The sequence below is a fragment of the Pseudoalteromonas apostichopi genome, from assembly GCF_030297135.1.
In the GTDB taxonomy this organism is placed as follows: domain Bacteria; phylum Pseudomonadota; class Gammaproteobacteria; order Enterobacterales; family Alteromonadaceae; genus Pseudoalteromonas; species Pseudoalteromonas apostichopi.
Genome location: NZ_AP028066.1, coordinates 230,685 through 692,057, shown reverse-complemented (window position 1 = coordinate 692,057; position 461,373 = coordinate 230,685). Strand labels below are relative to the sequence as shown.

Below are 461,373 nucleotides of genomic sequence, written 5' to 3'. Positions count from 1 at the left end.
AAACGATAACCCAGATCTTATTGTTGATTTTGCAACCCTTACCGGAGCTTGTCGTGTAGCCCTAGGTACTGAATTACCAGGCTTTTTCGCAAATAACCGTGAAGTGGCTAACAAATTGATGGATGCAGGCGAAAGCTGCCATGATCCTGTTTGGCAACTGCCGTTATTTGATCAATACAAGCCATTATTAAAAAGTGATGTAGCTGATATTGCTAACTGTGCGTCGACTCCATTTGGTGGTGCGATCACTGCAGCGCTTTATTTAAAAGAGTTCATTGAGCCAAGCACCCCTTGGGTCCACTTTGATGTAATGGCTTGGAACTTACGTGCATTACCAGGTCGTCCGACTGGTGGTGAGGCACTGGGTATTCGCGCTGTATTTAACTATCTACAAGACCGTTTCCAATAAATTAGAGCTGATATAACTCTAATGGTAAATCATCGGGATCAGCAAAAAACGTAAATTGCTTCCCGGTGATTTCATCCACTCTTATTTCTTCAACCTTGATACCTTTTTCTTCTAAATAGAGTTTAGATTTTGTAATATCAGCAACATTAAACGCTAAATGGCGAAGTCCTTGTGCTTCTGGGTAACTTGGTCTTTTAGGGGCTGCGGGAAACGAAAATAGCTCCAGTTGACTGCCATCTGGTAGTGCTAGATCTAGTTTATAAGAGTCACGTTCAGCGCGGTATAGTTCGTTAATTACTGGAAGTTTTAATATTTCACTATAAAAGTGCTTCGACCTCTCGTAGTTGCTACAGATGATTGCAGCGTGGTGTATACCTAATAGTTCCATATTTGATGCCATTATATCCATAAAAAAAACGCGGACTAAGCCGCGCTTTTCTATTAATGAGTGCAGCTTTTTATTCTGCCGCTTTACATGCCGCAACAGCCGGTGCAACAAGTTCAAGACCTGTTTTATCACACTCAGGTAGAGCTGCATCAGATACCGCAATTGGTGTCACGCGCTCGCCCCATTTAATGTAACTTGCCGCCCACGTTAAGCCTGCACCAAATGCTGCTGACATAATATTTGAGTTTGGCTTGATTAGGCCTTGCTCAACAGCTTCACAAATTGCAATCGCAATTGTAGCAGCAGAAGTATTACCATAGTCGGCAATGTTCACCATTACTTTTTCGTCAGCTACTTTCAAGCGTTGTTGAATGGCTTGAATAATACGTAAATTAGCTTGGTGAGGAACTAATACATCAATATCATCAAGCTCTAACTGTGCTTGGTTTAGCACGTCATCACAGGCTTCACTCATACCTTTAACTGCACGTTTGAAGATTTCACGTCCTTCGAATAATAAATTAGACGGACCAATTGGTTCGTATTTATTTAAGTCGCTACCAAAGTTTTCGATATGCAAAATATCACGATCTTCACTGTCACAACCTGTTTTCGTTGCGAGTAAACCTGATGGTGTATCTGAGGCTTCTAATACAACTGCACCCGCACCATCACCAAATAATACAGCACTGTCGCGACGAGCCCAGTTGATGTACCAAGTCATGCGTTCAGCTGCAATTACTACGGCTTTTTTGATCATACCTGAACGAATTTGTGCTGTAGCAGCTTGTAATGCATATAAAAAGCCTGAACATGCAGCATTAGTGTCCATTGCTGCTGCGCCTACCGCACCAATGTTTTTTTGCACTAAAGACGCCGTATTTGCCACCATAGTTGATGGTGTACAAGTCGCAAGAATCACAAGGTCAATGTCTTTACCTTCAACACCTGCACATGCAAGCGCGTGTTTTGCTGCGACAGTTGCTAAATCGGCAGTAGAGACATGGCTGACACGGCGAGATTTGATGCCTGTACGTGTTGTTATCCATTCATCATTGGTATCAACAATATTGCTAATTTCATCATTGCTGATGCTTGCTGGTGGTATACATTTACCCCAGCCAGTAATTTGGGCATAAGACATAATGTGTTCTCTTTATGTGGTCAGACTTGTTAAATTTTTCCGAAGTTATATCAAAAATCACTTGTTAACACTAGTTCATTGCTGCGCTACGTCGTAAATAATGGCATTTACTCAGCATTTAAGTTAAACCTAGTATAAAAAAGAGGCGATTATGAAAAAAATAAACCTAAAAATAAGCACATTATCGGTACTGACTTTATTATCTGCGTTTACGGTTCATGCTCAAACCACCATAATCCATGCTGGGAAAATGCTAGTTGGCACTGATCAAGATGTCAAAGAGCAGCAAACACTGGTTATTGAAGACAGTAAAATTGCCGCAATAAAAGCTGGTTTTCTAACAAAACAACAGTTAAAGCTCAGTGACGCAGACGTTATTGATTTAAAAAATCAGATGGTATTGCCGGGTCTGATTGATATGCACGTTCATGTTACCTTTGAACGAGATGCAAAGCGTAACCCACACCAATGGGCAACTGAATACGAAGCAGATTATGCACTGCGTTCTTTAAAGTACTTACAACGCACGGTAGAAGCGGGTTTTACCTCTGTGCGCGACCTTGGCAGCAGTTATCAAGTTATCTTTCCATTAAAGCGAGCGGTTGAGCGTGGCGATATTGTTGGTCCGCGCATTTTTGCAGCAGGCGATATGATCACACCGACCGGTGGCCACGGTGACATGCATGGTTATCGCCGTGATATTACCAAAGCAACAGAAGGGGGTGGTTTGGGTGTCTGTGATGGTGCTGACGACTGTACTCGTGCAGTGCGCGATGTAATAAAAAGTGGTGCTGATGTGATTAAAATTACTGCGACAGGTGGTGTTTTAAGTAATACAGCTGCAGGGGTTAATCAGCAATTTACTGATGAAGAGCTCAGTGCCATTGTCAACACCGCCCATCATTTAGGTCGTAAAGTCACCGCTCATGCTCATGGTACGGAAGGTATAAAAGCTGCACTTAGAGCGGGTGTCGACTCAATCGAACATGGCTCTTTTTTAGATAAAGACACAGTTAAATTCTTTAAAAAGCAAGACGCGTATTTAGTCCCTACTTTGTTAGCTGGTGCAACAGTAAAAGAAGAAGTGCTAAACAACCCGAATATGCCAAAAGCCATTGCTGATAAAGTAGAAATCGTAGCGCCAAAAATGGAAGCGTCTTTTAAATTAGCTTTAAAAAACAAAGTTAAAATAGCCTTTGGTACAGACTCAGGGGTATCTAAGCATGGTGATAATGCCAAAGAGTTTGAGTTATTAGTAAAATATGGCATGACACCAAAGCAGGCAATTAAATCAGCCACCGTTGAAGCTGCTAAACTATTAGGTCAAAGTGATAGCCTTGGTGACTTGAGTGTTGGTAAACAAGCAGATATTATCAGCGTTAATATGAATGTACTTGATAACATTAGTGAACTTAGTCAGGTTCAGTTTGTTATGAAGGACGGTAAAGTGCTCAAACAGTAAGGGTTACTATGGGCGGTAAAATTAAAGAGACGTTATTTAATCATTTGATTGATGCAGAGCGACAATTGCTTGAACCAGAAGTGCGGCAATCCACTGAAGCGCTTGATGCATTACTTGATGATGATTTTATTGAAATAGCCGCCGATGGCACGTCTTTTAATAAGTTCCAAGTATTAACCCGTCTGCCAACTGAGGTGGTACCGCAATTCTACAATCAACATTTTAAAGGTCGTATGCTCAGTGATGATATTGCACAGCTAAGCTATCAAGCGGCCTTTAGACGCTCTGCCCGCTCTGAATTTAACTATTCAGTTCGCATGTCACTGTGGCGTTTTAATGGTAAACAATGGCAAATGGTGTTTCATCAGGGAACGCCTTGTGCTGTTTTTACAATTTCAATGGACGATGATTAAGCCTTAAAGAGTCCGCTATGCAAACCGATCCGGCGATTAGTCGCCTACTAATTTTGAGAAGCGCCGCAATAGCTGTGCAGTTTGTTGCTGTGATTGCAGTGTATTTTCTATTTGAATACCAAATACCTTTACTGCCGTTACTTGCTGTTATTTGTGTTGAAGCAATTTTTCAGCTGTTAAGTATATTAGCTTATCGAAAAGTAACAAAAGCTAAACCTGCTGCTGTGTTGATGCAATTAACTGCTGATTTGCTGTTTTTAACTATTTTACTCTCGTTAAGCGGCGGGGCAACCAATGCGTTTGTTTCATTATTGCTGTTGCCAATAATGATAGCTGCAGTGTCTGTTAATGCCAAAGGACTTGCTTATACCGCTGTGTTGGCAATCGCAGCTTACAGTTTTTTACTGATACGAATGCCTGAGCACACCATGCATCAAATGCAAATGACACACCATTTTATTGGTATGTGGATTAACTTTGTTATTAGTGCAATTGTAATCGCGTTTGTAATTGGCACATTAAATAGTACCTTAAGAGCTAGAGAAGCCACCATTGCACGTACCCGTGAACAGCAGCTGAGGCATGAGCAGTTATTAACTCTCGATGGCGCTGCAGCACAAGTGACACACCAACTAGCGACACCAATCGCAAACTTACAGCTTTTATTTGAAGAGTTGCAAGAGCAACAAGCTGATGATCCTATTGTCCAAGAAATGGCTAAACCATTAGCACAATGTAAAGAACAGCTTGAGCACTTTAGAGCACTATCAAATGCATTAAGAACCGGTCAAACACAGCAGGTGATCAGCGCGGATACATTACAAAATACCATTCAAGATGCTATGACCCTGCATTTTCCAGAGCAAAGCATACATTGGCAAAATGATGCACCAGAATGCTCTATTTTAAGTGACGCCATGCTGTTACCAGCTATTTTGAATTTACTACAAAATGCTGTTTCAGCGAATAATCAGAGCCAACAAAACATCATAGAAGCTGATTGGCAAATAGATAATCAACAACTTTCTTTATCATTGCGTGATTTCGGTCAAGGCTTTAGTGAGCAACAAATGGCATCATTAGGTGGTCAGCTAATGCCAAGTAGCGGCGGAATGGGGATGGCAGTCATGTTATCTAATGCGACTTTAGAGCGCTTAAATGGCTCATTAACACTGTGCAATCACCCGCAGCAAGGTGCAATTGCAATGGTTAGTTTAAAAATTGTATGAAACTTTTAATTATTGAAGACGATGTAAATCTTGCCACCACACTTGCAAGGCGCTTTACAAAGCAAGGCTTTACATGTGAACTGGCTCATAACAGTGAACAAGCATTACAAAAATTAGCCACTTTTGAAGCAAGTCACTTTTTAGTGGACTTGAAACTTGGCGATGATAATGGCCTCGCATTAATTAAACCAATTAGAGCTCAATTTCCAACAGCGCGCATTGTATTGCTCACAGGTTTTGCCAGTATCGCCAGTGCGGTTGAAGCAATACGTTTAGGAGCTAATGATTACTTACCAAAACCTGTTGATTTTAATGCATTAATAAGAACCATTTTAGGTAATACAGAGACGAGTCAATCACTGGATGACACAAAGCCAAACCAGATTATGTCACCAGAGCGACTTGAGTGGGAGCATATTCAGCATGTATTGCATAGCAATAATGGCAATATCTCCGAGACAGCACGCCAACTCAATATGCATCGAAGAACTTTACAACGTAAATTACAGAAAAAACCCGTACAACAATAAAATGATTGTTTAATAAACTGAAACAATGATAAAATTAATGCTAAAGTATTAATTTGATGCAAATAGGTACAAAACTCGACATCTTTGATTTGCTGCATTGCTGATCGTTAACTAAAGTCAAAATAACCCTGTTAGTTGTATGAGTCTGGCGTATGCATTTTTCAGAACTTAATTTCTTCGCGATATTTTTTGCTGCCCTTGCATCTTTCCTATTGGGCGCTGTGTGGTATTCTCCTTGGCTTTTTAAACGAATTTGGATGGAGAGCTGTGGCTTAACTGAACTTGACCTACAAAGCATTAACCCGTTTATGGTGTTTGGTGGCAGCTTTGTTTTATGTTGTTTAATTGCTTTTAGTTTATCGTTATTTATTGGTGCAAATGTCAATGTAGGGGTGGCTGTTGGCACTGGCTTTATTATTGGTTTATGTTGGGTCAGCTGTGCTTTGGGAATTGGTTATATCTTTGAACAGCGACCATTAAAGTTGTTTTTAGTTAATGCAAGTTATTCAATATTACAGTTTTCTGTTATTGGCTTAGTTTTGGGGCTCTGGCCTTAACATGTTAAAGTATGCTTTTAGTTTAGTAATGTAGTTGTAATGGCAAAACCAAACAAAAAAGGCCCGACTAAAACTGTCGATATTTTTTGCTCACAATGTAAAAGCCAATTGTTTAAATACCGCAAAGGTGGAAAAGGGGCGTTGGTTAAATGTTTTGTCGAACGTATTAGCCAAGACTTTACCAACGAAACCGGTATTTGTCCTGACTGCCAACGTCAATTCGCCCGCCAGACCATGATCCGTGGCACACCTGCTCTAAAAATCATTGGTGGTAAAGTGACGCATAAGTAGCAATTAAAATACGGACATTTATCCTCGTTTATTCCTCATGCTCTGATACTATTAGCCGGTTTGCTGTTTCAATGAATGAAAACAACCCTCCCCATGGATTGGGCCAGTTGTATGGGTATAAACACATGAACAAAATGGACTCACGCACGTGATAGCACTTTTATTTGATATTATTGGCATGACAGGCACATTCTTAGTGGTTGGTGCTTTCTTTTTATTGCAACTGAATAAAGCATCGCCAACCGGCCTTGTGTATAACATGATGAACTTAACCGGTGCAATTCTGTTACTGATTAGTCTTTGTTATAACTTTAACCTTGCTAGTTTTGTTATCGAAATTTTCTGGATAGCGGCGTCACTTATTGGTTTATATAAGTACATCAAAGCAAAGCGCACTGGTAATGTTGAAACAGCATAATTAAGTTTGGTGCACCAAAACAGATTTTCTTAAAACCCATTTACAGTTGAAAATGGGTTTTTTTGTATCTACTTCCGAGAACTCTTCAACTAAAGCTATAAAAACATTGCAAGCTTGCCAATCTTTTGTATTAATAGTGTAAACAATGTGTTGCTGTTGCAGCATAGACTATTAGTACAGGTAAGTCGCAACGTGAAGTTTTTAAGATGTTCAGCACTTTTTTCAATTGCAGTTGCCTCAACCATTCCATTGGTTGCAAACGCGACTGAAGAGCAAGACTTATTCTCTTTAAGTTTTGAAGACTTGCTTGACGTTCAAGTTGATATTGCTAGCAAAACCAACGAAACCTTGTCCTCTGTTCCCTCAACCATGAGTGTATTTAGTCGTAAACAAATTCAAGCACTTGGTGTTGATAACGCCTATGAAGTAATGAACTTTGTGCCTGGTATGCAATCAACCCGGGGGGATTGGGTCGGTGCAGTGCCTAAAGATCATGCTCGGGGTGTTTATCTAGATAGTGGCAATGTACTGGTGATGATCAATGGTGAACGAGTCAATGAATCATCATTCGGTAAAGCCTCTGTTTACATGCCTTATATTCCCATTGAAGTCATCGAAAAAATTGAGTTTATTCGCGGCCCTGGCTCGGCGCTGTATGGCAGTAATGCGTTTTTAGGGGTCATGAATATTGTTACCTCTAAAGAGCGAAATACTATGCAACTTGTGGTTGGTAATAATGGTCGCTATGGCGCAACAGGGCAGTTTAATAGCTCCTTTAGTGATGATACATCACTCTTTGCGAGTTTTTCTTATGATCAAAAAGACGGCGAAAGCTATCCGCAAGGAGTAAAAGATCCTCTTGAAGCGATATATCTAGAAGCGGGTGTTGATTATAAAAAGCTTAAATTACGAGCTCGTTACAACGAAACATCCCTTGATGAGTTTTTAAACCTTGCTGGCTATTCAACGCAGAACCAACATAGCAGTGATAACACCTTTGTTGGCATTAAATATAACTGGGTTAACAACGATAAGCTAAAGCTAGATTCTAGTTACTCATACACAAAGCATAATATCTCTAGCGCTGGTCTAATCGCTGAATTTGACGATATACCTGACTTTTTCCTCGGTCCAGAATGGCAAACAACCGATAGTAAATTTGAAACGGAATTGAGTTATCAATTTGATAATCAATGGCAGCTTGCCGCAGGTGTTGAATATGCAGAGGCTAAGCAAGTAAAAGCAGGGGTACGTACCAATTACTATGATGATGAGTCTATGTTAGTCATTATTGACCCCGCTTATTATCAGCAAGGTATCGTGACTGTGATGGACTTTCCTGAATTTGCGCCACTTAAATATACTTTCGAAACATATAGTGCGTATGGGCAGTTAAAAATACCTTATTCAGAGGCACTTACTTTATTTATAGGGGCACGCTATGACGATGTGAAAGACATCGACAGTAAACTTTCGCCTCGTCTTGCGGGTGTTTATGTTATAAACCCAGAGCATACCGTTAAAGTGCAATATGGCGAATCGTTTAGAACCCCGGTTACTAATGAGCTTTTTTCAAATGATGATGTCACCGTAGGTAACCCATCACTTCGCTCTGAATCAGTAAAAACCACTGAGCTTGTTTGGCATTATCAAACTTCAGAGTTACAAGCTAATGCCGTATTTTTTTATAATGAACTCAATGACTTTATAAACATTGAGCCAACGCAATCTAATGATGCCTTATTTACTTTTGCAAACTCATTTAATACTCAAAACAGTGGTATCGAGCTTGATGGCACTTGGCAATCAAGTAAAGAGTTCTCTGTAACGGGCACTTACACGCAATACTTTGAAGATCCAATTAATGCGAGCTTTAAGCGTTTCGCAAGCTTAGTTAGCAGCTACAACTTATCTGACAGCTGGCAAGTAAGTTTAAACTTATTATGGCGTGATAAAGTTGAGGTAAGTTCAGTAACTGGTGCTCACTTCAAACAGTCTGCCTATAGCTTATTAGGTGGCAGTTTAAAATGGCAAGTAAACGCAAAGAGCCAGTTAACGTTAAAAGCAGAAAATCTGTTAGGCAAGAAATATAACGTGTTTGACCCACGTATGGACAATGGCGCTGTCGCTGGTACAACAGAAGAATTATCGTTACACTACCAGTTTAATTTCTAGTTGTGCTGCTCACAAAGGTTTGAATGTCGTCATTAAGTAAAAAGTTAGTTATTGCAGGTGCAATGCTTTTATTGTTGCTTGTGTTAGTTTTTTACGTTGGGCGAGCCCATGATTATCAGCAGGCAGAGCAACAAAGCCGTGTTCAAGCGACTCAGTTAAGTCATTACTTCTCCAGTGAATTAGCCCGGTTTAAAACAATTCCTACCTTAGTGAGTGCTAATGATTTAGTTAAATCCTTTGTGATTAAGCAAGGTATAGGCGAACAAGCCGTTAATTATTATTTAGAAGATATTCAACGTGCCAGTGGTGCATCAGATGTCTATGTAATGGATTTATCAGGTTCGGTCGTGGCAAGTAGTAACTGGCAAGTTGATTACACCTTTTTGGGAAGTAATTTTGCTTTTCGGCCTTATTTTTATTTAGCCAAGCAAGGTGGGAAAGTTGCCTATTTTGCTTTAGGCATGCGCTCAAGTGAGCGCGGTATTTATTTTTCAGAGCCGGTTATAGATAAAGGGAAAGTCATTGCCGTTGTAACATTAAAGGTTAATGCTAAAAAGTTTGAGCAAGACCGCCAACTACTTAATGCATCAGATAGCACCCATTTTTATATCACTTTAGAAGACAGTGTAATTGTGATGTCAGATGTTGCTGACTGGCGTTTAAAATCTCTTAAGCCCCTCAATGATGCACAAATGGCTGCTTTAATTAAGTCACGCCGATACTTGTCTCATAAACCGAGCTTACTTGCCCATAATCACAAGCCTTTAAGTAAACAAACCGCGCAGCAAAACATTCAGCTTGATGGCAAACAAGCGCGCTTTATTAGTGCCATCGAAACAATAGACATTATAAACGCTAAAGCCAGTGTGTTGGTGGATGTGACAAATGTGGAGCTTGCACAAATTCCAAGGCTTCTTTGGTTTAGTGTGTTTTATGCCATTGCTGTGGTGCTTATTCATATGGCAATGGTACGATTTGCTGGTTATAAAAAACTACTTTTTTCAAGGCATAGTCTTGAGCAAGAAGTGATTGAACGAACCCAAGCGCTCGAAAAAGCTCAAAAAGCACTGATCCAAACAGCTAAATTGGCCACGATAGGCCAATTAAGTGCAGGCATTAACCATGAAATAAACCAACCTTTGAGTGCCATGAATACCTACTTAGTAAGTGCGAAAAGGTTACTTATGAAAGGCAATATTGAACAAGCTGGCGAAAATTTAGTGCTAGTACAGTCGTTAATAGAGCGTGTTCATAAAATTGTTGCTCAGTTAAAGCATTTTAGTAAACCGGCGCAAACTCAACTAAGGCAACAAAGCTTAGCGAGTATGTTAAAAAATGCACTAATGATCGCCAGCGCCCAGCTAAAACAAGACGATATCGAGGTAAAAGCCAGTGATATTGACGCAAACATAACCGTGTGGGTCGACAGCGTGAAGTTTGAACAAGTCTTGGTAAACGTAATCACCAATGCCAGCCAAGCAATGAGTGAATCAGAAAAGCGCGAATTGAGTTTCGAGCTCGAACTTTTCGACGACCGAGTGAAGCTATCGATTCTTGATACGGGTCCGGGTATTGATCAACATGCATTAGGTAATATTTTTGAGCCTTTTTATAGTACTAAAACCAGTAATGGTTTAGGGCTTGGTTTATCTATTTCACGACAAATTATAGACTCATTTAATGGTCGACTATCGGCTCACAACCGTCCTGAAGGCGGGGCACAATTTATAATAACCTTACAAACTAATAAGGAACAATCATGAGTGTAGTTGCAACTACCTGTAATCAGGTAATTGTTATTGATGACGAAGCGGTGATCCGCGATTCATTAAAGCAACTGCTTGAAATTGAGGGTTATCAAGTTCAGTGTTTTAGCGAACCAACAGCTGCACTTTCAAAACTGGGTCGTCGTTTTGAGGGAATTGTGCTTAGCGACATAAATATGCCAAAAATGGATGGTTTGGAGTTTTTAGAGCAAGTAAAAGCGTTTGATAGTGAACTGCCGGTTATATTTCTTACCGGTTTTGCTGATGTATCTGTTGCGGTTAAAGCTATGCAGTTAGGGGCTTATGATTTATTTGAAAAGCCGCTTACTGAGCAATTGTTAGATTGTATTGCGCGTGCTTCAGAAAAACGGGCTTTAGTGATGGAAAACCGCGCCTTGAAAATTGCGGTAGAAAAAACTTCTGCGCCCGGTGTGCGTATTTTAGGTGAAACAGAGCAAATGCAACAAATGATGCATTTACTTAATGCGGTAATTGATACTCCCGCCGATGTGCTTATTGAAGGTGAAACAGGTACAGGTAAAGAGTTAGTTGCTCGTTACTTGCACGATCAAAGTAACAGATCAGCGGCTAATTTCGTAGCGATAAACTGTGGTGCAATTCCTGAGCAATTAATTGAAAGTGAGTTATTTGGGGCGGCAAGTGGGGCTTACACCGGTGCAACGCAATCTCGCCAAGGTAAATTTGAATTTGCTAAAGGAGGTACCGTTTTTTTAGATGAAATAGAGTCAACGCCTGCAAGTTTACAAGTCAAGTTACTTAGGGTGCTTGAAGAGAGAAAAGTCACGCCTGTAGGCGACAACCACGCCATTGATTTAGATGTACGCATTGTTGCTGCTACAAAAGTTGATTTGATGACCTTGGTAGAAGCAGGTGAGTTTAGAGCCGATCTTTATTATCGATTAAACTTAGTTAAAGTGAGTATTCCTGCATTACGCGATAGAAAAGCCGATATTCCATTACTTTTTAAACACTTTAGCTCAATTGCTGCAACACGCTTTCATAAGCCACCTGCACCACTTAGTAGTGAAGCAAAACAGCGCCTACTTGCTTATGATTGGCCAGGTAATGTGCGAGAACTTAGAAATCAGGCCGAACGTGCAGTATTGCTAGGCTCTGATTTAGCATTTGCTTCATACAACGACGCAAACAATGAAAACGAACTTGCTCAGGACCTAAGCCTAGCTGAGAAAATCAGCTTTTATGAGCAATCACTGATTGAAGAGGCGTTAGAGCGTAACAACGGTAGCATTAAAGATACTATGGTCACTTTGCAAATTGCTCGTAAAACCCTTTACGACAAGATGACTAAATACGGTATTAATCGGGAAATGTTTAAAGACTAACCAGTACATCTACAGTTAATTAAAGATAATGGGTGGAACAGGTGACAACACAATCTTAAAAATGTGTGGAGATCCACCCATAAAACTCAGTCTCCACTAAGCCAATGAAGTTAATCTTTTGTTATTTATAGTTTTTTTATAAATTAACTAAGTTGGCAACCTACTTGCCTTAACAGTTAGGAACAACAATTTGAACCTAATAAGGGGCGCATAATGACAACAATATTCACTCATAACAAAACACGCGTAGCAGCGGCTGTGATTTTAGCGAGCACAGCGGGCTCAGCAATGGCAGCAGATTACGCTGTATATGGTAAAGCAGAAGTTCAAATAGCAAACACAGATACTGGCGTTATGCGCTATGCAGATGAAGGCACTCAAATTGAAGCACCTTTTTCTCGTATTGGTATTAAAGGTAGTCATAAACTAACTGAATCGCTAAAAGCGGTATTCAAATACGAAGTGCAAGTAAAAGGCTTCGAGCATGACGATACCAGTGAACCATTTTCTGCTCGTAATACCTACTTAGGTCTAGCAGGTGATTTTGGTGAAGTCGTTGTGGGTCGTAACGATACTCGTTTTAAATACTCAGAAGGTAAAGTTGACGGTTTTAACGAAACGCAAGCTGACATTGCCCAGTTGATCCCTGGTCAAGACCGTATTGGTGATACAATTACCTATAGCTCAAAAACCTATGGTGGCGCATCGCTTGCGCTAACTTATGCACCAAAAGATGACAGTAGTAACGATGAAGATGGTTTTGCTGCAACCGTTATTTATGGTGACCGTGCATTAAAATCAAAAGACTACTATTTAGCTATCAGCCATGTTGATGCACTTAACAAGTTGACTGCAAGCCGTGTGGTTGCAGCATGGAAACATGAAAACCTACAACTTGCGGGCTTATTCCAACGCAGTGAATCAACAGATGGCAGTAAAGAAGGTAATGGCTACGCACTCAGTGCAAGCTATGCTATCGATAAATGGGTACCTAAGCTTCAGTACGTTAAAGATGACTCAAAAATTCGCCATGCTGAAGAAGGTAAACAATGGACAGCAGGTGTTGATTATGTTTTTGATAAACAAACCACAGCCTACTTATTCTATACTGATTTAGATTTAGAACTTGAATCTGACAACAGCGTTGCAATTGGCCTTAAATACAAGTTCTAAGGAGTAGGTATGTCATTAGTAAATCAAACAAAAGATGGCTCTCAGCCACGTCCATTAATGAGCACAGTCATGTTACTGCTTGGCCCATTAGTAATGCTATTAACTTGCTTAATTGATCCACCAGCGGGAATGAGTGTGTCTGCACTTCGCACTGCGGGCCTTGCTTTTTGGATGGCTTCTTGGTGGGTAAGCGAAGTTGTGCCAATTCCTGCTACTTCATTATTGCCACTGGTTATATCACCTCTTGCTGGCATTGCTGCAATCAAAGGGGTCGCGTCGCCTTATGCACACCCTTTGATCTTTTTATTCTTGGGCGGTTTTTTAATCTCAATTGCGATGGAGCGTTGGGGTTTACATAAACGTATTGCGCTTAATACTATGCTTCGAGCAGGGACTAAGCCAAGCCTACAAATTTTAGCCATGATGTTAGTAACGGCATTTTTATCAATGTGGATGTCAAATACAGCTACCGCTGTGATGATGTTACCGATTGCTATGTCGATTACTATGTTGGTGAAGCAATCTAACCCTGATAATGACCAGTTTGGTAAATCAATGTTACTGTCGATTGCTTATGGTGCGAGTATCGGTGGTATTGCAACGTTAATTGGTACGCCGCCAAATGCGTTAATGGCTGCGTATTTATCAGATAGCTACAAAATCGAAATAGGTTTTGCACAGTGGATGAAAGTAGGTGTACCACTTGCAACAGTTATGCTGATTTTATGCTGGGTTTGGTTAACTAAGTTTGCTTACAAAGTAGATACACAATGTGCAAAAGCAGCAAGTAAAGATACGAAATCGTTATTCTTATCGCAGTTACAAGAGCTTGGTAAAATGCAGCGCGCTGAAAAAGGCGTAGCAGCAGTCTTTGTCTTAGCAGCTGTTTGTTGGATCTTTAGACCTGTACTTGCCGATCTGTCGGGTTTAAAAATCTCTGACACTGGTATTGCGATTGCTGCGGCACTATTGTTATTTGTCTTACCAGCAAACAAAGGTGATGGTGAGCGTATTCTTGACTGGGAAAGCGCTGCTAAGGTTCCATGGGGTGTGTTATTACTATTCGGCGGTGGTTTAACACTTGCTGCGCAAATTAAATCATCAGGTCTAGCTGAATACATTGCGCACATGATAGAGGGTGCAAGTGCTATACCTTTGGTACTAAGTGTTCTAGCAGTTGCTACTTTAATTACGTTCTTAACTGAGATCACGAGTAATACAGCAACAGCCGCAGGCTTCCTTCCACTTTTAGGCCCGGTTGCTGAATCTGTATTTGGTACACCTCTTGTGTGGGTCATTCCTGCGGCAATCGCGTGTAGTTGTGCGTTTATGATGCCAGTTGCAACACCGCCAAATGCGATTGTATTTGGCTCAGGACAAATTCAAATGCGCGATATGATCCGATCTGGTTTTGCACTAAACATTATTGCTATTGCGATGATCACTTTAGTAACTATGACCATTGCAGCAGTTGTGTTTGGCTTTTAGATAAGTTTAAAAGTTTTCAACCTAATCCAACCATCAACAGCGCTCACTATGAGCGCTGTTTTTACATTTATAAAGTTGCTCAGATAATTATAGCTGGTTATAGTGGCTAAAATCGTTTATCAAGAGATGACCTTTTGACTGATATATACGCACAATTACACAGCAAATTTTTAAAACTTAATGACGCCTTTTTGGCTGAGCCTTATTTAGCGCTTGATAAGCGTATTAAGCTTTTAAAAACCATCAAAACTCGCCTCATTGAAAATGAACAGGCCTTAGTTGCAGCAACCAGTAAAGACTTTGGTTATCGTACTGAGTTTGATACAGTGTTAGGCGATCTGCTGCCAACTGTGAAATCGATTAGTGATACAATAAAACGTTTACCTAAATGGGCCCGTAACGAATCGCGCAGCGTCGGTATTAGTTTGTGGCCTTCATCAGCGCATATTCATTACCAACCTAAGGGTGTAGTAGGCGTTATCGCACCTTGGAACTACCCAATTCAATTGGCTTTAGTGCCAGTTATAAGCGCAATAGCGGCTGGTAACAGAGTGATGTTAAAGCTAAGCGAATTTACGCCACATACCAATAATGTTATCAAACAGCTGATGGCAGATACAGTTGCAGAACACTGCATCATTGTTGAAGGTGAAGCCGATACCGCAGCATGCTTTTGTGACCTACCGTTTGCCCACTTACTTTTTACAGGCTCGACATCAGTAGGCCGCAAAGTAATGCAAGCTGCCAGTAAAAACCTAACCCCTGTGACTCTTGAGTTAGGTGGCAAGTCACCGGTAGTGATTTTAGAAGATGTGAATATTAAAGAAGCTGCAAAAACACTATTATTTGGTAAATTAAACAACGCGGGGCAAATATGTGTCGCGCCAGATTATGTGTTTGTGCCTAAAAAGCTTGAACATCAGTTAGTCTTACAGTTGAGTGAGCTTTATAAGAAGTATTATAAACAAGGTGTTGAAGGTAAAAACCTAACTTCAATCGTCTCTGATGCGCAGTACCAACGTTTAAGCGCAACACTGCTTGATGCAAAAGACAAAGGTGCACAAGTGTTTGAGCCTATTGAAGGGCACCAAGTTGATGAACTTAAACATCGCATGGGGTTACATATTTTAACGCAAGTTAATGATGATATGCGTGTAATGCAAGATGAGATCTTTGGCCCTTTACTACCTATTAAAAGTTATGAATCAGAGCAACAAGTGATTGACACCATCAATGGTGACTCCTCACCACTTGCATTATATATATTGGGCCATGACAAAGAGAAAATTAGTAAGCTAAGTTCATCAATCAGAAGCGGTACATTAGCGATTAACGATGTACTTATGCAGGTTACAGCAGATCAGTTACCGTTTGGTGGCATTGGTGAATCAGGAATGGGGCACTATCATGGTGTTGAGGGATTTAAAACCTTTAGCCACGCAAGAAATACCCTAGTATCAGGAAAGTTTAATCCACGCACAAGCCTATTGTTAAAACAAAATAAGCTGTTAATTAAACTGTTAAAATGGATGTACTTGCGCCGTTAAGCGCAAGTACATTACTTGTTTACAAACGTCCGTCAGGGGCGTAAAGGCCTGCCTGTATTTTTGCATAAATTGCGTCTGCTTTTTCTTTAGCAGCTTCAATTTCTGCAGGCATCATATTGCGCTCATCTAGTTTACGACTATGACTTGCATTCATATTGCCATTGTACTCAGCAATTGTATTCCAAATGTATGATTTCTCAAGGTTCTTGGGTACTCCTAAACCTTCGTAGTACATCAAGGCCATATTAAACTGAGCAAGAGTAAAGTTATTCGCTGCAGCTTTTTGGTACCAGCTAAGCGCGGTGCGATAATCTTGAATAACACCTTCGCCATTAGCGTACATAACGCCTAAATTATATTGAGCTGCAGGGTGATTCTTTTTTGATGCCATTTCAAAAAGTGAAATCGCTTTTTCTTTATCAAGTTTAACACCTTTACCTTCTTGATAAAGCACACCCAATGCAAACATTGAATCAGCATGTACTTTCTTTACAGCCTTTTCATACAACTCTGCCGCTTTTCGATAGTCTCGTTGCACACCAAAACCACCTTCGTACATTTTAGCAAGCTCATAGATTGCAGGGGCATAACCTCTATCAGCAAGGTAATTAAATTCATGAAGTGCTTCTTCAAAACGACCTTCATTAGCCGCTAATTGGGCATCTTCAAGGCTGGCATTTGCAAAAGGTGAGAGGATTAACGTACTAGCGAACAGTAGTGATTTAAAATTAGGCTTGATCATAGTCTGCCTCCAAATGTGTTATGTATCAATAATAGGCAATCAGCTATTGATAAAATGCATTGCCAAACAGTCACTGAGCAAAACATCTCTTATAGTTTAGACCCAACAGCTGTAAATGCCTAATTTATAGACAGCGGCAAGCGTTGTAATTAACAAGTAGGCTTAAGATACAGATTTTACAGAAAAATTAAAGAAATAAAAAAAGCCCATGATGGGCTTTTTAGTGTCATATCTACCGTCACCGATATGAGCAATGTAGCAAGTAAAGTGTAACGTTTTATGTCGCTGCTTGGGTCGAGGAAGCCGCAAACAATCAAGTGTTAAATCTTGAACAAATCCAGAAAAACACCATCAAAGCCTTATAGACATTGATATTGTTGTGAGATTAATAGCCTACCTGAACTTGTTGATAACGATTATTACTTAGATTAACGTGGGCGTCAACACTTAAATGATAATTAATTTCATTTATAGGATCTTGCTGATTATTTATTCTCAGTGTTAACTTAATAAGGTACTAATTAAAAATAGATTAATAAATTGAGTATGATGAAAAAAATAGCAAAGTGTTTAATCACATTGAGTTTACTTTTTGCAGTTGCTGGTTGTTCTCCTAGCTTCACTTATAACAATTTAGGTTGGCTGTCAGGATTTTGGATTGATGATTATGTTGACTTAAACAATGAGCAAGCTGAAAAGTTTGAACATATAGTTAAAACCAGCCGTGATTGGCATCGAGAGACTCAACTACCTCTTTATAAACATGACTTAGAAAGTTTAAAACTAATGTTAGAAACTGACGTTAATCACGCTCAATTAAAACAGCATTTCAGCCAAGCAAAGCAACATTGGCAAACACTAGTTGATAAGCTAGAACCAGAATTGATCGATTTAGCAAACGCATTGAGTTATGAACAACGAGTTGAATTTGTAGCGGCACTGCAAGATAAAATCAATGAAGAATATTTAGAGCATCAAGAAAAATCTGCTGAGCAGCACAAACAAGCACGTCTAGATGAAAATCTTGAGAACTATAAAGAGTGGTTTGGCACAAAGTTATCAGCTGAACAAAAAGCACTGATCGAATCGGCATCTAACACTCGCATTAGTACATATTTACTTTGGATGCAGTACAAACAAAAGCGCTTAGATGCTTTAAAATCCTTGTTTATGCAAAAAACTAAGCCTGCGGATTTTGATCAACAGTTAGCGGTGATCATTAATAATCGTTTGGCTTTTATGAGTGATGAATTAATCAAAGCTGACGATAAAAATCTAGATGACTACGTAACCTTACTGCTTGCCTTAAAACCAACACTTACAGACAAACAGCGTCGAAATGTTCGTGAAGAGCTTGATGATCTAATCGATGATGTTACAGATTTAATGAATGACTAAATAATCACGCCTCGCTTATAGTCGTAATTTTAATAAATAACTTTCTAGCTTGCGGTTACTAAATACGCCGCAGGTCAACTTCTTGCTGCCTAAGGAATGGTTTAATAAAACATGAAACACCTTGTAAAATTTTTAGTTATTGCTGTAACGGCATTATTTTTTGTATCTCATGTAACCTTGGCTAACGAAAAGTTTGGGTCAGAAATAGAGTTAAGTAATCAAATTGAACACTCTTTGCATAACGAATCTCTAATAGGCGTTGTTTGGTCAACAGTGAGTGCAAATAAAATTGCGCAAGGTGCAAAAGGCTATGCAGACTTTACGAATTTAAAACCTATGACGACAGCAAATAAGGTGCAAACAGGCTCTATCGTTAAAACACTTATTGCTACAGGGGTGTTGCATCTTGTAACAGATAACAAACTCTCCTTGGATACCCCAGTTACTGAAATATTACCAGATATTGGCTTGCAAAATCCTTGGGCCTTGAACACACCAGTTCGGGTTAGACATTTACTTGATCATACGTCAGGGCTTGAAGACATTCGGCTTTGGCAATTATTAACGACACAAGCAAAGCCTGATATGGCTCTAAAAGAAACCTTTATTGAAAGCCAGTTGCGTATTAGAAATCGCCCCGGAAGCCGCTTATCCTATTCTAATCTTGGTTATGCAATTTTAGCTATGGTGATTGAAGCCGTTGTTAAAGAGCGCTATGAATCTTACTTAGATAAACACTTGCTTGAGCCGCTGGGTATGCACATGAGTACATTTAATTTTGTTTCTCAAGTAGGACAGTTTAGCGATCCTGCGCTTGCTATGGGCCATTTTGAAAATGGCGTTAGCCAAGCCACGTTACCAATGTTTTTAAGACCGGCAGGGCAGTTTACAACGACTGCTTATGATATGGCTTTGTTTGCGCAGTTTTTAATGGGCGATGGCAAGATTAATGACCGCATATTTATTGAACCGACACTATTAACAAGCATGGGAAAGCCTTTTAAAACAGAAGCTGCCTTAAATAATTTAACTGATATAGGCTATGCGCTAGGGGTAACTACACGTGACCGGCATAATGTGGTTGGCAAATGCCACAGTGGCTCTACTTTAGGTTACCGGACCAACTTTTGTTTTTTTCCTGAGCAAAAAAAAGCATTTTTTATCGCTTTTAATGCCGATGTAGAAACTGCAAATTACAAACAATTTGATAGCATGCTGATTAGCAACCTTGGTGTAAATAAGGCCGATGCAATAGCTCCATCAAAAGCGCAAGTAGCGCTTGATGATTGGCAAGGGTTTTACACGCTTTCCCCAAACAGAATGAAAAGATTTGCCTATTTTGATCGTCTACTTCATTTTGCAACAGTGAGCTCAAATGGCGAAACGCTAACATTGTCACCATTTCAGTCTCAGCAAAAAACCTTGCTAGCTATAGGCGATAATTTGTTTCGTGAAAAAACAAAGCGATTTCCTTCACACACTCTGTATATTTCTGAAAATGGTCAACATATGATCAGTGATGGTTTTCGAACATATGAACAAACCAGTCTTTGGAAGTTACTGCCGATGTGGCTCAGCCTCGCCATCGGCGTAATCGCCATACTATGGATATTAGTATATGGCGCTATTTGCTTGGTTAAGGGGCAATTACGCTTGTCGTCACCTCTATTATTGCCTTTTACGGCGACGTTATTTCTTTTTGTACCGCTGCCTTTATTTTTAACTCAATCATTTTTAAATATTGGTGAGTTTACACTTGCCAGTGCATTGTTAGCATTAGCCACGACAATATTACCGTTTGCTATGACTTACGGGTTATGGCGTATATTTGCTCATGAAAAGTTGAGTAAAATGAATTTGTTAAATAGTTTAGCAATGGTAGCTGCTTTGCAATGGTCACTCATTTTAGCACTTTGGGGTGTATTTCCCTTGTTGCTTTGGAGCTAAAATGTTTAACAATTGTAGGTAAAAAAGTGCATTTTTATGCACTGTTTGGTAATAAAATGTTCCTAATTATGGTGAATCACGTTAAAATCTGCTGACTATAATTACAGCAGGAAATCTAATGGATATCGGCGCACTGAGAGGTACTCAGGCTTTACGAAATAACGTTCTGAAATGGATGGGCTTTTGCTTGGGTGTGCTTGCTAGTATCTTTGCCGTTTTTAATTTACTTGTTACAAACGTGATTTTATTAGGGGCGCTTGAAGTTATCTTCGCCCTGTTCTGTTTTTATATTTTCTTTTATACACGAAATCAAAATGGTCATCGCTGGCAATCCGTTACATTATGTATTTTTTTAACGGTTTTAATCACGCTAGGCACGTATTTAAGTAACATAAAAAGCGTGTTGTTTATTTGGACCTGTTCATTACCTATTTTGTTTTATTTGCTATTAGGTAAACAAGTTGGTTTGTACCTTTCATTAATAGCCGCTGTCACTCAAGCCGCGATTCTATTAGCTAAACCTAGTTTAGAACCCCTTAATACTATTAATTTCTTACTTAATTTTTCTTTCACCTACATCAGTATTTGGGCGGTGTCTCATACCTTTGAAAACAGTCGTGCAGAGTATGGACAGCGGCTCGAAAACTTAGCTTTACTTGACCCGTTAACGGGGGCTGGTAATCGCTTAGCAATGACACACTATTTCGAAATTGAACAAACAAATAAACATGGTTTGTTTATACTTATGTTAGACCTTGATTTTTTTAAAAAAATTAATGATCAATACGGCCATGATGTTGGCGATCGTATTCTAATTGAAGTAACCAGTTTCTTTAGGCAACGCATAAGTAAAGGCTATGTATTTCGAATTGGCGGTGAAGAGTTTGCTATCTTCTTACCAGATAGCGACCCGCAAAGTGCATATGAATTTGCAGATATGCTGCGCGAGCACTTATCAACAACTATCCACAATATTGATGAGCAGGCGATAAATTTGACTATTAGCATCGGTGTTGCTTGCTACATGCCAAATCAAACCCTTAAAAACTTTATTAAGCGCGCAGACGATGCGCTATACCAAGCAAAACAGCAAGGTCGAAATAGAGTTGTAACGGCTTATGAGTTAAGCGAACAATTTGCACAACGTAATAAAGCGAGTTAGTGCTTTTTAAACTTAGCCTTTGTACATAGTATCAAAATCAGGAATGTTTGCCTCCCATACAGGAACATCTTTACCAATGTATTCACGCATAGCATCAAAGAATAAACGTGTTCTTACTGGTAAATCTCTATGTGGGTAAACCGCGTACACTGCGCTGTAATCGAGTAATTCCATATCGGTTAAAATTGGTACTAAATCTCCGCGTTTTACCTCATCATCAAGAATAAATGCTGGTGCAAGAACATAGGCATTTCCTGAAATTGCCTTCATCAAAAGTACTTCCGCATCGTTAGCACGAAAGACACTTTTAATATCCTGCTCAATAATATCGCCACCGGCATTACGATAGCGAATACCACTAATGCGTTTACTTGGGCTTGAATAACTAGCGGCAGGCAGCTCTTTTAAATCTTCAACATGCTTTGGCATGCCGTAAGTTTTAATAAATTCTGGTGAGGCCAACAGTAACATACGGTTGCGGGCAATCTTACGGGCAATAAATGACGAGTCTTTAGGTTCGCCAACACGAAAAGCCAAATCATAGCCTTCTGATACTAAGTCAATCAGCCTGTCGTCTAAACGAAGCTCAACTTCAACTTGCGGAAAACGTTTTTGAAAGTCATTAATTACTGGTTGAATATACCTTTTACCGATAATACTTGATGAGGTAATTTTTAACGTGCCACGAGGTTCTTGGTGATAGTTCTCGGCCAGTCTAACAGTATCTGATAATAAATCCCTGAGTTCAGCTGCTTTTTTTACCATTTCAGCGCCTGCAGCAGTCAACGAAAAAGAACGAGTTGTACGGTTTAGTAAGCGCACCCCTAACTCATCTTCAAGACGGCTAATTTGTTTCGAAATGACAGAACGGTCTATATTTCTAGACTCTGCAGCTTTAGCAAATGAGCCTCGTTCAATCACTTCAAGCAGCATTAATAAACGGCTGGTGGTATCCATAGCAGTTCCTTAAAATTTATTGGTGCCATTCTGGCATTAATGAATTTAAAAATCTATCGTTTTTATCCTCTAATTAGTTCCGTAACATTGTCTCCAATCTATTAACAGGAGAGTCGTGATGAACAAATCTATTCTTGCAGTGGCTGTCACCATTGCGAGCTTAACGCTTGCAGGGTGCGGTACTGAAGCCAACCAAGCAGCGCAGCAACAGCATTTACAACCTATCGATGTAGCAAAAGTACTGGTTAAACCCGTACAAAATTGGCACACCTATACAACGCGCTTAGAAGCACCACAAGAAGTAGCGCTTATGCCACGTGTTTCGGGTGTTATCGACAAAATTAATTTTAAGGAAGGTGATAGCGTTAAAGAGGGGGATTTGCTTTTCACCCTTGATGCACGTCCCTTTGCTGCAGTGGTTGATAGCTTAAAAGCGCAAATCGAAAGCGCCAAGGCAGCACTTGAACAAGCTAAAAGTGAAGCAAAACGCGCAGAGCGCTTAACTGAGCGTAAAGCGATTTCAACTGAGCAAGCAGAGTCTCGTAAATCAACCCTTAGACAACGAGAAGCACAATTACTCGCTCTTCAGGCTGAGCTAACTGCAGCTGAGCTTGATTTAGCATTTACGAAAGTTCGCTCGCCAATAAATGGCGTAGTATCGCGCGCCAACATCACCAAAGGTAATAACGTACTTGCCGGACAAAGTGTGTTAACAAGTATCGTATCAAATCAGCAAATGTATGCTTATTTTGATATTGATGAGCGCACGTGGAATCAGTCATTTGCTGATGTAACGGCACAAAGTGAACAAGCGGTTGTGATGCAAAAAGTGGGTGAAACCAGCTTTAACTTTAATGGCAAAATTAATTTCATTGATAACCAAATTAACGAAACTACAGGCACTCTTCGTGTTCGTGCCGTGTTTGAAAATGATGAGCAACAACTTCGTGCTGGTTCATTCGCCCGCATTAAGCTTGCAGCCAATAAAGTAAGCGAAAAGGTCATCGTGCCGGAGCGTGCTATTGGCACAGATTTAAAGAATCGTTTTGTTCTAACCGTTGGTGAAGGCAATGTTCTTGAATATAAGTTAGTTACTGTTGGTGAACGTTATGGCAGCTTACGAGCAATTAAATCGGGACTAAACGAAAACGATGTGATTGCTGTGAACGGTCCTGCTCGTGTGGGTCCAGGTATGCCAATTTCGCCTAATAAAGTAACGATTAATAGCGACGGTATTGCATTCACTCTTTCAAATAATCACTCAGATTTGGTTGCTAAACAGTAGGTCAAAATGAAATTTTCACACTTTTTTATCCAGCGACCCATCTTTGCAGCGATGCTGTCGCTTATCTTTCTCATCGCAGGGGCAATTTCGTTATTTCAATTGCCAGTGAGTGAGTATCCAGAGGTGGTGCCGCCAACGGTTGTTGTTACAGCAAGTTACCCAGGTGCAAACCCAACGGTTATTGCTGAGACTGTTGCAACACCTCTTGAGCAAGAAATCAATGGTACTGAAAACATGTTGTATATGTTTTCGCAAGCAACCAGTGATGGCCGTATGACGTTAACAGTTACCTTTGCGTTAGGAACTGACTTAGACCGAGCACAAGTACAAGTGCAAAACCGTGTAAACAGTGCACTGCCACGCTTACCACAAGAAGTTCAGCGTTTAGGCGTCGTAGCAGAAAAATCATCACCAGATTTAACCATGGTAGTGCATTTATACTCACCAGAAAAAACGCATGATACAACTTACTTAGCGAACTATGCTGACTTGTATATCAAAGACCAAATTGCACGTCTTCCGGGTGTGGGTGATGTACGTATGTTTGGTGGTGGTCAATACTCAATGCGCGTATGGTTAAACCCCGATGCACTATCGGCACGTGATTTAACTGCCATGGATGTAGTTAATGCACTACGTGCGCAAAACCAGCAAGTTGCCGCGGGTAGTTTAGGTGCACAACCTACATCGAAAACAAATCAGTTTCAAATTCTGATGAACGTAAAAGGGCGCTTAAGCTCACAAGAAGAATTTGAAAATGTGATCATCAAAGTAGGTGAACAAGGTCAGCTTACACGCTTAAGTGATGTTGCACGCCTTGAGTTAGGACAAGACACCTATGCATTAAGGGCAATGCTCGATGGTCAGCCAGCTCTTGCTATGCCAGTATTTCAACGCCCAGGTTCTAATGCGATTGAGCTTTCGGACCAAGTGCGTGAAACCATGAAGCTATTATCGAAAGATTTTCCGGCGGGTGTTGAATATGACATTGTTTATGATCCAACAATTTTCGTACGCGGTTCTATCGATGCTGTTATCAAAACGCTACTAGAAGCAATCGCGCTAGTTGTAATCGTTGTAGTGGTGTTCTTACAGACGTGGCGTGCATCGGTTATCCCTCTGATTGCAGTACCGGTGTCTTTAATTGGTACGTTTGCAGTTATGCAATGGCTTGGCGTTTCAATCAATACCTTATCGTTATTCGGCTTGGTTCTAGCCATTGGTATTGTTGTTGATGATGCCATTGTTGTAGTTGAAAACGTTGAGCGTAATATTGAGCAAGGCTTATCGCCACTCGAAGCAACCCGTGTTGCCATGACAGAAGTAACAGGGCCAATTATCGCCATTGCACTTGTACTGTGTGCGGTATTTATTCCAACGGCATTTATTACTGGTTTATCTGGTCAGTTTTATAAGCAATTTGCGTTAACTATTACTATTTCAACGATTATCTCAGCATTTAACTCATTAACACTATCGCCTGCGTTATCGGCATTGTTATTAAAAGGTCATGATGCAAAACCAGACCGTTTAACTAAGCTATTAAACCGTGTATTTGGTAATTGGCTATTTAAGCCTTTTAATCGCTTGTTTGATAAAGGTGCAAATGGCTACGAAAAGCTGGTACAAAAACTGATTCGCATGAGTGTGATTGTATTAGTTGCCTACATTGCGCTTGTTGGTGGCACAGTTAAATTATTTGATGCTGTACCGGGTGGCTTTATTCCACAGCAAGATAAGCAATATTTAGTGGCTGTTGCACAGTTACCTGATGCGGCAAGCTTAGATAGAACCCAAGAAGTCGTGCAAGAAATGGAAAAAATTGCATTACAAGTACCGGGTGTTGCAAATACGGTGTCGTTTCCTGGTTTATCTGTTAATGGTTTCACCAATAGCCCTAATAGCGGCATTGTGTTTACTCCGCTTGCACCTTTTGAAGAGCGTCAAGATCCGAGTATGTCAGCAATGGCGATTGCGGCTCAGTTAAATCAAAAATTTGCCGCTATTGATGAAGCATTTGTTGCGGTATTCCCGCCACCGCCAATTCAAGGTTTAGGTACAACTGGTGGCTTTAAACTACAAATTGAAGACCGTGCTAATAAAGGCTTTGAAGCACTCTTTAATAGCTTACAAGCAACCATTGCTAAAGCTCAGCAAGACCCTGCATTAATGGGCCTTTACTCAAGCTTTAGAATTCAAGTGCCACAAATGGATATCGACATTGACCGTGAGCAAGCGCTGATTCAAGGTATTCCACTTGATGAAGTATTCAATGCCTTACAAGTGTACTTAGGTTCGATGTATGTGAATGACTTTAACTTGTTTGGTCGAACTTATCAGGTTAATGCACAAGCTGATGCTGATTACCGCCAAGATCCTGAGCAAATTTTGAATCTTAAAGTGCGTAACCGCATGGGTGAGATGGTGCCATTAGGTTCTGTATTAACGGTCACGCCAACAACAGGGCCAGATCGTGTAATGCACTATAACGGTTACCCTACAGCTGAACTAAATGGTAGCCCAGCGCCAGGTTATAGCTCTGACCAAGCGCAGCATGCGATTGAAGCAATTCTTGCAGAAACATTACCTAATGGTATTGAGTTTGAGTGGACAGAAGTAACCTATCAGCAAATATTAGCGGGTAATACCATGGTGTATGTTTTCCCACTCGTTGTATTGCTCGTGTTCATGGTACTTGCTGCCCAATACGAGAGCTTAAGACTACCTCTGGCGATTATTTTGATTGTGCCTATGACTATTTTCTCGGCCTTGTTAGGTGTGTGGCTTGTAGGTGATGACAACAACATCTTTACGCAAATTGCATTAATTGTACTCGTTGCACTAGCAAGTAAGAATGCCATCTTAATGGTTGAGTTTGCACGAGATCAGCATAAAGGTGGGATGACACATCTTGAAGCAATTATTAAAGCGTGTCGCTTACGACTTCGTCCAATTTTAATGACGTCAATTGCTTTTACAGCAGGTGTTATACCCCTTGTTTTAGCCACAGGCGCAGGTGCAGAGATGCGTCATGCCATGGGTAACGCTGTATTCTCAGGCATGATTGGTGTAACCGTGTTCGGTTTATTGTTCACACCGGTGTTTTATATGTTAGTAACGAAAAAATCGCAGAAGGAGCAAGATGATGCATAAGCCTCTTCATGCAATCTTTAAACAGGGCAAAGTTTTAAGTGCAATGCTGTTAGCCGGTGTATTAGCTGGCTGCGCACAAAGCGTAGATATGCAAGAGCAGCAAGTTAGCCTGACGCAATTTGTAAGTGATACACAAATTGGTGAACAAAACGAAGGCGCGAGCGAGAATAACTGGTGGCGTCGTTTAGATTCAACCCAGTTAAATAATTTAGTGACTGATGCATTAGCAATGAATCACGACCTAAAAACCAGTCAACTTCAACTTGATGCAGCCATTGCCCGTTTAGGTGCAGCCCGCGCGGAATATTATCCGCAGGGCAGCCTAAGCGTAGGTGCAGAGCGCAGCAGCTTAGATGGCGTTATTACACGTCAATCAAACGCTGGGGTTAATGTTAATTGGCAGCTTGATTTGTTCGGCCGTATTACCGCGTTAGTCGATGCTGCTAATGCGGGCGCATTAAACCAAGCAGAGCAGCTAAGAGCATTACAGGTTGAAGTGGTTTCAGCTGTGGTGCAAGGCTATGTCAGCTATCAAGGTAATGTGCAAAAGCAAGCTATCATTGAGATGCAAATCGAGGCACTCGAGCAAAGTATTGATGTACTAAAAGCGCGAGTAGAAGAGGGTGTTACGAATGAGCTTGATCTTAACCGCACCCTTGCGCAGTTAAAGCAACAACAAGCGCTTATTCCTGAGCTTAGTTACTTGCAATATCGCGACTTAGCAACCCTTGCGGTGCTAACCGGTCGACTTGCAAGCGACATAACATTGGTCGAAGAGCCTGAGTTACTCAGCCACCAATTTAGCGTGTCGTTTAGTAAAGCGAGTGAAGCAATGGCACTGAGACCCGATATCACCAGTGCCTTGTATCAATTTAGTCAGGCTTATTCATTGAGTGTTGCAGCCTCAAAAGCGTTACTGCCTGATATTAGTTTGGCAGGGTTTGCAGGTGTGGTGAGCTTAACCAGTAATGGTTTAGAAGATACTGTGCAACAATGGCAAGTAACGCCAAAAGTTGAATGGTCATTGCTCAGCTATCCTGCATTATTAGCTCAGCGTGATGCACAGCAATTTTTAAGTGAAGCCGCTTACAGTAACTACCAAAGTAAAGTATTAAAAGCCATTAGCGATAGTGAACTTACTTTACAAAGGCTAGTCAAACAGCAGCAACAGTTAAGTTATGCTGATCAGCGTTTTAATTATGCGAATAAAGCATTTGGTCAAGCTCAAGCAATGTATCAAGAAGGACAAATTCCTTACTTAGAGTTGTTAGATGCGAGACAGGATGTTTTAATAGCGCAAGAGAACGCTGTTGATTCAACAATTGCTTCATTACAGGCCAAAGTAAGTGCTTATCAAGCGTTTAATGGTCGTTGGAGCTTTGAACTAAACAACCTTTAACCCAGAGTATTAAATGTCACATATTCAACAAACTACAGATCTTCCGTCAACAATGCGCGCGCTTGCACTGATTGAGCCGAATGACGCGATTGCGTTATCTGAGCTTTCTGTGCCAGTACCGAGCCCTGAAGGCAATGAGCTCTTGATTAAAGTTGAATATGTGGGCTTAAATCATGGTGATGCCAACTTTGCAAAGCAAGGCTTTTGCAAATGGCATTACCCTCATGTTTTGGGCCATGACGCTGTTGGGGTGGTTGTTCAAGCAAATAAAGGTGTATTCCCTGGTGTTGGTGCGCGTGTTGTATGGCATGCCAGCCTTGGTGACCAAGGTGTGTTATCTGAATACACTACAGTGCCTAACTATGCAGTATCTGTAGTGCCAGATAATGTATCTCCGGCAGACGCTGCAACCTTACCTTGTTCAGGTATGACGGCATTAATCGCCCTTGATAAATTGCAGCTAAGCGAAGGGGATTCACTGTTTATTGACGCCGGTGCTGGCGGCGTTGGCCAATTCGCTATTCAGTTTGCTAAGCAACGTGGTGCGACTGTGTTTACCACTGCCAGCAAACACAATCATAAGTTACTTAAGCAATTAGGCGCTGATGTTGTGTTTGATTATAATGACCCTAAACTCCAGGATAAAATTCGTCGTGAACTTGGTCCGCAGGGCTTTGACGCGGTGCTTGATTGTATCGGTGGCGATACCACCATTCGCAACGTTGAGCTAATGCGTTTTTGTGGTCGCATCGCCTGTTTAAATGAATTACCTAAGTTTGAACAAGAACTTATGTTTAGACGCGCTCCCAATATTGGCATTGTATCGTTAGGTGGTGCATGGCTTGCAAACAGTTTATGTGCTCAGCAAAGATTAAGCTTTATGGGTAACTTATTACTTGATAATGCAGCGCGAGGCGAGATCAAATTGCCGCAAATCCATGCCGTAGACTTTACCGCTGAGGCTGTTTCAGCTGCTTTAAATAAACAACTTGCTGGTGGTTTTACAGGTAAACAAGTTGTACAAGTAAGCGGTTAAACTTGCGTACTCACTGCCCAGTCATTTTGTTTGATGGTCAGTGCAATCTGTGCCATTTTTGTGTGCGGTTTATTCTTCGCTTTGATAAGCAAATTACCTTTAAGTTATGCCCCATGCAAAGCGATAAAGGTGAGCGTTTATTAAAGGCATATAAAGTCAAAGATCCACTTTCCTCAATGTTAGTGATTGATAAAAACCAGCTATATAAACAAAGTGATGCTGTATTATTTATCGCAACGAAATTAGGTTTTCCATTCTCTGTCGCTAACGTGTTCAAGCTACTGCCAAAAGGCTTTCGCGATCGTGTGTATGATTGGGTTGGCCGTCATCGTTATCGGTTTTTCGGCAAACAAACAAAGTGTAAGTTATTGTCCGAAAAACAAAAGCAGCATTTTTTATAAACATTTAAAGTAAAGCTTGCTATTCTCGTTATTGGGAACAAATAACAATAATAAGAATATGAACATTCTCTTTCTAATCTTAAGTACAGTTTACATTGCTTTACTGCTATTTATGCCGGCATTGCCTCAGCCTTTTATGGCGCTATTTAAAACGTTGCCAATCGGTGTGTTGATTGTGATGGTGTTAAAAGGGCGCAGTCAGTTACAAAATCGAACTTTTATTACTTTATTATTCGCTCTTAGTTTTTCAGCACTAGGTGATGTGTTGTTAGCCTTTGATACAGGGCAACTTTTTATAGGTGGTTTAGCTGCATTTTTTGTAAGCCACGCTTTTTATATCATTACTATGTTGCCAATTAAAAACTGGCGACTAGACGTTGTACTCCTTTATCTATTTTTGGCCATCATCGTTTTTTGCTTATTCTACCCAAACCTGAATGACCTGCTCATTCCTGTGATTTTTTATATATTGGTGCTCACCATAATGGCAAGTATTACTTGGATGACGGATAAATCGAACGGTTTTTTAGTGTTAGGTGGGGCAGTGTTTGTAATATCAGACTCTATACTAGGCCTTAATCGTTTTTATTTAGAAATAGCGCATGCAGATATCGCAATCATGGGTAGTTATTATTTAGCGCAATTTTGTTTGGTGACAGGTTTTTTGCAAGCAACAGGTAAACATAAATAGCTGCAGTGGCTCAGTGGTGATTGCCGTGATAAAATATGCGCGTTTTAATTTTCGAGATTTCCCATGGCAAATACAGCGCACGCACTGCACATTCTTGTTAAGCACAAAGAACAAGCTGAAGACATTATCAAGCAACTTAAAAAAGGCGCTAAGTTTCAGACTCTAGCTAAAAAACATTCAACCTGTCCGTCGGGTAAAAAAGGCGGCGACTTGGGCGAATTCAGACGTGGTCAAATGGTGCCCCAGTTTGACAAAGTAGCATTCAGCGGAGAAATCTTAGAGCCACATCTAGTTAAAACGCGCTTTGGTTGGCATGTAATCAAAGTGCTATACAGAACGTAAAGTTTAAAGCCACACTAAATTTAAAAAGACACGTTGTTAGTCTTAAACTTTTCATTTCAGTGAGTTAAAACGCTAGGTTTTAACTCATTTTTGGACAAAAACACGTTAGAGTATTTAATCAGTAACGCCAAGCGCACCAGAAAACACGAGTATTTTGGCCGAAGGCCAGCGAGAGGTTTTCTGAGTGACGCGCCTTGTTAGGCATCTTGTAGCTGGAACTTTTTCTTTGTATTTTCAAAAAGAATAAATCCAATAATTGTGCCGAACGGAAAGAAAGGCATTAGCAAAAAGCCGCATGTTCTTGACGCTAGCCTTCCAAATTCAGATTGAATATTACACCCGTAAGCAATTGAAAAGTGCAGTAACGGAAAAAACACATTCATTAGTGGCAAGTAAAACCTCCCAGCTTCAGTAATATTATCTCCAGCTAAAAAATTGGGAATTCCAAACAGAATAAGACTCAGAATTCCGAGGAAAACATGCCATTTCGTAAGGGTTTTGAAATTTGCCAAATGCCTACCTTTGTATGCCTAACGCCCTAATAATGGGCAAAAAATTGTTGGCTAAAATGTTGAGGAACGTAAACAGCCAACTGTTTTTTGTCCTTATTTATTAGCTTGTTATAAAGCATTTATACCAAGCTTATTACTGGCTTATCTGTGCTTAGAACATTTAAACACTCATTGCTGCCTTTAATCAAATACTCACTTAACGTAGTGTCTTTGGATAAGAAGCCAGCGCGATTACTTTCTTGAGCTAACCAACCAGAATCATGTATTTGTAAAATCCAATTACTAGTTATTTGATTGCTTACCCAAAATTCTAATAAATCACCTTCATCAAGACACCTAAATCCGATTGGCTGATGAAAACATACTTCAATTCGTAAATTAGAATCAGCGACAACTACTACTTTTAAATAGTCTAAATCGTAGTTGATTGATTCAATATATGTTTGATTACCACTATAACTTGTGAACTCAATAGTTGAGGCTTTCATCAAAACTTCCGTGCTTTATAACGCCTTACTAATGGGCGCAAAATGTAGCTTGGCTAAACTTAGCGACGAAGGAGCACAAGCCAAGCATTTTGCGTCCTTTTGAGTAACTTGTTATATGGCTATTTGCTGTCTAGCCAACACTTAGAAAATACTATGTTATTAGAGTTTGAAACAACAAGTTTATGCACATAATTTAAACCATGGGCAGGTTCTGGGTCTTTACCAACCATATACACAGTATTAGATGAGGAAACCATTTTTTCATTAATACTTACCGATGCATCATTATTTAGTAATACTCCTTCGAATAATCCTTGGTAACCTGCCATAACATGAATTGCTTTATTTAATTCTTGCCCACGCAATCCTTCTGTCGGTATCCAAAGGCTTGAATGATCAACAAGTTTGTTTGGTGGCAATTCAGACAAGCTATTAATTATGAATGCTTTTGCATTTTTTAAATAAGGCTTATGAGTTGCCATATTTCTTTCAACAAAGTTTATTGCTTTTGAAACAGAAACAATAACTTTTGAGTTGTTAGTTTTATAGAAAATAGCAGGTAGCTCGTAAGATTCGGGATGGCTTAAATTGGATTTCCATTTAACTGGATATTGATTTGACTCACAAGGATCGGTTTCAGCGTTCACAAAGCTAGAAACTAAAAATACTAATGAGACTAAAATTTTCTGCATACTTTCACTAGCCATATAACGCCCGCATAAGGGGCTGATTAATGTTTGGCTAAAATGTGAAGTGGAGCGGAACCGAGCCAAACTTTAGCAGTCCCGTGCTTAATGCGCTTGTTATGTGCTAATTGGCTAAGCCTGCTTTAAAGTTTGATAAAACTTTCTTCTTTAACTTGCTATCATCTAAAAAGTTAAGAAAGCTCGCCTTTATTTTGATTTTATCTTTATAGCTTTGATTTAATTTTTTTATTTTACCTTTATCAGTCTGTTGATAGGAATGTCCAAATTCGTTTAAAAAGCAAATAGATAGAAGGTGTGTACACCGAAGTATATTTAAGGTTTTATCTTTATCATCATTGTCAATTTTAGAAAAATACTCGATGACTCGTCTAAGCGGATCGTAACTGTGTTTTAACTTAGGAACTAAATCATCAAATTCAATAACTTTGTTGTTACTTACTACCCATCCGCTAAATCCTTTAAGTTCATTACGGTAAAAGTGGTTCGAATCATCATCTTGCTTATACCCCAATTCAGTTAATAAGTTGGATTCACAAAAAATATTTTTAAATGTTTTTACATAAAGTAAAAAAGTAATATCTTCTTCATCTGCAACCGTTGAGTCCATAGATAATAAGTCTTCTTCTGTTTTTATGCAGAAGTGAATTAAAACAAGAAACCTATATATGAAGCTGTTGAGGTAGTATTGGTTTGTCTGGAACCACTCTTTCTCACTAATGTTATGGTAACCCTTAGAAATATTTTTATTAAAATTAAACATCCTGTAGTTAAACTCCTCTGCGGCATTTAACAAAGGTACTTTTGTTTTCACAATCTCTTCTTTTAGTAATTTCTTTTGTTCGAATTTATATTCTTTTTGAAGTTTGTAATTTAATGAATAATTTTCATGGAAGACTTTAAACAACCAACCTAGTCCAAATATAAAAAGAGAAGTAATAGCTGAAACGATGGCTGCTTGAAGTTTTACATCTAATTCTAAAAAGTTCACTTGTATTCCTTTACTCGATTCTTGCCAACTACTGAAAGCACATAACACCCGTTTAAGAGGCGTAAAATGCATGGCTATAATTAAGCGAAGAATGAGCGCAAGCCATGCTTTTTGCGTCCTTTCTTGAAACGTTTGTTATGTGCCAATTTGCTTTGACAAGAAACGTGTTACTCTCAGACGTTCCTGTTCATAGTATTCTTCACGTTTTTCCATATGGATAGTCGGCCCACAAGAACCAACAAAAAGCTCATTTTCATCAGGAATAGCAAATACTACATATTTAACTTTTTCTTCGAATGGAAAACCACATGCAGCAGAATCCATTCTTGTTGTAACCTTAATTTTTTCAGCAGTAATTCCTTTATAACTTTGCTCTACAACTAAAGTGACGGCTTTCAACTTTGAATACTTAAACCAGCCATCTTCTTTCACTTTTATGGTATCGATCGATTCGACGACCCCAGAGAAAACCACTGGATAATCTTTAAATGCTTCTTCAATGTCGTATCCCATGCAACTACAAGCTAAAGAATGGAAAGAGATTAAAGAAAACAAAAAGACTAAAACTTTCACCCACACTCTCCTTGGCACATAACATGTTTATAGCGAGCTAATCGCGCGTTTTTCTACCACAGCGTAGCTCGTTTTTCTTATTAGATTATTTCTAACAAACTTGTTAACTAATTACCAGTGTTATTAAAATTTAGGAGTTCTCGCTTTTACCTCAGGATAAAAACGAGCGATTGGGTCGTTTTCTTGACTATACGAGCGACTGAGCTAAAACTGTATATATATACAGCTTCATTTCAAAGGAATGAAAATGAAAACTCGCTCTCCTTATTTAAACTACATTGCAGACTATATGCTCACTCGTCAGTATTCATTAAGAACAATTAATGCTTATTTAGGTTGGATCGCAAAATTTATTCACTTTCACAACAAACGTCACCCAAGCTCAATGGGAGATGCAGAAGTCAAAGCGTTTTTAGACCATATTGTATTAAAACGTAATATGTCACCTAGAACACAAAGTGCAGCTTTAAATGCGCTCGCTTTTTTATATAAACATATTGTCAAAAATGAGCTTTCTTTAAACTTGAATTTTGCACGAAGTAATCGACAACCCAAGCAGCCTGTAGTGATGACGCCTGATGAAGTAAAGCAATTGATGAGTCATCTTTCCAAGCGATATTACTTAATCACGGGGTTAATGTATGGAAGTGGTTTGCGTGTGATGGAGGCGGTGCAATTGCGAGTAAAGGACATTGATTTTGATTAGAAATGCATTCAAATTTGGAACGGAAAAGGCAACAAGCATCGTATAGTTACTCTTGCAACGGAGTTGATCCCATTACTTAGAAATCAAATTTTGCAAGTTGAAGAATATTTAAGATTAGATTTACAAAACGAGCGATACGCAGGTGTGTGGATGCCTAACGCTTTAACTCGTAAATATCCCTCAGCTAATAAATCACTAGCGTGGCAATACTTATTTCCTTCCTACAAATTAAGTGATGACCCAGAAACTGGCGAGATACGTCGCCACCATTTCCACCCTACATGTGTTAGAAAAGCGATTAAAAAAGCATTAAAGCAAACCAATATTACAAAGGTTATTACGCCTCATACCTTGCGCCATTCATTTGCAACGCACCTATTGCAAAGTGGCGCCGATATTCGCACCGTTCAAGCACAATTGGGCCATTCTGATGTCAAAACCACACAGATTTACACCCATGTTTTACAACAAGGAGCAAACGGTGTTGTAAGCCCATTAAGCAAAATTTTCTAGCTATTATTAAAGATGCGTTAACTTATCATTCAATGTGTAGGGCTTGGACCGTTTCCTGATTGCTCAAAGCAGCAGTTAGAGCATTTAACCTAACTTATTTTGGGGCAGCAGTGAGTTACGGATGAAGCTCTGACTTTGTAAAGAGCTGTCATTCATTTCCAACTCATTTGATCCAAAAATGTGTTGCTAAAAAGAACTCAAAACACAACAAACTTAATTAAGTGTGGGCTGCACATCTAAGCCATAGCCAAACATTACAGCTAATACTAATACAACTGATGCTGCGACCATTAGTTTAATCAGCAGTGGTAAACAGAATCTAAACCAATGGCCGTAAGGCACACCTGCCATCCCTAAAATGCCCATCAGTACAGCATTGGTCGGAATGATCATATTTGAAAAGCCATCACCAAATTGATAAGCAAGCACGGCAACTTGTCTTGGGACACCCACTAAATCACCTAGTGGGGCCATCAATGGCATAGTGACATAAGCTTGTCCTGAACCTGATGGAATAAAGGTATTAAGTAAGGTTTGAATAACTAACATGCCTATTGCTGATATTTCAGCTGATACATAAGAAAGCGGTAACGACATACCATGTACAAGGCTATGCAGGATTTGACCGTCTTCTAAAATAAGTGCGATACCGCGTGCAACACCAATTAACACTGCGGTGGTAACAAGATCAGACACGCCCTCTATAAATTTGTTTGCTGCTTCATCAGCAGATAGTTTGCCTAAAATGGCTACAACGACACCCCAAGCGATAAAAACACCGCCTAGCTCGTATAAGTACCAGCCTTTAGTTGCTATACCCCATACTGCAATTGCAAGGGTAATGATAAAACTTCCTAAAATAAGTTTATGGCGCAGGGCAAGTGCTGGGTAACTTGTTGCTGTTTGATTTTCAAGTGGGCAAGGCACGCCAATCATCATCGATTTAGACGGATCGTTCGCTACCTTTTTGGTGTATTGCCAAACATGATGAAAACCAATGAGCACAAATGGAATAAATATAGCTAAACGTAACCACAGACCAGAGTAAACTGGGATCCCTGCAATTTGCTGTGCGATTAATACGGTAAATGGGTTAAATGCCGATACACCATAACCAATACCATAACCTGCTACTATCATACCTACGGCAGTCATTGCGTCTAGGCGCATTGCTTTACACAGCGCAACGAGAATAATAACAAAAGGAATATATTCACCGGCGGTACCGATACTGCTTGATGCCAAGGCAAAGCAAAACACCACCATAAAGATTAATCGCTGCGGCTTTTTACCGTGTCGCTCTAAAAGCCTACCAATGAGTGCATCAACAGTGCCTGTGGCACGTGCAACAGCTAATACGCCGCCAACGATTAAGACAAAGAAAATAACATCTTGAGCAGCAGCAAATGCACGAGGTATGGCTTGTAATAAATCCCATGGGGTTAAGTAATGGCGTTCAGCAACCGTTTGATAGGTACCCGCAACGACCATTTCGCGGCCAGATTCACTCAGTGTCGTGCTGAAAAAACCTTGTGGTACTAACCATGTAGCAATAAGCGCAACAACCATCATGCCAAGCAGCAGTATCAAGGTATGTGGAACTTTAAAACGTAAACCCATTTATTCTCCGTAATTATGTTAGGTTAAATTGTTAAAATCATAACATGATAAAAGCTGATAGATTGTCTCAAAAATATATACACTGTTAAAAAATGTAATAATTTAGACACAAAAAAAGGCCAGATAGCTGACCTTTTAATAGTTATTTAGATTTTATTTAGCTAGGCCAAATGGGTCATCAATGCTATGAGCTGGCTCGGTAAACCAGCGCGGGCCTGCGTCTGTCATATAAAAATGATCTTCTAAGCGAATACCAAACTCATCAGGTACAACAATCATAGGTTCATTACTAAAACACATACCTGTTGCGAGTGGAGTAGGGTTACCACCAACAAGGTATGGCCATTCATGAATATCTAAACCAATGCCATGGCCTGTTCTGTGTGGGCAGCCTGGTGTTTGATATTCTGGTCCCAGGCCATTTTCAGCTAAGTACTGTCTTGCAGCATCATCTACTTTGCCACATGGCTCACCAATTTTTGCTGCAGCAAAAGCGGCTAGTTGGGCATTTTTCTCGTGTTGCCAAAACATACGTTGACGTTCGGTTGCTTCACCAAATACATAAGTACGGGTAATGTCAGAGAGGTAATCATGTACTTTACAGCCAGTATCAATCAGTACCACATCACCTTTTTTAAGGGTTTGTGGGTTTTTAACGCCATGCGGGAAAGACGACGCAACACCAAATAGCACAATACAAAAATAGTTACCCGGTGCACCGACTTTTTGGTGGGCTTTTTTAATAAAGGCTTCTACTTCAGTAGTGGTGATACCTTCATAAAGCATGCTCGCCGTTGCTTTGTGTACTTCTAAAGTCATGTCCATAGCACGTTGCATTAAGGCAAGTTCATTGGCTGATTTATGCATGCGGCAGTGAGCTGTTACGCACTGTGCGTTAACAATATTATAATTACCATTAGCTTTATTAATGCCGTCGTAGATGAAAAACTGTGCGCTTTCATCAATACCAAGGGTGCCATTTTTGCTAATACCCATTTCTGACAGTACTTCAACACATAGTTGGTATGGGTTTTCGTGCTCTTGCCAGCCTCGAATTGGGCCATCAATCACCATAAAGTCGTTTAAGCTGCCGATTTCAAAAAACGGTGCGATATATTGCACATCACCTTTAGCAGGTAAAATAGCGCCAACTAAACGCTCACTTGCGTACCAACGCATACCTGTAAAATAAGCAAGGTTAGTGCCTGCATTTAAATATATTGCATCAATGTTATTTGCTTGCATATACGCTTGTGCTTTTGCGATACGCGCATGAAATTCGTCATTTTGAATAGGGGTTAAATCTGTTGTCATATCTGACAAAGAGTCAAGCGCCTGCTCTGGCGTTTGTGTGCCAATACCGTATGTTGTCATTGTGTACTCCTTGGTTTTTTGTGCATTGTGGCTTGAGTAAACACCTGATGCAAACTCACTGCGACTAATCGCATAATATTCGTATTTATGTACATAACTGTTAGCATGCGCAAAAAATAAGGAGCGACAATGCAAGTTAATTACTTAAAAAGACAAGCTGAATTTAAAGCCTTACTAGAACAACAAGGTTACAGCGCCATGTTAGTACTAGGTCATGAAAATATTCGTTACTTAAGTGGTTTTAGTGGTAATGCTGCTTATGCATTAATTACTCAAAATGCGTGTGTGCTGATTACAGATTATCGTTACCATCAACGTGCAATTGCAGAAACAACAGGATTTGAGGTTGTTTGTAGAGATAGAGACAACGAAACTCTTGGTCATTGTATTAACAGGCACCTTAAACCAAACAGCCATGTCGCATTTGATGCAAGTTATGTCACGGTAGCAATTTGGCAAGGTGTTGCAGATGAGCTTAATGGTCACACTCTAACAGCCATAAACGGTCTAATAGAAAAGCTAAGACGCGTTAAAGATAGCTGGGAAGTAGCGCAAATTAAAGCTGCTGCAGCTATTGCTGATGATGCCTTAGCACAAACGCTGCCTTATTTTAAACCAGGTGTGACTGAACGAGACCTTGCCTTAGAGCTTGAATATAGAATGCAAAAGCTAGGTTCAGAAGGAATGTCGTTTGCAACTATTATGCTGTTTGCTGAACGTTCTGCACTGCCGCATGGCAATCCATCAGATCAGGTTTTAAAGCATGGTGACTTTGTAACACTTGATTTTGGTGCCGTTGTAAATGGTTATCGCTCTGATATGACTCGTAGTTACATTATTGGCGAAGCGTCAGAAAAACAAACCCGTATTTATAATACTGTTCTTGATGCGCAAAATGCGGCACTTGAAATGGTTAAACCGGGCGTTAATTGTTTAGAATTAAATGCTATGTCAAATAAGGTGATTGCGGATGCGGGGTTTGGCGAATACGCCGGAAAAGGCCTTGGCCATGGTTTAGGGCTATTTTTACATGAAGTGCCATTTATCAACACACTCACAGATTACAACCTTGAAGTAGGTAATGTGATCACCATTGAACCTGGCATTTATATACCAGGCTATGGTGGTGTGCGACTTGAAGATGACATAGTTGTCACCGAGTCTGGCTTTGAGGTGTTAACCCATGCGCCTAAGCCATTCATAATCTAATGCTTAAATTTAGCGATTACTTTTTAGCATAAGCTAAGCGGGCTAAACGTTCAGTTACATGGTAACTATCAAGCCCGCTAACTGCGACTGTATCAATGGCTTCAATATCGACAAAGCCGTCTTCTTGCAAACAAGCCTCATCTAAGTAGATATCAGTGATTTCTCCAATAATAAGCTCAGTGCCATTAATGGCAAGGTGGTGGTGTTCTTTCAGTTCAAGTGCATATTTAAGCTTGCTCTCTTTAACAAAAGGTGCTGTGAAGTTATTTAGGTATTCAGTGCAAAGCCCTGTAGCATCAAATTCAGATTCGTCTTTGTCGTAGCGTGCAGATGTTTGATGTGCTTTATCATAGATATTTTTGTTCACATGGTTAATCGTGTACTGCTTAGTGGCTAATAAGTTCTCTAGGGTATGGCGAGGCACTGAATGAGGCCTAATGATCATACCCACTAAGGGGGGATGTGCCCCAAGATGAAATACTGAACTCACGATAGCTAGATTAGTTTGGCCATTATTATCTTGTGTGCCAACTAAGTTGGCACTTTTAAACCCCGACAAACTATTAATTAAATGGGCGCGGTAGCGGTTTTCTAGATCTGCAATGGCTTGTTTTGTAAAATGCATAATTGTCCTGTTACCAGTCTATGGGTTTTCCTTGCCAGTCAAAGTAGGCAGGGCTGGGTGATTGTTGTAAATAATCATTATCACTTATAAATGAATAGAGCTGCTGGGCTACAAACTCAGGAGTAAATAGCTTACCTTCGGGCACATTGGCTTGAAAGGGCTTAGATAATGGCGTATCAGTAGTACCTGGGTGAAATAAAACGCAGTGGCATTTTTTATAACGTCTATTTAGCTCAATCGCTGCCGATTTAAATAACATGTTTAGTGCCGCCTTAGATGCGCGATAGCTGTACCAACCGCCTAATTTATTGTCACTAATGCTGCCAACACGTGCACTCAGTGCACATACAACCGTTGCTACATGCGGCTTTAAAAGCGATGAAAATAAAGTCACGCAGCGAATCGGCAGTAGGGAGTTTGTATGCATGCTATTTATAAAGTGCTGCTCAGATATTTGCTCAAGTTTACGTTCAGGCGCATTATCTGGATCATGCAGCAGGCCGTTAAATATCATCAATTGTGCTAAATCATATTGGTTACTAGTTAATTCTACGGCAATTCCTCTTAGGCTTTGCTCTGAGTAATCAGTTATAAAATGCTGGTGGCTGATCTCTTTGTTTGATATTTCATCAAAAGGCGCCTTAAATTCACCCCGACTGATGGTTACGATATGACCACTTCTGATTTGTTTTCTTAGAGTAGTGAAATAGGCTTTAGCGATTTCACTGCTTGCACCGCACAAAATATAGAGTTGCATTTTTGACCTGTTATAAAAATATTTGAAATTTTTTTTCGCTCAAACTATCACCAACTAATAAAATGATAGTAGCTCTGTTTATCTTGATCTAACCCTAGAAACATATAAAAAAAGGCGGGTAAAGATTTGACCATACAAAAATGAAAGATGCCTTAATTCACAGGCATTTTATCATTTTAATTGGTAAGTCCATTTTACCAATTGCCCATATTGTAAAGTACAGTATCTGACTAGGCGGCGTATTTATTACACTTTTATGTTTACAGATTGGTTATTCTTTTTTACGAGTATGTTAGAAAATTCGATCTATTAAATTAACGCTGACAATGATATTAATAAAAGGGATCAGTATTTAGCTGCGCTCGTGCTTGGTTAAATACTGTGCAGTAAGTACTTTCAACTTAGTTAAAGAAAGGAGTATGAGAATGAGTGAACAATACGCTGCACTTCGCGGTAATGTTAGTATGCTTGGACAAATGCTGGGTCAAACCATTAAAGATGCACAAGGACAAGCCATTTTAGATAAGGTAGAAGAGATTCGCGCTTTATCTAAATCGTCACGTAGTGGTAACGAAGCCGACAGACAAGCGCTTATCGAAGTACTACACGCTCTCACAGATGAAGAACTATTACCGGTTGCACGCTCATTTAATCATTTTTTGAATCTTGCTAATGTTGCAGAACAATTTCATACCGTTTCGCGCTTTAATGATGTTGGTTTTTGCCAACTAAACCCTCTCACTCAAACATTAAAAGCGTTAGCAACTGCATCAAAGCAAGGTCAAGTGGACCCTAATCACTTGGCACAAACACTCTCAAAACTCCACATCAATTTAGTACTCACGGCTCACCCAACTGAGGTGACACGCCGTACAATGATCAATAAACACGTTGAATTAAGTGATTGTCTTGCCTCTTTAGAGCGTAAAGACAATTTACCAAGTGAACGTGCAGATTTATTAAATCGCATTGCCCAACTTATTAGCCAAGCTTGGCATACCGACGATATTCGTCGTTCGCGCCCAACGCCAATCGATGAAGCTAAATGGGGTTTTGCAGTTATTGAGAATAGCTTATGGCATGCCGTTCCACGTTTTCTACGCGAGTTTGGTGAAGACGTAAAAGCAGAGCTTGATCTTGAATTACCGATTGATTTCAGCCCAATTGAATTTACTTCATGGATGGGTGGTGACCGTGATGGTAACCCGTTTGTAACCGCTGAAGTCACTCAGCAAGTGCTAGACCATGGCCGTTGGATGGCACTTGATTTGTATTCGCGTGACATTGAGACGCTAAGTAATGAGTTATCTATGTCTGATGCAAGCGATGAATTAGTTGAGCTTGCAGGGCAAGACTTTGAACCTTACCGTGCGGTACTTAAAAAATTAAAGAATCAAATTGCCGAAACCGTGACGCATTTGGGCGCTAAAATTAAGAAAAAGCGCACTGACTCTGAAGATTTAATTACCGATATTGCGCAAATTAAGCACCCTATTGAAGTGTGTTATCGCTCGCTAATTAAAACCAACATGAAAGTGGTGGCAGACGGTTTGCTACTTGATGTACTGCGCCGCATTAACAGCTTTGGTTTGCGCCTTGCAAAACTTGATGTGCGTCAGGACTCGTCACGTCATGGTGATGTTTTCTCAGAGCTAACACGTTATTTAGGTTTAGGAGATTACCATCAATGGCAAGAAGAAGATAAACAAGCATTCTTACTTGCGGAGCTGAACTCTCGTAGACCACTAATACCTAAACATTGGCAGCCAAGCCCTGAAGTACAAGAAGTACTTGATACGTTTGATGTGATAGCAGCGCAAGACGCACAAACATTTGGCTTGTACATCATTTCCATGGCACGCACTGCATCCGATGTCTTAGCAGTACAATTGTTATTGAAAGAAAGTGGTTGCAAGTTTAACTTGCCGGTTGCACCGTTATTTGAAACCTTAGATGACTTAAATAATGGTAAAGAGGTTATTGAATGTTTACTTGATAACACTTGGTACCGTGGTCATATTCAAAATCAGCAAAATGTCATGATCGGCTACTCAGACTCAGCAAAAGATGCAGGCATGATGGCTGCTGGTTGGGCACAATATGAAGCAATGGATAAACTCGTTCAATTAGCCGAAGAGCGCGGTATTGAGCTTATCTTATTCCACGGCCGTGGTGGTACTGTTGGTCGTGGTGGCGCTCCAGCTGCACAGGCGCTTCGTTCTCAGCCTCCTGGTTCATTAAAAGGTGGCCTGCGTGTAACAGAGCAAGGTGAAATGATCCGCTTTAAGTTTGGTTTGCCTGCTGTCGCACTACAAAGCTTAAATATTTATGCCGGTGCGGTACTTGAGAGTAACTTATTGCCGCCGCCAGAGCCTAAGAGCGAATGGCGTGATGTTATGGATCTTATTAGTGCAGACTCATGCGAGCATTACCGTCAAGTTGTGCGTCATGATGAAAACTTTGTTCCTTACTTTAGAATGGCAACGCCAGAACAAGAGCTCTCAAAATTACCTTTGGGCTCTCGCCCGGCTAAGCGTAACCCGAATGGGGGTGTAGAAAGCCTTCGTGCTATTCCATGGATCTTTGCATGGAGCCAAAATCGTTTAATGCTGCCAGCTTGGTTAGGTGCATTAACAGGCCTTAAAGCTGCTTTAGATAAATATGGCATCGAAACACTTCACGAAATGAGCTTAAAATGGCCATTCTTCCGTGCTCGTTTAGAGATGCTAGAGATGGTATTTAGCAAAGCCGATACATGGTTAAGTGCTCATTATGATGATGCACTTGTTACTGAGCAATATAAGCCATTAGGTGTGAAGTTACGTCAGGAATTGAGTGAGGCTATTGAGCTTGTTCAATCGCTTAGCCCACAAAAGAGCTTACTTGCAGACCAGCCTTGGATCAAAGAGTCAATCGCGCTTCGTAACCCTTACACAGATCCACTTAACTTATTACAAGTTGAGTTACTGCGTCGTTCACGTGAAGCTGATGAAAACTCTGCAAGTGATATTGATAATGCCTTGATGATCACGATGACAGGTATTGCAGCAGGTATGCGTAATACCGGTTAATAGCTGGTGTCATCTACTAATTGAGCATCGATTGGTAGGCTAATAACAAATCGTGCGCCGTGTTTACATGACTCGGCGCCGATTTTACCTCTTAGGTTGTATTTAACTGCGTTAAATACCACGTTTAAACCAAGCCCTAAGTGATTACCCCCTAGATTAGTGGTGTAAAAAGGGGTAAATATTTCATGTAGAATTTCATCACTGATTCCCACACCGTTATCTTGATAGGTAATTTCAACCACATGCGTAAACGCTTTGACTGAAACTTCGACCACTCCCTTACCCGAATTAACAAAGCCATGCTCACAGGAATTAATAACTAAGGTTTTTAATACATCACTTAAAATAGTTGGATAAGAAGTAATAGTTGCTTCATCGCCATGAATTTTAAAATCAATTTGTTTACCAAGATGTTTGCTCAAAGGACATAAACGATGGTTAAGAAAGCTTGAAAGCTGTATTTTGCTCATCGGTTTATCTAGGTGTATAGACACATTAAGCGCTTTAAATTCTTCTACAATTCCGGCAAGTCGATTAATACTGTTGATCACAAGGTCTTTAGCGCTATTGGTATCGGTAATAAATTTATGAAAATGCTTGCTAGACAGCTCTCGGGCTTTAAATTTTTCTTCTAAACCTTCCATGTAATCATCTATTAATGAACTTGCTGTAACTATGGTGCCTATAGGGGTATTAAGTTGATGCGCCATACCGGATACTAGTGCTGTTAAAGACGCTATTTTTTCTATTTCAATAAGATGATTTTGAGTATCTTTTAACTGTTTTAATGCTTTAGCTAATTTTTGTTTTTGTTTGTCGATACTATTAATTGCGATAAAAGAGCCAAATAAAATAATTACTAAACATATACTTACAACAATAGTGAGATCTTTAAATGCATTGGCTTTCGTCGCTTTTATTTGTTCAGCACGAGTCAATTCAGAAATTCTTACCTCTTTTGCGGCTACATCAGCTTCCGCTAATGCTTTAGCTAGGTTCACTTTTGCTTGTCTGGTTAAAATAGCTTCATTAATGTACGAATATTGTTTATAAGCGCTTAGTGCATTTGCATAAATTTTTTGTTGTTCGTAAAGCTCTGCAGTTAATTTTGCAATCGATAATAGGACTTCAAAATTAGTATGGCTAACAGCTTGTATGTTAACGGATGCTAGTGTATCGAGCGCTTTCTCAGTATGACCTTGTGCTTCATACGTTTCTGCTAAGCATAAAATGATATTAAGTTGCTCACTTTCAAGCTTTTTATTTTCAATAACAGTCGAAGCCTCGTTTAGTACCTTTTCTGAGTCTTCTAAAAAACCTTGAAAACGTAATATTTTGGCTTTTATAACTAGGCTTGAAGCAAGGTGAGTGGTGTAGTTATGTTGGTTTTGTAACCCTATAGCTTCATTGATAACCTTGAGTGCGTTTGAATACTGTTTTAATCCAATTAAAGCAAGCGCTAAGTTATTACTAGCAAATGATTCGTTCAGAGTTTGATTTTTACTGCGGGCATAATCTCGATAGTATGTGAACGAGTCAGCAGCTTCTTTGTAACGGTTTAAACGTAGCTTTACCAAAGCGATATTATTTTCGGTTTGATAAACTAAACGTTCATCTCGAGATTGTGCAAATGGCATGGCATCGCGATAGTAAGCTAAGGCTTCTTCATATAGACCTAAGCGTGCATAAATACCCCCGGAAATATTGAAATAGCCATACATGAGGTCTTTTTCATCAGACTGAGAAACCATATTCATGTACTTAACAATGGTTTCCATGGCTTGTTCTAGCTCGTCTGTCTCTAATAAGAACCAAGCTTTATAATTAGTAGCAATAATCTTTTGTTCTAATGTTAGCTCGGTAGTTTCTATGAGGGCATTGACAAACTTTAGGCCTTCTTGTGGTGAGCTTGCATAGCTTTGCCTTATTGAAAGTCTGAGTTCATTAAACTCTTTGTTAGGCATTGCATTAATTGTTGTTGAATATAATAAAATCAATAGTATAAAGCTAATGAGCAAAACCAAACGCGCTTTCATGGCACACCAATCCATTTTAAAAATGAGTACATAAAGCACTCACTCCTTTTACTGTCTTAATAACGCTTTACATTATAAATTTTAACTAAATACAGGTTTATCTGAAATTGCTTATTTGTTTAGAGGAAATCTCTTACATGTTTATAAAGTAAATAGGGTGTGAACTCGAATGGCAGATTTTCAGATTAAAACTAATCCTAAAATATGAAATATGCAACTGGTCATACCTATTTTATTGCTAGGTATTGACTGGAAGGGCGATATCAATAAAATAGCCCAGCTTTTTAGATCAGCTACCGTTGAGCCAAAAACAACTCCCACACTTTTTTAGAGTAACTTATGCCAAACGTGTCTACTTGCATCACTTATGATGCATCGACGTCACTCGTGATGATGACGTTAAGAGGGACTGCTAGTGCACAGGATGTGATTAATTTTTACCAAATTGCCCAACAATACTCGGTATTATATGGGTCAGAAAAAATACTCGTTGACGTGTCTGAATTGACTCACAACTTCGCACCTGCTGATTTATTCACCATCATGCCGGAAGTGGCAAACTCTTTGAAAGAAGCTGTAGTGGCTATTGTGGTAAGTTTTGATGGATTTATGCACGATTTATTTATGCAAAAAGCAAAGCGCTATAACTTACAAGCTGAAAACTTTGAATGTTTTAACAAAGCTAAAAACTGGTTAGTGCATCAATAAATGCTGAGCTTAGCTATTGGAAATATATTTGTATATCTGGGCTTACAAATACCGCTAATTTTTAGCTTTTTTTGTGCTAATAATCGGGATGTTTAACGCCAAAACCTAGCAATTCAATACGTAACCTTTTAAACTGTTTAGCCAATTAATAATTATAATTTGTTATGACAGCAACTAGGATAGATGCAAGCAAACTAGCTCAAAAATCTGAGCCGTTTAGCTTCAATGAACAACAAAAAAACTCTCTTTTTGCCCAGCTTAAAAAGCAGCGTGGCATCTTATCTCAATCAGATATTTCTTCTCTTTGTCAGCAGTTCGAAGTTAGCCAACTTGAGTTACAAAAAGCCTGTGTACCCGTCGCAAGTTTATTTTCTGTCGCACCTATTTCTAAATTTTATGTGGGTGCTGTTGCAGTTGGGTTAAACAAACAAGGCGAAACAAACTTTTATTTTGGTGCTAATGTCGAGTTTTCTCATCAAGCATTAAGTTTGGTAGTACATGCTGAGCAATCAGCGATTAATAATGCGTGGCTTAACGGCGCGCAAGCAGTTCAAAAAATTGCTATCAGTGATGCACCTTGTGGTTATTGCCGTCAATTTATGAATGAATTGAGCACCGCAGACTCACTTGAGATTTTATTGCCAGAACGGGACTTTAACCTACATGAGTTGTTACCACATTCATTTGGTCCAAAAGATTTAGGTAATGAAGAATGCTTGTTTTCACATAAACAAAGAGATAAGCAATTTGCAGAAACGAGTATTAACGATGAAAAACTAGTTCAATTGGCGCTTAATGCATACGTACCATATACGGGTAATTTTAGTGCTGTTAGATTAAGTACATATACAGAAGGTGACTTTTACGGAAGCTATGCAGAAAATGCAGCTTATAGTCCAAGCCTTTCTCCGCTACAAAGTGCGTTGAGTCAGTTTTATCTTGCGGGTTTAACTTTTGATGATAAAACGGTTAAGTCAATAACCTTGCTAGAAACACAAGGCGCAGAAAATCAGTATGAGGTGGCTAAAAGTGTGCTGGCAAGTTTTGAAAACCCACCAGCATTTGAACACTGTGTTGCTAAACTAGTTAACGATTAGTTTAGCAATAGTTTTGCAGCTTCAATGACGACGGCGACTGATTTTTTCTCAATCTCGCCGTGGTCAACATTAGGAATTTCTTGTTTAGTACGATTTACTAATACACCTGCAACACACGCTGCACGCAAGCCAAGTGCTGCACACATAGTAAATAGTGTTGCTGATTCCATTTCATAATTCATCACGCCTAGTTTTTGCCATTCTTCACAGCTGCCTTGGAATGAACGAGGAACATAGCCAGAATAGGTATCGTAACGTTCTTGTCCTGGATAGAAGGTGTCACTAGATGCTGTAATACCAATATGGAAGCTAATCCCTAACTTATCACACGCATTTACCATAGCTTGAGTAGCAAAAAAGTCAGACACTGCAGGATAGCTTAGCGGTGCGAAATGCTGGCTTGCGCCGTCTAAACGAACTGAGGCTTGGCTAATTAAAATGTCGCCTTCATTAATGTGTGGCTGAATAGCACCGGTCGTGCCAATTCGCAAAAAGGTATCTATACCTAGCTGGGCAAGTTCTTCAACAGCGATTGATGTAGATGGTCCGCCAATACCGGTTGAACAAACTACAACGCTATGGCCGTTTAGCTCACCTCGGTATACATGAAATTCACGGGTCTTCGCTAAGCATTCTGGGTTATCGAGAAGTGTTGAAATGCGTGCTGAGCGGTCAGGATCGCCTGGGACAATCGCAAGGGTTGCGCCGTTTAAGTCCTGACGAGTAAGCCCTAAGTGAAATACCTTTTCCATTATTAAACCTTATTTTTGTCTAAAGCGTAATACTTTAATCATATGTGTTTAAAGTACAGGACAGATGTCCTATTAGATTACGAATGTTGCAAGAATTGCACAGATAACCTAAACCTAAAGAAGTAACGATAAAAGAGGATATATTATGCCTGCTTCATCTTCTATGAGTAAACACCATGAGTTTGCACGCTGTTTAGAAAGCTCGAAAATTTCAATCGGTGCGCCTTTTCATTGGTTGGCACTCGCATTTAAAGATATCGCTAATGCTCCCATACTAAGTCTAGTATACGGATTAGTATTTACCTTGATACCTGCGACTATCATGTATTTTGTTTATCAGTTTGATACACACTTGGTTATTTTACCTGCCGTAGTTGGCTTTGCACTAATAGGCCCTGCATTTGCCGCTGGTCTTTATGATGTTGCTTGGGAGCTTGAAAAAGGTCACAAGCCCACTTTAATGCACAGTCTTAAATCGATGTTCAGAAACCCTGCAGGTGAATGGGGATTTGCCGTGTTGTTAATGGTGATTATGATTGTATGGATGCGTTTAGCAGCTCTTATTCATGCATTGTACCCGAACGTTGTTAACCCGACTTTTGAGCAGTTATCTGCATTCTTAACGCTCGGCAGTATTGTCGGCGGTATCTTGCTGGTGACTGTATTCGCTATTTCTGCATTTACCCCGCAAATTATGATGGAGCGCCGTGTTGATATTATGACTGCGGTAATTTCTTCTATGAACGCGGTTAAAACAAATTTTGGTGCCATGGTTGTTTGGGCTGGGTTAATTCTGTGCTTAGTGTTTGTAGGCTTTATTACTGGCACTGCTGGTTTTATTGTCATTATGCCTTTATTGAGCTACGCCAGCTGGCATGCGTATATTGCCGTTATCAAAACCAAGAAGCCAAGAGGCTATGAATAATGAGTATTCACTTCGCTTGAATATAAATCTATAGCGGCAATCGAGTAGGTTGCCGCAAAATTTGACTTTCTTTTCGCGCATGTTATACCTGCCCAAATACAGCGCTCTTATTTAACTAGAGCAGTTTAAATTCTTCTGCATTAAAATTATAACCTTTTAATTTCAGAGAGTTATAAGTTTGGTTGGGCAAGTATTTGTTTAGCCTCAAAAATCTAAACGATACACAAACCTGATTGCGTAACTTTTTTTATTACGCATGAATATGCAGATAATGATCAGCGGAGTAGAGATGAGTAACACACAAAAAGCATTCCATGAAAAACTAAGTCAGTGTCTTTGTCCTCCTGGCGATGGCGTATTTACAGTCAATACAGCAAAAGAACGTAAAGATGCGCTGCGTACTAAATTATACGGCCAAACAGACAATGTTGATGTGCTTTGGAAAGAGTCACTTGAAACACTGACTGACTCTGAACACAAAGCCGTTATTTTAGGAATTAGCTCTGACTGTGGCGGTGGTATCTTACGTGGTGCTAATTGGGGACCATTGTTTTTGCGCTCTACTTTGATTGATCAACAACCTCAAGCTCGCGCTTTTGATTTGGGTGATGTACGTGTAATCCCGCATTTATTACATGATAAATACCTTAACGATGCGACTATCACAAACTGCCAAAAAGCGTTATATGCAGATGAAAACAGTGAATACCATGTATCACCTTTGTCTATCACCGAAGATGTTTGTGATGGCTTTTATGCAAACTATCCTGATAAGGGTATTTTTGGTATCGGTGGCGACCATTCAATTAGCTACCCGCTGACTAAAGCTTACTTAAAAGCAAAACGTGATGCAGGTAAACGCACCGCAATCATTCACTTTGATGCTCATACTGACTTATTAGTTGAACGTTTAGGTATCGATTTATGTTTTGGTTCATGGTGTACACATATCCTTGAGTATTTACCGGCGCCGCGTAATTTAATTCAATTTGGTATTCGCTCTAGTGGTAAGCCTAAGCAACATTGGGAAGACACTTTTGGTGTTAAACAACATTGGGCCCACGAAATCATCGAACGTGGTGCTAAAGCAGTTGCTGAAGAGGTAATTGCACAACTTAAGGCTGATAATGTAGATGAGCTTTATGTAAGCTTTGATATTGATGCACTTGATGAAAGTTTTGCTTCAGCGACAGGGACACCAGAAGCAGGTGGCTTAACACCACAACATGCTTTAGATATTCTAGTTGCGTTGGCTGACGAGTTCCCAATTACTGGTGCTGACATGATGGAAATTGCGCCATTCACAGACAGCTCATTAATCGGTCAAACAAGTTCTGAAACAACACTTAGAGAAGGTGCTAAAATCTCAGCATTTTTGATTAATGCAATAAATAAGTAATTGACTCTAGGGCGGAAACACCCGTTTCCGCTCATTCCTTTTTACTAAATAATATTTCAATATCTGCAACTTCGAGCTATATTATTATAAAAAATAATTATAATTTATTTGGTATCGCTCATTATGCGCACAATTCTAACCCTGTCATTGCTGCTATTTCTGCAACCTTGTTTTGCAGCAATTACAGTGGTGACCGAAAATTTCCCTAATTTTCAATACCTAAATGAAAACGGCGTATTAACTGGAACTGTGGTTGATCAAGTTAAATCAGGTCTAGAAAAAAGTGGATTGGATTATGAGCTTTCTGTAAACACTTGGTCAATTTCGTATAACGCAGCATTACGTGACAGCAATACCTGTATCTTTTCTATGGCAAGGCTTCCTTCACGTGAAGACAAATTTACTTGGATAGCCCGCATTGGTGGTTTTTCGGCGTCATTTTATTCTTTTAAATCTGAACAAGTAAAAATAGCTAATATTGATGAAGCTAAAAAATACCGAATTGCAGTTTTAAAAAATAACTATTCACACATATACTTAAAAGAGAATGGCTTTGATGAGCGCAATCAGCTGATCTTACTTGATAGTTTTGACAACATTTATGATGTGCTTAAAAGCAGACGCTCAAGTATAGATTTAGTCATCCTCAGCGATGAACAGTTTAAATATGAACGTGATGGCGATAACACGCTTGAAGATTTAAAACCGATATTAAAACTGCCCGTCGGAACACCTCAGTTATACTTCGCTTGCAATAAAAACATCAACCCTGTGACTCTTGAAAAATTAAACAAAGGCTTTGCTGCTAACGATTAAAAATAGCACTTGTTGAATGCTACAAAGTGGCTATAATCAGCTGCTTTTTGTCCATTCTCGCCAAACTCTAGCTAGCCTAAACGAGCAAAAAGTTGTTTGCATTCAACACTCTGAATGCGCTTAATTATTAGGAGCTACAATGAGTGATTTACTCATTATTATGATTTTAATTTTGATCAGTGCATTGTTTGCAATGAGCGAAATAGCGATTGCTGCATCTCGTAAGATCAAATTACGAGTTATGGTGGACGAAGGAAATAAAAAAGCCCAAGCAGTGCTTAGCTTACAAGAGCAACCTGGAGCATTTTTTGCGATGATACAAATAGCCTTAAATGCGATTGCGATTTTGGGGGGGATTGTTGGTGAGCAAGCATTATCTCCTTATATCGAACAAGTTTTAGGGATGATTTATCAAGGTCCGTTACTGAGCCAAGTTAGCTTTTTGATTTCGTTTTTTAGTATTACTTCTTTGTTTATCTTATTCGCTGACTTGTTACCAAAACGCTTAGCGATGATTATGCCAGAGGCGGTTGCTGTTAATGTGGTATCTATTATGCGCTGGGTTACTTTTGCGCTAACACCCTTTGTTGTTTTCTTTAATGGTATTACTAATTTGGTTTTGCGCGCGTTTAAAGTACCCGCAGAGAGAGAAGATATCGTTACCACAGAAGACATCGTCGCGATGATGGATGCAGGGGCTGAGTACGGCAGCTTGCAGCAACAAGAATATGAGTTAATTGGCAATGTATTTGATTTAGAAGCCCGCTTTTTATCGAGTGTGATGACGCCTCGTGATCAAATTGTGTTTTTTGATGTCAAAGCAGATGCACAAGAAGTAGCAACCAAAATAATTGAGCACCCTCATAATCACTTTTTAGTGTGTGATGGCAGTTTAGATAAATTAATTGGTTCGGTTGAATCAAAAGATATTTTGCGCAAAGTACTAAAAGGACAAACTGCCGAAATAGATAATGAATTGATAAGCCGCGACATTTTCTACCTGCCAGAAACATTGAGTCTTTCAGAGGCGTTAAATACCTTTAAAAAAGCGGCAGAGCCGTTTGCCGTTGTGGTTAATGAATATGCGCTAATGGTCGGTATTGTCACTGTTAAAGATTTAATGAAAGGGTTCATGGGCGATTTAATTAGCCATCAAGGTGAAGAGTTAATTATTCAACGTGATAATTCATCCTGGTTAGTTGATGGTTTAACCCCAGTGGTAGAGCTTGCTAAGGTACTTGAAATTGAAGAGTTCCCAGAACAGTCTCATTACGAAACAGTCGCAGGATTTTTGATCTACACCATGAAACGCCTGCCAAAGCGTGCAGAGTTTATAAACTTTGCTGGCTATAAGTTTGAGGTTGTCGATGTTGAAGGGGTGAAAGTCGAGCAACTACTTGTTACTCGAATTTCGGATACTGTTTAGGCCGCAGATTGCGGCCTTATTCAAAGGCGCCTTTAACAAGGGCTTTGCCTTTGCTTACCATATGAACGCCCTTCGACCAGCATTCTGTTGGCTCAAGCGTTGATTTATTAAGTAACACAAGATCGGCATCTGCATTATGCTTAATTACACCTTTATTAATACCTAGTACCTGTGCAGGGTTTGATGTAATCGCCATTAAAGCGTGTTCAATCGAAACATTAAACTTTTGCACTGCTTCTACAAACGAGCCATGCAATGTTGACTCTTTACCTACTTCAAGGCCAAGCAAATTAAAGCTTTTGTCAAAAATAGGGAGGCTTGCATGGCCATCAGAACTCATGGTTAGTTTTGTTGGGTCGACTTTATTCTCTAGGCAATAAGCGAGTGCGTGTGCGGCAGAGTATTCACCATGAGAAAGGTCATACTCGGTTGTACTTGTTGTAAAATCTATAGTGCCACCGGCTTCACAAAAATCTACCCCAGCATTAAGTAAGTCGATATTCCGATTCATGTGAGTTGGGTAAAATTGTGCCAGCGAAATATCGGTTTGCTTATCAACCTCATGCAATAACGATAAATGTGTATCAACAGGGCCAACATGGATGCTGACAGTACCTTTTTTACCACTTAACATGCCAGCCACTTTTGCCTCAGCAGCCAGTTCGGCAAGCTGTTGTACTGTTGGTTGACTACTGCGATGATCAGATATAGCAATTTCTCCCACGCCAACAAACTCATCAATGTACATTAAATCGCTGGTGATTGAGCCTGTCAGTGTTTTAGCGGGTAAATGATATGAGCCCGAATGACAAAAAACGTTGAGTCCAAGCTCTTTCAGTTCCTTTGCTTTAGCAATCAAGTTGCTATGAGTTCGGCTACTTGAGTCAGTGCCAAGGGCTGCAATTACGGTTGTTGTACCATACAGTGTTGCATCAGTAAGGTTCATTTCAGGCGTTCTACTTGCAAAGCCAGCTTCGCCGCCACCACCAGTTATATGAACGAGTGAATCCACAAACCCCGGGGCTAAAATACAATGAGTACCATCGACCGTGGTAATCCCCTGATAAGTATCGATGGTGATTTCAGGCTGTATATCAACTATTTTTCCGCCAGCAATAAGAACATCTTGAATGCCTAAAGGTGAGGGGGCAAAAACGTCTGCGCCTTTTATAAGTGTTAACATAATTAAATCTTTTACTGATAGTTAATAAAGTGTGAGAGAAAAATAAAGCCACTGGCAAGACCAAATAAAGCTAAAGTGAAGCGCCAAATAAAACGTGCCCATTCACTCCAATCTAATTTAACAATACCTAAACAGCCAATGAGACTAGCAGAAGTAGGAATAAAAATATTCGTTAAACCATCACCCAATTGAAACGCTAACACCACAATTTGACGTGAGATATTTAACAAATCACCGAGTGGTGACATTAGCGGCATTGTTATCGCTGCTTGACCTGAGCCTGATGAAACAAAGAAGTTAAATACGCTTTGAAATAATAGCATGCCCCAAGCAGCGATATAATCAGGCACAACGGAGATGCTGGTGGCACTATAGTACAGTAAGGTATTAAGGGTTGAAGGTGACGTTAAGTCGCTACCGCCAAGTATTAAAATAACCCCCTTTGCAAGTGCCACTAAAAGCGCAGCAGGTAAGAGCTCTTGGGCACCTTCTTTAAATGCGTTTGCGCTTTCATTGGCAGTTTGTTTTTTGAATAAGCTGGCGATTACAGCACAGGCAATACCTAAGCAAAAAAACTGCGCTGCTAATTCAGGAATATAATACTGCCTAGCCATCACACCCCAAATAACCCAAACAATACCAGCTACAAAAGTAAGTAAGATTAGTCTATCTGCGTTATCTAAATTTATTGCGCTGTCTTTGTGTTGGTTAGTTTGTTGTTTAGTTGCTCTAATAGAATTGGCATATCGAATGGTGAATACAAGTCCAAATGAAGTAAAAACAAGCCAAGCAACCATTCTGAACCCTGCGCCAGAAAAAACGGGAATTTCAGCTATAGACTGAGCTATGGCAATGCTAAATGGGTTCATCCATGAGGTGGCAAAGCCAATTTGTGTAGCAACATAGGTTGTTAATACGGTAACTTTTGCGTCATAGCCAAGTTGCTTCATAATCGGGAATAACACAATACAAAAGGCGATGGCTTCTTCACCCATGCCGAAAACCGCACCACCTAAAGAAAAAAGCACGAACAATAGAGGAATGAATACCCACTCAATATGTTGTGTTTTATTAATGAGTGCCATTATGCCGTTATTAATCGCACCGGTTTTTAAGATAATCCCAAACGCACCGCCAGTGATTAAAATAAACGCCATCACACCAATCGCTGCGCCATACTTATCACCTGACACTAACCCTTCAAATAAGACATTAGCTAAGCCAATTTCGCCACCTTCTGCAAAAAATGCTGGCGGGGTATGATCTAAGGCTGTTTGGTATTGTGATAATTCAACGCTATGGCTATCCTTTTCGGCATTAAACACTCCGGGGGTTATAAATAGGCTGGCGAAATAGGCGATAACTGCGACGCACAACAAAATGATGCTCGCATCTGGCATCGCAAACTGTTTGTTTTTCATAAAGTCACTTAAAGGTCATTCGACGTTTATAAGATAAGCAAGGTATTGTAGCCCTTGCTAAGAAAGATTAATACTGAGAGTCATTAGTTTAAGATAACGTAAGCTCAAAAGTGTGGACGACTATCAAGTCGCCCATACCTTGCTAAAAGCGATAGCTCAAACTTAACGTATAGCGACTGCCATAAGCATTATGGTTTATAGAATCAAAACCTCGGCTTGAACCATATAGTTTAGGCGGTTCTTTATCAAAGATATTATCGATACGAGCACGGATTGATAATGCATCATTGATAAAATATCCGGCTGATAAATCCCATACTAACCATTCATCAACATCACGTTTTAACTCATCATTAAGCTCGCCTAGTTCCTCTAGCTCATCTATTTCACGGCCACGCAGTCCTTCAATATCATCCTCATAGCTACTGGTATAATTGGCACCAAGATTTATGTAATAACTCTCGGCATCCCAATCAATAGAGAATCTGCCCACATTTTCAGGGTAGCGATAAGTACCGATTAGCTTTTCGGTTGCATCTGAGCCTGGTTTATTTCTCTCGAACTCCAAATAGTGTGTACCATCAAAAGCGAGTGTTAAATTACCTTGTGCAAAAAGAAAACGATGATCGAACTTAAAGTCGATACCTGCTAAGGTTTGCGTGCCGGTATTTTCAAGAGGAATAACATGGTCTCTAAATAGTGGCAGGAATAGCTCATCTTCTCGCGGGTTAAACTCACTAATATAGTTTGTTAGGATCTCAGAGAGATTAGCGCCATCACTTTCGATATTAAGTCCTGCATTATCGGTTATTTCACACAGCTGCTCCTCGTACGAAATACCTTGTTGGCCTTGTGGTACTAAACCACAGTGACGCAGAGAAGCATCCGTGATTGCTCTATCTAGCACTGCTGTCATATTGGTATCGATGACTTGTTCATGATCGAAATGCCAATAATCGACAGTCAGATTGGTATTTACAGATGGACTCCATGCAAAGCCAATGCTGAGCGCTTCAGACTCCTCGGCTTTGAGTGTTTGATTACCAAGTTCTAGGCTGTTAACTCTGACTTCTGTGCCATCGCCCATACAGTATAAATCTGCAACAGCCTGATTAGCGCCACAATCAAAGCTTGATTGTGTAGTACGTAATTTTACACCAGCTTGAGTTAATGAAGGTGCTCTAAAAGACGTTGACCAAGAGCTTCTAATGATCAGAGAATCTGAAGGGCGGTAGCTTAAACCCACTTTAGGGTTAAACGTTCCACCAAAGTCATCGTAATGGTCGTAACGACCAGCAACTTGCAGTTCTAGCTGCTCAGTAACTGGCATATTCAACTCTACAAATGCAGCGTATTGCGTACGGTCTGCTTCTGATAAGCTCGAGCCAAAACCAAAAACATCGACTAAATAACCATTTTCAGCACGCGCTTGTGAATCTAAAGAAGGAATATCTTTTAATTCTTCTCGTCTAGCTTCTATACCAAATGCAGCATAAATGGGTAACTCATTAAACGTAAATAAATCGCCATTAAAGTTTAAATCCCAACCGTATACTGTACTTTCACCACTTCTACTTGGGTTTGCTTTTGCAAGCTCAAGCACGGCATCATTATTAGCATACCCCTGTAAAAAAGGGTTGTAGAATGGCATTAACTGACCTTGCGCACAATTCAGCTGTGTTCCATCGTATGTAGCCATTGATCCGTCAGAGCATAATTCACCAGTGATTGCAGCATGAAATTGGTAGCGGTTGTAAACTCCATCAATCGCTTCTTGCTCTGACTTAGAACGAGAAAATGTTATACCTGACTCCCAACTCCAATCACCAATGTAACCAGCTAGGCTACTGACTAAGCGAAAGTTTTTAGTTTCAACTTCAACAGTACGCGGTGAATTAAAACGTGCATCAAATGCAAAGCCATACATATCTCGACCTGCTTGAGTGGTAAATGGATCAATATAAAGCTGGTCCATAAGGTCGTTACTGCCATCAGCGTTATCATAAATGAATAGCGCATCTTCTATGATATACGGACCATCATCGTCGTTTATTTGATTGATTGGTGCAGGTGATGAATAGGCTTTTGATTTAGTTTGGCTATAGAAGAAATCGGTATGCCAATCTAAATCACCTAAGGTGCTGTTAAACATAAAGCCAGTTGAAAGGCTTTCAAATGGGGTTTCTAGGTAATCATCTTGATTAGCATAGTAAGCACAAATTTCCTCACCATACTCAGTCGTGACAAGCTCTGTTTTACAGTTTGGCGCTGGTAGTTCATTGCCATCTCGGCTGCTGTAATAATAAATGTTTGGTGAGTTCTCAAGTTTCGGTAAATATGAGTAACCATTCACTAGATTAGGTGTTGCGGTATAACTTCTGTCGGTCGCTTTAAAGGCATTGCGGTCGTAAATATCAGCAAATACCGTTAAGTTACTTTCACCGATATTCGTGCCGTAGACCACGTTAAGTTGCTTCTTACCTTCGTCATGACTGTTAAAACTATTGGTGTAAGAAGTGTTTACTTCAGCTCCTTGAAAGTCATCTTTAAGAATATAGTTAATAACACCGGCTACAGCATCAGCCCCATAAATTGCCGATGCACCAGTGGCTAAAATATCGATGCGCTCGATTGCAGCAAGTGGAATTGAGTTTACATCAACAAAGTTTTCAGTGCCTGCTGCGAACGAGCTAGGTGCTACACGTCGCCCATTAATGAGTGTTAATGTGGCAGAAGGCCCCATGCCTCGAAGGCTAGCTGCTGATTGACCCGCTGGTGTTGAGGTTGATGTACCACCACTTTCAGATGTTGAAAAGGTACCGGATCCGCCTTTGAAAACGGATAAATCTTTTAATAACTCATGAATGGTGTTCGCTCCTGAGCGCTTGATTGCATCTTGGTCAAGCACGGTAAGCGGGATGGTTCCTTCTAAATCAACCCCTTTAATTCGTGATCCTGTTACTTCTACTCGTTCAATTTTTTCTGATTGTTGGTCGTTTTGAGCATAGACAGATTGTACTGGGCACAGCACAGCACTGATTGCTACAGCAATTGTTAACTGACGAAACATATTGATTTACCTTTGTCTTAAAAACACACGGCAAAACCGTGACGTTTTGAATAATTGTTATAATTTTTTAGACAGGGCAGTGGGTTATAGACACAACTAGCCCCTCACAGGAAGTGAGGTGTGGCTACTCGTCAAACCACTCCGAAAGGTAGTGTGGAGAGTAGAAATATGTGCAAAGCGATAATGCATTTTTCAACATAATTCCAATCCGTAAGGTCTTTTGACAAAGCTAGCGATACAGTGCTAGCTTACTCGCGTTTTTAAATGTTCCTTTTTTTTATAGCAAGCAACAAAAAGCTGCGCAAGCAATTTTCTAATATTTTTTTACAAGAGTGTAACAATATGAACATCCTTAAGGAGCAAAAGACTAAATATCAAACTTCAGCTTTTTCTTTGGTATTTGGTTTGTTTTTCGCATCATTTGGCAGCAAAGTGTATGCAAGTGATCAACAGCAAACGTTGGTCTTAGTCGGCGGTGCTTTGACCACCTGCTCAAGTATGAGCCCTAAAAATTGTCTTTCTAATAAACAGATTAGTGGTAAACAAACTAATCAATATCGATTAAATAATGATGCTTTATCTGCAATAAAGACAAATTGGCCAACCAAGAATAAAAAAAATCGTCAGCAAACGCTCAAGGTATTAGCACAGATTGCACGTGAAAAGTCAGGCGTGATCACTAAAAGTGATATTTTATGGGCATGGCGTGATTTAGATAACAAGTTACTAAACGAACTCACTGATTCAGAATACAACTTTGTCATAGACTCACTTGAAGTCGCTGTATTAAATACAGATTCTACCCGTCAAAAAGAGCAGGTTAGTACAAGTGATAATAACGAACGTGCAGCCAATGATATTTTAGATTTTGTTGCTGCTTCATTAAAAACAACCACCAAATCACCAACAATTTTGGCTGTTACAGCCTCTAGCCGAGATCCATATGAATCAGCTGACTTTTATGAAGGGCTATTAAACTTTAAGGGGGTAGAATCAAGCTGGTTACCTCTAACCCCCGCCTTAGCAAAAGCGATTACGAGTAAGCAATGTGAGAGTTTGGATTCTTTACGCACTGACTCTATGGGCGTTTTTAATCGTGAGACAATTTACCCTGATCGAATTAAGGCCGAAAAAGTGCTTTGTGATAAAGGGGTAGATCATTTAGTTAAGCTAATTGAAAACGCGACGGGGATGATGTTTAACGGTGGCGATCAGAGTTTAACCAGAAAAGTACTGTTTGATGATAACGGTAAGCAATATCCTTGGACTCACGCAATTTTACAAAGACCATTACTTGTTGGCACAAGTGCAGGCACTGCTGTGCAAAGTGGTGGTAAAAATGAATATGGTTCAGTGCCGATGATTTCAAATGGTACAAGTTTAGCGGCAATGAGAGAAGGCTCGTTTGCTGTTTCACCTCCAAGTGAGCGCTGTGAAAATGAGTGCAGTAATAAGCTTTCGTCTGATAGCCTAACTTATGAAAAACAAGGTGGGCTAGGTAGCTTTACGTACGGTGTTCTTGATACACACTTTAGCGAGCGCAACAGAACAATGCGTTTAGCTAGATTATTGGCAGATACAGGGCAAAAACATGGCTTTGGGGTTGATGAAACTACAGCGCTTGTATCAATACGAGCTGGTAGAACTTCCTTAATGACAGTGATTGGTAAAAGCGGTGTTGTGCATGTTCAATCAGACGCTAAAAATAGCGGAGCTATTAGTTATTGGCCTGCAGGTACGGTTATTGATGTAACAAAGGATGGCTTTAACTTAGCTAAACGAACTGTTGATAATGCACTCCCTAGTATTAAAATTCCGCCACTGCCGATGCAGCGTTTCGGCACCATATTTTCAGATGCTAAATTACGCTCGCTTGTACAAGCTATGTGTTTAACACAAGAGCAACAAGCAGTAGCACAGCATGATGAGTTTTTATTGGATTTAAATGCTACTGAAAACACTCATTACTACCGTGTAAACACAAGCAGTACAGGCTGTGCGGTAGAAAACCTAGCCTTTAAAGTTAAGACCTTTTAACAGTATAAGATACTGAAAAAGTAGTGGATTATTTGTTCATTATTAGTTAGCGTAAGACTAATAATGAACAAACCATGGAATGGAGTTATGAAATATAACGTACTACTTTTATCTATTTTTGGCTGTTTATTTGCCTATTTATCTATACCCGTTATAGGCTATGGATCAGCTATTGCGATTCCAACTGAAGTACTTTCAGCCCTTTATGAATTGTCACCTAACTTTGCTTTATCAATGGTTGATATCGTTACTTTAGGCCTTCCTTTATTAGCTTTACTTTTAGTGTTTTTACTCATTAGTAAGTCGCTGTATCTTAGAGACAAAGCGTATTCATATTTTATATTGCTGACACCATTTTTAGCGCTGCATTTATATTTTGCTGTTAACACCTTTTCTGCAAATATTGATAACACCACTTTACTGACTAGTTTGCCTAAGTATGTATTACTAGTGCTTTTTGTGGCGCTGTTTTCTACACATAAAAAACCGCGTTTTAGTTGATGTAAGTCATACGCGAAAGTTCAATATATAAGCTAATCTGTAATTAATCAGTGAACGAAGTTGGTAACACGATGAAAAAATTACTGCTATTAACAAGTGGGGGTGATTGCCCTGGGCTTAATGGGGTGATCAGAGCGGTGGTTAAAGCAGCCGAACATGATGGTAATTGGCAGGTGTATGGTAGCCGAAGAGCATATTGTGGTGTGCTTGAAAAACCAAATGATATTATACACTTAACGAGTGAAGTGGTGGCGGGTATTCATGTTCGAGGTGGAACAATTCTAGAAACCGTTAATAAAGGGAACCCAACCGCATTTCCTGCTGAAATAGCGGGTGAACAAGTGTTTATTGACCGCTCTGATGAGTTAATTAGTATTATTAAGCAACTTGGTTTTGATGCCGTTATTAATATTGGTGGTGATGGTTCACACAGAGTATCTCAGCATCTATTTGAGCATGGCTTAAATATTGTCGGCGTGCCAAAAACCATTGATAATGATTTATATGGCACTGATTACACAATAGGTTTTCAGACTGCTGTCGACACCGCCACAGAAGCCATTGATCGATTAATACCAACAGCACAAAGTCACAACCGGGTGATTGTAACTGAAGTCATGGGTCGCGATGCAGGTTGGATTTGTTTGCATTCAGCAATTGCAGCAGGCGCTGAAGTAGCCCTTATTCCAGAAATTCCTTACGATATTGAAGCGATTAAAGCAAAACTTAAATCACGTTTTGACAAAGGGCATGGATTTGCCAATATTGTCATTTCAGAGGGGGCTAAACCACTTGCTGGCAGTGTAGTGAGTAAACAATCAAATGAGTTTGGTTATGAAAACCCAATTCTTGGTGGTATTGCAGAGCATTTGGCTTCACAAATACGAGTCGCACTTGATCTAGATGTGAGAGTGACAGTACTAGGTCATATTCAACGCGGTGGTACACCTAATGCGTTCGATAGAGTATTAGCAGCCGAATTTGGTGTGCAAGCATTCGAGCTTGTTAAACAAGGCCGATTTGGTTTTATACCTGTCAGTAAAGACGGAGAAATTAAACCAATCAGTTTAAAAGAAGCTACCTCTGAATATCGTGTTATTCCTTTAGAACACTCGTTAATTTCAAGCGCTCGTGCAATGGGTATGTGCTTAGGCGAAGAGCTCAGTTAATCTAGCGAATTTAGTATAACTGATAGTTTTAAAACGATTTTTTTAACAAGCTATCAGTTATATTATCAAACCTTCTATTCGTTTTATTTCTTTTGAACAAAACATGCTTTACAGCAAGTTATTTATTTAATGTAAAGTTATTTAAATATGGTTGATCTGTGCCTTTTTTAGTTTAGAATGATCGTTCACTCTAAACTAAGGAAATACACATGCAGCGCTCTCGCATTCCATTTTTTGCAGTGTCAGCTTTGGCTGGTGCTGTTTTATTATCAGGCTGCGGCCAATCAGAATCGGCTCAAGGGCAAACGCAGGCAGCTCAAGCTGTACCTGTTGGCGTTATTGAGATGCAAAGCAAACCTCTTACGCTAACTAAAGAATTACCAGGTCGTGTTGCTGCTTCACGTATCGCGCAAATTCGTCCGCAGGTTAACGGTATTATCCAGTCGCGTATGTTCGTTGAAGGTGCTGAAGTTGAAAAGGGCCAAGCCTTATATCAAATTGATCCGTCTACATTTGAAGCTGAAGTAGCTACCAGTAAAGCTGCTATTACTAAAGCTCAAGCAAGTATTGCTAATGCCAAAGCAAAAGCTGAACGTTACAAAGAGTTGTTGAGTATCAAAGCTGTAAGCCAACAAGATTATGATGAAGCAGATGCTGCATATAAAGGTGCAAAAGCAGACTTACTAACAGCTCAGGCGCAGCTTAAAACAGCTGAAATTAACTTGAACTATAGCAAAGTATTAGCACCAATTAGCGGCCAAATTGGCAAATCTGATGTAACAGCAGGTGCCCTAGTTAGCGCTAATCAAGCAACTGCGTTAGCAACAATTACTCAGCTAGATCCTATCTATGTTGATTTAACTCAATCGAGCAGTGAATTAACACGTTTGAAAAAAGCGATCGCTGCCGGTGAGCTTGATAAAGATGCTGCTTTACATTCAAAAGTTGAATTAAAGATGGAAGATGGCAGCACTTATCAACATAAAGGCACGTTACAATTCTCAGAAGTAACGGTTGACCCAAGCACTGGTTCAGTCACCTTACGTGCTGAATTTCCTAATCCTGAAAAATTACTTCTGCCTGGTATGTATGTTCGCGCAGTGATTGTTGAAGGTGTCAAAAATGATGCGATTTTAGCACCGCAGCGCGGTGTTAGCAGAAACACCAAAGGTGAGCCTACTGCGATGGTTGTAAGCAAAGACAACACCGTAGAAGCACGCGTGCTTAAAACTGATCGTACTGTTGGTTCAAACTGGTTAGTGACAGACGGCCTAAACAATGGCGATAAGTTGATTGTTGAAGGTTTACAGAAAATCCGCCCAGGTGCACCAGTCAATGCAATGCCTGCAGAATCAGCAGCTAACAGCCAGTAACGGAGAAACTTAATGTCACGATTTTTTATTGATCGGCCCATATTTGCATGGGTACTTGCTATCGTAGTTATGCTGGCAGGTATCTTAGCAATTAGAAGTTTGCCAGTTGCGCAATATCCATCAATTGCACCGCCTGCAATTAGTATTCAAGCCTCATACCCTGGTGCGTCGGCCCGTACTCTAGAAGATACGGTTACACAGGTTATTGAACAAAAAATGAAAGGGCTAGATGGCTTGCTCTACATGTCGTCAACGTCAGAATCTAATGGCTCAGCTACTCTAACGTTAACCTTTACTGCGGATACAGACCCAGATATCGCACAGGTTCAAGTACAAAACAAGCTGTCGTTGGCAACACCGTTATTACCAGAAGAAGTTCAACGTCAAGGTGTCTCGGTTGCAAAATCAGCACGTAACTTCCTAATGGTTGTAGGATTTGTTTCTGAAGACGGTAGTATGAACAACATCGATATCGGTGATTATGTTTCATCAAATGTGCTTGATATTATCTCTCGGGTTAACGGTGTCGGGGAAGTACAGCTGTTTGGTTCTCAGTATGCAATGCGTATTTGGTTAGACCCAGCTAAATTACTCAAGTACTCGTTAACTCCTGCTGATATTAGTGCAGCAATCAGTGCCCAAAATGCACAGGTTTCGGCAGGTCAACTGGGTGCATTGCCAGCAGTGAGTGGCCAGCAACTTAATGCGACAGTGACTGCACAAAGCCGTTTACAAACACCTGAGCAATTTAGAAATATCTTTGTAAAAACTAATACTGATGGTTCAGTTGTTCGTTTAAGTGACGTTGCAAATGTTGAACTAGGTGGTGAAAACTACGGTGTTGTAGCTCGTTTTAACGGTAAACCAGCATCAGGCTTAGGTGTTAAGCTTGCCAGCGGTGCTAATGCACTTGATACAGCAGATGGCGTAAAAGCAGCACTTGCAGAGCTTGAGCCTTTCTTCCCTGAAGGCTTAAAAACGGTTGTTCCCTACGATACAACGCCATTCGTATCACTTTCAATTGAGAAAGTAGTCAGTACGCTGATTGAAGCTGTTGTGCTGGTGTTCTTGGTAATGTACTTATTCTTACAGAACTTCAGAGCAACACTTATTCCTACTATTGCAGTGCCTGTGGTATTGCTAGGTACTTTTGCTATCTTACAGGTTTTTGGCTTCTCTATTAATACCTTAACTATGTTTGCTATGGTGCTTGCTATTGGTCTACTGGTTGATGATGCAATCGTCGTCGTTGAAAACGTTGAACGTGTAATGACCGAAGAGAACTTGTCTCCACTTGAAGCAACACGTAAATCAATGGACGAAATCAAAGGTGCGCTTGTTGGTATTGCGATGGTGCTCTCAGCAGTATTTGTGCCTATGGCGTTCTTCCCAGGCTCAACCGGTGTTATTTATCGTCAGTTCTCAATTACCTTGGTCACAGCGATGAGCTTATCAGTACTGGTTGCATTGATTTTAACGCCAGCGCTTTGTGCGACCATCTTAAAACCAAGCCATGTTCACAATAATAAATCATTTATTGGTCGTTTCTTCCTTGGTTTTAACCGTGGTTTTGATAAAACAAACTCGGGTGCGCAAGGTTTTGTGTCTCGCATGATCAAACACAGTAAACGCTATTTACTTATTTACGGTTTAATCGTGGGTGGCATGGTGTTTATTTTCTCACAATTACCATCGGCATTCTTACCAGATGAAGACCAAGGTATTTTGTTTAACCAAGTAAGCCTACCTGCAGGTGCGACAAAAGAGCAAACCTTAAAAGTTGTTGAAAAGATGGAACACCACTTCTTAGAAGATCAATCAGAAGCGGTTAAATCTATCTTTACAGTAACAGGTTTTAGCTTTGCAGGTTCGGGTCAAAACGCGGCAATCGGTTTTGTTGGTTTAAAACATTGGGATGAGCGTCAGCGCCCAGATCTATCAGTGGGGGCGGTTGCTGGTAAAGCCATGGGGTACTTCTCAACGATTAAAGAAGCATTCGTGTTTGCTTTTCCACCACCAGCTGTTGTCGAGCTTGGCACTGCAAATGGTTTTACATTATACCTTCAAGACCGAGTTGGCTTAGGTCACGAGAAATTACTTGAAGCACGAAATATGTTTTTAGGTATGGCTGCGCAAAACCCAGTGCTATCAGGTGTACGTCCTAATGGTCAAGAAGATAAACCAGAGCTTGAGCTTGATATAGATTTAGCGAAAGCAGAAGCGTTAGGTCTTACTCAAGCAGACATTAATAACACGTTATCGACGGCCTGGGGTAGTCGCTATGTAAATGACTTTATTGACCGTGGTCGCGTGAAAAAAGTGTACCTACAAGGCACACCTGAATCGCGCATGGTGCCAGAAGACTTAGACAAGTGGTATGTACGTAATGCAAATGGTGACATGGTACCATTTACTGCGTTTGCTCATTCATATTGGACTTATGGCTCACCGCGTCTTGAGCGCTATAATGGCTTCTCTGCGATGGAAATCCAAGGTGCTGCATCGCCGGGTTACAGTACTGGCCAAGCGATGACGGAAGTTGAAAAAATGGTTAAGAAGTTACCGCCTGGTGTGTCGTTCGAATGGACAGGTATTTCATATGAAGAACGTTTAAGTGGTGGTCAAGCACCATTACTTTATGCACTTTCATTGCTGGTTGTATTCTTATGTCTAGCGGCGTTATACGAGAGCTGGTCAGTCCCTGCGGCGGTTATGCTGATTGTACCGCTAGGGGTATTTGGTGCTTCGATTGCCTCATTTGTATTTAACTTATCAAATGATATTTATCTACAAGTTGGTCTATTAACCACTATTGGTCTTGCATCAAAAAATGCCATCTTGATTGTAGAGTTTGCTATTCATAAAATGGATGAAGGTATGAAGCTTGTCGATGCAGCAGTGGCAGCCATTCGCCTGCGTTTACGTCCAATCTTTATGACATCAATGGCATTTGTGTGCGGTGTACTACCTCTTGCAATTGCATCAAGTGCAGGTTCAGGTGCACAAAATGCGCTAGGTATTGCTGTTATTGGCGGTACACTCGCGTCATCGACCATAGTTGTGTTGTTTGTGCCATTGTTTTTTGTACTAGTGCGTCGTGTATTCCCAGGCAAAACAAAGTCAAACAATGAGGAGCAGGCATAATGAAAGTAAAACTTATCTCAGTGTCTGTTGCTGCACTTATGTTATCTGCCTGTAATATGGCGCCAGATATGGAGCAACGTGAATTACCCGTTGCACAAAACTATGATATCCAAGGTACAGCAGGTGATATCAATGCACTAAATTGGCAGTCATTTTTCAGTAATACGCAACTTCAACAGTTGATTGCGCTAACACTTGAAAACAACAAAGACATCAAAACTGCTGCACTAAATGTGCAGCAGGTAAGATCAATGTACCAGATTGAAGATTCAGCGTTATACCCAAGCATTGATCTAAATGCGTCGGGTACGCGTCAGCGTCTTCCTGCTGATTTATCTGGTACTGGCCAAGCAACTATTTCTGAAAATTATTCAGCTACAGTTGGCTTAACTGCTTATGAAATTGACCTTTGGGGTAAAGTACGTAACCAATCTGAACAAGCTTTACAAAACCTCTATGCAGCTGAATATAGTTTAACCAGTGTGCGCATTAGTTTGATTTCAGAATTAGTGAATGCATGGCTTAACTATGCGACGGACAAAGAGCTATTGGCGCTCGCCAACGAGACTTTAAAGTCTCAGCAAGAGTCTTTAGAGCTAACTCGTAAAACATTTGCTCTTGGCGCTGCTTCTCAGTTAACGCTATCACAACTTGAGAGTACTGTGGCAACGGCTAAGGTCGATATTGCGAATTATCAGCGCTTGTTAAAGCGCGATAAAAATGCGCTCGACTTTTTAGTGGGTAAAACCGTCACTGCGGATTTATTACCAACTGAAAGTATAGATGATGTACTGAGCTTACCAGATGTGCCGGTTGGTTTGCCGTCAGAACTGCTTACTCAACGACCAGATATTAAGGCTGCTGAGCATGATTTACTTGCAGCCAATGCAAATATTGGGGTGGCAAAAGCGGCATTCTATCCAAGCATCAGTTTAACCGCGAATGCGGGTACGGCTTCTGCTGACTTAAGTAATCTTTTTGATTCAGGTTCAGGCACATGGAGTTTTGTACCATCTATCAATTTGCCTATTTTTAACATGGGCCGCAACCAAGCCAACCTTGATGTTGCACAATCTCAGCAAGAAATAGCACTAACCAGCTATGAGCAAACCATACAGCAAGCATTCAAAGAAGTCTCTGATGCCCTTGCTGATCGTGAAGGTTATATGCATCAGTTAGATGCCCTCAATGACTTGTATCAAAGTAATGAGCTATCTTTTACTTTATCGGATGCTCGTTTTCAAAAGGGCGCAGACAGTTACTTGCAAGTATTGGACGCACAACGAAATTGGTACAGTGCTGGGCAACAGTTAATATTAGGTAAGCAAGCGTATCTGGCGAGCCAAATTCATTTGTATAAAGCACTCGGTGGCGGCTGGAATGCACAAAAAGCTGTGCAATAAATCTGCAAAAGCATAATTTATTTAAGGTTTTGCAGGTTCTTAGTTGTTTTGACTCTCCGCAAAGATTAAGATCCTGTAAACCTTGTTTAAATTAAAGTTAACTGTAGTCAGTAAAGCTTGGAGAAACCATGACGCAAAAAACGAAAAGACACAATGACCCTGCTCTTGCCGAAGCAAGACGTAATCAAGTGCTCTGTGCCGCGGCTGATTGTTTTCGACGTAAGGGCTACCATGGCGCAGGAATGGCGGAAATTTCTAAAACCGCAGGCATGAGCGCTGGCCATATCTATAATTACTTCGCCAGCAAAGAGGCAATTATAGAATCAATTGTCGAACGTGACATGGAAGAAATGTTCTCAATTTTTAAAGAATTTGCAGATAAACCCGGCGATCGTGTCACTGTATTGCTTGATGGCCTGGGTAGAGGCGTTGAACGCCATACCGATTTAAATCAAGGTGCTCTTGATTTAGAAATGCTCGCAGAAGCTGCACGCAATGAAAAAGTGGCTAACTTATTACGTGAGTCAGATAGCCATGCTCGTGATTCTATGCGTGACTTATTAGTTGGTGACAGAGGACCTTTACAAGGGACGGCACTTGATGAAGTGAATGCTCGTATTGAAGTTATGTTTTCTGTGATGGGCGGCCTTTTACTGCGTAAAATGCTCAACCCTGACCTCGATACTGATGAGTTACTAAAAGCTCTTCGCCCCGCAATGAAAACTCTATTGTTACCATTTGAATAGAGCGCTCATTAAAAGCGCTCTATAGACCATTGGATTGCCATAATTGCAATTAGCACTGATCCTGCTGGCATAATGGCTTTTTTATACCAGGGATTATTTCTAAGTAGCATTAGTAGCGGTAAACAAATGGCTAAAATAACGAGTTGACCTATCTCAACCCCTAAATTAAACGCTAAAATACTCATTAGCTGGTATTCATTCGATAAGCCAAGCTCACCTAATACACTCGCAAATCCCATACCATGCAATAGACCAAAGCAGAAGGTGATCCAACCTAAACGTACAATCATCGGCCAGATGTTATTAACGGCAGCAAATAAAACTGAAAGCGCGATACCTAATTCTACCCAACGTGTGTTTGGCGATATGATATTCATTGCAGTTGCTGTGAGGGTCATTGAGTGAGCAAGCGTAAATGCAGTGATGATCCACGCTGTATCGACAAGGATTTGTTTTTTTGACTCGACACGTTGCCACTCACCTTGCTTACGCACCAATACACAGCCAAGCAATAGAGCGATTAAAAACAAAATATGATCTGTGCCCATCCAAATATGTAATATGCCTTGCTGTACATATTCAACAAATGTTGTGATAAAGCTTTGCTCTTTAAAGTTGATAACTTGTTTTGGCGTGTTTTCTGTAAACACGCGGCTTGAGTTAGCAATAGCAGCAATTGCTTGATGATGCTCATCTAATTCAAACAAGGCAGTGTAATTAATCGTTATTGAACTATCAGAAGGGCAATCTACTTGTAATGGCACATGAATGTACGATTGATTAAAGTGGTTATTCACGCTGAGCTCACCTTCAAAAGCGATCTTGCAGCTTAGTTGTTGCTGTAAAACAATCAAATGGCTATTTAGATAGTTAAAAATTGCTTGCTGCTGAGAGGTAATTTCATGCCATGCAATTACATTATCCTGATTTTTATCGAAGTTTACTGCTTTATCGAGATCAGTCACAGAGGCTTGCCAAGAGCCAGTTAATGAAAGTGTATGACTCGTTTGTTGTTCTAAAGTAAGGTAAGCGGTGCTTTGCTGGTGGGCATAACTGGTAAAACTAAAAATCAATAGAAATAGCGTAAACAACAACGACTTTTTCATTTTTATTCCTGAGATAATACAGGCGGGCAAGTCTTATGCTCGAATGACCGCATTTATTTAAGATAAGTAAAAAGGGGCTGTTACTATAGCAAGTACAAAGGTTTAACGGCTAGGTCATCTGTCTTAGAAATAGTGGCTTTGCTCGTGTTTTAATAATGAATCTTTAGGCTGTGTATGGTTAATTAACGTTAAGTTTAGCTGTATAAATAATTTCACTTGGGGAGCCTGATTGTGAACCGCCAGTCGGCTCGCGGCTTATTGCTAGCAACGCAATATTTTGCGGTTTAAATAATGCATTGCGGGCAATTTCTTTGCTATCTGTTTTTGGTAATAAAACAATAGGAATAGCGTTGGGGTAGCCTTTTAAACGGATCCATAACTGGTAGTCATAATCAGTTTGTATACTCATATCACTAGCCGCTTTAAGTAAAATACTGTGATCGCTTATATCTAAATTCCAAAGAGGCTTATTTGATGAATCATAAAATGTCATTGAATGACTGATTTTATCGCTAAATGACTCTTGCGGTTGCCAAGTAATCAAAACCAATACAACGCACGCCGCAGAGGCAATAGCAGCCCAAGCATTAAAAATTACAAAGTTAAAGCCTTTTGCTTTCTTTTCTGCCGGTAAAAGTATCGGGTCAATTCTTTTTGATATTTTATCCCATACTTGTTGATCGGGTGGGTTAGATTCAATCGCGTTTTCTAAATTTTTTATATACCTTTGCCATAATGAGGTTGCGTAGCGAGCTCTTGGTGAGGTTCGCATTAAGCGGCTAAATCTATCTCGGGCATGGCCATGTAATGTGCCTAGAACGTATTCTGCTGCAAGAAAATTAAGTAGCGTGTGGTCATCGTATTTCATAACGAATTAGGCTCAGGATTGATTTAAGTTTTTAAAATAAGCTTCACTAAATATAAATGTTTAGTGTGCTTAACTTTAATTTTAGACTATTAGAGAAAGCCAGCCTTAAAATTTATGATATTTTGCGTATGTAAATAATTGTAAGTTATTCAAAAAGTTGTGAAAAAATGTCCTAAACTTAAAGGGTAAGTTTTCAGTTTGAATCTAAGTCATTGATTTTAAAAAGCCAATAGTGTTTAACAAGTAGATTTAACTGGAGTGAAATTTGCATTGTTCTATTCAATTAGAATAACAAGGAGTGATTATGTGGGCAGCTTTTAGTTACTTGGCACTAGCGATTGTATTTATAATTGCGGCTATTATGGTTGAAACTGTGTATTTTGCGCTGTTCTTTTATTGGACTGCTCTGTCGTTGCTTTTAGTTAGCGGCGCTTACTTTTTTAATATCGCACGTATTTTCAGAAAACGAGAAAACGGAGTGATACCCATCTACATCCGTTGGGCATTTATTCCCTTTTTGTTGGGAGCACAACTTTATAACGCATGGTCGAGAAAGCACGATAAAGTTCCGCCACTACAACAAATTAATGAACATTTATTTTTAGCCTGTCGGTTATTTCCTTCAGATATAGACTCAATGAAAGAAATGGGTATTACGGCTATTTTAGATGTAACATGCGAATTTGATGGCCTTGAATGGTCTTCAACACAAGAGAATATTCGTTATTTAAATATTCCTGTACTTGATCACAGTGTACCTACTCGTGCCCAATTACATCAAGCCATTAATTGGATTGACCATCAAGTAAAAGCAGATAGACGTGTCGTTGTGCATTGTGCACTTGGTCGAGGACGCTCAGTATTTGTAATGGCAGCTTACTTACTTAGCCAAAATAAAGATGCAGATGTACATCAAATTCTCGCACAAATTAAAGAGACTCGACAAACAGCCAATCTAAATAAGCGTCAGCTGCGTCATCTTGTTCGCCGACATCGCTCTGGTGACTTATTAATAAAGAATAAAGCCGTACTTATTGCAAACCCAGTATCAGGCACAAAGCTTTGGGAATCAAAACGTAAGCAAATAACATCACGCTTATCTGAGTATTACGATTTAACCGTTTATACAACTTCAGAAGAAGTCGATGGTACTCAACTAGCAAAAGAAGCCCTAGAGTTAAGCCCTGATGTGGTTATTGCTTGTGGTGGTGATGGTACAGTAACTGAAGTTGCAAGTGTGCTTGTTAATACTGATTGTAAACTAGGCATTATTCCTTTGGGTACTGCTAATGCGCTTGCCCATGTTTTAATGGGTATTAAGTCTAAACTTATACCAGTAGAGCAGGCTTGTGAGCTCATTATTGAAGGTCAAGATAGTCGTATTGATACTGCAGTTTGTAATGGCGAGCGTATGTTGTTACTAGTTGGCATCGGTTTTGAACAAAAGATGATCGAAAAAGCGCATCGAGATGCAAAAAATGAGTCAGGTCAACTGGCTTATTTACAGGGCTTTTGGCAAGCATTAGGCGAGCATGAAGCGCAAGACTACGATGTTACCATTGACGACAACGAGCTGAAAACCATTAATACTACAAGTTTAATCATTGCCAATGCCGCGCCATTTACCACGTTACTTGCTCAATCTGCTGGGCAGCCAGATCATCAAGATGGTTTACTTGATGTAAACTGGTTAACACCCAGTGCCGACTCTAAAGCGAGTACTTTAAGCATCGCAGAGTTAGTGTTCTCAAGTATAACTCAAACTAGTTTCGCAATTAATAGTCATCACACAAATGCTAAACGAGTGACTGTGAGCGCAGAAGGTGGCTTGAGCTACGTTATTGATGGTGAGGTAAAAACAGCGGATAAACTAGATGTTGAGATTTCACCGAAATCGCTTTCGGTGATTGTAGCTGCTGAAGATTAGCAATGATTACTTTTTAATGCTTTTCCACTGGAAAGAGCCATCATCGGCATGGTCATTATTGATAATGGTATCAATATATAACTGTTCTACTTTTTCACGTGCCCAAGGGGTCTTTCGTAAAAATTTAAGACTCGACTTTACACTTGGGTCATTTTGAAAGCAGCGTACATCGACGTGCGCTGCCATCCCGTCCCAACCAAGTTTTTCTACCAGTTTAGTAACTATGTCAGCTAATTTAACGCCATGTAATGGATTGTTTGGTTGATTGTCCATGATAAATCTTAGGTTATTTGCAACCGCGCAATAGTAACCTATATGCTGGTTTTAAGCTAATTGACATGAATCGTTTTAGCTTGTTTCGGATAAATAATCTCGCCATTAGCATTAAGTCTTAGCCAAGCTAAATCACTGTTTGAAAAATTAGGCTGTTTGGCGGTGCATATTAACGTAATGTCACCAACAGAAATATAAGCACCTTCGGTGTAGTGTTTATTTTCATACCAACAGACTTTTTGGTTGTTCAATGCTTCTTGACCGTCGAGCACAATCACTGGATTTTCCTTTGCTAGTGCTTTATTTAAAAATACTAAAATAAACAAAGTGCTTAACAGTAAAATTTTCTTTAACAAAATACCTCTCCCGTTGGGCAGATTTGTATAACTACACTAAGCTTATGACAAGGAATAAATAATAAAAAGGTGAACACATGCAATTTGATAAAAATATGATCGACGAACTAACCCTACTTGCAAAATTTCCTCGTAATTCACAAATGCAGGGAATTAAAATTCACTCCGATGCCGAAAGTTCAATTAGAGATGCAGCACAACGTCTTTATGATAAGGGCATTACTGACAGCCCAGATGGAGGCTACTTAACTGATTTGGGACTAGATTTAATTAACCATGTGAGTGTGATTAACTCAGCGCTTAGATAACAAAAATACAGGCCCGAAGTGTTCGGGCCTTTTTCATGAATAATTGAAAAGCTTAAATTGCATCCGGCTGATTTTGTGGTGCAGCATCAATAAATGCATCAAGCTTATTACATTGCTCATAAACTGCGGCAATTTTAGGGTACTTACTCATATCAACCTTAAAGCGCAGAGCATTAAATACTTGCGGCACTAAGCACACATCAGCAAGCGTTGGTTTGTTGCCCACACAAAAGGTGTTCGCTTCATTGAGAAGTTTTTCGATACTCTCAAAACCAACTTCTACCCAATGTTTATACCAGGTGGTTTTTGCCTCTTCGTCAACACCAAGATCGTTAGCTAAGTACTTTAATACGCGCAAATTATCGATAGGGTGGATATCACATGCTACGGCATAACATAAATTGCGTATTTGAGCTTTTTGCCACGCATCTCCAGTTAAAAGAGGTGTTTCAGGGTGGGCTTCTTCAAGCCATTCTAAAATAGCCAGTGATTGCGCAAGTACACCTTGTTCAGTTTCAAGTGCTGGCAATAATCCTTGAGGGTTTTTTGCTAGATACTCGTCGCTTTGCTGCTCTGATTTTAATAAATTTACAGTCACCAACTCGTGATCAATATTCTTTAAATTAAGAGCAATGCGTACTCGGTATGCAGCTGATGAACGAAAATAGCTATAAAGTTTCATTATGCGTCCTGTTTACCAGTGAAATATTTTTTAATCGTGCGCCAACAGTCTGTGTAGTTAGGCTGACGCTCTTTGCCTTCAAGGGCATATTTAGTTGGTGAAATAACGTAACGCGATTCGAACATAAATGCCAAGGTGTTTTCGTAACGTTGTGGTTCAAGCTCAGCATTTGATGCCTTTTCAAACACATCGGCTTCAGGACCATGTGGCGACATGCAATTATGTAAGCTAGAACCGCCTGGTACAAAGCCATGCTCTTTAGCATCGTAAACGCCTTCAATTAAGCCCATAAATTCACTCATAATATTACGGTGGTAATAAGGTGGGCGGAATGTGTTTTCAGCCACCATCCAACGCGGAGGGAAGATAGCAAAGTCGATATTAGCAACCCCTTCTGTTCCCGATGGTGATGTTAATACGGTGAAGATTGATGGATCAGGGTGATCGTAACTTACAGTATTCATTACATTGAATCTTGCAAGGTCATACTTATAAGGGGCGCTATTACCTGTCCAAGCTACGACATCTAAAGGAGAGTGACCAATATCACAGCGAAACATATTGCCGTTGAATTTAGCAACCAGTTCGAAATCACCTTCAATATCTTCATAAGCTGCTACAGGGTAGTGGAAGTCACGATCATTTGCATAACCGTTTGCACCTACAGGGCCGCGCTCAGGTAAAATATAAGCATGTCCGTAGTTTTCGCAAATATAGCCACGGGCTGTATCAGTAAGCAAATCAACAGCAAATTTAATCCCTCGAGGAATAACAGCAATTTCACCAGCACGAACGGTTAGTTTTCCGCACTCTGTTCTTAGTAACAGTTCACCTTGTTGCGGTACAAACAGCATTTCACCATCAGCATTATAAAAGTAACGGTTTTGCATTGATTTATTAGCGACATAGATATGAATACCAATACCTGTTTGTGCATTGGCACTGCCGTTGGCAGCCATAGTAACTAAACCATCAATAAAATCAGTTGGCTCTGCTGGAATTTCAATTGGATCCCAACGTAGCATTGTCGGTGGTGTTGGCACTTCTGTTATAGGTGCTGTACGAATAAGGCCATTGTCGATTGGCGTGTAATCACCTTGTACTACTGATGGGCGAATGCGGTAAAACCAAGTACGTCGGTTATCTGCACGAGGCGCTGTAAATGCCGTTGTGCTGAACTGCTCTGCATATAAATCGTATTTTACTTTTTGTGGGCTGAATTGACCGATAGGTAATGCACCGGGTAATGCTTCGGTTTCAAATTCATTACCAAAGCCTGTCATATATTGTAATTCGTTATTCATCACTAGACTCCTGAAAGGTTTTAGGTAAGATACTCTCATGTGAGACTAAATTCAAACCGCACTGAATTTGCTTGTGTAAATATTTTTTGACAGTAGTGTAACCATGACAATAGATAAACAGCCAACGCTCGATTTACAGCAGTTCTTACCTTACTCATTAACCAATATTGCAATGCAGATGAGTGAGCAATTTAGTGAGCTATATCAAAAGCAGTTTGATTTAACCGTGCCACAATGGCGAGTAGTCGCGAATCTTGCTCAATACGGTGAATGCACTGCTAAACAGTTGTGTGATATGGCACAAATGGATAAATCAACGGTGTCCCGTGCAGTAAAGTCGTTATTAACAAGAAACCTTATTGCAGCAAAAGCGAACCCAACAGATAAACGCGCAAACCTGTTATCGTTATCAGAGGCAGGAGTAGGTTTGCATAAACAAATTGTTCCACTAGCAAATGAGTGGCAATCAAGTTTAGTCAGTGGCTTAGATAGCCAAGAAATTAAACAATTTATGAACACTCTTATTAAGCTTTCCAGTCACTTAAATAAAAATGTGTAAATCTGTAATCAAGGCTTTATAGCAATTGATTTAGACAATCGATACGTATATGATAATGGCTATCATTTACAATTAGAAACTTGGATGTCCCCCCTATGAAATTAGCGTTAAACACCGTTAAAACACTAGGTCTTAGCCTAGTATTAGCATCTACTTTTATTGCCCAACCTGTATTGGCAAATGGTCCAATTGGTGAGCACGTTAATCATCTAAAAGAAAATTTAAAAGATTACTCAGAAGACGTTGAGTGGATGATCGGTAAAGTTGACACCATGGTTACCGATTATGAAACAAAAGGCGCAAAAGCGGTTAAAAGCGATGATTTAATTGAATACTGGGAGTCAGTTAAGTTTCACAGTGCAATTGAAACTAATTATGTGCCGGTTTATGCATCAATCTGGCAAGGTATTTATGGTATCAAAATGGCCATTGATGACAAAAAGCCAGCAAGCGAAGTTCGTGAGCACCAAAAGGCCTTAAATGCTGCCTTGTGGCAGGGTCTTGGAGCTGTTAAACTTGCTGCCGATTTTCAGCAAAAAGGCTTATTAAAAGCTGTAAAAGCAACTGCTTCTGAGACAATGACGCAAAGCGCTACTATCGATGAGATTAAACACAAATTAGATCGTGTTGTTGCAAAATATGCAGAACGTTTAAGCGATGAAGCAACACAAATCGTACACGATACTTACCTTCATTTATTCGAGGGTGTTGAAGGTACACTTATTGAAAAAGATGCGAAGTTAGTAGAAGTTCTCGAAAAAGATTTTAATGTAACCCTGCCAAAAGCTATTTCTGATAAAGGGTCTGTTGACCAAGTACGTGCAGTGGTTGTTGATATGCAAGAAAAACTAGATCGCGCTAAGGTGTTACTAGAAGAAGCCGAAAAAGCACGTAAGGATGTATTTTAGTGAAGCGTAGGACCTTTATTCAAGGCCTGGCTGCGTTTGGGGTAGTGGGCGCAATGCCACTACCTCTTTCTCGTGCCTTTGCAGCCTCTGCTGCAAGCCCAATTTCAGTGAAAGACTTACCAGCCCTTGAGGGTGACCTAACATTATATTTAGGCCGTGGTGAAGGTGGTTTGTACGAAAACGTACTGCAATCAATTCAAAAGAAAAACCCAAAACTTAATTTAGCTATTCGACGAGGGCCAACTGCTGCATTAGCCAACATGATTGTGGCTGAAGCGAAAGCAGGTGTAAAACGTGCTGATTTATTTTGGGCGGTTGACTCAGGTGCTATTGGCTTAGTAACAGACGCGGGTCTAGCTAAACCTTTACCATCTGACTTAGTAGCGCAGTTACAGCCGCAGTTTCGTTATCCTGGCTGGGCACCAGTGACAGGCCGTATTCGTACATTGCCTTATAACACTAAGCGTCTAAGCAAAGAGCAGATCCCAGATAGTATAATGGCAATTGCTGACAGTGATTTATCAATTGGTTGGGCACCTGCTTACGCATCTTTCCAATCATTCGTGACGGCAATGCGCATACTTGAGGGGGATGATAAAACAGCTAAATGGCTTAAAAAAGTTCAAAAACGCTCTAAAAATTATGCTGGTGAACTCGGTGTCGTCATGGCTGTTGAACGTGGCGAAGTGGATATTGGCTTTGCTAACCATTATTACACATTACGCCTTAAGGCAGGTAAACCGGATGCTAACCTTGATCTTGCTTTTACAAATCAAGATGCAGGTTGTTTAGTTAATGCATCGGGTGTCTTATCGCTGACAGATAATCCTAATGCAATGAATTTTATGCGTTACTTACTAAGTTCAGAAGTACAAAGTTACTTAGCTCGTGAAGCATATGAAATCCCATTGATCCAAGGTATTGACCAGCCAGCTGGGCTACCTGCGTTAACTGATATTTCACCTCCGAAAATCGATTTAACTCAATTGGCAGATTTAAGGCCAACTCTCGACCTTATGCGCAGTAGCGGTGTTTTATAATGCGCATACCTGCTTCTTATCCCATGGCGCTGCTTGCAGCGCTTTTGGCATTAGTGCCAGTATATATTTTAATCACTTTAGCCAGTGATGCGGCTGCTGTTTTTGATAGTCATAATTTAAAAATTCTTGGTAACACCTTATCACTTATGGTGTTAACGGTAATAGGCTCTATTTTAATTGGCGTGCCTCTGGCGTTTATTAGTGCTTATGTTCAACTTCCATTTAAAAAGCTTTGGCTTGTTCTGTTTGCAGCTCCGCTTGCAATCCCAAGCTATATTGGTGCGTTTACTTTGTATGCTGCATTTGGTCCCGGCGGTGAGATAAATCAGCTGTTGGGCTTTGAAACGCCCCCTATGTATGGGTTAACTGGTGCTGCCATTGTAATGACGCTATATACGTTTCCGTTTGTAATGCTTACAACGCGTTCGTCTTTACTGAGCCTTGATGCGAGCATGGTTAATGCCGCGCGTACATTAGGTATGTCGATGCCGATGAGTGTATTTAAAGTAATACTGCCACGCGTAATAAATGGGATAGCTGCGGGTTCATTATTGGTTGCACTTTATACTTTATCAGATTTTGGTACACCAGCTATGATGCGTTTAGATACCTTTACTCGTGTAATCTATGTTGAATATAACGCATTCGGTTTAAGCCGCGCAGCTATGTTGTCGCTACAATTAATGGTGATAGTTGGCTTTTTACTGTTCATTGAGTCACAAATTAAAACAGCATCTGAGCGCCATGGCAGACCGCTGATGTTATTCCCATCTAACGGTCAAAAATTAGCAATGCTGGTGACTTTTTTGCCTGTTTTGTTACTTGCGATTTGTTTGCCGTTAGCCATTTTTACCCTTTGGCTTGCCCGTGATGGTGTTGCTGATTTTGATTTTAGCATAGCTTGGAATTCGGCTTATGCGTCTGGTATTGCAGCTACTGTGGCTGTTGTTGTTGCAGTACCTGTAGCCCATGCTGCATTAAGTGGCAAAGTAGGGCGTATTATGGAACGGATAACTTATTTTGGTTTTGGTATTCCGGGTATCGTGATGGGTACTGCTCTTGTGTATGGTGGCCTGCAATTGCCGCTTCTATACCAAACTTTAGCCTTATTAGTGATTGCCTACGTATTGCGTTTTTTACCGCTGGCGGTTGGTTCTGTGCGTACCAGTACTGAACATTTAGATTCCAGCTTAATCAAATCAGCACGCGTTCTGGGGGCAAGCCCTCGCGAAGCATTTATGCGTATTACCTTGCCTTTAACAATGCGCGGTATCATTGCCGGTGCCGCCTTGGTATTTTTAGAATCAATGCGAGAACTTGAAGCTACGTTGTTACTTGGTCCTACAGGGTTCGAAACCCTATCAACCTATTTATGGCGTGTTTATGAAGCCGGTTACTTTGGTCGTGCTGCAATACCTGGCTTATTGTTGGTAGTGATATCAGCATGTGGCTTAGCTATAATGCTCTCAGGTGAAAAACGCAGTCAATTAGAACATTAAGGATCAGTTTAATGCTATCAGTTAGTAAGCTGTCTATCGATTATGGTAGCAATCGTGTGGTAAGTGAACTTAACTTATCACTTGGGGAAAGTGAGATCCTCATGCTAGTTGGTCCAACTGGCTGTGGTAAAAGTACAATTTTACAAGCGTTAGCTGGGCTAATTCCCATTAGCGAAGGTGAAATTAATTTAGGCTCATGGCGAGCAACGCCAAAGTTAAAAGTACCACCTGAAAAGCGAAAAGTAGGTATGGTATTTCAAGACTTTGCGCTATTTCCGCACTTAACGGTACAGCAAAATATTTGTTTTAGATTGACTGATACCTCAAAAGCAGATCATTGGATTAAGCTACTGGGTCTTGAAGCTTTTCGAAATAAAAAGCCAGCTACATTATCAGGCGGTCAAAAACAGCGCGTAGCGCTTGCTCGTACGCTTGCCCATGATCCTGAGTTTGTATTACTAGATGAACCCTTATCTAACCTTGATGCAGCTTTAAAAGATACCCTTCGTTGGGATATCCGTAATGCATTAAAAGATGCTGGTGTACCTGCAATTTGGGTAACCCACGACCAAGAAGAAGCTTTATCTGTTGGTGACCGTGTCGGCGTACTTAAAGAAGGTATTATTCAACAAATTGACACCCCTGAGCGTTGTTTTAGTTTACCAAGCAATCGCTTTGTTGCGCGCTTTTTAGGTGAAGCAAGTTTTATCTCTGGCCATTGTGAAGGTGATATCGCCACAACTGATTTAGGTAATGCGCCAGCTATTAAAGTAGACCATAATGCAGCAAAGGTTGATGTATTACTTCGCCCCGATGATGTTCACCTTATTCAAAATGCGAGTACTAGCAATGGTAAAGTGACGTGGGTCCGTTACGAAGGTGGCAGCCGCTTATGCGCTGTTAAATTAGCGTGTGATACAGTAGTGACAAGCCGAGTGAGTCATGAGGTGGTGGTGCGCCCAGGTGATGCAGTTCATGTTTCTATCAATACAACACACCCACTTGCGGTTTACGCAGCTTAAATAAAAGTATCTGTGCAGGTCTCACTGGCCTGCATTTTTTAGAAAGCTTTCAGCCATCAGACGCGAGTAAAATCAGCTACCTAGCAACTTGCTTACTTTCCTCTTAAAGCTCGTAACTACTATTTTTACCAGCTAAAGCCCGTCCTACGGAAATTTTATCAGGTATTAGGCTCTAGGTTTTGGCATTAGGTTTCAGATACAAGGACGCGATGTAAAATCGCTGCTACTAGTAACTTTCTAACTTTACTCTCGAAGCTTTACTCTTGTTAACTTTCCCCTAGTAGCTTTACTCTCGTAACTTGTAATAGCTAACTTTCTCAAAACGTAAAAAGCCCGCCAGTAGGGGCGGGCTTTTGCTTTATAACAAGGTTAACTCGTTATTAGAATGTGTAACGTACACCTACACGCATTTCCCAAACTGATGCGCTGCTTTGAGTTGCAGTTTTACCATTGTTAGGGTTAAAGTCTGAGTATACGTAGCGACCTTGGTCGTCAAGGTCTACAGTCACCATGCTGTTACCAACAAAACTACCTTTCTTAAGTACGCCCCAGTCATCGTTTAACATGTTTGTTAAATTATCGATAACGAAGAATACTTCACCTTTGTGACCAGGCATGAAACCAGGTAATTCTTGAGTCATCTTGAAGTTTACTTTAGTGAACCAATCAGCATTTTGACGGTTACGACCAGAGATTTCACCGCGTTCAAGACCTTGAGCAGAAATCCACTCGTTGAACTCATTAACCTCATCAGCAGTCATGTCGTAAACAACGTTAGGATCATCAACTTCAGGGATATACATTAGCTGACGACTACCGTTTGAGTTGCTATCACCCCAAATTCGACCGTCTCTATCATCAAACGTGTAGCTGTAAGGTAGACCTTTATAAGTTTCGCTGAATAAGTTGAAACGTGTGTTATAACCATCAAACAGCTCAGTTGTGTAACCTAGTGTCATTGTAAAGCGATGCGGGATCTCGTAATCAGATGTGTGTGCACCTGGGTTAGTCGGATCATATGTCGCTAAGTTACCATAGTTTGAGCTCGCTACAGAGCTTGTCATAGGGTTAACATCAGTTGAATCAGTGTAAGCATAAGCAAGTTGTACGCTAATGCCGTTATCAAAACGTTTGCTCATTGCAGCAGAGATAACATGAGACTCACCGCTGTTTCCACTTACGTTAGTCAGTAGTAAATCACCGTAACGACCTTCTTCTTTTTCTTCAAGAATCGGACGACCATCAAATGTTGTTTCACCAGAATCTTGTAAAGCGATATCTTCTAGGAATGCAGCATCTTTACGTTTAGTGAATAAGTAATCTAGTGAGAATACGTACTCATCTTCAGTTGTGTATGTTGCACCTACTGAGTATTTCCACTCTGATGGCATTTCGAAATCAGGGTCAACAGCGTTTACAGATGAATCACCTGAACCAATAACTGTGTTTGCAACTTGATCGTATAAGCTTTGTGGTACTTCGTAACCTGGCGTGCCGCCGTTTACGTTTGGCGTAGCGAATAGGTCAACACCACCTCTGATTGATGTACCAATGTTAGTGATACCATCATTCGAGTATGAGTTAGATAACCAAACGTTCGGGTTACCACCAGAGAATAGGCCAACACCTGCGCGAACTTCTAATGCATCCGTTGCATACCACTCAAAACCAACACGTGGTTGAATTAAGTCAATGCCGTCGAATGTTGCTTGGTTACTGAAACCGTAGCGGTTAGTAAAGTTATCATTGTAGTTAGGTTTGTCGTCACTTGTATATTTGTCGTAACGAAGACCAAACGTTAATGTTGCATCTAAATCTGTGAAGCTGTACTCATCTTGCACATATAAAGTGTGTTGTGCATAAGAGAAGTTAGCCGCAGCATCTGTTGGATCGTTAGTACCAGCCGCATTGTTGTAATAAACACGATCTGCAAAACCAGCTTCAAAATCATCTACAGATTTAAAGCGCCACTCACCTTGAGTGTGCTGAACGAATTGGTTGAATACGTCTAACTCTTCAAACTCATAGCCAGCAGTAATCGTGTGTTGATCAAGGTAGTATGTACCCGCAATTTTTGCTGTCACTGTTTCGTAGCTAAGAGCATTTGATTGACGAGAGTCATCTGGACCAATGTAGATAGTACCGCCATCTTCTGTACGAATTTGCATTTCACCAAAGCTACTTGCTGCATCTAAAGAGCGAACTGTCTGGTCTAATTCTGATTTACCTAGACGAACCTCAGTTGAAAATTCATCAGACCAATCTGAGTAAAGTGAACCAATGATTGATGTAAACTCAGCACTTTGCTTGAAGAAGTGATTATCTAAAGTAACAGTGTTGCTGTAAGCATCTGACTGAGACAGTGTAAAACCATCGTTATAGTTATAGATTAAGTTAGCACGGTGATCATCGTTGATGTTCCAGTCAAGTTTAACTAAGATTTTTTCATCTTCAACTGGTGCGCTTGATGGCATACCACCAGCATCATAGTTATAAACATCTTGGGCAATTTGTTGTACACGTGCAACATCTGCTGCTGAAACACTACCTGTGTCTAGACCGCCGTAGTTGTATTGCTTTACACCTTCAAGTTTTTCGTATGATGTAAATAAGAAAAGGCTATCTTTAATTAGTGGTAAACCAACGTTGAAGCCGTAACGTTTTTCAGTGTAATCACCGTTGTCGTAGTCTTCACCTTCGATTTTATCGCCTTTCATTGAATCATTTGTATAATCGAAGAACATACCACCGTGTACTTCGTTACCACCTGATTTAGTAACAGCGTTGATGTTACATGATGTGAAACCACCGTATTGAACATCAAAAGGTGCAAGCTCAACGGCAACCTGCTCGATCGAATCGAAAGAGAAAGGAGCGCGGATAGTTGGGTAACCGTTTGAGCTTAGACCGAAGTTATCGTTCATACGAACGCCGTCTAGCGTTAAGCTGTTAAAGCGTGGGTTACCACCACCACAGTTGATAGAACCACGGCTATCATCAATTGTTACACGTGGGTCGATACGAACGATATCTTTTAAATCACGGTTGATAGCTGGTTGGTTTTCTAAATCTTCAAGTGTGAACGTTGCAGCTGGACCTGTACCACCAGACATACGGCTGATAGGACGACCTGTAACTACGATTTGTTCTACATCAGATTGTCTCTCTAACGTAACATTAACTGGGTAGTCAGCACCCACTTGTAGGTTGATGTTGTTGAATGTTTGATCTGCGAAAACGTCAGAATCTACAACAACGCGGTAAGGACCACCTACACGTAGGCCTTTTGCTGTGAAGTAACCCGCATCGTTCGTTTCAGTTTCTTTAGTTGAACCTGAAGGTAAGTGAACGATTGTAATCTTAGTGCCTGCAGCAGGGTTGCCGCTAGGACCTTTGATTTGACCCTTGATAGCAGATGTTGTTTCATTTGCTAACGCTGCACCACTCACACCAACACATGCTGCAATAGCAAGTGATAGAGCTGTTTTGCGGAGTTGGATTTTCATTATGTTATTTCCCGTGTTAGAGGTTATGTTTCATTTATAGTTTGCTGTCAGTTGGCATCTTGAGCGCCTTTACTAACGGTTTTGCCGATTTATCAAATAAATTATTTAATAAACCAGCTAATCTTATGCCACCTTGTTGTAGGCGAGTTTTAACAATCGGTAAGTTTTTATAGATATAACTATAACTTACGTTTGTTTCATTTTCATTATACAGAGAGTTTGCAATATTATTTGATTCGATTAACCAATCGCTAGGTGAACTGGCAAGGTAGTCCGTTATTAACGCTTGATTTGTTGTATTTATAAATTGCGCAAACTCAGTATAGGACAAATTTTCATTCTCGATGAGTTTTGAGTCCCATAAACTATGCAAATTGGTATCTTGCCCGAAGAATGTTACAGAAATATTGTTGCCACCACGATCTTCAGCGCGACCTGCGTGAAAAGGTTGGTGGCTGTCACCAACTAGGTGAACCAAAAAGCGCAGTGCAAATTGCTTTTCAGCTAATGAAGCTTTTTGATTTTTTAATACAGAAATTGAATATTCCATGCCTTCTAGGATATCTGACACGGTTTCTTTATTGTGATGAGAGTGTGAGTCGTAATGAGGTTTGGCATTGCCTTCTTTGAAATTAATGTAATGCCAGCGCGAGGATTTCTTTTGCCAAAAACTCTCTGGGGCAGATCGCATTTCATCAGCCCAAGTCGCAATTTGAGGTAATGATTCACCATCAAGTAATGGAACTAATGCTTGTTTAGTCGTATCAGTAATATGCTTAGATGCAATTTCACCAACAATACGGTGACCATTCTGACCCCATGCATTAACTGGGGTACTTAACACTGCTGAAATAACAGGTGTCGATAACAGCAACATTTTTATTGTTTTTTGTAACATTGACTCAGTGTCCAAAAATGAATGTGCCATGAAGCACGATTTCTTGGTGAGTATTTTCCTGAATTTAAAAGCAAATAGAAAGGACTCAATAAGATTCATAATTTCTTGTTCATATATCTTATATTTCAATGGGTTAATTTATTCAAGTAAAGTTACCTATTGCAATGAGTAAGAATAATTGTTCAAATAGAGACAACGGAGCGTTGTTGGCTATTAAAATTGAATTTAAGAACAATACTAATAAAAAAATCGTCGATTGTTACATTTTTGTTTCTATCATTGATTTTGTTTTTTTATATTGGAATTTTGCAGGGTAAACCGGCTGTTTCTGATATCAATGCATTTATTGAAACGTCTTTCCAATGTGATACCAAATCAGATGTTAATCTAAATGAGTTAGTTGTGTACTCATCTGGCAAAGTGCTGGCTGAGGACGTCGCTAAAACCTTATGTTCTGACGACACTATCAGTAAACAATATGGTAAGGTAACATCTTATTGGGGCTATAAAACCTCAGACACTATTGAGTTTTTAGGTAAAGGGATTGCTGATCTGATCCTTGCTAAAGAAAACTTAATTAACGCCTTTATGGCCGAGTCAACCTATAACTACCAAGCTGTTGTAGGGTTTCCTGATTACACAGCGTATTTAATTTCTAGTAAAGAAAAGCCAAGAATTGAAAAAAGCTACTTTTTAGATAAACGCATAGGTTTGCTTGACTATCCAACCAGCCGTTCAGGCCACATTTTGCCCAAACAATTATTTAAAAAACTGGATATAAACTTAGAAAACCTAAATATTAATTATGCTAGTTCGCATACGGAATTAAGAGAATTGCTTGCCAGTGGTAAAGTCGATTTAATTTCTTCTTATTGGCAAGACAGCGATCAACAACGCTTTTCTAAAAATTACATCACACCAATACGCGATAATATAAGCGGAAGTCGTTGGTATTTAAAAATGCAAGACGAGAACACGGATCTTTTATGTGCAGTTCAAGCACGCCTTACACAGTTGGCTCACAATCAGAATTCTCATTATTTTAATCATGTAGAGTCATTTTGGAGCTGTGATTCACAGCAGACAGCTAAACTAGGGGATAGCAATGCTACCAACTAGAATTAAACTTGCATATAGCGCAGTGTTTCTTACCTGTTGCATGGTATTTTTTGCTACTTTTATTGCTGCAAAAGCCTACCAGACAACAAGTAATGATGAATTGACCCTAGCTAAAGTTGAAAACCGTATTGCTCTTGACTTGAACCATTTAAATTTACCTGATGATTTTTTAAAGCATTCAGGTAGTAAAGATATGGTACTTAATTATATAGCACGACTTAATGCACAGCTGGCAGACTCAGGAGTGATGGTCTATTCGATCGAGGGTATAACGGATTACCCTGCGCGTGCTGACTTAATTACCAAGCAATTACATGCCCCACAAAAAACCTTATCGGTTAGCTTTGTTGTGACATCCTCTTTATTTTCTAAAAACGATATCGCAGTATTAATTCTTGTATGTTTAATTTCAGCGGCTTTAACTTACTTATTATTTATTAGTGAGCGTACTAAGATTCAAATAGCAAAACATGAACCGGAAATTGAGCTTCAAGCTGAAGAAAAGCCAAGATTAATAGTCGATCTGCAAAATAAAACCTTGGCAGCAAGTTGTGCTATTGATAAAACCGTTGCACTTGCTAATAAACCACTGTGCTTCTATCTAGCTTTGGTTGAGTTTTGTATAGAGCACCCGGATGTAGTGCTCAATCAGAATAAAGATGTTCCAGAAGAATTACTGACGCTTGCTAACAAGTATTTTTACCGGTTAGTCGAACTTGGGCATACTATTAGAAAGAGACCAAACTTTACTAACAGTTTAGAAAAAACCTTAAGTGAAATTCGAGCAGCCCTTGATGAAGTTTGGCAAGATCAGCTTGAGATAAAAGAAACCTATTATCCGCCAAAAGCCCATGGTGAAGGTTCGCGTTCTCGGTTACATCATTATGGATTGAAAACAATTGAGATTGCGGACATCGAGGTCATAGGTAAGTAATTTAATCTTATTGTAAACTAAAAAGGGAAGTCACTGACTTCCCTTTTAACATAGAGATATTATTTACAAGATGTTTATTGTTACTTAGGCGCGTAATCAGCCGCTTTAACAGGACTATTTTGTTCAAAGAAACGTTTTAGTGCCTGTGCATCCGTATCATCAGTGCTAACATAGCCTTCTTTATTTGTAAGAGTAGGGTAGCCATCACCGCCCGAGGCGTTATAGCTGTTAATACTCATACGATATGTTTTTGCCATATCAAGCGGTTTGCCGGCAATTTTAACATTAGATAATGTGTCGTCATCGCGCTTAAAGCTTAATTTATAGTATTGTAAGTAGGCACCAGAATCAGGTGGGAAAGAAGTGACAACCGACAAGTAATCGAATAACTCTTGGCCTGTCATATCAATATAAGTGATACGGTTTTTAAAAGGATGTACTTTTAAAATATCTTTATAACTGACATCGCCTGCTTGAATACTATCGCGAATACCGCCGCCGCTGATCAAGCCAAAGTCAGCTCCGACAGATTGCATTTGTGCTGCAATAATTACGCGAGCTAAGTTTACTTGCTCGTAGCGTACTTTGTTACGATCACCTTCTAGTTTTGCATCAACAGAACCTATCTTACCTGCAATTTGAGCTGCGCCTTTTTTCTGATAAACCGCGAGTACATCTTGTAATCCTTTGTTAGGTTCGATGTAATCAGCAGCAAGCTTTTTATTACCATTTTCATCATCGATATAAAGATTTACTGGGATCAGTTCGTAATTAAGCAGTGTTAATTCATCATTTTCTAATTTAAACTCGGCTTTACCAACATATTTACCCCATTCATGAGCTTGCATGATCCAAGTACCATTTTGTTGATCTGGCTTACAAGCTTTCCCAGGCATGAAGCTCTCGTCTGCCACATTGGCCTCTTTCATACAAACAGGCTCTTGTGAATGGCCGCCAACAATAATATCAAGCATGCCTTCGGGTAAGTTACGGGCCATTGTTACATCACCCGGCGCATTAATACCAAAGTTTGCATCAACATAGTGACCCATGTGTGTCACTGCAATCGTAATATCAGGGTTATATTTAGCTTTGATTTTAGGAACTAGATTGGCTGTTACTGTCACAGGCCCTTTAAAGTCAAGGCTACCAATATATTGCGGGTTACCGATTTTAGCTGTATCTGTTGTTGTTAAGCCGATGACTGCTATTTTAAGACCGTTTTTCTCAAAGATTTCGTAAGCTTGGTAGCGTGGCTCACCTGTTTTCTTATCAATAATGTTGGCTGATAAAAATGGAAAGTTTGACCACTGTTGCTGTTGTTCAAGTACAGTTAATGGATTATCAAACTCATGATTACCAATTGCCATGGCATCATAACCTATTAAAGACATACCCTTAAAATCTGGCTCTGCGTGTTGTAAGTCAGACTCTGGAATGCCTGTGTTGATATCGCCTCCAGAAAGAAGTAATACGGCATGTCCTTGTGCTTTAGCATCGGCTCTTAGTCGATCGATCAACGTTTTACGAGCTGCCATGCCATACTCGCCTTGTTCATTGTGCCAAAAGCGACCATGGTTATCATTAGTATGAAGCAGAGTTAAATATTGTACTGAATTTGTATTGTTAGAGGATGAGCTACACGCGGTTAAGGTAACCAGTAGCGATATTAGTAAAAAAAAGCGCATAATTGTTTGCCTGATTAAAGCAGTAGGTTAATTATGCGCATAGTTTAAACGACTTAAGTTTAAATTAAATGTCTTTTATAAACTTTTATTGTCATTTTCTATATTCAGTTGCCCTGTTGCGGCAAGTTGACGGCGTTGTAGTTCTTGTTCTGCATAGTGTGATTTCTGATGATTATTGCCTACCATCCAGTTTAAAAAACTAGCTGGTAACTTACTGTATGGCTCACCTTGGTGTAGGCCAAAATCGCATATCGCGTTCTCTTCATTCGCCATGGTTATTTCCTGTGTGTTCATTGTTGTCGTGCAAATACTAACAAACTCTGTCTATTTGATAAGACGATTTTGATTTAATGTTCAAACTTTTTATAACCAAAATGAATACATCGTGTGAATAAATGTAACTGAGTTGTAATTGCTTTGGCGTGTTTTGTGTAACTATTTTGTTTGCTATTTAAGCGCATATTATTTTTGTTTAAGCTTCAAGCAGTTTTATAATAAAAATTATCAGGAAAGATAAACAATGAAAAAACACTTACTTGCAACAGCACTATTAACAAGCTGTTTCTCTGCCAATGCTACAATTGTAGAAATGCAGACTGATCTTGGCAGTATTACTGTTCACCTTTATGACCAACATACGCCTGTTACCGTTGAAAACTTTTTAAATTATGTGGCTGACGGTAGCTATGATGGTACGGTAATCCACCGTTCAGTTGATAATTTTGTTTTACAAGGTGGTGGCTTTAAATTTGAAACTGATTTTACAGAAATTGAAACCAAAGACTCTATTATTAACGAGCCTGAACTATCAAATGTTAAAGGTACTATTGCAATGGCCAAAATTGGTGGCAATGCTAATAGTGCGACAAGTCAGTGGTTTTTTAACTTAAAAGATAACAGTGCTAATCTAGACCTGCAAAACGGCGGCTTTACAGTGTTTGGTGAAGTTACTGTAACAAGCATGGATGTTTTAGAACAAATTACATCTTTAGTCCACTGCGGCGAAATTCCTGTCGTAAATTTAAATGAAGATCAGTGCCCAACTACAACATCAGGTTTTAATGGTGAGAACTTATTTTATATAAATAGTGTCACTGTGGTTGATGATGATCCTAATTCTTCTGCTTCTTTATCACCAAAAGAAAATACATTAATTGATCAAGATAATTCATCTGATAACGGCGGAAGTAGTTCCGGTGGTAGTCTTGCGTGGATGTTATCTTTATTGGCCCTAGCAGGTTTTACTCGTCGTAAATAATTCCAACCAACAAAGTATACCCAAACCACCTCAAGATGCGAGTTTCAGTTGGAATTAAAAGCGATTTAGGCAAGGCATTGATTGCAAGTAATAGTGGTTCTATTGTTAAAATCAATAACGCAGTATAAATCGCTTTTAAACCAACCCTTTGGGCGCTTCACAGGCACTTACTCTCATCGTTGTTACTTCTTAAAAGGGGATGCCATTCTAGCAAAGTAACGCCTTGATATTAAGCTCCTGTGAAACGCTGAATTCTGCATCTTGAGGTGGCTTGGGTATATATAAGGCGCTAAAAAGCGCCTTATTTTTTGATGTTCCTGATTATTAGAAGATTCTTACTAAAATTAGAACCCACATTATTAGCATAATAAAGCTACTGACAACGAAACTATAATAGCGGGATTTTAAGGTATTTGATGTTAAGTGTATTACGCTATGAATAATTCTTAATGCAACATAGACCCATGCAAGTGCAACAAAAACAGTACCCACAGCATTTACTTGTAGGGCTGTTAAACACGCAATAAAAAACAGCACAGGCATTTCGAATTGATTAATAAAGTTACGATCTGCTACGCGAACGTTATCCCCAGCCTTTTCAAGTTCCATTGTTAAGAAGTCTTTCATTTCAATAGTTTTTAGTTTTGCTGCACGAAAACGACGTTTACCCATAATGTACATCACAGTAAAAGTCAGAAAGACCTGAGTGAACATTGCTACAATTAGCCACTTTTCCATAGCTCATCCTTTGTTATAGTTATTGCTATTAATCTTAACCGTAAGTACTGCATTTTCACAATGTGTTACAAAGTTTTGCTGTAACTTAGCTGAAAAGCATTGAATTGCGGCGCTCGAAAACACATGATAAATAAAAATTTATTCAATTTCTAATGGATACAAAATAATGAAAAAAATAATAGGACTTAGTGCAATCGCATTTGCAGTGCTAGCAGGTTGTTCTTCTACTTCTACCACAACGCCTCCTGCTGCTAATACTAACCTTATTCCTGATTCGTTGGTAATCAGTCCAAACGACACCCGCGAATATAAAACATTAAAACTCGATAACGAAATTGATGTAATTCTAATTTCAGATCCAAGTGCTGAGAAGTCAGCTGCTGCACTTAGTGTTGGTGTTGGTTTATTGCACGACCCTATGTCGCAACAAGGTATGGCTCATTATCTAGAGCACATGTTGTTCCTTGGTACAGATCGTTACCCAGACACTAAAGGTTACAGTGATTTTATGACTAAAAATGGTGGTGCACATAATGCTTACACCTGGTTAGATATCACAAACTACATGTTCAAAGTTAATAACGATGCCTACGACGAAGCACTTGACCGCTTTGCAGATTTCTTTAAATCACCAAAGCTTTACCCTGAATACACAGACAAAGAAAAAAATGCGGTAAACGCTGAGTGGTCAATGCGTCGTGAAATGGACTTTTTTGGTCAGTTTAAACTGGCACGTCAAATGATGGGCTCACATCCTGCAAACCGCTTCTTGATTGGTAACCTAGAAACCTTAGGGGATAAAGAAGGCAGCAATTTACATAAAGAAACCGTCGCTTTCTATAACAAATATTATTCATCGAACATTATGAAAGTGGCGATGATCTCAAATCGTCCACTGGCTGAAATGGAAGCAAAAGCTAAACAGTATTTTGCTGATATTGAAAATAAAAACATCGAAAAACCTACTGTGACTGATAAGTTAGACTTTTCTGTTGCTGGCGGAAAGCGTGTTTACTACTCACCAAATGAAGATGTAAAACAGCTACAGTTAGAGTTCACAATTGCAGATAACAGTTCACAATTTGCGGTAAAACCAAATCGTTTTGTTTCTTACCTTTTAAGTAACGAAATGCAAGGTAGTCCTGCACAAATTTTGCGTGATAAAGGCTGGGTATCACGTTTATCTGCTTCAGATGCACCAACACAATATGGTAACTACGGCAGCTTAACGGTTAATATTGAATTGACTGATGCTGGCATGCAAAACCGCGAAGAAATTGTCGCTATGGTTATGCAATACATTGCGCTTATTAAAGAGCAGGGGGTTGATAGCAAATACTTTAATGAAATTCGTACTTCTCTAAATAACGAATTTCAATTCCTCGAAAAAGGTGATGAGTTTGGTTATGTGAGTAACCTTACTGATAGCATGCAAAAGTTCCCTGTGAACAACGCAATAAACGCACCTTACTATTATGCTCAGTTTGATGCAGATGCGGTGCAAAATGTACTTTCGCAATTAAATGAAGATACTTTACGTATTTGGTATATTTCAAAGCAAGAAGAAACAGATTCACAGCTACATTTCTATGATGGTAAATATCGTATAGAAGACATCAGTGAAGCAGAAGTTGCAAGTTGGAACAAACCAAGCGAATACGCTTTAGCATTACCAACAGTAAACCGCTTATTACCAGAAAGCTTTGCAATTAAGACTGCTGAATTTAAACAACAAGCGCACCCTGAACTGGTATTTGATAAGCAAGGTGTTAAAGTTTGGCGTCAAGCTAGTCAGCAGTTTGCTGAGCAACCAAAAGGCCTTGTAGAAGTTTACATCAATACGCCAGATGCCCTTGTGAATGTAAAATCGCAAGTTCTTTACTCAATTTGGGCTGATCTTTATAACTTACAACAAAGTAAATTAAGTACAGAAGCAGCAGTTGCCGGTATGAGTTTAGGGTTACAACCAAGTAATGGCCTAGTGCTATCGCTAAGTGGCTTTACAGATAAGCAAGATGTGCTTCTAGCTCAGGCTCTTGAAAATCTAACGTTAGATGTGTCTGAAGAAGGCTTTGCACAAGCTATCGATCGTTTTAAGCGTGATTTACTAAATCAGCAAAAGCAGTTCCCTTTCTATCAAGCATTTGGTGAGTACTCGAAGCTTACTCGTAGCGGTAAATTTGATACTGAAACCTTGATTGCAGCGGCAGATGCGCTAACTCTTGCAGATTTTGCTGCTATCAAGCAATCAACTCTTGCTGCAAATGATTTACGCGTATTCACGTTTGGTAATTATAACCAAAATGACGTTGAATCTATTGCTAGTAAGCTAACAGCTATTCTGCCTAAAGGTCATAAAGCAACGGAGTTTGCCAGAAGCAAAGCATGGTTACCTCAACCTGGTGAGCGCATTGTGCTGCAAAAAGATATCGATGTAGCTGATGTGGCTATCATTGATATGGTTGTTCACCCAACTCCTGGCTATAAACAAAAAGCGCAAGCGCAAATCTTACAAAGTCACTTTAGAACCGTTGCGTTCGATAAGTTACGAACAGAAGAACAACTTGCTTATGCAGTTGGTGCTTTAGCTCGTCCTATTGAAGATTATTCTGCTTTAGGCCTTTATATCCAAACACCAGTGAAAGGCCCTAAAGAAATGCAAGCGCGTTTTGATGAGTTTAAGAAGCAATATGCTGTAGAGCTTGATAACATGACAGAAGAAACATTTGCACAACTTAAAAATGCAACTCTTGTGTCTTTAAAAGAGCAACCTAAGAACCTAAGTGATGAAATGTCACCGCTGATTTCTGATTGGTACCGTGAGAACTTTAAGTTTGATTCTAAGGAAAAGCTTATCGCCGAAGTTGAAAACGTAACCTTGGCAGATCTTAAAGACTACTACAAGAAAACCATGCTAAATGATCAAGCTCCGCGTTTGAACATTCAAATGCGTGGTAGTAAGTTTGCTGATAAACCATTCGCAGATCTTAAAAACCAAACTAAAGTCGACAGTTTAGAGACTTACTACAAAGGAATTAAATTCCAAAAGTAACTTAATAGTTGATAAACAAAAGCCCAAGCAATTGCTTGGGCTTTTCTTTTTTCGAAAAGTAAACTTAGGAGAAGTAACCCTGAATATAATTATAGTCAATAAGAATTTTTATTATGGGGATAATTACTTTACACTCATCAATTATGTCACATAGTTATTATAATTGAGCAAAGAGTTTATGGCTTTTTCAGATACTTACAGGCTCAGTAGTCATGCAGTTATCACCAATAGTCAAGGTCAGGTGTTGTTACTAAAAGCTAACTATGGTCAAAAAAGTTGGGGGCTACCTGGCGGAGCTTTAGATAAAGGCGAAACCATTCATCAAGCGCTACTGCGCGAATGCCAAGAAGAACTTAATTGCGACGTTGAAATAGGTTATTTAAGTGGTGTCTATTATCACACTGTGTTCAACTCACATGTGTTTATTTTTCGTGCTTATATGGATGATGATGCTGAGATAATGTTAAGCAATGAGCATACTGAATATCGTTATTTCCCTATTGATGAGCTTTCAACAGTTCAAAAAGAGCGAGTGCTTGATTGCCTTAATTTTACTCATGAAGTCGTCAGTAAGGTGTTTTAACAAGTGTTAGATATATATTTAAGGGCAGGGCATCCAGATGATGCCACCTTTATTGTTGAGCTATTAAATCAAGCAACATTTTTAGAGCATATCGGCAATAAAAATATAAATACTCCAGCACAAGCTGAACATTATATTCAACAAAACTTTGTTAACAGCCACCAGCAATTTGGGTTTGGTAGTTACATAGTATGTTTATCTGATGGTACACCTGTTGGCATGGTGGGTCTCTTTCAGCGAGATGCGTTAGCTATTCCTGATTTAGGATTTGCACTGCTAGCCAAATATGAAGGCAAGGGTATAACAACATCAGCTGCAAAGTTATTGCTGGCTAAAAAGCATGTATTAGAGTTTGGTATACTTACAGCAATCACCTCGCAAACAAATATTGGTTCGCAGAAAGTTTTACAAAAACTTGGTTTTGAGTATATCGGTGATGTCATCATTAACGAAGACAATCAGCCACTAAAACTTTTATTAAAGAGCAAGCTTTGAAATGTCGCTTGCTACTTGTTTGTTGACTTTAAGCCAAGAAGATTCAAGTGTGGCAACAAGTCCTTCGTAGTCACTCTCTTTTAAAGGCGTAAGCTCATTAAAATAGTTTACAGCTTTTAATTTTCGGCCCGTGTCTGGCGTTGTATAGTACAAGCGCCAAAGCCCAGCAATGTTGGCATTACCTTTCTCATCACCGTTAAAGTGATGTAGTTCAAATTCTAATTCATAAAAGCTTTGCTGATCTAAATCAGTAATTACAGGTAAACCTTTTATTACCATCCAATTATTAAGTTCAGTGTAAAGTTGTTGATGGGCACTTGCAGTTAACATTAAATCAGGTGATTCACTCCATAGGTGATAGTTAGCAGCGTTCACTCTGTTGTTATCTAATACCATAGCAATACCACGATTATTTAGCGCACCGCGTAATTGTACCGTGTTAATCCTGAGTTGAGCTTGAGTGTTCTCAGCTAAGCGTTGCATTGCAACTATTGGTTGCGAAAATTGATAATACTCAATAGTTGAAAACGAAGTTTGGCTGCAGGCCGATAGTAATAGCACTGATGCAATTGAAGCACAGAGTTTATAGTTCATTATTGTTTCCTCGGCGTTGGATCTGCTGGTAGCTCTTTATCAAAAATCAACATATTAGGTTGCTGGTTTAAGCCACGAGTGAGGGGTTGGAGCTCTTCACTTAAACGTTTAAATTCAGACAATGTTGTTTGCAACTGCTGGTGGAACGTTGAACCTTGCTCGTAGCTTGCCATGGTTTTTTCAAATTGTTTCATGGTTTTATCGAATTGTTGCATGCTCTTTGTCATTTCTGCAAAGTTGCGATTAATATCACCCGGTAAGTCTTGAGTATCTTGTTTATTTAGTAGCTCTCTCATGTCTTGAGCAAGTGCTTGATACTCGGCAAATGTGGTCTGCATTTGCGCTAAGCTATCTTCAATTTTAAGGTTATTAACTTTATTCAATACATCAGATACTTGGTCGGCTAATACTGTTATGCCGCTCGACACACTAGGGAATACTGTGTACTCAGCTATGGTCTTTAATTCGGCGGGTTCTGCGTTATCATATATGTCTAAGTCGACATACACAGCTCCGGTCAATAAATTACCTGGTTTCAGCGAGGCACGAAGGCCGCTCTTGATCCAGCCATCTAAACTTGAATGCCAAAACTCACGCGCTGCAGTGCTGTCGTGGTATAGGCGACCATATTCAATTTTTACAAGGGCAGGTACTGCGGTGTTATCGGTTCTAAAGTGCGCAGGTTTGCCATCTATGATTACACTTGCAGGTGCTTCGACCACACTACCGATGCGCATACCTCGGTATTCAACGGGGGCGCCTGGGCGTAAGCCACGAATTGATTGTTCAAAGTCTATTAAGTAATAGTCAAAATCATAAAAACGTTCCTCAAGAGCAGCTTTATAACTATTACTTAATGAAAAACTATGGCCATTACTGGCAACTTCACCGGGTGCTTGCTGTTCAGGAATACCAACTGAAATTCCCCCTTTTAGTAGTTTGCTTAATGAGCCAGTATTTACATTAATACCATCAGCCGACAGGTCTATTTCAATGCCTGAGTTAACCCAAAATATGGAATTTAAGGTGATCAAATTTTGATAAGGCTCCTTGATGAAAATACCATATTTCATCGCTTGGTTTTTCCAATCAAAGGTTGCTGTTTCTATTTGACCAATTTTATAATCTTTGAAGTAAATGCCAGTGCTGACATCAAGCACCTCTGCGTTATAGCTAAGCAGTGTAAAGCGTCCACCTTTAACATCTTTACCAATTAATGCTGGTTCATCCTGAAGTTCAAAACTCTCGGCAAGTCTTTTACTCTCTCCGGGTGCAAATTCTAAATACACCCCTGACAGTAAGGTACTCATTCCGCTTATACCGGTATCATCAATACGTGGTTTTACAACCCAAATTTTTGCATCATCTGTGAGTAGGTTGTCATAATGTTTATCAATTTGTGCACGTGCTATTACACTATTTTGTTTATCAGACAAACGTACATGGTCAATTTGGCCAATCTTCACGCTACGCACTTTTATTTCTGTCTTACCAGCCACAATCCCTTCTGCATGAGGCATTTTTATAAAGATGGTGGTGCCTTTATTCGCTTGATACTGGTACAACATCCATGCGCCAATTAATAAGGCAATAACTGGTATGATCCAGATTGCTGATATATTTGGCGCTGTTTTTATTTTAGCAGTTTCGCTCATGCCAAGGTCTCTTGTTTCGCAGTACTTAAATTATCTGGGTTATCCCACAATAAACGTGGATCAAATGCATGGGCTGCCAACATTTGGCAAATAACCATGGTAGTAAAAAAGATTGTGCCAATGCCAGGGGTGACCGACATTAGGTTTCCTAGTTGTACTAAGGCTACTAGAATCGCCACAACAAATACATCGATCATTGACCATTTGCCAATAAATTCAGTCAATTGATATATGCGTGTATAACTTTTTGTTTGCCTGTTTGCAGGCCTCATAACCATAAAACACAAAAAACTTAAAATAAGCGCTTTTGCTAGAGGGACAACTACACTCGCTAAAAAGATAATCATCGCGATGGGGTAAGATCCACTATTCCATAAAATCATAACCCCACCAATAATAGTCGATGGCATCTCATCGCCAAGACTCGTTGTATACATAATTGGGTAGACATTGGCTGGTATATAACAGGCGACTGAGGTAATTAACCAAGCTGCAGCTTTTTGCACACTAAATGGGTTACGGCTATATGTTTTAGAGTGGCAGCGTGAACAGGTTTTTGTTGCACATAGCTGTCCACATACATGACAAGCTCTTAAACCTTGATCAATTGCACGCATATTCGGTTGTGTTTGTTCTATATAGTCAGGCTCTTTTAGTTGGTGCCACAAAGAGTGTTTATTTAATTTTGCTGTAACCGCTACATAGCAAATTACAAAAGCACTGTAAGCCCAAAAGCTCACACCAAACTCGATATCGGCCATCGACATAATTTTGACCATGCTCACCATTACGCCTATTAAAAAAATTTCCGACATGATCCAAGGTTCTAACGCAAAGGTAATTTTTAATATTCTTTTTCCCCATTGGTATGGTAGCGCTTTTAGTAAACCTAAATGCAGAGGAATTATTAGTACCAATAAAAGTAGGGGCAGACCGATAATACTTGTGTCAATGAACAAACCTAAAAAGTCGTTGTCGTAATTAAAGAGTATTCGTGCGGCATCGGGTAAGGTGATTGTTTGGGTAATACCGCTACTTGTAAAAGATAGAAATGGATAAAACATACTACTAAAGAGCATAACGATAGCACTTAAACTCAGTGCGACAACCATGCTATCTTGATTAGCTTGCGACGCCGAAAGCTTTGTATTGCAATGTGGGCATAATGCCACTTGTTTTGCACTTAAGTGTGGGATCTCTATAACAAGATCGCAGCTAGGACAGGCTGTTTGCAAACTTATGGTCTCTTAAACAAGAACTTAGTTTAGTTTGCATCAAATAGTGTATAAATTCAAATGCACCTTTGTTCAATATAAGCTAATATTTGTACAAAGTGATTACGCTTTTTAATACAGTTAATTTTTAAGGTGAGCAGTGAAGCAATTATTTATCCTTTTAATGTTGTTTGTTAGTGTTAAAGGCGAGTGTTTATCAGAGCCAAATACGCAAAAGCCAATTATTGTTGCTGCAAGCTCCTCTTTACCTCCTTATGTTATTGAAGACACGAACAGCGGAATCCAACTCGAAATACTAAAAGCGGCTTTGAAATCTCAAGGTATTTCTAATATCGATATCCATTACATGTCGAATAAGCGTGCTGAGCAACAGCTAATGCATGGTAAGGTTGATATTGTACTTAACTTTCCTGATGCACTTACGACACGAGTCTATAAAAGTGACGAACTGCTGCGCTACCAAAATGTAGCGGTCAGCCTTGCTAATAAAGAGTTAAAAATTAACAGTATTTATGATTTAGCGGGAAAGAGTGTTTTGGCGTTTCAAAACGCAACCAATTTTATTGAAGCACCATTTAAATCGGTTACCAATATTTTACGCTCATACGAAGAAGTCGTTAATCAAGAAGCACAAGTTGATCACCTTATGAAAGGTTGGGTTGATGTTATTATTTTAGAGCGTCGAGTGTTTTTGTATTATTTTGAAAAATACAAACAAAGCGGTGAAGTAAAACCGTTTGTTGTGCATGCAATATTTAAAGAAGCACCAAGACCTGCGTATTTTCATAGTAAAACGTTAAAGAATGTCTTTAATTTAGGTCTTGATGAGATCATTGAGTCAGGCGAATATCAAGCTATTATTCGCCTTGATGGAACTGAATATGCCCAGCTTTTAAATTCTAAGTTACGCGAATAACGCAACGGTCTGGCGACTGAGAGCGATAAGTTTGCCATCTTCACTCCAAATACAGCCATCTTCTAGACCGTAGCCATCTTTACTATGATGTGTAATTGCTTCATAGCCAAGCCACCCGTTATGGGCAATGGCAGGTTCTTCTACAAATTCAATGTACCATGACATGCTACTCGCCGGTGCTGGTTGCTTATACATTTGCAACAGGGTGGGTGGCCATGCATCTGCTAACGCGATTATATGTGCCTCTTGCATCTGTTCTGGTATGTGCTTGAATTTCATCCAACCGCCTAAGTGAGACGTATCTGAGTTAGTAAATGGCATATTGCCTTGTTGTAAGCAAAGGGAAATATGTTGGAAGAAAGCTGGCATCTGCCCTTCTAAATAAGGAAGAACAAATTGCTCATTAACAGGAGTTAGTTGCATTGTTTTTGTAACATCAACCTTAACTCCTGATTGTCGCTGTGCGCCAAAACAGGCTTGAGTTATTACACAGACTTCACCACCCTGAATCACTTTTGCTAGTACTTGAGCGCTATTCTTTCCTTCACGTAATACGTCGACATCAATAGTAAAGTCAGTTTCGGCAAGAAGCGGTCCAACAAAATTAGTGCTTAATGAAAGTAGCCTACGAGAACTATCAATATGTTGACGAATTGCTTGGTAGAGTAGTGCTGCAGATAAGCCACCAAAGGCAGTTCTACCTTGGCACCAATTTTCTGGAAACTGCATCACTTTTGTGTTGTCTTTACCAAGCTCTGTTGCCATTGCGAGCAATTGTTCAAAATGCATAATTTTCCTTGTTATTTATCATACTTATTTTCTTATAGCATAGCTAAGCTCATCAGACCAGTTTGTTTGATTTTAAGAATGTATCTGAAAACTTATTTTTTTGAGGAAAAAATGCCCATTTAGAAAATATTTCAAAAAAAAGTATATTTTTTTCATTTTTACAGTTGAATTCAGTTTCCTGCACCCCTATTTACTAGTCATCGAACGTTTTAACGAATTTTGAAGTTGGAGAAGATTCATGGGTAGAATTATTGGAATCGATTTAGGTACTACTAACTCTTGTGTAGCAGTACTAGACGGTGATAAAGCACGTGTTATTGAAAACGCGGAAGGCGATCGCACAACACCATCGATCATTGCTTATACGCAAGACGGTGAAACATTAGTTGGTCAACCTGCAAAACGCCAAGCAGTAACGAACCCAACTAACACATTATTTGCAATCAAGCGTCTAATTGGTCGTCGTTTTGAAGACGAAGAAGTACAACGCGATATCGGTATCATGCCTTTTAAAATTGTAAAAGCTGATAACGGTGATGCATGGGTTGAAGCACGTGGCGAAAAACGTGCTGCACCACAAATTTCAGCAGAAGTGCTGAAAAAAATGAAGAAAACAGCAGAAGACTTCCTAGGTGAAGCGGTTACTGAGGCAGTAATCACAGTTCCTGCATACTTCAATGACTCACAACGTCAAGCTACTAAAGATGCTGGTCGTATCGCAGGTCTTGAAGTTAAACGTATCATCAATGAGCCAACAGCCGCTGCACTTGCATACGGTATGGACAAAAACAAAGGTGAAAACGTTGTTGCAGTATATGACTTAGGTGGTGGTACTTTCGATATCTCTATCATCGAAATCGACGAAGTTGAAGGTGAGCACACGTTTGAAGTTCTTGCAACTAATGGTGACACTCACTTAGGTGGTGAAGACTTTGATAACCGTGTTATCAACTACTTAGTTGAAGAGTTTAAGAAAGATCAAGGCATCGATCTTAAAAATGACCCACTTGCAATGCAACGTGTTAAAGAAGCTGCTGAAAAAGCGAAGATTGAACTTTCTTCTGCACAGCAAACAGAAGTTAACTTACCGTACGTGACTGCTGACGCAACTGGTCCTAAGCACATGAATGTTAAAGTTACTCGTGCAAAACTTGAGTCACTTGTTGAAGACTTAGTAACTAAGTCAATCGAGCCACTTAAGCGTGCACTAGCTGATGCTGATTTATCAGTAAGCGACGTAAATGACATCATCCTTGTTGGTGGTCAAACACGTATGCCTTTAGTACAAAAAACAGTTGCTGAGTTCTTTGGTAAAGAACCTCGTAAAGATGTTAACCCAGATGAAGCAGTTGCAGTAGGTGCAGCGATTCAAGGTGGTGTTCTAGCTGGTGACGTTAAAGACGTACTACTACTTGACGTATCTCCGTTATCACTAGGTATCGAGACTATGGGTCAAGTAATGACAGCATTAATTGAGAAAAACACGACGATTCCTACTAAGAAATCACAAGTTTTCTCAACAGCTGAAGACAATCAATCAGCGGTAACGATTCACGTACTACAAGGTGAGCGTAAGCGTGCAAGCGACAATAAATCTCTAGGTCAATTTAACCTAGAAGGTATTCGCCCAGCACAACGTGGTACACCTCAAATCGAAGTAACATTCGACGTAGATGCGGACGGTATCTTACATGTATCGGCTAAAGACAAAGATACAGGTAAAGAGCAGAAGATCACAATCCAAGCTTCTTCAGGTTTAAGCGATGAAGAAGTAGAAAAAATGGTTCGTGACGCTGAAGCGCACGCTGAAGAAGATAAGAAATTCGAAGAGCTAGTAGCGACTCGTAACCAAGCAGATGCAATGGTTCATGGCACACGCAAGCAAATCGAAGAAGCGGGTGATGCATTACCAGCAGAAGATAAAGAAGCAATTGAAGCTGCGCTTACTGAGCTAGAAGCTTCGATTAAGAGTGATAACAAAGAAGAGATTGAAGCGAAAACTCAAGCTCTAGCTGAAAAATCACAAAAGCTAATGGAAATTGCACAAGCTAAAGCACAGCAGCAACAAGGCGGTGCGGATGCTGGTGCACAGCAATCTTCTGCAAAACAAGACGACGATGTTGTTGATGCAGAGTTCGAAGAAGTGAAAGACGACAAGTAATTGCTTGTTTCGCTTCTGCCTAACGCAATAATGGCTGCTTTGTTTAGCCAATTAAGTTAGGATGAAATGATTGAGGCGCGCCAGCGATTTCGCTTGACGCGCCTTTTGCATGTATATAAACGGTAAATTGATAAGAGACCAATCTGCTTAGATTTAACTTAACACGATTGGTATGAATCGATTTATCTTACGCAGTGTAGCTGCAGTAAAAAGAGTAGTGTGATAGATATGTCAAAAAGCGATTATTATGAAGTTCTCGGCGTGAGCAAAGATGCCAGCGAACGAGACATAAAAAAAGCGTATAAGCGCTTAGCGATGAAATATCATCCAGACCGTACAGCAGGCGATAAAGACCTTGAAACTAAATTTAAGGAAGTAAAAGATGCCTACGAAGTACTGACTGATCCGCAAAAACGTCAGATGTATGACCAATACGGCCATGCAGCCTTTGAACAAGGTGGCGGCGGCCATGGCGGTGGCTTCGGCGGCGGTCAGGGTGATTTTGGCGATATTTTCGGTGATGTGTTTGGAGATATCTTTGGTGGCGGCGGTGGTCGTCGTCAATCTCGTCAACAACGTGGTTCAGACTTACGTTACAATATGGATTTAAGTCTTGAAGAAGCGGTTCGTGGTAAAGACGTTGAGATTAAAGTTCCAACATGGGTAAGCTGTAAGCCGTGTGATGGCAGTGGTGCAAAAGCAGGTTCTAAACCAAAAACGTGTACTACTTGTCATGGTGCAGGGCAAGTACAAATGCGCCAAGGTTTCTTCGCGGTTCAGCAAACCTGTCCTACGTGTCAAGGTACGGGTCAAATTATTTCTGATCCTTGTGACAGCTGTCATGGTCAAGGTCGTGTAGAAAAAACTAAGACCTTATCAGTGAAAATTCCAGCTGGTGTTGATACCGGTGATCGTATTCGTTTATCTGGCGAAGGTGAAGCGGGTATGCATGGTGCGCCTGCAGGTGATTTATATGTACAAGTGTCTGTGCGCGAACACCCTATTTTCCAACGTGACGGTAATAACCTGTATTGTGAAGTACCTATTGGCTTCACAACAGCTGCACTTGGTGGCGAAATTGAAGTGCCAACACTAGATGGTCGCGCAAAGCTGAAGATTCCATCAGAAAGCCAAACGGGCAAAATGTTCCGTATGCGTGGCAAAGGTGTGAAGTCGGTTCGCAGTGGCGCACAAGGTGATTTGATCTGTAAAGTAGTTATTGAAACACCGGTGAATTTAAACGAACGTCAACGTGAGTTACTTGAAGAGCTTGAGCAAAGCATGGGTAAAGATGGTTCTAAAAACCGTCCAAAAGAAAAAGGTTTCTTTGACGGTGTAAAGAAATTCTTCGATGACCTAACTAAGTAACTTCAGTTAGATAGTAAGAAGGCGCTAATTAGCGCCTTTTTTTATTGGTAATTGCCTACTTTAGTGATCTAAGAATAGGTAGTTTTGCCAACTTTTCATTCTGATCAACACTTTACGCATCACTGAGACATGTTCGAAGTGTTCAGAATAAACAGCTACCTCAGTGCTTGTTCCTTGTGGAAGATGGTACTGGCTCATATCATCTGTAATTTTTAAGGTGACAATAGCGCGGCCTTGACGGGCAAAAAATTCACTGCCCATAAGTGTGCCTTGTGCTTGTACTTGTCCCTCACCAATAGCGGGTAACACATCGATTACTTCGCCCGCAAATGTTTTACCAGGAATTGCTTTAAAGATAAAATCAGCTTTATAGCCTGGTTCAAGTCTTAATAGCGAATTTTGTCTAAACGCAGCTACATAAACAGTGTCTTCTTTGTGCACAAAAGTCATTACCGGCCGTAGTGGCATAGGGACCGCAATCATCCCAGGACGTAATGTAAGTTGTGTAACATAGCCATCGGTTGGTGCATGTACGCGGGTGCTATCTAAGTTAAATTGTGCTTGCTCTAAATTAGCGCGAGCAGCAGCGATTTTGGTTTGTTCGCCGTTTATTTCTGATTCAAATGCCAGCTTCTGACGTAATTCTTCTGCTTGTGCTGCTTCATAACTTGCCTTTGCTGCTAAGTATACACCTAATTTATTATCAACTTGGCCTTTTGAGTAAGCACCGCTTTTTGCGCCTTTTTCATATCGCTCGTATTCTTTCTTGCTGCGGTCATATTCAGCTTTAGCCATCAGAGCACTTGCTTGCGCTGATTTATAGGCCGCTTCCAAACCAAGAACTGACTGCTTTGCATCTTGTAAAGCCGCAATTGCTTGATTTAGTTTTGCTCGATACAAGGTGTCGTCTAGACGAAATAGTAAGTCACCTTTCTTAACTGGCTGATTTGGCTTCACTGCAACTTCTTCTACCGTGCCACGTACATTTGGTACAATCGGCGTTGTGACATAGGCACTGCTAGCCATATTTGAATGTGGGTGGTTATAGTTCATTAAAAGAATTAAAGCGCCAATCAGCACCACACCACCGAGTACTGCTGTGGGTACGGTCCATTTATTAAGCGGGATCTTAAAAACTTTAAATATGCCTATGCACAATGCGGTATATGTGAGTATTAATAACAAATCCATATTTTATTTCTCTTTATTATTCGATTGAGCATTAACCTGTGCTTGTAGTGCTGCGACTGTGGCTGTCAGACTAGCCACCTTCTCAGCTAAGTCTTCTTGTTCCTTTTGAATCTGGTTGAAGCCCCAACCGCGGTCATCACGCCATAATGTGGCCCAAACCCATAAAAATGGCCACAATACATGCAGTGTAAATAGGCTAACCCAGCCTGCATAATGGATGGCATCTTGATGAGGGTGATTACGTTTTTTCGCAATTTCGTAGGGAATATCGTGGATAGCGATTACACCATAAAATATTACAACCGTCACAAACACGAGCATGACTAGCGCAAAGTAGTCTAAAAACATGTACTTTCCTTTGTTTAACTTATAATCAATTTAATAATACGTGAAATTTATCTAATTCCTAGTCGGTATTTTCAGATTTAGTTAAGCACAACGTAGTAGTCTGTATCGGCAAGACAGCGACATAAAGTCACATCTTCTGAAAATGTTGTGCTTTGTATTTTACCTTTTTCTAAGCCAAGCGTATGGCATTTGCTTTGACAATTCATGTAGGCATTCCATGCGAGGTATTCGTTGCACACAAAATTAACTGCATACAAAAGGGTGAGTATGATGAATAATTGCTTGGCTAGATACAGCCCTGTGCGTCTAGACATACTTGTTACCTTGCCCAGGATTCATTATTCAAGTGTAGTTCAATTAGAGCCATTAAGTGCTTTTTGAAGTCGTTTTTCTATTGCCTTATGTTCCTTTTTCACGATATGTTTTATAAGTTACAGAAAATTAATCAGTTATAGGAAAATCAATGACGCCGGCTATAAACTTATTAAAAAAGAAAGGCATTAGTTTTGATGTGCTCAGCTATCAGCATGAGCCTTCACAACAACAGTTTGGCCTTGAAGCGGTTGAAAAATTGAATCTTCCTGCTGAGCAAGTATTTAAAACCTTAGTACTCGAAGATACAGAACATCAACTCTTAGTTGCTATTGTCCCTGTTAGTCAGCAAGTTAATTTGAAAATGTTGGCAAAGGCTGCGTGCGTTAAAAAAGTGCAAATGGCTCCACAACAGAAAGTCGAAAATACGACTGGTTATATTTTAGGTGGTGTAAGCCCACTTGGTCAGAAAAAACGTCTTGTGACCTATGTTCATGAATCTGCACAAGAATTTGATGTTATGTATGTGTCGGCTGGTAAACGTGGTTTAGAAATTGCCCTGTCTCCGCAGGATCTTTGCAGTTTACTTAATGCTAAATTTGCTAATTTTTAGCAATGTATTTTTGGTAGGTTATGCCACCGAGTTGTGTAGTGAGGCGATAGATACTCACGCTTCATATGCCAACGAGTTGTGGGTGTTTGGCTGGCTATCGCAAGCGTACCAACCCCATAACGAGCATTGATGTTATCAAGGCACTGCATCAGTTTAGGGTTATCGATAGGTGCTTGAAATAAATCTGGTTGCTGAAACATTTGACTTGATAACTCAAGTGCACCCACACCACATTTGTAAAATTGCACACCAGGCTTATAGAGGTGTTTAAATATCTCGCTGATGGCATTCGCAAACACGCAGCTATCAGCTGTGGCGACACTGAACTCATAAATATAAGATTTTTTATAATAGTCGTCTTGATGAGGCGAGCTGGCGACAAACAGTAATAAGCGTTTAGTTTGTGAGCCTTGCGTACGCAGCTTTCTTGCCACAATAGTGCCGTGATTGATCAGTGCAGTTTTTAGCGCTGTGGCATCAGTGATACGTTCCCCAAAACTGCGGGTCGAGAAAATCTCTTTTTTGTCTTGGCGCACTTCATCCCACGCTAAACAACTTTTACCACGTAACTCGTTCACTGTTCGCTCTAGGACTATACTGAACAAGCGTTTCATTTTTCGTGGCTCTTGCTCAGCTAAATCAAAAGCCGTATTTATATTTATTGCTTTAAGCTTTTTAGCTAAGCGTCTGCCAACTCCCCATACATCTTGTACATCCATCGCTTTTAAAATGGCTAACCGTGAAGGTTCCGAATCAATCACTGCAACGCCATCAAAGCCGGGTAGCTTTTTCGCTGCATGATTAGCCGCCTTAGCAAGGGTTGCTGTTGGGCCAAATCCAACACCGACTGGCAGCTTTGTTTCGCGCCACACGGTACGACGAATATCATGGCCATAACTATGCCAATCGTGAACAAAGCTGGTGAAACCTGTAAAGTTTAAAAATGACTCATCTATAGAGTATATATGTTGGTTATCGCAAAAGCGGCCAATTACATTCATCATCCGCTCGCTTAAATCGGCGTACAGCTCATAGTTAGATGAGCGGATCACTACTTGGTTATCTTCGAGTATTTTCTTTACTTGAAAATAAGGCTGAAACTTTGGAATAGCCAGCTTTCGTGCGATTGGACACACGGCACAAATACAGCCATCGTTATTGGTCAGTACAACGACAGGTTTACTGCGAATTGCTGGATCAAACACTTTTTCTGCGCTGGCATAAAAAGCTACGGCATCGACTAAGGCGTACATGATAATAACTCTTTACTACTGCGATGTAAGCGAATAGAGCGAGTGACCACGCCTTCTAGTTGAAATTCATCAGATTGACGTAGTTGCACTGCAGGGTATTTGGGCGATGCTGATAATAACTGTGCATTGTGTTTATCTAACAGTTTACAGACAAATAAACCATTTAGATTTGCCACAATTACATCGCCATTTTTAACGTCTTCGGCGCGATCAACCAGTAATAAGTCGCCATCAAAAATCCCCACACCTTGCATTGATTCGCCAGAAGCAATACCAATAAATGTTGCATCAGGGTGCTTAATCAATAGTTGATCTAATGATAAGCCTAGCTCTTTGTATTGTGCTGCCGGTGATTCAAAACCACACACGCCAGCTTCGATATAAATAGGAATAACACGCATAACAAAACCACTATACTGTATGTTTGTACAGTATAGTGGTTTGTGGTTATCTTGCCAATAAGATCACGGGGTGTTGTTATTGATATTTTCGATCATGGTTGTGGCAATAGCGATAAAATTACGTACTTGTTCATCAGTTAAACCTTGGCAAAGTTTGGCATCGACCTCTTGCTCTGCAACGTCTAAGCGCGAGAACAGGGCGTTACCTTGATCAGTAAACGATAAAATTAAACAGCGCTTGTCATTTTCGTCGGCACATTTATAGACCAGTTCAAGCTTTATAAGCTCTTTTACTAAGCGTGCTATTTGTGCTTTATCACGGCCTGTTTTGGCAACAATATCATTCGCGGTACAGTGCTGTGTTTGGGCAATAATATGTAAGCAGCGTACATGCAGAGCGTTAAGACCAAGCTCGTTGGCGTTAATTGCTTCTCGTACAGTGACACGATAACTTTGTGCCAGTGTAAATAAAGCAGAAGAAAGAGAAGTTTGTGACATGGCTTACCTAAATTATGCTAGTTGGTATTAGTTGACATAGTCAACTAAAAGCGTATAGTTGACTATATCAACTATTGGGGCGTTGTGCAATTTAACCAGCTAGGAGACCAACATGGCTAGAAAAGTTCGTCGTGCAACTGTATTAAGTACTACGCGTATTTCCCCGCATCTACAAAGAATTGTCGTTGGATCAGATGAGTTTGCCGATTTCCCGCAAGACGCAAAAGGTGCGTACGTAAAAGTACTGCTACCTCACTCGGGTGAATCTAAGGTTGAACTTGATCTACAAGCTAAGCGTCCTGCATTAATGCGCTCTTATACTATTCGCAATATTCATCCTGTTAACGGTGCAATTACCCTCGACTTTGTAGTTAACCAGCACATAGGCGTGGCAAGCAACTGGGCACAAAATGCGGTAGTAGGCGACGAGGTAGGTATTGCAGGACCTGGGCCTAAAAAACTCACCGACTTAACTCAAACACATTATCTAATGTTGGCTGATTTAACTTCAGTGAATGCAATAAATGGCTATTTACAAGTATTACCGAAAGACGCAATTGTTGATGTCATTATTCACGTTGCAGATAAAGCCGATATCATCGAGCTTGAGCAAATTAAAGCTAACACTCAGCACAGCATTAAATGGCTAGTTACAAAAAAGCCTGAAACAGAACTACTCGATCAAGTAATACGATTTTGTGCAGGATATAACACACAACCTATAGTATTTATGGCATTGGAAGCAAGCTTAGTAAAATCTGTGCGCCGCTTAATAACAAACCGCTTTGCTGTTGATCATGAGCATATTGTTGCATCAGCATATTGGAAGCGAGGTATTGATGCCGATGGCCTAAAGGTGGAAAAACAGCAACAAAGTCGTGCTTAATTAGCATTTGAAAAATAGTCATTCGCTCTCATTTACTAAATATAATGAGTTTAATTTTGGAGAGCGAATGTCTGACCTTACCAACACGCCTTTTTCATTGCTTGAGTTGAGCCCAATGAAAGAGCACGAAACAGTTTCGCAAACATTAGCTAATAGCGTTACTTATGCACAAACAGCTGACAGACTTGGCTTTAATCGGTTTTGGATGGCAGAGCACCACAATATGCGCGGTATTGTTTGCGCTGCAACCTCAGTACTGATTGGTCACATAGCAGGTAAAACCCAGAATATTCGCGTAGGTGCGGGGGGGGTGATGTTACCTAATCATCCACCGCTGGTGGTTGCTGAACAATTTGGTACTCTTGAAAGTTTATATCCCGGTCGAATTGATTTAGGGCTTGGCCGTGCTCCTGGCAGCGACCCAATTACCAGCCGTGCCTTGCGCCGAGACGAACAACGCGCTGAACACTTTAATGATGAAGTAACTGAGCTTCAAGGTTTGCTTGGCCCATACAAAGGTGATTCACCAGTACGTGCAATCCCAGGTGAAGACACGAATGTGCCTATCTGGTTACTTGGCTCAAGCCTTTATAGTGCACAATTAGCTGCTAAAAAAGGCTTACCATATGCATTTGCAGGACATTTTGCCCCGCGTTTTGTTGAAGATGCTATTGCATTATATCGCAGAGAGTTTCAACCATCCGAAGTGTTAGATAAGCCATACGTAATGCTGGGCTTACCTGTTGTAGCCGCTGACACAGATGAACAAGCACGATTTTTATCAACAACCGCGAAACAGCGCATTTTAGCACTTATGCGTGGTAAGCCGCTTTGGCTTAAAGAACCTGTAAAAAGCATGGATGGTTTATGGACAGCGCAAGAAAAAATGCAAGTAGAAAACTTTTTAGGACTTTCTGTCGTTGGTGATCAAGCGAGCGTTAAGCATAAGCTGAGTATGATTAAACAGACGCTACAGGTTGATGAGTTTATTTTTACTAATGACCTGTATGATTTGAGTGACAGACAACATGCGCTAGAAATATTAGCAGACATCATGAACTAATACAGTCAAACGAATGATGAGAAACATGATGCGTATAACGATTTATTATACGCATAAATTGGACTCTGACACTCATGCAATAAACGGTTTTATAGATTGAAACAATTTAATTATTCCGTTTTAAGGATTGAAATTAACTTTATACAATACATTTATAAACTATTACCCTAGGAAGGTGCACCGTGAAATCTCAAACAATTGCCGCAGTAGAACCCCAATCAAAAACAGCATTAATCGCTGAGGGTGGTGGGCAACGAGGGATTTTTACAGCAGGTGTGCTCGATGCATGGTTAGAAAACAATTACGATCCATTCGATTTATTCATTGGTACATCGGCAGGCTCACAAAATTTAACGAGTTATTTAGCGCGTCAAAAAGGCTATGCAAAACGTTTGATCAGAGGGCTTTCTCGTCATAAACGTTTTTTCCAACTTGGCCGTGGGCTGTTTGGTAAAAGCATTGTCGATCTTGATTGGTATTTTGATAAAACCAAAGAAGTAAACCGTGCCCTTGATTTTAAAACAGCAACGCAAAGCCTAGGCAATCGCGAACTATTGATCACAACTACTAATGCGGCTGACCGTAAACCTTATTACTTGAGCCCAAATGGTGAAGATATGCAATGGTTGGCACTGTTAAAAGCATCAAGCGCATTACCGTTTTTATATAAAGATGGGGTTAACTTAACTCCTTGGCTGACAACTAAAGCTGCGAACGATGCAATTATTCAGAGCTCTAATACTGATTTAGTTCATGATATGTATCTAGATGGTGGTTTAGCAGCTCCATTACCAGTAAAAGAAGCCTATAATCGGGGAGCCCGAGATATTGTGGTTATCCGCACTGTGGATGAAAACTTTCAAGTTCAGTCAGAGTGGATGAATAAGATAAAATCGATAGTACGTGTATCGGGTTATTGTCCTAAAACAATCGATTATTTAGTACAGCACGAACAAGCTTATCAAGATGAACTTGATTTTATTGCCAATCCTCCAAGTGATGCGCGGATCACGCAAATTTTTGCAGGCGATAAACTACGCAGTAAGCTACTTGGTAGTACAGACTATGATCTACGCTACGATCACAAATTGGGATTAGCGGCGGGTCGTGAATTTTTACAGCAACAACTGCTAAATTAGTCGGGCGTAAGTTCGGTTAATTAATCACATTGCCTACTTGAGATATTTGTAAATAGAGTTAAAGTGGTTAGCTATTCACTTTTTGTGATTTGTTATTCTATAAGAAAAATAAAGGCTTGCCATGTTTAACACTTTGGTATCGACAATCAATGGTCTTCTCTGGGGAGAAGGCCAAATTCTTATCTATATTCTTCTGTTTGCCGGAATCTGGTTTTCGGTGCGACTTAAAGCGATTCAATTGGTTAAATTTCGTCATATGTTTAGCCTATTAAAGACGAGTAGCAGCACAGATAAAAACTCAATCAGCTCGTTTCAAGCCTTATGTACTGGTCTTTCAGCCCGTGTTGGTACTGGTAACCTTGCTGGGGTTGCCGTTGCTATTTCATTAGGTGGCAGTGGAGCAATATTTTGGATGTGGGTGATTGCCATTTTGGGCATGGCCACAGGCTTTGCCGAAAGCGTACTTGGGCAAGTGTACAAAGTAAGAGATGCTAATGGCGAATTTAGGGGCGGGCCAGCTTATTATATTCAACAAGGGTTAGGTAGTAGGGCGCTTGCGGTGAGTTTTGCCTTTTGCTTGTTTCTTGGGTATGGCTTTACGTTCAGTGCTATGCAGACTAATACAATTACTGATGCTCTCAATTACGCATTTGAAATTCCAACATTGTATTCAGGTATTGTGATCACAATACTAGCAGGCTCAATTATTTTAGGTGGTTTTAAAGCGATCGCCCGCTTTGCTGAACGAATTGTGCCAGTAATGGGCATTTTATTTGTGCTATCCGCTATCATTATCACCTTGCTTAATATTGGTAAAGTGCCCGAGATGATTGAAGATATCTTACTTTCAGCCTTTGGCTTACAAGAAGCTGGAGCCGGGGCTATGGGCGCAGCAATAAAAAATGGCATTCAGCGTGGCCTATACTCTAATGAAGCTGGCGCCGGTAGTGTACCGCATGCATCAGGCTGCGCATCGCCAGTTCCGAATCATCCGGTCACTCAAGGCTATATTCAAATGCTTGGGGTGTTTTTTGACACCATTGTATTGTGTAGTTGTACTGCGGTAATTATTCTACTGGCTGATATTGATATAAGCGGCGAAATGGAAGGAATACGCTTAACTCAATCTGCAATGACGGCGCATATGGCTGCTGGTGGCATTTACTTTGTAGCGGCTGCAATTTGTTTATTTGCGTTTACTTCTGTGGTTGCAAATTATGCCTATGCAGAAAGTAACCTACATTTATTTAAGCTTGATAATAAACTTGGCCGTGGCATTTACACCTGTTTATATTTATCAATGATGATTTGGGGAGCTTCAGCAACTATTAAACAAGTGTGGGATCTGGCAGACATTGCTTTAGGTTTAATGACAGTGGTGAATGTAATCGCTATTATACGCTTAACGCCAACCATCTTATCTGTGACAAAAGACTATCATAGTCAACGTGAAGCAGGGCAAGAACCGAGCTTTGATTCTGAAAAAGTGCAGGTTCAAGGTCAAACAGAGCAAGGAATTTGGCGCAAATAATCTAAAACAATAACGAGCAAAGTAACCATGATAGATATTTACGCAGGGCCAAGTGCTGCAAAAGTTATTCAAGAGCAAGGCCTATCTGCCGATTTGTTTAATACCTTTTTAGGGGCAAGCGGCGGGCCAAAGTGGTTTACTTTATTTGGTCTGGATAAATATCTATTTGGTGAATTTTTTAAAGACCGTAGCACACCTTTAAACTTATTAGGGTCAAGCGCTGGCGCGTTTAGATCTGCCTGTTTTGCACAAAACGATCCTGTTGCTGCTATATCAAGATTAGCAAAGTCATATTCTGAAACACGTTATTCATCCAATAAAGCAAAGCCTGAAGAAATAACAACAAAAGCCCGAGAGTTGTTACGCTATGTGTTTGCCGAAAAAGGCATTCAAGAAATTATTAATAACCCAATTTTTAAAGCCCACTTTATAGTTGCAAAATCGAATGGATTTACAGCATCAGAAAACAAAGTAATGCAATTAATGGGTTTATCAAAAAGCTACTTACTAAACAGAATGAATAGACGTTTTTTAAGTAAGCAATACGAGCGTTATGTGTTTCAGCCTGCTGATAGTAAGTTATCATTTTCAGATAACAATACTTTTAATACCCATACTATAGAGTTAAACGAAGATAACTTGCCGGATGCTTTACTTGCTTCAGGCTCTATTCCATTAGTAATGCAAGGCATTAAAAATATAACAGGAACACCGCCTGGTATGTATCGCGATGGTGGTATCATCGATTATCACTTTGACTTAAATATACATAATGATGGGCTTATTCTATATCCACATTTTAATAGCAGCCCTAAAGCAGGGTGGTTTGACAAAAGCTTAAAGCGCGGTATAACCTCAAGTAACTATGATAAGGTGGTGATGATCACCCCATCAGCTGACTTTGTTGCTTCATTACCCTATGGCAAAATCCCTGATCGTAAGGATTTTACTGAGCTTGATGCAGATACACGGATAAAATATTGGCAGCAGGTATTCAAAGAAACCGAACGGCTAGCAGATGCTTTTGATGCAGTGTGTACTAAAACGCACACACCGAAAGTAAACCTTATCAATTAAAATAAAACATTGATAGCCGTTATTTAAACTGATTAATCAGCGCAGTCTGCTCAGTAACTTTACTGAGTAACGCTTCGCATAACTGCTGTGAAGTATGGCCAAGCTCAGTACATTTATGAGCAAAATCTTGTGCTGCGGTTAGGTTTGTAGCAATAACCTGACTCGCAGTTAGTTGCTCATTCATAGCATGAGCTATAATACTATTGAGCTCACTTAATTTTATTGATTGTGCTTTTATGTGGTCCAAACTATCACCGCTTTGATGTGCAAGCTCTACACTTTTAGCTGACAAGTTTAGCCCGTCTTTCATGGCAACTTGGGCTTCCTCTGAAGCATGAGTAAGTTGATTCAATACATTGTTTATCTCTTCTGTTGATTGTTGAGTCCTAGATGCCAGTGCACGTACTTCACCTGCAACAACCGCAAAACCTCGGCCATGATCACCCGCTCTGGCAGCTTCAATAGCCGCATTTAAGGCAAGTAAATTAGTTTGATCAGCAATAGCGTTTATTTCAGATAAAATTGCCACAATATGTTGGTTACCTTCTATTAAGTTTTCTAATTGGCTACTAGCTGTCTTAAGCTTTTTATCAAGCTCGCTGATTGAGTTTATGGTTTGCTTGACCGCAAGTGAGCCTTCTTCGGTTGCTTGATTAGACTTTTCGGCAGCTTGATTAGATTTTTTAGTACTTGAAGATAGTTCATTAATAGACGCGGTCATTTGTTCTGTTGCGACAACAATTTGAGAAACTTCATCCGTTTGTTTATTTAAAAGCTCAGTAACATTATGGCCGGACTCTGCACACTGCTGAGCATTTTGATTAACGCCCATGGTCACATCATTAACACGGCCAACGACAGCCTTTAATTTAGCTTGTTGCATCTCTAAAGCAAGATTTAAAAAACCAGAAAGATCATTGGTACCAGAATAGAGGTAAGCCATTAAAGGATTATCGTATACTTGTTTTGCTTTACTGATCAGCGCTAAGTATTTTTGACGCCAAAAATACATGAGCCCATTAGCTGATGCTAAGAGGAGTACAAGTAAACAGTTAAAAATATCGAATCTAGAACTAAATACGCCAGCCAGCGAACCTAAAAAACTAATGAGTAATAGGGCACTTATGTAAAGAGTGGCATCGAACTTTGCCGCAGTAGCATGGGATTTTTGATTATCGTTTATTTTAGCGTATTCCGCTGTTGCTCTTTGTACAACATCATCGCTTTGCTTGGTTCTTACAGATTGAAACTCAACAGTACGACCACTTTTATCTTTAATTGGTGTTACAAAGGCATTCACCCAATAGTAATTACCATTTTTACAACGATTTTTAACTGGCCCCATCCAAGATTGACCATTTTTAAGGTGTGTCCATAAATCAGCAAAAGCAAGTTTTGGCATGTCTGAGTGGCGAACGAGGTTATGAGGCTTACCCTCCATTTCATCAAGTGTATAGCCAGCTATCTTACAAAATTCATCATTGGCATAAGTAATAAAGCTTTGTAAATCTGTAGTCGATAATAGGATGTCAGATTCAGAAAATTTAACTTCGGTATCGGTTTTAATTCTATGTTTCACGTCAAAATCATCCAAGTACAGCTTTGGTTTCAGAAAGTTAAATTAGCGTTTAACAAAACAACCTAAAATCAAAAAGAAAGTTAGTGCTAAATTAGCTACTAATGTTTATAAACAATTTAGCGATAAATTCATGAAAAAAAACTAAGAAAATTCCGGTTTTATGTTACAAAAGTTAATATTATTTAACTAAGAAAAGTTAGGAAGATGGGTTAAAGGTTAGATAAAATTGTAAATTTAGTACCATTTCCAACCTCAGAGTGACAGCTGATTGTACCTTTTAGCTTCTGAACGATAAGATTATAAACAATATTCATTCCAAGGCCACTACCGCCAGCCCCACGTTTAGTCGTGTAGAAAGGTTCAAATATCTTACTTTGTACTTCTTTAGTCATGCCTTTGCCATTATCTTGAAAATCAACTCTAAGTTTTGAGCCTTCAAGCTCTGCAGTAATCGTTATCTGACCTTCTTGTGTATCTTCAAAGCCATGTATTAAAGAATTTAAAATAAGATTGGTGAATATATGCGCGATAACACCAGGGTCAACCTTAATCACTAAGTCATCGCTACAATCAATTTGGATAGTATGATGACCCTTTTTAAGAGCTGGAGATAAACTGCTCACTAAATCTGTTAAATATTCTTTTAGATTGATTTCACGCTCTTCATCGTTACTCGTATCAACAGCGACTAGTTTAAAGTTAGCGACAAGTTCGGCAGCTCTATTTAAATTACGGTAAACAATAGAACCTGCTTGGTTAATATTTGCAATACTAGAGACAAATTCTTTACGCGTGAGTGTTTGTGCTTCAAATGCAACGCGTAGCTGTTCTATTAATTCAAGCAGATTTGAAGAGGCTGTCACACTGACACCTAAAGGGGTATTAAGTTCATGGGCAACACCTGCAACTAAGCGACCTAGTGAAGCCATTTTTTCTGATTCGACTAAATGATTTTGCGTTTGTTTTAATTGCTTTAGTGATTCTTCTAAATCATTAGTTCGGGCAACAACCTTTTCTTCCATTTGGCTGTAAAGGACTGAATTTTCGATTGAGATTGCCATTTGACCAATCAATAAATTAAGCATATCTAAATGGTTTTGGCCAAAGGCATCAGTAGTGAGTTCATTCTCTAAGTAGACAATGCTGTTGATTCGATTCTTGTAGATAAGTGGTAAGCATAAAATAGATTTTGGTTGATGCTTCTCAATGTAAGGGTCGTTGGTGAAAACCGAATCGACAGACACATTACCAATTAAAGCCATACTTTGTGTTCGAATCACATACCGGATAACACTGGCAGGTATATCAGTAGATTTAGAGTAAGGTAAAGGTTCAAACTGGAAATTTGGCTCATTCAAAATACCAATATTTTCTACCCACCATTTTGAATTTTTCTTAAGTAACAAAGCAACTTTTGAGGCACCAGAAAACTCCATAACAATGGCAATTAATTTATTCATTAATTTATCTATAACCATTTCTTCTGAAAGTACATTAGCTGCCTGCATCATGGAATTAAGCGCAATTGAACTAGTCGACACTTCTATCGATGAATTACTGGTTAAAACAGGTATCTCATCGTTTGGTAATGATGAGTTTGCCGCCTTAACATTGACTGATAAATGATTATAAATAGTCTGAGAAATTTGCAGGTGGTGCATGACATATTCAAGTTTACTTTGCTTCACTAGGTAATTTGCGAGTAACTCATTTGCTAATGCCTCAATTAGTTTGTAATCGGCAGCTTTAGCAAGCTCGATTGCTTGATGGTAAAGATCAAATACCTCATAGAAAGGTTGGTTATTCAAACTTGCTAATTCAGCCTCTATCAATTTTACCTTATGAAGGAAGTTATCTTCACAAGAGTCACTCCAAGTTTTCAAGCGTTCAAACATGTGCTTAAACATATCCTGATATTTACTAGAACCTAAATAAGTTTCTGGTTTAGCGAGCAGAACTAAACATGAATAAAAAAAGGCTTCAGGTGTTTTTATTTGTCCTGGCACACCCATTGGGATGATATGAATATGCTCTATAATTGCTAGAGCTTCGTCATATAGGCCAATTAAATAGAGCGCTCTGATTTTTGCATAGTAATACCAAGCTTGAATAATCGGTGAGTCTTTGGCATAAAGTTGGTGTTCCTGTTCATTAAAAACATCACAGTTAAAGCTATTATGGCTATCACATTTATCCATTAAGTGCAGTAATGGTACATATGCGCCAGGTATAAAAAAGCTTTTAGTTGATTCTTCATTTTTTTCTTTTAAAAAACTTAAGTACTTATTGGCCTCAGTTAAAACATCAGTGAAGGGCAGGCCTTCTATTATTAAGTTTGAAATAATATTAACTGCTGCATAGCTAGCGTATGTCCAATCACCAGCCTGACAACTGAATTGATAGCTTTGCCGAAAACTTTTGGTAGAAAAGGAAAGGTGATTACTCCAATGACAAATCGTTAAGCCGTACATAAAGTACACTTTGCCGCGTAACGCTAGGTTTGGGTAGTTATCAGCGATTTTTAGTGCAACTTTGCCAAATTCATCCGCTTTTTTGAATTCATTTAGCCTATTAACACAAACAAAACCATAAAGAATATAAGCAAAGGCAGATTGTTCACACCTACCATGCTCAAGGCAAAGGCTACACATTTTTACCGATGCCCATTGAACAACATCCTCATCAGATAATAAATATGCGGTGATCCAAAGGCTGGTCAGAATATCGAGTAATAATAAAATTTGTTCATCTTCTAAGTCATTAGAATCATAGAGACTATCAATAGAGTGCTGTGCAAGGTATGTATCTATTAGCGTGATTTCGTTAACGATTTGAGCATCTAAATTCTCTAACTCAGAAGGCGGGGCTAAATTTAATACTTTTAACGCTAGATATTGTGTATCTAGTGCTTCTTGATAGAGTCCTTGTTGGTGGAAATCATCCATTTTCACCAGCAGTACGCGCGCATGATCTAAAGCTGTATGTTTGTATTTTAGTAATAGACTATAAAATTCATCGGATTCATTATATTTATTTAAAATACAATTAACTTTACATAACAACAGTAAGGTTTCAAACGTTACACTATAGTTAACTTTAAAATGTTCTATCTTTAATAACCTCTTAGTAAAGCTAAGATAATTATAAGAGGAGCTATAAGCCGCCGAGTCAAACGCTTTTTTTGCGGCTAAATAATTAATTTCAATAACTTGCTTTATTTCAAGAGGGTTACATATAAGCTCTATTGCTTTATTAAATTGGTTTGCTAGATCAAATAAGCTTTTATCTAGAATGTTATTGTTAAGTGCATACTGATAAAGCAGTCTGGCAATATTAATATGAACTTGCTGACGCTCATTTTCAGGAATGAGTGAGTAGGCGGCTTGCTGCACACGGTCATGTAAAAATTTTAATTGCACATTTTCATTAACGGCCACTTGTGAAGGAATGACATGTGAAATAGATTGCGGAGTTAATATAAGTTCTCTATCAATAGCAGGGATCAAATTATTAATTATCTGCTTGGCTGTGTATTGATTATCAGAAAGCGCTACCAACATATTAGTGTCGAATGTATTACTAACACTTGCAGCATACTTAAGTAAATCACAGGCATGATCTGGTAGCTCATTAATTTTACCTGCCATAAAATCAACAACATTATCGGTGATGTTTTCTGCCAAAATAGTTTCTTTATCCCAGCACCAACAATCTTTTTCTAGGTTGTGATATAGCAGACCTTTCTCATACAACTCTGTCGTAAATTGTAAAACAAAAAAGGGGTTTCCTAATGTCTTCTTGAATATGAGTTCACTTAAAGGAAGACATTCTATTTCAGGGGTATTTATTGTGTCACTGATTAGAGTATTTATTACATCTTGTGGTAAGTTATTCAAAAAAGCCTGGTTTACAGGTACATTTTTATCTTTAATTTCGGTAATGAATTTAGTGAATGGGTGTTGGTAATCAACCTCATTATCTCGAAATGCTTGTATTATTAATAAATGATGTAATTGTAAATTATCAAATAAAGATGCTAATAACTCTAAAGATGCTAAGTCAGCCCATTGCATATCATCTAAAAATAAAATGAAAGGGCGGTTTCTACTACAAATGGCAGTCATAAGGCTTAGAAATAAACTGTGTAACAGACTTTTATCTATATTTTTTTTCTGTATATCTATATCTTTAATTTTCAGAATTAGGTTTAAGTCAGAGATTATGTTACACAAATATACTGCTTTATCAGTGAGGTGGTTGTTAAAAATATCACGCCAAAGAATTAATTCATCATTAGGTTCTGTTAAAATGTAACGACAAAATTTATTTAAGGCATCAGTGATGGCAGAATAAGGGATATTTCTCTGATACTGATCATACTTACCAAAACTAAAATATCCATACTCTCCAGTCATTGGTTTATAGACTTCTTTCACCAGAGCAGACTTTCCGACACCAGAATAACCAGATACTAAAAATATTTCACAACTACCTTGGGCGACACGCTCAAAAGACTGCAATAAATCACCTATTTCTTTTTTACGACCATATAACTTCTGCGGAATATTAAATTGCTCTGATGCTGAGAAGTTTACATTTGGTAATTCAAAATTAGTGAGTGATGGATCATTCTCAAACCGAGCTGAAATTAGTTGCAAATCTTTTGCTAACCCCCAAGCTGATTGATAACGATCTTCTGCATTTTTTTGAAGTAGCTTACTAATAACATCAGCAATAACTTTTGGAATGTTTGTATTAATTTTATTAACTGGCACAACTTTTTTAGCTATATGACAGTGCACAAGTGCTAGTTGATCCTGTTCACTAAAAGGAGGTTTACTAGTTAGCATTTCATAAAAACTGGCGCCTAAAGAATAAAGATCACTGCGGCAATCTATTTTTCGATTAATACGCCCGGTTTGTTCTGGTGATAAATAAGCGAGGGTACCCTCTAAAACTGCCGGGCTAGTTAAGTTTTGTGAAGACTTCGAAAGAGAGGTCGCAATATGTAAACCAAATAATTTAAAGCTAAATAAATCATCACTAATCAAAATGTGATGGGGGTTAATATCTTTATGAATTAATTTTTTAGAGTGCAAATAATTGACCGTTTCTGAGAGCTTAACAGCTAATGGCAGAAAATCATTTACCGAAATAGTCGCTTTTTGTAAAAGTTTAGAAAGAAGCTTGGCAGGAAAATATTCATAAATGATGGCTGTACAGTCATCTTCGTTAATGAAATTAATAGGTTTTAAAATATTAGGATGGTCTAATTTATCTGAAAATGCATGCTCAAGTAAAAGCTTGTTTATTGTATCTTTGTCTCTACTTACTTCTTTTAGTGACTTTATAAGGACCAAGTCACCATTTTTTAGTGACTTAGCGCTATGAAGTAAGAAGTAACCACTATTGTCGATACAATCAACTAAACTATATCCTGGAACCGGCAAGAGAACTCCTTACTAAAAAAGATACAAGCTACTATATAGCTACTACTAATTTAGTATAGTCAAAACTTACCTATCTTCCATCTTATTTATTAGGCTGATTCATTTGTTAAATCAACATATTAGTTTATATAAAACAACTAGTTCACATAAAGTTTTATACAATCTAATCACGTAATATGAAATCACTCTGGCAGGGGGCTTCACCAGGGCTTTGATCTAACTTTGTATTAGGGCAGTTTTTAGTAAAAAATAGCGCTTCTTCTAGTGAGTTCATTTGGCTGCAGTATTGTCGGCCATCACACTCATATTTTGTCTTCTCGTAATCAGAAATTGTGATGTCACGATTATGGCTGTACTTTGATTTTACAGGATCAATAATTTTTATTTTTATCGCTTCCTTCGGTGAGATACCACCATAATTCACCGCATAATGATCCCATGCAAAATAGCCAATGATGATAATTAGAAAAAATTTCCTCATTATAAATCCTTGTTATTATTGTTTAGACTAAAGTGAAGAGCGAATAGGCTTTGAGGCAGTAAGCCATATGTACAATACAGTAGCCGTACTATAATAAGGTGAAGAGATAATACTAAGTAAAATTAGAGGCTTATAAGTTAAATGTGAAATTTCTGATAGGTTAGATAAATCTAAAGTTTGAACTTAATAGATGTTCCGAGTATTTAATTATTAGAAATACTGTCTTTGTAAAACAAACTGAAGGTATCTTCTTAAGATATGAAATGTTAGGGCTTACAGGTAAACCTATTAAATACTACCCATAAATTACGGTACGTAATAATGAAGAAAAGGGCGAAAAGCCCTTTTTTATTAGTTGGTTAGAGATGCTGTCAGAAATGACAGTTTGTCTGGGTAAAGTTGATAAAAATTAAAATCAAACTTAATCAGTTGAATTATCTGAACCCTCTGAAGGTGATCTGCCACAAGATTTTAAAATTTCTAAAACAGTAGGTCTATCATCGTAAAAATCTTCTAAGATTCTCTGGCAGTAATTCCATGAAGCTTCAACTTCAGAAAGCTCGATCTGAACCCAATCGTCATGTAATACATCATTTCCAAGTACACGGATTTCAGAATGTGCTTTAATCTTTCTAGCTGTTGTAATAACACCATCTGCAGCTGCATTTTCAATTTGAGCATATAAACTTTCTTTAGAAGTTTTGTATCCATTATCCCGCATTGTTTTATCTAAAACAGAACGGAACAAACCTGATGCAGCACGATAACATTGATTACTCAAACATTTTTCTGCTTCTCTAAATTCATTTACTATTCCTAGTGGTACTGAATCAGGTAACTTTAAAGCTCTAACTGGTGAAGGAAAAAATGATATAAGTTTAAGAATACAGCCCGGGAACTCTACATATTCTTCTCTTACTTGAATACACGCTAAAGCACCTTTCTTACAACCTGCACAAACATAAAGTCGATAGGTAAGAAAGGTTCTAGAAATACTGCTTTTATTTTCAATACTTACTGAACCAAATTCATCTCCATTAACATCACGCCAAAAAAAAGTACTTTTAGAGCCAGAGCAGCCCTCACAATAGGCAGTTATACTGCCTGTTACAGTATCAATGTGCATATTCATTCCCTTTTGTAATTTTTAATTAAATATAAGTTATACGTTTTCCAAAATGCTATTTTTCAATGCTTTTCTTAAGTTGTTTATTCTCTCTGATAACTCATTGACTTCAAAATGTATTTGATCGATAAACTCGTTATCACTTAATTGACTACGATACTTTGGCATTAAAGCCAAATCGTATCTTGTGACTAAATAAGACTCTTTATTAATTGCAGATGATAGATCCTGCTGAATATCTGAAAAATAAAGTGACACTAAAGTATTCATCCTTGCATAATCTGACTTACTACTAATAATCAAATTTTCATTAATAAATGATCTATACTCATTAAAAATATTGTCGCTCCAGTTGCTTAAAAGCATGTAAAGCTCTTCACCTTTTAAAATATATAAATCTTTTTTATTAATTTTTTCTTGATGGTCATGTTCATATTTCAACCTTTTGTAGTGCTGACTATTTGTTTGAAAAACACCTAGCAAAGTTATAAGAGAACCTATAATCACTGGCGTAGGCCAAGCATTGAGAATTTCTTGAACTAAAGTTGCATCTTGCATTAAATCAACTACCTGTTTTTCTGGCTATTTTACCTACAATATCTAGTAATTGCTCTTGAAGATCAAATAAACATTTATCTTGTTCTTTCGACTCAGATTTAAGCTTTTTATACATGGTTTCATGCTCTTTAGCTGACCATTTATAGCGGTGTACAAATTGCACGTCTGATGGTTTTACTTTACCCCAAGGCGTAGTCATTACGTTGTTGTGATATGAAATGCTGCATTCTGCCCACGGGCCAGTGTCAGGCAAATAGCCGCGATACATTATCCAAAGTAACTTTTCGACTGGTTTACTGGCTTTGTTGGCTTTTACATACCTCCTTACTTGGCGCTCACTTACTCCGAGTTCTTTAGCTCCTTTTGCGTAGTCATATCCGAATAGCGTAACGAACTGCAATTTAAAGTTGCTCATTGTGATTTACTCCTTTTTGTTAAAATCACAATGCACACTCGGTTTCGGTATAAGTGGTTTCGCTCCCCCCCTATTAGTTTTTGAGGGGAGAGTGTTTCTCTTTGCTGCTGTGCCGTCCTTAACTCAGCTTGGTTTATCAGAAGGCAATCAACTTTTTTTGAAAACAAACAAGGACAGTGAGTGCGTGTAGCAGTGTCACTGAATTGATACCCGACCATAATAAAATGTATCAAAAATGGAAACGGTTTCTCGATGAAATGTGAATTTTCTGGAATGTATGACATGGCTTCGCCATGCCGCCAAGCCCAAGTCAGCCGCGGCAAGCGCTGGCGTGACTTTGGGCTAATTGGCGGCTATAAGGTCTTGTTGTACTGGTGATGAATCAACTGGTTTTGCCGCTGAGAATGAATCTACCCGATAAGGTAAGCAATGAATCGTATATTCGCTATCCATATACTTTAATTTTGCTGTACAAGCAGATACAACATTTACGACGGCATCTATTGAGCTTGGGTAAAATGGGTTGCCATCTTTCTCAAAGCAGTAAGTCGAGTTTTGACGGTTTGAAATGACTGAGCATGTAATATAGACCCCATCTAAAATAGGTGGTAATTCAGTGGTTACAGTACTTGAAGGGCTTGTATTTTGCTTTGTCTCGCTTGATATTGTTTGTTGTTGAGTTTCAGAGCCGAACGGGTAAAACAAATACGTTAAATAGCCGACTAACGCAAACAAGGCTACCTTATGCCATTTTTTTAATATTGGGTCTTGGTTCTTTTGATCCTTTTTTTGTTGAACAACTTCTTTAACTTTATCACTCACGAGATACCATTTTTTAAGTTGTTCAGTTGGCACCATTGAATACATAGCGCGCATATCAACTAAACGGCCGTCTTTAGCTGTCATCACATCAGGTAAAAATTTCTGTGCAGTGTTATACCAGGCATGTGTCCAATCTTTAATATAGAACTGATAACCGTGAGCTTTACGCGATTTAGACTTACCATCATAAAAACGAGCAACCGAAAATTTAGGGATATGAAGGGCTGAGAATAGACGTTGCACAACAGAGTTAATAAAGCCAAAACCAAAGTAATTAACACCCGACTTAACAGACACTAATTGGTCAATAGTGGTATCTCTTAGTTGTTTATCAACCCCCTCAAAGTCTTGGCCAATAAGAACTAAATCCCAGCCATACTTACCCATTTGAACAAACCAAGAAACGATAGCTAAGCGGTCTTTATCTTTAAAAGAACGTGAGTTCAAATGTGTTAATAATTCATCTATCACCACTAAACCATTTTTAGATTCATCGTAATTTCTGTCATCTTGCTCTAGTTCTGGGTAGCCGATACCAAGCGCGTGTAAATCTTCACTGCGTGGGTGGTCAGGTAATCTAATTACATGCGGATTTTGAACGGGCATTTTATCGAGAAATAAATCAAGATTTGTAGCAACTTTACGACCACGTTTTAAGTAGTCATTAATTAAGTCGACTGCATATTTTGTTTTGCCAGAGCGTTTAACGCCTTCTATAAATTTACCTGATGCCATATTATTGAGCCTTCATTTTTGTACGCAATACGCCAAAAGCAAAGTAAAGCGTCATTTGCGCAACTTTAGCGCCGACAACAATAGAAGCGCATGTAATTGCGTTATTAGGTATAAGTGATAACCCAGCTTGAGAAAATGAATTTGTTGGCAGTGAGGACAACAAAATTGCAAACTGGGAGTTAGCAGAATTAATGAAAATAAGCATCGCGCCAGAGTAAGCAGCTAAAAAAATACCCGCTATTAATGTTCTTGCTGTATAGCGACGAACTAAGAATTTAATTAACTCTGCTATGCCTGTAGCTATCGCCGTTAAAATTGCGGGAATAGCTACAATTGCCAAAGGACCAGGCATAATAAACTCCTAAACAGTTGAAAACGCTCTAAATGATTGAGATGTAATGTTTAATACTGAAACAAAGGTCATTACATAAAGAAACCATTCAATAACAGGTTTAAAATAATCTTCGTAGTAAGGGCAATGCTCCCCAACACTGATAACTCGTTCAACATTACGGATAGAGACTCGAATATCAAAAGGAACGCATTGGCCTGTAAACCCACTAAATGCAGATGAAACATAAGAATCTAAACGGTTAAGGTATGCCTCAAATTCTCTTGGCACTTTTTGGTCTTTTTCATCATTTACAAAGTCACCAAAAGATTTATCAAATTCATCTAACTCCTTAGATAAATCCAGTGAGCATAAATCTCCAATACATGTACCTTCTTCAAAGGTTGAATTAATACCATCTGATATTTTGTCTAATTTTTCATTACCTTCAGTTACAAGTGAATTTGTTTTGCCTATAGCAGTACCAATTGAATCAACACCATTTTTCATATCTTGCAAAATGCCAAGCGTTATCTCATTTGCTCCAATAATTGCGTCTTTAATTGCTTTAGATTCATAGACATGTTCATTTGCCAATTTATTAGATGTTTGTATTTCTTTAGCAATCCTATCAAGACGATCATTGTTTGATTCGAAGCCATTATTCATATTGGAGTTGATAGCATCTAAGTTAGTATTGACCTTATTCATAGCTGGTAATAAGTCTGTAGATGCAGAGCCGTCAGTCGGGTCAGGGTCTGGCATTGGGTCAGGGTCTGGAGTTTTATCTGGGTCATTTGGGTCTGGGTCAGTTGGGTCTGGGTCAGTCGGGTCTGGGTCAGTCGGGTCTGGGTCAGTTGGGTCTGGGTCAGTTGGGTCTGGTTCAGTTGGGTCTACTTCAGTACAGGCAACAGGTTCTTGAGAACCATAAGATACAGGCATGTAAAAATTACCATTTTCATCGGTTTCTATTGAACATTGAGAACCATCGGGATTATCAAAGCAGATGGTTTGTTGTTGACCTGTACCAAAGACAAAAGGGTCATTGTCAGTTGGTGCAGGGCAATCGGGGTCTGCATCTGGGTCGGGTTCTGGGTCAGGGTCTGTACCATCTAGCAACTTAGCGCATTGCATAGGTGCAGTCTCTGGGTCAGTAGGCTGAGGGTCTTTCATTACTGGGAATTGATATTCAGGATATTGTTCAGGTGGACAAGTATGTTGCCACTCAGTTCTTAGATAACGTCCGTTACTTTGACCGTTTGAATTTTGTGATGGATCTGTACCAAAGGTATCGCAATCTCCATAACGGCAAGGTATAAAATCATAAGTCCATTTGTTAGAAGAAGTCCAAGTTATATCACCTGCGGAAGAATAGAAACCTGATGAAAGATGAGCATCAATAGATCTTTGAATGTATGTTGTCCAATAAGGTTGGCATACTTTAATATCATTGAACTCAGAAGCAATCTCAAGTTTATTATTATTACCACCTTGACACTCAAAATAATAAAAAGGCTGTGAGTCAGGTGCTCTTAAATCATTTGGGTCATATGGTAAATCGCCATTATTAGCGAAGGAAAAAAAAGCGCTTGTAAGCGCCAATATAAATATTAGTAATCGCATCGTTGCGCCTTTTTAAAGTTGGGAAAGGTGGAGACAAGCCCCACCAATTTAGGAGAGGTTAGCCCCCGTTAGCGCCTTTAGAGATAAAGCGACCAACAAGAGAGAAACCGATTGATGATGCTAGTGATACAGCAAGCACTGCGAAACCAGCACCAACTGCGGTAGATACATCACCCAATACTTCGGTTTGAATTGCTGTTACTTGGGCAGCATCTAATGCAGCATGAGCGCTAGAGCTAAGTGCAGCACCAGCAGTAACGAAAGTTGTTATCACAACAGCTTTTACATTTTTCATAGGAATATTCCTTCTAACATTTAATGTGAACGTGACGCTTTTTTGAATATTTCCGCCACGAAGTGATAAACTTTGCCAGCTCCAAAACCTGCAAACCAACAAAGAATTGCTGACCCAATAATCTTGGCGAGTAGTGGGTCAATACTGCTAACGGTTTCCACTGATGAACCCCGCATAAAATGAACCAAGCATAATGGCTGTAACAATGAGTGTTTGATAATCCATAATGAGATCCTTTATTAATGGGTAAATCTGCGGCATACCGAAAATTACTTAGGCTTACTTTCAGTTGGTAGACTGTGTAAGCGGAAACCTTTCCAGTCCATCTGGCGAGCGACGTTTGCACCTTCGTAATACTCGATATTGAGTAAAACAGGTTTTAAGCCCCAGCCATTCGGGTCTGATTGTAATTGCTCTAACAACTTGTAAGTGCCGTCTGTGTATTGGTCGGCAGAGACTTTTACAGACAGAATTTGTGCAGGGTTCTTCGTGTGAAGCTTAAACTCTGCGGTTGTTGGGAGTGGTGCACCTTTATCGTCAGTACGATTGATTGGTACTAAATCCGTGATTGCGCCTTCAATATTCATAGCTAGTTTCCTTAATGAGTGGTCGATAAATTAAAAGTTACAGTTAATGACACAAGTCCAAGTTCGCGATTTCATCGCTCATAATGTTGCCTGCCAGTGCTTCGTAATCCATGAACAAACACATGCTTTGGTAGTCCTCTAAAACACAGGCTTCTAAGAATTGCATTTCTTCTTTAGTAGGCTCGAATAAACGGCCATCGTCATGCCAGCCTTGAATCTGCTCTGATACGCCTATCATGATTTTGCGCTGAGCCTTAATGTCTGTTTCAGTCAAAATCTGTGACGTACCGCGACGAGTGATAACAACAACAGCATCCCATGCAACACCCAAAATACGGTTTGCTGGTTGGTCGCCATATTTAGTGGCAAAGTAGGGCGATTGGGTTTCGCTTCGACTAATCTCGCCTGTAATTTGGTCAACAATGTCTGGTATCTGGTAATGGAGTCTTAACGTTTGGTCTTTACGTTTAACCTGTACGCCGCCCATTGCCAAACAAAACGCTTTCCAGTCAGATGAATCAGCAGCTTGACGAACCTTTTCTAAGGCATATTTTGAAACTGTATCTAGTGTGGTTTTCATTGCGTTTGCAACCTCGCATTTGCCTTGTTCGCCTTGGCCTAATCGTCTAAGTTCACGCCATAAACTGACAGATGGACCACCGATTTGTTGAAAGCGTCTAATGTTAAAAGTGCTTGCCCATGTTGATGCACGTTCGGCAGCATCAGCGGGTAGTACGTTAATTTCACCCGCTTGTGAGCAAGTGACTTTATCGATGCAATCACCCGTAACAGCTTTAGTAATGTATTTCGCAATGTAACCAGCCGCAGAGCCTTTGTTTTTGTTTATGGCTATTGCTTTAAAGCGGGTTGTTTTTGATTTGAATTCATCGGGTGTATCTTGGGTGCAAAGCTTTCTGAGTATGTTACGTACCTGAGTTGCATCACCTTTTTCCATGAATAAAAGCATGTGCCAGTGTGGGCAGCCGTCATGATGTGGTTCTACAACTCTAAAACCGTAAGGTCTTAAATCTTGCTTAGCGAATAGGGCGCGGGCACGTTTCCAAATATCGTTAAAGTATTCTTGTGCTTCTTGGGGTGTTGAGCCGTTATATTTTTTGTTCGGTATACCTGTATGGTGTACTGAATGAAAACGACTCGGCGCTGATAAAGTATAAAACTCACCACGATGGCCATGCATGTCTGCTAGTTCTTCAAAACCACGAATACGAACCATGAGTTCGGCAGCTTGTTGTTTACCCGATGTATGAGAACGTTCAATGATAGATTGCAGTGTTTCAAATTCTTCAAATGGATTTGATTCATTCGGAACAACAAATAAATCAGACATGATTTGTTCTGATTTACGTTTTCTATCACGGCGGTTTTGGATAGTGGGTTGTGAGACATAGGCACTTGCTTTTTTATGAACGAGTCTTAAATCACGTGCTAATTGTTCAATGGTTACAGCTTGGATTTTGCGTAATTTTCTACGCCACCAAATAGGGTCTGCAAAACGGTTAAGTGCCCCAACTAATGATGTTGCTGATAAGGTTGAACAGTAAGGTGAAACGAGAACCGGTGCATCGATATTAAATGAATTTGCCAATTCTTTTAATTGTGCAAACACATGCAAGTTATGACCATTTTTAGCGATTTTAAGCTCGCAATAGCGAGCTTTTTGCTCTGCAATATCGCAAAGTTCATCATCAGAAACGGATAAATTAATGTGTCCGAACTTCACATTTCCAAGTTTTAACGCTTCATCAGCACGCTTTAAACGGGCGTTTGCATCGGCTAAATTGCCGAATTTTTCAGCTAAAAAGTAGCCCGTACTCAACATGTGAGCAAGGTTAGAATGACGTTCAAAGATACGATTTCGCCAAGTCTGATAGTCGAAAAAACGTTCTTTCATTGGTTTCGATAAGTTTTCGAAAACGTCTTTTGCCGTGTTTGCAGGGTGCAAATTGGCCGTTAAATTCATTGCAGCATTTAACGGGAATACTTGAGCGTATTGGTTAGATGATAGTGCGGTCATTATCTAATCCTTACTATCCATATATGAATCTTTAAGTGTTTCGTTTATAGCCAAAAGAGCAGCAATAATTACAAACAAGTACAGGCCGAAAAAAATAGTTAGAGTAACTGGGTCAGGAATATCGATTGAGAATGTATCGAGTAAATATTGAGATAAGGTTTGGTTTAGATCATGTAATTTAGTAAAACTCATATCCGTATTCCTTGTTAAAATGACAAACTGTCAATCTTGAATGTTGGTAAATCTAGCATTCAGTTTTGACAGTCGTCAACTTTTTATTTATCAAGAATGACAGTTATAATTAAGTAAGTGAGGAGAACGCTATGAATTTTAGTTACGAACTAATTGAAAAATATAAAGAAGTTAAAGGTTACACTCAGGACAAACAAGTTATTTCAGATTTCACTGAATTTAACTCAGGTAATATGTCTCAAATTAAAAAAGGTAATCGTCATTTAACTGCGAACCAGTGCATCGCAATGGCAAATGCTGTTGGTATGGATCAAAAAGAAGCTTTACTAAAACTTGCTATCGAAAAATCAAAATCGAAGGAAGAAGGTAAGATCTGGTCGGATATTGTAAAAAAGATTAGTGCGGCATGTGTAGCGCTAACACTTGTTGCAGGACTAGCAAACGCTCCAACTGAGGACGCTTTTGCGTAATAGCGGATAGCTCATAAATTACGTTATGTTAAATAGGTTAAAATAATTAAAAGTGGGAGTTAAGTTGCTAACTAGCCCACTTTTAGAAGGGTTTTTGAAAGGTTAATTTAGTTCAGAATCCACCCAAAACTTAGTGCCTTTGAGTACTGCTTGAAGAGCAAGTCCATTTTCGGTTAAAGAATAAACCGTAACTTGGTCTGCAATTGCTTCGGCAACTAAAGCACCACCTTTTTCTTCATATTTTGCTGCTGCATCAGCATTTCCACCGAATGCCCAACCATGTTCAATAAAGCGATTTACTGCTGCTTGGTTATGAAAAACCATTACTACATTAAAGTCTTTTACACCTAAACCGAGCCCCAAACCAGCTTCACCCATATTCATATAAGTTGATTTACCAGTTAGGTTATTTTTAACGACACCATAACCGCCACCAAAACTGGCTAAAACAACGTTAACATTGGCATTATCAAAAACGGCATAACCAGCAGAGTTAGCAATTTGTTGTTTAACATCTGGCTTTTGTGCGTACAATTCACTCAATGTGTTATTTTTCATACTTTGCACTAAAGCACGTTTTTCATTAGGGGACGCACTACCTGTTGTGGCGCAACCGGTTAAAATTGTGGTCATTAAAACTAAACTAATAACGATATACTTTTTCATACATATTCCTTGAATATTAGTATGGCAATCTAATTAATGATTAACTGTTGCAAATATTTAAGATATCTTAAGTCCAATACTAGACAGTATCGGACTTTATGGTAGTCTTATAACTAGTTATTTTACAAGATTTTTCATTATTATGCTCGTTGCTCTCGTTGATACACTTAAACAACTGCGATACCAAATTGCCCATCTAGAAGATGATACTCTTGCAATAGAATATCCTGAACTTGATAACTTTATACAACAAGTTGGATTGACAGTTGCTGAATCAAAAAGTGACTTATCTTTTGTTTATCAATTTTTATATGTGTATGGTCGAAAATCAGAAGCAACTTTTAATCGCTTTCGAAATGAACTTGAGCGATTTTGTTTATGGTCATGGTTGATTGCTGAAAAATCGGTTTTTGAACTAAAACGCGAAGACATAGAAGCATATGTTGATTTTATGGTTGAGCCAGATTCAGCTTGGTTATCAAACTCAGTGCAATGGCGTTATAAAGATGAACAAGGTATAAGAAAGCTTAATAAAAATTGGCGCCCTTTCATTAATAAAGAAAATATAGCAAGCCAACAAACACTAGCAGCTATGTTTACTGCGCTAAATGTATTTTATAAATTTGCGATTTTAGAAGAAAAAACGTTTGCTAATTTTGTACCGGTAGTTAAAAAGAATAGTCCATATTTAGTAGTGCAATCACAAATTAAGATTCCAGATACACTGAGTGACATTCAATGGGAGTATGTGTTTGGTGTAACACGTGACCTATGTGAGCAACAGCCTGATTTAGAAAGAAATTTATTTACACTAGCTTGTTTGAAAGGTTTGTATTTACGTATTTCTGAGTTATCTGAAAGACCACAGTGGTCGCCGGTGATGTCACATTTTTGGCAAGACAATGATGGCTTTTGGTTTTTAAGAATTATGGGTAAAGGTAATAAATTACGTGATGTCACTTTAAGTGAAGATTTTATCACTTACCTAAAACGTTACAGATTATACCGAGGCTTACCTGCCCTCCCCCGTGTTGATGAAGCCGAACCATTAGTACACAAAATTCGTGGTAAAGGTGGTATGACTGTTCGACAAATTCGTCGGTTAGTACAGCAAAGTTTTGATTTAGCAAAACAATCATTATTAGATGATGGTTTTAAAGACGATGCGGAACAACTTGAAGCAGCAACGGCTCACTGGTTAAGGCATACAGGTGCAACCCATGATGCTCAAACAAGACCGCTTAAACACTTATCGGAAGATTTAGGTCATGCAAAAATTGCTACGACTGATCAAATTTATATTCAAACAAATATAAAAGAACGCGCAAAGTCTGGAATTAAAAGGAAAGTTTAATGGAATATACTATACTCGCATTAGTTGGTTTAGCTTTGTTATTTTACTCACTGACAATTCGTCAGTTAGAACGAACAGAAATAACCGGGCCAATGTTTTTTGTTCTAGTTGGCATCGCTATGTCTTACTTTTTGCCTAGTGAGTTCAAATTAGGTGAAGCGGGACTCAGTGAAATATTACCTTTAGTTGAATTAACTCTAAGTATTTTTTTATTTACCGATGCAGCAAAATCAAAACTGGCAGTATTAAAACATAGTTATCAATATCCTAGTCTTTTACTTTTTGTAGCTTTGCCAATGACATTACTATTAGGTGTTGCAGGTGCGTTGTTTTTCTTTTCTGAGTTATCACTTTTTCAATCTGCTTTGATTGCTATTATTTTAACGCCGACTGATGCAGCTCTTAGTAAAGGCATTTTAGAATCCACATCTGTACCTGAAAATGTTCGCGAAGGTATAAATACTGAGAGTGGTTTGAACGATGGACTTTGCGTACCAATATTCTTAGTTCTACTTTTATTAGCACAAAATCCAGAGAGTGCAGTAACAACGATTGATACCCTACTCGTTTTTGGTCGAGAATTAGGAGTCGCACTCGTTATTGCCGGCGTGTCTATGGCTGTGTTTATACCTCTTTTAAAAATTGCATTAGCACGTCATTATTTTGCAAATAACAGCAGCCCATTTTTATTAATTGGCTTGGTAATGGCTATTTTCTCTTTAACACAAAATTTTCATGGTAGTGGTTTTATTGCCGTTTTTGTAGCGGGACTATTATTTGATTACTTAGCACCTAAAAAAATTCGTTCAACATTAGTTAAAGACTCTGAACATATCGCTGAATTTGTTGCACTACTTATTTGGTGTTTATTCGGTTTTGTTTGTGGGCACTTAATTGTGAATGATATTACATGGCCAATTGTATTTTATGCCTTACTAAGCGTAACGATTTTTAGAATTGTGCCAGTTTTAATTTCGCTTATATTCACTAATTTAAATTTCAAAGACAAATTTACTTTTGCTTGGTTTGGTCCTCGAGGTTTAGCGTCTATTGTTTTTACTTTAATGGTTATGGACACAGCAATTGTGAACAAAGAACAAATTGCTACAGTGACATTAACGACAATTTTATTTAGTGTATTTATTCATGGCATGAGTACCAAGCCAATTGCAAAAAGTTACCAAAAATAAAGGCGCGTTAAGCGCCTTTATTTTTTTAATGAATTTAATAGCACTTTAATTTTTAAAGTAGCTCAGCAATTAATTGTAATGGATGTTTTGGTTTGAATTTTTCATAGCGCTTTACTTGGCTGCGACATGAGAACCCTGTTGCTAAAATTGTTTCAGGTTCATTGTCGGCAACAATTGGTTGCCAACTCATTTCATAAAGTGCGCGTGAATTTTCTTGGTTCTGTTTTTCGTGGCCATAGGTTCCTGCCATTCCGCAACAACCAGTACTTGTTGTGTCTAATTGTAAATTCAGGTCAGCAAAAATAGTTTGCCAAACTTTAGACGCATTTGGCATTGCTGTTGTTTCAGTACAATGACTTAACAGCTTAAATGGCGAAGTCTTATTAGTGGTAAGTGAAACTTGTTTGAAGTTTTGCGTTTGAAGCCATTCATGGGCAAGTTCAACTTTAAAATCACCACGGTCTTCTTTTAAGATTGATACATATTCATCTCGGTAACACATAACCAAAGAAGCATCGAGTCCAACTAATGGTGCATTGATTTCACTCAGTGAATTTAAAAACTCAGCAGCATTTTTTGCTGTTGTTCTAAATTCATTTAAAAACCCTTTCACATGCTGTGCTTTACCATTTGGTTTAAAAGGTAATAGCATTGGTTTTTTGCCTAACGCTTTAATTACTTTAATAAAGCTTTCGACTAATTCGGCTTCATAAAAACTAGTAAATGGATCTTGTACTATCAGTACATATTCGGCTTGCTCTTCTTTTGAAAGCGAATTAAGTAATTCAAAATTGAAATGCTGCTCTTTTGAAATACGTTTTGAAAGTTGCGGGACGCTTAAACTGGGCGTATCAACATAACCAATCGTATTTTTGATTAACCCAGAAACAAGTTTAGTGTTTACTATTGGGTTAACAACTTTAGCAAATTTTGCCATAACAGGTGCAGTTTGCTCGATACCCGCAACTAAGTAATCCTTAGCTGGTCGTGCATAATAACTGTGATAGAAATTTAAAAACCTTGAACGAAATGTTGGAACATCCACTTTGATTGGGCATGCAGTGGTACATGCTTTACAAGCTAAACATTCGTCCATAGATTCTTTCACCTCGTGAGAGAAATCATAAACGCCCTTTTTCTTATCACGACTATGTTGATAGCGCTCCCACCAAGTGATGACTTCGCCATTGATCAATTCTTTTTCAACATTGAGCAAATCAATATTTTCTGACTCTTGAAGTCGTAGCCATTCACGCATTAAACTTGCGCGCCCTTTTGGTGAATAACGGCGGTCACCAGTAACTTTATAAGATGGGCACATTGGTGATTTTTCGTCATAGTTAAAACACAGGCCATTACCGTTACAGGTCATAGCGTTATTAAATTCTGTTTTAACATCGATAGAAATTTCTTTGTCGAACCAAGCTCGCTTTTGATCATCAACAGAAACTAGTGAGTCTTTACTTTCAAGTGGAGTACAGATTTTACCTGGATTTACTCTATTATTTGGATCAAATGCCGCTTTAATTTTTCTTAATTGTGTAAATAAATGTTCGCCAAAAAATTCAGGGCCATATTCACTACGATACCCTTTGCCATGCTCACCCCACATTAAGCCGCCATATTTGGCAGTAAGTTTAACGACTTCATCTGAAATATGTCGAAGTAATTTTTCTTGTTCAGGGTCGCACATATCAAGAGCTGGTCGAACATGTAATACGCCAGCATCAACATGGCCGAACATACCATATTGTAGGTTGTGTTTATCGAGAAGTTCACGAAACTCGACTATAAAATCGGCTAAGTTTTCTGGTGGAACCGCAGTATCTTCAGCAAAAGCTAACGGTTTTTGACTGCCTTTTACATTACCTAAAAGGCCTACTGATTTTTTACGCATTGCATAAATTTTTAAAATATCAGCTTTGTCATTCGTTAACTGATAACCGATCACCCCATTAGTTTGTTTTTCAACACATTCATCAAGTAACTTGCAAAGAGTATCTACTTTATCTTTAATATCTTCAGGTGAAACAGCATTAAACTCAACCATGTTGAGTCCTTGCATTTCTCTGTTTTCAACATCGGTTATTAAGTCCGATACTGAGTGCCAAATAATATCTTCACGAGCAAGGTTAAGTACTTTACTGTCGACAGTTTCTACAGAAGTTGCATTTGCTGCAACTAAGAATGGTGAATGACGCAGAGCAGAGTCAAAGCTATCATATTTAATGTTAATTAAAGTCTTAAATTCTGCAATTGGTGTAATGTTTAGTTTTGCTTCAGTTACAATACCTAATGATCCTTCAGAGCCAGTAATTAATCGGCTCATATCAAAGGTTTGTAAATCATCAGAAAAAATATGTTCTAAATCGTAGCCGGTAAGAAAGCGGTTTAAACGCGGGAACTTTTCTAAAATAGCATCACGGTTCTCAAGGCCAATATCGATAACTGTTTTATATAATTTACCTATGGTTGTGTTTTGTTCAGCAATTATTTTTGCTTTTTCAACGCTCATAGGTGTTGTAGACATTTCTGTTCCATCAACAAGATAAGTAGTAAGGCCTAAAACATGATCACTTGTTTTGCCATAAACTAAAGAGCCTTGACCTGAGGCGTCTGTATTTATCATTCCACCAATTGTTGCTCGGTTACTAGTTGACAGATCAGGTGCAAAGAAAAAACCGTAAGGACGTAAAAAGTCATTTAATTGGTCTTTTATTACACCAGTTTGAACGCGCACCCAGTTTTCTTCGACATTGATTTCTAAGATTTCACGCATATAGCGAGATAAATCAACAACTATTCCTGGCGTTAGCGATTGGCCATTAGTACCCGTACCACCACCACGTGGACCAAAAGTCAGTGATAAAAACGGATCACGTGACGCAATTTGCATAGCAAGTTGTATGTCTTTTGCTGACTTTGGAAAGATGACACCTTGAGGTACTTGTTGATAAACGCTGTTATCGGTCGATAAACTTAAACGTGTAGAAAAGCTTGCATCGGTATCACCACTAAAACCTTGTTTTTTAATTGTTTCTAAGTAATTAGATACGAGTTCTGTGGCAGCTTGTTGTTGGCTTATTGTTGCTATCATGACGGTGATAAATTAAGGCATTTTGCAAATTATATCATGCTAATAGCTAAGATAAATTGAAGATTTTACAGTTTGTAACACTCTTTTTATCGATTTCGGGAGTAATGCTTTTATACTGTGTAATAAAGCAGCAAATGAGATAGACAGATGAAAAAAATTGCATTAATCAGTTTAGGTGCTTTATGCATGTTATTGGGATTAGTTTTTGTTATTATTCCCGGACCGTCGCTGATCTTTTTTATTGCCGGACTTTTCTGTTTATCTTTTTATTATCCTAAAGCGCGTGATTATTTAGCCTTGTGCCAAAAGGCACTTACTAAGTCATGTGCTTATATAGATAAAAAACTTGCTCGCTGATTTCTAATTGAGTAACAAAAATGCCAGCTAAATGCTGGCATTTTTTATATTAGAATCTTTATTTTAGATAAATAAAGTACTTAGTCTGCTAATTTCTTAGCAAGATATAACCAAGTTTCTAATACTGTATCAGGGTTTAGAGAGACAGAATCAATACCCTGCTCAACTAACCAAGCTGCAAAATCTTCATGATCTGAAGGACCTTGACCACATATACCTACGTATTTGCCTTTTGCTTTAGCAGTTTGAATTGCCATTGATAATAGTTTCTTGATTGCAGGGTTACGCTCATCAAATAGATGTGCAATTAAACCAGAATCACGGTCAAGACCTAATGTTAACTGAGTTAAATCGTTTGAACCGATAGAGAAACCATCGAAATACTCTAAGAACTCATCTGCTAGTAAAGCGTTTGATGGTAATTCACACATCATGATTACTTTAAGACCATTTTCGCCACGTTTAAGGCCATGTTCTTCAAGTAGTTCAATAACGCGTTTACCTTCTTCAAGTGTACGAACAAATGGGATCATGATTTCGATATTAGTCATACCCATTTCGTTACGAACACGTTTAATCGCTTCACACTCTAGCGCGAAACAGTCACGGAAATCTTCAGAGATATAACGTGCTGCACCACGGAAACCAATCATTGGGTTTTCTTCTTCCGGCTCATATTGCTGGCCGCCAACAAGGTTCGCATATTCGTTTGACTTGAAGTCAGACATACGAACAATTACACGCTCTGGTGCAAACGCACAACCTAGTGTTGCAATACCTTCAACAAGCTTAGAAATATAGAATTCAACTGGCGATTCATAACCAGCCATCATTTCTGAAATTTCAGCTTTAAGCTCATCAGATTGCGCATCAAAATTAAGAAGCGCTTTAGGGTGAACACCAATCATACGGTTGATTACGAATTCAACACGAGCAAGACCAACACCAGCATGCGGTAAACGTGCAAAGTCAAATGCACGATCAGGGTTACCCACGTTCATCATAACTTTCATTGGCAATTCTGGCATTTCATCAACGCGTGAAGTAAGTACTTCGTAATCTAAAATACCTTCGTAGATGTAACCTGTATCACCTTCGGCACACGATACTGTTACATCTTGGCCTGCTTTAATTAAATCAGTTGCATTACCACAACCAACAACAGCAGGAATACCTAATTCACGAGCAATGATCGCTGCGTGACAAGTACGGCCACCACGGTTTGTAACAATCGCAGCGGCACGTTTCATGATTGGCTCCCAGTCTGGGTCAGTCATGTCAGTAACTAGAATGTCACCTTGTTGTACTTTGTCCATTTCGTCAATTGAATCTAGTACGCGAACTGTACCTGAACCAATTTTATGGCCAATTGCACGGCCTTCAGCAACAACTGTGCTTGTACCATTTAATTGGAAACGCTCCATTACGTTAGCGTCTTCGTTTGAACGAACTGTTTCTGGACGCGCTTGAACGATGTAAAGCTTACCGTCGTTACCGTCTTTTGCCCACTCGATGTCCATTGGACGACCGTAGTGTTTTTCAATGATCACAGCTTGCTTTGCAAGTTCTTGAACTTCAGCATCTGTGATTGAGAATTTGTTTGAAAGCGAAGAATCTACATCAACAATTTCAACTTGCTTACCGTGTGATTCATCCGCAGAGTAAATCATTTGGATTGCTTTTGAACCAATATTACGGCGAACTACAGCAGGTTTACCGTTAGCAAGTGTTGGTTTGTGAACATAAAATTCATCTGGGTTTACAGCACCCTGTACAACCATTTCACCAAGACCATAGCTTGAAGTTACAAATACAACATCTTCAAAGCCAGATTCAGTATCAATACTGAACATAACACCTGAAGCTGCTTTATCTGAACGAACCATGCGTTGGATACCCGCTGATAATGCAACACCACGGTGATCATAACCTTGGTGTACACGGTAAGAAATAGCGCGGTCATTAAATAGTGAGGCAAACACGTGTTTGATGGCAGTCATTACTGCATCAATACCACGTACGTTTAAAAACGTTTCTTGTTGTCCTGCGAATGAAGCGTCTGGCATGTCTTCTGCTGTAGCAGATGAGCGAACTGCAAATGAAACATCTTGTGATGCGTCGCCATGTAATTGGCTATATGCGTCGCGGATGGCTTGGTCTAGGTTAGGTTGGAATGGTGTATCAATAATCCATTGGCGGATTTCGGCACCGACTTTAGCGAGTGTATTTACATCATCCACATCCAATGTGTCTAAAATGTCGTGGATTTTTGAGTTTAACCCAGATTGCTCTAGAAACTCGTTGAATGCATCAGCGGTTGTAGCGAAACCACCTGGCACTTGAACACCAGCGTTAGCTAGGTTTGAGATCATTTCACCCAGTGAAGCGTTTTTACCGCCAACACGTGGAACATCTTGCATACCAAGCTCTTGATACCAGAGAACGTATTCTTGCACGGATCTTTCTCCATAAACAAATTGTAGTACTAACTGTGAGAGTTAAGAAAGAAAACCTTCTAAAAAGGTCGTAGTCATTCTACACTGGCAACAGACCTCACGTAAACCGTGAAGCCCCTATTTTGCAGATAAAGGTAATAAAAAGGTTAAATATGAGAACTGCATTTTATATTTCTGATGGAACAGCAATCACTTCTGAAGTATTTGGTCATGCGACCTTATCAATGTTTCCTGTGGATTTTAATCACAAAACAATTCCTTTCGTTGAAACTGAAAAAAAAGCGAATGAAGTTAAGAACTTGATCAATTCAACCGCACAGCGTGATGGCGAACAGCCATTAGTATTTTTTACTTTTGTTAATCATGAGCTAAGTGAGATAATTAAATCTTCTTGTGCGGTTTGCTATGACTTTTTATCACAATATAGCGATAAAATTTCTCAAGAATTAGAAGTTGCACCTGTACCAAAAGTACATAGAACTCATTCAATGCACGAGAAAAGTTATGATTTTCGCATTGACGCAGTTAACTATGCGTTGACTAATGATGATGGTGCTAATATTAAAAACTACTCAGAAGCAGATATTATTTTAGTAGGTGTAAGCAGAAGTGGTAAAACACCGACTAGCTTATACCTAGCATTGCAATATGGTATTAAAGCGGCTAACTACCCTCTTACAGAAGATGATTTAGAAAGAGGCACTTTGCCTGAATGTTTAAAGGCTTACAAACATAAACTATTTGGTTTAACTATTGACCCTGTTCGCCTTGCGGATATTCGACAGCGTCGTATGGCGAATTCAAAATATGCGTCTTTAAAACAGTGTCGTATTGAAGTACGTGAAGTAGAAATGCTTTATAAAAAACAGAAGATTCAATATCTCAATTCAACACATCATTCAGTTGAAGAAATATCTGCAAAAATTATATCAGATACAGGTCTTGAAAGACGTAAGTACTAACTTAATTTAGTATCGGACATTAAAAAGGCTGCACGTTGCAGCCTTTTTGGATAACTTAGGATGTTACTTACGTGCGTCTTTTAATAAATCAGCAACTAAGAAACCAAGCTCTAATACTTGATCTGCATTTAAACGTGGGTCGCACTGTGTACGGTAACGTTGAGCTAAATCTTCATCTGATAATCCATACGCACCACCAGTACACTCTGTTACATGTTGGCCTGTCATCTCAAGGTGAACACCACCTGGGTAAGAACCTTCGGCCTTGTGAACTGCAAAGAACTGGCTGATTTCACGAAGAATATTATTAAAGCTACGTGTCTTATAACCTGAACTCGCTTTTTCTGTATTGCCATGCATTGGATCGGAACTCCAAATAACTTTACGGCCTTCTTGTTGTACTTTACGGACGAGAGCCGGTAACTTTTCTGGAAGAACATCAGCACCCATTCGTGTGATTAAAGTTAAGCGACCAGGGATGTTATCTGGGTTAACTGCATCAATAAGCTTGATAAGTTCATCTGGGTCCATACCCGGGCCAACTTTTACGCCTATTGGGTTTTTAATACCTTTAAAGAATTCGATATGCGCGTGGTCTAATTGTCGAGTACGCTCACCAATCCAAACAAAGTGTGCAGAACAATCGTACCAGTCACCTGATAAGTGGTCACGGCGTGTAAGTGCCTCTTCGTAACCTAGTAATAAGGCTTCGTGTGATGTAAATAAGTCTGTTTCTTTTAGGCTTGGAGCAACAGTTGAGTCAATACCACACACTTCCATAAACTCAAGTGCATCTTGAATTCTATCCGCTAACTGTTGGTACTTCTCCTTAAGTGGGTTTGCTGCAACAAAACCCATGTTCCAACGGTTTACTTGGTGTAAATCCGCTAAGCCACCTTGAGCAAATGCGCGTAATAGATTTAACGTTGCTGCACTGTGATGATATGCCGTCATTAAACGCTGTGGATCTGGTACTCGAGCTTGCTCTGTGAATTCAAAATTATTGATGATATCACCACGGTACGAAGGTAATGACACACCATCAATTGTCTCGTAATCTGACGAACGTGGTTTAGCATACTGACCAGCCATACGGGCGATCTTAACTACAGGGCACTTACCACCATAAGTTAAAACAACGGCCATCTGTAAAAGTGTTTTAAATGTATCGCGAATGTTTGCAGCATTAAAGTCACTAAATGATTCTGCACAATCACCACCTTGTAATAAGAAAGCTCTGCCTTCACATACAGCTTCTAATTGTTTGTATAAGCTACGCGTCTCTTCAGCAAATACTAAAGGTGGTGCGCTTTTTAATTGTCCCTCAACTGATTTAAGGGCTTCTTGATCTGGGTACTCTGGCTGCTGAAGTATCGGCAGTTTTCTCCAGCTGTCTGGGTTCCACGATTGCATGTTCTTTCCTCATTCCTAACATAGACCGTTAACGAAAACTAACTTATTGCACGTAGTAAGTTCAAGGACAATATTCAGGTATTTGTAATTATTTAGTTATTTAATAAATTCTTTAAGTATTAATGATTAAAACCGAAGAGTTTAAACCATTTAAAACAGATAGTTATCACTATTCTTATGCGTTTACTCTTTACAACAAAGGAAGAACACATCTTACCATAAGTTACTATCTATGTAACCTCAGCTTTACGCTAGATAAATACACTTTTCTAGCACTATATTGAAAAATAATAAAAGCGTGCTATGGAATACAATAAAGAACACATCATACATTAATTGTGCTTGTAGTTAGGTCAGCAATATTCATAATGGAAACTTCAAATTATCAAAAGAAAAGGTTAAACTTGAAACATGAGTATGTAAGATGTGTTCTTATGAGTACAAAGCTAGAAATTCGCAGTCAGTTTGATTTGGTAAGTGAGCTAACCCATTTATTTTGTGAAGAATTAAAACAGATGGGGTTTTATAAAGCGTCATATTATCAGTTGCCAGATATAAATATTAACGATGAAAAACAAGTTCCTTCTAATATCCCTGTTAATAAATTTGAGGGAGAGGAAGCTCAAAAGCAAATTCTTAATTCTTTTGGGGACTTTTACAAGAAAACGGGGTTAAGTAGCCGTGTATTAAAAAGGCATCCTGGGTTGTTAGTACTAAAAGATGTCGATAAGCAGTTTATTACCGCACGAATAAATCAGTTAAATAAAGCTAAATCCGATTTTAAAAACTGTGTGTTAGCAATTGATAATAATGATGCACGCTTTGAAGCTGTTCACAACGCAGTGCCAAACCTTATTACTTTAGCTGCTTATCGTAAAATTCATTTTGAAACTGAGTCCCCCTACTCTGTTCGTTTTACCTGGATGCACAAACATGCAACAAAAACGCTTACAAAAAAAATGGCGTTAGCTATGTTAGAAAAGTCGGCAGGTTATTCAAATCCAAGAATGATCGACCAACATTCTTGGCAAGCACTTGTAGCACAAGAACAAAGTCGTGTTGCAAGTTTGGGTGATAAAGAAAAATTACGAATTCGCAGGCCTACAAGAGTAAGTCCACAAGTAAATGTAAGATACACAGCGCAAAACCGATATCATGTTAGTGCAGCTCTCCCATTTATTTTGATAAACCCAGAACCAGATGTAAAACTTGGTACATTATCAGATTACCAAAAACCGGAGAGTCATCCTCGGAAAAGAGAATATGATTTCTTAGTAGATAGACTTTATTTAGAACAAGTAACAGATTGATTATGTTAAAAAGGCCACATGCGTGGCCTTTTTTCATAGTATGTATTATTAATGAAATTAATCTTCTACTATTTCTTCAATTTTATCTTCATCGATTAAAACTGCATTCTCGACAATACGTTTACCACCTTGAATTTCGATTCGTTTATTATGCTTATTAAGCGTAAGAATCTCATCGCAAAATTGATCAGACGGATGCATCTCGTAAGTGTAATCAATAATATTACCGGTTTTGTCATCTTTAACATTGGTAATGTTATATTCAGAAATTGCACCTTTCTCAATTAAGTCTTTCATTGTAGTTGTCATATCACGACGTAATGCTTTTAATTTATTCTCGGTAATTTCGTCGGTTGAATAAATTGAGCCGTACTTTTCCATGATAGATAAAAGGCGGAAATGGTAAGTTTTACCCGGAGCAGCGTAGCGCCATAAATGATATAAACGAAGCATCATCCAACGAGATAAACCACGTTTTAATTCTTGAGCACTATTGAAGTAGTAACCTTTATATTCAAGGTTGTCGATCATGTTATGAACAAATGCGTTCAAACATGCCACACATTTCACGTTACCACCCTGACCTTTTTTGCCACTAAAATGAAGTGATGACAAAAAGTTCATGTTCGATTCGTAAAATGAATCATCAATATCTGAGTTACGGGTATCTGTCGCTGAATATTTAAAAGAAAGTTTAGAACCTTGTAATGCCTCTAATGATTCTTTAATTTGCGGATACGGCATCGATTGACCAACCGCTTTTAATTCTTGCGCTAATTCATTCATCGAAAAAACAACCGCGTATTGAATTCCCGATTTAAAATTAATTTTTACAATCTTACCTTTTGAGGCTAATCGAATTAAGGCACGTTCTACCTTTTCTTCACGATCAGATGGCCAAACAAGGTATTCTACATCTTCACCGTCTTTACGTGTACTTACCACTGCAGGTGTTATTTTAATTTCGCCATCATAAAGAATGCCATCTACTTTTTCAGAAATTTTTCGAGTAACAATTGTTTTCTTTGGTGCTTCTTCAACAGGAAGCTTCTTATGACCAGAACGAACAAAACGTCCCCATAAATCATAATGATTAAAAGTGTTCGAGTAAGCTCTCAAACCATGTGCTGCATTTTCAATTGAAACGCGCACATCTTTATTGTCTGTAAATAGTGCAAGACTTTCATTATCAATCGCACTTTCCACCCCGTGGATCTGCCCGCGTAAAGTATCGGGTAAGTTATCTACCGAGATGTTGACCTTTCGGCTCATTGTTCTTATTTCCAATTTTTCTTCGACAGTTAATAACAACACATAAAACTTCAAAAGTTAAATGTTTAAGTTAGTATAAACTTGATCCGATCATAATTTATTTCTTTGGATCAGATTTATACCAACTAATTCTTACTTGCTAATTTTCAGATCAGATTTTTACTAAGTTATAGTTCATAGGTCGTGATTTTACTAACTCAGTTCAAATTATGTCCTGCAAAACGCCTTTTTATAGCAAATTAACACGACATAAATCCCATTTTCAAAACACCATGTGGATAAAGCGACTTCAAGTTAGCATAGATCTGATCTGTACCAACTATAGATCAGATCCATACTAACTTATTGCTTGATTTGATTAGCTTGTCAGTGCATAACTTTATAATTTAGTTAGTAAAAAATTGATCTATACCGATGATTTTGTGAATAAACTCGTGACTAAGCTGTGCATAACTCAAATGCTCATTTTTTGCTTAGTATTAGGCTGATCTGTGAGTAATAAGAGATCTGATCTTTACCAAGTAAAAGTATGATCTGGCTTTTTACTAAATATTCAATAAAATCAGTCAGATATTTCTATATTTTAGCATCTTAACCTTATATACCTTTATATTTAACCGATATTAATCTTATTTATTTATACTTAGCTTCAAGAAAGTTACAATTTTTTATTAAATGTCTTATAAATAAAAGGTATGTCGTCTTAAATACTTGTTTACAGCAATTTGAATGGACATTATACTTAAAGCATAACTTTGAGGAAGAAAGTATGTCTATCAATAATAATGCGCTAGCCACTTATAGGTTACTAAAAGCGACAGCAGAAGTTGCTGAAAAATCGCTAGAAGGACGTATTCAACATTATCGTGCTCATCTAAAGTCTGAAGAAAAAGAACTTCGAACTTATACCCAAAAAGCAGCAGCTGATTTATTAGGCTGTAATAATCGTACCTTAAAACGACGCCATGATAATGGTGACTTTGATAAACTTAACATTAAACGTGGTGCAAATGGTCACTATGCATATACCTTAGTAAATATTTTTGCTATGGCCGATATCATGGATATTAAGCCTGATCACCGTACAGAGGACGATAAATTACAAGTTATCGTTATCAATTCATTAAAAGGTGGCTGTGGTAAAACAACAAGCATGGTAAATATTGCCGCTGCACTTGCTACTACCAACATTAAACGCTATCGAATCGGTATTATTGATCTTGATCCACAAGGCTCTTCGTCAAGTTTTTTCCCACCAAGTGAGCCAGACCCGATCACTGTGGGTGACTTGATGCGTGATTGTATCGAGCTTGAAGAAAATGAAACCTGGCATGAGCTAGTAGGTAATTCTTTTTTACCTACCCACATTCCTAATATTCGTATTTTACCTTCAGGTATGGATGACTTTTACTTTGAGCATGAAACAGCAACTTTATTAAAAGATAGCTCTAGTTACGATAAAACACGTCACTATCATAAGCTGCTAGAAAAAGTTATCGAGCCAGTAAAAGACCAATTTGACATTATTCTAATTGATACAGCTCCATCCCTTAACTTCATGTTTTATAATGCATTAATGGCTTCAACTGCGATGCTTATTCCGGTTCATCCTGAAGCTGTCGACTTTGATGCAAACAATAAATACTTAAAACGATTAGGTGAGATTTACCATACAGTTGCAGCACTTGGTCACCAAGGTTGGGATTTTATGCAATTCTTGGTAACTAACTATGTTAAGGGTAACCACTCACAACGAGATATTGTTAAAGATGTTCGTAGTGCATTTGGTCGCCAAGTAATGAGCTATCCAATTAATCATAGTTCTGCTATTACAGCTAGTTCATCATCTTTTAACACCATTTTTGATCAAAAAACCTCTGACAGCTTAGCTAGTCGTGAGTCTTTACTTCGTGCTCAGGAAAATATCAAAGATGTAGTAGATGAGCTTGAAATGCTGATCCGCTCGAATTGGCAATCAACACAGTCGTCTCTAAATTCAGCTAAGTAAGGTAAAGAATAAAAATGGCTAAAAAACGTAAAAATGATACCAGCTTAGACCCTTTTTCAACCTCAATTGAAAGTAGTAGCTTAGATGCTTTGCTTGAACAGGCATCGGCTGGCGATGTTATTAGTATGCCAGCACCTAGCGATCCTACTCGCCAAATTACCCTGGTGTGTAAGGTTATTCCTAGCTCAGAAATTGAAGCAAGAACAAAGGTCTATGGTAAAAACCGCCGCGTACAATCATTACTAAATGAAAAGTCAGTTGCCGATATCCTTCCCGCAATTGCCGAAGACGGCCGCAACCAGCACCCTGCACTATGTTGGGATAAAGGTGACGAAATGCTTGTGTTAGCAGGCTCTCGTCGTCGTAAAGCATGTATTTTGAGTAACTCTGATTACTTAGTTTTAAGCTCTGAAGATTTTACAGATCAAGATGCTAAAATCCTTGCTGTATCATCAGACCAATACATTGCCCCAAGTCTGTGGGAGCTTGGTCAAGCTTATCAACAAACCCGTGATGAACTTATTGCTGAGGGTAAAAAGGGCTCTTATCGTGAGATTGCGGCAATTGAGGGGGTATCTCACACTGCGATTGCTGATGCTATCAAAGCTTATGAGAATCTCCCTGCAACAGTTTTGAGCCTTTATCCTACTGCTAACCATGTTGGCCGTGAAGTGGCCAAAAAGCTAATTAGTGCCAAAGAACGTGATGAGCAGTTATTCACTAAGTTAGTAAATGATGTGAGTAGTGATGCTGAAATAGCGCAGATTAGTAGCGATGATAAACGTGCTCTTGCAATTACGAAATTATTAACAGCTGAGCCTGCAACGCCAAGTCGCCGAGAAGCGCTCATCGACAGTGAGTTTGTTAGCGTACAGCGCAATATCAAAAGCGGCGATTTATCTGTCAAAATCGATAATAAAGTGATGACAGACAAACGTTTAGAGCAGTTAACTAAACTTTTAAATAGCTTTAATTAGTTAGTAAAATAATGATCTATCGCGCTTTTACTGTTAGTAAAAGCGTGATCCCAACCTCCCATTTGTTAGTAAAATAATGATCTAATAATGTAAAAATAGCTACTTATTAGCCTCTCAGATCAGTTTTTTACCAACTAATAACCCCTTTACAGGCTTTTTACTCCATAAATTTGTTTACTTAGTAAAAAAGCGATCTGTAAAGCCCCTGCCTTGTTATTAAGCTGTTTATATCTTGTGCGATTGTTGTTTGTTAAATGCTCAGAATGTCAATTTTCAACTTTCATTTTCTTTTAAAGCAGTTTTTTACTAAGTTATCAGCTCCAACCAGTCCAATATTGCTCAATAGTGCTTTAGCTCTGGGTCGATAGATCATATACTGGCAGAATTATTTTTTGTTTTTACTGCCATAAGCGTTATGTCTGCTAACTTATCCAAAAATGACTTATTAGCTATCTTTGAAGAAATAAAACAAGAGCAAGAAACTCAGTTTCCCCTGTCTGAGCGCTTCATTAAACAGCTGTTTAAGCCACATGTGTTAAGTAAAGCAAAAGAGTATCATCAGAACGGTCAAATCAACTGGTTAGAACATAACAGTGACTTTAGTGTTATTGATGCATCGATGTTTGGTAACGAAGGAAATACCTTCACTCAGCATATTGAGATCAGTAAATTACCAAGTGGATTTTCGGTCGATTCACACTGCACTTGCGGATCTAAAACCAAATGTCGTCATATTGCCGCCGTGTTACTTAAGCTCAAAATTGAACATTCAGGCGACTACGGTGAAGACTACATCATTAACGATTGGTTTAGTGAACTTAAGACGCTTAAGCAGATTGCCAACGAAGATGCCAAACAGGTTTTATTATTTGTTCTTGATGTAGAGAAATCTATAGTAACTATCACCCCGAAGATTGCTAATTATGACCCTGAACATAATTATACCCTAGGTCGAAATCTTACAGAGCAGCAATTAAACAGCTTTGTAACTCCTACTGATTTACTAGAGTCAGACTTTCGTTTATATAGTTGGATACGCTCACAAAATGCACTCGGTAAATTAGAGCTTAAAGGTCAATGGGGGTTTGCTGCACTACAGCAATTAATCGCTACGCAACGTTTGTTCTTAGGTCGTTCACGCCAAGCTATTAAAGCTGATAGCATGCAAGCTCTAGAGTTTGATTGGAAACAAAATAAAGACTTAACCTCATTGAGTATGACGCTAGCAGGCCAAGATAATTGGTTATTATTAAAAACAACACCTCCGACCTACCTTGATCCAGAAAAACTAAAAGTAGGTCGTATTCGTACTCCATTAACAGCTGATGAAATAGCTTTACTCGCAAATATGCCTGCAATTCACACTGAGAACTTTGACCGTGTTTATCAGCAACTCAATGATAACTTCGGTGAAGGGGTTATTCCGCATGCTTTTAAGCAAAGTAAAAAAAGCCTAGCTCGAACTGTATTCCCAGTCATCAGTATTCATAATGACGAGGGTACAATCCGCTTATCATTGCAGTTTAATTATCAAAACTCCTTGTATGATTTAAGCCAAGCTCCAGCGGATATACTCAACCAGTCATTAGAAAATACCGTTGTAAATGAATTAACCAATCTCGGTTTTGAATTATGTAAAGGGGCTTTACAAACTGAGTTTATCTTTAATAAACAATCAGTTATTCATGAGCATTGGCTAAAGTTTGAAATTATTCCTAACTTATTAAAGCGTGGTTGGAAAATTAATGATGAGTTAGAGGTCGGCAAAGCTCTAAAACAGCTTTCACTGCAAGTTGAGCGTGGTAAAGGACATCAGATAGTTAGTAAAATCGTGATCTCTGGAGTCAAAACGCAACAACTATTTATCACTGATAATAATATTTATCAGTCACTTAATAGACAAAGTGAGCGTTTCTATTATTTTACTGTAGGTAAACGCTTTGCGGTAGTTGAAAAGGTCGCGATGATGCAACTTAACGATTATCGTGAACGTTTTGAGCATATCAAAACGCGTGACGAAATCTTAATGCCGCTATCGTTTTTGCCAAAGCTTATTGAGCAAAAAGCGATTAAGGTGAATATTGTTGACGATGCGCTAGATGCTTACTTAGCTGAGTTAAGTGACTCACAACAACTTATTAAAAAGTCCGATATTCAAGGCTTAAACCAAGGTGTGCAATTACGTGAGTACCAACAGCACGGTGTTGATTGGCTCAACTTTTTAAAACGTCACCAGCTCGGTGGTATTTTGGCTGACGACATGGGACTAGGTAAAACCTTACAAGTCATCGCCTTTTTAGCTAACGCCAAGCAATCACCACAAGCAGGCCCTACGTTAATTGTTTGCCCAACAAGCCTTGTTGGTAATTGGCAAAGCGAAATTAATAAGTTTGCTAGCAACTTAAAAATCACCACAGTATTCGGTGCTGCTCGCAGCGACCAATTACAACAGCTGTCGCAAGCTGATTGTATTTTAACGACTTACCCACTGCTTAAGCGCGACATCGCTTTTTATTCGCCGCTTTATTTTGAAAATATCATTTTAGATGAAGCCCAATATATTAAAAATGATGCAGCTCAAGTTTCACGTTTGGTTAAGCGCCTTAATGCTGACTTTAAATTGTGTTTAAGCGGCACCCCTATTGAAAATAATCTATTTGAGCTTAAATCCTTGCTCGACTTTGCTATGCCGTCTTTACTTGGTTCGCAAACACATTTTAAAAGCTACTTTCAAACGCCTATTGAGCGTGATAACGATGTACAACGCGCTGACGAATTGAAGTCATTGATCATGCCATTTATCTTACGCCGAACTAAAGCGCAAGTTACTCAAGAGTTACCAGAGAAGACAGAGCTAGTAAAAGAATTTGAATTTGAAACTAAACAAAAAGAAATTTATACCGGTATAACTGAATCATTAGAGCAGAAATTGGTCGATCTATTTGCTCAGCAGGGTGTGCAAAAAAGTAAGCTGGCTTTTCTGGATGCATTATTAAAATTAAGACAAATTTGTTGTCACCCCAAATTGATAGATCCAACATCTCAAGCAGGCAGCGCTAAGCTTGAATGGCTTTCTAAACATTTACCTATCATGCTTAGTGAAGGCCGAAAGGTGATTATATTTAGTCAATTCACCATGGCACTTGATGTGATTGCGGAGCGATTAAATGAGCTTGGCATCAGCTTTAGTATGCTAACAGGGCAAACAAGACAACGCGATCGTGTTATCGAAGAGTTTACTCAAGGTGATACATCTGTGTTCTTAATTAGTTTAAAAGCCGGTGGTACAGGGTTAAACCTGACTCAAGCAGATACCGTGATTCATTTTGACCCTTGGTGGAACCCTGCTGTTGAGAAACAAGCGACAGATCGTGCTTATCGAATTGGCCAAACTAATCCTGTGTTTGTTTATAAATTGATTATGGCTAACTCAATTGAACAAAAAGTATTTAAAATGCAGCAGCATAAGCAAGCGCTTGTTGATGCATTATTTACTGAAAAATCAATGAGTTTTACTCAATTTGATGAAGAGCAAATGCTTGCGCTGATAAAAAATTAAATTTTTTTAAAGTTTTTTTGAACTAATCAAATTTTAGGGCGTCTATTATTATGCTTGTTGTTAAATTGCAGTTTACATAAGCATTATGTTGATTTCCCATTTGGTTACTAAATTTTAGTAATGTTAGAGCCAGCTCTTCTTGAGCTGGCTTTTTTTATGCCTGATCCCCCTACTCTGTTGAGAACTATTTCGTTATGATGATGTGTCTTTAAGTTATTGAGTTTTCGATATGATTACAGAGCTAATTGCACAGATTAATTGGCAAAGTGTGGTGCTTGGTGCTGCTACAGGTGCACTCGCAAGTGGTGTTATTTTTGCTCTGCAAAAAAGCCGCTTAAAAGAACAGTTAGCTGAACTGCAAAATAGTCATCAAATTCAGCAAAGCCATTTAGAGCAAACGCAGTTGCAATTACAAGAAAGCCAACTCTCGTTTTCTCAATTGCAGCAAGATTACGCTGAACAACGTGATGAATCTCAACACTTTAAAACCCGTTTTGTAGAACAAGAAAAACAAGCACAGCAATACAACCAATTTTGGCGTCAAGTCGAGGCTGAGCTTGCTGCTACCAAAGCGACTCTCAATCAACGTGATATTGATTTAAGTACTTTACGCAGCACGGTAGAGCAAAAAGAGCTGCACTTTAAAGAACAGCTCAGTCAAATCAAAGAAAGCAAAGAGCAACTTAAGAAAGAGTTTGAAAATCTTGCTAACCAAATCCTTGAAGAGAAATCTCAGCGTTTTAAAACCTTAAATCAAGAAAGCATTGAGCAATTATTAAAACCTGTTCAGGGTGAGCTAAAAGGCTTTCGCGATAAAATGGAATTGATCCATGTTGAAGATCTCAAACAGCGTGCTGCACTTAAAACTGAGTTATTGCATTTGCAAGCTAAAAGCCAAGCTATTACTGAACAAGCTGATAGACTTAGCACTGCGTTACAAGGTCAAAAGAAAACCCAAGGGAATTGGGGTGAGTTAATGCTCGAAAATGTATTAGACAGCGCAGGACTGCGTGCCGGAGTAGATTATCAACGTGAAGTGTCATTCAACACGGAAGAGGGACGCCTTCGCCCTGATGTGGTGGTGTATTTACCACAACAGCGTCATTTAGTTATTGATGCTAAAACCTCGTTAAACGCTTACACACGCTACGTAAATGCCGATTCAGAGCTTGAGGCACAGCAAGCGCTAAAAGAGCATGTAACGGCAGTGCAATCACGTATAAACGAGTTAGCGAGCAAAGCCTACGATAGACTACCGGGTATTAACTCCCCTGAAGTGGTGATCATGTTTGTACCGATAGAGTCTGCATTTGTTGAAGCGCTTAAGTACCAGAGTGATATTTATCAGCAAGCAATCGAAAAAAATATCTTAGTTGCTACTCCAACGACCTTATTGACTAGCTTGAACATCGTAAAACAATTGTGGCGTTTTGAAGAGCAAACTAAATACTCAAAAGAGCTTGCTGCCCGTGCAGAGCGCTTTTATAACAAGCTAAATGGTTTTCTTACTAGTATGGAAGGGGTTGGTAAGCAATTAGACCGCGCCAAAGAAAGCTATGATAAAGCGTTTTCTCAGCTGTATCGTGGTAAAGGGAACTTGATTAAGCAGGCCTCTGAGTTCAAAGAGCTGGGGGTTTCTGTTCAAAAAGAGTTACCCGCGGAAAGTGTTGAAAAAGCCCAATTAGAGTTAGATTAAATGCGATACAAAAAAGCCAACGTCATGTTGGCTTTTTATTAGTTAATTAGTTCAGCTGACACGATATCGTTGAGCATCAAAAAGTGGTTAAGTACAGACTCCTCAAGCTCGAATACTTGCGCTACTTTTTCGCCACTTGCTGACATCCCTGTTTGCGTTCCTGCAAACTCGATATGTAACCCTAAACGCTTCAGAGTTTGGACATCGTAACTATAAATAGCTGAATCACGTTTTTCGGTAATGCCAGGCATCATACCTATGATAGTAACCGCTTGTTCAACATTGATGATTTTAAAAAATTGTCGTTCTGCAGTTTGCCATTTTGCAATATAGCTAGCGACCTCGGGAGATTGCTCCATCGGCACGTATAATGCCTGTAATGAGCCCCCATGCCAGCCTATAACGGCTTGTTCTTCAACGAGAACATGTGGACTTGCGGTAAGTACGTAGTTGGCGCAAGACGATGCACAAAGCTCGTGTACTACAACATTGAGTTGATACTCATGCACTAAGCCACCTAAATGTAGACCCGCCATCACATCACCCCCTTGGCTATTAATAACCAAGGTATTGATTTGTAGATCGCTACTTACTAATAATTGTTCGAACTTTTCAACATTTTGCTTTGATGTTTCGCCCTGAAAATAAATAGTGCTCGGCGATACTTCACTGATTTCAGCAACGTTTTGCTGTGTTGTTTTACAACCAACCAGCAGCACGCTCAATAATAATAATAATAAAAAACGCATTAACAATGCCTTGAAGTTTTGTTTGTATACAGTGCGCAATTTAATAATATGTTATTAACGAACTGCAAAAATGGCATAGTACGTTTTTTTGCTTGAGAAATAAATCAACATAACAGGAACAATTGTATGAATATTGGAATTTACATTTATGATGATGCCGAAGTGCTCGATTTCTCAGGTCCATTTGAGGTGTTCAGTACCGCTAAGCGCCTAGCGGATAATGACTGGCAAGTGAGTTTAATTGCCGAAACTACTGGTCCTGTTCTTGCCCGTGGTGGTTATAGTGTAAACCCCCATTACAGCTTTGCTGACAGCCCATTGCTTGATCTCCTTGTTGTGGTTGGTGGCGACCATACTCTAGAACTTGAAAAAGCAGAGGTTATTACTTGGTTAAAACACACAGCCACTAACACCAAGCGTGTTGCGAGTGTTTGTACGGGGGCATTTTTGCTTGCTAAAACTGGGCTTTTAAACGGTAAAAATGTCACGACTCATTGGCAAGATCAACCTGAGCTGGCTGCTTTGTTTTCTGATCTCAATGTGATTGCAGATACTCGTTGGGTCACCGACGGTAAGTTTACCAGCTCAGGAGGAATTTCTGCAGGCATTGATATGAGCCTAGCGTTAGTCGCTGAATTTATTAGTTACGAGCACGCCCTACTGACCGCCAAACAGATGGAATATCAATGGCAGACGTTATAATTGTTCAGCAATATAGTCGGTTATAAACTGTTTTAAACAGACAGCCTTTTTACTCAGTAAACGTGCGCTTGGCCAGATAGCATAAATGTCGCGGTTTTCTCCTCGCCAGTGTGGCAGTACTTGAACTAACTGCTGAGATTTTAATTCATCTATAACCTCAAACCGAGGTAACAAAGCAATACCTTGCTCATCACAAACTAAGTATTTTACAAATCCAGTATCGTTAAAGGTGGCAGCAAATCGGCACATATGGTTATAAGTTGCATTCGTGTGTGTATTGGTTAACTGCCATTTATTTCTTAATGTGGTGCCAATTAACCTATGCTGTTTTAAATCAGCTGGCTCTTCTATAATAGGTGCTGAATCAAGGTATGCTTTTGTGCTTACAAATAAGGTATCAACACTGCCTAACTTTTTTTGATGTAGCATAGAGTCAGCCTGCGGCCCCACTCTAATCGCTATATCAGCTTGGCTTTTACTCAGATCTTCAAGTTTATTATTAAGCAAAAGCTCAAGTTGAATATCAGGGTACTGTTTAGTAAATGCTAGCCACATAGGCTTTAAGAAACCATGACTAATATTGAGAGGTGCCAGAACTTTCAGCTTCCCTGACAATTGTGCTTTTTGCTCATTAAGTTGACGATGGGTTTGTTCAAATTGCTCAATTAATTCAACATAACTTTGAAAATACACCTCACCTGCTTGCGTTAATGTGCATTGCCTTGCTGAGCGATTTAAAAGCTGCTCGCCTAGGCGTTGCTCAAGACGTTGCAAGCGTCTCGATACAGTTGCGGTAGGCAACGACAAGCTCTCAGCCGCATTACTTAGGCCGCCTTGTTTAACAATCTGTATGAATAGGGCAATATCGTCAATCATGTTCTCATTTATGCAATCATAGTTTGTTTATCTTGCTATTTTTAGCATTTTTGCAATTAGATATCATGTCTTTTATTAAATCATTTAAGAGCATCTAATTATGAGTGTTAATGATATTTATGTGATAACTTTTGTAGGCATAGCGGCGACTTTGTTCATTGATCTTTATGCTTTTCTGCTGGCTAAAGTGTTTAAGATACCGTCATTAAACTTTTGTTTAGTTGGCCGTTGGGGCTTGGGTTTATTAGATGGAAAGTTTAAGCACCTGAATATAGCAACTAGTCCAGTTAAGCAGTTTGAGTGCGTGTTTGGCTGGTGTTTACACTACTTTATTGGTGTTTTATTTTCGTTTCTATTTATATTATTGGTCGGTATTGCTTGGCTTGAACAGCCCACCTTAATCGCTGCATGTATATATGGATTAGCTAGCGTATCTATGCCATTTTTTGTTATGCAGCCCGCTTTAGGGATGGGGATAATGGCTACGAAAACAGCAAACCCACTTCAAGCCCGCTTAAAAAGTGCTGTAACTCACCTACTTTTTGGTGTCGGAATATATTTATCAGCTCAATTCATTCAATTTATTTAGGAGTATGTAATGGACGCAAAGCATTGGCATCAACGTTGGGAAAATAACGAAATTGGTTTTCATGAAGGAGACGTTAACCGTTATCTAGATCAGTATTTTACTAACTTAAATTTGCAGCAAGGCGATACTGTTTTTGTACCACTGTGCGGAAAAACTCACGACATTCATTATTTGCTAGCGCAAGGTATGCGTGTTGTTGGGGCAGAACTTAGTGAGATAGCCATTAAGCAGTTATTTGATGAGTTAAAGCTAGAACCCGAAATTAGCCAACACGGCGAACTATTACGTTACCAAGGCGCAAATCTAACCGTTTGGGTGGGTGATATTTTTGCACTTACTGCAGCTGATCTTGGCCCTATCAACGCAGTTTATGACCGTGCCGCTTTAGTTGCGCTACCAAAGCCAGTGCGCATTCGCTATACCCAGCATTTACTTGAATTAACTAATAGAGCTAAACAGTTAGTGGTGGTCTTTGAGTATCAGCAAAGTGAGTTTTCGGGTCCGCCGTTTAGTGTAGTCGCCGATGAACTACATCAGCACTACGATGCTTTTTATCAACTAACATTACTGTGCAAAGAACCTCTCGAAGGGGGCTTAAAAGGGCAAGTCCCTGCCATGAACGTAGCTTGGCATTTAAGTTAGTACTTACAAACTATTGGTGTGTAAATTCACACCCTAGTTGTGCGTTTTTGTGGCTAGTTATTGTACCTCTGTGCGTGCACTATAGAGATACCAATCCGCAATAATACTTAATCATTTTGAGGGATTAAACCTGTCGCTACCTGCGTTAAAAATTTCTGATTTAGAACAACTAAATAACGAAATTTTTGCCTTGTTATCAACGAGGTTTCCTTGCCTCAAAATAGACTACTTAATTAAGCGAATTGGTATGAAAAGCATATTTAAGGAGTACATTTATGCAAAAGCCACGCGTTTTCTTTGTTTCACATGGCGGCGGTCCTATGCCTTTACTTGGCGATCCAAGTCATGCCGATATGGTCACTTGTTTGCAGTCCGTTGCTGCTAAAATTAAAAAGCCACCTGCTATTTTGATGGTGAGTGCGCACTGGGAAGCGAACCCTATTAGTATTACTTCGAGTGCTGCTCCTGAGCTAATTTATGATTACTATGGTTTTCCTGAGCCTGCTTACAGTATTGAGTACCCAAGCCCAGGTGAACCAGCCCTTGCCGAAAAAGTACATCAGGCATTGGCAAAAGCTAATATCGATAGCGCATTAAACCCATCTCGTGGCTTTGATCACGGTATGTATGTGCCTTTGAAAATTATGTATCCAGAAGCAGATATACCTTGTGTGCAATTGTCGTTACATCCAAGCCTTGAGCCAAGCTTACACCTAGCGATAGGTGAGGCTTTACAACAACTTGATTACGATAATTTATTGATCATTGGGTCTGGCTTTACTTTTCATAATATGCGCGCATTTTTCACCCCTGAAACCGCTGAAATTAAAGCGCAAAATATGGCTTTTGAGCAATGGTTAGTTGATGTATGTGGCAATACTGAGCTGAGTGAGCAGCAGCGACAAGCTAAGCTATTAGAATGGCAAATGGCCCCTGCGGCGCGTTTTAGTCATCCTCGTGAAGAGCACTTATTGCCGTTACATGTTTGCTATGGTGCGGCGATGCGCCCTTGTAATGATATTTACGAGCTACGTATTGCCAACAAGCAAGCCAGTATGTTTTTGTGGGACGATTGAGTTTAAGTTCAACCCCCCTGATAACACGATAAAAGCTCAGATTTTATTCATCTAATTTGGTACGCTAGGTAAGTTAAAACCTAGGAACAACAAAATGAATTTAATAAAAACATCAACCCTTGCGTTTGCTGTGGTTGCGGGTATAGGTTTGCAGGCATGCTCAACTGCAGAGCAAGCTAGCACCCCATCAGCAACAGTGAACGCAACGGCTAATTCGCTCTCGCTTGAACAAATTTATAAAGAAAAAGACTTTAAAGCTGAGCGTAGCACCTATTTTACGTGGCTCGATGATGGTACTGGTTATACGGTACTTGAAGAGCGCGAAAGCGATAAAAATACTCAAGACGACAAAGCTAAAGACGATGAACACGGCGTAAAAGGCAATGATATTGTGTTTTATAACGCCGATGGGACGGGTCGTAAGGTGCTTGTTAGTTACGAAAAATTAATTCCCAAAGGTGATAAAGAGCCACTCACCGTTGAAAGCTATCAATGGTCTAAAGATGGTAAATGGCTGATGGTTTTTACCAATGGCGAGCAAGTGTGGCGCTCACGTAGCCGTGGTGATTTTTGGCTATTAAACCTTGAAACAGATTCGCTATATCAGTTAGGTGGCGAAAACATCGAAGCGAAAAAGCTAATGTTTGCTAAGTTCTCACCAGATAGCTCAAAAGTAGCTTACGTGCGTGATAACAACATCTACATGGAAAAAGTCGGTAGCAAGGCTGTGACTGCTTTAACCACTGATGGTAACGACACCATTGTTAATGGTAATTTTGACTGGGTATACGAAGAAGAATTTACTATTCGTGATGGTTTTCGCTGGAGCCCAGACAATAAATCAATTGCCTATTGGCAGCTTGATACCAGTGGCGTGAAATACTTCACCATGATCAATAACACCGATGATCTCTACCCTACCCTTAAAGAATTCCCGTATCCAAAAGCCGGCGAGATGAACTCTGCGGTTAAAGTGGGTGTGGTCAGTCTTAGCGACAAGAAAACTCGCTGGGCTGAACTTGGTGGCGATAATCGTGATCGTTATATTCCACGTATTAGCTGGGCAGGCACTGGTGAATCTTTGATGATCCAAGATCTTAACCGCCCGCAAAGCCACAACAAGGTTTGGTTATTCGACTGGCAAAAACAACAGCTAACTAAAATCCTCGAAGATAAAGACGATGCCTTTATTGAGTGGTTTTATAAAGCAAACTGGTCAAAAGACGGTAAGTTCTTTATTTGGCACAGTGAGCGTGATGGCTGGCGTCATCTATACCGTGTATCTCGCGATGGCAAAACGGTTGTTGATTTAACGCCGGGCGACTATGACATCATTGATATGTTAGCGCTTAACGAAGATAAAAACGTTATGTACTTTACTGCATCACCGGATGATCCTAGCCAGCGGTATTTATTCCGTACGTCGTTAGATGGCAGCTCTAAACCTATGCGCGTAACGCCAGCGTCATTTGATGGCTCAAACAGCTATTATATGTCTAAAGATACCTCTTGGGCGATGCACACAATCTCTAAATTTGGCACTCCACCAATGAAAGAGATCATCAAAGTAAGCGATCATAGCAATGTGAAAACCTTAGTTGAGAACAAAGCATTAAAAGAGAAATTAGCGACTGAGCAATTACCGACTCACGAGTTCTTTACAGTTAATGCCCGTGATGGTGTTGAGCTTGATGGCTACATCATGTTCCCAGCGAATATGGATAAAAGCAAAAAATACCCAATCGTTTTCTATGTTTATGGTGAGCCATGGGGCTCAACAGTACAAGACCGCTGGGAAGGTAACAGTTACTTATACAAGTCGTATCTAACTCAGCAAGGCTTTATTGTTGCCTCAGTTGATAACCGCGGCACGCGCGCACCAAAAGGCAGAGATTGGCGTAAGTCTATCTACAAAAAAATAGGCTCTATTACCGTACGAGACCAAGTTGACGCCCTTGATGCAATGGCAAAACGTTGGGATGTCATTGATACCGACCGTGTCGGTGTATGGGGTCACTCTGGTGGCGGTAGTTCAACACTTAATTTGTTATTCCGCCATGGTGATAAATATAAAGTTGGTATTGCCTCAGCCCCAGTGCCAGATATTCGCTTGTACGATACTATCTACCAAGAACGCTATGCGGGTAACCCAAATACCGATCCTGAAAGTTACGACAACACGTCGCCGATTACTTTTGCAAAAGATCTGCAAGGTAAGTTGCTACTGATCCACGGCACCGGAGATGATAACGTACACTACCAAGGTTCAGAGCGTTTAATTAACGAATTAGTTAAGCACAATAAACAGTTCGAGTTTTTCTCTTACCCGAACCGTTCTCACAGCCTCCGTGAAGGTGAAGGCACTACCCTGCACTACCACACTATGATGGCTAACTTCTTCGAAAAGCATTTACTTAATACTAACCCACAATAATACTTAATCATTTTGAGGGATTAAACCTGTCGCTAACTGCGTTAAAAATTTCTCATTTAGAACAACTAAATAACGAAATTTTTGCCTTGTTATCAACGAGGTTTAATTGCCTCAAAATAGACTACTTAATTAAGCGGATTGGTATAACAAGTAAATATGCTTTATAAAAAATACCGCAGCTTCAACGTTAAGCTGCGGTCTTTTTATGCAAACTGTAAACCCCCGTTACACAAAGAAAGCGTTTAGATGAAAGCTATCAAATGTTCGATGTAAATTTTTAGTGCTGGCAATGGCGGCTGCGAGCTATTGGATTATCGAGCAAGCGTATAATGAATATCTTGTATCACAGTTAAGTCGGTGAAAGAGGCTAACTAATACCCTGTTACAATTGTCTTATTAACTAATATTTATAATTGAAGTAGTGTCATTAAGTTATTGATTAAGGATATAAAATGGCATTACTAAAATTTAGATTTCAGTATCTAGCTTGGCTTATTACATTTGTTTTGTTAGCTACAGGCTTGTATATCGCGATGAAATACCAACAGCACTATAGTTCACGCTTTATTGATATAGATATAAAGTCGAATGCGCTTTCAGAAATGCGCCGAGTTTTCATTCGCTTGCCCAAAAACTACAACCCTAACAAAGCTTATCCGCTCATAATTAAAACTGACGGCAATTTTAACCTTGATACTTGGGATGACGCTTTAAGTTTTCTTGAAAGCACCGATGACAAGCATGAGGTTATTCTCGTGGCCATCCCGAACCTGTTTTGGCATGACACACGAAATCGTGATTTAGTGCCACCTTACGCCCGTAAGGATGTGGCGATAGAAGCTCGCCCAATTAATCAAAATCAACGAGAAATATTTGGTAAAGCTGATGTGTTTTTAAAGTTTATTGAAACAGAGCTAATACCCTATTTAGAGGGAGAGTACCGTATTAGCGGGGAGCGCACACTAACAGGTTTTTCGGCGGGAGGTAGCTTTGTGTTACATACCATGGTTACTAAACCAGAGTTATTTAATGCATACTTTGCTTTTAGCCCTGCGGCTTGGTATGACGATAATGTTGTCGTAAAACAGTTCAGTAAAAGCTTACCTAATACAGCAGGCAGCACTCACTATTTTTATGTCACATTAGGTGGTGATGAGAATCCAATCATAACCGGTGCATTTAATGGCTTAGTGAATGCTCTTCAAAAGCATGCACCAAACGACCTTACTTGGCAGCACCACATCAACAAAGGAACTGACCATGAACAAAACGCAAAACAATCCGTTCGTAGTGCACTAGATGGGGCTTTTAATCATTTTGATATGGCTAAATAATGGCAAAACAGGGCCTTATTTGGCCCTTTTTACTTTTAAAACAAAGTTACAAATACTTGTTAAACCAACTAACTAGTTCTGCTTCTAGTTGCTTTTTATGGCTCATTAAGAAGTGGTTGTCACCTTCATACACCACGAGTTTATGGGGGATATGATGCTTATCTAGTGCTTTGGCAAATTGAATTGAGTTATCGACCGATACTCGTTTATCGTCACTGCCATGAATAAGTAATATGGGCACTTTAGGTGAGAGCTTATCAACCCAGTTCATAACAGAGCGTGCTTTAAGCTCTGCTTGTTTATTTTCTTTATAGTTGGGGATACGACGCACATACACGTTTTTTTCCATGTTAGGTCTAAACTTAAGCTCTTTAACTAAATCAGTCGCCCCTGCAATGGTTGCAATGGCTTTAACCTTGTTTGTGTGTTGCATCGCAAGGTGGGTTTGCATGCCGCCTCTACTTACTCCTAACATGCCAATGCGGCTTTCATCTGCACTTGCTATGTGCGGAATAAAATCAATAAGCGCAAGTACGTCGTTAACATCTTTGCCTCCAAACTCATCTAAATCATCATTTTTAGTTGATGTACCGCGGTACTGGCTGCCGATAACCACAAAGCCTTGCTCTGCTAAAGGAAATAAATTGCGCATCATTGCTGCAAAATAAACACTGCCAAAATTACCATTGCCGCCGCGGTTATAAATTAATACTGGTAGCTTATTCTTGATGATTTTAGGTTTGATGATATAACCAAGCACTTCAACATCATCAACCTTATATTTAAAGTTATGGCAGGTTAAATTTGTTTTAAAGTTATCGAACATATCTTGTGGAAAGGTTTCTTCAAAGGCTTTAATACGCTTTAAGTACTCAGTCTCGGTTTTAGCTTTGCGTTTATTCTTTTGCGCTATAAATTGGTGCCAAGAAGCATAGTCAGCAAAGATACCTGTGAAGCAGTCTGTTTCTTTTGTTACGTGTTCATCATCGATAATTTTCGCTGCGCTGGTAGAAAAAACAGCAAGAGATAGGCTGGCAAATAGTAGTAATTTATACACAACAACATCCTTTTTGGTGGCTAAAAGTTACTAAACCACAATAACTTAAATGAAGGTTATTTGTACAACCCTAATTTAGTAAACGCTCAAGCCACTCAATCACAACTTTTTGTATAGATGTTTCAAAGCGATTTTTTTCGGGGATGTAGTAACATAGTTTTGATTCAACATCTTGGCTATTAAATGGTGTTAGTAACCCTTCATTTAAATAAGGTTGAACCAAGGTTTTTGAACAAAACACCACGCCTTTATTGGCGAGCACCTGATTTATACCAAATAGCTCTTGATCAAATGTTTTTATCTCGAAACATGAGTCATTTAGGTTATTTACTTTGAGCCACTGCGCTAATGGTGGAGCAGGTAGCGCATTATTTTTCCACTGGCTTGTGTATAAAGTGACCTGTTCATCAAGCCAAGGGGGGCTTTTATCTGAGCTTGCTGCAAACACATCAAAGCGCTCATACTTGATGATATCTGATTTGTTTACTTCCTCACTATTTCCTAGCCGAACAGGCAAGGTATGAAGCTGCTTATCTAAAGTTTCACTGGTTGATATATCAAGCTGTAAATGTGGTTTTTTGTTATTTAGCTCTTCTAAAGCGGGTATTAATCTTAGGGCTGCTAGAGAAGATGTTGTGGTGATACGTACTTGGTTATGTGCTTGGCTCACCTGTTCAATTGCCGCAAAAATAAGCTTAAAGCCGCTAGTTGTGTTTTGGCTTAGGTACTCGCCTGATGGAGTTAAGGTTATCTTTCTCACTTCGCGATGAAATAAATCAGTATTCAAGCGGCTTTCTAGATTAGCAATGTGGTGCGATACCGCTGTAGGCGTAATCGCAAGCTCAGCGGCGGCTGCTTTAAAGCTACCTAATCGTGCAGCTGATTCAAAGGCTTTTAAAGCGTGTAATGATATATGCATAGTTGAACCCACCTAAATTTATAGATGAGTATAACTTACTTATAGTGAATTATAACTCGTTTGTTAAATGGCGCACATTTAATGATGATACCAACACATTAACTAATGAGGTATTTACTATGACTACTCTGCTACACATTGATGCTAGTGTGCGTTCAGCTAAAAATGCAAACCCTAATCACGACTCAATCTCTAAAAATATTGCTAAGCAATTTGTAAATCATTTACAGCAAAACAATGCTATAGCTGAGTATATTTACCGTGATGTTGGAATGAATCCACCTTCATTTATTAATCAATCTTGGATTGGTGCTGTGTTTACGCCTGCCAACAAGTTAACGCTAGAGCAAAAAGAAGTACTGGCCGAATCAGATGAATTGATAAATGAATTGGTTAACGCTCATACCATAGTGATATCAACGCCTATGTATAACTATGGCATGCCCGCACAACTAAAAGCATGGTTTGATCAAATCGTTAGGATCAATAAAACATTTGACTTTGATTTGCAGCGGGGGGATTTCCCTTTGCAACCATTATTAAGTGGTAAGCGTTTGCTGGTTATAACCTCAACGGGTGAGTTTGGCTTTGAGGCAGGTGGTATACGAGAGAGTATGAGTCATTTAGTGCCGCACATTAAAACGTTGAGTAAGTATTTAGGTGTTCAGCATATTGATGAAATTGCTTGTGAGTATCAAGAATTTAACGACAGCAGGCATCAACGTTCTTTGACTAATGCCTATGCTAAGGCTGAACAGTTAGCACTGAGATACATCAATTAAGATTACAAAACAAAGCCGCAATAAGCGGCTTTGTTGTGTAATGAGGCTTTACATTATAAATTCGATTTAACGTTATTCTACCGAAATGAACACCTCAACTTCTTCACTGCTTTTATAAAACTCATAGTCAGTTTTATATGCTCGGATGTGTGGGCATTGTTCATTACTAAAGTACTGCCAAACTTGACCCCAAACATCTATAACGGTTTGTGGCATGGCTCCTTTGGCGCTAAAGCGAAGGTAGTTACCTGTGGCAAGTGTAGTTTGTTCTGTCTCTGGTGAAGTGACTTGCTGGTCAGTACAAGCAAATACATCAAACTCCCCTGTGACATCTGACTCATAGTGAGTGTATACGCCATATACTTTGCTAGATGGCGTTAAATTTGGCGCTATGTCTGTGTAAAATTGCTGCCATAAGCCTGCAATTTTGGCACCTTTACCACTCATTTCGTTCATATTACTGGTGCGAACCTTGAGGCCAAATAAAGTCGTTGGGTTGTCGATATTGATTTTCGTTACTTGCTGATCCATTGCATTTATCCTTGTTTTTTGTTCCCGTTAAAATACCAGAGCATATGTGCTTTAACCTAGCCTTTTTCATTATTTATTTTATTACCCCTCATTTTGTCAACGGCCTTTACAGCTTAAAAAACAGTCATAGCATCCTTATCAGCATCAGGTTAAGATGGGCAAAATAACAATAAAATCAGCGGGTGTTTAATGAATAAGATCAATGCGCTTATCTACTTTTTAGCCTTTAGTAGCGGCTTTTGTATTATGGGAATTGAGCTTTTAGGCGGACGAATTTTAGCGCCGTACTTTGGCAGTAGTGTGCATATATGGGGCAGTATCATCACTGTATTTATGTTGAGCTTATCGATCGGCTATTTGCTTGGTGGCAAGCTTTCAATCCGCAACCCGTCATTAACTAAATATGGCCTAATCTTCTTTGTGGCTAGCATTATGGTTGTGCCGATCGTACTGTTTGCTGAGCCAATTATGACCTTTATTTTCACCTATATTGAAGACAGTCGTTACGGCTCGTTACTGGCTTCAACGGCATTGTTTTTTATCCCAACAACAATACTCGGCATGATCTCACCTTACTCAGTGCGATTATTGGTTACCGATCATGAAAAAAGTGGTCAGGTTGCCGGTGGTTTGTATTTTGTGAGCACTCTAGGAAGCGCCCTTGGCACGATTATTACCTCTTTTTATATGGTGCTAGCATTTGATGTTAACGACATCATTAAAACCTTTGCCGCGGTTTTAGGCTTGCTTGGGTTGCTTGCAATTGTTGTTAGTCAAATAAAAACGAAGGAGCGTACTGTATGTTTAGAGTCTTAATGGTTTGTTTGATCATGACACTACCCTTTAATGGCTTTGCCGAAGTAATTCATAAAGAACGCTCGCTTTATCGCAATATTTTAGTGGAGAAGTCTGGCGATTTATTGTGTTTAAAATTTAACGAAAAAACCCGTAAAAGTACGCAAAGTTGTATGTATAAAAGTAAGCCTAAAAAGCTGGTGTTTAATTACACCAAAATGACGTTTGCAAGCTTACTATTTATTGATGACCCTCAGAATGTATTGATCATTGGGTTAGGGGGCGGTTCGCTTTCTAATACCATTCATGAGCTTTACCCAAGTGCTAGTATCGAAAACGTCGAAATTGATCCCGCGGTAATCAAAGTTGCCCGTGATTTTTTTAGTTTTGTAGAAACTGATAAAGTAACGTCTAAAGTGCAAGATGGTCGTATTTTTATTAAACGCGCTGCCCTTAAAAAACAAAAGTATGATTGGGTAATTCTTGATGCTTTTAATGGCGACTATATCCCAGAGCACCTGCTTACTAAGGAGTTTTTTACGGAAGTAAAAAGTGTTTTGGCTGATGGCGGAATTATCGCTGCAAATACTTTTTCATCGAGTAAACTTTACCAGCATGAGTCGGCAACTTACTTCGATGTGTTTGGTGACTTTGTCAATGTTGTGACCGATGAAAACTCTAATCGCATTATTTTAGCTGGCTTCGATACTATGCCTAGCCAGCAACAGTTAGCTGAACGAGCCAACAAACTCGCAAATAAGTTAACACCTTACGATGTTGATTTGCAGTTACTCAGTGAGCATTTGTTTTATACTAAGGGTAATCAAGATTGGCCTGCTGATACTAAAGTACTCACTGACCAATATTCACCAGCGAACTTATTAAATTATCAATGATCAAATACGGCTTAATTGCATTTCTTTTATTTGCTTGCTCTGCTGCTACGGCAGAGCACCCTTCTACCGCTCCTTTAGCGGCAAGCCAGCAACAATTGTCTAAACTTTTGAATCAATATAAAGGGAAAATCGTGTTACTCGATTTTTGGGCATCTTGGTGTAGCCCTTGTAGGCGGTCATTTCCTTGGTTTATTGCCATGCAAAGTAAGTATCAAGAGCAAGGACTTAAAGTGATAGCTGTAAACATTGATGTTGAGCGCAGTGATGCTGATGTGTTTTTAACTGAGTTTGCTGTGAACTTTAATATTATTTACGACCCTGATGCTGTTATTGGTAGGCAATACCAACTGAAAGGGATGCCGAGCAGCTTTTTAATCGATAAAGAAGGTATAGTTCGATATCAACACACTGGATTTTTAGCTGATAAATTAGACCTCTATGAAAGCCATATCAAAGAGTTAATTGCTAATTAGTATTATTAAGCAGATAACTTTTGCTGTTATTCGTTTTTATCGAACATTGCTATCTATTTTATTAATTGCACTAATATTTACTTAGCATGCTAACTACATTAAAATAGTTAGCATGCTAAGTAAATGGAGCGCATCATGTCCTCTACTCCCCCTTTTCACGAAACTCTTGATTTAACATTATGCGGCAGTATGGGCCGTGTGCATCGATTATGTCGCGATGCAGTAACTTTGGCGGTCGAGCCTCTTGGACTCACTCAATCTCGTTGGACTGCAATGATGCACCTGTCTCATTTAAACCAAGGTTGTACGCAGCAAGAGTTGGCAAGCAGCTTAGGTATTGAAATGCCATCGTTGACTCGCACTATTAAGAAGCTTGAGCAACAAGAGATTATTGCTCGCAAAGCTGATGCTGAAGATAAACGCAGTAAACGTCTGTACTTCACTGAGCAGGGTCTACAATTGTTAGACACATTACAAGTGATTATCGCTGATGTGAAAGAGCATCTTTATGCCGATTTGACCACAGAACAACTCGATACTATGGCACATGGTTTAATTCAGATGGAGCAAAACGCTCGCCAGTGTATCCGTCATTATTCAGGAGATAAGTAACTTTATGACGCCAGATCAAAAATTTGCCCGTTACGTAAAAATCTCTTTGGCGGGTTTCATTGTTTTATTTTTATATTTTGTGATTGCTGATCTATACATGCCTGTCACACCACAGGCCCGTGTGTATCACCCTGTTGTGCAAGTGACGCCACAAGTAAGTGGGCGTGTGACTGACGTATTAGTGACCAATAATCAAGCCGTCGAAAAACAGCAAGCCTTGTTTAAGATTAACGATGAGCCTTTTGAGCTTGCCGTTCAACAAGCTGAACTTGCTTATGATGATGCGAAACAACAAAACCAACGTTTAGATAGTAGTGTCAAGGCAATAGAAGCGCAGTTAGCTGCTGCTCAAGCTAAGCTGCATGAGCAAACGTTGCTGTTCGAGCGCGGTGAGTCGTTATTGAAAAAGCGCTCTATTTCAGAGCAAGAGTACGAAACAATCAATGCAAACTACCAATCAAGCAAAGCGAATGTAGCTGCAATTGAAGCGCAGCTTAGCGAGGCTAAATTAGCGCGTGGTAAAAAGGGTGATGACAATTTAGCGCTTCGCCATGCCCTAAATCAGCTTGAGCAAGCGAAACTAAATTTGTCGTACACTACAGTGACTGCCGATACCGACGGTAAAACAGCAAATTTACAAGTAACACCGGGTACTTATGCTAATAAGGGCCAGCCGTTAATGGCGATTGTTGCCAATAAGGCTGATTTAGTGGCTGATTTTCGTGAAAAGTCTTTAGTTCACGTACAAATTGGTAGTACTGCAAAAGTAAGCTTTGATGCGCTACCGGGAAAAGTGTTTACTGGCAAAATTATTAGTTTTGAAGCCGGTGTAAGTGACGGTCAGCTCAATGCAAACGGTTTACTCAGTGCCACAGAAAGCAGCAATCGTTGGGTACGAGATGCACAGCGTCAACGTATTCATATTCAACTTGATGAACACCAGATGCTAGCTAAGTTCCCAAGTGGTGCTCGTGCAACCGTACAGCTTTTGCCTGACTCTAGCATCGGTAGCTGGTTTGCGAGCATGCAAATCCGTTTTATCAGTGTTCTGCACTTCATTTACTAAGGCTGGGTGAGCTATGTCTGTATTGCAACTCGATGGCAATGGCTTGCGCCAGGCGCTTCGCATTGCTACGGGCTCAGCATTAGGGTTTGCACTGGCAAAATTGATGAACTGGCCTAATGGCATCTTTTTTACTGTTTACCCTATGCTATTGCTCGGCTTAGTGCCTGTGTTAAACATGCATATCATTCGACAGTTTTACGCAGGCGCTGTATTCAGTGCATTATTTGTACTTGTAGTGCAAGGGCTGTTCTCTCACTTGCCTGTTGTTATGACGATGATCTGCTTTGTGGCATTTGCCTTTTTATTCTATCAAATGAGTCGTGGCGCTAACTTTTTATTTGGCGCTACAACAGTGGTCAGCTTGTCTATTCAATTGCATTTTTCGACCTACACAGGTGGAGGGGTAAGTATTTATCCGCTGATTATTAGTAATGCCGTTGCAGTTGTGGTTACTGTGGTGTTTTCGATGCTAATGCATGGTTTATTCCCAGATGTTTCACCGCGCCAAGGCCGTCAGATGCCAGAAAAAGCAAAAGAAAGTGTACGCCATGAGGTATTACTTTGCTCAACGGTGGCAACCTTGTCATTTGTGGTTTTTCAGGTTTTTGATTTACAAGATTCAATTTCTGCTCAAGCAGCATCTGTTCTGATCTTATTTTCGTTATGCTGGAAAGCGGCTGGTATGGCTGCATGGCAACGTGCTATAGGCACTTTAATTGGCTGTAATTTGGCCTTAGTTTCACAGTTATTCTTGTACAACCATACTGATATTTTGATATTTCCGGCGTTAATTCTATGGATCTTAACTTTTATCTTTAGTCGTTATCATATAATTGGTGGGGGTATTCCAGGTGTCGGTTTTGGTATTATTACTACATTTGGTATTTTGTTTGGCCAATCATTGGGGCCGGGGCAAGATCTAGTATACAGCGCACTTTATCGCTTTTCGTCAGTATCAGTGGCAATACTGCTGAGCTTATGTGCAGTGTACATTATGCATCACATTTTAAATCGCTTTGAAATGACAAGGCATCACACATTCGAGTAAAATCTAATATGCACAAAAAAGGGAGTTATTCAGTACTCCCTTTTTTATTATTTGGTTCGAAAATTGTGGGTAAAGACTTTAATAAATCCTCTTGCTTCTTTACAACACTTTGTACGCAAGTTTTTGAAGCAACATCTGCAACCCAAGCGCCCCATTGAGAACTGCCTGGTTCTTCTCCAGGTGTTGCCCACCATCTGGCTTTATAAAGAATTTCGTTATAACAGGTTTCACTACCTTGCGGATACGCGCTTCCAGCTTGCCAAGAATCTACAGCAAAGCTTGAAATAGGCATCGTTGACAGCGTTATCATTGCAGCTGCAAAAAAACGTGATTTTTGGCCCATACGCCCCTCCTTTATTATTCTGAAATTGTATTACTATTATAGACGCGGCAGGATTAACCATCAATTAACTTTGTTAACAAGTTACACTTCTTTACAGTTTCGCTCATTTTTGACACGGTTTTCTGGTGCTAAGGTTAGGGTTTTATGTTTTTTCGTAATGCTTTTGTTTGTCCTCTTTTGGTTTTGCTGTCCATACGTTTTCTCTGAGAGCTTTTGCTTGGTTTAGTTGCTCTACGTTTCTTTTGTACTTGTGTAGCGTTTACGATTATTTCTTTTAAACGGCTAAGCGCATCTTCTTTGTTCATCTCTTGTGTACGATGACTTTGCGACTTAATGACAATTACGCCCTCTTTGGTGATTCGAGAGTCATTTAAATTAAGCAAACGTTGTTTGTAAAAGTCAGGTAATTTTGATCGGTTAATATCAAAGCGTAGGTGAATTGCTGTAGCCACTTTATTGACGTTCTGTCCGCCAGCACCTTGAGAACGGATCGCACTAAAGTCGAGCTCCCATTCAGCAATCGTGACAGTATTAGAAATAGTTAACATCAGGTTCATTTAGCTATGGTAAAAAAAGGATTATAACATTTGTAATTGGTCAAACATAATTACTCGACTATGTGAGCCGATTGCTAACCAATTTGAAAGAAAGGAGATCACAATGAAAGCACTATTTATTTCAATAAGCCTACTGGCGATGAGTTTTTCTAGCTTCGCAGAAGATATTACTGAAAGCCAGCTACAGCGTTATATCAGGGCTTTGCCAGCAGTAGTAAATTGGTCGCAAAACCAACCAGAGCTTGAAAGTTTTAATCTCGATAGTATGTTAGGAAGCTCTAATGGTGCAGATAGTTCCTCTGTTATGGATGCATTAGGCCACATTAAAAGGCATGAGCTTTACACTGAGTTTGCAGCGTTAACCAAACAATACGGTTTCACTCCTGAGCAGTTAGTTACAGTTGGCTCAGAAGTATCTCTTGCCTATTTAGAAAACCTTAAAGCAGGTATGTCTGAAGAGAACAAGCAACGTGTAAACCAAGCGATGAGTGGTTTACAAAGCCTAACGGCATCATCATCTAATGCGGGGGCTCGCTCAATGGCGGGTGCTTTAGAAGGTGTTAAAGCAAGTACTGCAACAGCAGATGTTAGCGAAAGTAATATTAACTTAGTTAAGCAATACATGCCGCAGTTAAAAGAGTTATTCGCGATGTTGCAGTAACAGCACAAAAAAAGAAAGCGGCTAGTGAGCCGCTTTTTTCTACTTACTCGAATACCATTGCGTTTTTTAGATGCTGCATTTGTTCTGCAGTTGGTAAAAATCCAGTTTGTACAAATTCATTCAGGCTCGGGTGACGTTCAAAGTACAAAATATCTAGGGCAAATCGATTCATGCCGTACAAGCCCCGATGGATCATATTTGCCGAAAATATGAGTAAGTCACCCTTCTTCAATGCAACTTGTTTTCCGCGTCTCAGCGAATCATTATTTTTAGCTCCTTGCTGCCCCAATCTTACAGCTAGTTCTTCGTCTGAATCCCAGTTTTTGTGACTGCCCGGTATTAGCTCAATTCCCGGCTCATCTTCAAAAGCTACTCGGCAATGTAAAACTTCAGGGCCATAAAGTGCGGCCTTTTGTGCATCAAGCTCTAAGTGATATTGCATATCGCGATGCCAATAGTTTGCTTGTTTGGGATTGTAAGGATTAAAAAATAATTGAGTATTCATAAACTGAGGTTCAGCAACAACGCCTTTAACCTGATTCAATAGAGTATCGGCACAGATAAATTCAAAAAGGGTAAACTTTTCTTCAGTACTTAAACATGCAGCGCCAGTCAACCCTGAGCTATTAATCCCTCTGGATTGGTAAAAACGTTGGTTTTCTAGCAGCCAGTTATAATGAAACTTATCGAGAATGGGCCTTATCTTGCCAAGTTCATTCGCTGTGTAAAGCCCCTTTACATGGCAATAGCCGTTTTCAGCAAAAAAGTTATTTTCCATTTTTTACCTTGCTAAAATTGCACGTATTTTACTACTAAGCTCAGGCAATACTTGTTGCTCAAACCATGGGTTTTTCTTCAGCCAGATATTATTACGAGGGCTTGGGTGAGGTAATGGCAGGTAACTTGGCCAATATTCACGCCACGATTTTACTAACTCAGTTAAGGGTAACTGCTTAGTGTGGGGTAAATGATATGCCTGCGCGTACTTACCTAAGATAATGGTGAGTTCAATATTAGTTAACTGTGCTAAAAGTTTTTCACGCCATGTAATCGCGCACTCTTTTCTCGGTGGTAAATCGCCCGACTTACCTTTTCCTGGGTAACAAAAGCCCATTGGCAGAATAGCAAAATTACTATTATCGTAAAACTCTTCATTGCTTACGCCAAGCCAAGAGCGAAGCCTTTCACCGCTAGCATCATCAAATGGTTTGCCACTTTCATGTACTTTTATCCCTGGCGCTTGACCAGCAATTAAAATACGAGCCCGTGAATTAAATTGAATAACGGGCCGAGCGCCAAGTGGTAAATGAGTCTCGCAGATCACGCATTTACTAACTTGTTCTAATAATGATTGAGTAGTCATGAGTTAGTAAAAATATGATCTATGCTTGTTTTGACCAAACAGCTAACTCGTTACCACTTGGTTCTGTGAAGTGAAAACGACAGCCTCCAGGAAAATCAAACAAAGGCTTAATAATTGTGCCGCCGTGTTTTTCTACCTGTGCTTGAGTCTCTTTAATATTATTTGAATAAAGCACTACTAGCGCACCGCCATTAGAGGTTGAGCTACTTAGAGGTGCTTGGTAAAAACCACCGTCAAGGCCCGCTGATTCAACGCTAAATGCGCTGTATTCAGGCCCGTAATCGGTAAATTGCCATTTAAAAACTTGATGAAAAAACGCTTTTGTTGCAGCTAAATCTTTTGCTGCAAACTCAACATAATTTAAGCTATGGTGGTTCGACATAATTTGTTCCTATTTTAAACTGTTCTTGAGCGCCATGGCGCAATGCAGTGCTGTACTATCAAGTAATGGAATTGAGGCATCGGATTGCTGAACTAGCAATGCTATTTCAGTGCAACCAAGAATAATGGACTCTGCACCCTGCTTAGTTAGATTATCAATAATTGTTAGGTACTCGGCTTTGGATTCTGGATTGATTATGCCTTTGCATAGTTCATCATAAATCACACGATGCACTATTTCACGCTCCTGAGCATCAGGAATTAAAACGTCTACAGAGAATTTATCTGCTAAGCGTTGTTTATAAAAGCCTTGCTCCATAGTGAATTGAGTACCCAGCAAAGCCACTTTTTTATGGTTACATTGTATTAGCTTTTCACCAACTGCATCAGCAATATGTAACAAAGGAATAGAAACACATGCTTGTACTTGCTCTGCTAATTTGTGCATCGTGTTAGTACAAATCAATAAATAATCGGCGCCAGCAGCTTCAACCTGTTTGGCTGCTTTTATCAGTATTTCGGCCATCTGTGGCCAATCCTGTTGCTGTTGTAGTTCTGCTATTTCGGCAAAATCGAGACTGACAAGTACTATTCTGGCGCTATGTAGCCCCCCAAGTTCATTTTTAATGCCTTGATTTAAAAGTTGATAGTAACTTTGCGTTGACTCCCAGCTCATACCACCAATTAAGCCTATTGTTTTCATTACAACCTCTTTTTAGTTTCATAACACCATATGACAATGCTCAGAACAAAGCTAGCAGATCATTATTTTACTAACAAAAATACAGGATGAACTTGTTTCATTATTAAATACGCTTACGCAAATGATAATTACTATCTTTTCTGTTTGGCGGCGATATAATATGTGGTTTTCTTCTCGTGTTATTTTTTAAGGGATTATCATGCACTCTCAATCATTAGATGCAGTGACAAACAATCACCCTAAAATTACAGCTAAAAAGGGTTCTGTGAGCCTATCTTATCGTGTCGCTGTATTTTTGCGTTTTGTTGCAGCCATCATTGGTGGTTACGCTTTTACCAGTGTACTTATTTCGTTATTAGCTGTGTTATTACCACTTAATAAACTCGACAGTGTTCTTTTAACTACGACTCTATCGGTATTTTTTTACTGTTGTGTATTTATTTGGGTGTTTGCAGTTAAGTCTTTAAAGACTGTATGGATCACAATTTTACTAACTACTGGTGGGCAATTACTGGCCCTTTCATTGATTAAGGGGTGGTTATGAAAGAGAGTTTTTTCCGCTCAATGACTTGGCTGCACACCTGGGTCGGTTTACTGGTATGTTGGTTATTATTCTTGATATTTTTTGCTGGTACTATCAGCTTTTTTAAGGATGAAATTACTATTTGGGCTAAGCCCGAAACGCATCATGTGCAGCATCAGCCTAAGCGTATTCAGTCTCAAGCCGATCAAATTAAATATGTGTTTGCGCAATTACAGTTGCAGGCACCTAACTCATTATCGTGGCGAATAAACTTACCTGAATCTCGAAATCCAGTTTTAAGCTATGGATTTGCTGAGCCTAAACAGCCAGGGCAGCGTCGTGCGCCTTTCAATTATACCTATTTGAACCCTAATAATTTAGAGCAATTGCCAGCGCCTCGAGATACTAAAGGGGGGAATTTTTTCTATCGCTTACACTTTGATTTGCATTACATAGACGTTTTTACTGCAAGGATAATTGTTTGTTTAGCCTCATTATTTATGCTTGTAGCATTGATCACTGGCATTGTGATCCATAAGCGCATTTTTAAAGATATGTTTAGCTTTAGAGCTAACAAAGGCAGCCGAAGTTGGCTAGATGCACATAATGTTTCGTCGGTAATAGCGTTGCCGTTTCATATTATGATCACCTATACGGGTATTATTACTCTGATATTTATGCTGTTCCCCTACCCCGCTGAAACCGTATATGAAAATGGCTTAAGACAAATGTTTGATGAGGCATTGCCCATTAACAAGCGTGCTAAGCCCAGTGAAGAGCAGCGCTCTATGGTGGCAATCAAAGAGGTATTAGATCAGATTTATACTAAGTCACCGAATGCCGACATTAGCCACGTGTTTGTGAGAAATGCGAATACAGCGACCTCACAAATAGTGGTTTATTTGGCAACCGGCAAAGAGCTTGTAGATAACGGACCACGCTATTTATTTAATGGTGTAACAGGTGAGCTCGAAGCGAGCTCAGGTGAAGATTGGAGCGCTTCGGCGCAGTTTTATGACTCAATGACAGCATTACATAGCGGCCGTTTAGCCGAGCCATTACTGCGTTGGTTGTATTTTTTCTGTGGCGTAGCAGGCTGTGCCATGATAGCTACAGGCTGCATCATGTGGGCAAAGCGCTTACGCGAGAGACTCAAAGCAGAGCAAAAACCAAGCTTTGGACTTAAGCTCGTTGAGACACTAAATTTAGCCACATTGATGGGCTTACCCCTTGCAACCGCAGCGTTCTTCATTGCTAATCGACTATTACCTTTAGAGTTAGCTGGTCGTGCCGATAAAGAAATACTCGTGTTTTTCTTAGCTTGGCTTGCGACGCTAGTTGTTGCTGTGATCGGCCGAGAAAAACATCATTGGCGCTATAGTGCATGGTTAAACGCTGCTGCTTGCTTATTAGTGCCTATTGTAAATGCGCTGACAACAGATGGTAATTGGATCACGTATTTACTAACTAAACAGTGGGCTTTATTTGGTATTGATAGTGCGTTTATTTGTGCAGGGGGGCTGTTTTTACTACAAAGCAAAAAAATACCAAGCCATAAAACCACTACAAATAAAGGTAGATCAAATAAAAACAGGATTTTAAAGGAGCAACAAGGATGATGGAATTACTACAATTTAGTCTCTGCTTTTTAGGATTTAATTGTTTTGCACTTGCAAAATTTAATCATTTTCGTGATGTGTTTAAAAAGAAATTGACTGAAAAACAAAGAAATAGCTTTTTATTAAGTGGCTGGATCACTATTTTACTAAGTTTAGTACTTTGTGTGCTGTCAGATGCTGGATATGGCGCATTGCTGTTTTGCGGCTATATGGCATTAAGTGTACTTATATTAATGATTTTATTCAGTTTTACTGTTTCTTGGGTTAAGCATGTCAGTTTATTAACTATGTCTGTCTTGCTGTTAAGTGGCTTTTCAGTGATGATTTTCTAGTTTAGTTAGTAAAAAACTGATCTGATACCAATTCGAAACAATACCTAATTCAGGAATTGATATAAAAAAATGGGTAGGCAATGCCTACCCAAGCAGGGGATTAAATTGGGGATCACATGTTGCTACAATTTAATGGTGAGTATTATGCTCATCCTCCATTACAGTTGTGTTGCACATTCGTGATAGTTTAAAGACAGTTGTAAAGCCCCTTTACAAGCTCTTATGGTCAACATAAATAAGCTCGTCTGTTTTAAAACCATATTTTTTTGCTGTGTTTATAAAGTCCTGCATTTGCTGTTCTGTAACGTTAGGGGTGCGTGACAAAAACCATAAATACTCTTTGTTATAGCCAGTGATATAAGCGTATTGATAATCTTGCTTATCTAATTCGAACACTACATAAGAGCTATAAAATGGCCCAAAGAATGATACTTCTAAGTGGCCTATGTCTTGTTGCTTGACAAATTTCGCTTTACCTTCAGCTTGCTGCCATTCTTGATCTTCAGCGCTGTATCCCTTATTGATAACTTTCACACTGCCATCTGGGTTAATCGAGTATTCGGCAGTAATACCCTCTAGGCCGCGTTCAAATGAATGATCTAAACGTGCAATTTCGTACCAAGTTCCTGTGTATTTGTATAACTCAAAGTTATCGACGGGTTTGATATCGTCTGGCACTCCTGTACACGCAGATAAAATAGCTGTGATACATAAAATTCCGATTAGCTTTAATGATGTTTGCACGCTTTTACTCCCTTTTAAAAATCAAACAAATTAATACGTTAATGGCACTAATTTAGTTCAATTACGGTAAACTATTAAAGTCAAAAATTAAAGTGAGAACAGTATGAAGATTTGGGTTGATGCAGACGCCTGCCCCGTCGTTATTAAAGAAATATTATTTCGTGCCGCAGAGCGCACACAAACCTTCACCACATTAGTGGCGAACCATGCGATGCGAGTGCCCCCTTCAAAGTATATTAGCCGTTTGCAGGTATCTTCGGGTTTTGATATTGCTGACAACGAAATCGTTAAGCGCATTGAGCCGAGTGATTTGGTGATCACCGGTGATATCCCTTTGGCTGCAGAAGTTATCGAAAAAGGTGCCCAAGCGCTCAACCCTCGCGGTGAGTTATATACAACTGAAAATATTCGCTCACGTTTAAACGTTCGTGACTTTATGGATACAATGCGCTCTAGTGGCGTTGAAATGGCCGGCGGCCCACCGCCGTTAAGCCAAGCTGATCGCCAGAACTTTGCTAATAACCTAGACCGAATTCTAGCTAAAAAGTCATGAGTGTCGCTAATAGCAGAGCGCTAATCGGTTTTGGTGATGAGGCGTTTAAAGTCGCTGTTTATATAGAAAAACGCCCGCCAATGCCTGCTTGGCAACAGCTTGACCATTTACATATAATGCAAACCGGCCAAATTAACGAAATAAACCAAGCATGCGGAAATGGTTGGCGTAAAGTTTTTAACGTGTATGGCAAAGTGCTGTTTGCACTACCAAGTGAATATTATGATTTTGCTAAATGCGCACCTGACTGGCAGACTTTTCGCGATGAACAACTGCTACAAGCACATAGTCAAACGGCATTACTGTTTAGCCCGCCGTTATTAGACAAACCAAAGCAATTACATATTATTGCTGGGCGAACCTATGCCAAAAAGCTTATCAATGATGGGCTTCTCAGTAGTCAGCTAACTTGGCTTGATGATGAGTTTGCTATTAGTAAATCAGATAAAGTGATTGTCTGCCCTTATTTTGATTACCGTCAGTTAAGCAATATTAAAATCGCACGTCTTAGTCAGTTAGTCGCAGATATTTTCTCTTAGTTTCTAGTTTATTGCGTTATTGAGTTAGCAAACTAAGCTTAGAATACCGCAAAAATTAATAGTACTTCAGATGAAAATACTGGTCGTCGATGACATGCCCTTGATGCGCCATGTGCTTATAAACATGTTGCGTAGGTTAAACTATAAGGATATAACAGAGGCGACTGATGGCGCGCAAGCGTTAGATTTACTAGAAAAGCAAAGCTTTGACCTGATAATAACTGATTTACACATGCCGAAAATGGATGGTAAATGCTTGCTTAATCATATTCGTGAATCCTCTGTACTTAGAGATTTACCCGTACTTATGGTGACGTGCGAAGATAGTAAGCAAACGGTCAACGAGATGATTACAGCAAGAGTAAACGGCTTTATTATCAAACCATTTTGTTTAAATACGCTGCAAAAGCAGTTAAGTCGAATTGTTAAACCAGAATAACCAGCAAAAACTGGAGTTAAGAGCGATGTTTAAGCATTTAACAATAGTGAGTTTATTCACAGTAAGCACAGCAGTGGCAAGTGCTGAACAATTGACTTTATACACCGAAGTGTTTCCACCCTATAACTTTGTGCAGCACAATCAAATCACAGGTATTAACACCAAAATCATGGAATCTTTGTGCGAAAGAGCCAAGTTGAGCTGTACGTTTAGTGTATTGCCTTGGAAGCGCGCAATGTCGCAAACGCTCGCCCAACCGAATGCAGGAATTTACTCTACTTCGCGTACCGCAAAGCGAGAAACTCAGTTTTATTGGGTTGGCCCTTTGGTATCTGGGCATTCTTGTTTATACCGTTTAAATAACCGCAACGACATTAAAGTAACGAGTACTCAGTCGTTGCAAAACTACACCATTGGCGTATCTCGTGGTGATGTATATCAAACCGTTCTAGCTGATTTTAACCTAACTGAAGGCCAGCAATTTTTAACTTATTCAAAAAAGTTTGAAGAGCTAAAAATGTTTAAGCAAGGTAAGCATGACTTGCTGATTGGCTCGTCTCTTACTCTTTCATCACAATTGATGAATGTGGGTATGAATCCAGAACAAGTAACACCGGTATTTGAGCTTAAGCACCCTGCTTTAGTGGGTAATTACTTAGCGCTTAACAAAAATACGTCGCTAGAGGTGATCACTGTACTGCAAAAAGCGCTTGATACCATGAAGCAAGAAGATCAAATAGACCGAATTGTTGATGAGTTTGTAGCAGAGGAGATGCATTCTCACGGCGAAGTATCGACAGTTGCGCAGCCGTGCTTAAATGGCTCTGCTATTTACTAATTTGGATTGTTTTTAGGTAAAATATCCGCAACTTCTCTTATTTTTGAAGTCAATCGCGATTTTTCGCACTCGAACGCAAAGCCATTGCCTCATTTTTAATTGCTTTTTATAGTGATTAATACAATAAAAAGGGCAAAAACTATGAAACCAACTCCACTCATTAAAAGCTTAGTGCTCGCTATATGCTTAGGTACAACAGGCGCTACTCAAGCTTACGATCGCATCACAGGACATAACTTTGCAAGTCGTTCTGAAGTCATCGCACAATCAGGTATGGTTGCAACATCACAGCCGTTAGCTACGCAAGTGGGCTTACAAGTATTAAAAGATGGTGGAAATGCCATTGATGCGGCGATTGCAGCAAACGCAGTGCTTGGCCTTGTTGAGCCAACAGGATGTGGAATTGGTGGCGACTTGTTTGCCATTGTTTGGGATAACAAAACTAAGCAACTTTACGGTTTAAATGCCTCTGGTCGTTCACCACAAGGCTTGTCTTTTGATACTTTAAAAGCACAGGGGGACTATATTCCTGCTTATGGGCCCTTGCCAGTGTCGGTACCTGGTGCTGTTGATGGTTGGTTTGAATTGCACAAAAAGTTCGGCAAAACGCCAATGAAAACGCTATTACAACCTGCTATCGACTATGCCGAAAATGGCTTCCCTGTGTCGGAACTGATTGCCTATTACATGCAAAAAAGTGTAGCTGCGCGTGGTAAATACCCGGGTTTTAAAGATGTTTACATGCCTGATGGAGCAATGCCTGAAAAAGGCGATATATTTAAGAACCCTGCCCTTGCAAATACCTATCGCAAAATTGCCAAAGGCGGCCGCGATGCCTTTTACAAAGGCGATATAGCTAAAGAAATTGGTCGCTACATGAAAGAAAACGGCGGCTACTTATCCTATGAAGATTTAGCTGCGCACCATAGTGAATGGGTTAAGCCTGTGAGCGCCGATTATAGGGGGTATACGCTTTGGGAATTGCCACCAAATGGTCAAGGTATTGCTGCACAGCAAATTTTGAATATTCTTGAAGGTTACGATATCAAAGCAATGGGTTTTGATAGCCCAGAATACGTACACACCTTTGTTGAAGCGAAAAAGCTCGCGTTTGCTGATCGTGCAAAGTACTACGCCGATCCAGCGTTTAACACCATTCCCGTACAAACACTTATTTCGCAGCAATATGCTGACCAAAGACGTAAACTGATAGACCCTAACAAAGCCGCAAAACGCGACCATGCAGGCCCAGTAGAAGGCGATACCATCTATATGACGACCGCCGATAAAGACGGCAACATGGTTTCACTTATTCAAAGTAATTACCGTGGCATGGGCTCAGGTATGACACCGGCAAAATTAGGCTTTGTATTGCAAAACCGTGGCGAAATGTTCGCCCTTAAAAAAGGCCACATGAACCAATATGAGCCAGGCAAACGACCATTTCATACAATCATTCCTGCGTTTGTCACCAAAGATGGCAAGCCATATATGAGTTATGGCGTAATGGGCGGTGCCACACAGCCACAAATGCATGCTCAAATACTGATCAACATGATTGATTTTGGCATGAACCTCCAAGAAGCCGGTGATGCACCGCGTATTCTGCACACTGGTTCATCGCAACCAACCGGTGAGATTATGGAAGACGGTGGTTTTGTTAGTTTAGAGTCAGGTTTTTCGATGGAAACCCGCCGCGAGTTAATGAAAAAAGGCCACACCTTACAAGACGCCGTTGGCCCATACGGTGGTTATCAAGCTATATTGAAAGACCCTAAAACCGGCGTTTATTACGGCGCATCTGAAACCCGTAAAGACGGACAGGCCGCGGGGTATTAGGCTCGGAATTTAAAAGAGCTGTCAGCTATCAGCCGTCAGCTCCGTAAAGTAGCTAACTCCCAACCACATACCCTGTAAAACCCAGCACTTTAAAATACTGTTTTGGGGTGCTGAATCGGGTTTCATTCATTAACTCTGAAAAACGAATTCGGTCTAATGGATAAAACTCGTGCTCTAGATTGTGGCGCGTGTGCTCTACGCCGGCTTCGGTTAAACCTAACTGCGTACAAAGCTGTAGCTGTGATTCACGTTCAAAAGCAGATTCTGGGCGCATTAAATCGGCAATGTATAAGTTGCTCGATTTTTTAAGTTTGCTGTGAATCGCTTTTAATAGCGCTTTTTTGTCGCCGTTATCTTCAACAAAATGCATTACCAATAAACACAATGCTGCGTCACATTGGCTGTCGATGTCGTTGATATCACCGCAGTGTACAGTCACGCGGTCGCTGATGTTATGCTGACCAAACTGCTGCTCGGCAATATCGAGCATGTCTTGTGAAATATCTTGAGCAATAAACTGCCAGCTAGGGTTTAATGCTGCTAATTCGATGATTTCCTTACCTGTTCCGGCTCCAACAACTAAAATGCACGCATCATCGCTCAGCGTTGTTGACAGTTGGGCGGCGGTTGCTTGATGTAATAGCTCATAACCTGGAACTAGGCGCAAAATACGTTCGTCGTAGTGACTTGCTTCTTCGTGATTAAAAGTTGGCATGCTAATCCTTTAAATAACTGAGATGGTCGAATAACCACCTGGTTTTTTCGCCACATGCACTTGCGTGGCAACGCGTTCGGTCATTTCCGATACGTGAGAAATAACGCCCACTTTGCGACCTTGTGCTTGCAGAGAATCAAGAGCATCCATCGCGATGCTTAACGTTTCACTATCCAAAGTACCAAACCCTTCGTCGATAAACAAAGAGTTTATTTGCACTTTATTTGACGACAACGATGCAAGACCTAATGCCAGTGCTAACGACACTAAAAATGACTCGCCGCCAGATAACGTATTTACAGAGCGCTGCTCATCGGCCATGTCTTTATCGATAATTGCGATATCGAGTGTTTGTCCTATGGCTGTTAATTTGTAGCGTTTGTTTAGTGTCTGTAAGTGACTATTCGCGTAGTGCAGAAGTATTTTTAAGGTTTGTGTTTGCGCTAAATTACGCATGGTTTTACCGCTTGCATCTCCTAGCACCTTATTGAGTAGATACCAGTGCTCATAGCTTCTTTGTTGTTCCACTAATAGCTTTTGTTTATCAGCCAGCGCTTGGCTATTTTGTTGATGGGTTTTAAGCTCCGTCGCAACTTGCAATAATGCGTTATTCGTTTGCACTTGTTGCTCTGTGGCCTGATTAAGTTGTATTTGCAGCTCACCTTCTCCCAGAGCTGGCTTATCTTTTTGATGTTGAGCCAGAGCCTGTTGTCGTTGTTTTAAAAGAGCTTCAGCGTCTTTTAAGCCGCTTTCGGCGGAGTGATATTCAGCCAGAGTTTGCTTGATTTCAGTAGGGCTTATCGTTAATAGCTGACTAATTGCTTGCTCATCCAAGTTTGGATGCTGCGCTTTAAAATCGTTAAACCAAACGCAAAAGCGCTCATTAAGCGCTGCTTGTTCAGCGTTTAGTTCTTTCTCACGCTCGTCAATATTGGCGATTTGAATGGCTTGTTCGTCACGCGCCTTTACCGCATGACTATGGGTTGTCTGGGCAAGTTGTAGTGCTTGCTGCGCTGAATCTATCGCCTTTTCTAGCTCTGCAATAAACTCATCTACCGAAATTGCAGCGTTACTCAATAAGCCCTCGCGCTTTGATTGTATCTGCGTTAGTTCGTTTTGAGTTTGGCTTAGTTGCTCGTTGCAATGAGTTAAAGAGGCATTTGCTTCGTTAAGCTGCGGCGTTAAATGAGCAAGGTGCTGCTCAATCGTTTTTAAGCTAGCTTTAAGCTCATCTGCAGTTTGTAGCGAAGCTTGATAGGCCTTAACATGTTCAGCGATGTTCTCTAAAGAAATACTTTGTTCATTTAATGCGTGCCACCAAGGTGCACTGGTGAACTGTTGATTTAGTGTCGTATAGAGCTGCTGATGCTCATCATTGAGCTCATTTAAACGTGTTTGCAGATTATTTAGCTGTTGTTGCAGTTCGTTTAATTGCTGCTCTTTGCTATGTAGCGCTTGCCCTTGCTGATTATATTCAGTTTGCTTAGCCGTAAGTGTGTTTTGCAGCTGCTGTTGCTGCTCGAGGGTTTTGTAGTATTGCTGTTTTTGCAGGCTGAGCTGTTGCTGACGCTCACTTAACTGATCTTCGGTTAAATCATTTAGCTCAGTACGGCTAGCTGCCATGGTTTCTTTGAGGCTCTGTTGTTGAGCGCTCAGTTCTGAGATTTGCCCGCTTAACGAGCTTATCTGTTGGCTACATGCCGCCAGCTCATTACTTTTAGTTTGCTGTAATGCTTGCTGAGCTTTTAAATGCTGTTTGGCGTTAGTTAGCTCCCTGGTAAAGTCGTTAATAAGCTGGCTAAATTGCTCGCTAACCATTTCTTCATGCATAAAGGGGTGTTCTTTTGAGCCACATACCGCGCAAGGCTCCCCTGCTTTTAAAGTGGCACGTAACTGGCTGACTCCCTCACTGGCTCTTAGCTGCACTTGCTGTAAATTTTTCTCACAAAGCGAAACCTGTTGCTGTGCTTGCTCTGCCCTTTGCTGTGCATCTTTTAATGCCGTTTGTAGTTGCTGCTCAGTTTGGCTTAATGTGTTTAGCTGGGTTTGCCAGTTTTTTAACTGCTGCTGATTAGTTTGCCACACTTGGCGCTTTTCAATCAGGTGCTTAATCGCCTCAAGCCCCGCATCAATATCCGCCATTGATTGGGTATTTAAACTCGATTTAAAGGCGGCATCTTGTTCATTTAAGCGCTTAATTTCTTGCTCAAGGGTTTGAAACTGGGTTTTGCACTGCTGCGCGGCTGCTTGCTGCTCATCAATTTTAGGTTGAAGAGCTTTTACGTTTTGCTGTGATTGGCTAATTGTGTGCTGTTGCTGACTAAAGCGGCTTAGCTCACTTTTAAAGAATGACCAGTCTTTTGCTAAAGGCTGCCACTGTGCGTGTGTTTCTAAGTAGCTATTAATGTGTGCTTGTTGCTCAAGCTGTTTTTGCTGCTCTGCTTTATGACTATTTAGTGTATTAGTCAGCTCTTTATGATGGTGCTTTGCTTTATCCACTTGTACTTTTTGCGTCGCTGCTTGCTGGTTTAATACGGCAAGTTGCTTATCTAACTCTCGGGCCTGGCTAATAAGAGGTTGCGCGTCTTTTTGTGCTTGCTTTGCTTGGTTTAGTTGCACGGTTTGCTTTTCAAGCGTTTGCTCAGCATCTTTGATCAGTGCTTTATGGTCAACGTTTAATAGCTGCTCACGATTTTGGGTTAGCTGACCTTGTTGGGCTGTAATTGTAGCGGCGCGTTCGCGGTTATCTTTTATTTCAAGGCATTGCTGAGCTTGTTTCGCTTCAGTGGCTTTTTCAGCAAGGGCTTCTAATTGCTGTTGTAACTCTTGTTTTGCTTGCTCAGCTTGGTTTAGCTGTTGTTGCTGCTGAGATGCTTGCTTATACCAGGTTTGGTACTGTTCGAATTGCTTTATTTGTTTTTGTGACTCAGCAAGTTTTGCCTCAAGCGCCGTTTGCTCAGCTTGTTTAGTTTCGACCTCTTCAGGGCTTAAAACCTGATAATTACTTAAACTTAACTTTAACTGCTCTAACGATTGCTGCTGCTCACGGTGGCGCTCAAAAATACGCTGACCAATACGGCTGAATTTATCTGTGCCTGTTAAACATTCAAGTAATTGCGCACGCTCATCACCGGTTGCTTTTAAAAACGCTGCAAATTCATGTTGCGCAAGCAGCACTGCTCGAGAGAACTGCTCAAAGCTCAAACCAATAATACGCTCGATCTCTTTACCTGCCGCGCTTCTGTCAGCGATCAGGATTTCATCAGGTAATGAGTGCAAGCTATGTTGTGCGGGCTGTAACTTGCCATCAGCTTTATTACGCGCTCGGCTAAAGCTTAATCTTGCTCGATACTGCTGTTTATCTTGGCCTATAAAGTCGACTTCGGCAAAGCCCTGCCCTGCCCCACGGCGTAATAAATTTCGCGAGTCATTGAGTTTGATATTGTCGCCGTTAAAGTCAATTTTATTGCCTGTATCGCCGCGTAATCTTGCTGTTTTGTTATAAAGCGCTAAGCAAATAGCATCAAGCAAAGTACTTTTCCCCGCGCCTGTATCACCTGTGATGGCAAACAACCCCGCCTCTTTTAAAGGCGAAGTGCTAAAGTCGACTTCGGCGTCTAAGATAGAGGCGAGTTGATGAACACGAATCGCTAAAATTTTCATAGTAGATCCTCCGCATTCAATTCATCGATCACTTGGCTTAATAAGCTTTCTAGTTCTTTTGGCACAGCCTGCCCTGCCATATCTTTATTATTTGCAAATGCTTGCTCTAAAAGTGAATGTGGGTTCAGCGCTTCAATTTGCGAGACATCTTCAAATAAGGTTTGTTCATCGTCTTGCTGGCTGCTTTGCTGTCGCACCCTTTCAATGCCACAAAACTTAACCTGCTTACCTTCAAGGGCTTGTTCTATTTGTTCTCTAAAAGTGGTGTCAGTGTCATGGGCGCTCAATTTAACCCTAAGATACGGCGCTAAATCTTCATCCGTTAAATCGAGCTGTTTTATAAGCTCACATAATTCGTTCAGTGGCACACAGTCTTTTTCTGGGAGCAACATGACTTTACAAAAGCTAGGAATGTAAAGGGGGTTTACAGAAGTTCCTGAGTCACTAAGCTCAACAATTACAACTTGATGTTGATAACGCCTTTCAGAAAATGACATTGGCAATGGCGTGCCACTGTAGCGAATAGTCTCTTTCTTCGCGACGGTTTGAGCTTTATGAAGGTGCCCTAGCGCGACATAATCAGGTTGTTCAGTAAATATGCTTGCCGATATCGCATCTTCACCACCAATGACTAAGTTACGTTCAGAGTCAGATGAGATGTCTCCGCCTTTTGCATGTAAATGACCCATGGCAATTAATGGCGCGTTTGGTAATTCGCTTGTTGCTTGTAATGCATCTTTGTAGGCAAGGGCAACTGCTTGGTTATAACTTAATGGTTGCTCTTGTTGGCGGTTATAGCTGCTTAAATCACTGCTACGTAAAAATGGCATGGCAACAACATTCGCATCGCCGTTTTTTGTGCTGATTGGCAGTACTACTTCATGAGGAGCGTTGCTATCAAAGCGGCCAACAACATGGGTATCAAACTGAGCTAATAAGGGCTTTGCCGCCATAATTCGATTTGCTGAATCATGGTTACCAGCAATAATCACTATGTGTAAGTCTGGGCAATGCTGCTTAGTGGTTTTAATAAATTGGTAGAGTTGGTTTTCTGCGCTGGCAGGTGGCGTTGCCGTATGATAAATGTCACCCGCAACCAGTAGTAAGTCGATCTGTTCTGACACAAGCGTATCGGTTAACCAAGCAAAAAATGCTTGATGTTCATCGAATCGGGAGTGCTCGTAGAATTGTTGGCCTAAATGCCAATCAGATGTATGAAGGACTTTCATTAAACGCTCTTATTATTTAGTAAGAGCGCCAATATACCTAAGCTGAGGCAAGATGCCCAGCCTGGTTTGTTAACTTAAGCTATACCAAGCAAAAATCACCATAGGCAGAGCTAATAATGCCATTATCAAAGGTACTTTAAGTGCTTTTGTTTGCTTAGCTTGCAATATTTTAAGGGCATTTGTTTCATTACATGCCGCTACTTTGTCGATATAAAAATACCCTGAATCTAGGTACTGTTTACAATTTTGTTCGTCCGCTGGAATTGCAATTAGTTCTTGTTGTTTTTTTAGGATATAGAAATCCATAAGCTCACCGAATTCTATGCTGATTACCAAAACATTTGGGGTTTGAACAAACGCACAACAGACCCCAAAATCAAAAAAGTGGGCGATTTTAAATACAAATGGCAGTGAATTTCAATAGCAAATGTCGCAAAATTTAATTTATTGCAAAAATAATGGCAATTAAGGATAAAATTACTAGTGCAGTAGGGTAAATTAACCATTTTTTAGACCCAGTTACACTTGGAGTGGTTCGAGACAATGCATCTGACTCATCGCATGCAGCAATGACTTCAACAAATTCAAATCCGCGTTCTTTGTACTCGTTTAGAATCGATTCTTGAGCAGGAATGGCTGCTAAACGAGAGTCTTTTTTTACAATATAAAACTTCATCTAATCACCCTTTCATCATTAACTAGAATTTAAGCAGAGTATTTACTTATTAACTGTAATACTTTGGGATGAATTAGTGCTGAACTAAAATTAACCAGTGTTTTGTAAAGGGGGTTTACAGGAAGTTAATCGAAGCTATTTTTTTTGTGAAAAATAGGACCTCAGTAAAACATCGAATACTACCCGAAAAATACCGCGCTTTGTCGTTATTTTATTGCAACTTTGTTAGCAGTTTGCGATGGTATGCTTGCAAATTAATTACAGGATTAACAATGAAAAAAGCAGTTCTCAAGTTGAGTGCTTTGGTATTGCCTTTAGCAGTATCTTCAGCTGTCATGGCGTCATCTGTTGAGCAAACTAAAGGCTCATTCGTTGACAAGTTCCGTCAGCTAGATGAAGCACTTCCAACTCCAAACGTTTACCGTAGTGCAGCAGGTGAACCTGCTGAGCATTACTGGCAACAGCAAGTAAACTACGAAATTGATGCAAAGCTTGATGAAAAGAAACGCCGCTTAACAGCAAGCCAAACTATCGAGTATAAAAATAACTCGCCGCACACTTTAAAGTATCTTTGGTTACAACTAGACCAAAATATCTTTAAATCTGACTCAATTGCTGAAATGACATCAACTTTTAATGGTAAAACATTGCAAGGTGACCCTCAGCCAAAATCAACTAAATTGAGTTTAGGACAGCTACGTCGTCAGCAATTTATGGCCGACAACGAGCTGGGTTATCAAATCGCCAATGTTAAAGACGAAGACGGAAAAGAGCTTAAAGTTACTGTAGTAGATACATTAATGCGTATCGACTTAAACGAACCGCTTAAACCGGGTAAAGACGTTGAGTTCAGCATGGACTTCGCCTTTAACATTGTTGAAGAAGATGCCGTTGGTGCACGTTCGGGTTATGAACATTTTGAAGAAGATGGCAATGATATCTTTTTATTAGCGCAATGGTTCCCTCGTCTTGCTGCTTACACTGATTATGAAGCATGGACGAATAAAGCCTTCTTAGGTAGTGGTGAGTTTACTCTTGAATTTGGTAACTATGACGTTGAGTTAACCGTTCCTGCTGATCACATTGTATCTGCAACTGGTAAACTTGATAACCCAAGCCGTGTTCTAACTAGCACGCAGCGTAAGCGCCTTGAGCAAGCTGAAGATGCTAAGCGCCCTGTTTTCATCGTGACTGAAGAAGAAGCGTTAGAAAACGAGAAAGAAGGCACCGATAAAACTAAAACATGGCATTTTAAAGCTGAGAACGTACGTGACTTTGCGTGGGCGTCTTCGCGTAAATTTATGTGGGATGCCAAAGGCTATCATCAAGGTGGTAAAGATCAGCCATTAGTTATGGCGATGTCTTTCTACCCGAAAGAAGGTGGCGACCTTTGGAAGAAGTACTCTACTGAAGCTGTAGTTCATACAATGGAAGTGTATTCGCGCTTCTCGTTTGACTACCCTTATCCAGTGGCTCAGTCAGTCAATGGCCCTGTAGGTGGTATGGAATATCCTATGATCACCTTCAATGGTCCGCGAACTGATTTACAAGACGACGGTACTCGTACTTACTCACAAGCAGAAAAACGTTTCTTAATCGGCGTTGTTATCCACGAAGTAGGTCACATCTACTTCCCAATGGTAGTTAACTCAGACGAACGTCAGTGGACGTGGATGGATGAAGGTCTTAACAGTTTCTTAGATGGTGTTGCTGGTCGTGAGTGGGACCACACAATTCCTTGGGGTGTTGAGCCTCGCGATGTTGTTGCATACATGAAGTCTGAAAACCAAGTACCAGTTATGACCCAGTCTGACAGCGTATTACGTTTAGGTCCTAATGCCTACACTAAGCCTGCTGCCGCACTTAACATTTTACGTGAAGTGATCCTTGGTCGAGAGCTATTTGACTTTGCATTTAAAGAATATGCACAGCGTTGGAAGTACAAGCGCCCTACTCCTGCTGATTTCTTCCGTACAATGGAAGAAGCGTCAGGTGTTGACCTAGATTGGTTCTGGCGTGGTTGGTTCTACACCACAGATCACGTTGATATCTCGCTAGACAAAGTTTACCAACTGCGTTTAGATACGAAAAACCCTGATATCGACTTTAATCGTTTACGTGATATCGAAGCAGACAAGCCAATGCCGTTATTCGTAAAACGTAATAAAGAAGAAGGTAAAAAACTATGGGTTGAAGAAAATCCTGATGTGACTGACTTCTACGACGAAAACGACCGCTTCACAGTAACTAACAAAGAGCGTAACGCTTATAACAAATTCCTTAAAGGTTTAGAGCCTTGGGAACGTAAAACGTTTGAGCGTGCAATCAAAGAAGATAAAAACTACTACGTACTTGAGTTCTCAAACTTAGGTGGCTTAGTAATGCCTATCTTATTAGAGCTTACTTATGAAGATGGTACGAAAGAAGAAAAGTACATTCCGGCTGAAATCTGGCGTCGTAACCACAAGCATGTACAAAAGCTAATTGTAACCGATAAAGGTAAAAACCTAGTGTCTGTTACAGTCGATCCGCGCTGGGAAACAGCGGACGTTGATGTAGAAAACAATAACTACCCGCGTCGTATTATTCCATCACGCATTGAAGTGTACAAACGTGAAAAGAGTAAAGCGAAAGTTAGCCGCGATATCATGCAAGATATTAAAACTGAGCTGAAAAAGGACGACGAAAAAGATGCCCAGGAGCAACAATAATGCGCTTCGCGGCCATTATTTTTGCTTTAATACTGAGTGCGCCAAGCATGGCGCACCAGTTAAAAGCGTCTGTGACAACTGTGCTATTTAATAAACGCACTAACAACATAGAGCTGATGCATCGTTTTTATTTACACGATACAGAGCACGCCGTTGAACATTTATTTGATGGCAATGCTGATATCCTATCTAATAAAGAAGATCAGAAGCGTTTTGCTGACTACGTTGAGTCACATATTGCTCTGCAAACTTTAGATGGCAAGCCACTTGAGCTAAAAGATGTAGGTGCGCAAGTTGATGGTAAATTCTTTTGGGTTTATCAAGAAGTCACGATACCAGAAGGGATTCATGGCATACGCATGAGCAACGGTGCACTTCGCGATCTTTGGCCGGCACAAGTGAATATGGTTAATATTGAAGGTAAAGGTAAGGTAAAAACACTGACCTTTAGCCAAGATGATACCTGGCTTGAAGCAAGGTTTGAATCGGTAAATCCAGAGTAATAGCAATCCTAAAGGATTAAAAAAGTTACTTTTTTAATCCTTTGATCCTTTAATTAACTTCTTTCGTAAACTATCTTATTAGTGGGCTTCAAAATTTTCCCAATTCTCATATACAGGGATTTATATGACTATCCATGACAATAAAATCCGTGGCGTAATTTTTGATTTAGATGGTACTTTGGTTTCATCGGAGTTAGATTTTTCGTTAATTAAAGCACAGGTAGGTTGTCCTATCGAGAATGACTTACTCGCTTATATTGCATCATTACCTTCGCCTTACATGCGTGAAGAAGCAATGAATATTGTCCATCAACATGAACTTATTGATGCTCAGCACGCTCATTTATTGCCTGGTGTTGCTGAAGCTATTACTAGGCTAAAAGAAAATAATATCCCAATGGCTATTGTTACCCGTAATTACGATCGGGCTGCTGCCATTAAATTAAAGAATAACCCCTTACCTATAGAAACAGTGTTAACTCGTTCTGATGCGCCAGCTAAGCCTGACCCAAGTGCTTTAAATGCCATTGCTACATTATGGGAACTTGACCAGTCAGAGTTACTCTATGTTGGTGATTATTTATTTGATATACAAGCAGCCCATAATGCTAATATGCGAGCTTGTTTATATGCACCAGACGAAATTCCCGAATACGCAAATCAAGCTGATTATGTAATGCATCACTTTTCAGAACTACCTATTTTGGTTGACTCATTTCAAGAAAATAAGGTGTTATGTTAAATAGCCTTGTTTTTTATTTTTCCCGAGATTAATTGTTAGTTTTTTATTTTTCAAAATGTCCTAGTACTAGCCCAAGCGGTCATGAGTTGCTAAAATATCGGCAATTATCAAATGTATTCATAGAGGCATAAGATGGGCAGAGCATTTGAAGTCCGCAAAAACGCCATGGCTAAAACAGCCAATGCAAAAACAAAAGTAAATTCTAAATACGGAAAAGAAATCTACGTAGTTGCTAAAAATGGCGAACCAGATCCAGAAGTTAACCAAGCGCTAAAGCGTATTATTGAGCGTGCCAAGAAAGACCAAGTTCCAGCACATGTAATCGATAACGCGATCAAAAAAGCAGCCGGTGGGGCAGGGGAAGACTATTCACCAGCACGTTATGAAGGTTACGGTCCTGGTAATTGTATGGTTATTGTTGACTGTTTAACTGATAACCCTAACCGTACTATCAAAGATGTACGTTTACCGTTCACAAAAACAGATTCAAAAATTGGCACACCTGGTTGTGTAGCCCATATGTTCGATCACTTAGCTGTTTTAGGCTTTGAAGGTGATGACGACGAAGTCGTGCTAGAAGCGCTGATGATGGCGGATGTAGACGTAACAGATGTAGAAGTAGAAGACGGCAAAGTATCAGTATTCGCTCCTCATACAGAGTACTACAAAGCAAAAACAGCACTGGAAGAAGCATTTGAAGGTATTAACTTTGAAGTAGACGAGATTACGTTTGTTCCACAAGTTCATACTGACATCACTGATCCAGATGATATCGCAAACTTTGAAAAGTTTATTTCTATGCTTGATGACTGTGATGACGTTCAAAACGTTTATCACAATGCGATTGTCAAAAACTAATTTTTAAGAAATTAGCATGTAAAAAAGGGGGATTTGGTAACAAATCCCCCTTTTTTAATAGATTTTTATTATGCCGTGAATGATGAGTATTCACTGTCGTTATGAGTTTATACCAATACGCTTAATTTAATGGTCTATTTTGAGGCAATAAAACCTCGTTGATAACAAGGCAAAAATTTCGTTATTTAGTTGTTCTAAATCAGAAATTTTTAACGCAGGTAGCGACAGGTTTAATCCCTCAAAATAATTAAGTATTATTGCGGATTGGTATCAATTGATATTAGTCAAAAAAAAGCAGCCCTTAGGCTGCTAGGAACGACACATGAAACTCGAAGGGGAGTTGTGTAGTGGCTAATTTAACGACTTATACTTTATACGGAACGCATGTAATAATGGTTCAGTATAGCCACTAGGTTGTTTAACTCCCTCTAGTACAAGGGCTAGCGCTGCTTGATAAGCCACACTTTGCGCTAACGTTTCGGCAGAATCTGCCATATTCTTGTAGGCTGGATCACCTTCATTTTGACCATCAACAACTTTTGCCATACGCGCCATAGTTTTTCTAATTTGCTCTTCAGAGCAAACGCCATGATACAACCAATTAGCCATGTGTTGGCTTGAAATCCGCAGTGTGGCACGGTCTTCCATTAAACCAACATGATTGATGTCTGGTACTTTAGAGCAGCCAATACCTTGGTCAATCCAACGTACAACATAACCTAGAATACCCTGTGCATTGTTATCAAGTTCGGCTTGAATATCTTCTTTGCTTAAGCTGCTTGCATCTTTCATAAGCGGTGGAGTGAGTAAGCTGGTAAGGCTTGCTTCTTTGCGGTCCATAAGCGATTTTTGACAGGCAAACACATCTATATCGTGATAATGCATTGCATGTAGGGTTGCAGCTGTCGGAGAGGGCACCCATGCGGTATTTGCACCACTTTTCGGGTGACCACTTTTTTGTTCCATCATTAATGCCATCTTATCTGGCATTGGCCACATACCTTTACCAATCTGTGCTTTACCACTTAGTCCTGTAGCAAGCCCAATATCAACATTGCGATCTTCATATGCGCTGATCCAAGGCTCAAGTTTGATAGCGCCTTTTGGCAGTACAACACCAGCTTGCATCGAAGTATGAATTTCGTCACCGGTACGGTCTAAGAAGCCAGTATTAATGAACACAACACGTTTTTTCGCTTCGAAAATACAGGCTTTTAAGTTAGCTGAAGTGCGGCGTTCTTCATCCATAATACCCATTTTAATTGTGTTTTCAGGCAAGCCTAATAGCTGCTCAACGCGGGTAAATAATGTATTAGTGAATGCCACTTCTTCTGGACCGTGCATTTTTGGTTTAACAATATTAATGCTATTGGCCGTTGAATTTTTTAGGCTGTTTGTACCTTTTAAGTCATGAAGAGCTGCTGTGCTGGTGATAATGGCATCCATAATGCCTTCAAACACGTCATTGCCTTCACTATCTTGGATAGCAGGGTTTGTCATTAAGTGGCCAACGTTACGCACAAACATCATGCTACGGCCTTTTAGCGTAAGTGTTTCACCATTCACACCTTGATATTGGCGGTCTTGTGCTAAACGACGCTCAATGGTTTTACCGCCTTTGTTAAATGCTTCTACTAGGTTACCTTGCATTAAACCAAGCCAGTTTTGATATACGTTTACTTTGTCTTCGGCATCGACAGCGGCAACTGAATCTTCACAATCCATAATTGTTGTTAAGGCTGCTTCAAGTAGCACATCTTTAAGGCCTGCTTTATCAGCTTGACCTATTGGGTGATGATGGTCGATTTGCAGTTCAATATGTAAGCCATTATTTTTCAGTAAGATAGCGGTTGGGTTTTGCGCTTCACCTTGGTAACCGATAAGTTGATCAGGGTTTGCTAGGCGAACCTGGCTGCTGTCACGTAATGTTATTAAAAGTTCATTGTTAACCACTGAATAGCTAGTACTTTCGATATGCGAGCCATTTGCTAAAGGTAATGCTTTATCAAGGAACTGGCGGGCATAAGCCATTACTTTAAAGCCACGTACAGGGTTGTATGTAGAGCCTTTCTCAGCGCCGTCATCTTCACTTAATACATCAGTGCCATACAGCGCATCATACAAAGAGCCCCAGCGGGCATTCGCTGCGTTTAAGGCAAAGCGTGCGTTGCTCACAGGCACAACAAGCTGTGGCCCCGCAGTGCTAGCGATTTCAGGCTCGACCTGTTCTGTTTCTATGCTGAAGCTAGCTGGCTCGGGAACTAGGTAGCCAATGTTCTCAAGGAATGCTTGATAGTTAGCTGCATCCCATACCGGTTGCTGCTTGTGATAGTCATCAATCTTAGCTTGCAGTTGTTCGCGTTTTTCTAAAAGCGCACGATTGATTGGCGTTAATTCATTGACGATTTCAGCAAAACCTTGCCAAAAGGTGTCTGTGCTAATGCCTGTTCCTGGTAAAAGTTGCTGCTCAACAAACTGTGCTAGTTGTTGATCAACGCTTAAACCGTTAAGTGAGAGAGTGGTCATAATAATGTCCTTTAAACGAGCTTAAATTGATCATTCATGGCTAAACCATATCGTAAAAAAGGCTAATAAGCAGGCTATTTGTCATTCACTAGATATATAGTGGCAATAACAACTATAAATTTACTAAATCCTTAAAATCCGCCTAATGTTGAATTAAGCGCTACGAAGCAAACGCCAAGTAGCCACTCTCACTAACAAAAATAGATAACCCGTTCGAAGGATTTTATTATGACAACATATCAACGCGAAACAGATAACCTAGCTACTTTATGTCAAACACAAGGCAAAACGTGGCAGTCAATCAACCCAGAATACGCAAGCCGTATGCGCTTACAAAACCGTTTTCGTACGGGTCTAGACATCGCACAATACACTGCAGACATTATGCGTGCAGACATGGCTGCATACGATGCTGACCACAGCCAATACACACAATCATTAGGTTGTTGGCATGGTTTCACTGCACAACAAATGATGATGGCAATTAAACGTCATAACAAAACAACTAAACGCAGCTACGTTTACCTAAGTGGCTGGATGGTTGCGGCACTTCGCTCTGAGTTCGGTCCATTACCTGACCAAAGTATGCATGAAAAAACATCTGTTCCAGCGCTAATCGAAGAAATCTACACCTTCTTAAAGCAAGCTGATGCACGTGAACTTGACCACCTTTATAAAGACCTAGACGAAGCGAAAGCAAACGGCGGTGACGTTCAAGCTGTGCTAAATAAAATCGATAACTTCGAAAGCCATGTTGTGCCAATTATTGCTGATATCGATGCGGGTTTCGGTAACGAAGAAGCAACTTACCTACTTGCTAAAAAGATGATTGAAGCAGGTGCATGTGCTATCCAAATCGAGAACCAAGTATCTGACGCAAAACAATGTGGTCACCAAGCAGGTAAAGTAACAGTACCGCATGAAGATTTCTTAGCAAAAATTAACGCAGTTCGTTACGCATTCTTAGAGCTTGGTATTGATAACGGTATCATCGTTGCTCGTACAGACTCACTAGGTGCAAGCCTTACTCAAAAAGTGCCTGTATCTAAAACACCTGGCGACCTTGCTAGCCAATACACGTCGTTCCTTGAAACAACACCAGTAAACAGTGTGGATGACTTAAACGAAGGCGACACAGCAATGAAGCTTAATGGTCAACTTTGCAAACCAACACGTTTAGATAATGGTTTATACCAGTTCCGTGAAGGCACAGAGAAAGACCGCGTAGTTCTAGACTGTGTAACTAGCTTACAATCAGGCGCAGACTTACTGTGGATTGAAACAGAAAAGCCTAACGTTAAACAAATCGCTGAGCTTGTTAACCGCGTTAAAGAGCAAGTACCAAATGCTAAGCTGGTATACAACAACTCACCGTCGTTCAACTGGACACTTAAATTCCGTGAGCAAGTATATGCTGAGTGGCAAGCGCAAGGTAAAGACTTATCTGCTTACCCAAGCATCGATGATAATAAGGCATTAATGGCACCAGAAATGGATGACACAGAGCTTGCAGCGGCAGCAGACGTACTTGTGCAAAACTTCCAAAAAGATGGTGCACGTGAAGCGGGTATCTTCCATCACCTAATCACGCTACCAACTTACCATACAGCGGCGCTAAGCACTGATATTCTATCAGAAGGCTATTTCGGCGACCTAGGGATGCTAGCGTATGTTCGTGACGTACAACGTCAAGAAATCCGCCGTGAGCAAGCATCAGTGAAACACCAAGACCTAGCAGGTTCTAACATTGGTGATACTCATAAAGAGTACTTCTCTGGTGAAAATGCGCTTAAAGCCGGTGGTGAAGCAAATACCATGAACCAGTTCTAACCAAGTTGTAATTTCCTGCGTATACCCAGGCTACGTGAAGATGTAATTTTCAGCGCTATCACAGGGGTTTCAATACAAGGCGTGACAATGAAGGAATGTAGGTACCTTTCGATTTGTCACAACGTAGTAGTGGAGCCCCTGTGAAGCGCCCGAAGGGCAAGGTTAAAACGCATTTATACTGCGTTATTGATTTTAATAAGGGAACCACCATTATCTGCAATCAATGCCTTGTCTAAATGCGTTTTATCTCTTGCTGAAACCTGCATCTCCACGCAGTCTGGGTATAAAATTCAATAATGTTGTTAGGGGCCTTCGGGCCCTTTTTCATTTGTAGCTATCAGCTATCAGCTTTCAGACTCGCATCTCGTAGGTTCGGATCACTATTTAACCAAGTCTTGGATCAGCCATTTACTAGCTTTATAAAAATACAGATCACGCATTTACCAGCCTCATAATTTTAGATCAGGATTTAACTACCTCCGTCTTATGAGCTTTAATTTAGGGCTTATTGCCTGAGTACAGCCTCTAGAATGGTTAAAAATGGGTAATATAAACGGCAATTTAATGTTGTTTTGTAGAGTCTAGCGATTTATAAACCGATTTTTTATTAACTCACCCAAGCCATAAACCGATTTTTTACCAACTCCATACCCTTACAAACCAAAATTTTACTAACTGAAGCTAGGTTTTTAGCGGCACAAACCGATTTTTTACTAACTCAAGTTACTGATTTTGGCTATAAACCGATTTTTTACTAACTGCTTTTTGGGTAATGTCCGATATTTGAGAAAAGTATGTAAGGAGTTAATCACATTTTAAGTGTAAAGGGGGTTTACAGAGAAAAGAAAGCTGTCAGCTTTCAGCCGTCAGCTATCAGATTGAAATTCAAAAGTTAGAAAGGAGAAAGTAGCAGCGGGTTTACCCCGCGTTATAGTTTTATTAAATGACGTGGCATAAAGCCGCTGCTACAGGTAAGTGTGAAACTATTTTATGTTTTGTGTATGGCGCGGCATAAAGCCGCGCTTAATGCAATTTGAGATAAGTTAAACGAAACTGCGTCACGAAATGTTCTCGCTTCGCTCGATGTCGTTAATTATTTACACTGTTTTTATCAAACCACCATTGAATATAGGCTACTTTAGTCATCAGGTTTGATGGGCGAGCGGTAATACCATGTGAGGCATTAGGAATACGCACCATCGCTGTATCAACACCTTGTAGCTTTAAGGCTTGGTAAAATTGTTCGGTTTCAGAAATTGGGGTGCGATAGTCTGATTCACCGGTTAACAGCATGGTTGGTGTTTTAACATTGCCAACATAGCTTATTGGTGAGCGCTTCATGTAATGCTCAATGTTGTCCCATGGCTTACCAGGGAACCAATAATCAGCAAAGAAAGGGTAGAAGTCAGCAGTTAGTACAAAACTGATCCAATTGATGACAGGTTTAGCAACTACCGCTGCTGCAAAGCGGTCTGTATGGCCCACAATCCATGCTGTTAAAACACCTCCCCCTGAACCGCCGGTAACAAACAATTTGCTCTCATCAATAAAGCCCTTATTGATGACAGCATCAACACCTGTCATCAAGTCATCAAAGTCATTACTTGGGTAGTTATGATGAATTGTTTGCGCAAATTCTTTACCGTATGAATCACTGCCGCGTGGGTTCATATAAAGCACAACGTTACCTTTGGCTGCATATAATTGCACTTCAGGGCTAAAATGAGGGCCATAGTTTGCAACAGGACCACCGTGGATTTCTAAAATAAGTGGGTACTTTTTGCTTTTATCAAAACCTGGTGGGTAAGCAACCCAACCTTGAATAGCCAAGCCATCGTGGCTTGACTTAACCCAAATTTCTTCAACCTTAGCGAGTTCTTTGTCGCCCAGCGCATCTTCGTTTAATTGCGTTAAACGCGCTGTTTTACCGCGCTTAATTAGTGCTACATCAGCTGGGCGTTGGGTATCTGCAAGTGTGAATGCAACTTCACCATCTTCGCTCACGTCAAAGTCACCACCCGAATACGGACGGCCAAAGGCGACACTACCAATCTCTGAGGTAATCACTTTATGTTTACCACTACGAGGTTGGTAAGCTAGGTGTGTTTTACCTTCGCTATCGTAGCTAAAATAAAGACCTCTGCCACTATCATCCCATTTTATGCTTTCGACGCTACGGTCTAAATCAGCAGTGAGCACTGAGGTTTTACCTGAATTTAAATCAAGTAAATAAATGTCGTTATTTTCATAGTTAGTCTTTTTGTCGTCATAGCCTGTGTATGCAAGGTAACGACCATTTGGTGAGACTTTAGGGCGTGAATCTGGGCCTTTACGGTTTGTTATTTGGGTAATTGAACGATCCGCTAAACTAAGTTTATAGATTTCAGATTCAGTTGGGTGTAGTTCGTTGTTTTCATAACGATTAGCCGAAAAATAGAACGCATCGCCTTGCTCGTTAAAGCTGATTGCTCCGCCGTGATCAAAATCACCTGAGCTTAATTGACGTGCATTGCCGCCAGTTGCACTGATGATAAAAAAGTGACGATAGCCTTTTTCAGAGTAGCCACCGCCATCGGCACGGTAATAAGTATCGTCAATATATTTAGCTGGCTCTGCCCACTTAGCGCCCTCAGGCTTACCCGGTAATGACACAGGGCTTGCTGATTTTGCTGGTACAAACTGGCTAAACACCAATTGCTTGCCATCTGGTGTCCAAGTTAATCCACCAGGGCTTTGCGTTAGGTTACTAATTTTCGCTACGTTACCGGTTTTTAACCATTTTACATAGATTTGGCTGCTACCATCTCGGGTAGAAATAAACGCTAAACGAGTTTCATCTGGTGACAATACCGGAGAGTAATCCATATGCACGCCAGACGTTAGCGGTAGCATGGTTTTACCATCTGGGTTTACTGACCAAATATTGCTGACTTTACGGTCGCTTTTGATATCCATGCGATTACGCACGAAGTAAATTGTATCGCCATTTTTTGTCATTTCTATTTGGTTGGCGTATTCAAGATCAAAAACATTTTCAAGTTGAAAGGTATTGCTAGCTCCTGCATGGCTGTAAAAGCTGGCTGCTGCAAGCAGTGCTAAAGACGTTTTAAACTTCATTTTATTTCCTTGTTAGTGAGCAGTGATTAACCTGTTATAAAGTAACAACCATCAGAAATATAGTCCATTGCGATGAATGGAGAAATCAATAGACAGATGGTCATTTCCCTTTTATGTTGAGTACAGACACTTTTAAACGTAAGGAGCACACAATGATAGGTTACATCATGTTAGGCACTAACAACCTAGCTAAAGCAGTAAAGTATTACGATGAATTGTTCGCCACTCTAAACGCCGAACGCTTTTTAGAAACTGATCGCTTTGTCGCATGGAGCACAGGTCAAGATAAGCCCGGTTTTGCGGTTACCAAACCTTATAACGATGAAAAAGCTACGGTGGGTAACGGCACTATGATTGCTCTAGCTGTTGAAACCCCAGCCCAAGTAGATGCCTTTTATAAAAAAGCCATAGAATTAGGTGGCACAGACGAAGGTGCCCCCGGCCCACGTGAAATGCCCGGCTTTTATGCGGGATACTTTAGAGACCTAGATGGTAACAAACTTAATGTGTTTTGTTTTACGCATGGGTGAGGGGAGTGAGCTGTCGGCTTTCAGATTGAAAATTTACAGGCGCTAGGCTCTAGAAAACAGAGCCTAGCTTATGTAGTTGAGATTCTATGTCGCAGAATAGATTAAGCTATTTGCAGCCTCTTTGATCCATTTGAGGAAAATGGAAATTTTAAACATACCTTGAATTATCAGCAATCAAGTTATCATGCTCAGCGTGTATCTCACTGAGCTTAATTGATTCCATAATCCGTTGTTGCGATGCAAGAGCATGTTTTGACCACTTTTTGTGTTTATCAGAGCGGTCAACACGATGGTTAAACTTCACCTCTAAAAATGCATGCTCACTGAGTGGTAAGCAATAGTAGTCTTGGTGAGAGCGATCATTATCTCTTATCTCTTGATAAAAAACCCAAGTTAGCTGGTTGAAAACTATTTCCTTTGCAGGAGGGAGAGGAGGATAACCATGCAATTTTATATGCTCTTTGATTTCTTCGTTTATTTCAGCTTCTGTCCAATCGACTGAACTTTTAGCCCTTCTAGCTTTGATTTCTTTGGTAATACTAACGTTTCGCCCCTCATGTCCCCAATGAAATCTATCGTATTCATCAATCACAAAATGCTTCAACTGATCAATATCAAGTACTTTTATCTTATTTGTTTGTTTAATGCGTAGTTGGCAACTAAGCATGCCATACTCACTACTTGGTAAATAGCTAACAGGTGGTAAATACATCCAGTTTTCAGTGAGCATATGTACATATTCATGAAATAGATATATTTTTTTATTCTGCTCAAACCAACTTTCTGAGTTGTAAGGGAATGAGACATCAATAGTTGAAGGGACTGCAGCAACATTACTGTCTGGCACATCTAGCGTTAGCAATTTATCTTCTAAAATAATACGTTGGTGTATGCAATTATCAAAGTTAGGGCCACCTATAAAGCCGCGTATAAATGCTTTAAGTAATTTAACCATGCTTCTTAGTGTTATCTGTTATCAAGTTATCATGCTCAGCTGGTATGTCATTGAGCTTAATTGATTCCATAATCCGTTGTTGCGATGCAAGAGCATGTTTTGACCACTTTTTATGTTTATCAGAGCGGTCAACGCGATGGTTAAACTTCACCTCTAAAAAAGCATGTTCACTGAGTGGTAAGCAATAGTAGTCTTGGTGAGAGCGACTATTACCTCTTTTGATTTGATAAAATACCCAAGTAAATTTATTGATGACTACCTCTTTTGCAGGAGGTATTGGGGGTTTGCCGTAAACTTCGATACGCCCCTCAATTTCTTCTTTCAAAGCCTCTTCATCCCAAGGGTTGGCTCTCTTAGATGATTCAACTGTTGTATCATTTTTTATTTCTGTGTTAACACCACTCGGCCCCCAGTGAAAGGTATCATATTCATTAATCACAAAATGTTTTAATTGCTCGGGATCTAAAACGTTTATCTTATCGGTTTGCTTTATGCGAAGTTGGCAGGTGAGCATGCCATATTCGCTGCTTGGTAAATAATTTAATGGCGGGAGGTACATCCAAAGCTCTATGAGCATATGAACAAATTCATGCTGGTAATCATCTTCTTTGTTTTGTTCAAACCAGCTTCTTGAGTTGTAAGGAAAAGAGATATCAATTGTCGAGGGTGCTGCAGCAACGTTACTGTCTGGTATATCTAGCGTAAGCAACTTATCTTCTAAAATAAGGCGGTGGTGTACACAATTATCAAAGTTAGGGCCACCTATAAAGCCACGGTAAAATGCTTTGGCTAGTTTAATCATAATCTTGCATCCGTCATAGGTAGGGTTTTTATAAACTTTCTAACAATATCAGCTTTATCGTTATAGCCTAACATTTGTAGCTGATCGGCATAGGTTACTAAACCTAAAAAAGGTAGCGTATGTGGGCTTGCACCTGCGTCTTCACCAGTTACAAGACCTCTAAACTTCATAGAGCGAACAAAACTACTTGCCGATAAATCATTACGGCCAGCTAAGTTAGGTACTAAGTCATATGGGTTGTTACGTATTGCAACTACTTTTAAGCCTGTGCTGTTAGCAATGCGTTTTAATCGCTCTATATTAGAGCCTGAGCCATGAACAGCTAATTGCTGGCCTGTAAGTGGTTTACCGTAATAAATACGGTAGTGCTCAAGGGCGGCACAAAAGATAATGGCACCTTGGCTGTGGGCAAGCCATTTAACCTGTTTACCTTGTTGGCTATTTTGCGCAAGAACCGCTGCTAAATGCTGCGCATTGTGTGACTTTGTCCCTAACCGTTTATCAAATGCACACTCTACTAAATCAAGTTTGACACGATCCGTTGGGTTATGAAACAAGGTATAAGCTTTAATGCCATCGCCTTCATAGGCACTATCTAAGTGGGTGCCCATTAACCAAGCCGCTTTAGTCAGTTCATTCAACATGCCGTTAACTGCAGCATGTTCAGTATTGATTCGCGTTGTCGGAATTATTTTCTCTTGGTCCCATGCCTCTCGGACTTTATCTAATTCTTTCTTATTCATAGCTTTATCATAGCTATGGCTGCTCCGTCTTTTTACCTCGTACAACATAGTACGTTCAGCAGAAAATGTATCTTTAGCGCCGTATAATTGCTTATCAAATAAGATGTCTTCTACGTTTATAAAACCATTTTTTAGTGAATACTCAATCAAAAAATGATAGTTGCGAAACGGGTATTTAGTTCGCCATAGGCGTCTTAACGGGTTACGACTGTGTTTGATTGAGTTTTGCGCATTAGGGTTGGCACATATTTGCTTAATATCGGCGCAAACCATTTTTATATCATAGTCATTCAGTTGGGATAGCATCGCCAGTGCTTGGCAAGTAAATCTTACTCTACTGAAAGGAAAATCAGCGGGTAGTTTAACACAAAATCGCGACAGCTCAGGGCGTCAAGAGGAATAACAGAGTTAGCATTGATAGTTTTATTAAGTTTTGACCAAGACATATTGCTTCCTTGTAATGTTGTCTGTACCTAAAATGATAAAGAAAACATTTAGCAATCGCAAAGTAATTTCAACTTTGTGTAATATTTGATTATTAGTTCATATGTTTGTTCATAGTTAAGGGTTATCCATTTTTGCAGCGAATTGGAAGGGTGTTGTTCGGCGCTAAAGCACCTCCAACCTCGTTTCTCGCACTTTAAAAACACGCATCACAATACAGTTGTGTTTGTTTTCGGGGAAAGTTGTCTTTTTCACTATTTATTGGTGAAAATATCAACTATGCTTTTGCTTTAATCTCTCATTGTATTGATCTATATGAAGTTATATTGTTGGTTCGATAATTGCTCCAGACTTTTTACCAACACTTTTAAAGGAAATAAAAATGAAAAATACACTAACGCTTACCCTTCTTGCTGTACTGCTTTTGGTTCTGTATTCACAGTTCACAGAATTAGCCTATAAATTTGGTTTTGCTGAGCTTAAACTTAATGCGGTTTTGGAAAACAGTGAACATATGAAAGTAAAGTGTGATGTATACTCACTTGGCTATTTCGATGAAATAAAACTTCAAAATAAATTTCAAAAATGCATCAATGATTATGAAGCTGAAGGCTACGAAATCGTTAGCAGAACAGACCAATAATCGTTTCTTGTAGGCGCCATGCTTGCATGGCGCGCCGCTGCATCGCCGAACAGCCGGCACTTCGCGCGAAATAAATTTCACGCCTACAAAAACTGATGGCTGACGGCTGAAAGCTGGCAGCGAGATTTCCTACCAACTTCCGCTTATTTTCATTACACTGCTCCTATACAATATAATTATAAAAAATGAGAATGATCATGACGTCGAAACTGCTTAAATCTCTTTGCTGTGTATTTGCACTAAGCCTTGTGGGCTGTGGTGGAGGTGAGGTTTTTACTGCCTCTGCTAGTAGTGAATTTGCGCATGGCAATGAGCTATTAAGTGCCACGGCGCTTAGTGAAGATGCTAGTCACGCGTTAGTGGCAACCCAATCTGAGGTGTGCGTTTGGGATAATCAGTTAAAAGCGCGTCTATACGATTGTATAACAGGGCAGGGCGCTGAACATGTTGAGCTTGCGGGCTTTAGCGCCAACAAATCTCGTTTTTTCATTTCAAACCGGTTATCAGTGACTTTATACGATACTCGCACCGGGCGTAGTATTGGCACTTGGCTCACTGGGCAAGAAATCGCCAGAGACATCGCTATTTCAGCTGTAGGCGATACTTTGGTTATAGCCTATCGTAGCGGTAAGGCTGAGGTGATAAATACCCGCACAGGTGATACTAAGCGTTTTGATATTCATCGCTTAGATATTAATAGCGTGGCGTTATCGGCTGATGGTCAGTGGGCGTTTACTGGCTCGAGCGACAAATACGTAAAGCTTTGGTCAACGAGCGATGGCAGCACTCGCTTTGAAGAGCGTTTAGCTACTAGAGTAAATCACGTTACTTTAAATGATACAGCGAGCTTGGCCTTTGCAATTGATTCGGTTGATGATCGAGTATTTTTTGATTTAGCCAATAAAAAAGAACTATCAGAAGTGGCCTCATACGCTAACTTTATTGAGTTCACCGCATCGCAATTTATTAATCAAGATAAATGGCTATTAACGGGTTCGCCAAAAATGAAGATGCGTTTATATCGCGTTGCAGATGGTGAACTAATCGCTGAATACGAAGCTAAACAACAGCGCCAGCGTACGTCAGTACTGAGTGTGGCATACGATGGTAACCTTATATTCAGAAACCAGTGACGGCCTACTGCAAGCTTGGCCATTTGATATAATAAGCAATTAAATAATAGCTAAAAAAAACGCCTACTTTAAGTAGGCGTTTTTTTAAAGTGCGATTAAATTAGTAATCAAACTTATGCTTGGTAAACAGGCTTTGCACTTGTTGCCAAATTGCACCTGGTTTGCCATCGCCAACTAACTTGCCATTTACTTTTACGACTGGGCCAACTTCTTTAGTGGCGCTGGTGATCCATACCTCGTCGGCATCAAGTAACTCTTCTTTACTAATAATGCGCTCTTGCACTTTAAAATCACTGTAACTGTGAAGAATATTGAGGATTAACCAGCGGGTGATCCCCGGTAAAATTTGGTTATCAAGTGGTGGCGTGCTGATCACACCATCTTTTACGATAAACACATTACTTGAACTGGCTTCGGTAATTTCTTCTAAACGATTAAATAGAATGGTTTCTTTATTACCCGCTGCTGCACCGTGTTGGTAATGGATCACGTTGCCAAGCAGTGCCGTTGATTTTATATGGCAACGTTGCCAGCGACGATCTTGCTCAAGTGATACGGTGTAAGTTGTTGCGCTATCGATGTCGCTTTTTGGCTCTGCCGGAATTTCAAAAGCAAACGCAAATACGGTCGGAGTAATATTGCTTGGGTAGCCGTGGGCACGTTTTGTATCAGCGCCGCGGCTCACATGCAAATAAATCCCTAGGTTGTCACCTTGGTTTTTTTCGCATAAATCATTACAGATTTTACGCCACGTATCGGCATTGTAATCGAGCTTAATTTCAAGCTCGTTTAAACCGTTATTCATACGCTCAATATGTGCGCCAAAGCCTAGCATTTTGCCTTGGTATGATGGGATCACTTCATAAATGCCATCGCCAAATAAGAAGCCGCGATCCATTGGTGAAATCTTTGCTTCATCAGCGCCAAGGTATTCACCATTTAGGTATACCGTGCCCATTGTTAAACCTCATTCTCTGTCGTAAAGCCGCCAAGTTGGCGAAGCCGAGTTATTAATTGTTGACCATGCATTGCATGCAGGCCGTCTTCGGTGAGCTCGTTTTTATGGGTGACACCATCGACACTACCGCGCTCACTTAGATAATGTAAAATATTGAGTGGCTCAATTTCAGCCAGCAAATCGGTGTTATGCCAGCGACTTAAAAAGGCTATCAGCCCGTACGCCGCCCAGTTAGATACATCGGCGAGTAAAAGCTCATCGCAAGGAGTTAAACAAGGAGTAATGTTTAGCGCTTGCATGTGCTGTGCAAGGTTACCCATGCCTATTTCGTTACCGCCATCACCAATCGCTATGGTGGGGCAACGTGCTTCTGTTACAAAAAAATCAAAGCAGCCGCAATGCTCAGAAATATCAATACCGCGCATATTGTAATAACGCTGATGCTGATTCAGCCCCGGGCGTTCTATTGATAAAACACAATCAGGTTTCAGCTGTGCAAGGGCTTTAATGCTAAAAGTGTGGGCATTATCAATGCTATTAATTGGCAGCTCAAAGCAGTTGAAGTCTTTTTTAAGGGCACTGTAAAGGGGGTTGCCAGTAACCAAAAGGGGCTGTTTACCAAGTTTTTTGAGTACTTTGTAAAGTGCAATCGCTCCAACTGGGCCGTCGGTTTCGAAGGTATTGTTGACTGCAAAGCCTGTACCAATCAATACAGTACCTTGTGCTTGATGAAGGTATTTCGCTGCGCGTAAATACGTACCCGTTAGTTGTTTTGCATATAAATGCTGCATACCACGCGGGTTTTGTTCAACCATCATGGTTTCAATTTGTTGGCTGAGCGCAGCGTCACTTAGGCTTGCTGACATAGTGCTTTGATCTCTTGAATGAGCGCAATACCCGCTTCATTATCGCCGTGCACACACAGGCTATCGGCATCAAGCGCAAGCTGCTGACCGCTTCGCGTTGTGACTGTGCCATGTTCAACTAACTGTTTAACCTGCGCCATTAGCGCTGGTTTATCGTGTACACTGCCAGCTAAAGAGCGCGTGACTAGTTTACCTTCGTCTGTGTATTGACGGTCGGCAAACGCCTCTAGAATGAGTTCTAGTTGAAGATTTTTTGCTTGTACTTTGTGTTCGGCTGCTTGGTTGGTGGCTAAAATCATTAATTTTAGTGGCTTTGCATAACTAGCCACAGCACGCATAACGATATTCAAGGTTTGCTCGTCACTCATCATATCGTTATATAAGGCGCCATGTGGTTTTACGTATTCGAGCGTTAAGCCATGTACCGCAGCCATACCATCAATTGCAGCAATTTGATAATGCAGGCAATTGGTAAGCTCTTTTTCACTCATAGCCATAGAACGGCGACCAAAGCCTTGCTTATCTGGGTAACTTGGGTGTGCGCCAACCATTACCTTGTATTGCTTGGCAAGGGCTAGGGTGTTTGCCATCACATCGGCATCGCCAGCATGAAAACCACAAGCAATGTTTGCCATATCAATATGTGGCATAACTTGCTCGTCTAAGCCCATTTTCCACATCCCATAGCTTTCGCCAAGGTCGCAATTTAGTTTCATCGTCATTTATAACGCTGCCATTTTACTATTTGGAATATCAGTGATCAGCATGTGTCCTGGGCTATGCGTGATACAAAAATCAGGTGCTGCGTTGGCAATCGCAACTTGTGGAGTAACACCACAGGCCCAAAACACCGGTACTTCACCTGCTTTGATGGTAACCGCATCGCCAAATTCAGGCTTGTTAATATCTTTTATGCCAATTGCTACAGGGTCACCAAAATGCACTGGCGCACCATGTACACTTGGAAAACGGCTGCAAATTTGGATTGCCCGAATAGCATCTGCAGGTTTCATTGGGCGCATGCTAACGACCATATTGGCGTGGAAAATCCCCGCACTCTGGCAGGCCATATTGGTCACATACATAGGCACATTTTTTTGCTCGCTGATATTTCTGATCTCAAGACCCGCGGCAATAAGCGCTTCTTCAAACGAGAACGAGCAACCAATTAGAAAGGTGACTAAATCATCGCGCCAATGGCTTGTAATATCAGTTACTTCTTCAACCATTTGGCCATTTTTAAAGATGCGATAACGAGGGAAGTCGCTACGAATATCTATATCTTCACCAACGGTTGGCATATCGGTAACGCCCGGTAAACGACTAGTAGCAATAATCGGGCAAGCTTTCGGGTTTGCTTGGCTAAACTGCAAAAAATCAAACGCATATTGTTTAGGTAAAATCACTAAATTTGCTTGCACAAAACCCGGTGCAAAACCCGATGTATTTCCACTGTAGTCACCCTCACGTACCATTTTACGAATAGCCGCAGGAGTGGTTAAAGATGCATTTTTTTGCATGTGACTCTCCTTGAAGTTAACACTTGCCCATAGTTGCTACAATAACACTCAGTTCAGGTCATTAATAGTAACGGGCAGCTGCCCTTTAGCAGGGGCCTTCCCTAGTAAAACTTTTGCTAGCGCTGTGAATGCAGGACCAGCAATCTTTTCATCTGTATCTACATCTATATTGTAAGCATAGGTGGCAAGTACAGCATCACCAAATTTTCCAAATTGAGCAATATCGTAAGGGGCACGTAAGCTTACAAATACGGTCTTCTTATGGGCTAATTTTGCTTGTTTTAGCAATGATTCTAATGCCGCAGATTGATCTGCTTTAGCAATTGCAAACTCTGGGTTATCAGCTAAATCGTCCATTCCACCTACTTCAACAGCACTTTGTTTTGGTGACGCATTTGCGGCAATGATTATATCGGCTTCGTTAATTTCTTTTAACGTGGCAAGCTTCTCATAGCCTTGCAAACTAGTGCAGCTAAAGCTGATTAACTTATCAGTGTTATCAACTAACGCCTGCTGTAGGGCATAGCACTTGCGGGTATCTGGCATAATAATATGCACTTTGCTGCCTGATTTAATGTCGAGTGGTAGGGTATTTTTTTCGTTTTTAACTTCGGTGATAGCTGCTAATGCTAATTCGGCTTCTACTTTTCTGTGACCTTGATCACCAAGTAAAAGCTGCGCTTTTTTGATAGCTGCTTCGTCGTCAAGTGAAGAGGTGAGTTTAAACTTCTCTTTAAGTCTTAAAATACGCGTTGCTGAAGCACTCATTTCGTCAGCATTTAAAGTGCCACGCTGTACTTCTTGCTCTAATCTGTCAATTAGGGCTTCAAGCACCGCCAAGTCTTTAGGGCTTCTTATTTCAATTGGCATAAGCGCAATATCAACACCCGCTGCAAAGGTATTTATCACTGCTTCAATTGGTTCAAAGAAGTGGCTAATCCCTGCCATATCAAGTGCATCGGTGATCACAACACCTTGATAACCGAGTTCATCACGCAATAAGTCGGTGATGATTTTGCGCGACATTGTTGCAGGTTTGATCATGGTTTTGCCTTCTTTACTGACAAACGTACTGTCATCGAGGGCTGGATATTGGATATGTGCAGTCATGATCATACCCGGCTGTTGATTCTTAATAATTTCTTTAAATGGTGGTAGGTCTTGCTGCCAAATGGTTTCTTTATCATGCATTACCTTTGGCAAGCCTGTGTGGCTATCTACGTTAGTATCGCCATGCCCCGGAAAGTGCTTTAACGATGAAATAACGCCGTTATTTTCGAACCCTGCGACTTGTGCACCACCTAGTTTCGCAACCAGTTGCGGGTCTTCACCGTAAGAACGTACGTTAATAACAGGGTTATCTGGGTTCATGTTTACATCGACCGTGGGTGCATAGTTAACATTAACACCCAGTGCTAAAAGCTCGTCGGCGATAATGCGCGCAGACTCAGTCGCGAAGTATGTGCCTTGTTCTTTGTAGGTTGCGCCAATCGACATATTACCTGTGAATGAAGTGCCTACATCACGAGGAATTCGGGCTACTCGGCCACCTTCTTGATCTATCGAAATAAACAGCGGTAAGCCTAACTCAGACTTAGCAGCAGCTTTTTGTAGATCATTATTAAGTTTGATCACCTGTGGCACGGTATCGATATTTTCAGCAAATAAAATCACACCACCAATGTTATGTTTAGTGATGATATTGGCTAAATCGGCTGGCAGCTGAGTGACCGGTGTACGGCATTTTTGCTCGCCAGGGTCTTGCTCACAGTAATAGCGCAGGTCGAGCATGAGCTTTTGCCCTAACTGTTGTTTTAAAGTTAATGCAGACTCAGCAAATGATGATTGTAATGGCATGAAACATCCTAATCCGATAACCAGTGACGATAGTGCAAACTTATTTAACACAGCAAGCTCCAAAGCAAAACGCTTATTTAGTTTTTAGAATAAATTATTCTTGATGTTAATGGGTTTTTAAATATAAATACAGTCTTTTTTTGCTACCCTAGCGGTTTTTCTGCATGACTGCAAAAAGCTAAGTTAGATCACCAAATAGGGCTGATATGCTTAAATAACCAAACCTTTATGCTGATGAAAATGCTTGAAGATGATAATTTATCAATTTAATGGGTCGCTTTTTAGTACAATTTAAAGTAATAATATATTCCATAATCATCAGCGTAACTATGACAAGCCTGGGGGCGAGATGGCTTTAACAAGATTGCACGCATTCAAACAGCAAATTGCACCTTTTTTACCAGAGTCTGCATTAATAGAAGATTACTCGCGCCGTTATGCGTATGGAACAGATGCAAGCTTTTATCGATTAATTCCTGAGTTAATTGTATTAGTTAGCAATCAAAATCAAGCACGACAAGTGATCATTGCTGCAAACGAGCAACAAATACCTATCACATTTCGAGCTGCAGGGACGAGTTTATCTGGGCAAGCAATTACAGATTCGGTATTGGTTTTATTGTGCGATAGTTGGAGCAAGTTTGAGATTATTGATGATGCCGATGCAATACGCTTACAACCGGCGATCATCGGCGCTAGAGTGAATCAAGTATTAGCCCCGTTTGGTAAAAAAATTGGCCCTGATCCCGCTTCAATTAATAGTTGCAAAATAGCGGGGATGGCGGCAAATAATTCATCGGGTATGTGTTGCGGGGTGGCGCAAAACAGCTACCATACAGTAAAAGATATGACCCTAATTTTTGCCGATGGCACTGTGCTTAATACGGCTGATAACCAAAGCTGTAACGCCTTTTTGCAAAGCCATAGTAGCTGGGTTGATGAGCTAATGAACCTTGTTGATAGCGTAAAGCAGAACCCAGATTTGAGTGAACGCATCGCCCATAAATATCGTTTAAAAAATACCACAGGTTATGGCTTAAATGCGTTACTGGATTTTTCTGATCCAATCGAAATCATTAAACATTTAATTATTGGCTCTGAGGGTACGTTAGCTTTTATCGCAGATATTACCTACCACACAGTGGTCGAGCATAAGTATAAACACACAGGTTTTTTTATCTTTGACGATATCAGTAAGGTTTGTGAGCTGGTACAAAGACTGAGTGAACTTGATGTTGCTGCGGTTGAGCTACTTGATAAACGTGCCCTGATGTCGGTGTCTGAACATGCCATAATGCCAAAAGAAGTGACCAACTATCCAGAGCAATCAGCGGCACTTTTAATTGAGTTAAGAGCTGAAAATGCAGAGGCTCTTGATGCACTTACTAAGATCACCGAGCAACTTCTTGCTCAGTTTAAGCAAAGCCAGCTGACAGCGATTGAGTTTTCTGCTGACAGTGCCCGTAATGCAGCACTTTGGAATATCCGCAAAGGAACGTTTCCTGCGGTTGGCGCGGTGCGTGAAACTGGCACTACAGTGATTATTGAAGATGTCGCCTTTGCTCTTGATAAATTAGCTGAGGGCGTAAATGCGCTGCATCAGTTATTTATTAAATATGGCTATGACGAAGCCATTATTTTTGGTCATGCACTGGCCGGAAACCTGCATTTTGTATTTACTCAAGCCTTCGACACACACGAGCAAGTAAGCCGTTACGAGCAATTTATGGCTGATGTGGCGAACTTAGTGGCAGTTGAACTAAAAGGGTCATTAAAAGCAGAGCATGGCACAGGTCGTAACATGGCTCCGTTTGTTGCCACCGAATGGGGAGATGATGGCTTCTCGGTGATGGTTGCGCTTAAAGCATTATTCGATAAGCAGAATATTCTTAACCCTGGGGTTATTATTAATCACGACAAAAATGCTCACACTCAGCATTTAAAAGTCATGCCAAAAAGTGATGATATTATTGACACCTGTATTGAGTGTGGCTTTTGCGAAGTGGTTTGCCCATCAAAAGGGCTTACCTTAACACCTAGGCAGCGTATTACTTTATGGCGGCACCGCACCGAATTACACAATCAATTGCTAACAACCGATGATTTAGCGAGTAAGCAGAAGTTAAATCAAAAGCTCAGTGTTATCGAGGCCGACTTTAAATACCTTGGTATTGATTCGTGCGCAGCAACCGGTCTTTGCGGACTTAAATGCCCAGTGGGGATAAACACGGGTGAATTTATAAAATCACTTAGGGCTGAGCAAGTTTCCTCAAGCAAAGTAGCGCGGTCATTATCACGCTTTGCCAGCAAGCATTTTGCGGTTGTCGCCTCTGGTGCTCGGTTTGGCTTATCCGTCATGCAGGTGCTAGAAAAAGCAATTGGCAGCAGTAACTTAAGAAACCTGAGTAAACCTGCTAATAAGTTGCTTGGTACACCGCTATATTATTCGGCATGGCCAAGGGCCGAGCAGCCAATTAATAGAAAACGTCAACAACCCCAACAAGCGAAAAAGTTAGTTTATATGCCAAGCTGCGCAAGCCGGGTTTTTGCGGCCGATAAACTTGCCGATGATAAGCGTCCACTGCTTGATGTAATCTTTTCATTAGCTGCAAAAGCAGGCTATGAAGTGGTGATACCTAAACAAGCTGATTCACTATGCTGCGGTATGCCATTTGCTAGTAAAGGTTTTAATCAAGAGTCTAAAAATAAAAGTGAGCAATTACTTACTAAGCTCGAGGCGCTTTCAAATAATGGCCTGTATCCAATCGTTTTTGATGCCAGCCCCTGTGCGCTCACCACCCTTAATGCTGCGCAAAATACTGCACTCAAAATTTACGAAAGTGCCGACTTTGCAGCTCAGTACTTACTGCCTAATTTGCAAGTAACGCCCGTGAATGAGCCTGTGATGCTCCATGTTACCTGTAGCTCAAAGCGATTAGGTAAAGAGCAAAGCCTAGTATCACTTGCCAAGGCATGTAGTAATGAGGTGATTATTCCAGCCGATATTGAGTGTTGTGGTTTTGCTGGTGATAAGGGTTTTAACTTGCCAGAACTAAATAGCAACGCGCTAAAAACCCTTAAACAACAAGTGCCAAAAAATTGTAGTCGCGGCGTATCTAATAGCCGTAGCTGTGAAATTGGTTTAACTGAGCACAGTGGCATTAGTTATCAGTCAATTTTGTATCTACTCGATAAGCAAAGCCATGCAATACCACAGGCATAATTGCTGAACAGATGAGCCAGTTACTGACTGGCTCATTTTTTCAAAGACTAAACCTTCCAAAAAATGCCTTTGCGGTAGCAGCTGAACATCACAATATAAGACACTGCTAAAAACAACAGCGAAAATATAAAAGATGCCAAATAATCATCACTGATCGCTAATTGTATAAGACCATAAACATTGCCTTTTAAACTGCTATCGCCTAACGAAACCATAATTAATAGGCGTGCGAACACGCCTGCAAACATAAAAAATAATATCGCATTAGCACCAAAAACAATAAATGGAGCACTCCAGCTGCGCAGCTTATAAATATCTAAAATAGTACTGCATAAAGCATAAAAAATCGCAGCAAGCCCTGAGCTGAGTAACACATAGCTAGGAGTCCATAATGCTTTATTGATAGGCGTTATTGGCGAAATAGCATAGCCGGCAATAACGCTTAATATGCCTGCTAAGATTAGTGTACGTGCTTGCTTTTTAAGGTCGAGTTGTTTGGTTAAGTAAACTGCAGTCAAAATGCCGCTGAGCGCACTCGCAATCGCAGGAAGAGTTGAGAACAGCCCTTCAGGATCAAATGGCAGTGGCTTAGCATTGACATAATACAGGTGATGACTACCAAGTACGGTGTTGTCTATGAAAGCACTTAAGTTATTGCCATGTAACCATAAGCCACTCACTACCTCGCCGTTTGGCAAGGTATACGGGATATAAAGCATGGCGGCGCCATAAAATATTAAAAGAGCGATGCAAGTAATGGCTATTTTTTTCGGCGATAAATAGAGGTAACAACACAGGGCTGCTAAATACACCAAACCGATGCGTTGTAGCACACCTAAAACTCGCAGTTGCAATAATTTGTCATCAACCCAGCTAAAAGAAGGGTCTTGAAAATTGTAATAAAACAAGGCTAAAAACCAACCCAGCACAATAAGTTTAATGGTGCGAATAACACCTGCTTTTAATATTTGTTGATCACTTACCCCTTTACCACGCAGGTTATTTACAGATAGCGTAATAGACATGCCGACAATAAAAATAAAAAAGGGAAAAATTAAATCGGTAGGTGTCCAGCCATGCCAGTCTGCATGTTTCAACGGCCAATACATAGCGCTCCAGCTGCCCGGGTTGTTCACTAAGATCATGGCAGTAATAGTCAAGCCCCGCATTACATCTAACGCCATAAGTCGATGTGAAGGGAGTTTATTGATGATTTCAGCACAGTGTTGACGCATAGGAAAACTTTATTGTTATTTTGTTTTTATAGTGTAATAAATTATTACATCAAAGCAAGCTGCTTTTGAACAATATAAATCGCATGTATTAGCCATTCTTTTAACTGTCTTAAGTTTATAGTTTATTAAATTCAACATGTTAAATAACGAAGGTTGCTAGTAAGTGGCTTTGATGCCGTTCATGTTTAACGAGTGCTTGGTAGCTGAAGTTATTAAACAAAGTTACTTTAATTAATTAGAGTAATTGCACTCATTTATTTGCGCTAAATCAAATTATGACAAAAGTTTTATAGAGGTACACAAAACATCTTGCTAGTATAAAGGTATTAGATGTACCCGATATGGACTTTGGGCCCCATATGTGAGAAGTATCGTGCTTAAGAGTCTAAGTAAAGGTTTAAACCTACGTCGCTTAATTTTATTGTTAGCGTTTTCTGCAACGCTTATTACCTTTCTAAATAGTTATTACTCGAGCTACCAAGTTCAAAAGCAACAACTAATAGATAAAACCCTTAATAATCATAAGGCCTATGCCGCTAAGTTGGTGTCGGCGACCGATAACTTTTTACTGGCTGCTCAGCAACAACTTGCTTATGTCGGTAAAATTCTTGAGGATGATTTTAATAATCAAGGGTTAATTAATTCTGAGGTAGACAGGTTAAGACTACAAACCAATAGTTTTAATTCGACAATTATTGTTAATGCACAAGGTGATATTCTAGGTGTTTCGCCCAAGTCACTGAAACTACAAAACCGAAAAGTAGATAGTTTTGGTACTAAGGCAGCTTTGTCGTATCGGATTCCAATGATCAGTGAGCCGTATATTTCGATGGCAGGTAATTTACTGATCTTTATTTCGCAGCCATTATTTGACAAAAATAGCAATTTTATTGGTTATGTTGGCGGCACCCTTTACTTAAAGCGGACCAGTATTTTAAATGAATTGCTGCAAGTTCATTACTATCAAGACGGTTCCTATCTGTATGTGGTTGATGAAAATCATCGCTTACTTTATCACCCTGATAAAAGCCGAATTGGTGAGCAAGTATATGATAACCAAGTAATTGATGAGGTATTAAAAGGTAACTCAGGCACACAGATTGTTACCAACAGCAAAGGCGTTGGAATGCTTGCCGGTTACGCGCCAATGACAGTTGCCTCTTGGGGGGTAGTCACTCAGCGCCCGCTTGAAAACACCCTTGCACCGCTTGATGACTTAATGTGGCAAGTGTTTGTAAAGACAGCCCCAATTGGTTTACTTACATTTGTGTTTATTTGGGTATTAGCACGTTTAATTTCACAGCCGTTAAGGCAATTAGCTGAGACTGCAAATACCTTAGATCGCCCTTCAACGTCACTAGAGTTGACACAAATCCGCTCATGGTATTTTGAAAGTAATGAGTTAAGAAAAGCCATGTTAAAAGGAGTGGGGCTACTACAAAGTAAAATCGGTTTATTGCGGCAAGAAGCGCAAACAGACCCATTAACTAGCCTGCACAATCGCCGTAGCCTTGATATACAAATTAATCATTTTATAGCTCAGCGTTGTCCTTTTGCTGTGTTGGCTATCGATATCGACCATTTTAAACGGGTGAACGATGAGTTTGGTCATGACATTGGTGATGTGGTACTACAGTCGTTAGCTAAAATTTTGTTAGATGTCACTCGTGATAGTGATGTGGTTGCCCGTACAGGCGGTGAAGAGTTCATTGTGATCATGCCAAGAGTCGAAGCAAAACGAGCGTATCAACTCGCTGAACGTTTGCGTATGCGGGTGTCCGAAAGCTACATTGACCCTGTTGGCTGCATTAATGTATCGATTGGTATTTCAGGCTGGCCAATCGAGCAATTAAACATTGATGAAGTATTTAAACTTGCCGACCAAGCTTTATACCAGGCTAAAAAGACGGGTCGCAACCGTTCAGTTGTAGATGAATTATATAGCCAAAATATTACTCCTGTTTCTGAGTCTTTAATCTTGGAATAAGTTATTTAATGTGCAATAGTGAGTGGTATTAAGTTATTTACGAGAAATTAAAATGGCATTCACTATGTTGGCACGTTTAACTATCCCCTCTTCTTTGCTAAGTATAGCGCTTATTAGCACAAGCACTGCTTATGCAAACCCAAGCGATGATAAGCGAAGTGAATTTGTGGATGTAGGTGCTTTACTTCCTAATGCCGTGTTAGATATTCGTTATTTTGGTCATCATAACTTTGTAGGCAAACCTGTTGATGGCTACAACGCGCCTAAATGCTTATTGCATAATAGCGCTGCTGCCGCTCTTAAAAATGTGCAAACAGCAGCTCAAACACAAGGCCTTAATTTAAAAATCTTTGATTGTTACCGCCCACAGCGCGCCGTTGACCACTTTGTGCGTTGGGTTAACGATTTAGAGGATACAGTTACTAAAGCTGAGTTTTATCCAAACTTAGGCAAAGATAAGCTGCTTGGTGATTACATCGCTGCTAAATCGGGCCATAGTCGTGGCTCAACGATTGATTTAACGTTAGTCGATACAAAAGGCAAAGAGCTTGATATGGGCTCACCGTTTGATATGTTCGATACCCTTTCTAACACCGACGATCCGCGTATTAATGCAGAGCAAAAAGCAAATAGGTATAAACTAAAAACCCTTATGACAGATGCCGGGTTCGCCCCATATTCAATGGAGTGGTGGCACTTCACTTATCAACCTCAAGCATACCCAGCCACCTATTTTGATTTTGTGGTGGAGTAGTAAGTTAGCGAGTTACGAGGGGAAAGAGTAAAGTTAGCGAGTTTCGAGGTAGCAGCGATTTTACATCGCGTCCTAGAGCCTAGGGCCTAGAACCTAGCGCATGATGACGCGGGATAAACCCGCTGCTACAAGTAGGCGCGAAACTTGTTTCGCGCGTCTGACGGCTGACAGCTCCTGTCCTACATCACCTCTTTAATCGGTGAATAATCAATTTTAATTTCAACAACATCTACGTTGGCATTTTGTTTAAAAGCGTTTTGTACTTTTAATAAATCAGTGTTTTTATCTGCAATGTATCGATAATTTTTGTTGGTCATTTTTTTCAGTGTGTATTGGCTGCTAAGCTCTATTGGTAAACTGTTTTCTTTTAGAGTTAAATAAATTGCCCCAGTAGCGATGCCGCGCTCTTGCATTGCATGATTAAAGACTTCTGTGCCTTTGACTAAATTAGGCGCATCAAAGGTAATTTTTTCGCCATTATTACTAAAAGCGTTAGTAGATTTTTGTTTGTTGATTTCGACTGCTTTTTTAACATCTTTAACTAAAACTTGTTCTTTTTGTGAACTGGTCGTTGGCTGTTGTGCTGTATTTTGCTCGCTTATTTCATTTTTTTGACAGCCTGATACTAGTACTAATGCTAGTGTAAGTGCTTGTATCTTAATTGTTTGATTCATTATGTTCCTGCTTGTTTGTTACTTTTTTTTACAATTAATTCTGTTTTTTAATTGCCATATTGGGTACATTGTCCTCGGTTATGATTGTTAACCGAAAATAAAAATATAACAATAGGGAACGTAAGGAATGTCTCAATTTAAAGTAACAGCTGTTGCTACCATGGTAACGGCTATCTTGGCATCATCTCAATTACAGGCAAGTGAACAAACTCGCTTCTATAATGCCTCAAGTGTTAGCTCGCAAGTACAATTTAATCCTCAAGTATCTCAGCAACGTGCATTAGCTGAGCGTCGCACAGTATCGGGTCATAAATCTATTTTCGATGCGCAATTAGGTAAAGCCACGTTCCTATGGAATGCAGTAGGTCAAGCTAAGCCAGATATGGCTATGGTGCTTCCTGAGCAACGCAATGCCTATGCCGCAGATTTTTATTTAAATGCCTTAACTGGCGTTAGCACAGCTAAAAAAGGTGTATCAAGCGCTGTATTAACAGATTTATCTGAACAAAAGCTTGGTTCAATCACTGCTAAATACAAGCAAAAAGTACATGACATTGAAGTATTCAACCGTGAATACAACCTGATCATGGACAAAGAGTACAACCTAGTTGCAGGTTCTGGTTACTTCGCTAATACAAGCTCAAACGCAACACAATCATTTGCACCTTTAGCTGACTTTGTAGGCGCTGAGCAAAGTATCAAGCGTGCTATTAAAGAGCTTGCAGATATCAATGTATCGCTAACTAAGTCAACTGAGCAAGGCGACTATGTTAAATACAATGTGTCTAACCAAAATGGTGACAAAGTTGTATTAGGTCAGCCACGTGCTAAGAAAGTATTCTTTGAAGTAGCGGGTGAGTTGCAATCTGCATACTATGTTGAAGTAGAAGTAGCTGACAAAAATAGCCTAGAAAGCGATTACTTCAGTTATGTTATTGGCGCGCAAAACAACAAAGTTTACTTCAAGAAAGACTTAAAAGCTCACGCGGCAGATTTTAACTACCGTGTTTGGGCTGATGAAGATGGTTACCCGTGGGAAGGCCCACACGGTGACGTAATCCCAGCTGATGGCCCTGATCAAGTTGATGAAACAGAAATCCTTGATGCACCACTTGTAAGCTTGTCTTATTACAAAAAATTAAGCACGATGGATCCGTGGCTTGCTGATGATGCTACAACAACATCAGGTAACAACGTATTTGCTTATGCTGATGTTATCGCACCTCAAGGTTACACAGAAGGTGACTTCACTGCAGAAACAACATCAGATTACACATTCGATTACCCTTACCGAGTTGATCAAGTAGCAAACAGCTACGACAACCGTAAAGCGGCGATCGTTAACTTGTTCTATATGAACAACTTCTTACACGATTTTTTCTATGATCATGGTTTTGACGAAACATCAAATGTTGCGCAAGTATCTAACTACGGTCGTGGTGGTGTTGAAGGCGATCCAATCGAAGCGCAAGCACAAGATAATAGCGGTTTAAACAACGCGAACATGTCTACGCCTGCTGACGGTGCAAGCCCACGCATGCAAATGTATCTATACAACTCAAAAGACGCAAAAGTAGGCGTTGACTACGGTGTGGTTGTAACATCTGATGCAACGATTGGTCTTCTAGAATCTTCTAAAGTATCTGGCTTTGGTCAAATGCAATTTGCTGATATCGCAGGGGAAGTTGTTCGTCTAGTTGACGGTAATAACGTAGATTCTGGTAGCGTAAACGATGGTTGTGAACCTGCAACAAATACAGCAGAACTCGCTGGCAAAATTGCGCTTGTAGATCGTGGTTCTTGTAACTTCACAGCAAAAGTACTACACGCACAAGAAGCCGGTGCAATTGGTGCAATCGTTGTAAACAACAACCCAGATACGGATGAGCCAGCGCCAATGGGCGGTGAAGACGATGCAGTTATCATTCCTAACATGGGTCTGAACTATGCTGACGGTCATGCGCTTTACGATGGTATCGCTGCAGGCGAAACTGTCACTGTTAACATGTTCAATAAAGCAACGTTAAAAGACGGTACTTTAGATAACGGTATTATTGCTCACGAATGGGGTCACTATATCAGTAACCGCTTAGTGGGTAACTCATCAGGCCTTATCAACTTCCAGGGCCGCGCGATGGGTGAAGGTTGGGGTGATTTCCACTCTCTAATGTTCATTGCTAAAGCAGGTGACATTAACATCCCTGGTAACGACAAGTTCCAAAAAGCATACGGTAGCGGTACTTTCGTAGAAGACTTCTACTACGGTATTCGTCGTGTTCCATATTCTACCAATATGGAAGTAAACCCATTGTCTTTCCGTCACATTACTGAAAATGCTGGTGATGATGTAGGTATTTCACCAACAAGTGTTGCTTCACCACACGCAGCAGGTGAAATTTGGGCAACTATGCTTTGGGAAAGCTATGTAGCGCTTATCAACGAGCACGGCTTTGAAGATGCTCAAAACCGTATGGCTAACTACTTAGTAGCTGGTTACAAGCTGACTCCTGTTGCACCGTTATACACAGAAGCACGTGATGCTATCTTAGCTGCAGCGTATGCTGTAGACCCAGAAGATTACAAACTAATCTTAGGTGCATTTGCTAAGCGTGGTATGGGCTTAGGAGCTAAAGCACCAGAGCGTTTCAGTGAAGATTTAACAGGTGTTGTTGAATCAGACAAAATGAAACTTGCTAGCTTCACATTTAAAGATGTGGCAATGAATGCAAACTACAACGGTGCTGAGTTAGGTTATTGTTCAAACGATAACGTGCTAGATAAAGGTGAAACAGGTACATTAACTGTTAGCATCATGAACACAGGTAGTGAAGTACTGACTGGCACACAAGCTCAGTTAACGGTTGTAAGTGGCCACGATGTAACTTTCGAAAATGATGGTTTAATCACATTCGACGATACAAACCCATATGCTTCACAAACAAGCGCGCCGATTACTTTCACATTAAATGATGCTGACACTGCGGATACACTTAAAATCGAAGTGTCATTCCCTGAGCTTTCTGCTGATGACGAAATTGTTGAAGCAGCAAGCGATACAGTATCTTACCTTGTGAATATGGACTTTGAAGATAAAGCACCAGTTAGCTCACAAACGGCAGACGATATGGAAGTAGCAGGTGCATCATTACGTGATTGGAAAGAAAACGTAATGACAGGTGATGACTTAGCTGTTGGCACGCAAAGCATGGCAACCGGCGGTAATGTTAACTTCTTCAACAGCTTTGGCTTCGGTCTTGGCGAGCAAACAATGTACCTAAACAACAATGACTTCCAGTCTGATGTTGCGGTTGAATCAAGAGAGTTTGATATCGGTTTTGCTGGTGACTTTGAAGTTTCATTCTGGCACTTCTACCTAATCGAAAACGAATGGGATGGTGGTGTTGTAGAAATCAGCGTAAACGGCGGTAACTGGGTAGATGTTACTGAGATGGGCGGTACTTTTGATGTAGGTTACGATGGCCCACTAATCGAAAACGACGCGCAAGCACTACAAGATCGCGATACCTTCACAGGTAACAATGTTGATGGTAACGGTGTTTATGGTAACTACGAAACAATTCGTTTCGGTACTGAACTAAACGGTAACCGTGCAAAATTACGTTTCCGTATGTCATCAGACAGCGCAGTACGTGAGTTCGGCTGGTGGATTGATAACGTTACGGTAAGCAACGTGACTTCACCAATCTTCTCAAACGTGATTGCTGGTGATGCATTAGCATGTGATAACGCATTACCATTACTTTCTGTATCGGGTGATGAGTCAGTTTCTGAGTCTGCTTCAGGCACATTAACTGCAACAGCTACAGACCGTAATGATGACGCACTAAGCTACACGTGGACGCAACTAAGCGGTACAACTGCAACATTAACTGGTGCTGATACAGCTACTTTAGGCTTCACGCCAGGCGCTATCTCAAGCGATGACGAGTTGGTATTTGAAGTAACAGTTAATGATGGTACAGACTCTGTATCAGAGCAATTCACTGTTGCTGTAACTAACGAAGCTGAGCCAGTAGAAGAGAAGAAAGTGACTAAATCTAGCAATGGTAGCTTTGGTTTCTTAACACTACTACTTGCACCATTAGCGCTTATCGGCCGTCGCCGTAAACGTAAATAATAACGTTAAATAGTGATAACAAAGCCCTTACAGCTTACTGTAAGGGCTTTTTTGTTTTTAAGTTAGCGAGTTCCGAGGTACGAGGTACGAGATACGACGTAGCAGCGATTTTACATCGCGTCTTAGAGCCTAGCGCCTTTTTGTAGGCGTGAAACTTGTTTCGCGCGTCTGACCGCTGATAGCTGAAGGCTGACCGCTCCTTTTGCTATCGTTGCGGGGTTATCAATACTCGATAACCCCACATTTCTGACTTACAGCTTAGAGCTTAAAGCTCAAGGTAAGCTATTGAACCGTTGCTTTTAGGCCGCGGCGTTTTAATAACGCTGAAGTGTCTGGCTCTTGACCACGGAACGCTTTGAACGATTCCATCAGGTCACGGGAGTTACCGACTTCTAAAATTTCTTTACGGTATTTTTCACCCATTTCGCGAGTTAAACCACCTTGTTCTTGAACATAAGCAAAGGCGTCTGCCGCTAAGATTTCACTCCACATGTAAGCGTAGTAACCCGCTGAGTAACCGCCGCCCATTGAGTGCGAGAAGAAGGCTGACTTATAACGTGGTGGTACAAATGGTACATCAACACCATGTTTAGCAAGCGCTTGTTGCTCAAACTTTTCAATGTCTTGTAATGGTGCATCAGCAGAAAGTGAATGCCATTCCATATCAAGTAGTGCAGCTGCAACGTACTCTAGGGTATCAAAACCTTGGTTAAAGCTACGCGATTGAATTACTTTTTTCAGTAGCTCATCAGGAATTGGCTCGCCGGTTTTATGGTGTTTTGCATAGTTAGCGATAACTTCAGGGTACATTGCCCAATCTTCTTCAAATGTTGATGGGAACTCAACGAAGTCGCGTGATACTGAGGTGCCAGATAGAGTAGGGTACTTCACGTTTGAGAACATGCCGTGTAAGCCATGACCTAGCTCGTGGAAAATCGTTGTTGCTTCATCATAGCTGATAAGCGTAGGTTCGCCATTCGCGCCTTTTTGAATGTTCATAACGTTTACAACAACAGGCTTTTGTTCTTTAAGGCCAGATTGTTTAACGAATGAGCTCATCCATGCACCGCCACGCTTGCCTTCACGAGCGAAGTAGTCAGCAAAGAAAATGGCTAAGCTCTTACCATTTTCATCAAATAACTCATAGGCTTTTACATCTGGGTGATATACCGGAATATCGTTACGTGGTTTAAAGGTGATGCCGTATAAACGGTTCATGGTGAAGAATACGCCGTCTTCTAGAACGCGGTTGAACTCGAAGTATTCTTTCACTGCATTTTCGTCAAGGTTGTATTTATCTTTACGAACTTGCTCTGCGTAGAATAACCAATCCCATGGCTGTAATTTGAATTGCTCGCCTGATTCATCAATCTTAGCTTGAATTGCAGCGGCCTCAGCGTTTACGTTTTGCATTAATGCAGGGATCATGCTCGCAAACATATCAAATACAGCTTGTGGTTTTTTCGCCATTTGTGACTCTAAACCAAAATCAGCCCAGCTGTCGTAACCTAATAGCTTCGCTTTTTGAGCACGTAACTGAGCAAGCTGTGCCACGATCTCACGGTTACTATTTTCGCCCGATAATGCGCGCTCAGCCGATGCACGCCATACTTTTTCACGTAAATCACGGTTTTTCAGTGTTGCCAAAATTGGCTGACGCGTGGTGTTTGTGATTTTAATTAGGTATTGACCTGGGTGGCCTGCTTCTGCTGCGGCATTGGCGAGTTGTTCAATTTGACCTGCTGGTAAGCCTTCAAGCTCTGCTTTGTCATCCACTAAAACAACATTTGTTTTAGTCAGTGCTAATAAGTTTTGTGAGAACTGAGTTGTTAAGCTTGAGTGCTTCGTATTGATATCACGAATTTGTTGTTTTTGCTCTGCACTTAATTTTGCACCTGCACGCACAAAACGTTTGTAGTAAACGTCTAATAAACGTTTTTCTTCAGCAGTTAAGGCAAGGTTGTCAGCTTCGCTGTGAATAGCGGCTACTTTTTCAAAGAGTGCTTTATTTAAGAAAATATTGTCGCTATGAGCAGCTAGTTTTGGCGCTAATTCTTTTTGTAATTCACGACGAGCCGGGTTTGAGTCAGTACCTGCTAGGTTATAAAAAATACTGCGTGTGCGAGTCAGTAGCTCACCACTTTTCTCAAGAGCAACAATGGTGTTAGCGAAATCAGGCTTTGCTGGGTTATTGATGATAGCTTGTACTTCAGCCATTTGCTCAGCCATACCTTTATTAAAAGCAGGCATAAAGTGCTCATCTTTAATCGCACTGAAATCAGGCGTTTCGTATTGTAATACGCTTTTTACAAACAGTGGGTTAGCTTGCTCTGCGGCAGCAGCTGGTGCTGATTGTTCTGATTTAGGCGTTGATGTTGTCGTTTGTGGTTCTGAACAGGCTGTGAGTAACAGCGCTGAACTGATCGCGGTTGCGATTAGGTGTTTCATAGTATTTCTCTTGTCATTTTTAAAATTAAATTGTGTCGATATACCCTTGCACATACGCTTTATAAGCTCTTGATTTGAAAAGCGGTTAAAACGAATTACAAAAATGCACTCATATGGGGTAGGTATCAGCATGTGATAAATGAGCCCAGCATACTGTGTCTTATTACAATTGACCTCATACGTTGCGATAAGGTGATTATTGGCTGCGATAAGCTGTTAAAATTCTCTAAGATCGGAAAGCGGCTTATTACTTAGCAGCTTAAATAGCCCGATAAAATGATCTTTTTGACTCATAACAGTTACCAAATAAAAACTTTATGGTATGTTATATTGTAACATATTAATCTGCAATCAATCTTGCCATGGAGTGCATTTTTTTACGATAAGTTGCAAATGTTGCTGAATAAGCAAGGAGCAGTATGGCTATCATAATCAAACATGCGAGCGTAGTTAATGAAGGACAGCGGAAAACAAACGATATAAAAATAGTCGATAAACGAATTGTTCTAATCGATTCTGATATCACTGCAAAGGCCAATGATCAGGTGATTGATGCAAGCGGCCTGTTGCTATTACCTGGCATGATTGACGATCAAGTTCACTTCAGAGAGCCAGGCCTGACGCATAAAGGCACTATTGCCAGAGAGTCCGCCGCCGCAGTTGCGGGTGGCATTACAAGTTTTATGGAAATGCCCAATGTTTCACCGTCGACCACCACGGCAAAAGCTCTTGCAGATAAATACGCGATAGCAGCTCAGACTAGCGCTGCGAATTATGCGTTTTACTTTGGTGCAACCCCTGACAATCTTGAAGAAATTAAAGCCCTTGATACAAAAAAAGTTTGCGGCGTGAAAGTATTTATGGGGGCATCAACAGGCGATTTACTCGTTGAGCATCCGCATGCACTAGAAGCCATTTTTCGTGAAAGCCCAGTACTTATTGCAACCCATTGCGAGCAAGGCGAGGTTATTCAGCAAAAACAGCGCCGTTTAGCAAAACGTTTTGGCGAACTACGTATCGAACATCATCCATTAATTCGTGATGAGTTAGCCTGTTATGCATCATCATCGTATGCGGTATCACTGGCAAAACGTTATGGTTCACAGCTACATGTTTTACACTTAACAACGGCAAAAGAGCTCGAACTATTTAGTAATGCCCCGATAGAGCAAAAGCACATAACCGCAGAAGCATGCGTGCATCATTTATGGTTTAACCAAGACGATTACGCACACTATGGCAATCAAATTAAATGTAACCCCGCCATAAAATCAGAGCAAGACCGCATAGCGCTGCTCGCAGCAGTGCGTGATGGTCGCATTGATATTATTGCCACCGACCATGCACCTCATACTTGGCAAGAAAAACAGCAACAATACAACGCTGCACCAGCAGGGCTTCCGCTCGTCGAGCATGCCTTATTAATGTTACTTGAACAGGTAAAACGCGGTACGTTGAGCCTTGAGCAAATCGTTGAAAAAACAGCGCATAACGTGGCAAAGCGATTTGCTATTGAAGGCCGTGGCTTTATACGAGAGGGTTATTTTGCTGATTTAGTACTGGTTGACCCAAATGCAGAAAAGCACGTTGAGCACACAAACACTCATTATTTATGCCAATGGACGCCATTCAATGGCACTACTTTTTCAAACCGAATTACACATACCTTTGTAAATGGGGAGTGTGTCTTTGATGGGCAGCACGTATACCCGCACAAACAGGCTGCTATGGCCTTAACATTTAATCGTTAAAAGAAGTTGATATGCAATTACCCGATATTACCTCGCACTCTAATGTAGATTTTCAGTCGCCTTTAAAATGGGTCGGTATGGAAAAAATAGCATTGCCTTTGAAGCTTGCACAAACTCATGTTGATGTGCACCTTAATGCCAAAGCCGATGTGTTCGTTAGCCTTGATAGCGATGCTAAAGGCATTCATATGTCGCGTCTTTATTTACTACTTAATCAGCTATTGGCTAAACAAAGCTTAACGACTCAGCGTGTTAACGAGTTTATGGAGGCCGTTTTAGCATCACAAAAAGGCTTAAGTAAAGGCGCAAAACTGGTGCTGGATTTTGATTTACCTCAGTTAAAACCAGCATTACTTAGCGACAACGCTGGTTATAATGCTTACCCTGTTATTTTAACGATTACTAAGCAGCAATCGCTGATTATTAACTTAAAAGTAGATATTACCTACAGCAGCACTTGCCCGTGCTCAGCGGCATTGTCGAGGCAGCTTTTGAGCGAGGCGGTTGATAAACAATTTAACGATGCAGCGATTGATAAAGCATCATTCCTTAACTGGCTTGCAAGTGAACAGGGCTCAATTGCAACCCCTCATAGCCAGCGCTCTTATGCGTATGTCGATGTCACTTTTAGTAGTGAAAAGCTACCTGATATTGGCGGCTTTATCACAGTATGTGAGCAAGCTATAGGCACCCCAGTACAAACCGCCGTGAAGCGTGAAGATGAACAAGCATTTGCTGCTCTTAACGCAAAAAATTTACTGTTTTGCGAAGATGCAGCAAGGCGATTAAAGCAGTGCTTCGAAACAATGGATGTAATTACTGATTATCAGTTTAAAGTTGAGCATCAAGAAAGCTTACATGGCCATAATGCAGTGGTTCATGAGTCTAAATATTAGGCTCATGAAACCTGAGTGGTTTACAAATTTTGACATTAGCGGTCGCAAATTATTGCTATTCACTAGCACCATGATAATTATATGAGCGCTAAAAATGATAAACATAACAAAAAGGATGACTATGCGTTTTAAATTTATTGTTGCTGCAGTAGGTCTTGCTGTAGCAAATGTTGCTGTTGCCGACGAAGGCATGTGGCAACCTCACCAGCTACCGGAACTTGAATCTATATTAAAAGCGAAAGGTTTGAGCATTGATGTACAATCAATTTCAAAACTGACTGAGTTTCCGATGAACGCGGTAATTAGCCTTGGTGGCTGTACAGCTTCGTTTGTTTCTCCAAAAGGTTTAGTGGTAACTAATCATCACTGTGCTTATGGTTCGATTCAATATAACTCAACTACCGACAATAATATTTTAGAAAATGGCTTTTTAGCTAAGTCAACAGGTGAAGAAGTACCTGCTGCGCCGGGGTCTCGTGTTTATGTGACAGAACAAGTAACCGAAGTCACTGATAAAGTTAACCAAGGTACTGACCAGCTAACAGGTAAAGCACGTTTTGATGCTATTGAAGCAAATGAAAAAGCACTTGTTAGTGAATGTGAGCAAGATCCAAGCTATCGCTGTAATGTGTACACTTTCCATGGTGGTCTTGAGTATTACCTCATCAAATCACTAGAAATTAAAGATGTACGTTTAGCGTATGCACCCGCTATGGGGGTGGGTAAATACGGCGGTGATATCGATAACTGGATGTGGCCGCGCCATACGGGTGATTTCTCGTTCTATCGCGCGTATGTTGGCAAAGATGGCAAGCCTGCTGAATATTCGGAAGACAACGTGCCGTACCAAAGTGATGCGTTTTTAAAAGTAAGTGCTAAAGGCGTACAAGAAGGCGATTTTGTGATGGTTACCGGTTATCCGGGTAGCACAAACCGTTACCGTATATCGCCTGAAGTTGACTACGTGTTTAATACAGCCTACCCATTAGCGCGTAAATATAATTCTAAATATGTTTCGTTGATTGAAGAAAATGCTCCAGAGGGTTCAGAGGCACGTATCGCTTACGAAAGCACGATTGCGGGTTACAACAATTACATTAAAAACTATGGCTCAATGATTGAGAGCTTTAACAAAGGTTCAATGTATAGCCGTAAGCAACAATTCGAAAAAGATCTCACAGCGTGGATCAATCAAGATAGTAAGCGCAAAGCTAAATACGGACATGTACTTGCTGATTTATCAGCGCTAGTTGCACAGTCGCAAGAGCATAACCAGCGCGACCGTATGTTAGGTTACGTACACCGCTCACAAATGATTTCAACTGCTCGACGTTTATATCGTTTAGCGTACGAAAAACAAAAGCCAGATGCTGAGCGCGAAAGCGGTTATCAAGAGCGTGATATGCCACGTATCGAGTCACGTTTAAAAAGCATGAGCCGTCGTTATGATGAAGCTGTTGATAAAGCAATATTGCTGTACTTTATTGAGCAGTATGTGGCATTACCAAAGGACCAACGTGTTGCAGAAGTTGATAAAGCGCTTGGTTTAACAAACGGTTTTGACAAGCAAAAACAACAAGCTTTACTTGATGAAATGTATGCTAAATCTGTTCTTGCTGATGAGAGTAAACGCTTATGGATGGCAGGCCTTGACCTTGCACAGTTAAAACAAAGTAGCGATCCTTTCATTCAGTACGCTCAGGCTATTTTTGCTGCCACTAAAGATATAGAAGATGCGAAAAAAGAGCTGGCCGGTAAACAGCAAGCCGCTCGCCCTGCATTAATGGAAGCAATTATCGCTTATAACAAGGCACTTAATAAACCTGTTTATGCTGATGCGAACAGCACCCTACGTGTAACTTACGGCACGGTAGGCGGCTATTCACCGCAAGATGGCTTAGTGGCAACCCCCTTTACAACTTTAGAGGGACTGCTTGCTAAAAACACCGGTGTTGAACCATTCAACTCACCAGAAAAGCAAAATGAGTTAATTAAGCAAAAGCTTTATGGTGATTACACCGGCGGTATGAATACTGTTCCGGTTAACTTTTTATCAAATGTAGATACCACAGGTGGTAACTCAGGCTCACCAACGTTAAACGGTAATGCTGAACTGGTTGGTTTATTATTTGATGGTGTTTACGAAAGCATTATTGGTGATTGGGATTACGATGAAAACTTAAATCGCTCAATTCACGTTGATTCACGATACATGTTATGGGTGATGGATAAAGTTGATAATGCGCAAAATTTACTGAAAGAGATGACTATCGTTAAGTAATCTAAGTTTAACGTTAATTTAAGCATTAAAATGCCAGTCTAACAGACTGGCATTTTTGTTTTTAATAAAAATAAAATCATTAAATTTCATTAATTTGAAAAATATTTATAAAAATTAATTTTTCTTAAGTTTTATTTAAGTTTCGCTCGATAAATTTTACACATAACCTAAGTGGAGCGAACAATTATGCTTTCAGTTCAACAATTACAACAAACTCAAGTCCAAGAGCCAGCCTTTGTTTGCACTCGTGAAGGAGGTCAATTCCGTGACCGCCTTGAGAGCAATATCAAGCAAGGCTTTGCTGCTGCGTATGACGCGAAAATTTCGCAATTCATGCCGCTACTTTGCGAGCTTAATGTTGATGATGAAGTATGTACTTTAGGTCTTCGCTCTGCATCACAGCCTTTGTTTATTGAACAATACCTCCCTGCGTCTATTGAGCACTTTGTCAGTGCCAAGCGTGAGCACATTTTTGAGCTAGGTAATTTATGCTCAACGCATCGAAAAGCCACCTTGGCACATTTTGTTTTAATGAACGAAGCACTTTATCAAGCAGGGGCAAAATATTTAGTGTTTTGCGCAACCCGTAAAGTGAGAGCGTTATTAAAAATGCTTGGTGTGAATTGCAAAGAAATCGGTGTTGCCAATGCACAAGCACTTCAAGATCCAGCTAGCTGGGGTAGCTATTACGACAATCAACCAACCATTTGTGTGGTTGACCTAAACGAAGCACATCAACGTGTATTAAACACCCCAGTTTTATTCAATATCAAACAGCAGTGTTTGCAGTCATCACTTGAGCTTGCTGTATTTTTGGAGGCGTTATGAGCTGGTTAACACAATTACCGCATAAGGATAGCGACACCTTGATGGTTTGCCATCAAAGTGATGGTGTACGCTCACTAACTAAACAAGAGTTTACTGAGCAAGTAACTCGTTTACTGCCAACCTTAGCTGAATTTGATGCCCAAGGCATCGCTTATCAATTAGATAACACGCCAGCATGGTGTGTATTGGAAGCCGCGATTAGCGATCTTAAAAGAGTCGCGATTCCGCTACCAACGTTTTTTACTGCTCAGCAAATTGCATTTGGTTTGCAAAATAGTGGGGCAGGGCTATTTGTATGTGACCGCGCATACGAAGGTGAGCATGCTAAGTTAGTGGCGTTAGTTGACGTGTGTAAGCATTACCCTTTATATGTTTATCAACTGAGTAATACACAGCCTGTGCCTTATTTTGCTAACACGCAAAAGATTACCTTTACATCGGGCTCAACGGGTACACCAAAAGGCGTGTGTTTATCTCTTGAAAGTCAAATGCAGGTAGCTACATCACTCTATCAAAGCATTGGTTTAGAAAAACCAAACCATTTGTGTTTATTGCCGTTACCGGTTTTGCTTGAGAACTTAGCAGGTGTTTATGCGCCGCTATTAGCTGGTGGTACGGTTAATTTGGTCCCTTTAGCTGAACTTGGTTTTTCTGGTGCGCAGTTACTTGAACCTCACAAATTGATTGCTGCAATTGAACGTACTGAGCCAAATACTCTTATTTTAGTGCCAGAACTTCTTACCTGTTTGGTGGCTTTTGCAAAGCAAGGCTGGCAAGCGCCTAAAAGCTTAAAGTTTATTGCTGTAGGTGGCGCGGTTGTAAGCCAGCAGCTTATTAAGCAAGCCCGTGAATGTGGCTTACCTGTGTATCAAGGTTATGGTTTGTCTGAGTCTTCATCGGTGGTGAGTTTAAACACTAGTAATGATGATGACATCGAAACTGCAGGCCGAGTACTTAAACATATTCAATATAAAATTGAAAATGGCCAACTTTATATCAAAGGTTCATTATTTTTAGGTTATTTAGGTCAAGCTGCACAAAATACCGACGATTGGTATGCCACTGGAGACTTAGTTACTGAGCAAGAAGGTCGTTTGGTTATCCAAGGCCGCTTGAAAAATCAGCTTATCACGAGCTTTGGACGCAATATCAGTGCTGAGTGGCCGGAGTCATTATTGCTCAGCCACAGTCAGGTACAGCAAGCAGTCGTTATTGGCGAAGGCCAAGCGTTTTTAGCTGCGCTTATCTTTGCAAACCAAGCGATGAGTGACAATGAGCTTGCAGCACACATTGCTAAACAAAACGCGCAGTTACCCGAATACGCACAGATAAAAAAATGGCATCGTCTGGCAGAGCCAATGAGCCACACCCAAGGTTTATTAACTAGCAATAATCGCCCAAAACGCGATGTTATTAACCAATTTTTTGCTAGAGAGATTTCAGCATTTTACAAAGAGGCGACGAGCATGAGTCAATTTTTCAATACATTACAAGCCGAAACACAAAATGAGCGCGACTATCTTTTAGCAGCGCCGATTATTGGCCGAGTTTTTAAAGGTGAAGTAAGCCTTAGTGAATATGCATCGTTTTTAACTCAAGCATATCACCATGTTAAGCACACAGTGCCACTACTAATGGCTGTGGGTGCAAAGCTTACCGATAAACAAGAGTGGCTGCGTGAAGCTGTTGCAGAATACATTGAAGAAGAGTTAGGCCATCAAGAATGGGTATTAAATGATATTGCTGCATGCGGTTTTGATAAAGAGTTGGTACGTAATTCTCGTCCACAGTTTTCGACCGAATTAATGGTGTCGTATGCCTATGATGCAATTAATCGCGGTAATCCTTTAGCTTTCTTTGGTATGGTTCATGTGCTTGAAGGTACTTCTATTGCATTAGCAGATAATGCTGCCGGACAAATCCGTGAGGTTGTTGGGCTACCTAAAAAGGCTTTTTCATACCTTACTTCGCACGGCGCACTTGATATTGAACACGTTAAGTTCTTCGAATCACTAATGAATAAAATAGACAACGAGGACGACCAACAAGCCATTATTCACGCCGCTAAATGTTTTTACAAACTATACGGCAATATTTTTCGTGACCTCGACTCAGAACCTTTCTTTACAGAGGCGGACATGGAGCAAAGCGCATGAGTAGCCCAGTTTGTGTGCTAACCGGCGCAACTGGGGGCATTGGCCGTGCTATTGCTCTTAGCCTTGTGAAAGAAGGGTGGCGTTTATTGCTGGTAGGCAGAAATGTTAAGCAACTTGCTGCACTTAAGTTGGAGTGTGGTAATGACGCAGAGTATTTTCAGGCTGATCTAAGTAACAGTGAATCCCGTGATGATCTTGCCAAGTTTGCTCAGCAAATTGGTGGTGCAACATTACTTATCAATAATGCAGGCGTCAATGTGATGCAGGGCTTTAGTGAAATCAGTGAGCAGCAAATAGATCACCTGTTAAATATCAACCTGCATGTGCCAATTAAATTATGCCAGCTATTTTTACCACAAATTACACGCAACAAAGGCACGATTGTGAATATAGGTTCATCGTTTGGTAGCATCGGATATCCATATCAAACCTTGTACTGCGCCAGCAAGTTTGGACTTAGAGGTATGACAGAAGCCCTTGCCAGAGAGCTCAGCCACAGCGATGTGAAAATATTGTATTTAGCACCTCGCGCGACTGATACCGCGATCAATTCGCCACAAGTGCGCGCGATGAACAAAGAGCTTGGTAACACGATGGATCCGCCTGAAAAAGTGGCAGATGCATTAATAGATTTAATTAAATCAAAAAAACGTCGCCGTTTTATCGGCTTCCCTGAAACATTATTTGCCCGTATTAACGGCGCATTTCCATCACTAGTTGATAACGCAATAGCAAAACAACTTCCTAAAATTAAAAGTTTTTTTGCGAACTAAATTGATTAAGGTGAATGATTATGACTAAACTAAATTTTAAAGCCCTAATGATGTTAGGTGTTATCATGGCCGCGCCTGCAAAAGCCGACTTTAATAGTGATTTAAGTTCGGTGCAAAAAAAGTGGGCAGTGGTTAATTACGAATTAGTTGATGATGCGCAATTAGATGCCTTTGAAAAACTAGCCAACGAAACGGCTGAATTTACAAAAGCGAATGACCAGCAGGCTGCAAGTCATATTTGGTACGGTATTGTGCTATCGAGTTATGCGGGAGCGAAAGGGGGCTTAGGTGCTCTTGGTCTTGCAAAAGATGCTAAAGCGCAATTTGAAAAAGCGCTAAGCTTAGATCCAAAAGCGCTCGACGGTTCAGCATACACCAGCCTTGCTACCTTGTACGGTAAAGTGCCGGGTTGGCCAATTGGTTTTGGTGATGATGATGAAGCGAAAAAGCTGTTTCAGCAAGCGCTTGAGCTAAATCCTCGTGGTATCGATAGTAACTATTTATATGCTTCATTCCTATATGACGAGCGTAAGTATAAATCAGCTAAAGAATTTTTATTGGTTGCTCAGCAAGCGCCAGCGCGCCCTGATAGACCAAAAGCAGATCTTTACCGCCAACAAGAAATTACTAAACTATTGGCTAAGGTAGAGAAAAAAATAAAGAGATAAACTATGCATTTATTGCTCGTTGAAGACGACCATTTAGTGGCTGAAGGCCTGTGTCGCTCTTTGCGTCAACAAGGATATAGTGTTGAACATAGTTCGACCGTTAAGTCAGCGATGCAATGGCTGGACAACGATGAAATTGAGCTGGTAGTCCTTGATTTAGGGCTACCTGACGGTGATGGCATCGACATTTTAAAGCATATAAAAAAACATCGTAAAAACATTCCTGTGGTGATTTTAACTGCTAGGGGTAGTATCGACGATAAAGTTATGGGTTTAGATTTAGGGGCTGATGATTATCTTGCAAAACCGTTTGATCCCGCTGAATTATTTGCACGTCTTCGGGTTGCAAGCAGGCGCCTGACACAAGCACAAACCAGCACCTTAAAAGTCGGTGATGTTGAAATGGATACCGCGGCTTTTACCGTGAGTTATCAAGGAGAGCCCGTAAATCTTCCGCGTAAAGAGTTCATGCTCCTTAAAGCTTTGTTAGAAAATCAGGGCCGCGTGCAATCAAAACAGCAGCTAGAGAGTAAACTCTATGAGTGGGGCGAAGAGGTGGGATCAAATACCATCGAAGTGCATATTCATCACTTACGTAAAAAATTTCCGAAAGAGTTCATAAAAACCTTACGCGGCATTGGTTATGTGGTAGGTAAACGCTAGTGTCAATTCGTAAGCGACTCACCTTACTTATCTTGTCTATGGTGATCTTAACCTGCTTTTTGGCTTTTACTAAAGGTTATCGAGAAAGTATGAATCAGGCTGAAGCACTGCTTGATAATGAGCTGGTAACGCTTGCGCATGTGTTGATTGAACAGCCGTTAAATAAAGAAACTCCTGCCTATACGAGTAATTTACCGCAGTTATTATTTCAGGTTTGGGTGGATGACAGTTTGGTCTCAAGCTCAAAGTCATTACAAAATAACCCAATCAATCAAAGTCACTGGCAAACCGGGTTTAGTGTTGAGAATTTGGCAGGGCAACGAGTCAAAGTATACCGTTTAAGCGAAGGAGATAAGCGGGTGCTTATTGCTGAGCCATTGAGTAAACGTGTGGCACTAACAGAAACAGTGATTTTATCGGCTATGACGCCATTGTTATGGAGCGTACCAATCTTAGCACTGCTTATTAGTGTTTTTGTAAAACAAGGGCTTGCGCCACTCACTCGGTTATCTAATCAACTTAAACATAGACAAGCAAATGACTTTACTGCGATCCCTTGGCAGACCCCAGAACAAGAAATTAAACCCGTAATCAGCCGCTTAAACGATCTATTTAAGCGTGTTGAAAGTGCCTATTTACGAGAACGATTTTTTGCCTCAGATGCGGCCCATGAGCTGCGCACACCGCTTAGTAGCTTAAAAATAAATGTACATAATTTACTTGCCCAAGGTGTCGATAGTGTAGAACTTGATGCGATGGAAAAAGGCGTTGATAAACTGAGTAATATCGTTGAGCAGATGTTGATTTTAGGGCGAACATACCCAGAGCAGTGGCAGGCGCAATTTAGCCCTGTATCGGTATTAGAGGTTAGCCAGCAAGTTGTAGCACAACTTTATGACCGTATCGATGAAAAAGAGCATACAATTAGCATAGATGGTGATGATTTTATTATTGCTGGTGATGAATTCACTTTGATCACTTTATTTGGCAATTTACTGAGTAACGCCATAAAATATACACCAGCTGTGGGAGAGATTTGTATTACTCTTAAAGCCGAAGGTAATCGTTTTATCTGGCAAATTGATGACTCCGGTCCAGGTATTGATGAAGCTCAAAAGCAGCGCATTTTTAACCGTTTTTACCGCGTGGGTGGCGATAAACATCCATCCGGTGAGCAAGGAGCCGGGCTTGGTATGGCTATTGTTGAACACATAGTATCGATTTATAACGCTGATATTGCGCTTGCAGATAGTCACCTCGGTGGCTTGCGAGTAAGCGTCTCTTTTATGCAAGGAGAGATTAGTGAATAAATGGATTTTGGCATTCTCTATGCTGCTACTATGTATGTCGTCTTGGCTTGCTTATGCCAAAGAGTACAAACTGATCTTAAGAGATCATCTATTTTACCCCGCTGAAATTAAAGTACCTGCCAATAAAAAGCTGCGACTATTAATCGAAAATCAAGATGACACTCCTGAAGAGTTCGATAGCTTTGACTTAAACCGCGAAAAAGTGCTCTACCCAGGCCGAACCAGTGTGATTTATATCGGCCCATTAAGCCCTGGGCGTTATGATTTTTTTGGTGAATTTTCGCCTAACACTGCTCGAGGGACTGTTGTGGCTACGGAGGTGGATGATGCTGATAACTAGTCTGCTGATGAGTATAAATCAGCTTCTGCCAGTGGTGATTTTAGCTGTGCTTTTGGGTTTGATTGTGCCTTTAAATCAGCGTCAGCTATGTATTTATGCCGTTATTGGTATTGTGATGAGTTTAGTGTTTGTACAAGGCGCTGCATGGGTGAGCCAGTTATTTGATCATAGAGGCTTAGAGTTCATGCAAATGTTGCTGTGTATTGTGATTTTTGCAGCTGCATTAATTAGTTGTCAGCAACGAAGTCAGGCCGCAGCTGTCGCATTGGTTGCTACCATGACGTTGTATTTAAGTCACTACATGATTTATTTAGTCAGTTTCTGGCACAGCAAAGATACTGCTGAGCCACTGATACTTGGTACCTTATTAGGGGTTGGTATTTGTATTAGCTTTGGTGTGTTACTGTTCTTTTTACTTGAAAGTGTTGTTAAACGCGCAGGCGTGCAGCCTTTAGTTGTGTTGCTTGCCTTAAATGCAACAGCAAAGTTATTGATACTTCTTGATTTAGCAAGTCAGGTTGACTTACTCGATGTGACTTCAAATTATTTAGATTGGCGTGGGTTTCTAGTTGAAAACTCAGAACTAGGGCGGGTATTAAAAGCCTTATTGGGTTACGAAGCCACACCAAGTAAAACAGCGCTTTGGGTGTATGTAGTTGCAGCGTTGGTATTTATCGCCTTAGCGCGTGTTTTAAAAATTAAAAAGACAGAGGAGCCAGTATGCGGTTCTTAATGATTAGCTTAAGCTGTTTGCTGTTAGCAACTATTAGTCAAGTCGCACATGCTGATGGCATGGTGGTCGATAAAGTATATCACCCTTATGTAATGCCTTTTGAGCGCGAAGTAGAGTGGCGTTTAGTGTCGAGACAAACTGATAGCGGCAATGTGTTAGCGCAGCGCGCAGGTTTTGGTGGGGCAATTAATGACACCATGAGTCTTGAAGGTTATTTGGTTGGCGAGCGAGACGATAACGGCGATTTTGGGTTATCTTCATACGAGGTAGAGTTACGTTGGCAGCTTGTTGAACAGGGACGATTATGGGCTGACTGGGGGGCACTATTTGAGCTTGAAAAACAACATACAGTGGATGCTTACGAAGCAACGACTGGCTTTTTATGGGAAAAAGAGTTTGGCCGTACAAGCCTGACTATGAATGCATTTTTAGTGTATGAATGGGGCGCAGATATCGAGAATGAGTGGGAAAGCGAGTTTCGTTTGCAGTATCGTTATCGCTATCGATCAGCATTTCAACCATCAATAGAAATTTACGCTGGTGAGGACTTTGTTGGGGTTGGTCCCGGCTTTATTGGTTTACATAGGTTTAGTCCAAAACGTCAGTTAAAATGGGAAGCTGGTTTTATCAGCGAACTGAGTCAATCTGGTAAAGATCATAGCTTTCGCTTAGCATTGGAATTTGAGTTTTAATGACGATAGTGTTTGACTTATCTTAGTAACTCTATATAGTGGGCACCAGCTAGAAAGAAAGCGTGTAATTAATAAATCTTTATTTCGTTGTTGTATAAGTAATACTTGTAGTACCGTCCTGAAGTTTTTAAGTACCATCTCATTTTTTGCTACACCCGCCCATTAGGGCATTTTTAATTTTTTATATCAGGAATAATACTATGTCTAACATCGTATCAGGTACAGTTAAGTGGTTTAACGAATCTAAAGGTTTTGGTTTCATCGAGCAAGAAAATGGCCCAGACGTGTTCGCACACTTCAGCGCTATTAAAAGCGACGGTTTCAAAACTTTAGCTGAAGGCCAACGTGTAGAGTTCACTCTTTCACAAGGTCAAAAAGGCCCACAAGCGGATAACATCACTCCGTTATAATTTTTACTTTTAGTAAAAATTAAGAAGAAGCAAGCTACGGCTTGCTTTTTTTGTGCTTAAAAATTGACTGAGCTAATGAAAATTTCTATATTTAATGCAGCTATTTAATTAGGGTGTATTAATTATCTTAAAATTATTGTTGTTAGCATGCCTAAGTTTTGCACCCGTAGTAATGGCAAAGGATAGTGTCACCATCTACACCGAGCAATTCCCGCCATATAATTTTTCAAACAAAGGGCACCTAGAAGGCATTAATCTTAAATTTGTCAAAGCAATGTGTGTTGATGCAGACATTGAATGTCACTTCGAGCTTTTACCTTGGTCTAGGGCATATCACTTTGCACAGAAAAAACCACAATCAGGCCTAGTCTCTACGGCACGAGTTCCTGATCGAGAAGAGTTATTCAAGTGGGTTGGTCCACTGGCTTCATCACGTAACTTTTTTTATCGCTTACAATCAAATGATCGCATTAATCCTATCGACTTATCTCAAGTAAAAGACCATAGTTTATGTGTTGTCAGAGACAGCATTTACGAAAAATTCGTAGAAAGCATTGGCTATGAAGGTGATAAAAATCTTCTAAAAGTGAGTCATTATTACGAATGTATTAACCTATTTTTTAAAAATAAGATTGAGCTGATCATAGGCTCAGAGCTATCGTTTAAATATCAATTAATGCAGTATGGTCACCAAGGCAGAGAAGTGGTTAAGTTAGTTGAATTGCCTCTGAATGGCGCCGTGGGTAACTTTCTAGCGCTAAATAAAGCATTACCTGATGAGTTAGTTGCTCGATTTCAAGCAAGTTATAACAAGCTGAGTAAACAAGGACTACTAGAAAAGTATATTGAGCAATATAAGGCGAATTAAGGTCGCTGTAGTAACATCACGGTATTGTATTTTGGCGTCATCATCACTTCATTAAATGCTTTTTTTAACGCATCCACATAGCGTTGTTCGGTATTAATATTTGCCGCGAGGTAGCCTTTCATGGTTAAAAAGTCGATACCATGCGTAAAGCTAAAGCGGCGCTCATCTAATGCCAGCTGCTCAGCCATAGCTGCAATATAATTTTTATCATCGATAATTAAATCAACCTTGCCCGACATCAACAGTTGATATGATTTATTGATATCCGAAGTATAGACTACAGTGTAACCACGGTCTGTTAGGCGCTGTGCCGCTAAATCATTACGTTGTACGGCTATTTTGTAATCTTTTGCTTGCTCGTTTGAGGTGATGTTTATATCTGTGCGAGAGCTTAATTTAACAAAGCCCATTTGATAGGTAGCCACTTCACCAATCCAATGAAAGTGTTTTTCGCGCTCAGGGGTCTTCGCCATACTATAAATAAAGATATTAGGTCTCTTAAGTGCCATATTGTAGGCACGGGCCCAAGGATAAAGCTCTATATTTGGGTTTATGTTTGCTTTGGCAAAAATAGCTTTAACTAATTCGGTGCTTTCACCGGAAACTTGGTTATTGATTAAAGTTTGGTTTGGTGGCGACAGCTCAGTCACAACGGTCAGGGTCGGTTCGCAAAGTGCTGGCCAACTAAAGAAAAGGATTAGTATATAAACTCGTAAAAATTTCATTTATGTACTTAAATAGACTTAGTAATTAAATCTTAGCACATAAAACGATAAAAGGGCCTTGCGGCCCTTGGTGAAGTATCGTTCAAGTCAGATAGACCTTTAACCCCTTAAAGTCCTATCCTATTGTTTTGCAACTACGGCTCATCTCATTAAGTTTCTAAGCTAGCGAGAGGAAAAAACCTGCAATTGCTGCACTCATGAGGTTAGCCATAGATCCTGCTAACACTGCTCTGAGCCCTAAGCGTGCGATATCCTTTCGCCGACTAGGCGCCATACCGCCTAATCCACCTAGTAAAATTGCTATCGATGATAAGTTAGCAAACCCACATAACGCGAATGTGACAATCGCTTGTGTGTGCGCACTTAACGTATCGCGATAATTAATAAAGTCGAGGTAAGCAACAAATTCGTTTACTACAACCTTCTGACCTATAAAACTGCCTGCGATTACTGCTTCGTTCCAAGGTACACCTAATAACCATGCAACTGGCGCGAATACGTAACCTAAAATTTCTTGTAGCGTTAATGTTGGATGATCAAACCAACCACCAATACCGCCTAATAGCCCATTTAAAAGTGCAATAAGTGCTACGAAAGCAAGTAACATAGCACCTACATTCAGTGCTAGATGCATACCGTTTGCGGCACCTGATGCAGCTGCATCAATTACGTTAACCGGTTTTTCTTCTTGTACGTCTAAATCAGCTAAATCTTCTTTTGGTGTTTCGGTCTCTGGCACAATCATTTTTGCCATTAAGAAACCACCTGGTGCCGCCATAAAGCTGGCTGCGATTAAGTATTTAAGCTCTACACCAATTGTTACGTAACCCGCCATAACAGAACCTGCTACGGTAGCAAGGCCACCTACCATTACCGCAAACAGCTCTGACTTAGTCATGCTGGCAATAAATGGCTTAACAATCAATGGTGCTTCTGTTTGGCCAACGAAAATATTGGCGGTTGCAGAAAGCGATTCAGGGCGAGAGGTTTTCAATAGCTTTTGTAAGCCACCGCCGAGAATCTTGATTATCCAATCCATTACTCCGATGTGATACAACACAGCAACTAATGCTGAGAAGAACACGATAACGGGCAATACTTGTATCGCAAAAATAAACCCTAAAGTATCTTGCGATGCCAGTGAGCCAAATAAGAAGCTTATACCGTCATTGGCATATCCAATAACCGATGAAACTCCTCGTGACATACTTGCTAGTACGTTTTTGCCCACTTCGAAGAACAAGACAAAGCCACCAATTAACACTTGTAGTAAAAAAGCGATGCCTACTGTTCTTAAATTAATCGCTTTACGGTTAGTTGAAGCCGCAAAAGCAATGCCTAGTAGCACAACAATGCCTACTAAGCTCATAAATGTTGTCATACTGACTATTTCCCGTTGTTATTGTTGCAGTAAATATTTTATTTTACTTTTAATTATATCAATGGCAACGCGATTCATACCGCCGCGAGTGACTACGAGATCAGCTTTGTGTTTTGATGGCTCAATAAACTGATAAAACATAGGTCGCACTGTCGCTTGATATTGATCAACAACGGACTGTAATGTTCTGCCACGCTGCTCCATATCTCGTTGCATACGGCGCATAAGGCAGATATCTAACGGTGTATCAATAAACACCTTAATATCAAATTCTTTTCGAAGTGCCGGATCACTCAGTAGCAAAATACCTTCAACGATAAGTACTTTTGCAGATGCAACTCGGCGCGTTTCATCGCTACGGGTATGCATTGCATAGTCATAAGTTGGTACGTCTACCGATTTTCCAGCGCGCAATTGAAGTAAGTGCTCATGCAAAAGCTCATGCTCGAAAGCATCAGGATGGTCGTAATTGGTTTGCGTTCGATGGTCAAACGGCAAATGCGACTGGTCTTTGTAATAAGCATCTTCTTCGATCACTGCGATCGCGCCCGGTTCAAGCTCATTGACTAATTCGTTATAAATTGTCTTGCTAAAAAGAGACTTGCCCGACGCAGATGCGCCAGCAATAGCTATAATTGTTCGTGTCACTAAAGTTCTCGCCCACACAGAAGGAAACATTGTTAGGTAGATCACAATAGCAAAAAAGACACGATTAATCTCTTTTGCTTCGCTTAGGGATGCAAATTTATAATGTTTCTGTTTTATGAAACAGGACTTATGTCCTGTACCAAAAATTCGAAGAGCATATAAAGTATTCACATATTGATAACGAGGTACCCATGGCAAGAGCACTCATCTTAATGGCAGATAGCCTAGGAATAGGCGCAGCACCTGACGCAGAGAAGTTTGGTGATGTAGGCGCAAATACTTTTGCTCATTTACTTAAAGCCTATGCAGAAGAAACTGGTGAGCATTTATCGCTGCCCAATCTTACCCGTCTAGGTTTAGCTGATGCATGCGAAGCCGCAGGTAAAGAACCTTGTTTAGTAAGTGACCGCCAAGCACCTACTGGCGCGTGGGGTTACGCTAAAGAGTTATCAAGTGGTAAAGACACACCTTCTGGACATTGGGAAATGGCCGGTGTACCTGTGTTGTTTGATTGGGGTTATTTTCCAAATACACAGCCGTGTTTTCCACAAGAATTTGTTGATGAGCTTATTGCTCGCGCAGGTATTCCAGGCATCTTAGGTAACTGCTATGCCTCAGGAACGACCATTTTAGAACAACTAGGTGAAGAGCACATGCAAACTGGCATGCCAATTTGCTACACCTCAGTTGATAGCGTGTTTCAAATAGCCGCGCACGAAGAATCATTTGGACTGGAGAAACTTTATCAGGTTTGCGAAATCGCACGGGCGCTGCTTGATGAAATGAACATAGGAAGAGTGATTGCGCGGCCATTTTTGGGTTCGAGCAGCGATGATTTTGCCCGTACAGGTAATCGTCGTGACTACTCGGTGCTTCCACCGTCGCCAACTTTGCTAGATAAATTATCGCAAGACGGTGGTGAAGTGATCAGTATCGGTAAAATTTCCGATATTTATGCGCACCAAGGCATCACCCAAAAACACAAAGCGCCAGGGCTGATGAACTTACTTGAGAAAACCTCAGAAGTTATCGCAAGTGCACCTGATCATAGTTTGATTTTTACAAATTTAGTTGATTTTGATGAAAAGTACGGTCATCGCCGTAATGCAGTTGGCTACGCTAAAGCATTAAAAGAGTTTGATGATTATCTGCCGACCATTTTAAATCAGCTAAATAGCGATGATGTGTTAATCATTACCGCCGATCACGGATGTGATCCAACAGCAGCAGGCACTGACCATACACGTGAATACGTGCCAGTACTTGCTTTCCAACCGGGAATGACAAACACCCCGCTTGGAGAACGAGCTAGTTTTGCAGACATAGGTCAAACCCTTGCCCAGTGGTTTAATCTTCCTGCACTTGAATACGGTGATAGCTTTAACGACAAGCTATTAGCGAACAAAAAAGGAAACCAATAATGAGTACTCCTCATATCAGCGCCGATGTAGGCGAATTTGCAGAAACGGTATTAATGCCGGGTGATCCGCTTCGCGCTCAATACATTGCTGAAAACTTTTTAGATGACGCAAAACAAGTAACAGGCGTTCGTAATATGTATGGTTTTACCGGTACCTACAAAGGTAAACCAGTAAGTATTATGGGCTCTGGGATGGGTATTCCATCAATGTCAATTTATGCCCGTGAATTGATCGTTAGTTACGGCGTTAAAAATCTAATTCGTATTGGTACCTGTGGTGGTATTGGTAGCGATATCAAAATCCGTGACGTTATCTTTGCACAAGGTGCAAGTACTGATTCAAACGTAAACCGTGCGCGCGTTCGTGGTTACGACTTTGCCGCAATTGCTGATTTTGGTTTATTACTAAATGGTGTAAACGCAGCAAAAGAATTAGGTATTGAAGCGAAGGTAGGTAATGTATTTACAACAGATACATTCTATCAAGCAGATAACACTTTTTATCAAGAATTAGACAAGCTAGGCGTACTTGCTGTTGATATGGAAACAGCTGGCATGTACGGCGTAGCCGCTGAATACGGCGCAAAAGCGATGGCACTATTTACTGTAAGTGACCACGTAATCACTGGTGAAGCAACACCAAGTGAAGAGCGTCAAAGCACTTTTAACGAAATGGTTAAAATTGCTTTAGAATCAATTTAAATAAGTTCCTTGGTAACGTATTCACTGAAATTTGGAAACACGCCCAAAGTGAAGTGAGACTAACCTCAAAGCCGCATTTATGCGGCTTTTTTTATAGCTGCCTGTTTACCTCGCGTAAAATCCTGCTCGCAACTTGCAACCGCCCCTTAAAACTTGAAAATTCAACTAATTGTTGCCACTTTTAATAGAGGAACAACAATTGAGGATGTGTATGTCTAATTGGGTTGAAGCTAAGGTTAAAGACGTTAAATGGTGGACTGAGTCATTATTTAGCTTAATCGTTAATGCCGATGTTGAGCCATTTACGGCAGGGCAGTTTACTAAGTTAGCTATGCAAGTGGGTGATAAACGTGTTGCACGCGCATATTCTTATGTGAATGCGCCTAATAATCCCGATCTTGAGTTTTATCTTATTAACGTCAAAGACGGCCAACTTTCTCAGCAGCTAGCACAATTAAAACCAGGTGACTCAGTTACAATTGAACGTCGCGCCACAGGTTTTTTTACCCTTGATGAAGTACCTGGCAGCGAACAACTTTATATGCTGAGTACTGGTACAGCGCTTGGACCTTTTATTTCAATATTAGAGCAGGGTGAAGTGTGGCAAAAATTTGAGCATGTTCACCTAGTGCATGGTGTTCGTTTTAACGAGGACTTAAGCTATCAAGAGCGTATTAAAGCGCTTCAGCAACAGTACCCGAACCTTTACTATTCACCCGTAGTCAGCCGAGAGTCAGCCGAAGTAGGTTTTAATGGTCGGATCACAGATGTAATTAAAGACCATCGTTTGTTTGATGTAATAGGGCATCCTACTGTACCTGATACCGCACAGTTTATGATTTGCGGTAATCCAAAAATGGTAAAAGACACCACAGCTATTTTATTAGAGCTGGGTTTTAGCCGCAACAGACGCCGCGAACCTGGGCAGATAACAGTAGAGCAATATTGGTAAAAAACTATGCCAAGCAGTCATAATTTGCTACCTTAGCGCCTCAATCAGGCATGATGCATTTAGGAAAACTATGAAACCGTTATTTTTTGCAATCAGTTTATTATTCTCTTGGCAGTCAATTGCAAGTGACGAAACAGTAGAGCAAGTCCAACCTCAAACTAGCAATGAACAAAAAGCCGAAAAGAAGGACGTACCTAGCTTAGAGTTTATTGAAGAAAAGCCTGCAACAGAACAAAAATCAGCGTCTGAAACTGAAACAGCGAAAGCAACAGCCGAAAAAACTCAAAGCAGCGATGAGCAAAAAGCCACTGCAGAAGCTTTAAAGGCGGTTGCAGAAGTTGATGACAGCAAAGTGCTAGGCACGCAAACTCCCGCACCTGCAGAGCAACCAAAAACAGTTGCTGAAAAACAGCAAGCAGTTGCAGAAGCTGAAAAAGCCGTTAACCAAGCTAAAGAAGCCCTTACAGCTAAGCAGCAAGAAAAAGCGCGTCAGTCACGTGAATCGATGGCGGTGATTGAACAGCTGATTGCAGCTTATAATGCACGAAACATCGATGCATTCATTAAGATGTATGACGAAAACGTAGAGTTTTATACATTCCCGAATGAGTTGATGTTTAAAGGTAAAGAAAAGCTTATTGCTCGATATGGCATCATGTTTAAAAAGCTAAAGTGCATTAAGTCATCACCAATTAAACGCATTGTGCTTGGCAACATCGTGATTGATCATGAACTCTCTGAAACATGTTCACAAGACCCCAAAGTCGTCGACAAGCGTTCTGAGTTTGTCACCAGCTACAAAATAGAGAACGGCAAAATAACCAAAGTGTTATTCTTCCGTTAGAAAAAGAGCAGCCCAGCTGCTCTTTTTTTATGGGTGAAAGTTAGTTGAATTCAAGTTACAAGGGGAAAGGCGAAAGTTACGAGGTACTAGGTAGCAGCGATTTTACATCGCGTCCCAGCGCCTAGGACCTAGAACCTAAACCCTAGCGCCTATGACGCGGGATAAACCCGCTGCTACATGGGTTTCGGCTAAGCCATTTCGTTTAACAACGAATTAAAGCTGTCGTTGTCGTGCAGGCTGGCAAAAGCGCTTTCGTGTAATAGCTCGTTACGAAGGTTTGGAGAATACTCAAGTGCCATGCGAATGTCTGCCATTGCATCAGCATGTTTATGCAGTAATGCATACGCACAAGCACGTTGCCAGTAGGCATAGCCGTAGTCACTATCAATTTCTAGCGCTTGATTACAAAGTTCAATGGCTTCACCTGTTTCGTTAATTTCTAATAGCGCATCCGCTTTATAGGCAATTGCTTCAACGTCTTCAGGTTTACGCTTTAATATTTCGTCAAAAATCTCGATCTTATTCGCAACATCGCTTTCTAAGTTGGCACGCATCCATAAAGAATGAACTTCGTTAGTGATCGAGATCTTTTGTTGGTTTAATAAGATCTCTTCAGATCGCTCACGTAACTTTTCTTCAAGTACTTTCAAGCGATCTTCGTATTCTTGTGTAATCGCACTAACACGTGTGTTTACAATGTCTTCTACTTTGTTTTTTACGTCACGGAGGGAATTCCAACCAACCAACACCAAAATTGAAGCTGTAATAGTAATAATGAAAAACACATTATTAATGGTGTCTGTTGTATAAGTAATCGCACGATCTGCGGTATCAAGTTGAGTATGAGCCACTTGCTTAGTTACGTCTTCGCGTAATTTTTGCTGGTCTTGGCGCACTGCTTTTAATTCATCAAGAATATAACGCTCTAACAATGGCTTATACATTGGTTCTTGAAGCTTATCGAGAGCTTGTTGCTGCTCAACATCGGTTAACGCAGGGCGGTTTTCAGGTTCATTTTGAGCAACTGCAAAAGTGCTAAAGCTCATTAAAAATGTGATTAAAATTAAGGTATAACGCATGAGATATTAATTTTTGATGATTTCTAAGGTAACTGTAACATGCGTTAGCACTGTGGACTAGGCAAAAAAAAACCAGCTCGGGGGAGAGCTGGCCAAACTGCTTAAACAACATAAAGTCGTAAAGGGTATTAACAGGAGTTGGGTACAATATACTCTTATTTATCTGAACAACTACTTAATACTAAATGAGTTTTTAAAAACTTATATTCATTCTGTCAGATTTATAATGTTCGTCTAGACTTAAAGTGTCGTAAAACTAAAAGGTGAGAGTATGCGCCAACAACTAGTCCAACTGCTGTATGGAGTATCAATTTCTTCCGATCTTGACAGTGGCAATGTTGAATTAGCTGAACGCTTAATTCTGAATGCGGTACTAGATGGCCTTGAAATTGGCAGAGCAGGGATATGGTTGTTAAATGCCGAAAATACCGCGATTGAGTGCCGATTACTACTTGATAGAGAAAACGGCAAAGAAATTCAAATGTTAGTATTGCCTCGTGATGCATATCCAGCTTATTTCAAAGCACTCGATACCCAGCGTACTATCACCGCAGAGGATGCTCATACTGACCCTGCCACCTTTGAGTTTAGTGAAAGCTACTTAAAACCACTTAATATTGGCGCTATGTTAGATGCACCAATTCGCTATAAAGGTAAAATGATCGGGATATTTTGCTGTGAGCATATAGGTGGACCAAGGCAATGGACAGAAGATGAATGCTCCTTTATTGGTGCATTAGCTGACTTATATGGCAGAGCACTCTCAGCACAAGAGAATGAACGCATGAATGCTGAGCTTGAACGTGCTAATCTGCATTTAGAGCAACGTGTTGCAGAGCGTACTCGTACCCTTGAAAAAACCTTATCTGAGCTTACTGCAATGCAAGAAAAACTAATTGAAGCCGAAAAAATGGCGTCACTTGGTAATCTCGTGGCGGGCATTGCTCATGAGGTAAATACGCCTATTGGCATCGCTGTAACAGCAAATAGCTCGGCTAAGGACAAGCTAAATAGCCTTAATCGACTTATAGAGGCAAATACGCTAACAAAAGCGGCCTTACTTGAGGGTATGAATCATTTAAACGAGTGCATCAAAATTTCCTTTGCGAATCTTGAGCGAGCTGCAAAGCTCATTAGTGATTTTAAGCAAACGGCGGTTGATCAATCATCACTCAATTTACTCGAAACGAATATTAAAGACTATTTTGAAAACATTTTACACAGTCTAATGCCACTAACCCGCAGTAATAATGTTGAAGTGAACATTGACTGCGTTGATGATTTTTCGCTCATTACCGTTCCGGGAGCCCTTAGCCAAATATTCTTAAATCTTGTGAATAACAGCTGTGTTCATGGGTTTATAGGGCGTGAGCAAAATCGAATCGATATTACTGTAAGCATTGATGATGACACCCACAGCTACACAGTCACCTACAAAGACAATGGTCATGGCATGAGTGAAGATGTAATGCATAAAGTGTTCGAACCATTTTTTACTACTAAACGTGGTAGTGGCGGTAGTGGTTTGGGTATGTCGATAGTTTATAACCTTGCAACCCAAGCACTGCAAGGTGAGGTGAGCATTGATAGCATGCCTGATCATGGTGTTACGCTAACCTTTAAATTGCCGCAAAAACTCGCATAACTAATTAATATTCATACAAATTGAAGGCTAAATAATCTGGTGACTGGGTAATAAAATTAAAAATTAATCAGTTTGCTTAGCAAGACAAGAAATATCAGTGCATTTGTTGTCTTTACAAAATTGCTTAATACGCTTTTTAGAATATAAATAATTAATGCTGAAAGGCGTAATTAATAGTGCTATCCAAAACAATGCAGAGCTTCTGAAAATTAGCCCCACAAGCGACGCCACCACAAATCCCGATAACATCAAAATAGGTAAATGGGCGATAAAAAAGTTAATACTTATCTGTCTAGCAACTTCAGGATTAATTGTTTTCATAAGGGCTACTCGCTGTAAAAAATACCCTTATAAAATGGACGCTTTAATAAAATGAATCAAATCAAATTTTCCTATCGGTGCAATCGATTTAAAACCATCTTTTGCGTCTAGCTTTATTTAAATACAACTCCTATAGTTTCAAACAACAGGAACTTATTCGCTATTAGTTATTCATAACTAGTAGAAAATCTCTCTTTATGACGAAAGAGATAAAAGTAATTTCTAGCGTTTCGTCATATTTTAGCTTTTTAGGAGCACGCAATGAGTAATGGAAAAACGGGCGGGTGCCCGGTAATGCATGGTAGTAATACTGTCACAGCTCAATCGAACACTGACTGGTGGCCAAACGCACTTAATTTCGACATTCTTCATCAACACGACAGCAAAACGAACCCTTACGGCAAAGACTTTAATTACGCAGAAGCATTCAAATCACTAGACCTTGAAGCCGTTAAAACCGATTTAAAAAACCTAATGACCGAAAGCCAAGAATGGTGGCCAGCCGATTGGGGTCATTACGGTGGTTTGATGATCCGAATGGCGTGGCACTCAGCAGGTTCATATCGTTTAGAAGATGGCCGTGGTGGCGGTGGTACAGGTAACCAACGGTTTGCACCGTTAAACTCATGGCCAGACAACGCTAACCTAGATAAAGCTCGACGATTACTTTGGCCAATTAAAAAGAAATACGGTAACAAGCTTTCTTGGGCCGACTTAATTATCTTAGCTGGTAATATGGCTTACGAATCAATGGGTTTAAAAACCTTCGGTTTTGCAGGTGGCCGCGAAGATATTTGGCACCCAGAAAAAGATGTTTACTGGGGCGCTGAAAAAGAGTGGTTAGCACCAAGTGATGGGCGTTATTCAAATGTAGCCAAGCCAGATACCATGGAAAATCCATTGGCAGCGGTACAAATGGGCTTAATTTATGTTAATCCTGAAGGGGTGAATGGTAATCCAGACCCGCTTAAAACTGCTGAGCAAGTTCGCGAAACATTTGCCCGCATGGCAATGGATGACGAAGAAACAGCTGCGCTGACAGTTGGCGGTCACACTGTGGGTAAAACCCATGGTAATGGTAGCGAAGAAAACGTTGGTCCAGAACCAGAAGCGGCCGATGTGTTTGAGCAGGGTTTAGGTTGGAACAACCATAATTCACGTGGTATTGGTCGCGACACCATGACCTCAGGTATTGAAGGTGCGTGGACAACTCACCCAACAAAATGGGATAACGGTTATTGCTACTTGCTGCTTAACTACGACTGGGAGCTTAAGAAAAGCCCTGCGGGTGCGTGGCAGTGGGAGCCAATTGATATTAAAGAAGAAGACAAACCAGTTGATGTTGAAGATCCATCAATTCGTCTAAATCCTATTATGACCGACGCCGATATGGCGATGAAGATGGACCCAACTTATCGTAAGATCATTGAGCGTTTTAACGATGATTTTGAATACTTTAGTGATGTGTTTGCTCGTGCTTGGTTTAAACTAACGCACCGTGACTTAGGTCCAAAATCACGTTATTTAGGTGCTGATGTACCAAGCGAAGATCTGATCTGGCAAGATCCGATCCCAGCGGTAGATTACACCTTATCAGACAGCGAAATTAGTGAACTTAAAACTAAGCTACTTAACTGTGGTGTAAGCCAAGCAGAATTAATTGCAACAGCATGGGATAGCGCCCGTACTTATCGTGGCTCAGACCATCGCGGTGGTGCAAACGGTGCACGTATTCGCCTCGCGCCGCAAAAAGATTGGCAGGGCAATGAACCAAAGCGTTTAGCTAAAGTATTAAGCGCACTTGAGTCAGTACAAGCGGGTTTAAGTAAACCAGTAAGCCTAGCTGATTTAATTGTACTTGGTGGGTCAGCTGCTGTTGAACAAGCCGCGAAAGCCGCGGGCGTTGATATAACAGTCCCATTTGCGCCTGGTCGTGGTGATGCCACAGACGAAATGACAGATGCTGACTCGTTTGACGTACTTGAGCCAATTCATGATGGTTTCCGTAACTGGCTCAAAGAAGAGTACACAGTATCAGCAGAGGAGCTAATGTTAGAGCGTTCGCAATTAATGGGCTTAACAGCACCAGAAATGACCGCTCTTGTCGGTGGCATGCGTGTTCTAGGTACTAATCATAATGGTACTTTACACGGTGTATTTACAGATAACGTAGGCACATTAAGTACCGACTTTTTCGTGAACCTAACCGACATGGCTTATACTTGGAAGCCAATAGCGAAAGGCTATTACGACATCATTGAGCGCAGTACTGGTGTAACTAAGTGGACAGCAACGCGCGTTGATTTAGTATTTGGATCAAACTCAATCCTTCGCTCATACGCAGAGTTTTATGCACAAGACGATAACAACGAACGTTTTGTAAAAGACTTTGTCGACGCATGGGTGAAAGTAATGAACGCCGACCGTTTCGATATTTAACTTAAAATTCCGTTAAGTACAAAGGCCACACAGCTGAACTGTGTGGCCTTTTTTATTTAAAGAAGTTAGCGAGTTACAAGGGGAAAGGGGAAAGTTACGAGGGGAAAGAGTAAAGTTACGAAATGCGAGATGCGAGGGGAAAGTTGCGAGATGTAGGAGGCGTTTTAACGCCGAACAAGTAGCAGCGATTTTACATCGCGCCCTAGCGCCTAGAACCTAAAGCCTAGCGCCAAGGACGCGGGATAAACCCGCTGCTACATGTAGGCGTGAAACTTGTTTCGCGCGTCTGACTGAAGGCTGATAGCTGAAAGCGCTTTTACTTCTCAATACCTAACCAATAACTGTTTTGGTATATGTTTTCTTCAACTTCTTTATCGCTGTAGTTATAGATACGTTGCCAAAACAGGCGGTCGAAAATGAATTTATCTGCATCTTTATGAATAATTTTAAAATTAATTAAAGAAGCATATAAATTTTCATCATCGCCTAACACATCATCCTTACAGCTAGAGTAATCAACTGCACTTGGGCACTGAGACATCATTGCAAAACTAATACTGTTATCAGCTTCAAATTGCCAATAGGTATTTGGCGTAAAGTTAGCTCTGTTTTCAAGGCCATATTGATCAGCATAATAAAAGCTGCCTTTACCATCATCATTTATAAACCAGTATGTTTTCAGGTTGCCGCTGGTGTAGCCTTGACGTAAGTAGCTAAATAGGTGCTTATAGTCATCAAGAGTGATGGTTGAATCATCAATCACTTCCATGAATTCATACCCTAAGCGAGCCTGACGCTCTTCTTTATTTCGCTCGCGCACCATGAGTGTTTTACCATCAGGCAGAGTGAAAAATTGTAAGCTGGTATCTAGGCCATTGCCGGTTACCTTAACGGTTTCGCCATTATTGTCTAAGTTGTAATGCCACTTGAACGAGTCAGTACTTCTTGGCGTATTGAATGTTACCGTTGCAGTGTTGGCTGCTGTGATGGTGAAAAATGTTGGTAAATAACGAATCGTTAACCCTTCGCCTGTATCTGAATTTTTATTATTTAAGCGACCAGTATATGTTTTACCCACTTTAAGATCAGGAACCGCAATAGGTGTCAGTTTTTGTAATGCAACAACCGATGTTTGCACCTTCATAGCTTCAGTTAGCTCTTCTGACTCAACAATATTCGCAGCGTCAGCTTCATCATGATAGCTAAGAACATGTTGTAGTTTTAGCACCGCAAAATCATCGAATTGCGCAACAACTTCGGCATTAACGAGGTTAAGGTCAAACTCTACATTCACCTCGTAGCCTTCTTTATTTAGCTGATTTGCATAGGTGTTCGTAAGAAATTTGTCGCCATTAATCGTTAACGTTTTACCTTGTAAGGTCGCCGAAAACTCTGCATAAGGGAATGATGTGGTACTGCCTGAAGCCGTCGGAATATAGCTTGCTATCGATACTTCAAAATAGCTCTCTTCACCTTCGGTATTTAAATGATTCACCGTGTGAAAAGTAGTGTGATCCATATCAGCATAATACGCAGAGCTAAGCTCTGTATTGGATTTATAAAGGGTAACTACTTCGCCTTTATCGGTTGAAACATTAAAAAGCTCAACACGAATAGCATCATCGCGCTTAGCCAACACTTCCATTTCAAGAAGAGCTTGTTGATTACACTCATGCAAGCAATCAATCGCTTGGGTATTTAACGCAATCACATCAGGATTTGACCATTCAAAACGACTTAACCCACCGTTTTGAGCAATCACCCCGGCATCTTCAGTAGCAAATGCCAGCTTTACGCTACCATCGCTTGATTGCCAATTACCCATCACTTCGCTATTGCTAAGCTCAATCGGTTGCCATGCTGCACGGTTTTCGGCAACATTAACGGTTAGGGTATATTGGTTACTTGCTTTACCATCAGAGACTTCCACAGTAAAAGCATGGCTAGCTACTTCGAATAGGCTTGGCTGTGCACTAAAAGTTACTTGATTACTGCTGGTGGTTACATTTAGCCACTCTGGCTTATCAATAATCGTTGTAGTAACACTGTCGTTTTGCTCATCTTTTAAATCAACAACTAAATTAGCTGATTCAAGTGCTTTAGTAGAGAGAGTGAGCGAGCCAGAAAGCGTCGGTGCAGTATTTTGCTCTACTTTTACATCAGGCGTTTTATCTGTTGATGAACCGCCACCACAGGCTGTTAGAGCCAGAGTCAGTGCCGATACGCTGAGGAGCTTTTTCATTTAGGTCCCTTAAATTTATTGTTCTATTGAAGTCAAAGAAATTTAAGTTACCTAAAATGGGTAATTCAGTAAAGTGAATATGTAACTGAACGTAAACAAAAAAGGTGAGCTAACTTGCTCACCTTTTCGAAGAAGGGGTTATTGCGCTTGTTGCGCAACATGGTCCATATATTCGTCAAACGTGCCCTGAAAATCGATAAGTTGTTGGTCTTTAATATCGATGATACGAGTCGCTAATGAAGATACAAACTCACGGTCGTGGCTCACAAAAATCAGCGTGCCTTGGTAATCTTTTAATGCGTTATTGAGTGCTTCTATTGCTTCCATATCCATGTGGTTGGTTGGCTCGTCCATAATTAGCACATTGATGTCTTGCATCATTAACTTACCAAACAATAGACGGTTCTTTTCACCACCCGAGCAGTTACGCGCTTTTTTGTTGGCGTCATCTGCGGTAAATAGTAAACGGCCTAACATAGCGCGTACCATTAAATCGTTGTGCTTAGCTGTGCGCCACTGCGACATCCAATCGAATAGGGTTAAGTCGTTATCAAAGTCTTTGCTGCTGTCTTGCGGACAATAACCAATGCTGGCATTTTCAGACCACTTAACTATGCCTTCGTTGCTTTGTAATTCATTCACTAGGCAACGAAGTAGGGTGGTTTTACCAACACCGTTTTCACCAATAACCGCAAGCTTAGCGCCAGCTTCAAGTAATAACTCACCACCACTGAACAGGGTTTCACCATCAAAGCCATGACCTAATTTAGTTAGCTCTAACGCTTGGCGATACATCTTTTTGCCTTCATCAAAACGTAGTGATGGACTAATACGACTTGATGCTTTTACTTCATCAAGTTTAATTTTATCCATGCGCTTAGCACGAGAGCTAGCTAGTTTTGCTTTTGATGCATTAGCACCAAAGCGGTTTACGAACTCTTGTAGTTCGTCTATTTCAGCGCTCTTCTTTGCGTTTTCAGCAAGGAGTTGTTCACGCTGCAAGCTTGAAGCTTCGATCCACTTTTCGTAGTTACCAGGGTAAATTCTAAGCTCACCGTAGTCGATATCGGCCATGTGAGTACATACCGAGTTTAAGAAGTGACGGTCGTGCGAGATGATAATCATCGTACACTTACGCTGGTTAAGCTCGTTAGCTAGCCAAGTAATGGTATGAATGTCGAGGTTATTGGTTGGTTCATCAAGTAGCAAAATATCAGGGTTTGCAAACAGTGCCTGTGCTAATAACACACGTAGTTTCCAACCCGGCGCAACGTTTGCCATTAAACCATAATGAAACTCTTGTTCTATGCCCGCTTGGAGCAAAATTTCTTCTGCACGGCTTTCTGCTGTGTAGCCATCCATTTCAGCAAAAATGCTTTCAAGCTCAGCTACTTTCATACCGTCTTCTTCACTCATTTCTGGTAGTGAATAGATACGGTCGCGTTCTTGTTTAACTTTCCAAAGTTCTGCATCACCCATGATCACTGCATCAACCACTGTGTATTGCTCAAACGCAAACTGGTCTTGACTTAGCGTACCTAGCTTTAAACCCGGAGCAATTGACACATTGCCAGAGGTTGGAACAAGCGCACCGCTTAAAATTTTCATAAAGGTTGATTTGCCGCAGCCATTTGCGCCAATTAAACCGTAGCGATTACCGTTACCAAACTTAGCTGAAATGTTCTCAAAAAGGGGCTCTGCACCAAATTGCATGGTGATATTTGCGGTTGAAATCAACGAATTGTTCCTAGAAAAATACTGACAGGGTTATGGGCGCAGCAACTGCGAAAATAAACAAGCAATAGGGTAAATAATAGGCCGCGGATTATACAGATCAGCCCCAAAGAACGCTATTAAAAAGAAGAAAGTTACGAAAATGAAGTTCGTAGGACTGGCTTTAGCCGGGAAGTGTCTTAAGTTACGAGGGGAAAGAGTAAAGGGGAAAGTTGCTAGATAAGAGATGCGAGGTAGTAGCGATTTCACATCGCGTCCCAGCGCCTAGAACCTAGCGCCCAAAACCTAGCACCTATGTTTCATTCGTAGGCGTGAAACTTGTTTCGCGCGTCTAAGAGCTGAAGGCTTAAAGCTCTTATTTATTTTTGGTTCGGCACTGAAGTACCTCCTACAAGACCTCCTACAAATGAAACAAATATAAAAAAAACCTGAAAATATATAAATATAGTTAATACTTTAGGGAAATCGGGCGATAATACTAAGTAATATGACAGTAGAGGTGGATTCAATGTCTGCAGGTATTTCTTTCAATAACTTGAGCATTACAAAAAAAATACACGCCATAACATGCATTGCTATAACGGCATTCGTGATCATAGTAGTAACTAATTTTATAGCGATGAATGACAACAAAATCTCGCTCGACGAGCTAGAGAAATCGTCATATCAGGTAGTTAAACTTACATCTGCAAACGTTGCGCTACTTGAAAAACTAGATGAGTTATACACTCAAGCGGTCACGTTTGGTGAATCAGACTTAGTTGATAGTGCTGCGCAAACGTATAAAACGATTAATGAAAATCTACAAAATATCATCAGCATTAACGACAGCTATGTGCATGCCGATACCAAAAAACAATTAGAGCTTTACGCACAAACTTCGTCGAGCATTGCAACCTCAATGATCGATGGTACTGCCGATTTCAGTAAAATTCAGCAGCAAGCACAGCAAAAAACACAGCAATATGATGCTGTACTAGCTGGCTTTAAACAAGCACAAACTCGCGCAGATGATCGTTTTTTTGAACTGGTTCAAGCAACTAAAGCACGTTCAGATAACGCACTTAATTTAATGCTTGTAGTGTCTGTTGTATCGCTGATCTTACTAATTGTTACCTCTATTTGGATTGCTCGTGGAATTGGCTCATCAGCAAGTGCTGCAGCAAACAACTTACGTCTATTAGCAGATGGTAAAGGGTCGTTAAGCACGCAACTTGAAGTACATGCAAAAGATGAGATTGGTCAGGTATCGATTAACTTCAACGCGTTTATTCAATTGTTAAAAGCTGCGGTACTTGAAGTAATAGCGGTTTGTGAACCATTAATGGAGAACTCAACGCGACTAGTGCAAGGTATGGAGCGAGCTGAACGCGCGACAACTAAACAAACATCAGATGCTGATATTGTTAAGCAGTCGATGGAAGAAATGCGTCAAAGTGTTGCTGATATCTCTCATTCGGCGGCAAACGCATCACAAGCTGCGCAAACAGCCGAGCGAGAGGTTGAGCAGAGTAAAACGCAAATACAGCGCTCTGTAACCGAATCTCGCACATTGAGTGAAGAAATAAATCAAGCTTCATCAACGATTAATCAACTAGCTAATGACACCAAAAATGTGACGCAAATCTTAAATGTGATCACCTCAATTGCCGAACAAACTAATTTACTAGCGCTAAACGCGGCTATTGAAGCCGCGCGTGCAGGTGAACAAGGACGGGGCTTTGCGGTTGTTGCAGATGAAGTGCGTGAACTGGCTTCTAGAACATCGCATTCAACAAACGAGATCAGAGAGCTACTTTCTACCTTAACAACTGCGGCAAGTGATGCTGTAAATGCGATGAATTCAGCACGAGACATGGCTACAAATAATGCAGAGGCTGCTGAAAGTACTGGGCAGTCTATTGATAAGATTTCTGAACAGATCTTAGAAATTAACGGTATGAACTCACAAATTGCAGCAGCAACTGAAGAGCAAACATCGGTTGCGAGCATGGTAGTCGAAAATGTGTCGAACATGCATATGTCATTTGAAGAAACGATGGACTCATTGTCGGCGGTACGTGATGTCGCGAAGAATCTTCATTACTTATCTGATTCACTACTCGACGCCACTGCAAAATTTAAAGTTGAGTAATTTAAGCGAATAAAAAACCAGGCAATGCCTGGTTTTTTATTATCAGGAGTTGGTACTTAAAAAGTACCAACCACTTTTACTTTGTCTGTGACTTTTGCAGCATCAATATAACCAATGGCGTCGCTGTTGGTAGCAACAAAGTCAATAACAGCTTGATCGTTGCCAAGTTTTTCAGGTGGAGTGCCTTTGCCTGTAAATACCAGTTTTGACCAATAAGCGTTTAGCTGGCTGCTCGACTTGCCAACCACCTTATCGTTAAACTCATCGCTTACGCTGTTGCCGTCTTGGTTTACCGGGTTTACTTTCGTGCCATCATCAAACGATTTTGCTTTACCGAGGTAAATCTTTTTGATTGTACCTTCATCAATAGCATTGCCATTTGCAGGGTTCACAATTACAGCAACGTCAGCAAAAGCTGCGTGCGAACATAAGGTGACCGCTGTAGCGATTAATAATTTTTTCATCATGAACTCCAATTAAAAAACTAAATCAACAGCAACAGCAACAACGTCGGTTTCTGTATCTGAAATGTCATCTTTAAAGCGACTGAAATCCACTTTTAAAGCGGCTGATGGGTGGAAGTCATAACGAGTACCAATGGTATACACATTGCTTTTCGCTTTTACGCCCTCAAGAACCTGATTAATACCGGCATTTAAAGCAGGTACTGTAGGTAGTGCGTTATAGCGGTTGCTATCGTGTTTGTCGTCGTTATTTTCGTAAGTTAAGTGCACAATCCACTCATCCATACGGTAACCAACAGATGTATAGTATTGAGTTTGTTTAGCAAGAGCGCTGTTTTCTACTTCAAACTCAGTGTATTCAGCGTCAAACAGAATGTTGTTGTAATCAATCGAAAAGCCCACTGCGAAGAAAGAGCCATCATCTTCGTCTACAGCAATATCATCTGCTTGATCAACAAAACCTGCGGCTCTCAGTGTTTGCTCTAGGCCATTAAGCGCAATACCCGCGTCAGTGTCGTTTTCAATGGCAATGCTTGTATCTGCTACAAAATATGCAGCACGGGCGCTGAACCAGTCATAGCTCATCGTCCAGTTAATACCTGCAATATCGTTAAGTTCTGTATCGCCATTAACAGATACCACTGCAATATTGCCATCGAAGCTACCGTAGATAACTTGGACTGTTGAGTCCCAATCGCCTAATTGCGTATTGTGTAAAAGGCTAATACCTTCATACGTTGAAAATGGTAAGTTATAAACAGACTGTGGCGGACGAACCCAACGGTAAGTGTAACCAACATCTAAAAAGTCTGAATAGCGATAAAAAGGAACGCGTAATTTACCCGCACTGACTTGTAGCTCATCAGTAAACTCATAGGTTAAATAAGCCCATTCAAACTCAGCATCAAAATCATCACTGCCACGAGCCACAATTTGTGCTGTAGCGCTTAGCTTTTCTTGTAAGTCAGCGGAGAGCTGTAATGCGAACATACTTTCGTTTTTAAACGAAATATCATCATCGTAACCATAGAGGGTTGCGTTGTCGTCAAGGGCTTTACCGCCGACAATTGAAGCGAAGCCGTTTATGCGAACTTCTGCCATTGTGTTTGCAGACACAAAAGCAGCACATAGAGCCAATGCAATAGGAAGTTTTTTCATTGTGTATCCCTAGTATTTAGTATGGAAATGTTGATTTCACTTAATATTATAGTCGTGCGTAGCGAAATGGGCGACACAAGTTACAGATAATTTGTAACTACATCAACGAATAAGTCGCTATTTTTACTAAAAAAGGGACTAAAAGTGGATAAAGTTGCGAGTTTCAAGTTACAAGAGGGGAATGAGTAAAGTTACGAGATTCGAGGTAGCAGCGATTTTACATCGTGTCCTAGCGCCTAGCGCCCAAAACCTAATGTTTCTCGCGTAGGACTGGCTTTAGCCGGGAAATGCCTTAAGTTAGCAAGTTACAAGGGGAAAGAGTAAAGTTACGAGATTCGAGGTAGCAGCGATTTTACATCGCGTCCTAGAGCCTAGCACCTAATGACGTGGGATAAACCCGCTGCTACATGTAGGCGTGAAACTTGTTTCACGCGTCTGAAAGCTCTTGCTTTGTCGCAACTCGATTCTCGTTGTGCTTACTTACTCAAACTTACTAAAATCAACTTCTGGCAAGCTCTCAAACCCCGGGCGGGCGAAGAAATACCCTTGCATCAAACTTACGCCGGCTTGGCGTAACCATTGATATTCTTCAACTGTTTCAATCCCCTCGGCAAGGGCGGTTATGTTGAGTTCTTCAAACATAGCAATACAATGATTAACAATAACTTGGCGCGCTTTATTAAGGTGAATATCACGAATTAATTCCATATCCAGTTTAATAATATTGCTCTGAAAATCAGCCAATAAGTTTAAACCCGAATACCCAGAACCAAAGTCGTCGGTTGCGGTAATAAATCCGAGTGATTGGTAATATTCGATCACACGTTTGATATGTGTACTGTCTTCAACTTGCTCAACCTCGGTAAACTCAAACATAATTTGTTCTACCGGAAAGCCATATTGTTTAGCAGCTTCAAGGGTTGTTCTAATACAGCGCTCAGGCTTGTAAATCGCGTTAGGTAAAAAGTTAATACTCAAAATCGAATCAAGCTTCAGCTTAGCTGCAAGCGAAATCGCTTTAATGCGACAAAGCTGGTCGAAGGTATAGCGGTTCTCATCGTTAACTTGTGAGATAACAGAATAAGCCGACTCATTATTAGGCCCTCTAACCAAAGCCTCATAGCCAAAAATATGTTTATCGGTGCAATCAATAATTGGCTGAAAAGCCATTGTAAAATCAAAGCCAAGTTCTAAATTGTCTTTACAGTTATTGCAACCAGTAGGCTGGCAATGAGTTTGCTTGTCGTGCATGCTTACCTCAGACTAAAGTCTTCTTAATACATAATAGTGCTAGTAAATTGCCAATTGTGCAATGTTGTTGAGTTAAAAGTATAAAACTATAGGGAAAATATGTAGCTGCCGTTTTACACAGTTCAAACAGGCATTTATTCATTGTTGGTTCTTTATTCACAAAGAGAAGTGAATGAGAAAACAATGAGTGTCAGAAAAAGACTACTACTTGTTTTGTAATCTCTAAAGCGAAGCGTCTCATAATCTCTTTGTGAGAGTGGTTTTTCTCTGTGTAGCGCGAAGCGCCTCGGTGTCCTCTATGGTTCAAATATCTTTTTGCATAATGAACAGTGAATGAGAATACAATGAGGATTTTTCGTGTTTACTGTCCGTATGTTTTCATAGACCTACTAGATCTTTTTCTAACCACAGAGGACACAGAGAGCACAGAGGAAGATAAGAAGATATTAAAGTGTACTTTCTCTAAAGCGAAGCGTCTCATAATCTCTTTGTGAGAGTGGTTCTTCTCTGTGCAGCGCGAAGCGCCTCTGTGTCCTCCGTGGTTCCAATACTTTTATTCACAAAGAGAAGTGATGAGAAGACAATGAGGATTTTTCGTGTTTACTGTCCGTATGTTTTCATAGACCTACTAGATCTTTTTCTAACCACAGAGGACACAGAGAGCACAGAGGAAGATAAGAGTCTATTAAAGTGTACTGCTCTAAAGCGAAGCGTCTCTTTATCCTCTTTGTAAGAGTGGTTTTTCTCTGTGTAGCGCAGTGCCCCTCGGTGCCTTCTGTGGTTCCAAAATCTTTATTCACAATGAGAAGTGAACGAGAAGACCATTAACTATTAGCTAAAACCATTTACCACATAACATGTACCCATTTTATTTATTCATCATTGACTCACTACAGTGATAAAGATAACCTTCAAATAAGGATGATTAATTAGTATGGATACTACTTATGGCATTAGAAATTAGAATTTGTATTGATTCAGTAACCGCTGAATTTGTGAAATGTAAAGAAGATAAAGAAGACACCTTTACAAAAGACAATAACCATATAAAAAACCAAGTTATCACTTCAGGCACACCTTATATATGGCGAAGAGAATACTCAGACTCTTACACTTCACCTACAAATGAACAACAAAGTATAGTTCGTCAATTTGATTTATTACCTGCGCAATCCCGCCGAAACATTGCGTACATGCTTCGCGATTTTGGCAGTGAAACGCTTATGGCAATCTCTGATTTTCAAAATCAAGTTATGCCATTTTTGTCTGAAAACACACATGGAATTGTTGGGTCTGGAGCAACATCAATAGAGGCTCGTAGTTCAAAGTTCGCCAATTATGCCAACAAATATGAAGCCGCTTTAAGAGATATTCGTATGGCTCATAAATCAGGAATGCCCAAGTATCACATGGTTGCATTAGAACAAAAGGCATTCAGTATATTCAAAGAGCTTAACGGTCAGTTTCGTACAGAACTGCAACGTTTTATGAGTGTAAACCGTGCAAGCCGTCGAGGCTCGGTTTGGTCTAATCCGAATCGAGGAATCAATATAGCTAAATCTGCAAGGCACTCTGCCAAGCTCGATATAAGTAGCACCGCTGAATTCAATAAAATTAAGCGAATAGAGAATACCGGACGATGGCTTGGCAATGGCATGATTTTACTTGATGGTGCATTTAGAGCGAACAAGGTTTACAACGACTATAAAAACAATAAGGACTGGCAACGAAGTTTATCAACAGAGCTAGCTAGTTTTGGGGCTTCAACAGCATTAGGTATTTACACAGGTACAGTTTTAACAACTGCACTTAGCTCAGTTTTAATACTTACACCTTATGGTTGGGTTGTTGCAATTGGCTTGAGTGTAATTGCTGGATTAACTGCAAGCATACAAATGAACAAATTCTCTAAGAAAGTTTCTGAAAACATCTATGATAGGAAACCTATACTTGAAGGTGCATTTTAATGCCTTTATCTCATTTTGCTGGATACTCTTTACTGATATTTACAGTAGTTACTTTTGTTTCAGGCGTGCTGTTTTATAGAGTGTCAGTTAAGCATATAGATAAGCATATGGAAAAAGACGGTGTATCTCCGCCTGGTTGGGATAAAGGTATCGGCGCAAGCGTTTCATTTTATATATTTGCTATGTTTTTTGAGCGTTCAAGAATCCCAACGCCACTATTTGATGGTCGTTTTGTAGCAAAGTACGCAAGGCCTATCGATAAAGTTATTGGAGCTGCGCACTTAATCTCGGTCTTTGGGGCGATTATTTGTTTATGTATCGTTTCTTATTATCAAAAATAGATAATTTGAAAAAATCTTGATAAGAATTCTTATAGTAAATGAAGCGCCTCGGTGTCCTCTATGGTTCAAATATCTTTTTGCACAAAGAGAAGTGAATGAGAAGACAATGAGGATTTAATGTACTTTCTCTAAAGCGAAGCGTCTCATAATCTCTTTGTGAGAGTGGTTCTTCTCTGTGCAGCGCGAAGCGCCTCTGTGTCCTCTGTGGTTCAAATATCTTTTTGCATAATGAACAGTGAATGAGAAGACAATGAGGATTTTTCGTGTTTACTGTCCGTATGTTTTCATAGACCTACTAGATCTTTTTCTAACCACAGAGGACACAGAGAGCACAGAGGAAGATAAGAAGATATTAAAGTGTACTGCTCTAAAGCGAAGCGTCTCTTATCCTCTTTGTGAGTATTATTTCTTCTATACAGCGCTTCGTTACTTACGCTTGAATATATAAAAATTTCCCGCTAAAAATACTTAAAATCAATTTGATATCTTTTTAGTACCTAGCTTTAATGATATTTTAGCGCCAAGCAATCTTGCCAATATAAAGGAAGTAAAATGGCATCCAAAACCGTCGAATACTACAACCAAAATGCACAAGCATTTGTAGATGCCACACTCGATGTAGACCTCAATGAACTTTACGACGAATTCTTACCGCTGATCCCAAAAAAAGGCGCTTTACTTGATGCCGGTTGTGGCTCTGGCCGCGATGCTTTCATCTTTAAAGAGCGTGGTTATAGCGTAGATGCATTCGATATCAGCCCAGCTATGGCAAAGCTGGCGTCAGAATACTTAAACCAAGACGTTGCAGTAAGCAGTTTTCAAGAGCTAAACGACGTTGCCAAATACGACGGCATTTGGTGCTGCGCAAGCCTTATTCACGTAGCAAAAAACGACTTAACCGAAGCATTCAATAACCTTGCCCGAGCATTAAAGCCACAAGGCATCGTGTATGTATCGTTTAAATACGGCGACGGCGAGCGCGAACACAATGGTCGTGAATTTACCGACCTAAACGAACAAGCCCTTGAGAGCATTATTAAAGGCACCGACCTGTTTATCCTCAAGTCATGGCAAAGCGCCGACCAACGCCCAGAGCGCGCCACAGAAACATGGCTAAACGCCATTCTGCATAGAAGAACGATGAAGTAGTTTAATGCGGTATAGCAGGTTATACCGCAATTCTCCCAATATTGTATGGGTTTTAAAGAGTAGCTCTACCTAAAATCCTATATTTGCAATTGCTTTTCATGCTAGATTGTTCCTAAACTAAATAGCCAATATTCAAGCCACAACAATGCGTTATGAGCATTAATGGCAAATAAGTCGGCGTAAACAGGGAACAGTTCATGAACTTTAATGCACTTTTCAAAAGTACATACAAGGCTTGATTGATGATGGTCATGCAGCAGCAACTCGATTTTATTGCATACATTCAGCGCATGCTGGTGGAAGGCGATTTTAGTGCGACATATAAGTTTGCACTATTGCATGCGTTGGCTGATGTTTGTGTTGAGCAGCCAATGATGTATGAAGCTAGCGAGTTAAACATTGATCTTGCTAAGCTTGCTGAAAAGTTAATAGAGCTTTATTGGCACCATGCAGTGCCATTCTCTTCTGCTCATAGTGATGAAAGTGCTTTACTAAAACAAAATTCGGGGGCGCAATCAAAAGTAATAGCGGTGCTATATGAGTGCCAGCAAAACAATATTCGTAGCTTACGCCAGCTCAAATTAAGCCCTTACTGGCACACTACTTACAAAGCAGCTTTAGATACTTTAAAAACAGGCCCGTTGTGGCGCTTACAAATTCTCGCCAAACAAGAAGAGTGCTTTTTATACCCACACACAAAAGGCAAAAGCTATATCACTCTAAATGCAGGCATAGCCGCTTGTTTTAGACGCTTTTACGATTTAGTTGTCTATTTAGCTAAAAATGCATGGCTACAAAAGATTCAAAGCATTAAGCACAATCAAGCACTTATTGGCCCGCAAAGCCAACTGCATGACTTTTTATTTGGTTTCGACCGCGCAGCACTTAACAAAGCAAAACCAGTTTTAGTCGAAATACAAAAAGGCCAGTGTTTTTATTGTCAAAAGCCACTCACTAGCGCGATAGAAGTTGATCACTTTATTCCATTTGCCCGCTACGCTAACGATTTAGGCCATAATTTTGTTGCTGCCCATAGAAGTTGTAATAACAGCAAACGCGACTTTTTAGCAGCCCAGCTGCACCGTGAACGTTGGCAAGATCAAAACCTAGATCGTCACAGCCAGCTACTCACTGATGAACTAACTCGCTATTTTCATTGTGATGTAGACAAATCCCTTGCAGTAAGCAACTGGGCATACCAAGTTGCCAGCAGCAATGGCGCTAAACTCTGGCTAGCAAAGGATAGGTTCGAGTTGGCGGGAAGTAAAAATGTCCACGCGTTAGATCTAGTCGCGCAGACAAAGTACAAATATGATTCTTAATGAGCTTAGGGTTAACCTACAGCCAACTTCTCTGCCTCATGTCACATTTCACTTAGCATGGGGCTTACAAACTCCCAAGTAATATTCATTGGCTGGCTGCCGCTGTGGCTTTGATATTTAACCTCGCCATAGTTCACAAATCCCATGGTTCGGCCGTTTTCATCTTTGCTTTGTTCACGTACAAACAGCAAGACTGTTTTATGTGGTACTAAATGGAAAAATGTTTATGAGAATTGGTTGACTAGTTAAATCGCGCCTTCAGCTATCCAACTAGCACTACCACTCTAGTTTATAAAATCAAATCCTTCATTATATGCTCGACTTCTAATATTTAGAGCTTCTTTACTCTGCTTGTCTGACGGTAAGTCTCCACCTAAATACATATTTGCGCATTTAATTGGAAGAGAAATATTCTTATGGTAATGAGGATAGCCTTGATCTTTATAGAAACTGCTTATTGCAAGCCATTCTTCTTTTTTGATATCCATTATTCCTGTTTGAGCGTCGATTTGAGCACCAGCCTCATTAAAGTTCTTATCATCTTCTTTTTTTTCTTTTAATTCAGTACTATCGAGTATGTCAGAACTAGCAAGTTCATTTAAATCGAAACTTAGATTTTTAAATGCTTCCCAACCTTTGGATGACTTACAAAACTCAGATGGGTTTCCTTGGCCACCTCTAAATGTTGGATCTAAAATTTTATCTCTTACAAATTTGCCCAAAACTTCAATCTGTTTTGATAATGTTGGAGAAACACATTGATTTTGAAAAATTCTTGCTAGATTAATATCTCTCTTACTCTGAATTAATAGGTATCTCAAGAATGCTAACGTGTAGGTAACCGCTTCAGCTTTGAACCCTTTTTCTTCCTTGTACCAATCAGATTTTAAGATAGTTGAATCAGCATTTTTAAATAATATTGCTTTTGCTATCAGCTCTCGGTAGAACACATGCTTATATTGTGTATCATCTTTGTCATATTCTTCAGAAATAACTTCACCAAGCAACTTTAAATTAGCTTGAGCACCTTTTTTAACTTCATGCGGATTCATTCTCCATGTGTTTTCATATTTCGCCATGTCAGTTTTTGAAAACTTCTGACTCTTGGGAAACTCGAGCATAAAGCGCTCTTTTTGAGCTTTAGTTAGTGCTCTACTTCTAGTAGTGTACTGACCTCTTGCTCGCTCATAAAACCACTTTGTAGACAAACCAGATTCACCAGCAGGCATCGGGATTGAAAGAGCCAGCTTTTCTAAATTTCGATGGAATGGGTGATTAGAAACTAAATCTGATTTTTGGATTGAATTTTGAGTATTAGCATATTGGCTTATTCGTGATTTGAGGTTTTCAATTTTATCTTCATCATGAATCACCGTCAGCTTCATCTGAATAAAAACTTTGTCGAGGTCTATATCTTTATACAGCCGATCTCCGATTCCTCCTTTTTCTCTGGGAGCAAAATATATCGAAGCTGTTGTTTGTCCACCATTAACTATTTGTAAGTTATCCAATTTAGAAATTACTCTTCCACCACCAACATCTGAAAACTCCACATTAGTTGCCGTGCAAGTTAAGCCGTTATTGTATGCGAAGAAGTTTTCTGGTTCCGTTAGTAGTGCTCTTCTAATGCCATTATTTACTGAAGAACGAAAATCAAGGAAAGTTCTTACATTTGCTTCGAGCAAGCGTTGTCCAAATTCGTCATATATTTCACTCAGCACTTTTCCTGGCATTACACATAGATAAGTATGGGTGCCTTCATCTTCAGTGTTCGCTGGTAAGTTGTGAAGTCCATTACAAATGTTAAGAAAATCTATAGAAAATGGTTCATTTTCAGTTCCTGACTCGGACAGTGTTTTAAGGCGTTCTAAATCCCAAATCTCTATTGATGTTGGCTTATTTCTTATTTCTTCAATAGCAACTTTTTTAACTCGATCACTTAGTTTTCTAGTGCTAAGTACAACAACTCTAAACTTCAAAACATCTGGGAGATAAAAGTTCATTGAATTAGCGATAACTCGGTCTGTAGACTCTTCTAGTGAGTCGAGAAATACTTCATCATCGATTTTTTCCAAGAACCTAGATACATTTTTTCCAAGCTTAACTAAATCAGTTTTAGTTATAGTTAAAATGTCTTCTAAATCCTCATAGTCTGTAATAATACCGCTAAGTGTTTTTTCTAATGGATTCCAGCTATATCCATCGATCTTCATGTACTTATTTGTGTTTCTATAAGAGTGGTATTCTATATTATCCAATATCCCAGCTTCTGAAATGGACTCCGAAACAAGTTCAAAGAACTTTTCTTCTTCAAAGCAAAGGTCTTTTTCTGCGGAAAGTTTTACGCCATTTATAAGTTCATCTTTAAACTGAAGTAGCTGTTCCATTTTCAATAATCTCCCTTATTGTTTTTGAAGTTATATGTTTCTCAAGCGAATTTCCATCTATTGTGTATTTCACTTTTAGTATTTTTTCATGCGGCAAGTTGTCTGGGACTATTCGAGGAAAGTCTTCTGATATTTCATAAGTTACCATATTTATATCAATGAATTTTCGTTCAAGTTCAACATCATTGGCTTTACCATATTTGTCTGAGATCTTATGTTGAAACTCACTTTTCAATGCTTCGTTATTACCGATTAATGATAAGCATTTATCTACCAAATCTGTGACACTTAAACCTGAATACTCGAAACTCTCATTAATTCTAAAAGCTATTAGGTATAGATTGGTTGTAACCTTTTGAAGCTGTTCAATTGAAGAAATCTTAAGGTTATTATCATCACCAACGATGCTGGTTTTGATCTCGAAAGAAACATTATTAAAAGTAAAGTCCTGCTTTTTGTTTTCTGGTCCTATCCATGCCTTCAAAGCATTTTGAAATCCGCAATTTTTAGTGAAGTATTCGTGAAATATAAATAATTCGCCCCAAAATCCAATTAGCTCACGAAACCCCAGTCCTGACCTTGATGGTTTCAAAAATTCACTCCATGAATAAATTCTCAATATAACACTACGGAACATATTCAAACCGCCATACTCTGTCGAATATGCCGCAACATCCTTAGCAATTGTACGAAACTTATCAAACATTTCGGCGTCTGTAAGAATACATATAAGTCGAGTTTTATCATTAACCTGATCTAGTCTAATGTCTAGACAGTCCAATTTATTGGTTATATCAAATTCAAAATAACCTTCTTCTTCTGCAAAAAATAGAAAGTTTCCTTCTGCATTAATTGAAACCCAAAACCTAGAATCCTCTTTATACAACCTTCTAGCTGAAGACGGATAAGAACCCGATTCTATTCCTTCCCAAGGGTTATCTTTAAAAAACTCTCGATAGTTATTCGCCATCATCTTCATACTCAAGTACAAGCTCTTCATTGAGAGCTTTCCATATCTGATTAACTACATAGGAGACTTTTGTTGCTCTGCTCAGACGATCAATCTCTCTTTTTGACTTACCTTTTAAGTTTTCGAGTAAAGGAAAAGAGACTGAGTAGCTAATCGTTGGATCTTTGTGAGGAACTCCTAAAATCTCATCGCCACCCTTCTTAGCATTTTTAGGTAATGTGCCGATAGATAGCGTGTATATTATTAGCCCTGGCTGGTTGCGCTCTGGATTTGTAATATAATAAAAGGGGTTCGATTCTGCTGGTGCATTATCGGGGTCTTGCAAGAAATACCTTTCGTCATGCTTATCACCAATCTCTTGTCTCTCCCAGCAAACAGTATTTCCGCTGACAGATGCCAATAACTTCCGCTTGGACGGTTTTATTTGAGGTAATCTATGATCTAATGAAATGATACTTGGCAACTCAGGATCTCCATCCTGAACTTGCTTTTGAGACCACCATAAATTCTTATCGTTTTTTATATTTTTGATACATACGGTAAATTTAGGTAAACCAGACTTTTCAAGTTTAGAAATATACTGTAGTAACAAATCATCGGTGACTTCTCCCTCCACATACTTCGTATCTGAAATAAAGTCTTTAATGAAAGAGTGATCTACATCATAAAAGATAGTTGAGCCATCAGCGGCACTGTATTGATTTACACCTTCATCAAATAGACAATTTATCAGGTTCCTAGTAACATTTAAATTGTTTAAGTTATTTTCATCCGAAACGTAAAATTCATACTTTCTTAATCTCCTCCCAGCTAAGTCTAGCGAGCGAGTATGGTTGTGTGCCGCATTCATCTTCTGTTTCGCAGTAATCAACAACGCTCCTGGATGCTCTCTAACCTTCAATCCAAATTCGCCAGGGGTTTTCTTTTGTTCTGACATTCGACTTAATTCAAGGTAGAGCTCATCAATAGCATTGGAAATAAATCTATACCATTCAAAAGATTCCTCTGTAATAAATAATTTGCATAGATCTTTATAACCCGGTCTATATCCAAACCAGCGGCACATTTGCATTAACGTATCGTATGTTTTCGAGTTTCTTGTAAAGTAGGATACTGTTAGGCCTTCCAAGGTCAATCCTCGAGAAAGCTTATGACCTCCAATAACAATTGCTGATAAGCCGTTAGCTTTGTATGCGGAGTAGTCTAAACTTTCTCCTGACTTGCCGTGTACAGCGAATACCTTCGTTTTACCAATAGCTCTCTTTAAATGATTAAAAATTTCCTCAAAAGATTCATTTATTTCATAAAACTTATAAAAGCTGTCTTTAATATCTGAGATCACCCGACTTTTTTTAACCGCTTGTTCCATCGAGTAACCCAGTGCAAAATCAGCGGCGCTGCGTATTTCATCCATGTATTCATCAACTACTTCTGCAATTTTATCTTGTAGAAGAGTTAAGTGAGTCATGTTAATTAGCATTGTGCTATGTGCCTTAGGCGTGCCCTTAAGTGACCTCACTGCAACAGTAATTAAATAACATCTGACTGCTTCCTTTAGTGATTCTGGCAATACACCTACGAGAGTCTCTTTGTTACTTTTTGCAGGTAAAAGAACTTCATTGTCGTCAATTATGACAACTGGATCGGCCTTACTGTCATCATTAGATTGAAAAAAGTGTTTTTGTCCAACGTAACTATCAGGAGTGGGAATTCGGATCATGAAGTCTTCGGGGAAAAGATCATCACCAATATCTACATGTTCCTCGTCAGGATCAATAAATATGTTAGCAAAAGGTGTTGCTGTATAACCGATATATGAAGATCTATTAAAAAGAGATAACAACTTTCTTATATTGTTATTGATAGCTGTTATGTCACCTTTTTCATGTTTCGTGTTAATTGAGGCGTAATCAGCTTCGTCGTCAATTAACAAAAGCTGAGTATCTAGTTTTTTCCCTTCTTCCGCATTTAGCCCGTGATGATTTTCTATCCATTCATATAAGTTATTTAAGACAGAAGCCCATTTCTTGATAACAAAAATTATAGGACCTTCGACCTTTGTGAAATTAATACCGAATCTATTTGCTACAGGCTTGCTAAAGTCGCCTTCTATCGTTGTCAGTGGATGTGCGACATAACTTGGATCTCTGTATTTACCAACACCTATTGGTAAACCTCCTTCATAGCGTTTTATAGACTCTCTTCCCGTTACACCTTCATCTAATCTTATCTGAGTCTGCTTCCTCAACTCATTTAGGTGACCTCCAAGAACAATTATTACTTTGTATCCTGCATCAACAGCTTTGTTTATTAAACCTAAGTAATTTTGAGTTTTTCCAGATTGGACGTTGCCCATCACCAATCCTCTTCGATTCCAATTACCTTCTTTACTAGGGTCTCCAGAGCAGTCTAAAATTTCATCTATTGTTTCTTCAGTTTTCTTAATTACATCTTTGTTTCTTCCCTGATCTAACAAGTATTCTTCATAAGCCTTCCAATATACCCAATCTAATTCACCTCTTTTGTGATCTAACCATCTTTCTACTTTTGGGTTTGCAAGGATAATAGGAGGTTCATCGATTTCTACGTTTATGGTTGTTTCTATTTTAAACTTTATGGTTTTCCAATCTTCTTCAGTAAATGAGCCGTATTGCGGGAGCATCGTCTTTAGTTGTTCAATAGTGCTACCTATAAATTCAGTATCAACTGTCTTACCAGATGCTTTAGCTTCGTTAAAAATCCTAAGAAGAGTATTGGTGCAATCTTCAATTACTACTTTTTCCATAGTTCTTTAAATCCCTCTACTAAGTCGTCATAGCTAATATCGTTTTGATTAATCTGGTTTGGTTCCGATGACATTTTTTCATATATATGATGAATTGGTATTTCTTCGGATAGGTGCTGTAAATACCCAATAAGGTTTTTGGCTTGTACTTTGTCTAGCGTTGACAAAAGGCTAATCAGGTGTGTGTTATCCGCAGATACTTCATAACTGATACTCTTGTCTCTTTCATTTTCATTTACTTTCCAAAAAGCGTTTGCTTCTTCAAGTTTGCCTCTGTATCGATATGTTTTCTGCGATCTTTTTATAGGTTCTCTTATTAACTGCCTAAGCTTTGCTTTTACTTTGTGCGGTATTTCGAGAGATGACTTTTTGACATCAGTAGACCATTCTTCGTCTAAACTAGTTGGAATATTTACCTCCACTCTCGCTAGCTTTCCCAATTGTGACAATCTAGTTAAGCCAAACCAACCACCTGAGATAATGAGCCGATTTGCTCTATAAACGTATAGCCCCTGGTTAGCAGTTATCTGATCTGTGCCACCTAACTTTACTAAATCAGATTTTGTTAACTTTGACTCGTGAGGGAGTATATGCACTCTGAGCTCAATGCTTCCACCTTTCTTAACCCTAAACTTTTGAGATGGACCTTCTTGATAGCCGTTACGGCTTCTTAAAAAGGGATCGAAATGTTCTAGCTTTTGATAGTTAAAATAGAAATTAATCGCTCTTTTACCTTCCATAAACTTGTGAAAGTGTAAGCGAACATAGCTTTTTAAATTAGTCAGGTCTTGACCTAAGGCAACTTGAAGCTCTGGAACTGGATATCCATCATATTTTCCTATATTTTCCCATATGATGGCCGTCCCTTGTTTATCCAATAGGATATTGAATTTGGAACATAAATCTTTTGTTTCTACTTCGGAGTGTTTGATTAGTTTCCAGGCATTTTCATGTTCAACTAAATCCAAATCCCAAGTTGCACTCTGGGGTTTTGAGCTTGAGTCTTTACTTATAACTGTAAGCTTTCTCGCTTGTGAAAAACTAGCCATTTTCATTCCTGAACCAAATCGGCCCAGATCAAACTCGCTTCTAATATCTGCAGGGTCTTTACACCCAATTCGCATTGAGTCTATAAGCGTCTCAGGGGTCATTCCGTAGCCATCATCTAGAATAATTAAAACGGCTTTCTCATCAATAATATTTATTTCTGTGTAGATGTTGTTAGATTCTGCAGTGACAGAATTATCGATAATATCGCTTATTGCAGAGTTAAGGTTGTACCCTATTCTTGCTAACGTTTTAATATGTGATTTAGGGTTTGGAGAAAGGTCTATGTGTTCAGGCACTTGTTATCTCCTTCCAAGATATTTTCCAAAAATTCATTACCTTGTGGAGGGCTAAGTTTTCTTTTAGATCTAAACCGTCTGCTGAGGCAGTTTTAACCGCTAAGCTAAGTGCAAGTAGTTGATTTTCTTTATCGGTAATTTGTTCGCAGTAACATTCTAATTGAAGGTCTTCTTCAAAGAATTCATCGATCCAAGAATCTAGTGACTGCCTGCTAATATTTGGAATGTTTTGGATTACTAGTCTTATTAACTCACTCTCTTCTTCTTGGGAAAATACACCGTCGTTACTTGATATATAGAGAACAACCATAACTAGTGATTTTTCAAAATCCATTTGTGCAATATCCTTTATTATTTTAAAGTGAAATTGAGAGTATGTTTAACATAATTCTATATAAAAATCATTGATCTATTTAAAACTCTAGATGCATAGTAAAAGAACTTCACTTTTTGTTACAAGGAAATTTAGATGTCCTCTACTTATTACGTATATATGCTTAAAGATCCTAGGTGCCGACCAGCTAAAGTTTTTTATACTGGGAAAGGCACAGGCAGTAGGGCTACGGAACACTTACGGAATATAGATGGAACAAATAAAGGGAAATACATACAGAAAATTATTGAGTCAGGATTTACACCAATTGTTCATAAAGTAGTTGAAAATTTAACTGAAGAACTAGCGCTTCAAATTGAATTAGAATTGATTAGTGGCTTAGGAACAATTGAGAGTGGCGGGGTACTATATAATTCTGTTATTCCAAAATCTATAAAAAGAAAAGTCGATAGAAACATTGTCGTTCCTGTTGGTTCAGTAGAAAAGGCACAACTTGGTTTAAAGTTGATCAAAGATGCAATAGTGTCGTTATCTGAAGAAAACGCAGGCGGAATTACAAATGCTGATTGCGCACATTATTTGGGTCTTCAATCAGACAACCAAGGAAGGCAGCAAGATTATTTAACCTACAGTGTGTTAGGGCTTTTAATGAAAGAGGGAGTGCTCACCACTGAAAAACGAGCTAATCGAAGAATATATAAGAAATCCTGAAAATAACTCTAAATCTTTAAACTACTAAGTCTTAAGTAGTTCTAATACAACTTTGCCAATTTTTAAAGCCAAATATGGTGGTACTGCGTTTCCTACCTGAACATATTGATCTGTTTTTGTTCCTTCAAAAAAATAATTATCAGGAAAAGTTTGAAGGCGAGCTGCTTCCCTTACAGTGAGGCTTCGGCATTGTTGCGGGTCATAGTGAATAAATGAATGCCCGTCCTTTGACATGTGGCTTGTCACTGTATTCGAGGGTTTATTTGCGGCTTGGGTTCTAAACCTATCAGCATGATCGCCAGATTTCCAGTTTTTATGCTTAGGTGCAAGTTCAAGTGGGAAGTCTCGCGATTTAGGTGAAATGCCATTATTCAGCTTGGTAAATGCCGCACTAAATCCATAACGGAGTAGATCTGCGTTCATGTGTTTTTTAGATTCGTGATTTAGTACTATATTAGGTGAATCGCTCAAGTACCATTCTCTAATTTTGTTTGGCATTTTAGGTTTAACACTTGTTCTGTTTGAGCACGAACGAGAAAGCCCCCTTATTGGAGAAAGTGAAAGGTTTGAGATTTCTTCTTCACTAAACTTTTCCTTTAATAGCTCAGTAAGCACTTTAGCGTTTTCTGCTATTTGTTCTTCCCAGTCAACTTGGTTATCTGTTTGTTTAGAAAACCCGCTTCGCAATGGTGGCAGATCTGATAGAGCTTCCTCTACGGTTACTCGGTGTTTTACTTCATCAATTGTTTTTGGTATGCAATCTAAGTCTTCTCTCACACCTAATAAAATAACTCTATGTCTAGCTTGTGGAATACCATAATTTTCAGCTTTAATTAAAAAGTCAGATGATATCTTATATTGAGGGTTTTTCGGGTTTTCTGCTGGTGTCACCAATGAATATATTTTGTACCCTGAGACTCCTTTTATTTTTGTAACTCTTCCTGGCTTTCTCAGATCCTTAAGTATATGGGGGAACATTAATTTGTCATTAATTTTGGCTGAGAGGATACCTTTTACATTTTCCATTACGAAAATATCTGGTTGAGCAATAGATAGAACTTTTAAATACTCTAAATATAAAAAGTTACGGTGATCTTTTTCTGCTTTATAATTCTCAATGCCTGCATTACGGGATCTACCTGCAAGCGAATAGGCTTGGCATGGTGGACCGCCAATAACTAGTTTAGGTCCATTATGTCCTTTAATAAGTTCTCTGATGCGGTTATGAATAAGCTCATTATCATTCCCAAGAGCTTTCGGACCTTCTAGTGTTTCTTTAAAGGCAAGTACTGATTGCTCAGGAAACTTTGCGAAGAGCTCATCACGAGATATTTCACCTTGTAAGTATTTATTGTAATAGTCTAATCCACCATTTAGCGATTTTATTTTTCTGAAGAATGCTCTAGTTGTTAAGGTCTTATGAGCTGATGGCTCTTTTTCTACAGATATACAAATATCAAATGGTTTATTACCTTTCTTATCTGTTGTTGCTGAAATACCTTCGCCTAGACCACCAGGGCCAGCAAATAAATCAATAACAAGAATTTCACCGTTTTCCATAACTCACTTAACTACTTCAGTATTACAAGATTATGGATAATACCAGGCCTTATTTATCGTATAAAGATATATATATGTATATTTGAACAACCGCCCAAAATATCAGCTAATAATGATCAAGTGAAGACTGATGTGAACTTGGTTTCCCTGTGTTCATACCCGAAATTGAATTAATTATGAGTAATTTACAGCATGGATGCTGTAAAAAGTGTAGCTTGGCTACGGATGGCCTATCTAAGCTGTTTACGTTCATTTGATTAATTCAAATTGAGGGGACAGTGTGAACCTCGGGGCGCCGAGAGATTCCAAAGAGAAGTCGGCGTTTACTTCTCTTTGGTTGCCGTCGCCAACGCGACATTATTATCAAATTTTATTAGCGCTTTATTACCACAACCATCACAAATCAATGAGTAAGTATCTTTACGCTTACTAACTTTCGTATTTTGATCATTACATTTAATACACGGTGCTTTCATCGGAGTATTCGTATTACAGTTTGAGCAATTGACATAGTATCCATATCGTCCTGAACGGGCTTCAAGAGTGTGTTCATTACTACAATTTTTACACTTTAAGTGTATGACTTTAGGTTCCTCAGCACTTAATAAAACCTCTTCTTTAACTTCACTTTTGTAAATTGATTCGGGTTCATTAAGGGTTACTGGTGACTCGTCGTTTACTGGTTGCTCGGTTGATTTAATATTTTGAGCTAAAAGAAACTGACAAATCTTAGATAGGCTTTCCTCACTAAACCATGGGCGCACGTTAGTTGAAAAAAAGTGCAGTGGGTTAGGGGGTGATGCTGGTAACTTCATTATCTCTAAAAGCTTATCAGCTAAAAATTCAGATTTAATTAATCGATCTTCAAGAGACTGTGGCATGCTATCTCGATTGATTATGGCATTGCTCGAAATTGCGCAGATGCTACGCCATTCTCGTCCTCCGAAGTTCTGCTGTAATTTGCCAAATATTTTGGGAAGTAACTGCTCTGCGTTACTCGTCACTAAACTTTTTAATAAGGCTTGTTGGAGTTCAACTTGCTTTATTGGTGATGGCATTCCTTGCCATTTTCCTCGATAACTACGGCTCCATTCCTGATGCTCATTTATGGCAACTTCGCCTGTTATGCTTTTTGATTCGATTAAAATAAACCCATATGTATAAACAATTAAGTGGTCTATCTGTGCTGATTCGTTATTGTGCTTAAATTTAACATCATTAAATACGAACACTTGTGAGTGATCTTTAAATGCTCGGCGCAAATAAAATGCAACATCTAGCTCTTGCTTGTCCCCAGCTTTAATCTTGATTGATTGTGAAATTGAAGGTGTTTTATCTTTTAAAATCATGAGAAGTCCGTTCTGTCATGTATTCGTATAGGGTACCACCGAAATGCAAAATTAAAATATTAAACTTAATGATGGATTTTAGGTAATGAAATTAAATGCATTTCATAGCTTTGTGTTTATTTCTCTTTGATTACCGCAACAACGCGACATAACTAAATAAATAGTTAATAGGCCACTTTTTCCACACCCTAAATTTGGTACAATGTGGCCTACCAAATTACACAGATGTAATGTTATGAATAAATGGATTTTATTACTCGCTACTTTGATTGCGAGTTTCAACACAGTTGCTGATGAGCAATATTCAAAAAGTCGCTGCGATAGTATTGAGGCTGAGCGCGAGGGTATTCGTAAAAGAATGAATCGTAGCTACACGGCAAGGCAAGGTGAACGTTGGAATCAGCGTTTAGATGAGCTTTTTACGTCGCTGGCGAGACACTGTAAACACCCAAAAAGAAGCTCTGGTAATGGCGGTAATTATACGTATCGCTCGAATCCTACCGCACTTTTAAACACCAAAGTACATAACTCTACTGTGTATTCAAACTCATATAATGACGATAAAAAGCGCCATGCTTGGGGGCAATTTTATCAATTACCTGATCGTTGTAGAGCGAAGGATATGAAGCAAGCTGATTTTGTATGGTGTAGCGAAAATAAAGCTGAGCAAAAGGCGCTATTTGAATCTGCCTGGAGTGGTAAAGCTAAAGCAGACTATAAAGATATTGTTATTACTGTAAAGCCGACCATTACAGAAATTAATGCAAATAAAACTACAAGCCAAGCCGTGATAAAGAATCCGATAATCGAAGCACCCGTTAAACAAGCTTCAACTCCTTTAAATGAGAGTGTTGGTCCGCAATTAACAAAGTTGAATGACCTTAAAATTTGGCAATTAGCCTTGGCGGGCATTGCGGCCATGTTTTTTGTGTTTGGTCTTTATCGTTGGTTTAAAGATTGAGTTATTAAACGGGCTAAAGCCCGACCTACAATGCCTTGCAACTAAAGCGCTAATATTTCTCCTTGTAAACTCGGTAACTCTGCAATACTGGTTTGGAGTTGTTCTATCAACAACTGGGCATTCGCTGATGGTGTGCGTGAATGTGGCCAGAGGGCGTAAATTGGCCTTGCGGGAATATTATGGGGGGAGTCGATATAACTAAAGTTGCTGGTGTCGTCTATACAGCAAATTTCACTCATGGGTAGCAAGCCAATGCCATAGCCTGCTTCAACCATTTTTCTGGCGATTGTAATATCAAAACAAAAGCTTATGTGTTCATACTCGGTTTTTAATTTGTTAAGTAAACCGCTGGGTAGTTGTGACTCTGAATAGGGCAGTATCAACCTTGATGTTGGGGCATCTTTCTTTGTAATTAGCTTTATTGCGATCATACCTAGGCGCTTTTGAAAATAGCTTGAGTCTTGTTGTTCGCCAATGCGAATGGCTAAGTCAAAACGTTTTTGGCTTAGTTGGCTGTTGGCATTACTTGGGTAAATGTGGAGATTTAACGCAGGGTTTGCCATTGCAAACTGATTAACTGCACCCATCAGTGGGCCTGCAATGATGTTTTGTGGGCACAACAGGTAAAACTCTTTTGCGGCGGGCGAGTCATTTAATTGCTCAAGCTGGCTGTTAAGAGCAAGTACTTGCTCGCCTAACTCGTTATACAGTGATTCGCCTTTGGCGGTTAACACAATGCCTCGGGCTGTGCGTTGCAGTAATGGTTCGGCGAGCTTTTCTTCTAAAGCCTGAATGCGCCGTGATAGGGTCGATAGATTCAGTCCTAAATCTTTTGCTGTTTGGCTCATGCTTTTACGGCGCGCTATTTCAATAAATAAATGCAGATCATCCAGCATACGACTCCCTCAATCTTAGTTTGCATTTTCGTGACTGTTGCCACTTGCGTTGTATAAATATAGTAACGCCAAGGAGGACATATGAAAATTCATTTTACTTTTACTGCGGCATTTTCGTTTTTAATGTCGTTTTTACTTTCGGCATGGGTCACTTATGTCAACTTAGGGCTGAGCGATACATTTTTTCTAAGTTGGATGAAGGCGTTTGTCAATGCGTGGCCTGCTGCATTTGTGGTGGCTTTTACGGTTGCCCCGCCAATTCGGGCATTGGTTTTAAAGTTATATAGTAAGGAGTCAGTATGATTAATATCGTGGCAAAAATTATCCCAAAGGCGGCATTATTTGACGACTGTAAAGGGCGTTTACAGGGCATTTTAGCAGCCACTCGTTCAGAGCCAGGTTGTAATCGTTTTGAGCTGTATGCGAGTAAAGAGCAGCGTTGTTTGTTTTTAGTTGAGCAGTTTGAATCGCAAGCCGCCCTTGATGAGCATTATGCTCAGCCCTATACCAAAGCGGTGTTCGCGTTTTATGAAAATGCTTTGGCGGTGCCGGTTGAGGTAGAGGTGGTGGCGGAGTTTTAGATTTAATATTCACAAAGAGGATAAGAGGCGCTGCGCTTTAGAGGTAATTAACTAATTGGCTTAATTAGTATCTCATTGTCTTCTCGTTCACTTCTCTTTGTGAATAATAGATTTGGGCTTTTTAAAATGTTGTGCGCGAAACATATTTCACGTCGACAGGTAAAAAAAACTAGGCTACTGGGGAAGTACTGCTATTCGTAGCCTAGTTTAACAAGGTTGAAAGGGTTACAGCATATAGAGAATTTGCTTGGCTTTTTGTCGGGTTAAACAAGCGGCCATTGGGCGTTTTGCAAACAGCTTGGCTGAGACAGTATGCTCTTTGCCCATGTATTGGTTGTGCAGAGTTTGCACATTGACTTTGCAGGTCACCGAATTTGTGTTTTCTACATAACGAATTTCTACTCGTTCTACTTTTTGAATTAAGTTTTTATAAGGGTAGCCTTCATCGGTATCAAGCTGCGTTATTACCGGTTGATTGGCATAACTAAAGCTTGAGGCACACAAAAGTAATAAAATAATTAAGTATTTCATGGTGGTTGTCCTTGTCTTGTTGCGGTTGGCTGTATGAGTATTACTTGTGTTATGACTACTGACAAACGATTAAAAATTACCTATGCTTAAGTTTTTATTAACCATAAAACGTATGCAGTTACCTCCATTAAAAAGCCTTTGGTATTTTAAGCACGCGGCAGAGTTAGGTAGTTTTAAGCTTGCGGCAGAGCAATTATTTGTTAGCCAAGCTGCGGTTAGCCAACAAATTCGTCTGTTAGAACAACAGCTTGATTGCAGTTTATTTACTCGTCATACCCGCTATGTAGAACTAACTCGCCAAGGCGAACAGCTATTACCTCATGTACTTAAGGGGTTTAGTCATTTACAGGCAGGCGTGCAGGCTGTTAGCCAAGATAGCCACCCAAATACGTTAAACTTAACTGTGTTACCTTCTTTCGCCAGTGGCTGGTTGCTTGGTCGTATTAGCGATTTTCAAAACAAATACCCCAATATCAAAGTGCGTATAGAGCCTAGTGACCAACTTGCTGACTTTTCATCTGGGCAGGTCGATTTAGGTATTCGATTTGGGCAAGGTAGTTACCCGGGTTTGCATAGTGAGCTTATCAGTGACGACAGCCTATTTTTGGCTTATAAACCTGGTGCCATTGATGTTCATAAGCCCCTAAAACCACAGGTTCTGGCACAAAAATTAATTAAAGATGTGTGCCCAGATGCAGAGAGAGGCTGGTTAACTTTGGCTCAGCAACTAGCTGTCAGTCCAGATGCGCTCCCCGCACTTGAAATCGATAATGCAGCATTGGTTATTCAAGCCACGTTAGCAGGGCAAGGTATTGCATTGGTAAGACGGCGCTTAATCGAAACTCAACTTCAACTTGGTCAGCTAGAGATTTATCCAAACTTTGAATATCAATGCCAATTTAAGTATTACCTTGCTGCGCCGCCCGATCATTTTAAATGGCAAAAAGTACGGCTGTTTAAAGCTTGGTTGCTTGAGCAGTTTGCTATGGATGATCAGCAGTTTGATAGTGGAAATAATCAATCTGAAGACTTTTAATAAGTATTGCTCGTGGGATATGTAAAAGCTTGCACTGGTAATTTATCAGTCTTTTAGGTGGGTTTAGCGCAGATTTCTTGCAGTTTTATTAGAAACTGCTAATCTGTACCCCTAACTTTTACAGTGACGTAAATTAATGATTAAACGGATTTTAATGACAACAGCGTTGTTGTTGCCTAGTTTTGTCTGTGCGCAGCAATCAACTCCTTCAGAAGCTTGCCAATCTATGCAAGCAGAACGTGTAGAGTTACAAATAGCCCTGCGCAAAACCAATCTTCTCGACAAAATTGAAGCTTATAAACAACGCATCCAAAGCTTGTCGGCACGAATATCTGAAACATGCTTTAGTGAAGAGCAAATAGCAGAGCTTAAATCGTCTTTGTATAACCCTGACATTAATGAGCTTGAAAACACTTTGGCAGAGCCATTAACTGAGCAAGCCTACATTAGCAAACAAGCTGCATGGGAGCGCTTTTATGTTATGCCGCCACGTTGTGCTGCTCGCTCACTACAGCTGCAAAATCTAGAGTCGTGCTTTGAAAATAAGCAAGTTCAGTTTCAGCAGTTTGATATGTTATGGCAGCAAAAAAATGCTCAACTTGCCCGAACAGAAGCAAAGCCTACTGACCCTTTTCATGAGTTTGTATTACCCAGTAAAGCTGAGCGCGCAAAAATTAGTATGGAGCAAGAGCTAAAGCGCTACAGTTATGGTACAGATTCGTTTTTACCAACTAACATTATTGTGTTGTGTGTTTTAGCTGTACTGGTGTTTTTTGGTTTGATATTTGTGTTTCATTGGATAATGCGCCCACGTCCAATTGTAAAGTGAGTCAAATGGGAAGTTAGCAAGAGTAAAGGGGAAAGGTTCTAGGCAAGATAAACACTGTTTTTAGTCGTTAGATGTTAGGTGTCAGCCGAGCTGTGGGGTTGGTTAGGTCGGGTGTTCTCCTCAGCGATTTAAGCCTTGTAGGAGGTACTTTAGTGCAGAATAGAATCAAACATAATCCATGTAAACCTTTTCAAATTTTCTATATTCAGACGCGCGAAACAAGTTTCACGCCTACGGGGGAAGCATAGGCGCTAGGACGCGATGTAAAATCGCTGCTACAGACTCGCATCTCGTTTCTCGCTACTTTTCCCTCGTAACTTAAGACAATTCCCGGCTAAAGCCAGTCCTACGGGCTTTAGCCCGAAACTTGTAACTTTCCCCTTGTAACTCATAACTTTATCACTCATCCGTTTTAAACTGTTTGGCGCGCTCTTCTGCGTCAATCAAGGCTTGTGATTTTGGCTGTTTGGATTTGCTTTCAATCACAGGCTTCTCGTCTGAACTGGGATCCCAAGCAGGGTCAAGTGATAAGTTGGCAAATGGGTTATGTGGCTTATCATCTTGTTGCTCTAACTCTTTATCAGCTTCTTTAAGCTCATCGTCGTCATTTAACTCTTTAGAAACATCAACCGTTTCTTCAATTGGCTGTGTCGGCTCTTCTAAACTAAATGAAGCGGGTTCATCCTGCAGCTCTTGCTCAAGTGCTTGTAAAGCTTTAGCTAAATCATCATCGCTAATATCGTCTTGATCAGCTGTTGTATTTGGTGCAGTGACTGTTTGATCTTGTTCAGTGAAATGATCAGTAAAAGATAAATCATCATCCATTAATGAAGATAAGTCATACTCAGGTACCTCATCTTTTGCAGGTTCATCATCAGCGGAAGGCTCTTTAGCTGAATATTCATCAAAACCAAACGATGAAGATGCAGTAAAGCTAGGCTCTTCTATTTCTGGTTTCTCAAGTTCGTCAATTTCAGGTTTTTCAAGCTCTTCTACCTTAGCTAAAACTGGCTCATCGTCAGCGATAGGCTCTTTAGTTGAGTATTCATCAAAACCAAACGATGAAGATGCAGTAAAGCTAGGCTCTTCAATTACAGGCTTTTCAAGTTCGTCAATTTCAGGTTTTTCAAGCTCTTCTATCTCAGCTAAAACTGGCTCATCGTCAGCGATAGGCTCTTTAGTTGAGTATTCATCAAACCCAAACGATGAAGATGCAGTAAAGCTAGGCTCTTCAATTGCAGGCTCATCAAGCTCACTAATTTGAGGCTTTTCATGCTTTTCTATCTCAGCTAAAACTGGCTCATCGTCAGCGATAGGCTCTTTAGTTGAGTATTCATCAAAACCAAACGATGAAGATGCAGTAAAGCTAGGCTCTTCAATTGCAGGCTCATCAAGCTCACTAATTTGAGGCTTTTCATGCTTTTCTATCTCAGCTAAAACTGGCTCATCGTCAGCGATAGGCTCTTTAGCTGAATATTCATCAAAACCAAACGATGAAGATGCAGTAAAGCTAGGCTCTTCTATTTCTGGTTTCTCAAGTTCAGTTATTTCAGGAGCCTCTAGTTCTGGCTCTTCAAATGGCTGGGTCTCAGTGATTCGTGGTTCGTCTTCTGCGATAGGCTCTTTAGTTGAGTATTCATCAAAACCGAAAGAAGATGTAGTAAAGCTTTGCTCTCCTAAGGCCGGTTCATCTTGCTGAACGTCATCAGATTGACTATCTACTTCTTCGTTACCGGTGAACGATGAAGAAAGGTTTGCGAGTTTAAGCTCTTGCTCTAGCTCGCGTTGTTCATCTAAAAAGTCATCTTCAGAATCATGCGTGTTTTTCTCGTCGTAGCCAAGTTCAAGATCTTTAAATTGATGGGCATTAGCAAAATCATCTGCAGGAGCGGGTTCTGCTGATGTTTTAGATTCTTGCTCGTCTGTATCATGCTGAGCACTAAAGTGCATAAGTTCAGATAGTTCATCACTGTTTTGTGTTTCGATTGCCGAAAAAGCATTGTCAGGTACTATATTGCTGTCCGCATGCTGGTGATCTTGTTCTTCACTAAGCACGGCGGCAGTTGCATTTTTTAACTCTTCAGCTTCTTTTTCAGCGGCAGCTTGCGCTTCTGCTGCGGCTTTTAATGCTTTAGCTTGCATCAAGCTTTGTTCAAGCTCTGAGTCTTCGTCTGCTTTTTTGCTTTGACGAATACGCACAATCACTAAACCTGCAACAAGTAGCACCAACAACACAATTAGGCTTGGCATAAATAATGAGCTTGAAGAGCTATCATTGTTTTCTGGGATAGGAGCTGGAGTTGGTGCCGGAATAGGTGTTAGCGCCGAATCTACTTTTGTTTCAGGTTCAGATGGTTTTTCAGCAGGTGCTGCTTCAGCTTCAGCACTTTGGGGTTTAACTGCAACAGCTTGCTCTTGAATTGCAGGGCTGGTAGTTGATTCTACTACAGGTTCTTCAGGAGCATCAGAAATCGTAATTCGATCAACTTTTGCTGGCATTTCTGTCTGCTCTGCAGGTGTTGAACTTTGCTCTATTTGCTGTTGCTGTGATACAGGCTCTTGAACTTGGGGCTCTGCAGCTAATTGCTCTGGCTGAGTTTGCTGTTCGTTGATTTCAGAAGGTTGCTCAACAGCTGGTGTAGTCTCTTCTTCAGGCGTAGCTAGAATTGCACCAGAATGTACATTAGGGTTGGCTGCTGTCGCTGAATTAACAGGAACGATTTCTTTAGTTTGTTGTTCTAGTTTTTCAAAGCCAGCTGCGTTATTTACAGGGGTGGGATTTTTACAGTTTTTTTCATAGTTTCTGGCAGCAGATCGGTAGTTCTTATTGCTGGTATTAAAGCGATACTCGTGCATTTGCTGTTTTAACAAAATACACATAGCTTCGTTGTACTGCGCTTTACTCGTAAAGCTTAAGCTTAGGAGTAATAAGCAAAAAGTTGTTCTAATAATTGGCATAAGTTCAGACCAGTAAGGTTTAATTGATGAGCCGACAGTTAATTAATTCTAAGCTGAGACGGGTAATTTATCCACATTAGGTTAACAAATTACGACTATTCGTATTAGCTAATCAATTACCATGAGCGCACGGTATTCGTCGTAAGCAAATTGGTCGGTCATACCGCTGATATAATCTTGAATTAGGCGGCAGCGATAATAAAATTCGTAGGCGGCAAAATGATCTGGTTCGGCTTTTAGGGCATCAATGGCTTTTTGGTAACTATTTAAATGTTTATTAGACAGCTTTTTAACTAGGCGTGTTTCAATTAAATAGTTTTGATCGCCTCTTAAAACACGCTTAAAAGCTTCAGCATCAAGGGTAAGTAAAGGTTTATAGCAATCGAGTAAACCGCTAATAATACGGTAACCTTGCAGCTCTAATCGCTCTACTTCTTTGTGGCAAAATACATGCTTTAAAGCTACCTGTTTTAAAGTGAGCGTAACGGCGTGCAAGTGACTGCGGTCTTCTAATAAAGCCTGATTAAAATCACCGTGATAAATGGCTTCTATATTATTAATAAACCGGTCTGCCGCGTAACTTACCAATGGGTGTAGCAAAGTAACTCGCAGATAGATAAAAAACTCACTGTTAAAATTGTACGGCTGCTCTTGAGCTTTACTTAATGCATAATCAATCGCTTTTTCGGCAAAGTCACTGTGCTTAGTATCGTTAATGGTTAGGTTAGTGAGTGTGCGGGTGTATTGATCTTTTAGCTTTTCACATAGCGACTCAACACTAATAATGCCCTTTTCTACGGCATCTTCAATATCGGCTAAACAATACGAAATATCGTCGGCAGCTTCCATAATATAGCTAGCAGGATGACGGCAGTATTGCTCAATTTCGAGCTCAGTTTGCAGTGCATCTATAAAAGGTTTTTCGCTAAAGTAATAACCCACTTTTTTCATCAGGTAATTTTTATCTTGCGGACTGTCTTTTTTCGTCATGCTGGCCGGGCGGGTGTATTTTAAAATTCCGGCACTTTGGCTGTAGGTTAAGTTTAGTGATAGTAATGAATGAATTATGCGAATACCTTGGGCATTACCTTCAAAGCTTTTGATGTCTTGTGCTAGGTGTTTAAAGATCACACTAATGCCAATACCTTTACAGCGCTCTGGTGTTAGTGCGTCTAAGTGTTTTTCAAACCATTGGTTGATGGCTGCCTCGCCAAAGTGACCAAATGGCGGGTTGCCGATATCGTGCATTAGGCACGCCATTTCTACTAGGCTTTCAAGCGGTCGTTCAAGCCCCGCTAGGCCATACTCTTTTTGTTTTGCATCACTAAGCTTATTAAAAATTGTTTGTACTATAAAACGGCCTACTTGTTGTACTTCAAGCGAGTGAGTTAGTCTTGAGCGCACTGCGGCGTTGCGTTCGAGTGGAAAAACTTGGGTTTTTTGTTGCAAGCGGCGAATTGCAGCGCTGTTAATAATGCGGCCCCGATCACTTTCAAGCGCAGTGTGTAAATTATTGGTAGAACGCATTTCGCGTGCTGGAGTTATTTTCTTACCAAAATCGATCATTTCTCATTCCCACAAAGCGGTAAAATCGGGCTTTTGCGTGTTGTTAGCAAAATTTTGCCAGTTATTAAATTAAATCTAACAGCTTGTATCTTAAATTAAAATATCCATTTTTATTAAAGTTATTACTTTAAATAAGGACCTTTATTCATATATTATTCAGTTTTACGCACTTCTTTATTATCTTTAATTAGAAAGGAAAGCCTTTTGGCTGTATAAAAATGATGTCGGAAGTGACAGATTTAAAGTAAATGGTTCACGTTTAAAAGGTAGTGTGAAAAAGCTAGAAAGCATGATCACAAAATTTTCAAAACAGTTTGATAAAGTCACAGATCAAATCAGCAAATTGAATTAAAAAGGGTTTCGCATGCGTATTTGGCAATTAGTTTTAGCAAGTTTATTAGCGTTCAGCTCGATAGTAAAAGCGGAGCAAGAACAATCGGTCGTACTTATTTCGATAGATGGGTTTCGTTGGGATTACATTGAAAAACACCATGCAAAACATTTAAAAGCAATCAGTGAGCAGGGCGTTAGAGCAACTAAAATGCGCCCTGTTTATCCGACCAAAACTTTCCCTAATCATTTGTCGATTATCACCGGTTTATTACCTGTTAATCATGGCATTGTTGAAAACCGCTTTTGTGATACTGAGCGCAACGATTGCTACAAAATGGGTAAAGGGAAAGACGATAGTACATGGTTTAGTGGCATTCCGCTTTGGAACCTTGCACAAATGCAAGGCTTAAAAGCAGCAACCTACTTTTGGCCTGAGTCAGATGCGCGCTTTAACGGCATGCTGCCTGATTACTTTTATCATTATTCTAAACACAGTGATTACCAAAAGCGTGTTGATCAAATTATTCAGTGGTTAAGCTTGCCAAAAGCACAGCGCCCACGTTTGGTGATCAGTTATTTCTCGCTGGTAGATAGCATGGGACACGAGTTTGGTCCTGATGCTAAAGAAACCTATGATGCGGTGCAAAAGTTAGATAGTTTAATGGCGGATTTATCTAGCCGCTTAAAAGCGCTTGATGAAAACATTAATCTAGTGATTGTGTCTGATCATGGTATGGCGTCTGTTGATCCAAACCTTAGTATTAAAATTGATAGCCTGCCACAAGACGAAAACTTTATAGTGCAAAACACCGGTCCACGTGTTTTATATTATGCAAAACCAGATAGTAAAGCCGACATCAGTGGGTTTAGTAAAAAGCTCGCAAAAGCGGCTGAGGGTCGTTACATCGTGCTAACTGAAAAGCAAAAGCGTGGTTATCACTATAATAAAGGCCCGCGAGTTGGCGATATTATTTTGCAAACCGATGCACCTCGTGTGTTCACTGATAGTAAAATGGCAGGCTATTTGGGCACTCATGGCTATGCCTATAGCGAAGATATGGCTGCAACTTTTATTGCCAACGGACCTGCCTTTAAACAAGGCCTACGTGTAGATGAAGTAAGTAATTTAGATGTATATCCGCTTATCGCCAAAATCCTTGGGCTTGAGATTTTAAGCCCAATCGATAGTGACGGCGCAAGTTTATTCCCAGTGGTAGTTGAAAAGCTGTGAGGGGAAAGGAAGCTTTAAGTCATAAGTTTTAATTTAGTTTGTGGCTGACCTTGCCAAGGTTAAATACGATATAGTAGGCGTGAAATTTATTTCGCGCGAAACAAGTTTCACGCCTACGAGTGAAAACGTTTGGCGCTGGGCGCTAGGATTTAGGCTCTTTGACGCGATATAAAATCGCTGCTACAGACTAATATCTCATACCTCGCATCTCGAAACTCGTAACCTATAACTTTGTCACCCAGCCATATTCACCATGGCTTTGAAATTTATAACTTTGGTTATTGGCATCAAATTGGCCTTGTAGGGTATTTTCTGTGAGGGTCATCACCGCTTGATAGTCAGCTTTAGCATGAGCATTGACCTTACCAAACACACTTCTATCGCCATTACTGGCTTCTATAATGTTACTGATCTCTACGGTGTAACTAAGATATTCGTCTATTACTAAAATAAAGTTATCGCCGGGTTGTAAGGTTTTAAGGGTATCTAAATCAAACTCGCTGAATGCGGTGTTTGCTAACTGTTCGGGTAAACGGCCTTGTTTATATAGGTAATCGTGTGCGCGGTCAGATAACTGGTTAAGGGGCGCAGTTAAGTTCACAATTGGCTGCGGGGCTATTTGATCTGCTTCAGCTTTGTAAGAGGCAACAAACTGCTGAGTGCTGGGTTTTGTTTTAAAACCATCACTTTGAATATGCCATTCATTCAGTGCAAAGGCTGTAAGCGGCAAAATAAAGATTAATGCAAGCGTCCTGTTCACATGTTTCTCTTACGGGTTTTTATGTTAACTTGCTGTTAGTTTTTACCTTAAGTTAACAATTTGGTCAATAGATAATCAGTAAGTAGTTGCTTTTATTATCGTGTCGATAAAATTAATTTGTTTTACTCGATTGCTAATGCTGAGCATAATCCGCGTTTTTTTGTCACTGAAACTCCAAGATTAGAGGTACCGACCATGCGCGGCTGGATCATTTATAAAGATAGCCAAGGTTTGTTAAAGCAAGAAACCTATGAAGTAGAACGTTTACTTGCGGCAGCAAAAGAAGAGGGTATAGAGTTACAGGTTTATTCGCCTGATCAATTTGATCTCACTATCACTCGTGAAGATGGTAAAAGTATTTTAATTGATGGCCAGTCAGTACAACTACCAGATTTTGTTATTCCTCGCATGGGTGCAAGTACAACGTATTTTGCGCTGGCGATTATTCGCCACCTTGAGCGCTTGGGTGTTTACTGTGTAAATAGCTCGCAATCAATTGAAACAGTTAAAGACAAACTGTTCGCGCAGCAAATTCTAGCTGAGTGTAATTTACCAACACCAAATACTATGCTGGTTAAGTTTCCAGTGAATATTGATTTAGTTGAAAAGCAAATTGGCTTTCCTGTGGTTATTAAAACCTTATCAGGCTCGCAGGGCAGTGGCGTATTTTTATCAAAATCAAAAGAAGAGTTTGATGACTTAATGCAGCTTATTGAGGCTGCAAATCCACAAGCAAACATTATTTTACAGCAGTTTGTTAAGTCCAGCCATGGCCGTGATTTGCGAGTACTTACTATCGGTGGTAGAGCGGTAGCTTGTATGGAGCGTAACTCGCAAGGTAAAAACTTTAAAGCCAATGTGAGTGCCGGTGGTACAGGTAAGTCATTCCCTATTACACCAGAAATTGAATGGCTTGCTACACAAACTGCTAACGTACTTAATCTTGATGTAGCGGGCATTGATTTATTGTTTGATGAGCAACACTTCAAAATTTGTGAGGCAAACTCAAGCCCAGGTTTTGAAGGCTTAGAAGGTGCACTGGGTATTGATGTAGCCAAAGAAATTTTGCACTTTATTCGCATTCGCTTAGGTATTTTCGATAAGCCTACCGTGGTCAAAGAGCCTTGTTTAGAGGTGGTTTAATTTTGTAGAAGGCGTGTTACTAACACGCCTTTTTTGTCTCATCTGTATAGTAATCAAATCTTAAAATACTACAAAAGTGTACAGTGCCATTTAGCAAATCATAGGATATGGTAGATTTTTAATTGCCATGGAGTATGTGTACATGAGTCAGCTCATCAGTCGAGCAACTGCGGGGTTAGTGGCCGTTATTATTGGTTTTACCAGCTCAATAGCGCTTATTTATCAGGTTGTTATGGTTTTAGGTGGCACGCCTGATTTAGTTGCTAGTTGGGTGCTAATGCTCGGTCTTGCTATGGGGTTGAGCTCAATTGCTTTGTCTTATTATTATAAAGTGCCCATTCTTATCGCTTGGTCAACAACTGGTGCGGCACTACTTATTTCAAGTGCCCAAGGGTATAGCTTAAATCAAGCTGTTGGCGCGTTTATGTTCTCTGCGGCGCTGGTGTTTTTGTCTGGCATTACTGGCATATTCGAAAAAATGATGAATAAGATACCAAGCCAACTAGCTTGTGCCATGCTTGCTGGCGTGCTGGTGAATTTTGGTATTGATGTATTTAATTTTATGAACGAGCTACCTTTAGTGATTGGTTTAATGGTGGCCGTATATTTGTGCGGGAAACGCTATTTCCCGCGTTTTGCTATGCTTGCCGTGGTTGTGGCTGGCTTTTTAATGGCAGGCCTAACGGGGCAAATCGATACAACTAGTTGGCAATGGAGAATGAGCGAGTTTGCTTATATTGCTCCTGAGTTTGATCTTAACGCTATGATAAGCGTTGGTTTGCCGCTATTCATTGTGACTATGACATCGCAAAACTTACCGGGTATTGCCGTGTTAAAAGCACACCATTATAAAGCACCCGTGTCGGCCGCTTTAAATGTTACCGGGCTATTAAATGTGATTATTGCGCCATTTGGTGGCTATGCCATTAACCTTGCGGCCATCACCGCTGCCATTTGTATGAGCCCTGAGGCTGATAAAGACCCAAGCAAACGTTATTGGGCAAGCATTGCTGGTGGTGTGTTTTACATTATTATGGCGCTCCTTGCAGCTACGCTAGTTGGTTTGGTAGCAAGCTTGCCACAGGCATTGATTTTGGCGTTGGCAGGCATTGCCCTATTTGCAACCATTGCCAGTAGCTTACAGCAAGCATTAACTGAGGCGTATTATACCGAAGCCGCTATCGTGACCTTTTTAGTCACAGCTTCAAACCTAACTTTATTCTCGGTCGGTTCTGCATTTTGGGGAATTGTTGCAGGTACGGTGACCTTGGTTATGACTCGTAAAGATTGAGGGATTTAAACGATGCAAGTTATACGAAGTCGCGAATTCACAGCTGATCGAGCTTGGGGGGCATTAGATATTGCCAATATGAAAGGTATTACAACACGTTTGCATTGGACAAATAAACCTTACAAATGGCATATCAATGATGGTGAAGAAGTTTTTGTGGTGTTAAGTGGCCAGGTCGAAATGCTTTATAAGCAGCATGGTGAAGTATGCGTTGAGCTTCTCAATGCAGGGGATATCTTTTTTGCCAGTGTTGGCACGGAGCATGTTGCAAAGCCTAAGGGAGAAGCGCGAGTTTTGGTTGTCGAGTCGCAAGGCAGTGTATAATAAAAAAGGCCCCAAATTTGCTGGGGCCTTTCGTTATTTAAGTAATGGTTTTATCACTTCAAACATGGCATTGATATGGTCATCACGGGTATTCAATGCAGGTATATAACGGTATTTATCACCGCCTGCATGTTCAAAAATTTCGCGATTTTCACCTTCTATTTCTTCTAATGTCTCTAGACAATCGGCACTAAATGCAGGGCTGATGATTGCAATATCTTTAATGCCTTCAGCAGGGTAGCTTTCAAGTGTTGCGTCAGTGTAAGGCTTTAACCATTCTGCTTTACCAAAACGGCTTTGGAATGTAGTTACAGCAAAGTCTTTCTCAAACCCAAGTTTTTCGGCAACTAAACGAGTAGTTTGCATACAAAAGCAATAGTATGGGTCGCCATTTTCTAAAAACTGTTTAGGTGTACCGTGGTACGAAAACACTAGCTTTTGTGGTGTGCCGTGGGCATTTAAATCTTCGCTAATGCTAGCAGCTAAAGCATCAATGTATATAGGGTTATCGTGATAACCATTAATAAAGTGAAGCTCTGGTACCCAGCGCCACTTACGCAGTACATCTGATACCGCATCAAACGTTGAACCAATGGTGGTGCTTGAATATTGCGGGTACATTGGCAGCACAATAACGCGTGTGATGCCTTTTTCGCGAAGCTCTTCAAGGCCAGCTTCAATTGATGGGTTACCGTAGCGCATCGCCATAACTACATCGGTGTCTTGGTGTCCTTTTTCCTTTAAAAGGGCTGCCAGCTTTTTGCTTTGCTCTCGGGTAATGTGAGTCAATGGTGAGCCGTTTTCAGTCCAGATACTTTTATAAAGTGCCGCTGAGCGTTTTGGGCGTAAAGTAAGTACAAAGCAATAAAGGATGATCATCCAAATAAAACGTGGGATCTCAACGATGCGAGGATCTGATAAGAATTCGCGCAAGTAAGTTCTAAGTGCCGCGGTAGTAGGTGCATCTGGGCTACCTAAGTTGGTCAATAAAATGCCCGTTTTTTTGTTGAATCGGCCATCATGTGGCTTATCGGTTATGGCGGAAAATCGCGACACTGAGTGCTCCTTTAGAAGTAATCGTAATATAAATCACATTGTAACGAAGTAAGCTGAATATGTGATCACTTTATTCGCTAATTTTTGATCATGATTCTGAAAGGATTTGGTTTTTTCGTTTCAAGTTGTTGTAGCTTAGCAATTGATTTGGCACCGAACACATGCCCTTTTGGTAAAAGCAAGATACCATCATAGCTTCTAAGTGCATGGCCGAGTACCATGCCGTTTTTAAGATCCTGTGCCGTGAGAATCTTCATAGTGCCCACTTTTTGATCACTAGCACAGCTGATTTTAAGGCTCCCTAACACTTCTAAAATCTTTGGGTGGTAGTGAGTACCGCTATATAATTGTAGCTGATCGAGTGCGCTTTCATAACGGCTGTTGTCATTTACTGTGATATGAGCAATTGCTTGCCAAAAATCACGCGCTACAGCTAATATCATTGCCGTAATTGGAATTTCTTTACCTTTTAAACCCTTAGGTGTGCCGGAGCCATTGTAGTGTTCAAATTGGTAATAAATTGCTTCAGATACATCATGTAAATGGGGAGCGGGCATTAGCATTAGCTGAGCGGTACTAGGGTGTGTGTAAAATAACTTTTTTTGGTTCTCTGTAAGCTCTCTGGTTGGCTTTTTATAAAGCTCTGGCTCCATGGCAAGCAAGCCAATTTGTGCTAGGTAGCCTGCCATTTCTGCCATTTCAATATGTTTTTTATCTAAACCAAGATGTTCAGCAATTTGTTTGCTGGTAGTGGCAATGTTTTGTGCTTGCATACCATCAAGGTATGGGTTGGCATTAATAAAGTTATATAAAATCTCAAAGGTACTGCGATGCTCGTGTTTTTCACGTTCGTTTACTTCTTCTAGTTGTTTGAGCACTTTTCGAATTTGTAGAGTGCGTTTTTCGACCATTTGCTCAAGGTTGTTGTTTAGCTCTTTTAACTGGCTATTTTGCGCTTTTATTTTTTGCTCTAACTGCTTGTTTTGGCGCTTTAATGAGGTTTTTTCTATGCCATCACTGATGTTGCGCAGCAGTAACTCATTTTGCCAAGGTTTTTGAATGTAAGCATGGATCCTACCTTTATTGACCGCAGCAATAGTGTTGTCGATATCTGAGTAACCAGTTAACAAAATCCGTTGAGGCTCAGGGTCTATATTGAGTGCTTGTGCAAAGAAGTCAGCGCCATCTATGTTTGGCATTCGCATGTCGCAGATAATCACATCAAAACTATAGGTAGCTAAAATTTTTAGTCCCTCAAGTGGATCTGCACAGGCTTTTGCAGTGATGTTATTCGCTGATAATAATCGCAAAAGAGTCCGCAAGACGATTTCGTCATCATCGATGCATAAAACCTGAATATGTTGTTTGCTAACTTTTTCAGCCATAGCGCTTTACTGTGAATCATCGTTAATCAATAACATAGCCTTAAATCCAGCCTTGTGCTAGGTTTTAAAAGAGACAAATAAAGTTTGAGATGAAAATGGATGACTTTAAGCAAGCCTACTTATTAGAAAAAGCGGCCAGAGAAGAAGCTGAGCAATTGCTTGCAGATAAAAGCAGGATTTTAGTGGCATTAAACAGTGAGCTTGAGCAAAAAATTGCTGATTTAAAACACCATCAAGCCATGTTTATTCAAGCTGAAAAAATGGCTACTTTAGGAACACTCTGCGCAGGGGTTGCGCACGAAATAAATAACCCGCTTGCCTATAGCATCAGTAATGTTGATTGTTTAAAAAACTATTGTGATTACTTTAGTGATTTGCTCGCTGTGTGCGATGAGTTTGCTTGTAGTGAAACCGATAAAGTAACATTCTGTAAGCAATTAACTGAGCTAAATAAATTGCATTCATTTCGCTTTGTAGCCGAAGAGCTACCTGACTTAATTAGCGATACCTCACAAGGATTGCAAAGGATCAGTAAAATTGTTGCTAATTTATTAGATTTTTCGCGGCCCAAAGGTCACGACAAGCAATTTGCTGATATGACAGATGCAGTAAAAAGTGCCGTAAAACTATTAGCAAACCAACTGCGTGATTGTAATTTACATACCCAGTACAGCCCTATATCACAAAGTTGGTGTAACTTACCTGCGATAAGCCAAGTGATAGTCAATATCCTAATTAATGCAAAACAAGCCTGTGATAATCAAAAATCAAATGCTGAAATATCTGTTGCAGTATATGAGCTCGAACAGCATATTTATATAGATATTGAAGACAATGGCGCCGGCATGTCAGAAGAAACCATTGCGAAAATATACGATCCCTTTTACACCACAAAACCTGTTGGAGAAGGCACCGGCATGGGGATGACCATGGTGTATGCCATAGTGCATGAACATCAAGGCTGTATTGATATTCAAAGTACAGAAGGAATGGGCACAAGAATTAGCTGCGTGTTTCCTGTGCAAAGTCAGGTCAGGAAAACTGTAACTAGCTGACAGTATTTCAGTTGTTGCAAAAATTTGTGAATTCGCTAGGGTAGGAATACACCCATAGCAAACCAACATGCAAAGGCTCAATATGCTAAATCAACAAAGTTCGGATGTGTTTAAAAACTACCTCGCGAGTCAAAGCGAGACTAATCAAGTTAGTTTGGACCAAGTGCTTGGTTATATGTCTGGTCTACTGGCCTGCTCAGAGTTTTTTGGGGAATCAGAATTAGCAAATTATATTGCTGACAATGATGAAGCGGTATTCAACACCTTAATGACAGATTCAGAGCCTCGCGATGCGATGATTGAATTGCTTGATAACATCACCGAAGCACAAGTTGAACAAAAGAAAATCTTAGCCGAATTATACCCAAATGAAGTAAACAGCAATGAGCCAAGCCAAGCATTGCAGGACTTTTGTAGCGGCTATATTGCGGCGTATATTGTGAACCAAGATATTTGGCACAGCGACTTACAATTTTTACTTAAAGCTGATGATCAGCAAGATAATGAAAGCGAAGATGGTCAGCTGTTTATTGATAATTTTGAAGCAACTCTCGATTTACTAACGACCTTCGCGATGTGGGATCAGGCGCTGGCAAATCACCCTGAACCAGAAAAACTAGGCGAAGGGTTTGTCACCTTCTTTAATGCGCTAGACGAGAGCTTATCTGAGATTGCCACTATGGCGTTAATGCTTGAAGATGAAAAACTGGCGATGCTTGAGCAAGATCAGTAAACATTTCCCTTCTCAGTAGAGATAAGCTGATAGTTGCATTATTTTGCTTATTTCTACTTAAAAACGAATAATTTCTGTTTGTAAAGTCCTATTAATACTACAAATGGGAATGTTTATACCTAAGTCGTACCTTATTTTTCTTCCCTTTTGTGTATTTGTTGATAGGATGTTTTGTAAGAGTTAACTCGCAGGCTTGAGTTAACTTTCAAAAATCGTGATTTCTAAAATCAACAACACGTGCTTAGTGCTTTTCTTAATTTCTCCAAAAGGGGCGTTTTTTTGTTTTAAGGAAAGCCGGAATATCAACAGGATACACATGACAACACATTCTTTAAGTATGCTGGCCGTTGCGGTTAGTGTGGCTGTTTCTGCGACTTCAGTGCAGGCAGCAGAGCAAGCATCTGCTGCTAAAGCAGATAAAAACATCGAACAAATCTCAGTATTAGGCTCACGCGTTGCTAATCGTACGGCTACCGAATCAACATCGCCGGTTGATTTGATTGATGCTGACGACTTAAACAAAGGTGGTTTCACTGAACTTGGTCAAAGTCTGCAAGCGACGGCTCCTTCATTTAACTTTTCTCGTACGCAAGTGTCAGATGGCTCTGACTTATTTAGACCTGCGACTCTTCGTGGTTTACAGCCAGACCAAACGTTAGTGCTTATCAATGGCAAACGCCGTCATAACCAATCTATTTTTGGTTTAAATGGTACTGTAGGTGCCGGTGCTGCGGGTACCGATATGAATGCGATTCCTCTTACTGCGTTAAAAGGCGTTGAAGTACTTCGTGATGGTGCTGCTGCGCAATATGGTTCTGATGCGATTGCCGGTGTTATCAACTTATCGTTAAACGATTCAACCGGTGTTACAACGGGCTATGTGCAAGCAGGTAGCACGGGTGAAGGCGATGGTGACACTATTTCAATGGGTTTAAACCGTGGCTTTGATTTGGGTGATGAAGGCGGTTTCATTAACTTTTCTTTGGAATACCGTGATGCGGATGGTACAAACCGAGCAGAGCGTGATATTGGTGGCTCAGTTGATGTGCCCGCTGGGACGCTATCTGATGATGTTCGCTGGGGACAAGGTAATGCTGATAGCGAATTTACCTCTGTGTTTTATAATATGGCGTTACCTTTTGGTGAGACCGAACTTTACTCATTTGGCGGATACTCAAACCGTACTGCGCTAGGTAATGGTTTTTACCGTAACTTTGACCAAGCAGCGAAGAACGTGGTGCAAGTGTATGGCGATGGCTTTTTACCTCGTATCGATAACGAAGCCGAAGATATTTCGTTTTCACTTGGACTGCGCGGTGAGTTAACTCCAGATTGGGGCTATGACGTATCTGCCGTACATGGTGAAAATAGCTATGATTTCACATCTAAAAACACGCTAAATGCGTCGTATGCTGCTGAATATGTGGCGAATAACCCTGATGCAAGCGATGCTGATATTGTTGCAAATGCAGGCCCTAACGGCGGGTACTCAGGGGGTTTTAGATTTGACCAAACGACTATAAATGCAGACCTCAATGGTATTGTCGATATTGGCCGCAGCGAGCCATTATACGTATCTGTGGGGGCTGAATACCGTAAAGAAAATTATGAAATCGTGCCGGGCGAAGAAGCCTCTTATGCGTGTGGTTTAGCTAATTCAGATAGCTCATACCCTGCGGTAAACGACAGCAGCGTATTCGCTGAGTGTGGTTTCCAGGCATATAACGGTTTACGTCCTGAAGCATCAAACAAAGAGAGCCGCCACAGTTATGCATTTTATGTAAATGCCGAAACGCTGATCACGGACGCATGGCAAGTAAGCACAGCGCTTCGTTATGAAGATTTCTCTGATGCCGGTGATGACATCATTGGTAAGCTAGCAACCCGTTATGAAATTACCGATGACTTTGCTGTTCGTGGTGCCATTTCTTCTGGCTTTAGAGCACCATCTCTACAACAAAGTGCGTATACCGCTTACACCACAAATTTAGGTGCTGGTGGCGTATTACTGCAATCATTTACGGCAACAGCAGGCTCTGATTTCCCCTCAGCACTGGGTGTTGATAACCTCGGTCTTGAAAGCTCAGAAAACTTAAGTGCAGGTTTTGTTTATAACGTAACCAGCGATTTATCTCTAACCGTTGATTTTTATCATGTTGCAATTAAAGACAGAATTACTCTTGGCAGCTTAATGTCTGCGGATGATGTGGCATTTAGTGCCGAAGCTGTCGCTGCACTTAATGCAACAGGGGCACAGCAAGCTAACTATTTCTCAAACTCGGTTGATTCAACCACCAAAGGTGTTGATATCATCGCTTCGTATCGCACTGATTTGTACGATGGTAATTTCTCAGCAACGTTTGCAGGTAACATTAACGAGACTGAAATTGATGATGTGAATGCACCGGAAGGGATTCCTGAGTCAATTGCCCTTGATGATTTACAACGTAGTTTCTTAACAGACGGTCAACCAGGTGAGCGTGCAACGTTAACATTTGAATACGATCGTGGCGATTTCAACAGCATGCTACGCTTTAATTATTATGGTGAAACAGACGTTAAATACTTTGGTAATGACCACATTGGTTTGCCTGATCAATTATCACCTACAGGTGAGTTTAAAGACACAAGCACTGTTGAGTCAGCAGTATTAGTTGATGTTAACCTTGGTTATCAGTTAACTGACGAACTGATGCTATCGGCGGGTATTGATAATATCTTTGATGTAACCCCAGACGAACTTGGCGAAGACGAAGCTCTTGATTTTATTACTAACCAAGCATTCAAATACCCTGTTCGTGCATTACCTTATGGTTTTGATGGTATGACTTACTACGCAAAACTGAGTTTTAGTTTTTAATTCCTAAGTTGAAGTGAAACTTAAATAGCGCCTCAAGGCGCTATTTTTTTGCTTAATTGTAGTATCCGACATTTGTCGCTATAATAAGTGACAGTTGTCTTTTTGGCGAGGTGGAAAATGAATGCTGTTGAAACTGATTATTTAGGTGTGGTGACTGATGGTCGAGTGACTATCAATTCAAATACTCTTGATGAAATAAGTGTTGCAACACAAGGCGTGACAGTCAGTGCGATTAAATCACTCGCTAAAGAGCTAAATTGGGACGCTAATAGCTTAGCAGCCTCAATCGGTACCACTATGCGTACACTCGAAAGATATAGTAAAGACCGAAAGCGGTTGAATGCCAAGTTGAGTGAAAATGCGTTAGAAGTGGCACGTATTTCGTCACAAGGGATTGCTTATTTTGGTGATGTTAAACGCTGGAACGAATGGCTTAGCACCCCTAATATTCAATTTGCTAATCAAGAGCCAAAGTCGGTGATCCATACAATCCGCGGTCGTGAGCTTATAAAACGCGTGATACTTGGGCTTCAGTACGGGTTCACCGCTTAATGATTTGCTACCGAATAGCACCCAAAATACATAATGATCTAGCTAACGCGTTATCTGGGCTGGGTGGTTTGTATGCACAGGGAAGGTGGCATTTTGTAGGTAAACCTATTGTATATACAGCGAGCTCACGCTCTTTAGCTATGCTTGAGCGATTAGTGAATGACACAACGGATATTTTAAGTACAAACCTGAGTATTACAACGATTCAAATCCCTGATGACCTTAAGATTATTAGGCTAGTAGCCAGCGAGCTGCCAAGCGCATGGGATGATCACCCTTACATTACAGAGACTCAGGCGTTAGGTTCTGATTGGCTAGCATCGATGGACGCAGCCGTACTTCAAGTTCCTTCTAGCATATGTCCTGACGAATACAATTTTTTAATCAACCCATTGCACACAGACATAAGCAAAATAAAATGCATTGATAGTAAAGACTTTTTCTATCCAAATCGATTGGCTGCAAAGCTTTGAGTTAGTTGGCGAGGGTAAAGGGTAAAGTTTGCGAGATGCGAGTTTGTAGCAGCGATTTTATATCATGTTTTATCCTATTCAATGTAGTCTCTTTGAGAGTATTTGTTTTCTCTGTGTAGCGCGAAGCGCCTCTGTGTTCTCTGTGGTTCAAATTATTTTCACAAAGAGAAGTTAATGAGAAGATAAAGAGGAAGTGAAAACACCTCCTCCATAATTGTAATATTTATGCTATTTCGAACGACTAACAACTCGCTCGCATATCTCGCGCATTTGTTGTTTAATTTTAGGCTCTTTTTCTTCAAACAGCTTATTAATGCAATCGATATAGGCATGGTTTTCTTCGAATGGTACGCCGATTTCGTAGACATCGGCGGCTTCGCGTAGCATTTCTTTATCAAACTCACTGAAGATATCGATCATTTCTTGGGCTTTTTCTCGCTCAATACCCAGTGCCTCAAAGGAAGAGCGACCCATGCGCAGTGTACTGTCATATGTTTCGCGGATAATATCGCGACAGCCGTAGGCCCATAAGTCGTATACATGGTGACGATCAACTGCGCGGGCAACTACATGTAAATGCGGATAATTTTGCATAGCATAGCGGACTAATTTAGTTATTTGCTCTGCATCATCAAGTGCAACAACCAGCAATTTAGCATCTTCAATGCCTGCTGCACTTAGTAGGTCAGGTCGAGTGGCATCACCAAAAAAGTTACGAATACCAACACGCTCCAGCGCTTCAAGTTGTTTGTAGTTGTAATCAATCACGGTGGTTTTATAGCCGCCAGCTTGTAAAATACGGTCAACAAGGCCACCCATTCTGCCTGAGCCTGCAATGATCACATGGCTATCATCAGGGAACTCTTCTGTATCTTGCCTTGCTTGTTCACAAATAAAGCGCGGTGCTATCACACGTTGATACAGAATGAATAAGCCTGGCGAAAGCAGCATGGATAAAGTAACAACCAGTAATAGTTGGTCGGCAACGGCTGCGGCTAAAACATTATTAGATACACTGTAAGCCAGTAGTACAAAACCAAACTCACCAGCTTGTGCGAGCCCCAGTGCTAGTAACCAAAGTGCAGCGCCTCTTAGCCCAAAAATACGGCCTAAAATTAACAGCACAACTGTTTTAGTTACAATCAGTACGCCAGTTAATAGCATTATGGTAGTAAGGTTATCTGCGAGTAATTGAAAGTTGATACTTGCGCCAACGGTGATAAAAAATAGCCCAAGCAGTAACCCTTTGAAGGGATCGATATTACTTTCGAGCTCATGTTTATAAGGTGAATTTGCAAGCACTACACCTGCCAAAAAGGTACCAAGCGCAGGTGATAAGCCAACTAATGACATCATCAAAGCGATACCAATAACAAAGAATAAAGCCGTTGCGGTAAATAGTTCACGAAGCCGTGCTTGTGCTACAAATCTAAAAATTGGTGCGGTTAAGTAGTTACCACCAAAAACGACGAGCGCTATCATACCTAAAGTAACCAATGCTGCTTGCCAGCTCTTAAGGTTTGCTACCAAGCTTAAACCAGCATGACCGTCTTCGCTTGCATAGGCTGTATCAGCCATTACGGGTGCTAATTCTGGTAAAGCTAGCAATGGAATAAACGCCAGCATAGGAATAACAGCTATATCTTGGGTGAGTAATACGCTAAATGAGGCTTGGCCACCATCTGATTTTAATAGCCCGCGCTCTGAAAGCGTTTGCAGTACAATTGCGGTAGATGAGAGCGATAAAATTAAACCTATTGTGAGTGCCGATTGCCAAGCATGACCAAATGCTAAACTAATACCAGTAAAGGCTGCGGCTGATAAAACCACCTGTCCGCCACCAAGGCCAATAAGCTGTTTTCGCATTGACCAAAGCGCTTTGGGCTCAAGCTCTAAGCCAACAATAAACAGCATCATTACCACACCAAACTCAGCAAAATGCTGGATGGCAATCACATCAACATTTAAAAATGTCAGTGTTGGCCCAATAACAATACCTGCGAGTAAGTAGCCAAGCACTGAGCCAAGCCCAAACTTGCTGGCGATAGGCACGGCAATTATGCCTGCGATCAAGAAAATATAGGCGATTAAAAGAAAGTCAGTCATCGTAATCCTGTTTGTTTTTAATTAACTATGATTGTTTTCGCTAGTTTTGCCAGCAGTTAGGTAGTGAATGCAGTTAAAATGCGAATTTTGTCAGAAAAATGACAACAAGGCATGGTGTTTAGTAAAAGCACTTAAGACAAAATAAGTGGGGAAATCATCGTTTTTTTCTTAAAAACCGCTTGCGTAGCGCTTAGGTAGGTATATACTCGCAACACTTTAAATAGGAGCAAAAAATGAGCAAAAAGAAACAACGTACACAAGGCCAAGTTGATACCGGTCGTGGTGTAATTAACGATAATGTGTACGCCGCAATGGTGACATCTAAGCTGTTCACCGCAAAAGTAGAGAAACCTAAAAAAGGTAAAGGTGCATATCAACGTAAGGCAAAACATGCAGGACGAGAGTCCTATTTAATCGCTGCTTAATTAAGTTGTGATCAAATAGGATTTTTGTGAAAAGCAAACACTGAGTGTTTGCTTTTTTTACGACTAAAATTTGTGTTAAGAATAACTTTCACTCAATTTTTATAGAAATTTTTACCTGAAAACTAATTTATTCGTTATATACCCATAATCGATACGATAATTATTTTCGCCTACCCTCACACAAGCGTTGCTTGTTTTTTATACAAGCTAGAAGTACCGCGCTTTCCATGGTTAAATTATTGTTAATTTTATGTTCATTTTTACTCGGTAGAATCATTCTCGTTTTTGCTTTTTGATAAAAATAATTAATTCTTTTTTAGTGGTTTTAACTAAATTATACACCAAAAAGTGCGTTTATTTTACCTGTTGTAGGTAAATTTGGACTTGACGAACTACCACTTTGTGTTACTTTAAAGTTGGATTTGTAAAATAAATGTTATAAAACTTTGGGCGGAGGGAGCGAATGAGCTCGCATAAATTAATAAAAAATGCTTTTAAACTGAGTGCACTGTCACTGGGTTTATATGGCTTTACAGCAAACGCTGCGATTGATTGCAGCAACTTAGAAGTGTGGCAACAAGGGCAAACACATGTTGGTGGTGATCAGGTTCAGGCACAAGGTAGCGCTTATGAAGCCAAGTGGTGGACGCAAACTAATCCTGTGGAGACTTCTGGTGTCGATCAAGAGTGGCGTTTATTGGGTGTTTGTGACAGCGTTGTCAATAAGAATCAAGCGCCTCAAATTAGTAGCTTAACACCAGCAGAGGGTTCTTTATTTACCATTAGTGACAGCGTTGTCATAAGTGCGGTTGCCGCTGATCCTGATGGTAGCGTGGCAAGTGTAGAGTTTTTTGTTGATGGAACATCGCTGGGTGTTGTGACAAGCACACCTTACTCAGCGAGCTGGCAAGCAACCCAAGGCAGTCATGTGATTAGTGCGGTCGCAACGGATGATTTAGGCCTAACCTCTGCAGCCGTTGCACATTCAGTGAGTGTGTCTGATGACGTTGAGCCAGTTAACCAATCGCCGGTGGCGAGCATTGAATTTAGCTCACTGCCATCGCAAGTAACGGTGGGTGACAGTGTGGTGTTTGCGCTTTCTGGCACTGATAACGATGGCCAAGTAACTGCGTTATCGTTAACTGAAAACAGCACCGAAGTTCATCAAGCAAGTGCTGCTTCTTCAAGTTATACCTGGCAGGCACCTGCAGTTGGGCAATTTTCATTTACCTTAACGGTGACCGATAACGAAGGCGCGACGGGGACACAAAGCAAAGTTGTTAATGTTGTTGAAGCAACAGAACCAGGTACAGATTGTAAACCGCAAGGCTTATATCAAACCCCAGGTGTGAATACCCCATACTGTAGCGTATATGATGCAAATGGCCGTGAGAAAATGGGCGCAGATCACCCACGCCGTGTTATTGGTTACTTTACTAGTTGGCGAAATGGTGCCAATGGTCAGCCAAGTTACTTAGTTAATGATATTCCATGGGACAAGATCACCCATATTAACTATGCCTTTGCGCATGTTGATGGCAATAACAAAGTATCGATAGGTGATCCAAATGCAGCTGGCAACCCAGCGACAAACATGACTTGGCCGGGCGTTACCGGCGCTGAAATGGATCCAAGCTTTAGTTACACAGGTCACTTTAACTTACTCAATAAATTTAAAAAACAACACCCAGATGTAAAAACCTTAATCTCTGTAGGTGGTTGGGCTGAAACCGGTGGTTATTTTGGTGCAGACGGTACTCGTGTAAATAGCGGTGGTTTCTACACGATGACAACTAATGCCGATGGTTCAGTGAACCAAGCGGGGATTGATGCCTTTGCGAAAAGTGCTGTTGAGTTTATTGAAACCTACGGTTTTGATGGTGTCGATATTGATTACGAATACCCATCGTCAATGAACGACTCAGGCCACCCTGATGATTTTCCTATTTCTAATGCTCGTCGCGCAGGCCTTAACGCCTCGTATCGTGTATTGATGCAAAAACTACGTGAAGAACTTGATATTGCAGGTGAAAAGGCAGGTAAGCATTATTTGTTAACGATTGCTTCGCCATCTTCAGGTTACTTATTACGTGGCATGGAAACATTCCAAAGCGTGAAGTATCTCGATTATGTTAACATCATGTCTTATGACTTACATGGTGCATGGAATTCACATGTAGGCCATAACGCAGCCTTGTTTGATACCGGTCTTGATTCTGAATTAGCGCAATGGGGCGTTTATACCACCGCTGAGTTTGAAGGTATTGGCTACTTAAATACTGATTGGGCTGTGCGTTACTTCCGCGGTGCGGTCTCTGCAGGTCGGATCAATATTGGTATTCCATATTACACTCGTGGCTTTAAAGATGTGTCGGGCGGTACTAATGGTTTATGGGGTCAAGCAGCGCTGCCAGAACAATCAAAATGTGCTAAAGGGACCGGCGTTGGTGAGAAAAACCAATGTGGTAATGGCGCACTCGGCATTGATAACCTATGGCACGATAAGAACGATGTTGGTGAAGAAATGCCAGCCGGTTCAAACCCACTATGGCATGCGAAAAACCTCGAAAATGGCATTAATCCATCTTACCTTGAAATCTATGGCCTAACGCCAGAAACCGATGCAGACGATGTATTAACAGGAACTTATACACGTTTCTACGATGATGTAGCTGTTGCTCCATGGCTTTGGAATGCAGAGAAAAAGGTATTCTTATCAATCGAAGATGAGCAATCAATGGCAACCAAAGTTGATTATGTTATCAACAATGGCCTAGGTGGCATCATGTTCTGGGAGCTTGCCGGTGACTATGATTATGACTCAGCGAAAGGTGAGTACTTCATGGGCTCAAGCTTAACAACACTTGCTTACGATAAATTTAACCAAAGTGGTGTGGCTTATAACACGCATCAAGGCAATGTCGATTTCACCATTCCTAGCGAAGCTGTTGACGTAAGCTTTGCAGTGAAAGACTTCCCAATTGGTGATGATAACTACCCAATTGCACCTACATTCGCATTCACCAATAACTCAGGTATCGACTTAAGCGGCGCGAAAATCAGCTTTGATGTGCCCGTTTCTACCTCTGCGATTTTCAAATCAAATTGGAATGCACAAGAAAAGCTCGGTATGGCTGTTGAAGCGAATGGCTCTAATGCGGCTGGCGATAATATCGGCGGCTTTGAAAATGAGTTCCATCGTTTTTCAATCACTTTAGTGAATGAGTGGGGCGGTATCGAAAAGTCATTTAACACAGGTGAAACCGTTGAAGCACAAGTTATGTACTACATGCCAATTACAGGGCCAACTAACTTCACTATTGAGAAAAATGGCAAAACCTACGCCTTCAAATACGAATACCCAATGCTACCGGATGGCACTGCCGGCAGTGGTGATACTGGCGGTGACACCGGTGGTGGTACGGGTGGCGAGGGAAGCTGTAATGGTGTTGATGTAGCGAGCATCCCTGTGTATCCAAATTGGCCGCAAACTGATTGGGCTGGTAATCCAAGCCATGCTGTTGGCGGCGACCTAATGTATCACAACAACGTGATTTACGAAGCAAAGTGGTGGACGAGCACAGAGCCAGGCACATCTGCTGACTGGACGGTGAGTTGCACGCTTTAACCAACTAAGCGGAGCAAGGACTTTGCTCCGCATTTCTACAGCGAGAACAACAATGAAAGTAATGAAATCAAAGGCATTGTCTTTATCGGCAGTGGCAACCAGCATGCTGCTTGCCTGTGCATCAAGCCATGTGAATGCCCACGGATTCTTAGAAAGCCCAAAGGCACGCCAAGCATTTTGTAATGCCGATGGCGGGTACTGGTGGCCTGCTGATGGCACGGGTATTCCTAATCTTGCTTGTCGAGCAGCGTTTGTTGAAGCAGGGCATGTGCAGTTTGTGCAAGACATTGAATTTTCGGCTAATACCATTGATTACACAAACCTTGCGGCAGTTAAACAAAGTGTACCTGATGGTCGACTATGTGCAGCAGGCGACCCAGAAAAACGCGGTATGGATTTACCTTCAGCGCATTGGCAACGCAGTGAGGTTATTCCTAACGCAAATGGCGATATTTTAGTGCGCTTTTTAGCGAGTACGCCGCATAACCCGAGTTTTTGGCAGTTTTATTTAACAAAACCGGGCTTTGATAGTGCGACTCAAGTGCTTACTTGGGATGACCTAGAGCTTGTTGAAGAGTATGGCAATCTTGATTTTAGCATTGATGCTAACAACGACCGTTACTATGAAATGAGTGTGTCTATCCCGCAAGGGCGCAGTGGCGATGCTATTTTATACACGCGCTGGCAACGAGAAGATGCCGGTGGCGAAGGCTTCTACAACTGTAGCGATATTAATATTGTCAGCGATGCGACCCCAACAGAGCCAAGCGATTGGACAGCAATTAGCTACTTTGTTCGTCAAGGGCAAGACGCCGAGGTTGGCGGTAGTGTGTCAGCTCGGTTATTTGATGAAAATGGCCAAGAGTTACTTACTCAACAAATGCAGATCACAGCTGATAATCAAGCCAATTGGCAGGCTGAATTTGCAGCGTTGTTAAACCTTAATTACGCGCACTTAGTTAATATTGGCGTGCAAAATAGCGCCGGAGATATTGCCTTTGATGCGTCTGATTTAATGACTAATCAGGTCTTTACAACGAATGCAAACTACAGCTTTGCACTAAGCATACAAGCGGCTCCTGACAATACCGCGCCGATAATTCATCAACCAGATGACCTTCAAGTCGAAGAAGAGAGCAGCACCGCGATACACCTGCACGCCTTTGATGATCAACAAAGCACCTTAACTTATAGCTGGGATGTACCTGCACCACTGAGCTTTACGGGTAATGATGCCAATATCACGCTAACAGCCCCTGCTGTGGATGCTGATGCAAGTTACACCGTGAGTGTATCGGTGTCAGATGGCGAGCTCACAAGCCAAGTAAGTTTTACCGTGACTGTGATTAATAGCGCTGTGGTCGACCCTGACCCTGTTGATCCGAGCGTGCCTGCTTGGAATAGCACAAGCCAATACAACACGGGCGATAAAGTGAGTTTCAACGGCGGCGTTTACAGCGCGAAATGGTGGAACCAAGGCGCACAACCAGACAGTAGTGATGCATGGCAGCTTGAATCTGGCAGTGCATCAATCGAGTGGAACAGCGGCAAAGCCTATCAAGGCGGCGACGAAGTAACCTATCAAGGACAGCGCTATCGAGCGCAGTGGTGGACCCAAGGAGATGTACCGGGTGCCAGCCAAGTATGGACAGAAATCTAAAGTTTTGTAGTTCAAACTTTATCAATAACAGCGTAACGCTATATAAAAACAGATAAGAGAGAATCATGAATATAAAACAATTAAGCGCAGCCATTGGTGTTGCACTCTTTGCAAGTGCAGCAAATGCGGCACCATCAACACCGACAATTATTTGGGAACCACAAGAGTACTCATTTGTTGAGGTTGATCTTGAAGGCACAGGTTCATATAAGAGCTTGGTGAACCGCGTTGATGAAGTCACTATCAGCATTGAATGGAACGCATGGAGTGGTGATGGCGGCGACAGCTATAAAGTGTACTTCGATGATATGTTGGTTAATGAAGGCTCGCTGGCAGCAGGCACTAAAAGTGGTGTTATTAGCTTCCCGTATGATAAATCGGGTCGTCACACATTATATGTAGAACTATGTGAAGGCGGTATCACCTGTGCTCGCAGTGAAGGTAAGCCAATTGTTATTGCCGATACAGATGGCGGTCACTTAGCGCCATTGCCGATGGATTATGATCCAAACAACCAAGATATTGGCACCAAAGATGGCCTTGTAACCGGTGCCTACTTTGTTGAATGGGGTATTTATGGCCGTGACTATGATGTAACTAATATTCCAGCGCAAAACCTCAGTCATATCTTGTATGGATTTATTCCAATTTGTGGACCTAATGACTCGTTAACAGGCGGTCCTAAAAACGCGCTAAATACGGCGTGTGCAGGCTCGCAAGATTTTGAAGTTGTGATCCACGACCCATGGGCAGCGATTCAAAAAGCGCTACCAGGTGTTGATAGTAATGACCCAATTCGTGGTACCTATTCGCAGTTAATGGCGTTAAAGCAGCGTTATCCTGATCTGAAAATTTTACCATCAGTAGGTGGTTGGACTTTATCAGACCCATTTGCTTACTTTACCGATAAAGCAAACCGCGACACGTTTGTGGCATCAATGGAAGAGTTTTTAAGAACGTGGAAGTTCTACGACGGTGTTGATATTGACTGGGAGTTCCCTGGTGGTGATGGTGCTAATCCAAACCTAGGCGACCCAGTTGCTGATGGCCCAGCATACGTAGCGCTGATGCAAGAGCTTCGTGCGATGCTTGACAAACTCGAAGCAGAGACAGGTCGTGAGTATGAGTTAACATCAGCGATTGGTGCAGGTTATGACAAAATTGAAGATGTTGATTATCAAGCCGCTAGTCAGTATATGGATTATATCTTTGCCATGACTTATGACTTTTATGGTGCATGGAGTGGTGTGACGGGCCACCAAACAGCGCTTTATTGTTCATCGCATTTCCGCGTTGGTCAATGCGATGGCACAGGTGTTGATGAGGAAGGTGTTCCATATAAAGGCCCGGCTTACACAACCGACAATGCAGTTCAGTTATTGCTAGCGCAAAACGTACCATCGAAGAAAATCGTGGTAGGTACCGCTATGTATGGTCGTGGTTGGGAAGGCGTTTATCCAACAGGCACAAGTATTGATGGAAATCCAATGACAGCAACAGGGACCGGCCCACTTAAAGGCAGCACTGCGCAGGGCGTTTGGGAAGATGGTGTTATTGATTATAAAGGCATTAAAGCCAATATGATCGGTGCTTCAGGTACTGGAATTAATGGCTTTGAAGTGGGGTATGATCAGCAAGCAAAAGGTGCGTATGTATGGAATCGTTCAACAGGCAAGCTCATTACATATGACAGCCCTGCATCAGTTATTGCTAAAGGTAATTATGTCAATCAGCATAATTTAGGTGGCTTATTTGCATGGGAAATTGATGCTGATAATGGTGATATTCTTAATGCAATGCATGAGGGGTTGGGTGGTACAGTCACTGAGCCTAGCAATAGAGCGCCCGTGCTATCTGTATCAAGCTCCGTATCTGTTAATGCGGGCGAAAGTGTATCAATTAGTGCATCAGCAACAGACGCTGATAACGATTCGCTAAGCTTTAGCTGGACAGCTGACAGCGCCTTAACAGTAACTGGTGAAAACTCAAATACGCTTGTTATTACAGCGCCATCAGTAAGTGCTGATACGCAATATACTGTTGCTGTGAGTGTTAGCGATGGCGAGGCAAGTGTAAGCCGTAATGTCACTGTGAATGTTGTAGCAGCAACTGGCGAGAACCAAGCACCAGTGGTTGCTGCAATTGCAGATAAAACCGTGGCAGAAGAGGGGAGTGTGGCTGTGGCCGTTTCGGCATCTGATGCTGATGACGATGCACTTTCATACAGCTGGACAGTGCCAGCAGGTTTAACATTAGTGGGTTCTGGTGCTGATGTAAGTTTACAAGCGGGCAGCGTTGATGCAGATACTAGTTATGTTGTGTCGGTTTCGGTAAGTGATGGACAAACAGCTACAGCTGTGAGCTTTAATGTCAAAGTGACAGATTCTGGCACAACAACTCCGCCAGGTGGTGAAACTACATGGGATGCAGCGGCTATCTATGTAGGTGGTGATACGGTGACTTATAATGGCGTAGAGTATACTGCTAAGTGGTGGACACAAGGTGAGCGCCCTGATTTAGGTGGCCCATGGGAAGCAAGTTCACAACCAACTGACGGTAATGGTGATGTTGTGTGGCAAGCTGCGGGTATCTACAACGGTGGCGATCAAGTCACTCACCAAGGTAATAAATACGAAGCGAAATGGTGGACTCAAGGAGACGAGCCAGGTGTCGCAGATGTATGGAAAGCACTTTAAGTGTAATAACCACATTTAATGCCCATCATTAAAATGTGATTTCCCTTCAAAGCAGCCTTAAGGCTGCTTTTTTGTGGGAGGAAGTTAGAAAGAGTAAAGTTATCGAGGGGAAAAGGGAAAGAAGCTGTCAGCTTTCAGCTTTCAGCTTTCAGCGGTCAGTCGAGTTGTGGGGTTGGTCAGGTCGAGTGTTCTTCTTAGCGATTTAAGCCTTGTAGGAGGTACTTTAGTGCCGAATAGAATCAAACATAATCTATGTAAACCTTTTCAAATTACTTATCATCAGACACGCGGAACAAGTTTCACGCCTACGAATGAAAACATCAGGCGCTAGGTTCTGGGTTCTAGGACGCGATATAAAACCGCTGCTACATGCTTGAAACTCGCCAACAATTAAACCGTTTTCTTTGGCTCAACCGCGAACCACATGATGAAGCCGCACTTTTTGCACGATAACAAAGACGCGCTGTCATTTGCCCAATCTAAATTCAAAAAAGTCATACCTGCGGTATTTAATTGTGCGTGACCTAGCTCGAAGTGATGATGCCCGCAATGAATGCATTTCGCTTTTACGTTGTTTACTTGGTATTCGTCTGATTTTACGGCGCTCATAGCACCTTTAAGGCCCTTGCCTAACTTTGAAATAAATGACATCTGTAACCTATTTATTAATTGAGAAATTTAAGACAACCCATAAAAGAAAAAGAGAATGGTTCTTTTTTGGCTGTACCTTTTTATCATACAATTGTATTTGTAGCTAATCGAAATAAGTAGCCATGACGTGATGTAAAATCGCTGGCTTTTAGTCTTTAGATGTCAGTCCAGCTGTGGGGTTGGTCAGGTCGAGTGTTCTTCTCAGCGATTTAAGCCTTGTAGGAGGTACTTTAGTGCCGAATAGAATCAAACATAATCCATGTAAACCTTTCAAATTTCTTATCTTCAGACACGCGAAACAAGTTTCACGCCTATCTGTAGAAGCGGCTTTATGCCGCGACAATTAAAGCAAGATAACGAGACAAGAAAAAACAAGATAAACGCGATGTTAAATCGCCGCGACAGACTCGTACCTCGTAATTCGTTTCTCGTAACTTTCCCCTTGAAACTCGCTAACTTAAGACATTTCCCGGCTAAAGCCAGTCCTACGGGCTGTCACCTCATACCTCGTAACTTTCCCCTCGTAACTTAAAGCTTGCTAACTTTCTGTTTCTTATTTCATACATTGGTCTTTCAACAATTATCAACCATACTAAAAGAAAGTCAGTTCTAAGTACTTAAACTAAGGTGTGTTGATGGTTTTAAAAGTGCTGTTATTAATTCTTACTGCTTTAATAAGTGCTTCTGCTTTTAGTTGTGAGAAAACCTTAAAGGTAGGCATTAGTCAGCAATGGGCGCCTTATGCATTTACCCAAAATGATCAGCTGACTGGCATTGATATTGATATAGTAAACCTAATACTAAAGGATGCGGGCTTTTGCGCTAAATTCGTTATTATGCCGTCTTCAAAGCGCGGTTTTGCTGAGCTAAAACATGGTAAAATTGATGTGTTGCCAGCTGCTAGCTATAGCAAAGAGCGTGATTCATTTAGCTTCTTTTCAGAGCCTTACCGTAATGAGGTGATGCGGTTATTTTGGTATCCCCATAACCGTTTAGACGCTCTAGACTTACAAGGGCTGCTTGATCATCAGCAAGTAATTTTGACTAATAGCGGTAGTTATTATGGCCCAGAATTTACTCAGTTAGCTCAACAAGCTAAATACAAAGAACAACTCGTTACTGTGGCGTCCTTACGCCAGCGCCTCGCTATGCTAGTTGCTAGGCGAGTCGATTTTTTTGTTGATGATGAATTAGCTGGTTTATATTTAATTCAAAAAAATAAGCTGCGGGGTATCGAAATCTACCCTTATATTGTCCACAATGACAGTGTTCATCTAATGCTTAATGAAATTAACTTGTCAGCAGAAGAAAGAGCCGCTATTGATTCTGCTATTCTAAAAAATCAGCAAGCGATAATCGAAATTACCGCTCGGTATGTAATTAAGTAATTAACCCAAACGAGTAACGCGCAGTTTAATCCGCCCTGCATTCGCCCCATAAAAGCGGTTTAGGTCGTTGGCAAAAGGGCAAAATTCGCCAGATTTAGTAATACGAATATCGGCACCCTCAGCAATCTCAAATAAGTGATCGTCGTTGTTATCGATAGCGCCAATCAGCGCAAACCATTGTGCGTGAGGTAAACGTCTAAATGGCTCTAGCACGGCCATTGGAATTTCTTTCACACCAAGTTGGATATTATCTCGATGCCAGCCTGCTGGACCGCAGCTAATACCATCGTCATACCAGGTTTGTTCAGGGTAAGGGGTGAAGCGATAAGTACCGCCTTGCTCCAACATTAAGCCTGTGTGGTTGTACTTTTCGGCACCATACACAAATACATCTTTACTCTCATCAATACTCAGCACCGTCATATTTTGCTTATCAAGCGCAATATGCGGGCTTAATCCCTTAAAATTTAAGCGCGTTTCATCATTATATAGCACATCGTAGTGAAGGCTTTTTAACGACTCTGGACGATAGCTTGTTAGGCGGTTAATGCGCTCTGCGACGGTATAATGAATCGTTGGTGCGAGCGTGCTTTGTTCGTTATCAACTAATACACAGCATTCGCGATCTACCAGTTTAAACAACGGGTTAAACCAAAAATAGTTTTGCTGATGACTCAGTGCCAGCGGATCTGGGGTAACGGTTACATCGTCTTGAGCAATGAGGTTACGATGCTCTTCTGGGAGTAAGGTGTTGTAATTGATATCTGCGCTGGTAAGTAAGTTTAATGCAACGGTTTGTTCAATCAGCCACTCAATCGCATAGCGTAGGCAAATGTCGGCTAAACCATCACGATAATAGCCACCACCCACATCGGAATGGGCGCCCGCAAACCAGATCTCTTGCACATGCGGTGCTTTATTTATCAGGGTGGGTTCAAATGCACGGCGTTTTTCATCGAGAGCAACGCAATGAAGGGCTGCTTTTATATTGCTTGCTAGTGTGTAGTTTTCAAAAATAACGTGCTCAGCACCGCGGGTTGCTTTTGTTACCTTTGAAAAACCAATTGATGCAACGGTATCAAATACACATAAGTAAACATCATCACTAATAAGTGGCTCTAAACATTTGGCAAAGCGCCTTGCCAGTGCAGCACCCCGGCTAAAACCAGTCAGAAGTATTTTATCACCCACAGTGTAGTAGCTCTTAAAGTCGCTCATTGCACGATTTAAAATGCTGGCAACATCATCACCTCTTGGTGCAAGGGCTTGATTGAATAAACGTCGAAAGCGGCTACCTTGGGTGCCTATGCCCTGATAATAAAAGCTAAGTTGGGTTGGAAATGGTGTTTCGGGTTCGCTATTGAGTGCGCCACCAAAAAGTAAATGAAGTTTAAGAATATTAGAAATACTGGCGTCTTCTTTGAAGTGTGCAGCGCTGAATTGTTCAGCATCACGAGGCTCGCTGCCTGTGCCATCAAAGTTGAAAATCAGCGTTTTAGCGGTCATAGCGTCATTCCTTTAGTGGTTTGTATAAACATACTCCCACTTTATGAAAATTAGAAGACAAATATGCGGCGCTTTAATGAAAAATGGGCTTTGATTTTCAAAGCCCATTTATTTGCTATTAATAAAATTAGCCGACCCTGGCTACGGTATGCTTTTGTAAAATTTCTAACAAAATCTCGTAGTCTTTTTCGATTTCGAGTAGCTTAAGTTGAATATCTTTTAGCGTATTGCCCTTACTTGCGGCCAGTACCTCTAGTTCAGTAAAGTGCAGGTGCAATTTGGCTGCGCCCACATCGCCGCAGGTTCCTTTAAGCGCATGGCTGGTGGTTGCAATCGCATGGTAGTCTTTGTCTTTGATTGCTTGTGTTAGCAGCGTTATTTTTTTATGTGAGCTTTCTAAAAACATCTTACTCACTTTGTTTAATAGCACCTCGTTATTCATCAAACGACCGAGGGCAGCTTCGCGATTCCAATGCTGTTTTTCTTCATCGATTAATTCTTCTTGCAGTATAGCGGGCGACTTATTTACCTCAGGCACGGCAATCGTTTTTGGCGCTGTATGATGTTTAGGGTACGTTGATGCAACCCATTTCGCCGTAGTGGTGATGAGCTTATCGGCACTGATTGGTTTTGTGATGTAGTCGTTCATACCTGCGTTTAAGCACTTTTTACGCTCGCCAAGCATGGCATTGGCTGTCATGGCGATAATAGGAATGTCGCTATGGTGCTCTCCACCAGCCCCTTTACGTATTTGTGCCGCTGCATCATAGCCATTTAAAATTGGCATTTGGCAATCCATCAAAACACAATTGAATGGGTCGTCTTCAGGTGCACTGGCCAATATTTCAATGGCTTGCTGACCATTCGACGCCATTTCAAAGCGCAGTGCCAAGCTCATTAATGTGCCTTTGGCAACTGCAGCATTTATATCGTTATCATCAACGATCAGTATTTTAGCTCCAGCAATATCAACATCTATGTGAATTTGCGTATCAGTCTCGCGACGAAGTGGTGTTGTGTCTTGAGCAGGCTGCTCTTGTATGAGTCGTTCATCAGCTAGTTTAAGTAAAAACTCAGAGATAAGCACAGGTTTAGATAAGCGTATAAAGGTGCAGAATTTAGCTTGCGGTGGTGGTTCGGTTGGGTTTATAAGCACCACTAACTTAAAGGGCAGGCTATGGTCATAGGTATTTTCAGTAAAGCTATCAAGTTTTGCGAGTAACGGATTGCCAGGCTCTAAAATTAGCGTATCAAAGGGCATGTTATCGCTTACCTCAAAGCTTTCTAGGTCAACATTCGTGAGCTGTCCACCGCAATGAGAGATTAGTTTTGTTAAGCTTCGTTCAAGCTCTGGTTGTTTAACTGACACAGCAAACACGCTGTCTTTTAAGCGGCTGCTTGGTTGGCGTTTTTCTACATTTTGGCTGTCTAACTGAATGGTAAATGTGAAAGTACTCCCTTTCCCCTCAGTTGATTCAAAGGAAATTTGTCCATTTAACAAACTAGCTAGTTGCTTACATATTGATAAACCAAGTCCAGTGCCGCCATATTGTGAAGCAACACTATTATCGGCTTGGGTAAAAGCACTAAACAATTTATTTTGGTTTTCAGGCGCAATACCAATTCCGGTATCTTGAATTGTGCAGCACAGCTCAACGTTATCATCGCTAAGTCGTTTGCTTGTGGCGGTAAATTTTATAAAGCCCGTTTTAGTAAATTTAATTGCGTTATTAATTAAATTGGTAATCACTTGTGAGTAGCGATGAGGGTCTGTAACAATCGAGCTGTACTCAACATCGGCAATATCTAAAATAAATTCAAGGTTTTTCTCTTGTGCTTTAACAGCCATGCTGCCACTTAAGCTTTCAAAAAACTTAATAGGGTTAAACGCTTTTTTGTCCAAGTCGAGTTTGCCAGCCTCAATTTTTGATAAATCAAGAATGTCGTTAATAAGTACGTTCAAGCTATTAACGCTTACCTCTGTCATTTCTAAATAATGCTGTTGTTGATTACTTAGTGACTCTCGTTTTATTAAATTGAGTGTGCCAATAACACCGTTTAGTGGTGTTCGCATCTCATGACTGATATTTGATATAAAAGCGCTTTTAACTTGGCTGGCTTTTTCTAGCTGGGCAGTTCTTTGTGCGACTTTAATTTCGAGTTCGTTATTTATTTGCTTAATTTTGTCGCTCGCTTGCTTTTCAACGGTAGTGTCGCGAATGAGGATGGCTGTGCCGTTGTGTTGATGATGTTCATCAAAGATAGCTGAAAAAGCGAGTGCTAAATGAGTCGTGTGTTGATTGCTTTGCTGATAGTCGACTTCAATTTCATGTTGCTTTCGTCGGCTTTTAACCTCGTTACATACCTCTTTAATGTTAATATTTGGAAATAGATTCAGTTTGTTTATATCTGCCCCTAAGACTTGTTCACGTTGAAAACCAAACAATTCAGTGGCTGCTTTATTCCAACTAGACACCAGACCGATATCACTTATTGCAATAATGGCATCTTTTGAGCCGCTAATAATGGCTGAAGATACCGCTCTTGCCTCGGCAAGCTCGCGGTTACGCTTTAAATTTCGATGCAAAAATCCAAGTACAAACACCAAAAAAGCAGATACGCCTAACAAAAATGCATAAGTGCTGATCCTCTGTTCGCGTTCCATCGCATTTATTTCAGAATGAGGAAGCATAATGTGGGCATCTATAAACCCTGTTTCTAAATCTCCAGTAAATGGAATGCGTTTACTTAATGCTTCGTATTGTTGCCCGCTTGCAAGGTTAGAGCTAATGCTGAGTATATTTTCTAGATAGGCGGGTTCAGATTTATACACTGAGTCCCAACGTTTGTTTGGCGCTAAGTCGCGACTAAAGCGTAAGTCTTCATTTGGGTGTACTAAAAAGTAGCCTTCGCTGTCTGTTAGGATCAATGAGTTTGGTGCTTGTACCATCGCATTAAGAGATGCAAATAGGTGAGAGGTGTTAATGTTTGCAATAATCAGCCCATAGCGCTGCATATTTTCATCAAAGATGGGCAAGGCCATACGCAGCATAGGTTTATATGGATAGTCGAGTTTTCCATATTCACGGTTGAGTGTGATAGCCGATAAGTACATATCACCTAGTGGCAATTGCGAACTTTGCTGATAGTAATTACGGCCACTTTTATCCTGTAACTGATTATCAGCTTTTACAACTATGCCACCGGCAGCTCTGTCTACTCTGATCAGTTCTTGTCCTGCTTGTTGCGTACTGATGATACGTAATTGCTCGAACTCAGCGTTGGATTGTAAAAACGCGACAAATATCGTTTCTAAACGTTTTTTCCATTGCTTTGAGGTGGTGCTATCTAGCGGATCATTGCCATCGTTCGCAGCGGCTCTTGCAAGCCCTGCTATGGGTGGGGTGGAGTATAAAAACTGTAAATCGTTTTTGTATTTATTAATACTCTCATTTATCTGCACATCTACGGTAGCGCTTGATTCTCTCAGTCGTTCAGCAACACTATTATTAATATTTTTATGAAGTTGTAGCTCGAAAAAGAAGATTGCTGAGCACATAATGGCGCCGATAAAAGCAATCGCTAATGGCACTAAAAAGCGTCCTTCAGAGGTTGTTGCTTTTTTCTGGTGTAATACTTCGTAATCCATGGTTTAGCCCTCCATACCGAAAACGTGAGTCGGCAGTAAGGTTTGGTTTAGCTTAAAAACTAAAACTGGGTTCAGCAAGTATGCAAACACAGCGGTTTCTCCCTTGATGCTTGGCTTGATAGAGCGCTTTGTCGGCACAGCGAATTAGCTCGTCAGTGTCGATGGCTTCATGCCCAGGAAATGTTGCGCTACCAATACTAATAGAGAGTACTCCAGAGGTTGCATGTGGGTGTTCAATATTTAGTTCACGAATGTTTGCCAAAAGCTTATGAGCAATAAATTGTGCCCCTTGAATATCGGTGTCTGGCAATACACATAAAAATTCTTCACCGCCATAACGAATAGTAGTATCGGTTGGGCGGTTAACACTTTTTTTGATTTCATCAGCAACACGTTTTAGGCATTCGTCACCTTGTTGATGACCAAAAGAGTCGTTGTATTGTTTAAAGTAATCAATATCGAGCATTAATACTGAAAGGGCTTTATCGTTTCTGACGGCTAAACGAATGTTTTGATCAAGGGTGTTTTGTAAAAATCGTCGATTGTTTAAACCTGTTAGGCTGTCGTGCTCACAAAGACTTTTGAGTAAATCGGCTTGTTTTTTTAAGGTCAAATGCGCTTTTACGCGATTAAGTAATGTGGCGCCATAAACCGGTTTTGATACAAAATCGACGGCGCCTGCTTGCCAGCACCTATTTTGGTCATCTTGATCCATAATGGCGGTGATAAAAATCACCGGAATATCTTTGTACTGGGAGTGTTTTTTTAATAGCTTGCAAACATCTAGACCGCTCATGGAGCCAAGCATCACGTCAAGCAGTATTAAATCAGGTTTTAGGGTTTCGCACAGGTGCAGCACGTTTTCACCGCAATCTGTGGTGTGCGTTTTATAGAAGGGCGCGAGCAAACTTTCTATTACGGTTGTATTAATTGGTTCATCATCAACAATCAAAATAACAGAATCATTTAACTTTAAATCTGTGCGACTAGCTACCGGTTGCAAACTATTCCCTCCACGCGATGAATAAAGCATAGACTGGATTCTGGGATTTTCTACAACTTAATAATTAAAAAAAGTTATTTTTTTTGGCGTGTCTGCTGAGATAGGACTAGAGTTTTTTTAAGTACTATTTACCAGAGGCGATGGATATGCTTTTTTCTCATCATGATCATTCACACAGCAAAGTGCTTGTTGTTGATGATGAGCCGACTAGTTTGATGATAATGGCCGAGTCATTAAGTGACCTTGGTGAGATTGTTTGTTGCGATAATGGAGCACAAGCAATTGAGAAAGCCGCTTTCTTTCAGCCCGATGTGATTTTGCTCGACATTGAAATGCCCGGCATGAATGGCTTTGAAGTATGTCAAAAGCTTAAAAACAACCCTAAAACCGCACAAAGTCATGTGATTTTTGTCACCTCTCATAATGAGCAAATTTTTGAATATCAGAGTTTTGCAAGCGGCGGAATTGATCTTATTCATAAACCCGTTGATTTAAATATTTGCCGGCTCAGAGTGCAAAATCAATTAAAGCTTAAACACCAAGAAGCACAAATACTGGCTGCAAAAAATGATATTTCGACACTCGTTGCGCAAGTACCTGTGTATATATCTTACTGGTCAAATACAGAGGAAAACCTCTTTAGTAATGATGAAACCGCCCATTGGTTTTCAAAAAGCAGCGAGCAAATGTTGGGTTGTTTCGCCAAAGATGTATTACCCGATGAATTATATGAGGCTTTTCATCGCTGCTTAACTGAAGGAATTGAGCAAGAAGTTTTAAATATTCAGTTGCCCAGCCCTCGCAATAGAATTGAATATGTTCGAGCGCAAATAAATTTAAGAATAAAAGAGCATGAAGTTGTAGGTGTTATTCTTACTCTTTCGGACATCACTTCAATTACTCATACAAAAAAACTGTTATCGAATGAATCTGAACGCTTACGGGTTATGCTTAATTCTATTGGTGATGCCGTAATTGCTACGGATAATAATGCAATTATTAACTTTATGAACCCCATTGCTGAGCGATTAACAGGTTGGCACGTTGAAGAGGCAAAAGGGCGCCATATTGAAGAGGTAATGAAGCTCGTTGATGCAACATCGAACAAAACACTCGTCAATCCTATATCTGTTGCTTTAAAAGAGCAGCGTATAGTTGCCATGGCGTTAAATAGTCAATTAACTGGGCTTGATGGGCGAGTTTATAGGGTCGAAGATTCAGCTGCGCCAATACGTGATGTTGAGGGTAACATTATCGGCGGTATTATTGTGTTTCATGATGTCAGTGAGTCAATCGCGATGGCTGTGAAAATGAGTCATTTAGCAAATCATGACTTGCTAACAGATTTGCCTAATCGGGTGTTATTACACGACAGGGTCACTCATGCTTGTAAGGTTGCAAGTAGCATGAATAAGAATGTAGCGTTAATGCTGATTGATATCGACCACTTTAAGTACTTAAACGACACTTTAGGGCATCACCAAGGTGACTTAATCATAAAAGATGTTGCAAAGCGGCTTGAGTCTTTAATTGATCTCAATACGACATTGGCAAGAATTGGTGGTGATGAATTTGTCATCTTATTACCCGATGTAAAGAGCGCCTCTGTAGTTGATGCCATTGCCAGCGATATTATTAACACCATGAATGAGCCATTTCGTATTGATAGCCAAGAGTATACTTTATCGGTTAGTGTGGGTGTGAGTGTTAACCCTGCGGACTCCACTCAAGCAGAAGAGATGATGACTCATGCAGATGCAGCAATGTACCGTGCTAAAGAGCAGGGACGTAACCGTTTTTGCTATTACTCCGATGACTTAGAGTATCAATTTAAGCAGCGTCAAAGCGTTGAAAAGCTGTTAAGAAATGCTATTGAGCAAGATAAAATAGAGGTGTTTTATCAGCCGAAACTAGAGCTCGCAACCCGGAAGATCATGGGGGTCGAAGCTTTAGTACGACTTCGAGATAACGACAATAAGCTTATTTCACCACTGGATTTTATACCCCTTGCTGAAGAAACCGGACTTATTCATGCCTTGGGTAAGTCGGTGCTTAAGCAAAGCTGTAAAGCGGCTAAAGAGTGGGCCGATAAAGGGCATAAAATCAAGGTTGCCGTAAACATTGCTGCAAAACAGTTTACCGATGGTAATTTTTGTAATCTAGTTGCTGACACCATTGAACAAGCGGGGCTTGCCAGTGAACTGTTAGAGCTTGAAGTAACCGAAAGCGCGTTGATGCATGATTTTGATGAAATAAAAGTCATGCTTAATAAGCTCGCTGACTTGGGGTTAACTATTGCTATAGATGACTTTGGTACGGGTTATTCAAGTTTGTCTTATCTAAAGCTTTTTCCTGTCGATGTACTCAAAATAGATCAATCTTTTGTGAGAGATATGCTCAATGATACGCAAAGTATGGACATTGTTAGAACGATCACCAGCTTAGCGCATACTTTGAATTTACAAATAGTGGCTGAAGGTATTGAAGAAAAACAGCATTTAAATAGTTTAATCGACTTAGGCTGTGAGTTTGGGCAGGGGTACTATTTTCATAAGCCCATGCCCAAAGAAGAGTTTGATAAGCTATTAGGTTAAGCCATGGTGTGGCTGTAAAGGATGCCACAGCCGATAAAGATAAGTGCAACACCGCCGATTGCTTCGGCTTTTTTGCCAACCCAGCCACTCATTACGTTACCAAGTAGTGCGCCTATGGTAACCATAATTGTGGTTGCTAGGCCTATCATGGCGGCAGCTAAGTAAATATTTACTTTCATGAAAGCAAGGCTGATACCGACTGTCATCGCATCTATACTGGTACCAACGGCGGTTAACACAGTAGCAATAAAAGAGCGCTTACTATTAGGAGCAAGTTCCTCTTCATTATCGTCATCTTTACGACTTTCAAGTAACATATGAATGCCTAGACCCACTAACAGCACAAAGGCAATCCAGTGATCAAACGCTTCAACGTAATCAGCACCGGCACTGCCAATCAGCCAGCCAACAATCGGTGCAATGGCTTCGATACAGCCAAACAATAAACCAAGCTTGATTGCACTTAAAACGCGAGGATTTTTAAGCGTACTGCCTTTAGTGATTGAAGCTGCAAAAGCATCAGTCGACATTGCAAGCGATAAAACGCTTAGCGTAATAATATTCAATTTTTTGCGCCCCACAAAAAGTGCGTATTATACGCGGCTGAGCCGTAAACAGATAGGTTAATTTACGGCTCGAATAGGTAAAGGGGAGCTTAATAAGGGCTGTACTGGTAGTGATTCATTTGAGTGCCATCCTTAGGGGCAAGCTTTGGCTCAAGTTTAATAAGCTCTTTATAGACATTAGGCGTAAACACTTTAAGTCGCTTAGCACGACGAAAGTGATTAGGCTCATATTGGCTAACTAGTTTTAATGCACTTGGCATATAGTCAGCGAGGGTTTGCGTGTTGTAACTTTGCTCAAGTGCTTGGTCAAGGATATCAAGCCCAGGTTTAGAAAAATCATGCGCAACTGCCAGGCTTATTAAAAACTCAACTGCTGCATTTGAATGCATACTTGCATAAAAATACATGTCGTTGTTTTTCATGTCTTTTAATGAAAAATCAAAGCCTTTATCAGCTAATGTTTGCCATTGTGCTAATGGTAAATCAGTAAATGAATAAAGAGTTTCTGGTGGCGTTGGATCTATTCTGTTTTGCCAAATAGACGTCAATTGTTGACTATCTTCTATCGTTGCTGCAAGCAACATATTTGTCTGATGGGTACTAAGTTTTGCAGTTTGTGTAATAGTTGCTACCGTATTAAAGTCTTTTTCAATAATCGCTTCCCTAAAGGCTAAATACTGAATCGATGTTTGATGTTTATATTCATTCGAATGCAAAAATTGCCAATTATGAACCTGTACAGGGTCGATTGCCTGAAGGGTGTCGGGTGTCAGTGAACTTTGCTGGACTTCAAGCTTTTCTATTTCTTTGAGTGCCTGAGAACGTGTTTTTATTGCCTCAAGTGAATTGATCCGCTGATCTATCGTTTCACACTCAGGAGTTATTTTTTTGGCTTGCTGTTTATGTAGCTCATATGCACTGAGTGCTTTAGATATTGCAGAGTTATCTTTATCTTTACGCTTAAATGCTTGGCTACTTGGAATTAGCGTTATATCTTTTAACTCAGTAAAAGCATCATTAGCAACTTGGTCGCCAACGAATAAAAGACTACTCGGTAAAAATGAAGATTTAAGCATCAGTAGCTTATCGTTTGGTGTGTCGCGCACAAGCTCGCCGTGAGCTCGATAACCTTTATTTTTTAGATAACTTAGTGTTTCTAAGTGTTTGCTCTCTAGTGGCTTCACTTCGCTATTTGAGCTGCCTTTTAGGTTTACAATGGCAATATCCATCGCCGTAAATACATTTGGCTGATTAGTTGGCTCAATACCTCGCTCACTTAATAACTTTAAAATTGGTACATTAAATTCACTAACGGCTACATCAGCAAGGTTTAAATACAGTTGTTCATCCATAAAGTCATCACTCATTGCTGTAGGCGAGCCGCCTAGCTGTGCAGTTTGAGAGATCAGTGCTGTTAAATACTCATTAGGTAAGTTGCTTTTTAAAGCGACAGCAATGTCGTTAACAGTAAACTCTTTGCTGGATATTGCGTTTTCAAACTCAGTTAAGCTAAGCGCATGAGCATTAACAAGAAACAAAACAGATGGCGAAATGAGTCGTGATGGACCGATTTTAAACGGTGTTTTTAAATAGGTATTAAAGTCATCATTGTTATCCAATAGTTTGTACAGTGCTGTTTTGTTTACTTGCTCAGGTAATGGAACATTAAACATCATTGAGCCAGTATTTTGACTAAGGGGTCCATTAATTACCGTTAGTTGGTTGATTGTATCAGTATCAAAAGCCTCAATTATTTCAATCCCTTGCCAGCTTTTTAAGATACTTACTGATGCGGCATATTGAAATTGTTCTTCAGCATTCTCTTTGAGTGCATTAATAAGCAAAGTCTCAAATGAACGGTAAGATATTTTGACAAGTTCTGAATAACTTAAAATATCCTTAAGGGATTGACCGTCTTTTAGAGCTTGTTTAAGTGCAGCTTCGATTTGGCTATGATCAGCCGCTGCTTGAGTGGCTTTTAAACTTTGTTGCTTACACTGGCGTTTGGCTAGCTTGAGCTTAGCCAGCTTTGTTGCTTTACTATTTGGCTGGCTTGATGGTTCAAAGAGGCTAGTAGCTTTCTCTTGTTCAGCTACAGTACCAGTAGATGTTGAGACTTTATTGCTTATAGCTGCGATGGGAGTGGGTTTATCTAATGTCAGGTAGGTCCCAAAGACACAAAGCCCTGCAAAAACGGTTAGCGAAATACCTTTTTTCATATTCAATCCATGGATTTATCTTGCGTGAAGTGTATGGCTTTATAGTTTGATGTCAATGACTTGGGGACGAAGTGCACAAATAGCCGACAAGCAACTAATTTGCCGGCTTTATGCTGTAGCTTAATGTAGTTTCATTTTTGGTCTAACAACTCTAAGTACTTTTTCACTGATCCACAGTGCAAAGGTTTTGGCGCTGCCGTGGATTGCACGTTGATGCATACGATAGAGCGAAATATACATAAATCGCGCTATTTTTCCTTCAATAAAAAAGCTATTACTGGTTAAATTACCCATTAAACTACCTACTGTGCTGTAGCGTGACAAGTTAACTAAAGAACCATGGTCACTGTAGTTAAACACACTCAGGGGCTGGCCTTTGAGTGTTGCAATCAGGTTTTTTTCAACACATTGTGCCATTTGATGGGCCGATTGCGCTCTGGGTGGCACTTGTGAACCATCTTCTTGGGTGAATGCACAGCAATCACCAATTACAAAAATGTCGTCGTTAACACTACTTTGCAGGTATTGGTTTACTTTAATTTGGTTATTGCGAGTGAGCTCAAAGATACCAATGTCTTTAATGAAATCAGGGGCTTTTACACCCGCAGCCCAAACCATAATATCGGCTTTGATATGTTCATCGTTTTTGGTGATAAAGCTGTTTTCTGTGGCTTCTTTTACTTGTGTGCCTTCGCGCACTGTTACCCCTAATTTAACCAGCTCTCGCTTAGCTGAGTTAGCAATGCGCTCGGGTAAAGCGGGCAAAATTCGCGGCCCTGCTTCAATTAAATCAATGTGTAAGCGTTTGGCGGTCATTTTATTTAGGCCATACATTTTTAGCATGTCTGACACATGATAAAGCTCAGCCGACAGCTCAACCCCGGTTGCACCACCACCCACTATGGCAATGGTTAAAGAGTGCTGTGGGTCGTCATCTTGATGTAAACGGGTGAAGTTATCGAGAAGTGCATGTTGAAAGCGTTCAGCTTGTTGATTTGAATCAAGGTAGAAGCAATGCTTATTGACACCTGGAGTATTGAAGTCGTTACTAACACTGCCAATGGCAAGCACAAGGTAGTCGTAGCAGACTTTGCGTTCAGGTAAAATTCGGTGGCCAAGCTCGTCTTTTAATTCACTTAAGGTAATGGTTTTGTTGGTTTGATCTAAGTGGCAAAAACTGCCGAGTTGAAAGTTATAATGGTGTTTTGCTGCATGAGCTGAGTATACAACGCCGTCTAAATCGGCATCAATCGACCCCGTCGCTACTTCATGAAGTAACGGCTTCCAAATATGGCTGCGGTTTTTATCGATTAAAAGTATCTCTGCTTGGCGTTTTTTCCCGAGTTTGTGTCCTAATTGTGTTGCTAGCTCTAAGCCACCAGCGCCACCACCGATTATCACGATTTTAGGAGGTTGGTTAATCATTACGTTGCCCTCAAAAGTATAATACCTAAACACTCTTGCGAAAAAGCGCTTAGGTATTGCAAGTCCATCCATCAATACCCCATGGCAACGCGCCCATTGTGCGCCTTTTTACTGATTTTGTCAGTACCTGTTAAGAACAATATAGTGCGCTTAGTTATATCAATAGCCTTGGGAGATAGCGTTAAACAAGTTAACATGGCTAATTCGCAGTAAGAGACCTATCATTACCTGAAAAGGGAATGACAGTGAGGGATCAGGATGACTACACCACTACACACTTCGTTGAATCAATACTTTGGCTTTAATGAGTTTCGCCAAGGTCAGCAACAAACCATTGAACAGTTATTAAATCAGCAATCGTCGTTGGCAATTTTTCCGACTGGCTCAGGTAAATCTTTGTGTTATCAATTAACCGCATTGCACCTACCCAATTTGACCTTAGTGGTTTCGCCATTATTGGCGCTGATGAAAGACCAAATCAGCTTTTTAAATAGCAAAGGTATTTATGCGGCAAGCCTTGATTCAAGCCAAACCAGTGAGCAAAGCCATACGGTAATGAGTGATGTGCGAGCAGGGAAGGTGAAAATTTTAATGGTCTCAGTTGAGCGCTTTAAGAATGAGCGCTTTCGTGAATTTATTAAACAAGTGCCTATTTCGATGCTGGTGGTTGATGAAGCGCACTGTATATCTGAATGGGGTCACAACTTTAGGCCTGACTACTTAAAGCTGCCGCGCTATCGTGAAGAGCTTAATATTCCATTGGTACTGCTACTTACCGCTACCGCCACTAAAAAAGTAAAGCGTGATATGTGTGAGCGTTTTGCTATTGCCCCAGAATGTGTAGTACAAACTGGCTTTTACCGAAGCAACCTCGATTTATCAGTGCTTAGTGTTGCAAGCCAAGAAAAATCTCAGCAATTAGCAAGTATCATAGCCAGCCAACAAGGGGCTGGAATTGTTTATGTCACCTTACAACATACCGCTGAGCAAGTGGCCGAAGGTTTGGCTAGAGCGGGCTTTAATGCGGTGGCTTATCATGCAGGCCTTGAGGATAATAAACGCTGGCAAATTCAAGATGATTTTATGGCGGGTAAAATCAATATAGTCGTGGCAACCATTGCTTTTGGGATGGGCGTTGATAAGTCAGATATTCGTTTTGTGATCCACTATGATCTACCAAAATCGATTGAAAACTATAGTCAAGAAATTGGTCGCGCAGGGCGAGATGGTGCGCCATCAAACTGTTTTACCCTAGCAAACTTAGATGGCTTAAATACCGTAGAAAACTTTGTTTATGCTGACACTCCCGAGCAAAGTGGTATTGAATATGTCATTAATAACATTCGCAACGAGCAAACTAACAACCAATGGGAAATGCAAGAGTACAGCTTATCAAGCGAAAGTAATATTCGTGCTTTGGCGTTAAAAACCTTACTTGTGCAGTTAGAAATCCAAGGGGCTATTACACCTTTATATGCCTATTACGCCGATTTTAAATATAAGTTTTTAACGGATAAAAATGAGCTGCTTAGCCAGTTTGATGCTGATCGACAAGCCTTCTTACAACATGTATTTAAACACACCGAGTTTAAGAAAATTTGGGGCACACTTAATTTTGATGCGCTAACAAGCGCTACTCAAGTTGACAGAAAACGTGTGGTTGCAGCGCTCGATTATTTAGCAGAAAAAGGCCATATAGCACTTGAAACTAAACGTATCACGCAAGTGTATGAAGTTAATAACTCGGTAATAAACCACGCTGATTTAGCGCAGCAACTTCACCAATACTTTATCGAAAAAGAGCAGGCTGAAATTAAACGTATCGCCACTTTAGTACGCTTTTTTGAGCTAGAAAGCTGCTTAAGTTATAACTTAGCCCGCTATTTTGATGACCAGAATGCACCCCAGCAATGTGGCCATTGTTCAGTGTGTAGAGGCCAGCAGGTAAAACTTAGTTACTCACTAGTGCATGAAATGCCTGAGCAAAATGTGATTGGCAGTAAAGTTGCTGAGCTTAAACAGCACTTAGCTGCTAAAGGGATTAGTGATGTCAGCATCGATACTCAGTGCCGATTTTTAGCGGGCATGAGCGTGCCTTTATTTACTCGTAACAAAGTTAGACAGCTATCAGGTTTTGGCCTTTGCGAACAGCAGCGATACAGTGACATTAAAGCCCTGCTACAGCAGTTGTAGCAGGGTTTTAAATTGTCAGCACATCTTCCTTGGGTTGTGCAATTATGTTTATGTGTACTGTTTTAAATTCGTCAGAGAGGGTCTTTGAAACATTGTTCACCAAGTGTTTCTTAGAAGATAGCAAAGTTTAAAAAAGCTTCATTTTAGCAATAGATACAGGATTGGTGGTTTGTTTATCAATCAGTCCTGTGAACAAAGAAGATCATAAGTAAGATGCATTTATATGCTCAAAAGGCTTATAAAGACATATTACAGTTGTGTTTTTACTTCCTCCAAAAGGTACGCGTAAAAAGAGCAAAAACAGTAAAGTATTCCAAACGACCGACAAGCATCGCGCCGGTTAATATCCATGTTCCTGTGTCTGAAACTGGCGCAAAGTTAGCGCCTACTTCACCAAACCCCGGTCCGAGAACATTGACACATGCTGCAACTGCAGAAAATGCACTCCAAAAATCCAGCCCAGTAAACATCAGCAATAATGTAAACAGCATGCTTGATCCTGCGGCAAAGGTCATAAATGCCATAACGGCATGAAGTACGTCATCTTTTACAGGGCTGCCTTGGTACTTAATGGTGAATATAGCGCGGGGGTGAAGAAGTTGTTTAAAGTTATAGTTGAGCATTTTAACCACAAGAATGTTTCTGATGATTTTATTTCCGCCAGCTGTTGAGCCCGCGCATCCACCTAAGTAGCCGGTGATGATAAGTAAAAATCCGACAGCTTCTGGCCATTCAGTAAAATTTGCAGCACCAAACCCTGTGCTGGTTATAAACGACACGATATGAAAGGCTGAAAAACTTAATGACTCAAAAATAGAGGAGTAGGTATCGTGACTGTATAAAATAACGCCCGACAACGCTGAAAGGGCAGTAATGATGTATATAAAATAACGAGTTTCTTCATCAGCATAGTAACTACCGAGCGCTCGTTTGTGGACGACTCTAAAGTGCAGGGCAAAATTAATAGCTCCTGCAATCATAAATAAGTTGGCGATCCATAAAATTAAATGACTTTTGTAAAACCACATACTGGCATCGTGGGTTGAGAATCCTCCCGTTGAAACGGTTGTTAGCGCATGAGCGATTGCATCGTAAAAGGTCATGCCTGCAAAATAGTAAGAGACAGTACATAACACGGTTATGCTTAAGTATACACTCCATAGGTAATGCGCCGTGTTTGCAATACGAGGCGATAGCTTTTCATCTTTAATTGGCCCAGGTGTTTCGGCCTTTAAGAGTTTCATCCCACCTATATTAAGCATAGGTAGAATAGCCACAACGAAAATTACAATGCCGAGCCCTCCCATCCATTGTAAAAACTGGCGGTATAATAAAAATGTACGAGGTAAATCATCCAAGCCAGACAGTATTGTAGCGCCGGTGGTTGTTAATGCGCTTATCGACTCAAAGATGCCGTCTGTAAAGGTCACTTTGGTGACTAAAATGATTGGAATTGCTCCTAAAAAGCCAGCAATCAACCAGGTGACTGTCGCATAAATCAGTGCATCCCTAAAGTTGGCAAGTGATGAATCAACATGCTGGGTTTTTAACAGTATGACACTTGCTGTAAAAAGCATTATTGACGCAGGTAATAGGAATGACACAGATACATTATCTTTAAATAAAAGTGCCGATAAAGCTGCAAATATCAACTGCACTATGCTCATCCACAAAATAGGGAAAGCGAGTAATCGAAATGTGATTTTCCAATTGATCATATGTTTACTGATTTAATGAACGGCTATTAAACCAGCATGTTATTCAAGTAGGAGCCGATGTCTTTAGAGAGAGTGAAAGCTTTATAAAGATTTTATGCCGAGATAAAAAAACTTTATAAAAACTTTATAGTGACAAAATTGAAAACCCTTTAATCTAATAGGGACAAAAAATAAGTGAAAAAATGATGCAGTCAGTATTCAAAATACAGTATTTAAAAGCCGCATTTTTAAGTGTGTTAATGCCACTTGTGGTGGTGCTCGCGATATTTCCGTTTCGAGAACTGTTTACAACCACCGATATTGTCATGCTACAGCTTCTGTGGGTGACATGGGTTGCGGTTCAAAGTAATCGCCGTGTTGCAGCACTTACCACCTTAGTAAGTGTTGCCTGCACGGACTGGTTTTATGTGGTGCCGTATTTTACTTTTCATATCGAAAATATTGAATATGTGGTTACCTTTTTGGTGATGTTGATTGTGGGTTTAGTGATAAGCCACCTTGCAGGGGAGCTCAATACCAAGGTTCGCGATGTGCAAGCCCATGCAAGTAATAGTCGCTTGCTGTATGAATTAGCTAAAAAACTCAATGAGCTCGACAGCCTTGAGGAACAAAAGCAGCTGTTTTTAAAAACCATGGCTGCGCATTTAGGGGTTGCGTGTGATTGGCAGTTAATAGCATCTAAGCAGTTTATTTATTTAAATGAACATCAAGCGGAATTTGGCGGTATCGCGTTTGCTAAAGCACTCAATGCTGAGCAACACGCTTTGGCAAATACGGCGTGCTCTTTATTGTATCAGGTTCAGGAAAAAACCTTACTTCGTGAACAATCTGCGGCGATTAAAGTGCAGGCGGAGCTGGAAATGTCAAAAAACACCTTATTGCGTAGTTTATCTCACGACTTACGAACGCCATTAGCGACTATAATGGGGGCATCGAGCATGTTGGCCGATGATGATATTCAACTAAGCTCAGAGGTTATCAAAGAGCAAGCAGTTAATATTTATGAGCAAAGTAAAATTCTTAACCAGCACTTTGATAAAGTAATGGAGCTCAGTAAAGTTAATAAGTTAGCTGAGAATATAAAATGGCAAAAACAGCCCATTTTGACCTTAATTAGCGAAGCTAAATCACGCCGTCAGCAACAACTAGAAAACTTTAAACTTCGCATCGAGGCTCAGCAACAAAGCATCTGTTTTGGGGATGAAACCTTACTAGAAATTGCCTTGGCTAATATGCTCGAGAACGCTGCTCGCTACAGTGATGGTTCGGCAAGCATACAATTTATTGAAACGGAAAATGAGTACCAAATTGTGTTAACCAATTCTTTTGATAATAAGTATGAGACGAGTCAAGATGAAGGGGTTGGCTTAGGTAGTGTGATCTGCGATGTGGTTGCTAAATGTCACCAAGGATGTTTTGAATTAACCCTCAATGAGCAAACAAAGCAGGCAACAGCTATATTAATTTGGAGTAACCGCCGTGGCTAACATTTTGGTTTTAGAGGATTCACCACCTCTGCAAAGTTTTTTAAAAACATTGTTAAAAGCTAGTAATTATGAGGTTAGTGTATGCGCCAAAGGGCTTGATGCGTTTTCGCTTTTAAGCCAGCAGCAGTTTGATTTAGTATTGCTTGATTTAGGCTTGCTCGATATGGATGGGCAAGATTGGCTGGTAGAATTTAGGCTGTGGAGTTTGCTACCTGTGCTAGTACTTTCTGCACGTGACGGCGAAACAGAAAAAGTCACCGCCCTTGATAACGGCGCTAATGATTATCTGACCAAACCATTTAGTGCAAACGAACTGTTAGCTAGGATACGGGTACTTCTACGCACGCAAATAACACCAAGCCTGACCCTTAAGTGTGGTGATATTCATATAGACCCACATAAGCATGTGGTCCGCAAAGGCGATGAAGAAGTAAAATTAACTAAAAAAGAATACGCTATTTTGCTGTTATTTTTTCAGCAAAAAGACAAGGTGTTAACGCATAACGCCATTTTATCTGAGGTGTGGGGAGAGCAGTATATTAATCGCCCTGAATATGTACGTGTACATATTGGTCAGTTAAGACAAAAGCTAGAAAAAAATGCAGCGAGCCCTAAACATATTTTAACCGAGCCTGCTGTAGGTTACCGCTTAGTTGAATAAATTATCTCTTTACATCCCTTTAAGTTGAGTTTGTAACTCTACTTAGGTAATGTTTTAGGAAATAACAATAATAAAGTGGAAGTCTATTCATTGGTTATGTATCAAAATACTGGGCAAGGAATCAGTTCATTGTCTAATACACAGCTCGAAGACGTTATCGGAGAAATCGAGCAAGCCATTGAATGGCATCAATCTTGGTATAGAAACTTATTAAGGAGCTTAATTGCAGATATACCCGCAGATGATCAAGACTTAAGCGATAATGCTCATAATCTTTGTCGCTTTGGGCAATGGTTCAATAAACTTCCTGAGCAGACCCTAAACCTTCATCCTTATTTTTCAGAAATCGCTTCAGCGCATCAAAAAATGCATCAAGGAGCCAAAGTCCTATCATCGTTAAAAGAGTCTAATTCAGCTATTCCTGTGAATTTATTGGACCAATTTCATACTGATTTAGATAGTTTGCGAGATTATTTTGAAGCTATCAATGATGAGCTTTATGAACTGTTACACACCCGCGACCCTTTAACCGGTGCTACAAACCGAGCAAACTTAGTTGAAAACCTACAAAAAGAGCAGGAACTTTGTAAACGTAAATCTTTGAGCTGTGCGCTAATAATGATCGACCTTGATCACTTTAAGCGTGTGAATGATGAGTTTGGCCATGGCGCGGGTGATAAAGTGTTAATAGCGCTTGTTAAATGCATTAAATCCCACTTAAGAGAGTACGATCAATTGTATCGCTATGGCGGCGAAGAGTTTTTAGTATGCTTACCACACACAGAGCTTGAAGGTGCCAAGTCCTTTTCTGAGCGACTGCGAGCAGCCGTTGCAACTTTAAAAATCGAAATTGGCAATGATAAACACATTAATGTAACTGGCTCATTTGGTGTCGCGCTAATAAATGCCAATGATGATATCGAAACTGCAATCGAAAGGGCTGACCAAGCTATGTATCAGGCTAAAAAGTCAGGCCGCAATCGAGTGTCTGTGGCTTAAACTACGCTTTGACACCGGTGAATGCTTTTATTAAGCCTGCTTGATAAAAAGGATAAACGTTCGTAAAGCCCGACGCGGCGATAATTTTTTCAATGACTTGAGTTTCTCTTAGCGCAACGTCATTCTCATAAGCCTGTTTTACTTTTTCAATTTGTTTAGGGCTGACTGCGGCTGATGACATAACACTTAACCAGTGACTAAGCTGCTCTGGGTAAGTTTCGGCACTTTGATTGGCGCTTAAGTCTGCACTGATCAGTAACCCACCAGTTTTTAAACGTTTATGTATATCAGCAAAAAATGCCACCCGTTTTGGCTCATCAACAATAAACTGCGACACTAATACGGCTGTTGCTGCATCAAAGGGTATTAAGTTTTTGAGTAAACTTAGATAACCATTATGAAACTGGCATCGTTGTGCTAGCCCTGCTTGCGTTAAGTTGTGTTTGCATACTTTGAGCATCTCAGTCGAGGGTTCGACAGCGGTGAAGCGAAATGCTGGGAATGCCTGTGCTAAATGCAAAATTTCATTTCCGGTACCTGCTCCAACGCAGAGAATATGCGCATTGCTTGGCAGTTTGCAGAATAAAGGCGACATCATAAAATACAAGGCTTGGCTAATAGGTGCCATGTTTTGCCACTGTGAATCGTAATTAGCTGCTTGTTGATCAAATAAGGCGGTGACTTCGTGTTGTTGCATAGTAAAAACCCAATAGGTAACTTTTAGTGTTACAGAAGTGGTTAGCTTACTTTGTTTTAGGTAACTTTAAAAGTTGCTTAATGAGAAATTCAAGTGAAATGGTGATTTAAAGCATACTAATTCACTTAATTTTTAGGTTGAATGTGAGACTGAGCTATATCGCCAACAGTGTTTCGACTATGAAACGATAATAGCTTTGAAAATTCAAAATCAGTAAGTTTAATGTCGTTATTCGATGTCCAGGTAACTTTGTAGCTGTTGTTACTTGGGTGCCCGTCTAGTGATAGCAAGATAGTTTGGTCGCTTGGTTGCGCTACGCGACTGATAGATATCAGTGTTTCATAGTTTGTTGTAGCACCACAGTTTATGACTGATACCACGGCTTGTTTATCTTTATCTGGTGATAAGAACACCTCATATTGCTCTTCACCACACCAGTTTGGTGTGATAGATGAAATACCCCAAATAAGTAACGCTAGAGTGCTAACCCCCCAAAAAATAGCAGCACCAACATGCCAAAGTATTTTTAGTGCTTTACTCATGCTCATCCTTTAGTTTTGATTATTAGGCTTTAATAATGAAAAGAGATGCGCATTAAAGAATTGCTCATGCTTGAACATCGCATTTTTTAAAATGGCATCTTGCTCGAACCCTAGCTTTTGCAATAACTTCATTGAAGCGAGGTTATCTTCGCACACATAGGCAAACACTCTGGTGATATTGGTTTTAGTAAAAACAGTATCAAGTAGCATAGATGTTGCTTTTGTAGTAATCCCTTGTTGCCAATACTCTTTTTCCAGCCAGTAACCTAACTCACCTGAGCGATTGAACTCAAACTCGCCGGCTAATACGCTCACACAGCCAATAAGTGTGTTGTTAAATATAATCGCTTTAACGAGTTCACCTTGGCTACCTTCATTTATCCACCATAAGGCATCCTCTTCAGTATATGGAGAAGGGATTTTAGTTGATAGATATTGAGTTACATCTTTATCGTTAAGTATAGCGATAAGCTGCTCGGTATCTGACTCTATAAAATTTCGTAGCGTGATCACAACTATCCTTGTAATGCTATTAAAGCGAAAGGTGCAAAGGCACTATAACGTACCTTTGTCTATTATCATCCGTATTTTTCTTCTAACTCATTGGCTGTATGATAGCTTTCATGTGTTTTGAGCTGTTCTAGATAACGCGATAATTCTGGGAAGTGTGTTAGCACGCCAGATTCGGCGACTTTTTCAATAACAAAAGACATCATAAAGTCAGCGCCAGTCAACGTCTCACCAACAAGGTATTGCTTGCCTTTTAATTGCTGATTTACATAGCTCAAAATTTTGCCAATTTCATGGTCAGCATAATCAGCTATAAAGTTAGTTTTACAACCATCTTTAGTGATAAACAGTTTTAGTAATAAAGGCACCATAGCTGAACTTTCTGCAAAGTGAAGCCATTGCTGATAACTAAAATACTCATCAGACTTTGGGGCTGGCATATATTTACCTTCACCATAAGTAGTAATTAGATAATCAGTAATAGCCCCTGATTCGGTAATTATCTTTTTGCCATCTTCAAGCACCGGCGCTTTACCTAGAGGGTGAATCTCTTTTAGTTCATCAGGTGCAAGGAATGTCTCTGGGTTACGTTGATAAGCAACAATATCGTAATCGACACCTAGCTCTTCTAGTAGCCAAATAATACGTTTTGAACGTGATTTATTTAAGTGGTGAAGTTTTATCATAAGTAATCCTTTTAAGTTGCGCTGCTCTGCAGCGCTAAGTATTTAATAAAGTTATAAAGGTTGCTGCACTTGAACAACTGTTTTGCCGAAATTTTCACCATTTAACATCGCGTTGAAGGCATTTAAAGTATTTGTAAAATCTGGCTCCATGTGTTCTTTATATTTGATCTTTCCTTCACTAAGCCATGCTTGCATGTCTTTGGCAAACTCTGCGTAGCGGTGGCCGTAATCATCAAAAACAATAAAGCCCTGTACTTTAATACGCTTAGTTAGTATTTGCCCCATTAACATTGATAAACGGTCTGGACCTGGAGGTAACTCAGTTGCGTTATACTGTGATACCAAGCCGCAAAGAGGGATTCGTGCTTTAGTATTTAACAGCGGTAAAACAGCATCGAATACATGACCACCCACATTTTCATAGTAAACATCAATGCCGTTATCACATGCTTTGCTTAACTGTTCACTAAAATCATTGGCTTTATGATCAATGCAGTAGTCAAAACCTAAGTTCTCAACGGCGTGTCGACACTTTTCCTTACCACCTGCAACACCAACAACTTTGCAGCCTTTGATTTTTGCTATTTGTCCAACGGTTGCACCTACTGGTCCTGTTGCTGCCGCGACAACAACAGTTTCTCCAGCTTTTGGCTCGCCAATATCAAGCAGCCCCATGTAAGCCGTAAAACCTGGCATTCCTAAAATGCCAAGTGCATATGATGGGTTACTGGGGGCCTCACCAAGTTTCATTAGACCTTCAGTGTTACTAATTGCATATTCTTGCCAACCTGTATAAGCGAGCACCCACTCACCTTCAGTGAAATCAGGATGAGCTGATTGCTCTACCTGACACACGGTTGCCCCAACCATCACATCGCCAATTTTTACAGGGTCGGCGTAAGATTTTGCGTCACTCATTCGACCTCTCATATAAGGGTCAAGAGATAAATATATGGTCCTTAACAGAACCTCACCCTTTTCAGGGGCTGGAATGGAGGTTGTTTTTAAGTGAATATTACTTTCGTTTGCTTGCCCATTTGGGCGGGAGGCTAGAATAAATTGACGATTTTGAACATCAGACATACTTGGCTCCTACTGCCAGGTGTAAAAAAGAGGTTTACTAATGTTGTGAGGACAAAGGAACAAAATTCAACAATGAAATTGTAACTATATAAATAATGACAATCCCTCAGCTGCAATAATCAGTTTTGCACGGGAATTAGGAACGGTGTATGCTAAATTTAGTTTAAGCTCATTAAAGGATTGATATGAAGCGTACTTTACTATTTTTTTCAGCGCTTTTTGCAACCAGTACTCAAGCAAATACTGATGTGTTGTCAGTGGATCCAGTGATGCTCTCTGGCAGTGCTTTTTCATTTGAGAATGATGCCAAGCGTTATCCTAAACAGAGCCAATTTAGCATTGTCCATAGTGTATTAATGAGCAGTGAAAGTGGTCGCCGTTTAGCTGTTGTGACTATTGAAAATAAAGCATCAGGCTCGCGTATTTTACAGGCCGACCATATTATGGCGTTGTTTGCTGATGGGCGTCGTGTACACCCTCTGAGTTTTGACGAAGGTATTAAGTTAGATGATGGCGAAAAACGCTCATTGACCTTATCTTTTGGTGAAAACGAATACCCGATTTTAGCGGTTTACACGAGTTTAAATGAGTAAAAGGATAGCCCATGAAATTACTTAAGCCACTGGCTATTACATTACTATTAAGCTCACCTTTAACCTTTGCTGTTGATAGCCAAGATTTTGTTAAAGATAACGTTTTCACGCAAGGCGTTGAAGGACCGACTATGCATAACGGTGCCTTATATGCGGTGAACTATGCTCAGCAAGGAACTATCGGCCGCGTAGACAACATGGGCAAAACTTCGTTATTTGTTCGTTTGCCAAATGATAGCATTGGCAATGGCCTACAGTTTGACTCACACGGTAATTTGTTTATTGCCGATTATGTTAACCACAATATTTTAAAAGTACCTGCAGGCAGCAATAAAGCAGAAGTTTTCGCTCATAATAGCAACATGAATCAACCCAATGACATTGCTATCACTAAAACTGGGGTGCTGTTTGCAAGTGACCCTAACTGGGTGAACGAAACGGGTCAATTGTGGCGTATTAATGCTGATGGCAGCACTAAATTGCTTGAGGAAAACATGGGTACCACCAATGGAATTGCTGTTAACAAGGAAAATACTAAGCTTTATGTGAATGAGAGTGTGCAGCGAGTTGTTTGGCAATATGACTTGGATGAGAACCTAAACATAAGTAATAAAAAAGTTTTGATTAAGTTTGCTGATCATGGCTTGGACGGTATGCGTGTTAATAATCAAGGACATGTGTTTATTACTCGTTATGGTGCTGGAAAGGTGCTTGAAGTCTCGCCTAGCGGCAAGGTGTTAAATAGCTATAAGTTAAAGGGTCAGCATCCAACTAATTTGGCCTTCGACGATATGCAAAGCAGAGTGTATGTCACCATGCAAAAACGTGGTGCAATAGAAGTGATTGAGCTTTAGCCTTGCTTTGCTCGCGCAATAGCGGCGGTGATTGCCGCCTTTGCTTGCGGGCTATTCTGCCAACAACTTGAATGAAGCATTGACGCTACTCGCTCAGCAATGGTGTTTGCATCAAACCCAGCTAACTCCTCAAATGATTCAATGCCCATTTCTTCAAAACGTTTTAGAACCGTAGGCCCCACACCTTTAAGTGCTAAAAGCGCGCTGCGTTCTTGCTCGTTAAATGGCATGTTTTTGTTCCTTGTTAGTGGAGTCTATAAAATGATGAGGGTTATCTAATCCTAGAAAAACAGTGTCGATATCATTCTGGGGCTCTTTAAGTGTGATTTTAATATTTGGATAGCCAGAGTAATTATAGCGTTTGATTGTTCGAGCGCGTGCAATGAAACCGGTATTTAAATCAATAGTTTTGATATTTGCTAAAGCAATATTGTATGCAGGATATAGCCCATAGCGAATAATGAGTTGCGATTTACTAATAGAAACAGGACGCCTTGCAACCGAACGGTACTCTGCAGTAAAGAATAAAAGGCTAAAAATAGTTAAACCAGTGATAATGTTTGCTGCTGATGGTGACCATATAAAGTGCAAAAAGAAGTGCATCATTGGCAACTCTAATAAGATTATAAAAATAAAGCCAAGCAAGTTAGCTTGTGATCCATCTTTTTTATGGTAACTAAAATGTTGTTCACCAGTGAAATAGCTTGGTTTAATGTGTTTAGCGTAAAATAAGAAAGCCCACATCCGTGTTTCGAAACATAAAAAGTTTGCAATTGCGTTTTGTTTGAAAAGCTTGTTAATTGGCCTTGCTATAGCTATATCTGGATCGGTCTGCTGGCTTAAAGCGGACTTTATTGCCAGATACACAGTTATGAGAGCGCTGAGCTCTAAAATTACAATCAAAGCTAAAAGCCCATAACGAGCATGCTCTAAGTAATTCATTAAAAACTTGTTTTGTTCGGGAATGATATAACTCCCGATTAAAATAGCGAGTGAGCATAATACCACTGCTTTTAAAGCCGCTTCTTTCTTATTTTTAATTAATATTAAGCAAAGTACAGGTAATACTATCAGTGCATCTAGTAGGTATAACCATTCAAAGTTTGCATTCCCAAAGTCATTCAGTGGATGATTTCCTTGGTAATAAATGCCCCAAAAAAGACTAATACTAATTAGAAAAATAAATGGAATTTTTGACTTTATTGATTTGAGCATAGCATCTTCCTTGTAGCTTCTGTCGCTCATATCTTAAACAACAATTTGTTCGTTGTCCCTTTTTACTCTTAAAGTAGTTATTACTTGAAATAAAAAAGCGCACCGGGCAGGGTGCGCTTGAGGGGATCAATCCTGTGTAGCTAAAACAGTAGGATTAATTAAAAACTTGGAGCATATCTCAGAGAAACACCCACTGAGCGGCCAATCACACTATAATCACTCACGGTGTTAAAGTGGTTTGCGCCTACCTCAGGTGTTGGCGGTTCACGGTCTAATAAGTTATCGACACCAAAGTTAACAGCAAGTTCCTCATTAACTTGCCATGCAGCGGCAAAATCTAAGTAATTTTGTGCTGAGATTGTTTCTGAACGCTCGACAGCATACTCTACTTCACCGATTCTGCGCCAGCCTAGTTGGAAGTTCATGTTATCTAACTGCCAATCAATGCTTGCGCGGTGTTTATAGTCGGCTTGTAAGATACTCGCAAAGTCACCTGAACAGGCGCTGCCATAGGTTCCTTTGCAGTCTACTTCGGCTACAGTGCTGTTGTTTTGGCGTGTTTGTTTAGTAACAAAGTTACCTTGGTAAGAGAATCTAAAGCGACCACCCATTTGCTCTGGTGCATCAATCACATAATTTGCTGCAACATCGATACCTTCTTGTTCGATTGCAGCTAAGTTAAAGTCATTAACGATGGCTGTGCTAATAAAACCAGTGTTTGGATCACGAAGTACCGCACCACACAATGGGTTATTCGGATTTGGATCGTCAACATAACAGCTCTGTAGTGCAGCACCAGGCTGAATTTGGCTTACTGCATCTGTTACGCGAATACTGTAGTAATCGAGTGATAAATCAAAGCCTTCTAAATAGCTAGGTGTATAAACAATACCCAAGGTGTCTGATTCGGCTTGCTCAGGTTTAATATTCGGGTTACCACCATAGGTATATTCTGCCGTGCTTGAATCAAACTCAGTGCCAACAGGTGGTGCACCAAACGCAGCACACTGGGTTGCATCTCCGGTACCCAGTAAACATGGATCGCCGTTATAACGCCCTGCTAGTCTTGGTACAAATTGATCGCTGTTTTGATCGAATAACGATAACGAAAGAGCTGTAATTGGGCTGGCAAACTCACCTAAGTTCGGCGCTCTAAATGCGGTTAAGCGGTTTGCTCGAATACGAATGTCACTGTTAATCGCCCAGTTGATCCCTAACTTGTAAGTATCTTCAGCTTCGGTATTTGAGTAATCAGAAATACGGTATGCACCTTCAAAGCTAAGCTCTTCGGCAAATGGTTGATCAACCAAAATTGGCACCAATACCTCAGCGTAGAACTCTTCTGAGCTAAAACTTGCATCCATATCAAATGCGCTAATAGAAGCAAAGCTAGTACCATTTCTGAATGCATCGCCCGGTGTTTGTTTACCGGTTTCTTTACGGTATTCATAACCGACTGCAAAGTCGATAGCACCAGCAGGTAACTCAAATAAGAAACCAGAATCACCAGATAACGTGGCTGAGATCACACTTTGTGTACGGTCGCGGGTGGTATAAAGCAGCGGATCACTAAAGCCACTGAAGTCGTGGTTGGGATCAAAAATATCTACAGAGTTTGCAAGGGCAGCAAAGCGGCTATTACCACTGTTATCATTACGGTAAGCGTTATTGTAAATGGTTGCTACTTCGTCAGTTTTTCCGTACTGACCATATATGTCATAGTATAGGTAGTCAGTAATATCGCCTTTTAAACCTAGTTGAAATTGCATTGAATCACGCACAGCTTCGGTGTGTTGTACACCTAAGCCTAAGTTGCGCTCAACATTAACAAGGGCATTACCTTCACTGTCAAACGTTAGTTGATCACGTAATTCATCAGGAATATATGCATTGTCTTGGGTTAGGGTTACTTGCTCGTTAACAAAAATTGGGGTTTGGCCACTTGCGCCAGCACCATTAACGGTAACTTTAGAGTACATTGCGCGACCATAGGCAATGGCACTGTCGCTGACATCAACGTCGAATAATAAACCCGCAGAAAAACGGTCCATCGGTTGAGTTAAATAACGATCAGGTGTGAAATCAGCTGTTGGGCGCTCACTTGTTACAGCACCTGAATCTGCAATACCGATACTGTTGCCAGATGCAACGTCAGTATAATAACCACCGCTGTTTATCATCGCCGTTGAGTTTTCAAGTGCATAGTCACGTTCACCGGCTAATAGCTCTTTTCGTTCGGTATAGCCAATGTAGCCTGTTACATGACCACGGCCATCGGCGATATCACCGCCAAAAATAGCCTCGAAGTTAAGCTTTTCGTTACCGCCGTCGGCACTTTCATAGCTAGTTGAGAACTCGGCGCCAGTAAAATCATCGTCTAGAACAAAGTTAACAACACCGGCTACGGCATCAGCACCATAAACCGCTGCTGCACCACCTGTTAAGACATCAACGCGTTTAATTAACCCGGCAGGAATGGTATTTACGTCAACCGAATTACGAAAACTAAATGGTACGGCGCGAGTGCCGTCAATAAGTACCAATGTACGGTTTTGGCCAAGACCGCGTAAATCTATGGTTGATGAGCCAAATGAGTCACCGACTGTGGCACCTGTGCTGTTTGCACCTGCTGCAGCTTGTGGCAATTTTGCTGTAATATCTTCAACGTTTACAGCACGGTCTAGATGAATTTGTGCTTCATCAACGCTAACCACTGGGCTACTTGAGACCAGCTCGGTACGTTGAATACGTGAACCTGTAACTGTGATCACTTCAGGTTTTTTCGCCTCTGTGGCTTCTTCTGCGTGGGCATAACTTATTACTGAACTTACAGCGAGAGCTAAAGGTGAGAGCAGCAATAGTGAGCGATGCCCTGTAGATGTATTTGCTTTCATGATGATTCCCTTGCGTTTTATCATTTAAATCAACGCAGGTTGGTGTGTGACCTAGACCATTTAGTTAATTTAATGAGTCATACTTTTTGTTATGATGCTTCTGTGTTCTCCTTTTGGGGAGCTCACCGGTACAGTTTTAAAGCAATTTAAAAGTCTTTGCAATAATTATTCTTTAAATCTATTATTTTAAAATATAAACTATTCCATACCATCAACCCGCTTATTTACATCTAATAAGCTGATTTTAAGTGATTTATTTATGCATCAACATATTGAAAAACTGTATTTAAGCGCTAAGAAAGAAAAAAAATTAATAATTGGTCTAATGAGTGGTACCTCGTTAGATGGTCTTGATATTGCGCTGTGTGAAGTATCAGGGCAGGGTATGGACACTCGTGTAGAAGTATTAAAGTTTACTACGGTTGACTACGACGATGATTATAAAATGCGTGTAAAACGCGTATTCGCCAAGCGCGAGTGTGATCTTGAAGAAGTCGTCTTACTCAACCCTTGGATTGGCCAATTACATGGTGAAATGGTTGCCAAAACGTTAGCCAGCTGGGGAGTAGCAAAAGAACTTGTTGATGTGATTGCCAGCCACGGACAAACTATTTATCACTGCCCTAAAAACCAACACAAGCGACAAGAATATGGCAATGCAACTTTACAAATTGGTGATAGCGATCATTTAGCCGTGACTGCAGGCATTACCACCATAGGTGATTTTCGACAAAAACACATAGCAGCGGGTGGTGAAGGTGCGCCGCTTGCTGTATATGGTGATTATTTGTACTTCACAAGTACTAGTGAAAACCGCATATTGTTAAACATGGGCGGCATTGCCAACTTAACCTACTTACCAAAATCTGCTGATGCACGAGCGGTTTTTAGCTCTGATATTGGCCCAGGCAATACCATTATGGATGCCTATGTTCAGCGTTACTTCGCACCACTTCATTATGATAAAGATGCCGCTATTGCAACAAAAGGTACGGTAAATGAAGCTTTACTCAATGCGCTGTGTGATGATGCATTTTTTGGTTTAGGGTTTCCAAAAACCACAGGCCCAGAAGTGTTTAATCTAGACTATTTAGCAGCGGCACAAGCACGTTCAAATACGCAAGCGTTATCGCACTTTGATGTTATGGCAACTTTAGTGCAGTTTTCAGGAGTCATGATTGCCAAAGCAATTAACCAATGCAGTGAAGGCTTAACTGATGTGGCTGTATACGCCAGTGGTGGTGGGGTTCATAATCCATTATTAATGCAAGTTATTTTGGCTCATTGCCCAGAACTTACAGTAATCAATAACACTGATTCGTTGGGTATAAATCCAGATGCAAAAGAGGCTGTGTTATTTGCTATTTTAGCTAACGAATGTTTGTCGGGTGGACAACAACGCTTTGGTAATACCAAGCAAGGGATCCCCGATATTACCATGGGTAAAATTAGCTTTGCTGATTAGAGCCTAGAAAAAGGCTAAAAAGCTTGCGCCAATATGACTGATGTAATGGCGTAAGCCATGGTTTTTAGCTTGCTCAGAAGTTAACAGTTCTGGTGACGTACTCGCTGCAATGCTGACATCAAACTGGGCGCTATCTTTAAGTGTTGCATGCATACCGTGTAGCATTAATTGCAATACAAATTCACCACTGTGAGTAACGTTTTCTAAGGTAAGCATAATAACGTGCTGTTCTAGATCGTGTTGCGTTAAAGTGTGCGCAGTAAAATACGCTGACTCACGGGCATCAGGGCGTGTTGCACTGATTGAGATCACATCACCTTCATGGGCATCATCTGGCAGCACACAACAAAATACAACATGCTTTTGCTCATTAGCCGCAAAATGCAATTGTTCATATTCCATAGTATGCGCAAGTGCAGCACATAAAGGATCTTCACTAGAGGGGAGTGCAAACGAAAGTTGCACCAAGGCACTGTCCATTACTTCTTCATTACGTTAGCTGATTAAATTAGCGTCAATTATTGATCAGTTAAATTACAGAATTATGACTATTGTCATATTACGGATTATTTATTTCAAAAACAGAGAAAAGTTGAATGGCTAATTCGTTTTGGTCGGATATAAGTCTCAACATATTTGATAATGAAATTGCGTTTATTAGTCGTTATTGCGAAAAGAGGCTCTTTCAAAAGCATGTAATTATCGACCATTTAGGCTTTATAAGCCTGATAAATCGCTTTTATAAGGCTATAACTCGTGATTAGCAAATATGGTATTCGCCACGGGGTTTGTTGCTAAACATAAACGCTTGTAACTCAGATTTAAGAACTTCGACAATGTCGGTCGTAAACGGTGTTCTGATTTCACCTGAATCTAAATATCTAAGTAAATCAATTTCATGTATGAGAGCTGACTTAATAGAGTAGCTAATTGGATAAGTGACCTTAAATTGCTTGCGAGCTATCACATTATCGTGATTTTCAATGTCAACATAGAAAGTTAATTGATCATCTTCTTGGCAAAGGTTGCTGCAAGTTCCTTGTTCACGAATGCAATCTAAGACAATATTTCTGATGAAAATATCAAATTCGTTCATATTAATCCCTCAATTTTAGCCCATCCATTGGGTACAACTAAAATTTAGCAAAAAATAGTTAAATAGCCAACTCAATTTTGCTTCTTTTGGATTAATCCTACCTTGGTGGGTTCGTTTAAAAGTATTAGATGAGGATGTAGGGGGTTAGTCGGTAGAGATTTATCGATAGGGGTCGGTTTTAAGACGCGCGAAACACGTTTCATGCCTACGACGTAGCAGCTATGCCGTGCTATTGATAAATTTTCATGAGGAACGAAACACGAAAAAATTACGATTTGCGAAGAACGAGAAGCGATATAAGAAAGCGATGTAATCTCACTGCCATCACCTCCTTGTAAATTTGGCTCCAATTGCCTCTCATTTTTGGATATTTTCTAGGGTTTCGTTCATTAATTAGAATCATATAACCTACTTATGCAAAAGTAGGCTAACGTCTTAATAGTCTTACGCTTGATCTTCACATTGATGGCCACGCTGTTTTCCAAACCATTGCTGAATTTCGATTGCATAGGATGTGTGAGACTTATTATGAATTTGCTGAGAAAGTGAAAATACAGTGTGTTTGGCTAACTCTTTCTCCATCATAGCTTGTGCATTTCTCATCACAGCATTAATACCGCAAATACCTTCACATGCCCATTGGGGGGTTTGGTCTGAGAAAATATCCATGTTTTGGCGAATTTCTTTGCAATCGAAGATAGACTTTTTACCGTCGATTGCCTGTGCAATATCTAACACGCTAATCTCATCAGGTGCTTTTGCAAGTTTGTATCCACCTTTTCGTCCTTCAGAACTAGTTACTAAGCCAGCTTTTGAGAACTTAGTGAAAATTTTGCCCAAGTAATCATAAGGCACACCCTGTAACTTGGCCGCTTCTCTGACAGACATATCTAGAGAAACACCATTTTCATCCACCATATTCACTAAGCAATGAATGCCATATTCAACGCCTGAGCTGTAAAAAGCCATTAGTTCTCCTGTATGTATTGGCCTGTAAGCAACTTATTTTACCTAAGGATAATATAAAATATAAAAAAATAAACTGCGACTAAAGTTGTCGCAGTTTATTTTTTCTTGTATGCTGCTCAAAATTTTTAAGCAGAAACTATAAAAAGGTGACTCAAATGAATAAAGAAATTGTGATTATTGGTGCAGGGTTTGCTGGCATGTGGGCAGCATTGAGTGCAGCGCGTTTAGCAAAACTTAATCAAGCTGAAAGTATTTCAATTAGTGTTATTGCACCCATTGCAGAGCTACGAGTTAGACCAAGACTCTATGAAGAAAATGTAAGCTCAATGATTGCGCCATTAATTCCCGTGTTTAATACTATGGATGTGCAATTTATCACTGGAAGCGTTAACAACATTGACTCAGACTCTCAAACAATCCACTACCTAGATGAAAATCAGCTGCCTCAGTTTAAGCAATATGACAGATTGGTACTGGCTTCTGGTTCAAATTTAAGAACTGACTTGGTAAATGGTATCGACCACTATGCATTTAATTTAGACCAAATAGACACAGCAGCAACGCTAGAGCAACATCTTAAGAGCTTGGCTCAAAAACCAGCTTCACTATCAAGAAATACAGTCATTGTTTGTGGCGGCGGGTTTACTGGTATCGAAATGGCTACTGAACTGCCAGCTAGACTCAAAGCAATGTTTGGTGAGGATAAAGACATAAATGTCATTGTGGTTGAACGCAATGAGCAAATTGGCTCAAATTACAGTCCTGAATTACAAGCAGTAATAAAGCAGGCGAGTGATGAGCTAGGTATTACTTGGATGCTGAACACTCAGATTGAAAAAATTACTGAAGAGGGTTTAACTCTTTCTACTGGTGAACAAATATTAGCAGACACTGTTATTTGGACAGCTGGTGTACAAGCGAATGAATTGACCAATTTGTTTCAAAAAAGCCAAGGTCCACAAGGGCGATTAAACGTTGAGTCGTCATTAAAAGTTAATGGATATGAGAACGTTTTTGCAACTGGTGATGTGGCCTATGCTAAGACTGACGATAAAGGAAATCATGCTTTAATGACATGTCAGCATTCTATTTTAATGGGAAAATTTGCAGGTCATAACGTAGCTGCAAGTTTACTTGATTTAGAGCCACTACCTTATAAACAAGAAAACTACGTAACGTGTCTAGATTTAGGCTCTTGGGGAGCTGTTTATACTGAAGGCTGGGAACAGGTCGTGAAATCAGTAAAAGACGAAGCAAAGAAAATTAAGATATCGATCACGAATGAACTTATCTACCCACCAGCACCAGAATACAATGTGATTATGGAACAAGCGGACCCACTTGCACCATGGGTGTGATAAAAAACATAGAACGCAGTTTTAAAGCTGCGTTCTACAACTTACTATGTCAGTGATACAGTTAAGCTAAGCAAAAAAGTTTAGAGACTTGACTATGAAAAATGAGATAAAGCAACACATCGGCAGTGTTGCACTGGTGGTAAATGATTACGATGAAGCCATAGCCTTCTACACCGAAAAATTACAATTTACATTGATGGAAGATACTGATTTTGGAGAGGGAAAACGGTGGGTTTTAGTCTCGCCACCAGGTTCTAACGGTACACACCTGCTACTTGCAAAAGCCAGGAATCAACAGCAAATGCACGCTGTTGGCAATCAAACCGGTGGTCGAGTATTTTTGTTTTTACACAGCAATGACTTTTGGCGTGATTACAACAGCATGAAAAGTAAAGGTGTTGTATTTAATGAATCACCAAGAGAGGAGCCTTACGGCACCGTAGTGGTGTTTCAAGATTTATACGGCAATAAATGGGACTTACTCGAGTTTAAACACCCTAAAGGTTAAAAATGGCTCGAGGGATTAAGTTCTCGGGCTTTGTGGCGAGAAGGGTTGAGGTAGACTCGAACCTCAACCCTTCCCCTTTCCCCTAGTAACTCGCTAACTAATCCTAGCTCCTAGCTCCTAGCCCTTAGCCTCTTTAACCTCCCGCCTGACTATCTCTGCGCCTTTACTCAATGCACTGAGTTTGGCGCTTGCTATTTGGCGAGGGAGGGGGGCCATACCGCAGTTTGTGCATGGGTAAAGCTTGTCGGCATCAACATATTTAAGGGCTTCGCGTAATGTGTGTGCCACCTCATCAGGGGTTTCAATTTCATTGCTTGCTACATCAATGGCACCCACCATCACTTTTTTGCCACGTATCAGCGCTAATAGCTCAATGGGGACGCGTGAGTTGTGGCACTCCAACGAAATGATATCAATATTCGACTTTTGAAGTTTTGGGAATACTTCTTCGTATTGACGCCATTCACTCCCCAGTGTTTGTTTCCAATCAGTGTTTGCTTTAATACCATAGCCGTAACAAATGTGTACGGCGGTTTCGCACTTTAAGCCTTCGATTGCTCTTTCTAGGCACTTAATGCCCCAGTCATTAACATCATCAAAGAACACATTAAACGCAGGCTCATCAAATTGAATAATATCAACACCCGCAGCTTCGAGCTCTTTCGCCTCTTGGTTGAGAATTTTGGCAAACTCCCACGCTAGTTGTTCACGGCTTTGATAGTGGGCGTCATACAAGGTGTCGATCATGGTCATAGGCCCTGGCAGCGCCCACTTTATTGGTTGCTTGGTCTGCGAACGTAAAAACTTGGCGTCTTCAAGAAACACTGATTTGCTGCGTGATACTGGGCCAATCACACTCGGAACACTTGCTTCGTAACGGTTACGAATAGTCACTGTTTTACGGTTCTCAAAATCAACGCCATTTAAGTGTTCTATAAAGGTCGTCACAAAATGCTGGCGTGTTTGCTCGCCGTCGCTCACGATATCAACGCCAGCTTGTTGTTGCTCTTGCAAGGCAACACGCAGCGCGTCTTGTTTGCCGTCGATAAGTTCTGCGCCTTGCAATTTCCAAGGCGACCATAAGGTTTCAGGTTCAGCGAGCCAAGCTGGTTTTGGTAAGCTGCCTGCTGTCGATGTTGGTAATAACTTTTTCATTTTTACTCTCTTTAAATCGCGTAGTTGGCAGACCATTTATCAAGTACAGATTGATAAGGCTTAATAAAGTGTTGCTCAGTAAATTTACCTTGTGCAATCGCCAATTGGCTGCGCTCTTTACGGTCGTAAACAATTTGCGTGATAGAGTGATCGGCGTTTCTTAAATTTGGTTGATAGCAGCTACCCGCCACGGCATTGGCGTTATAAATTTCTGGACGGTAGATTTTCTGGAATGTTTCCATGGTGCTAATCGTGCTGATCAACTCTAAGTTGGTGTAATCGTTCAGCAAGTCACCAAAGAAATAAAACGCCAGCGGAGCAACTGTGTTTGGTGGCATAAAATAGCGCACCTGCAAGCCCATTTTTTTAAAGTATTGCTCGGTTAATGACGACTCATTTGGTTGGTACTCAGCACCTAAAATTGGGTGTTGGTTTTCTGTACGATGGTACGTTTTGTTATCAGACACACTTAAACAAATAACCGGTGGTTTTTTAAAGTTCTGTTTGTAAGTCTCTGAGTCAATAAAGTATTTAAAGAGTTTACCGTGTAAGTCACCAAAGTTTTCGGGAATGCTAAATTCGCTTTTCTCTTTGTTATGATCTAGCAGCAGTACGCTAAAATCATAATCACGGACGTAAGATGAGAAGTTATTACCAACAATACCTTCGATACGTTCATTAGTTTGGTGATCAATGATATTAGTTTTTAGCACTTCAATTGACGGGAATGCCTCTGTGCTTTGTGCAATTTCTAGATCAACAGAGATGATCTCAAGCTCTACAGAGTAGCGGTTACCTTGCGGGTTATCCCAGTTTGCTAGCGCATTAAAGCGGCTATCAATCATTTTTAATGCATTACGCAAATTCTGCTGGCGACTTTCACCGCGAGCTAGGTTCGCAAAGTTTGTAGTCAGTCGTGTGCTGTTTGACGGATGATAATTTTCGTCGAGGCAAATGCTTTTAATTGTAAATCTGAAATCGTTGTTCATGGCAATGTATCCAAAAGTCCTGAGATAAATGATTGCTGCTCACCTTCCTTAAATCGCTAGGTCATTAACCTTGAGGTGGCTTGGGTATCTATTTATATGTGCTCAGCAGCATGAAGAAAAACGTTTTTATTTCAGGTAAAACATGAGGCAGATTCATAAATATTTGCTGTTTTAGTAAAACATTTAGAAAGAGATAGTGAAAAAATGCTTTAAAGTCACTTTGGACGTCTAGATTTCTAGATTGATTTGTTAGAGTTGCAGTAATTTCATATAAAACGTGAGTAATATTCAATACTTAACCCTACTTTTGAGAACAACCTCATACTTTATTGTTGATATACTCGTCTCCCTAAACCAACAACACAGACAAATACAATGAATGAATTAATCGTGCTTATTATCGCTTGCGCCATACTTGGTAGCGGGGTGGGCTTTTTAGCTGGGCTATTAGGAATAGGTGGAGGCCTGGTAATTGTGCCTATTTTAAGCATGATCTTGCTGCACTTTCAGGTGTTACCTGCAGAGCAAGTGGTGCTGGTGGCGATTGCTACATCGCTCGCCTCAATTCTTTTTACTTCAACGTCATCAGCTATCGCTCACCATAAAAATGGCAATGTGCCTTGGCAATTGGCTCCGTGGGTGATGACTGGGGTTGCACTAGGCGCCCTTATCAGTGGCTTTTTGGCTTCGCTATTACCCGCAAATGTGGTGCGAATAGTGTTTGCTTTGAGTGTGGTGCTTATTGCATTAAAAATGATTTTCAGCAGTAAAAACGACAGCCAAACAACACGCTCGCTACCTAATAAAAGCTTTTTAACACTTTATACAACCATCACAGGGGGGCTTTCTGCCATGATTGGCATTGGCGGTGGTGCGGTACTTGTGCCGTTACTTACGTTTTTCTCGGTCGATATGAAAAAAGCCATTGGCTGTGCTTCGGTGTGCGGTATTGTCATTGCGTTATTTGGCTCAGTGGGTTACATCAGTTCAGGTAGTCAGTACTTTGCGCTAGAAGAAGGCTTTGCTGGTTTTGTTTATTTGCCTGCCTTGTTTGGCATTGTTTGTACTTCGTGGTTTACCGCGCCATTAGGTGCAAAAGCAACGCATCATTTACCTGTCTCTACCATCAAGAAAATCTTTGCAGGGCTGCTGGTTATTATGGCTGTGAATATGCTAGCTAAATAGTGTTAACGTATTAATTCGACAAGACGAAAGTCGTTTGTTAATGTCAGTTAAGCAGTTTTTAGGCTGCTTAACTGCCTTTTTTCGAAAGCTGTAGGCGCTATTTAAGGACTCTTTTTTAAGGAATATGCTATGGATCGTCGGTGCTCTCAAACAAGTAAAAAAACGCTAAGCTCATTATTCGTTGCTCTATCATTGATGACTTTGCCTGTGGCTGCAGAGCCTACAAAGCCTCTCGAAACTCATCATGCTTTAATGGGGCAAATTCTCAATGCAAATAAGAAAACACCCCTTACTGGTTTTGCACTTCATGTGATTGTTGATGATGGGCATACTTTTTCTACGGCAAAGCAAAGTAAAGAAAATGCGCCGCAAGTTATTAACCCAAATAGTTTATTTAGAATTGCCAGTGTGACCAAAACCTTCACTGCAGCAACGGTGCTTCGTTTGCATGAAGAAGGTAAATTAAAACTTGATACAACGATCGATAAATTAATTTCTGACGACTTTTTTACGCTTCTTGAAAGCGATGGCTATGCCCTAGATAAAATGACGCTAAAACAAGTACTGAGTCATACGGCAGGGTTATACGATCATGCCCAAAGCGAGCAGTATTTAGCTGGCATTATGGCAAATCCACAGCAAGATATTTCGATGCGCGAGCAAATTAAAAGGTGTGTAGAGTGGGGTGACCCAGTTAGTAAACCTGGTGAGCGTTTCTCATATTCAGATACCGGTTATGTGTTACTCGGCCATATTATTGAGAGAGTGACAGATTTACCGCTACCTGAAGCGGTTCGACAATACTTAAGTTTCGATAAAAATCATATCGAAAATGTGATCTGGGAACAGGGTGATACGGTTGCTGTGGATGAGTCTCGACGCGTGCATCAATACTTGCATGGCACCGACACCTTTAATTGGAGCCCAACTGTCGATTTATATGGTGGCGGTGGGCTTGTTGCCAGCCCAATCGGTATGGCTAAATTTTATCATGCTTTATTTTCAGGTAAGGTCTTCAAACACCCAGAAACACTTGAACTAATGCTCTCAGATAAAGGTTTACCTGCAGATAGCCCTTATCGTTTAGGTATATTTGCAAAAGAATATAACGGCACGCTAGTTTATCAACATGGAGGCTTTTGGGGCACTTTAGTGATGTATGAGCCAACATCGCAGGTAGTGGTAGCAGGCGCGGTTACTCAGCAAAAAGACTACGGCCAGCTTGAAAAAGTGATGAGTGACTATCTCATCCTACAGACAAAATAGTCTTATAAAGCTAGTTAATGCCTCAGCTGTTAGTTTTCGTTGTAGTGAACGTTTGCTTAGTGCTAGGTCTGAGGCAATATGCTCAATGCTAATTTGCTCTTGCGATAAGATTTTAAACATAACCCTCGACACCTTATCAGTAAGGCTTTGTTCGCTGATAACATCTTGCTGCTTACGTTTAAAATCACTCTCAGATCGCGCCATCATTCTTGCCAAGCGCGCCAAACTAAGAGCCTAATTTAATCTCGTGGCTTAGATTTGTATTGGTTGCGGGATAGCCATCTCATAGAGCCTAATAGAAATAGAGCAAAAGCAGCCAAGCCACTGAATAACCATGTAATACGCCCACTTAAATTAAGAAAACTGCCATCATGTATAGGATGAAGCCAATTTAAAACTGTGTTGCTGTTGCCTTGCTCTTGGTAAGCAAACACTTTTAAAACTTCACCACTATTGGCGTCTATATAAACATAGCTATGTGGAAAGCGTTGCGATGGGTCTTCTTTTGTTTGCACTCTAATTCGATAATAAAACGGGTTACCCTTCATTGCGGGTGTTTCTATCCATGCTCCTTGAGAATTAGGTAAAACCTCAAGCGCTAAATTCAATGCTGCATTGGGTTGAATAGGGGGGTTATCTGCCAGAACACCATAGTGGTTTACAGGAGTTTCCACAGTATCTATTGGCCCTGTTATTTTTGTTAAAATTGCAGCTGACTCTTTAGGGAGTGCTAGCATAATCCCTGTCACTGTTAAAATGACTAATGGCGCTAAAAAAGTTAACCCTATTAATTTGTGCCAATCGTAAAGCATCCCAATACGAGATGAACGCTTTTTAAACTTAAGTTGTTTTTGCCATTGTCCCTGCTTAGGCCACCATGCAAATAAGCCACTAACTAACAAATATAAGATAGCTAACCCCACGTAACCTAAAAGCCAAGTTCCAGTTTGACCTAGTAGTAAAGTGAAATGCAGGTTATAGAGCCAGGTCATTAAATATTGACCCCAATAATCGCGGCGTAGAATTAAATTGCCATCACTTGAAAGCCATACCATCATCGGAGCAAATTCGAGATGTTCTGTTTCAGGAGGATTGTAATACCGAGCAGGAATTAACTTTGCCTGTGGGGTAACTTCAAAGCGCCAACTACCTTGTTTATCAGGATATTGTTTGCGTAGGGTATCCAGTGCGTTATTAAAGTTAGCAGAAGCGTTGTTTTGCAACTTAGTCGAAGAGATGTTTAAGCCTTGATCAAGTTCATCGTAAAATACTAATAACGAACCTGATAGTGCGATAACACAAAACAATAAGCCAAGGCTCAGGCCAAGCCATTTATGAATACGGCGGTGTAATTTTCGCCAGTTTAGCATTGCAGACCTCTTTAATTACTGGCTTTATTCAGCACGCCAATGAATATTATTTCATAAATTGGTTGAGCTGAGCAATGCGGCAAAATGTCACAGTTGATCATAAAAAGATCAGATAAGGTTTGCTTTAACAATATAACAAAATTATTATATAAATAAATTGTTATGGAGTGGTCATGGAAGTTCTCTTTTTATGTACAGAAAACTCAGCGCGGTCAATTATGGCCGAAGCGTTACTCAAACATCACGGAAAAGGTGAGTTTGAGGTGTTTAGTGCTGGCACAGAACCATTTGCGGTAGACCCTCGCACTCTTGCTGCGATTGATCATTTTGGCCTTAAAACAGATGACTTACACTCAAAGCACTTAAACGATGTGGCTAACATGCATTTTGATTATGTAATTACATTGTGCGACCAAGCGGAGAAAGAGTGTGCCAATCGAGTAAATGGTAGCCAATGTCTTGCATGGGATTTTGTCGACCCTAAAACGCGCCCAGAACCACACGCATTTGAAAAAACTTTGCAAGAGCTCAATGAGCGAATCAAACAGTTCGTTCAATCCCATGGCAAAGAAAAAATCACATCAATTTCGCCAACTTTATTTTATAAAGCGCTTGCTGATGATATTCGCCTAAAAAGTTTATTACTTATTGCGGTTGAGCAAGAAGTTTGTGTATGCGAACTCATGACCGCACTTAACGAGCATAGTCAGCCAAAGGTCTCAAGGCATTTAGCGCAACTTAAAAAACAGGGCATTTTGTCGGATAGAAAACACCAACAGTGGGTGTTTTACTCTTTAAACCCGACACTGCCTTTGTGGATGAAACAAATAATTACCTCGACAGTTGTAAACGAGCCGAATTTCATTGAAAACGAGCTAGCAAGACTAAATGCGATGGGTGATGATCGCCCAACTCGTGTTGCTCGTTGCTGTAATTAAGGACTGAAAATGGGTGTTTTTGAACGATATTTATCTGTATGGGTTGCTAGCGCAATTGCTATAGGTGTGGGGCTTGGCGTTGTATTTCCGCCTTTATTTGAACTCATAGCCAAAATAGAAATCGCGCATGTAAACATAGTTGTTGCGCTATTTATTTGGGTAATGATTTATCCAATGATGGTGCAAGTTGACTTTTCAACGATTAAAGAAGTAGGTAAAAACCCTAAAGGGCTGATTCTCACTTTAATCATTAATTGGCTAATCAAACCCTTTTCAATGGCCGCATTAGGTTGGTTATTTTTTGAAGGGTTATTTGCTGATTTCGTTAGCCCTGAAACGGCGCAAGAATATATCGCAGGGATGATTTTACTCGGTGTCGCACCTTGTACGGCTATGGTGTTTGTATGGTCACAGCTGACTAAAGGCGATGCAAATTACACACTAGTTCAAGTGTCTGTGAACGACATCATCATGATTTTTGCGTTTGCGCCCATCGCAGGTTTATTACTTGGGGTGTCTGATATTCATGTGCCTTGGTTCACATTGATGATCTCGGTTGTTTTGTATGTGTTGTTGCCACTAATAGCTGGTGTATTAACACGAAAAGCTCTCAATAATTCAGCACAAAATGAAGCTGCTGTGCAGTCATTTTTAGAGAAAATTAAACCGTACTCAGTTGTTGGCTTATTGGCCACAGTGGTCTTGCTGTTTGGGTTTCAGGCAAACACCATATTAGCCCAACCGCTGAACATTGTACTGATTGCCATCCCGCTTGTTTTGCAAACTTACGGTATTTTTGTGATCGGCTATTTTATCGCTCTAAAACTTAAGCTTAAGCACAATATTGCAGGTCCAGCATGTTTAATTGGTACTTCTAACTTTTTTGAGTTAGCTGTCGCAGTGGCTATTTCATTATTTGGTTTGCACTCGGGAGCAGCATTAGCAACCGTTGTTGGGGTGTTGGTCGAAGTACCTGTGATGTTGTCGTTGGTTGCAATCGTTAATAAAACAACACATTGGTTTAAAGAGTAATTGGGGAATCATAATGCACTCACATCCATTTGATATTTTACAGCTAGAAACTGGGGCATTTATTTTTACCCCTTGCCCTGGCACAAAAGGCGTTGGCTTATCACAGTCTGTGGCTGATTTAAAAGCGGCAGGTGCAAAAGCAATTATTACTCTGATGTACGATGAAGAGCTTATTAAAAATGGTGCACAAAAGCTTGCAAGCGAATGTGAGAAAATGGGGCTTTGCTGGTTTCAGTTACCAATTGTTGATGATGACGCTCCTAAGGAGGCGTTTAATCACGCATTTACCAAGCACCTAGACGAGATTCTTGCCATTATAAAAAATGGTGGCAGCGTGGCTGTGCATTGTAAAGGCGGCTCAGGCCGTACAGGTTTAGTTATTGGTTTATTAATGCATGAGCTTGGCTATGCTAAAAACGACATAATTAATCAAGTGCAGGCTATTCGCCCCAAATCGTTGCATAACCCTATACAACGTTCATTTTTCGACAATTTTCAAAAAGTAGGAGCTTAACAATGGCAATTAAAGTAGGCATTAATGGTTTTGGCCGTATGGGCCGTTTATCGCTAAGAGCAGCGTTTGCATGGGACGACGTTGAGTTTGTGCAAATTAATGACCCTGCGGGAGATGCAGCGACATTGGCTCACTTACTAAAATATGATTCGGTACACGGTATTTGGCCGCATGAGGTTGAAAGTAACGATAATGCTGTGATCATTGATGGCCACAAAATTAACGTTACGCAAAATAGAGCGATTGCAGATACTGATTGGTCTGGTTGCGATATCGTAATTGAAGCCTCTGGCGTGATGAAAAAAACCGAGTTGCTGCAAGCCTACCTTGAACAAGGTGTGAAGAAAGTTGTTGTCACTGCGCCTGTAAAAGAAGACGGTGTGCTGAACGTTGTGATGGGTGTAAACGATGTTTTATACGATGTAGAGCAACACAATATTGTTACTGCCGCATCATGCACTACCAACTGTTTAGCGCCAGTAGTCAAAGTATTGCAAGAAAAAATTGGTATCAAACATGGTTCAATGACCACTATTCACGATATCACCAATACGCAAACTATCTTAGATGCACCGCATAAAGATTTACGCCGTGCTCGCGCATGTGGCATGAGCTTAATCCCAACTACAACTGGCTCTGCAACGGCGATTACACATATTTTCCCTGAACTTAAAGGCAAATTAAACGGCCATGCGGTTCGTGTGCCTTTAGCGAATGCATCAATCACTGACTGTGTGTTTGAAGTCGAGAAGCCGACCACGGCTGAGCAAATTAACCAATGGATGCAAGAAGCCGCAGAGGGTGAGCTAAAAGGCATTTTAGGCTATGAAGAAAAGCCACTTGTTTCTATTGATTACAAAACTGATCCACGCTCAAGCATTGTGGATGCATTATCAACCATGGTTGTGAACGAGACACAAGTTAAGCTGTATGTTTGGTACGATAACGAATGGGGTTATGCAAACCGTACCGCCGAACTTGCCCGTAAAGTTGCGTTATCACTGAAAGGTTAAAATGAATGACGCGTTTGGCTAACCTTCCCGCTGATATAAAGCAGTACTTAATTGTCACTGGGAATTACTGGGCATTTACGCTTACAGATGGCGCATTGAGAATGTTGGTGGTACTGCATTTTCATGCGCTTGGCTACTCGCCTTTGAGTATTGCCATGCTGTTTTTGTTTTATGAGATTTTTGGTGTTGTTACTAACTTAGTAGGTGGCTATTTAGGCGCAAGGCTTGGCTTAAACAAAACCATGAACATTGGCCTTGCCATACAGGTTGCAGCCTTGTTCATGTTGGCAGTCCCCCCTGAATGGCTGAGCGTTGCCTATGTGATGTTAGCGCAGGCTCTGTCGGGCATTGCAAAAGATCTCAATAAAATGAGCGCTAAAAGCTCAATTAAAATGCTGGTTGCCAGTGGCCAAGAAGGCACCTTGTTTAAATGGGTAGCGATACTTACGGGCTCTAAAAATGCCTTAAAAGGTGTGGGCTTCTTTTTAGGTGGCTTACTACTGACATTAATGTCGTTTAAAGGTGCAATGCTCGCGATGGCAGCCACTTTGCTGGTGGTGTGGTGTTTTAGTATATATGCACTTAAAAATGATTTAGGCAAAGCCAAAAACAAACCTAAGTTTAACGAGATATTTTCAAAAAGCGACTCAATCAATATCTTGTCGGCAGCAAGGTTGTTCTTGTTCGGTGCGCGTGATGTTTGGTTTGTTGTTGCACTACCCGTGTTTTTATCGCAAGCCTTTGGCTGGGACCATTGGACTGTGGGCGCTTTTCTAGCTACTTGGGTAATTGGTTATGGGGCTGTGCAATCTTTTGCTCCTAAAATTATTAAGCTTAATAAGCAAACATCACCGAGTGCAGAAACAGTAAAGTGGGCATCATTGCTTGCTTTAGTCACATTAGCCATTGCCCTTGCTATTGGCTTTGAGTGGGCTGTAAAACCAATGCTGATAGGCGGGCTGATGTTGTTCGGCGTGGTCTTCGCGATTAACTCATCTTTGCACAGCTACTTAATTGTTAGCATGGCTGATGCCGATGGCGTATCACTTGATGTTGGGTTTTACTATATGGCTAATGCCATGGGTCGCTTAATTGGTACTGTGTTGTCGGGCTTAGTGTTTCAGCTTTATGGCTTAGCAGCCTGTTTGGCTATCTCACTGTTATTTATTGTTATTACCGCCCTTATTTCGACTAAATTGCCAAAACAAATTTAGTTAAACCCAAGGTAAGCAAGAAAGCTTGCTTACCTTGGGTTACTTATCTTTATTAGAGCCAGCGATTAGTTAATTTCTAAGCCTTAATGAGATTGTCAAAAATTAGATGCTGAAAATAAAAACCCCTTTATCTAACAAAATTTCGCTTTAATCTTTGTTTTCTTGTAGTTTACTTGGAAACAAGAGTTGTAAGTAGGTTGTTATGTTTGAGTACGTTGCTGTTAAGCGAGGAAAAAAGCCATTTTTAATAGTGGCTCCATTATTGGTGTTAGGTGTGCTTGTATATAAATATTCTTTTCAAACAGCCGCTCCAATAACAACTAGCTCAGAACAAATAAATGCACATAGTACAAAAGCTCAATATCAGGTTGAGGAGCAAGTAAGCGTACCTGCCACGAGTTTGTTAGCTGATGAATCTGTTGAGCAAGGGAGTGAAGTTAATGACAGCCGTGAACTTATTATCAAAAATGCACCGAAATGGCGTTTTGATGGTGTGTTAATTGACCATTTTACAGAGCTAAAGCAACGCGCTGAGCAAGGTGATGTGGAGGCTAACTACCTCATCGCACAAAATCTTAAGTATTGTTTTAATGCTCCTTTAGATGCTGAGGCGCTTGAAGCAACATTAGCCGAAAGCTATGAGTTTAGCGATGCTGGTGATACGCAAAACCGTGCTTTAGAAAAATATGAGTATTGCCAAGGGTTAGATTTAGCAACGCGGCGTTCTTTTTACAGTTATTTGGCAGAGGCTGCAGAAAATGGTTCGGCTTATGCGCAGCAAACGTTTGCTGGGCTAACTCCCGAATTTTATATGAAGTCACAATTTCCTGATAAGTTGTCACGTGCCGAGTTCATCAAAAATCGCGATAATTTTAAACAGCGTAAAACCGCATTTTTAGAGCAAGCAGCGAAGCAGGGCAGTGAACAAGCGCTGATGAGTTTAGCGAGCATGTATTACAGCGAACAAGTTGGTGAGCATAGCGCAGCAAAAGCCTACGCTATAAATCGACTCATTATGGAAATCACGCAAAATAACGATGTGTATAATCGTTATGCGTGGTTTGAGCAAAGACAATACCCGACACTTTCAGATGAAGAGCTGAGTATTGCGAACAACTTATATGATCAATGGCTTTTGCAAATAAAGCAAAATGGTACGCTATACCCAAAGAATTAATAACCCAAAGCAAGGATGGCAATTATGATTGAACCAAACTATGCAAGTTACACACTTGATGAGCTGATAGATTGCAAAACAAACATAGACGCACAAGTATGGCCCGAGCGGCTAAAAGACATTGAGAATGCGTTAAATGTTTATGCCAGCCAATCTGCTGAGCACGAAAAGCAGTACAAACAAGCGGTGTTTAATGCTTATTGTGAGACGCTCCGTCATGATCTGACAATTAGTATCGATGATAATATTCTTTGGTTTTTAAGACCGTTTTCAAAGCAAGCTAAAGAGATTACACCTAGCACCTTTGCTGGCGAAGTTTGCCCTCTTTGCGCGGGAGATCTTAGTGCAACCACCTGGGCTGCTGGTTGGGAGTTGAGCTGCGAACATTGTGAAGTAACAGGGATTGTTGTTGAAAAGTTTGGCTATTAATAAAATTAGCTTATTGAGATTGCTGCGTAATTATTCGCAGCAATATATAACAATTTTGATGATGCTATCAGGCTTTTTTTACAAACTTAGCGGTTACCATCATTTCACCTACGCCATCAACTTTACAGTCTAACTCGTGGTCTTTTTTATCTAACACGCGGCGGATAACGGCTTTGGTACCAATTTTAATCACTTGTGAGCTGCCTTTAATTTTTAAATCTTTCGCAACGGTCACTTTGTCGCCATCAGCTAATAAAGTGCCATTAGCATCTTTTACATTGATCACATCATCAGTATCAACCGCATTAGGATCCCACTCATGAGCGCATTCTGGGCATACTAAATTGTTTTGATCTTCATACACGTATTCAGAGTTACATTGTGGGCAAGGTGGAAAAGACATAAATGGCACCATGGTTAATTATAAAAGCGTATTTTAATGGCTAAGAGCAAACTAAGCGAGCATAAGGCTTATATTTTATGGCTCAGGCGTTTCGAGCGTTTTGGTAATGGAGAATATCCCTCTTAAATCACCAAGCCGATAGCCTGTGGCTAAATCATTTGGGTAATGTTCGCTAAGCACTTGCTTCACCTCTGGTGCTATCGTTTGGCCATGACAATTTAGGCAAACTGGCGCGATTTTTATCGCTTTAGCAAAGCGGAATTGGCCTTCTTTACTGGTTGAGAAAGTCACATTATCGATGCTTTCAGTGTTTCTGACCATATCGAGTAGCTGGGCGATTTTTTCAGCTTCCCAGTCATCCGGTTTATTGTCTGGATTACGGTTTTTAGTACTTTTACGCGCTACAGTCCAGCCATCTGTTGATAGGCTTTCGGCAATGGCTGGAGCCTGCATTTTACACACATTAATCCCTTCGACTAACCCACCTTGTTTGATTGCAGCTGCTAATGCTGATTTAAGGGTGGTGGCAAACTCAGCTGCTCGCTCAGCTGCTTGAGTTTCTAGGTTAGCTGATTTTGTTTCGGCGTAAAGAGTAGGCGATAGTAACGCGGTGAAGAGGATTAATGTTCTTAAAGCAAGCATAATAAAACCTTATATTAGATATATCTAATATAGTAGTTCGTTTTTACTTTACATGCCAATGTAACCTGCAAAAATAACTATTCTTAGCACAAAGCCTACTGGAGTGTTGCTGCTAAATTGGTTATGGTGAGAAAAATATTTTGAGAACAAAAAAATGAAAAAACTAATTTATATCGCCGCTCTGTTATTTTCAGCTCTCACATTTGCAGGTACCGCTCCATACAGTGGAGAGATAAGTCGTGATGACTTACTTAAAGACTACTCTGCATTTAGTGAAGAGTACGATGAATACACACCGAGCGAGGAAGAGTTAAGCACTATAAAAGCACTGCAGGGGAAGCAAGTTTTGGTGTTTTTAGGCACTTGGTGTCATGACTCAAAACGTGAAGTGCCACGTTTTCTTAAACTTCTTGATACAGCAAAGGTGCAACTAGGCTCACTTAAATTAGTGGCCGTTGGCTACGACAAGCTAGACCCTGCAGGGTTAGCAAAACAGTATGACTTAATGTATACACCAACCATTATTGTCCTTGATGACGAAAAAGAGCTTACCCGTATGATCGAAAAGCCAAAACAAAGCTTGGCTTTGGATCTTACGCAACCGGGTCAAACGCTATAAAATCATCAATGGATAACGGCATTGATATTAAATAACCTTGAATATAATCAATGCCTTTATCACTCACTAATTGCCACTGCTCTGAGCTTTCGACCCCTTCAGCGGTAATCGTTAAATCGAGTTGATGGGCTAAATCACTCATTGTTTGTAAAAATAAACCATCTTTCGGGTTATCTACGCAGTTACAGATAAAAGCCCGATCAATCTTAACGTTATCCAGCGGAAACTGCTGAATCGATGACAGTGATGAATAACCCGTTCCAAAGTCATCGAGAGATAAATTAAAACCCGCTAATTTAAGCTCATGCATTAGGTTTATCGCGTACTGGGTATTTTGAAATAGGGCTGATTCGGTGATCTCAAGGTTTATTTTTTGATTTGCAGGAAATAGTTTGGCTTTTTCTTTACTTAGTCGTTTAACTAAGTGCACGTCAGAAAACTGTTTACGCGACAGGTTTATCGACACTTTAATATGAATGTCGTTATTAACCATGCGATGGCAGTCTTTAGCAACTTTAGCAACAATCCAGCGAGACAATAAATTAATGAGCTCTGATTGCTCAGCAATGGCAATAAACTCCATAGGTGACACAAAGCCTCTAACAGGGTGATGCCAACGTACAAGCGCTTCACAGCCAATTAGTGTGCCATCTAAGGTGTTTACAATCGGTTGATACACCATGCTTAGCTGTTCGTTGGCCGCAAGGGCATGACGTAAATCACTTTCAAGATTACTTTGTGCAATGAGCTTATCTTTGAGCGATTGGCTGTAGACTGTGAATGGCTTTTGCGTGCGGGGGCATTCATTCATCGCAATAAGTGCAGTATTTATTTGCTCAGCCGCATCGATGTTTTGTAAATGCGGATAGCCCACGCCAATGTATAAATGGTAAAAATGAGCGCTGCCAGCGGTTTCAATAATGCCTCCGACCTGATGCTGAAATTTATCTAATAGGGCAGCGAGCTTGTCGTCAAAAATGGCCTCTTTTAGCAATATTAAAAAACAGCCGGGTTTTATATGCGCGCAAAACGCTTGGAGCAAGTCAGAAAATGCAATTAGCCGGTTAGCTATCGTTGTCTGTAGTTCATTTAAGTAATCTTGACCGTAAATATCTTCTAATTGACGATAGCCTTTGATCTCGGCGCACAATAAAGTAAGGCCACTAGAGTAATGATTTTCTGGGCATATGCTTGCTATATACTTTTCACTGTAACGGCGGTTAGCAAGTCCAGTGACAGGGTCAAAGTGTGCTTGCTGGTATAGTTCGTGCTGACGTTGTTTTTCTGCACTTATGTCTTCAATCGTACCAACTAAGGTGTTGGTTTTTGGGTTCCATTCAGCGTGTTCATGAAACCAGCGTTTTTCACCATTAAGTTTAATTGTGTACTCAATTTCGGTCGGACTGCTTGGCTTAGTATGAATAAAATTTAAAAATGTGTTTTTATAAAAGCTATCGATTTTTTTACAGACATTATCAATTGATTGTTCTTTGGTTTCTTCTTGAAATAATGCCACAGCTTGTGTTGATAACTGTCTAATGCTTTTATTAGGCGATAAGTGCCAACTACCCACACCACTAAGTGATTGAGCTTGTTTAAGCTCAAGCGCTTGCTCTGAGAGCTCTAAAGTTTGTTTTTGTACTAACTTTTCTAGGTTTTGTTCATGTTCTCGTAACCGGTAAGTAATGGTAATTAAATAGCTACTAACCGATGAAAATAGCAGAGCAATGAGTAATAACACTAAAAATTCAACATGCGTGCGATAAGCAAACTCGTCTTTAATGCCGACAACCCATTGTTGATTTTCAACATCGAGGTTGTAGGTTGTCCAATCGTTTTGTTGAAAAAGGTGATTATTTAAAAGAGGGGTGTAACTATCAGCTGTTTTTTGCCAAACTTCATACAAGTGAGGATGAGAAGTCGAGTCAGGTGGTAAATTTGCGATAAACTCTGGAAAGCGCAGCACCACGATTGCAAACCCCCAAAACTCATTTTGATCAAAAATTGGTAATCTTGCTACTAAGCCTTGGCCACCTTGAGCCAACTCTTTTGGCCCATCGATTTGCATTTTTTTAGTATTAATGGCTCTTTGTAATGAGTCTTGAATACTTTGTATTTTGAATAAATCGACACCAATTACAGTCTCGTGACTATTAAGTGGATAGGTATATTGAATTACACCCTTTGGTGCTAGTTGGATGGTTTGACTGCCGTCACTATGAGTTAATATCTCTGTAGCTAGGGTTTCGAATTCAGTTTCAGTGTATGCAAAGTCACGCATTGCCGCACGAACAAGGTAGGGGCCGAGGAATGCGCTATTGAGTGCTTTTTCAAGGTTGCGACTGTAACTGTTAAGTGCTGTAATTTTCTCTATTTCATGCATTTCTTGTCTATCGTAAAACACTTTAAACGTGATAACCGAAAACAAACAGAAACTAAGAAAAAAAGAAGTAAATAACGGTGAAAAATATATAATATTGCGCAATAGTATCTCTATATGAAGTAGATATTTAAGTATTAAACTTACCTTTAAAAATACTAGTTTAGGGTTATCTGGTTGTCTAGCTAAGTGTTAGGAATTAAAGATGAATTTTTAGCATGTTAGAAAAATAATTGTACCTAAATACAATAGATTGCAAACAATATTAAGATAAATGCTATGTACCAAGCCGTTATTAAAGCTATAGATGTAGCGAATGCTGCAGATCCAAATCGTGTTACACAAGACGAACAAGCGCTAGCAAAAGAGTCACTCTATGCGATGCGTATGACCGATATGCTAAACCGTTTCAACCCCCAAGCCGATGAGTTGATGCATATTGCCGCACGAGGTCAACATATTGAGCGTTGGCGTTCTCCTCGCAGCGACTTCCCTATGGGTAAGCAAGGTTATTACCAATGGCGCACTGCTTTATATGACTTTCATGCAGAGCGTGTAACAGCCCTTATGAAAAAGGCGGGTTACTCACCGGAAGAATGCGAGCGTGTATACGCAGCAGTAGCGAAAAAGAATATAAAACGAAACCCAGATAGCCAACTGATTGAGGATATCGCAAGTCTCGTGTTTATAGAACATTACATGCTGGATTTTGCAAGTAGTAAGCCTGATTACGATGAGCAAAAATGGTTGGGTATTATTCGTAAAACCTGGCAAAAAATGTCAAACGAAGCACATGATTTTGTGTTAGCTGGTAACATCAGCTTACCTGAGCCGCTTAAGCCGTTAATAACAAAAGCGCTAAATTAATTGTAAAACAAGGATGTACTATGTTCTGCCCGCGTACTAAAACAGCCCTTGAAGCTGTGAGCATTGGTGATGTTAACGTGTATTTATCAAAAAGCGGTGGCGTATTTTTTGATAACCGACAAATATTTCACTTTAGCGATCCGAGTTTAAAGCCAGCGCAAGTGCTGGTGGCTCATTTACAAACCTTGCCAATAGAACAGGTTGATTTAGAAAAGCGAGTTAATTGCCCGAATTGCCCTGACGTGGTGATGATGCGACGCTTTTTCACGCCTTTAAAAGTGGTTGAAATAGACGAATGTCCAAACTGTGCGGCTATTTGGCTTGATCATGGCGAGCTTGAAAAGATCCATGAAAATCATTTAACGCCAAAAGAACGTGAAATGCTGCGTATTGATATGGCCAATAATCATGGTTTTATTCAAGTTAAAATTCCTAAAAGGCGTTACTCAGTACATGCTGAAAAGCCTGAGCCTAAAGCAACGTCATCATTAGAAAAACTAGCAGAACTTGCGTATTTATCGATTTTGAATGACTGATAATAAAAAGCCTGTACCAATTCAGGCACAGGCTCTATCAACTGGTTAAGCGTTAAAGCTTAACCAGCATTTTTCCTTTATTTTTACCTTCGAACAGGCCAAGAAATGCATCAACAGCGTTCTCGATACCGTGGTATATCGTTTCTTCAGATTTAATCTTGCCTTCGCTGATCCATTCGCTCTACAAATTCAGAGAATTGAGAAAAATAATCAATCACGATAAACCCTTGCATGGTGAGCTTTTTATCTTGCCTTAAATCGTTAAAAATTACTGGTTCTTTATTTTTATTTCGGTTCTTTTGTTTGTTTTTTAATGATTTTTTTGACGGTTTTTATTGCTGGTGTAAGGTTGTTAAAGTTTTAAGTGGATTTTACAAAAGGAATTGCTGTGAATATAAGTCATAACAGGGTTGTTTTATATTTTATTCTGATATTCGCTACTTTGTTTATTTATACATCGCTAGTAGTTATGTTAAATGATATTGAGCAAAAAGAGCCTAAGATAAAACAGCTAAACTCTCAGTCTTATCATGAGTCTAGTCTAATTCTAAGTTTGCTTTCGCAACTAAACTCGGCTGAGTTGAGCCCAAATAACGACCGCGTATCACCTAACCCGAACATTACTGAATTCGACAATATACCCATTGTAATTTTAAAAAATAATAAAGCTGACTTATTAAAAACGTTAGGGCTATTGTTTGATACAGACAACGGCCTTGCCTTGTCGCCTGAGCTTGCGCAGCTTGCCGATATTTATGGCTACCAAATTAGTGGCAGTGCCGACAACCCCATTATTAGCGCTAAATAATTATTAAAATACAAGGTCAATAGTGTGAAAAAATTAGTGGTGTTTATGAGCGTGTTACTGGCCTGTTTTTTTACCACAGGTTGTGATTTTTTATTTGATGAAGCGCATGGTTATCGTGGGCCCATCGTTGTGACGATTAAAACAGAAGATGGCTCAGTGCCAGAATTCCCTTTTTTAATAGAGTCGGGCTATTCAGAGTCGTGTGGTCATAGCAGTTGCGGTATTGAATTTGGTTATAAATATTTTAAAGCAGCCTATGCGAATGAGCCAATTACCTTCCCGCGGGAGCGGTTAGATTTATTACAACCTAATGCCTATGCATCGATTGAGTTTACTGTGACCCATCCTAATTATCACCAAGGCGGATTTCCACGAGGTTTTGCGCCTACCGATGCTGATGACCCCATTTATGTTACGTTTACTGTTAAGCCGTTTGCTGAACAAATGAATAAAGTAGCTGGCTGGGCGACTGGTTATAAACAAGATATGCAAAAATTCGCACCAGATAGCAGAGAGTTTAAAAAAGCAGATATTAGGTATCGCCAAGCGCGTTTTAATTTAGGACAGATGATTGCAAGGCATATCACGGTGATCAAAACTTTTTACTTGCCCCATTTTTCAAAACGCATGCAACAACGTGTGATTGAAAAATATCAACCGATTTTTAAAGCGTGGTATTACGGCGTACCTGAAACAGATTGTTGGGATATGGTTGACTGCAGGAAGCAAATTTTAAAACCAAGGAAGGCTGAATATGAAGGATTATAAGCGTAAAGTGGTGATGCAATTTTATTGTGTATTACTGGCCTGTTTGTTTACAACAAGTTGCACTACAGTACTCGATAAGGCCCATGGTTATCGCGGGCCCATCGTTGTGACGATTGAAACCGAAGATGGCTCAGTGCCGGAGTTTCCTTTTTTAATAGAGTCTGTGTACACAGAGTCGTGTGGTCATAGTAGCTGTGGCATAGACTCCGGTTATAGATATCTAAAAACGAGCTATGCCAATGAGCCAATCACCTTTCCGCGGGAGCGGTTAGACTTATTGCAAGCTAATGCCTACGCAACAATTCTTTTTAAAGTTACTCATCCTAATTATCACTACAACGTCTTTACTCGAGGTTTTGCGCCTACCGATGCTGATGACCCCATTTATGTTACGTTTACCGTTAAGCCGTTTGCTGAACAAATGAATAAAGTAGCCGGCTGGGCGGAAGGCCCTAAACAAGATATGCAAAAATTCGCACCAGATAGCAGAGAATTTAAAGAAGCAGACATGATGTATCGCCAAGAGCGTTTTAATTTAGGACAGATGATTGCAAGGCATATCACGTTGACTAAAACGGTTTACTTGCCTCATTTTTCAGAAAGCATGCAACAACGTGTGATTGAAAAATATCAACTTATTTTTAAAGCGTGGTATTACGGCGTACCTGAAACAGATTGTTGGAATAAGATGACTTGTCAGGAGCATATTTTAAAACCAAGGGAAGCTGAATATGAAGGATTATAAGCGCAAGGTGGTGCTGCAATTTTATTGTGTATTACTGGCCTGTTTTTTTACCACAGGTTGTGATTTTTTATTTGATGAAGCGCATGGTTATCGCGGGCCCATCGTTGTGACGATTGAAACCGAAGATGGCTCAGTGCCGGAGTTTCCTTTTTTAATAGAGTCTGTGTACACAGAGTCGTGTGGTCATAGTAGCTGTGGCATAGACTCCGGTTATAGATATCTAAAAACGAGCTATGCTAATGAGCCAATTACCTTCCCGCGAGAGCGGTTAGACCTATTGCAAGCTAATGCCTACGCAACAATTCTTTTTAAAGTTACTCATCCTAATTATCACTACAACGTCTTTACTCGAGGTTTTGCGCCTACCGATGCTGATGACCCCATTTATGTTACGTTTACCGTTAAGCCGTTTGCTGAACAAATGAATAAAGTAGCTGGCTGGGCGACTGGTTATAAACAAGATATGCAAAAATTCGCACCAGATAGCAGAGAGTTTAAAAAAGCAGATATTAGGTATCGCCAAGCGCGTTTTAATTTAGGACAGATGATTGCAAGGCATATCACGTTGACTAAAACGGTTTACTTACCCCATTTTTCAAAACGCATGCAACAACGTGTGATTGAAAAGTATCAACCTATTTTTAAAGCGTGGTATTACGGCGTACCTGAAACAGATTGTTGGGATATGGTTGACTGCAGAAAGCAAATTTTAAAACCAAGGAAGGCCGAATATGAAGGATTATAAGCGCAAGGGATGCTTGTTTCGGCAATCGTATTTTTTAAACTTGCCTAAATAGAGCCTGTATTAACTAAGATACAGGCTTTATTTGTAATTAAGCGTTAAAGCTTGACCAGCATTTTTCCTTTATTTTTACCTTCGAACAGGCCAAGAAATGCATCAACGGCATTTTCAATGCCATGGTATACCGTTTCTTCAGATTTAATTTTACCTGCGCTGATCCATGCGCCCATTTGTTCAATAAACTCAGGGAACTGATCAAAGTAATCAATCACGATAAAGCCTTGCATGGTGAGCTTTTTCGAGTTGATATAAAACAGGTTGCTTGGCCCTGGCTGTGCGGTGTCATTGTTGTAACCTGAGATCATGCCACAAACAGGAATACGGCCGTAATCGTTCATTACATTGAGTGCAGCTTCAAGGTGATCACCACCTACGTTTTCAAAGTACACATCAATGCCTTGTGGTGCCGCTTGTTCAAGGGCTTCTGTTAGGTTTGCTACCGTTTTATAGTTAATTACAGCATCAACACCCAACGCTTTAACCATGTGTGCTTTTTCGTCAGAGCCAACCGAAGCAATCACTTTACAGCCTTTTAGCTTAGCAATTTGGCAAACAACGCTACCTACAGCGCCTGATGCAGCTGAAACAAACACGGTATCGGTTTCTTTAAGATTAATTACCTTTGTTAAACCTGCCCATGCAGTTAACCCAGTCATACCCATAGTACTTAAAAATAGTTGGTCTGGTAGTGGCACGTTAGGTAGTAACGTTAAGTCGCTACCATCGCTAATGTGCATGGTACGCCAGCCACTAATATGACTTACTTTGCTTCCTACAGGAAAGTCGTTATTGCGTGATTCTATCACTTCGCCAATAGCACCGGCTTCCATCACTTCGTTTAAGTTAAATGGCGCGATATATGATTTACGATCGATCATGCGTGGGCGCATATAGGGGTCAACTGACATCCAGGTATTTTTAATTAACACTTCGCCGTCGTTTAAATTAGGAAGTGATACTTCGACCTGCGCAAAATTAGCCTGTGTTGGTACACCCGTTGGGCGTGAAACTAAATGAATTTGTTGACTTGTCGCCATATAAACCTCGAGCCTGCTAGATTGGGATTAATTAATATGTTGCGCAAAATGTTTGTGCGCAAACTATTTGCGATCAATTTAATGATCTTTACAGTAAAAGGCAATAGATAGTAGGAAAATAATTTGCGCGCAAACTAAATTACGGCAATAATAGGGCTGTATTTCAGTTTAGGGTAATAGCATGAGCAATAACTTATCAGACAATGTGTGTTTCACTTTATACAGTGCAACAAATGCGTTGATCAGAGCGTTTCGGCCAATTCTCGAGGCTTATGACTTAACCTATCCGCAATATATTGTGATGCATTCGCTTTGGTATAATAACCAAGTGAGTTTAAAAGAGCTTTCTAATGATACGCACCTCGATTCAGGTACCCTAACACCGATAGTTAAACGCCTAGAAACGAAAGGTTTATTAACACGCCAGGTATCAAGTGAAGATGAGCGTAAAAAAGTAATCTCGTTAACTGAGCAGGGCATGCAACTTAAAGTTGATGCCGAAGAACTAACGGCTAAGTTAATGGCGCGCTCAAACATGAGCTTAGAGCGCATAGAATTACTACGTGAATTAACCCTTGAACTTCACACTGACCTTACCAAAGACTAATCTTCTAATAAACACACTAAGGTGCCCTCAATAGCGCGAACATACGCATAATGCTGGGCATCTTTTTTAGTTGGTGGGCACAATGGTTCAGCACCAGCAAGCACGGCTTTATCATAACTTTCGACTAAATTATGGCAGCTGAATCTTAGCTCAAAACCAAGGGCGGGTTGCTTAGGATGGGCGCGAATATACCCTTGCTTGAAATATGATTGCGCATGCGGGTGGGTCGCAAAAGCAAGTTTAACAGACCCTGTGACAAGTTCACCGTATTCGGCATCGTCACTGATATGGTTGGTATTTAAACCAAATGCTTGATAGTAAAAGTCGAGTACTTCTTCTACGTTATCGACGTAAATAACCTGACTTAAAAATACCATTTATGCTGCTCTATTTATTGTTCGTTTATTAAATAAAGCATAGTTTTAGCAATAAAAAAACCTTGAAAGTCATACTCACAAGGTTTTTTTAATACTTAAAGCTTAGCTGTAGTAGCTACGACTTGTTGCGGTTTTCTTTCGCAAATGCACGAATCTTACGTTTTTGCGATAAGGTCACTTTGTTGGTACGGCCCGCGTATGGGTTGTCGCCTTCTCTAAATTCAATTTTGATTGGCGTGCCCATAATACCTAATGCTTTACGGTAATAGTTCATTAGGTAGCGTTTGTAACTATCTGGTAAGTCATGAACTTGGTTACCGTGGATCACGATACGTGGTGGGTTATAGCCACCTGCGTGTGCATATTTAAGTTTCACACGACGACCGCGAACAAGTGGCGGTTGGTGATCGGCTTGTGCCATATCCATGATACGACGCAGCATCGCTGTGCTAATACGCTTAGTTGCTGACTCGTACGCTTCATCTACTGACTCAAATAAGTGACCTACACCTGTGCCATGTAAAGCAGAGATAAAGTGTAAACGTGCGAAATCGATAAAACCTAAACGGCGGTCAAGCTCTGACTTAATACGTTCTTTAACGTAATCATCAAGGCCATCCCATTTGTTAACAGCAACAACCAATGAACGTCCTGCGTTTAAGGCGAAACCTAATAAGCTTAAGTCTTGATCAGAAATACCTTCGCGAGCATCAACCACTAGTAATACAACGTTAGCGTCTTCAATTGCTTTAAGGGTTTTGATCACAGAGAACTTTTCTACAACATCGCTTACTTTCTTTCGCTTACGAACACCCGCGGTATCAATAAGAATGTATTCTTTGTCATTACGTGTCATCGGTATATAGATAGAGTCACGAGTTGTACCCGGCATATCGTAAACGATTACACGTTCTTCACCTAAGATACGGTTGGTAAGTGTTGACTTACCAACGTTAGGGCGGCCGATAATTGCAAGTTTTACTGGCTTGTCGGCAAAGGCTTGTTGATTGTCTTCAGCGTCTTCATCTTCGCTGTAAAGATCAACCAATTCGTCATCACTTTCTTCAAGCTCTTCAGCTTCGCCTGCAAGTTCCGCAATAACTGGCTGTAAGGTCGTTTCGAGTAGTTGCGTGATACCACGGCCGTGAGCCGCAGCAATGTGATGCACGTCACCTAAGCTTAGCTGGTAGAACTCAGCACAGTATGAGTCAGCATCAATACCATCCACTTTGTTTGCCACAACAAAACATTTCTTCTGTTGTTTACGTAGGTGATTAGCAATTGCTTGGTCTGCGGCAGTCATACCTGCACGGGCATCAACTAGAAATAGCACGATATCCGCTTCTTCAATTGCCAGAAGCGATTGTTCAGCCATTTCGGTTTCGATACCTTGCTCAGAACCGTCAATACCACCCGTGTCTACCACGATAAATTCATAGCCATCGTAATCAGCTTGGCCATATTTTCTATCTCGTGTTAAGCCAGGGAAGTCGGCTACGAGGGCGTCACGAGTACGTGTTAAACGGTTAAATAATGTGGATTTGCCCACATTGGGTCGCCCAACAAGAGCGATCACGGGAAGCATAAACTACCTCTTAAAAAAACAACAAAAGGCTTCGCCAAGCGAAGCCTTAGAAAAATAACGTTTACTATTAGTAAGTTAGTTTGGAATTTTAACCGCGCTAACTTCACCATCTCGGGTGTATAAAATCAATTTGTCACCGGCAACAACTGGCTCAATGAAGAAACCTGAGCTGTCAAAATCTTCGCGCGATACAAGCTCGCCCGTTTCTTTGTCTAACCAGTGAAGGTTACCTTCTTGGTCACCCAATGCTAAATACTTACCAGCCACGGTAGGGCCTGTTAAGTACCAGCCGCGTAGAGCTGGTTGGCTCCAACGCTCAATGCCTGATGTTTTATCTAGGCCGTAAATAACGCCATCGCTATCAACAACATAAATAGATTGACCATCCATAGATAAGTCACGGTAGCTGCTGTATTCACGTTTCCAAACAACATTACCAGAACGAATATCTACGGCCGCTAAATTACCATTATAGGCGATTGCATAAGCATATGGGCCGCTAATCAATGCTTGTGTATCTACATCAACTAAACGTTCAAACTCAGACGCACCTTTTGGAGAAGCAATTTCAGCACTCCAAGCAGAGTAACCATTTTCAGAAATTAATACGCTTAGTTTACCAGTTTCAAGACCTAGTAATACACCACCATTTGCTACTGTAGGCGAGCTTTGACCACGTAAAGTTAGTGGTGGTACTTCTTGTTCAAAGCTCCAGCGCTCTTCACCGGTATCTGGGTGTACAGCTAATAATTTACCTGAGCCTAAGTTTACAAAAATTAGGCCGTCGCCGGCAGCAGGTTTTGCAAGTACTTCGCCAGGCATTGTTTTACGCCAAACTACTTCACCTGTTTCACGGTCAAGCGCGGTTAAATAGCCATGCTCAGAACCAACAAAAATTTTGCCGTAAGCTTGTAAAATACCACCCGATAACTTGGCACTTTCTGTGGTTTCCCAAGGCCAGAAGGCAGGGTTTTCACGCACATCGGTTTCCCAGAGCGTATCGCCATTTTCAAGCGATAGGGCTTCAACTTCACCTTCGCGGTTTGCTACATACACAACATCGTTATGAATAGCCGGCGTTAAGCGCGAGAAATAATGCTGAACACCATCACCAATTGATTCTTGCCAAACCACTTCTGTCTCAAATTGATTAACAATTTCAGGCAGTACCAGCTCATCTTCGTCATCACTTGACGAACACCCAGTAAGGGTTGCGATACACAGAGCAAGTGTTGCCGCTGTTAACTTCTTCATCTTAACCCCTTACGCCGCTGGGCTAGTTTGTGCTAAGTCATCAAGTTTAATTTGTAATAACGGATTGTTTTCAAGGCCGCCATTATCAGCAGCAGCTTGGTATTGGCTACGTGCTTGGTCTTTGTCGCCCTGTGCAGCATAAACATCGCCTTTTAGTTCAGCAACTGCAGCAGAAAATGATGCTGGAAGCTGTGCATTTAGCGTTGTTAGTGCTTGATCATATTGCTTTTGAGCAAGGTGAACACGAGCAAGGCGAGTTGTAGCCGTTGCTTTTAGTTCAGGGTTTTGCTCGTTGGTGATGATCCAGTTAAGCTTTTCGCTTGCAGCATCAAGGTCATTTTTATCAACCGCTTCTTTCGCCGCTACAAATGCTGTTAGCGTGCTGTAGCTTGACTCGCTGTTGTTTTTAATAAACGTATCCGCTTTTTCTAGCACGGCACCGCTCTCAACAAGTTGTGTGAAAGAGTCAGATGCTTTCTCAGCTGTGGTGATTTGGTTTTGGTTATAAGCTTTCCAACCATATAAACCACCTAAACCTGCAACAATACCAATTGCAAGTGCTAAACCATTTTCACGGAAAAAGCGTTTGATCGCTTCTTCTTGTTGTTCTTCTGTTGAATAAATTTCCATGCTTACCTCTGTTGCTAGCTGAGCTTAAATAAGTTCAGCTAGTAGCGTTTTCGCTTCTTCTAGTTTTAAGGTGACTTGTTCTTTACGCTCACGTAAATACTTAATAGTCACAACGCCTTGTTCTAATTCATCTTCGCCGATAATAACAGCTACGAGAGCATCGCTTTTATCTGCGCGTTTTAATTGTTTTTTAAAGTTGCCGCCGCCTGCGTGAACCATTACACGTAAACCTGCAACATCTTTACGTAATTGAGCGGCAATAATTGGCGCTTGAATACTGGCTTTATCGCCCATGGCTGCCAAATATACATCAGCACTACGGCGGATGTCACCTACACATTCGAGTGCTTGAAGTAATAACACTAAACGTTCAAGGCCCATTGCAAAACCAACCGCAGGTGTTGCTTTACCGCCTAGTTGTTCAACTAGACCATCGTATCGACCACCGGCACAAACGGTTCCTTGGGCGCCAAGGCTATCGGTTACCCACTCAAAAACGGTACGGTTGTAATAGTCAAGACCACGTACAAGCTTTTCATTTACCGTGTATTCGACGCCCGCAGCGTCTAAACGTTCACATAAATTTTCAAAATGTTCTTTTGATTCAGCATCTAAGTGTTCAGATAATTTTGGTGCATCAGTTAAAATGGCTTGTACATCAGGGTTTTTGCTATCTAAAACACGTAAAGGGTTTGAATGCATACGACGCTTAGAGTCCTCGTCGAGTACATCAACATGTTGCTCTAAGTAAGCAACAAGCGCATCTCGGTAATCAGCACGGGCTTCATTTGAGCCCAGAGAGTTAAGTTCAAGACGAACGTGTTCGCTGATACCAAACTCTTTCCATAATTGGGCTGTCAGCAAAATTACTTCTGCATCAATATCAGCAGTGGCAATGCCGAATGTTTCTAAGCCAAATTGGTGGAATTGACGGTAACGGCCTTTTTGCGGGCGCTCGTGACGGAACATTGGACCCATATACCATAAACGTTGTTCTTGGTTATACAGTAAACCGTTTTGATTACCAGCACGAACACATACCGCAGTACCTTCAGGGCGAAGCGTTAAGTTATCGCCATTTCGGTCTGCAAAGGTGTACATTTCTTTTTCTACAATATCAGTTACTTCACCGATAGAGCGTTTGAAAAGGTCGGTAGATTCAACAATTGGAAAACGAATTTCTTGATAACCAAACGATGAAACTGTTTCACGTAAAATGTCTTCTACTTTCTGCCAAATTTGCGTATCGCCTGGCAGACAATCGTTCATACCACGAACTGCCTGAATTTGTTTTGCCACTGATAAATCCTAAATACTGTACTTGCGTTGAAAAAACACGCATCAAGAAAAACTAAAAATTGACCCGCTATTATAACGTCTAAGCGGTAAAGGTAAACGGCAAACCCAAGGGTTTACCGACTATAATTCGAATTATTCAACGATTTTGATATCGATTGGCGTTTCTTTCTCTTTCTTAGCGATAAAGTCACGTACATAGCCTTCAAGTTGTTCGACTATATTATCGTTATCAATACGTGCTTTTTGACGTTCACCGTTGATATATAAGCCTGAGCGGCGATTTGCACCAGCAAGGCCGATATCGCTGACAAGAGCTTCGCCAGGGCCATTTACTACACACCCAATAACAGACACTGACATAGGTTCAACCACGTCTTCTAGGCGCTCTTCTAATTGGTTCATGGTGCTAACTACATCGAACTCTTGGCGTGAGCAACTGGGACATGCAATAAAGTTAATACCGCGTGAGCGAATGCGTAATGATTTTAAAATATCAAAGCCAACTTTAATCTCTTGTACTGGGTCAGCAGCAAGTGACACACGTAACGTATCACCAATGCCTTCGGCAAGTAGCATACCTAAGCCAACAGCTGATTTGACAGAACCTGAGCGCATACCACCTGCTTCGGTAATACCTAAATGCAGTGGCTGGTCGATTTCTTTCGCAAGTAATCGATATGCACCTACTGCTAAAAATACATCTGACGCTTTAACAGATACTTTAAATTGATCAAAGTCTAAACGTTGTAAGATCTCAACGTGGCGCATAGCTGATTCAAGGAGTGCCTCAGGTGTTGGCTCACCATATTTTTCCTGTAAATCTCGCTCTAATGAACCACCATTAACACCAATACGAATAGGAATGTTGTGCTCTCTTGCTGAGTCTACAACGGCACGAATACGTTCTTCGCTACCAATATTACCAGGGTTAATGCGTAAGCAATCAGCCCCGTATTGAGCTACTTTTAACGCAATACGGTAGTCAAAGTGAATATCAGTTACCAGCGGAATAGTGACTTGTTCTTTAATGCTTTTAAATGCTTCAGCTGCTTCCATAGTCGGCACTGAAACACGCACAATGTCAGCACCAGCATCTTGAATAGCTTGAATTTGTGCAACTGTAGCATCTATGTCTAAAGTATTAGTGTTCGTCATCGATTGAACGGCAATGGGGGCACCATCACCAATTGGCACATTACCTACGTTAATACGGGTCGATTTTCTTCGTTTAATAGGAGATTCTGAAAACATTGCGGTTACTCTGTTAACGGTAAAGTAAATTTAGCTAAGCGATTTTTGGCAAAATGTGAGGTATCGATGGTTTCGCCTTGAAACGTAATATCAACCACTTGATGTTTGCCTAATACAACATTAAATGGTTGGGGGCCGGTTACTTTCATGATGTAACCTGCTTTTTTAACGCCAAAAGCGATGCGATCGCCGTTGCCATCATGAATTTCTACCCAGCTATCTTCATTGAAGTGCATCACGACTTCACTGTGCTCAGGATCAGCCTTTTCAGTTTGTGGCTGAGCAGCAACTTGGCTTTGTGTTTCGTTGCTGGTTGTAGGCACATCTGCTTCAGGCTGAATGATTGTTTCTTCAGCAGGCGCTGCTACAGCTAAGTCAGGTGAAATATCACTGCTTTCAAGCTGGTTTGGCATCACCGTCGTTACCGGCTCCTCGATATTCTGGTTGCTATTTTGCCACCACCAAAACACAGATGAGCCAATGATCACCGCTAAGATAAAGTAGCTAAACAGCATTAAGCGGCTGTCATTAGCTTCTTTTTCAGTACGGCGAGAAAAGCTCTGCATTTTAGATTTCTTTGCAGGTTCAACGTGCTCTGGTAATAATTCGAGCATCGCTTGGCTATCGATTTTAAGCTCACGACAATAGCTTTTGATATAGCCTTTCACAAAAGTTGCAGGGCCTAGTAGTTCATGCTCGTCATTCTCTAATCGTTGTAACTGTAAAACTGATAACTTTAATGCTCCAGCAAGTTGCTCAAGGCTCATGCCTGTGTCTTCGCGGCGCTTTTTTAGTGCTTGGCCGAGCGTTTCTTGCGGTTGTTCTAAATTGTTTTCTTCATTCATAATGCGTATGAGTCTGGATCTACCAATAAGAGTCTATGCCCAGGTTTTAGGGCTACATCTGGGCTCAATTTGTTCCAGCGCATTAACTGATCGATTAATACGCTATGCTGTGTGGCTATGCTATAAAGTGTGTCGCCATCACTGATATTGTGATAAATATTCGGATTGTTTAGAAAAATGCGAGTACCGTTTTGGACTCGGTCTGATTCTTTTAAGCCATTCCACTGCAAAATCTTCTGTAGTTTAACATTGTATCGCACCGAAATACTAAACAGGTTTTCACCATTTTCAATAATATGATACGGGATATTCAGCGCCGGTACATTTGCGTTTAGCATTGGTAAATTAAGCGGCTGATCCGTCACGCTAAAGTCAGTGTTATCTGCTGAAGAACTGCTATATTGACTGCCACTAAATACGTTTGCGTCTTTTTCTGCCTCATAAAACACCACAGTACCAGCATTTTTATTAGTGCTTGGTGTGCTTGCTGGCGTTTGTTGAACGTTAGGCGTTTGCGGCGCACCAAATGACACGATGGTCACTTCATCACTACTTTGCGCTGTTGTTTGTTTTTGTTGCTTTGCATTAACAGGGGATTGTTCAACTTTACGAGAGGTAACTGTTTGGAAGCCTTGGTCAGTTTGTTCAGTGAGCGTCTTTGGCGTTGTATTGAGCGGCTGTGTTGAGGCTAATGCTTTGGTTGATGGCTTTTCTTCGCTGTCTGAGTTTACCTCAGCTGCTACCTGTTCATTGCTTCTGGCTACGATTTGTGACTCTTGCTCAGCAGCAGCCACTGACGCCTCAGCAACAAGGGTTTGATTATCAGGAGCTTTTCTTTTCACTATGCGAATTTTTGGCTGATCTTTACTGACTATGCTGCTGTCGCTAGAAATTTTAAGCTCTTCTAACAGCGTTTGACGATATTTTTCACGTAGTATTTCAAATTCAGAACGTTTAGTTTGCCCAGAAGAAATGGCCTTTGCTTCTACTGAACCTGGGTAGGTTTGTAAAATGATTGCTGCGGTTGTTTCGGCTTTTTCAATATGGCCCATACGTTGCTGAATAAGGTAGCTGAGCATGAGTGCACGAGGGGTAACTCGACCAGTTGATTCGTATTTTTCAATCACCTCTTCAGCTTTATGAAGGTCGCTTTTAGCGTAATATAAACCGGCTAGGCTAATCATTGAAGAAGGGCGCTGCGAGCTGTGGTTTAGCGCTGATTTTAGGTATTTTTCTGCATTTTCAAAGTCATCAAATTCAATCGCACATAAGGCTAAGTTTTCGTAACTTTCAGCTACACGGATATAGCTAGGAACTGCGATCGCCTTAAGAAGTTCTTCTGCTGCACGGTCGTATTTGCCAATGCCACATAAAAAGACACCATAGTTATTTAAGGTGTTTGGATCATTTGGGGCGATTTTTAAAGCGCGTTGATAGGCTTTATCTGCTAGATCTGGCTCATCAACTTGTTGATAGTAATAGGCTAAAGAGTAGTGAACTTCAGGAAGGTCAGGTGCAAAGTCTGCGGCACGTTCTAGATTATATTTTGCTTGCGAGTTGTTGCCCGTTTTTAAGTACTGTAACGCAAGAGCGATACGAGTACGAGCAGCACCGGTATTATTAATCTTTTTTTCTACAACGGGTCTGTCGCTTCCGTCGTAGCTGTTTTCTGTAACACACCCTGTTAATGCGAATGCACTAACAGTAATGGCAAGTATAGAACGCATTACCTAATCTCTTCTTTGATTCCGTATGCCTATCTTACCGAAAAGCCTTTGTGTTGCATCTATTATTTTAAAATAACGTGTTTATCACAAAGGCTTATCTTTAAATATTCTGTTTATGCTTGATGAATATTTACCGCAATTGCGTTATCTTCGCGCATTTTCTTTTTCGCTAAACGCTTAGTACGGTCGACAACATCACCCACTAATTGACCACAAGCAGCATCAATATCATCACCTCGCGTACGACGAACAATACAGGTAATACCCGCTGCTTGTAATACTTTAGAGAAGCGGTCGATACGGCTATTGCTAGAACGGCCATATTCGTTACCCGGGAATGGGTTAAACGGGATCAGGTTTACTTTTGAAGGTGTCCCTTTCAAAGTTTTAACCAATTCATGAGCTTGATCTGTGCTGTCGTTAACACCTTGCAACATAACGTATTCGATAGTCACATCTTTGTTTGCTTTAGAGCCATCAATATAACGACGACACGCCGCTAAAAACTCTTCGATTGGGTACTTTTTATTAATAGGTACAAGTACGTCACGCAGCTCATTGTTTGGCGCATGTAATGAAATAGCGAGTGCAACGTCGATTTTCTCTTTTAATAAATCAAGAGCAGGTACCACACCTGATGTACTCAATGTCACGCGACGCTTTGATAAGCCAAAACCCCAATCATCCATCATTAGTTCCATCGCTGGCACTACATTTTTAAGATTAAGCAGAGGCTCACCCATACCCATCATTACCACGTTAGTAACTGGGCGTTTAGTGCTGTCGCCGTTTAAACCAATGTCTTTTGCAACACGCCAAACCTGACCGATGATCTCTGACACAGATAAGTTACGGTTAAAGCCTTGTTGTGCTGTTGAGCAGAAGGTACATTCAAGTGCACAACCTACTTGAGAAGATACACATAAAGTTGCACGGTCTTTTTCTGGGATCCAAACAGCTTCTACTTCTTGGCCACCTTGCAGCATGAGGGCGTATTTGATAGTGCCATCGCTTGCTTCTTGTCTAACTGAGATCTCAGGAGCAACAATTTCACATTCCGCTTTTAGCTTTTCTTTAAGCTTTTTGTTGACGTTCGTCATATCGTCAAAATTGTCTACACCAAAATGATAAATCCATTTCATCACCTGATCACCACGGAATGGCTTTTCACCGAATGATACAAAAAGCTCTCGCATTGCATCTCGGTTTAAATCTAATAAATTAATCTTTTTTTCAGTGGTCATGAAACAACCTCAATCAGTGACGGTGGTAAAGTAGTTTGGGTGCGCGATTGTATATTATTTAATCGGCTTAGTCATTAGCTAAACAGATTTACAATAGGCTTAGCTAATGACTAAAAAAGGGCTCGAAAGCCCTTTTTCTTCTGCATCACAGACTTAGCTGTGAACTCGAAATTAACGAGTACGTGGGCAGATTTCTTCGTCAGCGAAGAAGTATGCGATTTCACGTGCAGCTGATTCAACAGCGTCAGAACCGTGAACAGCATTTTCGTCGATGCTGTCTGCGTAGTCAGCACGTAAAGTACCAGCTAGTGCTTCAGCAGGGTTAGTAGCACCCATGATTTCACGGTTTTTAAGTACTGCGTTCTCACCTTCAAGAACAGTAACCATTACTGGACCAGATGTCATGAACTCAACTAAAGCACCGAAGAAAGGACGCTCGCTGTGCTCAGCGTAGAAACCTTCAGCTTTTTCTTTTGAAAGGTGAACCATTTTAGCTGCAACGATTTTAAGACCAGCCGTTTCGAAACGGTTGTAGATAGCACCGATGTGGTTTTTTGCAACTGCATCAGGTTTTACGATTGAAAAAGTACGCTCTAAAGCCATCTTTATGCTCCAATAATTTTAAATTTAAAGGTTAAATATTAACGGGCGCGAATTATACGCGCTTTACATGAAAATTCCTAATTTTATTAAATAGTCATTTGATGGCATTTTCATGAACCCTAAACACGCATAGCAACATGGGTATAAAATATGAGCGAATATTAGCAGCTAAGCACTTGTTATTGTTTATTTTATAGGTAATTATTAACTCAGGAAATTACAAAACTAATAAGGACAATAATTATGAAAAAGCTTTTACTAGTCAGTTTATTCGCAAGCTGTTTAGCGGGTTGTAATTCAGACTCAAACGATGAGCTTGAGTGCTCTCCTTACCCCATTGCAATCGATATTAATAATTATGTTGTAACCCCAGAGCAAAACGAGGTTAACACAGCACTCGCTTATGATGCCTATACCATAAAATTAGGCGGTGTTGGCGAAGGTGTTTATAGTGAAGGAAATGAGCCTGACCCTAATAAAGAGTACGCAGAGTGTGCTATCCCGGCAGTAGTGCTAGGGAGCGCAAATAGCATTACATCTATTAATATTTACTCAAGCGCTGATTACAACAGTGAATTCACCGCGGGGATGAGTTTAAATAGCGTGTTTGATATCACTGAGATGTTTGTGAATGATTTTAATTATTACAGTGATGGCAACTATGCCAATGTTGAAGACTTCACAAGCGTCGTACCCACTACTGCACCTATTTTTATTGAGCTAAAACCTAACCAAGCCCCTGAAGTTGAAAGTAGTCATATTTTTTATATCGATATTAGTTTTGCAAACGGCAAAACCTTTGCGCTTGAAACTGAAGAAGTACAGCTGTTTTAGCTTTTGTAATTAATAAGTCACATTTAGCATATAATATAACTATTTAATTATTAAAGAATATATGTTGTAGCTTTTTGTGCTGCTAACATTAGCAAATTCGAACCAATTACCCTGGATAGTTAATTGAGTTTGATCTTAAAGGGTGGTCATAGGGTTGGTCACCTTTTTTCTTTTCTCTATAAGTCCATACTTAGTTCAATATTAATAATACCAAAATACTAGATGGTGCTTGGTTTTTTAATATTTAAGTGCATGATTACATTTTGGTACAGATTGATACATTTTTCACTTTTGTAAATAAATATTTAACAGATTGTTAATTAAGGCGTTTTTTTACAGTTAATTTAATCGTTATTCTCTGCGTGGTTTTTACCTTTTTTAGTGTATTGAATTCTCATTTTACTTCCTCTATTACTTATTTTTGTCACTCATAACTAATTGTATAAAATAAATATATTTTATTTTTGAGTGGTTTTAGCTGTTTTTATAAAAGCAAACAACAAGGAATTAATATGAAAAAAACGCAGTTAGGTTTGTTAATCACATCGTTCGCTATTATGGGTGGATGTGCCAAGTTAGACGCTCAAGTTAATGCTGGTGGTACTCTAAATTCAAAGGGTGGGGCAGGAAAAGCTGTGTTTGTAGCACATGCATCTCGTTGTGATGGAGATGTAAGCGGAAAAGTAAATTACAAAGATATAACTGCATTAGATTGGCAGCAATCAGGAGGAGTATCATTCAACGCAAAGGTTTATGGTGCAGGTTTATGTAGTGAAGATCCGGTATCACCTGATGGGGCTGAATCTGGCGATGAGCGATTATTCTGTAAACAAGATATTTGTACTGAGGGGATGTATCAGGTTGAGTTTAATTATAACTCGACAAACCCTAGCTTGCCTGGGGAGGGGGTTGGCTTTGCGTGCATGATGGATATTTCTGAAGGTATTAAATCTGGATTTGGTGCAAATGGGTTATTGAATGTGATGTTACTCGAGTCTGGACCATACCAAGGTTATAACAATGCCGGAACAATAAGTGGCAATGTACAGGTGAAAGATTGCCCAAACAGCAAAAAAGACGACAACGCAGAGTAAAGAAGGACTTTAGTGATGATAAATAAAAAAACAGTTTTAGCAGCAAGCACTGCTCTTACTTTTAGCTTTCCTTCTTTAGCAGAGCAATCAATGCGAATTGTTCTAGAGGCGAATAGTAACAAAGCCTCAGCGCTTAAATCTGAGTTGATATCAAATAACATTAAAATAGAAAAAGAACTTAGATCACTAGAAAGTTTTGCAATTTCAATTGATAAAACTCAGTTAGCCAATGTTACAGGGCTTACAAACGTAAAGACTTTTTATCCGGATGTACCAAGAGAGTTAATGTCTGAAGGCGCCTCGCAATATATTCCGTATGGTTTAGCTATGGTTCAAGCTGATCAAGTTCAATATCAAGGCGGACAAAAAGTGTGTGTAATCGATAGCGGTTATGCCTTAGAGCACCCTGATTTGCCGAGTGCAGGCATTACTGGCTCAGACGATGGCGGTGCTGGTGTGTGGTATCAAGATCCATTTGGTCATGGAACTCATGTTGCAGGCACTATTGTCGCAATCGACAATGAGTTTGGTACGACAGGAATTGTCGATGATCATTCTTTAGATATGCACATTGTGCGTGTCTTTGCTGGTAATGGTAGCTGGGCTTACGCTTCTGATTTAGCAGGTGCGATTGATGAATGTCAGCAAGCCGGTTCAACGGTTATTTCTATGAGCCTTGGTGGGATGTACTCAAGCCCTATTGAAGAAAAAGCGTTAGATAAAGTTGCTCGTGCGAATATATTAATGGTTGCGGCAGCAGGAAATTCTGGTGAAGCTTCACATAGCTACCCTGCATCTTATGACAGTGTGATTTCAGTTGCAGCGGTTGATAGCACTAAAAGTCATGCAAGCTTTTCACAGCGAAGCAGTCAAATTGAAATAGCAGCGCCAGGCGTTAATGTTTTCTCAACTGTGCCTGTTGACCGCGCGCGCTTTTCAAAATTTAATGTCACGCAAGATAATGTTAATTTCCAATATTATGGTATGGATGGCTCGCGTTTTGGTACTGTTACAGGGGAGCTCGTTGATTGTGGTTTAGGTACCCAGAGCTGTGGAGATGTAACAGGAAAAATTTGTCTAATCGAACGAGGGGAAATTCCGTTCTATAAAAAAGTAGAACAGTGTGAAGCGGATGGCGGTGTGGGAGTTATTATTCGTAATAACAACCAAAGCCAGCTTATTGGTAATATTAACCCTACTACTATGATTGCTGGCTCTGTGACAAGAAATGAGGGCCTTAGTTTAATGGAAAACCTCGGTAATGAAACCACAATTACCGTAGCTGAATTTTCAGATCATGACTTTAAATCAGGTACGTCGATGGCAACTCCCCATGTTTCCGGTGTAGCTGCATTGGTATGGAGTAATTATCCTGAGTGTTCTGCAAATGGCATTCGTTTAGCATTGAGGGCATCTGCCGATGATCAGGGTGATATGGGTTATGATCATGTTTATGGCTGGGGCATAGTGCAAGCCAAAGCGGCTGTTGACTATATAGCTGAAAATGGATGTAAAGCACCTAGTAACGTATTACGTGGCGGGGATGGTTCAGCCCATTAACTTTTCCCCTATATTGTTGTTATGAACAAAGCGCTTATGGCGCTTTTTTCGTTTATCTCCTACTCATCAATAAGCTCTTGAAGTAATCATGATCTAGATCAATAAAATTACTGGGCAGATTATTATACTGCCGCGCTTCATTCTTGTATTAATTCATGCAACCGACTTGTACTCGGTTCGATGTGTGGAGCTTTCATGTCGTCACCTATTTTGACCCCTCGTCCTTTTACGCCTGAGTTGTTATCACCTGCGGGTAGTTTAAAGAATATGCGTTATGCCTTTGCTTATGGTGCAGATGCTGTTTACGCTGGCCAACCTCGTTATAGCCTTCGTGTTCGTAACAATGAGTTTGACCTAGATAACCTGCAGATTGGTATCAACGAAGCGCACGCGCAAAATAAAAAATTGTATGTGGTGTCGAATATTGCTCCTCACAATGCCAAAGTAAAATCGTACTTACGAGATATTGAGCCAGTCATTGCTATGCAGCCTGATGCGCTGATCATGTCTGACCCTGGGCTAATCATGCTAGTTCGTGAAAAGTGGCCAGATATGCCGATTCACTTATCGGTGCAGGCCAATGCGGTTAACTATGCCACGGTGAACTTTTGGGCTCAGCAAGGTATCGAGCGAGTTATTTTATCGCGTGAGTTATCGCTAGAGGAAATCGCTGAAATTCGCGAATTATGCCCAAATACAGAGCTTGAAGTATTTGTTCACGGTGCACTTTGCATGGCGTATTCAGGTCGTTGTTTGCTATCAGGTTATATCAATAAGCGTGATCCAAACCAAGGTACTTGCACTAACGCATGTCGCTGGAATTACGATGTGAAACCAGGCACCGAGAATGAAACTGGCGAAATGGTGCATAAAATCGACCCTAAAGCGGTGATCCCAACTCTCGGTGATGGTGCACCAAGTAACGAAGTGTTCATGCTTGAAGAGCAGGGCCGCCCTGGTGAGTACATGCCTGCTTTTGAAGACGAGCATGGCACTTACATCATGAACTCAAAAGATTTACGTGCAGTTCAATATGTTGATCAGCTTACTAAAATGGGCGTGCATAGTTTAAAAATTGAAGGCCGTACCAAGTCTTTCTATTATGTTGCTCGTACTGCACAAGTGTATCGTAAAGCTATTGATGATGCTGTTGCAGGCCGTCCATTTGATGCCAACTTATTTAAAACCCTAGAAAACTTAGCTCACCGCGGTTATACCGAAGGGTTTTTAAAGCGCCATGCGCATCAAGACTATCAAAATTATGAGTATGGTCATTCTGTATCAGATAAGCAGCAGTTTGTTGGTGAAGTATTAGGGCGCACTAGTAATGGCTTGGTTGAAATTGATGTGAAAAATAAATTTTGTACCGGTCATTCACTTGAGCTTATGACACCTAAAGGCAACATCAACTTCAAGCTAGATTTTATGGAAAATAAAAAAGGTGAAGCCATTAGTGATGCGAAAGGCTCAGGACATATTGTGAAAATTCCTTTGCCTGAAGACCTCGATTTAGAGCATGCTATTTTGATGCGTAACCTAGATGCAGATCAAGACACCCGTAATCCATTCAATAAAGCTTAACTGAAAGGTGCGCTAAGTCACTCTTAGCGCATTTACTTCATCTTTTTTTAGTAATTCTCTGTCGTTACTGGTTATTTTTACTATCCTTTTTTCTAGGGTATTAATAAAACATAATCAAAAACTATAGTGAAATACGTCGTTCATCCATCACATCAAAGAGAGCTTTTACATACAGTACCTTTTATTGCGGTAGGTGTATTGCTGCTCGCCATTGTCTTGCTATTGGAGCAATTAGGTCTTATTGCTGCTATTCCTTTTTATATAGCGATGCATACCTGTGTCGAATTGTTCTCAGTTGTGATCTCGTTTTTAATTTTTGCTATTGGCTGGAATACTTGGCATTTCACTAATAACTACAAACTGTTACTGCTTTCTTGCACCATGCTTTGCGTAGCTATTTTCGACTCATTGCACTTTTTAGCATTTGACAGCATGCATGAAGGCGATGCTGATATGAATCTAGTTATTAGCCTTTGGTTAGTTGCACGGCTCTTTAATGGAGCTGCATTTTTAATTATTGCAGCAGGTATTTGGGTCAAATATAAGCCGTTAAATGCGCGTGCTTTACTTACCTCTTTGCTGCTATTTAGTTTATTCATTGCGAGCTCACTTTTTTATTTTCCAGAGCTACTGCCAGAAATATATATTGAAGGAGTGGGTGGTAGCCATATTAAGTTTTTAATTGATTTGCTTGTTTTTGCGCTTTATGGTGCAGCCGCTGTAATGTTTGCAATACAGCTTCGCGAGCCTAGAAAAAACTTAAATATTGCTGGTAAAACAATCGTTTGTTTATTAGCTATTTTAAGTGAGGTATGTTTTTTGGTTTTAAATGATGCGTCGCACACTACCAACACCTTTAATATTTTTGGTCATGTTTATAAAGGGCTAACTTATTTTTTATTGTATAAGGTCCTCTTTGTTGAGACTGTAACAAAGCCTTATACAGCTCTAGATAACTTTTCTAAACAGTTAAAAGCAACACTCACGGCACTGCCTGATTCTGTTTTTGAACTTGAAAGAGACGGTACGTTCCGTGAAGTCTTCAGCGATAACTCAGATGGTCATATATTTACTAAAGGTATGGTCGGTCAAAATATTAGCAGTATGTTTGAGCAATCAGATGCAGATGACTTTATGCGTATGCTTATGGAGACTAAAAAGTCCGGTGTGTGTTTGGTAAATACCTTACCGATCACCATAAATGGCAGATGTATTCATTTTGAGTTTTCGATAACTTTGTTCGATCATGAAAGTGATGGGCCAACATATCTGATTAATGCTCGCGATGTATCAGATAAAGTAGGTCGTATGGCAGCACTTGCACAGCAAAGTAAATTTAATCGAGGATTGTTACGGCTTACCGAAATTTCGTTTCAAGACGATCAAGATATTTTATTGAATTTTGCGGTAAATCAATCGCTTGAAATCACTAATTGCGATGGCGCAGCTTTGTTTCTTTGTAACGAACAAAAGCAACATTCCTATCGAGCAGAGCCAGGCACTATCTTTGATGTATGCACTGAGAAATTACAAGCTAAAATAGCGGCAGGTGAAGCTGTTATTGTTAACTATAAACATGCTAAAGAGTATGGCTTACCAAGCGACTCAAGCTCATTATTGGTGGTGCCGGTGATGCGCCATAGTCAATGCCATATGGCGATAATTCTTCAGCACCAAACGAAGGTTTTTAGCGAGCATGATAGGCGAATGCTGACTGTATGGGCCGAGTCTGTATGGCAGTGGTTTCATAAAATTAATCTAAATAAACGCATGCATATATTGTCTCAAGCGGTTGAGCAAAATCCACACCCAATTATGTTTACAGATACAGATGCAAAAATTGAGTACATGAACCGCGCTTACTTAGAGATGTGCCAGTACGACTATGATGAACTAATAGGCCAAAGGCCCGATAAAATCAGTGCAGGGCAAACTGATTCCAGTGTTTACGAAAATATGTGGGAGCATTTAAAAAAACGAAAAGCGTGGGTTGGTGCATTGGTTAATAAGACTAAGCATGGCAAAGTGATTGTTGAGCAAACCACCATCTACCCATTGATGGATAAGCAAGGTTCGGTAACAAACTACATTTCATTTCAGCATGATGTAACGAAAGAAGTCGAAAGTGAAACGCTTATACATCAATTGTCTTATTATGATCAGCTAACAGGGCTTGCAAACCAAAACAAGCTGCAGATTGAATTTGAACAAACAATTAAACTTCAAGAAGATGTAAAAGCAGCTTTTATTTTAGTTGGTTTAGATAATTTTAAAATTCTAAATAAAGCACTAGGAATGGCTAACTGTAACCTTGTGCTGCAGAACTTGAGTGCACGAATTTGTAATTTTATGGGTGAGCATATTATAGTTGCTCGCTTGCAAGGAGACCGCTTTGCATTTATCACACCTTATACTTCAACAGGTGCAATAAATAAGAGCTGTCACCACTTATTAAAGGTGATCAGTGAACCTCTTACGATTAATGATGATTTAATTGTTGTTACAGCTTCTGTTGGTGTTGCCTTGTATCCAATTGATGGGCAAAATTTTGAGCCTCTATTACAGATGGCTGAGTCAGCGATGTTTGAGGTTAAGCGACTAGGTCGTAATAATGCCTTATTTTACGCCGAAGAAATGAATAAATCTGGGCTCAGACAATTACAAATCATTAATGCACTTAATTTCGCTCTTGAAAATAATGAGTTTTATTTGGTATTTCAACCGCAAATTGATATTGCATCTGGCCATGCGGTGGCTGTTGAAGTATTACTACGCTGGCACTCAGCAACACTAGGTAATGTATCTCCTGCTGAGTTTATACCCATTGCTGAAAGCTGTGGCCGCATTAGTGAAATTGATGACTGGGTATTCGAACATACCGTTAAAACAATTCGTCAATGGCGAGATGACAGCATGCCGCGTCTCACTTTTGCAATAAACTTGTCTGCAACTAAGTTTGTTAATAAACACTTACTCGGTGATTTAATATCGGTATTACAAACTTACTCCATTGAGCCTGAATGTATTGAGCTTGAGTTAACTGAAACAATAGCAGTAGGGAACCCCAAATTTGCATTAAACACTATAACAAAATTGCGTGAGGCAGGTTTTAAAATGTCGATTGATGATTTTGGTACGGGCTATTCGTCGATGAATTATTTAAAAGATTTTTCCCTTGATAAGCTAAAAATCGACAAATCGTTTATTGATGATTTAGAAACCCCCAGCGATGCAGACACTGCAATCGTTAAAGCTATGATTGATTTAGCCAGCGCATTAAGTATGGAGTCAATTGCAGAAGGAGTCGAGACAGAGCAACAGCTGAAAATACTTAAACAGCTTGAGTGTTCACAAGTACAAGGTTATTACTTCAGTAAACCGTTGCCAATAACTGAGTTGTACGAGTTTGTGAAATCGCCAAATACTCTAAAGCAGGATTATTGAAATTGACTGGCAAGCTCTGCAAGAGAAACTTCAGCAAATCGTTTTAATAATAGCGATTCTGCGTCATCCATCGCGTTTTGTATGGCGCTATTTACTGCATGTTCGATAGGGCAATTGCTGTGCTCATCGGTTAGACCTATAACAAATAGGTTCTTTTCGCCAAGCGCTTGGTGAATATCAAATAAGGTGATCTCAGTTAAGGGAGTTGCAAGTAGCCAGCCTCCATTGTGACCTTTAATAGCTGATACATAACCTGCTTGACGTAGTAATGCCATAGTACGGCGCACGACCACAGGATTGGTCATTAACATGTTTGCTAATGTCTCTGATGTGACAGGTTGGCTGTAACTGTCTAAATGGATCAGCACATGTAAAACCCGCGATAGTCGGCTGTCTTTTCTCATGTTAAATCGTCAAAATGCGTTTTTTGCAGTGTACCACGAACTGCTTAATATTGACCGTTTGAATTACCAAACTAATGCTCACTAAGCCAATCCCAAGCCAGCCAATTTGCTGAAATTGTTCATGTAAGATCACAATAGCAAGTATGGTGGCGATGATAGGCTCAAGCAAAGTAATGAGTACGGCTTGGCTGGCAGCGATGGTTTTTAAGCCAATACTAAATAGCCAATAACCTAAAAACATCGGCACTATGGCCATGTATAGCGCCACGCTGATATTGGTAATTGTGGCAAACAGCGTATCCCCTGTAATTAATAATGATGGCAGGAGTACACAGGCTGCGCCACCAAATAGGCTAGCCATGGTCGCTCTTGAATGAACGCCGTTGCTAATTAAACGCTTGGCAACCCATGAATAACCGGCATAGGTAAGCCCTGCAATTAAGCCAAGTAAAATCCCGATGTTTTGGCTAAACAACCCCTCTGCAGCAGAGTTTGACTCTTTACCTAACGTGATTAAGCAAATGCCTACTGCACCAAAGCAAAAGCTGACTAGCCAGCGAGTTGCAACGGGCTTTTTCTCAATTAAGTATTCCAATAAGACGGTAAATAAAGGTGCGCTGGCAATCGAGACAACGGTGCCTATTGCCACACCGGCACTATTCATTGAGGTATAAAATGCCAGCGGATAAATAGCCACACAAGCTGAACCTAATAGGATTAGGCGGTAATGTTGAGTCAGTTTATTAGCATCATCTATCAGTTGTTTTATTGCGGTTAGGCAAAGTAGTACGCCGCCAAACCCCATTGCAAAAGCACCAATTGCAAAAGGGCTAATGTCTGGCGCAAAACTTGCGGCAGTGCCTGTTGTGCCCCAAAACACACTGGCAACTAACACGGCAATTGTAGCGATAGCGTGGTTCATCGATGATTCGCTTTGAATTTAAGGTATAAAAAGCATAATAAATATCGGCGCAAAAATTTTGACAAAAAGGACGGTTTTGTTAGCGTTAAAAACCAAAGTTACTTTTTGAATTTGCTTGGTGATATACCAAAGTACTTTGAAAAACTGCGGCTAAAAGATGAAAGCTCATTGTAACCAACTAACTCACCAATACGCTGTAACGGGTAGTCGGTATGGCTTAGCAAGGCTTGGGCTTTTTCCATTCGCTGTTTAGTTACATAGTTCATGGCAGTCAATCCTGTTTGTTGCTTAAACAGCAGCTTAAATTGTGTTGGGCTTAAACAGGCAATGCAGGCAAGGTGTTTGATGTGAAGAGGAGTGCTTAAGTGACTGTCAATATAAAGCAGTGCATCGCTAATTCGGCTGTCGAGCTTTGGTAGCATAACTTGCTCAGCTAACAGTAAATTAAAGGTATTAAACATGGCATGTTCTAATTCATTATTAACGGCTTGCTCTAACTGTTTTGACACAAATTGTAAAAATGCCCAAAGTGATTGATTAATGGCAAATACGCAGCGCTCAGCGGTGGCAAGGTTATCCGGTAGCTTTGGCATATCGGCCACAACAAATCGAGCCTCTGGCATGGCGGTAAAAAGATGCACTTGCGTGGCTTTGACAACCACGCATTCACCCGGGGCGACTTTACCTTGAAAATCACCCACACTAATAGCTATCACTCCTTTTAAGGGCAGTACAAGTTGATGATAGTCATGGCTATGACTAACAGGCTTAGTACTGTATGAACGGATTGATAGGTTGCCTTGCATCGTTTTGTAATAACCATTTGGAGAATAACGCTATTATGCCTGTTTGCTAAGGATGATCAATTTTATGCCAATAAAGGTGTAAGTACATGCTCGTAGGCAATCATTAGTGCGACATAAACTAACAAAACAGCCATTAGTTTATTAAACACATTAAAAACACCCGGCCGTGATACTTGTTTGCCAAGCACTAAGCCCGCTAGCGAGTAACTTGTAGGAGCACCAAAGGCAAGGATGGCTAAAATAAAAGACCAAAATACGATTGCAGCTCCGGTAATATCTGCGCTTGGGAACTGAATCGTAGCAATTGGCAAAGTAGCTACCAGCGCTTTTGGATTTAAAAGTTGCATAAACAGGCCATCGAAAAAGCTAAGTGAGGCATCCGCTGAGGTATCACTCACCTGTACTTTTGCTTTTGCGACCTTCCAAGCAATATACAAAATATAGCCGCAACCAATTAAGCTCACATAAGGCAAAAACTGCGGATTTATCATTTGTAAGCCAAGGTAGCCAAGCAGTACAAATAAGATAAACATCGCGCTACCCACGCCGATAAAAAACCCAAGGTGTGAACGTGTTTGTTTATTTAAGCCACTGCTTAAACCGAGTAAATTGATTGGCCCAGGGGTGTACATAATGCCAATAGCATATGCAAAAACATCTGCCATAACAGCTCCAAATCAGTAGTTTAGCTCTATCTTCGAGCCCATTGCAGTTGAAATTGTTTTGGTGTCATACCGAATACTCGTTTGAAGTTACGATTGAGGTGACTTGCATCTGCAAAGCCTGATTCAACCGCTACGCTGGTGGCATCGCGGCCAACTTGTAACGCTCTACGGGCATAATTAATACGACAGTTCAAAACATATTGATGTGGAGTAATACCGAAGTGCTCGCGAAAGCGGCGGATAAAATGAAACTTCGACATAGTGGCTGCATGGGCAATGTCATCAATAGAAATGTCATTGTCGATATTTGCCAAAATATAGTCTTTTGCTCTCAGCAGTAAGCTATCAACTCGGGTGCTTAAAGTCGGTAAATCAAGGCTGCCGTTGAGCCTGACTAAAGACTGCGCCATTTGCAATAGTGCAGCTTCTCGCTCTATTTTGTTCGTGCTATTGGTTTGTAAAAGCCTAGATAAGTTAATCACTTGATTACGCAGTAATGGATCTGCATACAAGGTGTTTGCCATACGTAATGTACAATCTTGCTTATACCCTAGCGCTTTAAACAAAGGCTGAAATTCATCAGGATGAATGTACAGCATTAGATACTCTAGGTTTTGTTCTGTGCCAGAGTGGCCATCGTGAATATCTTCAGGGTTAAACAAAATAATATTGCCAGGTACGCTTTTATAAAACGCATTACGACAAAAGAAATCTTGCCGCCCCTGTAGAGTTATGCCAATTGAATACTCTTCGTGAGCATGCTTTGCATATGTAAAATCACTCATAGTCGCAGTCAACATCGAGATGCTCTGATGCTGTTCGTTGTTGATGTACTTAAAGTGATTGTCTTTGCTCACAGATGCTCCTGAAGGTTGTGCGCTTCGTTATTATTCCTACGCCAATATAGCGAAGCAAGCAACCTTAAAACTTGAACAAAATTGCTGATATTGAATTAAAGAGATTTATTTTTGCCTAATTAACAGCAAATAACGGCAAATAGCAGTGATACTTATATCGATTTTTCAATTGCTTATACAAATCTCTTCTCAGACTTTTCTTATATTTTATTTTAGTGTGAATGTTTTTATCACTAACTATGGTCTTTTAAACAATCAGTAGAAAGGGGTTTGTATGAATTTACGTACATCAAATAATTTAGTGATTGCACTTATCACCATCAGTTTTTCGCTATTGGGTTTGTCATTTATCTTGGGAGCAAACCCCAATGCCATTGGCAGTATCTTTTCGTTTTATAAATTAGACTCTCAGGTGCCAGCTCACATCATGAGTATGATCGCAGGCTTTGCATTTTGCTTTGTTGGCATTACCAGCCTTCACTCTCATTTAGGGTTTATTAATAGGGCACTTCCGACCATCACTGCATTTGCTATATCACTGATCTGTTTGATTGCGTTGTTTGGCGCTAATCGTTGGCTTGCAAGTGAAGGGGGCTTTCCTGTGATTGGTTCAGGGCAGGGGATCATTAAGTATTTTGCTGTAATTCCGCTATTTTTATTTGTGTTTTACAAAGATGCTTTAAGTGATAAAGCGCATATTACCTTGAATTATGCTTCAGTGGCTTTAGTGCTGGTTTGGATAGGCGCAATGAAGTTTTTTGCTTTTGAGGCAAAGGGGATTGTAACGCTTGTTGAAACATCACCATTCATGTCGTGGTTGTATCAGGTTTTTAGTGTGCAGGGCGCATCGAATGCGATTGGCGTGTTTGACATTGTTAGTGTGCTGTTGCTTTGTGTTGGCTTATTACTCAAAAATAACAAGTTAATAGTGTTGGCAGGGCTTTCCTGTTGCGCTGTTTTTATTATGACGCAAACATTTTTAGTTACCGCGCCGAATGCGCTTAGCAGTACGACGGTTTTAGCTGGACTTGGTCAATTTGTGATTAAAGATCTGTGGTTTATTGCGAACTTAGTGATTATTTATCACCTAGCGGTGATCAATAATACAACTAATGAAATAGCACAATAATTTAGATAGGCCTCACTTTAACCATAGTTTAGGATTAATTACCAAGATCCCACTGTGGAGCAATTTCACGAGTTGTTTGTCTGCCACCCCATAAGATGCATCTATTAATTTTGCGATTGCAGAAAACTACTTAGAGAAGCCTGATTAGGTCCAAGCGCTAAACTTTGCAAATACAGCTTTAACTTTCGCGGAACAAGCAGCAGATGATGAATTACAGTTAGAAATTAATGAACCTATTTTTAAAGTTAATTCCTTACCATGATATTAAAAATAAAAACGCCAGTGCAATGCACTGGCGTTTTTGAAATTACGGAAAAGAGTAGCGCACAATCCGTTTTACAACAGAAAAGTACTGGCGAAAGAAGCCGCCTGTATTGTAATTGATGCCGTGCTCTTTAAAGATAGCTTGCACCTTAGGAGCAATCTCACGATAACGTTTTGCAGGTAAATCAGGGAACAAGTGATGCTCTATTTGATAGCTCAAGTGCCCAGTCATTACATGAAACAGGTTACCCCCTTTGATATTTGATGAGCCTAACGCTTGGCGGTAATACCACTGGCCTTGCGATTCATTTTCGCAGTCTTGCTGTTTAAATGTTTCAACTTCACCGGTAAAGTGCCCGCAAAAGATAATCGTAGAGGTCCAGAGGTTACGTAATAAATTAGCGGCTAGGTTACCCGTTAAAACCCACAAAAATAAAGGGCCGGCAATCAGAGGGAAAAGCAGGTAGTCTTTCACTAACTGGCGTGCTCCTTTACTAAAAAAGCGTTTTTTGAGTTCGCTATGCGATACCGTGTAATCACGGTTATCTTTTTTCTTACCGAAAAATACCCGCTCGGCAGCCATTTCATGGTACGACACACCCCATTGGAACAGCACGCTTAGCAATAGGTAAGTGATAAATTGCCACAGGTTTTTTACCCGCCAACGAAAGTCATTAGATAAACGCAGTAATCCATAGCCGAAGTCACGATCTTTACCAATAATATTTGTATAGGTGTGGTGCTCGTAGTTGTGAACGCGGTTCCAACTTGAACCATCGCACGCTATATCCCACTCGTAAGACTTTGAATTTATGTGTTTATCATTCATCCAGTCATATTGGCCGTGCATCACATTATGGCCAATTTCCATGTTATCGAGAATTTTTGCAGTGGCTAAACTAAGCACACCGACTATCCACAAAGCAGGCTGAATAAAGCCTAGCATTAAGAGAATACGGCCACTCCATTCAAACACACGCTGGCAAACAATAACGCGGCGAATGTATTTCGCATCTTGCTCACCCAGTTTCGATTTTATATCTGCTTTAATGCTATCGAGTTGGGTTGCTAGTTTTTCAAAATTGACTGTTTTTGTCGTGTTCATGCCGATAACTCCACGTCACTGACTGGTTGCGATATGCAAAGTTGAATTAATTGCTCTGAGCTATCAGAGAGCTCGCCGGTGCGAATATCACGCACGATGCCTTGCTTTTTAACGCATTGGCATTGATGGCAAATTCCCATACCACAGCCAACTGTCACAGGTTGCTTATTCGCTTGTAAGTGAGTAAGTAAGGTTTGTTGGTTATCAATAGTGAATGTTTTGCCCTGATGAGTGAGTGTTAGTTCGTGCTTATCAGGGGTTGCTAAAACAGCAGGGACTGCACTGAAATGCTCACTGTCGATAGGCGTATTTAATTGCTTAGCTAAAGCGGCAGCTTGCTTATATAAAGCAGCTGGGCCGCAGACTAACCAGTGTTTATGCGCGTTTGTTGTCAGCCATGTCGTCGCATCGCCGTCTTTGCTGCGCTCAAGTAAGTGATAATCAAAATTGCTCAGTGATTGTTTTAGTTGTTCAAGCTCATCTTTAAGCCAGTGGCTGTTCGACTTTGCGTAATAAAGCAGGGTAATGGTTTGTTTGCTATCAGCCGGTAAAGACTTCAGCATGGCTATAAATGGCGTAATGCCAGAGCCACCGGCAAGCATAATTATAGAGCGCGCGGTATTTGGCATAACAAACTGGCCTTTAGGCTCAGAGATATTAAGCCATTGTCCAGGCTTCAAATTTGCTAGCTTTGACGTAAATGCGCCAATCTCTTGGCTGCGGATCAATAAACGAATTTGTCGCTCTTGCTTTGCCAATTTTGGTTCGCTTGCGATGGTAAACACGCGAGTCAATAGTCGCCCGTTCGTTTGTATTGTTAACGCAATATGCTGGCCTGCTTGATGATTTGACCATGATTTTTCTGGCTCAATAATCAGCTCGATGCTTTGTTCAGCAAACACGTGTACATGTTTTAGTTGTGCGCGAAAATACCCATCGCGCCAGCCAGGTTTAAAGCACTGGAGCACAGGTTCCCAGTATCCTGACCAAGATTGATGATGCAATAAATGTTTTGATAATGAATTTAATAACATTCTTTTTTTTGCCTTTAGCTTACAAGTGTACGCTCACTAGGCGTACAAGTGTAAGCTGAAAAAAGATAATTTCAAGTCTAATTTGAGTGTTAGCTCTAAATTGGCGGGGAAATCCAACTTTTGAGAATTTAAACTTAATAAAAAGAGTTGAGAAAATTGCTAGTTTTTCATTTAAATTCATTGCTATATGCTTGATAGAGCTAACCCGAGTTGGCATGTATCTAGAAAAGAAGCCTTGAGTTCTTTTACAAAGAAGTATTTTCGGCTATTAATTGAGAAAGACTTTAACCGTTTTAGTTTGTAGCTCTGCCACCGACGTTGGGGCAAAGCTTAATTTACAGATTGAGGTGTAAGATGAGGGGATTCATTGTATTGGGAGTCAATCCAACCTAGTTAATAGCTAGGCAAACATTATCTCATCTGGGTTTCGTTTGAAGCCATCCTTACCTTCTAGATTACGCCAAACCTTTTCGTGAAAGTAAAACGCAACCGTATTGACTGCAGGCTCAACAATGGCGACCAGGCCACCAATTAAAAAACTACCTGTTAAAAAGTAGGTCACTGTAAAAGCGATTGTGAAGTGCATCATTGCAAAAGTAACTGTCTTAACCATTTTGAATACCCCAACTCTCATAATTTGATGAGTTTAGTATTGCTCATCATTTTTAATCTTTAAAATGGAATAATAAGATTGTAGTGATTTATTAAATGGAATGGTTGTGCCCAGTGTTGCTTGTTAATTTTCAAGTCAATATGCGCACATTGATGAAGAAGTTTTGAGCTTTTCGTCAATTTACTTTTCTATTGCGATAGTTCTAATGCATTGTTTGTAAATATATTTATGGATTTTTGATGGCTGTGAGTGAGTTGTGTGCTACTTGTTTTTTGAAGGGGGCGTTCAACGTTCTAGAGGGCCCAGACTTTTTGAAAGTCTAGACCCACAGCGGTTTGCTTGAGTGCAACTAGCTAATTTAAAAACTACTCTGCTGCATGGGGTAAAATAAATGAAAGTGTTGCTAAGTGCTCGGTCTTATCAAATACAGCGAGATTTGTACTTTTTTCATCATATATAGCGGCGACTACGTTTAAGCCTTGATTGCGTAGTGGCAATGTCACGATGCCTTCATCATTGCTTATTAGGGGCTTTTGATCTGGGTCATTCACAATATCATTAATCACTTTAGCGCCTTGAACTGCCTTACCATTAAATAGTATGCGATAACTAACTAATGCACCTTTCTGATCTGAAAAGCTGTTTCCTATTGGGATAATTTGTAACTGTTGTTCTTTAAGTTGAGGAATTTTAGTAAGAGGCCCACGCAAATGTACAGCATGTTTTTTTGTATGTTCGCTTAATACTGCATCAGGGATTTGGTCGCGGCCACTTGCAAACCATTTACCATCTTTAGTTTTGCTCCATAAACCGTTATCGAGCATTCCTGTAACAGCATAAACCGTGTTATCGCTCAGTATCATCATATGCCCTGACTCAACAAGTTTTACACTTTGTTCTTGCCAATCTTTGTTATAACCAGTAACTCTTTTAACTTTGTCTTGGCGCTTAACGGTGTCTAAATCTTGTGCACCTTCACCATATATCAGTGCTAATTGTGATGAGCGCTCAGCAAACCATATTGCATGTGCTTGTGTTTTTGCGCTGTAAATGCTGGAAATTGATATGGCTAATGTAATGCAGGCTAAAGTAACTTTGTTCATTCTTCTCTCTAAATGTTTATTAATTAAGCGTTAATTTGAGTTTTTTAATTTCTGTTATTTGCGAGGGTAGTTCTCAGTGGTTTAATTGTTTATCATACTGCAAATGATAAGTATTGTTAATTGCATGTTCAAATGATGGATAATGTAAATCTTTACCTAATAACTACAAGCTTTATTGAATAACTACAATTCATACCTGAGAGATAGAATGAACAGATATCAAAAATCAGCCCTTTCAATCATGATTAGCGCAATTTTTACATCTTCCGTATATGCCACTACAGAGCCATCAGAGATAGAAAAAATATCAGTGTCGGGTGTAAGGCAAGCTTTTCGTGGGGATGTTCCTTTAAATGAGCAACCACAATCTGTCGAGTTTATTTCATCAGACACACTCAATGAGGCTGGTGTAACCACCTTAAGTGACATTTTCGATTTAACCCCAAGTATTTCAGAACAAAATGACTTTGGTGGTTTATGGGAAAGCTTTGCAATACGAGGTTTAGTGGGTGATGAGAATATTCCATCAGGCTTTTTAATTAACGGTTTTTCATCTGGGCGAAGCTTTAGCGGTGTTCGTGATACGAGTAATATTGATTATGTAGAAATCATGAAAGGAACAGGCTCTGCACTCTATGGACGCTCTGAGCCTGGCGGTACGATAAATATCATTACAAAAAAACCGCAGTTTGCACAGCAAGGCTATGTAAAAGTCACTGCCGGTAGCTGGCAAAGTTATCGCACTGAAGGCGACTACACGAACGCAATTACGGACCAAGTGGCTTTTAGAATTAATGGTGCTGTGGAAGATAGTGAAGGTTTTAGAGATTATCATGAATCAGAAAAAACTGTATTAACGCCTTCAATTTTATGGCTAATTTCAGATAAAACGAAGTTGAATTATGAGCTAGAGTACGTTGATCAAAGTTTAACTTTCGATCGAGGTATTGTTGCTGTAGATGGTAAAATTGATGCACTACCTATTGAAACTTTTTTAGGTGAGCCAAGTGATAAACCTACAAAAGTTAAGGCTATTTCTCATCAGCTTACCCTTGAGCATCAATTAGGAGAATGGTCGCTTCTAACAGGTATTAGTTATAGCGATTCAGAGTTTTTGAGTGAATCAAGTGATGCTGAGCTTGCTCCAAGCCGACAAGTATATTTCATTGATGGCGTGACACTGAGCAGACAACATAACCAGCGTGACTTTCAAACTAACTATATATCTGCACGCTCAGAGCTTAGCGGTAGTATAAAAGCTGCAGGTTTCACTCATCACCTTTTAATTGGTGCTGATGCCAGTAAGTTTGATTTTGATAAGGTTTGGTACAGATATCGCCCGACTCTTGATGACACGAGTTACGCTATAAATATGTATGAGCCTGAGTACGGTAAAACGGCGCCTGAAGGTTCTCTGTTATTCGACACCACAGAAGTACAGAATAGCTATGGTATTTATATTCAAGACCAAGTCGACATCACTGAAAAATGGAAAATGCAAATTGGTGGTCGTTACGATTGGTTTGATCAAAGAATTGATAACCATAAAAACTTAACGCGTTCAGAGGCTGACAAAAGCACCTTCAGCCCTCGAGCAGGTTTAGTATATGCTCACTCTGAAGATCTGCAATTTTATAGCAGTTATTCTGAAGGTTTTAGACCTAATAGTGGTTTCGATGCTGATGGAGAAGCATTTGAGCCTGAAGAAACAACCTCTATTGAAGTTGGAGTTAAATTTAATACAGACATTGTCAGTGGTAGCTTTACAGTATTTAATGCGCAAAAGAGCAACATGTTAAGCACTGACGTACAAGCAGGTGTATCTAGGGCTCTAGGCGAGGTTACGAGTGAAGGTGTTGAGCTAGACTTACACGGTAATATTACTAGCCAAACTTCGTTTGATCTTGCATATACTTACACCGATGCTAAAACAGCAAAAGATACTGTTAATACCGATTGGTGGGTTAGTTTGCCAAAAGGCACCCCTTTATTAAACATTCCAAAACATAGTGCCAATGTGCGTATTAAGAGAGAGTTAAGTGATTTAATCGATTCGAACTCAACAGTTGGTGTGTCGGTTCAATATGTTGGGGAGCGGCTAGGTGAAGCGATTGACCCTAGCTATTATTTGCCTTCATATACTTTGGTAAATCTGTTTGCAAACTACCATGTTAATGATGATTTGAGCTTACAGTTTGTTGTAAATAACGTGTTGGATAAAACCTATTACGCTAATTCATACTCTGCAATTTGGACCCAACCAGGTGAGCCGTTAAATTATAAGGTTAGCTTACAATATAATTTTTAACGTAGGTTTAATTGCAAGTTGCTTAGACTCCAAAGTTATTGCCTGCATTCTTGAGCGAAAGTTTTGCAGAACATTCTTTGACTTAAATACAAAAACGAACCTTTGGGTTCGTTTTTTCTTATCATCGAATACATAGTGCTTCTTATAGTTATAGAAATAAAAGCTTCTGTATAATTATATTACTATTTGTTTATCACTTTAATTATAATATATTTTTTATGTCTTAATTTAGGGATATAGTGCAATGATGAAATTTAGGATATTCGGTAGTTTTATTTTCTTTCTTTTAATATATAGCTTTCAGGCTTCAGCGCAAGAAAACAGGCCAAATCAGGTTTCTATAACCCAGTTAGCTGATGGGGTATGGCTGCATACATCATATTATACTTACCCAAATGGTACAGAATTTCCCTCAAATGGCTTAATTGTGAAAGAAGGAGATAGTTTAACCCTTATCGACACAGCGTGGGGGGAATTACTCACTTTAGATTTACTCGAAGCAATTAGCTTAGAAATAAAACTGCCAGTAAGCAAAGCATTTGTTACGCATGCGCACGGTGACCGAGCTGCTGGTGTCGATGTACTTGAGTCTAAGGGAATCAATGTTTTTGCTCATCCATTAACTGCTCAGTTAACCATAGAGCAAGGCGCGGCAGTACCTAACAATATTATCAAAGAACTTAGAGTAGCAGATTCAGTTGTTAAATTTGGCTCTCTTGAACTATTTTTTCCAGGCCCTGGGCATGCAATGGACAATGTTATGGCGTGGTTACCTGAAAAAAGAATCTTATTTGGTGGCTGCGCAGTTCGGTCACTTCAGTCATCATCTGTAGGTAACCTAGTTCATGGTGACATACACTCTTGGCTTAATATAACAAAGCAATTAAAAAGGAAATTTAAAAGTGCAGTGATTGTCGTCCCTGGACATGGCGCTGTTGGTGGATATGATTTACTCTCACATACAGAAAAATTAATAACCGATCATCTCAAATAGGTATAGGTTATGGCGGCTTTAGGCTCACATTGAACATTCTAAGGCCGCTTTCTCCCTTGTGCTTTGCGCGCCAAAAAAGTACGTAGAATCTCGCTTGAAAGTAACTTTAAATTCGCTTTGTATTATTTGAAACTCGCCTTGCCGAATTTGGCTGGTAATGAAAAATGAACCTGCAGATACTGTTAATTAAAAGTAAATTCTTTTAAATCTGAACACACATCTAAAGGTTAAATATGCACACAATAAATAAAAAGGCATTAGCAGCTGCTGTCGCTTTAGCTTGCTCATTACCTGTACATGCACAAAACGAAAATCAGCTGGATACAGATAATAAAATAGCAAAAGAGCCGCAAAGTGGCTTAGAAATCATTTCTGTTACGGCAACAAAGCGTAAAACAAAGTTGATGGAAACACCCGTAGCAATTACGGCGCTAACAGAAGCTGAGCTTAAAAAGAATGGTGTTAATAATATTAAAGATATTGCGAACCTTGTTCCTAGCCTTGATATCTCAACAGCAACAGATCAATCAGCACCTGTTATTTCAATGCGTGGGGTCCGATCTACCAACCTTACAGAACTTGGTGACCCAGCAGTTGGTGTGCATTTAGACGGTGTGTATTCACCTAGAATGCAAGGTGCACTTGCACTTATGTATGATATTGACCGTGTTGAGGCATTGCGAGGTCCGCAAGGTACCTTATTCGGCCGAAACTCTACGGTGGGTAGTATCAATGTCATATCTGCAAAGCCACAATTTGAAAACTTCTTTGGCAATGTGAATGTTGAAGCAGGTAAGTACAACAGTAAAAACATTGATGGCATGATTAATATTCCAATTAATGAGGAGTTTGCAGTTCGTTTCGCTGCAAAAGGTTTGAAGCGTGACTCCTACTTAGAAGGTTACTACGATCCTAACCAATACGATACTCGCAGGCTCTCTGATGATGTATTAAATGCCCCAGTAATATCTGAAGACTCATATCAAGGCGTGGGTCAAACTGTCACTCAAAGAGAAAACTGGTGGATTGATGGTGCTGGTACAGACCCTGAAGCACAAAAAGTTCGCGCATTAACACCAGCGGATAAAAGTGATTTTTATAATAATGCCGATGAGTATTCATTTCGTATCAGTACACTTTGGGAGCCATTAAATGGTAATTTCTCAAACCACACGGTTTTCCAAAAGTACGTAAACAACAGCAGCAATAATCTTGATTTAGTTAACTGTGATAAGTTAAGAGGGCGCCCAGCTGAAATGGGAGGTGATTGCTCAAACTTTTTGCCAAGTGATAACACATATCAGGCTGTCGTGAATGTCCCAGGACAATTAGATTTAGATATCACATATCTTCGCAACACGTTAAATTATAACCTAAATGATGAATACAATATTGTGTGGTTGATGGGTTATGAAGACATGGAAAGAGAGTCAGCACAAGACAGTGAAGTGGGACTTGACCCTTGGGATGGTGCCACTTACTTCCTAGACGGCACTGGGGCTGAATCGTTTTCAACAGAATTACAACTTCAATCCGATGAGTACGGTGACTTTATATGGATTGTGGGGGCAAATTACTTCCACGAAAAAACAACAACAGTGGGTTATTATGATAATCCAATGGATGATAAAGCGTTTTGGGACCAACCGGATCGCTCAACAGATGCATTTGCCATTTTTGGTCAAGGAACATACAAACTAACTGAGAAGTTACATGCAACTTTAGGCTATCGTTTTAGTGATGAAACAAAGCAAGACAAAGGCGGCAGAACGTATCGATGCTCAAATGCAGATGGGTGTGCTGTAGGTTGGTTAAATAGAACAGAACTAAATAATCTTCCAGTCGACTATTACGAAGACCCATCTATCTATGCGTCTTACTTTGAAAATGACAACAAAGGAAGCTGGCAGCATCATGACTTCCGTGTTGGCTTAGATTATGACATTTCATCAGAAACCATGCTTTATGCATACTTAGCGAGTGGCTTTAAAGCGGGCGGTATTGGTGATGTATACGAAGTAGTTAACGATAGAACCGGTGATGTTACACGATTCGAAACGAAGTTTGACCCAGAAGAAGTATTAACGTGGGAGCTAGGTGCTAAATCAAGCTTTTTTGATAACTCACTTAACTTAAAAGCTGCTTTTTTCTATACAGATTATACCGATATGCAGTACGCATCGGTAGGTTCGATTGGTAATGTTGAACGCTTATCAGTTGTGGAAGATGACAACGGAACACCGATTTTAGGTGATGATGGCGAGCCTCTTCTTGATTATCAAAATCAACCCGTGATTGCATATTACACGCAGAATGTTCCAGCATCGACGATTAAAGGTATTGAATTCGAATTTGACTGGAAACCATATCCAAATGGTCGTATCACAGGTTACGTAACCTGGACTGATGCTAAAATTACGGAAGATTGGAATACCAAGTGGGACTATGATTCTGAGTATCTATTCGATATCTCTTATGAAGAATCAAAAGATCCTGAAAACACATTGTTAACCACTAACCTCAAGGGTAACAATCTAGCAATGACACCTAAATACACTGCGAATATTAGTTATACGCATACGTTCAATTTAGGTGAATATGGCTTTATTCATGGCTGGTTTAACGCAAGCTGGAAAGATAAATCGTATTCAACGGTGTGGAACCTTGATAAGCATTTAGATGATATGGATTTTGCTGTTTCAGACGAAGCGACACAGTATATCGATGATAGCCGAGATGCATTCGCGGTTTATAACGCTTCTTTGAAATATGAGCCGCAAAGTCAAAAATGGTATGCAGAGCTGTTCATCAATAACGCATCTGATGAGACTATTCAATATTGGAACAACACAAGCAAAGGTGTACCAAAAGGTAGTTTCGGTATGCCGAGATATTATGGTGTTAGAGCCGGTTTCTCATTTTAACCCTACTACTAAGCGCTCTCATATTGCTCAGCAATATGAGAGCTAAACAGATTATGAGGCAAAAAAATGAAAAAGTTTTGGCTACGTATATCAATTTTCTGTATCGCATTTTTATCCCCTTGTCTAAGTGCTAACTACTTTAAAGATAACTTTTCTTGGGGTTACGACACCAGTATTTGGACTGCACGACAAGGCAATAATGGCACGCCATTTGGGTGTACTTTTCAACCTAATATGCAAAGCCCCAGTGAACATGGTTTAACGCTGTCATTATCGCAGGGCACATGCTCAGAGTTACAAAGTAATCAGTTTTATAGCTATGGCAAAATACAAGGTCGTTTAAAATCAGGAAATGTTGCGGGTACAGTTTCATCGATATTTACTTACACATCATGGTGGGATAGCCCAGGTCGAGCATGGCAAGAAATTGATATTGAACTGCTGCCTTCTCTTGGCAATGTTGTACACACAAATATTATTTATCAGCCGCAAGGTGGGGTATATCAGAGCTGGGAGCAAGACATCGACCTAAGTCAATATGGGCTCGATTATCGTGAAAACTTGCTGATGATAGGTTTCGATTGGTCCAGTCGTGTTATTCGTTGGTATCTTTATGATGCCAATGGCCAAGAGCAAACTATTCGTATCGTTTATAAAGATAATGGTGATGGTGTGCTCGCAAATAATGAGATACCAGCCTACGCTTGGCCAGTGGATAACACCAAGATTATGATCAATCACTGGCATGGCGATAACTCACAAGAAGCCAATTACTTTCCTGGTCAATACTATGGCACTTCATCATGGGTATATTATGACTTTATTGAATACATACCTAATTAATCATTTAATTTTCAACGTGTTGTTTTATAGGTTTTAAATGTCTAGATTTAAATTTTCACCGCTTGTATTAAGCCCATTAGCCTTGATTGGACTTGTTTATACTCAGTGTCCGCTTGCTGTCGAGGGAGGTCACGTAAAATGGCCTGATGTAAACACTAAACTTAAGCAAGACCCTGCTGTTGAGAAGCAGGTTGACGAGCTCATTCAGACGATGACAATTGAGCAAAAAGTAGCGCAAATGGTTCAACCTGAAATCGGTTATTTAAGTGTCGAGCAAATGCGCAAGTATGGCTTTGGATCGTACTTAAATGGAGGTAACACCGCGCCTTATGGTAATAAACGTGCCTCGATGAAGCAGTGGCTTCAATATGCAGATGAGATGTATCAGGCATCAGTAGATGCTTCATTAGATGGGGCTGCAATCCCGACGATTTGGGGCACAGATGCAATGCATGGACATAGTAATGTTTATGGAGCTACGTTATTTCCTCATAACATTGGTTTAGGTGCAACCAGAGATAAAGATCTAATTAAACGTATCGGTCAAGCTACAGCAAAAGAAGTTTCTGCAACTGGAATAGAATGGAGTTTTGCTCCCACTGTCGCAGTAGTCAGAGATGATCGTTGGGGCAGAACGTATGAGAGTTATTCTGAGAACCCAGATTTAGTTAAAGAGTATGCCGGTGAAATGGTTGTTGGTATTCAAGGTAGCATCAACAATAATTTCTTAAAAGCGACAAATCGTATTGCAACAGCAAAGCACTTTGTTGGTGATGGTGGAACCGAGCGAGGTATAGACCGTGGCAATACTATTATTGATGAAAAAGGGTTAAGAGACATTCATAGTCCAGGCTATTTTTCAGCGATAAATGAAGGGGTTCAGTCAGTTATGGCGTCCTTTAACAGCTGGAATGGCCAACGTGTGCATGGTGATAAATATTTACTAACTGATGTACTTAAGAAGCAAATGGGCTTTGATGGGTTTGTAGTTAGCGACTGGAATGCCCATAAATTTGTTGAAGGCTGTGATTTAGAGCAATGTGCTGCTGCTATTAATGCCGGTGTCGATGTTATCATGGTCCCTGAGCACTTTGAGGCCTTTTATCATAACACGGTTGCGCAAGTGAAAGATGGCACTATCTCTGAAGAAAGAATTAATGATGCTGTTCGACGCTTTTTGAGAGCGAAAATTAGATGGGGAGCTTTCTCAAGAGGTAAACCATCAAGCCGTTCTGAATCACAGCATCCTGAATGGTTAGGCGCTTCTGAGCACCGTGAGCTCGCTAGAGAAGCTGTTCGTAAGTCATTAGTGTTATTAAAAAATAATGACCAAATACTCCCTATTAAAGCAACAAGCAAGATATTAGTTGCTGGCGATGGTGCCGATAGTATTGCAAAGCAAGCGGGTGGGTGGAGTGTTTCATGGCAAGGCACAGACAACACTAATGACGATTTCCCAAATGCAACGTCAATTTATGCCGGTTTAAAGGAGCAAGTTGAAAGTGCTGGTGGTCAAATTGAACTAAACGAAGCGGGAAACTACTCCGTTAAGCCAGATGTAGCGATTGTTGTTATAGGCGAAGAACCTTACGCAGAATGGTTCGGTGATATCGAGTTCCTTGAATATCAATATAAAACAAAAGCTGATCTTGCATTACTGAAAAAATTAAAGGCTGATGGTATTGCAGTTGTCACCGTATTTTTAAGCGGTAGACCGCTTTGGGTAAATAAAGAGCTCAATGCATCTGATGCATTTGTGGCTGCATGGTTACCGGGCTCAGAAGGTGAGGGGGTAGCAGATGTGTTATTGACAGATGCGAAGGGTAACACTCAGTTTGATTTCTCTGGTAAATTAAGCTTTTCATGGCCAAAGTATGATACGCAATACACATTAAACCTAGGTGACAAAACTTATGATCCATTATTTGCTTATGGTTATGGATTAACTTATCAAGACACGGTTAATGTGCCTATATTAAGTGAAGATACAACACCTAAAAAGGTGGCAAATGATGACGCTAAGCCTTTATTTGTAAGAGGACTTTCAGAGAACTTAGTGTGGGAACTGAAAGATTCAAAAACAGCAGCCATTGAAACAACGGGCTCTTCGGCAACCAGTGGTGATGGTACCAGCCTGTTAATGCAGTCTGTTAATTTGTCTTATCAGGAAGATGCAAGACAGTTCATTTGGCGAGCTGGGGCAAAAAAAGCAACCTTGAGCTTAAGCTATCAGCAGCCTGAAGTACTGAGTGATGTGAGTAAATCTGGTTTTCTTGAACTTAAAATGAGAATTAACACTGCGCCAAGTAATCAGGCTCAATTGCAAGTAATGTGTAATGAAGGAAATTGCTTGCGCAACATTACGTTTGAATCAATAGAAGCCTTGATGAATGATAAGAAATGGCATACGTTAGCCATACCGTTAAATTGTACATCTGCGTTAAATAATACGACAAAGGTGGCAGAGGTGTTAAATGTTTCAGCAAAGGCTGCCAGCTTAGCTGTTGCTGATATAGCACTGTCTAGTAAACCAAATGCAGATGCTTATTTACTCACATGCTCTGACTAAATCTTAGTAAGGCTGATGGGCAAGTAATGCCTATCAGCTTTACCTTATGGATTGAATAATTTGAATACTAGTAACCCTCGCGGCCATTTATTTTGGCTGTTTCAGATTTGTGGTTGGGTTGTTTACGCAATGCTAACCGAATTGATGATTAAAGTCCCAAGTGATGAGCCTTGGACTATCCATATCCCGCATTTGATTATTGATACAATTTGTGGGTTTATAATTACCCTCTCCCTTAGAAAAGTATTTACTTGCATCAACTTTATAGAGCTAAAGTTGAAGATTGCACTTCATATTTTCATTGTCATAACTGCGACGTTAATTTGGACACAAATTAAGTGGATAACACTGCAGTGGTTTTATGGAAACTTTTGGCAGCCAATGACATGGTTTGATTTTGGAACATGGACGTCGGCGTCATTAACAGTGCTTTCAACTTGGACCGCGTTTTATTATGGGATTAAGATTTATTTAGATAATTTAGAACAAACGCAAAAAGCAGCAGAAGCCACACACTTAGCTAAAGAATCACAATTAAAAATGCTGCGCTATCAGCTGAATCCCCACTTTATGTTCAATAGTATCAATGCGATTTGTACATTGATTTTGAAGAAAGAAAGTTTAGAAGCTGTAAAAATGCTCGAGAAACTGTGTGATCTATTGCGACATAGCTTATATACAGATCCGCTGGAAAAAGTAACAATTAAAGAAGAAATTGGCATTCTTAGCAATTATTTAGATATAGAAAAGTGCCGTTTCACAAATAAGCTTGTTGTTGATATTTCTGTTGCAGATGGCTGCAACGAGTTACTGATCCCATCTATGTTGATACAACCCCTTGTAGAAAATGCATTAAAACATGGCATGCGTTCAAACCAGCTAATGTGCATTACTATAGCCATAGAAAAAACTAAGAGTTATTTAAATATAAAAGTGTCTGATACTGGCAAGGGATTTGGTGATGAAAGCACAAATAAAAGAGGGATAGGATTAGCAAATTGTGAGCAACGTTTGAAGCTGATGTACGGAAAGTCACACCGTATAGAAAAGGGCAACTTAAGTGAAGGTGGTGCTTGGGTATGTATAACATTACCTATGAGTGGTCATAATAAATGATAAAACTAAACACGATACTGGTTGATGATGAATACAGCGCCGTCGAAGGTTTACGTATTCGACTTGAACAATTTCCTGAAATTAATATTGTTGGTAGTGCATGCAGTGTTGACGATGCTATTGAGCTTATAAATAAAAACGAAATTGATTTAATCTTCTTAGATATCGAAATGCCCACCAAGTCTGGCTTTGAATTGATAAAGTATTTTCAACCCGAAGCATGTCCAGCAGTCATTTTTGTCACTGCTTTTCATCAACATGCAGTACAAGCTTTTGAAGTTAGAGCTATCGATTATTTATTAAAACCAGTCAAACTAGACAGGCTTGCAGAAGCTATAGAAAGAGTTATAAGTAACGTAAAGTTATTCCAAAAAAGTGAGTTGATAGCGCTACAACAAGAAGTGAGTAACAAGGCCGAGCAAAACAAACACTCTGCTAATCAGTCTGATTATAATTTTGATAGTGATCACTTGGTTATCCGGGATGCTAAAAACCCGATTCAAATAATTTCATTCACCGATATTCTTTGGATTGATGCAGCTGGTGATTATATGTGTGTGCATACTGCAACCGAAACCCATGTTATGAGAGCTAGATTAAAAGAACTTGAGAATAATATGCTGCCTGAGGCCTTTTTGCGGATCCATAAGTCTACCATTGTCAATTTAACTTATGTAAGACAGCTTGAGCCATTGCGCAACTCAGAGTACATGGCAACCTTAACTACTGGTAAAACATTAAAAGTAAGTCGAACCTACAGTAAGCAATTAAAAAAGCTGATTTAAATAAATCGGTGCTGTTTACAATACCTCGTTATAAACAGCACCTTACTATGCAGTAGTATTTACGGCTGTTTTGACCAAACTGATTTTAGAATGTTAAACCCAATCGCACCGAGAACGATACCTGTTACTTTATCAATATAAAATGCGGCTCTAATGAATTTTTGTCTGATAGTCGTTTTTGACAACATATAAATAATAGCTACATCCCAAAAAAAGACGACTAATGTCATCCATACTCCTAAAAGTACTTTAAAGCTAATACTGACTTCGGGGGTTAGTGCAACAGTAAACAAGCTTAAATAAAATAATAAATTTTTAGGGTTTAAAATACCTGAGAGAAACCCAGTTACAAACTCTTTGCAAAAGCATGATAATGAAAATTCACTTGCAGTCTTAGTGCTTGTAGAAAAGTTAGCGTAGGCATTTCTAGGTGCTTTTAATGCATGATAGGCAATATACATTAAAAATAAGCCTCCAATTGCTTTAAGCGTAATCATTAAAGTAATGGATGAAGATAATATGGCGCCAACACCAATAAGACATAATGCAATATAGACTGCATTAGCAGTTGCAATACCTAACGCAACGCCAATGGCGTTTTTTTGGTTACCTTTCAGCGCACTTTTAACAACGAGTACAAAATCAGGTCCTGGACTCAGTAATGCCAGAAAGTGTGCAGCTGCCACTGAAATAAAAATACTTATTAAGCTAATATCCATAAATTCCTCAAAGTGTAAATATGAAAAATGAAGAGCGGGCTAAATTAGGCGTTCTTCCTTGCTTTAATTGAAAACACTAAAGGAACTTGATGTCCTTTGTGAAGTAATTGGTAACCTTTATCATGAACATATTCTAAGCCTTCAAAGCAGTCATAAGGGCTATATGGGTATTCGTCGAATGATTCTATCGTCAAACCAGCCTGAATGAGTGAGTTTATAATGTCACTAATTGAGTGACTCCAGGTTACTGTTTTTGACTTTGTACCATCACAATTTTCGGTGTATGTTCCTTCTTCTTCAATGGTAGGTTCAGAGTCATGAAAATAAGAGTAGCCATTTAATAACTCATTAAAAGAGTGAAATTCAACCAGACATAAAGTGCCGCCAGCTTGTAAAGAGTTAGCAATTACCTCAGCCCATCGATTTAAATCTGGTAACCAATTTAGAACACCATAAGAAGTGTATACAATATCAAAAAGTTGCTGGTTGATAGCGTCAAAATCGTAAACATTACTTTCGATAAAAGTGGCTTCTAAATTTAAGTTTTGTTTGAGCTCATTGGCATACTCAATTGCAGTAGGCGACAAATCAACACCCGTTACACACGCGCCAAGCCTTGCCCAAGAGAGCGTGTCTTGACCAAAATGACACTGTAAGTGCAATAGCGATTTATCTTTCACATCTGGGAGTAGGGCAAGCTCGATGGGATTGAGTGAGTTTCTCCCATTTTTAAACATTGGTATATTGTAAAAACTAGACTGGGTATGAAGATCAGTTCTTTTATTCCATGTATCTCTATTTACTTTAATATAATCCATATGCGTCCTATCCAGCTAACTTCTAATTAGGCATTGCTCAATCATTGCAGCAATGCCTAATAGAAATAATAATATATTATATTTTACACAACAAACATAAGCCTTTAGTCACATAGAGAACCTAGCTCAGCAACTGTTGTTTTCCAGTTCGATTTTTGATTATCATCTGAGAGAATGACAGAGCCAAAAAAGTTAACTTTCGGCTTTTCAAAACCACAATATTCGAGAGTGTAGCGGCATAACTGTTCTACTACGGGCTTCGCTAGTTCCTGAGCGAGCTCTTGGGGTGTATCCATGGTTAAGATCACTCTCGCAGTTTTGTCAGTTAGCAGTGGCGTCGGCAATAAGCTGTTTTGTTCGAATTTAAAGGTCACACCGGGTAAAAATACGCGGTCGAAAAGGCCTTTTAGTTTAGCTGGTACACTTCCCCACCAAATTGGCGCAATAAGTACTAGATGATCGGCCCATTTAAGTGCATCAGTAAATGTGTCTAGGCATGGCTCGAAAGGTTGCACTTGGTCATAGCCGAACATCAGGTTAGGGTTAAAGTCCATTTCAGAGAGTTTAAATATGCGGATATTCGCCGCTTTTTTAGCTGTAAACTCATACGCACTCGTTAATGAATCAGCAAAGCTATGGGCTTTAGGGTTTCCGTTTAAAATGAGTATATTTTTCACAATTACTACCTCTATGTATTAGGAAATAATTGCAAGTCTAAAGCCTCCCCTTAACGGGAGAGTCAATCATTTTTTGAAAAACAAATAAATACGGTACATTAAATATATAGAATGTTATATGTAACGAAGCTGGTTTTTTCTTTTAACTCTTAGTAAGCCAGCGGAAGGATTTATGCAAAAAATCCACAGCGTTTTTCTCAATTAGCTCGCCATGGGCCATAACCAAAATTTCAGGCTGCCAGGCTAGCATCTGTTCAAAATGTTTTCTGGTCTTGGCTTTGTTAAACATAAAACTTAGACGCCAATCGATAGGTGTTTTTCCATCAGGGGCGATGATCCCAACGCCCTTGGCTATCCATTTTTGCAAAGGGTTAAAATTATCACCCGAAAAGTTTTCTACCAAATCAGTAACAATGAGTGTTTTAGAGCTTTTATGGAAAAACACACACTCTTCCATAAGAGGGGAGCCTGTAACTAAGACTTGGTTAATTTCATTTTGCCACTGCCACGCTAAATTGTCATTTAGGGACGCATCAAATGAGATATCGCTACGCTTTTTGATGACTTCATCAGTGCCATAGATTTGCGCATCTGGATATTTTGTTATCCATTGGGGTAAAAACAGGTGATGTAAATGATTTGGTGCAATAAGGTATTTGACAGAGCCTAACTGGTCTATTTGGGTTTTTAACGCATCACTTAGATAGATAGGACTATGAACCCACAGATCGCCATTTGCGAGTTTAATGACTGTCATTCGAGTTGTAAAAGGTAAAAAGAAGAACTTTACTGCTTCACCATCAAAAATCCAAATGTCGTTTGCTAACTTTTCCATATTATTCCTTAATTAGAATTTAAGTTATCAAAAAAAGATTAGTTTATTGAAAATGTTAATTTAGATTGTACTGCTTGTTCTAGGTCTACATGAGATACTATAAACCCTCCACTAAAGGGGAGAGTCAACTAATTATTTAGCGTTAATAATCCCAACACATGAATCGATTTTGGCTATTTTCTGTTTTGTTTGCTCAATTTGATCTTGCAAACGGGCTTTTAAGTGTACTAAAAACTCGCTTATCTCAGCCCAGTTTGCTTCCCCGTTTTCATATTTTATAAACCCTTTTAGCTCAGCTAGTGTAACCCCCAACAGTTTTGCTTCTGCGATTAACCTCAATACTTCAATGTGCTCATTGGTGTAAACACGGTATTTTCCTTGGCGTTTTGGGGGGACAATAAGCTCTTTTTCTTCGTAAAACCGAATAGCTTTAACAGATAAATTCGTTTTTCTTGCTACTTCACCGATAAACACCTGTTACTCCATCTATACATCGATATTATTCGTTATATTTAAATAAGCGGTTAGTTTCGCCTTTTTCAAGCTCTCAAGTTAAATGTGTTGTTGAATCGCGTATCAGTAATTCAGGTGTAAAAATATGCTCTATATTCGAGAGACTTTGTTTATATACTTGTTTTAACACCAAGTTGGCGGCCATGATCCCCATTTTCTCTACCGGGTTATCAATGGTAGTCAAAGTTGGGTACAAGTAATTTGTAAAATGAACATTATCGAATCCGACGATAGCTAAGTCTTTTGGTAGATCAAGCTGATGCTCTCGAGCATATTTCATTACACCAGATGCCATTTCATCATTTGCACAAACAACAGCAGTAAATTTTATGTTGTTGTTAAAGAAATACTTTAAGCCGTTATACCCACCGGTTTCTTTAAAGTCACCGACAAATAGAGTTTGCTCATTAAAAGTAATACCGTATTCTTTAAGTGCTTTTTTGTGACCTTCTAGTCGATCAAATGCATCGGGTTTAAATAACGGGCCCGCAATGTATGTTATATCTTTATGGCCTTGAGCAAGTAAGTGCTTAGTTGCTAAATATCCCCCCATCACGTTATCCAGACTAATGCAGTTTTCTTTCATTTTATCTACATAGCGGCTGATTAAATAAATAGGGGTTTTACCTTTGTTTAATTTTACTAGATACTCATCACTAACAGCTTCAACATGAGCAATGATTGCATCGCAATTACGTGAAATTAAAAATTCTAAGCCATTCTTTTCTTTGTCTTCTTCACTGTGTCCCGGCGTAATAATGACATGTTTTCCGGCAGCTCTTAATTGAGCTTCGATAGCAGACATCATCTCACCAAAAAACGCGCCATCTAATTCAGACACTAAAATACCCACACTATTAGTGCAATTTGAAGCGAGAGAGCGAGCTATTGAATTTGGTTTGTAACCAAGCTGCTCCATCGCATCGAGGACTTTTTGTTTGGTTTTTTTGCTGACGTAGTCATTTTCATTTAACACCCGAGATACGGTTGATAAAGAAACGCCAGCGAGCTCTGATACCTGATAAATAGTTGCCATAATTACTGTTTTATATAAATCTTAACTGTTTAATTTACAGACTTGCACGCCTAATTGCCAAGTCTTCTGTTATTTTTTCTGTCATTTCAGATGTTAATGGATAAAAGGCCATCAGTGCCGCGGCTATTAGAGCAAACGCTGCTGGTAGCCAACTCATTAGTAGAATCATGCCATCGAGTGAGTGTGCAATGGTCGTTTCGTCCATTCCGTCATAGCCATAACTTGCAAGTACAACAAGCACTAAGGCTCCGGCAAATCCACCCCCCGTTTTTTGCACGAAAGTTCCTGCTGAATATATGAGGCCAGTGGCACGGCGTTTATTTTTCCACTCAGAATAGTCTGCACTATCCCCAAGCATTGTAAAAAACAGGGTAGGCATCATGGCTGCGAAGAATTCGGATAGACAACCCATAACAAAGATCAGGCTGAGGTTATCATTTGGCAGCCAAAAGAAACAAATGGTAAAGAAGGCACTTAGTAATAATGAAGCGATAAACAAGGTACGTTTACCCAGAATCTCAGCTAACTTACCTGTACTTAACGCGCCGAAGATTGAGACGATTAATAAAGCTATAAAGTATTGGCCAGTTAAAAGCTCATTACCTACGTAATATTTAAAATAATAGGCGATAACACCATATTTAATGCCATTAAACATCATTGTTAAAAAGCCCATACCTAATAAGATCAGCCATGGTTTATTTGTAAGTAAATCAACCATATCTCGTTGAGTGCCACTTAGCTTACTATGATCGCTTGCAAGTAAGCGACGAATTACGACAGTCATAAAAATCATTGTTGCCGCAAAAAACAAACCGGAGTAGAGCTCGCGATAATAGAAAAATAATGTGATCGCCAATAAAGGAAGAATGATAAAAGGTAAGCTTTTACTTAAATCAGTTAGCTCAGTTTTTAGTGAAACTTGCGTTTTTGTTGCAGGTTGAACGCGCTCCTTTGTACTTACAAACGTGATTAACATGAGTACAGTGAGTAAGGCTGCAAATACATACATAGTGTATTGGTAACCTTGTGCGCTATTTCCTTCCCCAAAGTATGCAACTAAATCAGGTAAAAAGCCCATAACTAATAAGCCACCTGCAAATGCTCCGGCAAAGCGAAAGCCAGACAGTTTAGTTCGCTCTAGATCATCACCAGTCATAACCCCCATTAAAGCAGAGTAGGGTACGTTACTTACCGTATAAGCTAGAGTGAGCCCTATATAAGTGAAATAAGCATAAAATAGCTTAGCTGCTGGGCTTATGTTAGGTGTTGTGAAGCACAACACCATAAACAAGGCTAGAAAAGGAGTTGACCACAATATCCAAGGACGAAATTTACCGAAACGTGTTTGCGTTCTATCTGCAATCATCCCCATTATTATATCTGTCACGCCATCTGATAAGCGCACAACTAAAAAAAGTAACGCAGCAGCGGCGGCAGAAATACCAAATGTGTCTGTATAAAAAACGGCTAAATAAGCCAAAGCACCACGCCAAACTAAATTAGCGCCGGCATCGCCCATCGCGTAGCCTATTTTTTCGTAGATGGGAAGAGTGTGTTTTATCATTATTGTTGTCTTATTATCGGCGCGTGATTAACTGACTATATGCTTTACCACTTAGCTTTACTGTTCGTACTTGTGTATCGTAATCAACATGAACAATTCCGAAGCGTTTTGAATAACCTTCTGCCCACTCGAAATTATCCATTAAGCTCCATGCAAAGTAGCCAGCTACATCAACACCTTGTAATATGGCATCATTCACTGCATTTAAATGGGCATTATAATAGTCGATACGATCTTGATCGTTCACCTCTCCATTCTCCATTTTGTCCGCCATAGCAGCTCCATTCTCTGTAATATAAATTGGCGGCAAATCATATTTTTGATGCAAGGAGTCTAATAATTCGGTCAATGCAGATGGGTAAATTTCCCAACCAATATCGGTCATCGGCGCTTGGTGAGGCAGTTCATGGTAATAATCTGTATCACTTGCTTCATAGCGCAGTCTGGTATAAAAATTTACGCCTAAGAAATCTAAAGGTTGGCAAATAATCTCCATGTCGCCATCTAGAATGTCAGGTCTGTGAGCGGGTGGCAACTGCTCTATGATGTCAGGGTAAGCTCCTTGCATTATAGGTTTCATATACCATTGGTTTATGTAGTCATCAGCAAAAGCTGTTGCAGCTAAATCGGCTTCGCTAGACGATACAGGATAACAAGGAGTAAAGTTAAGTACGATACCGTTAAGTGACTCTGGGCTATTTTTATTTAGTACTTTCATAGCTAAGCCATGTGCAAGCAGTAAGTGGTGAGCAGCTTTACGTCCAAATTCTCGGCCTTTGATCCCAGGGGCATGAACACCAATTTCATAGCCTAAATAAGAGCTGCAGAAAGGTTCATTCAACGTTGCATATGAATATACTTTTCCTGATAAGGCCTGACTTACTAGGTCTACATAATGCGCAAATTCGTAAGCAGTTTCGCGATTTAACCAGCCGCCCTTATCCTCTAAATGCTGTGGTAAATCCCAGTGGTATAAAGTGACGAATGCTTTAATATTTCGACGCATTAACTCGTCTAAAATATTAATGTAAAAGTTAATACCTTCTTGATTTAAGGTACCGTCTAACTTTATGACTCTTGGCCAAGAAATTGATAGGCGATAGGCATCTACACCTAAAGAGTCGATTAGCTCAATATCGTCTTTCCATTTTTTTACATGCTCACAGGCGAAATTACCGTTTGAGTTATCAGCTATTTTTCCTGGGGTCGCACAGAAAGTATCCCAAATACAAGGGAGGCGCTTATCAGCTGCTCCTTCGATTTGAAACGAAGCCGTTGCAACGCCATAGATAAAGTTTTTGCTAAGCATTGTTGAGTTTTTTGGTAACGTGAGCTGAGTCATGTAAAGAAACCTTTGATAAACAAATGCAAGTAAATCTTGCAGCTAAATTTAAGTTGTTGTGGTAGCGCTTCCACCTTTATGCGTATTGCATTATCTGAAAGTTATTGTGTTGTTTATGGTAGCGCTTCCATATTTAGGTTAGAGGCTATTGTCCAAACGGTCAACCGTTTATTTTGTTTAGCCTGAAAACAACCTAGGTAAGTCATTTTAATGTTTAATAATTAATGAGTTAGTGTTAGGCTTTTTTTTAGTTATAGTGACAATTTAAGAGCTGAAAGTTGAGTGGTTAGATTATTTTCTCAGTTGAGTCATGGTTTTTACTTTTTAGCATTTTTACGCTAAGTGTTTTTAGTTATCACTAACCCTTGACGCCTAAAATCCTCATTAAGAGAGGCCTAATTCAGTTTGTAATTACTGTAAAGCGAGCGCTTAAAAGCGGCTTTACAGTAAGTTTTATTATGCACATTTCAACAATAATCGTATCGGCTTTACTGTGGGCTCAGTCATCTATTCGACAGTACTTGTTAATAAACTCTTTATGAGTTGGCAATTGCGCTAACCGATGGGCAATTTGTTGTTTAATGCCTTGCATAAAGCGACTTAACTCTTGGTCATTCATTAAAGAAGCAACATAATGATATTGTTTTGGTTTAACACCTTGCCCAAGCATGACTTGAACCCAAGAGTCGACACGGAAAATATCGCCATCATCTAAAAATACTCGGCCAGTTTCTTTAAATAATGCGATTTTATGAGCAAGTGACTCAGGAATTTCCATAGCTTGGCAATGACGCCAAAATTCACTGTCTTGCCTATCCGTAACTTTATAATGCAAAACAATAAAGTCACGAATACTTTCGAGCTCTGACTTCAATTGCTTATTATATTCATCGATAGCTTGTTGTGTTACACCAGTAAAAGGATACAGGCGCATAAACCGAATGATACCGGTCATAATCAAGTGGATACTTGTTGATTCAAGAGGTTCTAAAAAGCCACTGGCAAGACCTAGCGCTAAACAGTTTTTGTTCCACCCTTTACGCCTACGACCAGTTTTAAATTTAATGATTTTTGGTTCGGTTAGGGTGTCTCCAATAAGGCTATCTAATAGTAATTTAGTTGCATCATGGTCATTTAAATAGCGGCTGCAATAAACTAAGCCATTGCCAACTCTGTTTTGCAAAGGAATTTGCCATTGCCATCCTGATTGATGCGCAATAGAACGCGTGAAAGGGAGAGGGTCTGATGTTCCTTTTGTTTGTACCGCAACGGCACTGTCGCAAGGTAATAAATGAGACCAATCTTCAAACCCTGTATGTAAGGCTTGCTCGATAAGTATGCCTTTGAAACCAGTGCAATCAATAAAAAAATCACCCGCTATTTCAGTGTTATTATCCAGCGATAAGCTTTTAATAAAGCCATTATCAGAATGTTTATTTACCCGTTCAATTTTACCTTCTATACGTTTGACACCGAGGTTTTCTGAAAATGCTCTTAAAAATGTAGCATAACGACTGGCATCCATATGAAATGCGTAATTAATTGGGTTTTGAGGGCTAATCCCAAATTTACCTTGCTTAGCTGCCTGTAGTTCATAGCAGTAATCTGCGAAATCATCGGTATTGCCCATTTTTTGCCAATGCAACCAAAAATGGTGGAACTCTCCAGCCCAACATTCTTTACCTGTCATACCGAAAGAGTGAATGTAATCACTGTTTGGCTGATGCCAATTCTCAAAGCTAATTCCCAGTTTGAATGTGGCTTGTGTGGCCCTCATAAATTCTTGTTCATCGATACCTAGCAATTTATGAAAGGTACGAATAGGTGGAATTGTTGCCTCTCCAACACCGACAGTGCCGATATCATCTGATTCAATTAAGCAGATTTTAATATCTTTATTTAGTAATTTAGCTAACGCGGCAGCTGTCATCCAGCCTGCGGTACCACCGCCAGCTATGACTACTTGTTTAATTTGTTGTTGTCTCATTTTGCCACCTTACTCCCTTTGTAATTGTTCTAATAACAGTCGATTAGTGGGTAGTTTTTGTAAGTATTGCGCAATCTTCTTGCGATTGAGTTGGTAGAGTTTTTGTGCCATCTGATATGTATGGTTATCAAGCTTTTTTGCTTGCTTGGTTTTGAAGCCCATGCCATAAAGTACGTATTGATAACTCGCAGAAGAAAAAATTTCTTCATTTTCTATAAAGTCAAATCGGCTGGGAGCTTGATATTGCCATAGTTTTAGCAAGCTCTGTAATTCACTTGGGATACTTTTAGGGTGGTGGTTATCGTACCAATAGTTACTATCATCGCGACTACTCAATACATAATGTAGCTTTAGAAAATTGATGACTTGCTTCCAGCGATACCTAAAACGTTTATTAAAACGTTTTCTCAACAACTGCATGTGTACTTGGTCTACAGGCATTTGTTCACTTAGCATGCTAATACTTAATTCAACCATTGCTAACGCCGAAGCTTCTAGTGGCTCTATAAATCCTTGCGACATTCCTATTGCAACACAGTTTTTATGCCAGAATACTTCTCTGTAACCAGGCGTAAAGCGTAATGTTCTTGTTTCAATATTGTTAGCTTGTTGAATGCCAACAGATTGTGCAGCATAACTTTTTAGTGTTTCAACAGCAGTTTCAACGTCACAATATTTATCACTAAATGTATAGCCAATACCGCGTCTAGTAGGTAATCCTATATCCCAAATCCAGCCAGCGGATTGTGCGGTGGATAAAGTCGCTGATGCAATATCTTGAGAAGGGCTTTCGTAAGGCAAGTGCGCTGCAACAGCAATATTATTAAAAAGAATGTGACTTTGATCTAAAAATGGGATCTGGTAGTGCTTGGCTATTAACAGTCCTTGACTACCAGAGCAATCAATAAACAAATCACCGTTAATCACACCATTATTCTGTGTAGTGACACTTTCAATGTAGCCTTGAGCATTATTATTGGCGTGGAGGACATTATCGAGAATGCGTTTTACATTGAGTGTATTTACACAATGTTTTGTGAGAAATTGTGCGAATTTATGGGCATCTAGGTGATAACCGTAATTTGTAACACCCGCATATTCAGGTGTATTCAGTTGTTTAGGCGCAAGGGTAGCTTGACAAACAAAGCTTTGCACGTTCATTGCATCGGCGTATTTTTGTTCAGAAAACAACTGCTGCCATGCTGCATGAACATCATACTCATTATAGCCTTCAGGAACCATGAAAGGGTGATAATAGTTATCTGCCTGTTCTTTTCCCCGCCAGTTTATGAATTTTGAACCTTGCTTAAAAGAGGCATCACATTGCTGTAAAAAGTCAGTTTCTTTTATGCCAATTCGTTGCAATGTATGTCGCATCGATGGCCACGTCCCTTCACCGACACCGGAAATACCGATATCAGTAGATTCAATTAAGGTGATACTTTTATCTGGGTGTTCTTTGGATAGTAACCCAGCTGTAAGCCAACCGGCAGCTCCACCGCCAATGATCACAATATTATTAATTTTTTTGCTCATATGCTTACTTTAAATGTTAAAGCCGCTTCAATTAGCGGCTTTATACCTATTCGCAATAATTGTTCATCTTTTAGGAAGTAAACTTATCGTAATTAGTCTACAAAAGAGACTCATTTAAACTAATTTAACAGTACTTTTGCCTTCTTACGAAATAGTTTCTAGCCCCAGTTGTTCACTCAAATATGCGAATAGGCATTTGGCTGTATATACAAAACGTAATATACATTTTCTACAGTAATAGGTTAGAAGTTATAACGTACACCTAAATTGTAGCGAGCCCCATTTTTGTCTAAATTCCATAACTGGGCTTTATATCGACCATGTTGACGGTTGTCTTGCTCAGTAATATTAATTCCCTCTAAGAAGAAAGACAGTTGTTCACTGTAGTTATAAGCTACATTAAAATCGATTTGATAATATTCTTCAGTAAATGCGGGCTCATTTACATAACGTGCAGCATTATTTAAGAATTTATCACGCCAGTTATAGGCTATACGAGCTTGAAATTTATCATTCTCATACATTGCAATGAAGTTCGCAGTATCACTCAAACCAACTAATGCAAATTGCGTTGTTGTTGGGTCTGCTGCGACATTGAAGTCAACATCACCATTTACAATCGTATAGTTTGCCTGAAAACCAAAACCTGAATCACCAAAGAAATGCTGTATTGCAAGTTCATAACCATCTATCTTGGCGTCTTTGTTATTGGTAGGGACTTGAGCTGTAAAGTCCATTAACGGGTCATCGCTATTAGGTAAAATATCGTATGCGGCTTCAAACTCTTCATAAGACATTGAATCAAAAGCGACCCCATTTTCCATTGCAGCAACCATTTGGAATAGGTTTGAGTCAGTGATAGCTAGACCTCTTGCCTCAAGTTCAGCTTTTGCTGCTTGTGCGCGAGGACCTGCAGATACATCTCGTAAGCCATAGTAATTTTGAGTCATAGGTGTTAAGCCTATGAAGTTATCAACTTTTTTATTGTAATAACCGACAGAAACATAGCTAACATCGCTGTAATACCACTCGGCTGAAACATCGATATTATCTGATTCAAGCGGCACTAAGCCTGGGTTACCAGTCGACGCAGGTGCATTGGTTGTACCTGGAATTAAACTAGGTCCAGTAGGTACTCCCACTGTCGCAGCAGAGCTTAAATTATCATAAGTAGGTCGTGCGATTGTTGTGCTATATGAGGCTCGAATTTTCACATCTTCAACTACGTTAATATCAAAATCTACGCTAGGTAAGAAGTGGTCATAATCAGAGCTTAGAGAATAATCTTGCTTATCAGTACCATATCGCACATTAAAGTCGTTGTTACCTTCCCAAGCAACCGCATTTGGTAAATCAATATTTGCTGTTGATGTGATATCAGTCGTTTCGTATCGAGCACCAACTAAGAGGTTAAATGGCATATCGCCAATCTCACCTTGATGTTTATATTGTACGAAGGCGGCTTGGATATCTTCTTTTATTGTACGATTTGTTGCAAAGGCGCCGTCAGCGGCAAAATTAAAGCCGTACTGGCTTGCTGCCCAATAACCAATTTCAGATGCACTACCTGTGAATCCTTGATCAAACGAACCTGAGGTATTGTAGCCATCTAGTTCACTTAAGAAGTTTGTAGGATCAAGGTAACCGTCTGGCAACTCTCCAGGGTTTTCAATCCCCCAGTTACCCATCGTATTACGTGTAAGAGATTGTAATGAATGACTTTCCATTGAACGTGATTCAATACCAAAATCAATCACGCCTGATTCGATTTCATATTTACCGAGCAAACGAAATTCATCAACGGTTGATTCTTGGCGTGCGAAGTTAGAGTCAAGAATAGAAGTACCTACATCATCTTGGTCTAATACACCATTACAGTTTAAATTAGCACGGCTGCAATCATCAAAATCAATCACCATTGATGGTAATTTGCGGCTAAAGTCAACTTCTTGAGAGGCAACAACATTTGCACCTAATCCTGCATTTACCCAACTGCCGTAAGGCGCATCAGGTTCACTCGTTGCCTTTGAGCTGTGCGCATCAAATACAAAACTAAGTCGATCATTAACAAAGTATTCAAGGTTTAAACCAATAGAGTCATTTTTATTAAGCTGATTTAGCTCTTGTAAAGCTAAACCGAGATCTCGTGTGGATAAATCTCTGCGCTCTTCTTTATAGTAAATTGGAGTTTTAACTGCATTATCATCAAAAATTAAATGCGTTTTATAGTTATCCATCCAGATAGATTGCTCAGCTCGCGACTCAAAGAGCTCTTGTTGTGAGTATGTATAATCAAGAGTTGCTGTTAATGATTCAACAGGGCTGTATTGCAACGTTAATTGCGCATTTGTACGTGTTCTTTCACGATCCGCAATTGTATATCGAAGGTCTGAGGGCATTGAATAATACTGTCCCATAGCAGGTGCGTTTTCGATAACAATATCATCTGCAGATTGAGGGATCGTGCCGTCGTAAGCTGTTGTTCGCCACTCGTTTACAAAAGCTCCTGCAGCCGAACTATCTCTTTTTTGAACGCTTGCAGTAAGCGAAACCCCAAACTTAGCTTCTTCGTCTGTCCAACTAAAAATGCCTGAAATTTCGGGTGTAATATCATCACCTACACGATTTGTTGTGTCGTGCATCGCCTTAACACCAATATTCGTGATCAAACCTGGATTGTCTAAAGGACGAGCAGTATTGATATTGATTGTGGCACCAATACCGCCTGATGCGATATTTGCTTTTCCTGTTTTATATACTTCAACAGATTTAACACTTTCTGATGCCAGATTAGCAAAATCATAGGCACGAGAGTTTGGTGAGCCCCCGCCAGCAGGAAGTGAGGCGGCAGGCATGGTACGCCCGTTTAGGGTTACCATATTATAATCTGGACCAAAACCACGTACTGTAACTTTAGAGCCCTCACCATTACTGCGGTCTATCGATACACCTGTGATACGTTGTAAAGACTCTGCTAAGTTAGTATCAGGGAATTTACCAATATCTTCTGATGAAATCGCATCAACAACACCCGAAGAATAGCGTTTTAGTTGTGTTGATTCTTTGATACTACCTTTAAACCCTGTTACTTGAATTACTTCAATGTCGTCGTTGTGTTCAGACTGCTCAGCATAAGCTGATAAGCAGGTGCTAGCACCTAAAAGCAAAGATAAGCTGGAAGCTAACTTTGTTCTTTTAAAGTTATGGCTTGGCATCAGGTTTCCCTCGTTCTTTATCGTTGTTATTCATGCTATTAGAGCATGATATTGTTGTCGAAATTGATTATTTTTCAAATCTGGAAGCGCTACCATAAAGAGGTTGAAAACCGCCCTTATGAAAGCGCTTCCAGAAAAGAGTAGTGTGATTTGCAGTTTACGTCAACAGCTATATCAACAAATTGTTAAAAAAGTTGCGTGAAAATCGAACGGATATTGATTGTTATATTTAACGGGTGGTAGGGGATATTGATAATTTTAATGGGAGCCATATACAACTCCCATTAACTTAGTCATTTTTAATAAGCAGCCTATTCTCTAAAAAATGATAGTGAGACCGAGATAAATATGTAAACGGCCAGTATTTTACTTAGTTATGCTAAAGCTACCTTGCATTATTGCCGAATGTCCCGGGGATGCGCAGAAAAAGATATATTCTTCTTTTGTATTTATAAGCGACGTTTTGAAAGATATCGAGGTTGATTCACCTCCCCCTATAACTTTAGAAACAGCGATTGCTCTAGAGTCATTTGGCTTTACATAGTTATTCTCGAAGCCGGCTTCATAGCTATCATTTGTTAATCCAACTAAATCCTCTTTTTTTGAGATAACCAAATTATGTCCCATTAAAGTTGCTGGTAGCTTGCCAGAGTTTTTTAGGTTTATAGTAACGGAAGTACAACTAGCAGATACGTTTATTTCACTTTTAGAAAAGTGCATTTCGTTTGTGGCTTCTATATTCACAATGCAATTATCTTGAGCCAAAGCAGGAAAAATAAAGCTTGCAAAGAAAAGACTTAATAAGGTGCTGCGGATAGACATTGAGCCTCCAGTTAAATGTTAAGTTATTTAGGTTTGAACTTATCAAGTAACGCTTTAACTCTCTAACGAATATATTAAATCTAATCAATTGATAAAACAGATGATTTAGAGCTATTTTTAAAAATTAAATGCTCAATAAAAGTTGGTTTCACATTATGAAACTATAAGTTAGTAAGGTAATTCATTAAATAACAAGTACTTAGCTTTTCATAAGCCATATAATTCACCAAAGACGGCACGTGTCTTAATTTGTTTCCTCACTACTCTATGCTTTGCTGGATCAAGGTCGCTCTAGATATGAATGTAAGGCGAGGCTTGGGGGGAGGAGTAGCATGCAATTGATTTTTGATTATTAAAGCTACGAAACATATAAAAAGTGATCTTTTATATCGTAAGAGCAGTATAAAGACTCTTTGATCAATATTTGAATCTCAGAATTAATTTATCTGTCTTCTAATTAATCGTTCAACCTAATGTACTTCTAATCACCATTTTTATTTGTACGATGATACAAATATCTTCATGAGTTAAGTTCTTAATTTAAGGAACATATTAAATGTGGTTTACTAATCGTAACCTGTTATCCGAAAATACTTACTTAAAAGAGCAAGCAGCGGAATATGAAAATATACAGAAAGATCTCAAAAAAGAGATGCTGTACTTTTTACTGAGTAAAAATAGCACCATCATTGAAGTTAATGAGCTATTTGCAGCTGCATTAGACTCTAAAGTTGATGAGTTAATAGGGAAAAACTTTAATGATTTGATTCTTAAAAAATCAATTAATAAGCCACATACACAAAAACTACTTTTGGCAATAAATAACTTAAACCACTGGCATGGCGCCTTACAATTAAAAACTAAAACAGATCGTGAATTGTGGCTAAGAAGCATTGCACAACCAATTAATGGTGAGCTAGCCGTTTACTCTGCAGAACTCACAAGAACAATTTCTCAATCAAGAGAAAAAGAAGACATGCTTGCTGCTCTAAGTCGCTCTTCCGCAGTTATTGAGTTTAGCTTAGAAGGCATAATACTCAATGCAAACGACAATTTTTTAAATGCTATGGGTTACTCTCAAAGTCAAATTCTAGGAAAACACCACAGTATGTTTTGTGACCCACATGAAGTTGAGTCGAGTGCATATAAGCAGCTTTGGTCTGAGTTGAAGCAAGGGCGCTTTATTTCAGACCGTTTTAAAAGGATTGATAGTCGTGGTAATGAGGTATGGCTTGAAGCCTCATATAACCCGATTCATGACGACAATGGTGATTTATATAAAGTTGCTAAGTTCGCGACTGTCATTACTGAGCAAATGAGAAGAGAACAAGCTATTTCTCAGACTGCAGAGATTGCTTTCGATATCTCAAAACAAACAGACGCAGATGCTGAAAATGGTTTAGAGGTTGTAAAGCAAACAATATCAACTATGAACGCTCTTTCTAAGAAACTCGAAATAGCGAGTGAAAGCATCAATAAGTTAGATGTACAGTCAGCTAAAGTAGCCGAACTGGTTGATAGCATTAAAAGCATTGCAGACCAAACGAATCTATTAGCACTTAATGCTGCAATAGAAGCAGCAAGAGCAGGGGAGCAAGGGCGCGGTTTTTCAGTTGTGGCTGATGAAGTAAGGCTATTAGCATCAAGAACAAGTACCGCCACTGAACAGATAATAGGCGTTGTGACTGAGAATAAAGTACTAACACAAGATGCGGTAACTCAAATTAAGTCTAGCTTAGTAGAAGCAAAAGATGCATTAGAGTTATCTAATAGTGCAGGCAGTGTAATCGATGATATTCAAAAAGGTGCAAAAGAAGTGGTTGAGGCCGTAGGGCAATTTAAAACGAACCTTTAGCTAAAGGGATTTAGAATAAGGGAGTAGTGTGCTACTCATTTTTATTTGAAGTAGGCTTGGTAAAAGCCTTGCTAAATTTTATTGAGAGTATCTTTTTGAAACTTAATTATGAACTAATTAAATTAAGGCATCAGCAATTCCATGACCTTTGAGCTATTTGGTCGGTAAATCTTTTCTATATTGCTGTTACCCTCACTATATTGCCAATTACCTAGAAAGTCGTAATCAAGCAGTTCCTTAAAAAGTTAACAACTCGGTTTTGAGTTGTTCTCTTTAAGTGACCTATAATACTCATTATCTAATTCCTTTTCGAGTCGTTAACGAATACCGTTAACATGCTTTGTTCATGCTCGGCTATTTGAGCTTCAGTCCACTCGCTAGCAGTATTCATTAGCTTAATCATTTCATACAGTTTTAGAGTATCGATGCTTTTATCAGCAATGGCGGCTTTAAAGTGATCGCGTTTAGCAGTTGGTTGTAAGTTACTTAATTTTGAATTTTTACTGTGACTTATCAGACACAAATTACCAAATAGATGCAGGTCTGCATCGGCTAGCATACGGTGCCCATCAAGTGGATGCTGAGGATAAAAGTGTTCAACAGAGCTTCGAAAAGTAAATTCAAACTGAGTAATTACATCATCTTTCTTTTTTTGAAGACCATCACACCACAACAAATAATCGAGATAGTTAAACACTAAATTATTTTCAATCACTCCATAATGGAGCCTACCCATAGCTTGCTGGTTACTTAAATCAAATGCTGAATAACTCTCGTTTTTATAAATCATTTGATAGTAATCAGAAGGCGATTCACTTAAAAAACGACCATATACAAATTGGCGAGCTAAGTGTTCGAGCTTTTGTAAATAAAGACGAGGCGTAATTTCATCCATATTGAATAAATGGAACAATGCACCATTTAACCAATGTTTATAAACCAATGTCGGAGTGGAAACATGCAATGCACTTAACAACATTAAGATCTGACGATTATTACCTTCAAACCCATCTTCGCTTTCTAACTCATTGTTATCATTAAATGTATTGATATAACTTTGGCTATCTCTATTGTAAAAATGCAGCCTCTTCAGGCTCCACTTATCTTTACCGTCACTAAATTCACGTTTTAAAATGTATTGATCAAAAAGGTATTTGCACTTGAGTAAGGCAAATACAAATTCTTTAACAGCATTAACTTTGTCATTACTGTTGTCTTTTAAATAGGCATCAAATTGCTCTAGCAAGCGCTTATCATCCAACGCTATTATTTTATTAGTTAAAACACCTTTGTTTAATATGCTAAGCACATGAAGTAAGAAGTTAGAAAAATTAATCACGCTATTAAAACGCTCTGGTGTTAGCGTTATATCTGCGCTAGAAGAGGACTGGGGTGGCTTTGCTAATATCTCATTAAGCGTCAGCGATATAGTTTGGGTGTGTTCGCTTATTTGAGTAGTTGCGTCGCCAATGCTTGCGGGTAAATCAGCGTAGCACGTTGGTGTAAATTGCCCCCAATCTTCTTTTCCAAATATAATGTGCCTTTCTTCTGGGCTAAAGCCATATTGAACGTAACGCTCCATATTCGCTGCTGCGTTCCATACTTTTCCGAGTAGCTGTATACTCTGTTCGCGCTCATCGGAGTCATTAATTTCATTTAATACTGACATTAGCCTAGCTTTGACGACTTCGTGCTTTTCGAGCTGTTCACCACGATTATTCATTACTTCAAAGTAATGATTTAAGTCGGTATCTTTTGGAACTGATACACGCGCTATTTCTACGTTTTTGAACAGGTACTTGCAAAAAACTTCTAGCTTATCACCCAGAGCCAATAAACCTTTTTCAAGTAATGTATAACCATTTATGAGATCTTGATTATATTCATCCGTTATTAAATACTTTATAGAATCACGATGAAACAATCTGTCAAAGGTTACTGATGATTTTTGTCTGCTTTCAAAATTGAGGTTGGGTGCATTGTACCAGCCCATATCAACCGTCGATTTGTTTGCAGAAGATAAGCGTTTGAGAGCAAAAGCTAATAACGTGAGCGTTGTAAAACGTTGCTGCCCATCAATCACTTCAAAGTAGCCATCATCACGCTCAAACACCACCAGTGTGCCAATATAGTAAGTTTGGTTAGGTTTGTTTTGCTGATAGTCCAATACGTCTTGGATTAATTGGTTTATTTCACCTTCACCCCACGCATAGTTTCGTTGGTACATCGGGACTAAATAGCGGCTTTTATCACAAAGTAATGCTTTAACGCTAAAGCTGGTTATTGCTTTACTTACAGTTCCATCATTGTATTGCAGATCTGGTGTTTGCGTATTACTCATAGTAATTCATTTCCTTAAACAGCTTTGTGATCTCACTCAGCTTGGTACCCTTACAATCAGATGCTTTCAATGTGCCTAACGGCCAATTTAAAACATCACTTGGTTGCACCGCTTGTTTTATAAGTTCAAATACATTTTGTGTAAGAGCGTGTTTATCCATGCGCTCTATTCCCACGACTTGCATTTGTAATCGGCAGCTATATGCCCAAATAAACAGCTTCTCTATCGCTTGCGAAAGCTGGTGTGCGCCAAACTTATCTAGATAAAAAATCACTGCACAATCAAATAGAGTACGTATATAACCATCCCCAGTGCGGATTCGAGAGCTGTAGGTGTTTAGAGTATGTAGAATCTTACTGGCTAATGGTTCTAATTCGTGATCCAATATGCGAATAGTGTGGATTTTGTCTTCACTATTTTTAGCCTTATGTTTGCCACTTCGCTCATCGCTGACTATCTCATTAATCTTATGTTGATAATGACTAGTCATTTCAAAAAAGCGTCTGCCATTTATGATCATCTGATCTAAATGGAAAGGAAAACGCATATGTTGGTGATCAATATGACGCTGATACTGCCCGTTATAATCATCAACAAAATGGTGAGCTATACGAAGCGGTTCTACATAGGGGTAAAGTCCAACTTGGTCAAGATTCACACCTTTAAATAAACCGACTTTTGATTTATTAAAATATTGCGCTGACTTACCTTGTGCCCAGTTGCGAATACGGAACAAATAGTTGGCAAATAGACGAGCCAACTGTTCACTTTCTAAGCTTTCCCAATGTCGTACCGAGTCAGCTTTAAGTTGACTTTCGCTTTGTGAAAATTCACGTAAATGAAACGCTTTTAACAAATCGTGAGGGTCTAGATCTCGGCCTCTGGCATTTTGTGAATCAAAAAACTGAAATGCCTCTGAAACATCATCTAAGACAAAGGTGACAACTTCACAGTGATTTAATAAAAAGTCGATATCAGCTTCTGTAAAGTCACTTCGAGCAACAGCGCGTTTGGCCGCCATAAAGTTTTGATGCAAATTTCGGTGCGAAATATCACTATTAAAGGCTTGTCGCCCTAAGAAAGCATTTATAGGCTTAACAAGTGAGACAAGCGTGTCTTTTACATCTTGCCGCTTTATTTCGGAATCATGGACCTTATAGTTTAACCGCTCATCTATTAAAGCCTTCACCAAAAGAACCAAGGTAAGCGTTCGCTGTTGCCCATCAACAATATCGAGCTGTGCTTGTTTGGTTTCTGAGTCAGAATGCTTGTGAAATACCACAGAGCCTAAACGGTATGCCGATTTCTTTCGGTATACCTTTAAATCACTGAGCAAATCAGCCAAGTTTGTTTGCGACCATTTATAAGGCCGCTGATAGGCTGGAATAGAGAGGTCAGGTAAAGAAACTAAAGTCTTTACCTTTATAACTTGCTTGTTAATGCTGTCCATAGACATCAATCCTTATTCTTTTTCAAACGTCAAGCGTGTATAGCCTTTGAGTAGCTCTTGCATCATTCCTTGTTTAATTTGGCGGGTTTTCGCTAAGCGCTTTTCAAAAGCTTGGATTCGTTATCCATATCTGACAGGATGGTGGCGATAGCGGTTTGCTCTTCTTTTGATGGTAATGTAATCAATATATCAGCAATCATTTGTCTGCGAACAGAATCAACAGAAGACTTTGCAGTCATAGGCATAATTCAATCGTAGAAAAAGTTACTGAATAAATATAAAAGTAATAACTGTCTAATCGCTCACCAAAGTTATGTTTTAGCTACGAAATCTAAGCTCTTTTGCGATCTCAAACACCTCATCAGTCACTTCTTTTGCTCGGTAGCCTTTCCCTTCCGGCTGACAAACAAATTTGAGTGAGTCTCGAATAGATATAGGTTTTTCAGAGTAGTCATCACCAATGATAAAGTTTTCTGCAAAAGGCGCGATTGCGTTTGCAAAAGAGGAATTAATTTCATCTCTAGATTCGAAATCCACATTTTCAAGAGAAATCATTGCACCTATTATCGCTGCATCTATCATTGTACCTTCAAGCCAGTTACAAGATGAAGCATATCCCATACACCATCTAAGGCCAGACTCTTGAATATATGTTTCCATTTCAATAGTTTTCTTGCCGATGAAGCATGAACCAAATAGAAGTCCTGTAATGTTTTGTTTTTTTGATATGTAGGAAACTTCAGCGAGGATATGCTCTACGTTTACATTACCAATTTTATTTTTATAACCATGAGCAGCAACATAAATAATGGTATTTTTGAAACCTTCTCTTGTGATGCAATCTAGTGCAAAATCAAAGCTTTTTTTATCGTAAAAATTTGCGTGGAATACTTCGGTATCACCAGTATACTTCGCGATACCTTGCATGAAAGGAACGACTGAACTTCTGTTGTTGTCTTTTTCATCTAGCCCCCATGGAGACTCTAAAACTAGAATTGCATTTGAGGAACTACCCGTCCTTCTAATAATTGCCATATTAAATTCCTTTAAAATTAATCATACTTGATTCATATTGTAAAATAACAAAATTTTTATCATTTACAATTGTTTTTAATTAGGTTTTTTGTGCAGATAAACCTAAAGTATTCTTTAAGTAGTACACAAGTTATATCCTGAAGTATTAAAATTACATGATCTCCCAGCGCCATTTAGCAATTCTAGAGCTTGTGCCTTCAAAGCCAAGCTCTATCACTATTATCCAACTGAAACAAAAGCTTTTTGATAGTGGCTTGAACCTTTCCACACGCATGTTGCAACGCGATCTTCAGTCTTTATACGAACAAGGCTGTTTTGGCCTTGAAAAAGATACGCGAACAAAACCTTATGCATGGTCTATTAGTAAAGAGTGGCGAGGAAACTCCCCGATACTCAGTACAGAGCTTGCTCACCATTACTTATTGCTTGAGCAGCTTCTGCCACAGAATATTCCTGTAGATATTAAACAAGCAATTCATGCTAAAGCTGATATTGCATTGCAGCGACTAAATGGCATCAAACCTGAATGGTTAAACCTAAAAAGTAATAGCTCGATTAAGGTGAATCTCGACAGCAAGGTTGTTGAACAAATCGAGCATGCAATAAAACATAATCGTTCAGCAAGTGCTGAGATTTATCGCGTTTTATATGATCAGGCACACTGGTTAGCTTTTCCTGAACTTAGTTTCTATGGTCTTGAAGAAGACAATGGCATTCTCATGGCGCAGTTTATGGTAGGGACGCTACATGAAAAGTGTTATCAGATGCCGGTTTATCGTATTCGTAATGTGAAGGTTCTACAAAAAACACGACGTGAACCAAATTTAGAGCAGCTAAGTTCATTAAGATCTGCAATTAATAAAGGAAAGCGTCAGGACAGTATTAACTTGATTATCAAAGTGCCGTTTCAGTCTTCATTGAATCAAGGGTTTGTGCAATTTGGTGAGTTAATAGAGCAGAAAAGATTAGATGCTAAAACATCACAGCTTACATTCAATGCGCAGGACACAGAGCAATTAACAAATGAATTGTTTAGAGCATCACATTGGCTTGAGGTCATAGAGCCTCAAGTTGTACGCAGCAGAATCATTAAAAAACTAAACGAGGCTTCAAACACTTATAACTTGTGACTTTTAGATGCGTCAAAAATTGACGCACCTTGTTGTTATGCTCTTTAAAAAATGAGGAGCAATGATGTTTGAGTTAGTTGAGAATTTAGATGGCTTGTCTATTGGCGTATTTGGTATTGGTGGCTGCGGTTGTAATACCGTAAATACTATTTTTAATGAGGTTCAAAACCCGCAAACTAAGTTTTACTGCGTTAATACTGATAAGGTTGTATTAGAGCACTCTCAAAGTGATGACTTTGTGTTGATAGGTGCTGAGCTTACAAACGGATATGGCGCTGGCGCGGACCCAGCAATAGGGTTACTCGCCGCACAAGAAAGTGAAGATCAATTATTAACGCTTATCAAAAGCTGCGATATTCTCTTATGCGCAACTGGCTTAGGAGGTGGCACTGGCACAGGAGCTAGTCCATACATAGCTAAGTTAGGCAAAGATCTTAATAAACCCGTAATATGTATTGCCACCTTACCATTTACCAGTGAGGGGGATTTTAGGCGAAAAGTAGCTGAGCAAGGGCTTGATGAATTAAAGCATTTCGCTAATGCTGTTGTCACTTTACCAAATGATCAACTTATAGAGGTGCTTGGCAATGACATTGGCTTATTCGATGCCTTTAAGCACAGTAATCAAATTTTACATTCTTTAATTACCTCACTCATCGATATGCTGTGTTATCAGGGATTAATTAACGTAGATCTGCGTGACTTTCAAAGAGTAATGGACGCCCAAGGCGATGCTGTATTGGGGGTTGGAAAATGTGTAGATGAAGGCGATTTACAAATGGCTCTTACGCAAGCCCTAAGCAACCCTCTGGTTAGCAGTGTTGATATGAGCACAAGTACAGGTGTTATTGTACAAATTAATTGTGTCGATGAGATCTCATTAGGTAGTTACAACACCATAATGGATACTGTACGTCATCAAGTTAGCCCTAACGCGGTGGTTATTTGTGGTGCCTCTAAAATTACGAGTTTGGCGAATAACTTTGAAATACTCATCATAGCCACTGGTGCAAAAAGTCAGTTAATTCATGCCAAAAACATAGATGAAACAATACCTAAAGTAGAGCAAACAACAAAAGCTAAAGCTGTTGTATCTAGTCAAAGTGATATTTTTGATATTCCGGCCTTTATACGTAGTCAATCACCAGCTCCCTCTGGTAAGTAGTTTCATAGGGTTGCCACTAATTTAGCTCTGCGTATCTGTGCTCAGTTATTTGGTAGTATTTTATTTGTTCTAAATACTACCAAAGCAATTGTAATGAGGATCAGTAAAGAACCTGACATTTGTATCTGGTAAAGAAAAATTAGCTTTTATCTTTTTAACTATATGCTTTTTAAACAAGCTTTTGTCTAAATATACGTATGAGGTATTTTGCTCAGCATTAAAAACAACTCGACCTCTGGGAAAGTTGTAGTAGTCAGTGTTGTCTAGCATTAAACCAAACAATTGGTAAATATTATTATCTTCCCACTCAACTTGGTGTTGTAACGTGCTATCAATAAATCCAAGTTGATCTGGCTTTAAGTCGATAGCACTTTGAGCTTTAAAGACTAGTGTGTTTTCAGCAAACCAAAAGATGCCAACTTTGCTATTCATGAAGGACTCCTAAATTTATTTTTCCCGACATTACTCGATTAAGTCCAATTTAGAACCCTTCCTCAGAGCCCATTTTTTCGAAAAATTTATACTTTTTATGTGGTGCTTGTTATCGTCACAGGTATGGGTAAGTAAAATCTAGATGTTATAAAACATCTCACTTATCTCATCACATCACTTGCTTCGGTAGATAACCGCTAATGCATTAATTACGTAGCAACTACCAAAAAGAATTCAAACTAATTTCAAGCTTGATCTAGATCAAAGAAAGGTTAAGTGAAGCAATCTATATTACGCGGCTGCAATTTTCGCTGCTTTTTGAAATCTAGATTAGCTTTTAAAGGCAATACTCCATCAGCGTGCTTAAAGGTTTGTCATGGCATTACTCATCAATAACAAATGTATTAACTGTGATATGTGTGATCCTGAGTGTCCGAATGAGGCTATCTATATGGGCGCGAAGATATATCAAATCGACCCTAACAAATGCACCGAGTGTGTTGGGCATTACGATAACCCTACTTGCGTGAGTGTGTGTCCTATCGATTGTATTAAGCCAGATCCAAATCATCGCGAAACGTTAGATGAACTGGCAGAGAAATACGTTAAATTGACCTCTCAAGCTTCTTAGTTAAATCACTTTTCTTAATTCTTTTTACTTATTTTAAAGTGGCGCCCCGTGTTAATTGTTCTACAATTTTATGAACAACAACACGTTAATAAGAAATCAGGGCGTTTTATGTGGTTTAGCAAATCATTACAGGCTGAAATTGATGCGTTAAAGGCGGAACTTTATCCGTTAAAAGATCTTACTTCAGGCATTGATGAAGAGATGCTGGTGCTTAGACTACGTGCTGATGGCACAATGGCTTATATTAACCAGAACTTCTTAGATGAATTAGGTTACTCGCAAAGCCAGCTAATTGACTCGCCCTTTCAGGATATTATTACTGAACAATGTCAAAATACTGACCAGTTTAAAGATTTAAAAAACGCCATTGAAAATCAACAGCATGGAGTTGGGCACTTACAAATAACCCGTTATGACGGCAAACTTGAGTGGCTGCGATTAATTGCTCATCCTGTTCACACAGAGCAAGGGGAGCTTAATTACTTTGCTATTTACGGCACTGTACTTACTGATGCAATTTCTACCTCTCGTGAACAGCGCGACACTATTAATGCTATTTATCGTTCTATGGCGGTTATAGAGTTTGACCTTGAAGGCAAGGTTATTAACGCAAATGAACCGTTTTTAGAGAGTATGGGTTATAAAAAAGAAGAGATTGTCGGTAAGCATCATCGCATGTTTTGTGAGCCAGAACTTACAGAATCTGCTGAGTACGAAAAGTTTTGGCAGCGTTTAAGGCGCGGTGAGTTTGTTGTTGATCGCTTTAAACGTGTTGATCGTCATGGCAATGAAGTTTGGCTTGAAGCTTCATATAACCCAATTTCTAATGATTTCGGTGAGCTTTATAAAGTAATGAAGTTTGCAACCGTGATCACTGAGCAAGTTAATCGTGAGAATGCAATCTCCCAAGCTGCCGAAATTGCATATGGCACATCAACAGAAACCGATAAACTGGCTCAACAAGGGGCTGAGGTGTTACAAAACACCATGACGGTGATGAATGAATTAGCTCAGCAGATGGAACAAGCCGCACAAGAAATTTCTGCGCTTGATAAACAGTCACAACAAATTGCTGCTATTGTGCAAAGTATTAGTAGTATTGCAGAGCAAACAAATTTGCTGGCACTCAATGCCGCGATCGAAGCTGCCCGAGCGGGTGAGCAAGGTAGAGGCTTTGCTGTGGTTGCTGACGAAGTTCGACAGCTTGCATCGAGAACTTCAAAAGCCACAGAAGAAATTGTTGAAGTAGTTAATGATAATCAGTCTCTTACACAAAATACAGTTAAGGTTATAGAGCAAGGAAAGGTAAAAGCCGAGCAAGGTGTGTCATTATCAAATGAGTCAGGTCAAATGATGGAGGATATACAACGTGGCGCTCAACAAGTGGTAGATGCGGTTGGACAATTCGCTAACCAACTTAACCACTGACAAAAAGCCTACACAGCTAGGCTTTTTTAATGCTATTTAATTAAATCATTTCTTATTTTCCCTCAAGAAACTTCCTATTGTCTTGAAAGTTGATATTTACCCAACTTTTTTACGCTAAAATCATCGAACGGTACAGATTAAGTAGTCCTTATAAAGCTACTCTGTGATGATTTAAGTATTTAAGGTGGGATGCTTTATGTTTTTTACCCAGCCATTGAAAAAAAGGATAGCTCAGTTAGAGGATGAATTGTTTAGTGTATCTCAAGTCATAGATACATTAGATAATAGAATGTTTACACTGGAATTAGATAAGGAAGGTCGTATAACATTTGCTAATACACAAGTATTAGCTGAACTTGGTTATACAGAAATACAGCTAATAGGAAAACCTATTCTTGATTTGGTGCCTAATAATGCCAAAACCACAAGGCATTACCTTCATTTAAAACGAGCTATTTTAGACAAATCAGCCTGGGTTGGGGCCGTACAGCTTTTAAATTCACAGGATCAACAAGTTTGGTTAAGAGCATTTTTCCATCCGATTGTGAGCAAGCAACGAGGCTTTGAAAAGTTTTCACTTCACGCCAGTGTACTAACTCGCACAATTGAAACATCGCGAGAAAATAAAGACTTAGTTCAAGCGATAAATCGCTCTATGGCGGTCATTGAGTTTGATTTAGATGGCTATGTTTTAAAAGTGAATGATCAATTTTTAGCAGGTGTTGGTTATACGAAGAACGAAGTTATCGGTAAGCATCACCGCATGTTTTGTGAACCAGCTGAAGCTAATTCAACAGATTATGCCGAGTTTTGGCTTAAATTAAAAAAAGGCCTCTTTATTTCGACACGATTTAAACGTGTAGATAAATTAGGAAAACCAGTTTGGTTAGAAGCGACCTATAACCCTGTTTTTAATGAGCAAGGCGTGCTCTATAAAGTCGTTAAGTTTGCTACTGTGCTCAGTAAGCAAGTAAATCGAGAAATAGCTGAGCTTCAAGCGGTTGATAATGCTTACAATATATCAGCTGAAAACGATAATGCAGCGCAGCAAGATGCTACAGGTTTAGATGAAATGGTCCGCGTGATGAATGATTTAGCAAGACAAATAAAACAAGCAGCAGCTGAAATGACTGAGCTCGATAAGCAATCTCAACAAATAACTGCCATTGTACGAAGTATTAGTAGTATTGCAGATCAAACAAACGGACTAGCACTTAATGCTGCAGTTGAAGCGGCTCGTGCGGCGGCACGAGGTCGCAGTTTAGCTGTTGGTCAGTTTTCACAAAAGATAAAGTGAATTTATCTATGCTTATACTGTGTTTTGCAATAACCACGAGATATATCAGGGTGGCGTAATTTTAAGTGTTTGGTTTGTCGGCCCGCTGCGCGTTTTCGCCAAAGTTTAAAACTAGAGCTTGTTAACTGCTCACGCATTAATGCGATTACGCTTTTTTCATTTAAGCCAAATTGCTGGTTGATTGCTTCAAACGGGGTTCTGTCTTCCCATGCCATTTCGATGATACGAGATATTTCATGTTCTAAGTGCTGCATTACGACTCCTTTTTGTTGCTTATACGTACCTGCAGCAGATTTAGATTATAAGATATCCTGTTGCCAGTGCTCTGCTAAAAAGTCGATGAACGCTCTCACCACATTTTGTTGGAAGTTACGCGATAAATACACCGCCCATAAGTGAGAGCCCATAGTTGTATGCTCTGGCAGTACTTTAACAAGCTCACCTGATGTCAAATAGTCATTTGCGAGATCGCAAGGCAGATGAGCAACCCCCATTCCTTGTTTGGCAGCTTTTAGGAGTACGCCCATATCGTTGGCAACTATGTTGCCCTTAACAGTCACTTTTTGTGTGTTGTCGTCGCGTTGAAATTGCCAAACATTCTGTTTGTTATGAATAAGGCAATTGTGTGCTGTTAAGTCACTTGGCTCATTAATCGTTTGATTTGCTGATAAATAATCGTTAGATGCACACACTGCGGTTGCGATATACATTAGCTTGCGTGCAATGAGGCCTTCATCGGGCTGGTGGATGTAACGCAAGGCTATATCAACGCGGTCATCAACAAGCTGCGATAAACTATCCGAAAGTAAAAGTTCAAATCGAGTCTGTGGATTGCGTTTGGTGAACTCTTCAATGGCATCAAACAGTTTATGTTGTCCAAGCCCAATGGGGGAGGCAACTCTAATGGTACCTACCAATTCGTTGTTATGGCTGTGTGCTCGGCTTTGTAAATCAGACACTTGGTTCAATATTTGCTGGCAATAGCTAAGGGCTTCTTCGCCTTGAAGGGTTAAACTCACTTTGCGTGTTGTGCGATGAAATAACCTTAAATTTAGCCATTTTTCAATATCTTGAATATGCCTAGAAACTTGTAATCGGCTTAAACCTAAATGCTCAGCAGCTTGAGTAAAGCTGCCTGTGCGGGCAACTTCGACAAAGCTAGTAATAGAATTGAGTTTATCCATTGGTATCTTAATATGAAACAATGTGTGTCTATATAGTGTGTTTATCAGTAATTAGTGAACAAGTAAACTGCAATCATTGAAACAAACAACGGAGCATTCCTCATGAAATTAGCAGTTATTGGCACAACAGGTTGGATTGGCAGCCACATTACATCAGAAGCACTCGCACGTGGTCATCAAGTCAATGCATTAGTAAGAGACGCAAGTAAAGTAACTCAAGAAAACATCACTGTAACTGAATTTGATTTAACAAAAGACGATATCGCAATTGCAGCTGCAGGTAGTGATGTTGTTATTGCTGCAATTGGTGGTCGTGCTTTAGGTAACCATGACATTGTTGCAAACACAGCAAAGCAATTACTAAACGCGCTTGCAGGTACTGGCACACGCATTTTATGGGTGGGCGGTGCAGGTAGCTTAGAAGTCGCACCCGGTGTAACCCTTGTATCAAGTCCTGACTTTCCTGCTGAATATAAAGCAGAAGCAATTGCTCAAGGCGAGGCGCTTGATGTATTTAGAGCATCAACAACAGATACACCATGGACGTTTGTATCACCCGCAGCGGTTATTTACCCTGGTAATTCAGAAGGCCCATACCGTGTCGGTGGCGATAGCTTCTTTACTGATGCAAACGGCGAAAGCAAAATATCAGTTACTGATTATGCTAAAGCGATGCTTGATGAAGCGAAGTCGGCGGCACATTTAAATCAACGTATTAGTATTGCTTACTAATAGCGAGCCTTTTTTCAGGCTCATAAAATGGTATTCTTTAGCGATGTGTTTAGCTATTTATTTAATTTATGAGCCTGTTATTTTCTATTGCACTTGCAACCATTCCCGCCTTACCTGAAGCCGTCGCTAACAACGCTGTAGCGAAAGTTGTTATTGATGAACAAGCCTACTTCTTAAGTTTTATGGGCTTGAGCTCAGGCAAAGCACATACCGATGTTCACAATAAAGTGTGGGTACTCAAAGTTGGCGATAACGCATGGCAAGCGGCTAAAGCAGTGCCGAGTACATTGCCACTTACTGGTCGCTTGGCGAGTACTGCAGTGGGCGTTGGTAAACATGCCTATGTATTTGGTGGTTATACGGTGAGTGCAGAGCATCAAGAAATCTCTTCACCTGATGTATATCGCTATGATGTGCTCTCTAATTCATATACGCAACTTGCCAATATGCCCGTGCCTGTGGATGACAGTGTGGCGCTCTCATACCAGCAGCGTTATATCTATTTAGTCAGTGGTTGGCATAATGATGGGAATGTTAACCTAGTACAAGTTTATGATACGCAAACAGATACTTGGCAACAGGCTTCGCCATTTTTAGGTCAACCGGTGTTTGGCCAAGCGGCTGCGATCAGTGGTAATACAATTTTAGTGTGTGATGGTGTAAAAACACAGGCAAATGCTGATAAACGTCGTTCTTTTGCTGCAGTTGCACAGTGCTTAAAAGGCACTATTGATGCTGATAACCCTTTAAAAATAGATTGGCGTACCGTGCCACATCCAACAGGGGTTGCCCATTACCGTATGGCTGCAACCAGTTTTAATGGCGACATCTATATGATGGGCGGCTCTGATAATCCATATAACTATAATGGTATGGGGTACGATGGCAAACCAGCGCTAGCGAGTGATCATGTTTGGCGCTTTGATATTGATAAAAACACGTGGCAAGTGATGCCAAAAGCCGATACTGCGAGCATGGATCACCGAGGTTTATTAGAGCACCAAGGAAGTTTGTATCGTCTTGGTGGTATGGACAATAATCAACAAGTGACGGCCGATGCACTTGGTTACAAGGTAAAGTTATCTTTATGAATATACTCTATATTACTGGGGCGGGAGTGAGTGCCGCTAGCGGTATACCGACCTTTCGTGGCGAAGATGGCTTTTGGACCATTGGTAGCAAAAATTACACGCCAATGGAAATGGCAACACGTGCTATGTACGAAACTAATCCACGAGAATTTTTAGCTTGGTATTATCATCGCTTTGCAACGTATCGCCATCACGGTCCCAATGAGGTGCATCATTGGTTGAGTGATAAAAATCTCATTACGCAAAATATCGACGGTCTTGATGGCAAAGCTGGTAACACTGATTTTATTGCTATTCATGGTCGTTTAGATCAAATGACACTGTTTCACCATCAAGGTGACGATGTGATGGCTTTTAATGCGCCGTGGGAAAAGGTCAACGAAGACAACCTACACAGCTCGTTGCTTGAGGTGTTTAATATCAATAATGAAAGCCCGATGATTAACGAATCGTTTAAGCCTTACGTGTTGTTATTTGATGAATACTACACTGAACTTTATCGTATTTCACAGGCGCAACAGCGTATGCTCGATGCCGATAAAATCGTCTTTATAGGCACTTCTTTTAGCGTTAATATTACGCAAATGGCACTCGATATTGCACGCAGTCAAGGCATACCGATTGAAGTTGTTGACCCTGATCCTACTCACGTATTTCATCCGAATGTGACATACCACAAGATGACTGCGCTTGAGTATGTTCAGCAGCAAGGGTAAAAATAAGGCGCTTTTATTAAGCACCTTATTTAATTATTACTACTGTTCAGCTTTTGTTGCTGTGATGTTTAACCGCGCTTGTAAGGGATCTGGTAAAAATTCTGCAGTCCCCGACTTATTCATTTGCAGTATAAAAGATTCATCATTTTTATATGCTTGCCATGTCGGTAAGCCTGGGCCATTTGGTGTGCCTAATTTAATAAAATTAGTGACATAACGGTGCATTATTTTAGCAGCTTGCTTATCTTGCTCAGTGGCCACATGCCCATATTTAGCTGCCACAGTGTTAAAAAAGTACGGAATTTCGCTGGCGTGCTCTGCACCGGGTTTATCTAAAGTTTGCGCTACATAACCAAAACGATATAGAAAGGCATCATTACCCATATCTGTCACACGTTTTGCAACGAACCTTGCTGGCTCTTGCATTAAAGCATCTTGACCAACTTGATAATTGAGTAACGGTAACGGAGTGTCGCCATTTGCATCGTAAGTCATTTTGGCTTGTGTGCTGTGAGGGGCAAAGCTTGCGAATAGTGCTTCTTTTGAAGCAAAATGTGCAAAGCCTAAGTCCATATCTGTTGTGCCAACCATTGTTGCAACATGGCTAAATGTACCTTTGTTCAAGCGCGCTTCAGTCGTGGTATTGATAATGGTGCCATCAATAATTGGCCCGCCAACGTAAGTTGAATCATCATTGATTTGTCGGTTCAATGTGCTTAAGTTTAGATTATCAATCACTTCTTCAGCAGATAATTCCCTTAGCGCTGCAAGGGCATTTTCATCACTGCCTAAAATGGTGTGTTGCTTGGCAAAGTTTTTGCCAATTTTTTCAGCGCTTAAGACTGTGTCCTCGTCACTATTTAGTGGCAATTGCTTAAATAGCTCTCGCCCGCCAGCTGACATAATAACCGCTTGTTGGAATAAGCCATTTGCAGCAGGAGTTTGCATCATGGCATGAACCGATGCACCACCTGCAGATTCACCCATGAGTGTCACTTTTGAAGCATCACCACCAAATTGAGCTATATTTTGTTTCACCCACTCAAGTGCTGCAATTTGATCCATTAATGCGTAGTTACCCAATGCGTCATTCTCAAAACGAGTAAGTGCAGGGTGTGCAAAAAAGCCAAATCGGCCTAGTCGATAATTAAAGCTAACAAATATAACCCCTTGTTTAGCAAAGTTCTCACCTGAGTAAACCGCGGGCGATGCACCCCCATTTACAAAGCCACCACCGTGGACCCATACTACAACAGGGTATTGAGTATCACTGTGCTTAGTCGGTGTAAATACATTTAAATAAAGGCAGTCTTCCGAGGGCGTTGTTGTAAGCGGCGCAGCATCTGCTGCAAATGGCTTTTGCATACAGTCAGGCGCGTAATCGTTAAGTACTTTAACACCTTGCCATTTTGGCACTGGCTGTGGTGCTCGCCAGCGTAAGTCTCCCACAGGAGCTGCAGCATACGGAATACCTTTATAAGTAATAAAACGCCCTTGCTGCTGTCCTTGGATGAGCCCACCAGTCACAGCGATATGATCAGATTGAGGCTGTTCTTGGCAGCCTTGCAAAAATACGGCAGAGCCTAATAGTAAAGATGAGTAAAAAATCGATTTTAGAATACGCGATGTCATAACAAAGCCTAGGCTATTTGGATAAGGCTTATAATATTAACATATTCAGATAGTAACAACGAAAAAACCAGCATAGCTACAAGGGGAGGCTATGCTGGTTTTAGTATTTGGCTAAACCACGCGATGCGTTGTTCATTAAAAAGGCCAAACAGACCTTTTATCACTTGGGCAGAAGTGAGCCAAATTAGATTAACCTTAGAAGCGTGTACGAATACCTAGTGTAATACGGCGCTCAAAGATATTTTGAGTGATCACATTATCTGACCACTGTGCGTAAATATCTTCTTTTTCCTCGGTTAAATTACTGACAGATGTATAGATACTGGTATCTTCAGCTAACTCATAGCCAGCATATAAGTCGTAATACAAGGTACTTTTAGTCCAAAATGGCATCACACCATCACCCATTGCTGAGCTTAAGCTATCTAAGCGGTCGCTACGATAATTTGCTGCTAAACGAAGTTGTAATGGGCCTTTTTCATACCACAGTACAGCATTTGCTGATTTTTCTGAGTTGTCTTGGATTGGTAAGCTTTTGCCATACACATCAACGTTAGCGCTATCACTTGGTGCGTAAGTAAAGTTAAGTGATGTACCTAAACCATCAAATGGCTCTGGTAAGAAATCAAATGCTTGTTGATACGTTAATTCGAAGCCTTTAATTTCACCACCTTCACCATTGATTTCGGTAGTAACAGGTACTTCACGACGAATTACACCGTCAATATCAGGTAAGCCCATCATTACGGTGCCATTTTCAACAAAAGACTCAATATCCATTAAGAACGCAGAGATACTTAATAAACCACTTTCATTGAAATACCATTCGGCTGATAAGTTATAGTTTGTAGCGCGCCAAGGCTCAAGATCTGGATTACCATTTTGACGACCTTGAACCGCAACTAGTAAATCAGGACTTACTCCAAGTTCAGCGGCAAGAACATCACCAGCGCGAGTACGTCCAACACTGATACCCCCTGCGAGTTTACCAATGTCTAACGTTGTCATTGTTTTGCCGTAACCAGCACGTAAAATGAAATCCTCAGTCAGGTTTAAGTTAAAGTTCATCGATGGTAAGAAATCAGAGTAATCACGATTTAGCCATTTTTCACCCGTTTTCTCGCTAGCAGTACACAGTGAACATGGACGCGCTGAACCTAGTTGGTTTTGTAGCATGTCGAGTTCCGTTTTAATGTATTGAGCACCAATATTAGCTGTATAGCTCATATCACCAAGCTCACCAGCAAAGTTGAATTTAAAATAAGCTGATTGAGTTTGCTCTTTTACTTGGTATGTACGAGATGGATTTGCTAAACGTTTATTACCTGGATAAATAGCATTTTGGAAAGCCATAGGATCGTCCATGACTTTTGGATCAATTAAGTAAAAGCTTTGATTAGAGCCACCGGGGCCAAAATTACTAACTTGGTTTACCCAGCCATCAGGTAAATCACTAAAGAAGTTAGTATGGCCAAGGGTTAAGTCACCACCTGCAACACTTTTTTCGCCATCACCATTGGTGTCACCTAATGAGGCACCTGAATCTTTCCACATAACGTCTGCGCTTATGTCGCCAGTTGTAAATGGTGCTACAAGAATATAAGTTTCTCGCTCAACATCGCGTTTTGATGCTCGAATACCAAAATCAACGTTAGTTAGATGCTCTGTTGAAAATTCGTAACGACCATCGATACGTGCTACATCAAGTGTCGCTTCTTCTTCAAAGTTATTTTCTGAATATGTAGATACTAGGTTGTATTGATTGATATCACTTCCAAAGCCTTCTTCAAAACCAAGGGTGATGTACTCACCTCCACGAGAAAAATCAACCGCAACAGAATCAGGACCAACACCGTTAGGATTTACAGGTGTCGCGCCTGTACCATCATTTTTCAGCAAACCATGTTGTGCGCCTGAGGTTAAATAACCGTGGGCAACATTCTCAGTATGACCTCGTTCAGCACTACCATGAATATAGCGAAACTCGCCTGAAAGTGGGCCATCACCTTGATATTCAAATTGCATACTTACGTTAGTTGATTCGCGATCATTCGTTAAGCTCTCTGAATAAGCACTTACCCGACGAGCCAAGAATGTTGCATCATTTACTGTATATATTTGACCACCTTGGTCATTATCTAAGCGAGGAATGAAGCTATCTGAATACGCCCAAATATCGCCACGAGCATTGTCGATCATCATGCCTTGTTTTCTATCAGCATCATCCATGTTGGTATAAAAAATATCACCGGTAAATGTCACTGCGTCTGAAATTCGATATTGAACTGTGGTGTTTAAGCCTAAACGTTCTCTCTCCGTTTCACGGTGCATCACACCATAAAATCGTTGGCTGTAGAAACTGTCATTTAGATCACCGTCACCGTTAAAATCGCGAGTAGTCTCATCTTTAACTTCGCTTGATGTCAAAATTGTACCGTTTCGGTAGTTAGCAAGCGTGCCTTCATCGTAAGCAGCAGTAAAAATAATCCCAAAGTCATCGTTGTTATAACCCGCAAAAGCAACCACTTTTGGATCAGTTTCTTCTGATAGGCTGCCACGAGTGGCCTCTCCAGTGAATGAGAAGGTAGTACCTTGCTCTAAATCGAATGGTCTGCGTGTTTTTAGATCTAGAGTGCCAGAGATACCGCCTGCTAGCGTATCTGCTTGAGGTGATTTAAGTACATCAATACCTGAGAGTAGCGCTGCCGGTACGTCGGTAAAGTCAGGTTGTAACGTGGTAATTGAACCTGCACTTAAAAACTGTTCGCCATTTAACAGCGTTGTCACTTGCGGCATACCGCGAACATTGATGGTTGAACCTTCCCCCGCCGAGCGACGAATTTGAATACCTGGAATACGTTGTAGAGTATCTGCGATCGTTACATCGGGTAATTTACCAATGTCTTCAGCGGTGATTGAATCCATTACACCAGTACTAAAGCGTTTGTTATTTATATCTTGCTTGTTACTGGCTGCAATACCTCGGACTTCAATGGTTTCGATTTCTTCATTTGTTAAAGAGTTTTGATCTGCAGCAATCGCATTGAAGCTGGTATAACCGCAAATAACAGCAGCAACGGCATTAGCCGTGATACTGCGACTCAGTTTATGTTGGCGACGGGTTTGAGATTTCATTTTTAACGTTCCTCATCCTGTTTATTTTAGGGTAATTATTATTTTCTGTTAATTTGTAACACGTATTGACTGTGTGTGTGTTATTAATTAACATTAGATTTAACAAAATTGCAATAACAATTACATTAAAAGCGTTATATTTTTTGTTTGATTTTTAAACTATCGCCATTAACTGATTGATTTATAAACAGGCTTTTGAAATGGAAAAATTTAGTGTCGCAAACCTAGAAACAGTAAATCGAGCTAATAAAGGGCTTGGTAATTACCAAAAACTATCTTCATCAGGTTGGAATGTCGCTAAGCAAGATGTCAGTTTGCCTTGTTTATGCCTGTATGAATCACGCTTAATAAATAATATTCAGTGGATGGCTGACTATACAAAAAAAAGCCATGTTCTTTTTGCACCGCATGGTAAAACAACGATGACTCCTGCAATTTTTAAAAAGCAATTAGCTGCAGGGGCTTACGCGATAACGGTCGCAACAGTTGCCCAATCACATGCCGCTGTAAAGAGTGGTGCAAAACGAGTGCTAATGGCAAATCAATTAGTTGGCCGTGCTAATTGCCAGCAATTAGATGAGTTGCTTGCTGCTAACGACATAACCTTTTATTGCTTGGTTGATAACCTAGATAATATACGCATGCTTGGCGAGTACTTTGCTAACACTAAGCATACGATTCATGTGTTGATCGAGCTTGGTGTGCCGGGAGGGCGCTGTGGCGTTGTTGATAGTAAAGAGCTGACATTATTGGTTGCTGAAATAGCTAACTATCAATCGCTTGCATTGGCTGGCATCGAAGTTTATGAGGGAGTGCTATCGCAAACTGAAGCGGTAAGTCAGTTCCTCGAATATGCAGTCGCAACGTGTAAGCAATTAATTGCTGATAACGCATTTGACACACAACAAGTGATGATTACAGCGGGGGGATCAGCTTACTACGACTTAGTGTGTGAGGCATTTCATCCCGAAAAACTGACTCAAAACATGGTCGCTGTGCTTCGTCCGGGCTGTTATGTCACTCATGATCAAGGTATTTACGAACAAGCACAGCAGCAAATTTTAGCGCGAAATGAATTGGCATGCTCTTTAGAAACTGAGCTTACCTCATGCTTAGAAATTTGGGCGTATGTGCAATCAATACCTGAACCGGGTCGAGTGATTATTGGTTTTGGTAAGCGAGATGCTGCATTTGATGCGGGATTTCCAATTCCTTCACTACTGGTTGATCAAAACGGGCAAGTAAGTAAAGCAGATCCCACTTGGAAGATAGAGAAAATGATGGATCAGCACGCAATGATGAAAGTACCACTCGATTGTACACTTCGAGTTGGCGATATTGTCGCATTTGCTACTTCACATCCGTGCTTAACATTTGATAAGTGGCGCTACATCAATGTGATTGATGATAGCTACAACGTAGTTGATGTGGTCGAAACTTATTTTTAGGAGATAGACGATTGGATATAGTTTCAAGAATAAAAGAGCGCTTAGGGCATTTGCGCCAATCAGAACAAGCCGTCGCTCAATTGATTTTGGCGGATCTGCAGTTTGCAGCTTCTGCAAGTATTAGTGATTTAGCAGATAAAGCGAATGTTAGTCATGCGTCAATTACCCGCTTAGCAAAAGCGCTAGGTTGTAGCAATGTACGTGATATGAAGTTACAACTTGCGCAATCTTTAGCAGTAGGTGAGCGATTTATAAATGAAAGTTCTACGCAGCGAGAAGATATCCCCGCTATTTACAAAGCAATTCACGATATTTTAGATATCAACGCAGGACTAATTAAACAAGCCGATGTAGAGCAAGCTGCCCTATATATTGCCAATAGCCGCCATAGCTTAATTTTTGGTGTTGGTGGGGGGAGTTCCGTAGTTGCACAGGAATGCCATAATCGTCTGTTTCGATTAGATATTTTAAGTAATGCCTACAGTGACCCTGTGATGATGCGCATGACGGCGGCAAGTGTTGATGTGAGCGACGTCGTTGTGATGCTATCTCTGACGGGTTGTGCTCGTGACTTGATTGATACTGCGCGTATTGCAAAAGAGTATGGCGCTAAGGTTATCGCAATCTGTCCGCAAAGTGAGTTAGCAGATTTAGCCACGATTCATTTGCCAATCAAAACTAACGAATCTGATTACATTTTTACGCCAAGCACCGCGCGATATGCGATGTTAGCTGCAGTTGATGTGTTAGCCAGTGAAGTCGCAATTTTGACGCAAAAGAAATCTCGCGAAAAATTACGCCGCATAAAGCATGAGCTTGATCAATATCGCCAAGGACCGGACCGTGCACCGATAGGAGATTAGCAATGCAGTACACCGTCTCACAACCTGTTGATACATTAATTCAAGGCGCTAAAGTATTTGATGGCCTTGGCAACGAAGCGCTTACTTGTGATGTAGCTATTAGCGGTGATCGTATTGTTGCCATTGGCAAATTAACGTCATTGTCAGCAAAAGAAGTCATTGATGCTAAAGGCCTATGCCTTGCTCCTGGGTTTATTGATGTTCACACGCACGATGACCTTGAAGTACTGCGCAATCCAAATATGGCTGCAAAAATCAGTCAAGGTGTCACAACCGTAATCACAGGGAATTGTGGGATCAGTGCAGCCCCTGCAATTGTTAAAGGATGCGCTCCTGATCCGATGAACCTACTCGGTGCAGCCAGTGAGTTTAAGTTTGCCAACATGGCTGATTACATAGCAGCAATTCAAAGCGCTCCTTCGAATGTCAATGTAGCCGCTTTGGTTGGTCACACAACGCTTCGTAATAATGTGATGGATGATTTATTGCGCACGGCGACTGAAAGCGAAGTTACTCAAATGTGTCGGCAGCTTGAAAGTGCATTGAATGCTGGCGCGCTAGGATTAAGTACCGGCCTTGCCTATAAAAATGCGAATTTTGCCACAACTGATGAAGTTCAAGCGTTTGGACCTGTGCTAAAAGCACATAATGCGCTGTACACAACACATTTGCGCACCGAATTTGATGCTGTGCTTGACGCTATGGATGAAGCATTTGCGATGGAAAAGCTGTTTGATATTAAGGTGATCATTTCTCACCTCAAGTGCGCTGGTAAAAATAACTGGGGACGCGCGCCTGAGTTAATCGAACGATTTTCAGTTCAGGGAGCGCATTCTCGTTGTAGTTGTGATGCTTATCCTTATGCCGCTAGTTCAAGTACATTAGATTTAAAACAAGTGACAAGTGACTTTGAAATTTTTATCACGTGGTCACAACCACATCCAGAAATGGCCGAGCGCTCACTACAAGAGATTGCTGATGATTGGCAGTTGTCATTAATTGATACCGCTAAAAAGCTGCAACCAGCCGGCGCTGTGTATCATGGTCTGAATGAAAAAGACGTAGCAATGATACTCGCTTTTGATAAAACCATGATTGGTTCAGATGGTCTCCCTTGTGACCCTCATCCGCATCCCCGTTTGTGGGGGTCTTTTCCACGTGTGTTAGGCAAATACGCTCGCGAAGACGGTATTTTTTCACTTGCGACAGCGATCCATAAAATGACTGGGTTAAGCGCGAGTAATTATGGTTTAACCGATCGTGGTGAAATTGGCTTAGGTAAGTTTGCTGATCTGGTTCTTTTTGACAGCGATGCCATTTGCGATAACGCCACATTTATTAATTCCGAATTGCCGGCTTCAGGCGTCCATCGTGTATGGACCAACGGGCAGGCAACACTTCTTAATGACCAAGTTGTGCCAGCACACTCGGGCAAATTTTTAACATCAGTTGGAGAATAACATGATCAGACGTATTGGCATTGAAGGTGGTACAGGCACCGGTGGACAGCATTTACCTTTTGCTCGAGCTATAGAAGCAGGTGGTTGGTTAATGGTTTCGGGGCAAACACCAATGAAAGATGGTGAAGTTGTTGAAGGTGGCATTATTGAGCAGTCGCGTTTAGCGATTCAAAACTGCATCGATATTATGGATGAAGCGGGTTATGGTCTTGAACATGTGGCGCATGTAAAAGTGATTTTGACCGACTCACGCTATTTTCAGTCGTTTAATAAGGTATTTAAAGAATTTTTTGGCGAACATCCGCCGGCACGTATTTGCGCAGTCGCAGATCTGGTTGTTGACTGTAAAGTCGAAGTTGATGTGACTTGTTATAAAGCACCTTAAAAAACATTAAAGCGTTCAGCAGCAAAGGCTGTTGAACGTCAAAAGCACGAAACGAAATTATAACTATAAGCACCAAGCCAAACAGCAAGTAATCATAATAATGAGGCTTAGGTGAAGCAGGATGTCGTATGAAGTGGCAATTATTAATGGCCTTTTTAGGTTATCTGATTTTTATGATCTGGTTTGGCTGGTGGGTTAGTCGTAACAGTAAAACGGGTGATGATTTTCTTCTAGGCGGACGAAACCTTCCTTTCTTTTTAACCTTAGGTACTACTGTTGCAACTATGGTTGGAACTGGCTCATCCATGGGAGCCGTAGGTTTTGCCTACAGCAATGGTTGGGCTGGCATGATATATGGGCTCGGAGGTGCGTGCGGGATTTTATTGCTGGCTAAACTTTTTGCGCCGGTCAGAAAATACGAATTTATGACAATGAGCGAAGAAGTATCGTTTTATGTCGGTGCCAATCCGCTTGTTAAAAATACTATCGCTATTTTTATTTTTGTAGCCAGTATCGGTTGGCTTGGCGCACATATATTGGGTGGTGGTATGTATTTGGCTTGGTTAACAGGTCTGTCGCCGCTCAGTGCTAAATTATTTATTGCACTTGGTTTTAGTATTTATGTTGTTATTGGTGGTTATGTAGCCGTTGTATGGACAGACTCTATTCAAGCACTTGTGTTGTTTATAGGATTTTTCTTGATGGCGGGTGTCGCGTTGTATCAGGCAGATGGTTTAGCCGCAATAAACGAAGCACAACCTTTATTAAATCAAAGCTTTTTATCGTTAGATAAAATAGGTGTAGTGCATGGGGTTTCGTTATTTTTTGCAGTGTTGATTGGTGTTTTAGTCGCGCCTTCATTTCGTCAACGTATTTATTCTGGCAAGCATGTGAAAAGTATCCGGCAGTCGTTTTATTTATCAGGCGGCTTATATCTGCTTTTTGCGATCGTGCCAGCGATTATTGGTATGGCTGCATACAAACTAAACCCATCACTTGAAAACAGTGCATTTTCTTTCCCTTACATGGCCTTTGAGCTGCTTCCGTTTGGCTTAGCTGCGCTGGTTATTATTGCTGGACTTTCAGCTACTATTTCTAGTGCTAGCTCAGATGCTATTGCGGCTGTTAGTGTGCTTATACGTGATATTTATATACTGGTATTTAAACGGATGCCGCATGCAAGTGAAGTCATAATGCTTTCGCGAATTGGCCTGGTGCTAACTATTGGTATCGCGTTGTTATTGGCATTACTTACCAATGATGTGATTGGTTATATCACCAATATGATTGCCACTTTGATGTCGGGATTATGTGTATGTGTTCTACTCGGACATTTTTGGCCGCGCTTTAATTGGCAAGGAGCAATGACAGCCTTGTTTGTGTCATTTATTGTATCAATGGCGGTCATTTTAATACCGAGTTGGCAAGCTTATTGGAGTAATCCAATTATTCCAGCGACAACTGCATCAATGCTTCTATCGGTATTTGTAACGCTCATTACTCCAAAACAAACATGTGATAGTGAACAAGCATTAGCAATTTTAAATGCACAAAGAGAGGCGATGCATCATGATTAAAATCGCATTTTTTGGTGAAGCTATGCAGGAATTAAATGACGAGCACGTACTTCGTTTTGGTGGTGATGTTTATAACACTGCAGTGTACTTTAAACGCTTAGCACCACAGGCAGACGCGCAATTTGTTAGTGCTATCGGTATTGATGAAATAAGCCAAGCTGCCCAGACGCTTTGGCGACAGCAAGGGTTATCACTTTCGTTTGTGCAAACGTCAACGGATAAAACATTAGGACGTTATGGAATTACAACTGACAGTCATGGTGAGCGAAAATTTTGTTATGCACGAAGTGACAGCGCTGCCAAACAATTTTTTCAGTTAGATACACAACATAACTTTATAGAATCGTTAAGAACTACACACTTTAGTCATTGTTATTTATCGGCAATTAGTCTCGCTATTTTAGATACAGCTAATCGGCTGTTACTACTCGACGTATTAGATGACTTTAAGCGTGCAGGTGGCAAAGTGATTTTTGACAGCAACTACCGCTCGGTTCTTTGGCAATCTGAGCAAGCGACTCCGTTTTATTTAACCGCTTACAAGCTTGCCGATTATTTATTTGTGACTGACGATGATCATCATGGCGTTTTTGGTCAATGTAATGAGAAAGAATTAGTCAGCTTTTATCAACAATTTACTAATAAGCTGGTGATTATTAAGCAAGGTGTAGCTGATACTTTAGTGCTCAATAACAAGGAAATACAACGCTTTACTGTACAAAAGGCTGAGCATGTGGTGGATACCACTTCCGCTGGTGATGCCTTTAGTGCGGGATTTTTAGCTACATATTTATACTCGCATAATACACAACAGGCTATAAGTACCGCACAACAAGTAGCGCTTCAGGTTATTGCTCAAAAAGGAGCGATAGTGCCAACAACAATCCAAATAGCGAATGAGGGTTAAGCAATGACTTATTTTTTACGTTTATTGATGTGTGCTTTGTGCGTGACAGGCACTGCCGTCGCTAAACCGCCATTGTTGATGCCTATGCCTGTAAGTGTGACGAATCTTGATGGCCAGCTGCAACTGACATCGAGCCATCTATCAGTTTACCTTGATGAAAAGTACAGAAACTCAAGTAAGTTACTATTTGAAAATACGGCGTTTTTACAAAATTTTTCATCAGTTACTTGGCAAGATAAGCGCAGTGCTCAGTTAAAAATTGAGGTGGCTGCTTGGCTGGGTGATATCCCTCGATTAGATGTTGATGAAAGTTATCAACTGATTATTAGCACTAAGGCCATAACACTTAAAAGCCAAACACAATTTGGCATGTTGCGCGGTTTTGCAACGCTTAATCAATTGCTATTTTCAGCAAAGACACCTTATCAACTTAATGCAATGACAATCAACGATGCACCCACTTATCCATGGCGTGGATTGTTATTTGATAGCGTGAGGCATTTTTTACCTATTAGTGATGTAAAACGGACATTGCGAGGGCTAGCATCAGCAAAAATGAATGTATTTCATTGGCATTTAACCGATGATCAAGGCTGGCGTGTTGCCCTTAAAAGCTACCCGAAATTACACCAAGTTGCATCCGATGGGCTTTTTTATACCGCAGAAGAAATCAAAGATGTCGTGGCATATGCAGCAAATTTAGGAATTCGAGTTGTGCCTGAATTTGATGTGCCAGGCCATGCCAGTAGTATCGTGCTTGCTTACCCAGAGCTTGGCAGCGGAACAAAACTTGATGAGATAGAGCGTCGCTGGGGTGTATTCAGGCCTTTATTAGATCCAAGTAATCCTAAGGTTTATCGTTTTGTTGAAGAAGTTGTTAAAGAATTGACAGAGTTATTTCCTGATCATTATTTACATATTGGTGGTGATGAAATAGATGACAGAGATTGGCAAGAAAATACTCAAATACAATCATTTATGGCTAAGCATAAGCTTTCGGATACGCATGGCTTGCATGCTTATTTTAATCAGCGAGTTGCGGATATATTAGCAAAATATAATCGTAAGATGATAGGCTGGGATGAAGTGTTACACCCTAAGTTACCCGAGCAAACCTTAGTGCAATCTTGGCGCGGCCATCATTCCCTCGCGGCTATACAGGAAGCTGGGTTCGATGGGTTATTATCGAGTGGCTTTTATATTGATCAACCACAATGGACCAGTTATCACTATCGCAACCACCCAGATCCAATTAAACCTAAAAGGGTAACTGCTAAAGAGGTAATTAACCACTCAGTTTTTACTTTGAAACGATTAAAAGGAAGTTCAGTCAAAGGAAAAGTGACGGTATTTAGAGATACTCAATCCTTGTTAGCAGCATTGGTATACATAGAAGGAAAAGGGCATTTTATTACTGACCAAGTTGCGCAATCAGAGCACGGTTTTGAGTTATTGATAGACACTTGGATGGGGCCTACAAAGCTTTTTGTAGGAAACATTGAAAGTAATCAAACTGCATTTGTGGGTAACACTCCATACAAGATGAAAAGCAAGTCAGAAAATAAACCAAGCTTAACGGCACTTAATATTTCACTTCACGATGAACAAGGTAAAGATAAAAGTGGCAGGGTGTTGGGCGGTGAAGCAACTATCTGGGCCGAACTTATAACGACAGAGAGCTTAGATACTCGCTTATGGCCTCGTTTATATGCGATTGCAGAGCGATTTTGGTCGCCAAAAACGCAAGTAAATGAGCGAGATATGTATCGTCGTTTAGCAGTAATGGATGAGTTTGCATTGCAGCATGGAGGTCGGCATAAGCAGCAATTTAGTGCTCGATTGAAGGCATTGTTAGGCGACAATGTAACACAAGAGAAAATTGCTAATTTACTAAAATTTAGCGAGTTTTTAGAGCCTGCACATTATTACACCTTGCATCATTTAGCTTATTTGCGTGATGAATACCATCATGGGGCTCCCCTTGATAAGTTAGTTGATGTGCTGCCAGTTGAAAGCTTAATGCTGCGAGAGTTTGATTATAAAGTGGCTGACTACAAGCAGTCTTGTTCTAAAGCTCTTGAGAGCTCATTGCAATTACAAGTTGATGAATGGCATAAGTTTATTAAGCATAACAAGGTCTTAATTGAAGGAATTAAAGAGTGGCGAAATCCCTACCTGCAAATTAAACACGCGCTGCAGTCAAATGAGTCACAGTTCATTGTTAATAATAATGGCACGATTGCTCAGTTAGTGGCTTCATTAAATCAATATAAAAAAGTGTCTTCACTTTGTAAAAACAGTGGATAATGAGCAATTAAAAGGAGTGTTAGTTTCGGAATTTATTCTGGCCTAATGCTCTATTTGTAGGGCTAAAAGGTACTTTTTTATGTGAATCTATCACTTACTGAGATAAACTTTATTAAAGTACCTTCACAATTGGTTTTTCAATGTGGTTTAGTAACAATAAAGATCAACTCATTCATGAGTTGCAGCATGATGTTGATAAAGGTCAGCAGTATTTAGCTGGGATCAGAGAAAATATTGCTTATATCGAATTTACACCCGATGGAACTGTTCTTGAAGCCAATGATTTGTTTTGTAAAACAATGAAAGTGCAAGCAGGCGATATTATTGGTCAGCATCATAGTAAGTTTTGTGCGCCTGAATATAGTAGCTCAAAAGAATACCAAACCTTTTGGCAAGATATTGCTAGAGGCCAAGCAAAGTCAGGGGTTTTCTCTCGCATTAATGGTGCCGGCGAAGATATTTGGCTGCGTGCAACTTATTTTCCCGTTAGGGGTGATGATGGCCAGGTACGCTGTGCGATTAAGTTTGCTTCAGAAATTACCAGAGAAGTTGAAAAGCTTGATGAAATGTCGGCAATTTATGATGCCGTTAATAAAAGTACTGCGATGATCCGTTTTACTCCTGATGGTCATATTATTTCTGCAAATGATAATTTTCTTAATGTTGTGGGTTACAGTCTCGCTGAAATCCAAGGTCAGCATCATAAATTGTTTTGTTATGATGACTTTTATCAAAACAACCCCAACTTTTGGCAAGAGCTTGCGAACGGGCGCATTTTTTCTGGGCAATTTTCTCGTAAAAAACGTGATGGCATCCCGCTTTATTTAGAGGCAACCTACAACCCTATTTTTAATAAACAGGGTAAAGTGACGCAGATTATTAAGTTTGCATCTGATGTCACCGCCAGAGTTAACAGCACCGAAGAAGTTAAACATGCAGCAGAAAATGCCGGCTGCACTTCGAAGGAAACCTCGCAAGTCGTGACGAATGGTCAACAGCGAATTTTGAACAGTGTTGAGTCATCAAAAAAAGTGAGCGAGCAGGTTCATCAAACTCGTGAATTGTCAGATGTATTAGCGCAGCAGTCATCACAAATAGGTGAAATTGTAACGACTATTAATAGCATCGCAGAGCAAACAAACTTACTAGCCTTAAATGCAGCGATTGAAGCCGCTCGAGCAGGGGAGCATGGTCGTGGTTTTGCGGTGGTCGCCGATGAGGTTAGAAATTTATCGCAACGTACTTCTGCGTCAACCAGTGAAATATCAGGTCTTATTGGGGAGACTCAAGAAATAGCAGCAAAAATGACAGCCCTTATCGAAGAAATAGAAGCGTTGTCTGGTGAGTCTCAACAAAATGTTGAAGAAGTCAGCATGATAATGGGAGACATTAAATCAGGTGCAGATAAAGTGGTGGATAAAATATCCGAAGTGATTACTCGCTACGATAAACTTTAAAAAAAAGCCCGCATTGCGGGCTTTTTAGTGGGGTATTGATACTAATCCTCAATAATACATAATCATTTTGAGGGATTAAACCTGTCGCTATCTGCGTTAAAAATTCCTGATTTAGAACAACTAAATAACGAAATTTTTGCATTGTTATCAACAAGCTTTTATTGACTCAAAATAGACCACTTAGTTAAATGAATTGGTATTAAAGCCAATATTATTCAGAAACTGTGAAAGACACGTTTAAGTCTTCACCCGATGTTACTGTAATTGGTTTAACTTGATAAAGCGTAAATGCTTCGTCTTGAGTTTCTACGTCATCGATATGCGCTGCACAGGTGTAGGCAAGTTGGTAATCACCTGGTTGAATGAACGCAAGTTCAAATTCGTATTGGTTATCTTCGCTATCGAAAATCACATCAGCAGTTGCAAGTGGTGCATCTAGTGGTGTTTCATCTTCGTTAACTTCATAGTTATCCATTGGCATTTCAACATCGCTGCTGTATAGGTAAATAGCATGACTGAATGAGCCATCTTCTAATGCGATATCGATATTATCTGTTTCACAGTTAGCGATGAGTACGTCGCTAACAGTACCTTCGATATCTTCAGACTCGGCAAGGTTTTCTAAACGAACACCGCGTGGTTTTAAGAAGATCTCATCACTATTTTGTGGATCAACCAATGACTTTTTAAGGTCAAACTCAATAACAAAGTCGTTACCAGCTTGGTTAAGGGTAAAACCATCAAGTTGGATTTCACCTACACCATCGTTGCCTTTACGCTTAACAACCAGTGGTGCAATGCTGTCATCTTCGTTAACAACATGCGAAGTCATGGTTAAATCGTTTGTGTCACCATTGATAACATCTGCACGGATCCATTGATATTCGCCAGCAGGAACTTCTTCATCTTCTAGTAAAGAAAATACATCATCACCTGTGTAGTCTAACAAGTTAACCATTTCAGGCATGGTTTCATCATCATCTTCACGGGTCTCAAAAGTGAACTCTTCACCACCTTGGGTTTTCAATGTGATTGAATCAAATACAACATTAACAGCTTTTAAACCTGTCACAGGTGCGTCAGACACACCTAACGTGAATTGTGCAGTTTGCGGCTGAGGGTCAACCGAGTCGTTCTTGTCGTTATCTGAGCCACAACCAACCAGTGCAAATAGAACGGCGCTGCTAAGTAATGTAGTTTTAAAGTTCATCATTTCTTCCCTATATGTTCTAAAAATTTACTAATAGTGTAATAACTAAAACTTAATGTAACTTGAACTACTAATAGTAAGTTTCTGGTAACACCTTTGTACCTTTTTTGTAATGAGATGAAAGTTTTTAAAGGTTTAATTTCAAATAAGAGTGTTTTTGAGGTAAATCCATTTTTCATCCACATTTTGCTGACACCATAACGAAAAATAAAAACCTAGGAACAAAAATGAAAGTTATTGACTTAGAGAAGCGCTTTGAGCTTAGAACTTGGGTCTTGTTAAGTGTATTTAATATGCTCTTATTGGTTGGTTATATGCATAGTAAGTCGGAGTTAGGCAATTTATTTTTTAGTTTTTTACTGTGCAGTGTTTCGTTGTTATTGGCGCTACTTGTAGTGAACTCAAAACGCAATTTAACAGTGTGTCGCCATGGCGTGTATTACCGTAATTTATTTGGACAATGCCGTCATATGCATGCAAGACAAGTGCAGTTTATTCATCATTACTCACTTTTTGGTCTGCGTTTAGTTCTTATTATGAGTGAGAAATATGCCTGCTTTGCGCCATTTTATAGTCTCAGTCATAAGCAGCAACAACGCCTTAAGCGCTACGATAATGATTTATTCGATTGGTTAAAGAACTTACAAAAGACCAATGATTTTTGTTAAGCAGGTATCTCTACCTGCTTAACAATTACGCTAAAATGTTAGGTTTTATAACGACTTACATTTTGTTCTAATTGCGTTGCCGTGTCTGACAGCTCATGCATGTATGATGTGGCTACATCGGTATCATTGGCGGTTTTGTTAGCAATATCAACAATGGTCGTCATGTTTTGATTAATCGCTTCAGACACTGATGTTTGCTCTTCAGCGGCTGTGGCAATTTGTGCATTTTGTGATGTTATGGTGTTAACCGAAAGCAGTACTTCATTAAGCGCTTTTTCGACTTCGCCCGCCTCATTAACACTGGTTGCACTGCCTGATTTAATTGACTGCATAATGCTATTTACAGTTGTTGTTCCTTGCTGTACTTGCTCAATCATTGCCTCTATTTCGTGAGTACTGTCTTGCGTGCGTTTTGCAAGCGTACGCACTTCATCAGCCACCACTGCAAAACCACGGCCCGCTTCGCCAGCACGTGCCGATTCAATTGCCGCGTTTAGTGCCAATAGATTCGTTTGCTCGGCAATGTTTCTGATCACATCAAGCACACTACCAATTTGACTCGATTGTTGATTAAGCTGATCGACCGCATTAGCTCCTTCATCAACTTGTTTGGCAAGGCCGTTAATAACTTTTATAGCGATAAGTAACTGGTTGTTAGCTTGTTTGACTAAATGATCGGCATGTTCAGCAGCGGTTGAGGCCTCTTGGGCGCTGCGTGCCACTTCCATTGACGCCGCTGACATTTCGTTTATTGCCGTTGCAACTTGTTCACTTTCTTCATGTTGACGATTAATACCTGCGTGCATATTGGCAAGTAGCTCATTGAGCTTATGTGACGCTTGATTCATCGATTGCGATGATTGGCGTATATCAATAACCATTTTTCCGACGTCATCGGCAAAGCGGTTAAACGAGCTGCCAAGTTTGCCGAGTTCATCGTCTCGTTTCACCATTAAACGCTGGGTTAAATCGCCATCACCTTGTGATATATCGTTCATTGCTAGTACGGTTGTGTGAAGAGGGCTAGTAATACTGCGCGATACCACCACAGCAATCGCTGCGGTAATTGCAACTGCAAATACTGAAGCGATAATAGTATTAATAAAGGCATTATCAATACCTTCATTAACTCGTTGCTCTGTTACTGCAACTTGTTGCTCAAGGCCGCTGATCCAAAAACCTGTTCCTAGTACCCAATTCCATTTTGGTACCAAAGCGGCATAACCGAGCTTAGGATTTACACTGCCATTGGTATTTTTCCAAGAATACTGCACATAGCCACCGCCTTTCTTCGCCGCATCAATGAGCTCTCGTATCAGATAAACCCCATTAGGATCTTTAAAATCATAAAGGTTTTTACCCTCAAGAGAGGCGTTAACGCCATGGGCAATGTTGATACCTTTAACATCATAAACAAACACATAGCCGGTATCGCCAGCATCATCAAAACGCAAATTACGTAAGATACTTTTTGCTTGGTTTTGCAGCTGTTCAGTATTAGAGCCATCATCTTGCGCGATCAGGTGAGCAATCGAGCTCATGGCAATTTTTTGATAGTTACTGACTTCGGCCTTTCGGTCGTTTTCCATTTGTGTGGCAAAACTTTCAACGGTTTGTGCACCACTGTGTTTTGACTGCACATAGTTGTAGAGTGTCAGCATAATTGCAATGAGTAGGGGGGGAAGTAGGGCTAGAAAGAGTACCCGTTGCTGTATTGATAGCGCCATTTATCGCTCCTAATAAAAATCCGCAGTACTAGTTTAGTACGTTTAAAGATTTTTATTAGTCGACTTTATGGTTATATCAATTGGCTATAAAAAGCAGATCTAGGCGACTTGCTTATAAAAATACACCGTTGCGTCAAATTCACCGGAGGAACTTTTCGCAAAACCAGGAATAGTGCCAGCTTCAATATAATCGAGTTTGCGATACAAATATGAGGCAGTATCACCTTGGCGGGTATCAAGTACCAGTAATTGAATACCTAATGTACGGGCGTCGGTCTCTAGACTATTCATCAATTGTTTTGCTATTCCTTTGCCTTGATATTCGCTGTGTACCATGAGCTTTTCTACCTCGCCGCGGTGAGCGCCATTGGCCTTGGCGCACAAAGAAAGCTGCACTGAGCCAATCACCGTATCACCATCAAGGGCAAGATAAAGCCTACGGTAAGGAGTTGCTAAATCTCCATCGACCCCTTGCCAGTAGTCATGTGCTGACTGTAATGATAAAGGGGCAATAAAGCCGATTGATGCGCCACTGGCAACGCTATCAATCAGTAAAGTATTGAGTGATTTAGACACCCCTTTAATAGAGTGTACTGCTTTAAGTTTCATTATTTATTCTTGTTGAAATGGATACACAGAGCCTAAATTAAGTAAGCTGGTTAACTCATCAAGTGCCTGATAGCTTTCGGTTAAAAGCAGTGGGTCGGCAAAGTCGTCACTACTTAAAGAGTCACGGTAATGCTTATTCGCCCAACTCACTAGTTGAGTATATTTTTCTTCGCTGAAGCGCACACCCGGATTGACCGCTGCCAGTTCGTCAGTATTGAGTGCAACACGTAAGCGTAAACAAGCAGGGCCACCACCATTTTGCATGCTTTGGCGCAAGTCAAAAAAGCGTACTTGTTGAACTGGGTTATCTGCCAAAATCATTTCTTGAATGTAATCGTGAACGGCTTGATTGCGCTGACACTCTTTAGGAGCAACCAGCATCATGCTGTCATCATTTAAGGTAATTAATTGGCTATTAAATAAATAGCTGCTTACGGCATCTTTAATGTTCACTTTATTGGTTGGTACTTCAATAATATGCAGTGGCTTGTTGCCAAGGTAGGCTTGTTTAATTTGTTTTAAAGTATCAGCTTGATGCAAAAACGCTTGTTCGTGGCATAAAAGTACATTGCCATTGGCCACAGCAATTACATCGTTGTGGAAGACACCTTGATCTATTACATCAGGATTTTGTTGAATAAATAACTGATTTTCTGGCTTTAGCTGATGTAAACGGGCAATTGCTTGCGATGCTTCTAGAGATTGTCTTGCAGGAAATTTAACGGGTTTTGGTAGGGCGCTATTAAAACTACTTGCACCATAAACAAAGATCTCAAGCCCTGCATCTGCATGGCTGTCACATAATCGATTATGATTTGCGGCACCTTCATCACCAAAAAAGCCTTGATCAGGTAAGTGTGTATGATGGCTAAAGTAACGCTCATCGTTAAACATGGCTTTTAGTAATGCCGTTGTTGTGACAGGTTCTAACGAGCGGTGAAATTTGTTATTTAAGTTAGCAGCCGTAAAGTGCACTTTGCCATCAAGAGTATCGACTGAAGGCGAAATAGTGCCAGCATTGGCTGTCCACATTGCCGATGCACTGTAACAAGCTCGCAGTAAAACAGGGTCGGCTTTAAATGCTTTTTCAATAATTTGGCTATCGCTGCCTGTAAAGCCTAAACGCCTTAGCACATTAATGTCAGGGCGAGCATGAGGTGCAAAAATACCTTGTTCTAGGCCTAATTCGTGCATTGCCTTCATTTTTTCAAGGCCTTGTAGCACAGCCTCTTTGGGGTTGGAATGCGAAGAGGCGTGACTTAGTGAAGCGACATTGCCATACGATAATCCCGCGTAATTGTGAGTAGGCCCCACTAAGCCATCAAAGTTTACTTCTACTGCGTGCATACTTAATCCATCATTATTGTGCGTGTATTTTAACCATACAGAAGTTATTTAGCTGAAGCTAGCTAACTCCATTTCTACATTACGTAGACTTTGTTGAAGGCGCTTCTGAGTGGCAATTAAATACGCTTTTTGTTTGTTCTGTTTAACTTGTTGCTGTCGTGCAGCTTTATATAACACACGCTTAGGAATGTCGTACTGCTCAGACGCTTCGGTGATTGTAAGTTGATGAACCGAAATTTTTTTAAGCGCTTCAATAAATGCGGGGTCATTATTTAACATAGCGACGCTCCAAATCAGCAACATTATGCGGATCGTTTGCTTCATGCATATGCCATGTGCTGATGTCTAATCGCCAAAGTAGATAAAGAGTGTGAAAGAAGTTAGTCACGTTAGTCTCCTTGTTAGTGCCTGTTCATACTCACTATAGGAAGATCTGTGCCAAACCTTTATTAAATTTAAAAGCATTAAAAATCAATTGGTTAATATTTTTTGGCTGGGGAGTCCCTAAAATCAGGCACTAAAATAGTGAAAGGTAATTGCTGTAATGCACTTTAATGATGCGTGTTTTTATTGTTGAGTGAGGAACTACGCGATGTGAAATCGCTGCTACATACT

Annotated in this window: 391 protein-coding genes and 2 pseudogenes (1 of these 393 cut by a window edge); 210 read left to right on the top strand and 183 right to left on the bottom strand. The window is 40.2% G+C overall.

Going from position 1 to position 461,373, the window contains the following annotated elements:
* Window positions 1–409 carry the final stretch of a leucyl aminopeptidase family protein gene (locus tag QUE86_RS19075; RefSeq protein ID WP_286260555.1) on the top strand. 953 nt of this gene lie to the left of the window's left edge, so 409 of the gene's 1,362 nt are visible here — the last part of the coding sequence; the start codon falls outside the window, past its left edge; the stop codon is at window positions 407–409.
* Between the two features lies 1 nt (window position 410).
* On the opposite strand, the gene gloA2 is transcribed toward QUE86_RS19075, so the two are convergent.
* Both gloA2 and QUE86_RS19065 read right to left on the bottom strand, forming a co-directional pair.
* Complete coding sequence (gene gloA2 / locus QUE86_RS19070; protein ID WP_130052482.1) at window positions 411–797, bottom strand: SMU1112c/YaeR family gloxylase I-like metalloprotein; 387 nt, start codon at window positions 795–797, stop codon at window positions 411–413.
* Window positions 798–867: 70 nt separating this feature from the next.
* A complete protein-coding gene (locus QUE86_RS19065) occupies window positions 868–1,941 on the bottom strand; it encodes a ketoacyl-ACP synthase III (protein WP_286260554.1) in 1,074 nt (357 codons plus the stop codon).
* 151 nt (window positions 1,942–2,092) lie between these two features.
* Here QUE86_RS19065 and QUE86_RS19060 point away from each other — a divergent pair, with 151 nt between their 5' ends.
* The 13 genes from QUE86_RS19060 to QUE86_RS19000 all read left to right on the top strand — a co-directional run bounded on the left by QUE86_RS19060 (window position 2,093) and on the right by QUE86_RS19000 (window position 16,354).
* A complete protein-coding gene (locus QUE86_RS19060; protein WP_434784486.1) occupies window positions 2,093–3,403 on the top strand; it encodes a metal-dependent hydrolase family protein in 1,311 nt (436 codons plus the stop codon).
* A gap of 8 nt (window positions 3,404–3,411) precedes the next feature.
* Window positions 3,412–3,816, top strand: coding sequence for a nuclear transport factor 2 family protein (locus tag QUE86_RS19055; protein ID WP_286260553.1), 405 nt, complete (start codon window positions 3,412–3,414; stop codon window positions 3,814–3,816).
* Between the two features lie 17 nt (window positions 3,817–3,833).
* Window positions 3,834–5,045 (top strand): ATP-binding protein, encoded by a 1,212-nt coding sequence (locus tag QUE86_RS19050; protein WP_256853820.1) that lies wholly within the window; start codon window positions 3,834–3,836, stop codon window positions 5,043–5,045.
* A complete protein-coding gene (locus QUE86_RS19045) occupies window positions 5,042–5,575 on the top strand; it encodes a response regulator transcription factor (RefSeq protein ID WP_130052477.1) in 534 nt (177 codons plus the stop codon). Before QUE86_RS19050 ends, QUE86_RS19045 begins: the two co-directional genes overlap by 4 nt.
* Window positions 5,576–5,727: 152 nt before the next feature.
* A complete protein-coding gene (locus QUE86_RS19040) occupies window positions 5,728–6,132 on the top strand; it encodes a DUF1761 domain-containing protein (protein WP_130052476.1) in 405 nt (134 codons plus the stop codon).
* Between the two features lie 39 nt (window positions 6,133–6,171).
* Window positions 6,172–6,423, top strand: a complete 252-nt coding sequence (locus tag QUE86_RS19035) for a hypothetical protein (protein ID WP_130052475.1) — start codon at window positions 6,172–6,174, stop codon at window positions 6,421–6,423.
* Window positions 6,424–6,571: 148 nt separating this feature from the next.
* Window positions 6,572–6,841, top strand: a complete 270-nt coding sequence (locus tag QUE86_RS19030; protein ID WP_054552127.1) for a CBU_0592 family membrane protein — start codon at window positions 6,572–6,574, stop codon at window positions 6,839–6,841.
* A 192-nt stretch (window positions 6,842–7,033) separates the two neighbouring features.
* Window positions 7,034–9,016: a TonB-dependent receptor plug domain-containing protein gene (locus QUE86_RS19025; protein ID WP_239977780.1), complete on the top strand. Its 1,983-nt coding sequence runs from the start codon at window positions 7,034–7,036 to the stop codon at window positions 9,014–9,016.
* Between the two features lie 23 nt (window positions 9,017–9,039).
* Window positions 9,040–10,779 carry a sensor histidine kinase gene (locus tag QUE86_RS19020; RefSeq protein ID WP_286260552.1) on the top strand — a complete coding sequence of 580 codons (1,740 nt, stop codon included), beginning with the start codon at window positions 9,040–9,042 and terminating at the stop codon, window positions 10,777–10,779.
* Window positions 10,776–12,146 (top strand): sigma-54-dependent transcriptional regulator, encoded by a 1,371-nt coding sequence (locus QUE86_RS19015; protein ID WP_130052473.1) that lies wholly within the window; start codon window positions 10,776–10,778, stop codon window positions 12,144–12,146. The genes QUE86_RS19020 and QUE86_RS19015 overlap by 4 nt, the downstream gene beginning before the upstream one ends.
* 213 nt (window positions 12,147–12,359) lie before the next feature.
* Window positions 12,360–13,319, top strand: coding sequence for a porin (locus QUE86_RS19010; RefSeq protein ID WP_256853816.1), 960 nt, complete (start codon window positions 12,360–12,362; stop codon window positions 13,317–13,319).
* A 57-nt stretch (window positions 13,320–13,376) separates the two neighbouring features.
* Window positions 13,377–14,807 (top strand): SLC13 family permease, encoded by a 1,431-nt coding sequence (locus tag QUE86_RS19005; RefSeq protein WP_239977783.1) that lies wholly within the window; start codon window positions 13,377–13,379, stop codon window positions 14,805–14,807.
* 134 nt (window positions 14,808–14,941) lie between these two features.
* Window positions 14,942–16,354 carry a coniferyl aldehyde dehydrogenase gene (locus QUE86_RS19000; protein ID WP_130052470.1) on the top strand — a complete coding sequence of 471 codons (1,413 nt, stop codon included), beginning with the start codon at window positions 14,942–14,944 and terminating at the stop codon, window positions 16,352–16,354.
* 19 nt (window positions 16,355–16,373) lie between these two features.
* Here the strand turns inward: QUE86_RS19000 and QUE86_RS18995 are convergent, their stop codons facing one another.
* Window positions 16,374–17,096, bottom strand: coding sequence for a tetratricopeptide repeat protein (locus tag QUE86_RS18995; protein WP_130052469.1), 723 nt, complete (start codon window positions 17,094–17,096; stop codon window positions 16,374–16,376).
* 546 nt (window positions 17,097–17,642) lie between these two features.
* On the opposite strand from QUE86_RS18995, the gene QUE86_RS18990 reads away from it, so the two are divergent.
* The 3 genes from QUE86_RS18990 (at window position 17,643) to QUE86_RS18980 (ending at window position 21,603) form a co-directional block, all read left to right on the top strand.
* Entirely contained in the window at window positions 17,643–18,494 is an 852-nt protein-coding gene (locus QUE86_RS18990; protein WP_286260551.1) for a DUF6279 family lipoprotein, read from the top strand.
* A 111-nt stretch (window positions 18,495–18,605) separates the two neighbouring features.
* Window positions 18,606–20,441 (top strand): serine hydrolase domain-containing protein, encoded by a 1,836-nt coding sequence (locus QUE86_RS18985; protein WP_286260550.1) that lies wholly within the window; start codon window positions 18,606–18,608, stop codon window positions 20,439–20,441.
* A gap of 118 nt (window positions 20,442–20,559) precedes the next feature.
* Window positions 20,560–21,603 carry a GGDEF domain-containing protein gene (locus QUE86_RS18980; protein ID WP_286260549.1) on the top strand — a complete coding sequence of 348 codons (1,044 nt, stop codon included), beginning with the start codon at window positions 20,560–20,562 and terminating at the stop codon, window positions 21,601–21,603.
* 12 nt (window positions 21,604–21,615) lie between these two features.
* Here QUE86_RS18980 and QUE86_RS18975 read toward each other — a convergent pair whose 3' ends face one another.
* Window positions 21,616–22,560 carry a LysR family transcriptional regulator gene (locus QUE86_RS18975; RefSeq protein ID WP_130052466.1) on the bottom strand — a complete coding sequence of 315 codons (945 nt, stop codon included), beginning with the start codon at window positions 22,558–22,560 and terminating at the stop codon, window positions 21,616–21,618.
* Between the two features lie 118 nt (window positions 22,561–22,678).
* Between QUE86_RS18975 and QUE86_RS18970 the strand changes: the two genes are divergently transcribed.
* The 7 genes from QUE86_RS18970 (at window position 22,679) to ppiC (ending at window position 30,867) form a co-directional block, all read left to right on the top strand.
* The gene (locus QUE86_RS18970; protein WP_256853812.1) at window positions 22,679–23,845 is read left to right on the top strand and encodes an efflux RND transporter periplasmic adaptor subunit; all 1,167 of its coding nucleotides are present in this window, start codon (window positions 22,679–22,681) and stop codon (window positions 23,843–23,845) included.
* Between the two features lie 6 nt (window positions 23,846–23,851).
* Window positions 23,852–26,998, top strand: a complete 3,147-nt coding sequence (locus tag QUE86_RS18965) for an efflux RND transporter permease subunit (RefSeq protein WP_286260548.1) — start codon at window positions 23,852–23,854, stop codon at window positions 26,996–26,998.
* Window positions 26,991–28,397 (top strand): TolC family protein, encoded by a 1,407-nt coding sequence (locus tag QUE86_RS18960; RefSeq protein WP_286260837.1) that lies wholly within the window; start codon window positions 26,991–26,993, stop codon window positions 28,395–28,397. The genes QUE86_RS18965 and QUE86_RS18960 overlap by 8 nt, the downstream gene beginning before the upstream one ends.
* A 13-nt stretch (window positions 28,398–28,410) precedes the next feature.
* A complete protein-coding gene (locus QUE86_RS18955) occupies window positions 28,411–29,433 on the top strand; it encodes a zinc-binding dehydrogenase (RefSeq protein ID WP_130052463.1) in 1,023 nt (340 codons plus the stop codon).
* Between the two features lie 2 nt (window positions 29,434–29,435).
* The gene (locus QUE86_RS18950) at window positions 29,436–29,834 is read left to right on the top strand and encodes a thiol-disulfide oxidoreductase DCC family protein (RefSeq protein ID WP_353506596.1); all 399 of its coding nucleotides are present in this window, start codon (window positions 29,436–29,438) and stop codon (window positions 29,832–29,834) included.
* A gap of 58 nt (window positions 29,835–29,892) precedes the next feature.
* Entirely contained in the window at window positions 29,893–30,525 is a 633-nt protein-coding gene (locus QUE86_RS18945; protein ID WP_286260547.1) for a lysoplasmalogenase, read from the top strand.
* 63 nt (window positions 30,526–30,588) lie between these two features.
* Entirely contained in the window at window positions 30,589–30,867 is a 279-nt protein-coding gene (ppiC, locus tag QUE86_RS18940; RefSeq protein WP_055021968.1) for a peptidylprolyl isomerase PpiC, read from the top strand.
* Between the two features lie 631 nt (window positions 30,868–31,498).
* On the opposite strand, the gene QUE86_RS18935 is transcribed toward ppiC, so the two are convergent.
* The 4 genes from QUE86_RS18935 to QUE86_RS18920 all read right to left on the bottom strand — a co-directional run bounded on the left by QUE86_RS18935 (window position 31,499) and on the right by QUE86_RS18920 (window position 34,135).
* Complete coding sequence (locus QUE86_RS18935) at window positions 31,499–31,867, bottom strand: hypothetical protein (protein WP_055199149.1); 369 nt, start codon at window positions 31,865–31,867, stop codon at window positions 31,499–31,501.
* Window positions 31,868–31,986: 119 nt separating this feature from the next.
* Window positions 31,987–32,574 carry a hypothetical protein gene (locus QUE86_RS18930; RefSeq protein WP_167659250.1) on the bottom strand — a complete coding sequence of 196 codons (588 nt, stop codon included), beginning with the start codon at window positions 32,572–32,574 and terminating at the stop codon, window positions 31,987–31,989.
* Between the two features lie 103 nt (window positions 32,575–32,677).
* The gene (locus QUE86_RS18925) at window positions 32,678–33,562 is read right to left on the bottom strand and encodes a hypothetical protein (RefSeq protein ID WP_286260546.1); all 885 of its coding nucleotides are present in this window, start codon (window positions 33,560–33,562) and stop codon (window positions 32,678–32,680) included.
* Between the two features lie 135 nt (window positions 33,563–33,697).
* Complete coding sequence (locus tag QUE86_RS18920) at window positions 33,698–34,135, bottom strand: hypothetical protein (protein WP_286260545.1); 438 nt, start codon at window positions 34,133–34,135, stop codon at window positions 33,698–33,700.
* 247 nt (window positions 34,136–34,382) lie between these two features.
* Between QUE86_RS18920 and QUE86_RS18915 the strand changes: the two are divergent.
* A pseudogene (locus tag QUE86_RS18915) lies at window positions 34,383–35,354 on the top strand (integron integrase).
* Between the two features lie 213 nt (window positions 35,355–35,567).
* Here QUE86_RS18915 and QUE86_RS18910 read toward each other — a convergent pair.
* On the bottom strand, window positions 35,568–36,974 hold the full coding sequence (locus tag QUE86_RS18910) for a YfcC family protein (RefSeq protein WP_167657259.1): 1,407 nt from the start codon (window positions 36,972–36,974) through the stop codon (window positions 35,568–35,570).
* A 153-nt stretch (window positions 36,975–37,127) separates the two neighbouring features.
* Entirely contained in the window at window positions 37,128–38,348 is a 1,221-nt protein-coding gene (locus tag QUE86_RS18905) for a M24 family metallopeptidase (RefSeq protein ID WP_286260544.1), read from the bottom strand.
* 129 nt (window positions 38,349–38,477) lie between these two features.
* Here QUE86_RS18905 and QUE86_RS18900 point away from each other — a divergent pair, with 129 nt between their 5' ends.
* Entirely contained in the window at window positions 38,478–39,557 is a 1,080-nt protein-coding gene (locus QUE86_RS18900; protein WP_286260543.1) for a M24 family metallopeptidase, read from the top strand.
* A 16-nt stretch (window positions 39,558–39,573) separates the two neighbouring features.
* Here the strand turns inward: QUE86_RS18900 and QUE86_RS18895 are convergent, their stop codons facing one another.
* Entirely contained in the window at window positions 39,574–40,182 is a 609-nt protein-coding gene (locus QUE86_RS18895) for a flavin reductase family protein (protein WP_250662136.1), read from the bottom strand.
* 10 nt (window positions 40,183–40,192) lie between these two features.
* The gene (locus tag QUE86_RS18890) at window positions 40,193–40,939 is read right to left on the bottom strand and encodes an SDR family NAD(P)-dependent oxidoreductase (RefSeq protein ID WP_286260542.1); all 747 of its coding nucleotides are present in this window, start codon (window positions 40,937–40,939) and stop codon (window positions 40,193–40,195) included.
* A 425-nt stretch (window positions 40,940–41,364) separates the two neighbouring features.
* Here QUE86_RS18890 and ppc point away from each other — a divergent pair, with 425 nt between their 5' ends.
* On the top strand, window positions 41,365–44,010 hold the full coding sequence (ppc, locus tag QUE86_RS18885; RefSeq protein WP_167657264.1) for a phosphoenolpyruvate carboxylase: 2,646 nt from the start codon (window positions 41,365–41,367) through the stop codon (window positions 44,008–44,010).
* Here the strand turns inward: ppc and QUE86_RS18880 are convergent.
* Window positions 44,007–46,046: a tetratricopeptide repeat-containing sensor histidine kinase gene (locus tag QUE86_RS18880; RefSeq protein ID WP_286260541.1), complete on the bottom strand. Its 2,040-nt coding sequence runs from the start codon at window positions 46,044–46,046 to the stop codon at window positions 44,007–44,009. The genes ppc and QUE86_RS18880 overlap by 4 nt on opposite strands.
* A gap of 339 nt (window positions 46,047–46,385) precedes the next feature.
* Between QUE86_RS18880 and QUE86_RS18875 the strand changes: the two genes are divergently transcribed.
* Window positions 46,386–46,754, top strand: a complete 369-nt coding sequence (locus QUE86_RS18875; RefSeq protein ID WP_130052448.1) for a hypothetical protein — start codon at window positions 46,386–46,388, stop codon at window positions 46,752–46,754.
* A gap of 164 nt (window positions 46,755–46,918) precedes the next feature.
* Window positions 46,919–47,851, top strand: a complete 933-nt coding sequence (gene cdd, locus QUE86_RS18870) for a cytidine deaminase (protein ID WP_130052447.1) — start codon at window positions 46,919–46,921, stop codon at window positions 47,849–47,851.
* On the opposite strand, the gene udp is transcribed toward cdd, so the two are convergent.
* Complete coding sequence (udp, locus tag QUE86_RS18865) at window positions 47,848–48,603, bottom strand: uridine phosphorylase (protein ID WP_130052446.1); 756 nt, start codon at window positions 48,601–48,603, stop codon at window positions 47,848–47,850. The two genes, cdd and udp, sit on opposite strands and share 4 nt — an antisense overlap.
* Window positions 48,604–48,748: 145 nt before the next feature.
* Here udp and QUE86_RS18860 point away from each other — a divergent pair, with 145 nt between their 5' ends.
* From QUE86_RS18860 to paeA, 4 genes are all read left to right on the top strand, one after another.
* Window positions 48,749–49,528 (top strand): DUF2189 domain-containing protein, encoded by a 780-nt coding sequence (locus QUE86_RS18860; RefSeq protein WP_130052445.1) that lies wholly within the window; start codon window positions 48,749–48,751, stop codon window positions 49,526–49,528.
* A 289-nt stretch (window positions 49,529–49,817) separates the two neighbouring features.
* A complete protein-coding gene (locus QUE86_RS18855) occupies window positions 49,818–50,927 on the top strand; it encodes an arginase family protein (RefSeq protein WP_130052444.1) in 1,110 nt (369 codons plus the stop codon).
* 123 nt (window positions 50,928–51,050) lie between these two features.
* On the top strand, window positions 51,051–51,743 hold the full coding sequence (locus QUE86_RS18850) for a substrate-binding periplasmic protein (protein ID WP_130052443.1): 693 nt from the start codon (window positions 51,051–51,053) through the stop codon (window positions 51,741–51,743).
* A gap of 139 nt (window positions 51,744–51,882) precedes the next feature.
* Window positions 51,883–53,169: a polyamine export protein PaeA gene (gene paeA, locus QUE86_RS18845; protein WP_256854153.1), complete on the top strand. Its 1,287-nt coding sequence runs from the start codon at window positions 51,883–51,885 to the stop codon at window positions 53,167–53,169.
* A gap of 16 nt (window positions 53,170–53,185) precedes the next feature.
* Here the strand turns inward: paeA and iadA are convergent, their stop codons facing one another.
* The 3 genes from iadA to QUE86_RS18830 form a co-directional block, all read right to left on the bottom strand.
* A complete protein-coding gene (iadA, locus tag QUE86_RS18840; RefSeq protein ID WP_286260540.1) occupies window positions 53,186–54,352 on the bottom strand; it encodes a beta-aspartyl-peptidase in 1,167 nt (388 codons plus the stop codon).
* 11 nt (window positions 54,353–54,363) lie between these two features.
* Entirely contained in the window at window positions 54,364–55,773 is a 1,410-nt protein-coding gene (yfcC, locus tag QUE86_RS18835; protein ID WP_256854151.1) for a putative basic amino acid antiporter YfcC, read from the bottom strand.
* Between the two features lie 142 nt (window positions 55,774–55,915).
* Window positions 55,916–58,843, bottom strand: a complete 2,928-nt coding sequence (locus QUE86_RS18830) for a TonB-dependent receptor domain-containing protein (protein ID WP_286260539.1) — start codon at window positions 58,841–58,843, stop codon at window positions 55,916–55,918.
* A gap of 342 nt (window positions 58,844–59,185) precedes the next feature.
* On the opposite strand from QUE86_RS18830, the gene QUE86_RS18825 reads away from it, so the two are divergent.
* From QUE86_RS18825 to QUE86_RS18795, 7 genes are all read left to right on the top strand, one after another.
* Window positions 59,186–60,880 (top strand): cyanophycinase, encoded by a 1,695-nt coding sequence (locus QUE86_RS18825; protein ID WP_286260538.1) that lies wholly within the window; start codon window positions 59,186–59,188, stop codon window positions 60,878–60,880.
* 87 nt (window positions 60,881–60,967) lie between these two features.
* The gene (locus tag QUE86_RS18820) at window positions 60,968–61,381 is read left to right on the top strand and encodes a hypothetical protein (RefSeq protein ID WP_167657269.1); all 414 of its coding nucleotides are present in this window, start codon (window positions 60,968–60,970) and stop codon (window positions 61,379–61,381) included.
* 71 nt (window positions 61,382–61,452) lie between these two features.
* The gene (locus tag QUE86_RS18815) at window positions 61,453–62,550 is read left to right on the top strand and encodes a 6-phosphofructokinase (protein ID WP_167657270.1); all 1,098 of its coding nucleotides are present in this window, start codon (window positions 61,453–61,455) and stop codon (window positions 62,548–62,550) included.
* A 209-nt stretch (window positions 62,551–62,759) separates the two neighbouring features.
* A complete protein-coding gene (locus QUE86_RS18810; protein WP_130052438.1) occupies window positions 62,760–63,923 on the top strand; it encodes an efflux RND transporter periplasmic adaptor subunit in 1,164 nt (387 codons plus the stop codon).
* 12 nt (window positions 63,924–63,935) lie between these two features.
* Complete coding sequence (locus QUE86_RS18805) at window positions 63,936–67,067, top strand: efflux RND transporter permease subunit (protein ID WP_286260537.1); 3,132 nt, start codon at window positions 63,936–63,938, stop codon at window positions 67,065–67,067.
* On the top strand, window positions 67,067–68,470 hold the full coding sequence (locus QUE86_RS18800; RefSeq protein ID WP_286260536.1) for an efflux transporter outer membrane subunit: 1,404 nt from the start codon (window positions 67,067–67,069) through the stop codon (window positions 68,468–68,470). The genes QUE86_RS18805 and QUE86_RS18800 overlap by 1 nt, the downstream gene beginning before the upstream one ends.
* A gap of 128 nt (window positions 68,471–68,598) precedes the next feature.
* Window positions 68,599–69,216 carry a TetR/AcrR family transcriptional regulator gene (locus QUE86_RS18795; protein ID WP_130052435.1) on the top strand — a complete coding sequence of 206 codons (618 nt, stop codon included), beginning with the start codon at window positions 68,599–68,601 and terminating at the stop codon, window positions 69,214–69,216.
* Between the two features lie 8 nt (window positions 69,217–69,224).
* Here QUE86_RS18795 and QUE86_RS18790 read toward each other — a convergent pair whose 3' ends face one another.
* Both QUE86_RS18790 and QUE86_RS18785 read right to left on the bottom strand, forming a co-directional pair.
* Window positions 69,225–70,322, bottom strand: coding sequence for a HupE/UreJ family protein (locus QUE86_RS18790; protein ID WP_130052434.1), 1,098 nt, complete (start codon window positions 70,320–70,322; stop codon window positions 69,225–69,227).
* Window positions 70,323–70,500: 178 nt separating this feature from the next.
* Window positions 70,501–71,190, bottom strand: a complete 690-nt coding sequence (locus QUE86_RS18785) for an anti-sigma factor (protein ID WP_286260535.1) — start codon at window positions 71,188–71,190, stop codon at window positions 70,501–70,503.
* A gap of 304 nt (window positions 71,191–71,494) precedes the next feature.
* Here QUE86_RS18785 and QUE86_RS18780 point away from each other — a divergent pair, with 304 nt between their 5' ends.
* Window positions 71,495–73,117 carry a diacylglycerol kinase family protein gene (locus QUE86_RS18780; protein ID WP_130052432.1) on the top strand — a complete coding sequence of 541 codons (1,623 nt, stop codon included), beginning with the start codon at window positions 71,495–71,497 and terminating at the stop codon, window positions 73,115–73,117.
* Between the two features lie 6 nt (window positions 73,118–73,123).
* On the opposite strand, the gene QUE86_RS18775 is transcribed toward QUE86_RS18780, so the two are convergent.
* Complete coding sequence (locus tag QUE86_RS18775) at window positions 73,124–73,390, bottom strand: VF530 family protein (protein WP_256854142.1); 267 nt, start codon at window positions 73,388–73,390, stop codon at window positions 73,124–73,126.
* Between the two features lie 56 nt (window positions 73,391–73,446).
* Window positions 73,447–73,746, bottom strand: a complete 300-nt coding sequence (locus tag QUE86_RS18770; protein WP_286260533.1) for a DUF1496 domain-containing protein — start codon at window positions 73,744–73,746, stop codon at window positions 73,447–73,449.
* Window positions 73,747–73,823: 77 nt separating this feature from the next.
* Here QUE86_RS18770 and QUE86_RS18765 point away from each other — a divergent pair, with 77 nt between their 5' ends.
* A complete protein-coding gene (locus tag QUE86_RS18765) occupies window positions 73,824–74,054 on the top strand; it encodes a TIGR02647 family protein (protein WP_130052429.1) in 231 nt (76 codons plus the stop codon).
* A gap of 52 nt (window positions 74,055–74,106) precedes the next feature.
* Here QUE86_RS18765 and maiA read toward each other — a convergent pair whose 3' ends face one another.
* Entirely contained in the window at window positions 74,107–74,736 is a 630-nt protein-coding gene (gene maiA, locus QUE86_RS18760; protein ID WP_167657277.1) for a maleylacetoacetate isomerase, read from the bottom strand.
* The gene (hmgA, locus tag QUE86_RS18755; RefSeq protein ID WP_167657278.1) at window positions 74,736–76,040 is read right to left on the bottom strand and encodes a homogentisate 1,2-dioxygenase; all 1,305 of its coding nucleotides are present in this window, start codon (window positions 76,038–76,040) and stop codon (window positions 74,736–74,738) included. Before hmgA ends, maiA begins: the two co-directional genes overlap by 1 nt.
* A 103-nt stretch (window positions 76,041–76,143) precedes the next feature.
* On the opposite strand from hmgA, the gene QUE86_RS18750 reads away from it, so the two are divergent.
* The 5 genes from QUE86_RS18750 to QUE86_RS18730 all read left to right on the top strand — a co-directional run bounded on the left by QUE86_RS18750 (window position 76,144) and on the right by QUE86_RS18730 (window position 81,068).
* On the top strand, window positions 76,144–76,599 hold the full coding sequence (locus QUE86_RS18750; protein ID WP_256854141.1) for a MarR family winged helix-turn-helix transcriptional regulator: 456 nt from the start codon (window positions 76,144–76,146) through the stop codon (window positions 76,597–76,599).
* A gap of 95 nt (window positions 76,600–76,694) precedes the next feature.
* The gene (locus tag QUE86_RS18745) at window positions 76,695–77,507 is read left to right on the top strand and encodes a hypothetical protein (protein WP_062565497.1); all 813 of its coding nucleotides are present in this window, start codon (window positions 76,695–76,697) and stop codon (window positions 77,505–77,507) included.
* Window positions 77,507–78,547: an extracellular solute-binding protein gene (locus QUE86_RS18740; RefSeq protein WP_130052424.1), complete on the top strand. Its 1,041-nt coding sequence runs from the start codon at window positions 77,507–77,509 to the stop codon at window positions 78,545–78,547. The genes QUE86_RS18745 and QUE86_RS18740 overlap by 1 nt, the downstream gene beginning before the upstream one ends.
* Window positions 78,547–80,046, top strand: a complete 1,500-nt coding sequence (locus tag QUE86_RS18735) for an ABC transporter permease (protein ID WP_286260532.1) — start codon at window positions 78,547–78,549, stop codon at window positions 80,044–80,046. Before QUE86_RS18740 ends, QUE86_RS18735 begins: the two co-directional genes overlap by 1 nt.
* 11 nt (window positions 80,047–80,057) lie before the next feature.
* Entirely contained in the window at window positions 80,058–81,068 is a 1,011-nt protein-coding gene (locus QUE86_RS18730) for an ABC transporter ATP-binding protein (RefSeq protein ID WP_130052422.1), read from the top strand.
* A 380-nt stretch (window positions 81,069–81,448) separates the two neighbouring features.
* Here QUE86_RS18730 and QUE86_RS18725 read toward each other — a convergent pair whose 3' ends face one another.
* Both QUE86_RS18725 and QUE86_RS18720 read right to left on the bottom strand, forming a co-directional pair.
* Window positions 81,449–84,574 carry a TonB-dependent receptor gene (locus QUE86_RS18725; protein ID WP_286260531.1) on the bottom strand — a complete coding sequence of 1,042 codons (3,126 nt, stop codon included), beginning with the start codon at window positions 84,572–84,574 and terminating at the stop codon, window positions 81,449–81,451.
* Between the two features lie 34 nt (window positions 84,575–84,608).
* Complete coding sequence (locus tag QUE86_RS18720) at window positions 84,609–85,472, bottom strand: S1/P1 nuclease (RefSeq protein WP_130052420.1); 864 nt, start codon at window positions 85,470–85,472, stop codon at window positions 84,609–84,611.
* Window positions 85,473–85,691: 219 nt separating this feature from the next.
* Here QUE86_RS18720 and QUE86_RS18715 point away from each other — a divergent pair, with 219 nt between their 5' ends.
* Window positions 85,692–86,591 (top strand): type 2 periplasmic-binding domain-containing protein, encoded by a 900-nt coding sequence (locus QUE86_RS18715; RefSeq protein ID WP_167657284.1) that lies wholly within the window; start codon window positions 85,692–85,694, stop codon window positions 86,589–86,591.
* A 40-nt stretch (window positions 86,592–86,631) separates the two neighbouring features.
* Entirely contained in the window at window positions 86,632–87,525 is an 894-nt protein-coding gene (locus QUE86_RS18710; protein ID WP_286260530.1) for a hypothetical protein, read from the top strand.
* 80 nt (window positions 87,526–87,605) lie between these two features.
* Here the strand turns inward: QUE86_RS18710 and ushA are convergent, their stop codons facing one another.
* Together ushA and QUE86_RS18700 are read right to left on the bottom strand one after the other, a co-directional pair.
* Window positions 87,606–89,213, bottom strand: coding sequence for a bifunctional UDP-sugar hydrolase/5'-nucleotidase UshA (gene ushA / locus QUE86_RS18705; RefSeq protein ID WP_286260529.1), 1,608 nt, complete (start codon window positions 89,211–89,213; stop codon window positions 87,606–87,608).
* Window positions 89,214–89,288: 75 nt separating this feature from the next.
* A complete protein-coding gene (locus QUE86_RS18700) occupies window positions 89,289–89,486 on the bottom strand; it encodes a hypothetical protein (RefSeq protein WP_130052416.1) in 198 nt (65 codons plus the stop codon).
* Between the two features lie 247 nt (window positions 89,487–89,733).
* Between QUE86_RS18700 and QUE86_RS18695 the strand changes: the two genes are divergently transcribed.
* The gene (locus QUE86_RS18695; protein WP_130052415.1) at window positions 89,734–90,471 is read left to right on the top strand and encodes a peptidylprolyl isomerase; all 738 of its coding nucleotides are present in this window, start codon (window positions 89,734–89,736) and stop codon (window positions 90,469–90,471) included.
* A 324-nt stretch (window positions 90,472–90,795) separates the two neighbouring features.
* Here the strand turns inward: QUE86_RS18695 and QUE86_RS18690 are convergent, their stop codons facing one another.
* Entirely contained in the window at window positions 90,796–91,209 is a 414-nt protein-coding gene (locus QUE86_RS18690; RefSeq protein WP_286260528.1) for an MAPEG family protein, read from the bottom strand.
* Between the two features lie 166 nt (window positions 91,210–91,375).
* On the opposite strand from QUE86_RS18690, the gene QUE86_RS18685 reads away from it, so the two are divergent.
* The 3 genes from QUE86_RS18685 to QUE86_RS18675 all read left to right on the top strand — a co-directional run bounded on the left by QUE86_RS18685 (window position 91,376) and on the right by QUE86_RS18675 (window position 95,339).
* Entirely contained in the window at window positions 91,376–94,261 is a 2,886-nt protein-coding gene (locus QUE86_RS18685) for an insulinase family protein (RefSeq protein ID WP_286260527.1), read from the top strand.
* 178 nt (window positions 94,262–94,439) lie between these two features.
* Entirely contained in the window at window positions 94,440–94,844 is a 405-nt protein-coding gene (locus tag QUE86_RS18680; protein ID WP_130052411.1) for an NUDIX hydrolase, read from the top strand.
* Between the two features lie 3 nt (window positions 94,845–94,847).
* Window positions 94,848–95,339, top strand: a complete 492-nt coding sequence (locus tag QUE86_RS18675; protein WP_130052410.1) for a GNAT family N-acetyltransferase — start codon at window positions 94,848–94,850, stop codon at window positions 95,337–95,339.
* Here QUE86_RS18675 and QUE86_RS18670 read toward each other — a convergent pair.
* The 3 genes from QUE86_RS18670 to QUE86_RS18660 are packed head-to-tail and all read right to left on the bottom strand — an operon-like array spanning window position 95,322 to window position 98,823.
* Entirely contained in the window at window positions 95,322–95,933 is a 612-nt protein-coding gene (locus tag QUE86_RS18670; protein WP_250662114.1) for a PqiC family protein, read from the bottom strand. The two genes, QUE86_RS18675 and QUE86_RS18670, sit on opposite strands and share 18 nt — an antisense overlap.
* The gene (pqiB, locus tag QUE86_RS18665; protein WP_130052408.1) at window positions 95,933–97,588 is read right to left on the bottom strand and encodes an intermembrane transport protein PqiB; all 1,656 of its coding nucleotides are present in this window, start codon (window positions 97,586–97,588) and stop codon (window positions 95,933–95,935) included. Before pqiB ends, QUE86_RS18670 begins: the two co-directional genes overlap by 1 nt.
* Window positions 97,585–98,823, bottom strand: a complete 1,239-nt coding sequence (locus QUE86_RS18660; RefSeq protein ID WP_130052407.1) for a PqiA/YebS family transporter subunit — start codon at window positions 98,821–98,823, stop codon at window positions 97,585–97,587. Before QUE86_RS18660 ends, pqiB begins: the two co-directional genes overlap by 4 nt.
* Window positions 98,824–98,962: 139 nt before the next feature.
* Here QUE86_RS18660 and QUE86_RS18655 point away from each other — a divergent pair, with 139 nt between their 5' ends.
* A complete protein-coding gene (locus QUE86_RS18655) occupies window positions 98,963–99,739 on the top strand; it encodes a substrate-binding periplasmic protein (RefSeq protein ID WP_239977856.1) in 777 nt (258 codons plus the stop codon).
* On the opposite strand, the gene QUE86_RS18650 is transcribed toward QUE86_RS18655, so the two are convergent.
* A complete protein-coding gene (locus QUE86_RS18650) occupies window positions 99,728–100,528 on the bottom strand; it encodes an acyl-CoA thioesterase (RefSeq protein WP_130052406.1) in 801 nt (266 codons plus the stop codon). The genes QUE86_RS18655 and QUE86_RS18650 overlap by 12 nt on opposite strands.
* A 238-nt stretch (window positions 100,529–100,766) precedes the next feature.
* Here QUE86_RS18650 and dnaK point away from each other — a divergent pair, with 238 nt between their 5' ends.
* Window positions 100,767–102,689 (top strand): molecular chaperone DnaK, encoded by a 1,923-nt coding sequence (dnaK, locus tag QUE86_RS18645; RefSeq protein ID WP_130052405.1) that lies wholly within the window; start codon window positions 100,767–100,769, stop codon window positions 102,687–102,689.
* A 228-nt stretch (window positions 102,690–102,917) separates the two neighbouring features.
* Entirely contained in the window at window positions 102,918–104,057 is a 1,140-nt protein-coding gene (gene dnaJ, locus QUE86_RS18640; protein WP_130052404.1) for a molecular chaperone DnaJ, read from the top strand.
* A 60-nt stretch (window positions 104,058–104,117) separates the two neighbouring features.
* Here the strand turns inward: dnaJ and QUE86_RS18635 are convergent, their stop codons facing one another.
* From QUE86_RS18635 to QUE86_RS18625, 3 genes are all read right to left on the bottom strand, one after another.
* Window positions 104,118–105,248 (bottom strand): HlyD family secretion protein, encoded by a 1,131-nt coding sequence (locus QUE86_RS18635; RefSeq protein WP_130052403.1) that lies wholly within the window; start codon window positions 105,246–105,248, stop codon window positions 104,118–104,120.
* Window positions 105,249–105,251: 3 nt separating this feature from the next.
* On the bottom strand, window positions 105,252–105,596 hold the full coding sequence (locus tag QUE86_RS18630; protein WP_063703726.1) for a DUF3302 domain-containing protein: 345 nt from the start codon (window positions 105,594–105,596) through the stop codon (window positions 105,252–105,254).
* A gap of 77 nt (window positions 105,597–105,673) precedes the next feature.
* Window positions 105,674–105,910, bottom strand: coding sequence for a hypothetical protein (locus QUE86_RS18625; RefSeq protein ID WP_130052402.1), 237 nt, complete (start codon window positions 105,908–105,910; stop codon window positions 105,674–105,676).
* 149 nt (window positions 105,911–106,059) lie between these two features.
* On the opposite strand from QUE86_RS18625, the gene ybaK reads away from it, so the two are divergent.
* Entirely contained in the window at window positions 106,060–106,521 is a 462-nt protein-coding gene (gene ybaK, locus QUE86_RS18620; protein ID WP_250662113.1) for a Cys-tRNA(Pro) deacylase, read from the top strand.
* Here ybaK and QUE86_RS18615 read toward each other — a convergent pair.
* The 3 genes from QUE86_RS18615 to QUE86_RS18605 all read right to left on the bottom strand — a co-directional run bounded on the left by QUE86_RS18615 (window position 106,518) and on the right by QUE86_RS18605 (window position 108,673).
* Window positions 106,518–107,774 carry a Y-family DNA polymerase gene (locus QUE86_RS18615; protein WP_130052400.1) on the bottom strand — a complete coding sequence of 419 codons (1,257 nt, stop codon included), beginning with the start codon at window positions 107,772–107,774 and terminating at the stop codon, window positions 106,518–106,520. The two genes, ybaK and QUE86_RS18615, sit on opposite strands and share 4 nt — an antisense overlap.
* Window positions 107,762–108,175 (bottom strand): LexA family protein, encoded by a 414-nt coding sequence (locus tag QUE86_RS18610; protein ID WP_130052399.1) that lies wholly within the window; start codon window positions 108,173–108,175, stop codon window positions 107,762–107,764. The genes QUE86_RS18615 and QUE86_RS18610 overlap by 13 nt, the downstream gene beginning before the upstream one ends.
* A gap of 63 nt (window positions 108,176–108,238) precedes the next feature.
* Entirely contained in the window at window positions 108,239–108,673 is a 435-nt protein-coding gene (locus QUE86_RS18605) for a MarR family winged helix-turn-helix transcriptional regulator (RefSeq protein ID WP_286260526.1), read from the bottom strand.
* 112 nt (window positions 108,674–108,785) lie between these two features.
* Between QUE86_RS18605 and QUE86_RS18600 the strand changes: the two genes are divergently transcribed.
* The 5 genes from QUE86_RS18600 (at window position 108,786) to QUE86_RS18580 (ending at window position 114,369) form a co-directional block, all read left to right on the top strand.
* Entirely contained in the window at window positions 108,786–109,559 is a 774-nt protein-coding gene (locus QUE86_RS18600) for a siderophore-interacting protein (RefSeq protein WP_286260525.1), read from the top strand.
* Between the two features lie 67 nt (window positions 109,560–109,626).
* Window positions 109,627–110,622, top strand: a complete 996-nt coding sequence (locus tag QUE86_RS18595; RefSeq protein ID WP_130052396.1) for an LLM class flavin-dependent oxidoreductase — start codon at window positions 109,627–109,629, stop codon at window positions 110,620–110,622.
* 182 nt (window positions 110,623–110,804) lie between these two features.
* On the top strand, window positions 110,805–111,761 hold the full coding sequence (locus QUE86_RS18590) for a patatin-like phospholipase family protein (RefSeq protein ID WP_130052395.1): 957 nt from the start codon (window positions 110,805–110,807) through the stop codon (window positions 111,759–111,761).
* A gap of 121 nt (window positions 111,762–111,882) precedes the next feature.
* On the top strand, window positions 111,883–113,292 hold the full coding sequence (locus QUE86_RS18585) for an alanine/glycine:cation symporter family protein (RefSeq protein WP_286260524.1): 1,410 nt from the start codon (window positions 111,883–111,885) through the stop codon (window positions 113,290–113,292).
* Between the two features lie 27 nt (window positions 113,293–113,319).
* A complete protein-coding gene (locus tag QUE86_RS18580) occupies window positions 113,320–114,369 on the top strand; it encodes a patatin-like phospholipase family protein (RefSeq protein ID WP_130052393.1) in 1,050 nt (349 codons plus the stop codon).
* Between the two features lie 19 nt (window positions 114,370–114,388).
* Here the strand turns inward: QUE86_RS18580 and QUE86_RS18575 are convergent, their stop codons facing one another.
* The 13 genes from QUE86_RS18575 to QUE86_RS18515 form a co-directional block, all read right to left on the bottom strand.
* Window positions 114,389–115,948, bottom strand: a complete 1,560-nt coding sequence (locus tag QUE86_RS18575; protein WP_286260523.1) for a methyl-accepting chemotaxis protein — start codon at window positions 115,946–115,948, stop codon at window positions 114,389–114,391.
* Window positions 115,949–116,157: 209 nt separating this feature from the next.
* A complete protein-coding gene (locus QUE86_RS18570) occupies window positions 116,158–121,398 on the bottom strand; it encodes an AAA family ATPase (protein WP_286260522.1) in 5,241 nt (1,746 codons plus the stop codon).
* 163 nt (window positions 121,399–121,561) lie between these two features.
* Window positions 121,562–121,879 (bottom strand): hypothetical protein, encoded by a 318-nt coding sequence (locus tag QUE86_RS20085; RefSeq protein ID WP_434784485.1) that lies wholly within the window; start codon window positions 121,877–121,879, stop codon window positions 121,562–121,564.
* 421 nt (window positions 121,880–122,300) lie between these two features.
* On the bottom strand, window positions 122,301–123,005 hold the full coding sequence (locus tag QUE86_RS18560) for a DUF4145 domain-containing protein (RefSeq protein ID WP_286260521.1): 705 nt from the start codon (window positions 123,003–123,005) through the stop codon (window positions 122,301–122,303).
* A gap of 36 nt (window positions 123,006–123,041) precedes the next feature.
* Complete coding sequence (locus QUE86_RS18555) at window positions 123,042–123,563, bottom strand: hypothetical protein (protein WP_286260520.1); 522 nt, start codon at window positions 123,561–123,563, stop codon at window positions 123,042–123,044.
* A gap of 4 nt (window positions 123,564–123,567) precedes the next feature.
* Window positions 123,568–123,978: a hypothetical protein gene (locus QUE86_RS18550; RefSeq protein WP_286260519.1), complete on the bottom strand. Its 411-nt coding sequence runs from the start codon at window positions 123,976–123,978 to the stop codon at window positions 123,568–123,570.
* A 342-nt stretch (window positions 123,979–124,320) separates the two neighbouring features.
* Window positions 124,321–125,535, bottom strand: a complete 1,215-nt coding sequence (locus tag QUE86_RS18545; RefSeq protein WP_286260518.1) for a zonular occludens toxin domain-containing protein — start codon at window positions 125,533–125,535, stop codon at window positions 124,321–124,323.
* A gap of 1 nt (window position 125,536) precedes the next feature.
* Window positions 125,537–125,887: a hypothetical protein gene (locus tag QUE86_RS18540; RefSeq protein WP_286260517.1), complete on the bottom strand. Its 351-nt coding sequence runs from the start codon at window positions 125,885–125,887 to the stop codon at window positions 125,537–125,539.
* A 9-nt stretch (window positions 125,888–125,896) separates the two neighbouring features.
* Window positions 125,897–127,489, bottom strand: coding sequence for a hypothetical protein (locus QUE86_RS20080; RefSeq protein ID WP_286260516.1), 1,593 nt, complete (start codon window positions 127,487–127,489; stop codon window positions 125,897–125,899).
* 58 nt (window positions 127,490–127,547) lie between these two features.
* On the bottom strand, window positions 127,548–127,784 hold the full coding sequence (locus QUE86_RS18530) for a hypothetical protein (protein ID WP_235377399.1): 237 nt from the start codon (window positions 127,782–127,784) through the stop codon (window positions 127,548–127,550).
* Window positions 127,785–128,053: 269 nt separating this feature from the next.
* A complete protein-coding gene (locus QUE86_RS18525; RefSeq protein WP_286260515.1) occupies window positions 128,054–128,371 on the bottom strand; it encodes a hypothetical protein in 318 nt (105 codons plus the stop codon).
* A gap of 43 nt (window positions 128,372–128,414) precedes the next feature.
* A complete protein-coding gene (locus QUE86_RS18520; RefSeq protein WP_286260514.1) occupies window positions 128,415–130,406 on the bottom strand; it encodes a replication endonuclease in 1,992 nt (663 codons plus the stop codon).
* 3 nt (window positions 130,407–130,409) lie between these two features.
* The gene (locus tag QUE86_RS18515) at window positions 130,410–130,598 is read right to left on the bottom strand and encodes a hypothetical protein (RefSeq protein ID WP_286260513.1); all 189 of its coding nucleotides are present in this window, start codon (window positions 130,596–130,598) and stop codon (window positions 130,410–130,412) included.
* A gap of 131 nt (window positions 130,599–130,729) precedes the next feature.
* On the opposite strand from QUE86_RS18515, the gene QUE86_RS18510 reads away from it, so the two are divergent.
* Complete coding sequence (locus tag QUE86_RS18510) at window positions 130,730–131,068, top strand: DUF3693 domain-containing protein (protein ID WP_054554905.1); 339 nt, start codon at window positions 130,730–130,732, stop codon at window positions 131,066–131,068.
* A 102-nt stretch (window positions 131,069–131,170) separates the two neighbouring features.
* Here the strand turns inward: QUE86_RS18510 and QUE86_RS18505 are convergent, their stop codons facing one another.
* Window positions 131,171–131,734 carry a lipid-binding SYLF domain-containing protein gene (locus QUE86_RS18505; RefSeq protein WP_130052373.1) on the bottom strand — a complete coding sequence of 188 codons (564 nt, stop codon included), beginning with the start codon at window positions 131,732–131,734 and terminating at the stop codon, window positions 131,171–131,173.
* 142 nt (window positions 131,735–131,876) lie between these two features.
* Here QUE86_RS18505 and QUE86_RS18500 point away from each other — a divergent pair, with 142 nt between their 5' ends.
* Window positions 131,877–133,088, top strand: coding sequence for a tyrosine-type recombinase/integrase (locus QUE86_RS18500; protein WP_167657296.1), 1,212 nt, complete (start codon window positions 131,877–131,879; stop codon window positions 133,086–133,088).
* Window positions 133,088–134,278 carry a cation:proton antiporter gene (locus QUE86_RS18495; protein WP_130052371.1) on the top strand — a complete coding sequence of 397 codons (1,191 nt, stop codon included), beginning with the start codon at window positions 133,088–133,090 and terminating at the stop codon, window positions 134,276–134,278. Before QUE86_RS18500 ends, QUE86_RS18495 begins: the two co-directional genes overlap by 1 nt.
* A 52-nt stretch (window positions 134,279–134,330) precedes the next feature.
* On the opposite strand, the gene ydiJ is transcribed toward QUE86_RS18495, so the two are convergent.
* Window positions 134,331–137,375: a D-2-hydroxyglutarate dehydrogenase YdiJ gene (gene ydiJ / locus QUE86_RS18490; RefSeq protein WP_130052370.1), complete on the bottom strand. Its 3,045-nt coding sequence runs from the start codon at window positions 137,373–137,375 to the stop codon at window positions 134,331–134,333.
* A 147-nt stretch (window positions 137,376–137,522) separates the two neighbouring features.
* Here ydiJ and QUE86_RS18485 point away from each other — a divergent pair, with 147 nt between their 5' ends.
* A complete protein-coding gene (locus tag QUE86_RS18485) occupies window positions 137,523–137,732 on the top strand; it encodes a PGPGW domain-containing protein (protein ID WP_130052369.1) in 210 nt (69 codons plus the stop codon).
* Window positions 137,733–137,812: 80 nt separating this feature from the next.
* Here QUE86_RS18485 and ppsA read toward each other — a convergent pair whose 3' ends face one another.
* Complete coding sequence (ppsA, locus tag QUE86_RS18480; RefSeq protein ID WP_138617233.1) at window positions 137,813–140,188, bottom strand: phosphoenolpyruvate synthase; 2,376 nt, start codon at window positions 140,186–140,188, stop codon at window positions 137,813–137,815.
* Between the two features lie 152 nt (window positions 140,189–140,340).
* On the opposite strand from ppsA, the gene ppsR reads away from it, so the two are divergent.
* Window positions 140,341–141,150, top strand: a complete 810-nt coding sequence (gene ppsR, locus QUE86_RS18475; protein ID WP_130052367.1) for a posphoenolpyruvate synthetase regulatory kinase/phosphorylase PpsR — start codon at window positions 140,341–140,343, stop codon at window positions 141,148–141,150.
* A 63-nt stretch (window positions 141,151–141,213) separates the two neighbouring features.
* Here the strand turns inward: ppsR and QUE86_RS18470 are convergent, their stop codons facing one another.
* Entirely contained in the window at window positions 141,214–142,563 is a 1,350-nt protein-coding gene (locus QUE86_RS18470; RefSeq protein WP_054563102.1) for a class II 3-deoxy-7-phosphoheptulonate synthase, read from the bottom strand.
* A 434-nt stretch (window positions 142,564–142,997) separates the two neighbouring features.
* On the opposite strand from QUE86_RS18470, the gene QUE86_RS18465 reads away from it, so the two are divergent.
* On the top strand, window positions 142,998–143,873 hold the full coding sequence (locus tag QUE86_RS18465) for a DNA replication terminus site-binding protein (RefSeq protein WP_130052366.1): 876 nt from the start codon (window positions 142,998–143,000) through the stop codon (window positions 143,871–143,873).
* A 57-nt stretch (window positions 143,874–143,930) separates the two neighbouring features.
* Here QUE86_RS18465 and QUE86_RS18460 read toward each other — a convergent pair whose 3' ends face one another.
* Entirely contained in the window at window positions 143,931–145,145 is a 1,215-nt protein-coding gene (locus tag QUE86_RS18460; protein ID WP_054563104.1) for a hypothetical protein, read from the bottom strand.
* Between the two features lie 769 nt (window positions 145,146–145,914).
* On the opposite strand from QUE86_RS18460, the gene QUE86_RS18455 reads away from it, so the two are divergent.
* The 4 genes from QUE86_RS18455 to QUE86_RS18440 all read left to right on the top strand — a co-directional run bounded on the left by QUE86_RS18455 (window position 145,915) and on the right by QUE86_RS18440 (window position 153,385).
* The gene (locus QUE86_RS18455; RefSeq protein WP_167657300.1) at window positions 145,915–147,153 is read left to right on the top strand and encodes an AAA family ATPase; all 1,239 of its coding nucleotides are present in this window, start codon (window positions 145,915–145,917) and stop codon (window positions 147,151–147,153) included.
* 14 nt (window positions 147,154–147,167) lie between these two features.
* Window positions 147,168–148,130, top strand: coding sequence for a transcriptional regulator (locus QUE86_RS18450; RefSeq protein ID WP_167657301.1), 963 nt, complete (start codon window positions 147,168–147,170; stop codon window positions 148,128–148,130).
* Between the two features lie 415 nt (window positions 148,131–148,545).
* The gene (locus QUE86_RS18445) at window positions 148,546–151,689 is read left to right on the top strand and encodes a DEAD/DEAH box helicase (RefSeq protein ID WP_286260512.1); all 3,144 of its coding nucleotides are present in this window, start codon (window positions 148,546–148,548) and stop codon (window positions 151,687–151,689) included.
* Window positions 151,690–151,918: 229 nt separating this feature from the next.
* Complete coding sequence (locus QUE86_RS18440) at window positions 151,919–153,385, top strand: DNA recombination protein RmuC (RefSeq protein WP_286260511.1); 1,467 nt, start codon at window positions 151,919–151,921, stop codon at window positions 153,383–153,385.
* Window positions 153,386–153,423: 38 nt separating this feature from the next.
* Here QUE86_RS18440 and QUE86_RS18435 read toward each other — a convergent pair whose 3' ends face one another.
* Window positions 153,424–154,134: a hypothetical protein gene (locus QUE86_RS18435; protein ID WP_286260510.1), complete on the bottom strand. Its 711-nt coding sequence runs from the start codon at window positions 154,132–154,134 to the stop codon at window positions 153,424–153,426.
* A gap of 126 nt (window positions 154,135–154,260) precedes the next feature.
* On the opposite strand from QUE86_RS18435, the gene QUE86_RS18430 reads away from it, so the two are divergent.
* Window positions 154,261–154,836, top strand: a complete 576-nt coding sequence (locus QUE86_RS18430) for a DJ-1/PfpI family protein (RefSeq protein WP_286260509.1) — start codon at window positions 154,261–154,263, stop codon at window positions 154,834–154,836.
* Here the strand turns inward: QUE86_RS18430 and QUE86_RS18425 are convergent.
* Complete coding sequence (locus QUE86_RS18425; protein ID WP_286260508.1) at window positions 154,831–155,712, bottom strand: LysR family transcriptional regulator; 882 nt, start codon at window positions 155,710–155,712, stop codon at window positions 154,831–154,833. The genes QUE86_RS18430 and QUE86_RS18425 overlap by 6 nt on opposite strands.
* 100 nt (window positions 155,713–155,812) lie before the next feature.
* Between QUE86_RS18425 and QUE86_RS18420 the strand changes: the two genes are divergently transcribed.
* From QUE86_RS18420 to QUE86_RS18395, 5 genes are all read left to right on the top strand, one after another.
* The gene (locus QUE86_RS18420; protein ID WP_130052358.1) at window positions 155,813–156,301 is read left to right on the top strand and encodes a DUF2938 domain-containing protein; all 489 of its coding nucleotides are present in this window, start codon (window positions 155,813–155,815) and stop codon (window positions 156,299–156,301) included.
* A gap of 9 nt (window positions 156,302–156,310) precedes the next feature.
* The gene (tmpT, locus tag QUE86_RS18415; RefSeq protein WP_130052357.1) at window positions 156,311–156,943 is read left to right on the top strand and encodes a thiopurine S-methyltransferase; all 633 of its coding nucleotides are present in this window, start codon (window positions 156,311–156,313) and stop codon (window positions 156,941–156,943) included.
* A gap of 275 nt (window positions 156,944–157,218) precedes the next feature.
* On the top strand, window positions 157,219–158,019 hold the full coding sequence (locus QUE86_RS18405; RefSeq protein ID WP_286260507.1) for a DODA-type extradiol aromatic ring-opening family dioxygenase: 801 nt from the start codon (window positions 157,219–157,221) through the stop codon (window positions 158,017–158,019).
* Window positions 158,020–158,113: 94 nt separating this feature from the next.
* Window positions 158,114–160,453: a S9 family peptidase gene (locus QUE86_RS18400; protein WP_286260506.1), complete on the top strand. Its 2,340-nt coding sequence runs from the start codon at window positions 158,114–158,116 to the stop codon at window positions 160,451–160,453.
* 452 nt (window positions 160,454–160,905) lie between these two features.
* Window positions 160,906–161,787: an alpha/beta hydrolase gene (locus QUE86_RS18395; RefSeq protein WP_286260505.1), complete on the top strand. Its 882-nt coding sequence runs from the start codon at window positions 160,906–160,908 to the stop codon at window positions 161,785–161,787.
* Between the two features lie 46 nt (window positions 161,788–161,833).
* Here the strand turns inward: QUE86_RS18395 and QUE86_RS18390 are convergent, their stop codons facing one another.
* Both QUE86_RS18390 and QUE86_RS18385 read right to left on the bottom strand, forming a co-directional pair.
* Complete coding sequence (locus QUE86_RS18390; protein ID WP_286260504.1) at window positions 161,834–162,844, bottom strand: alpha/beta hydrolase family protein; 1,011 nt, start codon at window positions 162,842–162,844, stop codon at window positions 161,834–161,836.
* 70 nt (window positions 162,845–162,914) lie between these two features.
* Complete coding sequence (locus QUE86_RS18385; RefSeq protein WP_286260503.1) at window positions 162,915–163,763, bottom strand: LysR family transcriptional regulator; 849 nt, start codon at window positions 163,761–163,763, stop codon at window positions 162,915–162,917.
* A gap of 119 nt (window positions 163,764–163,882) precedes the next feature.
* Here QUE86_RS18385 and QUE86_RS18380 point away from each other — a divergent pair, with 119 nt between their 5' ends.
* A complete protein-coding gene (locus QUE86_RS18380) occupies window positions 163,883–164,545 on the top strand; it encodes an FMN-dependent NADH-azoreductase (RefSeq protein WP_130052351.1) in 663 nt (220 codons plus the stop codon).
* A 72-nt stretch (window positions 164,546–164,617) separates the two neighbouring features.
* Here the strand turns inward: QUE86_RS18380 and QUE86_RS18375 are convergent, their stop codons facing one another.
* Window positions 164,618–165,076, bottom strand: a complete 459-nt coding sequence (locus tag QUE86_RS18375) for a GyrI-like domain-containing protein (RefSeq protein WP_167657313.1) — start codon at window positions 165,074–165,076, stop codon at window positions 164,618–164,620.
* Window positions 165,077–165,265: 189 nt separating this feature from the next.
* Between QUE86_RS18375 and QUE86_RS18370 the strand changes: the two genes are divergently transcribed.
* The 6 genes from QUE86_RS18370 to QUE86_RS18345 all read left to right on the top strand — a co-directional run bounded on the left by QUE86_RS18370 (window position 165,266) and on the right by QUE86_RS18345 (window position 169,966).
* Complete coding sequence (locus QUE86_RS18370; RefSeq protein WP_130052349.1) at window positions 165,266–165,892, top strand: fused MFS/spermidine synthase; 627 nt, start codon at window positions 165,266–165,268, stop codon at window positions 165,890–165,892.
* Window positions 165,877–166,767 (top strand): spermidine synthase, encoded by an 891-nt coding sequence (locus QUE86_RS18365; protein WP_130052348.1) that lies wholly within the window; start codon window positions 165,877–165,879, stop codon window positions 166,765–166,767. Before QUE86_RS18370 ends, QUE86_RS18365 begins: the two co-directional genes overlap by 16 nt.
* On the top strand, window positions 166,764–167,240 hold the full coding sequence (locus QUE86_RS18360; protein ID WP_130052347.1) for a TlpA disulfide reductase family protein: 477 nt from the start codon (window positions 166,764–166,766) through the stop codon (window positions 167,238–167,240). Before QUE86_RS18365 ends, QUE86_RS18360 begins: the two co-directional genes overlap by 4 nt.
* 135 nt (window positions 167,241–167,375) lie before the next feature.
* On the top strand, window positions 167,376–167,852 hold the full coding sequence (locus tag QUE86_RS18355) for a MarR family winged helix-turn-helix transcriptional regulator (protein WP_130052346.1): 477 nt from the start codon (window positions 167,376–167,378) through the stop codon (window positions 167,850–167,852).
* A gap of 4 nt (window positions 167,853–167,856) precedes the next feature.
* Window positions 167,857–168,918, top strand: coding sequence for an HlyD family secretion protein (locus QUE86_RS18350; protein WP_130052345.1), 1,062 nt, complete (start codon window positions 167,857–167,859; stop codon window positions 168,916–168,918).
* A 13-nt stretch (window positions 168,919–168,931) separates the two neighbouring features.
* Window positions 168,932–169,966, top strand: coding sequence for a DUF2955 domain-containing protein (locus tag QUE86_RS18345; protein WP_130052344.1), 1,035 nt, complete (start codon window positions 168,932–168,934; stop codon window positions 169,964–169,966).
* Between the two features lie 25 nt (window positions 169,967–169,991).
* Here QUE86_RS18345 and QUE86_RS18340 read toward each other — a convergent pair whose 3' ends face one another.
* Both QUE86_RS18340 and arfB read right to left on the bottom strand, forming a co-directional pair.
* A complete protein-coding gene (locus QUE86_RS18340) occupies window positions 169,992–170,309 on the bottom strand; it encodes a hypothetical protein (protein ID WP_167657316.1) in 318 nt (105 codons plus the stop codon).
* A gap of 134 nt (window positions 170,310–170,443) precedes the next feature.
* Window positions 170,444–170,857, bottom strand: coding sequence for an alternative ribosome rescue aminoacyl-tRNA hydrolase ArfB (gene arfB, locus QUE86_RS18335; RefSeq protein WP_130052342.1), 414 nt, complete (start codon window positions 170,855–170,857; stop codon window positions 170,444–170,446).
* Between the two features lie 112 nt (window positions 170,858–170,969).
* Here arfB and QUE86_RS18330 point away from each other — a divergent pair, with 112 nt between their 5' ends.
* Window positions 170,970–171,527, top strand: coding sequence for a short-chain dehydrogenase (locus tag QUE86_RS18330; RefSeq protein ID WP_286260502.1), 558 nt, complete (start codon window positions 170,970–170,972; stop codon window positions 171,525–171,527).
* 43 nt (window positions 171,528–171,570) lie between these two features.
* Here the strand turns inward: QUE86_RS18330 and QUE86_RS18325 are convergent, their stop codons facing one another.
* The 4 genes from QUE86_RS18325 to QUE86_RS18310 are packed head-to-tail and all read right to left on the bottom strand — an operon-like array spanning window position 171,571 to window position 173,974.
* Window positions 171,571–172,305 (bottom strand): phytanoyl-CoA dioxygenase family protein, encoded by a 735-nt coding sequence (locus tag QUE86_RS18325; RefSeq protein ID WP_130052340.1) that lies wholly within the window; start codon window positions 172,303–172,305, stop codon window positions 171,571–171,573.
* 3 nt (window positions 172,306–172,308) lie between these two features.
* Window positions 172,309–172,890: a uracil-DNA glycosylase family protein gene (locus tag QUE86_RS18320; protein ID WP_130052339.1), complete on the bottom strand. Its 582-nt coding sequence runs from the start codon at window positions 172,888–172,890 to the stop codon at window positions 172,309–172,311.
* A gap of 19 nt (window positions 172,891–172,909) precedes the next feature.
* On the bottom strand, window positions 172,910–173,272 hold the full coding sequence (locus QUE86_RS18315) for a VOC family protein (RefSeq protein ID WP_130052338.1): 363 nt from the start codon (window positions 173,270–173,272) through the stop codon (window positions 172,910–172,912).
* 9 nt (window positions 173,273–173,281) lie between these two features.
* A complete protein-coding gene (locus QUE86_RS18310) occupies window positions 173,282–173,974 on the bottom strand; it encodes an aspartate/glutamate racemase family protein (RefSeq protein ID WP_130052337.1) in 693 nt (230 codons plus the stop codon).
* Between the two features lie 199 nt (window positions 173,975–174,173).
* On the opposite strand from QUE86_RS18310, the gene QUE86_RS18305 reads away from it, so the two are divergent.
* From QUE86_RS18305 to QUE86_RS18295, 3 genes are read left to right on the top strand one after another with little or no spacing between them, the layout of a single operon-like run.
* Window positions 174,174–174,518: a hypothetical protein gene (locus QUE86_RS18305; protein WP_175580338.1), complete on the top strand. Its 345-nt coding sequence runs from the start codon at window positions 174,174–174,176 to the stop codon at window positions 174,516–174,518.
* A complete protein-coding gene (locus QUE86_RS18300; RefSeq protein ID WP_286260501.1) occupies window positions 174,515–176,116 on the top strand; it encodes a PepSY-associated TM helix domain-containing protein in 1,602 nt (533 codons plus the stop codon). Before QUE86_RS18305 ends, QUE86_RS18300 begins: the two co-directional genes overlap by 4 nt.
* Window positions 176,113–176,448, top strand: a complete 336-nt coding sequence (locus QUE86_RS18295; RefSeq protein ID WP_130052335.1) for a DUF3325 domain-containing protein — start codon at window positions 176,113–176,115, stop codon at window positions 176,446–176,448. Before QUE86_RS18300 ends, QUE86_RS18295 begins: the two co-directional genes overlap by 4 nt.
* A 210-nt stretch (window positions 176,449–176,658) precedes the next feature.
* On the opposite strand, the gene QUE86_RS18290 is transcribed toward QUE86_RS18295, so the two are convergent.
* On the bottom strand, window positions 176,659–177,192 hold the full coding sequence (locus QUE86_RS18290; protein WP_286260500.1) for a lipocalin family protein: 534 nt from the start codon (window positions 177,190–177,192) through the stop codon (window positions 176,659–176,661).
* A 103-nt stretch (window positions 177,193–177,295) separates the two neighbouring features.
* Here QUE86_RS18290 and QUE86_RS18285 point away from each other — a divergent pair, with 103 nt between their 5' ends.
* The 5 genes from QUE86_RS18285 to ggt all read left to right on the top strand — a co-directional run bounded on the left by QUE86_RS18285 (window position 177,296) and on the right by ggt (window position 181,400).
* A complete protein-coding gene (locus QUE86_RS18285; RefSeq protein WP_130052334.1) occupies window positions 177,296–177,745 on the top strand; it encodes a YaiI/YqxD family protein in 450 nt (149 codons plus the stop codon).
* Window positions 177,742–178,284 (top strand): DUF6942 family protein, encoded by a 543-nt coding sequence (locus tag QUE86_RS18280; RefSeq protein WP_286260499.1) that lies wholly within the window; start codon window positions 177,742–177,744, stop codon window positions 178,282–178,284. Before QUE86_RS18285 ends, QUE86_RS18280 begins: the two co-directional genes overlap by 4 nt.
* 70 nt (window positions 178,285–178,354) lie before the next feature.
* Complete coding sequence (locus QUE86_RS18275; protein ID WP_130052332.1) at window positions 178,355–178,723, top strand: response regulator; 369 nt, start codon at window positions 178,355–178,357, stop codon at window positions 178,721–178,723.
* Window positions 178,724–178,748: 25 nt separating this feature from the next.
* Window positions 178,749–179,561 carry a substrate-binding periplasmic protein gene (locus tag QUE86_RS18270; RefSeq protein ID WP_286260498.1) on the top strand — a complete coding sequence of 271 codons (813 nt, stop codon included), beginning with the start codon at window positions 178,749–178,751 and terminating at the stop codon, window positions 179,559–179,561.
* 141 nt (window positions 179,562–179,702) lie between these two features.
* Entirely contained in the window at window positions 179,703–181,400 is a 1,698-nt protein-coding gene (gene ggt, locus QUE86_RS18265; RefSeq protein ID WP_250662088.1) for a gamma-glutamyltransferase, read from the top strand.
* 52 nt (window positions 181,401–181,452) lie between these two features.
* Here the strand turns inward: ggt and QUE86_RS18260 are convergent, their stop codons facing one another.
* From QUE86_RS18260 to QUE86_RS18240, 5 genes are all read right to left on the bottom strand, one after another.
* Window positions 181,453–182,115, bottom strand: a complete 663-nt coding sequence (locus QUE86_RS18260; protein ID WP_286260497.1) for a class I SAM-dependent methyltransferase — start codon at window positions 182,113–182,115, stop codon at window positions 181,453–181,455.
* A gap of 9 nt (window positions 182,116–182,124) precedes the next feature.
* Window positions 182,125–185,778, bottom strand: coding sequence for an SbcC/MukB-like Walker B domain-containing protein (locus tag QUE86_RS18255; RefSeq protein ID WP_286260496.1), 3,654 nt, complete (start codon window positions 185,776–185,778; stop codon window positions 182,125–182,127).
* On the bottom strand, window positions 185,775–187,007 hold the full coding sequence (locus tag QUE86_RS18250; protein WP_167657326.1) for an exonuclease SbcCD subunit D: 1,233 nt from the start codon (window positions 187,005–187,007) through the stop codon (window positions 185,775–185,777). The genes QUE86_RS18255 and QUE86_RS18250 overlap by 4 nt, the downstream gene beginning before the upstream one ends.
* Before the next feature lie 69 nt (window positions 187,008–187,076).
* The gene (locus QUE86_RS18245; protein WP_130052326.1) at window positions 187,077–187,313 is read right to left on the bottom strand and encodes a hypothetical protein; all 237 of its coding nucleotides are present in this window, start codon (window positions 187,311–187,313) and stop codon (window positions 187,077–187,079) included.
* 133 nt (window positions 187,314–187,446) lie between these two features.
* Entirely contained in the window at window positions 187,447–187,683 is a 237-nt protein-coding gene (locus QUE86_RS18240; RefSeq protein ID WP_167657327.1) for a hypothetical protein, read from the bottom strand.
* 272 nt (window positions 187,684–187,955) lie between these two features.
* On the opposite strand from QUE86_RS18240, the gene QUE86_RS18235 reads away from it, so the two are divergent.
* From QUE86_RS18235 to QUE86_RS18220, 4 genes are all read left to right on the top strand, one after another.
* On the top strand, window positions 187,956–190,394 hold the full coding sequence (locus tag QUE86_RS18235) for a M1 family metallopeptidase (RefSeq protein ID WP_130053008.1): 2,439 nt from the start codon (window positions 187,956–187,958) through the stop codon (window positions 190,392–190,394).
* A complete protein-coding gene (locus QUE86_RS18230) occupies window positions 190,394–190,897 on the top strand; it encodes a DUF6702 family protein (protein WP_130053007.1) in 504 nt (167 codons plus the stop codon). The genes QUE86_RS18235 and QUE86_RS18230 overlap by 1 nt, the downstream gene beginning before the upstream one ends.
* A gap of 124 nt (window positions 190,898–191,021) precedes the next feature.
* Window positions 191,022–191,639, top strand: coding sequence for an HAD family hydrolase (locus tag QUE86_RS18225; RefSeq protein ID WP_130053006.1), 618 nt, complete (start codon window positions 191,022–191,024; stop codon window positions 191,637–191,639).
* Between the two features lie 132 nt (window positions 191,640–191,771).
* Window positions 191,772–192,497, top strand: coding sequence for a YebC/PmpR family DNA-binding transcriptional regulator (locus tag QUE86_RS18220; RefSeq protein WP_054553380.1), 726 nt, complete (start codon window positions 191,772–191,774; stop codon window positions 192,495–192,497).
* A gap of 351 nt (window positions 192,498–192,848) precedes the next feature.
* Here QUE86_RS18220 and QUE86_RS18215 read toward each other — a convergent pair whose 3' ends face one another.
* On the bottom strand, window positions 192,849–195,023 hold the full coding sequence (locus tag QUE86_RS18215; protein WP_434784484.1) for a malate synthase G: 2,175 nt from the start codon (window positions 195,021–195,023) through the stop codon (window positions 192,849–192,851).
* A 228-nt stretch (window positions 195,024–195,251) separates the two neighbouring features.
* On the opposite strand from QUE86_RS18215, the gene QUE86_RS18210 reads away from it, so the two are divergent.
* Entirely contained in the window at window positions 195,252–196,853 is a 1,602-nt protein-coding gene (locus QUE86_RS18210) for an isocitrate lyase (RefSeq protein WP_130053004.1), read from the top strand.
* 1,089 nt (window positions 196,854–197,942) lie between these two features.
* Here the strand turns inward: QUE86_RS18210 and QUE86_RS18205 are convergent.
* Window positions 197,943–199,970 carry a S9 family peptidase gene (locus QUE86_RS18205; RefSeq protein ID WP_286260495.1) on the bottom strand — a complete coding sequence of 676 codons (2,028 nt, stop codon included), beginning with the start codon at window positions 199,968–199,970 and terminating at the stop codon, window positions 197,943–197,945.
* Window positions 199,971–200,122: 152 nt separating this feature from the next.
* Between QUE86_RS18205 and QUE86_RS18200 the strand changes: the two genes are divergently transcribed.
* Window positions 200,123–200,500 carry a VOC family protein gene (locus tag QUE86_RS18200; RefSeq protein WP_054563159.1) on the top strand — a complete coding sequence of 126 codons (378 nt, stop codon included), beginning with the start codon at window positions 200,123–200,125 and terminating at the stop codon, window positions 200,498–200,500.
* A 148-nt stretch (window positions 200,501–200,648) separates the two neighbouring features.
* Here the strand turns inward: QUE86_RS18200 and QUE86_RS18195 are convergent, their stop codons facing one another.
* From QUE86_RS18195 to QUE86_RS18185, 3 genes are read right to left on the bottom strand one after another with little or no spacing between them, the layout of a single operon-like run.
* On the bottom strand, window positions 200,649–201,455 hold the full coding sequence (locus tag QUE86_RS18195; protein ID WP_286260494.1) for a hypothetical protein: 807 nt from the start codon (window positions 201,453–201,455) through the stop codon (window positions 200,649–200,651).
* Window positions 201,448–202,257, bottom strand: coding sequence for a hypothetical protein (locus QUE86_RS18190; RefSeq protein WP_286260493.1), 810 nt, complete (start codon window positions 202,255–202,257; stop codon window positions 201,448–201,450). The genes QUE86_RS18195 and QUE86_RS18190 overlap by 8 nt, the downstream gene beginning before the upstream one ends.
* A complete protein-coding gene (locus QUE86_RS18185) occupies window positions 202,254–203,306 on the bottom strand; it encodes a hypothetical protein (protein ID WP_286260492.1) in 1,053 nt (350 codons plus the stop codon). The genes QUE86_RS18190 and QUE86_RS18185 overlap by 4 nt, the downstream gene beginning before the upstream one ends.
* A gap of 520 nt (window positions 203,307–203,826) precedes the next feature.
* Between QUE86_RS18185 and QUE86_RS18180 the strand changes: the two genes are divergently transcribed.
* Together QUE86_RS18180 and QUE86_RS18175 are read left to right on the top strand one after the other, a co-directional pair.
* Complete coding sequence (locus QUE86_RS18180) at window positions 203,827–204,087, top strand: hypothetical protein (RefSeq protein WP_130053001.1); 261 nt, start codon at window positions 203,827–203,829, stop codon at window positions 204,085–204,087.
* A gap of 197 nt (window positions 204,088–204,284) precedes the next feature.
* On the top strand, window positions 204,285–205,220 hold the full coding sequence (locus QUE86_RS18175; protein WP_286260491.1) for a WD40 repeat domain-containing protein: 936 nt from the start codon (window positions 204,285–204,287) through the stop codon (window positions 205,218–205,220).
* Window positions 205,221–205,320: 100 nt separating this feature from the next.
* Here the strand turns inward: QUE86_RS18175 and QUE86_RS18170 are convergent, their stop codons facing one another.
* Genes QUE86_RS18170 through QUE86_RS18150 form a run of 5 tightly spaced genes read right to left on the bottom strand, consistent with a single transcriptional unit; the run spans window position 205,321 to window position 210,421 of the window.
* Window positions 205,321–206,178 (bottom strand): aminotransferase class IV, encoded by an 858-nt coding sequence (locus QUE86_RS18170; protein ID WP_130052999.1) that lies wholly within the window; start codon window positions 206,176–206,178, stop codon window positions 205,321–205,323.
* 2 nt (window positions 206,179–206,180) lie between these two features.
* The gene (locus QUE86_RS18165) at window positions 206,181–207,044 is read right to left on the bottom strand and encodes a glutamate cyclase domain-containing protein (RefSeq protein WP_250662083.1); all 864 of its coding nucleotides are present in this window, start codon (window positions 207,042–207,044) and stop codon (window positions 206,181–206,183) included.
* Window positions 207,029–207,760, bottom strand: coding sequence for a 5-oxoprolinase subunit PxpA (locus QUE86_RS18160; RefSeq protein ID WP_286260835.1), 732 nt, complete (start codon window positions 207,758–207,760; stop codon window positions 207,029–207,031). Before QUE86_RS18160 ends, QUE86_RS18165 begins: the two co-directional genes overlap by 16 nt.
* Before the next feature lie 6 nt (window positions 207,761–207,766).
* Window positions 207,767–208,564 carry a putative hydro-lyase gene (locus QUE86_RS18155; protein WP_130052997.1) on the bottom strand — a complete coding sequence of 266 codons (798 nt, stop codon included), beginning with the start codon at window positions 208,562–208,564 and terminating at the stop codon, window positions 207,767–207,769.
* 48 nt (window positions 208,565–208,612) lie between these two features.
* The gene (locus QUE86_RS18150; RefSeq protein WP_286260490.1) at window positions 208,613–210,421 is read right to left on the bottom strand and encodes a glycoside hydrolase family 3 protein; all 1,809 of its coding nucleotides are present in this window, start codon (window positions 210,419–210,421) and stop codon (window positions 208,613–208,615) included.
* Between the two features lie 349 nt (window positions 210,422–210,770).
* Here QUE86_RS18150 and QUE86_RS18145 point away from each other — a divergent pair, with 349 nt between their 5' ends.
* A complete protein-coding gene (locus QUE86_RS18145) occupies window positions 210,771–213,644 on the top strand; it encodes an FAD-binding and (Fe-S)-binding domain-containing protein (protein ID WP_286260489.1) in 2,874 nt (957 codons plus the stop codon).
* Window positions 213,645–213,691: 47 nt separating this feature from the next.
* On the opposite strand, the gene QUE86_RS18140 is transcribed toward QUE86_RS18145, so the two are convergent.
* Window positions 213,692–214,879 (bottom strand): acyltransferase family protein, encoded by a 1,188-nt coding sequence (locus QUE86_RS18140; RefSeq protein ID WP_286260488.1) that lies wholly within the window; start codon window positions 214,877–214,879, stop codon window positions 213,692–213,694.
* A 373-nt stretch (window positions 214,880–215,252) separates the two neighbouring features.
* Between QUE86_RS18140 and QUE86_RS18135 the strand changes: the two genes are divergently transcribed.
* Both QUE86_RS18135 and QUE86_RS18130 read left to right on the top strand, forming a co-directional pair.
* Window positions 215,253–216,866 (top strand): sensor domain-containing diguanylate cyclase, encoded by a 1,614-nt coding sequence (locus QUE86_RS18135; RefSeq protein WP_286260487.1) that lies wholly within the window; start codon window positions 215,253–215,255, stop codon window positions 216,864–216,866.
* A gap of 52 nt (window positions 216,867–216,918) precedes the next feature.
* The gene (locus QUE86_RS18130; protein WP_286260486.1) at window positions 216,919–217,620 is read left to right on the top strand and encodes a M15 family metallopeptidase; all 702 of its coding nucleotides are present in this window, start codon (window positions 216,919–216,921) and stop codon (window positions 217,618–217,620) included.
* 179 nt (window positions 217,621–217,799) lie between these two features.
* Here the strand turns inward: QUE86_RS18130 and QUE86_RS18125 are convergent, their stop codons facing one another.
* On the bottom strand, window positions 217,800–218,294 hold the full coding sequence (locus tag QUE86_RS18125; RefSeq protein ID WP_130052991.1) for a serine protease external chaperone: 495 nt from the start codon (window positions 218,292–218,294) through the stop codon (window positions 217,800–217,802).
* 127 nt (window positions 218,295–218,421) lie between these two features.
* Between QUE86_RS18125 and QUE86_RS18120 the strand changes: the two genes are divergently transcribed.
* The gene (locus QUE86_RS18120; protein ID WP_286260485.1) at window positions 218,422–222,432 is read left to right on the top strand and encodes a rhombosortase-dependent M36 family metallopeptidase; all 4,011 of its coding nucleotides are present in this window, start codon (window positions 218,422–218,424) and stop codon (window positions 222,430–222,432) included.
* 282 nt (window positions 222,433–222,714) lie between these two features.
* Here the strand turns inward: QUE86_RS18120 and QUE86_RS18115 are convergent, their stop codons facing one another.
* Window positions 222,715–224,880, bottom strand: a complete 2,166-nt coding sequence (locus QUE86_RS18115; RefSeq protein WP_130052989.1) for a M3 family metallopeptidase — start codon at window positions 224,878–224,880, stop codon at window positions 222,715–222,717.
* 419 nt (window positions 224,881–225,299) lie between these two features.
* On the opposite strand from QUE86_RS18115, the gene QUE86_RS18110 reads away from it, so the two are divergent.
* The 15 genes and pseudogenes from QUE86_RS18110 (at window position 225,300) to QUE86_RS18040 (ending at window position 239,249) form a co-directional block, all read left to right on the top strand.
* Window positions 225,300–226,631, top strand: coding sequence for a dihydroorotase (locus QUE86_RS18110; RefSeq protein WP_286260484.1), 1,332 nt, complete (start codon window positions 225,300–225,302; stop codon window positions 226,629–226,631).
* 11 nt (window positions 226,632–226,642) lie between these two features.
* Window positions 226,643–227,527 carry a GTP cyclohydrolase FolE2 gene (gene folE2 / locus QUE86_RS18105; protein WP_286260483.1) on the top strand — a complete coding sequence of 295 codons (885 nt, stop codon included), beginning with the start codon at window positions 226,643–226,645 and terminating at the stop codon, window positions 227,525–227,527.
* A 121-nt stretch (window positions 227,528–227,648) separates the two neighbouring features.
* A complete protein-coding gene (locus QUE86_RS18100; protein ID WP_286260482.1) occupies window positions 227,649–229,808 on the top strand; it encodes a S46 family peptidase in 2,160 nt (719 codons plus the stop codon).
* A gap of 186 nt (window positions 229,809–229,994) precedes the next feature.
* Window positions 229,995–230,636, top strand: coding sequence for a thermostable hemolysin (locus QUE86_RS18095; RefSeq protein WP_130052985.1), 642 nt, complete (start codon window positions 229,995–229,997; stop codon window positions 230,634–230,636).
* Window positions 230,633–232,090: pseudogene (locus tag QUE86_RS18090) on the top strand (AMP-binding protein); the annotation flags it as partial. The gene QUE86_RS18095 and the pseudogene QUE86_RS18090, both read left to right, overlap by 4 nt.
* A 12-nt stretch (window positions 232,091–232,102) precedes the next feature.
* Window positions 232,103–232,792, top strand: coding sequence for an iron-containing redox enzyme family protein (locus QUE86_RS18085; protein ID WP_205987957.1), 690 nt, complete (start codon window positions 232,103–232,105; stop codon window positions 232,790–232,792).
* Window positions 232,789–233,565, top strand: coding sequence for an SDR family oxidoreductase (locus QUE86_RS18080; RefSeq protein WP_130052983.1), 777 nt, complete (start codon window positions 232,789–232,791; stop codon window positions 233,563–233,565). Before QUE86_RS18085 ends, QUE86_RS18080 begins: the two co-directional genes overlap by 4 nt.
* 20 nt (window positions 233,566–233,585) lie before the next feature.
* Window positions 233,586–234,233 carry a hypothetical protein gene (locus tag QUE86_RS18075; RefSeq protein WP_167657338.1) on the top strand — a complete coding sequence of 216 codons (648 nt, stop codon included), beginning with the start codon at window positions 233,586–233,588 and terminating at the stop codon, window positions 234,231–234,233.
* A gap of 3 nt (window positions 234,234–234,236) precedes the next feature.
* Window positions 234,237–234,896: a response regulator transcription factor gene (locus QUE86_RS18070; RefSeq protein ID WP_130052981.1), complete on the top strand. Its 660-nt coding sequence runs from the start codon at window positions 234,237–234,239 to the stop codon at window positions 234,894–234,896.
* Complete coding sequence (locus tag QUE86_RS18065) at window positions 234,896–236,206, top strand: ATP-binding protein (RefSeq protein ID WP_250662073.1); 1,311 nt, start codon at window positions 234,896–234,898, stop codon at window positions 236,204–236,206. The genes QUE86_RS18070 and QUE86_RS18065 overlap by 1 nt, the downstream gene beginning before the upstream one ends.
* A complete protein-coding gene (locus tag QUE86_RS18060; protein ID WP_256854101.1) occupies window positions 236,199–236,546 on the top strand; it encodes a cupredoxin domain-containing protein in 348 nt (115 codons plus the stop codon). The genes QUE86_RS18065 and QUE86_RS18060 overlap by 8 nt, the downstream gene beginning before the upstream one ends.
* Window positions 236,530–237,279: an iron transporter gene (locus QUE86_RS18055; RefSeq protein ID WP_250662072.1), complete on the top strand. Its 750-nt coding sequence runs from the start codon at window positions 236,530–236,532 to the stop codon at window positions 237,277–237,279. Before QUE86_RS18060 ends, QUE86_RS18055 begins: the two co-directional genes overlap by 17 nt.
* Window positions 237,279–237,971 carry a hypothetical protein gene (locus QUE86_RS18050; RefSeq protein WP_239978019.1) on the top strand — a complete coding sequence of 231 codons (693 nt, stop codon included), beginning with the start codon at window positions 237,279–237,281 and terminating at the stop codon, window positions 237,969–237,971. The genes QUE86_RS18055 and QUE86_RS18050 overlap by 1 nt, the downstream gene beginning before the upstream one ends.
* A gap of 200 nt (window positions 237,972–238,171) precedes the next feature.
* Window positions 238,172–238,381, top strand: coding sequence for a cold-shock protein (locus QUE86_RS18045; protein WP_036972536.1), 210 nt, complete (start codon window positions 238,172–238,174; stop codon window positions 238,379–238,381).
* A gap of 172 nt (window positions 238,382–238,553) precedes the next feature.
* Entirely contained in the window at window positions 238,554–239,249 is a 696-nt protein-coding gene (locus tag QUE86_RS18040) for a substrate-binding periplasmic protein (protein ID WP_167657341.1), read from the top strand.
* On the opposite strand, the gene QUE86_RS18035 is transcribed toward QUE86_RS18040, so the two are convergent.
* From QUE86_RS18035 to udk, 3 genes are all read right to left on the bottom strand, one after another.
* Window positions 239,246–239,974, bottom strand: coding sequence for a substrate-binding periplasmic protein (locus QUE86_RS18035; RefSeq protein WP_286260475.1), 729 nt, complete (start codon window positions 239,972–239,974; stop codon window positions 239,246–239,248). The genes QUE86_RS18040 and QUE86_RS18035 overlap by 4 nt on opposite strands.
* Before the next feature lie 157 nt (window positions 239,975–240,131).
* Complete coding sequence (locus QUE86_RS18030) at window positions 240,132–241,355, bottom strand: NupC/NupG family nucleoside CNT transporter (RefSeq protein WP_130052976.1); 1,224 nt, start codon at window positions 241,353–241,355, stop codon at window positions 240,132–240,134.
* 18 nt (window positions 241,356–241,373) lie between these two features.
* A complete protein-coding gene (udk, locus tag QUE86_RS18025) occupies window positions 241,374–242,003 on the bottom strand; it encodes a uridine kinase (protein WP_130052975.1) in 630 nt (209 codons plus the stop codon).
* 191 nt (window positions 242,004–242,194) lie between these two features.
* Between udk and QUE86_RS18020 the strand changes: the two genes are divergently transcribed.
* The 4 genes from QUE86_RS18020 to QUE86_RS18005 all read left to right on the top strand — a co-directional run bounded on the left by QUE86_RS18020 (window position 242,195) and on the right by QUE86_RS18005 (window position 245,921).
* On the top strand, window positions 242,195–243,424 hold the full coding sequence (locus QUE86_RS18020) for a phosphopentomutase (protein ID WP_286260468.1): 1,230 nt from the start codon (window positions 242,195–242,197) through the stop codon (window positions 243,422–243,424).
* Window positions 243,424–244,125, top strand: a complete 702-nt coding sequence (gene deoD / locus QUE86_RS18015; RefSeq protein WP_130052973.1) for a purine-nucleoside phosphorylase — start codon at window positions 243,424–243,426, stop codon at window positions 244,123–244,125. The genes QUE86_RS18020 and deoD overlap by 1 nt, the downstream gene beginning before the upstream one ends.
* A 211-nt stretch (window positions 244,126–244,336) precedes the next feature.
* Entirely contained in the window at window positions 244,337–245,077 is a 741-nt protein-coding gene (locus tag QUE86_RS18010) for a ferredoxin--NADP reductase (RefSeq protein ID WP_130052972.1), read from the top strand.
* 70 nt (window positions 245,078–245,147) lie between these two features.
* Window positions 245,148–245,921, top strand: a complete 774-nt coding sequence (locus QUE86_RS18005) for a nuclear transport factor 2 family protein (RefSeq protein WP_286260829.1) — start codon at window positions 245,148–245,150, stop codon at window positions 245,919–245,921.
* A 188-nt stretch (window positions 245,922–246,109) separates the two neighbouring features.
* Here the strand turns inward: QUE86_RS18005 and QUE86_RS18000 are convergent, their stop codons facing one another.
* Entirely contained in the window at window positions 246,110–247,000 is an 891-nt protein-coding gene (locus QUE86_RS18000; RefSeq protein WP_130052970.1) for a tetratricopeptide repeat protein, read from the bottom strand.
* A gap of 271 nt (window positions 247,001–247,271) precedes the next feature.
* Between QUE86_RS18000 and QUE86_RS17995 the strand changes: the two genes are divergently transcribed.
* Window positions 247,272–248,645, top strand: coding sequence for a GAF domain-containing sensor histidine kinase (locus QUE86_RS17995; protein ID WP_286260828.1), 1,374 nt, complete (start codon window positions 247,272–247,274; stop codon window positions 248,643–248,645).
* 63 nt (window positions 248,646–248,708) lie between these two features.
* On the opposite strand, the gene QUE86_RS17990 is transcribed toward QUE86_RS17995, so the two are convergent.
* Window positions 248,709–248,966, bottom strand: a complete 258-nt coding sequence (locus QUE86_RS17990) for a hypothetical protein (protein ID WP_256854099.1) — start codon at window positions 248,964–248,966, stop codon at window positions 248,709–248,711.
* A 261-nt stretch (window positions 248,967–249,227) separates the two neighbouring features.
* Here QUE86_RS17990 and katG point away from each other — a divergent pair, with 261 nt between their 5' ends.
* Window positions 249,228–251,405, top strand: a complete 2,178-nt coding sequence (katG, locus tag QUE86_RS17985; RefSeq protein ID WP_256854098.1) for a catalase/peroxidase HPI — start codon at window positions 249,228–249,230, stop codon at window positions 251,403–251,405.
* 316 nt (window positions 251,406–251,721) lie between these two features.
* On the opposite strand, the gene QUE86_RS17980 is transcribed toward katG, so the two are convergent.
* On the bottom strand, window positions 251,722–253,647 hold the full coding sequence (locus QUE86_RS17980; RefSeq protein ID WP_286260827.1) for a hypothetical protein: 1,926 nt from the start codon (window positions 253,645–253,647) through the stop codon (window positions 251,722–251,724).
* Window positions 253,648–253,785: 138 nt separating this feature from the next.
* Window positions 253,786–255,384, bottom strand: coding sequence for an ABC-F family ATPase (locus QUE86_RS17975; protein ID WP_130052965.1), 1,599 nt, complete (start codon window positions 255,382–255,384; stop codon window positions 253,786–253,788).
* 505 nt (window positions 255,385–255,889) lie between these two features.
* Here QUE86_RS17975 and QUE86_RS17970 point away from each other — a divergent pair.
* The gene (locus tag QUE86_RS17970; protein WP_286260826.1) at window positions 255,890–257,515 is read left to right on the top strand and encodes a methyl-accepting chemotaxis protein; all 1,626 of its coding nucleotides are present in this window, start codon (window positions 255,890–255,892) and stop codon (window positions 257,513–257,515) included.
* A gap of 56 nt (window positions 257,516–257,571) precedes the next feature.
* Here QUE86_RS17970 and QUE86_RS17965 read toward each other — a convergent pair whose 3' ends face one another.
* From QUE86_RS17965 to QUE86_RS17955, 3 genes are all read right to left on the bottom strand, one after another.
* Window positions 257,572–257,979 (bottom strand): type 2 periplasmic-binding domain-containing protein, encoded by a 408-nt coding sequence (locus QUE86_RS17965; protein WP_130053041.1) that lies wholly within the window; start codon window positions 257,977–257,979, stop codon window positions 257,572–257,574.
* Window positions 257,980–257,991: 12 nt separating this feature from the next.
* Complete coding sequence (locus tag QUE86_RS17960) at window positions 257,992–259,137, bottom strand: porin (protein WP_130052963.1); 1,146 nt, start codon at window positions 259,135–259,137, stop codon at window positions 257,992–257,994.
* Window positions 259,138–259,617: 480 nt separating this feature from the next.
* Window positions 259,618–260,388: an EAL domain-containing protein gene (locus QUE86_RS17955; RefSeq protein ID WP_167657347.1), complete on the bottom strand. Its 771-nt coding sequence runs from the start codon at window positions 260,386–260,388 to the stop codon at window positions 259,618–259,620.
* Between the two features lie 947 nt (window positions 260,389–261,335).
* Between QUE86_RS17955 and QUE86_RS17950 the strand changes: the two genes are divergently transcribed.
* The 4 genes from QUE86_RS17950 (at window position 261,336) to QUE86_RS17935 (ending at window position 265,167) form a co-directional block, all read left to right on the top strand.
* Window positions 261,336–262,355 (top strand): hypothetical protein, encoded by a 1,020-nt coding sequence (locus tag QUE86_RS17950; RefSeq protein ID WP_286260824.1) that lies wholly within the window; start codon window positions 261,336–261,338, stop codon window positions 262,353–262,355.
* Window positions 262,355–262,696 carry a hypothetical protein gene (locus QUE86_RS17945; RefSeq protein ID WP_286260823.1) on the top strand — a complete coding sequence of 114 codons (342 nt, stop codon included), beginning with the start codon at window positions 262,355–262,357 and terminating at the stop codon, window positions 262,694–262,696. Before QUE86_RS17950 ends, QUE86_RS17945 begins: the two co-directional genes overlap by 1 nt.
* Before the next feature lie 552 nt (window positions 262,697–263,248).
* On the top strand, window positions 263,249–263,845 hold the full coding sequence (locus QUE86_RS17940) for a class I SAM-dependent methyltransferase (protein WP_286260822.1): 597 nt from the start codon (window positions 263,249–263,251) through the stop codon (window positions 263,843–263,845).
* Window positions 263,846–264,084: 239 nt separating this feature from the next.
* Complete coding sequence (locus QUE86_RS17935) at window positions 264,085–265,167, top strand: HNH endonuclease (protein ID WP_286260821.1); 1,083 nt, start codon at window positions 264,085–264,087, stop codon at window positions 265,165–265,167.
* 284 nt (window positions 265,168–265,451) lie between these two features.
* On the opposite strand, the gene QUE86_RS17930 is transcribed toward QUE86_RS17935, so the two are convergent.
* Genes QUE86_RS17930 through QUE86_RS17910 form a run of 5 tightly spaced genes read right to left on the bottom strand, consistent with a single transcriptional unit; the run spans window position 265,452 to window position 272,989 of the window.
* Window positions 265,452–267,554: an AIPR family protein gene (locus tag QUE86_RS17930; RefSeq protein ID WP_286260820.1), complete on the bottom strand. Its 2,103-nt coding sequence runs from the start codon at window positions 267,552–267,554 to the stop codon at window positions 265,452–265,454.
* Entirely contained in the window at window positions 267,532–268,527 is a 996-nt protein-coding gene (locus tag QUE86_RS17925; protein WP_286260819.1) for a PD-(D/E)XK motif protein, read from the bottom strand. The genes QUE86_RS17930 and QUE86_RS17925 overlap by 23 nt, the downstream gene beginning before the upstream one ends.
* A complete protein-coding gene (locus tag QUE86_RS17920; RefSeq protein ID WP_286260818.1) occupies window positions 268,514–271,309 on the bottom strand; it encodes a Z1 domain-containing protein in 2,796 nt (931 codons plus the stop codon). Before QUE86_RS17920 ends, QUE86_RS17925 begins: the two co-directional genes overlap by 14 nt.
* Window positions 271,297–272,655 (bottom strand): ATP-binding protein, encoded by a 1,359-nt coding sequence (locus QUE86_RS17915; protein WP_286260817.1) that lies wholly within the window; start codon window positions 272,653–272,655, stop codon window positions 271,297–271,299. Before QUE86_RS17915 ends, QUE86_RS17920 begins: the two co-directional genes overlap by 13 nt.
* Entirely contained in the window at window positions 272,648–272,989 is a 342-nt protein-coding gene (locus tag QUE86_RS17910) for a hypothetical protein (protein ID WP_286260816.1), read from the bottom strand. The genes QUE86_RS17915 and QUE86_RS17910 overlap by 8 nt, the downstream gene beginning before the upstream one ends.
* Before the next feature lie 135 nt (window positions 272,990–273,124).
* On the opposite strand from QUE86_RS17910, the gene QUE86_RS17905 reads away from it, so the two are divergent.
* Window positions 273,125–273,700, top strand: a complete 576-nt coding sequence (locus tag QUE86_RS17905) for an LEM-3-like GIY-YIG domain-containing protein (protein ID WP_286260815.1) — start codon at window positions 273,125–273,127, stop codon at window positions 273,698–273,700.
* 24 nt (window positions 273,701–273,724) lie between these two features.
* Here the strand turns inward: QUE86_RS17905 and QUE86_RS17900 are convergent, their stop codons facing one another.
* Complete coding sequence (locus QUE86_RS17900; protein ID WP_286260814.1) at window positions 273,725–275,260, bottom strand: DNA cytosine methyltransferase; 1,536 nt, start codon at window positions 275,258–275,260, stop codon at window positions 273,725–273,727.
* 323 nt (window positions 275,261–275,583) lie between these two features.
* Window positions 275,584–276,609, bottom strand: coding sequence for a nuclease-related domain-containing protein (locus QUE86_RS17895; protein ID WP_286260813.1), 1,026 nt, complete (start codon window positions 276,607–276,609; stop codon window positions 275,584–275,586).
* A 235-nt stretch (window positions 276,610–276,844) separates the two neighbouring features.
* On the opposite strand from QUE86_RS17895, the gene QUE86_RS17890 reads away from it, so the two are divergent.
* The gene (locus QUE86_RS17890) at window positions 276,845–277,570 is read left to right on the top strand and encodes a hypothetical protein (RefSeq protein ID WP_286260812.1); all 726 of its coding nucleotides are present in this window, start codon (window positions 276,845–276,847) and stop codon (window positions 277,568–277,570) included.
* A 41-nt stretch (window positions 277,571–277,611) separates the two neighbouring features.
* Here QUE86_RS17890 and QUE86_RS17885 read toward each other — a convergent pair whose 3' ends face one another.
* Complete coding sequence (locus QUE86_RS17885) at window positions 277,612–278,466, bottom strand: LysR family transcriptional regulator (RefSeq protein ID WP_286260811.1); 855 nt, start codon at window positions 278,464–278,466, stop codon at window positions 277,612–277,614.
* An 81-nt stretch (window positions 278,467–278,547) separates the two neighbouring features.
* Here QUE86_RS17885 and QUE86_RS17880 point away from each other — a divergent pair, with 81 nt between their 5' ends.
* Entirely contained in the window at window positions 278,548–278,769 is a 222-nt protein-coding gene (locus QUE86_RS17880; protein ID WP_130052956.1) for a DUF2798 domain-containing protein, read from the top strand.
* Complete coding sequence (locus QUE86_RS17875; RefSeq protein WP_286260810.1) at window positions 278,766–279,047, top strand: putative quinol monooxygenase; 282 nt, start codon at window positions 278,766–278,768, stop codon at window positions 279,045–279,047. The genes QUE86_RS17880 and QUE86_RS17875 overlap by 4 nt, the downstream gene beginning before the upstream one ends.
* Window positions 279,048–279,272: 225 nt before the next feature.
* On the opposite strand, the gene QUE86_RS17870 is transcribed toward QUE86_RS17875, so the two are convergent.
* The gene (locus tag QUE86_RS17870; RefSeq protein WP_286260809.1) at window positions 279,273–279,578 is read right to left on the bottom strand and encodes a hypothetical protein; all 306 of its coding nucleotides are present in this window, start codon (window positions 279,576–279,578) and stop codon (window positions 279,273–279,275) included.
* 82 nt (window positions 279,579–279,660) lie between these two features.
* On the opposite strand from QUE86_RS17870, the gene QUE86_RS17865 reads away from it, so the two are divergent.
* A complete protein-coding gene (locus QUE86_RS17865) occupies window positions 279,661–280,614 on the top strand; it encodes a LysR substrate-binding domain-containing protein (protein ID WP_254869044.1) in 954 nt (317 codons plus the stop codon).
* Window positions 280,615–280,750: 136 nt separating this feature from the next.
* On the top strand, window positions 280,751–281,443 hold the full coding sequence (locus tag QUE86_RS17860; RefSeq protein WP_130052952.1) for a hypothetical protein: 693 nt from the start codon (window positions 280,751–280,753) through the stop codon (window positions 281,441–281,443).
* A 399-nt stretch (window positions 281,444–281,842) separates the two neighbouring features.
* Here the strand turns inward: QUE86_RS17860 and QUE86_RS17855 are convergent, their stop codons facing one another.
* Both QUE86_RS17855 and dgt read right to left on the bottom strand, forming a co-directional pair.
* Complete coding sequence (locus QUE86_RS17855) at window positions 281,843–284,401, bottom strand: hypothetical protein (protein WP_286260808.1); 2,559 nt, start codon at window positions 284,399–284,401, stop codon at window positions 281,843–281,845.
* A 108-nt stretch (window positions 284,402–284,509) separates the two neighbouring features.
* Window positions 284,510–285,967: a dGTPase gene (dgt, locus tag QUE86_RS17850; protein WP_130052950.1), complete on the bottom strand. Its 1,458-nt coding sequence runs from the start codon at window positions 285,965–285,967 to the stop codon at window positions 284,510–284,512.
* 364 nt (window positions 285,968–286,331) lie between these two features.
* Here dgt and QUE86_RS17845 point away from each other — a divergent pair, with 364 nt between their 5' ends.
* Complete coding sequence (locus QUE86_RS17845; protein ID WP_286260807.1) at window positions 286,332–287,531, top strand: alkaline phosphatase family protein; 1,200 nt, start codon at window positions 286,332–286,334, stop codon at window positions 287,529–287,531.
* A 223-nt stretch (window positions 287,532–287,754) separates the two neighbouring features.
* Here the strand turns inward: QUE86_RS17845 and QUE86_RS17840 are convergent, their stop codons facing one another.
* Complete coding sequence (locus tag QUE86_RS17840; protein ID WP_167657357.1) at window positions 287,755–288,291, bottom strand: protease inhibitor BamI-like protein; 537 nt, start codon at window positions 288,289–288,291, stop codon at window positions 287,755–287,757.
* Window positions 288,292–288,486: 195 nt separating this feature from the next.
* On the opposite strand from QUE86_RS17840, the gene QUE86_RS17835 reads away from it, so the two are divergent.
* The 3 genes from QUE86_RS17835 (at window position 288,487) to QUE86_RS17825 (ending at window position 291,049) form a co-directional block, all read left to right on the top strand.
* Window positions 288,487–289,434 (top strand): ATP-grasp domain-containing protein, encoded by a 948-nt coding sequence (locus QUE86_RS17835; RefSeq protein WP_130052947.1) that lies wholly within the window; start codon window positions 288,487–288,489, stop codon window positions 289,432–289,434.
* A 142-nt stretch (window positions 289,435–289,576) separates the two neighbouring features.
* Window positions 289,577–290,725 carry a benzoate/H(+) symporter BenE family transporter gene (locus QUE86_RS17830; protein WP_130052946.1) on the top strand — a complete coding sequence of 383 codons (1,149 nt, stop codon included), beginning with the start codon at window positions 289,577–289,579 and terminating at the stop codon, window positions 290,723–290,725.
* A gap of 12 nt (window positions 290,726–290,737) precedes the next feature.
* On the top strand, window positions 290,738–291,049 hold the full coding sequence (locus QUE86_RS17825; RefSeq protein WP_167657359.1) for a cupin domain-containing protein: 312 nt from the start codon (window positions 290,738–290,740) through the stop codon (window positions 291,047–291,049).
* Between the two features lie 33 nt (window positions 291,050–291,082).
* On the opposite strand, the gene hemH is transcribed toward QUE86_RS17825, so the two are convergent.
* Window positions 291,083–292,105 carry a ferrochelatase gene (hemH, locus tag QUE86_RS17820; RefSeq protein ID WP_130052945.1) on the bottom strand — a complete coding sequence of 341 codons (1,023 nt, stop codon included), beginning with the start codon at window positions 292,103–292,105 and terminating at the stop codon, window positions 291,083–291,085.
* 77 nt (window positions 292,106–292,182) lie between these two features.
* The gene (nosR, locus tag QUE86_RS17815; RefSeq protein ID WP_130052944.1) at window positions 292,183–293,490 is read right to left on the bottom strand and encodes a response regulator c-di-GMP phosphodiesterase, NosR family; all 1,308 of its coding nucleotides are present in this window, start codon (window positions 293,488–293,490) and stop codon (window positions 292,183–292,185) included.
* 95 nt (window positions 293,491–293,585) lie between these two features.
* Here nosR and QUE86_RS17810 point away from each other — a divergent pair, with 95 nt between their 5' ends.
* The 5 genes from QUE86_RS17810 (at window position 293,586) to QUE86_RS17790 (ending at window position 299,163) form a co-directional block, all read left to right on the top strand.
* Window positions 293,586–294,545 (top strand): sensor histidine kinase, encoded by a 960-nt coding sequence (locus tag QUE86_RS17810; protein ID WP_167657361.1) that lies wholly within the window; start codon window positions 293,586–293,588, stop codon window positions 294,543–294,545.
* 82 nt (window positions 294,546–294,627) lie between these two features.
* Entirely contained in the window at window positions 294,628–295,278 is a 651-nt protein-coding gene (locus tag QUE86_RS17805; protein WP_168990047.1) for a UPF0149 family protein, read from the top strand.
* A 316-nt stretch (window positions 295,279–295,594) separates the two neighbouring features.
* On the top strand, window positions 295,595–298,138 hold the full coding sequence (locus QUE86_RS17800; RefSeq protein ID WP_286260806.1) for a TonB-dependent receptor plug domain-containing protein: 2,544 nt from the start codon (window positions 295,595–295,597) through the stop codon (window positions 298,136–298,138).
* A gap of 117 nt (window positions 298,139–298,255) precedes the next feature.
* The gene (locus tag QUE86_RS17795; protein WP_286260805.1) at window positions 298,256–298,690 is read left to right on the top strand and encodes an Xre family toxin-antitoxin system antitoxin; all 435 of its coding nucleotides are present in this window, start codon (window positions 298,256–298,258) and stop codon (window positions 298,688–298,690) included.
* Window positions 298,690–299,163, top strand: a complete 474-nt coding sequence (locus QUE86_RS17790) for an RES family NAD+ phosphorylase (RefSeq protein WP_286260804.1) — start codon at window positions 298,690–298,692, stop codon at window positions 299,161–299,163. Before QUE86_RS17795 ends, QUE86_RS17790 begins: the two co-directional genes overlap by 1 nt.
* Window positions 299,164–299,391: 228 nt before the next feature.
* On the opposite strand, the gene QUE86_RS17785 is transcribed toward QUE86_RS17790, so the two are convergent.
* Window positions 299,392–301,269 (bottom strand): monovalent cation:proton antiporter-2 (CPA2) family protein, encoded by a 1,878-nt coding sequence (locus QUE86_RS17785; protein ID WP_286260803.1) that lies wholly within the window; start codon window positions 301,267–301,269, stop codon window positions 299,392–299,394.
* Between the two features lie 233 nt (window positions 301,270–301,502).
* On the opposite strand from QUE86_RS17785, the gene arfA reads away from it, so the two are divergent.
* From arfA to QUE86_RS17765, 4 genes are all read left to right on the top strand, one after another.
* Entirely contained in the window at window positions 301,503–301,694 is a 192-nt protein-coding gene (arfA, locus tag QUE86_RS17780; RefSeq protein WP_054563243.1) for an alternative ribosome rescue factor ArfA, read from the top strand.
* A gap of 463 nt (window positions 301,695–302,157) precedes the next feature.
* Window positions 302,158–305,322, top strand: coding sequence for a glycosyl hydrolase family 18 protein (locus tag QUE86_RS17775; protein WP_286260802.1), 3,165 nt, complete (start codon window positions 302,158–302,160; stop codon window positions 305,320–305,322).
* A 52-nt stretch (window positions 305,323–305,374) separates the two neighbouring features.
* The gene (locus QUE86_RS17770; protein WP_286260801.1) at window positions 305,375–306,982 is read left to right on the top strand and encodes a lytic polysaccharide monooxygenase; all 1,608 of its coding nucleotides are present in this window, start codon (window positions 305,375–305,377) and stop codon (window positions 306,980–306,982) included.
* Between the two features lie 65 nt (window positions 306,983–307,047).
* Entirely contained in the window at window positions 307,048–309,678 is a 2,631-nt protein-coding gene (locus QUE86_RS17765; protein ID WP_286260800.1) for a glycosyl hydrolase family 18 protein, read from the top strand.
* Between the two features lie 390 nt (window positions 309,679–310,068).
* Here QUE86_RS17765 and QUE86_RS17760 read toward each other — a convergent pair whose 3' ends face one another.
* The gene (locus QUE86_RS17760; RefSeq protein WP_130052933.1) at window positions 310,069–310,329 is read right to left on the bottom strand and encodes a zinc ribbon domain-containing protein; all 261 of its coding nucleotides are present in this window, start codon (window positions 310,327–310,329) and stop codon (window positions 310,069–310,071) included.
* A gap of 635 nt (window positions 310,330–310,964) precedes the next feature.
* Here QUE86_RS17760 and QUE86_RS17755 point away from each other — a divergent pair.
* Window positions 310,965–311,717: a substrate-binding periplasmic protein gene (locus QUE86_RS17755; RefSeq protein ID WP_167657369.1), complete on the top strand. Its 753-nt coding sequence runs from the start codon at window positions 310,965–310,967 to the stop codon at window positions 311,715–311,717.
* Here QUE86_RS17755 and QUE86_RS17750 read toward each other — a convergent pair whose 3' ends face one another.
* The 3 genes from QUE86_RS17750 to QUE86_RS17740 all read right to left on the bottom strand — a co-directional run bounded on the left by QUE86_RS17750 (window position 311,718) and on the right by QUE86_RS17740 (window position 317,875).
* Window positions 311,718–313,223 (bottom strand): phospholipase effector Tle1 domain-containing protein, encoded by a 1,506-nt coding sequence (locus tag QUE86_RS17750; RefSeq protein WP_286260799.1) that lies wholly within the window; start codon window positions 313,221–313,223, stop codon window positions 311,718–311,720.
* 127 nt (window positions 313,224–313,350) lie between these two features.
* The gene (locus QUE86_RS17745) at window positions 313,351–316,872 is read right to left on the bottom strand and encodes an ATP-binding protein (RefSeq protein ID WP_286260798.1); all 3,522 of its coding nucleotides are present in this window, start codon (window positions 316,870–316,872) and stop codon (window positions 313,351–313,353) included.
* A gap of 52 nt (window positions 316,873–316,924) precedes the next feature.
* Window positions 316,925–317,875, bottom strand: a complete 951-nt coding sequence (locus QUE86_RS17740) for a GGDEF domain-containing response regulator (RefSeq protein ID WP_286260797.1) — start codon at window positions 317,873–317,875, stop codon at window positions 316,925–316,927.
* A 146-nt stretch (window positions 317,876–318,021) separates the two neighbouring features.
* Here QUE86_RS17740 and QUE86_RS17735 point away from each other — a divergent pair, with 146 nt between their 5' ends.
* Window positions 318,022–320,469: an EAL domain-containing protein gene (locus QUE86_RS17735; protein WP_286260796.1), complete on the top strand. Its 2,448-nt coding sequence runs from the start codon at window positions 318,022–318,024 to the stop codon at window positions 320,467–320,469.
* Here the strand turns inward: QUE86_RS17735 and QUE86_RS17730 are convergent.
* The 3 genes from QUE86_RS17730 to QUE86_RS17720 form a co-directional block, all read right to left on the bottom strand.
* Complete coding sequence (locus tag QUE86_RS17730; protein WP_130052927.1) at window positions 320,466–321,035, bottom strand: manganese efflux pump MntP; 570 nt, start codon at window positions 321,033–321,035, stop codon at window positions 320,466–320,468. The genes QUE86_RS17735 and QUE86_RS17730 overlap by 4 nt on opposite strands.
* Before the next feature lie 89 nt (window positions 321,036–321,124).
* Window positions 321,125–323,254 carry a hypothetical protein gene (locus tag QUE86_RS17725; RefSeq protein WP_286260795.1) on the bottom strand — a complete coding sequence of 710 codons (2,130 nt, stop codon included), beginning with the start codon at window positions 323,252–323,254 and terminating at the stop codon, window positions 321,125–321,127.
* A gap of 120 nt (window positions 323,255–323,374) precedes the next feature.
* Window positions 323,375–324,679, bottom strand: coding sequence for an NAD(P)/FAD-dependent oxidoreductase (locus tag QUE86_RS17720; protein ID WP_286260794.1), 1,305 nt, complete (start codon window positions 324,677–324,679; stop codon window positions 323,375–323,377).
* A 258-nt stretch (window positions 324,680–324,937) separates the two neighbouring features.
* On the opposite strand from QUE86_RS17720, the gene QUE86_RS17715 reads away from it, so the two are divergent.
* Window positions 324,938–326,872 carry a RecQ family ATP-dependent DNA helicase gene (locus tag QUE86_RS17715; RefSeq protein WP_286260793.1) on the top strand — a complete coding sequence of 645 codons (1,935 nt, stop codon included), beginning with the start codon at window positions 324,938–324,940 and terminating at the stop codon, window positions 326,870–326,872.
* Between the two features lie 263 nt (window positions 326,873–327,135).
* Here QUE86_RS17715 and QUE86_RS17710 read toward each other — a convergent pair whose 3' ends face one another.
* On the bottom strand, window positions 327,136–328,590 hold the full coding sequence (locus tag QUE86_RS17710; RefSeq protein WP_286260792.1) for a TrkH family potassium uptake protein: 1,455 nt from the start codon (window positions 328,588–328,590) through the stop codon (window positions 327,136–327,138).
* A 182-nt stretch (window positions 328,591–328,772) separates the two neighbouring features.
* Between QUE86_RS17710 and QUE86_RS17705 the strand changes: the two genes are divergently transcribed.
* From QUE86_RS17705 to QUE86_RS17695, 3 genes are all read left to right on the top strand, one after another.
* A complete protein-coding gene (locus tag QUE86_RS17705; protein WP_286260791.1) occupies window positions 328,773–330,077 on the top strand; it encodes a DUF4118 domain-containing protein in 1,305 nt (434 codons plus the stop codon).
* Window positions 330,070–330,738, top strand: a complete 669-nt coding sequence (locus QUE86_RS17700; RefSeq protein WP_130052922.1) for a response regulator — start codon at window positions 330,070–330,072, stop codon at window positions 330,736–330,738. Before QUE86_RS17705 ends, QUE86_RS17700 begins: the two co-directional genes overlap by 8 nt.
* 129 nt (window positions 330,739–330,867) lie before the next feature.
* Window positions 330,868–331,737, top strand: coding sequence for a diguanylate cyclase (locus QUE86_RS17695; protein ID WP_286260789.1), 870 nt, complete (start codon window positions 330,868–330,870; stop codon window positions 331,735–331,737).
* A 1-nt stretch (window position 331,738) separates the two neighbouring features.
* Here QUE86_RS17695 and QUE86_RS17690 read toward each other — a convergent pair whose 3' ends face one another.
* The 5 genes from QUE86_RS17690 to curA all read right to left on the bottom strand — a co-directional run bounded on the left by QUE86_RS17690 (window position 331,739) and on the right by curA (window position 335,255).
* On the bottom strand, window positions 331,739–332,434 hold the full coding sequence (locus QUE86_RS17690) for a class I SAM-dependent methyltransferase (protein WP_286260788.1): 696 nt from the start codon (window positions 332,432–332,434) through the stop codon (window positions 331,739–331,741).
* Between the two features lie 125 nt (window positions 332,435–332,559).
* On the bottom strand, window positions 332,560–332,976 hold the full coding sequence (locus tag QUE86_RS17685; RefSeq protein ID WP_286260787.1) for a hypothetical protein: 417 nt from the start codon (window positions 332,974–332,976) through the stop codon (window positions 332,560–332,562).
* A 9-nt stretch (window positions 332,977–332,985) separates the two neighbouring features.
* Window positions 332,986–333,489, bottom strand: a complete 504-nt coding sequence (locus QUE86_RS17680) for a GNAT family N-acetyltransferase (protein WP_286260786.1) — start codon at window positions 333,487–333,489, stop codon at window positions 332,986–332,988.
* Between the two features lie 65 nt (window positions 333,490–333,554).
* Window positions 333,555–334,172 (bottom strand): glutathione S-transferase family protein, encoded by a 618-nt coding sequence (locus QUE86_RS17675; RefSeq protein WP_130052917.1) that lies wholly within the window; start codon window positions 334,170–334,172, stop codon window positions 333,555–333,557.
* Between the two features lie 51 nt (window positions 334,173–334,223).
* On the bottom strand, window positions 334,224–335,255 hold the full coding sequence (curA, locus tag QUE86_RS17670) for an NADPH-dependent curcumin/dihydrocurcumin reductase (RefSeq protein ID WP_130052916.1): 1,032 nt from the start codon (window positions 335,253–335,255) through the stop codon (window positions 334,224–334,226).
* Window positions 335,256–335,440: 185 nt separating this feature from the next.
* Between curA and QUE86_RS17665 the strand changes: the two genes are divergently transcribed.
* Window positions 335,441–335,848, top strand: coding sequence for a hypothetical protein (locus QUE86_RS17665; protein WP_130052915.1), 408 nt, complete (start codon window positions 335,441–335,443; stop codon window positions 335,846–335,848).
* 11 nt (window positions 335,849–335,859) lie between these two features.
* Window positions 335,860–336,702 carry an SMP-30/gluconolactonase/LRE family protein gene (locus QUE86_RS17660; protein ID WP_286260785.1) on the top strand — a complete coding sequence of 281 codons (843 nt, stop codon included), beginning with the start codon at window positions 335,860–335,862 and terminating at the stop codon, window positions 336,700–336,702.
* Here QUE86_RS17660 and QUE86_RS17655 read toward each other — a convergent pair.
* The 3 genes from QUE86_RS17655 to QUE86_RS17645 all read right to left on the bottom strand — a co-directional run bounded on the left by QUE86_RS17655 (window position 336,699) and on the right by QUE86_RS17645 (window position 340,811).
* Window positions 336,699–336,932, bottom strand: a complete 234-nt coding sequence (locus tag QUE86_RS17655; protein WP_167657384.1) for a helix-hairpin-helix domain-containing protein — start codon at window positions 336,930–336,932, stop codon at window positions 336,699–336,701. The genes QUE86_RS17660 and QUE86_RS17655 overlap by 4 nt on opposite strands.
* The gene (locus QUE86_RS17650) at window positions 336,922–337,917 is read right to left on the bottom strand and encodes a hypothetical protein (RefSeq protein ID WP_130052912.1); all 996 of its coding nucleotides are present in this window, start codon (window positions 337,915–337,917) and stop codon (window positions 336,922–336,924) included. The genes QUE86_RS17655 and QUE86_RS17650 overlap by 11 nt, the downstream gene beginning before the upstream one ends.
* 158 nt (window positions 337,918–338,075) lie before the next feature.
* Window positions 338,076–340,811, bottom strand: coding sequence for a TonB-dependent receptor domain-containing protein (locus QUE86_RS17645; RefSeq protein ID WP_286260784.1), 2,736 nt, complete (start codon window positions 340,809–340,811; stop codon window positions 338,076–338,078).
* 259 nt (window positions 340,812–341,070) lie between these two features.
* Here QUE86_RS17645 and QUE86_RS17640 point away from each other — a divergent pair, with 259 nt between their 5' ends.
* Window positions 341,071–342,276, top strand: a complete 1,206-nt coding sequence (locus QUE86_RS17640) for an anhydro-N-acetylmuramic acid kinase (RefSeq protein WP_130052910.1) — start codon at window positions 341,071–341,073, stop codon at window positions 342,274–342,276.
* Window positions 342,277–342,279: 3 nt separating this feature from the next.
* On the opposite strand, the gene QUE86_RS17635 is transcribed toward QUE86_RS17640, so the two are convergent.
* The 3 genes from QUE86_RS17635 to QUE86_RS17625 all read right to left on the bottom strand — a co-directional run bounded on the left by QUE86_RS17635 (window position 342,280) and on the right by QUE86_RS17625 (window position 344,341).
* The gene (locus tag QUE86_RS17635; protein WP_286260783.1) at window positions 342,280–342,756 is read right to left on the bottom strand and encodes a hypothetical protein; all 477 of its coding nucleotides are present in this window, start codon (window positions 342,754–342,756) and stop codon (window positions 342,280–342,282) included.
* Between the two features lie 280 nt (window positions 342,757–343,036).
* On the bottom strand, window positions 343,037–343,372 hold the full coding sequence (locus tag QUE86_RS17630; RefSeq protein WP_167657388.1) for a hypothetical protein: 336 nt from the start codon (window positions 343,370–343,372) through the stop codon (window positions 343,037–343,039).
* Window positions 343,373–343,816: 444 nt separating this feature from the next.
* Complete coding sequence (locus QUE86_RS17625) at window positions 343,817–344,341, bottom strand: RrF2 family transcriptional regulator (protein ID WP_286260782.1); 525 nt, start codon at window positions 344,339–344,341, stop codon at window positions 343,817–343,819.
* Window positions 344,342–344,496: 155 nt separating this feature from the next.
* On the opposite strand from QUE86_RS17625, the gene QUE86_RS17620 reads away from it, so the two are divergent.
* The gene (locus QUE86_RS17620; RefSeq protein WP_286260781.1) at window positions 344,497–345,699 is read left to right on the top strand and encodes an NAD(P)/FAD-dependent oxidoreductase; all 1,203 of its coding nucleotides are present in this window, start codon (window positions 344,497–344,499) and stop codon (window positions 345,697–345,699) included.
* 94 nt (window positions 345,700–345,793) lie between these two features.
* A complete protein-coding gene (locus QUE86_RS17615) occupies window positions 345,794–346,207 on the top strand; it encodes a VOC family protein (RefSeq protein ID WP_286260780.1) in 414 nt (137 codons plus the stop codon).
* A 117-nt stretch (window positions 346,208–346,324) separates the two neighbouring features.
* On the opposite strand, the gene QUE86_RS17610 is transcribed toward QUE86_RS17615, so the two are convergent.
* Window positions 346,325–347,362 carry a methionine synthase gene (locus QUE86_RS17610; RefSeq protein ID WP_286260779.1) on the bottom strand — a complete coding sequence of 346 codons (1,038 nt, stop codon included), beginning with the start codon at window positions 347,360–347,362 and terminating at the stop codon, window positions 346,325–346,327.
* Window positions 347,363–347,373: 11 nt separating this feature from the next.
* On the bottom strand, window positions 347,374–348,351 hold the full coding sequence (locus QUE86_RS17605; RefSeq protein ID WP_286260778.1) for a DUF1852 domain-containing protein: 978 nt from the start codon (window positions 348,349–348,351) through the stop codon (window positions 347,374–347,376).
* A 375-nt stretch (window positions 348,352–348,726) separates the two neighbouring features.
* Between QUE86_RS17605 and QUE86_RS17600 the strand changes: the two genes are divergently transcribed.
* The gene (locus tag QUE86_RS17600; RefSeq protein WP_286260777.1) at window positions 348,727–349,536 is read left to right on the top strand and encodes a sulfite exporter TauE/SafE family protein; all 810 of its coding nucleotides are present in this window, start codon (window positions 348,727–348,729) and stop codon (window positions 349,534–349,536) included.
* A gap of 129 nt (window positions 349,537–349,665) precedes the next feature.
* On the top strand, window positions 349,666–350,802 hold the full coding sequence (locus tag QUE86_RS17595; protein WP_286260776.1) for a serine hydrolase domain-containing protein: 1,137 nt from the start codon (window positions 349,666–349,668) through the stop codon (window positions 350,800–350,802).
* Here QUE86_RS17595 and QUE86_RS17590 read toward each other — a convergent pair.
* Window positions 350,788–351,009, bottom strand: coding sequence for a hypothetical protein (locus tag QUE86_RS17590; protein WP_286260775.1), 222 nt, complete (start codon window positions 351,007–351,009; stop codon window positions 350,788–350,790). The genes QUE86_RS17595 and QUE86_RS17590 overlap by 15 nt on opposite strands.
* A 32-nt stretch (window positions 351,010–351,041) precedes the next feature.
* The gene (locus QUE86_RS17585) at window positions 351,042–352,172 is read right to left on the bottom strand and encodes a PepSY-associated TM helix domain-containing protein (RefSeq protein ID WP_286260774.1); all 1,131 of its coding nucleotides are present in this window, start codon (window positions 352,170–352,172) and stop codon (window positions 351,042–351,044) included.
* A 173-nt stretch (window positions 352,173–352,345) separates the two neighbouring features.
* On the opposite strand from QUE86_RS17585, the gene QUE86_RS17580 reads away from it, so the two are divergent.
* From QUE86_RS17580 to QUE86_RS17550, 7 genes are all read left to right on the top strand, one after another.
* Entirely contained in the window at window positions 352,346–353,110 is a 765-nt protein-coding gene (locus QUE86_RS17580) for a metalloregulator ArsR/SmtB family transcription factor (RefSeq protein WP_286260773.1), read from the top strand.
* 9 nt (window positions 353,111–353,119) lie between these two features.
* Window positions 353,120–354,142, top strand: coding sequence for an ACR3 family arsenite efflux transporter (arsB, locus tag QUE86_RS17575; protein ID WP_130052901.1), 1,023 nt, complete (start codon window positions 353,120–353,122; stop codon window positions 354,140–354,142).
* A 13-nt stretch (window positions 354,143–354,155) separates the two neighbouring features.
* Window positions 354,156–354,656: a phosphatase domain-containing putative toxin gene (locus QUE86_RS17570; protein WP_130052900.1), complete on the top strand. Its 501-nt coding sequence runs from the start codon at window positions 354,156–354,158 to the stop codon at window positions 354,654–354,656.
* Between the two features lie 2 nt (window positions 354,657–354,658).
* Window positions 354,659–355,669, top strand: a complete 1,011-nt coding sequence (locus QUE86_RS17565) for an ArsJ-associated glyceraldehyde-3-phosphate dehydrogenase (RefSeq protein ID WP_286260772.1) — start codon at window positions 354,659–354,661, stop codon at window positions 355,667–355,669.
* Between the two features lie 5 nt (window positions 355,670–355,674).
* Window positions 355,675–356,883 (top strand): organoarsenical effux MFS transporter ArsJ, encoded by a 1,209-nt coding sequence (arsJ, locus tag QUE86_RS17560; RefSeq protein WP_286260771.1) that lies wholly within the window; start codon window positions 355,675–355,677, stop codon window positions 356,881–356,883.
* 202 nt (window positions 356,884–357,085) lie between these two features.
* Window positions 357,086–358,060, top strand: a complete 975-nt coding sequence (locus tag QUE86_RS17555; RefSeq protein ID WP_286260770.1) for a hypothetical protein — start codon at window positions 357,086–357,088, stop codon at window positions 358,058–358,060.
* A 24-nt stretch (window positions 358,061–358,084) separates the two neighbouring features.
* Window positions 358,085–358,489, top strand: a complete 405-nt coding sequence (locus tag QUE86_RS17550; RefSeq protein WP_167657403.1) for a hypothetical protein — start codon at window positions 358,085–358,087, stop codon at window positions 358,487–358,489.
* Between the two features lie 67 nt (window positions 358,490–358,556).
* On the opposite strand, the gene QUE86_RS17545 is transcribed toward QUE86_RS17550, so the two are convergent.
* Window positions 358,557–358,892 (bottom strand): zinc ribbon domain-containing protein YjdM, encoded by a 336-nt coding sequence (locus tag QUE86_RS17545; RefSeq protein ID WP_054553514.1) that lies wholly within the window; start codon window positions 358,890–358,892, stop codon window positions 358,557–358,559.
* Between the two features lie 75 nt (window positions 358,893–358,967).
* Window positions 358,968–359,534: a Tll0287-like domain-containing protein gene (locus QUE86_RS17540; RefSeq protein WP_250662337.1), complete on the bottom strand. Its 567-nt coding sequence runs from the start codon at window positions 359,532–359,534 to the stop codon at window positions 358,968–358,970.
* A gap of 154 nt (window positions 359,535–359,688) precedes the next feature.
* On the opposite strand from QUE86_RS17540, the gene QUE86_RS17535 reads away from it, so the two are divergent.
* Window positions 359,689–360,153, top strand: a complete 465-nt coding sequence (locus QUE86_RS17535; protein ID WP_286260769.1) for a TlpA family protein disulfide reductase — start codon at window positions 359,689–359,691, stop codon at window positions 360,151–360,153.
* Here QUE86_RS17535 and QUE86_RS17530 read toward each other — a convergent pair.
* A complete protein-coding gene (locus QUE86_RS17530) occupies window positions 360,128–362,536 on the bottom strand; it encodes a bifunctional diguanylate cyclase/phosphodiesterase (RefSeq protein WP_136374532.1) in 2,409 nt (802 codons plus the stop codon). The genes QUE86_RS17535 and QUE86_RS17530 overlap by 26 nt on opposite strands.
* A 276-nt stretch (window positions 362,537–362,812) precedes the next feature.
* On the opposite strand from QUE86_RS17530, the gene QUE86_RS17525 reads away from it, so the two are divergent.
* The 6 genes from QUE86_RS17525 to QUE86_RS17500 all read left to right on the top strand — a co-directional run bounded on the left by QUE86_RS17525 (window position 362,813) and on the right by QUE86_RS17500 (window position 367,002).
* A complete protein-coding gene (locus QUE86_RS17525) occupies window positions 362,813–363,400 on the top strand; it encodes a DUF4202 domain-containing protein (RefSeq protein WP_130052891.1) in 588 nt (195 codons plus the stop codon).
* 20 nt (window positions 363,401–363,420) lie between these two features.
* Window positions 363,421–363,936, top strand: coding sequence for a TFIIB-type zinc ribbon-containing protein (locus QUE86_RS17520; RefSeq protein WP_286260768.1), 516 nt, complete (start codon window positions 363,421–363,423; stop codon window positions 363,934–363,936).
* Window positions 363,937–364,405: 469 nt separating this feature from the next.
* On the top strand, window positions 364,406–364,744 hold the full coding sequence (locus QUE86_RS17515) for a hypothetical protein (RefSeq protein WP_286260767.1): 339 nt from the start codon (window positions 364,406–364,408) through the stop codon (window positions 364,742–364,744).
* 24 nt (window positions 364,745–364,768) lie between these two features.
* Window positions 364,769–365,512 (top strand): hypothetical protein, encoded by a 744-nt coding sequence (locus QUE86_RS17510; RefSeq protein ID WP_286260766.1) that lies wholly within the window; start codon window positions 364,769–364,771, stop codon window positions 365,510–365,512.
* Window positions 365,499–366,257, top strand: a complete 759-nt coding sequence (locus tag QUE86_RS17505; protein ID WP_286260765.1) for a hypothetical protein — start codon at window positions 365,499–365,501, stop codon at window positions 366,255–366,257. Before QUE86_RS17510 ends, QUE86_RS17505 begins: the two co-directional genes overlap by 14 nt.
* Window positions 366,244–367,002, top strand: coding sequence for a hypothetical protein (locus QUE86_RS17500; RefSeq protein WP_286260764.1), 759 nt, complete (start codon window positions 366,244–366,246; stop codon window positions 367,000–367,002). The genes QUE86_RS17505 and QUE86_RS17500 overlap by 14 nt, the downstream gene beginning before the upstream one ends.
* Window positions 367,003–367,097: 95 nt before the next feature.
* Here QUE86_RS17500 and QUE86_RS17495 read toward each other — a convergent pair whose 3' ends face one another.
* Window positions 367,098–368,096, bottom strand: coding sequence for an NADP-dependent oxidoreductase (locus QUE86_RS17495; protein WP_286260763.1), 999 nt, complete (start codon window positions 368,094–368,096; stop codon window positions 367,098–367,100).
* Between the two features lie 181 nt (window positions 368,097–368,277).
* Between QUE86_RS17495 and QUE86_RS17490 the strand changes: the two genes are divergently transcribed.
* Complete coding sequence (locus QUE86_RS17490) at window positions 368,278–368,703, top strand: MarR family winged helix-turn-helix transcriptional regulator (RefSeq protein ID WP_130052887.1); 426 nt, start codon at window positions 368,278–368,280, stop codon at window positions 368,701–368,703.
* On the opposite strand, the gene QUE86_RS17485 is transcribed toward QUE86_RS17490, so the two are convergent.
* The 10 genes from QUE86_RS17485 to ndk all read right to left on the bottom strand — a co-directional run bounded on the left by QUE86_RS17485 (window position 368,700) and on the right by ndk (window position 379,518).
* Complete coding sequence (locus QUE86_RS17485; protein ID WP_055022061.1) at window positions 368,700–369,080, bottom strand: VOC family protein; 381 nt, start codon at window positions 369,078–369,080, stop codon at window positions 368,700–368,702. The two genes, QUE86_RS17490 and QUE86_RS17485, sit on opposite strands and share 4 nt — an antisense overlap.
* A gap of 115 nt (window positions 369,081–369,195) precedes the next feature.
* Window positions 369,196–370,665: a ribosome biogenesis GTPase Der gene (der, locus tag QUE86_RS17480; RefSeq protein WP_167657409.1), complete on the bottom strand. Its 1,470-nt coding sequence runs from the start codon at window positions 370,663–370,665 to the stop codon at window positions 369,196–369,198.
* Between the two features lie 75 nt (window positions 370,666–370,740).
* Window positions 370,741–371,919 (bottom strand): outer membrane protein assembly factor BamB, encoded by a 1,179-nt coding sequence (gene bamB, locus QUE86_RS17475; RefSeq protein WP_167657410.1) that lies wholly within the window; start codon window positions 371,917–371,919, stop codon window positions 370,741–370,743.
* Window positions 371,920–371,928: 9 nt separating this feature from the next.
* Window positions 371,929–372,549 (bottom strand): YfgM family protein, encoded by a 621-nt coding sequence (locus tag QUE86_RS17470; protein WP_250662331.1) that lies wholly within the window; start codon window positions 372,547–372,549, stop codon window positions 371,929–371,931.
* 24 nt (window positions 372,550–372,573) lie between these two features.
* On the bottom strand, window positions 372,574–373,848 hold the full coding sequence (gene hisS, locus QUE86_RS17465) for a histidine--tRNA ligase (protein WP_130052883.1): 1,275 nt from the start codon (window positions 373,846–373,848) through the stop codon (window positions 372,574–372,576).
* Between the two features lie 132 nt (window positions 373,849–373,980).
* Complete coding sequence (gene ispG, locus QUE86_RS17460) at window positions 373,981–375,099, bottom strand: flavodoxin-dependent (E)-4-hydroxy-3-methylbut-2-enyl-diphosphate synthase (protein ID WP_167657411.1); 1,119 nt, start codon at window positions 375,097–375,099, stop codon at window positions 373,981–373,983.
* A gap of 5 nt (window positions 375,100–375,104) precedes the next feature.
* Window positions 375,105–375,944, bottom strand: a complete 840-nt coding sequence (locus QUE86_RS17455) for a RodZ domain-containing protein (RefSeq protein ID WP_256854024.1) — start codon at window positions 375,942–375,944, stop codon at window positions 375,105–375,107.
* Complete coding sequence (gene pilW / locus QUE86_RS17450; protein ID WP_286260762.1) at window positions 375,941–377,671, bottom strand: type IV pilus biogenesis/stability protein PilW; 1,731 nt, start codon at window positions 377,669–377,671, stop codon at window positions 375,941–375,943. The genes QUE86_RS17455 and pilW overlap by 4 nt, the downstream gene beginning before the upstream one ends.
* A gap of 113 nt (window positions 377,672–377,784) precedes the next feature.
* Complete coding sequence (rlmN, locus tag QUE86_RS17445; protein ID WP_130052879.1) at window positions 377,785–378,915, bottom strand: dual-specificity RNA methyltransferase RlmN; 1,131 nt, start codon at window positions 378,913–378,915, stop codon at window positions 377,785–377,787.
* 171 nt (window positions 378,916–379,086) lie between these two features.
* Complete coding sequence (gene ndk / locus QUE86_RS17440) at window positions 379,087–379,518, bottom strand: nucleoside-diphosphate kinase (protein WP_036972405.1); 432 nt, start codon at window positions 379,516–379,518, stop codon at window positions 379,087–379,089.
* A 243-nt stretch (window positions 379,519–379,761) separates the two neighbouring features.
* Here ndk and QUE86_RS17435 point away from each other — a divergent pair, with 243 nt between their 5' ends.
* The 5 genes from QUE86_RS17435 to QUE86_RS17415 all read left to right on the top strand — a co-directional run bounded on the left by QUE86_RS17435 (window position 379,762) and on the right by QUE86_RS17415 (window position 388,031).
* Window positions 379,762–380,352: a DUF5034 domain-containing protein gene (locus tag QUE86_RS17435; protein WP_167657414.1), complete on the top strand. Its 591-nt coding sequence runs from the start codon at window positions 379,762–379,764 to the stop codon at window positions 380,350–380,352.
* Window positions 380,353–380,864: 512 nt separating this feature from the next.
* Entirely contained in the window at window positions 380,865–381,446 is a 582-nt protein-coding gene (locus QUE86_RS17430; protein WP_286260761.1) for a hypothetical protein, read from the top strand.
* Window positions 381,447–381,461: 15 nt separating this feature from the next.
* Complete coding sequence (locus QUE86_RS17425) at window positions 381,462–383,006, top strand: S8 family serine peptidase (protein WP_286260760.1); 1,545 nt, start codon at window positions 381,462–381,464, stop codon at window positions 383,004–383,006.
* 195 nt (window positions 383,007–383,201) lie between these two features.
* Window positions 383,202–384,587, top strand: coding sequence for a prephenate-dependent tRNA uridine(34) hydroxylase TrhP (trhP, locus tag QUE86_RS17420; RefSeq protein WP_130052876.1), 1,386 nt, complete (start codon window positions 383,202–383,204; stop codon window positions 384,585–384,587).
* Window positions 384,588–384,713: 126 nt separating this feature from the next.
* Entirely contained in the window at window positions 384,714–388,031 is a 3,318-nt protein-coding gene (locus tag QUE86_RS17415) for a bifunctional diguanylate cyclase/phosphodiesterase (RefSeq protein ID WP_286260759.1), read from the top strand.
* Here QUE86_RS17415 and QUE86_RS17410 read toward each other — a convergent pair.
* The 5 genes from QUE86_RS17410 to QUE86_RS17390 form a co-directional block, all read right to left on the bottom strand.
* Entirely contained in the window at window positions 388,025–388,435 is a 411-nt protein-coding gene (locus QUE86_RS17410; protein WP_130052871.1) for an Rrf2 family transcriptional regulator, read from the bottom strand. The genes QUE86_RS17415 and QUE86_RS17410 overlap by 7 nt on opposite strands.
* Window position 388,436: 1 nt before the next feature.
* A complete protein-coding gene (locus tag QUE86_RS17405) occupies window positions 388,437–389,357 on the bottom strand; it encodes a DMT family transporter (RefSeq protein WP_286260758.1) in 921 nt (306 codons plus the stop codon).
* Between the two features lie 98 nt (window positions 389,358–389,455).
* Window positions 389,456–390,163, bottom strand: coding sequence for a helix-turn-helix domain-containing protein (locus tag QUE86_RS17400; protein WP_130052869.1), 708 nt, complete (start codon window positions 390,161–390,163; stop codon window positions 389,456–389,458).
* Window positions 390,164–390,225: 62 nt separating this feature from the next.
* Window positions 390,226–390,828, bottom strand: a complete 603-nt coding sequence (locus tag QUE86_RS17395) for a LysE family translocator (protein WP_286260757.1) — start codon at window positions 390,826–390,828, stop codon at window positions 390,226–390,228.
* A 26-nt stretch (window positions 390,829–390,854) separates the two neighbouring features.
* Window positions 390,855–391,685 (bottom strand): AraC family transcriptional regulator, encoded by an 831-nt coding sequence (locus QUE86_RS17390; RefSeq protein ID WP_286260756.1) that lies wholly within the window; start codon window positions 391,683–391,685, stop codon window positions 390,855–390,857.
* A gap of 274 nt (window positions 391,686–391,959) precedes the next feature.
* Here QUE86_RS17390 and QUE86_RS17385 point away from each other — a divergent pair, with 274 nt between their 5' ends.
* The gene (locus tag QUE86_RS17385; RefSeq protein ID WP_286260755.1) at window positions 391,960–392,814 is read left to right on the top strand and encodes a DUF417 family protein; all 855 of its coding nucleotides are present in this window, start codon (window positions 391,960–391,962) and stop codon (window positions 392,812–392,814) included.
* Between the two features lie 307 nt (window positions 392,815–393,121).
* On the opposite strand, the gene QUE86_RS17380 is transcribed toward QUE86_RS17385, so the two are convergent.
* From QUE86_RS17380 to QUE86_RS17365, 4 genes are all read right to left on the bottom strand, one after another.
* On the bottom strand, window positions 393,122–394,183 hold the full coding sequence (locus QUE86_RS17380) for a fatty acid desaturase family protein (protein WP_256854017.1): 1,062 nt from the start codon (window positions 394,181–394,183) through the stop codon (window positions 393,122–393,124).
* A complete protein-coding gene (locus QUE86_RS17375) occupies window positions 394,180–395,217 on the bottom strand; it encodes a flavin reductase family protein (RefSeq protein WP_286260754.1) in 1,038 nt (345 codons plus the stop codon). Before QUE86_RS17375 ends, QUE86_RS17380 begins: the two co-directional genes overlap by 4 nt.
* A 400-nt stretch (window positions 395,218–395,617) precedes the next feature.
* Window positions 395,618–395,830 carry a DUF2061 domain-containing protein gene (locus QUE86_RS17370; protein WP_167657422.1) on the bottom strand — a complete coding sequence of 71 codons (213 nt, stop codon included), beginning with the start codon at window positions 395,828–395,830 and terminating at the stop codon, window positions 395,618–395,620.
* Window positions 395,831–396,195: 365 nt separating this feature from the next.
* On the bottom strand, window positions 396,196–396,933 hold the full coding sequence (locus QUE86_RS17365; RefSeq protein ID WP_286260753.1) for a DUF4198 domain-containing protein: 738 nt from the start codon (window positions 396,931–396,933) through the stop codon (window positions 396,196–396,198).
* 208 nt (window positions 396,934–397,141) lie between these two features.
* Between QUE86_RS17365 and QUE86_RS17360 the strand changes: the two genes are divergently transcribed.
* The 7 genes from QUE86_RS17360 (at window position 397,142) to QUE86_RS17330 (ending at window position 408,472) form a co-directional block, all read left to right on the top strand.
* Complete coding sequence (locus QUE86_RS17360) at window positions 397,142–399,241, top strand: TonB-dependent siderophore receptor (protein WP_256854014.1); 2,100 nt, start codon at window positions 397,142–397,144, stop codon at window positions 399,239–399,241.
* Between the two features lie 244 nt (window positions 399,242–399,485).
* Window positions 399,486–400,235 (top strand): subclass B1 metallo-beta-lactamase, encoded by a 750-nt coding sequence (gene bla, locus QUE86_RS17355; RefSeq protein ID WP_286260752.1) that lies wholly within the window; start codon window positions 399,486–399,488, stop codon window positions 400,233–400,235.
* A gap of 233 nt (window positions 400,236–400,468) precedes the next feature.
* On the top strand, window positions 400,469–403,159 hold the full coding sequence (locus tag QUE86_RS17350) for a TonB-dependent receptor (RefSeq protein ID WP_167657426.1): 2,691 nt from the start codon (window positions 400,469–400,471) through the stop codon (window positions 403,157–403,159).
* Window positions 403,160–403,225: 66 nt separating this feature from the next.
* Entirely contained in the window at window positions 403,226–404,002 is a 777-nt protein-coding gene (locus QUE86_RS17345) for a family 16 glycosylhydrolase (RefSeq protein ID WP_130052858.1), read from the top strand.
* A 37-nt stretch (window positions 404,003–404,039) separates the two neighbouring features.
* On the top strand, window positions 404,040–406,571 hold the full coding sequence (locus QUE86_RS17340) for a glycoside hydrolase family 3 protein (RefSeq protein ID WP_286260751.1): 2,532 nt from the start codon (window positions 404,040–404,042) through the stop codon (window positions 406,569–406,571).
* A 60-nt stretch (window positions 406,572–406,631) separates the two neighbouring features.
* A complete protein-coding gene (locus QUE86_RS17335) occupies window positions 406,632–407,687 on the top strand; it encodes a sensor histidine kinase (RefSeq protein WP_240701340.1) in 1,056 nt (351 codons plus the stop codon).
* Window positions 407,684–408,472, top strand: coding sequence for a LytR/AlgR family response regulator transcription factor (locus QUE86_RS17330; protein WP_286260750.1), 789 nt, complete (start codon window positions 407,684–407,686; stop codon window positions 408,470–408,472). Before QUE86_RS17335 ends, QUE86_RS17330 begins: the two co-directional genes overlap by 4 nt.
* A gap of 59 nt (window positions 408,473–408,531) precedes the next feature.
* Here the strand turns inward: QUE86_RS17330 and QUE86_RS17325 are convergent, their stop codons facing one another.
* From QUE86_RS17325 to azu, 12 genes are all read right to left on the bottom strand, one after another.
* Complete coding sequence (locus tag QUE86_RS17325; protein ID WP_250662309.1) at window positions 408,532–409,191, bottom strand: LysE family translocator; 660 nt, start codon at window positions 409,189–409,191, stop codon at window positions 408,532–408,534.
* A 44-nt stretch (window positions 409,192–409,235) separates the two neighbouring features.
* On the bottom strand, window positions 409,236–410,009 hold the full coding sequence (locus QUE86_RS17320) for a class I SAM-dependent methyltransferase (protein ID WP_130052854.1): 774 nt from the start codon (window positions 410,007–410,009) through the stop codon (window positions 409,236–409,238).
* Window positions 410,010–410,113: 104 nt separating this feature from the next.
* Window positions 410,114–410,686, bottom strand: coding sequence for an NAD(P)H-dependent oxidoreductase (locus tag QUE86_RS17315; protein ID WP_130052853.1), 573 nt, complete (start codon window positions 410,684–410,686; stop codon window positions 410,114–410,116).
* 142 nt (window positions 410,687–410,828) lie between these two features.
* On the bottom strand, window positions 410,829–411,521 hold the full coding sequence (locus tag QUE86_RS17310; protein ID WP_286260749.1) for a DUF4336 domain-containing protein: 693 nt from the start codon (window positions 411,519–411,521) through the stop codon (window positions 410,829–410,831).
* Window positions 411,522–411,653: 132 nt separating this feature from the next.
* Window positions 411,654–411,995 (bottom strand): MerR family transcriptional regulator, encoded by a 342-nt coding sequence (locus QUE86_RS17305; protein WP_286260748.1) that lies wholly within the window; start codon window positions 411,993–411,995, stop codon window positions 411,654–411,656.
* 73 nt (window positions 411,996–412,068) lie between these two features.
* Window positions 412,069–413,070, bottom strand: a complete 1,002-nt coding sequence (locus QUE86_RS17300; RefSeq protein WP_286260746.1) for a LacI family DNA-binding transcriptional regulator — start codon at window positions 413,068–413,070, stop codon at window positions 412,069–412,071.
* Window positions 413,071–413,104: 34 nt separating this feature from the next.
* Window positions 413,105–414,637: an MFS transporter gene (locus QUE86_RS17295; RefSeq protein WP_286260745.1), complete on the bottom strand. Its 1,533-nt coding sequence runs from the start codon at window positions 414,635–414,637 to the stop codon at window positions 413,105–413,107.
* Between the two features lie 13 nt (window positions 414,638–414,650).
* Window positions 414,651–415,979: a GH1 family beta-glucosidase gene (locus QUE86_RS17290; RefSeq protein ID WP_286260744.1), complete on the bottom strand. Its 1,329-nt coding sequence runs from the start codon at window positions 415,977–415,979 to the stop codon at window positions 414,651–414,653.
* Between the two features lie 499 nt (window positions 415,980–416,478).
* The gene (locus tag QUE86_RS17285) at window positions 416,479–417,966 is read right to left on the bottom strand and encodes a tryptophan halogenase family protein (protein ID WP_286260743.1); all 1,488 of its coding nucleotides are present in this window, start codon (window positions 417,964–417,966) and stop codon (window positions 416,479–416,481) included.
* Between the two features lie 9 nt (window positions 417,967–417,975).
* Entirely contained in the window at window positions 417,976–419,502 is a 1,527-nt protein-coding gene (locus QUE86_RS17280) for a tryptophan halogenase family protein (RefSeq protein ID WP_286260742.1), read from the bottom strand.
* 242 nt (window positions 419,503–419,744) lie between these two features.
* Window positions 419,745–422,717 (bottom strand): TonB-dependent receptor, encoded by a 2,973-nt coding sequence (locus QUE86_RS17275; RefSeq protein WP_286260741.1) that lies wholly within the window; start codon window positions 422,715–422,717, stop codon window positions 419,745–419,747.
* 366 nt (window positions 422,718–423,083) lie between these two features.
* On the bottom strand, window positions 423,084–423,539 hold the full coding sequence (azu, locus tag QUE86_RS17270) for an azurin (RefSeq protein ID WP_286260740.1): 456 nt from the start codon (window positions 423,537–423,539) through the stop codon (window positions 423,084–423,086).
* A 556-nt stretch (window positions 423,540–424,095) separates the two neighbouring features.
* On the opposite strand from azu, the gene QUE86_RS20090 reads away from it, so the two are divergent.
* Window positions 424,096–425,394, top strand: coding sequence for a methyl-accepting chemotaxis protein (locus tag QUE86_RS20090; protein ID WP_286260739.1), 1,299 nt, complete (start codon window positions 424,096–424,098; stop codon window positions 425,392–425,394).
* Between the two features lie 298 nt (window positions 425,395–425,692).
* Here the strand turns inward: QUE86_RS20090 and QUE86_RS17260 are convergent, their stop codons facing one another.
* The 4 genes from QUE86_RS17260 to QUE86_RS17245 form a co-directional block, all read right to left on the bottom strand.
* Window positions 425,693–427,735 (bottom strand): DUF262 domain-containing protein, encoded by a 2,043-nt coding sequence (locus tag QUE86_RS17260; protein ID WP_286260738.1) that lies wholly within the window; start codon window positions 427,733–427,735, stop codon window positions 425,693–425,695.
* The gene (locus QUE86_RS17255) at window positions 427,728–429,185 is read right to left on the bottom strand and encodes a DUF262 domain-containing protein (RefSeq protein WP_250662299.1); all 1,458 of its coding nucleotides are present in this window, start codon (window positions 429,183–429,185) and stop codon (window positions 427,728–427,730) included. Before QUE86_RS17255 ends, QUE86_RS17260 begins: the two co-directional genes overlap by 8 nt.
* 92 nt (window positions 429,186–429,277) lie before the next feature.
* Window positions 429,278–429,430, bottom strand: coding sequence for a restriction endonuclease subunit S (locus QUE86_RS17250; protein ID WP_286260737.1), 153 nt, complete (start codon window positions 429,428–429,430; stop codon window positions 429,278–429,280).
* 73 nt (window positions 429,431–429,503) lie between these two features.
* Window positions 429,504–430,220, bottom strand: a complete 717-nt coding sequence (locus tag QUE86_RS17245; RefSeq protein ID WP_250662297.1) for a hypothetical protein — start codon at window positions 430,218–430,220, stop codon at window positions 429,504–429,506.
* A gap of 155 nt (window positions 430,221–430,375) precedes the next feature.
* Between QUE86_RS17245 and QUE86_RS17240 the strand changes: the two genes are divergently transcribed.
* The gene (locus QUE86_RS17240; RefSeq protein WP_286260736.1) at window positions 430,376–431,350 is read left to right on the top strand and encodes a WYL domain-containing protein; all 975 of its coding nucleotides are present in this window, start codon (window positions 430,376–430,378) and stop codon (window positions 431,348–431,350) included.
* Between the two features lie 61 nt (window positions 431,351–431,411).
* Window positions 431,412–432,515 (top strand): cell division protein FtsZ, encoded by a 1,104-nt coding sequence (locus QUE86_RS17235; protein WP_286260735.1) that lies wholly within the window; start codon window positions 431,412–431,414, stop codon window positions 432,513–432,515.
* Between the two features lie 69 nt (window positions 432,516–432,584).
* Here QUE86_RS17235 and QUE86_RS17230 read toward each other — a convergent pair whose 3' ends face one another.
* A complete protein-coding gene (locus QUE86_RS17230; protein WP_286260734.1) occupies window positions 432,585–432,947 on the bottom strand; it encodes a hypothetical protein in 363 nt (120 codons plus the stop codon).
* 376 nt (window positions 432,948–433,323) lie between these two features.
* On the opposite strand from QUE86_RS17230, the gene QUE86_RS17225 reads away from it, so the two are divergent.
* The 3 genes from QUE86_RS17225 (at window position 433,324) to QUE86_RS17210 (ending at window position 436,303) form a co-directional block, all read left to right on the top strand.
* A complete protein-coding gene (locus QUE86_RS17225; protein ID WP_054562570.1) occupies window positions 433,324–433,578 on the top strand; it encodes a YfhL family 4Fe-4S dicluster ferredoxin in 255 nt (84 codons plus the stop codon).
* A gap of 108 nt (window positions 433,579–433,686) precedes the next feature.
* Entirely contained in the window at window positions 433,687–435,006 is a 1,320-nt protein-coding gene (locus QUE86_RS20065; RefSeq protein ID WP_130053034.1) for a methyl-accepting chemotaxis protein, read from the top strand.
* Window positions 435,007–435,295: 289 nt separating this feature from the next.
* Window positions 435,296–436,303 (top strand): PAS domain-containing methyl-accepting chemotaxis protein, encoded by a 1,008-nt coding sequence (locus QUE86_RS17210; protein WP_286260733.1) that lies wholly within the window; start codon window positions 435,296–435,298, stop codon window positions 436,301–436,303.
* A gap of 2 nt (window positions 436,304–436,305) precedes the next feature.
* Here the strand turns inward: QUE86_RS17210 and QUE86_RS17205 are convergent, their stop codons facing one another.
* Complete coding sequence (locus tag QUE86_RS17205; RefSeq protein ID WP_130052834.1) at window positions 436,306–436,557, bottom strand: TIGR03643 family protein; 252 nt, start codon at window positions 436,555–436,557, stop codon at window positions 436,306–436,308.
* 45 nt (window positions 436,558–436,602) lie between these two features.
* On the bottom strand, window positions 436,603–437,487 hold the full coding sequence (locus QUE86_RS17200) for a LysR family transcriptional regulator (protein WP_286260732.1): 885 nt from the start codon (window positions 437,485–437,487) through the stop codon (window positions 436,603–436,605).
* 102 nt (window positions 437,488–437,589) lie between these two features.
* On the opposite strand from QUE86_RS17200, the gene QUE86_RS17195 reads away from it, so the two are divergent.
* The 3 genes from QUE86_RS17195 to QUE86_RS17185 all read left to right on the top strand — a co-directional run bounded on the left by QUE86_RS17195 (window position 437,590) and on the right by QUE86_RS17185 (window position 440,026).
* Complete coding sequence (locus QUE86_RS17195; protein ID WP_167657440.1) at window positions 437,590–438,219, top strand: NAD(P)-dependent oxidoreductase; 630 nt, start codon at window positions 437,590–437,592, stop codon at window positions 438,217–438,219.
* A gap of 68 nt (window positions 438,220–438,287) precedes the next feature.
* Window positions 438,288–439,310 (top strand): Kelch repeat-containing protein, encoded by a 1,023-nt coding sequence (locus QUE86_RS17190; RefSeq protein WP_286260731.1) that lies wholly within the window; start codon window positions 438,288–438,290, stop codon window positions 439,308–439,310.
* On the top strand, window positions 439,307–440,026 hold the full coding sequence (locus tag QUE86_RS17185) for an SIR2 family NAD-dependent protein deacylase (RefSeq protein WP_130052830.1): 720 nt from the start codon (window positions 439,307–439,309) through the stop codon (window positions 440,024–440,026). The genes QUE86_RS17190 and QUE86_RS17185 overlap by 4 nt, the downstream gene beginning before the upstream one ends.
* Window positions 440,027–440,065: 39 nt before the next feature.
* Here the strand turns inward: QUE86_RS17185 and QUE86_RS17180 are convergent, their stop codons facing one another.
* Entirely contained in the window at window positions 440,066–441,658 is a 1,593-nt protein-coding gene (locus QUE86_RS17180) for a carboxylesterase/lipase family protein (protein ID WP_286260730.1), read from the bottom strand.
* Between the two features lie 195 nt (window positions 441,659–441,853).
* On the bottom strand, window positions 441,854–444,793 hold the full coding sequence (locus QUE86_RS17175; RefSeq protein WP_286260729.1) for a TonB-dependent receptor: 2,940 nt from the start codon (window positions 444,791–444,793) through the stop codon (window positions 441,854–441,856).
* 200 nt (window positions 444,794–444,993) lie between these two features.
* Here QUE86_RS17175 and QUE86_RS17170 point away from each other — a divergent pair, with 200 nt between their 5' ends.
* The 8 genes from QUE86_RS17170 (at window position 444,994) to QUE86_RS17135 (ending at window position 455,197) form a co-directional block, all read left to right on the top strand.
* Window positions 444,994–446,241 (top strand): amino acid deaminase, encoded by a 1,248-nt coding sequence (locus tag QUE86_RS17170; protein ID WP_167657445.1) that lies wholly within the window; start codon window positions 444,994–444,996, stop codon window positions 446,239–446,241.
* Window positions 446,242–446,252: 11 nt separating this feature from the next.
* Window positions 446,253–447,104, top strand: a complete 852-nt coding sequence (locus QUE86_RS17165) for a MurR/RpiR family transcriptional regulator (RefSeq protein WP_167657446.1) — start codon at window positions 446,253–446,255, stop codon at window positions 447,102–447,104.
* A 2-nt stretch (window positions 447,105–447,106) separates the two neighbouring features.
* Window positions 447,107–448,564: an N-acyl-D-amino-acid deacylase family protein gene (locus QUE86_RS17160; protein ID WP_286260728.1), complete on the top strand. Its 1,458-nt coding sequence runs from the start codon at window positions 447,107–447,109 to the stop codon at window positions 448,562–448,564.
* Between the two features lies 1 nt (window position 448,565).
* Entirely contained in the window at window positions 448,566–448,949 is a 384-nt protein-coding gene (locus QUE86_RS17155; RefSeq protein WP_130052824.1) for a RidA family protein, read from the top strand.
* A gap of 128 nt (window positions 448,950–449,077) precedes the next feature.
* Entirely contained in the window at window positions 449,078–450,526 is a 1,449-nt protein-coding gene (locus tag QUE86_RS17150) for a sodium:solute symporter family protein (protein WP_286260727.1), read from the top strand.
* Entirely contained in the window at window positions 450,519–451,433 is a 915-nt protein-coding gene (locus tag QUE86_RS17145) for a sugar kinase (RefSeq protein WP_167657449.1), read from the top strand. Before QUE86_RS17150 ends, QUE86_RS17145 begins: the two co-directional genes overlap by 8 nt.
* A gap of 3 nt (window positions 451,434–451,436) precedes the next feature.
* Window positions 451,437–453,740, top strand: a complete 2,304-nt coding sequence (locus tag QUE86_RS17140) for a family 20 glycosylhydrolase (protein ID WP_286260726.1) — start codon at window positions 451,437–451,439, stop codon at window positions 453,738–453,740.
* Between the two features lie 140 nt (window positions 453,741–453,880).
* The gene (locus QUE86_RS17135) at window positions 453,881–455,197 is read left to right on the top strand and encodes a methyl-accepting chemotaxis protein (protein WP_286260725.1); all 1,317 of its coding nucleotides are present in this window, start codon (window positions 453,881–453,883) and stop codon (window positions 455,195–455,197) included.
* Window positions 455,198–455,408: 211 nt separating this feature from the next.
* Here QUE86_RS17135 and QUE86_RS17130 read toward each other — a convergent pair whose 3' ends face one another.
* Complete coding sequence (locus QUE86_RS17130; RefSeq protein WP_286260834.1) at window positions 455,409–456,407, bottom strand: DUF4382 domain-containing protein; 999 nt, start codon at window positions 456,405–456,407, stop codon at window positions 455,409–455,411.
* Window positions 456,408–456,634: 227 nt separating this feature from the next.
* Here QUE86_RS17130 and QUE86_RS17125 point away from each other — a divergent pair, with 227 nt between their 5' ends.
* Window positions 456,635–457,075 (top strand): hypothetical protein, encoded by a 441-nt coding sequence (locus tag QUE86_RS17125; RefSeq protein WP_130052819.1) that lies wholly within the window; start codon window positions 456,635–456,637, stop codon window positions 457,073–457,075.
* Window positions 457,076–457,113: 38 nt separating this feature from the next.
* Here QUE86_RS17125 and QUE86_RS17120 read toward each other — a convergent pair whose 3' ends face one another.
* From QUE86_RS17120 to QUE86_RS17105, 4 genes are all read right to left on the bottom strand, one after another.
* The gene (locus QUE86_RS17120; RefSeq protein WP_130052818.1) at window positions 457,114–458,802 is read right to left on the bottom strand and encodes a methyl-accepting chemotaxis protein; all 1,689 of its coding nucleotides are present in this window, start codon (window positions 458,800–458,802) and stop codon (window positions 457,114–457,116) included.
* Between the two features lie 99 nt (window positions 458,803–458,901).
* Window positions 458,902–459,411 carry a GNAT family N-acetyltransferase gene (locus tag QUE86_RS17115; protein WP_130052817.1) on the bottom strand — a complete coding sequence of 170 codons (510 nt, stop codon included), beginning with the start codon at window positions 459,409–459,411 and terminating at the stop codon, window positions 458,902–458,904.
* A 3-nt stretch (window positions 459,412–459,414) separates the two neighbouring features.
* Window positions 459,415–460,758: an N-succinylarginine dihydrolase gene (astB, locus tag QUE86_RS17110; RefSeq protein ID WP_286260724.1), complete on the bottom strand. Its 1,344-nt coding sequence runs from the start codon at window positions 460,756–460,758 to the stop codon at window positions 459,415–459,417.
* Between the two features lie 48 nt (window positions 460,759–460,806).
* Window positions 460,807–461,037: a helix-turn-helix domain-containing protein gene (locus QUE86_RS17105; protein WP_054562555.1), complete on the bottom strand. Its 231-nt coding sequence runs from the start codon at window positions 461,035–461,037 to the stop codon at window positions 460,807–460,809.
* Window positions 461,038–461,373 lie beyond the last annotated feature (336 nt).

Coding starts and splice junctions, on each gene's coding strand:
- curA (WP_130052916.1), bottom strand. CDS start 335,255: ATGTCTGATGTTCAAAATCGTCAATTTATTCTAGCCTCCCGCCCAAAT.
- QUE86_RS18350 (WP_130052345.1), top strand. CDS start 167,857: ATGACGCCAGATCAAAAATTTGCCCGTTACGTAAAAATCTCTTTGGCG.
- QUE86_RS17275 (WP_286260741.1), bottom strand. CDS start 422,717: ATGCCAAGCCATAACTTTAAAAGAACAAAGTTAGCTTCCAGCTTATCT.
- QUE86_RS17250 (WP_286260737.1), bottom strand. CDS start 429,430: ATGCCTATGACTGCAAAGTCTTCTGTTGATTCTGTTCGCAGACAAATG.
- QUE86_RS17715 (WP_286260793.1), top strand. CDS start 324,938: ATGACTACACCACTACACACTTCGTTGAATCAATACTTTGGCTTTAAT.
- QUE86_RS18500 (WP_167657296.1), top strand. CDS start 131,877: ATGCTCGTTGCTCTCGTTGATACACTTAAACAACTGCGATACCAAATT.
- trhP (WP_130052876.1), top strand. CDS start 383,202: ATGTCGTCACCTATTTTGACCCCTCGTCCTTTTACGCCTGAGTTGTTA.
- QUE86_RS18980 (WP_286260549.1), top strand. CDS start 20,560: ATGGATATCGGCGCACTGAGAGGTACTCAGGCTTTACGAAATAACGTT.
- QUE86_RS17350 (WP_167657426.1), top strand. CDS start 400,469: ATGCACACAATAAATAAAAAGGCATTAGCAGCTGCTGTCGCTTTAGCT.
- QUE86_RS18145 (WP_286260489.1), top strand. CDS start 210,771: ATGGCTTTAACAAGATTGCACGCATTCAAACAGCAAATTGCACCTTTT.
- QUE86_RS17330 (WP_286260750.1), top strand. CDS start 407,684: ATGATAAAACTAAACACGATACTGGTTGATGATGAATACAGCGCCGTC.
- QUE86_RS18735 (WP_286260532.1), top strand. CDS start 78,547: ATGCGCATACCTGCTTCTTATCCCATGGCGCTGCTTGCAGCGCTTTTG.
- QUE86_RS18425 (WP_286260508.1), bottom strand. CDS start 155,712: ATGATTGACGATATTGCCCTATTCATACAGATTGTTAAACAAGGCGGC.
- QUE86_RS17685 (WP_286260787.1), bottom strand. CDS start 332,976: ATGAGTAAAGCACTAAAAATACTTTGGCATGTTGGTGCTGCTATTTTT.
- QUE86_RS18555 (WP_286260520.1), bottom strand. CDS start 123,563: ATGCAAGATGCAACTTTAGTTCAAGAAATTCTCAATGCTTGGCCTACG.
- QUE86_RS20090 (WP_286260739.1), top strand. CDS start 424,096: ATGTGGTTTACTAATCGTAACCTGTTATCCGAAAATACTTACTTAAAA.
- QUE86_RS19005 (WP_239977783.1), top strand. CDS start 13,377: ATGAGCACAGTCATGTTACTGCTTGGCCCATTAGTAATGCTATTAACT.
- QUE86_RS17140 (WP_286260726.1), top strand. CDS start 451,437: ATGACTTATTTTTTACGTTTATTGATGTGTGCTTTGTGCGTGACAGGC.
- QUE86_RS18505 (WP_130052373.1), bottom strand. CDS start 131,734: ATGAAAAAGTATATCGTTATTAGTTTAGTTTTAATGACCACAATTTTA.
- QUE86_RS18530 (WP_235377399.1), bottom strand. CDS start 127,784: ATGAAAAATGTAAAAGCTGTTGTGATAACAACTTTCGTTACTGCTGGT.
- QUE86_RS17865 (WP_254869044.1), top strand. CDS start 279,661: ATGCTTAAGTTTTTATTAACCATAAAACGTATGCAGTTACCTCCATTA.
- QUE86_RS18805 (WP_286260537.1), top strand. CDS start 63,936: ATGTCACGATTTTTTATTGATCGGCCCATATTTGCATGGGTACTTGCT.
- QUE86_RS17755 (WP_167657369.1), top strand. CDS start 310,965: ATGGTTTTAAAAGTGCTGTTATTAATTCTTACTGCTTTAATAAGTGCT.
- QUE86_RS18305 (WP_175580338.1), top strand. CDS start 174,174: ATGCACTCTCAATCATTAGATGCAGTGACAAACAATCACCCTAAAATT.
- QUE86_RS18520 (WP_286260514.1), bottom strand. CDS start 130,406: ATGACCGCACTATCATCTAACCAATACGCTCAAGTATTCCCGTTAAAT.
- QUE86_RS18625 (WP_130052402.1), bottom strand. CDS start 105,910: ATGTCTAGACGCACAGGGCTGTATCTAGCCAAGCAATTATTCATCATA.
- QUE86_RS17710 (WP_286260792.1), bottom strand. CDS start 328,590: ATGATCAATTGGAAAATCACATTTCGATTACTCGCTTTCCCTATTTTG.
- QUE86_RS18255 (WP_286260496.1), bottom strand. CDS start 185,778: ATGAAAATTTTAGCGATTCGTGTTCATCAACTCGCCTCTATCTTAGAC.
- QUE86_RS18130 (WP_286260486.1), top strand. CDS start 216,919: ATGGCATTCACTATGTTGGCACGTTTAACTATCCCCTCTTCTTTGCTA.
- QUE86_RS17505 (WP_286260765.1), top strand. CDS start 365,499: ATGAAGGATTATAAGCGTAAAGTGGTGATGCAATTTTATTGTGTATTA.
- udp (WP_130052446.1), bottom strand. CDS start 48,603: ATGGAAAAGGTATTTCACTTAGGGCTTACTCGTCAGGACTTAAACGGC.
- QUE86_RS17770 (WP_286260801.1), top strand. CDS start 305,375: ATGAAAGTAATGAAATCAAAGGCATTGTCTTTATCGGCAGTGGCAACC.
- QUE86_RS18470 (WP_054563102.1), bottom strand. CDS start 142,563: ATGCAATCGTGGAACCCAGACAGCTGGAGAAAACTGCCGATACTTCAG.
- QUE86_RS18680 (WP_130052411.1), top strand. CDS start 94,440: ATGGCTTTTTCAGATACTTACAGGCTCAGTAGTCATGCAGTTATCACC.
- QUE86_RS18055 (WP_250662072.1), top strand. CDS start 236,530: ATGATGCTGATAACTAGTCTGCTGATGAGTATAAATCAGCTTCTGCCA.
- QUE86_RS17600 (WP_286260777.1), top strand. CDS start 348,727: ATGAATGAATTAATCGTGCTTATTATCGCTTGCGCCATACTTGGTAGC.
- ppiC (WP_055021968.1), top strand. CDS start 30,589: ATGGCAAATACAGCGCACGCACTGCACATTCTTGTTAAGCACAAAGAA.
- QUE86_RS18385 (WP_286260503.1), bottom strand. CDS start 163,763: ATGCATATATCATTACACGCTTTAAAAGCCTTTGAATCAGCTGCACGA.
- QUE86_RS17255 (WP_250662299.1), bottom strand. CDS start 429,185: ATGGACAGCATTAACAAGCAAGTTATAAAGGTAAAGACTTTAGTTTCT.
- pqiB (WP_130052408.1), bottom strand. CDS start 97,588: ATGAGCGAAACTGCTAAAATAAAAACAGCGCCAAATATATCAGCAATC.
- QUE86_RS17530 (WP_136374532.1), bottom strand. CDS start 362,536: ATGCATGAAATAGAGAAAATTACAGCACTTAACAGTTACAGTCGCAAC.
- QUE86_RS19060 (WP_434784486.1), top strand. CDS start 2,093: ATGAAAAAAATAAACCTAAAAATAAGCACATTATCGGTACTGACTTTA.
- QUE86_RS17175 (WP_286260729.1), bottom strand. CDS start 444,793: ATGAAATCTCAAACCCGTCGCCAACATAAACTGAGTCGCAGTATCACG.
- QUE86_RS18455 (WP_167657300.1), top strand. CDS start 145,915: ATGTCTATCAATAATAATGCGCTAGCCACTTATAGGTTACTAAAAGCG.
- QUE86_RS17605 (WP_286260778.1), bottom strand. CDS start 348,351: ATGAACAACGATTTCAGATTTACAATTAAAAGCATTTGCCTCGACGAA.
- QUE86_RS20080 (WP_286260516.1), bottom strand. CDS start 127,489: ATGCGATTACTAATATTTATATTGGCGCTTACAAGCGCTTTTTTTTCC.
- QUE86_RS18210 (WP_130053004.1), top strand. CDS start 195,252: ATGACAACATATCAACGCGAAACAGATAACCTAGCTACTTTATGTCAA.
- dnaK (WP_130052405.1), top strand. CDS start 100,767: ATGGGTAGAATTATTGGAATCGATTTAGGTACTACTAACTCTTGTGTA.
- QUE86_RS17620 (WP_286260781.1), top strand. CDS start 344,497: ATGAATAAAGAAATTGTGATTATTGGTGCAGGGTTTGCTGGCATGTGG.
- QUE86_RS17550 (WP_167657403.1), top strand. CDS start 358,085: ATGATTGAACCAAACTATGCAAGTTACACACTTGATGAGCTGATAGAT.
- QUE86_RS18185 (WP_286260492.1), bottom strand. CDS start 203,306: ATGCTATCCCAACTGAATGACTATGATATAAAAATGGTTTGCGCCGAT.
- QUE86_RS17705 (WP_286260791.1), top strand. CDS start 328,773: ATGATGCAGTCAGTATTCAAAATACAGTATTTAAAAGCCGCATTTTTA.
- QUE86_RS18405 (WP_286260507.1), top strand. CDS start 157,219: ATGCAAAAGCCACGCGTTTTCTTTGTTTCACATGGCGGCGGTCCTATG.
- QUE86_RS17855 (WP_286260808.1), bottom strand. CDS start 284,401: ATGCCAATTATTAGAACAACTTTTTGCTTATTACTCCTAAGCTTAAGC.
- QUE86_RS18775 (WP_256854142.1), bottom strand. CDS start 73,390: ATGGACAATCAACCAAACAATCCATTACATGGCGTTAAATTAGCTGAC.
- astB (WP_286260724.1), bottom strand. CDS start 460,758: ATGCACGCAGTAGAAGTAAACTTTGATGGCTTAGTGGGGCCTACTCAC.
- QUE86_RS18525 (WP_286260515.1), bottom strand. CDS start 128,371: ATGAATATTGAAGGCGCAATCACGGATTTAGTACCAATCAATCGTACT.
- QUE86_RS17845 (WP_286260807.1), top strand. CDS start 286,332: ATGCGTATTTGGCAATTAGTTTTAGCAAGTTTATTAGCGTTCAGCTCG.
- arfA (WP_054563243.1), top strand. CDS start 301,503: ATGAGCAAAAAGAAACAACGTACACAAGGCCAAGTTGATACCGGTCGT.
- QUE86_RS17545 (WP_054553514.1), bottom strand. CDS start 358,892: ATGTCTTTTCCACCTTGCCCACAATGTAACTCTGAATACGTGTATGAA.
- QUE86_RS17345 (WP_130052858.1), top strand. CDS start 403,226: ATGAAAAAGTTTTGGCTACGTATATCAATTTTCTGTATCGCATTTTTA.
- QUE86_RS18550 (WP_286260519.1), bottom strand. CDS start 123,978: ATGAGCAACTTTAAATTGCAGTTCGTTACGCTATTCGGATATGACTAC.
- ppsR (WP_130052367.1), top strand. CDS start 140,341: ATGAGAACTGCATTTTATATTTCTGATGGAACAGCAATCACTTCTGAA.
- QUE86_RS17725 (WP_286260795.1), bottom strand. CDS start 323,254: ATGAAAAAAGGTATTTCGCTAACCGTTTTTGCAGGGCTTTGTGTCTTT.
- QUE86_RS17340 (WP_286260751.1), top strand. CDS start 404,040: ATGTCTAGATTTAAATTTTCACCGCTTGTATTAAGCCCATTAGCCTTG.
- QUE86_RS18880 (WP_286260541.1), bottom strand. CDS start 46,046: ATGAAAGCGCGTTTGGTTTTGCTCATTAGCTTTATACTATTGATTTTA.
- QUE86_RS18230 (WP_130053007.1), top strand. CDS start 190,394: ATGCGCTTCGCGGCCATTATTTTTGCTTTAATACTGAGTGCGCCAAGC.
- QUE86_RS18580 (WP_130052393.1), top strand. CDS start 113,320: ATGATAGATATTTACGCAGGGCCAAGTGCTGCAAAAGTTATTCAAGAG.
- QUE86_RS17660 (WP_286260785.1), top strand. CDS start 335,860: ATGAAATTACTTAAGCCACTGGCTATTACATTACTATTAAGCTCACCT.
- QUE86_RS17405 (WP_286260758.1), bottom strand. CDS start 389,357: ATGAACCACGCTATCGCTACAATTGCCGTGTTAGTTGCCAGTGTGTTT.
- QUE86_RS18030 (WP_130052976.1), bottom strand. CDS start 241,355: ATGACAACATTTATGAGCTTAGTAGGCATTGTTGTGCTACTAGGCATT.
- QUE86_RS17775 (WP_286260802.1), top strand. CDS start 302,158: ATGAGCTCGCATAAATTAATAAAAAATGCTTTTAAACTGAGTGCACTG.
- QUE86_RS17835 (WP_130052947.1), top strand. CDS start 288,487: ATGCGCGGCTGGATCATTTATAAAGATAGCCAAGGTTTGTTAAAGCAA.
- QUE86_RS18515 (WP_286260513.1), bottom strand. CDS start 130,598: ATGAGTTTTACTAAATTACATGATCTAAACCAAACCTTATCTCAATAT.
- QUE86_RS17520 (WP_286260768.1), top strand. CDS start 363,421: ATGTTCTGCCCGCGTACTAAAACAGCCCTTGAAGCTGTGAGCATTGGT.
- QUE86_RS17155 (WP_130052824.1), top strand. CDS start 448,566: ATGATCAGACGTATTGGCATTGAAGGTGGTACAGGCACCGGTGGACAG.
- QUE86_RS17325 (WP_250662309.1), bottom strand. CDS start 409,191: ATGGATATTAGCTTAATAAGTATTTTTATTTCAGTGGCAGCTGCACAC.
- QUE86_RS17290 (WP_286260744.1), bottom strand. CDS start 415,979: ATGACTCAGCTCACGTTACCAAAAAACTCAACAATGCTTAGCAAAAAC.
- QUE86_RS18120 (WP_286260485.1), top strand. CDS start 218,422: ATGTCTCAATTTAAAGTAACAGCTGTTGCTACCATGGTAACGGCTATC.
- QUE86_RS19040 (WP_130052476.1), top strand. CDS start 5,728: ATGCATTTTTCAGAACTTAATTTCTTCGCGATATTTTTTGCTGCCCTT.
- QUE86_RS17585 (WP_286260774.1), bottom strand. CDS start 352,172: ATGCTAAACTGGCGAAAATTACACCGCCGTATTCATAAATGGCTTGGC.
- QUE86_RS18905 (WP_286260544.1), bottom strand. CDS start 38,348: ATGACAACATACGGTATTGGCACACAAACGCCAGAGCAGGCGCTTGAC.
- QUE86_RS18075 (WP_167657338.1), top strand. CDS start 233,586: ATGACTAAACTAAATTTTAAAGCCCTAATGATGTTAGGTGTTATCATG.
- QUE86_RS18285 (WP_130052334.1), top strand. CDS start 177,296: ATGAAGATTTGGGTTGATGCAGACGCCTGCCCCGTCGTTATTAAAGAA.
- QUE86_RS17380 (WP_256854017.1), bottom strand. CDS start 394,183: ATGAACACGACAAAAACAGTCAATTTTGAAAAACTAGCAACCCAACTC.
- QUE86_RS18985 (WP_286260550.1), top strand. CDS start 18,606: ATGAAACACCTTGTAAAATTTTTAGTTATTGCTGTAACGGCATTATTT.
- QUE86_RS18045 (WP_036972536.1), top strand. CDS start 238,172: ATGTCTAACATCGTATCAGGTACAGTTAAGTGGTTTAACGAATCTAAA.
- QUE86_RS18900 (WP_286260543.1), top strand. CDS start 38,478: ATGCAAGTTAATTACTTAAAAAGACAAGCTGAATTTAAAGCCTTACTA.
- QUE86_RS18220 (WP_054553380.1), top strand. CDS start 191,772: ATGGGCAGAGCATTTGAAGTCCGCAAAAACGCCATGGCTAAAACAGCC.
- QUE86_RS17675 (WP_130052917.1), bottom strand. CDS start 334,172: ATGATAAAACTTCACCACTTAAATAAATCACGTTCAAAACGTATTATT.
- QUE86_RS18190 (WP_286260493.1), bottom strand. CDS start 202,257: ATGATTAAACTAGCCAAAGCATTTTACCGTGGCTTTATAGGTGGCCCT.
- QUE86_RS17870 (WP_286260809.1), bottom strand. CDS start 279,578: ATGAAATACTTAATTATTTTATTACTTTTGTGTGCCTCAAGCTTTAGT.
- dgt (WP_130052950.1), bottom strand. CDS start 285,967: ATGATCGATTTTGGTAAGAAAATAACTCCAGCACGCGAAATGCGTTCT.
- QUE86_RS17400 (WP_130052869.1), bottom strand. CDS start 390,163: ATGCAAGGCAACCTATCAATCCGTTCATACAGTACTAAGCCTGTTAGT.
- QUE86_RS18340 (WP_167657316.1), bottom strand. CDS start 170,309: ATGGGCCAAAAATCACGTTTTTTTGCAGCTGCAATGATAACGCTGTCA.
- QUE86_RS18710 (WP_286260530.1), top strand. CDS start 86,632: ATGGTATTTTTTGCTACTTTTATTGCTGCAAAAGCCTACCAGACAACA.
- ndk (WP_036972405.1), bottom strand. CDS start 379,518: ATGGCTTTAGAGCGTACTTTTTCAATCGTAAAACCTGATGCAGTTGCA.
- QUE86_RS17540 (WP_250662337.1), bottom strand. CDS start 359,534: ATGCTTGCTTTAAGAACATTAATCCTCTTCACCGCGTTACTATCGCCT.
- QUE86_RS17610 (WP_286260779.1), bottom strand. CDS start 347,362: ATGAAAAAGTTATTACCAACATCGACAGCAGGCAGCTTACCAAAACCA.
- QUE86_RS18420 (WP_130052358.1), top strand. CDS start 155,813: ATGAGTGTTAATGATATTTATGTGATAACTTTTGTAGGCATAGCGGCG.
- QUE86_RS17785 (WP_286260803.1), bottom strand. CDS start 301,269: ATGACTGACTTTCTTTTAATCGCCTATATTTTCTTGATCGCAGGCATA.
- QUE86_RS18380 (WP_130052351.1), top strand. CDS start 163,883: ATGACTACTCTGCTACACATTGATGCTAGTGTGCGTTCAGCTAAAAAT.
- QUE86_RS17945 (WP_286260823.1), top strand. CDS start 262,355: ATGCCTTTATCTCATTTTGCTGGATACTCTTTACTGATATTTACAGTA.
- QUE86_RS18750 (WP_256854141.1), top strand. CDS start 76,144: ATGACAATAGATAAACAGCCAACGCTCGATTTACAGCAGTTCTTACCT.
- bamB (WP_167657410.1), bottom strand. CDS start 371,919: ATGAAGAAGTTAACAGCGGCAACACTTGCTCTGTGTATCGCAACCCTT.
- QUE86_RS18495 (WP_130052371.1), top strand. CDS start 133,088: ATGGAATATACTATACTCGCATTAGTTGGTTTAGCTTTGTTATTTTAC.
- ydiJ (WP_130052370.1), bottom strand. CDS start 137,375: ATGATAGCAACAATAAGCCAACAACAAGCTGCCACAGAACTCGTATCT.
- QUE86_RS18095 (WP_130052985.1), top strand. CDS start 229,995: ATGCTTTCAGTTCAACAATTACAACAAACTCAAGTCCAAGAGCCAGCC.
- QUE86_RS18140 (WP_286260488.1), bottom strand. CDS start 214,879: ATGCGTCAACACTGTGCTGAAATCATCAATAAACTCCCTTCACATCGA.
- QUE86_RS18830 (WP_286260539.1), bottom strand. CDS start 58,843: ATGTTTCGTCAGTTAACAATTGCTGTAGCAATCAGTGCTGTGCTGTGC.
- QUE86_RS18235 (WP_130053008.1), top strand. CDS start 187,956: ATGAAAAAAGCAGTTCTCAAGTTGAGTGCTTTGGTATTGCCTTTAGCA.
- QUE86_RS17805 (WP_168990047.1), top strand. CDS start 294,628: ATGCTAAATCAACAAAGTTCGGATGTGTTTAAAAACTACCTCGCGAGT.
- QUE86_RS17830 (WP_130052946.1), top strand. CDS start 289,577: ATGAGTCAGCTCATCAGTCGAGCAACTGCGGGGTTAGTGGCCGTTATT.
- QUE86_RS17160 (WP_286260728.1), top strand. CDS start 447,107: ATGCAGTACACCGTCTCACAACCTGTTGATACATTAATTCAAGGCGCT.
- QUE86_RS17900 (WP_286260814.1), bottom strand. CDS start 275,260: ATGGAAAACGGTGAAATTCTTGTTATTGATTTATTTGCTGGCCCTGGT.
- QUE86_RS17880 (WP_130052956.1), top strand. CDS start 278,548: ATGAAAATTCATTTTACTTTTACTGCGGCATTTTCGTTTTTAATGTCG.
- QUE86_RS17930 (WP_286260820.1), bottom strand. CDS start 267,554: ATGGAACAGCTACTTCAGTTTAAAGATGAACTTATAAATGGCGTAAAA.
- QUE86_RS18085 (WP_205987957.1), top strand. CDS start 232,103: ATGAGTCAATTTTTCAATACATTACAAGCCGAAACACAAAATGAGCGC.
- ppc (WP_167657264.1), top strand. CDS start 41,365: ATGAGTGAACAATACGCTGCACTTCGCGGTAATGTTAGTATGCTTGGA.
- ybaK (WP_250662113.1), top strand. CDS start 106,060: ATGACGCCGGCTATAAACTTATTAAAAAAGAAAGGCATTAGTTTTGAT.
- QUE86_RS17595 (WP_286260776.1), top strand. CDS start 349,666: ATGGATCGTCGGTGCTCTCAAACAAGTAAAAAAACGCTAAGCTCATTA.
- QUE86_RS18635 (WP_130052403.1), bottom strand. CDS start 105,248: ATGGATTTGTTATTAATACTCACATATACCGCATTGTGCATAGGCATA.
- QUE86_RS20065 (WP_130053034.1), top strand. CDS start 433,687: ATGTGGTTTAGCAAATCATTACAGGCTGAAATTGATGCGTTAAAGGCG.
- maiA (WP_167657277.1), bottom strand. CDS start 74,736: ATGAAACTTTATAGCTATTTTCGTTCATCAGCTGCATACCGAGTACGC.
- QUE86_RS18330 (WP_286260502.1), top strand. CDS start 170,970: ATGAAAGCACTATTTATTTCAATAAGCCTACTGGCGATGAGTTTTTCT.
- QUE86_RS18400 (WP_286260506.1), top strand. CDS start 158,114: ATGAATTTAATAAAAACATCAACCCTTGCGTTTGCTGTGGTTGCGGGT.
- arfB (WP_130052342.1), bottom strand. CDS start 170,857: ATGTTAACTATTTCTAATACTGTCACGATTGCTGAATGGGAGCTCGAC.
- QUE86_RS18945 (WP_286260547.1), top strand. CDS start 29,893: ATGAACATTCTCTTTCTAATCTTAAGTACAGTTTACATTGCTTTACTG.
- paeA (WP_256854153.1), top strand. CDS start 51,883: ATGAGTGATTTACTCATTATTATGATTTTAATTTTGATCAGTGCATTG.
- QUE86_RS17950 (WP_286260824.1), top strand. CDS start 261,336: ATGGCATTAGAAATTAGAATTTGTATTGATTCAGTAACCGCTGAATTT.
- QUE86_RS17745 (WP_286260798.1), bottom strand. CDS start 316,872: ATGGATTACGAAGTATTACACCAGAAAAAAGCAACAACCTCTGAAGGA.
- QUE86_RS18615 (WP_130052400.1), bottom strand. CDS start 107,774: ATGTACGCCTTAGTCGATGCCGTAGCTTTTTATGCCAGCGCAGAAAAA.
- QUE86_RS18795 (WP_130052435.1), top strand. CDS start 68,599: ATGACGCAAAAAACGAAAAGACACAATGACCCTGCTCTTGCCGAAGCA.
- QUE86_RS18170 (WP_130052999.1), bottom strand. CDS start 206,178: ATGGGCACGGTATACCTAAATGGTGAATACCTTGGCGCTGATGAAGCA.
- QUE86_RS18325 (WP_130052340.1), bottom strand. CDS start 172,305: ATGGAAAATAACTTTTTTGCTGAAAACGGCTATTGCCATGTAAAGGGG.
- QUE86_RS19020 (WP_286260552.1), top strand. CDS start 9,040: ATGTCGTCATTAAGTAAAAAGTTAGTTATTGCAGGTGCAATGCTTTTA.
- QUE86_RS17795 (WP_286260805.1), top strand. CDS start 298,256: ATGAATGCTGTTGAAACTGATTATTTAGGTGTGGTGACTGATGGTCGA.
- QUE86_RS17570 (WP_130052900.1), top strand. CDS start 354,156: ATGCACTCACATCCATTTGATATTTTACAGCTAGAAACTGGGGCATTT.
- QUE86_RS18545 (WP_286260518.1), bottom strand. CDS start 125,535: ATGGCATCAGGTAAATTTATAGAAGGCGTTAAACGCTCTGGCAAAACA.
- QUE86_RS17235 (WP_286260735.1), top strand. CDS start 431,412: ATGATGTTTGAGTTAGTTGAGAATTTAGATGGCTTGTCTATTGGCGTA.
- QUE86_RS20085 (WP_434784485.1), bottom strand. CDS start 121,879: ATGAGGAAATTTTTTCTAATTATCATCATTGGCTATTTTGCATGGGAT.
- QUE86_RS18895 (WP_250662136.1), bottom strand. CDS start 40,182: ATGCATTTTACAAAACAAGCCATTGCAGATCTAGAAAACCGCTACCGC.
- dnaJ (WP_130052404.1), top strand. CDS start 102,918: ATGTCAAAAAGCGATTATTATGAAGTTCTCGGCGTGAGCAAAGATGCC.
- QUE86_RS18725 (WP_286260531.1), bottom strand. CDS start 84,574: ATGAAAATCCAACTCCGCAAAACAGCTCTATCACTTGCTATTGCAGCA.
- QUE86_RS17200 (WP_286260732.1), bottom strand. CDS start 437,487: ATGGATAAACTCAATTCTATTACTAGCTTTGTCGAAGTTGCCCGCACA.
- QUE86_RS18165 (WP_250662083.1), bottom strand. CDS start 207,044: ATGTCAGCAAGCCTAAGTGACGCTGCGCTCAGCCAACAAATTGAAACC.
- QUE86_RS17145 (WP_167657449.1), top strand. CDS start 450,519: ATGATTAAAATCGCATTTTTTGGTGAAGCTATGCAGGAATTAAATGAC.
- ushA (WP_286260529.1), bottom strand. CDS start 89,213: ATGCGCTTTTTTTTACTAATATCGCTACTGGTTACCTTAACCGCGTGT.
- QUE86_RS18820 (WP_167657269.1), top strand. CDS start 60,968: ATGAAATATAACGTACTACTTTTATCTATTTTTGGCTGTTTATTTGCC.
- rlmN (WP_130052879.1), bottom strand. CDS start 378,915: ATGACCACTGAAAAAAAGATTAATTTATTAGATTTAAACCGAGATGCA.
- QUE86_RS18345 (WP_130052344.1), top strand. CDS start 168,932: ATGTCTGTATTGCAACTCGATGGCAATGGCTTGCGCCAGGCGCTTCGC.
- QUE86_RS18460 (WP_054563104.1), bottom strand. CDS start 145,145: ATGAGCCGAAAGGTCAACATCTCGGTAGATAACTTACCCGATACTTTA.
- QUE86_RS18975 (WP_130052466.1), bottom strand. CDS start 22,560: ATGGATACCACCAGCCGTTTATTAATGCTGCTTGAAGTGATTGAACGA.
- QUE86_RS18360 (WP_130052347.1), top strand. CDS start 166,764: ATGATCAAATACGGCTTAATTGCATTTCTTTTATTTGCTTGCTCTGCT.
- QUE86_RS18595 (WP_130052396.1), top strand. CDS start 109,627: ATGTCTGACCTTACCAACACGCCTTTTTCATTGCTTGAGTTGAGCCCA.
- QUE86_RS17170 (WP_167657445.1), top strand. CDS start 444,994: ATGGAAAAATTTAGTGTCGCAAACCTAGAAACAGTAAATCGAGCTAAT.
- iadA (WP_286260540.1), bottom strand. CDS start 54,352: ATGTTAACACTTATAAAAGGCGCAGACGTTTTTGCCCCCTCACCTTTA.
- QUE86_RS18935 (WP_055199149.1), bottom strand. CDS start 31,867: ATGAAAGCCTCAACTATTGAGTTCACAAGTTATAGTGGTAATCAAACA.
- der (WP_167657409.1), bottom strand. CDS start 370,665: ATGCTTCCCGTGATCGCTCTTGTTGGGCGACCCAATGTGGGCAAATCC.
- QUE86_RS18810 (WP_130052438.1), top strand. CDS start 62,760: ATGCAGCGCTCTCGCATTCCATTTTTTGCAGTGTCAGCTTTGGCTGGT.
- arsJ (WP_286260771.1), top strand. CDS start 355,675: ATGACGCGTTTGGCTAACCTTCCCGCTGATATAAAGCAGTACTTAATT.
- QUE86_RS17395 (WP_286260757.1), bottom strand. CDS start 390,828: ATGGCAGATGTTTTTGCATATGCTATTGGCATTATGTACACCCCTGGG.
- QUE86_RS17825 (WP_167657359.1), top strand. CDS start 290,738: ATGCAAGTTATACGAAGTCGCGAATTCACAGCTGATCGAGCTTGGGGG.
- QUE86_RS17240 (WP_286260736.1), top strand. CDS start 430,376: ATGATCTCCCAGCGCCATTTAGCAATTCTAGAGCTTGTGCCTTCAAAG.
- QUE86_RS17760 (WP_130052933.1), bottom strand. CDS start 310,329: ATGTCATTTATTTCAAAGTTAGGCAAGGGCCTTAAAGGTGCTATGAGC.
- QUE86_RS18005 (WP_286260829.1), top strand. CDS start 245,148: ATGAAACCGTTATTTTTTGCAATCAGTTTATTATTCTCTTGGCAGTCA.
- QUE86_RS18860 (WP_130052445.1), top strand. CDS start 48,749: ATGCCTGCTTCATCTTCTATGAGTAAACACCATGAGTTTGCACGCTGT.
- QUE86_RS17790 (WP_286260804.1), top strand. CDS start 298,690: ATGATTTGCTACCGAATAGCACCCAAAATACATAATGATCTAGCTAAC.
- QUE86_RS18150 (WP_286260490.1), bottom strand. CDS start 210,421: ATGCCATTACAATCATCATTTGCTGAGTCTGCATTAACTTTAAAACAA.
- QUE86_RS18465 (WP_130052366.1), top strand. CDS start 142,998: ATGAGTACAAAGCTAGAAATTCGCAGTCAGTTTGATTTGGTAAGTGAG.
- QUE86_RS17635 (WP_286260783.1), bottom strand. CDS start 342,756: ATGGACAGTGCCTTGGTGCAACTTTCGTTTGCACTCCCCTCTAGTGAA.
- QUE86_RS17640 (WP_130052910.1), top strand. CDS start 341,071: ATGCATCAACATATTGAAAAACTGTATTTAAGCGCTAAGAAAGAAAAA.
- QUE86_RS18020 (WP_286260468.1), top strand. CDS start 242,195: ATGGCAAGAGCACTCATCTTAATGGCAGATAGCCTAGGAATAGGCGCA.
- bla (WP_286260752.1), top strand. CDS start 399,486: ATGATGAAATTTAGGATATTCGGTAGTTTTATTTTCTTTCTTTTAATA.
- QUE86_RS18700 (WP_130052416.1), bottom strand. CDS start 89,486: ATGGCGAATGAAGAGAACGCGATATGCGATTTTGGCCTACACCAAGGT.
- QUE86_RS18080 (WP_130052983.1), top strand. CDS start 232,789: ATGAGTAGCCCAGTTTGTGTGCTAACCGGCGCAACTGGGGGCATTGGC.
- QUE86_RS18965 (WP_286260548.1), top strand. CDS start 23,852: ATGAAATTTTCACACTTTTTTATCCAGCGACCCATCTTTGCAGCGATG.
- QUE86_RS17655 (WP_167657384.1), bottom strand. CDS start 336,932: ATGCCATTTAACGAGCAAGAACGCAGCGCGCTTTTAGCACTTAAAGGT.
- QUE86_RS17580 (WP_286260773.1), top strand. CDS start 352,346: ATGGAAGTTCTCTTTTTATGTACAGAAAACTCAGCGCGGTCAATTATG.
- QUE86_RS18070 (WP_130052981.1), top strand. CDS start 234,237: ATGCATTTATTGCTCGTTGAAGACGACCATTTAGTGGCTGAAGGCCTG.
- QUE86_RS18960 (WP_286260837.1), top strand. CDS start 26,991: ATGCATAAGCCTCTTCATGCAATCTTTAAACAGGGCAAAGTTTTAAGT.
- QUE86_RS18245 (WP_130052326.1), bottom strand. CDS start 187,313: ATGGATTTCTATATCCTAAAAAAACAACAAGAACTAATTGCAATTCCA.
- QUE86_RS17115 (WP_130052817.1), bottom strand. CDS start 459,411: ATGAAACTTAAAGCAGTACACTCTATTAAAGGGGTGTCTAAATCACTC.
- QUE86_RS17455 (WP_256854024.1), bottom strand. CDS start 375,944: ATGAATGAAGAAAACAATTTAGAACAACCGCAAGAAACGCTCGGCCAA.
- QUE86_RS18730 (WP_130052422.1), top strand. CDS start 80,058: ATGCTATCAGTTAGTAAGCTGTCTATCGATTATGGTAGCAATCGTGTG.
- QUE86_RS18430 (WP_286260509.1), top strand. CDS start 154,261: ATGAATATTGGAATTTACATTTATGATGATGCCGAAGTGCTCGATTTC.
- QUE86_RS18605 (WP_286260526.1), bottom strand. CDS start 108,673: ATGTCACAAACTTCTCTTTCTTCTGCTTTATTTACACTGGCACAAAGT.
- QUE86_RS17120 (WP_130052818.1), bottom strand. CDS start 458,802: ATGGCGCTATCAATACAGCAACGGGTACTCTTTCTAGCCCTACTTCCC.
- QUE86_RS18560 (WP_286260521.1), bottom strand. CDS start 123,005: ATGCACATTGATACTGTAACAGGCAGTATAACTGCCTATTGTGAGGGC.
- QUE86_RS17425 (WP_286260760.1), top strand. CDS start 381,462: ATGATAAATAAAAAAACAGTTTTAGCAGCAAGCACTGCTCTTACTTTT.
- QUE86_RS17310 (WP_286260749.1), bottom strand. CDS start 411,521: ATGGAAAAGTTAGCAAACGACATTTGGATTTTTGATGGTGAAGCAGTA.
- yfcC (WP_256854151.1), bottom strand. CDS start 55,773: ATGAAAAACAAACAGTTTGCGATGCCAGATGCGAGCATCATTTTGTTG.
- ispG (WP_167657411.1), bottom strand. CDS start 375,099: ATGTTTTCAGAATCTCCTATTAAACGAAGAAAATCGACCCGTATTAAC.
- QUE86_RS18395 (WP_286260505.1), top strand. CDS start 160,906: ATGGCATTACTAAAATTTAGATTTCAGTATCTAGCTTGGCTTATTACA.
- QUE86_RS18320 (WP_130052339.1), bottom strand. CDS start 172,890: ATGACTACTCAATCATTATTAGAACAAGTTAGTAAATGCGTGATCTGC.
- QUE86_RS17905 (WP_286260815.1), top strand. CDS start 273,125: ATGTCCTCTACTTATTACGTATATATGCTTAAAGATCCTAGGTGCCGA.
- QUE86_RS18695 (WP_130052415.1), top strand. CDS start 89,734: ATGAAAAAACACTTACTTGCAACAGCACTATTAACAAGCTGTTTCTCT.
- QUE86_RS18205 (WP_286260495.1), bottom strand. CDS start 199,970: ATGAAGTTTAAAACGTCTTTAGCACTGCTTGCAGCAGCCAGCTTTTAC.
- QUE86_RS18785 (WP_286260535.1), bottom strand. CDS start 71,190: ATGAAATACGATGACCACACGCTACTTAATTTTCTTGCAGCAGAATAC.
- QUE86_RS18195 (WP_286260494.1), bottom strand. CDS start 201,455: ATGGTTAAATTACTTAAAGCATTTATACGCGGCTTTATAGGTGGCCCT.
- QUE86_RS17230 (WP_286260734.1), bottom strand. CDS start 432,947: ATGAATAGCAAAGTTGGCATCTTTTGGTTTGCTGAAAACACACTAGTC.
- QUE86_RS18585 (WP_286260524.1), top strand. CDS start 111,883: ATGTTTAACACTTTGGTATCGACAATCAATGGTCTTCTCTGGGGAGAA.
- QUE86_RS18300 (WP_286260501.1), top strand. CDS start 174,515: ATGAAAGAGAGTTTTTTCCGCTCAATGACTTGGCTGCACACCTGGGTC.
- QUE86_RS18955 (WP_130052463.1), top strand. CDS start 28,411: ATGTCACATATTCAACAAACTACAGATCTTCCGTCAACAATGCGCGCG.
- QUE86_RS18685 (WP_286260527.1), top strand. CDS start 91,376: ATGAAAAAAATAATAGGACTTAGTGCAATCGCATTTGCAGTGCTAGCA.
- QUE86_RS18890 (WP_286260542.1), bottom strand. CDS start 40,939: ATGCAACTCTATATTTTGTGCGGTGCAAGCAGTGAAATCGCTAAAGCC.
- QUE86_RS18435 (WP_286260510.1), bottom strand. CDS start 154,134: ATGCGTTTTTTATTATTATTATTATTGAGCGTGCTGCTGGTTGGTTGT.
- QUE86_RS17750 (WP_286260799.1), bottom strand. CDS start 313,223: ATGACCGCTAAAACGCTGATTTTCAACTTTGATGGCACAGGCAGCGAG.
- QUE86_RS18125 (WP_130052991.1), bottom strand. CDS start 218,294: ATGAATCAAACAATTAAGATACAAGCACTTACACTAGCATTAGTACTA.
- azu (WP_286260740.1), bottom strand. CDS start 423,539: ATGTCTATCCGCAGCACCTTATTAAGTCTTTTCTTTGCAAGCTTTATT.
- QUE86_RS17690 (WP_286260788.1), bottom strand. CDS start 332,434: ATGCAACAACACGAAGTCACCGCCTTATTTGATCAACAAGCAGCTAAT.
- QUE86_RS18745 (WP_062565497.1), top strand. CDS start 76,695: ATGAAATTAGCGTTAAACACCGTTAAAACACTAGGTCTTAGCCTAGTA.
- QUE86_RS18215 (WP_434784484.1), bottom strand. CDS start 195,023: ATGACCACTCTCTCACTTAACGGTTTAAGCGTTGATCAACAACTAGCA.
- QUE86_RS18995 (WP_130052469.1), bottom strand. CDS start 17,096: ATGATCAAGCCTAATTTTAAATCACTACTGTTCGCTAGTACGTTAATC.
- QUE86_RS18225 (WP_130053006.1), top strand. CDS start 191,022: ATGACTATCCATGACAATAAAATCCGTGGCGTAATTTTTGATTTAGAT.
- QUE86_RS17130 (WP_286260834.1), bottom strand. CDS start 456,407: ATGAACTTTAAAACTACATTACTTAGCAGCGCCGTTCTATTTGCACTG.
- QUE86_RS17205 (WP_130052834.1), bottom strand. CDS start 436,557: ATGCAGCACTTAGAACATGAAATATCTCGTATCATCGAAATGGCATGG.
- QUE86_RS18910 (WP_167657259.1), bottom strand. CDS start 36,974: ATGGGTTTACGTTTTAAAGTTCCACATACCTTGATACTGCTGCTTGGC.
- QUE86_RS17280 (WP_286260742.1), bottom strand. CDS start 419,502: ATGAGCAAAAAAATTAATAATATTGTGATCATTGGCGGTGGAGCTGCC.
- QUE86_RS17410 (WP_130052871.1), bottom strand. CDS start 388,435: ATGAGAAAAGACAGCCGACTATCGCGGGTTTTACATGTGCTGATCCAT.
- QUE86_RS17360 (WP_256854014.1), top strand. CDS start 397,142: ATGAACAGATATCAAAAATCAGCCCTTTCAATCATGATTAGCGCAATT.
- QUE86_RS17495 (WP_286260763.1), bottom strand. CDS start 368,096: ATGGCGACAAGTCAACAAATTCATTTAGTTTCACGCCCAACGGGTGTA.
- QUE86_RS18690 (WP_286260528.1), bottom strand. CDS start 91,209: ATGGAAAAGTGGCTAATTGTAGCAATGTTCACTCAGGTCTTTCTGACT.
- QUE86_RS18800 (WP_286260536.1), top strand. CDS start 67,067: ATGAAAGTAAAACTTATCTCAGTGTCTGTTGCTGCACTTATGTTATCT.
- QUE86_RS17800 (WP_286260806.1), top strand. CDS start 295,595: ATGACAACACATTCTTTAAGTATGCTGGCCGTTGCGGTTAGTGTGGCT.
- QUE86_RS18175 (WP_286260491.1), top strand. CDS start 204,285: ATGACGTCGAAACTGCTTAAATCTCTTTGCTGTGTATTTGCACTAAGC.
- QUE86_RS17720 (WP_286260794.1), bottom strand. CDS start 324,679: ATGATTAACCAACCTCCTAAAATCGTGATAATCGGTGGTGGCGCTGGT.
- QUE86_RS18035 (WP_286260475.1), bottom strand. CDS start 239,974: ATGAAATTTTTACGAGTTTATATACTAATCCTTTTCTTTAGTTGGCCA.
- QUE86_RS17150 (WP_286260727.1), top strand. CDS start 449,078: ATGAAGTGGCAATTATTAATGGCCTTTTTAGGTTATCTGATTTTTATG.
- QUE86_RS17375 (WP_286260754.1), bottom strand. CDS start 395,217: ATGTTATTAAATTCATTATCAAAACATTTATTGCATCATCAATCTTGG.
- QUE86_RS18050 (WP_239978019.1), top strand. CDS start 237,279: ATGATTAGCTTAAGCTGTTTGCTGTTAGCAACTATTAGTCAAGTCGCA.
- QUE86_RS18790 (WP_130052434.1), bottom strand. CDS start 70,322: ATGAAAAAGTCGTTGTTGTTTACGCTATTTCTATTGATTTTTAGTTTT.
- QUE86_RS18160 (WP_286260835.1), bottom strand. CDS start 207,760: ATGAAACTAAATTGCGACCTTGGCGAAAGCTATGGGATGTGGAAAATG.
- QUE86_RS18275 (WP_130052332.1), top strand. CDS start 178,355: ATGAAAATACTGGTCGTCGATGACATGCCCTTGATGCGCCATGTGCTT.
- QUE86_RS17135 (WP_286260725.1), top strand. CDS start 453,881: ATGTGGTTTAGTAACAATAAAGATCAACTCATTCATGAGTTGCAGCAT.
- QUE86_RS17650 (WP_130052912.1), bottom strand. CDS start 337,917: ATGCTCAAATCAATAAAGTCAAAAATTCCATTTATTTTTCTAATTAGT.
- QUE86_RS17625 (WP_286260782.1), bottom strand. CDS start 344,341: ATGGCTTTTTACAGCTCAGGCGTTGAATATGGCATTCATTGCTTAGTG.
- QUE86_RS18850 (WP_130052443.1), top strand. CDS start 51,051: ATGCGCACAATTCTAACCCTGTCATTGCTGCTATTTCTGCAACCTTGT.
- gloA2 (WP_130052482.1), bottom strand. CDS start 797: ATGGAACTATTAGGTATACACCACGCTGCAATCATCTGTAGCAACTAC.
- QUE86_RS19045 (WP_130052477.1), top strand. CDS start 5,042: ATGAAACTTTTAATTATTGAAGACGATGTAAATCTTGCCACCACACTT.
- QUE86_RS18375 (WP_167657313.1), bottom strand. CDS start 165,076: ATGGATCAGCAAGTAACGAAAATCAATATCGACAACCCAACGACTTTA.
- QUE86_RS17525 (WP_130052891.1), top strand. CDS start 362,813: ATGTACCAAGCCGTTATTAAAGCTATAGATGTAGCGAATGCTGCAGAT.
- QUE86_RS17485 (WP_055022061.1), bottom strand. CDS start 369,080: ATGGTATTTTTAAGTCAGGTTATTTACGTCGATAACGTAGAAGAAGTA.
- QUE86_RS18445 (WP_286260512.1), top strand. CDS start 148,546: ATGTCTGCTAACTTATCCAAAAATGACTTATTAGCTATCTTTGAAGAA.
- QUE86_RS18180 (WP_130053001.1), top strand. CDS start 203,827: ATGAAAAATACACTAACGCTTACCCTTCTTGCTGTACTGCTTTTGGTT.
- QUE86_RS18200 (WP_054563159.1), top strand. CDS start 200,123: ATGATAGGTTACATCATGTTAGGCACTAACAACCTAGCTAAAGCAGTA.
- ggt (WP_250662088.1), top strand. CDS start 179,703: ATGAAACCAACTCCACTCATTAAAAGCTTAGTGCTCGCTATATGCTTA.
- QUE86_RS17615 (WP_286260780.1), top strand. CDS start 345,794: ATGAAAAATGAGATAAAGCAACACATCGGCAGTGTTGCACTGGTGGTA.
- QUE86_RS18040 (WP_167657341.1), top strand. CDS start 238,554: ATGGCAAAGGATAGTGTCACCATCTACACCGAGCAATTCCCGCCATAT.
- QUE86_RS17990 (WP_256854099.1), bottom strand. CDS start 248,966: ATGAAAACAATTAATCCTGAAGTTGCTAGACAGATAAGTATTAACTTT.
- QUE86_RS17260 (WP_286260738.1), bottom strand. CDS start 427,735: ATGAGTAATACGCAAACACCAGATCTGCAATACAATGATGGAACTGTA.
- QUE86_RS17735 (WP_286260796.1), top strand. CDS start 318,022: ATGCTTTTTTCTCATCATGATCATTCACACAGCAAAGTGCTTGTTGTT.
- QUE86_RS17300 (WP_286260746.1), bottom strand. CDS start 413,070: ATGGCAACTATTTATCAGGTATCAGAGCTCGCTGGCGTTTCTTTATCA.
- QUE86_RS18280 (WP_286260499.1), top strand. CDS start 177,742: ATGAGTGTCGCTAATAGCAGAGCGCTAATCGGTTTTGGTGATGAGGCG.
- QUE86_RS19035 (WP_130052475.1), top strand. CDS start 6,172: ATGGCAAAACCAAACAAAAAAGGCCCGACTAAAACTGTCGATATTTTT.
- QUE86_RS17940 (WP_286260822.1), top strand. CDS start 263,249: ATGGCATCCAAAACCGTCGAATACTACAACCAAAATGCACAAGCATTT.
- deoD (WP_130052973.1), top strand. CDS start 243,424: ATGAGTACTCCTCATATCAGCGCCGATGTAGGCGAATTTGCAGAAACG.
- QUE86_RS18115 (WP_130052989.1), bottom strand. CDS start 224,880: ATGAAACACCTAATCGCAACCGCGATCAGTTCAGCGCTGTTACTCACA.
- QUE86_RS18815 (WP_167657270.1), top strand. CDS start 61,453: ATGAAAAAATTACTGCTATTAACAAGTGGGGGTGATTGCCCTGGGCTT.
- QUE86_RS17895 (WP_286260813.1), bottom strand. CDS start 276,609: ATGATTTTAAAAGATAAAACACCTTCAATTTCACAATCAATCAAGATT.
- QUE86_RS17190 (WP_286260731.1), top strand. CDS start 438,288: ATGAGCCTGTTATTTTCTATTGCACTTGCAACCATTCCCGCCTTACCT.
- QUE86_RS17185 (WP_130052830.1), top strand. CDS start 439,307: ATGAATATACTCTATATTACTGGGGCGGGAGTGAGTGCCGCTAGCGGT.
- QUE86_RS17285 (WP_286260743.1), bottom strand. CDS start 417,966: ATGAGACAACAACAAATTAAACAAGTAGTCATAGCTGGCGGTGGTACC.
- QUE86_RS18370 (WP_130052349.1), top strand. CDS start 165,266: ATGAATAAGATCAATGCGCTTATCTACTTTTTAGCCTTTAGTAGCGGC.
- QUE86_RS17430 (WP_286260761.1), top strand. CDS start 380,865: ATGAAAAAAACGCAGTTAGGTTTGTTAATCACATCGTTCGCTATTATG.
- QUE86_RS17535 (WP_286260769.1), top strand. CDS start 359,689: ATGAAAAAACTAATTTATATCGCCGCTCTGTTATTTTCAGCTCTCACA.
- QUE86_RS17630 (WP_167657388.1), bottom strand. CDS start 343,372: ATGAACGAATTTGATATTTTCATCAGAAATATTGTCTTAGATTGCATT.
- QUE86_RS18540 (WP_286260517.1), bottom strand. CDS start 125,887: ATGCCTGGTCCTTTGGCAATTGTAGCTATTCCCGCAATTTTAACGGCG.
- QUE86_RS17810 (WP_167657361.1), top strand. CDS start 293,586: ATGGATGACTTTAAGCAAGCCTACTTATTAGAAAAAGCGGCCAGAGAA.
- QUE86_RS17875 (WP_286260810.1), top strand. CDS start 278,766: ATGATTAATATCGTGGCAAAAATTATCCCAAAGGCGGCATTATTTGAC.
- QUE86_RS18855 (WP_130052444.1), top strand. CDS start 49,818: ATGAGTAACACACAAAAAGCATTCCATGAAAAACTAAGTCAGTGTCTT.
- QUE86_RS17515 (WP_286260767.1), top strand. CDS start 364,406: ATGTTAAATGATATTGAGCAAAAAGAGCCTAAGATAAAACAGCTAAAC.
- QUE86_RS17105 (WP_054562555.1), bottom strand. CDS start 461,037: ATGTTAAATAATGACCCCGCATTTATTGAAGCGCTTAAAAAAATTTCG.
- QUE86_RS18610 (WP_130052399.1), bottom strand. CDS start 108,175: ATGCGTGTTATTCCTATTTATATCGAAGCTGGCGTGTGTGGTTTTGAA.
- QUE86_RS17955 (WP_167657347.1), bottom strand. CDS start 260,388: ATGCACGACAAGCAAACTCATTGCCAGCCTACTGGTTGCAATAACTGT.
- QUE86_RS17920 (WP_286260818.1), bottom strand. CDS start 271,309: ATGGAAAAAGTAGTAATTGAAGATTGCACCAATACTCTTCTTAGGATT.
- QUE86_RS17860 (WP_130052952.1), top strand. CDS start 280,751: ATGATTAAACGGATTTTAATGACAACAGCGTTGTTGTTGCCTAGTTTT.
- QUE86_RS17885 (WP_286260811.1), bottom strand. CDS start 278,466: ATGCTGGATGATCTGCATTTATTTATTGAAATAGCGCGCCGTAAAAGC.
- QUE86_RS17370 (WP_167657422.1), bottom strand. CDS start 395,830: ATGGTTAAGACAGTTACTTTTGCAATGATGCACTTCACAATCGCTTTT.
- QUE86_RS17245 (WP_250662297.1), bottom strand. CDS start 430,220: ATGGCAATTATTAGAAGGACGGGTAGTTCCTCAAATGCAATTCTAGTT.
- QUE86_RS18990 (WP_286260551.1), top strand. CDS start 17,643: ATGATGAAAAAAATAGCAAAGTGTTTAATCACATTGAGTTTACTTTTT.
- QUE86_RS19055 (WP_286260553.1), top strand. CDS start 3,412: ATGGGCGGTAAAATTAAAGAGACGTTATTTAATCATTTGATTGATGCA.
- QUE86_RS18295 (WP_130052335.1), top strand. CDS start 176,113: ATGATGGAATTACTACAATTTAGTCTCTGCTTTTTAGGATTTAATTGT.
- QUE86_RS17385 (WP_286260755.1), top strand. CDS start 391,960: ATGAATTTACGTACATCAAATAATTTAGTGATTGCACTTATCACCATC.
- QUE86_RS18100 (WP_286260482.1), top strand. CDS start 227,649: ATGCGTTTTAAATTTATTGTTGCTGCAGTAGGTCTTGCTGTAGCAAAT.
- QUE86_RS18510 (WP_054554905.1), top strand. CDS start 130,730: ATGAATTTTAGTTACGAACTAATTGAAAAATATAAAGAAGTTAAAGGT.
- QUE86_RS18650 (WP_130052406.1), bottom strand. CDS start 100,528: ATGCATTTTGAACAATTGCTCGCAATGGCAACAGAGCTTGGTAAAGAC.
- QUE86_RS17995 (WP_286260828.1), top strand. CDS start 247,272: ATGCGCCAACAACTAGTCCAACTGCTGTATGGAGTATCAATTTCTTCC.
- QUE86_RS19015 (WP_130052473.1), top strand. CDS start 10,776: ATGAGTGTAGTTGCAACTACCTGTAATCAGGTAATTGTTATTGATGAC.
- QUE86_RS17435 (WP_167657414.1), top strand. CDS start 379,762: ATGAAAAAGCTTTTACTAGTCAGTTTATTCGCAAGCTGTTTAGCGGGT.
- QUE86_RS17210 (WP_286260733.1), top strand. CDS start 435,296: ATGTTTACACTGGAATTAGATAAGGAAGGTCGTATAACATTTGCTAAT.
- QUE86_RS19050 (WP_256853820.1), top strand. CDS start 3,834: ATGCAAACCGATCCGGCGATTAGTCGCCTACTAATTTTGAGAAGCGCC.
- nosR (WP_130052944.1), bottom strand. CDS start 293,490: ATGGCTGAAAAAGTTAGCAAACAACATATTCAGGTTTTATGCATCGAT.
- QUE86_RS19010 (WP_256853816.1), top strand. CDS start 12,360: ATGACAACAATATTCACTCATAACAAAACACGCGTAGCAGCGGCTGTG.
- QUE86_RS17195 (WP_167657440.1), top strand. CDS start 437,590: ATGAAATTAGCAGTTATTGGCACAACAGGTTGGATTGGCAGCCACATT.
- QUE86_RS18440 (WP_286260511.1), top strand. CDS start 151,919: ATGATTACAGAGCTAATTGCACAGATTAATTGGCAAAGTGTGGTGCTT.
- QUE86_RS19065 (WP_286260554.1), bottom strand. CDS start 1,941: ATGTCTTATGCCCAAATTACTGGCTGGGGTAAATGTATACCACCAGCA.
- QUE86_RS18875 (WP_130052448.1), top strand. CDS start 46,386: ATGCCAAACGTGTCTACTTGCATCACTTATGATGCATCGACGTCACTC.
- QUE86_RS18485 (WP_130052369.1), top strand. CDS start 137,523: ATGAAAAAAATTGCATTAATCAGTTTAGGTGCTTTATGCATGTTATTG.
- QUE86_RS18600 (WP_286260525.1), top strand. CDS start 108,786: ATGGCTAGAAAAGTTCGTCGTGCAACTGTATTAAGTACTACGCGTATT.
- QUE86_RS18355 (WP_130052346.1), top strand. CDS start 167,376: ATGTCCTCTACTCCCCCTTTTCACGAAACTCTTGATTTAACATTATGC.
- QUE86_RS17470 (WP_250662331.1), bottom strand. CDS start 372,549: ATGGAAATTTATTCAACAGAAGAACAACAAGAAGAAGCGATCAAACGC.
- QUE86_RS17295 (WP_286260745.1), bottom strand. CDS start 414,637: ATGATAAAACACACTCTTCCCATCTACGAAAAAATAGGCTACGCGATG.
- QUE86_RS17365 (WP_286260753.1), bottom strand. CDS start 396,933: ATGAACAAAGTTACTTTAGCCTGCATTACATTAGCCATATCAATTTCC.
- QUE86_RS17225 (WP_054562570.1), top strand. CDS start 433,324: ATGGCATTACTCATCAATAACAAATGTATTAACTGTGATATGTGTGAT.
- arsB (WP_130052901.1), top strand. CDS start 353,120: ATGGGTGTTTTTGAACGATATTTATCTGTATGGGTTGCTAGCGCAATT.
- QUE86_RS17960 (WP_130052963.1), bottom strand. CDS start 259,137: ATGAAAAAACTTCCTATTGCATTGGCTCTATGTGCTGCTTTTGTGTCT.
- QUE86_RS18000 (WP_130052970.1), bottom strand. CDS start 247,000: ATGCGTTATACCTTAATTTTAATCACATTTTTAATGAGCTTTAGCACT.
- hmgA (WP_167657278.1), bottom strand. CDS start 76,040: ATGAATAACGAATTACAATATATGACAGGCTTTGGTAATGAATTTGAA.
- tmpT (WP_130052357.1), top strand. CDS start 156,311: ATGGACGCAAAGCATTGGCATCAACGTTGGGAAAATAACGAAATTGGT.
- QUE86_RS17320 (WP_130052854.1), bottom strand. CDS start 410,009: ATGGATTATATTAAAGTAAATAGAGATACATGGAATAAAAGAACTGAT.
- QUE86_RS18930 (WP_167659250.1), bottom strand. CDS start 32,574: ATGGCTAGTGAAAGTATGCAGAAAATTTTAGTCTCATTAGTATTTTTA.
- QUE86_RS17965 (WP_130053041.1), bottom strand. CDS start 257,979: ATGAAAAAATTATTAATCGCTACAGCGGTCACCTTATGTTCGCACGCA.
- QUE86_RS17765 (WP_286260800.1), top strand. CDS start 307,048: ATGAATATAAAACAATTAAGCGCAGCCATTGGTGTTGCACTCTTTGCA.
- QUE86_RS17490 (WP_130052887.1), top strand. CDS start 368,278: ATGAGCAATAACTTATCAGACAATGTGTGTTTCACTTTATACAGTGCA.
- cdd (WP_130052447.1), top strand. CDS start 46,919: ATGACAGCAACTAGGATAGATGCAAGCAAACTAGCTCAAAAATCTGAG.
- folE2 (WP_286260483.1), top strand. CDS start 226,643: ATGCAATTACCCGATATTACCTCGCACTCTAATGTAGATTTTCAGTCG.
- QUE86_RS18250 (WP_167657326.1), bottom strand. CDS start 187,007: ATGAAAGTCCTTCATACATCTGATTGGCATTTAGGCCAACAATTCTAC.
- QUE86_RS17125 (WP_130052819.1), top strand. CDS start 456,635: ATGAAAGTTATTGACTTAGAGAAGCGCTTTGAGCTTAGAACTTGGGTC.
- QUE86_RS18010 (WP_130052972.1), top strand. CDS start 244,337: ATGTCTAATTGGGTTGAAGCTAAGGTTAAAGACGTTAAATGGTGGACT.
- QUE86_RS18260 (WP_286260497.1), bottom strand. CDS start 182,115: ATGCCAACTTTTAATCACGAAGAAGCAAGTCACTACGACGAACGTATT.
- QUE86_RS18825 (WP_286260538.1), top strand. CDS start 59,186: ATGAACATCCTTAAGGAGCAAAAGACTAAATATCAAACTTCAGCTTTT.
- QUE86_RS17565 (WP_286260772.1), top strand. CDS start 354,659: ATGGCAATTAAAGTAGGCATTAATGGTTTTGGCCGTATGGGCCGTTTA.
- QUE86_RS18270 (WP_286260498.1), top strand. CDS start 178,749: ATGTTTAAGCATTTAACAATAGTGAGTTTATTCACAGTAAGCACAGCA.
- QUE86_RS17665 (WP_130052915.1), top strand. CDS start 335,441: ATGAAGCGTACTTTACTATTTTTTTCAGCGCTTTTTGCAACCAGTACT.
- QUE86_RS18155 (WP_130052997.1), bottom strand. CDS start 208,564: ATGCAAAAAAATGCATCTTTAACCACTCCTGCGGCTATTCGTAAAATG.
- QUE86_RS17910 (WP_286260816.1), bottom strand. CDS start 272,989: ATGGATTTTGAAAAATCACTAGTTATGGTTGTTCTCTATATATCAAGT.
- QUE86_RS18970 (WP_256853812.1), top strand. CDS start 22,679: ATGAACAAATCTATTCTTGCAGTGGCTGTCACCATTGCGAGCTTAACG.
- QUE86_RS17500 (WP_286260764.1), top strand. CDS start 366,244: ATGAAGGATTATAAGCGCAAGGTGGTGCTGCAATTTTATTGTGTATTA.
- QUE86_RS18670 (WP_250662114.1), bottom strand. CDS start 95,933: ATGAACTATAAACTCTGTGCTTCAATTGCATCAGTGCTATTACTATCG.
- QUE86_RS17180 (WP_286260730.1), bottom strand. CDS start 441,658: ATGACATCGCGTATTCTAAAATCGATTTTTTACTCATCTTTACTATTA.
- QUE86_RS17980 (WP_286260827.1), bottom strand. CDS start 253,647: ATGAAAAAGCTCCTCAGCGTATCGGCACTGACTCTGGCTCTAACAGCC.
- QUE86_RS18365 (WP_130052348.1), top strand. CDS start 165,877: ATGTTTAGAGTCTTAATGGTTTGTTTGATCATGACACTACCCTTTAAT.
- pilW (WP_286260762.1), bottom strand. CDS start 377,671: ATGCGTTCTATACTTGCCATTACTGTTAGTGCATTCGCATTAACAGGG.
- QUE86_RS18720 (WP_130052420.1), bottom strand. CDS start 85,472: ATGTTACAAAAAACAATAAAAATGTTGCTGTTATCGACACCTGTTATT.
- QUE86_RS18110 (WP_286260484.1), top strand. CDS start 225,300: ATGGCTATCATAATCAAACATGCGAGCGTAGTTAATGAAGGACAGCGG.
- QUE86_RS17890 (WP_286260812.1), top strand. CDS start 276,845: ATGAATAAATGGATTTTATTACTCGCTACTTTGATTGCGAGTTTCAAC.
- QUE86_RS18450 (WP_167657301.1), top strand. CDS start 147,168: ATGGCTAAAAAACGTAAAAATGATACCAGCTTAGACCCTTTTTCAACC.
- QUE86_RS18310 (WP_130052337.1), bottom strand. CDS start 173,974: ATGAAAACAATAGGCTTAATTGGTGGTATGAGCTGGGAGTCAACGCAA.
- QUE86_RS17925 (WP_286260819.1), bottom strand. CDS start 268,527: ATGATGGCGAATAACTATCGAGAGTTTTTTAAAGATAACCCTTGGGAA.
- QUE86_RS17645 (WP_286260784.1), bottom strand. CDS start 340,811: ATGAAAGCAAATACATCTACAGGGCATCGCTCACTATTGCTGCTCTCA.
- katG (WP_256854098.1), top strand. CDS start 249,228: ATGAGTAATGGAAAAACGGGCGGGTGCCCGGTAATGCATGGTAGTAAT.
- QUE86_RS18240 (WP_167657327.1), bottom strand. CDS start 187,683: ATGAAGTTTTATATTGTAAAAAAAGACTCTCGTTTAGCAGCCATTCCT.
- QUE86_RS18630 (WP_063703726.1), bottom strand. CDS start 105,596: ATGTTTTTAGACTACTTTGCGCTAGTCATGCTCGTGTTTGTGACGGTT.
- QUE86_RS17590 (WP_286260775.1), bottom strand. CDS start 351,009: ATGATGGCGCGATCTGAGAGTGATTTTAAACGTAAGCAGCAAGATGTT.
- QUE86_RS17970 (WP_286260826.1), top strand. CDS start 255,890: ATGTCTGCAGGTATTTCTTTCAATAACTTGAGCATTACAAAAAAAATA.
- QUE86_RS18780 (WP_130052432.1), top strand. CDS start 71,495: ATGTGGGCAGCTTTTAGTTACTTGGCACTAGCGATTGTATTTATAATT.
- QUE86_RS18765 (WP_130052429.1), top strand. CDS start 73,824: ATGCAATTTGATAAAAATATGATCGACGAACTAACCCTACTTGCAAAA.
- QUE86_RS17555 (WP_286260770.1), top strand. CDS start 357,086: ATGTTTGAGTACGTTGCTGTTAAGCGAGGAAAAAAGCCATTTTTAATA.
- QUE86_RS18315 (WP_130052338.1), bottom strand. CDS start 173,272: ATGTCGAACCACCATAGCTTAAATTATGTTGAGTTTGCAGCAAAAGAT.